The 461,373-nt window shown below is 45.1% G+C and carries 438 protein-coding genes, 4 tRNA genes, 3 rRNA genes, 3 pseudogenes, 1 CRISPR repeat array and 4 riboswitches (2 of these 453 running past the window's edge); of the genes and pseudogenes, 364 read left to right on the plus strand and 84 right to left on the minus strand.

The window, feature by feature from the left end:
- Window positions 1-392 carry the start of a tyrosine-type recombinase/integrase gene (locus Ami103574_RS04155; protein ID WP_163065428.1) on the minus strand. The gene continues 766 nt to the left of window position 1, outside the view, so only the first 392 of its 1,158 coding nucleotides appear in the window; it begins with the start codon at window positions 390-392; its stop codon lies beyond the left edge, outside the window.
- Window positions 382-918: a helix-turn-helix domain-containing protein gene (locus Ami103574_RS04160; protein ID WP_163065429.1), complete on the minus strand. Its 537-nt coding sequence runs from the start codon at window positions 916-918 to the stop codon at window positions 382-384. Before Ami103574_RS04160 ends, Ami103574_RS04155 begins: the two co-directional genes overlap by 11 nt.
- A gap of 166 nt (window positions 919-1,084) precedes the next feature.
- On the opposite strand from Ami103574_RS04160, the gene Ami103574_RS04165 reads away from it, so the two are divergent.
- From Ami103574_RS04165 to Ami103574_RS04210, 10 genes are all read left to right on the plus strand, one after another.
- A complete protein-coding gene (locus tag Ami103574_RS04165) occupies window positions 1,085-1,291 on the plus strand; it encodes a helix-turn-helix domain-containing protein (RefSeq protein WP_163065430.1) in 207 nt (68 codons plus the stop codon).
- Between the two features lies 1 nt (window position 1,292).
- Window positions 1,293-1,544 carry a hypothetical protein gene (locus Ami103574_RS04170; RefSeq protein ID WP_163065431.1) on the plus strand — a complete coding sequence of 84 codons (252 nt, stop codon included), beginning with the start codon at window positions 1,293-1,295 and terminating at the stop codon, window positions 1,542-1,544.
- On the plus strand, window positions 1,523-1,726 hold the full coding sequence (locus tag Ami103574_RS04175; RefSeq protein WP_163065432.1) for a DNA-binding protein: 204 nt from the start codon (window positions 1,523-1,525) through the stop codon (window positions 1,724-1,726). Before Ami103574_RS04170 ends, Ami103574_RS04175 begins: the two co-directional genes overlap by 22 nt.
- Window positions 1,713-2,132 (plus strand): replication initiator protein A, encoded by a 420-nt coding sequence (locus Ami103574_RS04180; protein WP_163065433.1) that lies wholly within the window; start codon window positions 1,713-1,715, stop codon window positions 2,130-2,132. Before Ami103574_RS04175 ends, Ami103574_RS04180 begins: the two co-directional genes overlap by 14 nt.
- Window positions 2,102-2,503, plus strand: coding sequence for a phage replisome organizer N-terminal domain-containing protein (locus Ami103574_RS04185; RefSeq protein WP_163065434.1), 402 nt, complete (start codon window positions 2,102-2,104; stop codon window positions 2,501-2,503). The genes Ami103574_RS04180 and Ami103574_RS04185 overlap by 31 nt, the downstream gene beginning before the upstream one ends.
- A gap of 272 nt (window positions 2,504-2,775) precedes the next feature.
- On the plus strand, window positions 2,776-3,060 hold the full coding sequence (locus tag Ami103574_RS04190) for a hypothetical protein (RefSeq protein WP_163065435.1): 285 nt from the start codon (window positions 2,776-2,778) through the stop codon (window positions 3,058-3,060).
- Between the two features lie 132 nt (window positions 3,061-3,192).
- The gene (locus tag Ami103574_RS04195; protein ID WP_163065436.1) at window positions 3,193-4,188 is read left to right on the plus strand and encodes an S-layer homology domain-containing protein; all 996 of its coding nucleotides are present in this window, start codon (window positions 3,193-3,195) and stop codon (window positions 4,186-4,188) included.
- 14 nt (window positions 4,189-4,202) lie between these two features.
- Window positions 4,203-5,534, plus strand: coding sequence for a hypothetical protein (locus Ami103574_RS04200; RefSeq protein WP_163065437.1), 1,332 nt, complete (start codon window positions 4,203-4,205; stop codon window positions 5,532-5,534).
- A gap of 380 nt (window positions 5,535-5,914) precedes the next feature.
- Window positions 5,915-7,123, plus strand: coding sequence for a MobV family relaxase (gene mobV, locus Ami103574_RS04205; protein WP_163065438.1), 1,209 nt, complete (start codon window positions 5,915-5,917; stop codon window positions 7,121-7,123).
- Window positions 7,124-7,137: 14 nt separating this feature from the next.
- Window positions 7,138-7,416, plus strand: a complete 279-nt coding sequence (locus tag Ami103574_RS04210; protein WP_163065439.1) for a hypothetical protein — start codon at window positions 7,138-7,140, stop codon at window positions 7,414-7,416.
- Window positions 7,417-7,835: 419 nt separating this feature from the next.
- Here Ami103574_RS04210 and Ami103574_RS04215 read toward each other — a convergent pair.
- Window positions 7,836-7,912 (minus strand) — tRNA-Arg (locus Ami103574_RS04215).
- Window positions 7,913-8,321: 409 nt separating this feature from the next.
- Here Ami103574_RS04215 and Ami103574_RS04220 point away from each other — a divergent pair.
- The 4 genes from Ami103574_RS04220 to Ami103574_RS16065 all read left to right on the plus strand — a co-directional run bounded on the left by Ami103574_RS04220 (window position 8,322) and on the right by Ami103574_RS16065 (window position 9,842).
- Window positions 8,322-8,816 (plus strand): DUF1836 domain-containing protein, encoded by a 495-nt coding sequence (locus tag Ami103574_RS04220; protein WP_163065440.1) that lies wholly within the window; start codon window positions 8,322-8,324, stop codon window positions 8,814-8,816.
- 83 nt (window positions 8,817-8,899) lie between these two features.
- On the plus strand, window positions 8,900-9,487 hold the full coding sequence (locus tag Ami103574_RS15810; protein WP_246213192.1) for a spore coat associated protein CotJA: 588 nt from the start codon (window positions 8,900-8,902) through the stop codon (window positions 9,485-9,487).
- On the plus strand, window positions 9,484-9,732 hold the full coding sequence (locus Ami103574_RS04230; RefSeq protein WP_163065441.1) for a spore coat protein CotJB: 249 nt from the start codon (window positions 9,484-9,486) through the stop codon (window positions 9,730-9,732). Before Ami103574_RS15810 ends, Ami103574_RS04230 begins: the two co-directional genes overlap by 4 nt.
- Window positions 9,733-9,734: 2 nt before the next feature.
- Window positions 9,735-9,842 (plus strand): manganese catalase family protein, encoded by a 108-nt coding sequence (locus Ami103574_RS16065; protein WP_163065442.1) that lies wholly within the window; start codon window positions 9,735-9,737, stop codon window positions 9,840-9,842.
- A 6-nt stretch (window positions 9,843-9,848) separates the two neighbouring features.
- Here Ami103574_RS16065 and Ami103574_RS04240 read toward each other — a convergent pair whose 3' ends face one another.
- The 3 genes from Ami103574_RS04240 to Ami103574_RS04250 form a co-directional block, all read right to left on the minus strand.
- Window positions 9,849-11,258 carry a recombinase family protein gene (locus Ami103574_RS04240; protein ID WP_163065443.1) on the minus strand — a complete coding sequence of 470 codons (1,410 nt, stop codon included), beginning with the start codon at window positions 11,256-11,258 and terminating at the stop codon, window positions 9,849-9,851.
- Between the two features lie 173 nt (window positions 11,259-11,431).
- Window positions 11,432-12,769 carry a DUF4041 domain-containing protein gene (locus tag Ami103574_RS04245; RefSeq protein WP_163065444.1) on the minus strand — a complete coding sequence of 446 codons (1,338 nt, stop codon included), beginning with the start codon at window positions 12,767-12,769 and terminating at the stop codon, window positions 11,432-11,434.
- 45 nt (window positions 12,770-12,814) lie between these two features.
- A complete protein-coding gene (locus Ami103574_RS04250; protein WP_163065445.1) occupies window positions 12,815-13,258 on the minus strand; it encodes a helix-turn-helix transcriptional regulator in 444 nt (147 codons plus the stop codon).
- A 160-nt stretch (window positions 13,259-13,418) separates the two neighbouring features.
- Between Ami103574_RS04250 and Ami103574_RS04255 the strand changes: the two genes are divergently transcribed.
- A complete protein-coding gene (locus Ami103574_RS04255) occupies window positions 13,419-13,634 on the plus strand; it encodes a helix-turn-helix domain-containing protein (protein WP_163064716.1) in 216 nt (71 codons plus the stop codon).
- A 142-nt stretch (window positions 13,635-13,776) separates the two neighbouring features.
- Window positions 13,777-14,460 (plus strand): hypothetical protein, encoded by a 684-nt coding sequence (locus Ami103574_RS04260; RefSeq protein WP_163065446.1) that lies wholly within the window; start codon window positions 13,777-13,779, stop codon window positions 14,458-14,460.
- A gap of 427 nt (window positions 14,461-14,887) precedes the next feature.
- Here Ami103574_RS04260 and Ami103574_RS15815 read toward each other — a convergent pair whose 3' ends face one another.
- A complete protein-coding gene (locus tag Ami103574_RS15815; protein WP_163065447.1) occupies window positions 14,888-15,238 on the minus strand; it encodes a hypothetical protein in 351 nt (116 codons plus the stop codon).
- Between the two features lie 325 nt (window positions 15,239-15,563).
- On the opposite strand from Ami103574_RS15815, the gene Ami103574_RS04270 reads away from it, so the two are divergent.
- From Ami103574_RS04270 to Ami103574_RS04280, 3 genes are all read left to right on the plus strand, one after another.
- Window positions 15,564-15,851 carry a hypothetical protein gene (locus tag Ami103574_RS04270; RefSeq protein WP_163065448.1) on the plus strand — a complete coding sequence of 96 codons (288 nt, stop codon included), beginning with the start codon at window positions 15,564-15,566 and terminating at the stop codon, window positions 15,849-15,851.
- A gap of 396 nt (window positions 15,852-16,247) precedes the next feature.
- Window positions 16,248-16,421 carry a hypothetical protein gene (locus tag Ami103574_RS04275; protein ID WP_163065449.1) on the plus strand — a complete coding sequence of 58 codons (174 nt, stop codon included), beginning with the start codon at window positions 16,248-16,250 and terminating at the stop codon, window positions 16,419-16,421.
- A gap of 68 nt (window positions 16,422-16,489) precedes the next feature.
- Entirely contained in the window at window positions 16,490-16,633 is a 144-nt protein-coding gene (locus Ami103574_RS04280; RefSeq protein ID WP_163065450.1) for a hypothetical protein, read from the plus strand.
- Here the strand turns inward: Ami103574_RS04280 and Ami103574_RS04285 are convergent.
- On the minus strand, window positions 16,620-16,940 hold the full coding sequence (locus Ami103574_RS04285; protein WP_170295607.1) for a hypothetical protein: 321 nt from the start codon (window positions 16,938-16,940) through the stop codon (window positions 16,620-16,622). The genes Ami103574_RS04280 and Ami103574_RS04285 overlap by 14 nt on opposite strands.
- A 148-nt stretch (window positions 16,941-17,088) precedes the next feature.
- Between Ami103574_RS04285 and Ami103574_RS04290 the strand changes: the two genes are divergently transcribed.
- The 50 genes from Ami103574_RS04290 to Ami103574_RS04535 all read left to right on the plus strand — a co-directional run bounded on the left by Ami103574_RS04290 (window position 17,089) and on the right by Ami103574_RS04535 (window position 51,186).
- Window positions 17,089-17,355: a stage V sporulation protein S gene (locus Ami103574_RS04290; RefSeq protein ID WP_163065451.1), complete on the plus strand. Its 267-nt coding sequence runs from the start codon at window positions 17,089-17,091 to the stop codon at window positions 17,353-17,355.
- A 5-nt stretch (window positions 17,356-17,360) separates the two neighbouring features.
- Window positions 17,361-17,642: an AbrB/MazE/SpoVT family DNA-binding domain-containing protein gene (locus tag Ami103574_RS16240; protein ID WP_163065452.1), complete on the plus strand. Its 282-nt coding sequence runs from the start codon at window positions 17,361-17,363 to the stop codon at window positions 17,640-17,642.
- 70 nt (window positions 17,643-17,712) lie between these two features.
- Window positions 17,713-18,105, plus strand: a complete 393-nt coding sequence (locus Ami103574_RS04300) for a hypothetical protein (protein WP_163065453.1) — start codon at window positions 17,713-17,715, stop codon at window positions 18,103-18,105.
- Window positions 18,106-18,262: 157 nt separating this feature from the next.
- Complete coding sequence (locus Ami103574_RS04305; RefSeq protein ID WP_163065454.1) at window positions 18,263-18,589, plus strand: hypothetical protein; 327 nt, start codon at window positions 18,263-18,265, stop codon at window positions 18,587-18,589.
- Window positions 18,586-18,783, plus strand: coding sequence for a hypothetical protein (locus tag Ami103574_RS04310; RefSeq protein ID WP_163065455.1), 198 nt, complete (start codon window positions 18,586-18,588; stop codon window positions 18,781-18,783). Before Ami103574_RS04305 ends, Ami103574_RS04310 begins: the two co-directional genes overlap by 4 nt.
- 51 nt (window positions 18,784-18,834) lie before the next feature.
- Window positions 18,835-19,194 carry a Cas9 inhibitor AcrIIA9 family protein gene (locus Ami103574_RS04315; protein ID WP_163065456.1) on the plus strand — a complete coding sequence of 120 codons (360 nt, stop codon included), beginning with the start codon at window positions 18,835-18,837 and terminating at the stop codon, window positions 19,192-19,194.
- A gap of 9 nt (window positions 19,195-19,203) precedes the next feature.
- Complete coding sequence (locus Ami103574_RS04320; RefSeq protein WP_163065457.1) at window positions 19,204-20,742, plus strand: PcfJ domain-containing protein; 1,539 nt, start codon at window positions 19,204-19,206, stop codon at window positions 20,740-20,742.
- Window positions 20,742-21,782 carry a DUF3102 domain-containing protein gene (locus Ami103574_RS04325; protein ID WP_163065458.1) on the plus strand — a complete coding sequence of 347 codons (1,041 nt, stop codon included), beginning with the start codon at window positions 20,742-20,744 and terminating at the stop codon, window positions 21,780-21,782. Before Ami103574_RS04320 ends, Ami103574_RS04325 begins: the two co-directional genes overlap by 1 nt.
- A 12-nt stretch (window positions 21,783-21,794) precedes the next feature.
- Window positions 21,795-21,959, plus strand: coding sequence for a hypothetical protein (locus Ami103574_RS04330; RefSeq protein WP_163065459.1), 165 nt, complete (start codon window positions 21,795-21,797; stop codon window positions 21,957-21,959).
- Window positions 21,959-22,276: a hypothetical protein gene (locus tag Ami103574_RS04335; RefSeq protein ID WP_163065460.1), complete on the plus strand. Its 318-nt coding sequence runs from the start codon at window positions 21,959-21,961 to the stop codon at window positions 22,274-22,276. Before Ami103574_RS04330 ends, Ami103574_RS04335 begins: the two co-directional genes overlap by 1 nt.
- Window positions 22,277-22,651: 375 nt before the next feature.
- Window positions 22,652-23,101 carry a hypothetical protein gene (locus Ami103574_RS04340; RefSeq protein WP_163065461.1) on the plus strand — a complete coding sequence of 150 codons (450 nt, stop codon included), beginning with the start codon at window positions 22,652-22,654 and terminating at the stop codon, window positions 23,099-23,101.
- 14 nt (window positions 23,102-23,115) lie between these two features.
- Complete coding sequence (locus tag Ami103574_RS04345; RefSeq protein WP_163065462.1) at window positions 23,116-23,379, plus strand: hypothetical protein; 264 nt, start codon at window positions 23,116-23,118, stop codon at window positions 23,377-23,379.
- Window positions 23,380-23,570: 191 nt separating this feature from the next.
- Window positions 23,571-24,173, plus strand: coding sequence for a hypothetical protein (locus Ami103574_RS04350; RefSeq protein WP_163065463.1), 603 nt, complete (start codon window positions 23,571-23,573; stop codon window positions 24,171-24,173).
- A gap of 343 nt (window positions 24,174-24,516) precedes the next feature.
- Window positions 24,517-24,810 (plus strand): hypothetical protein, encoded by a 294-nt coding sequence (locus tag Ami103574_RS04355; RefSeq protein WP_163065464.1) that lies wholly within the window; start codon window positions 24,517-24,519, stop codon window positions 24,808-24,810.
- 167 nt (window positions 24,811-24,977) lie between these two features.
- Window positions 24,978-25,802: a rolling circle replication-associated protein gene (locus Ami103574_RS04360; protein ID WP_163065465.1), complete on the plus strand. Its 825-nt coding sequence runs from the start codon at window positions 24,978-24,980 to the stop codon at window positions 25,800-25,802.
- A gap of 51 nt (window positions 25,803-25,853) precedes the next feature.
- Window positions 25,854-26,159, plus strand: a complete 306-nt coding sequence (locus tag Ami103574_RS04365; RefSeq protein WP_163065466.1) for a hypothetical protein — start codon at window positions 25,854-25,856, stop codon at window positions 26,157-26,159.
- A gap of 6 nt (window positions 26,160-26,165) precedes the next feature.
- Window positions 26,166-27,005 (plus strand): radical SAM protein, encoded by an 840-nt coding sequence (locus Ami103574_RS04370; protein ID WP_246213193.1) that lies wholly within the window; start codon window positions 26,166-26,168, stop codon window positions 27,003-27,005.
- Window position 27,006: 1 nt separating this feature from the next.
- A complete protein-coding gene (locus Ami103574_RS04375; RefSeq protein ID WP_163065467.1) occupies window positions 27,007-27,414 on the plus strand; it encodes a hypothetical protein in 408 nt (135 codons plus the stop codon).
- Between the two features lie 69 nt (window positions 27,415-27,483).
- Window positions 27,484-28,056: a hypothetical protein gene (locus tag Ami103574_RS04380; RefSeq protein ID WP_163065468.1), complete on the plus strand. Its 573-nt coding sequence runs from the start codon at window positions 27,484-27,486 to the stop codon at window positions 28,054-28,056.
- Between the two features lie 187 nt (window positions 28,057-28,243).
- Window positions 28,244-28,313, plus strand: a tRNA-Ala gene (locus Ami103574_RS04385).
- 1,035 nt (window positions 28,314-29,348) lie between these two features.
- A complete protein-coding gene (locus tag Ami103574_RS04390) occupies window positions 29,349-29,561 on the plus strand; it encodes a hypothetical protein (protein ID WP_163065469.1) in 213 nt (70 codons plus the stop codon).
- 71 nt (window positions 29,562-29,632) lie between these two features.
- The gene (locus tag Ami103574_RS04395) at window positions 29,633-30,091 is read left to right on the plus strand and encodes an HNH endonuclease (RefSeq protein ID WP_163065470.1); all 459 of its coding nucleotides are present in this window, start codon (window positions 29,633-29,635) and stop codon (window positions 30,089-30,091) included.
- A gap of 86 nt (window positions 30,092-30,177) precedes the next feature.
- Window positions 30,178-30,732: a hypothetical protein gene (locus Ami103574_RS04400; protein WP_163065471.1), complete on the plus strand. Its 555-nt coding sequence runs from the start codon at window positions 30,178-30,180 to the stop codon at window positions 30,730-30,732.
- Window positions 30,733-30,737: 5 nt separating this feature from the next.
- On the plus strand, window positions 30,738-32,423 hold the full coding sequence (locus Ami103574_RS04405; RefSeq protein WP_246213194.1) for a terminase large subunit: 1,686 nt from the start codon (window positions 30,738-30,740) through the stop codon (window positions 32,421-32,423).
- Between the two features lie 12 nt (window positions 32,424-32,435).
- Window positions 32,436-33,716: a phage portal protein gene (locus tag Ami103574_RS04410; protein ID WP_330587189.1), complete on the plus strand. Its 1,281-nt coding sequence runs from the start codon at window positions 32,436-32,438 to the stop codon at window positions 33,714-33,716.
- Complete coding sequence (locus Ami103574_RS04415) at window positions 33,700-34,464, plus strand: head maturation protease, ClpP-related (RefSeq protein WP_163065472.1); 765 nt, start codon at window positions 33,700-33,702, stop codon at window positions 34,462-34,464. Before Ami103574_RS04410 ends, Ami103574_RS04415 begins: the two co-directional genes overlap by 17 nt.
- Window positions 34,465-34,482: 18 nt before the next feature.
- The gene (locus tag Ami103574_RS04420; protein ID WP_163065473.1) at window positions 34,483-35,670 is read left to right on the plus strand and encodes a phage major capsid protein; all 1,188 of its coding nucleotides are present in this window, start codon (window positions 34,483-34,485) and stop codon (window positions 35,668-35,670) included.
- Between the two features lie 37 nt (window positions 35,671-35,707).
- Entirely contained in the window at window positions 35,708-35,998 is a 291-nt protein-coding gene (locus tag Ami103574_RS04425; protein ID WP_246213195.1) for a head-tail connector protein, read from the plus strand.
- On the plus strand, window positions 35,995-36,324 hold the full coding sequence (locus Ami103574_RS04430; protein WP_163065474.1) for a phage head closure protein: 330 nt from the start codon (window positions 35,995-35,997) through the stop codon (window positions 36,322-36,324). The genes Ami103574_RS04425 and Ami103574_RS04430 overlap by 4 nt, the downstream gene beginning before the upstream one ends.
- Window positions 36,311-36,775 (plus strand): HK97-gp10 family putative phage morphogenesis protein, encoded by a 465-nt coding sequence (locus tag Ami103574_RS04435; RefSeq protein ID WP_163065475.1) that lies wholly within the window; start codon window positions 36,311-36,313, stop codon window positions 36,773-36,775. The genes Ami103574_RS04430 and Ami103574_RS04435 overlap by 14 nt, the downstream gene beginning before the upstream one ends.
- Entirely contained in the window at window positions 36,776-36,916 is a 141-nt protein-coding gene (locus tag Ami103574_RS04440) for a hypothetical protein (protein WP_163065476.1), read from the plus strand.
- The gene (gene gp17 / locus Ami103574_RS04445) at window positions 36,916-37,293 is read left to right on the plus strand and encodes a tail completion protein gp17 (protein WP_163065477.1); all 378 of its coding nucleotides are present in this window, start codon (window positions 36,916-36,918) and stop codon (window positions 37,291-37,293) included. Before Ami103574_RS04440 ends, gp17 begins: the two co-directional genes overlap by 1 nt.
- Before the next feature lie 18 nt (window positions 37,294-37,311).
- A complete protein-coding gene (locus tag Ami103574_RS04450; RefSeq protein WP_163065478.1) occupies window positions 37,312-37,749 on the plus strand; it encodes a phage tail tube protein in 438 nt (145 codons plus the stop codon).
- Window positions 37,749-38,051, plus strand: a complete 303-nt coding sequence (locus Ami103574_RS04455) for a hypothetical protein (protein WP_163065479.1) — start codon at window positions 37,749-37,751, stop codon at window positions 38,049-38,051. Before Ami103574_RS04450 ends, Ami103574_RS04455 begins: the two co-directional genes overlap by 1 nt.
- Before the next feature lie 23 nt (window positions 38,052-38,074).
- Window positions 38,075-38,371, plus strand: coding sequence for a hypothetical protein (locus tag Ami103574_RS04460; protein ID WP_163065480.1), 297 nt, complete (start codon window positions 38,075-38,077; stop codon window positions 38,369-38,371).
- A 57-nt stretch (window positions 38,372-38,428) separates the two neighbouring features.
- Window positions 38,429-39,268 carry a DUF4352 domain-containing protein gene (locus Ami103574_RS04465; protein ID WP_163065481.1) on the plus strand — a complete coding sequence of 280 codons (840 nt, stop codon included), beginning with the start codon at window positions 38,429-38,431 and terminating at the stop codon, window positions 39,266-39,268.
- Between the two features lie 100 nt (window positions 39,269-39,368).
- Entirely contained in the window at window positions 39,369-40,118 is a 750-nt protein-coding gene (locus tag Ami103574_RS04470) for an SHOCT domain-containing protein (protein ID WP_163065482.1), read from the plus strand.
- A 63-nt stretch (window positions 40,119-40,181) separates the two neighbouring features.
- Complete coding sequence (locus Ami103574_RS04475) at window positions 40,182-42,803, plus strand: phage tail protein (RefSeq protein ID WP_163065483.1); 2,622 nt, start codon at window positions 40,182-40,184, stop codon at window positions 42,801-42,803.
- 12 nt (window positions 42,804-42,815) lie between these two features.
- Window positions 42,816-43,160, plus strand: a complete 345-nt coding sequence (locus Ami103574_RS04480) for a DUF6711 family protein (RefSeq protein ID WP_163065484.1) — start codon at window positions 42,816-42,818, stop codon at window positions 43,158-43,160.
- Between the two features lie 4 nt (window positions 43,161-43,164).
- Window positions 43,165-44,703 carry a hypothetical protein gene (locus tag Ami103574_RS04485; protein WP_163065485.1) on the plus strand — a complete coding sequence of 513 codons (1,539 nt, stop codon included), beginning with the start codon at window positions 43,165-43,167 and terminating at the stop codon, window positions 44,701-44,703.
- Window positions 44,703-45,134 carry a hypothetical protein gene (locus Ami103574_RS04490; protein ID WP_163065486.1) on the plus strand — a complete coding sequence of 144 codons (432 nt, stop codon included), beginning with the start codon at window positions 44,703-44,705 and terminating at the stop codon, window positions 45,132-45,134. Before Ami103574_RS04485 ends, Ami103574_RS04490 begins: the two co-directional genes overlap by 1 nt.
- The gene (locus Ami103574_RS04495; RefSeq protein ID WP_163065487.1) at window positions 45,135-46,325 is read left to right on the plus strand and encodes a hypothetical protein; all 1,191 of its coding nucleotides are present in this window, start codon (window positions 45,135-45,137) and stop codon (window positions 46,323-46,325) included.
- A gap of 11 nt (window positions 46,326-46,336) precedes the next feature.
- Window positions 46,337-46,720: a hypothetical protein gene (locus Ami103574_RS04500; protein WP_163065488.1), complete on the plus strand. Its 384-nt coding sequence runs from the start codon at window positions 46,337-46,339 to the stop codon at window positions 46,718-46,720.
- 74 nt (window positions 46,721-46,794) lie between these two features.
- Window positions 46,795-47,028 (plus strand): hypothetical protein, encoded by a 234-nt coding sequence (locus Ami103574_RS04505; RefSeq protein WP_163065489.1) that lies wholly within the window; start codon window positions 46,795-46,797, stop codon window positions 47,026-47,028.
- A 145-nt stretch (window positions 47,029-47,173) separates the two neighbouring features.
- Window positions 47,174-48,535 carry a Kelch repeat-containing protein gene (locus Ami103574_RS04510; RefSeq protein WP_163065490.1) on the plus strand — a complete coding sequence of 454 codons (1,362 nt, stop codon included), beginning with the start codon at window positions 47,174-47,176 and terminating at the stop codon, window positions 48,533-48,535.
- Between the two features lie 135 nt (window positions 48,536-48,670).
- A complete protein-coding gene (locus tag Ami103574_RS04515) occupies window positions 48,671-49,252 on the plus strand; it encodes a M23 family metallopeptidase (RefSeq protein WP_163065491.1) in 582 nt (193 codons plus the stop codon).
- A gap of 9 nt (window positions 49,253-49,261) precedes the next feature.
- Window positions 49,262-49,483 (plus strand): hypothetical protein, encoded by a 222-nt coding sequence (locus Ami103574_RS04520; RefSeq protein ID WP_163065492.1) that lies wholly within the window; start codon window positions 49,262-49,264, stop codon window positions 49,481-49,483.
- Window positions 49,473-49,721, plus strand: a complete 249-nt coding sequence (locus Ami103574_RS04525; protein ID WP_163065493.1) for a phage holin — start codon at window positions 49,473-49,475, stop codon at window positions 49,719-49,721. Before Ami103574_RS04520 ends, Ami103574_RS04525 begins: the two co-directional genes overlap by 11 nt.
- Window positions 49,722-49,852: 131 nt before the next feature.
- Complete coding sequence (locus Ami103574_RS04530) at window positions 49,853-50,506, plus strand: stalk domain-containing protein (protein WP_163065494.1); 654 nt, start codon at window positions 49,853-49,855, stop codon at window positions 50,504-50,506.
- Window positions 50,507-50,664: 158 nt separating this feature from the next.
- Window positions 50,665-51,186, plus strand: coding sequence for a manganese catalase family protein (locus Ami103574_RS04535; protein WP_163065495.1), 522 nt, complete (start codon window positions 50,665-50,667; stop codon window positions 51,184-51,186).
- Window positions 51,187-51,277: 91 nt separating this feature from the next.
- Here the strand turns inward: Ami103574_RS04535 and Ami103574_RS04540 are convergent, their stop codons facing one another.
- Together Ami103574_RS04540 and Ami103574_RS04545 are read right to left on the minus strand one after the other, a co-directional pair.
- Entirely contained in the window at window positions 51,278-51,679 is a 402-nt protein-coding gene (locus Ami103574_RS04540; RefSeq protein ID WP_163065496.1) for an ImmA/IrrE family metallo-endopeptidase, read from the minus strand.
- 49 nt (window positions 51,680-51,728) lie between these two features.
- Window positions 51,729-52,208: a transcriptional regulator gene (locus Ami103574_RS04545; protein ID WP_163065497.1), complete on the minus strand. Its 480-nt coding sequence runs from the start codon at window positions 52,206-52,208 to the stop codon at window positions 51,729-51,731.
- A gap of 159 nt (window positions 52,209-52,367) precedes the next feature.
- Here Ami103574_RS04545 and Ami103574_RS04550 point away from each other — a divergent pair, with 159 nt between their 5' ends.
- The 32 genes from Ami103574_RS04550 to Ami103574_RS04700 all read left to right on the plus strand — a co-directional run bounded on the left by Ami103574_RS04550 (window position 52,368) and on the right by Ami103574_RS04700 (window position 75,653).
- Window positions 52,368-52,649 (plus strand): DUF739 family protein, encoded by a 282-nt coding sequence (locus tag Ami103574_RS04550; RefSeq protein ID WP_246213226.1) that lies wholly within the window; start codon window positions 52,368-52,370, stop codon window positions 52,647-52,649.
- A gap of 113 nt (window positions 52,650-52,762) precedes the next feature.
- Window positions 52,763-53,194, plus strand: a complete 432-nt coding sequence (locus tag Ami103574_RS04555) for a phage tail terminator family protein (RefSeq protein ID WP_163065499.1) — start codon at window positions 52,763-52,765, stop codon at window positions 53,192-53,194.
- Window positions 53,195-53,198: 4 nt separating this feature from the next.
- Window positions 53,199-53,390: a hypothetical protein gene (locus Ami103574_RS04560; protein WP_163065500.1), complete on the plus strand. Its 192-nt coding sequence runs from the start codon at window positions 53,199-53,201 to the stop codon at window positions 53,388-53,390.
- Between the two features lies 1 nt (window position 53,391).
- Window positions 53,392-54,699: a phage tail sheath family protein gene (locus tag Ami103574_RS04565; RefSeq protein ID WP_163065501.1), complete on the plus strand. Its 1,308-nt coding sequence runs from the start codon at window positions 53,392-53,394 to the stop codon at window positions 54,697-54,699.
- A 22-nt stretch (window positions 54,700-54,721) separates the two neighbouring features.
- Window positions 54,722-55,198: a phage tail tube protein gene (locus Ami103574_RS04570; RefSeq protein WP_163065502.1), complete on the plus strand. Its 477-nt coding sequence runs from the start codon at window positions 54,722-54,724 to the stop codon at window positions 55,196-55,198.
- 126 nt (window positions 55,199-55,324) lie between these two features.
- Window positions 55,325-55,753 carry a phage tail assembly chaperone gene (locus Ami103574_RS04575; RefSeq protein WP_163065503.1) on the plus strand — a complete coding sequence of 143 codons (429 nt, stop codon included), beginning with the start codon at window positions 55,325-55,327 and terminating at the stop codon, window positions 55,751-55,753.
- A 26-nt stretch (window positions 55,754-55,779) separates the two neighbouring features.
- On the plus strand, window positions 55,780-55,926 hold the full coding sequence (locus Ami103574_RS15660) for a hypothetical protein (protein WP_170295608.1): 147 nt from the start codon (window positions 55,780-55,782) through the stop codon (window positions 55,924-55,926).
- 10 nt (window positions 55,927-55,936) lie between these two features.
- Entirely contained in the window at window positions 55,937-57,877 is a 1,941-nt protein-coding gene (locus Ami103574_RS04580; protein WP_163065504.1) for a tape measure protein, read from the plus strand.
- Window positions 57,877-58,533, plus strand: a complete 657-nt coding sequence (locus Ami103574_RS04585; RefSeq protein ID WP_163065505.1) for a LysM peptidoglycan-binding domain-containing protein — start codon at window positions 57,877-57,879, stop codon at window positions 58,531-58,533. The genes Ami103574_RS04580 and Ami103574_RS04585 overlap by 1 nt, the downstream gene beginning before the upstream one ends.
- A complete protein-coding gene (locus Ami103574_RS04590) occupies window positions 58,526-59,497 on the plus strand; it encodes an XkdQ/YqbQ family protein (RefSeq protein ID WP_207710522.1) in 972 nt (323 codons plus the stop codon). Before Ami103574_RS04585 ends, Ami103574_RS04590 begins: the two co-directional genes overlap by 8 nt.
- Window positions 59,490-59,912, plus strand: a complete 423-nt coding sequence (locus Ami103574_RS04595; RefSeq protein WP_163065506.1) for a DUF2577 domain-containing protein — start codon at window positions 59,490-59,492, stop codon at window positions 59,910-59,912. Before Ami103574_RS04590 ends, Ami103574_RS04595 begins: the two co-directional genes overlap by 8 nt.
- A complete protein-coding gene (locus Ami103574_RS04600) occupies window positions 59,909-60,313 on the plus strand; it encodes a DUF2634 domain-containing protein (protein ID WP_163065507.1) in 405 nt (134 codons plus the stop codon). The genes Ami103574_RS04595 and Ami103574_RS04600 overlap by 4 nt, the downstream gene beginning before the upstream one ends.
- On the plus strand, window positions 60,313-61,365 hold the full coding sequence (locus Ami103574_RS04605; protein ID WP_163065508.1) for a baseplate J/gp47 family protein: 1,053 nt from the start codon (window positions 60,313-60,315) through the stop codon (window positions 61,363-61,365). Before Ami103574_RS04600 ends, Ami103574_RS04605 begins: the two co-directional genes overlap by 1 nt.
- A complete protein-coding gene (locus tag Ami103574_RS04610) occupies window positions 61,358-61,924 on the plus strand; it encodes a YmfQ family protein (protein ID WP_163065509.1) in 567 nt (188 codons plus the stop codon). The genes Ami103574_RS04605 and Ami103574_RS04610 overlap by 8 nt, the downstream gene beginning before the upstream one ends.
- A complete protein-coding gene (locus Ami103574_RS04615; RefSeq protein WP_163065510.1) occupies window positions 61,902-62,954 on the plus strand; it encodes a glycine-rich domain-containing protein in 1,053 nt (350 codons plus the stop codon). Before Ami103574_RS04610 ends, Ami103574_RS04615 begins: the two co-directional genes overlap by 23 nt.
- Window positions 62,955-62,965: 11 nt before the next feature.
- A complete protein-coding gene (locus tag Ami103574_RS04620) occupies window positions 62,966-63,325 on the plus strand; it encodes a hypothetical protein (protein WP_163065511.1) in 360 nt (119 codons plus the stop codon).
- Between the two features lie 124 nt (window positions 63,326-63,449).
- Window positions 63,450-64,187 carry a hypothetical protein gene (locus tag Ami103574_RS04625; protein ID WP_163065512.1) on the plus strand — a complete coding sequence of 246 codons (738 nt, stop codon included), beginning with the start codon at window positions 63,450-63,452 and terminating at the stop codon, window positions 64,185-64,187.
- Window positions 64,188-64,198: 11 nt separating this feature from the next.
- Window positions 64,199-64,765 carry a hypothetical protein gene (locus tag Ami103574_RS04630; protein WP_163065513.1) on the plus strand — a complete coding sequence of 189 codons (567 nt, stop codon included), beginning with the start codon at window positions 64,199-64,201 and terminating at the stop codon, window positions 64,763-64,765.
- Between the two features lie 12 nt (window positions 64,766-64,777).
- Window positions 64,778-65,179: a hypothetical protein gene (locus tag Ami103574_RS04635; RefSeq protein WP_163065514.1), complete on the plus strand. Its 402-nt coding sequence runs from the start codon at window positions 64,778-64,780 to the stop codon at window positions 65,177-65,179.
- Window positions 65,180-65,289: 110 nt separating this feature from the next.
- Entirely contained in the window at window positions 65,290-65,871 is a 582-nt protein-coding gene (locus Ami103574_RS04640) for a M23 family metallopeptidase (protein WP_163065515.1), read from the plus strand.
- An 8-nt stretch (window positions 65,872-65,879) separates the two neighbouring features.
- On the plus strand, window positions 65,880-66,095 hold the full coding sequence (locus Ami103574_RS04645; protein ID WP_163065516.1) for a hypothetical protein: 216 nt from the start codon (window positions 65,880-65,882) through the stop codon (window positions 66,093-66,095).
- Window positions 66,092-66,340, plus strand: coding sequence for a phage holin (locus Ami103574_RS04650; RefSeq protein ID WP_163065517.1), 249 nt, complete (start codon window positions 66,092-66,094; stop codon window positions 66,338-66,340). The genes Ami103574_RS04645 and Ami103574_RS04650 overlap by 4 nt, the downstream gene beginning before the upstream one ends.
- Before the next feature lie 189 nt (window positions 66,341-66,529).
- On the plus strand, window positions 66,530-67,435 hold the full coding sequence (locus tag Ami103574_RS04655) for a putative ABC transporter permease (protein WP_163065518.1): 906 nt from the start codon (window positions 66,530-66,532) through the stop codon (window positions 67,433-67,435).
- A 15-nt stretch (window positions 67,436-67,450) separates the two neighbouring features.
- Window positions 67,451-68,206, plus strand: a complete 756-nt coding sequence (locus Ami103574_RS04660) for an exodeoxyribonuclease III (protein ID WP_163065519.1) — start codon at window positions 67,451-67,453, stop codon at window positions 68,204-68,206.
- Between the two features lie 448 nt (window positions 68,207-68,654).
- Entirely contained in the window at window positions 68,655-69,803 is a 1,149-nt protein-coding gene (locus tag Ami103574_RS04665; protein ID WP_163065520.1) for a 1-propanol dehydrogenase PduQ, read from the plus strand.
- Between the two features lie 284 nt (window positions 69,804-70,087).
- Entirely contained in the window at window positions 70,088-70,435 is a 348-nt protein-coding gene (locus Ami103574_RS04670; RefSeq protein WP_163065521.1) for a helix-turn-helix domain-containing protein, read from the plus strand.
- 205 nt (window positions 70,436-70,640) lie between these two features.
- Window positions 70,641-70,988, plus strand: a complete 348-nt coding sequence (locus tag Ami103574_RS04675; protein ID WP_246213196.1) for a helix-turn-helix domain-containing protein — start codon at window positions 70,641-70,643, stop codon at window positions 70,986-70,988.
- 228 nt (window positions 70,989-71,216) lie between these two features.
- The gene (locus Ami103574_RS04680; protein WP_163065522.1) at window positions 71,217-72,356 is read left to right on the plus strand and encodes a phospholipase D family protein; all 1,140 of its coding nucleotides are present in this window, start codon (window positions 71,217-71,219) and stop codon (window positions 72,354-72,356) included.
- Window positions 72,357-72,686: 330 nt separating this feature from the next.
- Window positions 72,687-73,139, plus strand: coding sequence for a DUF2975 domain-containing protein (locus Ami103574_RS04685; protein WP_163065523.1), 453 nt, complete (start codon window positions 72,687-72,689; stop codon window positions 73,137-73,139).
- Between the two features lie 9 nt (window positions 73,140-73,148).
- Window positions 73,149-73,352 (plus strand): helix-turn-helix domain-containing protein, encoded by a 204-nt coding sequence (locus Ami103574_RS04690; RefSeq protein WP_163065524.1) that lies wholly within the window; start codon window positions 73,149-73,151, stop codon window positions 73,350-73,352.
- A 60-nt stretch (window positions 73,353-73,412) separates the two neighbouring features.
- On the plus strand, window positions 73,413-75,035 hold the full coding sequence (locus tag Ami103574_RS04695) for a DUF4153 domain-containing protein (RefSeq protein ID WP_163065525.1): 1,623 nt from the start codon (window positions 73,413-73,415) through the stop codon (window positions 75,033-75,035).
- A gap of 39 nt (window positions 75,036-75,074) precedes the next feature.
- On the plus strand, window positions 75,075-75,653 hold the full coding sequence (locus tag Ami103574_RS04700) for a GDSL-type esterase/lipase family protein (protein ID WP_163065526.1): 579 nt from the start codon (window positions 75,075-75,077) through the stop codon (window positions 75,651-75,653).
- A 113-nt stretch (window positions 75,654-75,766) separates the two neighbouring features.
- Here the strand turns inward: Ami103574_RS04700 and Ami103574_RS04705 are convergent, their stop codons facing one another.
- Window positions 75,767-76,894: a hypothetical protein gene (locus Ami103574_RS04705; RefSeq protein WP_163065527.1), complete on the minus strand. Its 1,128-nt coding sequence runs from the start codon at window positions 76,892-76,894 to the stop codon at window positions 75,767-75,769.
- Between the two features lie 286 nt (window positions 76,895-77,180).
- Here Ami103574_RS04705 and Ami103574_RS04710 point away from each other — a divergent pair, with 286 nt between their 5' ends.
- Window positions 77,181-77,600: an acyl-CoA thioesterase gene (locus tag Ami103574_RS04710; RefSeq protein WP_163065528.1), complete on the plus strand. Its 420-nt coding sequence runs from the start codon at window positions 77,181-77,183 to the stop codon at window positions 77,598-77,600.
- 314 nt (window positions 77,601-77,914) lie between these two features.
- Window positions 77,915-79,411 carry a 23S rRNA (uracil(1939)-C(5))-methyltransferase RlmD gene (gene rlmD, locus Ami103574_RS04715; RefSeq protein ID WP_163065529.1) on the plus strand — a complete coding sequence of 499 codons (1,497 nt, stop codon included), beginning with the start codon at window positions 77,915-77,917 and terminating at the stop codon, window positions 79,409-79,411.
- Window positions 79,412-79,699: 288 nt separating this feature from the next.
- On the opposite strand, the gene Ami103574_RS04720 is transcribed toward rlmD, so the two are convergent.
- Window positions 79,700-80,572 (minus strand): LysR family transcriptional regulator, encoded by an 873-nt coding sequence (locus Ami103574_RS04720; protein WP_163065530.1) that lies wholly within the window; start codon window positions 80,570-80,572, stop codon window positions 79,700-79,702.
- A gap of 176 nt (window positions 80,573-80,748) precedes the next feature.
- On the opposite strand from Ami103574_RS04720, the gene cuyB reads away from it, so the two are divergent.
- The 3 genes from cuyB to Ami103574_RS04735 all read left to right on the plus strand — a co-directional run bounded on the left by cuyB (window position 80,749) and on the right by Ami103574_RS04735 (window position 85,401).
- Entirely contained in the window at window positions 80,749-81,483 is a 735-nt protein-coding gene (gene cuyB, locus Ami103574_RS04725) for a cysteate racemase (protein WP_163065531.1), read from the plus strand.
- Between the two features lie 80 nt (window positions 81,484-81,563).
- Window positions 81,564-83,189, plus strand: coding sequence for an aspartate 4-decarboxylase (aspD, locus tag Ami103574_RS04730; protein ID WP_163065532.1), 1,626 nt, complete (start codon window positions 81,564-81,566; stop codon window positions 83,187-83,189).
- 172 nt (window positions 83,190-83,361) lie between these two features.
- Window positions 83,362-85,401 (plus strand): sigma 54-interacting transcriptional regulator, encoded by a 2,040-nt coding sequence (locus Ami103574_RS04735; protein ID WP_163065533.1) that lies wholly within the window; start codon window positions 83,362-83,364, stop codon window positions 85,399-85,401.
- Here Ami103574_RS04735 and Ami103574_RS04740 read toward each other — a convergent pair.
- Window positions 85,388-86,869 (minus strand): serine hydrolase, encoded by a 1,482-nt coding sequence (locus Ami103574_RS04740; RefSeq protein ID WP_163065534.1) that lies wholly within the window; start codon window positions 86,867-86,869, stop codon window positions 85,388-85,390. The genes Ami103574_RS04735 and Ami103574_RS04740 overlap by 14 nt on opposite strands.
- 353 nt (window positions 86,870-87,222) lie before the next feature.
- Here Ami103574_RS04740 and Ami103574_RS04745 point away from each other — a divergent pair, with 353 nt between their 5' ends.
- The 9 genes from Ami103574_RS04745 (at window position 87,223) to rhuM (Ami103574_RS16045) (ending at window position 95,789) form a co-directional block, all read left to right on the plus strand.
- Window positions 87,223-88,611 (plus strand): APC family permease, encoded by a 1,389-nt coding sequence (locus Ami103574_RS04745; protein WP_163065535.1) that lies wholly within the window; start codon window positions 87,223-87,225, stop codon window positions 88,609-88,611.
- 18 nt (window positions 88,612-88,629) lie between these two features.
- On the plus strand, window positions 88,630-89,658 hold the full coding sequence (locus tag Ami103574_RS04750; protein ID WP_163065536.1) for a P1 family peptidase: 1,029 nt from the start codon (window positions 88,630-88,632) through the stop codon (window positions 89,656-89,658).
- A gap of 19 nt (window positions 89,659-89,677) precedes the next feature.
- On the plus strand, window positions 89,678-90,475 hold the full coding sequence (locus tag Ami103574_RS04755) for a M55 family metallopeptidase (protein ID WP_163065537.1): 798 nt from the start codon (window positions 89,678-89,680) through the stop codon (window positions 90,473-90,475).
- A gap of 494 nt (window positions 90,476-90,969) precedes the next feature.
- Window positions 90,970-91,806 carry an MBL fold metallo-hydrolase gene (locus tag Ami103574_RS04760; RefSeq protein WP_163065538.1) on the plus strand — a complete coding sequence of 279 codons (837 nt, stop codon included), beginning with the start codon at window positions 90,970-90,972 and terminating at the stop codon, window positions 91,804-91,806.
- Between the two features lie 196 nt (window positions 91,807-92,002).
- Window positions 92,003-92,965, plus strand: coding sequence for a helix-turn-helix transcriptional regulator (locus Ami103574_RS04765; protein ID WP_163065539.1), 963 nt, complete (start codon window positions 92,003-92,005; stop codon window positions 92,963-92,965).
- 107 nt (window positions 92,966-93,072) lie between these two features.
- On the plus strand, window positions 93,073-93,699 hold the full coding sequence (locus Ami103574_RS04770; RefSeq protein WP_163065540.1) for a type 1 glutamine amidotransferase family protein: 627 nt from the start codon (window positions 93,073-93,075) through the stop codon (window positions 93,697-93,699).
- Window positions 93,700-94,710: 1,011 nt separating this feature from the next.
- Window positions 94,711-95,247 (plus strand): hypothetical protein, encoded by a 537-nt coding sequence (locus Ami103574_RS04780; RefSeq protein WP_163065541.1) that lies wholly within the window; start codon window positions 94,711-94,713, stop codon window positions 95,245-95,247.
- A gap of 100 nt (window positions 95,248-95,347) precedes the next feature.
- Window positions 95,348-95,707, plus strand: coding sequence for a RhuM family protein (gene rhuM, locus Ami103574_RS04785; RefSeq protein ID WP_330587198.1), 360 nt, complete (start codon window positions 95,348-95,350; stop codon window positions 95,705-95,707).
- Window positions 95,682-95,789 (plus strand): RhuM family protein, encoded by a 108-nt coding sequence (gene rhuM / locus Ami103574_RS16045; RefSeq protein ID WP_330587199.1) that lies wholly within the window; start codon window positions 95,682-95,684, stop codon window positions 95,787-95,789. The genes rhuM (Ami103574_RS04785) and rhuM (Ami103574_RS16045) overlap by 26 nt, the downstream gene beginning before the upstream one ends.
- Before the next feature lie 194 nt (window positions 95,790-95,983).
- Here rhuM (Ami103574_RS16045) and Ami103574_RS04790 read toward each other — a convergent pair whose 3' ends face one another.
- On the minus strand, window positions 95,984-97,174 hold the full coding sequence (locus tag Ami103574_RS04790; protein ID WP_163067923.1) for an IS256 family transposase: 1,191 nt from the start codon (window positions 97,172-97,174) through the stop codon (window positions 95,984-95,986).
- Between the two features lie 686 nt (window positions 97,175-97,860).
- Here Ami103574_RS04790 and cas3 point away from each other — a divergent pair.
- From cas3 to Ami103574_RS04865, 14 genes are all read left to right on the plus strand, one after another.
- Window positions 97,861-100,602, plus strand: a complete 2,742-nt coding sequence (cas3, locus tag Ami103574_RS04800) for a CRISPR-associated helicase Cas3' (RefSeq protein ID WP_163065542.1) — start codon at window positions 97,861-97,863, stop codon at window positions 100,600-100,602.
- On the plus strand, window positions 100,599-102,251 hold the full coding sequence (locus tag Ami103574_RS04805) for a type I-E CRISPR-associated protein Cse1/CasA (protein ID WP_163065543.1): 1,653 nt from the start codon (window positions 100,599-100,601) through the stop codon (window positions 102,249-102,251). Before cas3 ends, Ami103574_RS04805 begins: the two co-directional genes overlap by 4 nt.
- Window positions 102,248-102,829 carry a type I-E CRISPR-associated protein Cse2/CasB gene (casB, locus tag Ami103574_RS04810; protein ID WP_163065544.1) on the plus strand — a complete coding sequence of 194 codons (582 nt, stop codon included), beginning with the start codon at window positions 102,248-102,250 and terminating at the stop codon, window positions 102,827-102,829. Before Ami103574_RS04805 ends, casB begins: the two co-directional genes overlap by 4 nt.
- Window positions 102,819-103,883: a type I-E CRISPR-associated protein Cas7/Cse4/CasC gene (gene cas7e / locus Ami103574_RS04815; protein ID WP_163065545.1), complete on the plus strand. Its 1,065-nt coding sequence runs from the start codon at window positions 102,819-102,821 to the stop codon at window positions 103,881-103,883. Before casB ends, cas7e begins: the two co-directional genes overlap by 11 nt.
- Before the next feature lie 9 nt (window positions 103,884-103,892).
- The gene (gene cas5e / locus Ami103574_RS04820; RefSeq protein WP_163065546.1) at window positions 103,893-104,615 is read left to right on the plus strand and encodes a type I-E CRISPR-associated protein Cas5/CasD; all 723 of its coding nucleotides are present in this window, start codon (window positions 103,893-103,895) and stop codon (window positions 104,613-104,615) included.
- The gene (cas6e, locus tag Ami103574_RS04825) at window positions 104,615-105,253 is read left to right on the plus strand and encodes a type I-E CRISPR-associated protein Cas6/Cse3/CasE (protein WP_163065547.1); all 639 of its coding nucleotides are present in this window, start codon (window positions 104,615-104,617) and stop codon (window positions 105,251-105,253) included. Before cas5e ends, cas6e begins: the two co-directional genes overlap by 1 nt.
- Window positions 105,254-106,189, plus strand: coding sequence for a type I-E CRISPR-associated endonuclease Cas1e (gene cas1e / locus Ami103574_RS04830; protein WP_163065548.1), 936 nt, complete (start codon window positions 105,254-105,256; stop codon window positions 106,187-106,189).
- A gap of 15 nt (window positions 106,190-106,204) precedes the next feature.
- On the plus strand, window positions 106,205-107,086 hold the full coding sequence (gene cas2e / locus Ami103574_RS04835; RefSeq protein ID WP_163065549.1) for a type I-E CRISPR-associated endoribonuclease Cas2e: 882 nt from the start codon (window positions 106,205-106,207) through the stop codon (window positions 107,084-107,086).
- Window positions 107,087-107,128: 42 nt separating this feature from the next.
- Window positions 107,129-109,291: a CRISPR direct-repeat array (repeat unit 28 nt; unit sequence GTGGTCCCCGCGCAGGCGGGGGTGTTCC).
- 323 nt (window positions 109,292-109,614) lie between these two features.
- Window positions 109,615-109,914, plus strand: coding sequence for a zinc-ribbon domain-containing protein (locus Ami103574_RS04840; RefSeq protein WP_163065550.1), 300 nt, complete (start codon window positions 109,615-109,617; stop codon window positions 109,912-109,914).
- 21 nt (window positions 109,915-109,935) lie between these two features.
- Entirely contained in the window at window positions 109,936-110,286 is a 351-nt protein-coding gene (locus Ami103574_RS16075) for a DUF2085 domain-containing protein (RefSeq protein WP_163065551.1), read from the plus strand.
- A 176-nt stretch (window positions 110,287-110,462) separates the two neighbouring features.
- Complete coding sequence (locus Ami103574_RS04850; protein WP_163065552.1) at window positions 110,463-110,849, plus strand: hypothetical protein; 387 nt, start codon at window positions 110,463-110,465, stop codon at window positions 110,847-110,849.
- 1 nt (window position 110,850) lies between these two features.
- Complete coding sequence (locus Ami103574_RS04855) at window positions 110,851-111,261, plus strand: M48 metallopeptidase family protein (protein WP_163065553.1); 411 nt, start codon at window positions 110,851-110,853, stop codon at window positions 111,259-111,261.
- A 15-nt stretch (window positions 111,262-111,276) separates the two neighbouring features.
- Window positions 111,277-111,894 (plus strand): class I SAM-dependent methyltransferase, encoded by a 618-nt coding sequence (locus tag Ami103574_RS04860; protein ID WP_163065554.1) that lies wholly within the window; start codon window positions 111,277-111,279, stop codon window positions 111,892-111,894.
- 237 nt (window positions 111,895-112,131) lie between these two features.
- Window positions 112,132-113,148, plus strand: coding sequence for a sensor domain-containing diguanylate cyclase (locus Ami103574_RS04865; protein WP_163065555.1), 1,017 nt, complete (start codon window positions 112,132-112,134; stop codon window positions 113,146-113,148).
- A gap of 198 nt (window positions 113,149-113,346) precedes the next feature.
- Here Ami103574_RS04865 and Ami103574_RS04870 read toward each other — a convergent pair whose 3' ends face one another.
- Window positions 113,347-113,673 (minus strand): winged helix-turn-helix transcriptional regulator, encoded by a 327-nt coding sequence (locus Ami103574_RS04870; protein ID WP_163065556.1) that lies wholly within the window; start codon window positions 113,671-113,673, stop codon window positions 113,347-113,349.
- Between the two features lie 189 nt (window positions 113,674-113,862).
- Here Ami103574_RS04870 and Ami103574_RS04875 point away from each other — a divergent pair, with 189 nt between their 5' ends.
- From Ami103574_RS04875 to Ami103574_RS04895, 5 genes are all read left to right on the plus strand, one after another.
- Window positions 113,863-114,189, plus strand: coding sequence for a cupin domain-containing protein (locus tag Ami103574_RS04875; protein ID WP_163065557.1), 327 nt, complete (start codon window positions 113,863-113,865; stop codon window positions 114,187-114,189).
- Between the two features lie 44 nt (window positions 114,190-114,233).
- Complete coding sequence (locus tag Ami103574_RS04880) at window positions 114,234-114,614, plus strand: VOC family protein (protein WP_163065558.1); 381 nt, start codon at window positions 114,234-114,236, stop codon at window positions 114,612-114,614.
- A 128-nt stretch (window positions 114,615-114,742) separates the two neighbouring features.
- Complete coding sequence (locus Ami103574_RS04885; protein WP_163065559.1) at window positions 114,743-116,209, plus strand: FAD-binding oxidoreductase; 1,467 nt, start codon at window positions 114,743-114,745, stop codon at window positions 116,207-116,209.
- 96 nt (window positions 116,210-116,305) lie between these two features.
- Window positions 116,306-116,767 (plus strand): MarR family winged helix-turn-helix transcriptional regulator, encoded by a 462-nt coding sequence (locus Ami103574_RS04890; RefSeq protein ID WP_163065560.1) that lies wholly within the window; start codon window positions 116,306-116,308, stop codon window positions 116,765-116,767.
- Entirely contained in the window at window positions 116,754-116,981 is a 228-nt protein-coding gene (locus Ami103574_RS04895) for a DUF2798 domain-containing protein (protein ID WP_163065561.1), read from the plus strand. The genes Ami103574_RS04890 and Ami103574_RS04895 overlap by 14 nt, the downstream gene beginning before the upstream one ends.
- 121 nt (window positions 116,982-117,102) lie before the next feature.
- Here the strand turns inward: Ami103574_RS04895 and rsmH are convergent, their stop codons facing one another.
- Window positions 117,103-118,152 (minus strand): 16S rRNA (cytosine(1402)-N(4))-methyltransferase RsmH, encoded by a 1,050-nt coding sequence (rsmH, locus tag Ami103574_RS04900; RefSeq protein WP_163065562.1) that lies wholly within the window; start codon window positions 118,150-118,152, stop codon window positions 117,103-117,105.
- A gap of 412 nt (window positions 118,153-118,564) precedes the next feature.
- On the opposite strand from rsmH, the gene Ami103574_RS04905 reads away from it, so the two are divergent.
- Window positions 118,565-119,458, plus strand: coding sequence for a BKACE family enzyme (locus tag Ami103574_RS04905; RefSeq protein ID WP_163065563.1), 894 nt, complete (start codon window positions 118,565-118,567; stop codon window positions 119,456-119,458).
- 23 nt (window positions 119,459-119,481) lie between these two features.
- Here Ami103574_RS04905 and Ami103574_RS04910 read toward each other — a convergent pair whose 3' ends face one another.
- Window positions 119,482-120,402, minus strand: a complete 921-nt coding sequence (locus tag Ami103574_RS04910; RefSeq protein ID WP_163065564.1) for a LysR family transcriptional regulator — start codon at window positions 120,400-120,402, stop codon at window positions 119,482-119,484.
- Between the two features lie 248 nt (window positions 120,403-120,650).
- Here Ami103574_RS04910 and Ami103574_RS04915 point away from each other — a divergent pair, with 248 nt between their 5' ends.
- From Ami103574_RS04915 to Ami103574_RS04965, 11 genes are all read left to right on the plus strand, one after another.
- Window positions 120,651-121,820, plus strand: a complete 1,170-nt coding sequence (locus Ami103574_RS04915; RefSeq protein ID WP_163065565.1) for a thiolase family protein — start codon at window positions 120,651-120,653, stop codon at window positions 121,818-121,820.
- Window positions 121,821-121,830: 10 nt separating this feature from the next.
- On the plus strand, window positions 121,831-122,484 hold the full coding sequence (locus Ami103574_RS04920; protein ID WP_163065566.1) for a CoA transferase subunit A: 654 nt from the start codon (window positions 121,831-121,833) through the stop codon (window positions 122,482-122,484).
- A 4-nt stretch (window positions 122,485-122,488) separates the two neighbouring features.
- Window positions 122,489-123,130 (plus strand): 3-oxoacid CoA-transferase subunit B, encoded by a 642-nt coding sequence (locus Ami103574_RS04925; RefSeq protein ID WP_281350939.1) that lies wholly within the window; start codon window positions 122,489-122,491, stop codon window positions 123,128-123,130.
- 13 nt (window positions 123,131-123,143) lie between these two features.
- Window positions 123,144-124,337, plus strand: coding sequence for an L-lactate MFS transporter (locus Ami103574_RS04930; protein WP_163065568.1), 1,194 nt, complete (start codon window positions 123,144-123,146; stop codon window positions 124,335-124,337).
- A 21-nt stretch (window positions 124,338-124,358) separates the two neighbouring features.
- Window positions 124,359-125,621 carry an MFS transporter gene (locus Ami103574_RS04935; RefSeq protein ID WP_163065569.1) on the plus strand — a complete coding sequence of 421 codons (1,263 nt, stop codon included), beginning with the start codon at window positions 124,359-124,361 and terminating at the stop codon, window positions 125,619-125,621.
- A gap of 14 nt (window positions 125,622-125,635) precedes the next feature.
- Entirely contained in the window at window positions 125,636-127,720 is a 2,085-nt protein-coding gene (locus Ami103574_RS04940) for an FAD-dependent oxidoreductase (protein WP_163065570.1), read from the plus strand.
- The gene (locus Ami103574_RS04945) at window positions 127,717-128,388 is read left to right on the plus strand and encodes a 4Fe-4S binding protein (RefSeq protein ID WP_163065571.1); all 672 of its coding nucleotides are present in this window, start codon (window positions 127,717-127,719) and stop codon (window positions 128,386-128,388) included. Before Ami103574_RS04940 ends, Ami103574_RS04945 begins: the two co-directional genes overlap by 4 nt.
- Before the next feature lie 39 nt (window positions 128,389-128,427).
- Window positions 128,428-129,948, plus strand: a complete 1,521-nt coding sequence (locus Ami103574_RS04950) for an FAD-dependent oxidoreductase (RefSeq protein WP_163065572.1) — start codon at window positions 128,428-128,430, stop codon at window positions 129,946-129,948.
- A gap of 55 nt (window positions 129,949-130,003) precedes the next feature.
- A complete protein-coding gene (locus Ami103574_RS04955; protein ID WP_163065573.1) occupies window positions 130,004-131,317 on the plus strand; it encodes an MFS transporter in 1,314 nt (437 codons plus the stop codon).
- A gap of 95 nt (window positions 131,318-131,412) precedes the next feature.
- On the plus strand, window positions 131,413-133,386 hold the full coding sequence (locus tag Ami103574_RS04960; RefSeq protein ID WP_163065574.1) for an oxidoreductase: 1,974 nt from the start codon (window positions 131,413-131,415) through the stop codon (window positions 133,384-133,386).
- Between the two features lie 31 nt (window positions 133,387-133,417).
- On the plus strand, window positions 133,418-134,521 hold the full coding sequence (locus Ami103574_RS04965; RefSeq protein ID WP_163065575.1) for a hypothetical protein: 1,104 nt from the start codon (window positions 133,418-133,420) through the stop codon (window positions 134,519-134,521).
- Between the two features lie 37 nt (window positions 134,522-134,558).
- Here Ami103574_RS04965 and Ami103574_RS04970 read toward each other — a convergent pair whose 3' ends face one another.
- Entirely contained in the window at window positions 134,559-135,446 is an 888-nt protein-coding gene (locus Ami103574_RS04970; protein ID WP_163065576.1) for an enoyl-CoA hydratase/isomerase family protein, read from the minus strand.
- Window positions 135,447-135,671: 225 nt separating this feature from the next.
- Between Ami103574_RS04970 and htpG the strand changes: the two genes are divergently transcribed.
- Complete coding sequence (htpG, locus tag Ami103574_RS04975; protein ID WP_163065577.1) at window positions 135,672-137,543, plus strand: molecular chaperone HtpG; 1,872 nt, start codon at window positions 135,672-135,674, stop codon at window positions 137,541-137,543.
- A gap of 100 nt (window positions 137,544-137,643) precedes the next feature.
- Here the strand turns inward: htpG and Ami103574_RS04980 are convergent, their stop codons facing one another.
- Both Ami103574_RS04980 and Ami103574_RS04985 read right to left on the minus strand, forming a co-directional pair.
- Window positions 137,644-138,405, minus strand: a complete 762-nt coding sequence (locus Ami103574_RS04980; protein ID WP_163065578.1) for an SDR family NAD(P)-dependent oxidoreductase — start codon at window positions 138,403-138,405, stop codon at window positions 137,644-137,646.
- Window positions 138,406-138,478: 73 nt separating this feature from the next.
- A complete protein-coding gene (locus Ami103574_RS04985; protein WP_163065579.1) occupies window positions 138,479-139,366 on the minus strand; it encodes an enoyl-CoA hydratase/isomerase family protein in 888 nt (295 codons plus the stop codon).
- A 346-nt stretch (window positions 139,367-139,712) separates the two neighbouring features.
- On the opposite strand from Ami103574_RS04985, the gene Ami103574_RS04990 reads away from it, so the two are divergent.
- The 5 genes from Ami103574_RS04990 (at window position 139,713) to Ami103574_RS05010 (ending at window position 147,429) form a co-directional block, all read left to right on the plus strand.
- On the plus strand, window positions 139,713-140,288 hold the full coding sequence (locus tag Ami103574_RS04990) for a restriction endonuclease subunit S (protein ID WP_163065580.1): 576 nt from the start codon (window positions 139,713-139,715) through the stop codon (window positions 140,286-140,288).
- Window positions 140,285-143,494 carry a type I restriction endonuclease subunit R gene (locus tag Ami103574_RS04995; RefSeq protein WP_163065581.1) on the plus strand — a complete coding sequence of 1,070 codons (3,210 nt, stop codon included), beginning with the start codon at window positions 140,285-140,287 and terminating at the stop codon, window positions 143,492-143,494. Before Ami103574_RS04990 ends, Ami103574_RS04995 begins: the two co-directional genes overlap by 4 nt.
- 68 nt (window positions 143,495-143,562) lie before the next feature.
- On the plus strand, window positions 143,563-144,567 hold the full coding sequence (gene rhuM / locus Ami103574_RS05000; protein WP_207710523.1) for a RhuM family protein: 1,005 nt from the start codon (window positions 143,563-143,565) through the stop codon (window positions 144,565-144,567).
- A complete protein-coding gene (locus Ami103574_RS05005) occupies window positions 144,564-145,814 on the plus strand; it encodes a restriction endonuclease subunit S (RefSeq protein WP_163065582.1) in 1,251 nt (416 codons plus the stop codon). The genes rhuM (Ami103574_RS05000) and Ami103574_RS05005 overlap by 4 nt, the downstream gene beginning before the upstream one ends.
- Window positions 145,815-145,830: 16 nt before the next feature.
- Complete coding sequence (locus Ami103574_RS05010; RefSeq protein WP_163065583.1) at window positions 145,831-147,429, plus strand: type I restriction-modification system subunit M; 1,599 nt, start codon at window positions 145,831-145,833, stop codon at window positions 147,427-147,429.
- Between the two features lie 92 nt (window positions 147,430-147,521).
- Here the strand turns inward: Ami103574_RS05010 and Ami103574_RS05015 are convergent, their stop codons facing one another.
- Window positions 147,522-147,959, minus strand: a complete 438-nt coding sequence (locus Ami103574_RS05015) for a MerR family transcriptional regulator (RefSeq protein WP_163065584.1) — start codon at window positions 147,957-147,959, stop codon at window positions 147,522-147,524.
- Window positions 147,960-148,103: 144 nt separating this feature from the next.
- On the opposite strand from Ami103574_RS05015, the gene Ami103574_RS05020 reads away from it, so the two are divergent.
- The 3 genes from Ami103574_RS05020 to Ami103574_RS05030 all read left to right on the plus strand — a co-directional run bounded on the left by Ami103574_RS05020 (window position 148,104) and on the right by Ami103574_RS05030 (window position 155,308).
- The gene (locus tag Ami103574_RS05020; protein WP_163065585.1) at window positions 148,104-149,276 is read left to right on the plus strand and encodes an iron-containing alcohol dehydrogenase; all 1,173 of its coding nucleotides are present in this window, start codon (window positions 148,104-148,106) and stop codon (window positions 149,274-149,276) included.
- Window positions 149,277-149,290: 14 nt separating this feature from the next.
- On the plus strand, window positions 149,291-150,013 hold the full coding sequence (locus Ami103574_RS05025; RefSeq protein ID WP_163065586.1) for a dihydrofolate reductase family protein: 723 nt from the start codon (window positions 149,291-149,293) through the stop codon (window positions 150,011-150,013).
- 216 nt (window positions 150,014-150,229) lie between these two features.
- Complete coding sequence (locus Ami103574_RS05030) at window positions 150,230-155,308, plus strand: S-layer homology domain-containing protein (RefSeq protein WP_163065587.1); 5,079 nt, start codon at window positions 150,230-150,232, stop codon at window positions 155,306-155,308.
- Window positions 155,309-155,403: 95 nt separating this feature from the next.
- Here the strand turns inward: Ami103574_RS05030 and Ami103574_RS05035 are convergent, their stop codons facing one another.
- From Ami103574_RS05035 to Ami103574_RS05050, 4 genes are all read right to left on the minus strand, one after another.
- On the minus strand, window positions 155,404-157,938 hold the full coding sequence (locus Ami103574_RS05035) for an ABC transporter permease (RefSeq protein ID WP_163065588.1): 2,535 nt from the start codon (window positions 157,936-157,938) through the stop codon (window positions 155,404-155,406).
- Window positions 157,935-158,624 (minus strand): ABC transporter ATP-binding protein, encoded by a 690-nt coding sequence (locus Ami103574_RS05040; protein WP_163065589.1) that lies wholly within the window; start codon window positions 158,622-158,624, stop codon window positions 157,935-157,937. Before Ami103574_RS05040 ends, Ami103574_RS05035 begins: the two co-directional genes overlap by 4 nt.
- Before the next feature lie 82 nt (window positions 158,625-158,706).
- Window positions 158,707-159,696, minus strand: coding sequence for a sensor histidine kinase (locus Ami103574_RS05045; protein ID WP_163065590.1), 990 nt, complete (start codon window positions 159,694-159,696; stop codon window positions 158,707-158,709).
- Window positions 159,683-160,369 (minus strand): response regulator transcription factor, encoded by a 687-nt coding sequence (locus Ami103574_RS05050; protein WP_163065591.1) that lies wholly within the window; start codon window positions 160,367-160,369, stop codon window positions 159,683-159,685. Before Ami103574_RS05050 ends, Ami103574_RS05045 begins: the two co-directional genes overlap by 14 nt.
- 205 nt (window positions 160,370-160,574) lie before the next feature.
- On the opposite strand from Ami103574_RS05050, the gene Ami103574_RS05055 reads away from it, so the two are divergent.
- From Ami103574_RS05055 to Ami103574_RS05070, 4 genes are all read left to right on the plus strand, one after another.
- Window positions 160,575-160,994 (plus strand): MarR family winged helix-turn-helix transcriptional regulator, encoded by a 420-nt coding sequence (locus Ami103574_RS05055; RefSeq protein ID WP_246213197.1) that lies wholly within the window; start codon window positions 160,575-160,577, stop codon window positions 160,992-160,994.
- 38 nt (window positions 160,995-161,032) lie between these two features.
- Window positions 161,033-162,313, plus strand: coding sequence for a cytidylate kinase family protein (locus Ami103574_RS05060; protein ID WP_246213198.1), 1,281 nt, complete (start codon window positions 161,033-161,035; stop codon window positions 162,311-162,313).
- Window positions 162,314-162,398: 85 nt separating this feature from the next.
- Window positions 162,399-162,941 (plus strand): nitroreductase family protein, encoded by a 543-nt coding sequence (locus tag Ami103574_RS05065; protein WP_163065592.1) that lies wholly within the window; start codon window positions 162,399-162,401, stop codon window positions 162,939-162,941.
- 48 nt (window positions 162,942-162,989) lie between these two features.
- Window positions 162,990-163,595, plus strand: coding sequence for a class I SAM-dependent DNA methyltransferase (locus tag Ami103574_RS05070; RefSeq protein WP_163065593.1), 606 nt, complete (start codon window positions 162,990-162,992; stop codon window positions 163,593-163,595).
- Window positions 163,596-163,614: 19 nt separating this feature from the next.
- Here Ami103574_RS05070 and Ami103574_RS05075 read toward each other — a convergent pair whose 3' ends face one another.
- Window positions 163,615-164,112 (minus strand): RrF2 family transcriptional regulator, encoded by a 498-nt coding sequence (locus Ami103574_RS05075; protein ID WP_163065594.1) that lies wholly within the window; start codon window positions 164,110-164,112, stop codon window positions 163,615-163,617.
- Window positions 164,113-164,303: 191 nt separating this feature from the next.
- On the opposite strand from Ami103574_RS05075, the gene Ami103574_RS05080 reads away from it, so the two are divergent.
- Window positions 164,304-164,678: a pyridoxamine 5'-phosphate oxidase family protein gene (locus Ami103574_RS05080; protein WP_163065595.1), complete on the plus strand. Its 375-nt coding sequence runs from the start codon at window positions 164,304-164,306 to the stop codon at window positions 164,676-164,678.
- Window positions 164,679-164,796: 118 nt separating this feature from the next.
- Here the strand turns inward: Ami103574_RS05080 and Ami103574_RS05085 are convergent, their stop codons facing one another.
- From Ami103574_RS05085 to Ami103574_RS05100, 4 genes are all read right to left on the minus strand, one after another.
- A complete protein-coding gene (locus Ami103574_RS05085; protein WP_163065596.1) occupies window positions 164,797-166,542 on the minus strand; it encodes an ABC transporter ATP-binding protein in 1,746 nt (581 codons plus the stop codon).
- On the minus strand, window positions 166,539-168,290 hold the full coding sequence (locus Ami103574_RS05090; protein WP_163065597.1) for an ABC transporter ATP-binding protein: 1,752 nt from the start codon (window positions 168,288-168,290) through the stop codon (window positions 166,539-166,541). The genes Ami103574_RS05085 and Ami103574_RS05090 overlap by 4 nt, the downstream gene beginning before the upstream one ends.
- A gap of 144 nt (window positions 168,291-168,434) precedes the next feature.
- The gene (locus Ami103574_RS05095; protein WP_163065598.1) at window positions 168,435-169,055 is read right to left on the minus strand and encodes a TetR/AcrR family transcriptional regulator; all 621 of its coding nucleotides are present in this window, start codon (window positions 169,053-169,055) and stop codon (window positions 168,435-168,437) included.
- A 255-nt stretch (window positions 169,056-169,310) separates the two neighbouring features.
- Window positions 169,311-170,498 carry an oxygen-binding di-iron domain-containing protein gene (locus Ami103574_RS05100; protein ID WP_163065599.1) on the minus strand — a complete coding sequence of 396 codons (1,188 nt, stop codon included), beginning with the start codon at window positions 170,496-170,498 and terminating at the stop codon, window positions 169,311-169,313.
- Window positions 170,499-170,782: 284 nt separating this feature from the next.
- On the opposite strand from Ami103574_RS05100, the gene Ami103574_RS05105 reads away from it, so the two are divergent.
- Window positions 170,783-171,394 (plus strand): DNA-3-methyladenine glycosylase, encoded by a 612-nt coding sequence (locus Ami103574_RS05105; protein ID WP_163065600.1) that lies wholly within the window; start codon window positions 170,783-170,785, stop codon window positions 171,392-171,394.
- Between the two features lie 5 nt (window positions 171,395-171,399).
- Here the strand turns inward: Ami103574_RS05105 and Ami103574_RS05110 are convergent, their stop codons facing one another.
- Window positions 171,400-171,906, minus strand: coding sequence for a MarR family winged helix-turn-helix transcriptional regulator (locus Ami103574_RS05110; protein ID WP_163065601.1), 507 nt, complete (start codon window positions 171,904-171,906; stop codon window positions 171,400-171,402).
- A 180-nt stretch (window positions 171,907-172,086) separates the two neighbouring features.
- Here Ami103574_RS05110 and Ami103574_RS05115 point away from each other — a divergent pair, with 180 nt between their 5' ends.
- Window positions 172,087-174,090, plus strand: coding sequence for a cation:proton antiporter (locus tag Ami103574_RS05115; protein ID WP_163065602.1), 2,004 nt, complete (start codon window positions 172,087-172,089; stop codon window positions 174,088-174,090).
- Window positions 174,091-174,173: 83 nt separating this feature from the next.
- Here Ami103574_RS05115 and Ami103574_RS05120 read toward each other — a convergent pair whose 3' ends face one another.
- Window positions 174,174-174,839: a Crp/Fnr family transcriptional regulator gene (locus tag Ami103574_RS05120; RefSeq protein WP_163065603.1), complete on the minus strand. Its 666-nt coding sequence runs from the start codon at window positions 174,837-174,839 to the stop codon at window positions 174,174-174,176.
- Between the two features lie 156 nt (window positions 174,840-174,995).
- On the opposite strand from Ami103574_RS05120, the gene Ami103574_RS05125 reads away from it, so the two are divergent.
- Window positions 174,996-175,337, plus strand: a complete 342-nt coding sequence (locus Ami103574_RS05125; RefSeq protein WP_163065604.1) for an MGMT family protein — start codon at window positions 174,996-174,998, stop codon at window positions 175,335-175,337.
- A gap of 141 nt (window positions 175,338-175,478) precedes the next feature.
- Entirely contained in the window at window positions 175,479-176,114 is a 636-nt protein-coding gene (locus tag Ami103574_RS05130) for a flavodoxin family protein (protein WP_163065605.1), read from the plus strand.
- Between the two features lie 112 nt (window positions 176,115-176,226).
- Here Ami103574_RS05130 and Ami103574_RS05135 read toward each other — a convergent pair whose 3' ends face one another.
- Window positions 176,227-177,642, minus strand: a complete 1,416-nt coding sequence (locus tag Ami103574_RS05135; protein WP_163065606.1) for an aminotransferase-like domain-containing protein — start codon at window positions 177,640-177,642, stop codon at window positions 176,227-176,229.
- 96 nt (window positions 177,643-177,738) lie between these two features.
- Between Ami103574_RS05135 and Ami103574_RS05140 the strand changes: the two genes are divergently transcribed.
- From Ami103574_RS05140 to Ami103574_RS05150, 3 genes are read left to right on the plus strand one after another with little or no spacing between them, the layout of a single operon-like run.
- Window positions 177,739-178,464 (plus strand): AzlC family ABC transporter permease, encoded by a 726-nt coding sequence (locus Ami103574_RS05140; RefSeq protein WP_163065607.1) that lies wholly within the window; start codon window positions 177,739-177,741, stop codon window positions 178,462-178,464.
- Window positions 178,445-178,777, plus strand: coding sequence for a branched-chain amino acid transporter permease (locus Ami103574_RS05145; RefSeq protein ID WP_163065608.1), 333 nt, complete (start codon window positions 178,445-178,447; stop codon window positions 178,775-178,777). Before Ami103574_RS05140 ends, Ami103574_RS05145 begins: the two co-directional genes overlap by 20 nt.
- A gap of 9 nt (window positions 178,778-178,786) precedes the next feature.
- Window positions 178,787-179,029: a hypothetical protein gene (locus tag Ami103574_RS05150; protein ID WP_163065609.1), complete on the plus strand. Its 243-nt coding sequence runs from the start codon at window positions 178,787-178,789 to the stop codon at window positions 179,027-179,029.
- Window positions 179,030-179,111: 82 nt separating this feature from the next.
- Here Ami103574_RS05150 and Ami103574_RS05155 read toward each other — a convergent pair whose 3' ends face one another.
- Window positions 179,112-179,402 (minus strand): DUF6506 family protein, encoded by a 291-nt coding sequence (locus Ami103574_RS05155; RefSeq protein ID WP_163065610.1) that lies wholly within the window; start codon window positions 179,400-179,402, stop codon window positions 179,112-179,114.
- A gap of 289 nt (window positions 179,403-179,691) precedes the next feature.
- Here Ami103574_RS05155 and Ami103574_RS05160 point away from each other — a divergent pair, with 289 nt between their 5' ends.
- Window positions 179,692-180,024: a winged helix-turn-helix transcriptional regulator gene (locus Ami103574_RS05160; RefSeq protein ID WP_163065611.1), complete on the plus strand. Its 333-nt coding sequence runs from the start codon at window positions 179,692-179,694 to the stop codon at window positions 180,022-180,024.
- 211 nt (window positions 180,025-180,235) lie between these two features.
- A complete protein-coding gene (locus Ami103574_RS05165) occupies window positions 180,236-181,624 on the plus strand; it encodes an amino acid permease (protein WP_163065612.1) in 1,389 nt (462 codons plus the stop codon).
- 79 nt (window positions 181,625-181,703) lie between these two features.
- Here the strand turns inward: Ami103574_RS05165 and Ami103574_RS05170 are convergent, their stop codons facing one another.
- The 3 genes from Ami103574_RS05170 to Ami103574_RS05180 all read right to left on the minus strand — a co-directional run bounded on the left by Ami103574_RS05170 (window position 181,704) and on the right by Ami103574_RS05180 (window position 183,071).
- Complete coding sequence (locus Ami103574_RS05170; RefSeq protein ID WP_163065613.1) at window positions 181,704-182,102, minus strand: bacteriohemerythrin; 399 nt, start codon at window positions 182,100-182,102, stop codon at window positions 181,704-181,706.
- A gap of 95 nt (window positions 182,103-182,197) precedes the next feature.
- Window positions 182,198-182,653 (minus strand): chemotaxis protein CheX, encoded by a 456-nt coding sequence (locus Ami103574_RS05175; protein WP_163065614.1) that lies wholly within the window; start codon window positions 182,651-182,653, stop codon window positions 182,198-182,200.
- Window positions 182,643-183,071, minus strand: coding sequence for a bacteriohemerythrin (locus Ami103574_RS05180; protein ID WP_163065615.1), 429 nt, complete (start codon window positions 183,069-183,071; stop codon window positions 182,643-182,645). The genes Ami103574_RS05175 and Ami103574_RS05180 overlap by 11 nt, the downstream gene beginning before the upstream one ends.
- Before the next feature lie 255 nt (window positions 183,072-183,326).
- Between Ami103574_RS05180 and Ami103574_RS05185 the strand changes: the two genes are divergently transcribed.
- From Ami103574_RS05185 to Ami103574_RS05200, 4 genes are all read left to right on the plus strand, one after another.
- Window positions 183,327-184,112 carry a MotA/TolQ/ExbB proton channel family protein gene (locus tag Ami103574_RS05185; RefSeq protein ID WP_163065616.1) on the plus strand — a complete coding sequence of 262 codons (786 nt, stop codon included), beginning with the start codon at window positions 183,327-183,329 and terminating at the stop codon, window positions 184,110-184,112.
- Window positions 184,113-184,189: 77 nt separating this feature from the next.
- Window positions 184,190-184,981, plus strand: a complete 792-nt coding sequence (locus Ami103574_RS05190) for an OmpA family protein (RefSeq protein WP_163065617.1) — start codon at window positions 184,190-184,192, stop codon at window positions 184,979-184,981.
- 103 nt (window positions 184,982-185,084) lie between these two features.
- Window positions 185,085-187,784: a translation factor GTPase family protein gene (locus Ami103574_RS05195; RefSeq protein WP_163065618.1), complete on the plus strand. Its 2,700-nt coding sequence runs from the start codon at window positions 185,085-185,087 to the stop codon at window positions 187,782-187,784.
- Window positions 187,785-187,946: 162 nt separating this feature from the next.
- A riboswitch (glycine riboswitch) is annotated at window positions 187,947-188,039 on the plus strand.
- 241 nt (window positions 188,040-188,280) lie between these two features.
- A complete protein-coding gene (locus tag Ami103574_RS05200; protein WP_163065619.1) occupies window positions 188,281-189,627 on the plus strand; it encodes an amino acid permease in 1,347 nt (448 codons plus the stop codon).
- Between the two features lie 191 nt (window positions 189,628-189,818).
- On the opposite strand, the gene Ami103574_RS05205 is transcribed toward Ami103574_RS05200, so the two are convergent.
- The 5 genes from Ami103574_RS05205 to Ami103574_RS05225 all read right to left on the minus strand — a co-directional run bounded on the left by Ami103574_RS05205 (window position 189,819) and on the right by Ami103574_RS05225 (window position 194,555).
- Entirely contained in the window at window positions 189,819-190,940 is a 1,122-nt protein-coding gene (locus tag Ami103574_RS05205; RefSeq protein WP_163065620.1) for an aminotransferase, read from the minus strand.
- Between the two features lie 85 nt (window positions 190,941-191,025).
- Window positions 191,026-192,045 carry an ornithine cyclodeaminase family protein gene (locus Ami103574_RS05210; protein WP_163065621.1) on the minus strand — a complete coding sequence of 340 codons (1,020 nt, stop codon included), beginning with the start codon at window positions 192,043-192,045 and terminating at the stop codon, window positions 191,026-191,028.
- A 150-nt stretch (window positions 192,046-192,195) separates the two neighbouring features.
- Window positions 192,196-192,624, minus strand: coding sequence for a hypothetical protein (locus Ami103574_RS05215; RefSeq protein WP_163065622.1), 429 nt, complete (start codon window positions 192,622-192,624; stop codon window positions 192,196-192,198).
- A gap of 283 nt (window positions 192,625-192,907) precedes the next feature.
- Window positions 192,908-194,071 carry a PucR family transcriptional regulator gene (locus tag Ami103574_RS05220; RefSeq protein WP_163065623.1) on the minus strand — a complete coding sequence of 388 codons (1,164 nt, stop codon included), beginning with the start codon at window positions 194,069-194,071 and terminating at the stop codon, window positions 192,908-192,910.
- A gap of 31 nt (window positions 194,072-194,102) precedes the next feature.
- The gene (locus Ami103574_RS05225) at window positions 194,103-194,555 is read right to left on the minus strand and encodes a DMT family transporter (protein WP_163065624.1); all 453 of its coding nucleotides are present in this window, start codon (window positions 194,553-194,555) and stop codon (window positions 194,103-194,105) included.
- 594 nt (window positions 194,556-195,149) lie between these two features.
- On the opposite strand from Ami103574_RS05225, the gene Ami103574_RS05230 reads away from it, so the two are divergent.
- From Ami103574_RS05230 to larB, 4 genes are all read left to right on the plus strand, one after another.
- Entirely contained in the window at window positions 195,150-195,908 is a 759-nt protein-coding gene (locus Ami103574_RS05230) for an S-layer homology domain-containing protein (RefSeq protein WP_163065625.1), read from the plus strand.
- A 3-nt stretch (window positions 195,909-195,911) separates the two neighbouring features.
- On the plus strand, window positions 195,912-196,811 hold the full coding sequence (locus Ami103574_RS05235) for a hypothetical protein (protein ID WP_163065626.1): 900 nt from the start codon (window positions 195,912-195,914) through the stop codon (window positions 196,809-196,811).
- 48 nt (window positions 196,812-196,859) lie between these two features.
- The gene (locus Ami103574_RS05240) at window positions 196,860-199,904 is read left to right on the plus strand and encodes a hemoblobin-interacting domain-containing protein (RefSeq protein WP_163065627.1); all 3,045 of its coding nucleotides are present in this window, start codon (window positions 196,860-196,862) and stop codon (window positions 199,902-199,904) included.
- A 248-nt stretch (window positions 199,905-200,152) separates the two neighbouring features.
- Complete coding sequence (gene larB, locus Ami103574_RS05245; RefSeq protein ID WP_163065628.1) at window positions 200,153-200,899, plus strand: nickel pincer cofactor biosynthesis protein LarB; 747 nt, start codon at window positions 200,153-200,155, stop codon at window positions 200,897-200,899.
- 10 nt (window positions 200,900-200,909) lie between these two features.
- On the opposite strand, the gene Ami103574_RS05250 is transcribed toward larB, so the two are convergent.
- The gene (locus Ami103574_RS05250; protein ID WP_163065629.1) at window positions 200,910-202,106 is read right to left on the minus strand and encodes a transglutaminase-like domain-containing protein; all 1,197 of its coding nucleotides are present in this window, start codon (window positions 202,104-202,106) and stop codon (window positions 200,910-200,912) included.
- A 182-nt stretch (window positions 202,107-202,288) separates the two neighbouring features.
- On the opposite strand from Ami103574_RS05250, the gene Ami103574_RS05255 reads away from it, so the two are divergent.
- Both Ami103574_RS05255 and Ami103574_RS05260 read left to right on the plus strand, forming a co-directional pair.
- Window positions 202,289-202,879 carry a helix-turn-helix domain-containing protein gene (locus tag Ami103574_RS05255; protein ID WP_163065630.1) on the plus strand — a complete coding sequence of 197 codons (591 nt, stop codon included), beginning with the start codon at window positions 202,289-202,291 and terminating at the stop codon, window positions 202,877-202,879.
- Window positions 202,880-203,114: 235 nt separating this feature from the next.
- Window positions 203,115-204,305: an iron-containing alcohol dehydrogenase gene (locus Ami103574_RS05260; protein WP_163065631.1), complete on the plus strand. Its 1,191-nt coding sequence runs from the start codon at window positions 203,115-203,117 to the stop codon at window positions 204,303-204,305.
- Between the two features lie 87 nt (window positions 204,306-204,392).
- Here the strand turns inward: Ami103574_RS05260 and Ami103574_RS05265 are convergent, their stop codons facing one another.
- Entirely contained in the window at window positions 204,393-204,683 is a 291-nt protein-coding gene (locus Ami103574_RS05265; RefSeq protein WP_163065632.1) for a hypothetical protein, read from the minus strand.
- A gap of 340 nt (window positions 204,684-205,023) precedes the next feature.
- Here Ami103574_RS05265 and Ami103574_RS05270 point away from each other — a divergent pair, with 340 nt between their 5' ends.
- Both Ami103574_RS05270 and Ami103574_RS05275 read left to right on the plus strand, forming a co-directional pair.
- Window positions 205,024-205,383 (plus strand): hypothetical protein, encoded by a 360-nt coding sequence (locus Ami103574_RS05270; RefSeq protein WP_163065633.1) that lies wholly within the window; start codon window positions 205,024-205,026, stop codon window positions 205,381-205,383.
- Between the two features lie 280 nt (window positions 205,384-205,663).
- The gene (locus tag Ami103574_RS05275) at window positions 205,664-206,521 is read left to right on the plus strand and encodes a MerR family transcriptional regulator (protein ID WP_163065634.1); all 858 of its coding nucleotides are present in this window, start codon (window positions 205,664-205,666) and stop codon (window positions 206,519-206,521) included.
- A gap of 69 nt (window positions 206,522-206,590) precedes the next feature.
- Here the strand turns inward: Ami103574_RS05275 and Ami103574_RS05280 are convergent, their stop codons facing one another.
- Both Ami103574_RS05280 and Ami103574_RS05285 read right to left on the minus strand, forming a co-directional pair.
- On the minus strand, window positions 206,591-207,568 hold the full coding sequence (locus Ami103574_RS05280; protein ID WP_163065635.1) for an SGNH/GDSL hydrolase family protein: 978 nt from the start codon (window positions 207,566-207,568) through the stop codon (window positions 206,591-206,593).
- A gap of 151 nt (window positions 207,569-207,719) precedes the next feature.
- Window positions 207,720-208,016, minus strand: coding sequence for a DUF3892 domain-containing protein (locus Ami103574_RS05285; protein WP_163065636.1), 297 nt, complete (start codon window positions 208,014-208,016; stop codon window positions 207,720-207,722).
- A gap of 171 nt (window positions 208,017-208,187) precedes the next feature.
- Between Ami103574_RS05285 and Ami103574_RS05290 the strand changes: the two genes are divergently transcribed.
- From Ami103574_RS05290 to Ami103574_RS05340, 11 genes are all read left to right on the plus strand, one after another.
- Window positions 208,188-208,952 (plus strand): ABC transporter ATP-binding protein, encoded by a 765-nt coding sequence (locus Ami103574_RS05290; RefSeq protein ID WP_330587212.1) that lies wholly within the window; start codon window positions 208,188-208,190, stop codon window positions 208,950-208,952.
- A complete protein-coding gene (locus Ami103574_RS05295; protein WP_163065637.1) occupies window positions 208,945-209,754 on the plus strand; it encodes an ABC transporter permease in 810 nt (269 codons plus the stop codon). The genes Ami103574_RS05290 and Ami103574_RS05295 overlap by 8 nt, the downstream gene beginning before the upstream one ends.
- Before the next feature lie 34 nt (window positions 209,755-209,788).
- Window positions 209,789-210,796 (plus strand): ABC transporter substrate-binding protein, encoded by a 1,008-nt coding sequence (locus Ami103574_RS05300; protein WP_163065638.1) that lies wholly within the window; start codon window positions 209,789-209,791, stop codon window positions 210,794-210,796.
- A gap of 142 nt (window positions 210,797-210,938) precedes the next feature.
- A complete protein-coding gene (locus Ami103574_RS05305; protein ID WP_246213199.1) occupies window positions 210,939-212,036 on the plus strand; it encodes a M23 family metallopeptidase in 1,098 nt (365 codons plus the stop codon).
- Window positions 212,037-212,169: 133 nt separating this feature from the next.
- On the plus strand, window positions 212,170-213,081 hold the full coding sequence (locus tag Ami103574_RS05310; RefSeq protein ID WP_163065639.1) for a magnesium transporter CorA family protein: 912 nt from the start codon (window positions 212,170-212,172) through the stop codon (window positions 213,079-213,081).
- Between the two features lie 124 nt (window positions 213,082-213,205).
- Entirely contained in the window at window positions 213,206-214,798 is a 1,593-nt protein-coding gene (hcp, locus tag Ami103574_RS05315) for a hydroxylamine reductase (protein ID WP_207710524.1), read from the plus strand.
- A gap of 233 nt (window positions 214,799-215,031) precedes the next feature.
- On the plus strand, window positions 215,032-215,352 hold the full coding sequence (locus tag Ami103574_RS05320; protein WP_163065640.1) for a PadR family transcriptional regulator: 321 nt from the start codon (window positions 215,032-215,034) through the stop codon (window positions 215,350-215,352).
- Complete coding sequence (locus Ami103574_RS05325; protein WP_163065641.1) at window positions 215,345-215,962, plus strand: DUF1700 domain-containing protein; 618 nt, start codon at window positions 215,345-215,347, stop codon at window positions 215,960-215,962. Before Ami103574_RS05320 ends, Ami103574_RS05325 begins: the two co-directional genes overlap by 8 nt.
- Entirely contained in the window at window positions 215,955-216,860 is a 906-nt protein-coding gene (locus Ami103574_RS05330) for a DUF4097 family beta strand repeat-containing protein (protein ID WP_163065642.1), read from the plus strand. The genes Ami103574_RS05325 and Ami103574_RS05330 overlap by 8 nt, the downstream gene beginning before the upstream one ends.
- 212 nt (window positions 216,861-217,072) lie before the next feature.
- Complete coding sequence (locus Ami103574_RS05335; protein WP_163065643.1) at window positions 217,073-217,582, plus strand: GNAT family N-acetyltransferase; 510 nt, start codon at window positions 217,073-217,075, stop codon at window positions 217,580-217,582.
- A gap of 166 nt (window positions 217,583-217,748) precedes the next feature.
- Window positions 217,749-220,328, plus strand: a complete 2,580-nt coding sequence (locus Ami103574_RS05340; RefSeq protein WP_163065644.1) for a stalk domain-containing protein — start codon at window positions 217,749-217,751, stop codon at window positions 220,326-220,328.
- Window positions 220,329-220,414: 86 nt separating this feature from the next.
- On the opposite strand, the gene Ami103574_RS05345 is transcribed toward Ami103574_RS05340, so the two are convergent.
- Window positions 220,415-221,008: a hypothetical protein gene (locus tag Ami103574_RS05345; protein WP_163065645.1), complete on the minus strand. Its 594-nt coding sequence runs from the start codon at window positions 221,006-221,008 to the stop codon at window positions 220,415-220,417.
- A gap of 237 nt (window positions 221,009-221,245) precedes the next feature.
- Between Ami103574_RS05345 and Ami103574_RS05350 the strand changes: the two genes are divergently transcribed.
- From Ami103574_RS05350 to Ami103574_RS05400, 11 genes are all read left to right on the plus strand, one after another.
- Window positions 221,246-222,499 carry a YibE/F family protein gene (locus tag Ami103574_RS05350; protein WP_163065646.1) on the plus strand — a complete coding sequence of 418 codons (1,254 nt, stop codon included), beginning with the start codon at window positions 221,246-221,248 and terminating at the stop codon, window positions 222,497-222,499.
- Window positions 222,500-222,729: 230 nt separating this feature from the next.
- A complete protein-coding gene (gene potA, locus Ami103574_RS05355; protein ID WP_163065647.1) occupies window positions 222,730-223,782 on the plus strand; it encodes a spermidine/putrescine ABC transporter ATP-binding protein in 1,053 nt (350 codons plus the stop codon).
- A complete protein-coding gene (locus tag Ami103574_RS05360) occupies window positions 223,779-224,591 on the plus strand; it encodes an ABC transporter permease (protein WP_163065648.1) in 813 nt (270 codons plus the stop codon). The genes potA and Ami103574_RS05360 overlap by 4 nt, the downstream gene beginning before the upstream one ends.
- Window positions 224,588-225,427 carry an ABC transporter permease gene (locus Ami103574_RS05365; RefSeq protein ID WP_246213200.1) on the plus strand — a complete coding sequence of 280 codons (840 nt, stop codon included), beginning with the start codon at window positions 224,588-224,590 and terminating at the stop codon, window positions 225,425-225,427. The genes Ami103574_RS05360 and Ami103574_RS05365 overlap by 4 nt, the downstream gene beginning before the upstream one ends.
- Entirely contained in the window at window positions 225,424-226,692 is a 1,269-nt protein-coding gene (locus Ami103574_RS05370; protein WP_207710525.1) for an ABC transporter substrate-binding protein, read from the plus strand. The genes Ami103574_RS05365 and Ami103574_RS05370 overlap by 4 nt, the downstream gene beginning before the upstream one ends.
- Window positions 226,682-227,230: a beta-class carbonic anhydrase gene (locus Ami103574_RS05375; RefSeq protein ID WP_163065649.1), complete on the plus strand. Its 549-nt coding sequence runs from the start codon at window positions 226,682-226,684 to the stop codon at window positions 227,228-227,230. The genes Ami103574_RS05370 and Ami103574_RS05375 overlap by 11 nt, the downstream gene beginning before the upstream one ends.
- Window positions 227,231-227,303: 73 nt before the next feature.
- A riboswitch (TPP riboswitch) is annotated at window positions 227,304-227,411 on the plus strand.
- A 180-nt stretch (window positions 227,412-227,591) separates the two neighbouring features.
- The gene (locus Ami103574_RS05380; RefSeq protein ID WP_163065650.1) at window positions 227,592-228,344 is read left to right on the plus strand and encodes an ABC transporter permease; all 753 of its coding nucleotides are present in this window, start codon (window positions 227,592-227,594) and stop codon (window positions 228,342-228,344) included.
- A gap of 32 nt (window positions 228,345-228,376) precedes the next feature.
- Window positions 228,377-229,378: an ABC transporter substrate-binding protein gene (locus Ami103574_RS05385; protein WP_163065651.1), complete on the plus strand. Its 1,002-nt coding sequence runs from the start codon at window positions 228,377-228,379 to the stop codon at window positions 229,376-229,378.
- Between the two features lie 97 nt (window positions 229,379-229,475).
- Complete coding sequence (locus Ami103574_RS05390) at window positions 229,476-230,204, plus strand: ABC transporter ATP-binding protein (RefSeq protein WP_163065652.1); 729 nt, start codon at window positions 229,476-229,478, stop codon at window positions 230,202-230,204.
- Between the two features lie 13 nt (window positions 230,205-230,217).
- Window positions 230,218-231,099 (plus strand): TatD family hydrolase, encoded by an 882-nt coding sequence (locus tag Ami103574_RS05395; protein WP_163065653.1) that lies wholly within the window; start codon window positions 230,218-230,220, stop codon window positions 231,097-231,099.
- A gap of 161 nt (window positions 231,100-231,260) precedes the next feature.
- Window positions 231,261-231,346 (plus strand) — tRNA-Leu (locus tag Ami103574_RS05400).
- Between the two features lie 214 nt (window positions 231,347-231,560).
- Here the strand turns inward: Ami103574_RS05400 and Ami103574_RS05405 are convergent.
- The 3 genes from Ami103574_RS05405 to Ami103574_RS05415 all read right to left on the minus strand — a co-directional run bounded on the left by Ami103574_RS05405 (window position 231,561) and on the right by Ami103574_RS05415 (window position 233,833).
- The gene (locus Ami103574_RS05405; RefSeq protein WP_163065654.1) at window positions 231,561-231,734 is read right to left on the minus strand and encodes a cupin domain-containing protein; all 174 of its coding nucleotides are present in this window, start codon (window positions 231,732-231,734) and stop codon (window positions 231,561-231,563) included.
- Window positions 231,735-231,795: 61 nt separating this feature from the next.
- Window positions 231,796-233,124, minus strand: a complete 1,329-nt coding sequence (locus Ami103574_RS05410; RefSeq protein WP_163065655.1) for an ATP-binding protein — start codon at window positions 233,122-233,124, stop codon at window positions 231,796-231,798.
- A complete protein-coding gene (locus Ami103574_RS05415; protein WP_163065656.1) occupies window positions 233,117-233,833 on the minus strand; it encodes a LytR/AlgR family response regulator transcription factor in 717 nt (238 codons plus the stop codon). Before Ami103574_RS05415 ends, Ami103574_RS05410 begins: the two co-directional genes overlap by 8 nt.
- A gap of 244 nt (window positions 233,834-234,077) precedes the next feature.
- Between Ami103574_RS05415 and Ami103574_RS05420 the strand changes: the two genes are divergently transcribed.
- From Ami103574_RS05420 to Ami103574_RS05500, 17 genes are all read left to right on the plus strand, one after another.
- Entirely contained in the window at window positions 234,078-236,600 is a 2,523-nt protein-coding gene (locus Ami103574_RS05420; RefSeq protein ID WP_163065657.1) for an S-layer homology domain-containing protein, read from the plus strand.
- Window positions 236,601-237,126: 526 nt separating this feature from the next.
- Complete coding sequence (locus tag Ami103574_RS05425; protein ID WP_163065658.1) at window positions 237,127-237,474, plus strand: helix-turn-helix transcriptional regulator; 348 nt, start codon at window positions 237,127-237,129, stop codon at window positions 237,472-237,474.
- A gap of 42 nt (window positions 237,475-237,516) precedes the next feature.
- Window positions 237,517-238,392 (plus strand): methionyl aminopeptidase, encoded by an 876-nt coding sequence (locus Ami103574_RS05430; RefSeq protein WP_163065659.1) that lies wholly within the window; start codon window positions 237,517-237,519, stop codon window positions 238,390-238,392.
- A 229-nt stretch (window positions 238,393-238,621) separates the two neighbouring features.
- Window positions 238,622-239,755: a hypothetical protein gene (locus tag Ami103574_RS05435; RefSeq protein ID WP_163065660.1), complete on the plus strand. Its 1,134-nt coding sequence runs from the start codon at window positions 238,622-238,624 to the stop codon at window positions 239,753-239,755.
- Window positions 239,756-239,839: 84 nt separating this feature from the next.
- On the plus strand, window positions 239,840-240,472 hold the full coding sequence (locus Ami103574_RS05440; RefSeq protein WP_163065661.1) for a Vat family streptogramin A O-acetyltransferase: 633 nt from the start codon (window positions 239,840-239,842) through the stop codon (window positions 240,470-240,472).
- Window positions 240,473-240,518: 46 nt separating this feature from the next.
- A complete protein-coding gene (locus tag Ami103574_RS05445) occupies window positions 240,519-240,713 on the plus strand; it encodes a DUF4177 domain-containing protein (protein WP_163065662.1) in 195 nt (64 codons plus the stop codon).
- A gap of 44 nt (window positions 240,714-240,757) precedes the next feature.
- On the plus strand, window positions 240,758-241,180 hold the full coding sequence (locus Ami103574_RS05450; protein WP_163065663.1) for a VOC family protein: 423 nt from the start codon (window positions 240,758-240,760) through the stop codon (window positions 241,178-241,180).
- Between the two features lie 97 nt (window positions 241,181-241,277).
- Window positions 241,278-241,895: a lactate utilization protein gene (locus tag Ami103574_RS05455; protein WP_163065664.1), complete on the plus strand. Its 618-nt coding sequence runs from the start codon at window positions 241,278-241,280 to the stop codon at window positions 241,893-241,895.
- 575 nt (window positions 241,896-242,470) lie between these two features.
- Window positions 242,471-252,112, plus strand: coding sequence for an S-layer homology domain-containing protein (locus tag Ami103574_RS05460; protein WP_163065665.1), 9,642 nt, complete (start codon window positions 242,471-242,473; stop codon window positions 252,110-252,112).
- A 136-nt stretch (window positions 252,113-252,248) separates the two neighbouring features.
- Window positions 252,249-255,332 (plus strand): S8 family peptidase, encoded by a 3,084-nt coding sequence (locus Ami103574_RS05465; RefSeq protein WP_163065666.1) that lies wholly within the window; start codon window positions 252,249-252,251, stop codon window positions 255,330-255,332.
- Between the two features lie 181 nt (window positions 255,333-255,513).
- Entirely contained in the window at window positions 255,514-255,861 is a 348-nt protein-coding gene (locus Ami103574_RS05470) for a hypothetical protein (protein ID WP_163065667.1), read from the plus strand.
- Between the two features lie 117 nt (window positions 255,862-255,978).
- Window positions 255,979-256,941, plus strand: a complete 963-nt coding sequence (locus Ami103574_RS05475) for a metal ABC transporter substrate-binding protein (RefSeq protein ID WP_163065668.1) — start codon at window positions 255,979-255,981, stop codon at window positions 256,939-256,941.
- Window position 256,942: 1 nt separating this feature from the next.
- Entirely contained in the window at window positions 256,943-257,653 is a 711-nt protein-coding gene (locus Ami103574_RS05480) for a metal ABC transporter ATP-binding protein (protein ID WP_163065669.1), read from the plus strand.
- Window positions 257,646-258,500, plus strand: coding sequence for a metal ABC transporter permease (locus Ami103574_RS05485; RefSeq protein ID WP_163065670.1), 855 nt, complete (start codon window positions 257,646-257,648; stop codon window positions 258,498-258,500). The genes Ami103574_RS05480 and Ami103574_RS05485 overlap by 8 nt, the downstream gene beginning before the upstream one ends.
- Complete coding sequence (locus Ami103574_RS05490) at window positions 258,497-259,012, plus strand: TIGR03943 family putative permease subunit (protein WP_163065671.1); 516 nt, start codon at window positions 258,497-258,499, stop codon at window positions 259,010-259,012. Before Ami103574_RS05485 ends, Ami103574_RS05490 begins: the two co-directional genes overlap by 4 nt.
- 138 nt (window positions 259,013-259,150) lie before the next feature.
- On the plus strand, window positions 259,151-260,050 hold the full coding sequence (locus Ami103574_RS05495; protein WP_163065672.1) for a sensor domain-containing diguanylate cyclase: 900 nt from the start codon (window positions 259,151-259,153) through the stop codon (window positions 260,048-260,050).
- A 228-nt stretch (window positions 260,051-260,278) separates the two neighbouring features.
- Entirely contained in the window at window positions 260,279-262,015 is a 1,737-nt protein-coding gene (locus Ami103574_RS05500; protein WP_163065673.1) for a transporter substrate-binding domain-containing diguanylate cyclase, read from the plus strand.
- Window positions 262,016-262,043: 28 nt separating this feature from the next.
- On the opposite strand, the gene Ami103574_RS05505 is transcribed toward Ami103574_RS05500, so the two are convergent.
- Window positions 262,044-262,718, minus strand: a complete 675-nt coding sequence (locus tag Ami103574_RS05505; RefSeq protein WP_163065674.1) for a B3/B4 domain-containing protein — start codon at window positions 262,716-262,718, stop codon at window positions 262,044-262,046.
- Window positions 262,719-263,016: 298 nt separating this feature from the next.
- Here Ami103574_RS05505 and Ami103574_RS05510 point away from each other — a divergent pair, with 298 nt between their 5' ends.
- From Ami103574_RS05510 to Ami103574_RS05525, 4 genes and pseudogenes are all read left to right on the plus strand, one after another.
- Window positions 263,017-264,141: an aminotransferase class I/II-fold pyridoxal phosphate-dependent enzyme gene (locus Ami103574_RS05510; RefSeq protein WP_163065675.1), complete on the plus strand. Its 1,125-nt coding sequence runs from the start codon at window positions 263,017-263,019 to the stop codon at window positions 264,139-264,141.
- A 34-nt stretch (window positions 264,142-264,175) separates the two neighbouring features.
- Window positions 264,176-265,162 (plus strand): ornithine cyclodeaminase family protein, encoded by a 987-nt coding sequence (locus Ami103574_RS05515; RefSeq protein ID WP_163065676.1) that lies wholly within the window; start codon window positions 264,176-264,178, stop codon window positions 265,160-265,162.
- A gap of 70 nt (window positions 265,163-265,232) precedes the next feature.
- Window positions 265,233-266,072, plus strand: a pseudogene (locus Ami103574_RS05520) (PhzF family phenazine biosynthesis protein); the annotation flags it as partial.
- 14 nt (window positions 266,073-266,086) lie between these two features.
- On the plus strand, window positions 266,087-266,635 hold the full coding sequence (locus Ami103574_RS05525; RefSeq protein WP_163065678.1) for a flavodoxin family protein: 549 nt from the start codon (window positions 266,087-266,089) through the stop codon (window positions 266,633-266,635).
- A gap of 79 nt (window positions 266,636-266,714) precedes the next feature.
- Here Ami103574_RS05525 and Ami103574_RS05530 read toward each other — a convergent pair whose 3' ends face one another.
- Window positions 266,715-268,109 (minus strand): sigma-54 interaction domain-containing protein, encoded by a 1,395-nt coding sequence (locus tag Ami103574_RS05530; protein ID WP_163065679.1) that lies wholly within the window; start codon window positions 268,107-268,109, stop codon window positions 266,715-266,717.
- Between the two features lie 461 nt (window positions 268,110-268,570).
- Between Ami103574_RS05530 and Ami103574_RS05535 the strand changes: the two genes are divergently transcribed.
- Window positions 268,571-270,004: an amino acid permease gene (locus Ami103574_RS05535; RefSeq protein WP_163065680.1), complete on the plus strand. Its 1,434-nt coding sequence runs from the start codon at window positions 268,571-268,573 to the stop codon at window positions 270,002-270,004.
- 3 nt (window positions 270,005-270,007) lie between these two features.
- Window positions 270,008-271,609 (plus strand): M20/M25/M40 family metallo-hydrolase, encoded by a 1,602-nt coding sequence (locus Ami103574_RS05540; RefSeq protein ID WP_163065681.1) that lies wholly within the window; start codon window positions 270,008-270,010, stop codon window positions 271,607-271,609.
- 389 nt (window positions 271,610-271,998) lie between these two features.
- On the opposite strand, the gene Ami103574_RS05545 is transcribed toward Ami103574_RS05540, so the two are convergent.
- Both Ami103574_RS05545 and Ami103574_RS05550 read right to left on the minus strand, forming a co-directional pair.
- On the minus strand, window positions 271,999-273,744 hold the full coding sequence (locus Ami103574_RS05545; RefSeq protein ID WP_163065682.1) for an ABC transporter ATP-binding protein: 1,746 nt from the start codon (window positions 273,742-273,744) through the stop codon (window positions 271,999-272,001).
- Window positions 273,731-275,476, minus strand: coding sequence for an ABC transporter ATP-binding protein (locus Ami103574_RS05550; RefSeq protein ID WP_163065683.1), 1,746 nt, complete (start codon window positions 275,474-275,476; stop codon window positions 273,731-273,733). The genes Ami103574_RS05545 and Ami103574_RS05550 overlap by 14 nt, the downstream gene beginning before the upstream one ends.
- A gap of 167 nt (window positions 275,477-275,643) precedes the next feature.
- Here Ami103574_RS05550 and Ami103574_RS05555 point away from each other — a divergent pair, with 167 nt between their 5' ends.
- The 36 genes and pseudogenes from Ami103574_RS05555 (at window position 275,644) to rrf (ending at window position 314,828) form a co-directional block, all read left to right on the plus strand.
- Window positions 275,644-276,081, plus strand: a complete 438-nt coding sequence (locus tag Ami103574_RS05555; protein ID WP_163065684.1) for a MarR family winged helix-turn-helix transcriptional regulator — start codon at window positions 275,644-275,646, stop codon at window positions 276,079-276,081.
- Between the two features lie 34 nt (window positions 276,082-276,115).
- Window positions 276,116-277,147: an epoxyqueuosine reductase gene (locus Ami103574_RS05560; protein ID WP_163065685.1), complete on the plus strand. Its 1,032-nt coding sequence runs from the start codon at window positions 276,116-276,118 to the stop codon at window positions 277,145-277,147.
- A gap of 121 nt (window positions 277,148-277,268) precedes the next feature.
- On the plus strand, window positions 277,269-278,072 hold the full coding sequence (locus tag Ami103574_RS05565; protein ID WP_163065686.1) for an epoxyqueuosine reductase: 804 nt from the start codon (window positions 277,269-277,271) through the stop codon (window positions 278,070-278,072).
- 184 nt (window positions 278,073-278,256) lie between these two features.
- Window positions 278,257-278,421: a DUF255 domain-containing protein gene (locus Ami103574_RS16050; RefSeq protein ID WP_163065687.1), complete on the plus strand. Its 165-nt coding sequence runs from the start codon at window positions 278,257-278,259 to the stop codon at window positions 278,419-278,421.
- Between the two features lie 29 nt (window positions 278,422-278,450).
- Window positions 278,451-280,271: pseudogene (locus Ami103574_RS05575) on the plus strand (thioredoxin domain-containing protein); the annotation flags it as partial.
- Between the two features lie 160 nt (window positions 280,272-280,431).
- Complete coding sequence (locus Ami103574_RS05580; protein ID WP_163065689.1) at window positions 280,432-281,550, plus strand: stalk domain-containing protein; 1,119 nt, start codon at window positions 280,432-280,434, stop codon at window positions 281,548-281,550.
- 199 nt (window positions 281,551-281,749) lie between these two features.
- Window positions 281,750-283,048: a sensor histidine kinase gene (locus Ami103574_RS05585; protein ID WP_163065690.1), complete on the plus strand. Its 1,299-nt coding sequence runs from the start codon at window positions 281,750-281,752 to the stop codon at window positions 283,046-283,048.
- Window positions 283,035-283,709 (plus strand): response regulator transcription factor, encoded by a 675-nt coding sequence (locus Ami103574_RS05590; RefSeq protein ID WP_163065691.1) that lies wholly within the window; start codon window positions 283,035-283,037, stop codon window positions 283,707-283,709. The genes Ami103574_RS05585 and Ami103574_RS05590 overlap by 14 nt, the downstream gene beginning before the upstream one ends.
- Window positions 283,710-284,082: 373 nt before the next feature.
- Window positions 284,083-287,388: an S-layer homology domain-containing protein gene (locus Ami103574_RS05595; protein ID WP_163065692.1), complete on the plus strand. Its 3,306-nt coding sequence runs from the start codon at window positions 284,083-284,085 to the stop codon at window positions 287,386-287,388.
- Window positions 287,389-287,540: 152 nt separating this feature from the next.
- The gene (locus Ami103574_RS05600) at window positions 287,541-288,368 is read left to right on the plus strand and encodes a MerR family transcriptional regulator (RefSeq protein WP_163065693.1); all 828 of its coding nucleotides are present in this window, start codon (window positions 287,541-287,543) and stop codon (window positions 288,366-288,368) included.
- Between the two features lie 92 nt (window positions 288,369-288,460).
- The gene (locus Ami103574_RS05605; RefSeq protein WP_163065694.1) at window positions 288,461-288,784 is read left to right on the plus strand and encodes a DMT family transporter; all 324 of its coding nucleotides are present in this window, start codon (window positions 288,461-288,463) and stop codon (window positions 288,782-288,784) included.
- A gap of 381 nt (window positions 288,785-289,165) precedes the next feature.
- The gene (locus tag Ami103574_RS05610; protein WP_246213201.1) at window positions 289,166-292,096 is read left to right on the plus strand and encodes a CehA/McbA family metallohydrolase; all 2,931 of its coding nucleotides are present in this window, start codon (window positions 289,166-289,168) and stop codon (window positions 292,094-292,096) included.
- Between the two features lie 577 nt (window positions 292,097-292,673).
- Entirely contained in the window at window positions 292,674-293,777 is a 1,104-nt protein-coding gene (locus Ami103574_RS05615) for a hypothetical protein (protein WP_163065696.1), read from the plus strand.
- 4 nt (window positions 293,778-293,781) lie between these two features.
- Complete coding sequence (locus tag Ami103574_RS05620; RefSeq protein WP_163065697.1) at window positions 293,782-294,045, plus strand: hypothetical protein; 264 nt, start codon at window positions 293,782-293,784, stop codon at window positions 294,043-294,045.
- Window positions 294,046-294,119: 74 nt separating this feature from the next.
- Window positions 294,120-294,416 (plus strand): BMC domain-containing protein, encoded by a 297-nt coding sequence (locus tag Ami103574_RS05625; RefSeq protein ID WP_163065698.1) that lies wholly within the window; start codon window positions 294,120-294,122, stop codon window positions 294,414-294,416.
- Window positions 294,417-294,446: 30 nt separating this feature from the next.
- Window positions 294,447-294,752 (plus strand): BMC domain-containing protein, encoded by a 306-nt coding sequence (locus Ami103574_RS05630; RefSeq protein ID WP_163065699.1) that lies wholly within the window; start codon window positions 294,447-294,449, stop codon window positions 294,750-294,752.
- 53 nt (window positions 294,753-294,805) lie between these two features.
- Complete coding sequence (locus Ami103574_RS05635) at window positions 294,806-296,296, plus strand: aldehyde dehydrogenase family protein (protein ID WP_163065700.1); 1,491 nt, start codon at window positions 294,806-294,808, stop codon at window positions 296,294-296,296.
- A 70-nt stretch (window positions 296,297-296,366) separates the two neighbouring features.
- Complete coding sequence (cutC, locus tag Ami103574_RS05640; RefSeq protein WP_163065701.1) at window positions 296,367-298,913, plus strand: choline trimethylamine-lyase; 2,547 nt, start codon at window positions 296,367-296,369, stop codon at window positions 298,911-298,913.
- A 124-nt stretch (window positions 298,914-299,037) separates the two neighbouring features.
- Window positions 299,038-299,991, plus strand: a complete 954-nt coding sequence (cutD, locus tag Ami103574_RS05645) for a choline TMA-lyase-activating enzyme (protein WP_163065702.1) — start codon at window positions 299,038-299,040, stop codon at window positions 299,989-299,991.
- A gap of 42 nt (window positions 299,992-300,033) precedes the next feature.
- Complete coding sequence (locus Ami103574_RS05650; protein ID WP_163065703.1) at window positions 300,034-300,387, plus strand: BMC domain-containing protein; 354 nt, start codon at window positions 300,034-300,036, stop codon at window positions 300,385-300,387.
- Complete coding sequence (locus tag Ami103574_RS05655; protein WP_163065704.1) at window positions 300,384-300,845, plus strand: EutP/PduV family microcompartment system protein; 462 nt, start codon at window positions 300,384-300,386, stop codon at window positions 300,843-300,845. The genes Ami103574_RS05650 and Ami103574_RS05655 overlap by 4 nt, the downstream gene beginning before the upstream one ends.
- Entirely contained in the window at window positions 300,842-301,573 is a 732-nt protein-coding gene (locus Ami103574_RS05660; RefSeq protein ID WP_163065705.1) for an ethanolamine utilization protein, read from the plus strand. The genes Ami103574_RS05655 and Ami103574_RS05660 overlap by 4 nt, the downstream gene beginning before the upstream one ends.
- Before the next feature lie 172 nt (window positions 301,574-301,745).
- Window positions 301,746-302,051 (plus strand): BMC domain-containing protein, encoded by a 306-nt coding sequence (locus Ami103574_RS05665; protein ID WP_163065706.1) that lies wholly within the window; start codon window positions 301,746-301,748, stop codon window positions 302,049-302,051.
- Complete coding sequence (locus Ami103574_RS05670) at window positions 302,045-302,308, plus strand: EutN/CcmL family microcompartment protein (protein ID WP_163065707.1); 264 nt, start codon at window positions 302,045-302,047, stop codon at window positions 302,306-302,308. Before Ami103574_RS05665 ends, Ami103574_RS05670 begins: the two co-directional genes overlap by 7 nt.
- An 18-nt stretch (window positions 302,309-302,326) precedes the next feature.
- Window positions 302,327-303,655: a 4Fe-4S dicluster domain-containing protein gene (locus Ami103574_RS05675; RefSeq protein ID WP_163065708.1), complete on the plus strand. Its 1,329-nt coding sequence runs from the start codon at window positions 302,327-302,329 to the stop codon at window positions 303,653-303,655.
- A 1-nt stretch (window position 303,656) separates the two neighbouring features.
- A complete protein-coding gene (locus tag Ami103574_RS05680) occupies window positions 303,657-304,205 on the plus strand; it encodes a BMC domain-containing protein (protein ID WP_163065709.1) in 549 nt (182 codons plus the stop codon).
- 41 nt (window positions 304,206-304,246) lie between these two features.
- Window positions 304,247-304,927 carry a cupin domain-containing protein gene (locus Ami103574_RS05685; RefSeq protein ID WP_163065710.1) on the plus strand — a complete coding sequence of 227 codons (681 nt, stop codon included), beginning with the start codon at window positions 304,247-304,249 and terminating at the stop codon, window positions 304,925-304,927.
- A 28-nt stretch (window positions 304,928-304,955) separates the two neighbouring features.
- Window positions 304,956-305,207: pseudogene (locus tag Ami103574_RS16080) on the plus strand (BMC domain-containing protein); the annotation flags it as partial.
- 499 nt (window positions 305,208-305,706) lie between these two features.
- Entirely contained in the window at window positions 305,707-307,323 is a 1,617-nt protein-coding gene (locus Ami103574_RS05695; RefSeq protein WP_163065712.1) for an acetaldehyde dehydrogenase (acetylating), read from the plus strand.
- Between the two features lies 1 nt (window position 307,324).
- Window positions 307,325-307,972 (plus strand): phosphate propanoyltransferase, encoded by a 648-nt coding sequence (locus Ami103574_RS05700; RefSeq protein WP_163065713.1) that lies wholly within the window; start codon window positions 307,325-307,327, stop codon window positions 307,970-307,972.
- 162 nt (window positions 307,973-308,134) lie between these two features.
- On the plus strand, window positions 308,135-308,419 hold the full coding sequence (gene eutM, locus Ami103574_RS05705; RefSeq protein WP_163065714.1) for an ethanolamine utilization microcompartment protein EutM: 285 nt from the start codon (window positions 308,135-308,137) through the stop codon (window positions 308,417-308,419).
- Window positions 308,420-308,560: 141 nt separating this feature from the next.
- Window positions 308,561-309,340 (plus strand): hypothetical protein, encoded by a 780-nt coding sequence (locus Ami103574_RS05710; protein ID WP_163065715.1) that lies wholly within the window; start codon window positions 308,561-308,563, stop codon window positions 309,338-309,340.
- Between the two features lie 492 nt (window positions 309,341-309,832).
- A 16S ribosomal RNA gene (locus tag Ami103574_RS05715) occupies window positions 309,833-311,351 on the plus strand.
- A gap of 36 nt (window positions 311,352-311,387) precedes the next feature.
- A tRNA-Ala gene (locus tag Ami103574_RS05720) sits at window positions 311,388-311,463 on the plus strand.
- A 274-nt stretch (window positions 311,464-311,737) separates the two neighbouring features.
- Window positions 311,738-314,631, plus strand: a 23S ribosomal RNA gene (locus Ami103574_RS05725).
- An 80-nt stretch (window positions 314,632-314,711) separates the two neighbouring features.
- Window positions 314,712-314,828 (plus strand): 5S ribosomal RNA (rrf, locus tag Ami103574_RS05730).
- Together the 16S, 23S and 5S rRNA genes with 1 tRNA gene alongside form the textbook arrangement of a ribosomal RNA operon.
- Before the next feature lie 212 nt (window positions 314,829-315,040).
- Here the strand turns inward: rrf and Ami103574_RS05735 are convergent.
- Window positions 315,041-315,742 carry an alpha/beta hydrolase gene (locus tag Ami103574_RS05735; RefSeq protein ID WP_163065716.1) on the minus strand — a complete coding sequence of 234 codons (702 nt, stop codon included), beginning with the start codon at window positions 315,740-315,742 and terminating at the stop codon, window positions 315,041-315,043.
- 56 nt (window positions 315,743-315,798) lie between these two features.
- Window positions 315,799-316,596: a glutamate 5-kinase gene (gene proB, locus Ami103574_RS05740; RefSeq protein WP_163065717.1), complete on the minus strand. Its 798-nt coding sequence runs from the start codon at window positions 316,594-316,596 to the stop codon at window positions 315,799-315,801.
- A gap of 131 nt (window positions 316,597-316,727) precedes the next feature.
- On the opposite strand from proB (Ami103574_RS05740), the gene Ami103574_RS05745 reads away from it, so the two are divergent.
- Window positions 316,728-317,594: a LysR family transcriptional regulator gene (locus Ami103574_RS05745; RefSeq protein ID WP_163065718.1), complete on the plus strand. Its 867-nt coding sequence runs from the start codon at window positions 316,728-316,730 to the stop codon at window positions 317,592-317,594.
- Window positions 317,595-317,666: 72 nt separating this feature from the next.
- Here the strand turns inward: Ami103574_RS05745 and Ami103574_RS05750 are convergent, their stop codons facing one another.
- The 5 genes from Ami103574_RS05750 to Ami103574_RS05765 are packed head-to-tail and all read right to left on the minus strand — an operon-like array spanning window position 317,667 to window position 321,809.
- Window positions 317,667-318,392: a nitroreductase family protein gene (locus Ami103574_RS05750; RefSeq protein ID WP_163065719.1), complete on the minus strand. Its 726-nt coding sequence runs from the start codon at window positions 318,390-318,392 to the stop codon at window positions 317,667-317,669.
- A gap of 37 nt (window positions 318,393-318,429) precedes the next feature.
- Window positions 318,430-318,555, minus strand: coding sequence for a hypothetical protein (locus Ami103574_RS15940; RefSeq protein ID WP_281350940.1), 126 nt, complete (start codon window positions 318,553-318,555; stop codon window positions 318,430-318,432).
- A gap of 54 nt (window positions 318,556-318,609) precedes the next feature.
- Window positions 318,610-319,899, minus strand: coding sequence for a glutamate-5-semialdehyde dehydrogenase (locus tag Ami103574_RS05755; protein WP_163065720.1), 1,290 nt, complete (start codon window positions 319,897-319,899; stop codon window positions 318,610-318,612).
- A gap of 6 nt (window positions 319,900-319,905) precedes the next feature.
- Window positions 319,906-320,823: a metallophosphoesterase gene (locus Ami103574_RS05760; protein WP_163065721.1), complete on the minus strand. Its 918-nt coding sequence runs from the start codon at window positions 320,821-320,823 to the stop codon at window positions 319,906-319,908.
- Complete coding sequence (locus Ami103574_RS05765; protein WP_163065722.1) at window positions 320,820-321,809, minus strand: ribonuclease H-like domain-containing protein; 990 nt, start codon at window positions 321,807-321,809, stop codon at window positions 320,820-320,822. The genes Ami103574_RS05760 and Ami103574_RS05765 overlap by 4 nt, the downstream gene beginning before the upstream one ends.
- Window positions 321,810-322,203: 394 nt before the next feature.
- Between Ami103574_RS05765 and Ami103574_RS05770 the strand changes: the two genes are divergently transcribed.
- The 6 genes from Ami103574_RS05770 to Ami103574_RS05795 all read left to right on the plus strand — a co-directional run bounded on the left by Ami103574_RS05770 (window position 322,204) and on the right by Ami103574_RS05795 (window position 327,408).
- Window positions 322,204-322,464 carry a stage V sporulation protein S gene (locus tag Ami103574_RS05770; RefSeq protein ID WP_163065723.1) on the plus strand — a complete coding sequence of 87 codons (261 nt, stop codon included), beginning with the start codon at window positions 322,204-322,206 and terminating at the stop codon, window positions 322,462-322,464.
- A gap of 198 nt (window positions 322,465-322,662) precedes the next feature.
- Window positions 322,663-323,172 carry a spore coat protein gene (locus Ami103574_RS05775; protein ID WP_163065724.1) on the plus strand — a complete coding sequence of 170 codons (510 nt, stop codon included), beginning with the start codon at window positions 322,663-322,665 and terminating at the stop codon, window positions 323,170-323,172.
- 308 nt (window positions 323,173-323,480) lie between these two features.
- On the plus strand, window positions 323,481-325,073 hold the full coding sequence (locus Ami103574_RS05780; RefSeq protein ID WP_163065725.1) for an ABC-F family ATP-binding cassette domain-containing protein: 1,593 nt from the start codon (window positions 323,481-323,483) through the stop codon (window positions 325,071-325,073).
- Window positions 325,074-325,252: 179 nt separating this feature from the next.
- A complete protein-coding gene (gene proB / locus Ami103574_RS05785) occupies window positions 325,253-326,056 on the plus strand; it encodes a glutamate 5-kinase (RefSeq protein WP_163065726.1) in 804 nt (267 codons plus the stop codon).
- A gap of 1 nt (window position 326,057) precedes the next feature.
- Window positions 326,058-326,858, plus strand: a complete 801-nt coding sequence (proC, locus tag Ami103574_RS05790) for a pyrroline-5-carboxylate reductase (protein WP_163065727.1) — start codon at window positions 326,058-326,060, stop codon at window positions 326,856-326,858.
- Window positions 326,859-326,868: 10 nt separating this feature from the next.
- Window positions 326,869-327,408 (plus strand): NUDIX domain-containing protein, encoded by a 540-nt coding sequence (locus Ami103574_RS05795; RefSeq protein ID WP_163065728.1) that lies wholly within the window; start codon window positions 326,869-326,871, stop codon window positions 327,406-327,408.
- 20 nt (window positions 327,409-327,428) lie between these two features.
- Here the strand turns inward: Ami103574_RS05795 and Ami103574_RS05800 are convergent, their stop codons facing one another.
- Window positions 327,429-328,055 (minus strand): stage II sporulation protein M, encoded by a 627-nt coding sequence (locus Ami103574_RS05800; RefSeq protein ID WP_163065729.1) that lies wholly within the window; start codon window positions 328,053-328,055, stop codon window positions 327,429-327,431.
- A gap of 205 nt (window positions 328,056-328,260) precedes the next feature.
- Between Ami103574_RS05800 and Ami103574_RS05805 the strand changes: the two genes are divergently transcribed.
- From Ami103574_RS05805 to Ami103574_RS05820, 4 genes are all read left to right on the plus strand, one after another.
- Window positions 328,261-329,157, plus strand: a complete 897-nt coding sequence (locus Ami103574_RS05805; protein ID WP_163065730.1) for a site-specific tyrosine recombinase — start codon at window positions 328,261-328,263, stop codon at window positions 329,155-329,157.
- A gap of 354 nt (window positions 329,158-329,511) precedes the next feature.
- Window positions 329,512-330,363 (plus strand): transporter substrate-binding domain-containing protein, encoded by an 852-nt coding sequence (locus Ami103574_RS05810; RefSeq protein ID WP_163065731.1) that lies wholly within the window; start codon window positions 329,512-329,514, stop codon window positions 330,361-330,363.
- A 34-nt stretch (window positions 330,364-330,397) separates the two neighbouring features.
- Complete coding sequence (locus tag Ami103574_RS05815) at window positions 330,398-331,195, plus strand: amino acid ABC transporter permease (protein WP_163065732.1); 798 nt, start codon at window positions 330,398-330,400, stop codon at window positions 331,193-331,195.
- Entirely contained in the window at window positions 331,192-331,965 is a 774-nt protein-coding gene (locus Ami103574_RS05820) for an amino acid ABC transporter ATP-binding protein (protein ID WP_281350941.1), read from the plus strand. The genes Ami103574_RS05815 and Ami103574_RS05820 overlap by 4 nt, the downstream gene beginning before the upstream one ends.
- A gap of 150 nt (window positions 331,966-332,115) precedes the next feature.
- Here the strand turns inward: Ami103574_RS05820 and Ami103574_RS05825 are convergent, their stop codons facing one another.
- Window positions 332,116-333,309: a trans-sulfuration enzyme family protein gene (locus Ami103574_RS05825; protein WP_163065733.1), complete on the minus strand. Its 1,194-nt coding sequence runs from the start codon at window positions 333,307-333,309 to the stop codon at window positions 332,116-332,118.
- 339 nt (window positions 333,310-333,648) lie between these two features.
- On the opposite strand from Ami103574_RS05825, the gene rplS reads away from it, so the two are divergent.
- The 21 genes from rplS to Ami103574_RS05930 all read left to right on the plus strand — a co-directional run bounded on the left by rplS (window position 333,649) and on the right by Ami103574_RS05930 (window position 355,705).
- Window positions 333,649-333,993 (plus strand): 50S ribosomal protein L19, encoded by a 345-nt coding sequence (rplS, locus tag Ami103574_RS05830; protein ID WP_163065734.1) that lies wholly within the window; start codon window positions 333,649-333,651, stop codon window positions 333,991-333,993.
- Between the two features lie 127 nt (window positions 333,994-334,120).
- Window positions 334,121-334,966, plus strand: a complete 846-nt coding sequence (ylqF, locus tag Ami103574_RS05835; protein ID WP_163065735.1) for a ribosome biogenesis GTPase YlqF — start codon at window positions 334,121-334,123, stop codon at window positions 334,964-334,966.
- An 18-nt stretch (window positions 334,967-334,984) separates the two neighbouring features.
- Window positions 334,985-335,650: a ribonuclease HII gene (locus Ami103574_RS05840; protein WP_163065736.1), complete on the plus strand. Its 666-nt coding sequence runs from the start codon at window positions 334,985-334,987 to the stop codon at window positions 335,648-335,650.
- Window positions 335,651-335,732: 82 nt separating this feature from the next.
- A complete protein-coding gene (locus tag Ami103574_RS05845) occupies window positions 335,733-336,590 on the plus strand; it encodes a methylenetetrahydrofolate reductase (protein ID WP_163065737.1) in 858 nt (285 codons plus the stop codon).
- A 40-nt stretch (window positions 336,591-336,630) separates the two neighbouring features.
- On the plus strand, window positions 336,631-338,307 hold the full coding sequence (locus Ami103574_RS05850) for a formate--tetrahydrofolate ligase (protein WP_163065738.1): 1,677 nt from the start codon (window positions 336,631-336,633) through the stop codon (window positions 338,305-338,307).
- Window positions 338,308-338,322: 15 nt separating this feature from the next.
- Entirely contained in the window at window positions 338,323-338,958 is a 636-nt protein-coding gene (locus Ami103574_RS05855; RefSeq protein WP_163065739.1) for a cyclodeaminase/cyclohydrolase family protein, read from the plus strand.
- Window positions 338,959-338,966: 8 nt separating this feature from the next.
- Complete coding sequence (locus tag Ami103574_RS05860; RefSeq protein ID WP_163065740.1) at window positions 338,967-339,815, plus strand: bifunctional 5,10-methylenetetrahydrofolate dehydrogenase/5,10-methenyltetrahydrofolate cyclohydrolase; 849 nt, start codon at window positions 338,967-338,969, stop codon at window positions 339,813-339,815.
- 96 nt (window positions 339,816-339,911) lie between these two features.
- The gene (gene hemB, locus Ami103574_RS05865; protein ID WP_163067933.1) at window positions 339,912-340,889 is read left to right on the plus strand and encodes a porphobilinogen synthase; all 978 of its coding nucleotides are present in this window, start codon (window positions 339,912-339,914) and stop codon (window positions 340,887-340,889) included.
- A 38-nt stretch (window positions 340,890-340,927) separates the two neighbouring features.
- Entirely contained in the window at window positions 340,928-342,223 is a 1,296-nt protein-coding gene (gene hemL / locus Ami103574_RS05870; protein ID WP_163065741.1) for a glutamate-1-semialdehyde 2,1-aminomutase, read from the plus strand.
- A 40-nt stretch (window positions 342,224-342,263) separates the two neighbouring features.
- The gene (locus Ami103574_RS05875; protein ID WP_163065742.1) at window positions 342,264-342,539 is read left to right on the plus strand and encodes a metal-sensing transcriptional repressor; all 276 of its coding nucleotides are present in this window, start codon (window positions 342,264-342,266) and stop codon (window positions 342,537-342,539) included.
- 112 nt (window positions 342,540-342,651) lie between these two features.
- On the plus strand, window positions 342,652-344,535 hold the full coding sequence (locus Ami103574_RS05880; protein ID WP_163065743.1) for a heavy metal translocating P-type ATPase: 1,884 nt from the start codon (window positions 342,652-342,654) through the stop codon (window positions 344,533-344,535).
- Window positions 344,532-344,699 carry a hypothetical protein gene (locus tag Ami103574_RS05885; RefSeq protein ID WP_246213202.1) on the plus strand — a complete coding sequence of 56 codons (168 nt, stop codon included), beginning with the start codon at window positions 344,532-344,534 and terminating at the stop codon, window positions 344,697-344,699. The genes Ami103574_RS05880 and Ami103574_RS05885 overlap by 4 nt, the downstream gene beginning before the upstream one ends.
- Before the next feature lie 136 nt (window positions 344,700-344,835).
- Window positions 344,836-345,023, plus strand: a riboswitch (cobalamin riboswitch).
- Between the two features lie 140 nt (window positions 345,024-345,163).
- The gene (locus tag Ami103574_RS05890; RefSeq protein ID WP_163065745.1) at window positions 345,164-345,988 is read left to right on the plus strand and encodes a sirohydrochlorin cobaltochelatase; all 825 of its coding nucleotides are present in this window, start codon (window positions 345,164-345,166) and stop codon (window positions 345,986-345,988) included.
- A gap of 226 nt (window positions 345,989-346,214) precedes the next feature.
- Window positions 346,215-346,910, plus strand: coding sequence for a precorrin-2 C(20)-methyltransferase (gene cobI, locus Ami103574_RS05895; protein WP_163065746.1), 696 nt, complete (start codon window positions 346,215-346,217; stop codon window positions 346,908-346,910).
- A 48-nt stretch (window positions 346,911-346,958) separates the two neighbouring features.
- A complete protein-coding gene (gene hemA / locus Ami103574_RS05900) occupies window positions 346,959-348,269 on the plus strand; it encodes a glutamyl-tRNA reductase (protein ID WP_163065747.1) in 1,311 nt (436 codons plus the stop codon).
- Between the two features lie 49 nt (window positions 348,270-348,318).
- Window positions 348,319-349,674, plus strand: a complete 1,356-nt coding sequence (gene cobK, locus Ami103574_RS05905) for a precorrin-6A reductase (protein ID WP_163065748.1) — start codon at window positions 348,319-348,321, stop codon at window positions 349,672-349,674.
- Between the two features lie 83 nt (window positions 349,675-349,757).
- Window positions 349,758-350,642 (plus strand): hydroxymethylbilane synthase, encoded by an 885-nt coding sequence (gene hemC / locus Ami103574_RS05910; RefSeq protein ID WP_163065749.1) that lies wholly within the window; start codon window positions 349,758-349,760, stop codon window positions 350,640-350,642.
- 1 nt (window position 350,643) lies between these two features.
- Complete coding sequence (gene cobA, locus Ami103574_RS05915; RefSeq protein WP_246213203.1) at window positions 350,644-352,188, plus strand: uroporphyrinogen-III C-methyltransferase; 1,545 nt, start codon at window positions 350,644-350,646, stop codon at window positions 352,186-352,188.
- A gap of 204 nt (window positions 352,189-352,392) precedes the next feature.
- Window positions 352,393-354,654, plus strand: a complete 2,262-nt coding sequence (locus tag Ami103574_RS05920) for an ATP-binding cassette domain-containing protein (RefSeq protein ID WP_163065750.1) — start codon at window positions 352,393-352,395, stop codon at window positions 354,652-354,654.
- A 12-nt stretch (window positions 354,655-354,666) separates the two neighbouring features.
- Complete coding sequence (locus tag Ami103574_RS05925) at window positions 354,667-355,107, plus strand: MarR family winged helix-turn-helix transcriptional regulator (protein ID WP_163065751.1); 441 nt, start codon at window positions 354,667-354,669, stop codon at window positions 355,105-355,107.
- Window positions 355,097-355,705 carry a helix-turn-helix domain-containing protein gene (locus tag Ami103574_RS05930; RefSeq protein WP_163065752.1) on the plus strand — a complete coding sequence of 203 codons (609 nt, stop codon included), beginning with the start codon at window positions 355,097-355,099 and terminating at the stop codon, window positions 355,703-355,705. The genes Ami103574_RS05925 and Ami103574_RS05930 overlap by 11 nt, the downstream gene beginning before the upstream one ends.
- A 159-nt stretch (window positions 355,706-355,864) precedes the next feature.
- Here the strand turns inward: Ami103574_RS05930 and Ami103574_RS05935 are convergent, their stop codons facing one another.
- A complete protein-coding gene (locus Ami103574_RS05935) occupies window positions 355,865-357,199 on the minus strand; it encodes a M56 family metallopeptidase (protein WP_163065753.1) in 1,335 nt (444 codons plus the stop codon).
- Window positions 357,192-357,590: a BlaI/MecI/CopY family transcriptional regulator gene (locus Ami103574_RS05940; RefSeq protein ID WP_163065754.1), complete on the minus strand. Its 399-nt coding sequence runs from the start codon at window positions 357,588-357,590 to the stop codon at window positions 357,192-357,194. The genes Ami103574_RS05935 and Ami103574_RS05940 overlap by 8 nt, the downstream gene beginning before the upstream one ends.
- A gap of 240 nt (window positions 357,591-357,830) precedes the next feature.
- On the opposite strand from Ami103574_RS05940, the gene Ami103574_RS05945 reads away from it, so the two are divergent.
- The 5 genes from Ami103574_RS05945 to Ami103574_RS05965 all read left to right on the plus strand — a co-directional run bounded on the left by Ami103574_RS05945 (window position 357,831) and on the right by Ami103574_RS05965 (window position 360,620).
- Complete coding sequence (locus tag Ami103574_RS05945; protein ID WP_163065755.1) at window positions 357,831-358,439, plus strand: class I SAM-dependent methyltransferase; 609 nt, start codon at window positions 357,831-357,833, stop codon at window positions 358,437-358,439.
- A gap of 24 nt (window positions 358,440-358,463) precedes the next feature.
- Window positions 358,464-359,033, plus strand: coding sequence for a TetR/AcrR family transcriptional regulator (locus Ami103574_RS05950; RefSeq protein ID WP_163065756.1), 570 nt, complete (start codon window positions 358,464-358,466; stop codon window positions 359,031-359,033).
- A gap of 197 nt (window positions 359,034-359,230) precedes the next feature.
- Complete coding sequence (locus Ami103574_RS05955; protein WP_163065757.1) at window positions 359,231-359,881, plus strand: phosphatase PAP2 family protein; 651 nt, start codon at window positions 359,231-359,233, stop codon at window positions 359,879-359,881.
- Between the two features lie 68 nt (window positions 359,882-359,949).
- Window positions 359,950-360,156 carry a helix-turn-helix transcriptional regulator gene (locus Ami103574_RS05960; protein WP_163065758.1) on the plus strand — a complete coding sequence of 69 codons (207 nt, stop codon included), beginning with the start codon at window positions 359,950-359,952 and terminating at the stop codon, window positions 360,154-360,156.
- Complete coding sequence (locus Ami103574_RS05965) at window positions 360,156-360,620, plus strand: hypothetical protein (RefSeq protein WP_163065759.1); 465 nt, start codon at window positions 360,156-360,158, stop codon at window positions 360,618-360,620. Before Ami103574_RS05960 ends, Ami103574_RS05965 begins: the two co-directional genes overlap by 1 nt.
- Here the strand turns inward: Ami103574_RS05965 and Ami103574_RS05970 are convergent.
- Window positions 360,592-361,134, minus strand: coding sequence for a ClbS/DfsB family four-helix bundle protein (locus Ami103574_RS05970; RefSeq protein WP_163065760.1), 543 nt, complete (start codon window positions 361,132-361,134; stop codon window positions 360,592-360,594). The genes Ami103574_RS05965 and Ami103574_RS05970 overlap by 29 nt on opposite strands.
- Window positions 361,135-361,294: 160 nt before the next feature.
- On the opposite strand from Ami103574_RS05970, the gene Ami103574_RS05975 reads away from it, so the two are divergent.
- Window positions 361,295-361,549 carry a helix-turn-helix transcriptional regulator gene (locus Ami103574_RS05975; protein WP_163065761.1) on the plus strand — a complete coding sequence of 85 codons (255 nt, stop codon included), beginning with the start codon at window positions 361,295-361,297 and terminating at the stop codon, window positions 361,547-361,549.
- Entirely contained in the window at window positions 361,530-362,003 is a 474-nt protein-coding gene (gene def, locus Ami103574_RS05980) for a peptide deformylase (protein ID WP_163065762.1), read from the plus strand. Before Ami103574_RS05975 ends, def begins: the two co-directional genes overlap by 20 nt.
- Here def and Ami103574_RS05985 read toward each other — a convergent pair.
- Window positions 361,987-362,649, minus strand: a complete 663-nt coding sequence (locus Ami103574_RS05985) for a class I SAM-dependent methyltransferase (RefSeq protein WP_163065763.1) — start codon at window positions 362,647-362,649, stop codon at window positions 361,987-361,989. The genes def and Ami103574_RS05985 overlap by 17 nt on opposite strands.
- 154 nt (window positions 362,650-362,803) lie before the next feature.
- Between Ami103574_RS05985 and Ami103574_RS05990 the strand changes: the two genes are divergently transcribed.
- The 10 genes from Ami103574_RS05990 (at window position 362,804) to Ami103574_RS06035 (ending at window position 375,818) form a co-directional block, all read left to right on the plus strand.
- Window positions 362,804-363,766 carry a DMT family transporter gene (locus Ami103574_RS05990; RefSeq protein WP_163065764.1) on the plus strand — a complete coding sequence of 321 codons (963 nt, stop codon included), beginning with the start codon at window positions 362,804-362,806 and terminating at the stop codon, window positions 363,764-363,766.
- Between the two features lie 17 nt (window positions 363,767-363,783).
- Window positions 363,784-365,172, plus strand: coding sequence for a sigma-54 interaction domain-containing protein (locus Ami103574_RS05995; RefSeq protein WP_163065765.1), 1,389 nt, complete (start codon window positions 363,784-363,786; stop codon window positions 365,170-365,172).
- A 300-nt stretch (window positions 365,173-365,472) separates the two neighbouring features.
- The gene (locus Ami103574_RS06000; protein WP_163065766.1) at window positions 365,473-366,900 is read left to right on the plus strand and encodes a sodium:solute symporter; all 1,428 of its coding nucleotides are present in this window, start codon (window positions 365,473-365,475) and stop codon (window positions 366,898-366,900) included.
- 80 nt (window positions 366,901-366,980) lie between these two features.
- Complete coding sequence (locus Ami103574_RS06005) at window positions 366,981-367,805, plus strand: electron transfer flavoprotein subunit beta/FixA family protein (RefSeq protein WP_163065767.1); 825 nt, start codon at window positions 366,981-366,983, stop codon at window positions 367,803-367,805.
- A complete protein-coding gene (locus tag Ami103574_RS06010; RefSeq protein ID WP_163065768.1) occupies window positions 367,792-368,796 on the plus strand; it encodes an electron transfer flavoprotein subunit alpha/FixB family protein in 1,005 nt (334 codons plus the stop codon). Before Ami103574_RS06005 ends, Ami103574_RS06010 begins: the two co-directional genes overlap by 14 nt.
- Window positions 368,793-370,196, plus strand: coding sequence for an FAD-binding oxidoreductase (locus Ami103574_RS06015; protein ID WP_163065769.1), 1,404 nt, complete (start codon window positions 368,793-368,795; stop codon window positions 370,194-370,196). Before Ami103574_RS06010 ends, Ami103574_RS06015 begins: the two co-directional genes overlap by 4 nt.
- A 30-nt stretch (window positions 370,197-370,226) precedes the next feature.
- Window positions 370,227-371,384: a pyridoxal phosphate-dependent aminotransferase gene (locus Ami103574_RS06020; protein WP_163065770.1), complete on the plus strand. Its 1,158-nt coding sequence runs from the start codon at window positions 370,227-370,229 to the stop codon at window positions 371,382-371,384.
- Between the two features lie 172 nt (window positions 371,385-371,556).
- On the plus strand, window positions 371,557-372,168 hold the full coding sequence (locus Ami103574_RS06025; RefSeq protein ID WP_163065771.1) for a TetR/AcrR family transcriptional regulator: 612 nt from the start codon (window positions 371,557-371,559) through the stop codon (window positions 372,166-372,168).
- Between the two features lie 120 nt (window positions 372,169-372,288).
- Window positions 372,289-374,064, plus strand: a complete 1,776-nt coding sequence (locus Ami103574_RS06030; RefSeq protein ID WP_163065772.1) for an ABC transporter ATP-binding protein — start codon at window positions 372,289-372,291, stop codon at window positions 374,062-374,064.
- Entirely contained in the window at window positions 374,061-375,818 is a 1,758-nt protein-coding gene (locus Ami103574_RS06035) for an ABC transporter ATP-binding protein (protein WP_163065773.1), read from the plus strand. Before Ami103574_RS06030 ends, Ami103574_RS06035 begins: the two co-directional genes overlap by 4 nt.
- Before the next feature lie 59 nt (window positions 375,819-375,877).
- Here Ami103574_RS06035 and Ami103574_RS06040 read toward each other — a convergent pair whose 3' ends face one another.
- Window positions 375,878-378,457, minus strand: coding sequence for a transporter substrate-binding domain-containing diguanylate cyclase (locus tag Ami103574_RS06040; protein WP_163065774.1), 2,580 nt, complete (start codon window positions 378,455-378,457; stop codon window positions 375,878-375,880).
- A gap of 272 nt (window positions 378,458-378,729) precedes the next feature.
- On the opposite strand from Ami103574_RS06040, the gene Ami103574_RS06045 reads away from it, so the two are divergent.
- The 9 genes from Ami103574_RS06045 (at window position 378,730) to Ami103574_RS06085 (ending at window position 389,922) form a co-directional block, all read left to right on the plus strand.
- A complete protein-coding gene (locus Ami103574_RS06045) occupies window positions 378,730-380,880 on the plus strand; it encodes a DUF3160 domain-containing protein (RefSeq protein ID WP_163065775.1) in 2,151 nt (716 codons plus the stop codon).
- Window positions 380,877-381,470 (plus strand): FG-GAP repeat domain-containing protein, encoded by a 594-nt coding sequence (locus Ami103574_RS06050; protein ID WP_246213204.1) that lies wholly within the window; start codon window positions 380,877-380,879, stop codon window positions 381,468-381,470. The genes Ami103574_RS06045 and Ami103574_RS06050 overlap by 4 nt, the downstream gene beginning before the upstream one ends.
- A 418-nt stretch (window positions 381,471-381,888) precedes the next feature.
- The gene (locus Ami103574_RS06055; protein WP_163065776.1) at window positions 381,889-384,594 is read left to right on the plus strand and encodes a valine--tRNA ligase; all 2,706 of its coding nucleotides are present in this window, start codon (window positions 381,889-381,891) and stop codon (window positions 384,592-384,594) included.
- Between the two features lie 70 nt (window positions 384,595-384,664).
- Complete coding sequence (locus Ami103574_RS06060) at window positions 384,665-385,963, plus strand: bifunctional folylpolyglutamate synthase/dihydrofolate synthase (RefSeq protein WP_163065777.1); 1,299 nt, start codon at window positions 384,665-384,667, stop codon at window positions 385,961-385,963.
- A 38-nt stretch (window positions 385,964-386,001) separates the two neighbouring features.
- Complete coding sequence (locus Ami103574_RS06065; protein ID WP_163065778.1) at window positions 386,002-386,931, plus strand: YegS/Rv2252/BmrU family lipid kinase; 930 nt, start codon at window positions 386,002-386,004, stop codon at window positions 386,929-386,931.
- Between the two features lie 68 nt (window positions 386,932-386,999).
- A complete protein-coding gene (mnmA, locus tag Ami103574_RS06070; RefSeq protein WP_246213205.1) occupies window positions 387,000-388,091 on the plus strand; it encodes a tRNA 2-thiouridine(34) synthase MnmA in 1,092 nt (363 codons plus the stop codon).
- A gap of 57 nt (window positions 388,092-388,148) precedes the next feature.
- Window positions 388,149-388,598, plus strand: coding sequence for a GNAT family N-acetyltransferase (locus Ami103574_RS06075; protein WP_163065780.1), 450 nt, complete (start codon window positions 388,149-388,151; stop codon window positions 388,596-388,598).
- A gap of 141 nt (window positions 388,599-388,739) precedes the next feature.
- Window positions 388,740-389,477 (plus strand): polysaccharide deacetylase family protein, encoded by a 738-nt coding sequence (locus tag Ami103574_RS06080; RefSeq protein WP_246213206.1) that lies wholly within the window; start codon window positions 388,740-388,742, stop codon window positions 389,475-389,477.
- 148 nt (window positions 389,478-389,625) lie between these two features.
- On the plus strand, window positions 389,626-389,922 hold the full coding sequence (locus Ami103574_RS06085; protein WP_163065782.1) for a hypothetical protein: 297 nt from the start codon (window positions 389,626-389,628) through the stop codon (window positions 389,920-389,922).
- Window positions 389,923-390,001: 79 nt separating this feature from the next.
- Here Ami103574_RS06085 and Ami103574_RS06090 read toward each other — a convergent pair whose 3' ends face one another.
- The 3 genes from Ami103574_RS06090 to Ami103574_RS06100 are packed head-to-tail and all read right to left on the minus strand — an operon-like array spanning window position 390,002 to window position 392,247.
- Window positions 390,002-390,967, minus strand: a complete 966-nt coding sequence (locus Ami103574_RS06090; protein WP_163065783.1) for a S66 peptidase family protein — start codon at window positions 390,965-390,967, stop codon at window positions 390,002-390,004.
- Between the two features lie 46 nt (window positions 390,968-391,013).
- The gene (locus Ami103574_RS06095; protein WP_163065784.1) at window positions 391,014-391,547 is read right to left on the minus strand and encodes a spore maturation protein; all 534 of its coding nucleotides are present in this window, start codon (window positions 391,545-391,547) and stop codon (window positions 391,014-391,016) included.
- A 31-nt stretch (window positions 391,548-391,578) separates the two neighbouring features.
- Window positions 391,579-392,247: a nucleoside recognition domain-containing protein gene (locus tag Ami103574_RS06100; protein ID WP_163065785.1), complete on the minus strand. Its 669-nt coding sequence runs from the start codon at window positions 392,245-392,247 to the stop codon at window positions 391,579-391,581.
- A gap of 213 nt (window positions 392,248-392,460) precedes the next feature.
- Here Ami103574_RS06100 and Ami103574_RS06105 point away from each other — a divergent pair, with 213 nt between their 5' ends.
- Window positions 392,461-393,051, plus strand: coding sequence for a hypothetical protein (locus Ami103574_RS06105; RefSeq protein WP_163065786.1), 591 nt, complete (start codon window positions 392,461-392,463; stop codon window positions 393,049-393,051).
- Window positions 393,052-393,135: 84 nt separating this feature from the next.
- On the opposite strand, the gene Ami103574_RS06110 is transcribed toward Ami103574_RS06105, so the two are convergent.
- Entirely contained in the window at window positions 393,136-394,083 is a 948-nt protein-coding gene (locus Ami103574_RS06110; RefSeq protein WP_163065787.1) for a dipeptidase, read from the minus strand.
- A gap of 66 nt (window positions 394,084-394,149) precedes the next feature.
- On the opposite strand from Ami103574_RS06110, the gene Ami103574_RS06115 reads away from it, so the two are divergent.
- The 21 genes from Ami103574_RS06115 to Ami103574_RS06215 all read left to right on the plus strand — a co-directional run bounded on the left by Ami103574_RS06115 (window position 394,150) and on the right by Ami103574_RS06215 (window position 421,068).
- Window positions 394,150-394,716 carry a M15 family metallopeptidase gene (locus Ami103574_RS06115; protein ID WP_163065788.1) on the plus strand — a complete coding sequence of 189 codons (567 nt, stop codon included), beginning with the start codon at window positions 394,150-394,152 and terminating at the stop codon, window positions 394,714-394,716.
- 133 nt (window positions 394,717-394,849) lie between these two features.
- A complete protein-coding gene (locus tag Ami103574_RS06120) occupies window positions 394,850-396,049 on the plus strand; it encodes a M20 metallopeptidase family protein (RefSeq protein WP_163065789.1) in 1,200 nt (399 codons plus the stop codon).
- Window positions 396,050-396,322: 273 nt separating this feature from the next.
- Window positions 396,323-397,765 carry an amino acid permease gene (locus Ami103574_RS06125; protein ID WP_163065790.1) on the plus strand — a complete coding sequence of 481 codons (1,443 nt, stop codon included), beginning with the start codon at window positions 396,323-396,325 and terminating at the stop codon, window positions 397,763-397,765.
- Between the two features lie 3 nt (window positions 397,766-397,768).
- Complete coding sequence (locus tag Ami103574_RS06130) at window positions 397,769-398,980, plus strand: M20 family metallopeptidase (RefSeq protein ID WP_163065791.1); 1,212 nt, start codon at window positions 397,769-397,771, stop codon at window positions 398,978-398,980.
- Between the two features lie 23 nt (window positions 398,981-399,003).
- Window positions 399,004-400,626: an amidohydrolase gene (locus Ami103574_RS06135; RefSeq protein WP_163065792.1), complete on the plus strand. Its 1,623-nt coding sequence runs from the start codon at window positions 399,004-399,006 to the stop codon at window positions 400,624-400,626.
- A gap of 130 nt (window positions 400,627-400,756) precedes the next feature.
- A complete protein-coding gene (locus Ami103574_RS06140) occupies window positions 400,757-402,319 on the plus strand; it encodes an amidohydrolase (protein ID WP_163065793.1) in 1,563 nt (520 codons plus the stop codon).
- Window positions 402,312-403,487 (plus strand): AfsR/SARP family transcriptional regulator, encoded by a 1,176-nt coding sequence (locus tag Ami103574_RS06145; protein WP_163065794.1) that lies wholly within the window; start codon window positions 402,312-402,314, stop codon window positions 403,485-403,487. Before Ami103574_RS06140 ends, Ami103574_RS06145 begins: the two co-directional genes overlap by 8 nt.
- A gap of 203 nt (window positions 403,488-403,690) precedes the next feature.
- Window positions 403,691-404,344, plus strand: a complete 654-nt coding sequence (locus Ami103574_RS06150; RefSeq protein ID WP_163065795.1) for a single-stranded DNA-binding protein — start codon at window positions 403,691-403,693, stop codon at window positions 404,342-404,344.
- A gap of 473 nt (window positions 404,345-404,817) precedes the next feature.
- Window positions 404,818-405,831: a phosphate acyltransferase PlsX gene (gene plsX, locus Ami103574_RS06155; protein ID WP_163065796.1), complete on the plus strand. Its 1,014-nt coding sequence runs from the start codon at window positions 404,818-404,820 to the stop codon at window positions 405,829-405,831.
- Window position 405,832: 1 nt separating this feature from the next.
- Entirely contained in the window at window positions 405,833-406,528 is a 696-nt protein-coding gene (gene rnc / locus Ami103574_RS06160) for a ribonuclease III (RefSeq protein ID WP_163067936.1), read from the plus strand.
- Window positions 406,510-410,076, plus strand: coding sequence for a chromosome segregation protein SMC (gene smc, locus Ami103574_RS06165; RefSeq protein WP_163065797.1), 3,567 nt, complete (start codon window positions 406,510-406,512; stop codon window positions 410,074-410,076). The genes rnc and smc overlap by 19 nt, the downstream gene beginning before the upstream one ends.
- 20 nt (window positions 410,077-410,096) lie before the next feature.
- Window positions 410,097-410,993, plus strand: a complete 897-nt coding sequence (gene ftsY, locus Ami103574_RS06170) for a signal recognition particle-docking protein FtsY (protein WP_163065798.1) — start codon at window positions 410,097-410,099, stop codon at window positions 410,991-410,993.
- Window positions 410,986-412,311 (plus strand): ribosome biogenesis GTPase Der, encoded by a 1,326-nt coding sequence (der, locus tag Ami103574_RS06175; protein WP_163065799.1) that lies wholly within the window; start codon window positions 410,986-410,988, stop codon window positions 412,309-412,311. The genes ftsY and der overlap by 8 nt, the downstream gene beginning before the upstream one ends.
- 41 nt (window positions 412,312-412,352) lie before the next feature.
- Complete coding sequence (gene plsY, locus Ami103574_RS06180; RefSeq protein ID WP_207710526.1) at window positions 412,353-412,985, plus strand: glycerol-3-phosphate 1-O-acyltransferase PlsY; 633 nt, start codon at window positions 412,353-412,355, stop codon at window positions 412,983-412,985.
- An 11-nt stretch (window positions 412,986-412,996) separates the two neighbouring features.
- The gene (locus Ami103574_RS06185; protein WP_163065800.1) at window positions 412,997-413,998 is read left to right on the plus strand and encodes an NAD(P)H-dependent glycerol-3-phosphate dehydrogenase; all 1,002 of its coding nucleotides are present in this window, start codon (window positions 412,997-412,999) and stop codon (window positions 413,996-413,998) included.
- Window positions 413,999-414,034: 36 nt separating this feature from the next.
- A complete protein-coding gene (gene miaB, locus Ami103574_RS06190; RefSeq protein WP_330587224.1) occupies window positions 414,035-415,414 on the plus strand; it encodes a tRNA (N6-isopentenyl adenosine(37)-C2)-methylthiotransferase MiaB in 1,380 nt (459 codons plus the stop codon).
- Between the two features lie 30 nt (window positions 415,415-415,444).
- The gene (gene iorA / locus Ami103574_RS06195; RefSeq protein ID WP_163065801.1) at window positions 415,445-417,214 is read left to right on the plus strand and encodes an indolepyruvate ferredoxin oxidoreductase subunit alpha; all 1,770 of its coding nucleotides are present in this window, start codon (window positions 415,445-415,447) and stop codon (window positions 417,212-417,214) included.
- 2 nt (window positions 417,215-417,216) lie between these two features.
- The gene (locus Ami103574_RS06200) at window positions 417,217-417,789 is read left to right on the plus strand and encodes an indolepyruvate oxidoreductase subunit beta (RefSeq protein ID WP_163065802.1); all 573 of its coding nucleotides are present in this window, start codon (window positions 417,217-417,219) and stop codon (window positions 417,787-417,789) included.
- A 55-nt stretch (window positions 417,790-417,844) separates the two neighbouring features.
- Window positions 417,845-418,744, plus strand: a complete 900-nt coding sequence (locus Ami103574_RS06205) for a bifunctional enoyl-CoA hydratase/phosphate acetyltransferase (RefSeq protein ID WP_163065803.1) — start codon at window positions 417,845-417,847, stop codon at window positions 418,742-418,744.
- A 33-nt stretch (window positions 418,745-418,777) separates the two neighbouring features.
- Window positions 418,778-419,848, plus strand: coding sequence for a butyrate kinase (buk, locus tag Ami103574_RS06210; RefSeq protein WP_163065804.1), 1,071 nt, complete (start codon window positions 418,778-418,780; stop codon window positions 419,846-419,848).
- Between the two features lie 17 nt (window positions 419,849-419,865).
- Window positions 419,866-421,068, plus strand: coding sequence for a pyridoxal phosphate-dependent aminotransferase (locus Ami103574_RS06215; protein ID WP_163065805.1), 1,203 nt, complete (start codon window positions 419,866-419,868; stop codon window positions 421,066-421,068).
- A gap of 64 nt (window positions 421,069-421,132) precedes the next feature.
- Here Ami103574_RS06215 and Ami103574_RS06220 read toward each other — a convergent pair whose 3' ends face one another.
- The 4 genes from Ami103574_RS06220 to Ami103574_RS06235 all read right to left on the minus strand — a co-directional run bounded on the left by Ami103574_RS06220 (window position 421,133) and on the right by Ami103574_RS06235 (window position 425,354).
- Complete coding sequence (locus tag Ami103574_RS06220; protein WP_163065806.1) at window positions 421,133-422,314, minus strand: anti sigma factor C-terminal domain-containing protein; 1,182 nt, start codon at window positions 422,312-422,314, stop codon at window positions 421,133-421,135.
- A gap of 3 nt (window positions 422,315-422,317) precedes the next feature.
- Complete coding sequence (locus Ami103574_RS06225) at window positions 422,318-422,800, minus strand: RNA polymerase sigma factor (protein ID WP_163065807.1); 483 nt, start codon at window positions 422,798-422,800, stop codon at window positions 422,318-422,320.
- 116 nt (window positions 422,801-422,916) lie between these two features.
- The gene (locus Ami103574_RS06230; protein ID WP_163065808.1) at window positions 422,917-424,974 is read right to left on the minus strand and encodes a M56 family metallopeptidase; all 2,058 of its coding nucleotides are present in this window, start codon (window positions 424,972-424,974) and stop codon (window positions 422,917-422,919) included.
- On the minus strand, window positions 424,971-425,354 hold the full coding sequence (locus tag Ami103574_RS06235; RefSeq protein ID WP_163065809.1) for a BlaI/MecI/CopY family transcriptional regulator: 384 nt from the start codon (window positions 425,352-425,354) through the stop codon (window positions 424,971-424,973). The genes Ami103574_RS06230 and Ami103574_RS06235 overlap by 4 nt, the downstream gene beginning before the upstream one ends.
- A 173-nt stretch (window positions 425,355-425,527) precedes the next feature.
- Between Ami103574_RS06235 and spoIVA the strand changes: the two genes are divergently transcribed.
- The 6 genes from spoIVA to cls all read left to right on the plus strand — a co-directional run bounded on the left by spoIVA (window position 425,528) and on the right by cls (window position 433,603).
- Entirely contained in the window at window positions 425,528-427,006 is a 1,479-nt protein-coding gene (gene spoIVA, locus Ami103574_RS06240; protein WP_163065810.1) for a stage IV sporulation protein A, read from the plus strand.
- A gap of 153 nt (window positions 427,007-427,159) precedes the next feature.
- Window positions 427,160-428,437: a sialate O-acetylesterase gene (locus tag Ami103574_RS06245; protein WP_163065811.1), complete on the plus strand. Its 1,278-nt coding sequence runs from the start codon at window positions 427,160-427,162 to the stop codon at window positions 428,435-428,437.
- Window positions 428,438-428,492: 55 nt separating this feature from the next.
- Window positions 428,493-429,863 (plus strand): MFS transporter, encoded by a 1,371-nt coding sequence (locus tag Ami103574_RS06250; protein WP_246213207.1) that lies wholly within the window; start codon window positions 428,493-428,495, stop codon window positions 429,861-429,863.
- Between the two features lie 54 nt (window positions 429,864-429,917).
- Window positions 429,918-430,592, plus strand: a complete 675-nt coding sequence (locus Ami103574_RS06255; protein ID WP_163065812.1) for a hypothetical protein — start codon at window positions 429,918-429,920, stop codon at window positions 430,590-430,592.
- Between the two features lie 540 nt (window positions 430,593-431,132).
- Window positions 431,133-432,107, plus strand: a complete 975-nt coding sequence (locus tag Ami103574_RS06260; protein ID WP_408609105.1) for a PstS family phosphate ABC transporter substrate-binding protein — start codon at window positions 431,133-431,135, stop codon at window positions 432,105-432,107.
- Between the two features lie 23 nt (window positions 432,108-432,130).
- A complete protein-coding gene (gene cls / locus Ami103574_RS06265) occupies window positions 432,131-433,603 on the plus strand; it encodes a cardiolipin synthase (protein ID WP_246213208.1) in 1,473 nt (490 codons plus the stop codon).
- A 123-nt stretch (window positions 433,604-433,726) separates the two neighbouring features.
- Here cls and Ami103574_RS06270 read toward each other — a convergent pair whose 3' ends face one another.
- Entirely contained in the window at window positions 433,727-434,086 is a 360-nt protein-coding gene (locus tag Ami103574_RS06270; protein WP_163065814.1) for a LysM peptidoglycan-binding domain-containing protein, read from the minus strand.
- 116 nt (window positions 434,087-434,202) lie between these two features.
- Here Ami103574_RS06270 and Ami103574_RS06275 point away from each other — a divergent pair, with 116 nt between their 5' ends.
- Entirely contained in the window at window positions 434,203-434,919 is a 717-nt protein-coding gene (locus tag Ami103574_RS06275) for a site-2 protease family protein (RefSeq protein WP_163065815.1), read from the plus strand.
- Here the strand turns inward: Ami103574_RS06275 and Ami103574_RS06280 are convergent, their stop codons facing one another.
- Window positions 434,920-435,282 (minus strand): winged helix-turn-helix transcriptional regulator, encoded by a 363-nt coding sequence (locus tag Ami103574_RS06280; RefSeq protein WP_163065816.1) that lies wholly within the window; start codon window positions 435,280-435,282, stop codon window positions 434,920-434,922. It abuts the gene before it with no gap.
- Window positions 435,283-435,688: 406 nt separating this feature from the next.
- On the opposite strand from Ami103574_RS06280, the gene clpB reads away from it, so the two are divergent.
- The 6 genes from clpB (at window position 435,689) to Ami103574_RS06310 (ending at window position 443,977) form a co-directional block, all read left to right on the plus strand.
- Window positions 435,689-438,295 carry an ATP-dependent chaperone ClpB gene (gene clpB, locus Ami103574_RS06285; protein WP_163065817.1) on the plus strand — a complete coding sequence of 869 codons (2,607 nt, stop codon included), beginning with the start codon at window positions 435,689-435,691 and terminating at the stop codon, window positions 438,293-438,295.
- A 63-nt stretch (window positions 438,296-438,358) separates the two neighbouring features.
- A riboswitch (ZMP/ZTP riboswitch) is annotated at window positions 438,359-438,444 on the plus strand.
- An 87-nt stretch (window positions 438,445-438,531) separates the two neighbouring features.
- A complete protein-coding gene (gene pflB / locus Ami103574_RS06290; RefSeq protein ID WP_163065818.1) occupies window positions 438,532-440,760 on the plus strand; it encodes a formate C-acetyltransferase in 2,229 nt (742 codons plus the stop codon).
- A 295-nt stretch (window positions 440,761-441,055) separates the two neighbouring features.
- Entirely contained in the window at window positions 441,056-441,946 is an 891-nt protein-coding gene (locus tag Ami103574_RS06295) for a metal ABC transporter solute-binding protein, Zn/Mn family (RefSeq protein WP_163065819.1), read from the plus strand.
- Window positions 441,943-442,686 carry a metal ABC transporter ATP-binding protein gene (locus tag Ami103574_RS06300; RefSeq protein ID WP_163065820.1) on the plus strand — a complete coding sequence of 248 codons (744 nt, stop codon included), beginning with the start codon at window positions 441,943-441,945 and terminating at the stop codon, window positions 442,684-442,686. Before Ami103574_RS06295 ends, Ami103574_RS06300 begins: the two co-directional genes overlap by 4 nt.
- Window positions 442,683-443,522 carry a metal ABC transporter permease gene (locus tag Ami103574_RS06305; RefSeq protein ID WP_163065821.1) on the plus strand — a complete coding sequence of 280 codons (840 nt, stop codon included), beginning with the start codon at window positions 442,683-442,685 and terminating at the stop codon, window positions 443,520-443,522. The genes Ami103574_RS06300 and Ami103574_RS06305 overlap by 4 nt, the downstream gene beginning before the upstream one ends.
- Window positions 443,522-443,977: a Fur family transcriptional regulator gene (locus Ami103574_RS06310; protein WP_163065822.1), complete on the plus strand. Its 456-nt coding sequence runs from the start codon at window positions 443,522-443,524 to the stop codon at window positions 443,975-443,977. Before Ami103574_RS06305 ends, Ami103574_RS06310 begins: the two co-directional genes overlap by 1 nt.
- A gap of 95 nt (window positions 443,978-444,072) precedes the next feature.
- On the opposite strand, the gene Ami103574_RS06315 is transcribed toward Ami103574_RS06310, so the two are convergent.
- The 3 genes from Ami103574_RS06315 to Ami103574_RS06325 form a co-directional block, all read right to left on the minus strand.
- Window positions 444,073-445,458: a sigma-54 interaction domain-containing protein gene (locus tag Ami103574_RS06315; protein ID WP_163065823.1), complete on the minus strand. Its 1,386-nt coding sequence runs from the start codon at window positions 445,456-445,458 to the stop codon at window positions 444,073-444,075.
- Window positions 445,459-445,561: 103 nt separating this feature from the next.
- Window positions 445,562-446,218, minus strand: a complete 657-nt coding sequence (locus tag Ami103574_RS06320; RefSeq protein ID WP_163065824.1) for a 3-oxoacid CoA-transferase subunit B — start codon at window positions 446,216-446,218, stop codon at window positions 445,562-445,564.
- On the minus strand, window positions 446,206-446,940 hold the full coding sequence (locus tag Ami103574_RS06325; RefSeq protein ID WP_163065825.1) for a CoA transferase subunit A: 735 nt from the start codon (window positions 446,938-446,940) through the stop codon (window positions 446,206-446,208). The genes Ami103574_RS06320 and Ami103574_RS06325 overlap by 13 nt, the downstream gene beginning before the upstream one ends.
- A 355-nt stretch (window positions 446,941-447,295) precedes the next feature.
- Between Ami103574_RS06325 and Ami103574_RS06330 the strand changes: the two genes are divergently transcribed.
- The 3 genes from Ami103574_RS06330 (at window position 447,296) to Ami103574_RS06340 (ending at window position 450,503) form a co-directional block, all read left to right on the plus strand.
- Window positions 447,296-448,615 (plus strand): gluconate:H+ symporter, encoded by a 1,320-nt coding sequence (locus tag Ami103574_RS06330; protein ID WP_163065826.1) that lies wholly within the window; start codon window positions 447,296-447,298, stop codon window positions 448,613-448,615.
- A 110-nt stretch (window positions 448,616-448,725) separates the two neighbouring features.
- Entirely contained in the window at window positions 448,726-449,544 is an 819-nt protein-coding gene (locus Ami103574_RS06335; RefSeq protein ID WP_163065827.1) for a BKACE family enzyme, read from the plus strand.
- An 11-nt stretch (window positions 449,545-449,555) separates the two neighbouring features.
- A complete protein-coding gene (locus Ami103574_RS06340; RefSeq protein WP_163065828.1) occupies window positions 449,556-450,503 on the plus strand; it encodes a 3-hydroxyacyl-CoA dehydrogenase family protein in 948 nt (315 codons plus the stop codon).
- Window positions 450,504-450,732: 229 nt separating this feature from the next.
- Here Ami103574_RS06340 and Ami103574_RS06345 read toward each other — a convergent pair whose 3' ends face one another.
- The gene (locus tag Ami103574_RS06345; RefSeq protein WP_163065829.1) at window positions 450,733-450,972 is read right to left on the minus strand and encodes a hypothetical protein; all 240 of its coding nucleotides are present in this window, start codon (window positions 450,970-450,972) and stop codon (window positions 450,733-450,735) included.
- Between the two features lie 205 nt (window positions 450,973-451,177).
- Here Ami103574_RS06345 and Ami103574_RS06350 point away from each other — a divergent pair, with 205 nt between their 5' ends.
- The gene (locus Ami103574_RS06350) at window positions 451,178-452,020 is read left to right on the plus strand and encodes a hypothetical protein (RefSeq protein ID WP_163065830.1); all 843 of its coding nucleotides are present in this window, start codon (window positions 451,178-451,180) and stop codon (window positions 452,018-452,020) included.
- Window positions 452,021-452,038: 18 nt separating this feature from the next.
- On the opposite strand, the gene Ami103574_RS06355 is transcribed toward Ami103574_RS06350, so the two are convergent.
- Window positions 452,039-453,016 (minus strand): DMT family transporter, encoded by a 978-nt coding sequence (locus Ami103574_RS06355; RefSeq protein ID WP_163065831.1) that lies wholly within the window; start codon window positions 453,014-453,016, stop codon window positions 452,039-452,041.
- A gap of 283 nt (window positions 453,017-453,299) precedes the next feature.
- Between Ami103574_RS06355 and Ami103574_RS06360 the strand changes: the two genes are divergently transcribed.
- The 5 genes from Ami103574_RS06360 (at window position 453,300) to Ami103574_RS06380 (ending at window position 461,117) form a co-directional block, all read left to right on the plus strand.
- Window positions 453,300-454,211 carry a LysR family transcriptional regulator gene (locus Ami103574_RS06360; RefSeq protein WP_163065832.1) on the plus strand — a complete coding sequence of 304 codons (912 nt, stop codon included), beginning with the start codon at window positions 453,300-453,302 and terminating at the stop codon, window positions 454,209-454,211.
- A 63-nt stretch (window positions 454,212-454,274) separates the two neighbouring features.
- The gene (locus Ami103574_RS06365; RefSeq protein WP_163065833.1) at window positions 454,275-455,789 is read left to right on the plus strand and encodes a DEAD/DEAH box helicase; all 1,515 of its coding nucleotides are present in this window, start codon (window positions 454,275-454,277) and stop codon (window positions 455,787-455,789) included.
- A 24-nt stretch (window positions 455,790-455,813) separates the two neighbouring features.
- Entirely contained in the window at window positions 455,814-456,941 is a 1,128-nt protein-coding gene (locus Ami103574_RS06370) for a bifunctional glycosyltransferase family 2/GtrA family protein (RefSeq protein ID WP_163065834.1), read from the plus strand.
- Entirely contained in the window at window positions 456,901-459,264 is a 2,364-nt protein-coding gene (locus Ami103574_RS06375) for a glycosyltransferase family 2 protein (RefSeq protein ID WP_163065835.1), read from the plus strand. The genes Ami103574_RS06370 and Ami103574_RS06375 overlap by 41 nt, the downstream gene beginning before the upstream one ends.
- Complete coding sequence (locus tag Ami103574_RS06380) at window positions 459,258-461,117, plus strand: hypothetical protein (RefSeq protein ID WP_163065836.1); 1,860 nt, start codon at window positions 459,258-459,260, stop codon at window positions 461,115-461,117. Before Ami103574_RS06375 ends, Ami103574_RS06380 begins: the two co-directional genes overlap by 7 nt.
- 77 nt (window positions 461,118-461,194) lie before the next feature.
- Here the strand turns inward: Ami103574_RS06380 and dinB are convergent, their stop codons facing one another.
- Window positions 461,195-461,373: the final stretch of a DNA polymerase IV gene (gene dinB, locus Ami103574_RS06385; RefSeq protein WP_163065837.1), read on the minus strand. The gene runs 1,048 nt beyond the window's last position; the window shows 179 of its 1,227 coding nt (coding positions 1,049-1,227); the start codon falls outside the window, past its right edge; the stop codon is at window positions 461,195-461,197.

Below are 461,373 nucleotides of genomic sequence, written 5' to 3' on the forward strand. Positions count from 1 at the left end.
TCAGAGCAATCCACCGTATTATAAAATTCCTGCATTTCTAAGGTTTTGACTTCATCAAGTTTCATGCCGGCGATTCTACTTTGCTTCACATATTTTCTGTATACCTGTTCATATCGCTCTTTGGTGGTAGAAGTAAATCGGCCATCATTCAGGAATACGTTATAAACAAAAAAGTCTGCTATTACCCCGAAGTGTTGCTTTTCTGATGATAAGCCTGCCGACCGTTTAGTTTTGAAGTCTTCATATTTGGCTTCTGCATCGCTTTTGTTTTTGCCGTAGAACTCTTTGATGTCATCAACCCATATGCCATCTTTATTGAGTTTTTTACCCACTGTACGGCGAATCCGATAATATGGTATGCCGTTTTTGATGCAGTTGGTTTTATTGGCCATTAGAACTCTCCCCGTCATTTTTTAAAGGTTTAAGACGTATCAAATGTTTCTTATCTATTTCTTGAGAAAGTAAAGAAATTATCCGTTTAGTAAATTCTGCTATCTCATTTTCAATACGTTCAAAATCTTGTTCAGTTATTATTAATTCTGATTTTGATAATGAGTAATTACTCATTATATTAGTATAAACAAGTTTGATTACGTTTTCACCGTTAGGATCTAAATTATTAGCAAAAACTCCATCCAATTGAATACCTAAAGAACTTAGATATTCAATAAAAATCTTTTTTTCCGTAGAACAACTAAAAGAAAACGCAGCAGTATTATATAATCCATCTAAAATTAAGGTGTCTACTGATATGTCTAAAGCTTTAGATATTTTTTTTAAATTGGACATTTTAGGAATGCGAGCACCTTGTTCATATTTTTGTATAGCATTTTCTGATAAGCCCGTCTGTTTGGCTAACTCTTTTTGGGTTAATCTTAATCTATTTCGGTAAAATTTTATTTTACTTCCAATGGTCATATATACCCTCCTAGTACTTTTGCTTATTATAACATTATTAAAAAAAAAACAAAAGTACTTAAATTGTACTACAAAGTCAATAAAATAGCATTGACAAGTACAAAAAGTACGTGTATATTGTGTTGTAGTACAATATACGTACAAAAAGCGTACAAAAGGAGGTCTTATGAAAATAAATAAAGAGAAGTTTGAAATCTGTTTAGCAAACAATCAACTACTTTTCAACGATTTTTGCAAAAAATCCGGCATATCAAAATCGTCTATGCGTTTTGCACTGAGTGGCACAAGAAACACAAGACCGCAAACAATCGGTAGGATAGCTGAAACATTAGGTGTTTCAGTTGAAGAAATAATTTTGAAAGAAGGTGAATAATTTGAAAACATCAATTATTTCAAGGGTACTTGCTGATGACATAGACCCCATGGAGGCTTCTTTTATCATTTCAAAGTTAAAGTCGGATGCCGAGAAGCATGGTTATAGTATCAGAGGCACTGGAGAGGCATATTTCACCTTTTGGGGCGAAAACAATTGTCTGAGCAAAATTTCGTATGATTCAGGAAGCCAACAAATAACAGAAACGCAGCTCAAGGAGGTAAAAAGAATATGGTTAGACTACGCACAGTAGAGCAAGCTTGGAAAGAAATAAAATCAGCAGATGCTAACACCTCTGTGACACGCCATTACATACGCTCTCTGGTCAATGAATCCAAGATTCCAATAAAAAAATCCGGGACTAAAGTTTTAATAAACATGGAAACACTTGAAAAGTACCTGTCACAAGAAGGTGATGATTATGGAAAAGCTTAATTTAGGATACATAAACCCTAGAGCTTTAAGGGGTTATAACTTTTATATGATTCCTAAAATGATAGTGATCCATCAAGCTTTTAATGGAATCGGCTACGGAAGTAAATTGTTGTATGGAATAATTTTAAGTAAAGCAAGCCTATCAGCACAAAATGATGATTTTATTGATGGCGATGGTAATCTATATGTTATCTATACCGTTGAGCAGATAATGGCGGATTTAAATTGCTCAGGAGGAACAGCAGTTAAAATGCTGAAACAGTTGGAAAGTGTAGGGCTAATTATAAAGAAAAAGGTAGGTCAAGGAAGTCCGAATAAGATTTTAATTAACATGGAAATGCTTGATAAATATTGGGAGAAAGGAGGGGATGACGATTGTCAGAAGCCAAAAGGTATTATTGGTTAAAACTTCCTGAAGATTTTTTTGAAGATGAAACTATATTATGGCTTGAATCTCAGGAGAATGGAAAAGATTACTGTTTATTTTATTTAAAGCTTTGTGTTAAAGCCTTAAAAAAAGATGGGGTCCTAATTAGGTATGTAGGAGAATTAATAATTCCATATGATTTAAGTTCTCTATCAAAGCTCACCAATACACCAGTAGATACTGTCAAAATTGCAATAGAGTTTTTAAGAAAAATAGGGTTAATTAGCGTTTTAGAGACCGGGGAGATAATTATTGAGCAATTTAATGAATTGGCGGGGAGTGAAACTGATAAAGCACGATTAATGAGAGAAAAACGCATAAAAGAAAAGCTAAAATTGACATCAGGGTAACATTGTTACCCAAGTGTTACCAGATGTTACCCAAATGTTACACAGAGTCTAGAGTCTAGAGTCTAGATATTTATTGTCAGAGAAAGAAAAGACTTAAGTTATTATTAACTAAGCAACCAACATGCCAAACGGCTGCTACAAAAAATAAAAATAGTCAGGCCAATCCCGATTAAGATACGACCCGACTATTACACAAAGCGGTAGCCTTGTATTTGAAGTATACTCGTTCTTACTTGAAAATACAAGGCTGAATCAAGAAAGGACAAGGCGTTATGGGTATTTTAAATGAAATTTTTATGAGATGTAAAGAATTTAATAATGAGCAACACTTACTATTTGAACGTGAAGCAGTAAAGCAATACGACAGAGAGATAAATCAGAAAATCAGAAATTTCATGAAGGAAATCTCCGATGTCCAATTGCAGGAACAGCTTACGAGATTTTTCGAAGAAATTGATGAATTAAATAATGCTCGTGATTCTGAAGTTTCAAAATTATTTATTGTTCATGGCATGTCCGTATACATGCAGCTTCAACATGAAATACTTACAACCTAAGCAAAATGAGGGAAAGGAAAAAACATGGATAGAGGTTCGTAGAAAATGCTATAAGTATTGAAATTTCAACAGTTTTATGATATAATTATCTTATAATACATAAGACAATTATTGAAAAATCGGAGGTAAGAAATGAAGAAAATTAAAGGTTTAATTTTAGCTACCGTGATGGCTACTTTGCTACTAACTACTGTGTTTAGTTATGCTGCCGTAAGCTTCAGCGATGTAAAAAACACCAATTGGGCGTATCCGTATGTAAGTAATCTTGTGGAGCGTGGCAGCATTAACGGATACTCAGATGGCACATTCAAACCAAGTAACACAATCACTAACGCAGAATTCATAAAAGTTCTGGTAGCAACAACTGTTAGCCAACAAGAGAAAACCGGCACACATTGGGCTAGTGGTTACATGGACAAGGCGGTGGAGCTAGGCATATTGAAAAATAATGAAATTACCCCGGCTCAATACGACCAAGCTATAAGCCGGGAGCTGATGGCCACCGTCATTGCTCGTACTGCAGAACAAGTGCTGAAAGAAAACATTGCTTGCGAACAACGAACAGTTGTTGCCGGCACCATCTATGATTACGGCAGTATCTCCGACAGCTACAAAGACAGTGTGGTGGACGTATATTATGCCGGAATTATAACAGGCTATTCTGACGGCAAATTTAAGCCGAAGAATACGGCAACCAGAGCGGAAGCCTGCACTATGATTATTCGGCTTTTGGAAGCTAAAGAGCGTAAGGCCTATGAAGAAAAGGAATCCGTTAAGGAGGTGCCCATCGGCACAATGATTATGAATTTAGAGTGGAGTGCTGCTTTAAAAAATCTGACAACCTGTGTGATTGATGATGATTTAGCGAAATATGAAATGGAGATATATACAAATCCTATTAACGGCGTTGTTGGAATTAAAGCAAGATATTTATACTCAACTATTTATTTTATTAGAGATGGCGAAATTGTTGGTTCTGACGGCATCATGACTGACAGGGATGGTTATACTAGCTTTGGATTTTTTGAAGGCTCTAAAAACGGTGATATCACCACCATTGACTATATCGGCTCACTAGATAACTACACTAAAATTCTAACCCTTGTCGCAAACCCATTTAAGAAATAACGGAGGGAACCGCCATGAAAAAATATTTGTCTTATGTTTTAGCATTGGCGCTGCTGGTGAGCTGCGCCGTTATTCCCCTTGACACCGTATCGGCCGAAACCGGGCCTATGAAATATTGGTTGGATATGGGTGTTCAGCAAGTATGGTCCAATCCTGATGGGTCGTGGGATGGTCAGGTTAAGCAAGGGGATTCAATTGATGTCACATCTACCATAGGCTTTTCTGCTCCTGTAGAGATTGTAGGATACTATACCGTAGAATCTTCCAATTTCAATTTTGAGGACAAGTCTGGCACATATAACTATAATAAATCTAAATTAATATTTGATGAAGCTAGCTACCAGCGCAGTTATGGCCAATACAAATCAACTCAAATAACGCCTGTTTCTGCTACCGCTTCGGGAAACAATGTAACCATAAGCTATAAAGCAAAGCTTGAAAATTCGGGCGAGGTATTTAACTTAGCGAAACAATTGCGCTTGCCAGAAAATTTAACTGGCGACAAATTGTGGACATTACTCGGTAGTGGTGGCGGAAAAGACAATGTAAAAAAATATTCCCCAGCAATCTATGATAAGTGGCAAAAAGCATACGATGAAGGGCTCGGCGATACCATACAGGCCTATTTATATTTCACACCAACGGTTATAGCTTACCGGGAGATTCTACCGGATATTCCTGAAGCTCCGCAGGCAGTACCCCCAGCAGACACAAAGGGCAGCTGCACCGATGTAATCAAATGGAGTGAGACAAAGTCACATACCTATACCGTTGGAAGTGGAGAAAATAAAAAGACAAGAACTTGCAATCACGTGTACACTTACCAGAGCAAACTTTCATCATCAGCAACCTTGACAGCAGCTAAGCCTAATGGAAATAACACCACTTTTAAATCCGGATATGGCTTTTCAGTCAATGTAAATAACAGCATAGCAACCAGCCAGATCGGTAACAGCGGAGCATGTGGAAAAAGCTTGTCTAAAGCCAATAACAAGAAGCCAGTACCCCCATCAGCAGCAGAGGTTCGGACCAGCGGGACGGTAAAAGTGAAAGGAGCAAAGGCAACACAGCCAAAGAATGTGGCATTGGCCAAAGGTGCAACCACAGGCACTACCTCTAAATTTATAACGGCTGCCAACCCATTATCCCAGTATAAAAAGGCTCAAATCTATACTGATGTTGCGCTGAAAGGTACAAAGCAAAAGCCAGTTAAACATAGCGTTACAGCCTATACTTATGGCGGTGGAGTAAATGGCGTGCAGTTCTGCAAATCCATACCGCTTACCTTTACTATTAATGGCAATATGTATGAAGATGACTGGACAGTTGATAGAGTGCCGAAATAAGCGGAGCGGGAACGAAATCAAGGGGGCAGGCTTGCCCATGGAGATTGCCGTTAGGCAATACAATGGCTTGCTCCTTGATGGAGAGACACGGAATACACTTATCCTGCGGAGCAGACCTAGACAGGTTTGCTCCCTGCCACACGGCGAGTGGGAGAAGTCAAGAGGGGGAACCCCCTCTTGTGGGTAAGGCATTGGGAGCGATGAGCGACCTTTGACAAGGGCGAAGCCCTAACCTCGTAGAGCGAACGGGGCAACGAAGTTGCCCTAGTGAGATAGAGCAACAGAGAAAAAACGCACGTCGGTGACGTCGCGTTTTCTGCTCTTGTTGCTCTATAAAAAACTCTCACAACAAGCCATAAAAGAAAAGGAGCAAGACGGATTTGAGTAGCCAAGTGGTAAGGGTGCAAGGCTTCAATAAAGGTTCGCTTAGTGCAATCGGCAAAGAAGTCGAGCGAGAACAGATTCAACACCGTAATCCCGATATTGATATAAAACGCACCCACTTAAATGAAATATATAAGCAGACGAAAAACGGCATGTATGCGGAATGGAAAGACGTTTGTAGTAACCTAAACGTAAGTAATGTTGACAAGCTTAAAAAAAAGGCTATAGCTTTTGAAGGCATGGTTATTACCTCTGATAAAGATTTTTTTGAAAAATTAGGGTATAGGTCGGGTCTTCCGCCACCAGAGAAGATTAAAAAGTTTTTTACCCTAGCATATACTTTTGCTATACAAGAAATTGGCTTTAAAGGAACTGATACTAACGTGCTTTCTGCTGTAGTTCATTATGATGAAACAACTCCACATCTACAGCTATACTATGTCCCTGTGGTTGATACTTGGAAAGAAAAAGTCTTACAAAGAGATAAAGACGGCAAAGTTTTAAAGAGCGATAGCGGCTCACCGATCCAAGCAAGGGACGATTCCGGTAAGCTTATTTGGAAAGTCATTAGGGATAGTGGAGACCGCAAGCTTTCAAGGGACAGCTTTTGGAAAAATAAAGGTGGAAATACCTCTTATACTAAATTGCAGGATAGATTCCATGAGCAGATTGGTAAAGCCTACAATCTTGGACGAGGGGAAAAAGGAAGTACCAGGGAGCATACAACAAAGGCTCAATGGGAAATAGAAAAAATAGAGGCTTTAAAAAGCGAAAAACACGATTTAGAACGACAAATCCCTATTTCTAGCAGTACTGTCTTAGGAGTGCATGAAATCGCTAAAATAGAGCCAAAACAAGGGTTTGGTTGTATAAAAAATGTAACTTTGAAAGAAATTGAACACCTAAAAGCAGAGGCTACGGAAAAGATTGTAATTGAAAGGGCTTTCGCCCTACAAAAATTTGAGAATGAATCCCTTTTAAAGAAACAACTTAATTATCAACAAAATGAAACAAATCACACAAAAATCAAAAAAGAAGCCACCTTGTTAAAAAAGCAAATAGCCCATACTGAGCGAATTATCAACTCTACCCCTGAGCTGAAAAAAATGTTTGATACTGCATTAGAAGAAGATATGAAGAATAAACAGGACTGGTTGAGCAAGCTTAACCCAGGCAATCAGAGAACAATAAATAAAAAATTATAAAAAAGGAGCGTTATATGATATTTGAAGTTACAGAAATATCAACTGGTGAAAAGCGAAAATTTAGCCTAAGAGACCTATATGCCGTAGAACTTAGTGAAATAGACCTTTCGCATAGTTGTTACAAGGACAGAGAAGAGGAAGCAAAAGAAGAACTGAATGGAATTTGGATAAATTTTGACGATTTTAATGAGGATTGGAAGTTGTCAGGTAATTGCTGCGGGAGTGGTCTTTATCCATGGTCTGTAAAAGATGACCTAAATCCTGATTTAAAAATCAATGTCATAACGGCCTAATGAATAGAAGAGAGGGCAAACTGAAGTTTATTCTATTAGGGGAAGTCAAAAAAGTAAAAAAACGACGATTTAAGCATTTTAATATTTGCCACGGAACAAGTATGCCAAAACTATATAAAAATCTCTTAAAAACGAAATTAAGAGCATATAAACCACATATGCACCTCTTGGCTGAGGTGCATATTTTTTACCTTAATAAAAATTTCCCCTATATAATTTTTATTAAAATAATAGAATTAAGTGTTTTCAATGGTTCTCGCAATTTTCATTTCCCCCATTTTTCCCACAAAAGTTATTAAATGATACAAAAGTTACTACAAGAAAATGTAAAATATCAAAAATTACAGAACTTACCATTACTCTTAAAAACGTTTAAATTTCAAGGAAAAGTAAAAGCCCGTTGCGTTTGCAACGGGCTTTGGTGCGCCATGAGGGATTCGAACCCCCGACCTTCACATTCGTAGTGTGCCACTCTATCCAGCTGAGCTAATGGCGCATGCGCTTAAGCACGTTATTCATTATATAATATTAAGACGATCTTGTCAAACTTTTTAACAAGAAATGGGCATATAAATTTCTTTGTTTAAATAAAAACAGAAATATAATTTGCAAAGATTGTCGTTAAATTTTGTCTTGCAGTCATTTGGAGATGTACTTGAGCAGATTTTTTGCTGTGTTGTCCGGCCATTTAATATTAAAATACGAGAATTTAATTTCAAAATGACAGAAAACTTCTGTTATTTTATAGGCAAACTCTTAGTTGTGACAAAGAGCTGTGAATGGTATAATAAATTCTATGGATTATATTGGGCTTTACCATCGGGCAGTGTTCATTGAAATATATGAAGGTAGCTGCTCATGGCATAGTTACCTCATAAGCTATGGGGGATTGGGAGTGAATACAGATGGATGAATTAAAGGAATTGAAAAAAGCCTTACAGGAACAGCGACCCAACGAGTGGGAAGATATACCAGATATTGATTTATACATGGATCAGGTGCTGAATTATATGGTCCGGCAGCATATTGGGCTGGAAAGTGGAGAGACACTTACATCAGCTATGGTTAACAATTATATTAAGAAAGAGCTGCTGCCTCGAGCCAAGGGAAAGCGGTATGAACGGCAGCATATTGCGTATTTGACAGCTATCTGCCTCTTCAAACAGGTTTTATCTGTTGATTCCACCAAGGAGCTGCTGGATAGTCAGTTAACGGATTCCGACATAAAGGGCTTTTATAAAAAATATCGCACCAAGTTGGATCAGTCCTATAATGAGGTAGCTGAAAAAATAGATGAGAACATGGACAAGCAGGAGATTTCAGAGTTGGTGCTGGAATTAGCTGTTTCCAGTTATGCTCAGAAAATGGCCTGCGAGCGGTTGCTAGAACTTTTGGTTTAGCAAGGCCACGAAGGAATTTGTGACCTTTATGAATCCCCTGTCATAGTATATCTTATATATTTACTATGAAAGGGGATTTTGTTTTGAGAAACAACATGAGCGGGCCTGCAAAGGACGCGGTTTTCCGTAAGACAAATGAAAACCGTACAGAGCCTTATGTGGGTATGCCGATATACTTAGATGATTCGTTCTTTGACTTCATGGGCGAAAACGGAATGGTTGAATGCCCTGCACCTAAGGAATCTGACGATGAAATGAACGAGGCAGCACCTATGCCGGCTCCAGAGACAGGAGGAGGGCAGACGCCGCCACAAGTGAGCCCAGCACCAGGACAACGGCCTTCACAGCCGGCACCAGCGCCGGGACAACGGCCTTCACAACCAGCACCAACGCCAGCGCCGGGACAACGGCCAGATTGCAGCAACGGAGGCAACTGGGACAATGGATGCAACGGAGGCGACAGAAGCAATGGGGGCAACTGGAATAATGGAGGCACCGGAGGCAATGGAGGCGGCACCAGACCGATGGACTGCGTAAGCGGCTGTCCGCTGGCGATGGCGTATGTGCCTTGGCAGCAGTGGACCACCACTTATGATATGGAAGAGGGATTTTCAGCGGGGACCATATTCCCTGAACTGGATTTACCGTTTTTAGGAGGTGCCTGTAAATGAATCGAGATGAATTGATGCTCCGGGTACAGATGTTGTCATTCGTGTTGGTAGATACCAATCTTTACTTAGACACTCATCCTGAAGATCGGGCGGCACTGGGCTTTTTTAACAAATATAATGCCTTATATGAGAACGCCAAGATGGAGTATGAGGCGAAGTTCGGGCCGCTGACTCCAGCGGGAACTAATGATACAAATACCTGGTCATGGATTGATGAACCATGGCCTTGGCAGAAGGAGGTTTAGGTATGTGGACTTATAATAAGAAATTGCAATTTCCAGTAAACATTAAAAATCCTAATCCTGCTATGGCGAAGTATATTATTACTCAATACGGTGGACCATATCGCAAGTGACTATGATTAGAGATAAAAAAATATTTTCAAGAGTTCTCCAGGCCTTGAAAATTCAACCCTTTCCACACATCCACGGATTGCATCGTACTTGGCGTTAAAGTAATCTTTTTTGTAATTATCTGTAAGATTTAGAACCTTTACAAGCCCCTTGACCTTTTTCACCAGCTGGGAATTATCTACGGCCGGTTCCTTTATTTCATCAATCTTGGCTTGCAAATCGTCCACCAGGGCGGTCAATTTTGTCTTGTTAGCCGAATACTCTTCGGATGTGTCAATGCCCTCTAAAAAGGCAAGCTTGGCATTCTCAAACATGCGTCTATACCGTTGCTGCTCTTTGATTAGTAATTCTTTTTCATTAACTAAATCATCATTTACAAAGGGGCGCACGTTCAATTCATATTCTTTTTTATTGTCTATATCGGACAAATACTCAATGATTGCCTGTTCTAACTTTGAAGCCTGTATAAAATGAGATATGCCGCATTTTCCCTTAGTGTAGCCGATGCACTGAAACCCATCGTGTATTTTGGAGTAAGACATAGTTGCGCCGCAATTTCCGCACTTAACAAGTCCGGACAAGTAATGCTTCTTAACATCCTTCGGCTTATCATTCTTCTTAAATGCTTTATGTTCTGAATGCAATTTTTCCTGCACCTGATTAAATAAATCTTCGGATATGATGGGCTTAAAGTCGGATTGTTTATTGATGCCGTTCCAAACTGCCCGGCCAATATATACTTGGTTTGAGAGCAGCCTTTTTATAAACCTATTTTCTATAGGGTTTCCGCGTTTCGTTTTCACCCCCATATCATTCAAAATCCTTGCTAGGGTCGTGATGCCGGTTCCGCCTAAATACCTTTCAAAAATGTATTGTACATACTTAGCCTCAGTCTCATTAACGGTCATGGGCTGACCTGGTGCTTTATCATAGCCAAAAGAAGGGGTGGACTGTATTTCTCCACGCAGCGCCTTCTCGGTCATACCTCGAACAACCTCACCACTTAGATTGATGCTGTAGTATTCGTCCATCCACTCTATGATTCTTTCTATAAGAGAACCAAAGGGACCGTCGATCAGGGGCTCAGACACGCTTTCTACGTCAATACCTAGCTGTTTTCTAAGCATGGACTTATATACGATACTCTCTTCCTGGTTCCTTGCAAAACGTGAAAATTTCCATAGAAGGATAACGTCAAAAGGCTTAGGGGTTTGCTTAGACAGCCCAATCATTTTATTAAACTCATCACGCTTTTTTGTGCTGCGGCCTGTGATTCCTTCGTCAAGAAATATGTACTTGTCGTTTAAAATAATGTTATGCTTCGCTGCGTAATTCTTTATTTCTCTAAGCTGAGCATCCGGTGAATACTCTAGCTGATCATCTGTAGATACCCTTATATAGGCAGCACCTATTCTCATACCATCACATCCTTATCTAATTTTACTTAAAAATGGGCATAAAAATACCCGGGGCTATCAAAAACTTGATTTTTCCGGGCTGTAATGGTACAATCTACTTGCATTACGGGTTGTAATATTACAGCCTATATGATATTCGCTCCGGTTGCCGCCGGGGCGTTTGTTTTTTGTTTTTAAATTACTTCTTTCAATTTTAGAGATTCTCTATATTGATAAGCATCTGGCGCTTCTATAAATTCAACTGTTTTATCGTGATTTTCCTTTACTACCCGTTTAATCTCATCTAAAGTTACATTAAAGAATTCACGTCGTGTATTAATCATATTTATTTTTTTGTTTTCAAATTCTCTATGCAGTGTGTTTTCTAGTTTTGGCGCATCATCAGAAAAGATCATTGCGTGGATGTCAAAGTTAAATGGGACGGATGCATCACCTAACTCATCAACTCTTTCCTGTGGGTCCAAACGACGGGTCATACCGATTTTGAATATATTTTCACCGAATGCACCTATATTGGAAATGATATAGACGTATCCCGCTCTTTGATTTGCTTCCCTATAATCTATTGATTTGATTTGTTCTTCAATATCCTTTAGGTGCAAGACAATTTCAGATTTCTTTTCTTCAAGCAATTCCTTCTCGTCTTCAGATGAGCATTCAGATAGCTGCTGTTCAATCTTAGCAAGAGCATTTAAGTAATGCTTTTTTTCTTTTTCGTTTAATTTTCGGGCTTCCTCTATTTCTTTGGCTAGGCGAGCCTCTTCTCTCTGCTGCGCCCGCATCTCCTTCATCTCTTCTTTTTCTTGTTGTTTTTTCATTTGGTACTCAAGCGCAATAGATAGTTCCTCTATTTTTAGCAAAACATATTGTCGCGAGATTGAGACGCTCATGATTTTTCCAAGTTTACTGATGGACTCTGCGGATTTTGTAATCCGAGCCTGACAACGATCAAAGTTATTAAATTTAACGGTTGAAACTGCTGCTTCACATTCATTATTGAATGAACGGAGACAAAGCTTTATCATATCATTAACAAGTTTACGGCCTTGTGCCGCACTGTTATTTACTGTCCAAGTCTGGGAACCCGTAGCCGCCGTTCCATTTCTTATCATTGATTTTTGTTTGTTGCGATTTATATCTAACTTTTCTTTATATTCATCAGAATGAACAAACTTATATTTTGGTTTATATAGAGCAAAATTTTCAAGCTCAATTAAATCATCAGCAGCGATGATTTCCTTCTCTTTTCGCTTTAACTGAAATTCGAGGTCTGAAAGCTTTTGACAAAGCTTCTTTTCTTCTTGTTGCTTAGAGGTGAGGATGCTTTCGACACTTTCCTGTTCAGCTTTTAACCGATTAATTCTAAGCTGAATGTTTTGAATATCGCGCATTTCGGGGGTAAGTAAACCTTCTAATTGCTCTTTCTCAAGAGTAAGCTTACTTTTTTCGTTTTCTAGCGTGCTTATTATAGATTTGAATTCTTGTACTTTTAAAAAATCAAATAACCCCATTATGTACCTCCATTAAACTACTTTGTCTTTTTTATGATTCTTATACTATAAATCCTCTAGATCCTGTTTCATCAGTTCGATCTGCTCTGGAGACATATCATCGTTATGTGCAGCAATAGGCATTAGGCGATCAACCTCATCCTCTTCTTTTTCTACGTCCAAGATCTTCTGGGAATAGGAAGAAATTTTTTGCTTTCCGACAGGAGAACATTGCCTATATGTACGTACCAGGCTTTTTTCATTTACGGATAAAGTATCCGATGGAGCCGAAAGCTTTACTTTCATCTCATTCATTTTATCCTGAAATATGTAGTTAGCATCAACCCCCAAAACCTGCATCAATTGGTAGAGTATATCAACCTTAGGATGGCTTGTGTTGTTTTCGTAGTTTCCTATTGCGGTTTGACGAACACCCACCAGTTTAGCCAACTGCTCCTGTGTTAACCCTTTGCGCAATCGCGCTTCTCGTATTTTATTTCCTATGCCCATTCAGTATTGCCTCCTCCACTGAGTAGAACATTATACCAAATATCTTTAAATGTCAAGATGAAAATACCAAATAACTTGGTAAAAAGTATTGACACAACAAGAAACTTGTTATATAGTGTGAAATATACCAAGAAACTTGTTAATTAAAGGAGGGAGCAAAATGTCCATAGTAGCAATAAACGTTTACCGGATAATAGAAGAGAAATGCCTCAAGCAGTCTGCGGTAGCATTAAAAGCAGGATACGATCCTAAAAAATTTAACGCGATGCTCAGAGGAAGAAAAACCATTACTTCGGAGGATGTTTTACCAATAGCGGGCGCACTCGAAGTTGAAGTCAATGACCTATTTACCCAAAACGGGCAGATAAAACAATGAAGAAGAGCTGAAGAGGAAAGAAAGTGCTTGGAGATATAAGAGAACACCCTCTGCGGAACGTGTCGGCATTAACGAGGGGAGGCATAAAAGTAAGACCTCACAAAGTGTTGGATTTGTAGTATAATCAGAATGAGGTGAAAATATGGAATTAAATAGTTTATATAATATTTTAATATTTATTGCTCCAGGGCTATTAGTGAAAGAGTTACATGGATATTTTGTTAAAGGAAAGGTTTTCAAACAACCAGCTTACGAGTACATTTTTGAAATAGTAGTAGATAGTTTAATTGTTTTGTTTTTTAGTGTAGTTGTAATTAATTATTTTAACAAAGAGAATTTAAGCACTGTAGAAAGTATTACTACATATTTTAATGACATTTTTAATATAGCAAGTTTCATAGGAATTGCGTTTCCAATAGCCGTTATATGGTGTATATTAAAATATAAGGTTATTATCCCATCATTTTTAAAAACTAAAAATTTTATGTTTACTAAGTTGGGGTTCACGTTTGTCCATACAGGTAAGCCTAGCACATGGGATAGCATGATGGAATATCAAGATATAAATAATACCTGGCAAGTTGTTTCTGTGTATAATCATAATAATTATATTACGTCAGGAATGATAGAGGAAAGAATATCGTCGAATGCAGCTGAATTTGAGCTGGCTTTAGAATATAAACAGGATACAGAGAAACTTATGAAAGAATACCCAGAAAAATTTCGTGTATGGCATGAATATTACAATATAAATACTGGGCTTAGAGTATTATTTTACAATCAAGAATTATTACAAGAGCACTGGGATAAAATGATTAATAAATAAATTATTTTTTCGGGGGCTTAGGAGGAGAGACAATTTTCAGGCTAGTAGCTCCATCGCGAGATGTGCTAGTTTTACTACCGTTTTTAGACCCGCTTTGTGGTGGGTTAGAAATTGAAACAGGGTTATTACTCATACTGATACCTCCAATACGTCCAGTGCTCAAAAACATTATACAACATACAACAAAATACTACAAATCCAAACACTATGAATCAACATAGTGTTTTTTTATACCCCGAAACATGGGAATGAGAAAAAGCTGAGATGTGAAATGCCAGTTGAGAGGAGGTGAAGAGAAGATGGGAAACAGAGAGAACTCTCAACATCAATGTGGGATAGTTAGATGGGGTAATCAAAAAAGCGAACCAGCTAAGCGAACTCTTGCTAGAAGTTCGGAAACAGTTTGATTCGCTTTCAGAAATACAGCTTATGATTGGTTGAAAATATTCTGTGTATATTGGTTAGCAGCTTCGTTTAGCATTTCCTGCCAAGAGCCAAAGTGCGTAACTGCCTGAATATGTTTGTCAAATATGTCATCAGGAATGTTCTCAAAGTCTTCCTGGGAATTGACAAAAAAGTTGCCAGATTTGAGAAGTTCATCAAAACTGCTGAAATATGTGTATTTTTTCATGAAGTTTGAATTAAAAATTTCATCAAAGTTTACTTCAACAGAGACTTTTTCTTCGACAGAAACTTTTACCTCTTTTTTTACCTCTTTTTTCTCTAGGTCTTTCTGGATTCTTTTTAAACCGCGATCAATAAATTCATTAATACCCATAAAAGCGCCTCCTTTCTGAAATACTCAGCGCCTGAGCACCTGTAGGTAAATTATACCACTGAGAGGGCGTTACATAAAGTCGGAGGCTTCGACAAAATAAGCCAAATAAGTAGAGACACATAAACGCAGTATTAGAGCGGAGGTGAAGAGAAGATGAAAGAAAGCGTGAGCAAATCAGAAATTAGAAGAGAAAAGATTTCACTTGTGATTTCTATAACCGCACTTATCATATCAATGATATTACCCATTTTACGACATCTACCATATCTGTTGGGTCTGTTAGGAGTGCAATAAGTAAAGTAAATATAGAAGGAGGTGAGAAAGGATGTTAGGAAAAGATGAAGTTAGAGAAGTAACTGTGAAGATAAATCCCAGCGGTACAGGCATATCAGTTCTTATTAATGGAAATTTCGTAGATCGGAATTATTTAGACGTCCAGAAAATCGGATTTGAATTTCAGGTAGGAAGAGAAGGCGGTATTGAAGTGTCCTGCACGCGGACTAATATCGAGGACGTTTATTCAGAAAGAAAAATGGCCGCAGCTGCTCTGGCAGGAGCAAAAGCGACCAATGCTTCAAGGGATGAATTTTGTAACAGTATCGATAATATCTGATGCGTTTTGCTTTGGGATGTTTTCCATATATACAATAGCATCATTTAGAAGCTGAAAGTTTCCGATAATGTCCATTCTTAAAAATTTGGCTTGGTAGAGCTCATAGAGTACATTGTCGAAATCGTCCGGTATCCATTCAGAAAACAATAATTCTTTAGCTTCATCGGAAGAAAAGGACATTGCTTCATCTTTAGAAAGTTTGCTCTTTCGCCTTTTTAAATATTCTTTGTAAAGGCCGCGCAATAGTTTTGAGGCATCGCTTGAGATTGGTTTAGTAAAAATACAATCACCACCTTTCAAGGAGATTATACAACAAAAAGTAAAATATTGCCAGAAAAACAAATGATAGAGCATAGGACATTCAGCTACATTAATACACTTATAGGGGTGATAGATATGGCAAAAAAGAAACCGCTGACCGTTGTCGGCATACTTGTAACTCAGGATGCCGACGGAAACCGGATAGAGCGTTCCTGGGATAACATCCCTGAAAAAGAAAAGAAAGAGCTGAGAGTGAAGCTCACTGATAATGCCATGGCTGCTGCTGGATATGTTCGGTGCAGCACTTAGACAGAAAGGCTGCTCAGCCATTAACGGTCCTATTTTGGACAAGCAGTAGATAGAAAGGAGGAAAACGGATGGCAAACAAGAAAACAACAGTATCTATCAAGGTTGAAGATCTGGACGAGGCAATTGAAAAAGCGAACCAACTAAAGAAACTTTTGGAAGAAGCTCAGAAATTAATTGATTCGCTTGCGGCGACGCAGATTAAAGTTTACTAAACGCTTTCTGGGCATATAGGTCAGATGCTTTGTCTAACATCTTTTGCCAAGAACTGAACTGCGTGGTTGCCCGAATATGTTCGTCAAATTCATTGTCAGGAATGTTTTCAAAATCTTCTTGAGAGTTTATGACAAAGTCTCCGGCTTCAAGGAGTTCGTCAAAATTACTGAAGTTTGTATACCTTTTCATGAAGCTAGGAGTAAAAATTTCGTCAAAGCTTTTTTCTCCGGAGATTTTCTTAGCGGCTTTTTCTAAATCTTTCATGTACTTTTTTAAGCCGCGAGTATCTACTTTGATACCACCCATTTGAAATCACCATCCTTTCACCGAAATATTAACATTTTTGTCGTAGAGTGTAAATGGAGAAAAGGAATAGCTTAGGTCAATTATAAAAGTTTCAAATATTTCGTATTATATTTTATAAAGTTATTTTTAAAAAGAAAGGAAGTAGATTATGAACACAGAAATTTTAAGGGTATCAGCAAAGTCAAGCCCTAACGCAGTAGCAGGCTCAATAGCAGCAGTCATCCGGGAGGGCTTCCATGCAGAGGTACAAGCCATCGGCGCGGGAGCTGTCAATCAGGCAGTCAAGGCGGTAGCTATCGCTAGAGGTTATGTGGCACCGGCGGGAATGGACCTGGTTTGCGTGCCGGGGTTTAAGGATGTGGAGATTGACGGTGAAGAGCGAACTGTTATTGTGCTGTTTGTAGGAAAGAGGTAAGACGTATGAGAGCAACAGGAATTGTAAGAAGAGTAGACGAACTGGGCAGAGTGGTTCTGCCAAAGGAACTTCGCAGAGTATTGGGAATCAAAGAAGGAGACCCAATGGAGATATTCACGGACAATGCTGGGGAAATCATTCTTAAAAAGTATGATAATGGCCGGGAGGTAGGTGAAAAGATTTCGGACCTGATTGATTACATAAAGGATACTCAAGGAGTGCCAGATCAGGATGCAGTCCTGAGGCTCTTAAATGAGGCTGGGGTCATTGTAGGAGGGAAGAAGTGATGAAAGGTAAGCGGAAAGTATCTGCTAACCCTGTGGGCGGAACGCTGAATGAGTTGGAGGAGGGCACAGAGTGACAGACTACTATAGCCGCTGTGCTTTTCCAAAGCCAGTGAACAAGAAAAAGAAAAAACTGTATAACGGCTATAAGGACAAGCCCAACAGAGTATGCGCCTTTAAAGGCACGCCGTATGCAGAACGCCATGAGATTTTCGGAGGCCCTAACCGCCAGAAGTCCATCCAATACGGACTACAAGTAGACCTAAGCCACGAAGTCCATGAGAGGGTAACGAATCCCCGGACGGATAAGGACCTAGACCTAGTCCGGCAGCTAAAAGAGTACGGACAAAAAATGTTCGAGGATATAATCCGAGAGCAAGGCGGTACAGACGTGGAAGCCAGGAAGAGTTTTATGCACGAGTTCGGCAAGAACTACCTGGAGCCCTTAGGGCGGGAGGGTGTCTGATGGAAGAGGAATACCGGTGCAGTATAGGAACTGGGAGCTGCCCGGAGGGGCTAGGCCTCTGCCGCTATACATGTGAAAGGTATGCCGGATGCGGTGACCGCTGCTGCATAGCGTGGCCGCCAGACTTTGAAAAGTGCGATCATATCACGGTGAAAAAATGAACACCTGTCCAATCTGTAAATCGGACAGCTTCCAGGAAAGTATCAACTGCCCGAAGCACAAAGATGTGATCTGTATGGACTGCTGCCGGCAGTGCGAACACTACGACCAGGACAAGCCCCATATAGCCCACTGGTGCAGATATAGACCCCAGGAGGCAGCGGAGCGAAAGGATAAGATTACAGCGATAGAAGAACAAATAAAATTCCTAGATGATAAGCAAGACCGGCTCTTCCGCGAAGGAAACCAGAGAAAAGCAGAAGATGTTGTCTGGGAAATCGTGGCCCTTAAGATGAAGAAAGAGGGCCTGGAGAAAGGAGCATGAGCATGAAGCATGACCTAATCTTACTATCAAAAGCTTTCATATGTTTAGCGGTAGGGATGGCCCTGGCCTATCTGGAACGGGGATATCTAGCCATCGGAGCAGAGTATCTGTTTTGGTTTATACCGATACTACATAGCCAGGAAAAGAAAAAGAACCCACATAAGGGCTGCAACCCTGTGGATTCTGCAAAGTAGACGTTATGTTATATAACGTCTTTATTCTATCACACAGAGAGGAAAAAGACAATGAGTGAATTAACTAACAGGGCAATAGCCCACATCACAGAACAGATGATGCAGGACCAGAACAACCCGGCCATCGTAGCCCTTGAAGAGTATTTGACAGACCTTTGCACAAGCGATAGCGTTGCCAACTTACTTCTATCGAAAGACAAGAGTTTAAAGGGAGCACTGAAGGCCATAGAAAATGTTGCACGCAAAAAGGCTGTAGGAAACTGCGGCGTAGTGCCCCCAGATGAAGCGGTTGACATCATTAGGGGATATTACGGAATCCAGGCAAATGAAGACGGCGGCACACGTGATGCGCACGCCGAAACGAAGCCGGATGAAATAATCGACGTGATGGCCCTTCTGGCGGGAATGTAGGTGGCGAGTATGGAGACAAAACACCAGGAACTATTTGAAAGCAATGCTCCAAAGATTTATAGTGAGCTGCCGTCGCTGAAGACGGACCCGATTATAAAGTGGCTCCTAAAGAACGTGTTCAAAGAGCGTTATCTTTTCTACGATAAACCCCAAAAGACAGCGGTGTGCTCCTGCTGCGGAGCGGTAGAGATGCCGGAAGATGTTAAGCACGACCGTCAGGGCGAGTGCCCCAAGTGCCATGCAAAAGTGACGTATAGGTCTGCTGGAATTGGCCGAGGCAAACTCACAGGCCGCGTAAGAATTCTCATATTTCAAAAGAAAGGAAAAACCGTATACGCGACGACCAACTTTGTTTATGCAGACTATGGCGAAGGAAAGGTTAGGCTGTTTAAAGACGTTGATGGTGTATTCAAATTTAATCGAAAAGAACAACAAGGCTATCAGACATCTTACGGGTATTTCGAGGGTGGCCGCTGGATAGAGCAAAAAAATATCAGGGTTCCACATAGACAAAGCGACTGGGGGAATGCCCCGCTCTATTTGTACGGAGCCAATTTAAAACAAGTCTTTCAAGGGACAGACCTGCGATACTGCCAGCTGGCTGAACAGGCGAAAGAGTGGTATCCAAAAACTTTTCTAAAATTGGTGGATTTGAACGCGAAGTATGAATCAATAGAAAAACTGCATAAAGTTGGGCTGGATCATTTGATTGAATCGAAGCTAGTGGGAGAACATGGTAGTGCCGCCGTTCGATGGAAAAAGACGAATCTATCGGAAATCTTACAGCTCACCAAGCCGGAGCTCATAAAAGCTAGGGAAATGAAGATAAGCCTGGAAGGCTTGGAAAGGTATAAAATTGCTCGGGATTGTGGGCTTCCAGTTCATATTGGAAACAAGTGCGAGTATGATATGGACGTGCTTAAAACCCTTAGAAGCTGCCAGAAACTAATCGAGCCAAGAAAGTTGTATAGATATATCAAGAAACAAGAAGACACAGCTGCCGGATACCGACTTTACACCGTGGCAAAGGACTATAACGACTATATCAAGGAATGCAAGGAGTTGGAACTAGATTTATCTGATAAAGCTATTCTTCTCCCTAAAGATTTACAAGCAGCTCACGCTAGAACATCGGCGCAGGTTAAGGTAAAGGCCGATCCGGAACAGCAGGAACAAATTAAAAGAAAAGCAAAGAAACTAAGATATCTTGGATTCCAAGATGGAAACCTGCTCATACGGATAGCTGAGACGGCAGGAGAAATCATCGAAGAAGGTAAACTGATAGGCCACTGTGTAGGTGGTTATGTGGATGGGGTAGCCGCAGGAAGGACGAATATTTTCTTTGTCCGAAAGAGTAGCGAACCGGAAGAACCATACTTTACCTTGGAGATGAAAAAAGAAAAAGGCGAATACAGGATGGTTCAATGCCGGGGTGGCGGCAGAAATAAGGGAAATGGAACAATGCCGGAGGACGTGAAGGCGTTTATTGACAAGTGGATGGCTGAGGTGGTGAACGCCAAGCCAAAGAAAAGAAAGAAGGTAGCTTGATGGAAAATATTATTGAGGCTGATTTCAAGGTGGTGCAGGAACGCACGTTGGATATTATCGCCACAGAAATCAAAACGATTGACAACCATGTATGCCAAGTGGCATTAAATGGCGCTATAGAAATTGGTGCAAAGCTCGAGGAGGCCAAGGAAAAGGTCGGACATGGTAATTGGGAAAATTGGTGCAAAGAAAACTTGGATTATTCCAAGTCGCAGGCCGAAAGATTTATGAAAATTTCGGCGGAATACGGGAATGAAGATAGCCCGTATTTGTCGGCTATTTCAAAAACGTACACGTGTACGGATTTCAGCATTTCCAAGGCTTTCAGACTTTTACAAGTGCCGGAAAACGAGATAGAAGACTTCGTCGAAAAAAATGACGTTGACACGATGAAAGTAAGGGAACTGGAAAATGAAATCAAGCGACTAAAGCAGGAAAAAGAGACTGCCGACGAACAACTCGAAAATATCGATAGGTTGCAAAGTGATCTTGATACAGCAATGGCAGAGAAGGAAGCTACCGCTAAACTGCTCCAGGATCTTCAGGAGAAGCAGAAGAAGGCTGAGAATGGCGAGCTACCAGACGATATAAAGGCCGAAATGCTAGAACGCCAGAATGAAATTGATAAGCTAAAAGAATCCCTGGATAAATCCAAAGCTAAAGAAAAGAAGCTGAAAGAAGAAAAGGACCGTATAGAGGCTAGTCGAAAAGAAGCTATCCAAGAAGCAGAGAAGAAAGCCCGAGATGAAGCGGCGGCCACGGCTCAAGCGGAAGCGGAAAAGGTAGTAGCGGATACCATAGAGCAGCTGGAAAAAGAAACCGAAGAAGCGAAAACACGAGCAGCGGCAGCAGAAAACATGCTGGCCATGTCTGCTAGCGAAGAGGTAGTAATCTTTAAGACTAAGACTGCTGACCTACAGAAAATGGTTGGAGAAATCAAGACATCCATACATAGCCTGTCTGAAAAAGATCCAGAGCAAGCGGACAAGCACCGGCAAGTCTTTAAAAAGGTAATGCAGGCCCTTTATGACGGGATATAGGAGGGATAGCAAATGCCAACAGTGAGTAGAGAAGATTTTACCCGACGCCTACTGCAAGCCCAGCGGCGGCGCCGAGCCCGGGAAGAACGAGCCAAGGAGCAAGACATTTATAGTTATTCCGTTGAGGCTATACTGCGAAGCGTAAAAATACGCATGAAAATGGAGGGATATTACTAATGAGTAACAGAAACAGACGAATCAAGCCCATCGAAGCGGCTTTAAGAAAAGAGATAGAGGCCATAGACACCGAGCTACTGGACCTCCAGGAGGAAAACTCCAACTTGCGCCGGCTCCTAGATGAACAGAACGACTACATAAAGCAGGAGCTTAAGGGCCTCCGAAAAGCCCTTGTAGACCACTACAGATACCAAGAATATCTAAAAAACAGGTTAGAGGATGAAAGCGCCATACGCCGTCAAAAAGACAACCAGCTGAGAGCGGCTATCGCAGGGATACCGGAGCCAAGACGGCTGATAAAATTCCTATTTAAATAATTCCCGAAGCAGAAATAAAAAAGCGCCCATATTTAATGGGCGCATAAATCTTTAATTCTTACCAATTTCTGTCACAATGACAGAAATTACACCAGTGGCAATAGTGGCACCAAGGGCACCAAGGATTGGAATGACAACACCAATGGCGCAAATGTCTTCTATCACCGGTAGCACCTAAGATGTTGTTATTACAATCAATTCTACGATTTGTTGTACCAGATAAAAAACGATCACACATATTAGATGACCTCCTTTGGTCTACAACAGTATATGAAAAAAATATCAATAGTGTTACTAAATAAAAACTTATCCAAGAAATGAGGTGGCCTTTGGACATACTCCGGGGGCTGGCAATTATAGAAAGTAGGTGAAAACATGAAAATAAAGGCGATAGCAAAGCTGTGTAAAGAATCCAAGTTCATACAGCTTATAGATGTCCCTTCTGGAAGTTCATGCAGACAGTGGATAGGAAACGGTGGAGCGGCATATCCGATTACCGGCTTGCCGTACCTGGACGAGCAAAGCATCTATACGGTATTTGAGATTCCAGAAGACAAGCAAGAAAAAATTAAATTCATCCACCAGCAAAATCCGGGATTCTTTAATTTTGACGATACAGATAGGACTGAGATACAGGTGGAACTTTTAGGCGTGGGGGTTGACCTAGGAAGCAAGCTGATAAAGCCCTTACAGACAAGAAAAGGTATAGGCTTCTATGACACCAAGTACATGGCGCCGCTAGCAGATATAACCGTAGGTCGTGAGATTTACGAAAGAGAGACCGAGGGGGGCAAACCTACTTTGCAGTTAAGCAAGGCTTTTTAGTAAGAGGTATCATCATGCCGGTTGCAGCACTAGACAAAGCTGTCGTACAAACCATGGAGTACATAGCAAGAGAAAGCCGACTGATTCTTGAAAAAGGAAAGCCAAAAGGCCAGCAAGAAATCAATCTTGAAACCGGAGAAATTGAAGAGGATAAATCCGAAGCATGTATGTGCGGAGTATGCGATGACTGCTGCGATTGTCCTGTAGAGGGGAATTGGGAACCTTGCGAAACAAACCAACGCCTTTTGGACAGTAAGTTGGAGGAATTGAGGAGATAGCGGAGAGATAGCATGAAGAGAACACTTAAAAACTGCGGGATAATGAGAAAGCATGGCCAGGCAGAGGAGGTAGCAGCAGAAGCCGGGCCAAGTGAAGAGGAGAAATGACATGATATACAAATATTTTAATACCCATGCACCTATAACCAATCAAAACTATTTGAATACAATAATAATTGGAGGTGCGCAAAATGATGGAGAGTTATCAAATAGGTAAAGAACAGCAAGGCATAGACAATACAGTATTTACAGCAAGAATTATATGGCGAGATATAATCACCTGGTTACGTCAATATTTGATAGTAAAAACAATAAATGCAGACGTTGAATTGCAGCAGGAGACAACGAATGCCCTTCTTCTTCGAGCAGAGAACTTTGGAGATATGATAAGAACTTTCTTTGGTGATAAAGCAGCTGAAGTTTATCTGGAATTATTTTCTGAATACATTAAGTTACTGATTAGTTTAATTGATGCACTAGCGGAAGGCAATTCCAGTAAAGCAGATGAAATTGTAAAACAAGTATATCAGAATGATGGCCAAAGAATTGAATTTCTTGCAGGACTAAATCCATATTGGGAGAAAAATACTTTGGAAAATTATATTTATACCTTTACCAACATGCTAGTCCAAGAAATGCTTGCTTTTACATCAAAAGAATATAAGAACAGCATTAGTATCCATAACAGGATTTTATCATACTCAACTAGTCTAAGTGATTTTATAGCACAAGGAATTAATGATTATTTTACATATAGCATTAGGCCATCTACTGGACTACTATCTGATGAATAAAAAATAATAGAAGAAGTACTATCGCTTCTTTTATTAAAAAGAAGATGTACAAGCACTGCACTGAGCTGTTTTAAGTATGATATATCGCCAGATGAAGAGGAGGAGCAATTTTGAGAGACTGTCAAAAAAATTTTATAAAAACAACCCAGCAGCTCAGGAGCCCATCAAAGGGATTCGAGGACCTACCGGAAATTAAGCACCTACATACCTGTAAAGCCTCCAAGATAGGTCTGATAGTCACCCCAGAAACAGAGAAGGACAACCAGGAGCTACACAAGGCCATAAGCCGGACCTGTAAGGACCATTGCTGCAAACATAAGCGACAAAAGAGGACGGGAACAAGATGAGAAAACAACCTTACAAACCAAAATATCCAATCATAAAAAAGATTTTCCCAATATTCAGGTGGATACAATGCGATTATTGCGGATGCAAGTTTAAAAAAGAATACGGATGGGAGATATGGGTTAGAAGCGTATTTGCCAATATAGAAGCAGAACGCCGCTATAGTTGTATGACGTGTAACCCTGACGAAGAAACTGTCAAGAAGAGACTAGTACCTGATCCATTCCGCAACTACAGCATTGGGACAGGCAGAGCTAATATTGATGCAGCAGCTCTGCCAGATAAAGAATAAACAAAATTCTACTGTTATATGTAAGAAAACAAAAAGCCTCTGGACAAGCTCCAGAGGCATAGCTATCGGCATTAAAAATAAGACATAAACCTATATAGGGACCCAAGCGCTCAGCATGAGCATTAAGACTTGCTAAGAGTATTAATAATTCGGAAATGGAGGTAGCCATGCTTGTAGAAAAATTGACAACGGTGTGCGGAAGTACAATTTTTGTAAAAGTAAAAATGCTTCGGGATTTTATCCAAGGCCAAAAGAGAAAAAAGAGAAAAAATCCTACGGCCGAGAAAGTAGCTGAGGTTAATCAGCGGCTAGCCGAAAAAGAACTGGCTATGATTTTAAATTTTAATTTCAAGCCCGGAGACCTGCATCTAGTTCTCACATACAAGCATTTACCCTCCAACGAGGAAGCACACAAGGCGCTGGAGAGATTTATAAAAAGATGCAGAGCATACATGAAGAGGCTTGGGAAAGAATTTAAAGCGGTTATTGCTACAGAGTATAAGCATAAGAGACTTCATCATCACATCGTATGCTCCGCCGCCGAACTTGAAGAAATTATGAAAATTTGGAAGCAAGGGCATGTGAAGTGCTCCGTACTAGATATGTCTGGAGATTACAGAAGGCTAGCAGCATACCTTATCAAGGAGACTTCAAAGACATTTCGAGACCCAGATGCTTTCAGCAAGAGAAGATACAATACAACCAGGAACATACAAAAGCCGGTTACAAAATCTGAGAAGGTATCAGCCTCCATGCTGTTAAGTAATCCGAAACCCATCAAGGGTTATTACATAGACCAAGACAGTGTATATAAAGGCGAGAATCCTTTTGATGAAAAACCTTATGTGGAATACGTGATGATCTCCGAGGATGCTGAAGCACCGAGACTGGTCACATGGAAGCGAGGGAAGAAGGCCCGAAAAGAAAATACATACAGCAAATGGCTTGTGAAGAATCTAAGCAAGCAGATTGAAATAGATATATCGTTTTAGCCCATAAGGCTTATTCGTCATGCAAAAAAAGAGAGGGGAAGTGAAGAGGTTATGACAAAACAGGACTTAGAAAATCTTTACCAGCTCACAGGTGAGATACAGGACATAGAGAGACAGCTAAGCAAGCTAGAAGAAAAAGGCTCCAAGGACTATGTTGGCGATACCGTGAGGGACTACCGAAGCGGCCAAGGTATACCAATAACCATAAGAGGCTATCCAGAGCGTACATACAGGAGGCAGAGGAACCTCTCAAGAAAGTACCAGGCTATGGTCCAGGCCGAGAAAACAAAGCAGCGGGTAGTAGATAATTTTAAGTTTGAGCAGGTTACATACTGCAAGGGGTTAGCTGGGAGGTGATAGGCTTTGGTAGCGAGAGTATTTCCGAGGCGGACAAAAGCCACGCCGGATGATGACATGGCTTTCATAGGACCGCTTCCAAGAGAGATAGAGAAAAGCAATCCGGGAATTAAAGAAGTGCATATCAGTGTTACATTTACATACGACATCCCTAAGGCTGAAAAATTATATAAATCATGGTCGCGGCTGGGGGTACCGATAGAAATGGGCGGCCCTGCTTTCGGAGACCGTAACGGAGACTTTGTACCCGGACAATACCTTAAACCCGGATATACATTTACAAGTAGGGGATGCAATAACAAGTGTTGGTTCTGTTCTGCTTGGAGGGACACTAACGGATTAAGGGAATTAGAGATCAAGGACGGGTGGAATATCCTAGACGATAATATTTTAGGTACATCGGATCATCACTTTATGACGGTAATGGATATGCTTCATAGGCAACCTGAAAGACCTATCTTTACAGGTGGAATTGAGGCAAAGTTATTAAGGCCTTGGCAAGCGAAGCTGATGAAAGAAATCAAAACGAGGCGCCTGTATTGTGCTTATGACACACCGGACGACTATGAACCGCTTGTGGAGGCTGGAAAGATATTTAGGGCTGCCGGGTTTACAACAGCAAGCCATGTTTTAAGTTGTTACGTCTTGATTGGGTATAGGGGTGACACGTTTGAAAAGGCTAAAAGCCGATTGATTGATACGATCAGAGCGGGGTTCGTTCCATATGCTATGCTTTACAGAGATAAAGGGGGACAAGTTGACCCCGAGTGGAGAGCGTTTCAACGGGAGTGGTGCAGACCTCAGATTGTTGGGGTCAAAATGAGAGAATATGGGGGAGGTGATTGACATGACAAATATAAGGCCGATAAATGAAAACAAGTATGGAATAAGCAAGCACCGATTCAGAGAGCTTTATTATTTCTGTCTTCAGTATCCTGAATGGCAGGAGGAGCTTAAGCATAACACAAATACCGTTGGAGCCATTATTACCGACGGGCTCCCGCACGGCAGTAATACTTCTGACAGCACAGCTATTCTGGCAGCCAGACGGGCAGATCTGCGGACGAAATGTGAGATTATAGAAGAGACGGCCATCAAGGCAGATTCGGAGCTGCATGAGTACATTTTGAAAGCAGTGACCACGGAGAGAGCAAGTTTTAATTATCTCAAGATGAGGATGGGGCTCCCCTGTGAAAGAGATATGTATTATGATCGGCGACGGAAGTTTTACTGGCTGCTATCGCATGAGGTGTAATTTAGGGTTGGGCAAGGAACAAAGGAACTTTAATGATAATATATTGTATTAAAAAAAGGAGTTGTAAGAATGATATCTATTAAACAGTTAGAGGATTCTGGTATCCCATCAAGTCAAGTGCCTTTGGTATTCGAATCAAGAATGCTCTGGAGAGATTTAACTACTTGGATCCAGGCATATTTAGTAAGTGTTTTTGCAGGTTTTGGTAATCAAAATTCAGTAGAAGAAAAAATAAGAACAGTTATTGTAAAATTTGGTAACAACTTAAGCACGGTCTTTGGAGGGGAAATCGGAGAACAATATATTGGGCTTATAACTAATTGGATCAACACGTTTAAATTATTGGTAAATGCACAAATAAATGATGATGCTGATACAGTAAATGAATATATGAATCAGTTATACGAAAATATAAATCAAATGGCTATTTTCCTATCAGAGATTAATCCATTTTGGGCGGAAAGTGAGTGGAAAGCTTTGTTATATCGATTTAATGAAATAATAATTGAACAGTTATCTGCATTTTTGTATAAAGAATATACGAAAAATATAGAGGCATTTGATAAACTTCTAAATCTTACTTCCATAATTGGTAACTATTATTCAAAAGGCATGCTTAATTACTTAACCTATTCAGGATAATACATAATTAAAAAGCTAAAGCACTTCTTCTGATTTGTTTAATATTATATTGAGATAAAAATTGTTACTGAAAATTAATGACCGCACACAGAGGACAACTTTATGTGTTTTAATGATATCAGTGAAAGTTACCAAGATTTCTCCTTTCATTCACATAAGTACCTCAGCCCGCTTCGGCGGGCACCCTGGCAGGGTAGCTCAGTTGGTAGAGCACTGGAAGCGCACAGTTGTCTCCGGTTCAAGTCCGGACCCTGCCCCAGACGGATAGATTGTAGGTTGTAAAGCAGTCGCAGCACATAACAACCTTCCGAGCGGATGCAAAACAATAGCGTAGAGTTGTTTAGGAAAAGTATCCTTGTTAGAGGTTGGCAGCCGGGAATAGACCGGCAGACGCAATACGTGAGCATGAGCCAGCGTTAAATGCAAAGCGTTGAGGATAACACCCAGGTCTTGTACTAGGAGTGCAACCACAGCTGAAATGCTGGGAGTCAAATATTTCCAGCAAAAGGCAACTACAGTAGGAATGTTGGGGTTGTCTTTTTTAATTGCCGTAACAGAGGAAAAAGCGCTTTTTAAACTCGTCCGGACGGAGCTTGAAAAAAAAGAGGACAGAATGACAAACCAAGTAAAGATTGAAATTTGAACATTTTACCCTCAAAGTTGAAAAAACTTTTTTTATGCCTATATTTATATTTTGATTGAAACCGGTTTTTTTAAAAATAATCGCTAAAATCATAAATGCAATAAGCGTAATATCTACACTGAAATTTACACTGACGATTAGTTGCATACTTCTTTCCCCTTTCTCGGACACAGGAATATTTTACATCATATTCCGAAAGAAGAGGATTATACTTAAAAAAATCCCAACAAAGGTTTGTCAGTATAATGTGTTGATATTTGTAATATTTGGGAGTATTATAAAAGGAAAAACGGGGAGGATTGAAAATGAGATATGACCAAGAAGATCTTGCTAAAGCATTAGCGGAAGAAGGACGTTCGGGGGGAGAAATTGGAGAAATATTGGCACGCCTTAAAGAACTAGAAGAGGAAGATGACGACTGAATTTTAAGGACCATCCCAGCGGTGGTTCTTTTCTTATATCTGACGATAAGTATGGTATTAAGAAAAGTTGGTAATATTACTCCTTTTATCACATCTTTATAATTTCTGAGTTTTTTGTGGATATTTCATTATGGTGCATTATGGCGGATAATGTCGAGCGTATAGTGTTGAAGCCTAGAAGCTTTGGGGATATGATGAAATAAAAAAGGGAAAGGAGACTTGATTACATGGGTATTCGGGACATATTAAGCCTTATCAACGCAGGGGCTGACATCGTTATAGACATAAGTGAGCACGGCCAGGGGGATTTAATGTCTATGGCTAAGGCAGTCCATGATAAAAATTGCAGACTAACCATTAAAAATGCTAGCACAAGAGGGATGCAAGACCTGCGGAGCTTGGTGGATGTGGCAAAAGGAAACATTATTCTGGAACTATAAGCTCAGGAACGAAGAGCCCCTTTAAAGGCTCTTTTTTATTACACAAAACGAAACGATTGAGAGGTGAGGTGATGGCACTTAAGAAAACATGTACATGCGGTAAGCTTATAGACTACTCTGCGCCCTACTGCGATGAATGCCAGGCTAGAAGAAAGCAGGAGCAGGCAGCCAAGCATAGGCGCTATGACAAACATATCCGTAATAAAGAGGCCGCAGCATTCTATAACTCTCCACAGTGGAAGCATGTAAGAGCAGAAGTAATACGCAACTATAAAGGCCTCGATTTCTATGAGTATTACATCAACAAGCAGATTGTATATGCGGACATGGTTCATCATATCGTGGAACTCAGTGAAGACTGGGAGCGGCGGCTTGACCCTCGCAACCTGATACCATTGGCACAGGAAGGTCAGGGCAACCACAGCATGATCCATAAGTTATACCTGAAAGATAAAATAAAAGCGCAGAAGCTGCTATTTAGCCTTCTGAACCAGTGGCAGCTTGAGTTTGGAGGGGGAGGGGGTACCTGAAAAGTTTTAGACCTCTCTACGGATGCCACTGTGCCTCCCTCGCTTGAAAAAAATTCCCACATCAGTCTTTGAAGGAGGTGATCTTAATGCCAACACCGGCAAAACCATATGCCGTACTCGTAACCGAAGGGAAATCCCATCGGACGAAAGCGGAACTGGATAAACGAAAAAAAGGCGAAGACGCGCTAGCTACCGGCACGGCATTAAAGGAACGTCCGGAAGTAAAAAGGAATCCCACAGCACACAAGGAATTTTCACGAATCAATAAGCTGCTCTTAGCGATTGAGAAAAATGATGCTATCTACGAGCCTGTAATCAACCGATACTGCATGATGCAGGCCGAATGTCTGGACCTTGAAGTGAAGAGGGAAAAGATTTACGATCAAGCACAGAAGCTGGAAAAGATGCTGGATGATCTCGGTAGTGATGTAGAATTTGACGAGCTTCGAGCTGTCATTAGTGACTTGGGTAAAATATATGGAGCCATGCTGGCCATTGATAAGCAGGTGCAGTCCAAGCGCAAGATGCTTCTGGAGATTGAGAAGGAAAATGTTATGACAATTGCTGCGGCGCTGCGGACTATACCGAAAAAGACCGAGGAAAAAGAAGATCCACTCCTTAAAGTATTGCGGGGTGGTTAAACTTGTTGGCGAAAGCAAAGCAGTATGCGCAGCGGGCTATATCCGGAGAGGAGATCACCACTAAAGAAGTTAAAAAGCAGTGTGAATGGTTTTTAAGTAATCTAGAGCAGCAGGAAAAAGAAGGCTATCCGTTTTACTTGGATAGCGGTGAAGTGAATAAAATACAAGGGATTTTGTCATTGCTTTTCTTTGCAACGGGCTTAGGCGTAATTGGCAAATCTATATTAGATGGTCTGGAAGATTTCCAGGCTTTTTTTCTTGTCAATATTTTCGGCTGGAGGTTTAAAGCCGACCCCAGAAAATATCGATACCGCGATGTTGTTCTTTTCATTCCACGAAAAAATGCAAAAACGTTTATTTGCGCAATTATTCTCATCATCCTCATGCTCACGGAAGACGGTTATTCGGAGTTTTATTCCATATGCCTTGACCGGGAACTTGCAGGGCGGGTTAAGCAGGCAATGACGCAGATCATTCAAGCAAGCCCAGCAATTGAGAAATATTTTAAACTATCGAAAACACTGAGCAGCCCAATCACCTGTGAGCTAACAGGTAGCTTTTATCAAGCGAGAACCTCCGAAGCAAATCGCAATAACTCCATTCAGCCCAGTGCGTTCATTGCTGATGAAATCGGAGCTTTTCGGGATAAAAGCAATATTGATGCGATGAAGACCGGCCAGCTCAGTGTGAGAAATCCCCTCCGGTTTAAAATCACGACAGCCTATGCAGAAACAGAAAGTATCATGATTGAGGAGCTGGATTACATCCGCAAGGTGTATGACGGCATCCTAGAAGACGACCGGTTATTTGCACTGCTTTATTATGCCGAAGAGGGGCACGAGTGGGATGATATCGGCTTGCAGCAAGCAAACCCGCTGCGGATACCGGAAAATTATCAAGAAATCCGGGACAATCGCAAAGCTGCCCTCGAAAAGCCTTCGGAGCGTACCGAGTTCTTAACCAAGCACATGAATGTCTTTGTAAATGATGTCAAAGAGGATCCCTATATCATTTTTGACAAATGGAAGAAGTGCGAAGTAGGGAAGATTGACCTGAAGGGTAAAGAGGTTGCTGTGGGCGTTGACTTATCGTTAACCACTGACCTGACGGCGGTAGATATTATTTACCAGGAGAACGGCAAGTATTTCGTAAAGGCTCACGCCTTTCTTCCAGAGAACTCATTAGCGGCCCGAAGAGAGCGAATTGACTATAGACAGATGGAGAAGCTGGGCTACTGTACCATCACCAAGGGAGATATTGTCGACTATAACGTGGTTGAGCAGCATATTCGTTCCATAGAGGAGACTTACGGCTGCCGAATTAAAGTTATCGCATCGGATCCCTACAACGCGGTGCAGATGATGCAGTCCTTAGCAGAAGACTACGAGGTGGTGCTGATTAAACAGACTTATGGCAATCTAAGTCCGCCGCTGAAAAGTTTTCGAAATGATGTGTATCTTGGAAATGTGTTTTACGAAAAGAATAAGCTGCTGGATTGGAACATGAGTAATGCCACAACGGTCCATGGCCGTACGACTGACGATATCTTGCTTGCAAAAGTAAATAAAAATAAGCACCGTATTGACCTGGTAGTGGCCATGATATTCCCTTACAGCCAAATCTACCTGGTTGATAAAAGCGTTGATTTAAGCAAACTGACAGAGGACTACCTGAGTATGATGGGGTGGTAAGGAGGTGAGAGATTGAATGTATTAAAAAGAATTTACAATAAGATAATGCAGAACGTAGGGGGAAGGACAGCAGACATGCAGAGTGGAGAGCTGCTGGAGTGGCTGGGAATTAGCAAAACCCCTAAGCACCTTGTGAGTGAAGTGACCTATTTCACTTGCCTGAAAATGCTGTCTGAAACCCTGGGCAAGATGCCGCTGAAATTATACCAGAACACAGAAGACGGCATTAAGAAGGCGAAGCCAAACAAGGCTCATCGATTGCTCAACCTCAGGCCAAACGACATCATGACGCCTTCGATTTTCTGGGCGGCAGTGGAGCAAAACCGTAATCATTACGGTAATGCCTACGTTTGGATTAGGAGGCAGTTTAGAAGGGCGAAGTACGGCGGCAGTTTTGAAATCATGGATTTCTGGATTATGCCATCTGACAGCGTCCGGGTCTATGTGGACGATTCAGGGATATTCGGAGCTAAAGGCTCCATCTGGTATAGCTATGTGGATCAATACGCTGGGCAAGATTATGTATTTCGGCCCAGTGAAGTAATGCACTTTAAGACCTCATACAGCTTTGATGGAATCCTAGGCATTCCGGTAAAGGATATCTTAAAATCAACCTTGGAAGGTGGTCTTGAAAGCCAGAATTTCATGAATAACCTATATAGGACAGGCCTAACCGGAAAAGCGGCGCTAGAATACACGGGAGATCTGGATGAAACCGCACAGAAACGGTTAGTTGCAGGCTTTGAACGCTTTGCAAACGGGGCTGCAAACGCCGGTAAGATTGTTCCGGTACCTTTGGGGATGAAGCTGATTCCCCTCGATATCAAGCTTACGGACAGTCAATTTTTTGAATTAAAGAAATTCAGTGCCTTGCAAATTGCTGGGGCTCTTGGTATCAAGCCAAACCAGATTAATGATTACGAGAAATCCTCCTATGCTAACTCTGAGATGCAGCAGCTAAGCTTCTATGTTGACACGGAGCTCTTCATTTTGAAACAGTATGAGGAAGAAATAAACTATAAGACACTTACAGAAGAAGAGCTCAAAGAAGGGCTCTTTTATAAATTCAATGAGAAAGTTATCCTGCGCACCGACAGCCAAACTCAAATAGAGATGTTGTCGAGAGCTGTGAATAATGGAATCTATACACCGAATGAAGCCAGGGAATACCTGGACAAGCCAAGAGAGAAGGGGGGAGATGGGCTTTTTATGAACGGAAACTATATTCCAATTGAGATGGTTGGAAAGCAATATGACAAGGAGGGAGGTGCAGCTGATGCCGGAGAAGAATAAAAAATATTGGGAGTTTAAAGCGAAAGTCCAAGATGAGGCAGATTTATACCTGTACATAGAAATTGCATCATGGGGCGCAGGCTATGCCGCTCATTCTGCGCAAAGCTTTAAGCGCGAGCTGGATGCTCTAGGAGAAATCAAGACCCTTAACGTCTATATCAATTCCCCGGGTGGTGATGTGTTTGAGGGCAATGCCATCTACAACATCCTAAGCCGGAAGGCGAAGAAATGTGCTGTAAACGTCTATGTAGATGGGCTGGCTGCTAGTATCGCATCGGTCATCGCCATGGCAGGGACCAAGATTATTATGCCAAACAACGCTATGATGATGATACACAACGCTTGGTGTGTCACCTGGGGCAATTCCGGGGAGCTTCGCGAAGCAGCAGAGATGCTGGACAAGGTGAATTTGACAATCCGGCAGGCCTATTTAAACAAGGCAGGAGATGTCTTAGAGCAAGATGCTTTGATAACGCTTATGGATGAGGAATCGTGGCTAACGGCGCAAGAATGTCTTGATTATGGGCTATGCGATGAGGTGATTGGCGAGAAGCAAGTTGCAGCTAAGTTTGACCCAGCTCTACTGAAAAACTTCAAAAATGCGCCAACTGAATTTTTCACCCTTCGACCGGATGGCGCAAGAGAAGATCCCGAGGACAAGAGGCATGAGCCGGCGGAAAAACCGGCCGCACAGCTAGATCATGCAGCCGAGAAAGAACGACTTTTACTGGAAATTGATTTTACTTAGAGAAAGGAAAATAAGAAAATGAATGAAAAATTATTAAAAATGCTTAATTCTATTAATGCAAAGAAAGCAGAAGCCAAACAGCTTTTAGAGGATGACAAGGTAGACGAGGCAAAGATAGCTAAGGCGGAGCTAGAAAGGATGCAAGCCGCTTTTGACATTGCCAAGGATCTTTACGACGAAGAACAGGAAGAAGCTGAGGAGGACATTGCAACCGGCAAGGCGAAAGAAGTCACTGATAAGAAGGACGGCATCCTAGGGGCTTTTGTTAATGTAGTTAAGGCCGGCATATTGAAGCGGCCCGCGAGCGAAAAGGACCTTGAAATCTTAAATCTGATGACTGAAAAAGATCCAAACGGGCAAGGCGTGTCTGATGGTGGCGTAACCGTTCCGGAGGACCTACGCACGCAGATTAAAGAGCTGAGAAGAACAGAAGATGCTCTTGAGTTGCTTGTTAATACAGAGCCCGTTTCTACGTTAAGCGGCAGCCGGGTAATTGAAGCCAACGCGGACCAGGTACCCTTTGACAACGTAGAGGAAGCTGCCCAGTTTCCGGATGTTGATACGCCGCAGTTTATCACGATTGACTACAAGGTCAAGAAAAAGGGAGGCATCTTAAAAGTCACCAGAGAACTCTTACAGGATACCGCGGAGAATATCATCGGGTACCTGAGAAAGTGGATTGCCAAGAAGGCAAAGGTCACCAGGAATTTCTTAATCCTTGCACAGCTGGAGGAAAGCTTTGGAGGAGCAAATACGCATGCCGTAAGTGGTTTTGATGACCTTAAGGACATCTTTAACACAATGCTCGATCCAGCCATCGCTCTGGGCGCTAAGGTGCTGACCAACCAAGACGGTTTCAACTGGCTTGACAAGCTAAAGGACCAGGATAAAAAGTACATCTTGCAGCCTAACCCGGTAAATGCAACGCAGCGCCTGCTGTTTGGCGTGTACCCGGTGATTGTTGCCTCCAACAAGGTACTGAAATCCACTGTTGAGGGAACAGATAAAAAGATTCCGCTGTACTGTGGCGATTTCAAAGAAGCAATTACAATCTTTGACCGGGAGACCCTGTCGATTGAGTTCTCTACGGAGGCGGGTGACTTATGGAGTAAGGACCTTACTGGTGCAAAGGTTCGGGAGCGACTGGACATTAAGACGATTGATGAAGAAGCTGTTGTTAAGGGAGAAGTGACGGTAACTGTGTAAGGGGGCTTCGGCCCTCTTCTTTAGAGAGGAGGCCCAAATGAGCGCTGAAACAGCCATGCTTGAGGAAGTAAAAGATTATCTGCGCGTGGATGGATCTGATGATGATTCTCAGGTCAAGGGTCTTATTTCAGCCGCAGACATTTACCTGGAGAATGCCGGAGCAGTGAAAGACTATGATAACAATCTATATAAGCTTGCTGTCAAGATTCTGGTGACACACTGGTATGAGAATCGGCTGCCGGTTGGAGAGGTAACGGAAGAAATGGCCTTTTCGCTTCGCCACATCTTGCTGCAATTGAAATATTGTTACGGTGGTGATGAAACATGAATCCAGGAAAATACAGAAATAAGATTACATTTCTGAAAAGAGAGCATGGTCAAGATGATTACGGAGAGCAGGTAGACGAATGGACAGCCTTTAAGACCGTCTGGGCAGCTAAGGACCCACTACTTGGAAATGAGTTTTTTAAGGCCGTGGCCACGGAAGCGAAAGTGGAGGTGAAATTCAACTCTCGGTACATTACAGGAATCACGGGTGATATGCGAATCCAGCACGATAATGAAATTTACGAGATTCTTTCAGCCATCGACGTTAAATCTCTCCATAAAGAACTTTTGTGTTATTGCAGGAGGATACCAGATGGTGAAGGTTAAGTTTAAGATTGAGGGCATGAAGGAGCTGCAAAAGAGTTTGAAAAAGCTTGGTGAAGTTCCTCAGAAGCATGTCACTTCATCGGCCCGTAAAGGTATGAATATTATTTTGAAGGGAGCTAGATCAAATGCCCCTGTCGATACCGGTGACCTGAAGCGGGGGATGAAGCTTTTCGGTGAAAAGTCACGCTTTAAGGGTAAGAAGGTATACCGCATCATATTTGATCCTACCATGAACGACATCTTTCAAAAGAAGAATGCGGAGGGCGAAATCACCGGTTACTACCCTATTTCCCAGGAATATGGTTTTTTTTCCCGAAATGGCAGATATATTCCCGGATATAGGTTTATCCACGATAGCATGGCTGGTAATGCGAAACAAATGGAAAGAATTGTTGTGGACACCATGAAAACAAAGATTGATCAGGAGATCGGAAAGGCGGGACTGAAATAAATGGATGAGAGGGAAAGGCTCCAACAGGAGTTTGTTGAGAAAATACAAGAAATTATTGACGGACTTGAAAAGCAGAAGCTTCCGCTGCGCGCAAAACTCCTTCTGTGGATGCTAAAGCGAAAAGTAAAGCGGGTGAAATAATGGAAAAAGAGCTAAGGTATGAACTGGAAAAAGCAATCCCGGAGCTGGCCGGAAACATTTATCCAACTAATGCTCCGGAGGCGTCAAAACGTCCCTATATCGTCTATACCAGAGTCACAACGCAACGCACAAAGACGCTGGAGGGCTATACCAGCAAACAGGCGTTATCGTACATGTTTAGCATCATGGCGACAAAATATGCCGATATGAAAGCTCTGGCTGAGCAGGTGGAGGCCTTTCTAATCGCCCTGCCTGGCAAGGATATTGGGAAGGATGAGATTCATGTCGAGGACGTAAAAATTAATAACATAAGTGAAACCTATGAATTTGAGCTGAAAGTAAATCGTGGAATCCTTGATTTCACAATCTATTTTTAGCAGAAAGGAAAATATAAAATGAGTGATGATGTACGCAGAGCGCTAGGAACCAAGCTGAAAATAGGCAAAACCACTCCTGTGGCGGTGGCGGGGCTGTCCTCTATCGGGGGGCTGGAGCTGTCAGCCGACACAATAGATACAACTACGCTGGATAGTGATGGAGGATACCGAACTTTTATTGCTGGATTTAAGGATGCAGGAGAGGTATCTTTGGAAGGCTTCCTGATCCCGGCCACGGGAAAGGGACAAAAGGAATTGTACGACCTGTTTGAGAGCGGGGAGGTAGACGATTTCGTGATTGAGTTTCCTCCTGAAACAGGTACGAAATGGGAATTTAAGGGTGTTGTAACAGGGTTCTCTACGAGTGCAGATCTGGAGGATCCTCTGGCCTTTTCTGCAACGATTAAAGTCAGTGGCAAGCCAACCCTGACGGTGGGAACAGGAGGTAGCGGATAATGGGATATACACCGATTGAATTGGACAAGGTCCGAAATTTCAGATATGGTATGAAAGCCATATCACTAATAGAAAAAAAGTTGAAAGCACCCATCGCCAAAATTGATATGGACAGTTTGACTATGGAAGAATCGGCAACCTTGGTTTGGGCTGGACTTGCCCATGAGGATAAAAACCTCACACCAGATAAGGTGATGGATCTTATTGATGATTATTCAACCCTGACTGAAGTTATGAAGGCTATGGAGACGGCAATGGAGGAGGCTTTCGGTGTTGCGGAAGAACCGGGAAAAAACGAGTAGAGGGCGGCGGGGAAGAGTTCAGCGTGGCCGGAGCGCTGGAGCTTGCCGCCCATATCGGAATCCCAGTAACGGAGTTTTGGGAGATTACGCCCTTTGAACTTTCTATAGTGGCGAAAGGCTATGCAAAACGAAAAGCAGAAGAGCAGAAAGAAAGCATTGCTCAAGCATATCTGATCTCTCGGTGGGTATGGCAGAAGAAGATTAATATTAAGAAGATATTTGCTTCCGATGAGAAAAAAAAGCCAATGACAGATGATCAGATGCTGGAACGCGTGAAAGCGCTTAATACTGTTTTCGGGGGAATAGTTGAGGAAAAATAAACATTGCACTCTAATGCTGGAATATGTTACCATATAAAGTACTTGGAGGTGTGTATTATGAAGAAAATTTTATGTCTAGTGTCTGTTTTAATTATGGTATTTACACTTATATCTTGCGCTCAAGGAGAGGATGCAGGTTCTAAGCAAAAAAAGCAGGCAGATAGCAGAACGTTAGCTGAGATGGTCTCAGTTTTTCAAGAAAAAGGGATTGATGGAGAAGTAGAGGAGCCATTATTTCAGTTAGTGGGGGCAAAGGCAGGGGCCATATTTTATATGGAAAATTCAGTTGTGAAGATTTATGAATTTGAAAGTGAAAAAGACTATCAAAAACAAAAAGCTGAATATACAATCCTGGAGGACATGCCTGTTAATGGTAAATTTGCTTTAGAGACCAACAGTGAGAAAGCTGAAGAATTGTTTTCTTCTATTGACCTGGAATTAAAAATACTCGCTGAATTAAAGAATAGAGAGATTCCGACGGTAAGTATAGGAGAGGTGATTTCAGACGATAGGGCAGAGGTGACTATAAATAAAATAGAGTTTTCCTATGATGTTCTCCCAGATAACACGAATTCATTCTATACGCATTATCCAGCAGAATCCGGAAAAGTATATATTCATGTAGATACAGATGTTAAAAACATTCAGAAGCAAGAGCTTAATTGTGACGAAGTCATGTCGGTAAAAATAGATTATGATAATGGCTATAAATACACAGCTTTTTCAGTACCAGAAGATTCTAGTACTGGATTTGGTTATTCTACTAGCATAGCACCTCTTACTTCCCTTGGTGTGCATTTTATGGCGGAGTGCCCTCAAGAGGTGGAGGAATCTCAAAAACCAGTAAAAGTCATTTTCCTTCTAGGCAATGATGAATATGAATATGTGATCAGATAGAAGATTTGGCTATAAAGTACTCTGAACAAGAAAATATATGACGGTATGTTGTATAATAGTGGAAAAGGTGTTGTTATTTTTAGTGAGGTGGTGTACTATTATGGGAATTTTCTTGGTAGAAAAATGCAGTTTGTGTGGGAATACGGATCAAGGCGCAGATATTGCAGATGGTTACCTATGTCGGAGTTGTCTGAAAAGGTGCGGGCCTTTTCTACCTCATCTGGCACTAAAAACAAAAAATTTAAAACAAGCGGAAAAAGCGATGAATCTTAATGAAATAAATAAAAGCCGACTTTCGGAGTTTTCGGCAACAAAAGTAATTGGGCAATGCGCAGAATTTGATGAAAATAATCGATACTGGATGGGATTAAGGAACGGACCTACGAAGTCATGGCTAGATCCTATAGTATATAAATTTGATGATATTGTTAATTTTGAATTGCTTGAAGATGGTGAGAGCGTTACAAAAGGCGGTTTGGGCATGGCAGCTATTGGAGGTCTTGTATATGGGGGCGTCGGAGCTATAGTTGGGAGTGTTGTTGGCAAAAAGAAGACGAAATCGTCCGTTAACAGTTTGAAAATTAAAATTACCGTGAGAAACAATGACGACCCAGCTGCTTATATTGATATTTTTAACAAGAAGTTGATGGCAGACTCTTCTCTATATAGACAATATTTTAGCGAAGCGCAAGAAATTTTATCAATGCTATCAATTATAACGGAATCAAATAAACCTTGTGAACCAAAAACATCTGTTGCTGATGAATTGTTAAAATTTAAGGAATTACTTGACGCAGGCATATTGACACAAGACGAATTTAATCGTGAAAAAGAAAAACTTTTAAAATAAGATTTATTAAAAAGCACTCTTCTAGGGGTGCTTTTTCTATTGCCTGAAAGGAGGTGAAAACAGGTGGCGAAAAGTAATTTTATAGTAAGAGGCGGAGCTGACTTCTCTGGCATTAAGAAGGGCCTAGATCAGACCCAGAAGTGGCTAGCTAGTTTTCAGAGCAATATCAGTAGATCATTGAAAGTCGCGGGAACTGGCATTAAGAAGGGCCTAGATCAGACCCAGAAGCGGCTAGCTAGTTTTCAGAGCAATATCAGTAGATCATTGAAAGTTGCGGGAGCTGTCTTGGGCGGCCTAGCAGTTGGTAAACTTGTTAAAGATTCTACGGCTATGGCCATGGGCGTTGAAAGTGCTATTGACAATATTGGCCGAAATATGGGCAGCTCCTCTGCCGCCTTTAATAAATGGGCGGAAACCCAATCAAAAGCTTTTGGAATGGCGAAGGCCGATGCTTACAAATACGGCTCCACCTTTTCCAACCTCCTCAGCAGTTTTTCGGGAAGCACAAAGCAAACAGCTGATAGCACTCAGGAGCTGATGAAGGCTGCCGCTGTCATATCAAGTAAAACAGGTAGAAGCTATGAAGACACGGCTGAAAGAATCCGATCTGGTATGCTGGGATCCACCGAGGCGATTGAGGACTTAGGTGTTTACACGAATGTTTCTATGATTGAGAGTACAGATGCCTTTAAAAAGTTTGCAAACGGTAAGTCTTGGGCACAGCTTGATTTCCAGGTGCAACAGCAGATAAGACTTGCGGCGATACTAGAGCAGACCTATGCTCGTTACGGAGATACCCTGGCTGATACCACACAGACCAGGCAAGCCATGTTTATTGCGAGCCTGAAGAATATCCAGCTGAATCTCGGACAGGCTTTTTTGCCTATATATAATGCCGTGCTACCGGTACTAACAGCACTTTCGAATAAGATAGAGGCGGTGACTTCTAAACTCAAATACTTCACCCAAGCGATTTTCGGAAAAGCTGTAGCAGGGCCAGTAGCTAAAACGGAAGAACAGGCTGCCGCAATCGCTGGAGTAGGAGATGCAGCAGAAACCGCAGGAAAAAAGGCAGCGGCAGCAGGAAAAAAGGCAAAAGGTTCTGTTGCTGGATTTGATGAAATCAACTCCCTTGCTGATCCATCCGATTCGTCCGGAAGCGGAGAGAGTTCCTCTGGGGCCGCCATCGCAGAACCGGTTACTGATATTGAGGTGGGGGAAGACACAAGTGTAAGCTCAGACTTTGAAAGTGCGATTTCTGCCATGAAGAACCGAATAGGGGAAATCAAATCGTATATTGATACATATTTGGCGCCGCCATTTCAGGAAGCGATAGAGTTGATAAAGCCCAAAATTGGAGAATTTCAATCTATTTTAGCAGGAGTATGGGCCGACATAGGAGCCCATGGTGCTCCGTTAAAGAACTGGTTCATGTCAGACTTTACACCTTTTTTACAAAACGTAATTAAGTCGATGGGCATTGTTGTTTCTGGACTTTTTGACAGTTTTAATATGGTCTTTTCGGACATTTGGAAACGTGCGGTATATCCCACTTTAACCAACTTTATATCTGTTGGATTGCCAGTGCTTACAGACTTCTTAAATAAAGCTGTAAGTCTCTTTACAGTCCTATTTGAAGAAGTAAAGAAAATCTTTGATATGATATGGTCTGAGGCGGTTGCTCCGGCGTTAAGTCTTGTAACTAAAATCTGGATTGATACGGTCAATGTTATTGCAGCGACCTGGAATGAATATGGAAACCCAATCTTTGAAGGAATAAAAACAGCGTTTACACTAGTAGGAGAACTACTCAGGACTGTATGGGAAACCACTTTGAAACCGGTATTCGATACATTCATGGAAACGGTAGATTGGCTCTGGAGCAAACACCTCAAACCGCTGCTCAGTAATGTTACGAGTTTGGTGGCTGAATTTATTGTCTGTGCCCTAAAAATAATCAATGAATTTATTCTGCCGCTTGTAAAAGAGTTTGTGGAGAGATTTGGTCCGCCGATAGCTGTAGTATTTGGCACAATAGTAAGCGTACTAGGTACTTTTCTTGCCGTTGCCGCTGACGTGATTGGCGCTGTAATTACGGTGCTTAAAGGCCTTATCCAATTTATCACGGGTGTCCTTACAGGAGACTGGTCCAAGGCATGGGAAGGGATAGTAAACATATTCAAGGGAATCTTTGAAGGAATTGGCGGTATTGTACACGGCGTGGTGAACATCGTTATTGATCTCATTAATGGGATGATACAAGCTGTAACCGTCGGGCTAAACTACGTCATTGATAAACTGAACTCGATCCAGATATCTATTCCAGATTGGGTTCCGGATATTGGCGGCAGAACCTTTGGAATTAATATAGATAAAATCACAGCCCCAACAATCCCTAAACTTGCAAAAGGCGGCATTACAAATGGCCCGACATTGGCTATGATTGGAGACAATCCTGGAGGTCGGGAAGTTGTTTCTCCTCTTGACGATCTTACAAACATGATAGCCAGTGCTGTGGGCAGTGCCATGATGGGGGCGATGCAGTTTTCCGGAGCCGAACCTGAAAGAGGAGACGGGGATATTATCATAAACCTTAATGACCGAGAATTGGCCAGGGCCTCTTTAAAATCGCTGAACAAAGAAGCTACACTACTTGGATATAAACCGATTCTACAGACCATATAAGGAGGGGAGAAAATGTTAAAAATAAAAGGAATAGATATGCCAACTCCTTCCGAGCTGAAGGTTGGTATTCAAGACCTTTCTAAGGCAGAAAGAGCCGCTAATGGGCAGATGTTTATTGAGCGGGTTGCCACCAAACGAAAACTGGAGCCGACCTGGCAGTATCTATCTAATGACGATCTAAGTAGGTTATTTCAAGCCGTTTCGGGTGTGTTTTTTCAGGTAGAATACATAGACCCTCAGGATAATGCAAAAAAGACGGGAACCTTTTATGCAGGAGACCGAAAGGCCGGGGCGTTGGATTATCGCAACGGTGTTATACGATATAAAGATATTTCCGTAAGCCTGGTGGAGAGGTGATTACATGCAGTCATTAAGTCAAAACCCATACAGCCCCGAAAGATGGTCAAATATCAAGGTTAGCTTTGAGCTGGTTGACGTTGATGCGGCGGAGAATGCAGCCGCTTCCGTCACGAGTGAAGCGGCAATATCGGAGCTTGCGCAGACCCATGATCGAGTAGATGGTATGGACAAAAGGCTAGCATCACTTGAACATAATTACTTCGTCCTGGATGGTTCGTATATTCTACCTGATGAAAGGGATAACGGACAGGTTGGATGGTGGAGCGGAGAAATGTCAGAAGCTGATGGCACTTTCACTAACCCACAAGTATTGGAATTTAATTTTACTTCGGGCCAATCCTCCATCGGTTTTACCATAGTGTTCGATGATAAGGCATATCAGTACGCATCAGATTTTTCCGTAGAAGCTTACGACGGCGACGGCGTGCTCCTGGGTGAGGACGTTGTAGCAGGAAACAACCAGACTGTGTATATTTCTGATACTCCGGTAGATGGATACAGAAAAGTTAAGCTTACCTTCTTAAAAACCCCTATTCCATATCGCCGAGTACGAATCGCAGAAGTGGTCTTTGGTATAGTGCAGATGTTTGACGACACCAATACAACGGAGCTGAATCTTCTGTATGAGATTTCTCCGTGGATGGAGAATATCCCAACTAATGAACTTTCTATAACTGTAGAAAACCTTGATCGGCGCTACAACATGATTAACCCTCAGGGAATCTATAAGTATCTGCAAGAGGGTCAAGCACTGGATATCGCAATAGGTGTCGGTGAGACCCAGTATTCAATTGAACAGGTCAACATGGGGAGAGTTTACTATACCTCCTCCAGTGCCGAAGATAAATCTATGACGGCAAAGCTATTGGCCCACGACTGGTTCTATTTCATGGAGGGTATCTGTCGAATTGGAACTACCGGGACCTGGGTAGTTGCTGAGGCGGTTGCGGCGGTAATTGTAGATAGCGAACTGCCAATTATGACTAATATTCCAGCCCCCGTGGGAGCAAGAATCATAGGCAGGTGCATCCCACCTGATGTCACGCATAAAGAGGCTATTCGGCTAATTGCCCAGGCAGCTGGAGCGGTCTGCTTTTTCAATCGAGAGGATGAACTGGAATTTGTAGAGCTCGCACTAAGTACTACAGCGGATACCTTAGATAATAGCAAGCTTACCGAGCCCGCCAAGGTGTCGGTAGCGGACCGTATAAACAAGGTGGAGGTTACTTCTCGGGATGAATACGCTGATATAGAGGCGATTTACACCGCCTCAAACAAGGAGGCGGGGGAAGTGGACAAAGTACAGACTGTCAACAATCCGCTTGTAATTAGTTCCGATACGGCAGAATGGATTTTGGACGTTTTACAGAAGCGAATTACTTACAGCCTTCCAGAGAGGGGCAACCCGGCTCGGGAGGTAGGAGATACCGTCAAGATTTATGATGCTTATAACGAGAATCGAAATGCCATTACAACCCAAGAAGAATTTTGGTATAGTGGGTACTTAAAGGCCAACACAGAAGCATGGGAGGGGATGTGATGCCGCTGATACAACCAATTACAAATCGTACCTTGGCAGACGTCATCTATGCCGATGCCAGGCCGGACAATCAGGAAGCAAGCAAGGGAGCTCTAAATTATACGGACCTAAATCGCATTGAGAGCAACTGCGCCTATCTGGCCGGGCAGCTCAATACCTACGGGTATAGCATTGACATAACAGTCAAAACCGACTGGATTATGCAGGACTTTCCATACCAGGGGCAGATAGACCGAATCCGGCACAATGTGGATGCCTTGCTCGACGCCCTTTATCGTCTGCCGGATAGCCCGCAAATTCGATACTGGAATAGCCTGGATTGGAATGATATAAATAGCTTAGAGCAGAACCTTAAAAATATAGATACATTGCTACAGCGCATGGCCGCTGTTTTTTTACGCTGCGGCGACGCTCATGGAGGTGACAGATAAATGAAAGACGGAATTATAAAGGGGGAAGGGACTAGTAGGCTCCTAAAGGCTCCGGCGACGATACCCACGACTTTTGCGGAGTTCCGGACCGCTTTAATCAACGGGATGTTGCCGATAGACCTTTTATATAACGCTATCGGCTGGGACGTAGAAGGAACGGCTCTTAATAAGGCTAACCTGCTCACAGACACCGTGGCGGACGCCCTTGGTCTGGAGAGCGATGAACCTACAGTAAACGAAGCCATAAACGCACTGCTGGCCGTGGCGACTTCGGCGCGAAACGGTCTCATGTCCGCTACAGATAAGGTTAAACTGGATGGGGTGGAGGATGAGGCGAACAACTACAGCCATCCAACCAGTCCGGGCAATCGGCATATCCCGACTGGAGGCACGGTGGGACAGATACTGCAAAATACAGCGGGTGGTACGGCGACATGGCAGGATTTAGAAGCAGTAAAAACTAAGGTTTCTGAAGCTGTCCGCACTCTCTACGGCCTGACAGTGGGGGATGCCAATGTAGAGAAAGCACTTCAGGTCTCGATGAATCTGATAAATGTATTGAACAGCATTAGCTATAAGTACGAAACATTTACTTCTAACAGCGCGTTTACAGTACCTGCTGGGGTTACTAGCGTTTACCTAGTAGGCTGTGCTGCGGGCGCAGATGGCAATAGAGTGTCAAGAGCGTTAGCCGGGGAACCCTGTATGTTTGAAAAGTATACAGTAACCCCAGGACAGTCGATTCCCGTAACCGTAGGAGCCGGAAATACCGTATTTGGGGTACTTAGGACACTGCTTGCAGGTAGTCGTGATTTGAGCAGCAATATTTCATTTGGCTCGACCATCCTTGGACTGGATGGAGTTCGAGGCGTGGGGACTGAAGCCACACCTCCAGCAAAACCAGTTGGGTTTGAAAATGTGGCGGCAGGCGGAATTTTTAAACTCAACTACCCCCATTTTTTTAGAGGCCTGGATTTCAAAATAGGAACGGCTTTGGGTGGGGCTGGAGGAACCTCTGTTGACAGATACCCTGGATACGGTGGAGTTTTTGGGATGGGAGGGAGTGTCGGAGGCTATAGTGGGTTTGGAGGTGCAAATGCAGGCGGCTTCGGTGCGGGAGGAGGAAGCGTATCGGCGGCAGGCTCAGCGACTGGCAAAGGCAGTCCGGGATTTTTGATAGTTTTATACTAAGGAGGAACAGCATGTTTGCGCAAGTATTGAACCACAATCATATCGTATCGCTAATAGGTGGTGCAGAAATGGGCTTACCCATTAAAGATGAAAGGGTAAGCTGTATAGACATTGGGGAGAATCCACAAGGGGTACAAACGGGTATGCTTTACGACCCACAGCAAAAAAGTTTTAAATGGGACATTACCGAATTAAGCTTAGAAGAACGGCATGATGCGCTATCTATCCAGTATATCCATGAAAAGTATAGCTATGACGACGAAAATAAGATTATGCGGGAATACCTATCTGACATGGAAAACGAAACGTACAAGCAAGTGTTTGAGGCATACAATGCCTATGTGCTTAAATGCAAGCAAAAGGCCTATAAAGAAGTTTATGGAGAGGAAAAATAATCAGTTAAAATCACGCAATGAAGCGTGTTTTTTTAATACATTTTTTAAGCCGAAAGGCAGAAAGAGAGGTCATTATGACTAAGGAAGAAAGAGCAAAGCAGAAAGAGTTCACAAAGAAGTATGATGCAACTATCAGACAAATTGCGGTTGCAGAGAGCAAAGACATGAGTGTGGCTGAGGACATGCTTAAGTATGAGATCCGTGTGCGCCTAGGTATGCAGAAGAGAGAAGACATCTACAAAGGCATTCCAGAAGTTTTCAACTGGAAGACGGCAGAAGCAGACTACATGGAACTGATCAAGAAGTAGGAATGATAGGGGCCTTCGGGCTCCCTGTTGTTAAAGTATAAATCTTAATTGTATAATAGAAAAATATGTAAAAACAGAATTGAAATAAATGTGGAAACATGAAACAATATTGTTAAAATATACAATAAAGAAAGAAGGAAACAATATGAGACGATTTATAGCAATTTTAATGACATTGTGTATGGTACTAGGCATGTCGAGTGTGAGTGCTTGGGCGGCAGAAGCGGAAGGATGGCAGACTAAAATGATGATGCCCACATCTCCATATCGATTTGACACTTGTGTAGTAGGAGATCGCATTTTTGTTCTAAGTGGAGAAAAGAGTAATTTGGTTACAATTTATAACACTAAAACCGACACGTGGAAAATGGGAACTCCCATGCCTGAAATACCAGACTCCACTATGGCTGTTGCCGTAGGAAATAAAGTATATGCTATATGCAGGAATACTGCTCTTGGTGGCTTTATGCAAATATATGATCTATCTACAAATACATGGACAGTTGAGAAGAATATGTCTAACTTAAAAGAAGGTATGGGCGTGGCTGTTATTGGAGATAATTTATATATGCCTACTTGGAATTATTTAGATTCCACAACAAATATGTCAATATATGATACGGTATCAAAAACGTGGATAAGCAGTGAGAAAAAAACTCCTATAAAAACTGCCATGTATGCGGTGTGTACACAGGGGACAAACATTTATTTGGTTGGGGGAAGTGATGATAGTCGTGCGTTGCAAGTGTACGATTCAACGGCAGATACATGGAAAGTTTTAAAAAGCATGCCAACGGCCAGGAAGTATTTAACTGCTGTTGTGGTAGATAATAAAATTTATGCAATGGGGGGAGAGCTTAAAGGTGTTACTAATGTGGTGGAGGTTTATGATATAGGACAAGACAGTTGGAGTAAGGGGGTACCCATGCTTATAGAGAGACATAGTTTCTCGTCAGAAGCAGTTAATGGAAAGATTTATGCAATAGGGGGGAAGGGAACCTCTGGAAGTTTAAATTCAATAGAAGCTCTTCAAGTAGGAAACCCAGATAGTGAAACATCTAATAAATTATCCGTATTATTAAACACCACCGAAAACGTCCAGCTCAGCACAGCTTTTGACTTAGCCAACAACCAGAACTTCACCTGGTCGTCTACCAACGATGCTGTAGCCACAGTGGACAGTAATGGCAAAGTAACCGCTGTCAGTGCTGGCGATACAGATATTTATGCTGAGAACGCAGATGGCACTTTTAAGGAGTATATCCCTGTGAAAGTGGTAGAAGGAATTGCAGATGAATTACGTCTGGCGGTTCACTTAAAAGCGGGAGAGAAAGCAAAGCTATATCTGACAGACGACCCCAGTCTAGTAACCTGGAGTTCTATGGATGAAAGCATTGCGACAGTGTCTGCTGAGGGGCAAGTTACAGGTGTAAAGAAAGGTCTAGCTATCGTTAAAGCAGAGCTAGAGGGTGAGACTTATCAAATCTATGTACGTGTAAATGGATAATTTATAAAACAGTCAGAGCCACGGAGCAATCCGTGGTTTTCTTGTATCCAGAATTTTTATTATAACTGAAAACCGGGCACGCGCATGCGTGTCTTTTTATATGCCTTTAAGCTAAAGGCGGAAAGGAAAAGAATTATGCAGCTACAACATCTACCATATACCCCTCTGCGCATCACATCCGGATTCGGCCCGAGAAAGACCAACATTGCCGGAGCATCTACCGACCATATGGGTGTGGACATAGGGACGGACAAAAGCAAGCCATACACGGCTACAGACGGCGGACCGGTGACGGCTGCTCTGCCCGGGACCGTAGTCAGCAGTTACTACAATAACTTGCGGGGTTGGGTGGTCCTCCTGGACCACGGCACCATAGAAGGCCAAAACATAAAAACCTTATACCAGCACCTAAAGCAAGCCGGAAGTGCCGTGGGAACAAAAGTAAAAGCTGGGGACCGTATCGGCACCATGGGCAACACCGGCGTGGGCGCCCAGCTCCATTTGCACTTTGAGTTGCGGGTTAATAACACTTGCGTAGACCCAGAGCCGTATTTGAAAAACATCAAGGAGGTAAAAACCATGGAAAATATCACATTAGATGAAGCGAAGAGAATTGTCAAAGAAAAAGCAGGTTTGGATGACAACACCATCCAGTACCTGCTTTTCTATAAGTACGGCGAAACGCTGGTGAAGAAGATTGCCGTAGCGGTGCAGTAGGGAGGCCATATGAGCACAGAATTTTGGACTGGGCTGCTCATCAGCCTGGTGTCTTACGGGGTAACCTTTGGGGCCTTTTACGGTACTGTTATGACAAAACTGAATGTCCTGGAAAAGAAGCAGGATATTCATAATGGGCTAATGGAACGGATGGTGGTAGTGGAGCAGTCCACGAAATCCGCTCATCATAGAATAGACGAATTTAAGGAGGAACATATCCATGAAAATTAACTGGAAATTGCGATTAAAAAATAAGACTACACTGTTGTCTCTGCTGGCATGCCTGGCAGCATTTATCTACCAGGTTCTGGGAATCTTGGGCATCACGGCGCCCATCTCAGAAGAGCAAGTGACACAGGTTTTCGGCCTGATTGTTAATCTGCTGGGGGCTATCGGTATCATGGTGGACCCGACCACCTCCGGGACTGGTGACAGCTCCAGGGCGCTGGAGTATAAAGAACCAAATTAAAAAAAGTACATGTAGCCGCCTTAGTAGGACGGCTTTTTTATTTGTGTAATCGAGCCTTGTCGAAATAATTAACCGCATATAGTGTCAAATAGTGGTACAATATGGTAAAAGTATATTCTAAGGAGGAGATTATGAAAAGGAAATTACTATCAACAATTTTGGCAATTGCAGTCTTTGCAGCTTCCGCTTCTATGGCCTTTGCCGGAAATATAGGAGTCAACATTAACGGCGTAAAAGTTGATTTTACCAATGACACTGGAGCTGCGTTTGTGGATAATGCAAATCGTACGCAGGTACCACTAAGGGTGACAATGGAGGGTTACGGATGCCAAGTAAGCTGGGATCAAGAAACTCAAACGGCCATAGTTACAAAGGACAGTAATAAAGTTGAGGTGCCTATTAACCAAAATTACATCATAGTTAATGGGAACAAACAGGATATTGATACTGCCGCACAAGTTGTTAACAGCCGTACATATTTACCAATCAGAGCAGTATTAGAGGCTTTCGGAGCTAGCGTAAGCTGGGACCAGACTGCTCAGACGGTAGTTATAAAAACAAATACTGAAGGTACTGTACCTGCTACCCATGTTGAAAAAAACACCGCTACCCCATCGGTAACACAAGCTGAGGCAGCCTATGTTGGCAATAACGGTACAAAAAAATATCATAAATTAGATTGTAGATATGTAAACAGCATCAAGGCAGAGAATGTAGCTTATTTTAAAACAAAGTTGGATGCAACTGCTGTTGGGTATGAGGCGTGCAAAGTTTGTAATCCGTGATTATTTGCATTTGAAAGTATCAAATTATTATATTTAGCAATAATGTTCTTGAGTGATATAGAATGTTAGTTTATAATCGTGTTACAAACTGTGCAATCCTCATGCACTAAACTTCAAAAATACCGGGCATTAAACCCGGTATTTTGTATTATAGTCAGATGCTGTGTGGAGGACCCGACGGGGAACTAGGAGCCACGCTCAGATACTTATCACAGCGCTATACCATGCCATACAAAGAGTGCATCGGTATATTAACCGACATCGGTACAGAGGAAATCGGCCACTTTGAAATGATTGCAACTATCGTACATCAACTGACCAGGGGACTGACTATTGAACAGATTAAAGCGGCGGGCTTTGGTGATTACTTTGTAGACCACACTACAGGCATTTATACAGTGTCTGCAGCAGGGGTTCCTTTTGATGCCACCTGTTTTGCCTCAAAAGGAGACGCAATCACAGACTTGATGGAAGATATGGCAGCAGAGCAGAAAGCGAGAACTACTTATGACAACATCCTGCGGTTAGCCGACGACCCGGATGTCATTGAACCAATTAAGTTTTTAAGAGCTCGAGAAGTCGTTCATTTCCAGCGTTTTGGCGAAGCTCTGCGGGTTGTTCAGGATAACTTGAACAGCCGGAATTTCTATGCCTTCAACCCAGAATTTGATCGCTGCTAATAGGCAGCTTGAAACTAGACAAAAAAGAGGAAGCTTGGAGCAGCTTCCTCTTTTCTTATAAAATATGTAAAATTTCATTTGTTACCGTGCCTCAATCGTCTCTGCGAATGGGAAATTCCATGCCCAATTTTCGTTCATAATGGCTCATGCTAGCCCGGACAAATTCTTCATCCAGGTCCAGAAACTCCGCCACATCAGAGGGGGTACGGCAGCCAGCGTTAGCGGCTCGTTCAAAATGTTCGAAAGGAAGGAGCTTATCAATCGCCCAAGCCCGCGCTTTGTGCTCCTGCTTTACGTTTGAGGTATCGCTTTGGTCTAAAATATTTCCCACTGTAGTATAATAGTGGCCCAATTCCTCGGCTAGAACGCAAAGTTTTTCCCGATTGTTTATCTTATAATTAATAGCAATTTTAGCTCCTTTACACAACCCCTTCGCATTGGAACTAAAATGCTTTTCCTGAACCTGAATTCCTGCGAATTCTGCTTCTTTCATTAGATCTTCATATGTCAAAGACATCAACCCCTTAAATCATTCATCAACACTATAAATCTTCTAAGTCCTGCATCATCAGAGCAATCTGCTCTGGAGACATATCGTCATTGTGAGCGGCAATCGGCATCAGATGATCTACCGCTTTTTCTTCCTTTTCTAAATCGAGAACTTTTCTCGAATAGGTGACGATTTTTTGCTTCCCATCTGGGGAACATCGGGCATAGGTGCTCAACAAGTCCTTTGCGCCGGCAGATAGTTTGACCGGTTGCTTAAAGGAAGAAATTCGATCTCTGGGTACATCATAGCCCATGAGCCAAGCTTCATTTACGTTCAGTGCCATGCCCAATACGGCCAGCTTATCCTGATTGGGCTCCACTTTCCCCGACACATACTGGCTGATATCGGATTTATTCATTTTTACCTTATATTTCTCGCAATAAGGCATGGCCATATTTAAAATATCGATTTGGCGCAGGTTTCTCTCCTCCATCATCATTTTTAACCGCATAGAAGTATTTTCTTTTTTCATGTTGTCACCGCCTTTAATCAAAATATAGCATATATTGAACAAAAGTTCAATATAAAAAACAAAAAGTTAAAAAAATTGAATTTTATCTTGACAAAAGGATAAGCACCCTGTAAGATAGAGATAGTTCAAAACATTTAACCGAAGAAGGGAAGTCATTTGGTGTTTGATTACAGGAAATTGAGGAAAGAGATTGCTAACAAGTTTAAGACACAAGCAGCCTTTGCCCAGGCAATGGAATGGTCGGAAAGAACGTTATCGTTAAAATTAAACGGCAAAAGGTTTTGGAAACAGCCGGAAATATGTAAAGCGATACATATATTAGAAGTACCTGCGGAATCCATCCAAGAATATTTTTTTACATATTATGTTCAAAATATTGAACTAAAATCAGAAGTGGAAAAGGATTCCATTCTTGCTTCGGCTAATCAAGAGGTTCAATAAAACGGCCAAAGATATTTTCTTCTATTTCGCCCTGAGCAAGGCGTTAAAAGGCTTGCTCTATGGCCCAGGATTGGCCCCGATGCAGGGGTACGTGCAGGAAAGGAGGTGTTTCAATGTTAAATCAAATAATCGAGGGCATAACAGTTCAACTGCAGTCGGCCTTCGGCGAAAACGTGACTGTCTACAGTGAAGAGAATCAGCAGGAGCTTTTGAAGCCTTGTTTCCTCATTTCCCTGCTTCGTGCAGCCCAGAAGCCTTTTCCGGGAAATCGGTATCACCGGGAGTATTCAATGGATATTCAATACTTTCCAGGAGAGGGACAAGCACCAAATCACGATATGAATCAGATCGCTGAAAAGCTTCTAGACGTTCTAGAGTATGTGCAGACAGAGGCTGGACAAATCCGTGGCACAAACATGAGCTGTGAGAAGCGTGCCGAAGGTCTCCACTTTTTGGTCAATTATGACCTGTATGTCCGCAAGGAACGGACAAGAGAGGAGGCGATGGGTGAATTCGTTATTGCAAGCGGGATAAAGGAGGAATAAACCGATGAAAGAAAAAAAGACAGACAAAAGTGCTGGGGATAAGGCGGCGGCTTTTGCAAAGAATCAGCTCCTAGGTTCAACAAAATATGTCCACAGGCGAGATTTATTAAACGCTTTGCTGAAAGAGGACAAAACGTACACTTTGGAGCAGGTGGATGGACTGATTCAGAAATTTATGGAAGGAAAGGTGAAATAATATGGCGTTAGGCGGAGGAAATTTTACAACTCAAAACAAAGGACTGCCAGGTGCATACATTAATTTTGTATCAGCAGCCAGAGCAGATGCGCAGCTTTCAGAGCGGGGGTATGTGGCCATGGCCCTAGAACTGGAATGGGGGCCAGATGGCGAGGTATTTACGGTAGAAGCCGCAGAAGTGCAGAAGAATGCACAGAAAATTTTTGGTTACGGGTATACCCATGAAAAAATGAAGGGAATCCGAGATTTGTTTCGGAATGCCAAAACACTTTATGCGTATCGGCTGAACAGTGGTGTAAAGGCAGAGAATACCTATGCTACGGCCAAATACACAGGGACTCGGGGCAATGATATTAAAATTGTCATTGCAGCTAATGTGGATGACACCGGAAGCTTTGACGTAAAGACCCTGGTGGATAATGTTCTGGTAGATTCTCAGACGGTAAGGACTGCTACTGATCTGCTGAGCAATGATTATGTAGACTTTAAAAGTGATGGGACGCTGGAAGCTACCGCAGGAATTGGCTTGACAGGAGGCAGCAACAAGACGGCCATAACTGGTACCGATTACCAGGGATTCCTAGATAAGATTGAAAGTTACAGCTTCAATACGCTGGGCTGTCTGGCGACAGAAAGTGCGATTTGCGAGTTATTTACAGCCTTTACCCGTCGTCTCAGAGATGAGAATGGCATGAAGTTCCAGACAGTTCTTTATCGGACTGCTGCTGACTACGAAGGAGTCATCTCCGTGGAAAATGCGGTGTCAGATTCAGGATGGCCGGCTTCGGCAGCGGTGTATTGGACAGCAGGAGCGGAAGCTGGCTGCGCCATTAATAAGACCAACACTAACAAGCTCTACGATGGTGAATTCAGCCTGAATGTAGGCTATAGCCAGATTCAGCTGACGGAAGGTGTAAAAGCTGGGCAATTTATGTTCCACAAAGTGGGGGACAAGGTTCGGGTGCTAGAAGACCTGAATACCTTTGTCAGCTTTATGGAGGAAAAAAATTCAGATTTTGCCAGCAACCAGACTATACGGGTTCTGGATCAGATCGGCAACGATATGGCCGTTTTATTCAACGGCAAGTATTTAGGCAACATTCCCAATGACGAATCAGGACGAATCAGTTTCTGGAATGATATTGTTAAGCATCACCAGGAACTGCAAAAGCTTCGGGCTATTGAGGAATTTTCAGCCAGTGATGTGGTGGTGGAAAAAGGCCAGGATAGAAAAGCCGTATTTGTTACGGACCGAGTAATGCCAACAAACGCCATGACCCAGCTTTATATGGTTACGGTTATTCAGTAGAAATAGAAAGGAAGGATAGTCTATGTTAAATCATCAGATCATGAATGCAGAAGATGCAGTAAGCGGCTCCCTGGCGGAGTGCTACATCACTATCGACGGAAACCGATATAACTTCATGCAGTTATATAAGTTTGAATCCAAAGTGGAGAAGACCATCTCCGAAGTGCCTATTCTAGGCAGAACCGGTAAGGGCCACAAGGCCACCGGCTGGAAAGGAACTTGGACTGGCACGGCCCATTATAATCAGTCTATTATGAGAGAATTACTGCTGACATACAAGGAAAAGGGACTAGATGTACCTTTTGATATCCAGGTTACGAATGAGGATGAGACCTCATCCATCGGCAGACAAACTATTATCCATAAGAATTGTCTGACCTCCGGGGGCATCCTGGCTAAATACGATGCCGATGCGGAATACCTGGATGAAGATATCGAAGGAACCTTTGACGATTTTGAAATGCCAGAAAAGTTCAATTTATTGAACGGCATGCGTTAAATGGGTAAACCATATCTGTGAAATAGAGGATTACATTATATAACTTGTCGAGAGCGGACAACGCAAAGGGCGTGTCTCTTTCTGCCCGCTCCGATTTAACCCCCATCAGTAAAGGAGAATATAAACATGAGTAATTTAAATGCTTTTTTAAACCAGCACGCAAACCGTCCGCAGCACACAAGCTTTGCTGTTTCCCCACGCTTTGTAGATGAAGAGGGGCAGCCTGTAAAGTGGGAGCTGCGAAGTCTGACACAAAGTGAAAGCCAAAAACTGAAAAAGGAATGCACAAAAAGAGTTCAGGTACCTGGAAAGAAAGGGATTTTCACTTCGGAAACAGACATTGATGATCTGCTTTGCAAGATGGCAGTCGCTTGTACGGTTTTTCCAAATCTGAATGATGTGACGCTGCAAGACAGTTATCAGGTCATGGGAGCAGAAAATCTTTTGCAGGAGATGCTGCTGCCGGGAGAATATGGCAATTTCATGGAAAAACTCCAGGAGATCAATGGCTTTGATATCTCTATGGAAGATAAGGTAGAAGAAGCAAAAAACTAATCAAGGAGGGCGACTATGAGGCCAACATGGCTTATTACGTCCTCCACAAGTTCCACATCCTGCCCGGCGATTTTATGGCCTTGTCGGATGAAGAGCGAGCTTTTGTCTATGCAGCTATCAACGTCCGCCTGGAAGAAGAAAAGAGACAGGCTGCAAAGATGAAAAAGAAATGAGGTGAGAAGATTGACGACTATAAACGCATCAATCCAAATGACACAAAATATGTCGGCAGCTATGCAGTCCATTCATGGCAGTACAAATTCGGCCATAAGCAGCTTTGCAAGTCTGCAATCGGCTATTTCCCAGGCCAATATTCAAATGGAGATCGCAGTCGACAAACAAGAGGATTTTCAGAAAGAGACTGCTGGAAGTATAAAAGGGATGACGTTATTAAAAAATGCCATGAGTGGGCTTGGTGTAAGCTTAGATATTCAAAAAGTGCTCCAGCTTTCTGATGCCATGGCACAAACTAAGGCCCGTTTAAGCCTAATGAATAAAGATGAATCATCCACAGGGGAGCTGCAAAGTAAAATATTTGATTCAGCTAATCGAAGTGGGAATTCCTATGCGAACACGGCCAACGCGGTAACCGATTTGGGACTCAATGCCGGAGATTCTTTTCAGAGCAACGATGCGGTAATTGCTTTCGTTGAGCAGGTTAATAAGCAGCTTGCCTTAGGCGGAACAGCCGCGGATCAGCAGTCCAATGCCATGGCCCAGTTGTCTCAGGCTATGGCGGGAGGAGTTCTCCAGGGCGAGGCCTTGAATACCGTTCTAGATGCTGCACCAGGCATAGGACGGAGCATCGAGGAATCCATGGGCTGGGCAGAGGGTTCCATCCGTTCTTATGCAGAACAAGGTGCGGTGACCTCCCAAGTTGTAAGAGATTCCATGTTTGCCATGCAGGGAGCGACCAATGCTGCATTTAATGATATGGGCATGACCTGGCAGCAGGTGGGGAATGTCATGTCTAATAAACTGCTACAGATGTCTACACCTTTATTGGCATTTATCAATACCCTAGCAAAAAATTGGAGTATTTTAGAACCTATTGTAGTAGGCGTACTTGGTGCTCTGGCATTGTATAAAGGGGCGGTACTAGCATCAGCGGCAGCAACAGCATTTGCTAGTTTTCATACTGCCCTACTTAACATATTGACTGGAGGAACATCTTTGCGGGTGGCACTTGCCAATTGGGCTTTAAAAAAACAAGCGGTGGCGACAACAGAGGCGGCTGTGGCTCAATGGGGCCTTAACGCAGCGTTACTGGCCTCTCCCCTTACCTGGATTGTCGGTATATTACTCGTGGTAATAGTAACACTTTATGCAGTAGTAGCGTGGATTAACAAAACAAAAGATACAACTATCTCAGCTACAGGACTAATTGTGGGGGCCTTCTTTGCTTTAGGTGCTATTATTTATAACATAATTGTCGGAGTTATTAATGCGATTATGCAGATCGCATGGACTCGCTTTGCTGAACCATGGATTGGAATAATAGAGTGGGTATTAAATGTGTTTAATGGCGGATTTAACAGCTTTGGAGACGCCGTTAAAAACCTACTTGGAAATATTATTTCTTGGTTTTTATCTCTTGGGAAAGTGGCTACTAAGATTATAGACGCTATTTTTGGAACAAATTGGACAGAAGGTCTTAATGCCTTGCAAGACAAAGTTCTTAAGTGGGGAAAAAATGATAAGGCAATCACTTTGAACCGGACTGCACCGACTATAAACTCCCGATTAGGCGTAAAGAATTCATTTAACACAGGCTATGGTATGGGAGAAAATGGTGGAGATGTGCTCAAAGGTATGTTTGATCCTAGGGCACTTGATAATTTTAATCCAAATGGTGAGGAAACTGCTGCTAATGTGGCAGGCATCGCAGGCAACACCGGCAGTATGGCCGATTCCATGTCTGTCTCTGAGGAAGACATGACTTATCTGCGAGACATTGCAGAGCGGGAAGCCATCAACCGCTTCACTACGGCGGAAATCAAAGTAGAGATGGCCAACAGTTTCGGTGACGTTCGAGAGACCGCTGATGTAGACGGTATCATCAGTTATCTGGCATATAAAATAGAGGAACAGATGGCCGTATCCGCGGAAGGGGTGTATATATAATGGCTTATGAAATGCGTTTAAACGGAATGCTGCTGCCGGTGACCCCGGAGAAATTGCAGCGAAAAGTTAAAAACCAAAATGAGACGGTTACCTTGATTGATGGAAGCGAGGTAAATTTGCTAAAAGCTCCTGGACTAATGGAGATTGAGTTAGAGGCTTTGCTGCCGCAGACAATGTATCCTTTTGCTATATATCCCGATGGATTCCAACCTGCCGAATACTACCTGGATGAACTAAAACGGCTCAAGGATGACAAAAAGGCATTTACGTTCACTGTGACTAGAGAGAGCCCTTCAGGGCAGAAGCTGTTTTATACCGAAATGGAAGTCTCCTTAGAGGATTACACTATAGCGGAATCTGCCGACAACGGGCAAGATGTAATGGTGTCCATAACGCTGAAAGAATATAGGCCTTATGGCACAAAGCGGCCTCCTGTAGTTTCTGTCGACCCTCAGGGTGTTACGACTATTTCCGTCGTAGAATCTCGTCCAGCTAAAGAACCTGCGGCATCTTACACGGTAAAAGCCGGGGATAAACTGTGGGATATATGTAAAGTCCACCTGGGCGATGGGAGGCGGTATTCAGAAATTGCCAAATTAAATGGTATCTCTAACCCCAATTTAATTTTCGCAGGGCAGGTGATTCGTCTTGGCTGACATTCGGCTTTATATAACAAATAACGGAATTATTTATGAACCAGTTGTGGAAGGGGAGATCACGTGGGAAACCGAGCGGTTTGGATCCCCTGGGATACTGTCCTTTACGGTACTGAAAGATTCTGTTATCAATTTCCAGGAGGGCAATTTGGTGCAGTTATATGTAGGCGATGTGAAAACCTTTTATGGCTTTGTTTTTACCAAAAAGAGGTCTACGAGTAAAGCAGGCGCCATCAATGTGACAGCTTACGACCAACTGCGATATTTGAAGAATAAAGATGCCTATATTTATCCAGAGGCTATGACGGCTACTCAATTGATAAGGGCCTTGGCACATACTTATCGGCTTCAAGCTGGGGAGCTGGAAGATACGGGGTTCATCATTCCCAGAAGAGTGGAAAGTAACCAGACCCTCTTTGACACGATACAGACGGCGCTGGATGAAACATTGATGAGCACTAGACAGCTCCATGTGCTTTACGACGACTTCGGTAAGCTGACTCTGCGAAATCTTGAAACCATGAAGCTGCCAATTCTTATCGCTCCGGGAACGGCAAGTGATTTCGATTATTCCACCAGCATCGATTCTGGCACCTACAATCAAGTTAAGCTTTATTACGATAATCAAGATACACACAAAAGAGAGGGTATGGTCGACTTTGATCCAGTGAATATTGAAAAATGGGGTGTCCTGCAGCTGTGTGAGAGCGTTCAAAACAAGGGCAGTATCCAACAGAAAGTGAAAGATTTGTTAAAGTTTTACAACATGAAGACTCGCAGCTTGTCTGTGAAGAAAGCGTTTGGTGACATTCGAGTTCGAGGAGGTTCTGGGGTAATGGTAAGTCTGAACCTGGGAGATATCAAAGTCAACACGTACATGCTGGTGGAGAAGGTTAAACACACTATAACGGAAGAAAGCCATTTTATGGACCTGACATTGAGAGGATGTGATGCATATGTCTAATTTAGTGCAATTGATTAAAAAAGCCTCCCTGGAAGCAGGAGAGGCGGCCGGACCTATGACCGCAGGCTTTGGTAAGGTGGTCTCGGAGAGACCCTTGAAAATTCAAATTGATCAGAAAATCACATTGGATGGGGAATTCCTTCTGGTGCCAGAGAGTTTGACGGATCATCAGGTGAACATGGTCGTAGATCATCAGACTCAGCCTTCTGGAGGCTTTAGCCATGGCCATAGCGTGACTACAGATGGAGGAAGCGGCAGTGCTTCCCCTCATTCCCAGTCCAACCATGCCCACGAGTACAGCGGAACAAAGAGCTTTACGGTGCTAAATGGCTTGCGGACAGGAGACAAGGTTATTTTGCTCCGGGTCCAGGGGGGGCAAAAATATATTGTACTGGATAGAGAGGGGAGCGTATGATACCACAAATTGATACAGACCTGCAAAATGCTTTTGAACTGGCAGAGAGACAACCAAGCCGAACGTATCGGTTAGATCTGAAAAGTGGGCGAATCTTCGGCACGGTTGACCAGTTGGAAGCCATGAAACAGGCCATATATAAAATTTTGAACACGGAGCGCTACCAGTATGCAATCTATAGCTGGAATTACGGTGCAGAGTTGGCAGCCCTTATAGGTCAGCCAGCTACCTATGTCATGGCTCTGATAAACAGGCGAATTACCGAAGCTTTGACTCAAGATGATCGCATTACCGAAGTAGATAATTTCTCCTTTGTTCGAGATAAAAAGACGATTCAGGTATCCTTTACCGTTCATACCATATACGGTCGAATTGATGCCGAGAAAGAGGTGAACATCTAATGTATGAACAGATGACTTATGAATTGCTGCTACAGCGTATGCTGGACAGAGTGCCCTCTGATGTGGATAAGAGGGAAGGGAGCATCATTTATGATGCATTGGCTCCAGCGGCTGTAGAATTGCAAAATATGTATATTCAGCTGGAAGCTGTACTTAATGAGGGGTTTGCAGATACTCAGAGCCGGTCCTATTTGATTCGTAGAGCAGGGGAACGAGGGATTGTACCAGAAGCAGCGACCTTTGCCGTGCTCCGGGGGGTATTTAATAAAGATATTCCAATTGGCTCCCGTTTTAGTTTAGGAATCCTGACCTATACTGCCATAGAAAAAATGGCTGATGGCTCTTTTAAACTACAATGTGAGACAGCAGGTCAGGCCGGAAACCAGTTGGAAACATTGATTCCCATCGACTATATTGCTGATTTAACTAGAGCAGAAGCGACAGAGATTTTGGTTCCTGGGGAAGATGAAGAGACAACAGAAAAGCTGCGGGCCCGATATTATGCAAACTTGGATTCTAAATCCTTTGGAGGTAATATCCAGGATTACAAGGAAAAAGTCAACGCTTTGTCTGGAATAGGCGGGGTAAAGGTTTATCCCGTTTGGAATGGCGGGGGCACAGTCCGCCTGACAGTAATCAGTTCGGCTTATGAATCCCCCTCCAGTGTACTGGTAGATGAAGTGCAGGAGGCAGTGGATCCGGTGGGCCATACCGGAGAAGGGTATGGCCTTGCTCCCATCGGCCATCGAGTGACGGTGGGCGGAGTGAAGGAGACAGAGGTCCATATTTCTACCCATATCGTCTATCAAGAGGGCTGGAATTGGGAAGACGTAAAGGATTACGTTTTGTCAGCAATTGACCGCTATTTTATGGAGCTGGCTGGTCAGTGGTCAGAGGAAAAGAATCTGATTGTTCGAATCAGTCAGATTGAGACTAGGCTGCTAAATGTACCGGGAATCATTGATATAGCCGATACTACCATAAACGAACTTACTCAAAACCTAATCTTGGACAGCGACTGCATACCAAAGCGGGGTGATGTGATTGGATAGAAGAATCAACTTGATTGCTTATTTGCCGGAGATACTCCAGGACATAAGAGAATTTAAGACTGTAGCCGAAACAGAAAATTTAGAACTAAAACAGCTGCAAGCTGCACTGAACGCGGCATTAAATGATCTCTTTGTGGAGTCCAGCACGGAATACGGCGTAGCTCGCTGGGAAAAGATTTTGAAAATCAGTCCGAAGGGCACGAATTCCCTGGCAGAGCGGAAGTTTCGAATCCTAGCCAGATTGAATGAGCAGCTGCCATACAGCTACCGGATGCTGGCTCGGCAGTTGGCTACCTTATGCGGAGAAGAGGGGTACAGTCTAAAAGAAAATATTGAGACCTATCAGCTGATTGTCCGGGTAGCCTTGGCGGCTAAGAGCAACTTTGATGATGTACAAAAGCTTTTGGAACGGGTAGTTCCCTGCAATGTGGCTGTTGATTTGAGCCTGATTTATAACCAGTATCAAGTTTTAGAAGCATTTACCTATGGCCAACTGGAAGCTTATACCTATGAGCAAATGAGAGAGGAGCCTCTGAATGGGAATAAATTTAACGGATAATTACAAGTTAAAAAAGCCGGAAAAGAATGAGTTCTTTAATGTACAGCATCAAAATGACAACATGGATGTCATTGATGGGCAGTTGAAAGAAAATACAGAAGCGGTTTTAAAGAAGGTAGATCGCATCCAAGGCAAGGGACTGAGCACAGAAGACTTTACCACCGCTGAGAAGAACAAATTGGCGGGGGTGCCAACCAATGCTGGAGAAATGAAGATTTCTGAGGCGGTTAGGACGCTGTATGGGCTGACGGCGGCAGAAGGGAATGTGGATAAGGCGCTGAAAAAAATACCACCTAAAATGGAGGTGATACAGAGATTTACAACTTCACAGCTTTTTTTGATACCCTCAACTGTTACTAAAATTGATTTATACATGGTAGGCGGCGGACAAAATGGCGGGGACGGCGGGGAGGATACTAAAGGTTCATCAGGAAGCATAGCTTATGGTGGAAAAGGTGGTGATGGAGGGGCTATTTTGTATTTAACGAATCTTGTAGTAACCCCTAATACCACTGTAGCTATTGTAATCGGACAAGCAGGGTCTCCAAGCAGTTTTGATAAGTTCTCAACCGATGATTCTAGTTTTTTCTTCTCGAATCCGAATACACCTTCAACAAGTCTGTCCACTTTGTCAACGTACCCTAAAAACGTATTGGGTTTAAGGTGTTGCCCATTTGACGGTAAAATCTATGGAATTCCAGGAGCACCAGGGGGGTTTGCTAAATGGTACACTAAAACATATGGCGCTGGAAGTAATATAAGCTTATTCGGATTAAATAAAGTTGGCGGCAGTGGGACAATTGTCGCTGGAAAAGACCATACAAGCGGCGGAGGCGGTGCAAGTTACGAGAATAATGGTGGAAATGGATCAGAAATAAAAGGCGGCGATGGGGGAAATGCATCTCCAAACACTGGTCACGGCGGAGGCGGAGGCGGAGGCGCTACTGGTGGGGATAAATACGACGGAACTTTGTCAGGTCTAGGAGGAGTAGGTGGAAGCGGCATAGTAATAGTTAGATATTATAAATAAGGAGGTATATCATGGGAATATGTTTAATTAACAAATATACAGATATTTGTGAACGTATTGTAATATTTACAGATATGTCAGTGGCAGAAGAAATGTTTGGAGACACCTATATTTTAACGGAACAAGTGACCGGTTTCAATATAGGTGATATCTATCAAGATGGAACTTGGAGTAAGGTAGAGGTCTACCCAGAGGAAAAAGAAGCCAACAAAGAAGAGGATACGCTTATTATGATGATAGATCAGGAGTACAGAATAACCAAGTTAGAACTTGGAATATATGGAGAAAGAGGTGAAAATTCATATGATTTACAGAACCATAAAAAGAATGATCGAAAAGGGTTTAGCAGATGGTTTGGAAGAAAAGCTTGATGTTTTTTACGCTGCTGGAAAATTAACGGCAGAGGAATATGCCGAACTAACAGAACTTCTGAAATAAAATTTAGAGCTAAAAAACAGTTATATGTAAGAAGAACAGAAAGGAGGAACAGATAATATGGGAATAAATTTGACAGATAACTATGGGTTAAAAAAACCAGAAAAAAATGAATTTTTTGACGTACAACACCAGAACGACAACATGGACAGAATTGACGAACAAATGAAAAATAACGCTAATGCGATGTTAAAGAAGAACGGCAGTATACAAATGGACGGGCCGCTGAAGACCGTTGGTTCCACAACTACTATTCCAGCTAGTCAGATTGAAATGGGGAAGAATGCAATAATGACAAGGGACGGCAAGGTGGTATATCTTGCTGTAAATTGTTATCACGATGGAACAGACTGGAGGTATAAAGGTAATGGTAAAGCCCTGGTAGTTACGTTTGGGGTAGAATATGATTTTCCTATTATGAATGTTGCCGATATCGGTACCAAAGATGCCGTTATCAGTTTCCGTTACGTTAATATGCTTACCAACGAGACTGGGCTGCCTCTAACTGGTGGTACAGTAGCAGGTGATATTACGATTGACAAAAAGGGTGCATTGGGCAAAACTCTAATCATGAAAAATTCCGATGCCACCATTGATTATGGAACCCAGATTTACGACCATAATCAAGCAAATAGTTACGCAGCCCTTGTTTTAAATGCTAATTTGGAGTTGAATTCTAAAGCGGTGTTGTATGTAAGTGGAACCACATATAACCTATATGGGACACATAACATAATAGTTTCAACCATTTCTCCAAGCTCTGCACTTAACGACGGTGCGCAGCACCAAGTATATTGAGGTAAATGACTATGACAATATATAGAGGCGTAGGCGGTGTAAACCGTGAAATTAAACAGCAATTCAGAGGAGTAGGTGGAGTTAACCGTGAGATTAAAGAACAGTATCGTGGGGGTGGTGGGGTTAATCGGAAGGTCTTCAACGCTAAATCAGCGGTGGCCCTGTATTGGCAAGGTGACGAATGTAAAGAGATTACTGGTGGATGGGCAGCCTATTATGGAAAACCTTTTACTTTTACAAAGTTGACAGATCGAATGCATATAGAAAAAACTAGCTATGCCACCGGTAGCAGAGTGTGCACAGTCGGCACAGTTAATGTAACAGAGTTCAATAAACTTAAATGCACAGCTATTATAACACTTGCAGATCGTGTAGGGAACATAGGTTGTGGGATTCCTTCTGACCGAAATGGCGATGGATCAACGATAATTGTAGAGCATAAAATTCAAGGTACCAATTATGCTCTAGGTGATACTATAAATTTTGAGGTGAATATATCAGCCTATACAGGGTACCGGGCCATATGTTTTGGGCTTTTTGCAGCTGGTATGGATGTTTATAAAATATGGTTAGAATAGGGAGGAATAATTATGAAAATTAAATTAAACGACAACACACGATTAAATGTAATACTTGTAAATGGCAAGTCTACATATTTCCAAGGAGCAAACCGGGACAGCCTAGAGTTTGTTTTTAAGAAAGGGGACTACCCTTTTGACGAACTGGACGCACTGTTTGCTGATTCAGAAAAAGTAAAAAAAATTATCATACAATCTGACACGACTGCTACCGAGGCAGAAGGGAAGCCAGTGGAAACCCCAACGGAGCATATCTATGATGACTATTCCCTGAGGGTGGGCATGAAAATGGAGCCTGTAGTACTTTCTCCGGCTACGTCTACCACGCCAGAAATCACGGAAGAACGGGTCATGATTACCATGGCACAGCTGACGTTGATTGAAAGAAAGCTATCGGATATCGGGTTGTTATAACCAAAATCAAATAAAAAGGACAAGTCTCTGACGTGTACGAAGACTTGTCCTCTATCATAACATATAAATAGGGACCTTTGGGCCCCTGGTTTAAAAGGAGGGAAGCTACCATGCAGCTACAACATTTACCCTATACGCCGCTGCGCATCACATCTGGCTTCGGCCCTCGAAAAACGAACATTGCCGGAGCATCCACCTACCATCTAGGGGTGGACTTAGGTACGGATAAAAGCAAGCCTTATACGGCAACAGATGGAGGACCGGTTACCGCTGTCTTGCCCGGAACGGTTATAAGCAACTATTATAATGTTATCCGAGGCTGGGTGCTGCTGATTGATCATGGCACCATAGACGGTCAAAATATCAAGACCTTGTATCAGCATTTAAGACAGTCCGGCAGGCCTGTAGGGACTAAGGTTCTGGCAGGAGAAGTGATTGCCAACATGGGCAATACTGGCGTGGGCGCCCAGCTCCATTTGCACTTTGAGTTGCGGGTTAATAACACTTGCGTAGACCCAGAGCCGTATTTGAAAAACATCAAGGAGGTAAAAAACATGGGAAATATAACATTAGATCAAGCAAAGAAAATAGTAAAAGAAAAGGTGGGCGTGGATGACAACACGATTCAGTATCTGCTTTTCTATAAATACGGTGAAACGCTAATCAAAAAAATTGCTGTAGCTGTTCAGTAGGCAGTCTTATGAGTACAGAATTTTGGATTGGATTACTCATTAGCCTAGTGATCTACGGGGTGTCCTTTGGCACTTTTTACGGTACGGTTATGACAAAGTTGAATATACTGGAAAAGAAGCAGGATATTCACAACGGACTAATGGAGCGAATGGTAGTAGTGGAGCAGTCCACAAAATCCGCCCACCATCGTATAGATGAAATCAAGGAGGCATGTGAATTATGACGATTAATTGGAAGTTACGTTTGAAGAACAAGACCACGCTGTTGTCGCTGCTGGCCTGCCTGGCGGCTTTTGCTTATCAGGTAATGGGCATCTTAGGCATCACGGCGCCTATTTCTGAAGAGCAAGTGACCCAGGTCTTCGGCCTGATTGTCAATCTGCTGGGAGCTATAGGTATATTGGTGGATCCAACCACCACCGGCGTGTCCGATAGTCCTCGGGCACTGGCCTATCGAGAACCGAATTAAAAATTATAGCCGCTCTGGGAATACCAGGGCGGCTGTTTGACTGGAGATGGAACTATGAGACATGGTTCCATTTCTTTTTTGAATATCACCAATCCTGATACTATTTTTTCGGGTTGAAAAGAAACCGATAAAACGGTATAATTTTGTCAACAGAAGCAACGTTTTTCGGTTAAATTGAGGGCCTGTGGAATGTATGAAATTTTATGCTATTTTATCATATACAGCTTTTTAGGCTGGTGTACGGAAGTGGCTTATGCTGCGGTGAATTCGGGAAAATTTATTAACAGGGGCTTTTTAAACGGACCGGTGTGTCCGATTTATGGTTTTGGAGTCTTGCTGGTCATTAGCTGCTTGACGCCGTTGATGGACAATAAGATTCTTTTGTTTCTGGGTGCGGTTCTCCTGACGTCTACCTTGGAATGGCTCACGGGTTTTACCTTGGAAAAGGTCTTTCATGGAAAGTGGTGGGACTATTCCCAGGTGCCCTTTAACCTTAACGGGTATATCTGCTTGAAATTTTCTATTATTTGGGGTTTGGCGTGCTTATTAATCGTGGATTTAATTCATCCCTTGACTCGTATCGTTGTGGGGAATTTCCCGTTGACGGCGGGCAGGGTAGTGTTGGCATTGGCTCTGACCATCTTGCTGGCAGATGGAATCAGCACCGTGATGACAGTGAATAAGCTGAACAGACAGCTGAATCGCTTGAATGAAATCGGTGAAAAGCTAAGGATAATTTCCGATGAACTGGGGGAGAACATCTATGAAAGTGTCTCCGCTATAAAAGAGAGGTCAGAAAAGTTGAAAGACCTGTCAGAAGCGCTGGAAGAAAGCTTAGGAAAAAGAGTAGACCAGTTAGAGCAGAAAGCCGAAGCCTTGGAAGAAAGCTTGGGAAGGAAGGCTGATCAGCTGGAACAACGGGCAGAAGCATTCCGGGAAGAACTCAAAAAACAGTGGAAGCAGGCCTATGAAGAGGAGCTGGAACGTTACTTTTTTGGCAAGCGCCGGATGCTCAAGGCATTCCCGGACCTAAAGTTTACAATCAACGGCGAACACTTAACAAGATTAAAGGAAAAAATCAAGCAGGGCCGATAAAGAAAGGAATCTTTTATGAAATTTATTACGTGGAATGTAAATGGCCTCAGGGCTTGTATGGGAAAAGGTTTTTTAGATTTTGTAGAATCGGAACATGCAGATTTTATCTGCTTGCAGGAGACAAAAATGCAGCAGGGCCAAGCAGAGGTGCCCCTGGAAGGCTATCACCAGTTCTGGAACAGCGCAGAGAAAAAGGGCTATTCCGGGACCGCCATCTTTGCCAAAGAAGAGCCTTTGTCGGTGAACTATCACATTGACGCAGAAGGCCACGACACCGAGGGGCGGGCTATCACCTTGGAATACAAGGACTTTTATTTAATGACGGAATACACCCCTAACGCCCAGGACAAGCTGGCCAGGATTGATTATCGGCTGGAGTGGGAGGGTGCCAGACGGGCGTATATAAAAAAACTAAACAGCCAAAAACCGGTCATCTTATGCGGGGATTTAAACGTCGCTCATCAGGAAATTGATTTGAAAAACCCCAAGACAAACCGGGGAAATGCCGGCTTTTCCGATCAGGAGCGAGAGGCTTTTGGCCAGTTGTTAGAGCTGGGGATGACAGACAGCTATCGGTATCTATATCCGGACCAAACTGGGGTGTACACTTGGTGGTCTTACCGTTTCAATGCCAGAGCGAACAATGCTGGATGGCGGATTGACTACTTTTTGGTGTCCGACCAGCTTCAACCGCAAATCCAGGAGGTTCAGCTGCGAAATGATGTATTGGGCAGCGATCACTGCCCGGTGATTCTGGAGTTAAATGTCTAGCCAACGGAGAAAGAACAGCTGAAGAGGGGCAGAAAAAGAGGGATAAATCCTACAGAAATACAATTGTGAATAATATGTCAAAGTCTATGGGAACCCTTGCATTTCATTTTAGTTGTGATATAATGAATGCATTGATTATATACACGGCATTGCCGTAAAGAAGCATTCATTGAATCACACGCGACGTAGCTTGTGCGATATAATTAATATTGAGTATTTGTGTTATCTATTGCATCATGGGGCAGTTTGCCTGCATGATATAATTTATTATATATGTTGATTCCGGAACGATGGATTCAACTTATTAGGTTCTGCCGTGCTGAGAGGAAGGCCGGGAGAATTATGCAGTGATAGGACTTGCATCGGTCAGCCATCAGGAGGGACCAGCGCAAGGGACAAGCTGTATGCAGGTCTCTTGTGTGTGAGGAAGAAAAACAGGAGAAAAAAGATGAAGGAATTTACTATCAGTACCAATGTATTTTTTGGGGAAGGTTCTTTAGACCGATTGAATCAAATCACGAATAAAAAAGTGATGATTATCTGCGACAAATTTATGCGGACTTCTGGCATGGTGGATAAAATTAAAGATCGGTTGCAGAACTGTGAAGTCAGCGTATTCAGTGACGTGGTGCCAGATCCTCCGGTAGAAGTTATCGCAGAGGGTATGATGGCGCTGAAAAAGTTTGGCGCAAATGTAATGGTAGCTTTGGGCGGTGGCTCAGCTATTGATGCGGCTAAGGCTATTCGGGACTTTGCGAAGCGGATGCCGGACATCGGTGTGGAAGTGGAAGAATGCTATGCCATTCCTACGACCAGCGGAACGGGATCCGAGGTAACTCAGTTCTCGGTTATTACCAATGCACAGGAAGGCTTAAAGTATCCTATGGCCAACAAGTCCCTGATTCCGATGGTAGCTATTTTAGACCCGGAACTGGTTACATCTGTACCGGATTTTATCACGGCTGATACAGGGATGGATGTGTTGACCCATGCCATCGAAGCTTATGTATCCAACGATTCGTCGGATTTTTCCGACGCTTTAGCCGAAAAAGCCATTACCTTGGTATTTCGGTTTCTGCCAGAAGCCTTTAAGAACGGCAATGATTTGCTGGCGCGGGAAAAGATGCACAATGCGTCCTGTCTAGCCGGTATGGCTTTCAATGCGGCAGGTCTAGGCATCAACCACAGTCTAGCTCACGCCGTAGGCGGGAAGCTGCATATTTCTCATGGCCGGACCAATGCGATGTTGCTGCCGTGGGTCATCGAATACAATGCTAATTTAGACAAGGGCAGTTACAATGATAAGTACGATGTAGCCGCAAGGAAATATCAGCGGTTAGCTAAAATCTTGGATTTACCAGCCAACACCGTATTTATTGGCGTGAACAACTTTATCCGTAAGGTAGTAGAGTTACAGAAGCTGTTGAAGATTCCGGCTACGCTTAAGGAAATGGACGCAGACCTCAATGCGGCCAAAGAGGCGAAACCAGAAATTCTGGAAGCGGCGATGGGCGATATCTGCACCCAGACAAATCCACGGAGCACCAAGCCAGAGGACTTGGCTAAAATTTTGGATAAGCTGATTGGCAGTAAATAATTGATGTGAGCATGCTCACAGAAGACCAGAAGCACAAACAAAATAATGAAAAGAGCAAAGAGAAATGTCTTAGAGATGGGGCATTTCTTTTTTTCAGCAGAAAGTAAAAGAGTCAGCTTTAACAAGTAGAGACGCTGTAAAAGTAGTGTTTTTAAAAGAAGTTCAGGAAATTATAGAAAAATTTGCCATAAATCAAACTGTGAAAATAGGTTATATAGGTGGATTGTTACGGTGGCTCAGATTTAAATATATAATGAACCCATTGAAATTGGGGGATTAAGTACATGGAAGGAATGGACAGAAAAGAAATTGATTATAAGTCGCTGGGCAACAGAATCCGGAAATGGCGAAAAGAAAAAGGAATCACTCAGGAGGAAATGGGCAACGCCATCGATAAGACCGTGCAGCACATTTCGAATATTGAGCGTGCTCATACGAAAGTGAGTCTGGGAACGCTGACCGATATCGCCAACTATTTGGATGCATCCTTAAATGACTTGATGTGCGATAGTCTGCGCAATTCGGGAAATGCTTATCAGCTAGAATACAGTATGATGATAAAGGATTGCGATGAAAATCAATACCGAAGGTTGAATAAGACCATTAAAGCGTTGCTGGAGACGTGGGAGTAAGTCCCTGATGTTGCAAGGTATCGGCGAATAGGATACAAGGCCTAAAATATTTTTATAAATTAGCTACATAGAAACAAAAAATTAAACTGTCTAAATAAAAAATTTTGCTAGATATTAAACTGTACAAATACATTATATCTGAGGGTTGTTACGATTATTTCGATTTAAAGATATAATAAACCCATCAAAGCTGGGAGAATAGTACATGGACGGAACAGACAGAATAGAAATTGATTATAAGGCACTTGGAAAAAGAATCCGAAAGTGGCGGAAGGAAAAGGGCATTACACAGGAAGTATTGGCAAACGCCATCGACAAGACGATCCAGCACATTTCAAATGTGGAGTGTGCGCATACAAAGGTTAGTCTAGGAACGTTGACGGATATTGCCAATTATTTAGATGTTTCCTTAAATGATTTAATGTGTGACAGCTTGCGTAATTCGGGGAATGCCTATCGGCTGGAATATAGCAGGATTATTAAAGATTGTGACGAAAATCAGTTCCGGCGGCTGAATAAAACCATTAAAGCGTTGCTGGAGACTTGGGAATAAAGAGGCAGAAGGGGCTGTAACAAGGCAGTCATAAAAGAGACAGGGCTAGAGTAGCTGCGAACGCAGGGCTTTAGCCCTGTTTTTGCTGTGCTGGAATAGGGAGAATATAATGACTTCCCCAGCAATAAACTGTAGGAAGCAACGCTATAGCTGGACATCAAAAGAGAAAGCTGTGCTTGTGCAAAAGAGTTGAAGCAAACAGAAATACAGGGAAACCGGAGGAATCACATGTTTGATATACAAGACCCCAGATACCCCAACAGCAGGCTGCTTAACGAAGCCTTGCTGGAAGCCTGTCAGCCCGCCATTTATGGGGCAGGCACCTATGCCTTCGTATCGGCAGATGGCGTGCGGCTGCTGATGGATAACCCTATTTTTGAACAGTTTATGGAGGACGGTACTTATCATCTGATTGCCGGCCTGGATGATATTACAAATCTGCGAACTCTGGCCGCCCTAAAAGAATACGGTGACCAGTTTCCTCAGATGAGAGCAGAGGCTTTTCTTCATCCTACAACAGGTTCCACCTTCCATCCCAAATACAGCTGGTTCCGATATCCACGAGGCGGTGTGCTGGTGCTGGGCTCCGGGAACCTGACCGCCAAAGGTCTTCGGCGAAATACAGAGGCTTTTGTGGTACAGAAGTTGGATGAAATGGAGATGCAGAGAGTAGAACAAAAATGGATCGACTGGCTGCACTACTCCAGGCCGTATTTAAAAGCGCTGAATTCACCAGAAGTTATTGCCAAGGCAGGAGAAAACGGCAGGCGGGCAGAGGAAAAGACGAGTGCGAATTCTTTTGCAGATGGTCACCAGTCTGCACCCGGTGGATTGAGTGCATCCACTCCTGTCAACTGGGATTCGGAGCAGGGAGCATGGTCTTTCGATTCAGACAGTCCGGTGTTGGTGGCAGAATGTCAGCCCGGAGCTAACGGCACCTATCAGTTAAATGTAGATGCAGCCTTAGCAAAGGCTTTTTTTGGCACCGCCACGGGTCCATTGGAGTATATGGTGTGGCGGGAGGTGACGGATGCAGGCACACTGGGCGATATTCGTTGGCAGCCTGATGGCATGACCTCTCATAAAATATGTCAGATAGAACTTCCCCCTTGCAGATATAGGATAAAAGCAGCAGAGAAGGAGCTGCCCTTTGCTGTTTTCGTAAGACTGGCGCCGCGGACTCTCCTCTATGCGGTACTTCTGCCCGGGAATAGAGGCTATAAGCAGTTGCTCCGGCAGTCTAATCGAGCTCCGAGGGATGAAGCAGGCCGGATTCTGTATACGTCTAATGGAGGCCAATTAAAAGAACAGCTGAATGCGTTGGCGTTACTGAGATACTTGCGACCGCCTGAAGGTCCCTGTAATTAATACCCCAGCTAAAGGGGAGTGCTCTGAAAACGAGCAGAGAAGCGGGGCGTGTCCCAACAATTTACACTGCACGACTTATATCAAAGGTATTACAAAATTACAAACAAACAAGTTTAAAAAAGGGCCTGTCATTTAGATGGGCCCTTTTCATGATGCAGAAAATATTGCTGAACAGAACATTACTGAAAGCATCAAGGTTAAAACTGAAAAACAACAATTTTTTATCGATAAACAATAAAAACGTATTGACAAACGGCTAACTCAGGCCTATAATTTTCTTAAATCAAACCATATTCCAAAATCAAAAATGCTAAAAAGGAGACCCTGAACATGTGGAATTCAAATAAGTCTTTGAAATTATCCTGCATCTGCACCCGGCTGGTGATGGTCCTGGTGGTGGCCTGCGGGGCAGCCCTGCCTTATCTGATGGAGTTATACCAGTCTCGAGGGCCCTATTACCTCACCCAGATGGAATTGAAGCCGCTGGCTATCCTCCTGTATGCCTGCTGCGTACCAGGTTTAGCCGCCTTGTTCCGTTTGGATAGACTTCTGTATAACATCAAGCGGGAGCAGGTCTTTATTGAAAAGAATGTGGCGCATTTACGGGCCATCTCCTGGTGTTGCTTTTTGGTAGCACTGCTGCTTTTGCTGGCAGGATATTATTATCCGCTTTTCTATTTCGTAACCTTGGTGGCCGCTTTTATTGGGTTGATTCTACGAGTGGTAAAGAATGTAATTGAGCAGGCGGTACTCCTCAAAGCAGAAAATGATTTTACCATATAGGAGGCGGACATGGGAATAGTAGTGAATTTAGATGTGATTATGGCCAAACGGAAGATATCGGCAGGGGATTTGGCAGAGAAAATTGGCATTACGCCAGCGAATCTGTCCATCTTAAAGAACAATAAAGCCAAGGCCATCCGCTTTTCTACCCTGGAGGAAATTTGCCGGGCCCTGGAATGTCAGCCGGGAGATATTTTAGAATTTAAGGAATAAAAGGGGAGCCCTTGACAGGCATAGGAGCAAAGGGAAAACTAGAAAAATGGGGGAATAGAGATGAAATATTATTATAACGAATCGGGGGGAACAAATGTGAACGGACAAAATCAAGCAGCAGGAATGTGTTTTGATATCAAATCGACAGAAAGACCGCCGATGGTCTTTCGTGGGGCGGACTTCTGGCTGGCCGCCGCTTTGCTGGCCTGTGGATTTCTTTACTGGAATTTCATTTTAGATCGACAATTAGGCTTGGGGATTACCATCTTTGCAGCGGTGCTCTGTACGGTTACGTGGATTTACCTGCGGGCAGTAGGTATTCACCAGAATAGAAAAAGCGTGATTTGGCTGGCCTTAACAGCTGTTTCAGCCCTGCAATTTGCCATTTTTGACGGGTATGACATAAAGTTTTTAAACCTGTTATTTATTTCAGGCAGTTTTCTGCTGTGGGTTACCCATAGCACCGGCCGGTCTCTGGATATACGGCTGTCTATTTACACCCTTTGGGACCTGCTAAATCAGCTGTTTATGGTTCCGCTGTCTAACCTGACCTGTGGCTATTTCAGCCTGAAAAAGGGTCTTGGAGGGAATCGGCACAGCCGCAACGCGCTGTATATGGCGGCAGGTGTCGTGATATTTTTGCCGTTAATGGTCTTTGTAATCAGTCAGCTTTCTCAGGCCGATGCGGCTTTTGAAGAAATGCTGGCGCAGATGATGGCACTCTTATCTTGGAACACCCTGCTGACTCATCTGATGCAATTTGTCATCGGCATGCCGGTGGCGGCCTATTTATTCGGTTCTATTTACGGCAATGCTACTGGGCGTAACATCGAAGCCATGAATCGGCAATCCATTGAGCGGTTTAATACCTCGATCAGTTTTGCACCGAAAATAACCGTGTATACGGTCATGGCTTTGTTCAACTTAATTTATCTGGCCTTTTTTCTGTCCCAGACGGCCTATTTTCTGTCAGCTTTCCAGAACCTGCTGCCAGAGACGTTCACCTATGCAGAATACGCCCGGCGGGGTTTCTTTGAACTGTGCAAGGTTTCAGCAGTTAATGGACTGCTTATTATGCTGGCCAATGCCTTTATCCGCAAAGGGGACCGGGGGCCCGGCGGATACCGGATGCCGATGCTGCTGCGGGTGCAGACTGGTCTCTTGGCGATTCTGACCATGGGTCTTATCGCCACAGCACTGCGGAAGATGGTTCTCTACATTAGTTTTTATGGACTGACGCAGCTGCGGGTGTATACTTCCTGGTTCATGGTCCTGTTGTTCTTTGCTTTTGCCGTGGCGCTTATTCGCCAGATAAAGTCCTTCAATTCCTCAAGAATCCTTCTAATTGGTTTTATGGTGGGATTTATGGTTCTGGCCTACGGCAATGTAGACGGGAATATAGCAAAATATAATATTGAGAATTATGAAAGTGGTAAGCTGGAATCGATTGACTACGCAGCCCTATTCCGCCTGTCAGACGGAGCAGCTGTATACTTAGACCGCTGGTATGATAAAACAGAGGATGAAGAAGCCAAGAAACTGGTGTATAATTATATGGTATACGGCAATGCAGAGGGCCTGCCGATGTATCAGGAGCGGGATTTTCGAGATTTTAACCTGCAATCCAGCATCAAGGAGAGCTTAGGCTCTCTGCGTGTAAGTGAGGGACCACCGCAGCCGTAAGCATGTTGAATTACAAAAGACGAGGAGGCAGACGAATCATTGAAGATTGTATTTATTGGAAACAGTATTATAAACGGCTTTCCCTATGACAGAGAGCAAGACTTTGTCGGGCTTTACCGGAAGGCATCCGGCCAGGAGGTACTGAACAAAGGGGTAAATGGAGATACCGTCCAAGGGGTTACCAGCCGCTTTGCTCAAGACGTGCTGGCCCAAAGGCCGGATATGGTTGTCATCCTGCTGGGGACCAATGAGTTTATCTATCAGGAATCTTTACCAGAGACTTGTATGAAGCAAATTGCCTATCTGGCAGAATTGGCGGCAGCCCACGGTATCCAGCCGGTCTTGCTTACGCCGCTGCCTGTAGACCCACTCATGGCAGAGAGCCGATGGATGGTTTGTGACGACGTGGATTACGAGCTGGTGCAGGAGCAGATTGAGCAGCTGCGGAAACAGATGGTGGACTACGGAAAGCAGCATGAGATAAAGGTCTTAGACACGTATCGCGCTTATCAGGAATACGCAGATCAGATTGGGGCGCAGGCAGCCTATTACGACGGTATTCATCCCACAAGGGAAGGTCACCAGTTCTTGGCAGAAATTGTAGGAAAACTTCTGTAAGTTCTGTAAATAATGAAAATAGAGCAAACAAAAACCCCTCCAACTGGCTATAGAGTACCTGCTAGTCTCGAGGGGTTTTGCGCTGAAAGGGTTCTTTTTAAACGGGAGTAGCTTCAGACAGATACGTCGATTTGTTGAGCGGTGCTGGCCTCTCCCGTGCTGTTTTTTAAGTAAACGCCCGTGCGGACAATTTGTCCATTCACCTGGCCGGTGTTGCCAGAGCGCAGTAGGAAATCCGTCTCGGTGCTGCCCAGATAGATGGCACCGATGTCGGCATCCTTCAGGGTAATCATTTTATCTGTACCATCGTCGGACTTAATCCATATTTTTAACTTATTAAATATTTCATCGTTTTCGTCAATCCAACCGTTTTTATCCAAATCGTAAGACGATAGTTCGGCAAAGCCATTGCCGGTATTGGCACCGAAAAGTTCTTTTCCGTTGTTAATCTTGCCATCCCCATTTTTATCTAGGGCAAGATAGCCACTGTCTTTATTCAGGTAAGAAATGTTGTCTTCTTTCCCGTCGCTGTCGATATCAAAACAAAATTTCTGATCGCTGAGGCTGGCCGGATTGCTGTTTAGGTTGATGACCAAGGGGTCTTTCATCACTACTTGCTCCGACCATTCAATACTGCTGTACTGCATGAAACTTCTGGACATTTCTAAATCTAAATTAAAAGTCAATTCCCGTCCATCTTGCGTCTTGGCCACCCCTACAGTAGAGAACACTGTGCTCTCCTTTTCTGACAGGAAGTGGACCGCCTCTACATTCCGCACCCAAGATCCTGAGAGGGGCTTTATTGGAGTGGGGGAGGACGTTAGATTAAGGGAAAAGCTTTGAGCACTTGCCTGAGCCTGCTGCACAGACAGTGCGCTGTAAGAACTAGTAGAATGCCGGCTCCCGAGGAGCATGTCCAGCATTTTTCTCAACAGAGTCAGCTTTAAATCCTCGCGGTCAGGAACAGAAAATGGTGAACTGGTCGTCTTGCCTGCCGCCAGGATGGTGTTCCCGTTTCCGGCATTGGCTGATTCACTAGGACCTGAGGGATTCTCATCGGACAATAGCTTCTTGGTTTGACTCAGAGCCTGAGCCAGGGCATCTTCCTTCGTCAGTTTGTCCTGACTGCCCTCCGATTCCCCTTGCTCCCATTTTACTTCACTGGATTTGATTCGGGTGAATTCAATGGATTCATACTCTCTAGCTGAGTTCATCGCAACGACGCTGGATTCAATTTTCATTTCTGTTCCTCCTTACTTAAATATATATGCACACATGTAATATGTCGGTTAAGGAAACAAAAATATAAGGGCAGCAGGAAAATAAGGGGAAAATAGCAGTAAGAGAAAGTTTTTCTGGGGATAGGGATGTGCCGAGCGGATTAGGTATGTGCGGAGGCGCATTATATGGTATAATGAACTCTGTGGATTTGCCGCAAGAAAGGGAATATTGCTTTCCCTGGCGGCGCAGCTTGTGTCGTGCAACAGCTGTGGAGAATAGAACAGAAAAGGAAGGGATTAACTGAAGATGAAAAAGTATGAGACCGAGATTCGGGTAATCTATGCGGATACAGATGCTATGGGCATCATTTACCATACCAATTATATCAAGTGGTTTGAAGCAGGGCGAAACGAATTTCTGCGGCAGATTGGCTATCCTTATGCTCGGCTGGAGAAAGAAGAGATTTGGCTGCCAGTTGCGGCTGTAACTTGTGAGTACAAAAAGCCTGGCAGATACGATGACGTTCTGCTGATTCAGACCTGGGTCAAAGAGATGGGGGCTGCCACTGTCGTTATGGGTTACGAGATTTTTAACAAAGAAAGTGGTGAACTACTGGTAATTGGCACCAGCAAGCACGGCATTACCTCCCCAGAATTAAAGCCCCTCCGCCTAAAAAAAGTCAATCCAGCTCTTTACCAAAGGTTGACAGAAGATTTGGAGAAGTAAACCATGGCGGAGTTTTGTCGGATATGGCAGAGCAAGAGAGAGCGTCATACAAAAGAGCCAGAACAAAGAAGAATAAGTCGAAGTAAAGAATCGGGCTACCGCTACTGAATCAAAGAGACTTGTCGAACCGAGACTAATATTATTGTTTAATGTAGATTGACGATGAATCTGATGTTAGCTTGCTAGCACTGTAGAATGGCGTGGTAACGGACTTTTGTAAGGAAATCAGAAGAATTGTGCAAAGGTATCGGCTGACGATAATGGAAAAACACTGTAAAATTCATAAGAAGAACAAAAGATAAGAAGGAGTATTCATGGAAAAAGGACAAAAATGTCAATTACAAATTGACGATATGAGCAATGAAGGACAGGGAATTGGGCGGTCAGAAGGGATGGCTATATTTGTAAAAGATGCTATTCCTGGAGATACCGTGCTGGCAGAAATAACGAAAGTAAAAAAGAACTACGCTTTTGCTATAGCCAGTGAGATTCTCCAACCATCCCCTTACCGAATTGACAAGGAATGTCCCTACGCTGGAGCTTGCGGCGGGTGCACCTATGCCGGCATGAGCTACCCAGGCCAGTTATGGCTGAAAGAAAAACAAGTGCGGGAAAAGCTTATTCGCCTGGGCGGATTGGAAGACCCTAAACTGGAGCCAATCATTGGCACGGACCAACCCTACCATTACAGAAACAAGGCTCAAATGCCTGTGAGTACAGGTGGCATTATCACTAGAAAAGGCGGAATCGTAGAGAACTTGGGCCCCTGCGCCATTGGATTCTATAAAGCCAAAAGCCATGATGTGGTTAACTGTAGTGAGTGCTTACTGCAAGCACCTCCGGTGGTTGCCATCGCTCAGGTTTTGCGGGATTTTGTGAAAAGCGACAATATTACCGCATACGATCCCAAGTGGGAAAAAGGGCTGCTGCGCCACCTGGTGGTGAAGACCGCTATGGGTACCGGTGAAGTGATGGCCATACTGGTTATCAACGGCAGGGGCATTCCAAACAGCGCTAAGCTGGTCGAAATGATGGACGAGGCGGTGTGTATGCTTCCGACCAGAGAAGACGGTATCCAGTACAATCTGGAGAGTGTGGTGGTCAACATCAAGAAGGGTAAAGGCCCAGAAATCATGGGTTCGGAATGTTTGACTATTGCAGGGAAACCAACCATTTTAGAAAAAGTGGGGCAGCTGGAATTTGAAATTTCACCTTTGGCTTTTTATCAGGTAAATCCGGTACAGATGGAGGTTCTGTACAGCAAGGTGCTGGAATACGCCCAGTTGCAAGGTCATGAGAAGATTTTGGATTTGTATTGCGGGGTCGGCACTATCGGTCTCTTCTGTGCTGATCAGATGCGGAAATCGGCAAATGGTGAAAGTACTGGACAAGTCCTGGGCATCGAATCTGTTAAAGGGGCTGTCCTGGATGCAAACCGCAATGCGGTTATCAACGGATTGGTCAATGCACAGTTCATTTGCGGCCGAGCGGAAGAGGAACTGCCAAAGGTGCTGGCTGGGCATATCGATAAGGACGGATTTGAGGTACCGCCATTTCAGCCGGATATCATCATTCTGGACCCACCGCGGGCAGGCTGTGCGCCGGAACTGCTAGAAGCCGTCGCCGCTGCTGCACCAGCCAAGTTGATTTACGTGTCCTGCGATCCGGCTACGCTGGCTCGGGATGTGAAGAGGCTAGGGGAACTGGGGTATCAGTTTACGCAGGGGACACCGGTGGATATGTTCCCGTGGACGCGGCATGTGGAGTGTGTTTGTTTGTTGGAGAAGAAAAGTGCCAATGAAGTAAAATAAAAGATGACCACAATTCGGTTGTGGGTTAGAGGCAAAAACAAGGCTCAAAAACGGACAAAAAAGTGACGTTCTTGAGCCTTTAAAATTAGGTAAAAATAGGTGACATGAAGATTTGTAATAATTTCTTAATATTTTATTAGAAAGTAAAGCATAAATATATATTTTGAAGAAAGCACACAATCTTTTTCAACCTGAAGCTAAAGACTTAACAAATGATGTTTATTTAAGATTTGCTCTGCACCTCTGTCTCCCGCACTTCCCTAAAGTTGGATTACGGGTGTTTCTATTCTATATAACAGCTCCAAAAACATTCAAAAATTCTTTGGCGATATAAGATAGATGTCGATCTTTAAGCCATAACAGAGTTGTTCTTGTTTCCAAAGATAACTCGTTGATCTCTCTGCAAATTATATTGGGATTTGAAATAAGTCCAGTAGCTGGTTTGGGTACGATTCCAACTCCCATCCCTGTTTCAGCCCATGATATTATTGATCTAACGTCATCACATTCACAAAGTATTCTAGGTTTAAAGCCTGCCTTCTTACATGAGCTAACTATCATGAGTTCAAATCTGCGATCTATTATCAGTGGTGTGTTGATAAGATTGGTTACTGATATGAATTCATTTTCTCCTTGCAAGTACAGATTGTTCTTGGTTATAGCCATCATTGGATCATATGGTAAGCTAATTGATTCAAAGATCTCAGAATTAAATGGAGTTCTAACGATCCCAATATCTATTATTCCTTTAGTCAGCATATCTAATATTCTATACGTATCTCCTTCTCGTATTTGAAAGTTCAAGCTAGGGTATTTTTCATGAAAAGAATATAGCAATTCTGGTAAAAGTATTCCCCCTGAAGATGGTACAGTACCCACTGATAATACACCTAGGAACTCTTTGTTATAATTTTTTAATTCGTTGATAGTAGTTTCTACTAACTGCAAAATTTGTTCGGCGCGATATTGTAAAAGTTCACCAGCACCTGTTATTTGAAGTTTTTTAGTAGTCCTTTCTATTAGTTTTATTTCAAGTTCCTCCTCGAGAAGCTTTAATTGATGGCTAAGAGGTGGCTGAGCTATGTGGAGTCTTTCGGCAGCTTTGGTGATGCTGCCCTCCTCAATAATTGCAAGAAAATAATTGAGTTGTTTAATATCCAAGAATATCACTCCTTTGATTTATATTTAAAAAGTATAAATGAGATATATTTATAGTATTATTCATATATATTATACGGTGCTATAATGATCTTGTAAATCGAATAATTGGTAATCGCGATATCATATTCTTATTAACATAATTTCAAATTAAATATAAATTCGGTGGTGAGTTAATAATGTCTGATACAAATTTTAATAATGAGCATTTAAATAAAAAAACAATTGGAATACTAGGTGGCATGGGTCCACTTGCAACTGAGGATCTCTTTCATAAAATTATTGTTCTTACGGAAGCTAAGAATGATAATGAGCATATCCATGTACTAATTGACAATTATACTGCAATACCTGATAGAACTAGTTATATTTTAGGTTATGGGGAGGATCCGACGAAATACATGGTAGAGGCAGCTGTGAAGCTTGAATTAATGGGAGCTGATGTCATAATAATGCCATGTAATACAGCCCATTACTTTTACGATGAAATAGTAAAATACCTTCGTATACCTTTTATTAATATGATTGAAGAAGTTGCTAAAAAAATAAAAAAGGATAAACCTGACGCCCGTAAGATAGGATTGTTAGCTACAGAAGGAACCTGTAAGTCTGGAATTTATGATAAGATATTAAAAAAGTATGGTATTGAAATTGTAAAACCAAATGATGTAGATCAGGACAAAATTAGTGATCTAATATATGGTATTAAAGCTGGACGAACAGAATACAACTTAGACGATATAAATTCTATACTCTCTTATTTCGAATTTCAGAATATAGATACTGTAATCTTAGGTTGTACTGAATTGCCTGTAGCTTTTCAGATGATGAATATAAAAGGAAATTTTATCGACCCAACTAAAATACTAGCGCAGAGCGCAATTGAAATGGTGGGAAGAAAAGCTAGGGATTAAACTCTATCGTATAAGCGGAATATGAGGAATGATAATTAGAAGATATAAAACTGCATAAAAATAATAGGGGGCAAATATTAATGGATAAAATGAGTCTTCAAAGAGAAGAAATAGAAAAAGTATATGGTAAAATCAGCCCATTCGAACTCAAAGACAAACTAATAAGTCTTGCAGCAGAGTCAAACAAGAGCGGAACGCATTCACTGCTGGATGCGGGGAGGGGAAATCCAAACTGGATAGCAGCAACACCTAGAGAAGCATTTTTCACATTTGGACAGTTCGCAGTTTCGGAAAGCAGAAGGGTCTGGAACGAGGGGGACTTAGGGGGAATGCCTGAAAAGGAAGGAATTGCACAACGTTTCAAGCAATACATCAACAAAAACAGCAGCGCTCCAGGGGCAGAGCTCCTTAAGAGGATCATAAACTACGGAATCACTATGAAAGGATTCGATCCGGACGAATGGATATACGAGCTTGCAGACGGTATCATCGGGGATAACTATCCTATGCCTGGCAGGATGCTAAAGCATATAGAAAAGGTGGTGAACGACTACCTGATACAGGAATTATGCTACAATGAACCACTAGAAGGTATGTTCAGAACCTTTGCGGTAGAGGGAGCTACAGCAGGAATGTGCTACGTGTTTGATTCCCTCATCGCAAACAACATGCTTTCAAAGGGAGATAAAATAGCTATCATGACACCAGTGTTTACGCCTTATCTGGAGATCCCGCATCTGCCACGGTATAGCTTTGAGGTGGTGAATATTTCTGCAAACGAGGTGGATGAGCAAGGTAACAGGACATGGCAGTATCCTACTTCAGAACTAGAGAAGCTTAGTGACAAATCAATAAAGGCTCTCTTCATCGTAAATCCAAGCAATCCTCCTTCGGTTGCTATGAAGCCAGAATCAGTTAAACTGCTAAAAAATATCGTGGATAAAGACAACCCAGACCTTATGATAATATCCGATGACGTATACAGCACCTTTGTGGACGGCTTCAGGTCTCTGATGGCTGACCTGCCTTATAACACTATAGGGGTCTACTCTTACTCTAAATACTTCGGAGTCACAGGTTGGAGGCTTGGAACGATTGCGATCTATGAGGACAATGTATTTGATAAACTTCTAAAGGAGCAAGATCAGGACAAAAAGGAGAGAGCGAGAAGAAGATACTCCGGGATTTCAACTAATCCAGATAGCATAAAGTTCGTAGACAGGATCGTGGCGGATAGCAGACAGGTTGCTCTTAACCACACTGCAGGACTTTCAACACCTCAGCAGGTGCAGATGGCTTTCTTTTCTTTGTTCGCCATAACGGATAGGGAAGACAAGTACAAAAATCTTACAAAGAATATCTGCCGCCGTAGGCAGAAGCTATTGTTTGAAGGGTTGGGTCTTGATGTGAAAAAGGATCAATATAGCGCAGCGTACTATACTCAATTCGATCTTCTAGAGTGGGCAAGTCAAAACTACAGTGAAGATTTCGCAAAATACCTAAAGAACAACTATAAAACGGTGGACATCCTTATAAGGCTTGCAGCGCAGTCATCAATTGTGCTCCTAGACGGAAATGGCTTCAATGGCCCTGAATGGTCTATCAGGATATCACTGGCGAATCTCTGCGACGAATCATATTCTAAAATAGGAAAAGTTCTTCACGATGTTATGGAAGGTTATGTAGAAGAATGGACTGAAAAATAAAAAAATAGAATTCGTTAAATATTGGTAAATCAAGGTGGCTGAGCAGTACAAACTCAGCTGCTTTTTTGTATATAGAAAACCTTTATCTCATTTTAACCAATTTAGTTGTATTATTTTTTCTTGCATTGTATAGTTTAATTGAATGGAGAATATTGTTTGGGAGGTCATGTCAATGAAAAAGATTGCACTTATCTATAAAAATAGAGAAAATCAAGGAGTTATTACTTATTTGGAAAATGCCCTGTATCACATATTTGAAGGGTATATAGAAATTAAAAGCTATTTTATCAGTGAATTGTTACCCAATGAACAAATTGAAGCAGATGCATATCTCATGGTTTATGAGGATATGATTTATCAGCTTAAAAATCATATATCAAATTTTTATAAATTGATACTGCTTGGAAGAAGTATAAGAAAAGAATTTCTGCACGCCATGCTGGAAATTCCTAAAGATACGGAAGTGTTCGTTGTAAATGATACCTATGAAACGACCATACAGACCACGTATACACTTTATGAACTCGGTATTAGCCATTTAAATCTAATTCCATACGATAAGGAATCGGCAGCAAGTGGAAAGTACAATGGGATAGAGTATGCTATTACACCTAATGAGGAGAGTCTGGTACCTAAAACAGTTAAGAAAATAGTAAATATAGGGTATCGAGAAATAAGCTTTGATACATTGTTGAAATTAATGAGAAAGCTTGACCTGGAAAATGATGTGGTAAATCGAAATCTGATCAGGCATTTACACACAATCGTCGAACCGAATACTGATTATCATGATAACTATTATAATAGTTATCTGAAAGGGAAATTGTTAAATCGTGTAGTGGATAATTCTTTAGAAGTTATCGTTATGCTGAATGAAAACCTAGAGGTGGTTTATTTTAATGAGAAAGCGAATGCAATATTTGAAACAAATGTGAATGCTCCCTTTGAATATATAGATGTAGAACTTATCCGGGGTGAGGATTTAAAAAATTATCCATTAGTTCTCGCAGATGAAAACTATATATTCGAAAAAACTACCATAAAGCTGATGGATGAGACCATAGGCTATTTATTAAATTTACAAAGTGAAAAGATATTACATGATATAGAGATCAATTTAAAAAATTATAACACGAAAAAGGGATTGATTGCGAAACATACTTTTCAGGATATTATTTTTAAGTCTGATTCCATGGCAGAATGTATTGACATGGCAAAGCAAGTAGCGAAAACAGATTATACAATATTGATAAGAGGAGAATCTGGAACCGGAAAGGAATTGATGGCCCAGTCTATACACAATTATTCTAATAGGAGTAATGCACCTTTTGTTGCCGTAAATTGTGCAGCAATACCAGAGACTCTTCTCGAAAGTGAACTGTTTGGCTATGAAGGAGGTTCTTTTACGGGAGCACAAAAAAACGGAAAGCTTGGGTTTTTTGAAAAAGCACATACGGGAACTTTGTTTTTAGATGAGATAGGGGATATTTCAGCTAATCTTCAAACAAGACTGCTGCGAGCCATTCAGGAAAAGCAGATTATGCGAATTGGCAGTGAAAAGGTAATTGATGTGGATATTAGAATTATTGCTGCTACCAATTCAAAATTAGAAGAAGCGGTGCAAAAGGGAAAATTCCGTGCAGATTTATTTTATAGATTAAACGTGATTCCAGTATTTTTAAAACCCATAAGTCAGAGAAAAGATGATATTTTATCTCTGTTGAAATTTTTTCTCGGGAAAGCATATAGTAATGTTACTGAGAGTGAGAAAAAATTGCTGGTAGAGTATCAATGGCCTGGGAACATCAGGCAGCTTCAGAGTGCCAGCCTGTACTATAAAACACTTGGGAAATTCCCTGAATATTTGTATGAAATAAAAAGCAGAACAGCCGCTGATTCTTTCGAACCAGCAGGTTCTGCCAAGGAAAGGAATTCTGATGGTGAAAGGACACCTGTTGACGTAAATGCTGTTTTTCAAAAGGTTTTAAAAGAAATCTACAATGCTACCCAGGCTTATCATGGGATTGGACGCAGTGCAATGATTGGAAACCTGAATCTTCAGGGTATTAAAATCAGTGACGGCAAACTGCGGACAATATTGTCTGATCTGGAAGAGCAGGGCTTTATATCTATAAAGCGGGGCCGCTGCGGGGCACAGATTACGGAAAAAGGTATCCAATATATCAAACAAGTGCAAACTAATCTTTCTTAAGAAATACAATATCATCAATCAGGGGCTCAAAACGGATTCTTAAGCCAATGCTTTTATGCTCCTTATCGCAAATAAAGGTGAGCGGGATGGACAGCGTCAATATATCTTCTTTTACGTTATCTACTCGGAAATTACCGGTCCAATAAGGTGCGGCAGGCAAAAACATGTCTCGATATTTCATATATAACTTGTCACCCTTGGATACTATTGTTAAAAAACCATATCCGGGATTGTAGTATGTGCCTTCATACGAGTAAACCTTATAGGCTGTCATAAGCTGATGTGACGGCATTTCATTCGGGATGGCATCTGGATAAATGGAATGAAAGATGTCGATGTGGCAATCTTTATAGTCCTCCGCTGTAGGTTTCCTGTCATCTCTGAATTTCCAGGTCCAGTCAACCGAAGGAAGATCCAGCAGAGAGTCAATGAGAGTATAAAGAATCGTATGCATGATAGCAACGGTAGGTGAATGAAGATTCATCATAAGTGAGATTCCAATATCATCGTCTGGCATGAAGGCTTGTATGGAAGTATATCCTTCGATTTTGCCCGTGTGCTTACAAATTAATTTTTCTCTGTATTTACCGGTTTTCCACCCCATGGCATATCCGTCTGAGGGATATAATTTCGCATCGGGTCCTATATCATCTGAAAAGTCTACCTGCCGGGTGATCATGACTTGGAAGATATTTTCCGGAATCAATTGAGTCCCGTCCTCCGTTCGGCCTTTATTGATCAAGAAAGCCAGCCATTTGCACATATCTATTGCCGTACAGTTAACTGATGCTGCGGGGGCGACTACATCTACATTCCAGACGGGAAGCTTAGTAAGTTTGCCGTTTAATACCTGGTATGGATAAGCAAAATTGTCAGAATCGGTCATGTCCTTTGCCTGACAATTGGCCGAGGTCATACCTAATGGATCAAACAAATAATTTTGCATCAGACTGGTCCATGATTGTCCGGTTACGGCTTCTGCAATATAGCCGATTACAGCATAGATGATGTTGCTGTATTGTGGCCTGCTTCTGAACGGAGCACTGGGTTGAAGATATGGAAAAACCTGAGAGAATTCTTTTAATGTTTTTGGGACGGGCCATATGGCATCATGGCCGCCGAGTCCTGTTCTGTGGCACAGCATGTCCCTAAGGGTCATGCCGCCAGCCGCTTCTTCATCCATCATTGCAAAGCCAGGAATGTAGTTTGTGACGGGAATATCATAGTCCAGTTTTCCGGAAGCTATCAACATGGCAATTATTGCAGAGGTCATGGATTTTGAACAGGAGGCTACACCAAAAAGTGTAGTATCCATTACCTCCAGTTGGTTTTCTTTGTCTCTCCATCCAAAGGATTTCGTATAAGGTTCATGACCTTTTTTTACAATACTCAAAGATAATCCTGGCACATTCCAGAAATCCATTTCGCGTTGAATAAGCAGTTCGTTGATCGTAGTCCTGTTGTTCATATTGATTAGTACCTCCTAATTGATAATAATTAATATAAAGTAGTGCAATTATTATACCAACAAAAAGGCGGGACGGCAAAAGAGAAGGCATACATCAGCTTGAATTTAGAATACTCTGTCATTGAATGAAATGATAGGGAGTTCATCCCCCAGTGAGAGAATCAAAACATTACTCCAGCATCACATATAGTATAATATAAATAGTGTAAAATTGGATTAAATAGGATTTTTAAGTTTTTTTTGTATGTAAGACTTGCAAATTCTGCTTTTTTTCAATACTTATAAGTTGGCACTATTTTTGCAATATCTTAATATATAGTCACAGACTACAATAATATTAAGGAGGAAAAATTATGAGTTCAAAAAGTAAGTTGGATGCAACAGCCAATGAAGTTGGATTTAAAAAGGAAATCGGCCTCTTCGGCGGTGTGAGCATCATTGGCGGAATCATGATTGGTTCAGGAATTTTTTATTTAGGCTCATACGTATTGGAGCGAACTCACATGAGCATGGGATTAGCCCTGCTATGCTGGATTGTTGGAGGTATCGTATCTTTGCTTGGAGGATTGTGCTTTGCAGAATTAGGAGCATCTAGTCCAAAATCCGGGGGTATGGTTGTTTATTTGGACGAAGCCTATCACCCAGTTGTAGGGTATATGTTTGGTTTTACAAGCTGGCTGCTAAGCGGTGCAGGCTCCATCGCCGCTTTGGCTATTGCATTGCCAACTGCCTTGAGAGGTTATTTGGATTTATCCGATGTTTCAATCAAAATAATCGCTGTGGCACTCATTCTTTTACTAACAGGTTATAATTCATTAGGAATAAAACAGGGAACTATTTTGCAGAATGTGTCAATGGTGGCAAAATTAATTCCTATCATCATTATTATTGGTGCAGCTATTTTTCTGGGGCAGCAGCATCCTGACCTGACTCTGTTGCCTGCTGACGGAACAGAGGCCAGCTTTAGTGCAATCATTGGTATGATTGCTTTTGCGACAGTAGCTACTTTATGGGCATATGAAGGCTGGACTAACTTGAATTCTCTTGCAGAAGAGATGAAGGACCCGGCTAAAAACTTACCCAGAGCATTACTGATTGGTATCGGTGCTATCACCATTATCTATACTTTGTTCAACTTCGCAATTTATAAAGTCCTTCCGCATACTGAAATCGTCAGCATGATTGGAGACGGAAATCTCTACCTTGGGACAGAAGTAGCAAAACGTGTATTTGGTGGCATCGGTGGAGGCCTGGTACTTGCAACCATGCTGATTGCTATGTTCAGTTCTTTAAACGGAATGATTATTACATTCCCGCGTAACTACTATGCTATGGCAAAAGAAGGGCATTTCTTCAAGAGCTATGGAGAACTACATCCTAAGTACAAGGTTCCTACAACCGCTTTAATTGGTCAGGCAGTTATCTCAATAGTATTAGTCCTTTTAAGAAATCTAGATCAGCTGACGTCTTTGGTAGTATTTGCAGGAATGCTGTTTAACGTACTTTGCGTAGTAGCAGTTATTGTTTACAGAAAGAGATACCCGAATTTACCTCGTCCATATAAGGCTTGGGGATATCCGGTTACTGTTATTATTTCCACGCTTTTGTTCTTCGGCTTGATGTTAAATACCTTGATGGAAGATACGTTTACCGCTTTAATTGGTTTAGTAGTACCGGCTTCAGGAGCAGTGGTTTACTTTATATTTGATAAGAAAATAAAAGCAGATAAAAATAGAGCATAAATATAAGGAGGCGAAAAAATGGGTTTACCTAAAGATTGTGAATTAAGCATTCGCTGTAGATTTAAAAAAGGTGAAAAAAATCTCATTACAGATGTGCCTGGTGTAAAAGTAGGGCATGTAACTTTGATCGATCAAGAGAAAGATATTCATACAGGAGTTACAGCGATTTTACCCCATACGGAAAACCTTTTTAGAAATAAGGTATTAGCAGCAACTTCTGTAATAAATGGATTCGGCAAAAGTACCGGTTTGGTTCAGATCGATGAATTGGGAAATATTGAGACACCGATTATCATGACCAATACTTTTGGCGTCGGAACGGCCTTAAATGCAGTAACAAAATATATGCTGAAGGATAATGAGGATATCGGAAGGTCTACAGGCACGGTAAACTGTGTTGTTACGGAATGTAACGACGGAGAATTAAATGACATCAGGGGAATGCATGTTATGGAAGAGGATGTATTACAGGCTATTGAAAATTGTGGTGACATATTTAAAGAAGGAGTCGTAGGCTCTGGCAGCGGCATGATTTGCATGGGCATCAAAGGAGGAATAGGATCTGCTTCCAGAATCGTATCTTGCGATGGCAAGGATTATACGATTGGAGCGATTCTGATGTCCAACTTCGGGATGTCTGGTAATCTAATGATAGATGGCAGGAGAATTGATACAGAGCATACAGTGCCGAGAAGCAAAGCTGAAAAAGGATCGGTTATTATCATTATAGCAACAGATATACCGCTCAATGAGAGGCAGTTGAAGCGGGTGGCAAAACGAGCTACTGTGGCTCTGAGCAGGACTGGATCCTTTCTCGGAAATGGCAGTGGAGACATTGCAATCGCATTTTCCAATACCAATATAATGCCGCATTACAGCGATAAAAATATTATTGACACTAAAATGTTCCACGATGATGCTATAGACAAAGTATTCGAAGCAACTGCAGAGACTGTGGAAGAAGCGGTGATCAGTTCGATTTATCATGCAGAGACTGTAAAGGGCATCAGAGGTAAGGAAGTATTTGCTTTAAAAGAATTTTTATAGCATGGATGAAAGGATAAAGATGAAAGTATTTATCAGTGCCGATATAGAAGGGGTGACTGGTGTTACCAGTTGGTGTGAAACGAGATATGGTGGCCAAGGATATGAAGCAGCATGCAGCCAAATGACACTGGAGGTGGCAGCAGCATGCAGAGCCGCCATGAAACTGGGATGCGAAGTGGTCGTTAAGGATGGACATGAAGATGCTTTAAATATTCATATGACACAATTACCGAAGGGTGTACAATTAATCCGGGGCTGGATGACCTCTCCGGCATCTATGATGGGTGGCTTGGATGAAAGCTTTGCCGCCGCAGTTTACATTGGATACCATTCTCCTGAAGGAAGCGATTCCAGCTCGTTAGCGCATACCATTGAACATGATTTATTCAACTGGATAAAAATCAATGGAGAGTTAGCTTCGGAGTTTTTATTGAATGCGCTTTGGGCAACTGCTCATGGGGTTCCCTCTATTTTTATTTCAGGAGATGATGGCATGTGTCGGCTTGCAAAAAAAAGCCATCCCGAAATCTTCACCGTAGCTACAAAGACGGGAATTGGTAATGCTGCATGGAATATTCATCCGGAAGAGGCTATAGAAAAAATTGAAGAGGGTGTGGAAAAAGCATTAGAAGCTGGAATGGGATTAATGCCGATTGAAAAAGAATACAATGTGGTTATTAATTTCAAAGAGCATCAAAATGCCAGAAGAGCATCGTGGTATCCGGGAGCAAAACAAACGGACAGCAATACGGTGGAATATACAGCAGGAACACCTTGGCAACTAAGAGTTGCACTCATGTTCATGACAGAAATATAGCCACGATTTGTTCATTTGATCCGAAAAAAACCAAAGAAATGATTTGACGTACTAAAACATTTGACTGGCAGAGCTTACTGAAATTCAGCAGGCTCTGCTTTGTTGTATATATAAAACCACGCATTGGATGAAGTTGTCAAATGTAAGAAGAAATTTCATATCCATATTTTTTGTAAGTAGTTCGTGGTTTTGGCTTGTATGCCTCTGCCCTTTGAGCTATATTATTAAGAGTAAGCTTATTATGAAGGGTGTCGATATCATCTAATGGTATCATTCTAGCCAAAAGATTTGAGAACCTTGAAGTGACGAAAAAGATGACCAAATGTGATGCTGGCAAGAAATAAACTTTTAAAATATGCGGAAATATAAATGACATAATTTAGAAAGAAGATGAGACATATTGAATAAGAAAACAATTCAAAAGATGCATCCTACAAAAAGAGCAATCTCTGCATAATTACTGATTCTAAATATTATGTAGAGGAGATTTAATAATGAATGAAATAAATAATGTAACAAGAAGATTAGATAGTCCCGTTCTTACAAAGCAGACCATTATTGACATGGAAGATATGCCACTTTTTACACATGCACTTATTTTTGATGATTTGTTAATTGTCACTCAAAAAGAAACGAATTGCTTTGTGCTGAAATCATCTAAAGGGCTTATTGTAATAGACGCAATTTGGCCATCCGTTAAGACCTATGAAGCAATTATTGGTGCTATTAAAGAAGTCGGATGGAATCCGGATTCGTTATATAAACTTATACTTACACATGGACATGTAGATCATACCGGCTGCGGTAAATGGCTTGTGAATAACCACAATGTGAAGACTTATATGTCAAGAATCGACGATATTTACTGGCGTGAGCATCCAACCAAACCTGATCGACCAGAAACATGGAAAAATTATAATATTGACGTTTACCTGAATGATAAAGATATCATTTTGTGCGGTAACAAAAAAATTTTTGTATACAGCACACCGGGACATACCCCTGGGTGTTTAAGTTTTATTTTCCCGGTCAAAGATAATGACATACACCACATGGCGGCTCTTTTTGGTGGTGCCACTCCACCACGTACTAAACCAGATATTCAGACATATCTGCATTCACTAGATTATTTTATGAAAGAAGCTGATGAAAAAAATGTTGATGTTGCTCTTAGCAACCATACCGCGATTGATAATGGTTTGTTACGAATTGCTTATTCTAAGGTAAGGTATTCGTATATGCCGAATATTTATATTGTTGGATATGAAGGGTTTGAAAAATATTCTCAAGTATTTAAAACATTAAGTAATAATATGCTTGGCGACCTTTAATAGTTATAATGACAAATTCCAATTTGTCCAATTCTAAATATCCAAGATCAAGTTGGTATTGTAAGAATCGGATTTTTAAAAATAAAAGTTTGATAAATATATACTTGCCGAAGGAAGCACCAGATTCCCACGACATCATTATTGTCCATTAAGGCATGTGTTAGGATTGAGCTTCATAAAAGAAGGGGTTCACGTTATGGCTAAAAACGATAATATGCTGGCAATTCTGTGGATGCTGAATTCAGGCGTAAAAATGACTGCAAAACAAATATCCCAAAAATTAGAAATAAATATAAGGACAGTTTATAGGCATATTGATGCACTATGTGCCAGTGGAGTGCCTATAATATCCGACCCAGGTCATAATGGCGGGTATCTCCTGCTGAATAATTTTATCAGAGCACCTCTGCTATTTGATATGGAAGAAAAAAAGGCACTCCTTCATGCTGCTGTTTTTGCAAAAGAAGCTGGATACCCTTTGAGTGAGGCATTAGGCAATGCGACATCAAAGTTGAAAATGTATTCGAATCAGGAACAGGAAAGTATACTCAACCATCATTTAGCCGGATTTGAAGTTATAAACCGCATGGTAAACCCTTCCATTCAGCCGATATTGGCGGAATTGGAGCAGGCTGTAGAAAAGGAATTCTCTGTAGAAATTGATTATCGCACAAGCCGTGAAGAGCAACCAAAGAATAGGATGATAGACCCCTATGGAATGGTTTACTGGAACAACAAATGGTATACTGTTGCATTTTGCCACCTAAGGAATGAAATACGAAGCTTTCGGGTAGATCGGATTTTACTAATCAAGTGTACTCAAATAATATTTAAGCGTCCCGAAGCTTTTTCGACCCGTGAATTTTTTATGAAAAATCTGTTACCTGATTTAGTGGGTAAGGAGGGGTTAATTTCTTTAATTATCGAAGGCAGGTCAGAGGCGTTGGATGAACTATGCATGCATTGGTTTTTAGGGTATCATCTGAAAGAGCGAACATCTAATCAAGCCATCTTTTTATTTGAGGAAAAATCAATTCATATTTATGTCCCTTATTTTCTCCTATCCTATGGTAAATCCATTCAAATAATCGAACCACAGAGTTTGAAAGAAAGACTTGTCGCTATTGCATCGGAGTTAATGGAATATTATCAACTTTAACAGCTTCACTGACAGCAGATGTCAGTGAAGTTGTTTTATAATGAGGATAGTCACTGATTACCGATGGTCGGTATTCCTTGATGAATAAAATAAGGAGAAATTGCAAAATGAATAATACAGTATATCTTTATGTGTTTGACACAATGTCAGACTGGGAAATAGGTTACTTAACTGCCGAGCTGAACTCGGGAAGATATTATAAAAAGGGACTTGACCCATCAAAAATAGTGACTGTTGGAATTGAAAGGACGCCTGTAACAACAATGGGTGGATTGAAAATACTGCCTGACATCAAACTGGATGAGTGCAGTATTGAAAGCACAGATGCATTGATTTTACCCGGTGGAGATACATGGACAGAAACAATTCACCAGCCCATCTTAAAAATTGTTGAGAGGTGTTTAAAGGAAGGTATATTAGTTGCAGCAATTTGTGGTGCTACAATGGGACTTGCCCAGACAGGATTGCTGAATTCACGTTGGCATACAAGCAATGATCTGGAATACCTTAAAATGATCTGTCCCACTTACACGGGCGAAAAGTATTACAAAATGGAGTCTGCTGTAACTGATGGAAAACTGATCACTGCATCTGGAATAGCTCCGTTGGAATTTTCTGTACACGTCTTGAAAGCGCTGGGTGTGTTTTCTTCAAAAACATTAGATGCTTGGTATAGTCTTAATAAGACTCATGAATCCAAATATTTCTATGAGTTGATGAATTTAATCCAATGAAGTTTACATCTATTACCCCATTTATAACAGTGAAGAATCCTTCTGAAGCAATAGAGTTCTATAAAACTATTTTCAATGCAAGGGTTAAGGTATTACTGAATATCCTGATGGAATTGGCAATAATTGTTCGTGCGGAAATCAGGTATTTGAAAATGCGGTAGCAAGAGGAGCAAAAGTAAGAGAAACGGTTGCAAGCTTTGTTTCAGGTGATCGATTTGGAAGTATATTGGATCCTTTTGGAGTAATATGGTCTATTATGACTAAGATTGAGGATTTATCAGAAGAAGAAAGTAGTCGTAGGGTTGCTGAATGGGCCAAAAGCTTTAGTGGAGAATAAATGCAATAAATGTTTTAATAAAAAGTGTTAAAAGTGACAATTTGCTGAAATGATGTAATAGAAATGCTAGTGCCAAATAGTTGGCGGAAATAGAAACTTCAAAATTTTGAGGTTGAAAAAGCGATCTTTTGAAAATATAACCCTGCCGCCAAGGGGCTACCAGCTTCATGCGGCATCATTATCACCGCTACAAGGCACGTGGAGACGGTTGTATTGATGTCAAGGATTGAGAAATAACAGTATAAAAGGGATTGATATAAAGAGATTTCTGTGACTTTGAACTCATTATTCAACCTGAGTTCAAAGTCACGGATTCTTTTATTGTAAGAACATATCTAAAACCATAAAAACACAAGGTTGTGTGGACATTATAATTACAGATGTATAAAAACTTTGACTACAGTGATCGAGATTAAAAAAGTGAACGTTTGAAGGCGATGAGTTACGATGGGGGAAAGTTATATAAAACCATTCTTAAAGATGGGGACCATCTCGTAAGATCAAAAGAAAATGAAGGAATAGTTCATGGTGTAAGCCAAGATAAAAATGATAAGACAACTGATATCGCTGAATGATAAGAGATTGAGATAAAAGAATCCGATTATAATTATCGGGAAAAATATTATGAATCCAAACAAGTTGAGATTACCCGAGAGCAACAGGAATTAGTACAGATGATTGGTGAAGTGATAGTTGCCGGTATTCTACATGGTGCTGGAAAACTTAATGAGCATTTTGTTCAGCCATGGTGGAAAAATAACGCTAAACCGTGGATTAAAGAAAAATATTCTGATATAAAATTTCTGATTTCTGGGAGAACTAAGTTTGAACAAATACAGAAAAAGAATAAACATGTTGAAACCAAGAGTTCATCATTGCTTGATGCAGAAACAGACCAGAAAATTGATACAATGCTTGATCAAGCCTTTGATAGTTTATATTTTGATATGAGTTCTGAAGAGGCAAAGCAACCTATGATGAACCTAATATATTATATATTAGGAGTTACTTACGAGATAAAAGTATTGAGTAATACTAGGATTGCTAATCAATTTGAAGATGAAAAACTACGTATAGAAAATCAAGTAAAAGTAGAAAGGTTTCTTGTACAAAAAGTTGCCAATAATATTAATAGTCTATTATCGCATGAAACTTTGCTTCTTGATGTTAGCACTTCAAAGCAAATTTTCAGCCTTTTAGGTGGGGGATAGAGATAAATGGAGATTATGCATTTGCAGAAGGTAAATAAGTGATATTGAACAATTGCAAATTTTGTAGTGGTTCAAAGCAATGATAAATTGGAGGGACACCATGCAAAAAAAGAAAAATGAAATAACTATTCATAGTTCGGCTGCAGAATATCTTACCTATATTGCAACGGTCGGAGACAATGCAGACAGCATAGATATGCGTTATGAAGATGAAAATATTTGGCTGACACAGAAAATGGTGGCTGTGTTGTATGATGTAAGTCTTCCAACAGTTAATGAACATATTAAGAAAATATATGATGACGGTGAGCTGACAGAGGAGGCAACTATTCGGAAATTCCGAATAGTTCAAACCGAAGGTTCAAGGCAAGTGAATCGAGAGGTTATTCACTATAACCTCCAGATGATTATTTCCGTTGGCTTTAAAGTTAATAATGACCGGTGCTGTTCGTTTCCGTAAGTGGTCAGGACAAATAGTCAAGGATTATACCATCCAGGGCTGGTCAATGGACAAGGAACGACTGAAAAAAGGTCGGGTGTGAATAATCTTTAGTGTAAATGGAATAATCATCCATTTTTTTAGTGATAATATATTGCAGCATAAATCAGGAAATGCTGAGGATCAACCCAACTCTTGCGGTGGATTATATGGCAAAGCGGTAGACTTAAGTCTGCCACTCGCAGGTAATCCTACTGGGGATAAAGCTCAGAAGTTTGGGACAGGATCTTCAAGCCTTTAGGCAGTAAGCCTGTCTGCAAAGAAAATCATGATCTGGCTGTATGCCATTGCCCAATCCCTTGACGGCATAGTCCATTTCTTTGTAATTTCTCTGACCGAAAGGTATACTACTTTTCGAATTGAATCATCGGTTGGGAAGATTGATTTTGTCTTGGTAAATTTACGCACCATCCTGTGATATGCTTCTACTGCATTTGTTGTATAGATCAGATGACGGATTTGCTGGGGGTAGTTAAAAAAAGTCGTAAGTTCGGCCCAGTTTGTATCCCAAGACCGCAGGATGGATGGATACTTCTTATCCCATTTTTCCCTGAATTCCTCTTTAGCATACTCTGCATCATCAAGATTTACCGCTCCATAGAGTTTCTTCAGATCTGTGCAGATTTCTTTTCGATCTTTGTACTGCACAAATTTTGTTGAGTTGCGAATTTGATGGACAATACATAGCTGCTGCTTGGTATTTGGAAACACTGCGTTGATTGCCTCTCCAAGACCCTTAAGGTTATCATGGCAAGCAATGAAGATGTCTGAAACACCTCGTTTTCTAAGGTCAGAGCAGATTGATGCATAAAAGCTTGCACTCTCGTTTTCACTAATCCAAATGCCCAACAGATCCTTTTGACCGTTCATGTCGATACCCAGCACCGAATAGACGCATTTATTAATAATCTGATTGTCCTTACGGCTCTTGAACACAATTCCGTCAAAGTAGATGATCGGGTAAATAGACTCTAACGGGCGGTTCTGCCACTCATTCACCTCTGGCAGGATTTTATCTGTTATCTTGGAAATCAAGGTCTGTGGAATCTCAGCCCCGTAAATCTCCCGCAGGCTGTCCTCTATATCCTGCTGGCTCATCCCTTTGGAATACATTGCCATAATTTTCTGCTCTATTTCATCTGTCCGGGTCTGCCTTTTTTCAAGAATCTTCGGTTCAAATTCACCGTTTCTATCTCGGGGCACAGCAATTTCACTCTCACCATAATCGCTGATGATGGTTTTGCGGTTGTAGCCGTTTCGGCTGTTACCGGAGTTGTTTCCTTCAATACTGTTTTTCTCATAACCCAGATGCGCGTCCATCTCAGATTCCAGCATCTGCTCAATTGCGCCGGCGAACAGTCTTTTCAACTTCGACTGAATATCACCCGTGCTGTGGCAGTCCTGCATCAGCACACTAACCAGTTCCATTTCCTTGTCCGTGAGAATATTTTTCGACTGTTTCATTTCATAACCTCCGTTTTCTTATTATGGAGATTATTTACATTTACACGGATTAATATTCAGTCTCAAAAGGTCATATGTTTACAGATGAATATTTTGAACGTCAGTTGCAGAATCTCCGTGAAATTCGCTTTTCTGAGCGATAAAGTGTCTATTCAGAGATACCTTCTTCTTTGGATATTTTACTAATTGATTCATTTGTTGACGGCAGCATTCTCTGGTTGATTCTTTGCCCTCAATGTATGGTGAAGTAATCCTTAAGCTGCAAAACGATAGATTGTAGTAATATCAATAGTTTAATCCATTGAGTGTGTAGAGGCCATTCAATGGATTTTTATGTTACTATAGAGAACTGCTGAAGACAATAAAGCAAGTGATCAAGATGACTCTAAATGAAAGAAGATGTGGGGGTAAAAAATACAAAATGATTTCATTAAAAGGTCAAGGAGATTTATATTTATCGGTTGTTTATAATTCTAAATATCCTGCTTGAATTTTAAGAAAAATCAGACGAAATATGTTGAAAAATTTTACAGCTATGGTAAAATTGTTTTGTAAAATGTTTAAAAAAAAGGAAAAATGATGTAAGCGATCGCAAGTTTTTTGATTCGGAAGCAAAAAGATTCAATTTAATTATCTCGGAGGAAAACCGGATGCAGATGAAAACAAATTTATGGGGTAAGAAAAAAGAGAAAGACGGACAATACTACTGGCTCCCACTGGAACAGCATTTACTAGATACATCGAATCTTATGATTCAATTATGGAATCATTGGCTTAGTAAGGGTCAAAGAAAATTTATTTTGGAATCCATTTCTGCTTTGGAGGAGGACGCTGGCATAAGCTTGGCAGCTTTTGTCGGTTTGACTCATGATTTGGCCAAAGCGACTCCCAGCTTTTCTTTGAGACCATCCGGGAACAATCAATCCACCGACTTGGACAAAATACTGACAGAAAGGCTGATTAGAGCAGGTTTTACTGAACTGGGAAATTGGCGGACCGAATCTTCCTCAAAATCCCCTCATGCGCTGGCAAGTCAGGTTTTATTGAATTCTTATGGCGTTCGTGCAGATATTGCATCGATTATCGGCGGACATCATGGAAGGCCGGTAGATGATAAAAAGGAAATTAGGCAGCAACTGGAGGCTTACACGGCTAACTACTATCAATATGACCATGATGGTGAATGTACGGAGAAGTGGAAACAGGTGCAGCGTAAATTGTTTGAGTGGGCACTGGAGGAGGCGGGATATGAGAGCGTTGACGCACTTCCAAAGGTGGAGCAGCCTGCACAAGCCCTCCTTCAAGGGCTTCTTATTATGGCGGATTGGATTGCCAGCAATGAGGAGTATTTCCCTTTGTTTCCCATAGACAAAGAGGAAGAGGAAGCTCAAGAAGAACGTTTGGAATATGGATGGGCGCGTTGGAGTAAAACCTACCCCTGGAATCCGGATTATTTTGGTGATATGGAGGAGCAATACAGCAAAAGGTTTCAATTTCACCCAAGAGAGATCCAACAGGCGTTTTTTAAAGCTATTGATGAAGCAGAGAATCCAGGAATTATCGTTCTTGAAGCACCGATGGGAGTTGGGAAAACAGAAGCGGCTCTCTTGGGTGTTGAGCAAATGGCAGAAAAAGCAAATTGCTCTGGCATGTTTTTCGGCTTGCCAACGCAGGCGACCTCCGATGGCATTTTCCTGAGGATTGAAGAGTGGATTGAAAAAATTGCCAGCGAAACAGGGGATGACAAGTCCATTCAGCTTATGCATGGGAAAGCACAGTTTAATGAGGCATTTCAAAATTTAAAAAATGCAGAGAATATTAATGTGGAAGATCGCCAGGGCAGTGTTGTTATAAATGAATGGTTTACAGGAAGAAAAACGGCCATATTAGATGATTTTGTTGTGGGCACTGTAGATCAGCTGCTATTGGCAGGATTAAAGCAGAAACACTTGGCACTCAGGCATTTAGGATTATCGAAAAAAGTTATCGTAATTGATGAAGTGCATGCCTACGATGCTTATATGAGCGCATTTCTTTATCGGGTTGTGGAGTGGCTTGGTGCATACCGAATACCAGTCATCATCCTTTCTGCGACACTACCGGCAGTAAGGCGAAAAGAATTAGTAGAGACGTATTGCCAGGGTATGGGGGTAAAGCGGCGAAACATACAGGCTGATTATTCCGACTGGAAAACAACAGAAGCATATCCGCTGATTACATACACAGATGGGGACAAGGTCAGCCAACTGCGGGATTTCCAAGTGGAAAACATAAAAGAAGTGAAAGTGGCATTGATTGATGAGGATGATTTCCTAACAACCATTGAAAGGGTTCTTTCAAACGGAGGAATTGCTGGTATTATTGTCAATACAGTGAAACGGGCACAAGATCTGGCTGAGAAGTTAGCGTGTGTATTTGGAAAAGAAAATATTAATGTGCTGCATTCCAGCTTTCTGGCTCCTCACAGACGGGAAAAGGAAAAGCAGCTATTAAATGAGATAGGGAAAAATGCTAACCGCCCCAAACTGCGAATTGTCATCGGAACACAAGTCTTGGAACAGTCGCTGGACATCGACGTGGATATACTCTTCACCGATATCGCTCCAATCGACCTATTATTTCAGCGAATTGGACGGTTGCATCGGCATATGGAAACGAAAAGACCAGAAGGCCTAAAGGAGCCAGTTGTATATGTGATGGGCATACGGGGAATGGCAGAATTTGAGGCAGGCACGAGAACGATATATGGAGATTATTTACTGATGCGCACCCAATTACTCCTACCAGAGAAGTTGATGCTTCCTGGGAACATATCCAGACTAGTTCAGAATGTCTATTCAGAGGAAGAATTAGATATCCCTCAGTCAATCAGAGAAAAATATGAGGAAGCGAAAGTAGAAAACGAGTTGAAAATAGAGCGAAAGAAACATCATGCAGAGGCATTTCGTCTTGAAAAGCCTTATGAGCCAGATGAAAATAGCTTAATTGGCTGGTTAAAGAACAACCCGCCAAGTGATTCGGAAGAGGCGGGATTGGCGGCAGTTCGAGATGGTGCTGACTCTATTGAGGTCATCCTGGTCAAGAGAAAAGAACATGAATTGTATCTATTGGATGAAACCACGAACATCAATGGTGAGCTAACCGCTGCTCTTGCAAAGAAGATATCCCAGCAGACCATTCGGCTGCCCCATATATTTTCCTATAAAACCGATGCCCTGATTAAGGAGTTAGAGGGGCGCAATCAAGCGGAACTTTTTCACTGGCAAAGTGAGCCGTGGTTAAAAGGAAGTCTGGGAATTGTTCTGGATGAAGATAATAGGGCCATGCTAATGGGATATAAGCTCTATTATGATAAACAATATGGATTGATCTATGGAAGGGAGGAAGAATGAGTCAATTTAATTTACTGGATGAAAAATGGTTAATGGTTATGACAGGCGAGAAAGGAGAAAACGAGGAAGTATCACTAAAGGAATTATTCGAGCATGCTCATGAGTATACCCAGCTTGCCGGAGAAACGCCGACACAGAATTTTGCAGTTTTACGGCTGCTGCTAGCCGTGTTACATACGGTTTTTACCAGATTTACGGCAACAGAAGAATTCTATGAATGGGTTGCTGTGGATGCAGACACCTTTCAAATCAAAGAAGAAATCGATAAAGACGATATAAAGGACTATAAAAAGGATTTATATGAGACGTGGAAAACCCTTTGGGAAAAAGGGAAATTCCCAGATGTTGTGAATGAATATTTGGAAAAATATCGTCATCGCTTTTATTTACTAGATGAGATATATCCCTTTTTCCAATTTCCGGAGATTGGAGAACCCGATTATCCGTATAGTGCAACGGACAATAGTATCAACAAATTAAATGGCAGGATTCTAGAAGGGGATCCGAGAAAACCCAGGCTTTTTATGAGCCAGTATCAAACCGGATTAGCGTATTCCGCTGCGGCTAGATGGCTGTTATATACCAATGGTTACGCCCCTTCAAAGTCGGGAAATCCAGGCAAGAAGAAGAAGAGAGAATCTACCGGGGTAGCCTATTTAGGAAAGTTGGGGGGCATTTATGCCAGCGGAAAGAATCTTTTTGAAACCCTATTACTGAATCTGAATCTTCCCGAGAATGCTTGTGTACAAAAGCCAATATGGGAAGTAGAACCTGAAATTAATCATTTTCGGACCATACCAAATAATCTGGCGCAGCTCTTTACTTATCCCAGCAGGCAACTGCTTTTAAAGGCAAATGAGGAAAATCAGATTATTGAGTACAGGTTGGATCTGGCGGTCAGCAATTTTGAATATGAGCCGAGCTTAATGATAGAGCCGTTTACCTTCTGGCGGTATGATACTAAACTGGACGTTGGAAAATGGCACGTAAAAGAGGCATATGTGCCGAAACGACATGACCCAGACAAGTATTTCTGGCAGGAAATGCAGACATTTTCGGCCATAGAGGAAAAGGGGCGCAAGCCAGGAATTATTGATTGGCTAACTGTATTGCAAGGAGATGAGATGGTAACGGGGTTGATAACCCTAAATGCAGTAGCGGAAAATTATATTCAAAAAGACGGGGTTGTGGACCGACAAGTATACGATCAAATTTCTGAAAATATTGGACTACTGGACAAGCAGGAAAATGGCTGGCTGACTTGTATTGCAGAGGAGATAAAAAATACAGAGCGAGTCATTAGAAACACAGTGATTCGTTTTGCCAGAGATATTGATAAAATACGGAATTTGCAAAATAGCGCTACGGAACAAAAAACAAAAACTCAGATATTCTTTTCTGTAGACCACCATTTTCGCAAGTGGTTAATCCTTATTTCTCCCCAGGATGAGAAAAAAGACCGCACCCTGGAATGGAAATCCATATTGCGAGACGAAATTTCCAGGCAAGGAGACGAATTAATACAGGGAGCAGGAAACAGAGATTATCTCGGATATTACACAGATAACAATAGTAAATTGGAAAATATAGAGACGGCGTACATTCGATTCAGAGCAAATTTAAGAAAAGAATTGGGGGTGAAGGAATGAGCAAAGAGTTATATCAAGTAACGGCAAGAATTATTTTTAAGTTAGGGACGAGGCTGGAACTATCGGAGACAAAAGCCATCTTATCCCGGCTAAGGAATTCTATAGGTCGAGATGTTTCAGAAACAGTTTCCATTTGGCCGCTGGTGTTTGAAGAAGTGCCGCTGGAATATTTGAGTACAAGCGGAACGCCTACCTATCAGGAAAATGCCATATTAGCCGCTTTACAGCTGTATGCATTACATCAGCAGGGAAGAAGTGAATCGGTGCATGAATCACCAGGAAATAGTGTTGGAAAAGCCTTACATAATATCCGGGATTTAAATAATACAGCATTAGATAGAAGGTTCAATGCATTGATTACTTCTGGTAATTTTAAAGAACTGACCACACATTTACGACATCTTATCAGCATACTTAAACAAGAAAAAGGTACCAAAATCGATTATGCAAAGTTAGCAGAGGATTTCTATTGGTATCAGATGTCACCGGAATCTGCCAATCGCATGCGTATGCGTTGGGGACAAGATTATTATTTCTATCAAGAAAAAGAGAAAGAAGGAGAAAAAGATGCAGAATAATATTTATGTTGATTTACACGTACTTCAAACCGTTCCCCCAAGCAATATGAACCGAGATGATACAGGCAGTCCTAAAACGGCTCAATATGGAGGGGTTACACGAGCTCGTGTATCTTCCCAAAGCTGGAAAAAGGCGATGAGAGATTATTTTAAAGAGCATGAAGATAAAGAAACGTTAGGTATTAGAACCAAGAAAATTGTCCAGTCCCTTGCAAAGGTGATTATGGAGAAAGAGCCATCCATGGATGAGAAGAGTGCGCTTAATCTTGCAGAAGCGATTTTTAATAAAGCCAAGATTTCTACAAAGGATCAGGAAGCCAAAGCCCTTTTTTTCCTGGGGGGCAAACAGCGGGAAAAGCTTGCTGCTTATGGCTTGGAACACGCAGACGATTTGCAGACAAAAGAACTTCAAAGCATCTTAAATGCAAATCAAAGCATTGATGTGGCGTTGTTCGGACGGATGGCGGCAGAGGCACCAGAATTGAACGTAGACGCAAGCTCACAAGTTGCCCATGCCATATCAACACATGGAATTACACCAGAATTTGATTTTTTCACAGCAGTCGATGATTTAACGTCCGATGATCAGGCGGGGGCAGGGATGCTGGGAACAGTGGAATATAATTCGTCTACTTTATACCGGTATGCCAATGTAGCAGTACATGAATTGTGTTTTCAGTTGGGCGATAACAAAGAGGCGGTAATGGAGGCATTAAAACTTTTTGTGAAAGGGTTTGTGCTATCCTTACCAACAGGAAAAATCAATACCTTTGCCAATCAGACCCTTCCCAATGCATTAATTGTTTCCATTCGCTCGGACCGCCCGGTAAATCTGGTCAGTGCATTTGAGAATCCGGTTAAATCCCGGGATGGAGATGGATATGTAGCGGAATCTGTTTTCAGGTTGAAAGCAGAATTTGAAAAAATCAATCGTTTTGCGGAGCCGCCTATTGCAACGTTTACAGTAGGCGACGTAGAGGGCTTAGGAGAAGATAAAGAGAGTTTGAATGAGCTTTTGGAGAAATTTGGAGAAACTATAGATCAGCTGCTATAGGTGAGGTTCATGATGAAAACAATTGTATTAAAATTTTCAGGTCCGCTGCAATCTTGGGGAATTGGTTCTCATTTTGAAACCAGGGATACGGCAAGATATCCTACAAAAAGCGCAGTTATGGGGCTAATTGGCGGGGCCTTGGGATATCGTCGAGATGAAACGGAAAAACTCCAAGGACTCAATGAATTGTCCTTTGGAGTCCGCATTGAACAAAGAGGTACCTTGCTAAAAGACTTTCATATTGCAAAATCTGCAAATCAGAGCTATGTGACAAACCGATATTACTTGCAAGATGCTGTTTTTCTGGCCATGATTTCGCATAAAGATTCAAGTTGGCTGGATACGGTGGCAAAAGCACTGGTCCATCCGGTGTTTCCTCTTTACATGGGAAGACGCAGCGTTCCCGTGGATGGGGAATTCTTTCAAGGGATGGTAGAAAATGATTTATTATCCGCCATTAAAACGCACCATTGGCAGGCAAGTGAATGGTATCAGAAAAGACTTTTACAAAAAAACAAATTGGACAGGGTTATGTTAGATGCTTATGTAGATGCGTATTTACTAGAGGATTCTTCACCATCCATGTTTCAACGGGACCGAGTGGAGTCCTTTGATTTGACCAATCGGAAGCATGGGTTTAGGCCAGTAAAGTCTCTGCAAGTCGAAATTCAAATTGCAGAAATAAGCAAAGACACAGAACATGACGCCTTTCAAGGAATAGGAGGGGTGTGATGTACTATATTTCGCGAGTACAAATTGATACAGAAAACCGAAGAAAGATTTCGGAGCTAACGCATTTAGGTGCATACCACAACTGGGTGGAGAAAAGTTTTCCCGAAGAATTTACTGCTGGGGAAAGAAGCCGTAAATTATGGAGAATCGATCAACTGAAGGGACGAAGCTATCTGTTGATTGTTAGCCAAGGTAAGCCAGATCTGACACAATTAGAAAGCTATGGAGTTTCTGGCACGGGGCAATGTAAAACCTATGAGCCATTTTTACAAAGCTTGACCGATGGTCAAAAAATGTCCTTTCGATTAACGGCAAATCCGGTAAGAGCGGTTAAGCAGGAAAGTCAAAGAGGAAAGGTTTACCCGCATATTACGGCAGCACAGCAGTTGGAATATCTCGAAAAACGTGCAGAGCGACTAGGCTTTTCATTAATAAATAATGACTATCAGATTGTACAAAGAGATTTTCCAATATTGAAGAAAAAAGGCGGAAAAAGCATGAAGTTAGCTAGAGCGATTTATGAAGGCAGCCTGCTTATTGAAGATGCTGAGATTTTTAAGAAAATCTTAACGGAGGGCGTGGGAAAAGAGAAAGCCTACGGGTTTGGCATGATGACCGTAGTCCCACGAGGAAGATAGATGGATGGAATATCAGGAATCAAAAAACCAGAGCTACAAGCGCTTCCACGTGTCAGTGATAGAATAACATTTTTATACATAGAGCATGCAAATATTAGCAGACAAGATGGTGCTATAACGGTGACAGACAGTCGGGGCATTATGCGTGTTCCGGCTGCCATAGTCGGCGTATTGCTGCTTGGACCGGGGACAGATGTCACACACAGGGCCATGGAGTTGATTGGAGATACAGGGACAAGTGTTGTGTGGACTGGAGAACGAGGGGTTAGGCATTATGCACATGGCCGGGCTTTGTCACACAATACCAAATTGTTGATAAAGCAAGCAGAATTAGTCTCTAATGTCAGGTCTAGGGTAGCGGTCGCACGGAAAATGTATCAAATGCGTTTTGAAAATGAAGATGTTTCAAATCTGACTATGCAGCAGCTTCGAGGCCGAGAAGGTGCCAGAGTAAGAAATATTTACCGGAAGGAATCAAAAGCAACAGGCGTTCCTTGGACCGGCAGAGAATATAATCCAGATGATTTTGCCAGTGGAACGCCAATTAATCAAGCCCTATCAGCGGCTCATACCGCGTTATATGGCTTGGTGTACAGCGTGATTGTGGCACTTGGCTTATCACCTGGATTAGGATTTGTTCACACCGGACACGATTTATCTTTTGTTTATGATATTGCAGATTTATATAAAGCGGAGGTTACCATACCGATTGCTTTTAATATTGCAGCAAAAGCAGATGTGGAGAATATTGGCAGAGGAACACGTCTGGCCGTACGGGATGCTTTTGTAGACGGCAAGATTATGGGTAGAATAACGAGGGATCTTTACAATCTCATGGGCGAGGGAGAAGAAGAAGTGATGGCTGATTTAATTAATCTTTGGGATGATAAAGAAGGCCTGGTGGAGCACGGTGTTTCGTATGAAGAGTTTTCATAAAAGGGGGCCGGAGATATGCCTATGACGGTTGTCACCTTGACAAATGTACCGAGTTCCTTAAGAGGGGACTTGACGAAATGGCTGCAAGAAATATCTACAGGTGTTTATGTAGGAAATATCAATGCACGAATTCGAGAAGAGTTGTGGAAACGAATCCTTGATAACATCAAACAGGGACAGGCCACCTTGTCATATGCTAAACGTGGTGAAATAGGTTATGATTTCATGGTACATAACACAAAGCGAGAAGTTATTTATTGTGATGGAATACCTCTGGTTTTTCTGCCAAAAGAAGTAAGTTCTACGCCAATGCAGCAGCTGGGATTCAGTAATGCCGCCAAACATGAAAAGATAAAAAGGGCCAGGCAACACAGAAAAAGCGTAAGCGAAAATGAGAGCGAGCGTTATGTGGTTATCGACGTAGAAACAACGGGTATTAATCCAGAGAAAGATCAGATTATTGAGATTGCTGCCATAAAAATGGAAGGCAGTGAGATGATTGTTTTCCAAAAGTTAATAAAGATTGAAAACGGACTTCAAAAAGAAATAGCTGAACTAACAGGAATTACAGATGGAATGCTTGCCAATGATGGGAAGGATATTGCTGTCGTTTTGGACGAATTTCTTGACTTTGTGGGAAATGCAATTCTAGTAGGGTACAATGTGAAATTTGATATCAGTTTTCTGAATGCTGAACTAAAAAAGAGTGGACATGCGGCATTAATGAATAAAAGCATATGTCTTTTACAAGAAGCAAAAAGGAAACAGAAACTGCTACGAGATTATAAGTTGAGTACGGTTTTAAAGAAATATGATATAAGTACAGAAGGTTTACATCGGGCTTATGTAGATGCCAAGGCGGAGTATGAATTAGCGATGAAACTAAATATTTTTTAATAATGTAGGATTGAGAAATGGCTGGAATTCAAGGATTTTTAAGTGGTCCCCGCGCAGGCGGGGGTGTTCCCGGCGGAGACTAATCTTATCAGTGATGGACAAGGTGGTCCCCGCGCAGGCGGGGGTGTTCCTCTGAATAAAAGAATTTCATCTGCATTGTTTGTGTGGTCCCCGCGCAGGCGGGGGTGTTCCTTAGAGGTCATGTTTGATGTTGATGGGAGTGAAGTGGTCCCCGCGCAGGCGGGGGTGTTCCTGCGAGGGTCTATGGCGATGCGGAGGTCTATGGGTGGTCCCCGCGCAGGCGGGGGTGTTCCGACAACCGCATAACTCTTATCAACCTAAGAAATGTGGTCCCCGCGCAGGCGGGGGTGTTCCTGAACGTGACCCGTATGGTCTGATTCTTTTGCAGTGGTCCCCGCGCAGGCGGGGGTGTTCCCAACAGCTCATTGATGCCAGAAAAGAGCAAGAAGTGGTCCCCGCGCAGGCGGGGGTGTTCCCAGGTTGCTGACACAAATAATAAGTTCATAGATGTGGTCCCCGCGCAGGCGGGGGTGTTCCTGCTATCTCCTTTTTCACAGTTTGCTAAAGCCTGTGGTCCCCGCGCAGGCGGGGGTGTTCCTAACAATTGCCATATCTTCGTGGGTATCGATCAGTGGTCCCCGCGCAGGCGGGGGTGTTCCCGGGGGCACAATTTGCGCTTCCATATGGATTTAGTGGTCCCCGCGCAGGCGGGGGTGTTCCTTACCTTGATGGGAGATTTCGTCTTTGCTGGCTGTGGTCCCCGCGCAGGCGGGAGTGTTCCTGCACCGTATCGGTATAAGATATTGTTAAGGAGGTGGTCCCCGCGCAGGCGGGGGTGTTCCCAGTTCCCCAGCTTCTTTGTAGAAGTCCGCATTGTGGTCCCCGCGCAGGCGGGGGTGTTCCTGTGTTAGTAGTAAGAGCGGTAGGCAACACCAAGTGGTCCCCGCGCAGGCGGGGGTGTTCCTATCTTTAGAGACAAAACGATGCATATCTGTAGGTGGTCCCCGCGCAGGCGGGGGTGTTCCTATAAATCAACCTCACTTAACACCGTTTCCGAAGTGGTCCCCGCGCAGGCGGGGGTGTTCCCTATCAGTTTTCCAATTACCAACTATGTAGCTTGTGGTCCCCGCGCAGGCGGGGGTGTTCCTACAAAACTCCCCAAACTGAAAATCCCGTATTAGTGGTCCCCGCGCAGGCGGGGGTGTTCCCCCCGCTGGCTCGAACTTTAGGGCTTTTGTAAAGTGGTCCCCGCGCAGGCGGGGGTGATCCTCCAGGAACGCTTTTACCTCCTTTGAAAGCGCAGTGTTCCCCGCGTAGGCGGGGGTGATCCTTTAGGGAGCACAAAATATAACAACTTGGCAGTGTGTTCCCCGCGTAGGCGGGGGTGATCCCCATGAAAAAGATTGACGGGGCTGCTAATACCGGTGTTCCCCGCGTAGGCGGGGGTGATCCTGCTGCAATTACTACTAAAACTAAAATGCCTAGGTGTTCCCCGCGCAGGCGGGGGTGATCCCGATGTGATGATGGATTCTTTCATGCTCATACTATGGTCCCCGCGTAGGCGGGGGTGTTCCTACCCCAACCATCGCAACCAGCTTTTCCGGCTCGTGTTCCCCGCGTAGGCGGGGGTGATCCTATCAATCAAAAGTGGTACAGCCTATGCACGGCGTGGTCCTCGCGCAGGCGGGGGTGTTCCCAACGCGATAGACCGCATTGCGTCTGAGATTGCGTATTCCCCGCACAGGCGGGGGTGTTCCTATTCCAGGCCAGCTCAGAATGGACGGCACGGCGTATTCCCCGCGTAGGCGGGGGTGTTCCTTCCGCGTACTTGAGTTGGACAGCAGTCGACCTGTGGTCCCCGCGTAGGCGGGGGTGATCCCCGAACCAAGCCAGAGCCAGAGACACTCTTTGAGTGTTCCCCGCGTAGGCGGGGGTGATCCCATGGGGAAAAACGATAAAATAGTAAAGCTAGGGTGTTCCCCGCGTAGGCGGGGGTGATTCCTACTACGACTTGATCATGGGAGAAAACGGAGTGTATTCCCCGCGTAGGCGGGGGTGTTCCCCAATCAAACAAAAAATCACTCCCTCTCTTTTAGTATTCCCCGCGCAGGCGGGGGTGTTCCTGGAATCAATGTGGGGTAAGCTCTATTAAGGAGGTGTTCCCCGCGCGGGCGGGGGTGTTCCTTTGAAAAAAGAGGCAGCTAAACGCCCCAAGAAGTGGTCCCCGCATGGGCGGGGGGATTCTTTTTATGACACTAATGGAAAGATAATCTTATAAAAAGGGAATCTGTAATGGTTGCCCCCAAACATCCTAAAAAATTTATATGCTACTATTAACATGAGGAAGGTAAAAAGCTCTCCACCCCCCTAACATGAGATGACAATTTCGACATATTTTGGAGATATTGAAAAAATATCCTGGAAGATTTCGTTAATATATGTTATATTTCATATATTAGATGTATTTTTAGTTGATTATTGTTATCTATAACGGGAGGATGTAATAGATGTATTGTAAAAATTGTGCAAAAGAAATTGATGACAGAGCAGCCATTTGCCCACATTGTGGTGTTTCTCAGGCAGCTGCGCCACAAGTGATTGATAATGGCGGCTTTGGTTGGGGGCTTTTAGGCTGCTGTATTCCAGTCGCCGGGTTAATCCTGTTTTTGGTTTGGAAAGATACGAAGCCGAGAACTTCAAAAGCTGCGGGTATTGGTGCCTTAGTTGGCATTGGTTCTACTGCGCTTCTATATGGATTGGCCTTTGGTATGGGAATTTTAGGCGCAGCCGGAAGCATGGGCTTTTAAATTCAGCGGACTGTATTTATTATGACAGGTTTTTTTTACCGATGGCTTCCGATTTTCTTCGGTTGCCATTGTAGGGCGGAACGCTCCTTTTTTCTGAGTGGAAAGCAATTTCCGATTTGTGCGAGGTGTACCGGCGAGTTGGTGGGGATTTTACTTTTAGGAATAACCTACGGGCTGTATCATCCGCCAATCTTATACGCCGCAATTTTATTGATTCCCATGATATTAGATGGGGGGATTCAACTTTTGACCTCGTATGAAAGCACCAATGTCAGGAGATTTTTAACCGGATTACTTTTTGGATACGGTTTCTTTCATCTGTTTTTGACTAGTATCATCGCTACCTATTGGTATGGATATCATTTCATCTGAGTATATAATTCCCTTTTTAAGAGTTTTTATTGAGTGCAATGACGTGCATATAAATTCCGCCAAGGCCTAACCGCTTCAAGCGGTATTTTTGATAGTTCAAAGCATATTGAGATAGCTGTAAAGTTGGAAAGATACAATAGGATATAATCTTTCTAGAAAATATAGGAGAACTAAAAATGATAAAAGCATATTTAGCTGCATTCCCAACGTTATACGAGGGAGAAGATATTGAAGTACGCTACAGCTTATTTCAGGATGATATGCCCATTAAGAAGGAATCTATTTATTTAGAATATATGAAACCAGCTATTGTTGGCTTGGATTCTATTCTTACGATGTTACTGAAGCTAGAAGAATATAAGGAACAGGAAATCACAATCATTATTAATGATGCTTCCTTGTACGAAATCATTAAGGGCTGCAGTACCACACAGAATGGTGACGTTCTTAAAATGGCAAACAAGATGAAAAAGCAGCTGGCTAAATTCAAGAAGTTATCTTTTGTTAATGTGACCAAGGATAAAGCAGCTTTGGCGGAATGGAAGGAAATATTAGAGGACTAGATTGAAAGAAGCAGGGGCACAATATATTAAATATCTAGGAGAACTGAGACCTCTTGAGGAAGTGATTTCTGTAGATGCGTTTTCAGAAACGGAGATATTGAAGGAAGTCAGCAAGTTCTATTTTAAGATGAGCAAGCAGGTTACGAAAGAAAGAACGGAAATTTATCAAAAGGCATTAGGGGTAACTCCTCGATCCATAAAAATAGATAAAATCTGCAATCGCTGGGGCAGTTGTAATACGAAAAAAGAAATTACTTACAATTATTTAATAGTAACATTACCCATAGAGCTCATTGATTATGTTGTTGTTCATGAACTTTGTCATATCTATCATATGAATCATGACCGATCCTTTTGGCGTAAAGTCGGGAGTATTCTTCCAGACTATAAGAAAAGAATGAAGATGCTTTAGCGGGGGTAATTGGCTATGGGCGACAATAAAAAATTTTGGAATCGATATTCTGGGCTATACGACTTTGAGATTAATCGATTTAGCAAAAAGGCATACGAAGAGATGGTTCATCTGATGTCGGAAGTGTTAAACGCCGACATGCGGGTTTTGGAAGTAGCCACCGGAACGGGTTTAATTGCGATTAGTACAGCCAAATTTGTCCGACAAGTTGAAGCAACGGACTTTTCCCCGAAAATGATTAAAGCCGCCAAAAAGAAAATGGTTCCGGAAAATGTTACCTTTTCCATCGAAGATGCTACCGCATTATCCTTTGTGAATGAATCCTTTGATGCAGTCATTATCTCCAACGCTTTGCATATTATGCCAGACCCTGTAGCAGCGCTGGTGAGTATCCGTAGAGTACTGAAGCCAGGTGGATTACTGATAGCGCCGACCTTTTCACATGGGCACTTAAAAAACTCCGACAGGAACCTGAATACCAAAATTTTGAGACTCATCGGCTTTGAAACGTTTTCCAAGTGGACGCCAGAAGAATATACCAGATTTATTGAGAAGAACGGTTTTTCTGTTAGACGACAGAAAGTATTAAGTGCCGCATTTCCGCTTATCTATCTTGAGGCCACTAAACATTGAAAGAATGGGCAAAAATTAGGCTGAAAAATGCTTGATTTTTGCTCTGTTTTTTTTTGAGGAAATATAGATGACCTGGAGTCGTTTTCTACGAATTTGGCATTTTTCTTTGGTAAGATGGGCCAGTAGTCAGTAAGGTGCAGTTGACTTATAAAACCAATTGACAAGAAGAGGGGTTGTCTCTATAATTGTTACTTATGATATATCTATCCCATTTAGAGAGTAAGAAAGGGTTTCCGCATGGATTTAAATCAAAGCAATATAAGTAGCGACATACTTATGGAAGTTATTAACATACAGACCGCAATAGTTCAGCAGGGAATGGACCTGAGTAGTATTATGGATTTAGTGACACTGCGAACTCAGCATATTACAAATGCGGAAGGTGCTTGTGTTGAGCTGATAGAGAAAAGCGAGCTGGTGTATAGTGCTGCATCTGGAATTGCAGAGAAGTACTTGGGTTTACGATTGAATATGGAAAATAGCCTATCCGGACAATGTATAGAGGAAAGAGTGGCCTTAATTAGCAACGATATTGAAAAGGACGACAGAGTTAATAAAGAGGCCTGTAGGAAAATTGGGCTTAACTCCATGATTGTGATACCCCTGATTTGCGGAAATGATGTTGTTGGTGTATTAAAGGTTCTTTCGGCAAAGACTTGTCATTTTAATGATGAAAGCATTAAAATACTGGGACTTATGTCCGGTCTTATTGCAGCAGCGATGTTTAATGCCATAAGTACAGGAGAAAGTGAATTATTACATAAAGCAACACATGACAGCATGACAGGAATATCCAACAGATCCCTATTTTATGATCGTTTGCGGCAAAGACTCTTACAAGCGTCAAGAAAAGGTGAAAGTTTCGGGATCATATCGCTAGATATGGATGGATTAAAAGAGATTAACGATACTTATGGGCATCGAGCTGGGGATGCGGCTATTAAGGAAGTCGCCTTGCGAGTCGGCAAGACCTTGCGCGAAACTGACACTTTTTCCCGACTGGGAGGAGATGAGTTTGGAATCATTGTTGCAGAAGCATTGGATCGGGAGGAAATTAGAGCCTTGATTCGGCGAATAGATGGTGAAGTTATAAAACCTTTTGAATTTGAAGAATCAAAAATAAATCTTAGGGCCAGTATCGGTTATGCTCTTTTTAGTGAAGATGGTATTGAGTTGGAAGTCTTGATTGAAAAAGCAGATAAATCAATGTATGAAGTAAAAAGAGCTCACAAGGGTCAGGGAAATGTTCGCTGACTTAGAAAATCAATAAAAAGGAACCATATTTTTCTAAATTGTTGGAAGAAATAGCAGCAAAGAACCTTCATGAGCTTGTCACGGAGAAAATCATAGTCGGAATATACCAGCTGTTTCTCCGGCTTTTTTATTTTTTGGAAAGGAGATATTTTGATGATTGAATATAAGAAAAACAAGAGGGCTGTTAGCCATGATTTCTCAATCCACATCACGCTGTTTTAGATGTTCTATTCCCCACTTATTCATTTCATCTAAAATCGGTTTTAAAGATTCTCCAAGTGCGGTAAGAGAATATTCAACCTTTGGCGGCACCTCCGGATAAACCTTTCTACAAAGTATCCCGTCGGCCTCTAGCTGACGAAGCTGTTGTGTCAGCATCTTCTGGCTTATTCCGTGTATTCCTTTATGAATTTCACCAAATCTTTGTGTCCCTTGATGAAACAGATTCCTCAGGATAAGCACCTTCCATTTGTGCCCAATTAAGTTTACGGTATGCTCAATAGGGCATGATTTATCACATGGCATTATAATCCCTCCTGTCAATTATTAATAAATACTTACCATTTAGTTAGTATAGCACAAAATAGTGCCTTCTTGCAAAAAGTTAGTGCTGCTATTATATTAAAGATACAGCAGTAACTTTTAAATCAAAGAGTTTGAGTTTAAATTGTTAAAGATTGCTGAATACTAACTTTTAGATGGGAGTACTGAATAATGAAAAAAATTAATATTGGGGATATTATCAATTTTACAGCTGAAAGCAGCACACGTAAGGCAATTTTCAAAGAAGGGCTGTTGGATACAGGACTTTTGCTTTATGCCCCGGGGCAATCAACACCGGACCATAAGCATTCAGATATCGATGAAGTCTTTTATGTGATTTCTGGTGAAGGTACAATCACAATAAACAAGGAAGAGGTACATGTGAAAGAAAAGGATATAGTTTTCTCACCTAATGGGGAGACACATGGATTTTATAATACGAGTGCTAGCAACTGGGTTGTATTACAGATTAAAATTGATATTTCTAAAAGGGATTAAAGGATATTGATAAAATTTAAGACTGAAAACAGGAGGTTTGATGAATGTTTACACGAATAGATCATGTTGCAATTTCTGTGAAAGACAGAGAAAAGTCCATCGACTTTTACGAAAAAAACTTTGGGTTCAAAAAATATTTTGAGCACGATGTGCCTAACGTACCGGACCTTGAAAAGGTTGTTTATCTTCAGCTAGGCAATACCGTACTAGAGTTTGAACATTGGAATTCTGAAAAGGAGAATAGGGGATACCATTTTTGTCTCATCAGCGATGCTTTTGATTCAGATTATCAAAAGCTTAAAAATGCGGGAGTTCCAATCGTAACCGGGCCACATATTCCTGAACCCAGGACACCTCAGGAAATAGGCTGGAAAAGAGTTGTTTTTCAAGGTCCTGATGGGGAGTTAATTGAGTTCAGAGGATAATATGTATAAATAAGAAGAGAAGTGATTTATATTCCGTATCAAACATAACAGATAACATCGCACTTTCATATAATAGCATGAGCTCAGTGACAGAGCTTATGCTAAAAGAATGGGGTGGAGGTTTGTTTATGAATGATTTTTTATGCGGCTTGACAGGGGATATTGTTACACCGTTCGACCCGGTATATAGTGAAGCTAAACAGGGATTTAACAGAGCGATACAGCTGTTTCCCTTGATTATAGTATATTGCAGTGATGAAAGAGATGTTTCAAACGCAGTGATTTGGTCCAGAAGGAATGGTGTACCAATTCGCATACGCAGTGGCGGTCATAATTATGAAGGCTATTCGAATGGAAATTGTACTTTAGTCATTGATATAAGCAGAATGAATTATATGTATATTGATGAATGTTTAAATCAATTAAGTGTTCAGGGTGGGGTTACCAACAGGCAGGTATATAATTTTGTGTCGTCGAAGGGGTATCCTTTTCCGGGAGGGACCTGCCCTACTGTGGGAGTTAGTGGATATTCGCTTGGTGGGGGCTGGGGGCTCTCTTGCCGTAATTTTGGACTGGGCTGTGACAGTCTGGAGGAAATTGTACTAGTCAATTATGAAGGAGCCATTATAAAAGCGAACCGTGAAAATCATTGTGACCTTTTCTGGGCTTGTCGAGGGGCAGGTGGGGGGAACTTTGGTGTAATTGTATCTATGACGTTCAATTTACCGCCGAAGGTAGAAAATGTTACGCTTATTGAGATTGATTATCTAAATGTAGATTCACAGGAGCAGGCAGAATTTCTTGATACCTGGCAGGAATGGTTAAAAACTGCTGATAAACGGATTACTTTAATTTCAAGAATCTATAATTCTGCTGAGGATGGTCTTGCCATGTTGGTTAGAGGAATATTCTATGGTGAAGCCGAAGCGGCAAAGCAAATTATGGCCGAATTCCTGGCACTGGATGGTGCAGACTACAACATTGAATCCATGACATTCCTTGAAGCGGTTACTATTATTGGAAGCGTATACCCTCCCTCAGAGAAATTTCAATCGGTGAGCCGTTTTGTTTTTAGAGATTTCACTTGTGTGGAGAGAGCAAAGCTTGCAGGTTTAATCAGGGAACGCCCACAAGGATCTGTATTTGCTGGAATATCCATGTACGCGTTGGGCGGCAGAGTGTCAGAAATTGGAACAGATGATACCGCCTTTTATTATCGTCATGCAAATTATATTATCTGGCTAGAGACCATCTGGGAAGAAAGTATCTATGCAGAAGAAAACAGGAAATGGACTAGCAATCGGTTCCCTTATCTTAAAGCAATTACTACAGGCTCTTATGTAAATTTTCCATACGGAAGGCTTCCTGATTATTTGAAAGAATATTACGGAATTCATGCAAATATATTGAAGAACATTAAAAAAATATATGATCCGCTAAATATTTTTTCCTTTCCTCAAGGTATTGGTAAATCAGCGTGTAGCAATCATGCTGCATTATACTGCCCGACATTGCCATTAGATAAAACAGAAGGCCCAATAGACCAATCAGGTGATATTCGTCACAGAGGCTTTCGTTATGTGTCAAAAAGATAAGATACAAGGAAATTCATTTCATGTATGGTGAAAATCACTCCCATATAGTTGACTTATCAACTAAAATCTTATAAAATAAGTGTGGTGGTGATGATTATGAAAAACATATATGAGGAATTTGGCAGATGGATATCTATATTATATAGACAGTTTCAGATCTTCATAAATAATGAATTGAAAGACTTAGATATAACATCGGGGGAATATATCTACTTGATAAAGCTCTATGAAAACGAAGAATTGACTCAAGAGGATTTGGCTGAAATATATTATATTGATAAGGCGGCCATAGCAAGAAGTATAAGAAGCCTTGAGAATAAAGGCTATATAAAAAGAATAATAAATCAACGGGACAAAAGATCCTATAGAATACAAGTCACCGAAAAGGCGTTAAATATTGAACATCGAATCTATAAGGCATTAAAATCATGGGATGATTTGATTTCATTAGATGTAGATGATGAAGAATTAAAAAAGGTATCTCATGTGTTGAAGGGGATGTCGGCAAAAGCCCTAAATAAAGTTGATGAAGGAGATAATATTTGTGAAAATAAATAAGAAATATAGAGGAATTGTATTTTCATGCCTGGCGGCGGTATCTATATCTGTACCGATTGCCTTTTTTATGGTCTTACTGAATTACGGATTTAGATCAGGATTTTTGATAGCATTTTTAAAATCTTCATTGGTTGGTACCGCCATTTCTGTCCCTTTGGCTAATATATTTATTCCGTTGGTAGAGAAGATAGTAAATAAGATAGTGGCGGAATAGTAAGTTTTCTTCAAATGATGAGCAATAATAAAATAAGAAAATCTCGAGACATCAAGATGCAGAAATCTTAATGTCTCTGTTTTTATTATGTAGGTCAATATACGTACTCTTTTTAGATGGATTATGCTTTTACCGCCCAGCGTAATTTGGCAGAACGTGCGCGCCCATTATTACTGCGTTCTTCTGCGGATGCCCGGATGGGTTCATCTGCAATTTCACGATAAACGCCGTCGCGGAACAGGCTCTGAAAAGATTTTTTTACCAAGCGATCTTCTCCGGAGTGAAAGGAAAGAATCGCAACCCGCCCGCCTGGGGCAAGTGCAGAGGGCAGCTTATCCAAAAATTTATATAACACGTCAAATTCATTATTCACATCAATTCTCAAGGCTTGAAAGCACCGCTGACAGGCTTTTTTAATTGCTTCATTGCTGTTGCTGCCAGGTATCGACTTCAGCGTATTTTTGATGATCTGCTGGAGTTGTGTTGTGGTATCGATGGCCGTTCCTTTTTTAATTTCAGAAACAATCGCCCGTGCGATGGCTTTGGCATTTGGTTCATCCGAGTTCTCCCTTAACACACTCTCTAATTCGTCTGGTGAAATGGTTTTTAAACGAGTTGCAGCAGATACTCCTTTTTTTGGATTCAACCTTAAATCCAGAGGGCCTTCTGCTTTAAATGTAAAGCCTCTTTCTGGATTGTCTATTTGCATAGAAGAGACACCCAGATCGGCCAGAATGAAATTTAATGGCTCTGATTCAGCAATAATTTGATTGATGCTGGAGAAGTTCATTTGCCGGATTGTTAAAATTTCCGGCCCATACCCTAAGCTTTCTAGACGGGCCTGCGTTCGTGGCAACTCGATGGGGTCCACATCAACCGCATACAGATGCCCTTTGAAGTCCAAGCACTTAAGCATTTCCAAGGTATGACCGCCATAACCCAGGGTGGCATCTAGTCCGATTTGCCCGGGGGTAATTTGCAGGAATTCTAATATTTCATCCACGCAAATGGAGCGATGCATACCAGCTGGCGTACTTCCCTTTTGCAGAACCTTTTCTACTGTGTCAGCATATTTCTGGGGTTGTAGTTCTTTATACTTTTCCTGATAAGTTTTAGGGTGAGTCCCCTTATATCGAATTCGTCGCTGATGTTTTTCCTCATGATTATCCATTGTATCCTCCAGCCCATTTTATATCATTTTGCACTAATCTTTTAAGTTATATCATAACAAATGCTCGGTAAAAAAGCAAACGTGGGACAAATCCAAAAGGTAATAGCTTTTCAAGTGACCTTTTAATTGACTTTGTCTTGCGCAAAAAGAATGGATACCATTTGATTTGAACGGTTTTCAAACATATGCTTGCGTGCAGGCCAGATGCGAAGTGGAGCATGCTCCGGAGCCCGAGAGTTGCTGGGGGGATACAGGAAGAGAAGAATCGTAGTCTTATATGCAGGATGTGATTTACAGATATGATTTTTTTGCGTTAGATTTCAACGTTCTTTATTGTTACTATTAAAACAGAAGCGAAGAAAGGCTTAGAATGCAAGCTTTTAAGTAATAAAGATAAAGGAGAACAGGAACTATGGCAAAAACAATTATTACAGCAGCACTGACCGGAGCGGTTACCCCTGCCGGTTATAATATCCCGGAAACCCCGGAGCAGATTGCGGCAGATGCCTATGAAGCATGGAAGTTGGGTGCTGCGGTTGTGCATCTACATATGAGGGACGACCAGGGAGTTGGCGTAATGGATAAAGAAAAATTCCGTCAAACGATTCGCCTGATTCGTGAGCACCGGGATTGTGACGTAATCATTAACTGTACCTCTTCCGGTGACAATCGGGTGTCAGGAGGGGATGCGGCCGGAAATGCAAAGCGGATGGAGCACCATCGGGAACTTTCGGGCATTGAAATGGGCTCCTACGATGCCGGTTCCTTTAACTGGATGCCCGGCGGCGTTTTTATGAACACCCCGCAGTTTCTTCAAGAGCTGGGAGATGTTTATTTGGAACGTGGTATCAAGCCGGAGATTGAGATCTTTGACTCTGGAATGTTGGGGGTGACCAATTATTATGTAAAAAAGGGCCATCTTCCCCCGGCTAATCATTATCAGTTGTGCCTTGGAGTGCTTGGGGCAATGCCCGCCACGGTTGAAAACTTGGTTTATTTAAAGAATCTTCTGCCCCAGGGTTCTACCTGGTCTGCGTTTGGCGTTGGTGCGGGACATCTGCCTATCCTGTTTGCCACCTTGGCTTTAGGCGGTCATCTGCGAGTTGGTCTGGAAGACAATGTAATCTTTGGCAAAGATGAGAACGGAAACAAAGTCATGGCAACAAATAAAATGCTCGTGGAACGTGCAGTTGCTGCGGTGAAAGCCTACGGAAATCAGCCGGCAACAGCGGCTGAAGCTCGTCAAATTCTTGGAATTCCGGCACTTAACGGTGAGGAGATCCGGGTGAAGCTTGGTATAAAATAAACAGGTATGAAAAAAGGGCTGCATCAAAGCAGCTCCTTTTCACTTTCTTGACTGTTTACTATATTTTCCGCTGATTTCAAAAAGTTTTTGATGGCGGGATTGGGATTCTCCGTTTTCCAGAGAATCGTGATATCTGTTTCCAAAGGGGCGAATTCTTCTTTTTCCACTGGGAGGAATTTTACCCCCGGCAGGGAAGTGTTCTTCGCTGTACGTGCGGTAAAGGCGATGCCCACATCGCTGCTAACCAGCATCATGAGGCTGTTGACGTCGGAGACCATAGCGGCCACATTAGGTACGAAGCCAGCATTTTTGCAGAGATAGGTCATATGTAGCACCCCCAGATTATACGTATCCGGTGTGGGGATGACAAAGGGAGCTCCGGCTAAATCTTTGATTTTTAAGGACGTTTTTTCTGCCAGAGGATGGTTGCAGGATACGGCAATATATACAGATTCAGACCATACCGTATAGGAAGAAATCCCGGGGACGTTTTTGGCGTCGTGAGACAAGGTGTAAGCACAGTCAATTTCATCCCGCAGCAGATTATTAATGAGGGAAGACATGCTGTTATCACTGTAAATAACATCTAATTCTGGGTTGCTGCCGACGAAATCTCTGATAATTTTAGGAAATGTTTCATCTACCAGGTCATTGAGAAGACCAAGCCTCAACAGGCCATTCTTTTTTATGGAGTCTTTCAGATTGACAAGGCTTTTGTTGTACTCTGAAACGATGATTTCCGCATGTTCCAGAAACTGCTTCCCATGAGTTGTAAGCTCCACGTTTCGCTTTGTTCGTCTGAATAGTTGGCAGCCCATTTCTTCTTCTAGACGAATAATCTGGCGACTAAACGCGGACTGGGAAAGGAACATCTGCTCCGCGGATTTTGTGAAGTTAAGGCTTCTCGCAAGAAGGAGAAAGGCTTCTAAATTCCGAATTTCCATAATACGCCCCCACCATTATTAAATTACATCATGTTAATAGCGATTTATTTCATAATAGCATTTTTTCATAGCGAAGGTCAACCAAGAGCGGACCTTCTGTTTTAATGCGTAAAATGGGTTACTGAAATGTCTGCTTTGCGTTAGACAATAGTTTCATAAATAGGTAAACTGAAATCGAAAGTAAGCGGCAATGCAGCTTGAAGACTCAATATTCATATATGAACATACATAAAAAGAAGGGAAATGACATGAGAGAAGCAGTAATCGTATCAGCGGTTCGTACTCCGGTGGGCAGAGCAAGAGGTACCTTGGCAGGTGTGCCGGCGGCAGATTTGGGCGCTCTGGCGATCAAGGAGGCCGTGAGACGGGCGCAAATTGATCCTAGTGAAATAGAAGATGTTTTTTTTGGAAATTTAATGGCCAATGAGTATGCCAATATTGCCAGAGTGGCGGCATTGGGAGCGGGGCTGCCTTATTCTGTACCAGCAGTGATGATGGACCGCCAATGCGGTTCTTCTTTAACCACTTTCGGCCTGGCTTCCATGATGATTGAAGGCGGACACGCGGATGTTCTGGTGTCCGCTGGTGTGGAAAGTGATTCTAGGAGAAGTTATGTCATGGAAAAGCCAACCACAGCCTATCAGGTGGTGCCGCCTCAGTGGGCGGATATCAAATCGGCGTATGCGGCAGAGGACTGCATCAGCATGGGCATGACGGCGGAAAATATTGCTGAGAAATATGGAATCAGCAGGGCGGAATGTGATGCTTTTTCAGTGGAAAGCCATAGAAAAGCACAGGTGGCAACGGAGGCCGGGTATTTTAAAGAACAGCTTGTGCCGGTGGAAACTCCTGTGGGAAAGGGCAAAACCGCCATCATAGATCGGGATGAATCCATTCGCAGTGACTGCAGCATAGAAACTCTGGGAAAGCTTCCGCCAGTTTTTAAAAAGGATGGAGTTGTTACGGCGGGAAACAGCTCACCCATGAGTGACGGCGGAGGTGCCGCAGTGCTCATGGAAAAAGAAAAAGCCAAGTCCCTGGGACTGCCGATTCTAGGAAAATTTTCAGGCTTTGCTGTTGCAGGGCTCGATCCGAAGTATATGGGATATGGCCCGGTAGAAGCAACGCAGAAGCTGCTTCAAAAGAAAGGGATGACCTTGAAGGATATCGATTTGATTGAAATGAATGAAGCCTTTGCAGCTCAATCGATTGCCTGCATCAATGGGTTAGACCTCGACGTGTCTAAGTTGAATGTAAATGGCGGCGCCATTGCCTTGGGCCATCCCCTGGGTGGGACGGGGGCAATCCTTGTGGCAAAGATGGTATATGAATTGAAGCGAAGAGATCTGGAACGGGGGCTGATTACTTTCTGCATTGGCGGCGGACAGGGCGTTTCGGCTCTGATTGAAAGAGAATGACGGAGGAAATATGAACAAATTAGTAGGACGAAGCGAGATTATGAAGCTGTTTCATGATAATATGACTATTATGTGCGGTGGCTTCGCCAACCGGGGAAGTGCGGCGAAGCTTATTGATATGGCGGTGGAATCCGGTGTGCAGGGAATGTACATTATTTCCAACGATTCGGGAGATCCAGACCTGACGGTGGGACGGTTTATCCGAAGCGGTCAGGCAAAGAAAATCACGGCATCTCACGTGGGCATGAATCCGGAACTGGGCGAATCTGTTTTGGCAGGAAAAATGGAGCTGGAGCTTTCTCCGCAGGGAACTTTAGCGGAAAGAATCCGCTGCGGCGGTGCTGGATTGGGCGGGGTGCTGGTTACCACAGGAATGGGCACCATTATTGAAGAGGGAAAACAAAAAGTGGAGGTTAACGGCCAGACCTATTTGCTTGAAACTCCTCTAACGGCAGAAATTGCCCTTGTAAAAGCCCACAAGGCCGACGTCATGGGCAATCTGGTTTATAAGGGAACTCAGCGAAACTTCAATCCCCTTGTTGCCATGGCAGCAAAGACTGTTATCGTTGAAGCAGATGAAATCGTTCCGGCAGGGGCTCTGGATATGGATGAAATACATACACCCGGCGTCTTTGTCTCAATGATTTGGAATGGGGAGGAATAGCAGTATGGCAGAAGTAAAAGAAAAAATTGCCCGTAAGGTTGCCAGCTTCTTTAAGCCAGGGGATGTTGTAAACCTGGGTATCGGCATTCCGACCATGGTTGGGAATTACATAGAAGACGGTGTATGGCTCCATACGGAGAACGGCTTGATCGGATACGGCCCGGCACCGGAAAAAGGAAAAGAAAACGAATATCTCACCGGAGCGGGAGCGCAGTTTCTCACGGCCTATCCGGGGGCGGCAGCCTTTGACAGCGCCACAAGCTTTGCCATCGTTCGGGGCGGCCATCTGACCGCCACCGTGCTGGGTGCACTGGAGGTGGATGAAAAAGGCAATCTGGCAAACTGGAGCAGACCTGGTGTCATCGTGGGCATGGGCGGAGCCATGGATCTGGTTAATGGAGCCAGGGAGGTAATTATCGCCATGGAACACACTGCCAAAGGCGGAAAGCATAAAATCCTGGAGCGGTGCAGCCTGCCGTTAACCGGAGCGGGGGTGGTGACAAAGATTGTGACAGACCTTTGTGTCATTGAAGTGGCAAAAGAAGGCCTGGTGTTGAAAGAAATCGAAGAGGGAGTCACTCTGGAAGAGATCCGGGAGAAAACCGGAGCAAGGCTGATTGTGCCCCAACATCTTGAGAAGAGATAGCGGGGGACGACAGATGAATTTTGAACAAAGAAGATGGCAGCATATGGTGGCTGCCATGATAATGGCTCTTTGCGCTGGCATCGGGTATACCTGGAGTGTTTTTCAGAAGCCTTTGATGGAACATTTCCAATGGAATCTTCAAGCTATTTCCCTGACTTTTACCATACAAATTTTGGTCTCCACCATGGCCCCTGTATTTTTAGGAAAATATCAGAAAATCTGGGGAGTGAAAACGTATCTTCGCATCGGCATCGCTATTTATGTAGCAGGCTTGATTGCTACTATGTTTACAAGCTCCATTGGGTATTTATATATTATTTACGGGGTTGTTGTAGGAACTGGAATCAGCATGCTGTATCCCTGCCTCATGGCGTACAGCGGTAGTCTCTTTCCAGATAAGACCGGAATGGCAGCCGGGATGCTGGCCTGCGCCTATGGGGGCGGGTCTATCCTCTGGGCGCCTATGGCCGCGGCGTTTATTGGAAAACATGGTGCCTTGCAGGTATTTGGGCTTTTCGCCTTGATTTTTGCAGTGGTCATGATTCCTACCAGCTTCCTGATTGGGGAGGTGCCGGAGAATTTTAGGCCGGAGAGCAAGAATAAGACGCAGGGGGCAGATCTGCCGGCAGGAAGGGATTATACTTGGAAAGAAATGATGAAAACCCCCAGGTATTATATCATTGTCCTTGCGCTGACTCTGGGAACTACCGCAGGCTTGATGATTATGGGCCATGCTTCGACGATACTCCAGGAGATTCAGAGCTTTACGCCGGAAAAGGCTGCTGTCATCATCGGTATTATCTCTATTTTTAATGCTTTGGGGCGTCTTGGCTTTGGGTTTATTTCAGACAGACTGGGGAGATATCCGGTGATGCTTCTGCTCTTTGCTGTCATAGGAAGTTCGATGTTGTTGCTCACCAGGGCGGAAGGAACGGTGTTCGTAGTTGCCTTGTTTGCAATCAGCTCCTGCTATGGAGGCTTTACTTCCATGTTTTCGCCGATTTGCGCCGACAATTTCGGTATCAAAAACTTAGCTGTGAATTACAGCTTTCTATATGTAGCTTATGGCTTCGCCGGTGTGATTGGACCTCAGCTGGCGGCTGCCACAAAGGCCATGGGAAATGGATACAATCTGGCCTTCTTGACGGTAGCAGCCATGAGTCTTGTCGGATTCGTCTTAACACTATATCTGAAATCTTTGCGTTAAAAAAGAAAAGGAGAGTATTCAATGGCGGAAATTATTTATCCAAAGTACAGGTGGTTTGTGCTGCTATCCATGATTGTCATCACAGCCTCCGGTCACAGTGCAAACATCGGTGCAGCTCCGCTGGTAGGCGAAGTTGCAGCAACTTTTGGAACCAGTCTCGGGGAAACAACAGCCATGTCCATGATGGTGTATATGCTGGCAGCAGCGACCTCTTGCCTTTTAAGTGGGTTTATTATCGACAAGATTGGCTTTGTGCGGGTTTGGATCATCTCCCTGTCGGTATTGCTGATTGCCTCGCTGTTGATGAGCGTAACGAGCTATACCCCCACCGGGTATACGCTTACACGTATGCTGCAAGGTTTGGCCAATGGGCCTATTACCGCTGTTATTGCAGCTGTTTGCCAGGAATGGTTTGCCTATAAAGAGCGAAGCTATGTGGCGGCAGCACAAGGGTTTGCAGTTTGGGTCGGCCTTTCTTTGGGTCTTGTGTATACCCCGGCTATGCTGAATATCACCAATAATTGGCATACGGCACTTTCTTGGTCGGCAGCTCCTTGTGCAGTTAGTCTGGTGTTTGCTGCGATTCTTTACTTTGGACCAAAACCTCCCGTGGTGACCCCTGTTTCTGTAAAGGAACAACGAGATACGTACAAGGTTGATTTTAAAATTGCTTTGTCAACGGCAACGACCTTTATATTATTTGCTCTGGCGATTCTGGATACCTGGTATCAGCAAGCCTTTAACGATATGGCCCCTGGATTTTACTCGGTACAGCCTCCGGTTGGATTGGGACTTGGACCTATGGGTGCAGGCAGCAAGCTGATGTGGGCAGGATATGCCTCCATGCTGGGTGGACTGATTGCGCCGGTTGTTGTCGAGAAACTATTCAAAGGTAAGCCAAGGATTCCGCTATTCATTGCCTGTACCTTATCCGCAGTCTTTATGCTTTGTATGCGGTTCATGACTGCTCAGAGCGGGGTACTGCTCATTCTCCTTCCTGCATTGATGCTCTTCTTCTCTTCCTTTGTTAATCCCACAATTATGGGCTTCATTGCCAAACATTATCCTCACAGCGTGGCCGGAAGAATCGGTGGAATTGCATCGGGAATGGCCATCGTCGGAGCTGTAATTGGACTGCTTGTGGGCTCGGCCGTACTTCATGTTACGGGAGCTTACTACATACCTATGGTCATCATGGCAGGCATTATCTTCGTGGCGGGGATAGCGGTAGCTTTTTTAGAAGTTCCCAAGGCGTTTCAGGCATCAAAGTCTTCTGAATCGTAAATGAAGGATTCATTATGAAAAGAATAAAAGTGAATATCGATGGCTACCAGATTGAAGCCATAGAAGGGCAGAGTATTTTGCAGGCAGCATTACATGCGGGAATCTATATCCCGCATCTCTGCTATCACCCGGATCTGTCACCTCAGGGCAACTGCAAACTTTGTGCCGTGGAAATTGAAGGGCGGTCAGGTGTCGTTCAATCCTGTGAGACGTGTGCAGAGGAAGGCATGAAGATTTATACCGCCACAGAACAGGTAAAGCATCTTCGCCAGGTTGCGCTGGAGCTGATCTTGGCCAGCCATCCGAAAGACTGCACCTCCTGTGCCGCGTATCTCAACTGTGAGCTCCAGGCACTGATGCAGTACATGGGCGTCGCCCATTCTCGCATGAAGGAAATCCATAAAGAGCATAACCGGATTGGTACTTCTGACCCCTTGATTCAAAAAGAGATGTTTCGCTGTATTCAATGCGGACGCTGTATTCGGGCTTGTCAGGAACTTCGCGGGGTTGGGGTGCTGCAATACAATAAAAAAGAGGGAGAGACCTATGTGGGCACGAAGGACGATGTCCCTCTTGCCAAAACGGACTGCCGCTTCTGCGGGGCTTGTGTCGAGGTTTGCCCTACTGGTTCCATCATGGATGCCCAAGGGGTTTTCTCCAAGGATTCCCCAAGGCAGCTTGCCCTGGTAGCCTGTAAAGACAAATGTCCGGCCCACACGGATATCCCGACTTATGTGAGACTGGCGGAAGAAGGCAAATATTCGGAATCGGTTTCCGTATTTCGAGAAAAGCTTACCTTTCCCCATTCCCTGGGCTACATTTGCACCCACCCCTGTGAGGGGGGCTGCAAGAGGGGAAGACTGAACGGGGCGGTCTCCATACGAGAAATTAAGAAATTTGCAGTAGAGCATGATGAGACCCAGAGCTGGAAGAAACGAGCCTTTCATAATCCGCCAACTGGCAAACAAGCAGCGGTGGTAGGGGGTGGACCGGCAGGTATGACGGCGGCATTTTATCTGGCAAAAAAGGGGCATGCTGTGACTGTTTTTGAAAGACAACCTCTGGCGGGGGGGATGCTGTCTTATGGAATTCCCAAATATAGATTACCACAGGAAATCGTCGATAACGAAGTTGAGATTCTAAAAGAAGCTGGAATTGACGTGAGGACTGGTACGAATATTGAATCGGTAAATGAACTGAAAGACAAGGGGTACGATGCTATTGTAATCGCTGTCGGAGCACAGAAAGGCAAGCGTCCTCCTGGGTATGACAAGCCGTGGGCCAACGGGTATACTGCTGTGGATTTTTTGAGGCTGGCGATGAAAGGGCCCTTTCCAGAGCTGGGAAATACCGTTACGGTCTATGGCGGAGGCAATGTAGCCTTTGACTGCGCGCTGACAGCTAAGAAAGAGGGAATCGCCCATGTGAATGTAGTCTGTCTGGAGGCTAGGGAGGAGATGCTGGCTGATAAAGAGGAAGTGGCAGCGGCTCTGGACCTGGGGGTAGCAATACTGAACAAGAAGACACTAGAAAGCATAGAAGAGAAAAACGGAAAGGTGGCATCCTTGCACTTAAAAGAGGTTGAAAGCTTTCGCTTTGCTGAAAAAGGCTTGGAGCTGGAACTGGTTTCGGGATCAGAAACTTCTTTGAAAACGGACAGCTTGATTTTTGCTACAGGTCAGCAGACGGAATTGGATGAAGGCTTTGGCCTGGAGCTTTTGAAAGGCAGCTTCTTGAAAACTGATGCTGCCCTTCAAACAAGTGAAGCCGGAGTCTACGCAGCGGGAGATGTGGTGACGGGGACCAGATCTGTGGTAGAGGCCATTGCTTCCGGCAGGAATGCTGCCAGGAGTGTGGACCGATATTTGGGCGGTGACGGCAATATTGAGGAAATCCTTTATGACAGAGAAGGGGCCAATCCGCAGATCGGGGTGATAGAAGGGTTCGCTCAGCTGGAACGAAGAAATGTTTTCGGCAGTTGCCGAGATGCCCAGCAAGAGTCTGCCAGATGCCTGCAATGTGATTTAAGATTGCAAATTCAGCAAGTAAAATTCTGGGGGGATGCCCATTACAAGCAGGTAAAGGAGGCCGAAGGATGAGGGGGAAAATTTGTGAAGCCGGAAGCTCCGCACTTTGTGAATGGAATGATGTTGACTTCGATGACAGATCGGCTTGTGTTGTCGAATATTCCAGGCAGCTGATGGATCAGGTCAGGAGAGAGTCCTGCGGTAAAGATGTTTTTTGCAGAGAGGGCACGTGGCAGGTTTCAGCCCTCATCGGTGCTGTTGCAAAGGGCGAAATAGAAGGGGACGAGGGGGCGCTGATTCGAGAACTGCTGGGCTTAATCAGCGAAAACGCAGGCTGTGACATGTCCTCCTACGCGGCGGCTCACTGCCTGGTATTGATGGATCAGTATTCGGAGGAATGGGATCGGCATCTCCGCAGGAGAAGATGCACTAACCTCATCTGCAAGCCTTCCTATACCCTTTATATCGCACCGGAGTTGTGCAACGGCTGCGAAAACTGTATAAGGGTCTGTCCTCTTCGTGCTATCGCTGGAGAAAAGGGATTCATCCACATCATCGACACAGGGATTTGTGATAAATGCGGAAAGTGTATCGAGGTATGCCCGAAAGGAGCAGTCAAAAAAAGCTCCGTTGCGGGATTCCCGCCAAAAGTACCGGCGGAGCCTGTGCCGGTAGGAAGCTTCGGCGAGGTCGATGTCGGGGACGGTGCAATCCGGAGGCGGCGAAGACGGAGAGAATAGTTATTTTAATGCAGAGAGAAATAATTTGAGGAGGCCAACATGAGTACAACAAAAATGGAAGCGGATGTTATTGTGATTGGGGGTGGGGCATCCGGTATAACCGCAGCAGTTGCGGCGGCGGAGAAGCAGGCCAGCGTTATTCTGCTGGAAAAGGGTTCTACTACCGGAGGTGCGGCAAACATGGGCATGGGGTTCTTTGCAGTTGAATCCAAGTATCAAAAAGCACAGATGGTCGATTTCAGCAAAGAGGACGCCTTTAATCTGCTGATGAATTACACCCATTGGCGCGTAGACGCTCGTCTGGTTAGGAAGTATATTGAGCAGACGGCGAGCACCATCGACTGGGCGGAAAGCATGGGGGTAGAATTTCTGGGGGCATATAAATACTTTGAAAAATCCACGCAGACCTGGCACGTGGTAAAAACCGCAGGAAGCAATGCTCCGGCTGAAAGAGCCGCCTCCAATTTGTATCGGGCCCTGACGGAAAGAGCGGAAGAACTGGGAGTGCAGATTTGCTACCAGACAAAGGCAACAAAGATACAGACAGAAAATGGTGCTGTAAGCGGGGTGGAATTTGTTGATGCAGCCGGCGTCAAATCTGTTGCAGAGTGCAATGCCGTCGTTGTTGCTACCGGTGGTTTTGGAGATAATCCGAAAATGATTCAAGACTATCTCGGTTTTGACTGGGGGAAAGACCTGCATTCTTTCCGGATTCCCGGCGTGGAAGGCGAGGGCCTGAACATGTTGTGGGAAGCAGGCGCAGCAAAGACTCAGCCTGTTATGGAGTTGACCTATACTACGCCTGGGGTTACTGACGTATTTAAAACATTGAGTGAAACCATGCGCCAGCCCAACCTGATGGTCAATCTGGACGGCTTGCGGTTCATCAATGAAGAGATTATGAATAACACCGTATATACAGGAAATGCAGTTGCCTTACAACGTCAACGCATGGCCTTCACCATTATTGATGACAGTATTCTCAATACATATAGAAAGACAGGGCTGGACTATATAACTGTCCACCACAACATTAAAAACATAGATAGCTGGGATAAGGAATTGAGCACTTATCTCAACGGTGAAGCGGCAGAAGCAAGCGGCTTGAGCATGCTCCACAATGAGGCCCAGAAGGCGCAGATCAATCTTTTTGCTGCTGATTCTTTGGAAGAATTGGCGGAGAAGATGGGCATAAACGGTGAAAACCTGAAAAAAACCATCGCAGAGTACAATGAAGCCTGCACGTCAGAAGACCTCTTCTTCTTTAAAAAACATAAATACCTCAAGCCATTGAAAGGCGGTAAGCTGTATGGGGCCAGACATTTTCCGGCCGGTTATGGAAGCTTAGGCGGAGTTAAAACCAACGATAAGCTGGAAGTGCTGAAAGCCGATGGAGTGAAAATTCCCGGATTGTATTCCTGTGGTACGGACGCCTGCAATATCTTCGGGGACAGCTACTGTTTCCTGATGCCTGGAAACACCATGGGCTTTGCCGTCAACAGCGGGAGAATGGCAGGGTATAATGCGGTAGATTATATGGATTCCGATGAATTCCAATAGTCTGTGAGATCGAGAACGTATCGCTTATTTTTTAATATGAAAGGAAATGAAAACAATGGCTGAAACAACAGAAAATCTACAGTATCCAAGGTTTCGATGGTTTGCCCTGTTTGCCATGGTCATCGTGACGGCATCCACCTCATCCATACTGATTGCTCCGGCCCCTTTAATTCCAACCATATTTGCGGCTCAAAACTGGGACCCCGGAGTTACTACAGCGGTAACGATGCTGACGTTTCAGATTTGCGTATGCATCTTTGCCTTTCTGGGGGGATTTCTTATTGATAAGCTGGGACCTGTAAAAATATGGATTATCAGTCTCGCCATTATTATTCTTGGCTGCATCCTGGTTCCGCTCATTGGTGGGACCATACATGGACTGCTGGTTTGCCGTATTCTGCATGGCATGGGCACCGGCCCAATCATGGCACAAATTATTGCCTTTTCGGCGCAGCGGTTTCCTTATGAAGAGCGGACTCTGGTAGCAGCATTTCAAGGGTTTTCGGTATCCACTGGGATTGCCATCGGTCTGGTTTTCTCGCCGCTGATGCTGAGAGCGGCAGGAGGTAACTGGCAGACGGCACTGATGTATGATGCGCTCATTCCTATTATCGCGATGATTTTTGCCTTCATCGTCTTTTTCGGACCTCAGCCTCCTGCACGGGAAGAAAAGCCAAATCTAAATAAGACTGGTGGCAAATCCAGTGATCTCACCAAGGCGTTGCTGGGAAGCACCTTCTGGATGCTGCTGATTATGATGTTTCTGGATTCCTGGTGCCAGCAGGCGTGGCTGAACATTGCCTCGCCGTTTTACGCCTCTCCCGTGCCGATGGGACTGGGACTTGATCCCTTGGATGCCGGAAGTAAGCTTGCCTTTGGCTCGTATGCAATGATGGCAGGAACCCTGTTGACACCATTCATTACTACGAAGATATTTAAGGGCAATTTTAAGGCGCTGATTACGGCTGGTCTGCTAATTTCTGCGGCGGGGATGCTCTATGTGAGACACCTGTCTGCTGACAGCGGGACCTGGTTAGTGTTGGTGCCGATTATTGTGATTTTCTTTTCCTCCTTTGTTAATCCTAATGTCGTCGGATTTATCGCAAGAAACTATCCCGACACAATCACCGGCAGACTGGGAGGGTTTATTAACGCCGCCGGACCTGGAGGCGCGGCCATCGGGGTAGCGATTGGTTCTTGGCTGCTCTCTAAATATGAGTCTTTTATGCCGAACATGACCGTTCTGACGGTGTTGTTCGTGGTAGCCGCCATGGCGATTTGGTTTGTAAAGCCCCCGAAAGGCTTTGAAGAACATCTGAACAGCATCGCGGAGCAGGAGAAAGAAAATCAAGAAAAAATAGCGAATTAGGCAGGAAGCGCTTATGAAGAATAAAACCGCAGTAAAGGACTGGTACTCTATACTGCGGTTTCTATTTTCAGATGAGATTGGAGGAGTGTGATTAAATGATGAACAGTAAATACCCAAATATGTTTTCACCCTTAAAGATAAAAAAAACAACATTTAAAAATAGAGTGCTGGCAGCTCCTGTCACAACAAACCGGGTCACGATGAACAACGGTACGCCGACACCGGAAGGTATTGATGTATTTGAGACTCGGGCAAGAGGGGGCTTTGCCCAGATCACCCTGACGGAAAGTTTTGTGGATTTCGAATTTGCCGCCAGGCACGATCATGGGATTAATCTGGTAGATCCGAATAGGACCGTTCACCATATGGAATCCGTGGCGATTCTCACAGAGGCCATTAAAGCCCATGGCGCGCTAGCATCCATTCAGTTTAACCATGTAGGAAACGTCAATCATCCCGATACCTGTATTAATCATCAAAATCCCATTGGACCTTCTGCTTTTTTGCGCCATGACGGAGTGCAGATTGACGAAATGAATGAGGCGATGATGAAGCGGGTTGCGGACAATTATGCCAACGCTTGCGGCAATGCGAAAGCCTTGGGGTTTGATATGGTGATGCTTCACGCAGGTCATGGCTGGCTGCTGTCTCAATTCCTATCGCCTCTTTCCAATTTCAGAACAGATCAGTACGGTGGGTCTTTGGAAAACAGAGCCAGATTTCCAATCATGGTGCTGGATCGAGTGCGAGAAGAGGTGGGGCCTGACTTTTTGATTGAGCTTCGCATTTCTGGAGATGAGCGCTTAGAGGGCGGGATGCATCTGCCGGAGACCATTGAATTCTGCAAGCTGATTGAGGATAGGGTGGACCTGATTCATGTGACCTCCGGCATTTATCACGCCCATGTGGAAACAAAGGCGTTCTCTTCTATGTTTGATGAACACGGTTGTAATCTGGATTTGGCGGAGGCAATTAAAAAAGCGGTTAAGATTCCGGTGGTAGCAGTAGGCGGCTTTAATTCGCCGGAGCAGATTGAGAAGGCAATCGCTGAGGGGAAATGTGATTTTGTTGCCGTAGGTCGTCAGCAGTTTGCAGACCCTGAATTTGTAAATAAAACCTTGGAAGGCCGAGAAGATGAAATTGCTCCTTGCTTGAGGTGTTCCTGTTTCAATCCCCTTCCACCAGACCCCAATGCGCGGGTGGTAGCTCTGCCGTGGCACTGTGCCGTAAATCCATGGTCAGGGAGAGAATTGCGATGGCGCCAGGCACCTCAACCCAAGAAATCCCGGAAGGTGTTCGTGGTGGGCGGAGGTGTTGGGGGACTCTATGCAGCCTTAACTGCCGCGGAACGGGGACATCAGGTCATCCTGGCGGAGAAAAAAGATCGGCTTGGTGGGATTCTATGGTTTACAGATACAGATTACCATAAGGAATCCCTGATGCGATATCGGGAATCCCTGATTGTTAGGGCTAAAAAAGCAGGTGTCCAGATTCTTCTCCGCACCAGAGTTACGTCGGAATTCCTCAAGGAGCAGAAACCAGATGTGGTAATCTGTGCGGTGGGAGGGGAACCATGGGTACCGCCGATCAAGGGCATTGAATTGGCCCTGCCGGCGCTTACCGTCTATTCCCAGCCAGAGCGGTTTGGAGAGCGGATTGTCATTGTGGGGGGAGGGCTTATCGGTTGTGAAACTGGATATTACCTTGCCGAAACCGGAAAGAAGATTCATATCCTTGAAATGAAGGGAGATGTAGCCGTTGATGCCAACGACAGCCACAGAAGGGCCCTCCTTCCCCGCATGAAGAAGCTGCTGGACTGGTCCTGCGGAGTTTCTGTCGTGGAAATAACAAAGCAGGGGGTGTCTTATCTGGATCGGGAGGGCAGGGGAGGCTTCATGGAAGCAGATCAGGTGATTTACGCTGCGGGAATGAAGCCTCTGAATCAGGAAGTAGAGTCCCTGCGGCAGTGCGATTGCCCCAAATTCCTGACAGTGGGAGATTGTGTTGTGCCAAGACAGATTAAGCAGGCGGTATACGAGGGTTTCTGTGCCGCCATGGATATAGTATAGAGGAATCAGATAAGCAACATGGAGGTGGAGTATGGATTACCGTCAAGGAATCGAAGCAAAGGTAGGCCTATTATTTCAAATTGCCGATCAGTATCTGTCGGCTCAGATTTCACTAGAACAGGCGAAAGATCTCATTCGTGTTGAAATGGGCCACATCCGTCCGGCACAATACGAGGGGATGAAAAAAGAACTGGCAAAGCGGTTGCAGGAGAGCGGCGGCCGCTCAAACCCGGGAAAATTGTTTGAACTATTTCAGAATTATCTTACTCCGCCATTTCAAAAGCTACCGAAGGGCCATCCGTTGAGGATTTATTTGGCGGAGAACGTCTGTGTCAGAGGGTATCTGGTGCAGATGGATGAGCTGGAAGAGGAGGGGGCCTCCCTAGAGGACTGGGTGGCACTTTACGAAACGTTAAGCCACTTTGCTGTGCACATTAAAAGACAGGAAAAGAATTTTTACGCCCTTTGTACCTCGTCAGAAATATATAGCCAGGCCCAGACAGCTGAGGACCTGGGGCGTGCGGTTCTCGAAGAACTGGAGAAAAACAGAGAACGATTGATAAATGAAAATATCTTTGATTTTCTATATTATCAGCGAACCCTGAGCCAGATGCTCATGCGCTATCTCGATCTGGAAGAGCGGGTGCTATACCCGGAAGTCCTCTTGCGCCTGACGGAGGAGGACTTTGCAGCGCTTAGGAGGCTAGACGATCAGGAGGGCTATGCTTATATTCCGCATCCGGAGGAATTTGTGCCGCAGGCACCAGAACCTGGGGCGGCATTGGAGGCTCGAGCTACAGCTGACGTTATTTTACGGTCGGTATTGGCAGCAAAAGAACTAAAAATAATTTTTTACAATTTATCTGGAAAAGCAGTTTTCAGCGAAGGTGGCTCTTTGGCAGCAAAGGAGAAGCAGCTTCCGAAAGCGGTCCGACAGGATTTGCTGAAAGATAGCTGTCGGCAGCAAAAGCATTGTATAAAGGAAGCGGAAGAAACCTTGCTGGTCACCTACAGTGCAGTAAGGGATGACAGGGGAACACGTTTGGGATTTTTGATGATAAAAGAAAGGCTCGAAGGTGTGAACAATGAAAAGGAGCAAGGGGATATTGATTCCAAAAAGCTATTGGGCGGCTGAGATATCTCAGCCGCCCAATAAATTACAAAACACACCTTTAGCGAATTTTCCCTACAAAAGACGGCTCTATCTTGTCTCTCATGCCCAGGTAGTCTATCATAGATAACAAGTCGGAATGCAGTTCATCGGCACAGAACATACCAAACATTTCCGTTCCGAAAGCACAGTCTAAATCATCTACAATCCGCTTCTTCCACGGGCGGCGAACCACTTGAGTTGCCAGACGTCTTGCGATGCGGTTTTGAGCCATCAGGATATCTGCAATCTCATAGGCCCGGTCCATCAGTTTTTCTCTCGGCACAATTTCCGATACCAGTCCGTACTGGAGCGCCTGCTGTGCCGTTATTTTATCTCCGGTCATTAGATACCAGACAGCTTGTCTTGTAGGCATTAGTTCCATAAAGCAGCTCTGGATGCCATCACCGGGAACATTATTGATGCCTGGAAGCATATGGGGATCAAGGATGGTGATATCGTCGGCAGCAATACAGAAGTCACACATGCAGGCCAATTCAGTATGACCGCCAGACCCGCTCAATACGCCCAGTGTGGGAACTTCCGTATCCTGAATCATGGTGATAATCATGCGGCGGCCGTCAACAAACATGTGATTGTATCTCGTTTCTCCGGCATGATCTCCTTCGGGGGCCCAGCTGGCTGCTTCGAAGTCGGATACCCAGATGTTTCCTGTACCGGTGAAGATAATCATTTCTGTGTCTCGGTCTGTCCCCAGCAGCCGCCACATCTTGCCGATAGCGTCATGCAGCTCCATGGACCAGATTAGCGGCCCCCCTTTGCAGTGCATTCTCACCGTTACAACGCCGTCTTCTCGTCTGTCCATGATGAAATGCTCTTGAAACATGTCTTTGATCTCTTCAAAGGTTGGCCATTTTACGTAATTTGTGTTGGTTACTCTATTTGTCATTTCTTTTCCTCCTAAAAACAGTACGATAACTTTATAACTTAATCATAAGGGATTTTCAGCAGACAGTGAAATTCATTCTGTGCATAATAAACGGCTAGATTCTGCATAAGTGAATGGGGCATTCTTTATTTCATCGCTGCTGGTTCTTTGATATAATAATTTCATGAATTAATACCATGTCGCTGTCAGATACAGCGTGTTAAAGTAAGAAAGGTGGATGGCAAATTGAGCGGACAAAGGGGATTTCTTTCAATCGAGAGTAAAAATATCTTTTCTATTTTGAAAAAATGGCTGTATACGGAGCAGGACATCGTTTTTCGTGAATTAATCTCAAATGCGTCCGATGCTATTGAGAAGCTTCTTACCGTACAAATGGCGGATAAGACTGCGGGGTGTTATCCCCAGGGAAAAATCACGGTAACGTTGGATGGGGAAGGGAATCGAATTATCATATCGGATAATGGCGTTGGCATGACGGCAGACGAGGTCAACCGATATATCAACCAGATTGCGTTTTCTGGTGCGGCGGACTTTATCAATCAGTACAGGGAAGAACAGCAAGACTCTATTATCGGCCATTTTGGCGTGGGCTTTTATTCGGCCTTTATGCTTGCAGACCATGTGGCGATTGAAACCAAGTCTTATCTGGAAGAGGCGGCGGCCGTGCGTTGGGATTGTAAATCGGACATGGCCTATGAGATGACAACCGGAGCTCGGACATCCCATGGAACTGATGTCATCCTTTATCTGAATAAAGATAATCCCTACATAGAGAAAGCGGACACCGTGCACGATATTATTCAAAAATACTTTCTGTTTTTGAAGACAGAGATTTACTTTGACGGACCGAATTTTGACCATGTGCTGGTGAACGATACCAATCCCCTTTGGAATCAGCCTGATTCTCAGACAACAACAGAATCGATGAATCAGTTTTACCGGGAATGTTATGATGATATCTCCAATCCGTTATTCTGGATTAAATTTGAAAGCGTTGATATTGGACTGCGAGGCATTCTCTTCTTTCGAGATACCAAAAATCAGACTGAAGAAATCGACGGCACCTTTAAGATCTACAACAGAGGTGTGTTCGTGGGGGAAAATATCAAAGAGTTGATACCTCGGTTTGTCAATCTGCAAAGCGGCATTATTGACTGCACCAACCTGCCGCTGGTCGTGTCCCGGTCTACCATCCGGGAGGAAGACCAAAAGGCCGATATGGCAAGCCTGATTTATGAATGTTTATCCCAAGAAGTAACTATCGGCATCAATCATTTGTTTGAAAAGAACCGGGCTGACTATGAACGGTTCTGGCCTCATCTCAATGCCTTTGTGAAGTACGGGATCTTACAGGATAAAATCTTTGCTTCGGTGATGACCCGCAAGGTCATTTTCAAGGATATCTATGGACAGTACAAGACAATACCGGAATATATGGCGGAAGGAGAGGCTTCTGCTGGGGGAACTGTTTACTATGCTTCCGATTCCGTCGAACAAGCCCATTATATTAAACTGTTCAAACGGTGCCGGCTGAATGCGCTGTTGTTTGATCACGTTATCGATCAGCCATTTCTGAGACGGCAGGAATTGATTCATTCCAATGTGAGGTTCGTCCGCATTGATTCCGATGGGGAAGCCTTGTTTCAGGGAGCTATCCACGATGGAGATCAAGGAAAGATTGAAAGACTGACCAGCAAAATACATCATGCTTTGGGCGAGCGCCTGGGTCAGATGGAACTGAAAATTACCAATCTGGAAGAACCCAGTATTACTACCCTGATTATCCATGATGAGAAATCCCGACGTATGGCGGATATGCTGGAGATCTACGGGATGATAAACCAGGCTGATACGTCCCTTAAAGAGATGCAGTCCAAAAGCACCTTTCTTGTAAATCTGAACAATGATATTATCCGTTATGTGCTGGAGGCCTCAGAGGCTCCGGATCCTCAAGGAGCTAATTGCAGCAAGCAGACGGACCTGATTCTCAATCAGCTGTTGGACTTGGCACTCCTGGGACAGGGAGCCTTGAATGTGGAAGATGTGGAAGGCTTTATTTTGCGAAGTGAGGACATTATCAACCAATGGATAAAATAAAAAAACGTGCTGTTATGACAATGCAAGTTTGTCGTAGCAGCACATTTTTTTTAGGAGATGTTATTGATTTTTGTTTTGGTGCCTTGTCTGTGGCGGCTGGTTAATATAAGGATGTACCGTGATCCACATAGAGAATTTGTCCGGTGATGGCTTTGGAAGCATCGCTTGCGAAAAAAAGGATAGCTTCTGCCTGATCTTCTGCCTGGGCCTCGGGCACCGTCAAGTCCAGATGTCTGGCGGTAACTCCCGCAAATTCCATGTCAAACCCTTGCATAGCTTCTGGTGTATTGAGGGCTGTCGGCGTTGGGCCTGGTGCCACAGCATTGCAGCGGATGGCCGTTGCAGCGAATTGGATGGCAATGTTCTTTGTCATGGCGTTTACCGCAGCTTTGGCGGCACTATAGGAGATGCCAGCCACCCCTTGACTGCCGATGGAAGAAACATTGACGATAGAGCCTTGACCGGCTTTTTCCATATGTGCTAACGCATATTTGCTCATATAGTAAACGGAATACTGGTCGATTTTGCAGACTTCATCATACCATTCTTCTGTACATTTTGTGATTGACATATGCTTATCAGCAATTCCCGCATTGTTGACCAGAATGTGAATCTGGCCATATTTTTTAATTGTTTCGTCAATCACTTTTTTACAGTCCGCCATTACTTTTAGATCCGCTTGGATTGCCATGATTTCTCCGCCCTGACGGGTGACTTCCTCTACGGTCTTTCTGTTCTCGGATTCCCTTCTGGAAACAATCACGACTTTTGCTCCTTCTTTGCAGAAAAGAGCTGCTGTTGCCCGGCCTATGCCGGAATTTCCTCCGGTCACGATGGCGACTTTGTTTTCTAATCTACCCATTGATTCACTCCTTCAATCTAATTTTATCAGTAAAAGGTCCTGTTTTGAAGAAGAAAACAGGACCGATAAGTAACTATCTGATTTTTCCAACCAGCGGCGGATCGATCTTGTCTTTCACGCCTAGGTAGTCCAACATGGACAGCAGCTCGGAATGCAACTCTTCTGCACAGAACATGCCGAACATTTCTGTTCCGAAAGCACAGTCCAGATCATCTACAATCCGCTTTTTCCACGGCCGTCTTACAACCTGAGTGGCCAGGCGTCTTGCAACCCGGTTCTGAGCCATCAGCAGATCCGCAATCTCATAGGCGCGATCCATCAGCTTTTCTCTCGGTACAATTTCAGATACCATGCCATATTGAAGCAGCTGCTGTGCAGTCATTTTATCCCCAGTCATCAGGTACCAAACGGCCTGTCTTGTAGGCATTAACTCCATGAAGCAGCTCTGAATGCCATCTCCCGGAACATTGTTTGTTCCCGGCAGCATATGAGGGTCCAGCACGGTGATATCATCTGCGGCGATACAGAAATCGCACATGCAAGCCAGTTCAATGTGACCGCCGGAACCGCTCAGTACGCCCAGTGTCGGCACTTCGGTATCCTGAATCATAGTGATAATCATGCGGCGTCCGTCTACAAACATATGGTTGTATCTTGTTTCACCGGCATTGTCACCTTCGGGAGCCCAACTGGCTGCTTCAAAGTCTGTTACCCAGATGTTACCCGTACCGGTGAAAATAATCATTTCTGTTTCCCGGTCAGTTCCCAGCAGCCGCCACATTTTGCCGATGGCATCATGTAATTCCATGGACCAAATCAACGGGCCGCCTTTACAGTGCATACGAACTGTTACGACTCCGTCTTCCCGTCTGTCCATGATGAAGTGTTCCTTGAACATCTCCTTAATTTCTTCAAAATCAGGCCACTTTACATAACTCGTATTTGTTACTCTATTTGCCATTTGTTTTCCTCCTTGAGAATGTCGTCCGTTCCCTCGCGCTGAAAAAGGACGCACTCAAAATTTGCATTTATTCTGAATCGGTTCAGATCATTAACCTTACCTATTAATAATAAGGGATATTTCCCGCGGCGTGAAATTCATAATATGCATAGGTTATATGCAGAACATGCAACAGCGCTGGAGGAGGAGAAAAGTGCTTTAGGTTGCCGCTTCTAATCACCAAGCAATCGTCGCTTGAAGTCTACGGGAAATGTAATTTAAAAAATTAACATTAGCTTGACTTTTGAGACAAATTTGATAAAATATAGATGAAGATAAATCGTAATTTCAGAAAGGCACGGTTTCTATGAGACGATTAGGCGATGTGGTTGAGTTCATAAGTGGTTCGCCACAATTTAGGATTAAAGAAGTGTTAGATAAGAAAGCACCACGTTACACTTATTATGGGCAATCTGATATGGAAGAGGATTTAGCTGGTATTGATTTTAATAGTAATGACAAGAAACAAGTGAGAACCTTTGACAAGGTGAATACACTATGCCAAGGGAATGTTGTTTTTAGTTTAATATCAGGGAAATCGGCTATAGTTGGCATAAATCATCAAGGGTATCTATACACGCAGAACTACGTTAACCTAGTCACGGATGAGAAAATGGATTCAAAATATCTTGTTTACTTGCTTAATGAAGATTCATTCATAAAGAAGCAGTTGCAAGTCGGATTGCAAGGCTCTCAAGTTTTAAAATACACACTGAAACAAGTGAAAGAACTTGAATTATCAGATTTGCCAGCAATAGAAAAACAACGATGCATGGGGGAGCTTTATTTCAACCAGTTGCGTTTGAAGGGATTAAGAAACAGGTCTGCAAGCTTGGAAACGATTATTATACTAGAGAAGCTTAGGAGGGTAAGCCACCAATGAACGAAAGACAATTTGAAACAGAATTAATTCAGTACATTACCAGTGGCACTATTACACAGCCAGAAGACCTTGAACGAGTCCACAATACTGTTTCCAAGGACTCAGACGGTGATTATATTGTGAAATCGAAACTGTGGAAATATGAACCACAGATTAAAACTACAGGGCAGCTTTGGAATAATTTTAAGGAAATTTTGGAGCAGCACAATTTAAATATACTACATCATCCGTTAAGTGTAATGGAATTCAATCAAGTGAAAAAAATTATTTCGGGCATTCAAACGCCCTATGAAGCAGGCCAGTTCTTGTATGGGCTAAATGGTGTGTCGCAAATTGAGATTGATTTAGATGACGGACGCCATGTATTCCTTACTGTTTTTGACCAAAAACAAATAGGAGCGGGAAATACCATCTACCAGGTGGTCAATCAAATTAAACGTCCGGCAGTTGTTACGGGGAAAAAAGAACGTTATTTTGACACGACTCTGTTGATTAACGGTCTGCCAATTATACAAATTGAAGAAAAGCGGGATACCCGGAACATTGATGAAGCCCTCAACCAGATGAAGCAATATGCGGATGAAAATCAGTATCGTGATATTTTCTCAACTTTGCAGATTTTGGTGGGTATCACGCCAAACAATGTGAAATATATGGCAAATATGACGGCAGATAAATTTAATAAAGACTTTGCTTTTAACTGGCAGCGGAAGAGTGATAATACTATTGTGCGCAGCTGGAAGGAGTTTGCAGATTCCATGCTGTCGATTCCCATGGCTCATCAAATGGCTACCAACTACATGATTCTGGATGGCACAAAAAACCAGCAGATGTTGAAGGTGATGCGCCCATATCAAGTCTATGCAACACAACATGTTATGGAACAATTAAAAAGTGCTGATTTTGAGCTGGGTATGAATCGGATTGGTTATATCTGGCATACAACTGGGTCCGGCAAAACCATTACAAGTTTTAAAACGGCATGGCTTGCAAGCCGCATGCCTAGGGTGGATAAGGTTATTTTTGTGGTGGATCGGATTGCTTTAACTAAGCAAACCAATGAAAATTATAAAGCCTATGATCCCGATGCTACGGAAGATACTTTTGGCAGTGTTCAAGATACATACAATACGACAGACTTGAGCCGTAAGCTTAAAAGTAAAGATAATAGTATCATTGTGACTTCTGTTCAAAAACTGGATACGTTGGTGAAACGCAAAAGCTTTAATGCGCCAGACAAGAATATGGTGTTTATTGTAGATGAAGCCCACCGTTCAACTGGAGGGGATTCCTTCCAAAATATCCAGAAGGCTTTTCAGAAGTCTGCATGGGTCGGCTATACGGGGACACCGATGTTTGATGAAACAACCACTGGACTGAGAACAGAAGACGTTTTTGGACCCCTGTTGCATGCTTATACTATTCGGGAAGCCATTGCTGACCGCAATGTTCTGGGATTTAAGGTGGATTTCGAAACAACTATTGACGAAAAACAAATGAAGGAGACGTATCTGCCTGCGTTCTATCGTGAATGCCATCCTAAATGGACCGACGAACAAATTCAAGAAAAAATTAACAAGCTTTCTCCAGAAGATATGGATGATGCAATTGAACCCAGTTTCTACGATGAGAATCTGGACCATATTAAACTAGTAGTTGAAGACATTTTCAAGAATTGGCGGAATCGTTCCAATGAAGGCAGGTATAATGCGCTGTTCACCACCCACGTAGGTGGTGGTAAAGCCAGCACCCCCATGGCAATAATGTATTTTAAAGAGTTTCAGCGTGTTAACGAAGAAAACAAGAAGAAAGGTGGGCAGACTTTAAAAGTAGCCGTTACATTCAGCGAAAATACATCGAATAATGATAGCATGCTCACCACCAATAAAGGCTTACATGATGCCATTAAGGTCTATAACGCTGAATTTGGGACTTCTTTTGGAATGGATGATGTTTCAGGCTATACCCAAGACGTAACCGCTCGATTAAATAAATCAGCCACAGATGGTCATTTCCTTGATTTGGTGATTGTGGTAGATCAGTTATTAACGGGATTTGATGCCCCTGAGTTGAATACCCTTTATGTAGATAGAACTTTGAAAGGTGCGGGACTAATACAAGCTTATTCGAGAACCAACCGCATTGCGGACATGCAGGAGAAGCCTTGGGGCCGGGTGGTTAATTACCGATGGCCTGCGCAGAATGAAAAGCGGATGAACAAGGCCCTGGCTGTTTATGCAAATAAAGATTCGGCTAGCTTATCGGTAGAAGAACAACAAAAATCCAACCAAAAAGACGGTATCATTGCGAAACCTTTTGAAGAGGTGTTTTATGAAGTAAAACAAGTGGTTGAAAATTTGAGCAGCCTTACAATGGACTTTCAACAGCTGCCACCATCTGAAAAACAAAAAGAATTTATGCTGGATTTACTACGTGAATATAACAGAGGAATGGCCAAATTAAAGCAATATGATCCGGAGGAGGTTGATGGAGAGAAAGTTGGCTTTAACTATGACAATCCAGATGAGCTAATAGAAGCGTTAGGAATGAATCCAGATCAAGAAGTGATGTTGACAACGGTTTTAACCAATGAGCTGAAGTCTCATATTGCTAAAGAGAAAAAAATCCCTTTTTATCAAATTGAGCTGCGGATGACTCATGTAAAGGATGTTAAAATTGACTATGACTATCTGACAGAGCTGGTGGAAAACTTATTGAATCAAGTTCACGAAGGCAGAAAGGCAGAAGCGAAAGAGACCCAAGAGAAAATCAATCAATTTGCTAATGGGTTGGAGGACCGTAGCTATGCAACTAAAATTATCAATGCAGCAGGTGCGATTGTTAAAGGGTACTTCCCACCTGTAGGCTCCAACTTTAAGTATCCGGCGAAGCTGAGTGACAGTGAACAAATCATTCAGCAAGCAAACCTTGTTAGTCTGGATCGAATGTTTCTGGACTTTCGAGTAAAATGGGGGATTACGGATATTATTACAAGTGCTCAAATGCGAGAGCTGTTTAGTCGCCATCGCTATAGTGCCCAAGATTTAGATGATACGGGCCAAATCCGGGATATCATTGCGCAAGCAAGTTTAGACTATATGACCCTAGCTCATGATGAAGAGGTACAGGCCTTGTCTAAAATTAAATATCGGAATGGCTTGCGTGAAGCAATTTACGAGCTAGCTGATGAACTGGTGGAAAATTAGACGGGTAAAAAAAGATGAACCACTCAACTTATAAAGAAAAAATCCTTTTGAAAGGCCATGAGGAGGATATGGTGAACGAAATACAATTTTTAATGTATGATGCTGATGAAAGAGTAGAAGTTCTTGTTCAAGATGAGACGATTTGGGCAACTCAAAAAACCATTGCACAGCTTTTCGATGTTGGTGTGCCGGCGATTAGCAAGCATTTGAAAAATATCTTCCAGTCCGAAGAATTGGATGAAGCAGTGGTTGTTTCCATTTTGGAAAATACCACTCAACACGGTGCAATAGAAGGAAAAACACAGACGAACTCTGTTAAATATTACAACTTAGATGCGATTATCTCCATTGGCTATCGAGTAAATTCTCAAAAAGCGACGAAGTTTCGCATATGGGCAACGGATATCTTAAAAGAGTACATCCAAAAAGGTTTTAAGATTGACGTTGCGCGCATGAAACAAGGGGAGTTTGTTTTTGGCAAGGACTACTTTCGTGAGTTGCTTGAAACCGTTCGTTCCATTCGAGCAAGTGAACGGCGTATCTGGCAGCAAATAACCGATGTTTTTGCAGAAATTTCATACGATTATGATCGAAATTCAGATGTTACCGAGAAATTTTATGCTACCGTACAAAATAAGTTTCACTATGCCATTACAGGCAAAACTGCGGCTGAAATTGTTTATGATAGTGCGGATAAAGACAAAGAGCATATGGGGCTGACCTCGTGGAAGAACTCTCCCGATGGAAGAATCTTGCAGTCCGATGTTGTGGTGGCAAAAAATTATCTCGCTGAAAAAGAAATTCGAAGTCTGGAACGTAACGTGTCCGCCTACTTTGATTACGTAGAGCGCTTGCTGGAAGATGAAATTTTATTGGGTATGCAAGACTTTGCTACAAGTATTGATGAATTTTTAAAATTTAACCGATATGAAATATTGGAGGGCCATGGACGTATTTCCAGCAATGTAGCTAAGACAAAAGCTATTGGTGAATATAAGGAATTCAACAAGCATCAGAAAATTATTTCCGATTTTGATAAAGAAATGAAGAAGGTCCAAGGAGAGCATAAATGAGCGATAAAAAAGAAAATGTACCTAAGATAAGATTCCCTGGGTTTACACAAGAGTGGGAGCGACGGAAGCTGGGGGAAGTGGGTGATACATTCAGTGGATTGTCAGGTAAAACAAAAGAAGAGTTTGGACATGGTGATGCTAAATTTGTCACTTATGTTAATGTTTTTGGTAATACAATCTCTGATTCAAACGGCTTAGAAAGCATCGGAGTTGATAATAAGCAAAAACAGGTTGAGTATGGTGATGTGTTCTTTACAATATCATCTGAAACTCCTAAAGAAGTTGGCATGTCGTCTGTGTGGCTTGAAAACACTAGGGATGTGTACCTGAATAGTTTCTGCTTGGGCTACAGACCTACGGTAGAATTTGATCCATATTATTTGGCATTCATGTTACGCTCACCAGCAATTCGGGAGAAATTCATATTCTTGGCTCAAGGTATCTCAAGATATAATATATCTAAGAAAAAGGTTATGGAGATAAAGGTTCCGGTTCCTGAACTTAGTGAACAAAATAAAATTGGTATATTCTTTAAAGACATTGACTCCCTTATCGCTCTCCAACAGCGTAAGTTAAATAACGTACAAAAATTAAAAGCTGGGCTGCTTCAAAAAATGTTTCCCAAAGAAGACGAAGATTTTCCGGAAGTTCGCTTCCCAGGATTTACTGACGCTTGGAAAAATCAAAAGTTGGGAGATGTATATGAAAAAATTAGAAATGCATTTGTGGGAACAGCTACTCCATATTATGTAAAAGAAGGACATTTTTATTTAGAATCTAATAACATTAAAGATGGACGAATCAACAGAGATTCAGAGGTTTTTGTAAATAATGATTTCTATGAAAGGCAAAGGGATAATTGGTTGCATACAAATGATTTGGTAATGGTGCAATCCGGTCATGTAGGTCATGCGGCTGTAATTCCTGAAAATCTTGATAATACTGCGGCTCATGCACTCATTATAATTGCTAATCCAAGAGAAAAAAATAACCCGCATTTTACTAATTATCAATTCCAGACTAAAAAAGCAAAGCGTAATATTGATAGTATAACAACGGGAAATACGATCAAACACATTCTGGCGTCTGAAATGAAAAAATTTGAAATTTTTATTTGCGGGTATGAAGAACAAAGTCAAATTGGAAATCTTTTTAATACCATCGACCAGCTCATCACCCTCCACCAGCGTAAGCTGGAACACTTGCAAGAACAGAAGAAAGCATTACTGCAACAAATGTTTGTCTAGAGAGGAAAAGAACAACATGAGTAATAACTTACAGAACATTACAACAAAGCTGTGGGCCATGGCTAATGAGCTTCGTGGAAACATGGATGCCGCAGAATACAAGAATTATATTTTAGCCTTCATGTTTTATCGCTATCTGTCTGAGCACCAAGAACGCTATTTAGTTGAAAACAATGTTATTGATGTGACCAGCGGCGAATCCATCAATAAAGCTTATTTAGAACAAGCCAATGGGGATGATTTGAATGATTACCTAGAAGATATTTCTTCAAGTTTAGGCTATGCCATTGCCCCCCTTGACACCTGGGAATCGCTAATTCAAAAGATCGATAACAGCATGGTAATTCCCAGTGATTATCAGACGATTTTTGAAAACTTCAATAAGAACGCTGAATTAAATAAAGAAGCGGTGAAAGATTTTCGTGGAGTATTTAATGACATTAACCTGGGAGACTCTCGTCTTGGTTCTTCTACAAATGAACGGGCAAAATCCCTTAACCGGATTGTAAAACTTGTTGAAGGCATTGATTACAAAGGGGAAGACGGCAAAGATATTCTCGGGGCAATCTATGAATATTTAATCAGTCAATTTGCAGCCAGTGCAGGCAAAAAAGGCGGAGAGTTTTACACCCCTCATGAAGTTTCTAAAATTTTAGCTAAAGTTGTAACAGATGGGGTAGAAGAATCGGATAATACTTTTTCGGTGTATGACCCGACTTGCGGATCTGGATCGTTGCTGCTAACCGTTCAAGGCGAGCTGCCTGGGGGAGATAAACCTGGGGCCATTAAGTTCTTTGGGCAAGAAAAGAACACCACAACATACAATTTAGCCCGTATGAACCTGATGATGCACGGGGTTTCCTTTAACAACATGTCTCTGTCTAATGCAGATACTCTTGAAAGAGATTGGCCTGATGGACCAGATGCAAAAGGACTGGATCATCCCCGCTCTTTTGATGCCGTAGTTGCCAATCCACCCTATTCGGCTCATTGGGACAATAGCGAGACGAAACTAAAAGACCCTCGCTTTAGCGAATATGGTAAACTTGCTCCGAAAACAAAGGCAGATTATGCCTTCATTTTACACAGTTTGTACCATCTAAATAGCACTGGAACCATGGCTATCGTGCTGCCGCACGGTGTCTTATTCAGGGGTGCAGCAGAAGGAACGATTCGTCAAACCATCATTGAGAAAAACTATCTTGATACGGTGATCGGCTTACCTGCTAACTTGTTTTACGGTGTAAGCATTCCAACTACAATTTTAGTATTCAAGAAAAATCGTAAAACAAAAGATATTTTGTTTATCGATGCAAGCAACGAATTTGAAAAAGGTAAGAATCAAAATAAACTTACGGATAAAAATATCAATAAGATTATTGAAACGTACCGAAACCGTGTGGATGTGGATAAATATGCGCATGTGGCATCATTAGAAGAAATCAAAGAAAACGAGTTTAACTTGAACATTCCCCGTTATGTGGATACGTTTGAGGAAGAACAAATCATTGATCTTGATGAAGTCAATAAGTTGCTAGAGCAAGACAAGCGAGAAATAGCTGAGTTAGAAGCCAAGATTAATGAACAGTTGAAAATTTTAGGTATACATGTGTAAAAAGAGATGAATACGGGTCAAGAATATTTTTTCTTGGCCCGTTTTTGCTTTTGTCTTTCGTCGGTAATAGGAGTGCTTTGCTATAATTTACCTCACTTTTTCCCACTGACCTCATGAAATTCTTCAGGAATATCTTCCAATGTCATCGTTTGATGAACGGAGCAAGTCCCGGCTATTTGAGCTGTTTCATAGTACCACTGTTTATAATTAAGCATCGCAAGGGTTTGCTGCATTTGTTCAATCTGCAAAAGTACGGATTCACGTTGTTCTTTAATTAAGGTTAACCGCTGGGCGATGGTAGTATCGCCCTCCATGCACCAATCAATAAATACTTTAATATCTTTAATGGACATGCCTGTTTTTTTCAAGCATTCAATGACGGAAAGAAAGGCAAAATCTTCTTCTTTAAACATCCTGATTCCGCCCTCGGAACGCTCAAGAAAAGGCAATAGGCCCTCTTTATCATAATATCGAAGGGTGGACGGGGCGATATGTAATCTCTTCGCCATTTCTCCTACTGTATATACCATATGAAATCTCCTTGCTCAATTTATAAATTTATTAAAAAAGGCATTGACTTAAAGTTAACTTTAAGTTGTATAGTTTAAGAAAACTTTTACTTTAAAGTATATCAATTCATGTAAATTAGGTCAATTGAATGTAGGAGGAGAAGCATGAGCTTTCAAATGTATGTACCCACAAGAATTCTATTCGGGAAAGGTCAGTTAGGCCATTTGCATAGCCAGCAAATGCCGGGTAAAAAAGCCTTAATTATTATTTCTAATGGAAAATCTACAAAGGAAAATGGATACCTGTCTGAAACAGAGAAGCAGCTGCATCTAGCGGGGATAGAAACGGTTGTATTTGATGAGATTATGGCAAATCCCTTAAAGACGACTGTTATGGAGGGGAGTGTTTGCGCCCGTAAGAACAATTGTGATTTTATCGTTGCACTGGGCGGCGGTAGTGTTATGGATGCGTCTAAAGCCATTGCTGCGATGGCAACAAATGACGGGGATTTATGGGATTATGTTTCCGGAGGGACGGGTAAAGGAAAAACCTTGTCCAGTGAACCTCTGCCGATCATAGCCATTACAACCACCGCTGGGACAGGCAGCGAGGTGGATCAGTACGGTGTTATTTCCAATCAAGAAACCAACGAGAAGATTGGTTTTGGCGGGTACGATTCCCTTTTCCCGACAATGGCGATTGTCGATGCAGAATTGATGAAATCGGTGCCGACTAAGTTCACGGCTTATCAAGGGTTTGATGCTTTGTTTCATAGTGTTGAATGCTATATTTCAGCAGCGGCGAACTTGATGAGTGATATGTACGCGCTGACTGCCATTGAAAATGTGGGTAAATATCTGGTTCGTGCTGTCAAAGATGGCAATGATTTAGAGGCTAGAGAGCATATGGCCTTTGCGAATACCCTGTCGGGGGTCGTAATGACAATTAGCGCCTGTACCAGTGAACATTCCATGGAACACGCCATGAGTGCTTATCATCACCAGCTGCCTCATGGTGCCGGGCTGATTATGATTTCCCAGGCCTACTTTACCTATTTCATCGAAAACCACGCCTGTGACGACCGATTTGTGCGAATGGCACAGGCTTTGGGAATGGAAGGCGCAAACGCACCGATGGATTTCATTCGCGCATTGGTGAAGCTGCAAGAGGACTGCGGCGTTTCGGATTTAAAAATGTCCGATTATGGTATTCAGCCTAATGAATTTATGACCATGGCACAGAATGCACGCGCTACCATGGGCGGACTATTCCAATGTGACCCTATGCCGCTTTCGGATGAAGATTGTGCAGCAATATTTAAAAAATCTTATCGATAAGGAGTAAAAGAAAAATGGATAGACCTTATATTTTTTGTCATATGATGACCTCCATTGACGGCAAGATTATGGGCTCTTATATGGGGACTCAAGAGGGTGAGGCAGCGGGAGAGGTATTTTACAATATTGCATTTGGTAAAAATCCCTATTACCAACATCAGGGGTGGTTGTCCGGCCGCATAACGACGGATGACAATTTTACACGGTATAAAGAACCTATGCTGGACCAGAAGGCACTCTCCGTACCAGAAGGGGATTTTATCGCTGAAGCTAATGCTTCTATGTATTATGTTTCAGTAGATCCTGCTGGCAGGCTGGGTTGGGAGAGCAATACCTTAACTTATGTGGATACGACTGCCCATGTGATTGAAGTGCTTACAGGCAAGGCTAGCAACGCCTATAAAGCATTTCTCCGTAAATTGGGGATTTCCTATATCCTAGCTGGGGATGAATCCTTGGACTATGGACTTGCTTTGCAAAAGGTAAAGGCACTGTTTGGTGTAAAAACACTGATGTTAGGCGGGGGCGGTGTTCTCAATTGGTCTTTTATACAAGCAGGCATGTGCGATGAACTCAGTGTCGTCATCGCTCCGGCAGCAGATGGCTCGTCGGATACCCCTGCGCTATTTGAAACACGAGGGGGCTTCGCAGCTGATAAACCAGTTGGATTTACCCTGAAAGGTGCAGAAGCTAAAGAAGACGGCAGCGTTTGGCTTCGTTATACCGTAAATCATTGAAAGGAGAATACTAACCGAAGTGTACCGGATTTCTATTAATATTCTTCCAATAGCTACATGTCAGAAGGCGGCCAAATAAATATGGCCGCCTTAATTGGTCGTTGCGTGATAGCATATGCTAACCTTGACACAAATTGTGTGTCTATGGTATAATCTGTTAGCTTTCGCTAACCAAGGGTTAGCCATAACTAACAACTTGCATTGGAGGGATATGCGGTGAAATTATCTTACTTAAAAAAGAATAAAAAGAAAATAGTCGGGGTGATGATGGCAATGATTGTTGCTATTTCTTCGGCTACTTCTGTTGCTCCTGTTTTTGCAGATGATGCAGATTTACAGGTGCCGATTTTAGAGGCGGAGGAAGGCGTTCAGACAAATGAAGACGTCGGTGGAGGGGAGTCTCCTGGCAATAGTGAAAACACGCCTGAAACGGAAATAACCACGGAAAAAGAGACAGAGGAGCAATTACCGGAGGTAAAAGAGGAGGAAAATAAATCCGAAGATGTTCAGCAGGAGGAGGATCAAGAGCTTGCTGAGGCAGCTTTTAATCTAATTTCTCTTCAAAGCATCACTCTTTCTGGAGATTACACCGACGGAAAGTATGAAGGCACAGGAGCCGGCAGGAATGGCGCTATTGTTTTAAATGTTACCATAGCAGAAAATAAGATTACGGAGATAGAAGTCGTTTCACAAAGTGAAACAGCGAATTTATGGGAAAAGGCGAAGGCCTTATTTGATACAATAATCGAAGCCAACTCGACAGCTGTTGATGGGGTGACAGGTGCTACATACAGTAGTAATGGCATTAAAGGGGCTGTCAATGATGCCTTATCAAAAGCAATTAAGGATGAGACAAAAGTCTTTGAAAAGGGCAGCGGCAGTAAAAGCAATCCATATATTATCAAAACGGATAACCAGCTTCAACGATTTGCAGATAAAGTCAATGAAAAAAATGACTATGAAGGCAAGTACATTGCACTTTCAAGCAATATTGAATTAAGTGGAGAATGGACACCCATTGGAACAAAGGATGCTCCTTTTGCAGGACAATTCAGCGGAGAAGGAAACACTATTGATGGTTTAACTATTAAGAATTCCAATCAATACGCAGGGCTTTTCGGATATCTGGGAAACGGCGCTGAAATTTCTGATATCAAGTTGACAAATGTGCATATTTCAGAAGAAGCCAAGGCAGTTTATGCCGGCGGAATCGTAGGAATGACAGGAGAGAACATTACCATTGATAACTGTGCTGTAAGTGGCTCGGTCTTTTCCAATACAACTGCAGATAATGCGTCAAGCTATGCCGGCGGGGTCGCAGGGAATTTAAGCGCAAGCTCAATTGTTTCAAATGTATGCACAGATGTTACCGTAACGGCATACGCAGAAAAAGCGCTTTCTTATGCCGGCGGTATTACAGGCATATCAGGAAATAAGTGTATCTTACTGAATGCAGCATCACAGGGAACCATCATAGCGGAAAGTGATGGAGAAAATAAAAATACGGTGGCCGGCGGTGTGTCGGGCATGCTTGCAGGCACGGCCTATAATGTTTTCAGCCGATGCACCGTATCCGCAGAGAACAGTGTTGAAAGCAAGAAATTTATAGGCGGTATAAGTGGGGTCATTACGCCAAATACCGCCTTAATAAACGGCTACTATAATAGCAGCATTACTAAACCATATATGTTGTTTGTACCAACCATATCAGGCTATGTGGCAGATCATATAGTTGTCATGGATGATGTGGCATTTGATTCCGCCGATTTTGTGGCGACAATGAATGATGGATTACTGAATGCCAAGATTTCGACGGCAGCCTCTAAGGTTGCGGCAGCAAGTAACGCCAATATGGGTGATTTACTGAGTGCAGTAAACAACGTTGAGGGGGTGTATGCCTGGAAGCTTGATGGAGGGATTAAACTTTCAGACGAAAAATTTATTGATGATACCATTGATACCAGTATTTTTGAACGGGGAAGTGGAACAGAAAACAATCCATATATTATAAAAACGGAAGCACAGCTTCGAAACTTCGCCCTGTCTGTGACAGATACGGTAAGTTATAAAGGAATTTATATCGCATTAGACGGGGATATTGATGTATCCAGTGCAGTTTGGCTGCCTATAGGACTTGGTCATAGCGATTTTCTTGGTACCTTTGACGGAAAAGGATATAAAATCACGGGTATGCATATTGGGGAAAAGGGAAATCCATATCAAGAACCTTCTGGTGACAGTACAGACAAAACAAAAATGACGACGTACTATGGCTTGTTTGGTGTGATAGGCGAAAATGCCGTTATTAAAAACCTTGGCATAGAAGATGCCGTTATTTCTGCCGAAAAAGAATTTAGTTTATATGCAGGGCTTTTAGCGGCTGTAACAGATAAAGCGTATATTGACAGCTGCTATGCAGAAGGCTACGTATACAGCAAAATAAATAATAAAAGCGGTAATGCTTGGGCTGGCGGTCTTGTGGGAATGACCATCAAAGGCGGAGTTATTAACTCTTGGACGGATGCAGAGGTTTACTGCGAAGCAGTGGGCGGTCTGGCAGAGTCTGGCTCCTTTATCGGCATGAGCAATAGAACTGTTGTGGCTAATTGCCTTGCGCTTGGACTTGCAGGTGGTAAAGCTAGCCGAGAAAATGGAAATGAAGGCATGCCGGCGGTTTCCTCCTTTATTGGCGTAAACGGCGGCAAGATGGCCAACTGTTATTCTATGGGTGATATGAAAGCCGATTCGTTCTCAACTTATGTTGGTGCCGTTTCGGGTTGGGCAACAGGCATTGCCAGACAGTTCATCTCTTATTACAATGCAGATGCAATCCAAAACAGCAATGGAATCGTAAATAATCCGGTTATAAGTGTTGGTTTCATGGTTAGTGCCGGAGTAAATGATGAAGGGGAGCCATACGACGGTACCTATAATGTGGGTATTGAATCAAAAGCAAAGACCTTTTTGCAGAGTCAGGCCTTTGCCGAGCTGTTAAATTCTAACTTTAGTGCATTCCCGCTGGATATTGTCAGCGGTAAAAGCTCAAATACAGATGACAAAGACGGTCAGAATGCCATGGGGCTTCCAAGCTTTATGAAATTGAAGTCCTGGCAATTGGTAGGCAGTGACGTATTGCCGATAGGTGAGCCGGTTTTGACAACCTATAAAGATATGAATCCTATTTTTGAACCAGATACCCTTGAAGTGGTGGACGGGACGTATTATGGCAGAGCAAAAGGGCCAAGCGGGCAGTACATTTATGTACAAATGACTGTAAAGAATAAACGCATGACGGAAATCAGCGTGACATCACATAACGAAGGAGAAGCACTGGATGCCGTTTCTCACGAAGTGATTACAGGTGTTCTTGAAAGCCAAAGCTATGCCCAGTCCGGCAGTGACAGCACCCTGGTGAAGGCCCTTAAAAGTGCGATTGCTGTTGCAGCACAAAAGGCGGCCATCAGAGATCTGACCAATTATGGAAATGCTTCAGATTCCATTTTTGCAAGCGGCAGCGGTACAGAGAAAAATCCATACCTGATTAGCACGGCAAATCAGCTAAAAGCTTTTGCAGAGTCTATCAATGCCGATGAACATTACGAAGGAAAGTATATTAAACTTACAAGCGATATTTCCCTTCAAGGCATGAGCTGGATACCGGCAGGGGGGTCTGGTGCGTATGGATTCAGGGGAACCTTTGATGGTAACAATAAGGTTATCTCCAATATGACCATCGGTTCAGAAGCCAATCCTGAAATGTACTGCAAGTCTGTAGGACTGTTTGCAAATCTGGAGGCTGCTGTCGTGAAAAATCTTGGCATGGAAAAGGCTCAAATCTATCACCGATACTTAGGTGACTCCATCGCCTACGCAGGGATTCTTTCCGGATATTATATTCAAAATTCTGGGGATCACGGATCGATCGATTTCTGCTATGCAAAAGGTACGGTAAACAGTTATTCTGCTAAGCAAAATGATGCGGCGGGCCTGATCGGAAACATTAACAAGGGAATAATCGCAAACAGTTACGTTGATGTGACGGTAAACAGTCAGAGCCGAGATGGGTATTCCTATGCAGGCGGTATATGTGGACTTCCCAACAGGTCCCTGATTATAAACTGTTATGCACTTGGAAGCGTTAAGGGAACAGGAAATGGTGCCAGAATACAGGTTGGTGGCATATCGGGTATGAATGCCGGTATTGAAATCAACAACTATGCTGACGTGACACTTGCTTCGGCAAACACGGTTAATGATGTCGGCGGAATCACAGGACGAGTTACCGGCATTGGGTATATTGAAAAAGCTTACTACAATAAAGGCGCTTCTCAGGTAAGCGGTTCACAAGTGTTTTCTCCGGCTAAAGGAATCGGGACAATTGTTTCCGGTGCAGAGCTTGGGAAGGGAACCGTTATAGCACTTGAAGAAAAGACTTTAGCTGAGCTGAAGAGCACAAGCTTTGCCGATTTACTGAATTCAAATAAAAGTGATGGAGAACTTATCAGTCGAACAAAGGCCGTTTTGAATGGGTATGGCGTAGAACTGTCTTCAGATATCACACTCCGGGATTTTGCATATTCTTCAAGAGATGGCGGCGTGGTATTTAAAGACCGGGTAACAAAATCTTCTGGCGGCGGATCAAAGGGCGGATCCTCTGGGGGAAGCAAAACAAACGACACAACCAATAAAACAGAAACCCCTATTGATAATAACAGTGAAAAGAATGAGAATACAGAAAACAATACCGCCAGCAAGGTCTTTGCCGATACACAGAGTCATTGGGCAGCCGAGGCTATCAATACGGTTGTTGAAAGAAAGATTTTCACAGGCGTAGCTAAAAATGAATTCTCACCAAATACAGGCATGACAAGAGCCATGTTTGTAACGGCTATCGGCAGACTTGCCAATGCCGACGTAGTTGAAAATGCTACCTTTGCTGATGTGCAAAGCGGAACCTGGTATTCCGGATATGTTGGCTGGGCAAGCCAGCAGAAGATTATAAGCGGAATAAGCAGCAGTGAGTTTGGTATTAATGAAAATATTACCAGAGAACAGATGGCGGTTATGCTTTATAATCTTGCTAAATCACAAGGCTTTGAATTAGCGGAAGGAAGTGCTGTAACTTTCACGGACAATGAAGCTATAAACGATTGGGCTAAAACAGCCGTTTCCTCCATGGTTCAGGCGGGCGTTATAAGCGGAAGAGATGATCTGAGCTTTGATCCCCAGCAGAAGGCCACAAGAGCAGAAGCAGCGGCGATGATTTCCAGATTTATGGAAAAGTATAATATATAATAAATATTAGCTGAAAAAAACAGGCACTAGAATACAAATTCTGGTGCCTGTTTTCTTTGGCTTTTATTACCTAGTGGATTAATATTTCCGCTGAATCAAGTCATGTCATCTCGAAGTGCGTCAATAATATTTTCTTTTCTAATCTTGTTTGTAGCGTACAGCATAGTAATAAAAACCACAAGGAATACCCCCAGGGCGCTGATTGCCATACTTCCCCACGGGAACGAAAAGGAAAAGTTTTTCAGATTTTCTGCCAGCATGGCTACTTTGTAAATTAGCCATGAAAGAATCCCTGCGATGGGAATTCCAAACAAGAGCGTTCGCATACCATAAAAGGCGCACTCAAAGAGCATCATTTTATTGAAATCATGGTCGGACATTCCGACGGAACGGAGCATGGCGAGTTCACGCCGTCGCAACTTAATGTTGGTAGAAATGGTATTAAACACATTGGCCACAGCAATCAGCGAAAGCATGATAACAAAGACATAGGTGAATACATCGACTACAAAGGTGAGACTGCGGAATAGGTCAACGGATGAGGAGAGATTGAGCAAGGTATAGTCGGAGGCAATGTCGGATTCCTCAATAATTGACTGTAGCTGTGTCATAGCCTGTGCTGGATTTTCTGACCAGAAGGTCAGGCCAAATTTTTCAGTCATCCCCAATGTGTCAAATTGCGCTTTCATCTCCCATGGAGCAACGACTACAAAATAGTAAGTAGGTGTCGAATCGCGGGGTAGGAGGTCTAAGGGGTAGGAATCCGCAAAGGTGGCACGAATTGTTTTTGTCTGCTCCCCAGAAGCCGAGGTAAGGGTAAAATCCATGGATTGGTTTGTGAAATAAGTTGTATGCTCTATTGTATTTACGCCTACAATGAGAACTTTTGCGTTCTGTCCGGTGTATTCCGCTGTGGGCAGATCGAGGCTTCGGATAAAGCTGTAATAGATGTCATCCTCAATAAACTGAACGTCCAGTGGCAATGTCAGGGTTTTCTCTGTACTTTCGTCCCCCATAGACGCCCGGTAGGTGCTCACAAAATCACTTGGAAAATCCCTTGTTGAGCAAGGGTAAGTCAGATTCGCTTGATAGGTACTTTTATAAATGCTGTCAGCAGCCTTTAACTTATCATACAATTGAAACAGCTCGTCTTTTTGCATAGCTTGTGTATACAACGAGACATCTCCATCTATGTCTACCGTGTATTCTTTTGTAAGCTGCTTTAGTGTGGTTCCAAAGGCGCTTCCAGAGACAAAAAGCACCACGCTGAGTGTAAGCGATAGTACGACGCTGCGATAACGTTTTCTATTTCGCCTAAAATTCTTTAGTGCAAGCAGTCCCTCCAATCCGTAAATACGCTGTGCGAGCTTTGAGGTTTTCACGACCTTGGATTCAATTTTAATCTCGTTGGTTTGACGGATACACTCCATCACCGGCGTGCTTGCAGCTTTTCTTGCTGGGATATAGGCAGAAATCAAAATGGTGACTAAACTGACTGCCGCCGCCACCACCAGTGCAGGTACAGATATCGACAGATTCAGGGGCACTGTACTGTTGATAATAGTGCTGAAATTGTTTGCTACAATCGGTAGTATTAATTTGATACTACCGATGCCCACAAGAAGTCCAATCGGAATCCCGATTGCGCCAATGCAAAGGCCTTCAAAGAGCACCGAATTTCGCAGCTGCCTGGCAGTAGCCCCCACCGACATGAGGAGGCCAAACTGGTGTGTGCGCTCGTTCAGCGAGATATTAAACGAGTTGTAGATCAGGAAAATTGCACCGACCATGATGATGGTAATGAGAATACTACCAACCGAGTATAGAAGTGTATTGAATAGTTTATTATCCGAAATACCCATAAAGCGCAGCACATTATCATTTAGAACATACGTATCTGTTCCGGTCATGGTGCTTGCATAGGTCTGGACCTTGTAGGGATTTTTAAGTGTTACAAAAAGGCTAAACCGATTTGACTGATCCGCGGTGTCTGCTTGTGTTATCAGGGTATACCCCGGTGCGGATTGTTCTTCAAACCCCGGTCGATCACAAAGTCCCACAACTGTGTAGGTTTTCATCGTCACAGGGACCAAGGTTTCCTTCCCCCCACGATAGGATTCATGCTGGGTGAGCATTTTACCATCCGCCTCACGATTGCCGATGGCAAGGGTTAAGGTATCACCTACAGAAATTTTAACCCCAGCCTTAACCGCGATGTGAGAGGGAACAAGAATTTCACTGCTGTTTTCAGGCAGTCTACCGGAAATAAGGGTAATAGGCAGCGTATCAAAAGTTTCATCATGGAACCCGGAAATGAATAAATAAGGTTTCTCTAAGCTTTTCGCACCATTGAGCATGGCATAGCCAATATTTTCAAATACCGCGGTAGTCGAAACTTCATCGTTATTTACTTGCTCCTGCACAAAAGTGGAATCGGCATCTGTAAATTCAACATGCCAGTCTCCATACTTTGCAAGGGAACCGTTTAGCAGATAAGTTAACAGAGAGGTGCCAAAGGTGGCAACTGCGGTAATCATAGCTGCTGACAGAACAACGCCGATAATTGTTACAAATGTTCGTGTACGGTTCTTTTTCAATCCTTGCAGAGCTACCTTGTTAAAAATGTTCATGACCGGGCCACCTGCCTCTCATCCCCCACCACTTTTCCATCGGCGATAGTGATAATGCGGTCTGCTTGCAAGGCAATATTTTCATCATGGGTGACGAGGAGCAAGGTCTGACCATACTTTTTATTGCTTTCTTTCAAGAGTTTGATGATTTCATGTCCATTTCGGCTGTCCAAGCTGCCTGTGGGTTCGTCTGCAAGCATAACTGCGGGTGCATTCATCAAGGCACGTCCAATGGCAACACGTTGCTGCTGGCCTCCTGAAAGCTGATTGGGCAGGTGTGTTCTGCGTTCCTGTAGACCTAGCAGCTCCAGCAGATCGTTCAGGCGCCCTTGATTGATTTTCCGTTTATCCATCAAGATGGGCAACGTAATGTTTTCCTCCACATTTAAAGTAGGAATCAGATTGTGAAACTGATAGATCAGCCCCACCTGTCGTCTGCGAAAGATGGCAAGCTTTTCGTTATTTTGAGCATACACGTCTTGTCCATCCAGCAGCACCCGTCCACTTGTTGGTATATCCACACCTGCAATGGCGTGAAGCAAGGTGGATTTACCGGAACCGGAAGAACCGATGATAGCAGTAAAATCACCTTTTTCAATAGTAAGAGAAACATGATCTAAGGCAGTGACTTGGTTATCACCCTTCCCATAGACCTTGCATAAATTTTCAATTTTTAAAAACTCCATTATGTGAGTCTCCTTTCTCATGGCTTACCCATATAGTAGACCCTTCAACTTACATCTTAGTGACTTTCAGGTGAGAGAATTGTCACTTGGAGAAACGAATCGTAAATATTGCACCGCCCTGGGAATGGTTTTTGGCGGTAATTGTTCCGTTCTGCCGTGTTATAATCATCTTGCAGAGAGCCAGTCCAATCCCATAACCGACAGTGCTTGTTTTCTGACCACGAGAAAAACGTTCAAATAATCTGGCCAGATCTTCTTTTTCAAACCCCGGACCGTTGTCATGGATTGTAAGTTCTGTAAACAGTGGCGTGGATCTGCAAACAATCTCCAGCTCCCCGTTTTCGCCTACGCTTTCCATACAGTTTTTAAAGATATTTTGCATGGCTTCTGAAAGCCAGGAAGCATCTCCTTGAATGATAATCCCTTTTGGCACATCCAGTTGCAGCTGGATATGGTGCAGCTCCATGGAGATGAGAAAGGGACGAAGGGAGGCCTCTATTAGGGCACTTACCTCTACCGATGTGCGCTGGAAGACCACAATTCCTGCATCTAGTCGAGACAATTTCAACAGGGTAGTAAGCAGCCAATCCATCTGTACAAATAATTCTTCTGCCTCTCGCACAAAGGCTTTCTGCTGGGTTGCCTCGGGCATATTGGCTAACAGAGAAAGGATGAGGTTTGCGGAGGTCAGCGGGGTGCGAAGTTGGTGGGCGATGTCGGCTAGGGAATCGGCAAGATGTTCCTTTTCTTTTTTCAGCGCGTCATTTTGTTCTCGAATACGCTGAGTCATTTTAGTTATTTCACTGTGCAGGATAGAAAGTTCCCCCTCGTCTGAGTCAACAATGTACAAATGATCCGCGTTGTGAAGGACAAGATCGATTTGATGGGAAATCTGAGCAATCTTTTTATAGCGGGCGTTGGTAAAGGCAAAAAAAGCTATGCCAAAAGCGGCGGCAGCAATCAGGAGAAGGATTCCTGCTGTTATATCAATTACAAATCCCAGGGTCACTGCGGTGGCAGCTATGAAGAAAAACAACATAGCAAACTGTCGAAATTCTCTATTCCGAAGCATGCTTATCCCCCAATCTATAGCCCATCCCGCGAACCGTCAGAATAATTTGTGGGCTTACGGGATCATTTTCTATCTTCTCCCGCAAGCGTTTGATGTATACCGTCAGTGTATTGTCATGGACGAACTCTCCCGCAGCGTCCCATAACTCATCAAGAAGTCTGCCTCTGGTGATAATCTGTTTGGGATTATTAATAAACAACAGCAATAGCCGGTATTCCAGAGGAGACAAGAAAATCTCCCGGCCGTCTTTTTTTACCAGGCCGCTTGCGGTGTCTACATGAAGTCCTTGCATATCAAAGTTTAAACCAAAACGCTTGCCCTTTCGTAAAGCAGTTCGAATTCGCGCAACTAATTCCCGAGGGCGAAAAGGCTTGGTAATATAGTCGTCTGCACCTATGTTCAGTCCGGTAACAACGCTAGATTCGTCTCCAGAAGCTGTTAGAAAAATAACTGGAATATCTTGTGCCTCTTTAATCTCGGTGCAAAGGGTAAAACCATTTCCATCCGGCAAAGAGATATCAACAAGTGCCAAATCAAATTTCATTTCGTCAAGCAGGGCACGGGCTGCCTCCTGGGTAGAGGCGTGGGTGGTGATAAATCCTTCCGAGCGGAGCAGCAACATAAGGTTTTTAGCAATGGCCTTATCGTCTTCCACCAAAAATATCCGTTTCATTAGGTTCACAATCCTTTCCTTCACGACTTCTTTTGCTGTTATATAGTCTGAGCTTAATTCTTTAATATTCTTATTATATTTCTTTTAAGGAAAACATACAAGTTTACATTGGGAATATTTTACATAAAAAGGAGGCGCTAAACAAAACTTGACAATTAGAATTATAACAATTAGAATTCTAATTAAACGAAAGAGAGGGATGAACATGACTTATCATAACTTAATGTTTGAGAACCAGACCTTATTTTCAAAAATGGTTTTTTCATATTTAATGCCCCATGCTTTATCTATCGGTCAACCAAAGGTATTGGAGTATTTATCAGAACACGATGGATGCATGCAAAAAGACATTGCACAGTGCTGTATGATTGAGCCTGCTTCCGTTACGAGTCTTTTAACTAAAATGGAAAAGGACGGGTTAGTCATTCGCAAGGAATTGCATAACAATCGCAGAAATTTATATGTGTACCTGACGGACTTAGGCAGAGAAAAGGCCAAGTATGTAAACGAAGTTTTTTCGCAAGTGGAAAGTCATGCATTAGACGGTTTATCAGAAGAGGAAAAACGATTTTTATTAGAATTGCTAGCCAAAATTAACGGGAATATGAAAGATAAAAACATTTGACAGCAAAGACCAAAACAAATATAGATAGGAGATAGAACTTGCAGAAAACAGAATTGCTAAAACGATACGTTATTTTTTTAATTGGCTTATTTATAAACTCATTTGGGGTAAGCTTCATTACCAAAGCAAGCCTTGGAACCTCACCGATTTCCAGTATTCCATATGTACTAAGCTTGGCATTTAAACCAACATTAGGTAACTTTACGATACTTTTTAGTTTGATTTTAATTATAATGCAGATGATAATTCTTGGGAAAAAGTTTCAGATGATTCAGCTGATTCAGATTCCAGTTTCCATTATTTTTGGGTACTTTATTGATTACTCCATGCTTCTATTGAGTTCTTTTCAGCCAGAGCTGTATGCCATGAAGGGGCTTTCTCTTCTGATTGGCTGTTTTATTTTGGGCTTTGGTGTGTACATTGAGGTTCTGGCCGATGTAGTTATGCTGCCGGGAGAAGCCTTCGTAAAAGCCATAACGACAAGATTCGGTACGGATTTTGGCACCACCAAAGTCTGCTTTGATGCTTCTATGACAATCATGGCAGGAATTATGTCTTTATTGGTGTTTCAGCAGCTTAGAGGCGTACGAGAAGGAACTATCATCGCGGCACTGATTGTGGGGCTGATTGCGAAACAATTCGGAAAAACCTTGGCGCCACTTACCCTCTTTCTTTTTCCCGATACAGAGGGGGAAAACAGCAGGGCCGAAGCTACATATGAAAACCATTATATTATTACCGTCAGCCGGGAATTTGGCAGCAATGGAAGCCGGATTGGAGAAATGATTGCCGGGGAGCTCGGCATCGCCTATTTCGATCATGAAATCATTCAAAAAGCTGCTGAAAAAAGCGGCTACAGCAAGGAGTTCATCGAATCAAACGAAGAGAAGCTTACCAATGGCTTACTGTATGATTTATATCTGCAGAATTTTGCGTATGTAAAAGGAGAGGAGTCTAAGAGGGAAGCGTTGTTCCACGCAGAGCAAGAAGTAATCCGAGACTTCGCATCGAAGTCTTCGGCGGTAATAGTTGGCCGATTGGCGAACTATGCTTTAAAAGATTATAAAAATGTTTATCATATTTTTCTGCGTGCCGATACCGACTATAAAATTAGAACCGTTCAGGAGCGTGAACATATCGGTTTTGAAGAGGCAGCACACAAGATTGAAAAAATTAATATTGAACGAAGCAACCATTGCAAGTTCTTCACCGGGCAAGAATGGGGTCAGGCTGAGAACTATGATTTGATTTTAAATGTAAGCAAATACAGCATGGAAGACGTGGTTCAAAAACTGGTAGCTGTTTTGCCCCAAAGCTAATTCGATATGTTGTCTATTCTGAAAACAAGTGCTATGATGGGATAAACAGCTGTAACTATGGACGGGTTGAAAGGGGACGATTGAGTTGGAAGAGATAGCAAATAGAAGAAGTATACGCAAGTATCAAAAGAAGAAGCTTGAAAAAGAAAAGGTTATTCAGATACTGGAGAGTGCCAGGCTTGCACCCTCTGGAAGTAATACGCAGCCCTGGTCCTTTATTGTGGTAGAATCCCAGGATACAAAGGAAAAGCTGGCTAGTGCTGACCATGGCCAAACTTGGATGCTGTCAGCTCCTGTATTTATTGTAGCGGTAGCAGATATTCGCTGCCGGATCTCCGCAGATACTAAAATCAGACTGGATGAAAACAGCCCGGAGCCGGAATTGAAACAGATTATTAGGGATACGGCTATTGCCATGGAGCATATCTTGCTTGAAGCGGAGCATCGGGGAATAGCGGCTTGTTGGACAGCTTGGTTTGCACAAGATGACATCCGACCGATTCTCAATATACCCGAAGATAAATATGTGTGCGGAATTATTACCTTGGGGTATGGCGAAGAGGCGCCCCAGCAGCGGCCGAGAAAAGCAATCGAGGAAATGATAAGATATGAAGCTTGGATAGAGTAGGAGATGGTGGATCTTGACGCTAATTGAGATTTTCAGAAGGGAGGCCTTATGGGAAATACAGACAAGTTTGAACAGATAGCTGCCGCTTATGACACCCCGGAGCGGATTCAGCTGGCTCAGGCATCGGCGAAGGGGATTCGCAAATGCTTGGCAGACATGAAAGAAAAAAAGGCTATTGATTTTGGTTGTGGAACAGGCCTTGTGGGACTGGAACTGTTGGAACACTTTCGGTCAATCTTGTTCTTGGATTCCTCCCAGAATATGATTGAGCAAGTAAAAAAGAAGCTTTTGCAGGACAATATAGAAAATGCAGACACCCTGTGTTTTGATTTGGAAAAGGCGGAGCAGACCGAGCTTCGTGCAGACTACATTTTTATGGCTCAAGTTTTGCTTCACATCGGTGATGTAAAATGGCTCTTATCGCGGTTGTACGAAATCTTGAATGACAACGGCCATTTGATAATCGTGGATTTTGACAAGAATGAAAAGGTAACTTCCCCTTTGGTTCACTGTGGATTTGACCAGCAGGAACTGGCTTGTATCATGGAGCAGATGGGTTATGGGAATATCCGCTGGGAGCGTTTTTATGAGGGCCGTAACATCTTTATGGGGCAGGATGCAACTTTATTTGTATTGGATGCTCAAAAAATTTGAACAATTACTAACGCCGCCCTTAGCGGAATCCATTGAACCAATCGCTGGTAGCTTGCAGGTGCTCCTCCGGAACCTTTTCTGCTACCTGTTGGTGGAGCCAGGCCAGGGTCTTGCTTCTCAGGTGCTGCCGCATCTGTTCCTCCGCTTCCAACATGACTACTTTAATCAGGCAGGGGCATTTCGTGTGAGAATCCGGTAGATTTTCTTTGTCCAGCAACAATTCTTTCTGCCGAATCTCTGCGCACTGAAAGAGGGGAGAACTGCCTTCCACGGCCTCCACTACGTCCCAGAAGCTAATCTCCTTAGGGTTTCGAGCCAATTCATAGCCGCCGTTGACCCCGGGAATGGACTTTACAATCCCCGACTTTCTCAATTTTGTATACACCTTAGACAAATACGTCTCTGATACGCCTTGATAAGCGGCCAAGTCTTTAATCCCGACGGACTTTCCTGTCGGAATATCTACCATATAAATCAAACAATGCAGGGCGTATTCTACGCCGATTGAAAATTGCATACAAGGAACCTCCCAATTTAACTAGTATTCCTTCAATAATAGTACATTTTTTTCTGAAAGTCAATTAGATATCGTAGATAATAATTATCTATAATTATATTGACAGCTAAAAGGCGATATTGTATAATCTATCACAGATAATAGTTATCTATAATAGATTTAATAAATGCAATATGCAGGAGGTAAGAGTTATGATTACAGAAAAATTTTTAGAAGTTTTAAAGAATGAAGGGGTTGTTTCCATCGTGTCTATGGGAGAGGGAGAGCCTCACATCGTCAACACCTGGAATTCTTACATCGTCTTGACACCGGACAACAAGCTGCTGATACCAGCTTATGCCATGCGCAAGACGGAGAAGAATGTGCACCAAAACAACAAGGTGAAGCTGGCCTTGGGCAGTCGGGAGGTTATAGGCTACAAGGACTATCAGGGAACGGGCTTTGTAATCGAAGGGACGGCCAGATTTCTGGACTCCGGTGCCGACTATGACAGCATGAAGGAACAATTTGCCTTTCTGACCCGGGTGCTGGAGGTTACCGTCACGTCTTTGAAGCAAATGCTGTAATAGACAAAGTAGTGAGGCTCAAGCTCGTAGACATTAAAGCTAACAAACAGAAAGGCCCCTGGGTTATCCGGGGCCTTTCTGCTCGTTGTGGGTTAGAGAAATTTAAGTAAGTCAAATATTATTTTCGTGGGCTCCAACCTTGGTTAGTCTCTCTGACCGTAACAAAGTGTTTATAGAGACCATCTCTTTGCATCAATTCTTCATGGGTGCCTTGTTCGGCAATGGTTCCGTCGGCGATAACCAAAATCTTATCCGCGTGGCGGATGGTGTTTAGGCGGTGGGCGATAACCAACAAGGTTTTACCTTGGCAAAGTTCGTTGATGGCTTGTTGAATATAACTTTCATTATCGGCATCCACGCTGGCAGTGGCTTCGTCCAGAATGATGATAGGTGCATCTTTCAAGATGCAGCGGGCGATGGATAGACGCTGCTGCTCGCCGCCAGAAAGGCTGGCGCCGCCTTCGCCCACCAGAGTATCAAAGCCTTGGGGCAGTGCCATGATAAAATCATAACACCGGGCCTTTTTCGCTGCTTCGATTACTTCTTCCCGGCTGGCGCTGGGTCTGCCCATGCGAAGGTTATTGTAGATGGTGTCTTGAAACAGGTATACCCGCTGAAACACCATGCTGATGTGATCCATCAGGTTGCTCAGGGGAATAGTTCGGATATCTTGCCCACGGACCAGGATTCGGCCAGATTTCACATCCCAGAAACGAGCTAAAAGGCTGGCAATAGTAGATTTACCTCCGCCAGAGGGCCCGACGAGGGCCAGCATCTGGTTCGCTTCCAGATTGAAGGAGATATGGTGCAATACCTCTTGTTCACCATAGGCAAAGCTGACCTGTTCAAACTGGACCTGGGGAGCAGAGCTGCTTTCTGGAATACAGTGGGTTCCATCATCTGGCAGTTCTTGCTGGGCAAAGACCTCTTCGATGCGATCCATACAGCTATTCATCACGGTGAGCCGCGCACTTTGTCCGTACAAGGCCTTTAATGGGCCAAACAAGTCAAAGACGAAGAGCATAATCCCCAATAAATAGGTTACGTCTAATTGCCCTTTGAAATACAGAAAGAGCGAGAGGCACAGGATAACTACTACGCCGAAGCCATAAATCAGGTTTAAGCCCCGCTGCCAAGGAGTATGGTTTTCTTCAAACTCTAAGCTGGTACGGCAAAATTCCCGGAAGCTGTTGGAGAGAGTCTTGGATTTCTCCCCCAACAGGTTATACGTCTTGATGATGCCGATGCCTTCGGTAAAGTCCAGAACGGATTCTGTTAAATCTTCTAATTGAGTCTGCCGGACAGCTGAGTCCGTAAGGGCTTCCTTTTTGAGCCCGCGCCCTAGCAGCAGAATCAGCAGGACAACTATTAAGCTGGCAAGACCCAGCCACGGATTGAAGAAAAAGAGAAAGATGATCAGGATAACCTGTGAGAAAACATAACTCATCATATCTGCCAGCACATCCATGCAGTTTTCCTCGATGAATACCATATCCGTGGAGAGCACAGAGCTGATTTTGCCAATATTGCCTTCGGTAAAATACCCCATAGGCATGTTGCGCAAATGGGCGCCCAGTTCCATGCGTTTATCGGCAAAGAGCAGAAAACCGGCGGCGGATTGCAGTCTATCGGAGAGATTTTGACACAACATTTGCAGCAACAAAATAAAGATTAGACCAAGACCAATCCACAGGCATAACTGGGGGGGGGCATAGCCGTGATAAAAGGCGGCAAGGACCACAAAGCCAAGGCCGATGGGGGCATTCTTGAGCATACCTTTTAAAAAAGAGAATACAAAGGCTACAGCAATTCGAGTCTTATATTTTCCGGAAGCCATAAAAATACGTTTCATTAAAGCGGTCATAAGATTTCGCCTCCTTTCTCGATGCTGACTTTCCACTGAGCACTGCTCTCAGCGGCTAGCCACAGCTTTTGATAAGCCGGGCAGCTGGACAGCAGTTGCGTATGGGTTCCGGCGGCGGCCAGCGTTCCTCCAGCCAGGACACAGATTTGGTCGGCATGTAGAATCGAATGCAGCCGATGGGCGATGACAATAACCGTTTTACCGGAAATGACCTCGGCAATAGCCGCATTCATCTTTTCCTCATTCTCTGGGTCGATAAAGGCGGTGGCTTCGTCCAGCACCACGATAGGAGCATTCTTTAAGATGGCACGAGCCAAAGAGATTCGCTGACGCTCTCCGCCAGAAAGTTGTTTACCGCTATCTCCTGCCAGGGTATGTATGCCTTTTTTCAACCGGGCCAGGAATTCACCACACTGGGCTTTTTCAGCAGCAGCCAGCACTTCTTGGTCGGTAGCTTCTGGTTTTCCCAAGCGGATATTTTCCAGCAGACTGATATTGAAGAGGAACTGCTCCTGGGCCACATAGGAGATTTGCTCGTTGAGGGATTCCAGACTCATGTGCCGGATATCCTGTCCGCCTACTTTAATGGCACCGCTGGTTATGTCGTAAAAATGCACCAACAACTTGGCAAGGGTACTCTTGCCGCTGCCGGATTCCCCCACCAAAGCAGTGAGACTTCCCTCCGGTATATTCAAGGTGATACTGTGCAGGACCTCTGTTTCTTGGTACGCAAAGCATACGTCCTCAAAGCTTACGCCGTGGTTTCTTCCGGCAAAAGGTGTCGGCGATTGAGTGAGAGGAGCTTCATTCATTAACTGCTCCATATTGGAAATCGTATAGTTAATTTGTGCCATGGTGGGCATAAAGCTCATTACCCGCAGAAGGGGAGCACTGATGCCGAAAGACATGCACAGTGCCAGCGCTAAATTTGGCAGGGTGGAATACCCCTGAAGGACAAAATAGGAACCCACAGGCAGGACAAAGAGGGCTACACAAGGGACGAGGGTGTTGTAAATCGCCATCCATGGCCAGCAAACTTTATACCAGGCCAGTGTAAAGTCTCGATAGCTTTTAATGTCGTTCTCATACCGATGGTAGGATTCGCCATCCCGATTGAACACTTTGACGACTTCCATGCCGTTGATGTATTCTACAATCGTGCTGTTCATCTTCTGGGCCGCTTGATAATAGGAGCCCATTTTACTCATGCCGCTTCGGTACATGATCATCATGGCAATAGCCCCTAACGGCAAAGAAGCCAGGGCTAAAAGCGCCATCCGCCAATCTGCCCAAAACAGGCCCAGGAACACCAGTACGGGAACAGCCGTATTTGCAACGCCCTCTGGTATGGCATGGGCTAGCGGAAGTTCAATTTTTTCAATATCATCAATAAACATTTTTTTGATGGCGCCAACGCCTTTCTGCTGTATGACACCCAGAGGCAAACCCTCCATTTTTTTCTGCAAAGAAATGCGCAGGTTTTTCAGCGTATGATAGGCGGCATGGTGGGAAAGGGAAAGCCCCCAGATGTATAGTACCGCATAGAGTACCGTGCAAGCGGCAATGGCGGCAAGGCGATAGATGATATACTCTGCTGATACCGATTCCCTCATCAGCAGAGGGCGAATGATTTGGTAGATAAACCAGAACGGCAGTACCTGCATGACCATACCTGCCAGCATAACGGCAATGGCCCCATAGGTGGTTTTTTGGTGTTCACCAGCGTAGGCCAGTATTTTTTTGAACAAAATAAATCCCTCCTTTGTAAATAGATAAAAGTTAAAAAACAGCAGTAACCGAACAAGAAATAAGAGACCTTTGGATAAGGGAGTATAATCGGATTAGCGTATGCTAACCAAAGACTAAATAAAAAACCCTTTTTAAAGGGCCTTTTATTCGGCGGCGATAAATCCTAGGACTTTATTCCAGTTAAACAGGCTACAGACCAGCTCACAGTGGGCTTCCATCTGCTGCCAGGTATATCCGTGGATAAACGGCTCGTAAACCGTCGTCCAGAACGCGGAAAGCAAAATGTGCATTTCCTCCAGTGTGATGTCACCCTGGGCCAGCCCGCGATTTTTTGCCTCCAAAAAATATTCATAGCTCTTGGTCGTCATGGATTCCACAAAATCATGCTGAAAGTTAGCATACTTGGTTCCGGCAGCCCCTGAAATCAACAAGACAAAGCCGTCGTGATAGGAGTAGAGAAACTGAAACCATGTCAACATACTCTCGTTCATCTCCCAGGCCTGAATGAGGGTGTCATCCGACAGCTCAGAAGGCTGAGCAGCACTCCGTTTAGTGACAAAGTCCTCTAAGGCGATAACCGTATCCTCTACGACAGCACAGAACAAGTCTTCTTTTCCCTTATACCGTTTATAGAGAGCTCCGGTGGTCACGCCAGCATCTTCACAGATTGTTTTTAAAGAAGCTTTTTCAAACCCATGAGTGAGAAATTCGTTTTTTGCACTCTCGAGAATACGCGGATCAATAGATCGATCTGGTTTTGCCATCTGGTTTTTCACCTCCTATAAACTGATAATTAAAATATCGATAATTTGATTATCAGTTTAACGGTGAGAAGAGATTTTGTCAAGTTTTCTTTTACCGTTTAGTTGTCCGTTCTCTAAGCGTGCACTGAAATGGAGGAAGAAGGAGAGAAATCAGCAAAGATTAAAAACCGGATTTACATAGAAAAGTCGACACCTTGCTTTAAGCAAAGTGCCGACTTTGTGGCGCAGGTCAAATTCTGTATACGAAGGGATTGTTTACTGGCAGAGGGCCTTGGCCACTTCCGCCGCATTTTGGAAATCCGCTTCTTCTGGATTCCACAGACTTTTGGCCTCGGTGTCCACCACCGTAAAGCCAGCTCCTGTCAACCGTTCCCGCAGGACTTTTGTGCCTTCCCCGCTCCAGCCGTAACAGCCGAATACAGCAGCCTTTTTGTCCTTAAATTTCAATTCTTTTAAGAAGTCAAGCCAGCCGCCCACAGAAGAAAGGATGTTTCCGCCGACCGTTGGGGAGCCTAAAGCAATGGCCTTGGACTTAAATACTTCTGTCATGATATCGTTCTTGTTGATCTTGGAAATGTTATAGATTTTCACCCGGGTATCCGGTGAAATCTGGGCGATTTCAGCACTGATTCGATGGGCCAGCTGTTTCGTGCCATCCCACATGGTATCATACACGATGGTAATCTGATCCTCTTGATAGTTCTGAGACCATTCATAGTATTTTTCCACGATTTGCAACGGGTTGTCCCGCCAAATAGAGCCGTGGCTGGTAGCAATGATGTCAATAGGCAGATTCAGCCCCTGTATCTCCTCAATTTTCTTTTTCACAAGGAGTGAAAAAGGAGCTAAAATATTAGCGTAGTATTTAATGGCTTCTTCCCACAGCTTGCACTGGTCAGCCTTGTCATTAAACAATTCCTCCACGGCAAAATGCTGGCCGAAGGCGTCGTTGGAAAAGAGGATGTTGTCTCCTGTCATATAGGTGGCCATGCTGTCCGGCCAGTGCAGCATCTTCATCTCAACAAAGATCAGCTTCTTCCCATTTCCGATATCGATAGAATCTCCTGTTTTCACCACCTGATAATTCCATTCTGGGTGATGATACTGTCCCGTCAGCGATTTTACACCGTTTGCCGTGCAGTAAATGGGCGTGCCTGGTATTTTTTCCATCAAAGCAGGAAGGGAACCGCTGTGATCCACTTCTCCATGATTCGCCACAATAAAATCAATTTTATTTAAGTCAATTTCTTTTTCTAAGTTATCAATAAATTCTGTGGAATGTGGTTTCCAGACCGTATCGATGAGAACAGTCTTCTCTTCCTTGATTAAGTAAGAATTTTGGCTGGAGCCGTGATTAATGGAATAATCTGCACCGTGAAAGGATTCCAGTTCCCAGTCCATGAAGCCTACCCAATACACGTTATTTTTTATTAACTTTTTCAATTTGTATTTCCTCCTTTGTATTTTTAAACAGCAATGCTTTTTCTACCTGTATTTCTTTGTCAGCAACGGGTATGTTGTTGGTAAAAATATGGGTTTATATTATTTGTATTATATCAAAGCTTAATAGTAAACGACAAGAGGGATTGCCGTCACTTCTAAATTTTACTTAAAAGCGTTGATTTTTCAAAAACTAAACGGTATGATGGCCTTAAGGTGCTCGATTTTAGGCTTGCATTGTCCGACCTTCGAGGACGGGCAAGAAATAAGTGATAAGGAAAACAATCATGAAAAAATTATCCAGAGAGTTTTACAATAGGGACTCCATCTTGGTGGCCCAGGATTTGTTAGGTAAAGTCTTGGTGCATCAAGTGGGAGGTCAGCGGCTGGCGGCTCGCATAGTAGAGACGGAGGCTTATATGGGCGTGATAGACAAGGCTGCTCACTCCTATGGCGGCCGAAGGACTGCCAGGGTGGAAGTCATGTACGGCAAGCCGGGGTTGACCTATGTGTTTTTTATTTATGGCATGTATCACTGCTTCAATGTGGTGACTAGGGAGGAGGGCAATCCCCAGGCCGTGCTAGTTCGGGCCTTGGAGCCGGTAGAAGGAATGGATCAGATGGCTTTGAATCGTTTTGTCAAGCCTTACGAGCAGCTGAGCAAGGCCCAGGTCAAAGGACTGACGAATGGGCCGGGAAAGTTGTGCCGAGCGCTGGTCATTGACAAAAGCTGTAATGGAACAGATTTGTGCGGAAATACCTTATACTTGGCAGAGAGGCCGGCGGATTCTTTTGAAATAGTAGCGGCCAAGCGCATTGGTATTGATTATGCCGAGGAGGCCAAGGACTACCTGTGGCGGTTTTATATAAAAGGAAACCCCTATGTTTCGGTAAAGTAAGCCGTTTACTCGCTGCATTTATCCCCAGAAGATTTCTTACAGCTTTGCAAGGTCTGAAGGATATCTACAAACTGGGCTCGCTGCTGGGGGGACAGGGGTTCGATTAGCTGTTCGGCAATCGTGAAATTTACTTCCTTGGCTTTCTGAATCAGCGGTTTGGCTCGTTCCGTTAATTGCAGGATAATAGCCCGGCGATCCAGCGGATCAGGAATACGAAGAATCAGCTCATCTTTTTCCAGGGCATCTATAAATTGGGTGACCGTTCGGGCCTTGATTCCCAGTTTCTTAGCTAGTTCGTTCATGCGCATATCGCCGTCAGCAGCGATTTCCATGAGGACTCTTAGTCGAGGGCCGGTGACCGGTTTTGGCAGTCCGGCTGAGGCCAGCGAGCATTCGTATTTTTGCTGCAAGGCGTGTTTTACCTGAAACAGCAGGTGTAGAATCTGAGTTGAGGTGATAATCGGTTCCTCTGTAATAGTTCTTTTTTCTTCATCAGATAAATGCTGAGACATAATATATTCCTCCTTGACAGATAATTAAATAGTGAGTATACTCATAATAACAAATGTAACAATGAATGTAAACAAAATGTTTAATTTCATCACCCATTGTAGCACAGGGGATATTCTTTGTACAGGATGCCCGCAGCATAAAACCTGCAAAAAGAAGAAAGGGAGCAAGGTGGTTTATAGGTGGTATTATTTGAGTATATTTTAATTTTACTGGCGGCCGTTTTATTGTCCAATTTAATTAATCGGTTTTTGCCGTCTTTGTCGGTTCCCATCATTCAGATGATTTTAGGGGCTGCGGTCGCACTGATTCCGTTTGGAGCTTTTGGTTTTGAATTTGAGTTGGAGCCGGAGCTGTTTTTCGCTTTATTCATTTCTCTGCTAGTCTTTCACTCGGCTATGAAGCTGGACAAGAAGAGCTTTTGGGCTATGAAGGGGCCAATCTTAAATATGGCCTTGATTTTGGTTGTTTTCATCGTAGTGGCCTTGGGGTGGCTGCTGCACTTTTTTATGCCAGAAGCTTCTTACGGCATGGCATTCTTGCTGATGGCAGCCTTGGCTCCTACGGATATCGTGGCGGTAGATGCCGTAGCCAAGAGGGTAAAGATGCCGGAGAAAATCATGGGGGTGCTGACCGGGGAGTCCCTGATCAATGATGCTTCTGGTATCGTGTGTTTTCAGTTTGCCTTGGCAGCGCTGGTGACCGGGTCGTTTTCTTTGTCTAGTGCGGTAGGTCAGTTTGTCCTGATGGGTGCAGGCGGTATTCTGCTGGGGTTGGTGCTGACCGGCTTGAAGTATGCGGCGGTGAGGAAGATTCGGGCCTTGGGCATGGAAAATGTTACACTTCACACGCTGCTAGAGATTTTGACCCCTTTTGTGGTTTTTATCGTGGCGGAATCCTTCTCCGTCAGTGGAATTCTGGCGGTCTTTGCTTCCGGGGCAGCCCATAGCTTTATGCGGGATAAGTTTAACCCGGAGACGGTAACGTTGAGCCTGACCTCGGACAGCGTCTGGTCCGTACTGTCCTTTACTTTGGATGGGCTGGTCTTTGTGATTTTAGGAACTCAGCTGCCAGGGATTTTCCGAGGTATGCACAGCCCTTCTTTCCCGCTGTCTGGCGGACAGATTCTACTGCTGGTGATAGCTATTACAGCGGCTTTGCTGGCCGTGCGCTTTGTCTGGTGGCTGCTGACGGTGCCGCCTCGCTATTACGTGGAGGCAGAGAAACCTTTAAGCCGGGTTAAGTCGGCTTTAATTTTCAGCTTGGCCGGTCCGCGGGGGGCGGTGACTTTAGCTACGGCTATGACTATTCCCCATCTGCTGGGGGCGGAGCCGTTCCCTTACCGGGAATTGATTTTGATTCTGGCGGTGGGTGTCATCGTTTTGACGCTGCTGATCACAAACTTTATTCTGCCGTTGTTCGTAGAGCGAAGTTCAGAAAAAATCCGCAATACAGATGAAGCACTGGCTTATGGAGAAATCCTCCGGCAGGTAATAGCGCAGCTGAACCGGCAGGCTACACCAGAGAATCAGGGGGCTACAAATATGGTCATTCGCAGCTACTATGCCCGCTACGGTAATCTGATGCGGCGGCACGAAAGTTTAAAGGTGGAGGATGAGCAGGAAAAGCAGCTGAGGTTGGAGATGGTTCAGTGGGAGCAGGAGAATACCTTGCAGCTCCGAGATTCCGGTCAGCTGGATGCTCTATCAGCGGCTAAGTATTTACACATGCTGGAGGTTCGGCAGGAACAGATTCAGGGCATGGCTGATTCCAAGGTGGTTTGGATGATAAAATGGCTGATGAGATGGTTTACTCAGCGGCTGTGGGGACAGAAAAAGATGGCTGTCTGTGGAGGCATCGTCTGTGCTATCTCCAACAACGGTCAATATGTGCTTATGAAACTAAGAGAGTTAGAAGGGCGGCAAGAGGACCCGGTAGTCGTGCGGCTGATTTCGGAATACGAGGTGTCCACCATGGTGAGGAAGCGCCTTTTCGACAAGGAGCATCGGCCAGACAATACAGAGGTGCCAGAAGACCGGATTATAGAGGTAGCCGGAAACGGCCTTCAAATGGAACGGGATTTAGTTCAGGAGATGTTTGAGGCTGGGCGGATCACTTGGGAAACAGCCAGGGATATGCGCCGAAATATTGCCGCAGTAGCATCCCAGTTTGAAGAAGGGGTGTAGGAAGGGAAGGATAAGCCAGGTGAAGTTAGTTTATTCTGCCGACTTCACCTTTAAACGGCGCCAACCCCTCCGGTCTAAAAACGTTAGTCTTTTTTCAGCAAGCGAAAGGTATTTCGCTCTACCTCAATGAGGCCATCTTGCTTCATTCGCTCTAATTCCCGGCTGAGAGCACTGCGATGGGCACACAGATAGTTGGCCAACTCCAAACGACCTAAAGGAATCTCAAAGGAATCCTGTTGGCAGGCTTGAGCTTGAAGGGAAAGATAGCTGAGAATCTTTTCACGCAGAGATCGTTTAGAGGTGACTTCAAGTTTTTCCATCAGCCGTATGTTTTGGTGGGCGAGAACTTTTACCATGTTTTCAATCAACTGATGATGGCAAGAGCAGGACATCTGGCAAGTATGCAGGACTTGATGAAAAGGAATAAAGAGAATTCGGCAGTAGGCAGGTGCATAATAGGACTTGGTAGGATTTGGGCCGCTGCCGCAGGCCACCGATTCCCCGAAGACGGCCCCTCGCTCTAAAAAGTCTAAGATAGTCTTTTTACCCCATACATCCTCTTGGATTAAGTGCACAGAACCTTGAAGGATTAGACAGATGCACTTAATAGGCTTATCCAGCAAGACCGATTCTCCCCGTTGATAACTGAGGATATAGCTGCTCAGGCAGGCCAGCATAGGAGACAGGTCATCATCCTTGATTCCGTCAAACAAAGGAAACGGATTCGGTTGATTTGACTTTTCATTCATAAGCGTTACCTCCTGATTTCATTATATCTGGAGAAAAAGGAAGTTGCAACTGCAATGTCGATTCGTTGATAATAGAAGAGCATATGGGAGAAAAAGAGCGAAGTATGTGGTATCATAGGAAGAGGAAGGTAATCTGGTAAAAGGGAGAAATCGGGCATGGACAATGCAACTTTTTATGAGGCAATTTATGAAATTGTAGCTGAGATACCGGCGGGCAGTGTGGCCACCTATGGTCAGATCGCCTGGATGGCGGGGAGTCCCAAAGCCCCTCGGATGGTGGGTTACGCCATGAGTCATGTGCCAGCGGGCGCTAATCTGCCTTGCCACCGCGTGGTGAATCGTTTGGGAGAAATGGCTCCCTATCATGTGTTTGGGGGCGAGACATTTCAGCGGCAACTGCTGGAGCAGGAAGGCGTTTCCTTTCTGGAAAATGGCCGCATCGACATGAAGAAGTGCCAGTGGAGGCTCTACGGATCTCCGGAAGCGATGGATAAATAGTTGGAACGGATTGGAAAATATTCGGGAGGTATGGGAAAAAAATACGGATTGACATTCTAGATTTTTATGTTACCATGAGGACGGTATATGGCCAGGGGAGCGGTATGTGAGGCGAATAAGGCCATTGCCAGGAGGGTGAAGATGAAAGTATTATTAGTAAATGGCAGCCCTAATAAAGAGGGCTGTACGAATCGGGCTCTGCGGGAAATCACAGATACCTTGGAGAAAGAAAACATTGAAACGGAGATCATGTGGCTGGGCAGGAAGCCTATTTCCGGTTGTACGGCCTGTAGAGCTTGTCAGAAGCTGGGGACCTGTGTGATTAAAGATGTGGTGTGTGAATTTTTGGTGGCAGCAAGAGACGCCGATGGCTTTATCTTTGGCAGTCCGGTCCACTATGCAGGAGCCAGCGGCAGTATGACCTCCTTCCTAGATCGGGTCTTTTATGCAGAGATGGCCGGCAATGGGAACAAGTCCCTTTATTTGAAGCCTGGTGCAGCGGTAGTTTCTGCCCGGCGGGGAGGCACTACAGCGGCTTTTGACCAGTTAAATAAGTATTTTACCATTCAGGAGATGCCCGTTATTTCCTCCAGGTACTGGAATATGGTTCACGGCAACACACCAGAGGAAGTTGAACAGGATTTGGAAGGTCTTTACGTTATGCGAGTCTTGGCCAGAAACATGGCTTACCATCTGCGATGTAAGGAGGCTGCTGAAAAGGCAGGCGTAGCGCGGCCTGAGGAGGAGGCTAGGGTAATCACTAACTTTATCCGCTAGTGGGGAGGGGCTATTCTACATACCCACATACTCAGTTGAGCAATACACAATAGATTTAACTACTAAAGAGGTCCAATTGTCCCAGGTGACAGTTGGGCCTCTTTTGATGGGGTTATGTCCACAGCACTTCCCGCAGGACGGCAAGGCCCTGTGCCAGCTCATCCAGAGACTTGGTGGAGGATAGAGCTACCCTTAGGTAATGCTCCTGACCATGAGGGGCAGTAACAAAACGGTTGGAGTCAAATACCCGAACGCCCCTGGATTGCAGGTTTTCCAGCAGCTGAGGAACCTGGCGGTCAGCAGGTATGGGCAGCCAGCGGAAAAAGCTGAGAGGATGGCCTAGGCGGAATGGGGAATGGTGAGGGAGATCTGATGCCGGAAAAAAAGAATAAAACAGGTCGTTAGCCTGCAAGGCCAGCCGCCTTTTTTCAGCCACAATCTCATAGGCTCTGCCCGATAGGATTAACTCGGTGATAACTTCTCCGTCTAGGGCGGAACTTTTTACGTTGATATTAAAAATGGCTTGCTGTATTGGCTGGCGGAAGGCTTCACCGAAGACCATATAGGCGATTCGCAGGCCAGAGCACAGAGATTTTGATGTGCCGCAGATGTAGACTGTATGCTCCGGAACTAGCTGATACATGGGCTGGTGATAGTCGGAAAGGATGCCAGCGGTTAGAAACGCGTGAATATCATCTTCGATAAGAATCAGCTTTTGTTTCCGGATCACCTCTGCCAGCTCCAGTTTCCGTCGCTGAGATATCATCACGGTAGTAGGGTTGCAGCAGGAGGGCATCAGGTAGAGTCCTCGGATGTCGGTGAGACGGCACTGGTTTTCCAGCGCTTCCGCAGACATGCCTTCCAGATCGCCGTCTATGGGTACCAGCTGGATGTGCAAGGTTTTAGCCAGTTCAATAAAGTTGGAATAGGTGAACTGGTCTACAGCAATGCGGCTGCCCGGCTCAAATAGGGCAAATAAAGTAACGGCCAGGCCGTTTAGCGTTCCAGAGACAATGGCTGTCTGCTGAGGTTCAGCCTGGATACCCAAGCCTTTCATCCAGTTGAGGCCCGCCAGCTTCTGATGGGGCATGCCGGTAGGATGGTCGTAATTGAACAGGTGGCTCAGATATTTTTTTTCGGCGACCTTTTGCGCTGCGGGGGTGACCATGCTGTTACATTGTTCAAAAGAGGCGACAAAGCCCAGTTCAATGTATTCCTGGGGCGTACCGTCTAAGGAAATGGTGATGGAACGAGCGGCGTTGGGAGACACAAAGGTCCCGCTGCCTACGACGGCGTAAATAAGCCCTTTGCGTTCACATAGTTTATAGGTACGGGTTACCGTGGTGAAGTGGATGTCCAGATAATCTGCTAACTCCCGCTGGGGAGGCAGCTTGGTACCGGGAGCCAGACGGGAGTGGGTTATGTCTTGTTCCAGCAGGTCAGCCAGAGCTAGGTAGAGGGGACGTTTTAACTGAGTTTTGTCTGGTTTCCAGGATAAGGGGTAGTCTAAAAAAGAATTGACGGGCATATCTGCACCTCCCATAAAATTGTAATGCATACAATTATAACGTTGATTGTATGGTTTTGCAATGCTACAATAAAAAAAGTAGACAGGAGGTACTATATGTCACAGCAAAAAATTATCAAGAAAGCCCTGTTTGCGGCCTTTCCATACACAATCCCCATTTTTGCGGGATTTGTTTTTTTAGGGGTAGTCTATGGAATATACATGAATACCGCGGGATTTAACGCCCTGTATCCCATGGTCATGGCAGCTATAATCTTTGCTGGTTCCATGGAATTTGTGGCCACCAACTTACTGCTGGTAGCCTTTGATCCGCTGCGGGCCTTGGTGTTAACTCTTTTGGTCAATGCCAGGCACTTGTTTTACGGGATTTCCATGTTGGACAAGTATAATGGGACCGGCTGGAAAAAGTGGTTTTTAATCTTTGGCATGTGTGATGAATCCTTTTCCATCAACTGTTCGGTAATCATTCCACCGGGTGTGGACAAGGGCTGGTTCATGTTCTTCATCACCCTGCTCAACTACTTGTATTGGGTTTGTGGAGCCACCATAGGGGGCTTGTTGGGACCGCTGGTTCAGTTTAACACGGATGGACTGGACTTTGTCATGACAGCACTCTTTGTGGTGATTTTCTTAGATCAATGGCTGAAAAAGGAAAAACATTACAGCTCCTTAATCGGCTTGGGTGTAACGGCTCTGTGCCTGATTGTCTTTGGACCAGAGAACTTTATCATCCCGGCCATGTTAGGTATTTTGTTTTGCTTAAGTATGCTGCGCAAATTTTTGGAGAAGGAGGAGCCGACTGATGACCATGACCTTGCTTGAACGCGTAATTACCATTGCGATGGTCGTGCTGGGAACCATGACCACTCGATTTCTGCCCTTCTTGGCTTTTCCTGCCAACAAGCCTACGCCCAAATACATACAATACTTGGGAAAGGTATTGCCTTCAGCAGCCTTGGGGCTGCTGGTCATCTACTGTTTTAAGGATGTGTCGTTTTTAAAGGGCAGCCACGGAATCCCGCAGTTGGTTTCCGTGTTGGCTGTAGTGCTCCTGCACTTGTGGAAACGGCAGATGTTGATTTCCATCGCGGGCGGAACCATTACCTTTATGCTGCTTATGCAGTTCCTGTTTTGAGGAGACCGGATGGATGGAGGAAGAAAAATTGAGGAGAAAAAGAATTTGGAAGCTGGCTGTTTGGACAACGAGTTCCTTTATTGGCCTGATATTTCTGGGACTGATCAGCTGCTTTATGGCGGTCCCTTTCCCTATATGGACTATCGTTTTGCGGGGCGCTGCCGTTGTAGCTTGCGCCTGCTATATCGTTTGCGGCATCAAACTGCTAAACCTGCTGAGAGCAGAGACATGTTACCGGAATTATTAAAATAAAAGACCCCAGAGTACCGTCTTGAGAGGACAAGGCTGCACCCTGGGGTCTTTTTCATAGGGAATAAGTTCTGTTCTGGGGTTTTTACTTCCCCTTAGAAAAAGCTGCTGCGTAGACCGCATCCTGCTCTGGCAAGTGGGTCACGTAGCCAATAGGCAGCTTATTGCCTGTGACTTCAATAATCTTTCTAGCCCCCGTTTCCCCAAAGGCACCGCAAAGCTCAATGCAGTCACAGCCGCTTTCTGCCAGTTCTCTGGCCGCCTGGCAAGCTTCCTCGAGGGTGGACACCCCTACAATTTGTGCGGTATCTCCGTGGATAGCGGCCCGATCGGTCGTGTGGTCAAAGGGCCCTAGGATGATAAAAGCAAATTTCATATGTGCCTCCTTGTAACTGGTTTTTCTTACGGCGGGATTTCTCCATTCTTTTCTGAAAAAAGCGAAGTCTGCCCAACCGCTGAGTAGATAAGGTTATTGTACTCTATGGCCGGATTAAAAGCAAGAAGGGGAGGGGGGACCTTTATTCTCTAATAATCACAAGGACACAAGATTGACATTTTTTATGGGCTATAATATTATTCTATTTAAAATGAGGATAAAACAAGTACGTACATTTAAGTATAATACTTACGATAATATTCAATACTTACTTAAAGGAGAGCATAAGATGGACAAACGCTGTATTGCTAAAGAATATCTTGGAGAAACGGGATTCAGCTATACCCTGTCGCTGATCAACGGAAAATATAAGATGACGATTCTCTATACCTTGATGGAGTTTTCGGTGGTGCGGTTCAATGAAATGAAGAAATACATCGGGGAGATTTCGTATAAAACCCTCAGCTCCACCTTGAAGGAGTTGGAGGCAGACCAATTAGTCCACCGAGAAGAGTATCCTCAGATACCTCCTAAGGTAGAGTACTCACTGACGGAGAGAGGCAAATCGCTGATCCCTGTCCTAGATTTTTTGTGCGAGTGGGGCGAGAATAACCGGTTATGAAAGGGACAGGCTATAGGACAAGCTAGAGGACAGGCTGTTTCGACAAATTCCCCTCATATACTTCCTATTGTACAAGCATCATAATTATTTTACAAAAATATTGTTAAAGTAAACAGAAAACTGTTTGAACCTGAATATAATTTATGGTATATTTAATTACGTTATTCTACTGTAGGAATGCGTATCAATTGAAGTAAAAGGAGGACCTTGCATGTTAGACATTTTTAGGAAAATGCCTATAGAACGAATCTTAAGCGAAAAAAAGGAAGGCCCCCAGCTGAAACGAGTGTATGGTGCTTTTGAGTTAATCATGCTGGGCATCGGTGTTATTGTCGGCAGTGGTATTTTTGTTATCACTGGGGTGGCCGCCGCAGATTATGCGGGACCGGCTTTGACGATCTCTTTCATCATTGCTGGTTTTGCCTGCGCCTGTGCCGCTTTATGCTATGCGGAGTTGGCATCCATGATACCGGCTTCGGGCAGTTCGTACACTTTCTGTTATGTGGGCCTGGGAGAGGTCTTTGGCTGGTTTGTGGGCTGGTGTCTGATCCTAGAGTATATTGTAGCCATGTCGGCCATTGCCACAGGCTGGTCGGCCTACATTACCAATCTGCTGACGGTAATTGGCGTAGATCTGCCGTCCGTATTGACAGCTGGCCCGTTTGAAGGCGGTCTGATAAATCTGCCGGCGATACTGATTGTATCGATTATCGCTGGGCTGTTGCTGCTGGGTGCGCGGGAGAGTGCCGCCGTGAACAATCTGCTGGTAGTGGTAAAAATCGCGGTTATTGTTTTGTTCATTGTCTTGGGAATGAAACACGTAGACGTGAGAAACTTCACGCCTTTCATGCCATACGGCTGGGACGGTGTTTTTGCAGGAGCTGCTATTGTATTCTTTGCTTATCTCGGTTTTGACGCTATAGCCAATGCGGCAGAGGAGGTAAAGAATCCAGCCAAAGATATGCCGAGAGCTATCGTCGGTTCACTGATCGTGGTAACTGTCCTGTACATCGTAGTAACTTTAGTGCTGACAGGGATGCTTCCGTATCTGGCGTACAAAGAGGTTGCAGCACCAGTAGCTTATGCACTGGCTCAAGTAGGTATAAACTGGGGTTCAGCCTTGGTATCTGTGGGCGCCGTAACTGGTTTGACTTCTGGAGTTTTGGTAACCATGTACAGCAGCAGCAGAATGATTTATGCTATCAGCAGAGATGGTTTACTGCCTATTAAATTTTCTAAAATCAGTGTTAAGGCAGGCACCCCAGTGACAGCCATTTTCGTGGTATGGATCATCGGATGTCTGCTCTCCGGCTTCTTGCCGATTGGCATTATTGCGGAGCTGGTGAACATGGGTACTATCGCGGCCTTTATCATGGTATCAATTACGGTAATCGTCCTGCGCAAAAGTCACCCAGAATTGGAGAGATCCTTTAAGGTGCCTCTGGTACCAGTAATCCCTGCTGTAGCTATTGTTATCTGCAGCTTCCTGGCCATTCAGTTAGCTTCTGTTACCTGGATTGCCTTTGCCTGTTGGGTGACCCTTGGCTTGACCGTTTATTTTGTTTACGGAAAGAGTCACAGTTTGCTGGGCAGAGCATAGAAGGTTTGCAAGCAAATTTCTAACACACACATAAAAAAGCTGGATTTCATTGAAATCCAGCTTTTTGTATACCATATTGTTATGCTTTTGTTTTAGCAAATTCACCAATTTTCTTGTCCATATTAGAAATGTGTTTGGTCAGCCAATCCAGAATCATTTGGTTGGCATTTATGATGACCACTAGGTTTCCGCCCGAGGTCTCATATGCATTGCGCAATTTGGTCAACTCAGCGATAAAGGTAGTATGAGCACTTTTTTGTGCATTGTATTCCGGATAATTGATGCTCAGCATATACTTCTCTTCATCAGCAAAATGCTTTTTTGTGTAATCGTCCAAGAATTTTAACAACTCTCCTACATACTCTTTCGCTTGGTTGTTTCGTCCGGCTTCAAAGAGTTTTTCGGCTTTTTCAAACCACATCTTATGCTGATCGTCGATCATGGTTACTCCAACAGATAAATTTGGTGTCCAAGGCATAAATATCTCCTCCTCACAGATGCTTTTTCAAGCACGCTTAACCTATATTTGCAAATAATTTAAAGACAGTTCTCATCACCCAAGGGGTCCGGTTTTCAGCCCTTGGATGGGTTTAGGCGGATGTCCAGACAGACATCGCCAGCAGAGGTGCTCAGGCAACAGGCCATTTTGATTTCGTAGGACTTGCTATCGTCTCCTGCCCGCTGTACCGGTGGCAGGATATCACATGCTAAGTCGTTACCAGAAAGTGTGGTCAGTACGTTGCCGCTGATAATGTTGGCAATTTCAAAGATGGCAGAGGTAACGAATTCGTCCACCGAATCCACTTCCATACCGCTCATGATGTTTACTATGTTGACTGAAGTCGTCACCGGAAAACGGTAAATCACTTCACCAGTCAAATCGCCGATGACGCCGATGGCGATATCCAAGGTTTCATCGCTATCAGGAAAGGTATCGGAAGGACGGTCTTCAATATCGGAAAGATCCAACATCAGCTGAAATACGCTGCGAGTAGCCTCCAGGAAAGGAGCATACAGGTCAGTGTTCATTACCTGCCACCCCCTTTTCGATTGCATAGGTGGCAATGCGCTGGTCTTCGGAAGCTACGTGGTTGATCAGCCAAGCTAGTAGTTTGCCAGCAAATTGCTGAATCAGCTGCTGGTCAAATCCGCTTTTTTCATATTCTTGAGAAACTTGTACCACATAGTTGACCATTTCTGTATGTATCTTTTTATGTTCTTCCCAGTTTGGATAGCCGATGCTGGCCTGGTAGGCCTCCTCGTCTCGGAAGTGTTCTACTACGTAACCCTTCATAAATTCTAATGTCTCGTTGACACGCTGCACTTTGTCTTCCCAAGATGCAGAGGACCGAAGCACTTGCATAAAGGATTCTACCCGTTGGAATAATTCCTTGTGCTGGGTATCAATCAGAGGCACGCCAAGCTCATATTTATCTTTCCATAGCATAAAATTGAGTTCTCCTTTCTGAAAAAAACGAACCATTTAGCGCTTGTCGAAAATCCCAGGTAAAATCTGGAATATAAGCGCTATAATTTATCGAATTATGTAGCCAGTATAATCTTTGTGGCGTTAAAAGTCAACAAAGGAGCAGGCAGATATTGAAATATATGGAGAAAGATGTTGAAATAGTAATTGTACTAAACCATAAAAAATGGTATCATTAAAGATAGAGTAAAACATATGGGACAAAAAGGAGGAAATATGGAACTTACTACAATTTTAGGCATTATAGTAGGGATTACTTCGGTCGTGGGGGCCATGTTTTTTAAGGGATTGAGCTTTGGGATATTTAACAACCCGGCTGCCTTATTCGTAATCTTTGTCGGCACGGCGGCTACTATTTTGATTTCCTATCCGGGAGAGGATCTAAAAAAATTAGGAGCTTTATTTAAAATCCTTTTTACAAAGCAAAAGGATATCTCTGAAATAGAAATCATTGAGATGATGGTCAATTTATCCACCTCAGCCAGAAAGGAAGGCCTGCTTTCGCTTGAGAGTAAGGTTGATGAAATCGAGGACCCTTTTATCCAAAAAGGTATCCGTATGGTGGTGGATGGCGTAGAAGAAGAAGTCATTGCTGATATATTAGGGTTGGAAATTCAAGAGATTGAGAAACGCCATGCGCTAAATGCGGGTATCTTTTCCTCAGCAGGTATGTACGCGCCGACGCTGGGAGTATTAGGTGCTGTATTTGGACTGATTGCCGCCATGGTTCATATTGACGATACGGGAGAGATGGCCCATGCTATTTCCGCAGCCTTCATGGCTACCGTACTAGGTATTTTTACCGGTTACGTGCTCTGGCATCCCTTTGCCATGAAGCTTAAGGTCAAGAGCCAGCACGAGATAGGGATTAAGGAAATGGTAGTAGAAGGTCTGCTGGCTATTCAGCGAGGGGATTCTCCTTTCATGCTGAAAGATCGTCTGATGGCTAGTCTGCCGAGCAGTAAGCAGGAGCAAATTGCCGAAGACATGAAGTCTGAATAATAGTATTACATATTTGTATTATGGGAGCATCATTACGCAGTAAAATGCAATTAAAGCTAGTATAAGGAGGTTGCCGGATGGCCAGAAAGAAAAAACATAAGAAACATGAAGAAGAACCCAACGAAGCGTGGCTACTGCCTTATTCCGATTTGATGACGTTGCTTCTGGCTGTTTTCATTGTTCTCTTTGCGGTAAGTCAGGTGGACCAAGCCAAAGCGGAAGCCATGGCGGAGCAGTTTCAAGAAATGGTCTCGAGCCAAGGGTCGGGATCGGGTACTGGTAACGGCACGGGCACCGGAGCAGGAGAGGCCGGGCAGCCAAATGCGCTTTCGGAATCCAGTGTGCTCACGGAAGAGGAACTGGCGGAATACATGGGTGATTACGAGCTGGATGAACTAGAGCAATTGAAAGCGGAACTGGATGCCAAACTTATTGATGAACATATGACGGCTTCAGTGACTACCAGTATTGATATGCGTGGTCTGGTTGTCAGTTTAAATAATGCCGTATTTTTTGATTCAGGCAGTGCTGCCATTTTAACGGACAATATTAACACCTTAAATGAGGTTGCGGCTACTATCAATACGATGGATAACTATATCCGTATTGAAGGGCACACGGATAACGTGCCGATGAATTCAGAGCAATATCCATCTAACTGGGAACTATCTTCTGCCAGAGCAGCCAGTGTCGTTAAGCTGTTTATTAACAGCGGCGTTTCACCGGCAAAGCTGGTATCGGTGGGCTACGGTGAATATCGGCCGGTGGCTGATAACGATACTGGAGAAGGACGAGCCAAGAACAGACGAATTGATATTATCGTGCTCAGTGAAAAATATAACAATTTGGAAAAACAGCTTATCGAATAAGCTCAATGGGAAGCCCTTGATTTGCGTCAGGGGTTTCTTTTGATTCCAGGCATTGTTCAGTCTGATAAACACTGATAGAACAAAAGGGAAGGGTTACAGAACCATGAAAAAATTAGTTGTTGGAATATTGGCGCATGTAGATGCGGGAAAGACCACCTTGTCGGAGAGTATGCTCTACCTCACTGGCAAGATTGGCAAGCTGGGGCGGGTGGATAATAAGGATGCCTATCTGGACACCTATGAATTAGAACGAGCCAGAGGCATCACGATATTTGCCAAGCAGGCCTTGTTGAGCTGGGGAGATGTTCAAGTGACTTTGTTGGACACACCGGGCCATGTGGATTTTTCAGCAGAGATGGAAAGAACCCTTCAGGTATTGGATTACGCTATCCTCGTGGTCAACGGAGCAGACGGTGTGCAGGGGCACACGAAGACTTTGTGGAATTTGCTAGATTATTATGGAATCCCTGTTTTTCTGTTCGTCAACAAGATGGATCAGCCAGGCGCAGACCAAGAAGCCTTGTTGCGTAATCTGAAAAAAAGGCTAGACGATAGATGTATCGATTTCGGGGCCTCCGCCCAGCTTAGCTGGCAGGAGGAAGTGGCCTTGTGCGGGGAGAAGCTGATGGAGGAGTATTTGGAACAATCTTCCGTCAGCAAGGAGGCGGTTCGCCGGGCAATTTGGGAGCGGCAGCTATTCCCTTGTTATTTTGGTTCTGCCCTGAGGGCAGAGGGGGTTCGAGAGCTGCTAGAGGGTATATCCGTATATGCAATGGAACCCGAGTACCCGGCTGATTTTGGTGCCCGGATATTCAACATCACCAGGGATGATCAAGGAAACCGATTGACTCATCTAAAAGTGACTGGCGGTAGGTTAAAGGTGAGAGATTTGCTGAGTGGAGGAGACTGGAGTGAAAAGGTGAATCAGATTCGCCTTTATTCCGGGCTGAAGTTTGAGGTGGAAAATGAAGTCCAAGCAGGGACTGTCTGTGCCGTTACTGGTCTTAGCGAGACCAGACCAGGGCAAGGGCTGGGAATAGAGGAAGAATGGGGGCCGCCGTTGCTGGAGCCGGTACTTTCCTATCGGCTTTTGCTGCCAGCTGACTGTGATCCCCGGGTGTTGCTGCCCAAGCTGCGTCAGTTGGAGGAAGAACAGCCGGAGCTGCGGATTTCTTGGGAGGAGCCGAGTCAGGAAATTCAGGTGCAGCTCATGGGAGAGGTACAGACGGAAATTTTGCAGAGCACGGTTGCCAGTCGGTTCGGCGTGGAGATTGGATTCCACCCCGGCCGCATGGTCTATAAAGAGACGATTGCCCATCCAGTAGAAGGGGTGGGGCACTTTGAGCCTCTGCGCCACTATGCCGAGGTTCACCTGCTGATGGAGCCTGCAGAGCCCGGAAGTGGATTACACTTTGCAACGGCTTGCAGCGAAGACCTGCTGAGCAGAAACTGGCAGCGGTTGGTTCTAACCCATCTGGCGGAAAAGAGTCATCGGGGGGTGCTTACCGGCTCGCCGATTACCGATATGCGGATTACTTTGGTGTCAGGGCGAGCCCACAATAAACACACAGAAGGCGGCGATTTCCGCCAGGCCACCTATCGAGCGGTACGCCAGGGTCTGAAGGAGGCGGAATCCGTACTTTTGGAGCCCTTTTACGCCTTCCAGCTGGAACTGCCGGAAAATATGGTGGGCCGAGCGATGACCGATGTGGAGACCATGGCAGGAACCTGCCAGGTTGAACGCACTGACGGAGAACTGACACTGCTGACGGGCAAGGCCCCCGTGGCTACCATGAAGAATTATCAAAAAGAGGTAGCCGCCTATACGAAAGGACAGGGAAAACTGTTTTGTACCTTGTCAGGTTTTGAGCCCTGTCATAATTCCCAGGAGGTCATTGCGGATATGGGGTACGACTCAGAAAGCGACCTGGAAAATCCGACGGGTTCTGTCTTTTGTGCTCAGGGAAGCGGCTATTTGGTCAGCTGGAATCAGGTGAAGGATCACATGAACCTGGAAAGTTATCTTCGCCAGCCTGGGCAGGAGGGGGGCACTGGGGCGCAGGCTGTTTACGGCGGAAGTGGAGAACAATGGATTAGCCCGGATGAAATTGATACGATTTTCCGTCAGACTTTTTTTGCCAACCAGGGACGGAAATCTGTGTGGAAACGAACTCGCGGGCCTCGGGAAGAAGCCTTCGGGGCATCAGGTGGTACTTTCGGGTCAAATTCCAGACCGGGTAACGGTCTTAACCCGGCAGGATACGGCAGCTTACAGAAGGATGACCGAGAAGAATATCTGCTGGTAGACGGCTACAACGTTATTTTCGCTTGGGAGGATTTAAAGGAGCTGGCGGAGGTAAATATGGACAGTGCGAGAATGAAACTGATCGACTGTCTCAGCAATTATCAAGCGCTGCGCCCTTGGCGGATTATCTTGGTCTTCGATGCTTATCGGGTTCAGGGCCATCGGGAAGAAACTGTAGATTATCATAATGTACGAGTCGTATACACCAAAGAAGCGCAGCCGGCAGACCAGTATATCGAGCGGTTTGCCTATGACAATCAGAAGAAATATCGGATTACAGTGGCCACCTCTGACGGCCTTCAGCAGGTCATTATTCGGGGAGCCGGCTGCGGACTGCTGTCTGCCAGAGAGTTGAAAGAGGATGTGGAGGCGGCCAGCCGCCAGCTTCGCCAAAAGCACCGACAGCTGCTGGAGCAGAGAGCCGATGCACTGGGAGATTATCTGAGCCCAGAAGAAAAACAGAAGCTGGAAAAACTGCTGGAGGAAGAGTACCAGTAAAAATAAAAGAAAGTATTGCAACTTCATGCAATATATATTAATATAGAACAGTAAAATTTAATATTTTTTTCAGATGAAGATAGCGGGAGAGCAGTGGCTGCGGCCATTCACCGAAGAAGTAAATCTTTCAGGTACCTAATGTTATTAGAGATGACCGCTATTGGATGAAGCCTTGGAGAGACTCTTTTTAAAGAGCACCGAAGGGGAAAGTCAGAACATGGCGAAACTCTCAGGTAAAAGGACAGGGTATAGGTACATATCTTAATTAATGGAAGCAATATTTTTGGTTTCTTTCTTTTTAGATTTTATTTATTCCCAATTACACTCCAACAAAAAAATACACAAGCAATGTGGCTCCGATCTGAATCTTTTTAAGACAAATCGGGGCCTGTATTATCGTGGGACTGGAACGAGCCAAACAGCTGGACTGCGGAGACTTGACTTTCTAGGGACTGGCGATAATAGAGAAAGTAACAGTGAGAAAGGCGGAATATTTATGTCAGAAAATCAACACTTATCCAGGGGATTGAAAAATCGCCATGTACAGCTGCTTGCCATCGGTGGAGCCATCGGAACAGGACTATTCCTGGGGTCTGGACGGTCCATTCATCTGGCGGGACCTTCTATTTTGCTGGCTTACCTGATTACGGGACTGGTCTGCTACTTGATTATGCGGGCATTGGGAGAGGTCCTGCTGTCCAATTTAAACCACCATTCCTTTGTGGACTTTGTCCAGGATTATTTTGGGAACGGTGCTGCTTTTATTACCGGATGGACCTATTGGTTTTGCTGGATTTCCTTGGCCATGGCCGATCTTACGGCTGTCGGACTGTACATACAGTTTTGGTTTCCAGGCGTGCCTCAGTGGTTGCCAAGCTTAATCGGACTAGTCGTGCTGTTAATCATGAATCTGACGGCAGTCAAGCATTTTGGTGAAATGGAATTTTGGTTCGCTTTGATTAAAGTCATCGCTATTCTGGCGTTGATTGTCCTTGGATGTTTCATGGTTTTCACTGGTTTTTCCACCGATGCAGGCCCGTCCAGCTTTTCTAATCTGTGGACCCACGGCGGGTGGTTCCCCAACGGGGCCAGCGGATTTATTCTTTCCTTCCAGATGGTGGTCTTCGCCTTTACCGGCATTGAGCTGGTAGGCCTTACTGCAGGAGAAACCCAGAACCCAGAGCGGGTTATTCCAAAGGCTATTAACAACATTCCGGTGCGAATTGTCATTTTCTATATTGGTGCACTTTTTGTTATCATGAGTATTTATCCTTGGAATTCCATCGATCCAGCTGAAAGTCCTTTCGTTCAGGTCTTTGCCTCTGTGGGTATCGCTTCAGCAGCCAGCATTGTCAACTTTGTGGTGCTGACTTCCGCGGCCTCTGCCTGCAACAGTGGCATATTCAGCACAGGCCGCATGGGCTTTTCTCTGGCAAAGGAAAAGAATGCGCCAGCCTTTATGCGCAAGTTGAACAACAGTCAGGTACCGGCCAATGCGATGATTTTTTCTGCGGCAGCTATCTTGATTTCCGTTGTGTTGAATTATGTTATGCCGGAAAGTGTGTTTGTGCTTATAACCAGCATATCTACCTTCTGCTTCATCTACATCTGGGCCATGATGGTCCTTTGTCATCTGCGGTATAGGAAGAAGAACCCGGCATTGGCAGCCAGAAGCAAGTTTAAGATGCCTTTTGCACCATTTTCCAACTATCTGGTGCTGGCTTTTATCGCTTTTGTGCTGGTGGTGCTGGCCCTCAATGAAGACACCAGAATAGCCCTGTTAGTAACGCCTGTATGGTTTCTTATACTGGCAGTCCTTTACAAGGTGTTTAAAGCTAGGTAGAGCTGGCAAACTGTCATAAAAATGGAGTGCAACAGAACAGCAGTACAATTCTGTAAGAAAAGAACAGCCCTGCCGGTATTACTGGCAGGGCTGTTCTCATTCAATTAAGCACTATGTCATTCAATTAAAGGTATTATAATATATGGTTGTCGATAATTATATTACAGAAAATCAATTTGCTTGAAATTAAATTAGTTTTCTTTTAAAAATTCAGCAAATTTATCCAACCCTTCCCGAAGAGTCTTGGAATCGAAGGCGTAACCAATTCTCACGCAGCCTTCCAGCTCAAAACAGGAGCCTGGAGTAAACAGTAAGCCCTTTTCCTTAATTAGGCGCACACACAACTCATAGGAAGGAATGTTCTTGTCGTAGTACACCAAAGCGGTGGTCCCAGCTACTGGCTTTAGATAGTGAACACCTTCTGTTTCGCGGACCCACTGGTCTAAGATAGCTCGGTTCTTGTTGAGAATAGCTCGGTTACGCTTGAAAATAGCATCTTTGTGGGCTAGAGCGATGCTGGCAAACAGGTCATCCAGACGGCCGCAGCTGATGGTGTCATAATCACGTCTGGTCCAACAGGCTTTCAGGACCTCCGAAGATCTGGTAGCAATCCAGCCTAGGCGCAGGCCAGCCAAGGAGAAAATTTTAGACATGCTGCCCACAGAAATCCCTTTATCATATAAGTCTACGATAGATGGCATATAACTCTCGTTTTCCGCAATACCTCGATACACTTCATCGGACAAGATATAGGCATCCACGCTTTTAGCAATTTCTACAATTTCTTTCATGATGCCCAGGGGAATCCAGGAGCCGGAAGGGTTGTTGGGGTTGTTGATGGTAATAACCTTGGTATGCTCATCTACTAGGCCTCTCAGCAGATCCAAATCTGGCAGGAAGTCATTTTCCAGTGTCAGCTGTAAGGGACGCACTTCTGCACCGATAGATTCTGGTATGGAATAATGCTGCTGGTAAGTAGGCATGACAGATACCATATTGTCTTTGGCCTCGATTAAGGATAAAATCACCTGATAATTAGCGCCGATAGCTCCGTGGGTTGGGATGACTTGTTGTGATGTAATATTTTCGTACAGTCCGGCAATGCCCGTCAGCAGGTTCGGAGAACCCTCGATGTAGCCGTAAGTCATCCGCTCATCCGCCAAGGAAGCCAGGAATTCCTCCGGATTTTTTCCTGCCAGCTCCAGCAGCTCCCGCAAAGACATTGAATCGATGCAGGTTTCCCCCAGATTGTATAGGGCATCATTTTCAAACTCGTTCATCCATTGTTCCACTTTAAAGGTTTTGATTTTCATATTAAATCCTCCATATTTCATTTTCATAAATCACATCTTGACCACATAAAGATTTCAAATAAAAATTAGGTCCAGCTGAAAACTCTTACAAATTGACGCGAGTGCCCAGGCCGGCTTTATCGGCTTCTTTAAAAGCCAACTTGGCCATAATCAGATCTAGCAGAGCCGTGCCCGTAGCATCAAAGACGGTAATCTGCTCCTTACTTTCCCTGCCCGCTGTCTTTCCGGTGATGATTTCACCGATTTCTCCGGCGATGTGCTCTCTAGAGATAATTCCATTCTTAATAGGGAGTTCGATTTCCCCAACATTGATGCACTGTTCTAAGTCATCCACAAAGATTCGCGCATGTCTTAAAATTTCTGAATCAATTTCCTCCTTGCCAGACATGTCGGCCCCAATACAGCTGAAATGAGTGCCAGGCTGGACCCATTCCCAGTGAATAAGAGGGGTCCTGGCTGGTGTCACCGTAATGATGATGTCACTTTGTGCAGTGGCCTTTTGGATATCTGAAACAGCGGTGAATTGAATATCCGAATTGTAGGGAATGTTTAGGGTTTTCAAAAGTCCTTCTTTAATCGTTTGGGCGAAAATTTCAGCTGATTTGTAGTCTAAGGCATCGTAGATAAAGACTTCCTTGATATTAGGGAACAAGGTCAGTGTGGCAGCAATTTGAAATGTGGCCACATGTCCTGCCCCGACCAGAAGGAGTCGTTGAGAATCGGGATTAGCCAGATATTTGGCTCCCAGAGCACCGGCGGCGCCCGTGCGGATGCCTGTAATGTAGCTGCCGTCCAAGATACCCAGCGGGGCTCCGGTACTGTCGTCAAAGACCATGACGGTGCCGATAAGCGGCGGGAGTTGTTTGCCTATATTATCACCAAACCAAGAGACCAGCTTCAGGCCAAAGAGACCGCTGCCTTTCAGCCAGCCGGATTTAATGTCCATATCGGCTATACCTGGCTGAAACTCATGAAAGATCAGCGGGAATACCTCCGTTTCTCCTAGGGCTTTCTGCCGATAGACTTCCTCTACGTTTTCAATCACTGCATTCATCTTTAACACTTGTTCTGTTTCTTCTTTGCATAAGACTTTTAATTGGAACATCTCATACCACCTTTCTTTATTTTGTCCTTGTGCAAGTGCCGCAAGGATCAAACTTGTTTTAGCCATATTACATCGAGAATCGCATTATAGGCTGTGTTACCGTTTTTTTGTCAGAGTGCAGGCTCCTTTGTACAGCAAGATGTTTCTTTACTAATTTTTTGTTATCAGCAGCAGACCCGCCAGACAGAGGCCGACTCCGGCTATTTTAACCAATGTGATACTTTCCCTGTATACAAACAGGCCTACTAAAATCAGCAGTAGGGATAAGATGATGTTGCATACCAAGGGGCCAATACTGATATTCCAACCTGATCGGTACAAAGCAATATAGCCGTATTCTAGGAGCACGATGGACAGCCCAAGAGCAAAGGGTGCCCAGTTCATATGCCTGATTTGTGATTGAATAGGTTCAGAAGGGCCATAGAGAAAAAATACGGCAGTCGAGCAGATTGCTGCTATCAGGTAGGCTAAAGTCAGGCTTAAAAAAGGGTTTATTTGAGCAGGCATAATCTTGGTGGCGTTTTGGTAAATCAGGTTGGCGGTGACAATTAGGGCCACTGGCAAATAATAATGAAACATAGGACCTCCTTATCCTGCATCCGAGCTGTATGTTGCAGATCTAGAAACTCTTTTTTTTAGTATAATAAAAAAAATCAGGGGTTTCATTAATTGGCTATACAAAAATTACTAGAGTTTTTTGTATAAAAAACAAGGTAAAAGGCTTCTTTTATAGAAAGAATGACTGTTGCGCATTAGGATTGTTAAACATAGCAGGAAAGGGTGACAGGAGTCATGTGATTCAGTTAAGGGAGAATGGTCTGGAAGGAAGAAATGGCAAAGAAAAGAGGCCGCCTAGGCAGCCTCAGTGTACGTACTCGTTAAGCAGATAAATTTTTATGGCTACGGCTAAGTGCTCAAAAAATGTCAGCTCATGGCTATGGGGGTCCAGCAGTTCATGAATCTTGTTTACCCGGTAGCGAACGGTATTCTTATGGCAGAAAAGTCGTTGGCAGGTTAAGTTCAGATCTCCGCCTGCCAGGACGAACTGCACAGCTGTCTTGATCAAGTCTCGGCCTTCGTCGCTTTTCGGCAGGATGGGACGAAGATACCGCTTCATATAGTTTTGTACATGGACAGAGTGAAGTTCTGGCAATAGCAGCTGGTATTCACCGATTTGATTGTACCAAGTCTGCTGCTGGCCTTGAATTCGGCCTACTATGGCCGCTTGGATGGCTTCTTCTATCGCCGTAGGCAGTTGCTTCCGGTTCTGGTGGACAGCACTGATGCCCAGAGGCAGAGTTCCGGCTTCCAGGCCCAGATAGAACAGCGCATCCCCCAAAGTGGGTTGAAAATCTTTCCCTGATTTATCGCTGGAAAAGATCAGTAGAAGGTCCTTTTTATATTTGGAGACAATGCTGGTATAGCTAAACTTTTCGGGAGGACGAAAAGAAAACAGCAGGCTCATAACTCGATTTTCATCGCCAACTTTCAGGTAGAAAGCTTGAATTTGTGGCTGCAAGTGAGGGTTTAAAGAAGCAATGCGGGCTTCTAGCTCTTCTGAGGAAAATTCAGCTTTACCTAGATCCTGAATTCGATTTTCCAGTAAAGTCAAGTTAGAATCTATCTTCAGTAAATTCATGACAGCAAAGATGAGGTCTTCAAAAAAGGCATCTTCATCGTGAAACTCTAAAATAGGCAGTTGGGCAGCGTTGGCAAAATCCAACACTTCCTGAGGGAGTTGCTTATAGATGACGTTCTTATAGGCAAAAGCACTGATGCCCAGAGCAGCCAGTTGCTGGACAGCTTGCAGAAGAGCTTCTTCCCGGCCTTTAGCAAAGAGTAAGCTGCTGAGAACTAAGCTGTTTTTATCAAACATGCTGCCCCGACGGTTCTCATAACCATCCATAAACTCAAAATCTAGCACTTGGGCGGCGGAGAGAATGCGGTTTAAGCCATTTTGCCCGGCCACTACTTTGAAATTTTTAAAGATATCCAATTGGAATAAATCTTTTACGTAAATAGACATCTGTGTACCTCCTCTTGTGCAGCCGTTACCATCAAAATTTTTGAATTAAATAGACTCCGGAAAGAAGTAAAACCAAGCCCAGAGCCCGAGGAATAGTTAACAGGTGAACCTGATTTCCCAGGAGACCAAAATGGTCGAAGAGGATGGTCAGCAGCATCTGACCGCAGACCACCAAACTGAACATGTTGGCAAAGCCAATTCGAGGGGAAGCCGCGATGGTGGTAAATAAGTAAAACGCGCCTAGGGCTCCGCCGGTAAACATCCACCAGCGAAGGCCGGACCAGCTATCCTTGGGCAGCGTATAAGTGCCATTAAATACAAAAAAAGAAAAGACTAGGGCCAGGCACAAGGTCCCCACGGCAAAGCTGATTAGCGAGGAGAGTACGGGACTTTCCACCTGATTTCGAAGCTGGCCGTTTACGCCTACTTGAATGGTCAATGCTGTTCCTGAAATAAAAGATAAGAGATAATACCAGATGGTCATGTGTGAATCCTCCTGAATGCACGGGCTAAGCATGAACTTGTCCAACTATTTTAATTGACCTTTATTTTATCACAGAAGCCTTTGCAAGAAAACCATCTGTTTCTAGGGCATATCAGCGATAGAAAATAATCTTGACGGACATAGAAATATATGGTACTATAAATTCCAAATGGTTAGCAAGTGCTAACTTCAAAATTTGTTTTTCTCGGCCGTATTACTTACCGCCGACACGTCATCTTACTTATCTCTTAAACCAGAAAAAGTTGAAGTATACTTATCTAACTCTTTCCCCATACCCAAGGTTAAATTGGGTTTAAAATATAGATTAAATGGCGGTTAATGATTTAATCGGGAATCTTCCCCGCAGTCATTAAGAGCTGCAAGAAATGAATACCTGTGGATATATTTTTTTAATCGATAGTTAGCTATATCTAACTAAAATCAAGAAGCAGTTATAAGACCTACAGTCATGAAAATCAGGGGAATTCAAATTTAAAATAGACAAAGGAGGTTATGATGATTAAAGTAGTTGCTTAGAGAAAAATCTAATAATTGAGTATAGGGCAGTATTAAAACTGATAAGGAGCGTATCTAATGAAAATTATGCAAAAATTTCGAGTGCTTGCCATGGCGGCATTCGTACTTACTATTTTAGGTCAAAGTGCTTTGGCCGAAAGTGGATATAATGACATTGAAAAGCATTGGAATAAGGAGAATATCACCAAGTGGCAATCCAATAATACCATTTTGGGCTATGAGGATGGGAGCTTTAAGCCAGACAATGCTGTTACACGGGCGGAGTTTTCCGTAATCTTGAATCGTGTTTTCCAGCTTCCAGCTGCAACTACATCACTTGGTGATTTTATAGACATCTCTGCTAAAAGCTGGTATGCAAATGCTGTAGGACAGATGAAGGAGGCTGGAATCATAAATGGATATGAAGACGGAACCTTCCAACCTAATAAATACATCACCCGGCAGGAAGCGTGTATGCTGTTATCAAGAGCTTTTGAGATTTCAGGGGCTGATACCAATGTGCTAGCAAGTTATACCGATAAGTCAGAGGTGGATCAATGGGCACGTTCTGCCGTGGCGGGGCTTGTTCAAGAGGGCTATCTTCAGGGCAGCAATAATACTATAAAAGCAAAGAACAACATTACCCGTGCGGAGCTTGTAGCACTCATAGAAAATATGGCCGGGAACGTATGGAATTCTTCACAAGCTGCCGATGTCGTTGAAGGCAATCTTGTTATTAATTCAGATGCTGCCGTATTGAACGATGTGACGATTAAGGGGGACCTCTTTCTCACACAGGGTATTGGGCAAGGACAAGTGGACCTGAATAATGTATAGGTTATGGGAAGGCTTGTCGTCCTTGGCGGCGGTGGAAATAGTATTCATCTTCGGGATTCACAAGTTGGAAAAACCTTGGTTATCAATGACACGCAAAATAAGGTGCGTGTTGTGGTAGAAGGCTCCAGCAAAGTTTCTGATGTGCTATTAAAGAGTGGTGCAATCCTTCAAAATACTGGAGAGGCTAAAGCGATTGGCGGATTGACCGTTCAAGGCAGCGGAACCGGTCCTTTAGTGCAGTTTGAAGGAAATTTCGGCGATATTACGGTTCAGGGATCCAATCCCAATGTTCGGCTTTCTAGCGGAACTATTCAGAACCTAATTGTAGATAAAAGCACACAGCAGTCAAGCATTCTGCTTTCAAACGGTACAAGTGTGGTGGCGCTGCAAGCAAATGCCCCGGCAACGATTACCGGAACTGGAGTTATTTCCCGTGCTGTTATTCAATCAAACGGCGTAGTTTCTTCCATTTCACCTAGCAATGTTACGCTTGGCAACAATACCACGATGAAAGTTGGCGAGAAGGTGGTTTCCAATAGTTCCGGCAGCACAGGCACTTCGGGCAGTTCCGGCGGCTCTGGCAGTTCCGGTAGCTCTGGTGGTTCTGGCAGCTCTGGCGGCTCCAATAATTCTGGTGGGTCTACCCCAAATCCGAGCACACCAAGTTACCTGAAGAGTTGGGCCGTATCTTTTGTAGGTCCGGTAGAATATGTATCAGTGGTCTTTGAGACGGGAACAATAGCCGACTACAAATTCGCCATTGATGGTACGGATGTGACAAATGAATTTACCCCTGTCACCACAGAAGGCACTGTCGTTAAGTACGAACTAAAAGCAGGCCAAGCAAAACTTGTCATTACAAACAAATCGGATAATACAACGGCAACGCTTGCGCTTCGCTGATAATGTTTATCTGAATTAAATAACTTTATTTTGAGAAAGAGGTTGCATATGAAGAAATTGTCGTCAGTTTTCTTGTCTGTGCTGTTAAGTATGGTGATTATGCTGCAAGGTACACAAACGGTACTGGCAGCTCCCTTTGAAGTATATGGCAGAATTGAAATGAATAGCGCCGACTATTATTTAGATACCGATATTGATGAGTTTGGAAATGCTCGAATTTTCCCAGAAAAGACTACCTTTTCTGCATCGGATGCGGTGAGCGGGGCAACAACTCTTGCCGAGCGGTTTACGCTTCGGGCGGATCAGGGACAAAATGCGGTATATGCTTATTCCCCTGAGCGCGCACAAGGTTATCGCGACTGGGCAAATAAGATTACGCGTATTACTTACTTAAGCTATGACTGGTCGGAACTTATCCGCTACGTCCCTTCTGATATGGGTTATACGGAGCAGGAAGACGGTCTGGCTTTAAACACAAAGAGCTTGGACCCAGGTATATACACGGTTCGCATTTATTCAGAAGGCAGTGAAACGTTTGTTTTGAACCTGGAGATACAGAGCCCGGCTCTGACAATCAGTATAAATGATGGGGCCGAATCGGTATATACTTATGCCAAGACCTCCTTTAAGCTTAGCAATTTAGGATTCAACTGGAAAACTCCAGTTTATGAAGTAGTATTAAATGGCGTAAAATTAAGTACGGAGCAGTATTCCTTCGTATTTAATCTTCTAACGCTTTCGGAGAATGTGTTAACAAAGGAAGGCGAAAATACGCTTACGGTAAAGTGTTATGGCTACAAGGATGCCAGCCTTACTTTTACAGCGAAGCCGGGTAACATTCCAGCCTCCAGAGAAGTTATGGCCATTTCAGCGGCTACTTCATCCAGCGGCGGCGGAGATGTGGATGGTGTCAGCGGTGCTACCGGCACCGTGCCAGCATTTTTAGTGTTTAACTTCGATCTTTTGGCTAATGCTCAGCTGCTGAAAGAACACAACCTGGAAACGGAGGCCAGCAAGGGCGTCTTAAAATGGTGGGATGAAGCCCGCAAGGAAGTCGTTCGTGGATACGGTTCTATGGATCTGTATGATTGGGAACGCTATGTTGCTTCTCAATTAAGCTTTGAAGATTATGTAGCCAGCAAGCCAATGCGTGCTACGGCGGCGGATGGGCTGTTCTGGGATATGTGGGAAGTAAAAAATGTACTGGAAAATGGAAAATTGGGCGATCCTTATGATTTCTATGAGCAAATCGCTGCGCCGCATCCAGTTGTAAGCATTACCAGGGCTAACTGGCAGTCTGGCCTTACGTTAGCTTTTGCCGATATTCCGGAGGAGGACATATCCGTCGACGCATGGAGAGCCGCTATGGCAAATGTGCCTTTTGATGCTCATATTATGGTTGGCAGCACAGGGCTTCGTGCCAGCGAATATGAATGGACAGCGGAGGGCGAACTGTTCTTCCCGAAAGAAACTTTAGCTAATCGTATCATGGAGGGGGATACGTTGACCATTCGCTCTTCTGGCTATAAAACCATCAAGCAGAAGATTACCTTTGCAAACGGCACATATACCCCAGAGCCGGCGGCTAATACCTTCTATGTTGGGGATGATGTGGTTATAAAGGGCATTCCAGCTGACCTTTCCAGCCCAGAGGTGCGCATAAATGGCGGTGAAGCACTCTTTAATGGTGCAGGCTACGGCAGCAGCAAATATTTTACCCTTAAAGATGGTCAGATAAATCTGTACCATAAAAACTTTAACGAAGTGGGAACCTACTCTGTGCAGATAAAATCCAGCAATTATGCGACACAGACTGTAAAGGTCAAGCTGGAGGACGGTGCAGGTAAGCCAGGTTATCAAGTTGGACCTATTGCCAATGTGGTTTTCGACAGCCTCCTGGAGGGATATGGCACCGGATTAGAGAAAAACGTAACAATTAACAACACAGGCAATCAGCCGCTGACAAACCTAAAGGCGATCCTGTCCGGCGGTGTGGATAGTAAGTTTACATTAGCAGCCTTGGACACCACCCTGGTCGCAGGTGCTGGTGCGAACCTTTCCATTACACCGAAGACTGGTCTTGAAAAAGGCACGTATACGGAAACCGTTACCATTTCTGCTGACAATATGACCCCTGTTACCTTTACTGTCACACAAATTGTCGGGGAAGAGGAAACTCCTGTCACCCCAGAGCCAGGGGATGGGCGGCCGGTATTGCCTTCCGGACAATACTATATTGATGAAGATGTCGTGATTACTGACTTTAATCAGACTGAACCAGTAGTTGTGGAAATTAATGCAAATATTCTTGATAAAGCAAATTATACGTATAAGGCTGGGACGCTAACCCTGAAAATAAATACCTTTAGTAAGGCAGGGAAATATACGGTTAACGTATATATGGCAGGCATGCCATTCTTAAAAACAGAAAAGTCTATTCAGATTGTAGCCGCTCCTGGCGCAGACGCACATAAGTATGATATTGGCACCATTGCCAATATAACTTTTGATCAGCTTACGGAGGGATATGCTGCCGGAGAGCAGGAGAACGTAACACTTACCAATACAGGCAATCAGCCGCTGACAAACCTGAAGGCTGCCTTGTCTGGCGGTGTAAACAGCCATTTCACGCTGGGAGCAGTGGACACTACCTTGGCAGTAGATGCGGGGACGGACCTTTTCATTACACCGAAGACTGGACTTGAAAAAGGAACGTATAGGGAGACCGTTACCATTTCTGCTGACAACATGACTTCGGTTACCTTCACGGTAACACAAGTTGTTAAGGAAGCCGATGCTCCTGTTACCCCTGAGCCACAGCCTGAGCGGCCTGACTTGTCAGCGGGACAGTACTATATAGATGAAGATGTAGTAATTACCGGCTTTTCTGGCACGGGAACCGTGGTGAAGATTAATGGTGAGGGAATTTCTAAGACAATTGAGGATAATAAACTTTTTACTTCTAACTCCGATGGCTCGTTGATTTTGAAAAAGGGAGTTTTTACGAAGGCAGGGACTTACACCGTTAATTTAAATTTGATGGGATTTTCTGACTGCGGCACAAAGACTGTTATTATTGTGGCAGCCCCTTAATTTGTCACCTTACTTGTTTAAATGAAATGAGGAATTCCTAGAAAGAGTCTATAAAGACAATAAAAAGGCAACCGTCTTTGATAAAACAATATCATAGGCGGTTGTTTTATTATTTATAAAATTGATTGACCAGGAGAAATAAACGGGAAATCCTTTGTTTCCAAAACAAATTTTGATATAATAGAGCAAAATTAAAAAAGAGGGGGAATCCTAAAAATAGATTCCATGCCAATAGAAAGAGGTAAAATATGGACGCAAGAGAAATCTTATTGCAGGTACAAAAAGGGCAGGTTTCGGTAGAGGAAGCCGAGCAGTATTTCAGAAGACAGCCTTTTGAAGAAATGGGTTTTGCCAAGCTGGACACCCACCGGAAGATTCGTTCGGGCTTTGCGGAGGTGATTTTTTGCAGCGGCAAGAGCGATGCACACCTGCTAGACATCTTTGGACGGCTGTATGAGTCCGATGGGGAAGTCTTCGGTACCAGAGCTACCCCGTCTCAGTACGAGATCATTCGCGAAAAATATCCTCAGACCCAGTATGATAGCCTGTCCCGAATCATTAAAATTGAAAAGCCGGACAAAAAGCGGATTGGTAAGATTGCCGTCTGCACTGCCGGAACGGCAGACATTCCTGTAGCGGAAGAAGCCGCTCAGACCGCTGAATATTTCGGAAGCTACGTAGAGCGGATTTACGATGTAGGGGTCTGTGGTATCCATCGGCTTCTATCTCGGATTGAAACCATTCAGACGGCTAACTGTATTGTTGCGGTGGCGGGGATGGAAGGGGCTTTGGCCAGCGTTATGGCCGGATTGGTGGACAAGCCGATCATCGGCGTACCGACCTCTGTAGGCTACGGAGCCAGCATGAATGGATTGTCGGCGCTGCTGACCATGATTAACTCTTGTGCGAATGGCATCTCGGTCGTAAACATTGATAACGGATATGGAGCAGGCTATGTGTCCACCCAGATTAACCGGCTGGTAGCAGGGAAGTAATCAGCTGTTTCTACCATTGTCCTTGAACTACTTGATATTTGTGGTCAGTGGAAAAGGCCGCGGTGTCGAAATAATTATAGCCGGAATGCCCGAAAGTGGTATCTACATCCAGCCAGCGTTGGGATTGGGAGTCGTACACCTGATTCCAGGCGTGATCTCCCCAGGAGGAACCGTTGTAACCCAGTCCGGTGACAAAACGAACCTGGAGGTCAGTCGCTTGACACATGGAGATGTACAGGCAGGCGTAGTCAAAGCAGATGCCTTCCCGCTGTTCAAAGGTGACGATAGAGCCGGATTCCAAGTGAGACGCATTGTCCACGATAAGAGCTGCCTTTGCCTTATCATACTGAATGCTCTGGCTGACCCACTGATATAGCAGGTAGGCCTTTTCTCGGTCCTCGGTGGCTGTGCCGACGATTTCCCGAGCTTTGGCATCGATTGCTTCATTAGAGCGGATGGCTTCATCCAGAGTCATACCATTAAAATATTTGATGACAGGAACTTTCCAGTAGTTGGAATTTCCACCGTCTTCACTGCGCCGGGCAAAATCTTCTTCGGCTTTTTTAAAAGAGTCATTGAAGAGCACGGGTAACTGCTGGACCGCTTCGGTGCGGAGCAGGGGTTGGAGGAGACGGGTATCCATCAGCTGATAGGCAGCAGAGCGCTGAATATATTGATTGGCTGTGGGATTGTTGATGAAACCCGTGTAAAAATGAAGAAGCAGAGTCAATACTAGGACTAGGCAGACGGACTTTGGCAGCTGCCAAATCAGACTGAGGAAGCCTTTGGTCCAGTCTCCTAACCGGTCGAAGGTGCGGACGGCTCGGGTCGACAGGGGCTGGAGCAGCCAGCGGTGAAGGGGAAGTGTCAGCAGTTCCAACAGCCAGAGCATAACCGCCAGAACGACAAACAAAGCCAGCACCCGGGCGGCGATATCGTGTTGGTAGCGGGTCAGCCAGTTCTGGAAGCCGGGTGCCAGAGACTGGATTAGGGTAAAAAGCTTGCCGCCTGCACCGGTAAAGAGGCCGTCCGTAAATTGAAAGGCCAGAATCAGCCCCAGGATGAAGAGCAGGCTGTTCAGCAACGACAAAAAAGCCTGCTGGATGCGACTGCCGGAAATGGGGTGCAGCAGGCCGGTGAGCAGCGGCATAAAGAAAAATGCTGAAATCAGCAGGGTGATAAGGTTGATGTGGTCAAATAGATTCATAGGTGCTCCTGTATGATTTTGCGCTTAAGGGTTTATCTACATAGTATACCATATCTCAGCAAATAGAAACTACCGGCATAATCTGTCAGAATAGGGTATAGGGAGCCTTTTACTGGAAGTCTACGGAGCGTGGATTGAATTTTTTTATATTTCCAGTTAGTCTAAATAGGGAGGTGCACAACATGGATTGTAACAAAGTTGGAGAATTGATACGAAGTCTGCGAAGGGAAAAAGGGCTGACCCAGAAACAGCTGGCCGATAAGATGAATATCAGTGATAAAACAATTTCCAAATGGGAACGAGGCATGGGCTGCCCAGACGTATCCTTGCTCCAGGAGCTCTCCCAGCTGCTTGAAGTAAATATTGAAAAAATATTGTTGGGTGATTTGGCGCCTAACGATGCAGACGGAGGAAATATGAAAAAAATGAAGTTTTACGTTTGCCCCACCTGTGGGAATATTCTCACGGCTACGGGGTCGGGAGAAACATCCTGCTGCGGGCGGAAGCTGACCGCCCTGGTGGCTCATCCGGCTGATGAACTGCATCAGCTCACCGTAGCAAAAGTGGAAAATGATCGATACCTCACATGGGATCATCCCATGAAGAAAGATCACTTTATCAGCTTTGTGGCTTGGGTGACTTACGATCGGGTACTGTTGATTAAGCTATATCCGGAACAGAATCCAGAGGTGCGTCTGCCCATTATGGGAAAGGGCGTTTTGTATTTTTATTGCAGCCAACATGGACTGTGGATGAACAAAGACCTTTGCTGACAAACGGTTGGACGGTGTGCGCATAATCGGAGGTTTAACTGGTTGTTTCGTCAGCAGAAATGCGGCAAGTATCGTCAGCAGGCTGTCGATACTTTTTTGTTGAAATGCATGAAAAAGACCGCTATAATGGTCTTAAAATAATACAGTTAAACTGTTCACACAACGCCTGGCTAAAAGTCTATATGGAAGTAAAATTCAGAGGAACTGGATGCAGGTAGAGAAGGAGGAAGAGCAAATGGGAAGATTTACATTACCGAGAGACATTTATCACGGAAGTGGCTCTTTAGCTGAGTTGAAAAACTTAAAAGGAACAAAAGCCTTTTTGGTAGTAGGCGGCGGTTCCATGAAACGCTTTGGATTTTTGGACAAGGCCGTGGATTTGCTGAAAGAAGCTGGTATGGAAGTGGAATTATTTGAAAACGTCGAACCGGACCCTAGCGTGGACACCGTTATGCGAGGAGCGGAGGCTATGGGTGTTTTCCAGCCGGATTGGATTATCTCCATGGGCGGCGGTTCCCCTATTGATGCGGCAAAGGCCATGTGGGCCTTTTACGAATACCCGGATACCACCTTTGAGGATTTAATTACGCCATTTAATTTCCCGCAGCTGAGGACTAAGGCTAGATTTTGCGCCATTCCGTCCACCTCAGGAACCGCTACGGAGGTAACGGCTTTTAGTGTAATCACGGACTATAAAAAAGGCATCAAATACCCGCTGGCGGATTTCAACATTACTCCAGATATAGCCATCGTCGATCCAGAATTGGCGGAAACGATGCCAGCTAAGCTGGTGGCCCACACGGGGATGGATGCCATGACCCACGCCATAGAGGCCTATGTTTCCACCTTGCATTGCGATTATACAGACCCTCTGGCACTTCATGCCATTAAAATGGTCCACGAAAACTTGAAAAAGTCTTACGATGGGGAGAAAGAGGCAAAAGCCAACATGCACAACGCCCAATGTTTGGCCGGTATGGCTTTCTCCAATGCCCTGTTAGGTATCGTCCATTCCATGGCTCACAAGACTGGAGCAGCCTATAGCGGCGGCCATATCGTCCATGGCTGTGCCAATGCCATGTACCTGCCGAGAGTGATTCAGTTCAATGCAAAAGAGGCAGAGGCGGCACATAGATATGCGGACATCGCCCGACTTATGGGTTTGGTTGGCGATACAGAGGCGGAGCTGATTGAAGCGCTGGTGAAGGAGATTAAAGCCATGAATCAGCTGCTGAGTATACCTGATTCGATCAAAGAATACGAAGGCGGTATTATTGATGAGGCAGAATTCCTGGAAAAACTGTCACTGGTAGCAGAGCTGGCCATCGGCGATGCTTGCACCGGTTCCAATCCAAGGATACCGACTCAGGAAGAGATGGAGAAACTGCTGAAAGCTTGTTATTATGGAGAAGATATCAACTTCTAATAGGCGCTTAGCATAACATAAAAAACTCCCCGACAGCATGAATGTTGCGTCGGGGAGTTTTTTATATTTTCTAATTAGAAGTCATTTTTAAGCTGCGGTGTAATAAATTACACCAGAGGAAGTGGTAACTGTTCCCAATGTGGTATTTTCTACTACAAAGGCCTCTGCCTGATTTGGATCAATGGTACCTGTTTGTGCTACTGAGAACGTGTACGTCTCATCAGCTGTGCCGTCAGACAAACTAATATAATAATAAGCGTTTGTGCCTGGTTTACAAGGGATCGCCTCCGTATTAGTCACCTCGATGAATAATACGGAATCACTACTATCAGTATTGAAAGGAGTACCACTTGTAACAGTAATAGCAACTTCTGCCATAAAAATTCTCTCCTTGCTTTTTTTAATTTGAAAGGAAGTACTTCCCTTTATAATGTATTCAAAAACAAAGTTTGTGTGACTGCCAAGCGGTAACATCAGCACCAATATATTTCTATCATCATAATATGATATTGGTGATATTAAAATGGGTTTTATGGATTTAACATGTACGGGATCGGTCAGTTTAATAAACGGTATCCAATGTTTCACCTATAATAATGACAAATTACGGATTGGACAAAATTTTATAACCTATCTCTCTTTTGAACTTCCTCCCGCTGTTTTTTTTACGCCTTTGAAAGAAGCAAAGCTTATTCTTTTTAAACTACCGATGAAGGTTATGGAAAGCACTGCGAGTCCTTTGACGGACCAATACGCCCTTTTTCCACTGCTGGATTATTTTAGTGTCTACAGCAGCTGGTATATGCTTCCGCGATTTGATGACAGCTTGAGGGTGGACTACGAAGATCAGCCACATATGAGTTACACCGAAATTGATATTACAACAATCGCAGCTGCATGGAGCGAAGGAAAACTAGAAAATAGAGGGTTGGTTCTAACCGGTGCCCCTAATGGACAGGAACTGACTTATGCTTCCGACCAGTATGAAACCGCGGGAATGCGTCCTCGGATTCGGCTGACCTATGAAGGAATCTCTAAACCGCTGAGTATGGCCCCATGTACTGTAGAAGTTCGGTAGTAGGAAGTGGCTGCAAAGGGGATAGGAAAAGGCATATGAGCATGTATTTGCTGATATGCCTTTTTAACATTGCTTTAGACAGATTAAGTGTAAAAAGGAGGGAAAGTGAAAGCAAAAAATATAAAGCCTGTGCCCTTAGACGCTGACCGATAATTAAGGCTTATAGCTCTCGCAAGCCAGTCGTTGCAAGGGTGGTGCTGATTTATGACCGGGAATTTAATAATTGACACAAAGTGATAAAAAGGATTATAATGTACCTTAAAGTAGGTGATATAGACAGATGGATTTAAAGAAAAGTGAATTTCTAATTGGTGAACTTGCCGAAATTTGTGAAATTTCCCCAATTACTCTACGGTATTATGATAAAATGAAAATTTTGAAACCTGATAGAATCTGCACAGAAACAAATTATCGATATTATAGCCAAGAAAAGATTTTTTTTGTATTGATGATTAAATATTATAAACGTATTGGTTTCACATTAAAAGAAATAAGCATTCTATTGAATCGAACCAATCTCGAACAAATACAAAAATATTTCACAAAAAAGCTAGAAGAAATTGAAGGTGAAATTCAAAAATCTTATAGAAAACATGCTGCAGTTCGAGAATGGTCTCACCTTATAAATGAAGGTCAAGATTATTTAAACAATATCTTGCCAACTTCAGATGTTAAAATAGTAAATTTCCCCCTTCGTCAAGTGGTAGCTTCCAAAGTGTTAATTAATTGTAATCAAGAACGCCATGATTTTGATTCAATATTGGTCAACAAACAGATTGTGAATACTGCCGAAAAATACAATTTATACTGTGCAGGACCAGTTCTTTTATTTTATAGAGACTACAAAGAAAGAATTGAAGGAACTTTTAATGAACTTGATATTTATGTCCCCATCTATGATGAGATCACGCATTCTGATTCAATATTAGATTTTGGAGGCTTTAAAGCTGTTTCTCTCGTTCATATTGGCACATATGCAGATATCCATCTTTCTTATTTAAAACTGATTCATTGGTGCCATGAGAATAAAATTCTGCCTCTTGGCTCTTCAATTGAAAAATATTTAATCGATCCATGGAGTACTAATGATGAGCAAAAGTATGTAACGGAAATAGTTTTGCCTATTTCCTGTAAGTGAAAAAGGTATATCAAAGTAAAAGAGCTGCTATGAATGATTTTCATATTGCAGCTCTTTAATATTCTTCCGCTATTGTTCTATTTCTTCCGCCATTTCTTCCCCTGCTATTTTATGAACAGTAGTGGTTGGATGCCATTCATCCCAGAAATAGTATTCCTCAGGATTTCCCTCACTCTTTACTATTTCAGGAGAAGTAAATTCATACGGTTTATTCAGCTCTTTTATTCCGTACTGATCTGGATTAGTTCTGATCTCTTGACTTACTTCTTTCGGATAGTCAAAATATATAATATCTACATTTAATTTATCCATTAAATCGTTTAATCCACCGGATAAAGCAGTGTTTACATTCGTGGTATATTCTTCTGCTTGAGCTATTCTTGAATTGCTTACTTCCCAAGGTTCAATGGATAAATCTACACAACTTACCAACATAAATTTCTTGGCTCCCAATTTAGACAGCGTAGTCACTGCAGTATTAATATTTTTCACCGTTTGTGCGGATAACTCCTTGATAGAATCAGGCGTATTATAGTCCATATGATAAAAATAGTCATTTGCAGAAACAAAAATGAAATATAGCGCGTCAGAGTCTGCTTTTCCATTTTTTAAACTGCTTTTAAACCAGTCTATTTGACTTAATACTCCTGTCTTCTTATAGCTGTTAAGCCAATCATAGTAGTTATCTTTTCCACTTTTTGCTCCGCCTACTGCATAATTGGTCAGTTTTACGTCCAATTCAGAGGCTAAATACTCTACTGCAGTCTTTCCGTTTGACCATCTGCCTTCCCAATATAGATCGCTTTGGGGATCACAAGGTAAGATGCTTGCACCGGTAATGGGCGTCGGTAAATTCATAACCTCTGTACTTACTTTCAGACTCCCCCCATTATCTGAAAAACTGTCACCAAAAGCAAAAATTTGAGATATTGATGCTTTCTCTTCTGGATTTGAGGTATCAAACGAAACGGCCTTGTTTCCACAGCCATATAACCCAGAAGTAACTAATAAAATTGAAATAACGATGCTTACATATCTTTTTTTCACGTTTAGACCTCCTTTATAATATATATTAATTATCATTCTAAACGTTAAACTATGGTTTAATGTCAATAAGCTGATATTAAAAAATCGAAATTTTTTTGATCTATTTTTTTGCTTTTTCTTTGCTGTCTATTAATAATCGTCATTTAGCGGGCTAATGGATGGAGGGCAGTGAACTTAAGTTATTGTTTTCAGAGCCATCCGGAATCGATTTTAGATATTCTGTATTGCCACGATGAGAAATCCCTACGCCCATGACGCCTCCTCGTTTAGCCAGATCAATACAGTCTTCCTTGGACAGAATGCTGTTATCGGACAACTGATAACCTGTCACTTTGCCACCGCTTTTAACAAGGCCGGTAATTCGTTTTGCATCGCTGGCTGGGGTGGGGATTTGATCCAGCGTATTGCGGGCAAAAGACGCATCCAAGGTATTTTTTTCGTTGTTCATAATCGAATCTCCTTTCTTTCTTTTTCGCTTTTATTTTGTGCAGGATATAGGTATTTTATTATGTAGGAAATGCTATTAAAGGCGATTTATTTCAAAGGCTCCTTATTCACCATTTTGTTTAAAATCACATACAATGAAGAGTATCTATTTTAAAAATAATGAGGTGGTATTTTGGCAGTATTAGAGGTAAAAAACATCGAAGAAAAGTATCAGGCATTAAATGGAGAAATAACCGCACTAAAAAATATAAGTTTTCAAGTGGAAAAAGGTGAATTTGTCAGTGTCGTCGGGCCCAGCGGATGTGGTAAATCTACGTTGCTCTCTATTATTGCAGGACTTCTCAAACCGACCGCAGGAGAAATTTATGTAAAGGGAGAAAAGATAGAGGGCATAACGAGCCATATTGGATACATGTTGCAGAAAGATAACTTGCTGGACTGGAGAAACATCTATAAAAATGTCATGCTAGGACTGGAAATACAGAAGAGCGTAACCCCCGAAAATGAGGCAAGAGTGATTGAATTATTAAAGACCTATGGGCTTTATGAATTTAAAGATAAGTATCCGTCCCAACTATCTGGAGGAATGAGGCAGAGGGTGGCCCTAATTCGAACCCTTGCCATTAACCCAGATATTTTGTTGTTAGATGAAGCGTTTTCCGCACTGGACTATCAGACCAGGCTGGCGGTAACCAACGATGTATACGGTATATTAAAACAAGAGCAGGTGACCACTATTATGGTCACTCACGACATACCTGAAGGCATCAGCATGGGAGATAAAATGCTGATTTTGTCTGCTCGTCCGGCAGTGGTAAAAGAGGTACTGGATATCGATTTTGAGATGGCAGACCGAAATCCGCTGAATTGTCGGAACAGCCCTAAATTCAGCAAATACTTTGATTATATTTGGAAGGAGCTGAGCAGTCATGAATGAGCAAAAAGAGCTTTCTTCAGAGAGGGTTGTATTTTTAAAGAAACAGCGTCGCCGGAAACAATTGATTCTTTTCTGGCAGCTAGGCATACTCCTCGGATTGATTGCTCTGTGGGAGATTTCCGCCAGGGTTGGGCTTATTGACAGCTTCATTCTCAGTCAGCCATCGAGAATTTTTCATACCTACGTTCGTATGGCGCAAAACGACCTGCTTCTCCACATTGGCATTACGGTATATGAGACTTTGGTAGGCTTTGTTCTGGGGGTTATTACTGGAACCTTGCTGGCTATCATTCTCTGGTGGAGCAGTCTGATTGCTAAGATTAGCGAACCTTATCTGGTGGTGCTTAACAGCCTGCCGAAAATCGCTTTGGGACCAGTTATCATCATTATTGTGGGGGCTGGGACAGAGGCCATCATCTTTATGGCTTTGGCCATTTCGCTCATCGTAACCGTGCTGGAAATGCTCAACGGGTTTCAGCATACAGATCAGGAATATATTAAGATGGTGACTACTTTTGGGGCGTCAAAGTTACAGATTTTTACGAAAGTCGTCTTTCCGTATAATATTTCTACTTTGTTCAATTCTTTAAAAATCAATATCGGTCTGTCCTTGGTGGGAGTCATTGCCGGGGAATTTTTGGTGTCCAAGGCCGGATTAGGCTATTTAATTGTGTATGGAGGTCAGGTCTTCCAGTTGGATTTGGTCATGGCTAGTGTAATTATTTTAGCTGTGGTGGCGGCGGTTATGTACGAGGCGGTAGTATTGCTGCAACGTGCAGTGATGAAGCTATACGGGCACTAGGTGCAGCCCGGAAAATGTGAAAGGAGTTTGAACCATGAGAAGTTATAAAAAATGGGGCTGCTGTCTTTTGGCGGCGGTGCTGGGGCTGACTCTGCTGGGGGGCTGCGGCTCAGAGCAGCAGGAGGTCGATCAAGTCACTGTATGTGAGGTGACGCATTCCATCTTTTACGCCCCCCAGTATGTGGCGATGAATCTGGGCTTTTTTGAAGAGGAAGGCATCCAGATTGAACTGTCCAACGGCCAGGGGGCCGACAAGGTTATGGCGGCAGTATTGTCTGACAACGTGGACATTGGGTTTTCTGGGCCAGAGGCTTCAATCTATGTCTACAATGAAGGCAAGGATGATCACACTCAGGTGTTTGCGCAGTTGACGCAGCGGGACGGTTCGTTTTTAGTGGGCCGAGAAAAGGATGAGGATTTTAGCTGGGATAAAGTTCGGGGTAAGGTGGTTCTGCCAGGAAGAAAGGGCGGCGTACCTTACATGGCATTAGAATATGTGATGCGGCAGAACGGTGTAGATCCTGCTAAGGATACGATCTTAGACAACAGTATTCAATTTGCCTTGATGGCTGGGGCCTTTACCAGCGGAACCGGAGATTATGTAACGCTCTTTGAACCTACAGCTTCTATGCTGGAAGCAGAGGGCAAGGGGTACATCGTGGCGTCTATCGGCCAAGAAAGTGGAGAAATCCCTTATACGGCTTATTTCGCTAAACAGAGCTTTATTCGAGAGAACGAAGACTTGATTCAACGATTCACAAACGCTGTCTATAAAGGTCAGCTGTGGGTTCAGGAGCACAGTGCAGAAGAGATTGCTGAAGCGGTAGCCCCATCTTTCCCAGATACGGATATGAGCATTCTAACTACCGTAGTGGAACGCTATAAGAGCATCGATGCTTGGTCGGCCGATCCGATTTTGCGGGAAGAGCCCTTTGACTTATTACAGGAGGTCATGACGCAAGCAGGTGAATTGACGAAAAAAGCTGATTATAATGAAGTTGTAAACAATATGTACGCAGAAGAAGCGGTGAAAAACCAATAACGAGGCATAATGACGCTAAACTGTGTAGCTGAAATAAAAAATACAACTATATAAATATGTAAATAAATGCAAAATACTCCCCGAACTTCAACAATAGGGCATGAGTGGACAGCAGCCGAAATATATATAATAGGAGGTTGCTGTGGCTGGGATCGGCCATCTGTCTTTGGAGGTAGGGGAGTTTATGCGGTTAATAATCAAAAAGGAAAGGCTGATTAGCTTTTGTTTTATCTGTCTCATCGGGCTGGCTGTTCTTCTGGCTGGCCGCTTAATTTTTTATGGAAGTGACAGCAGGAACACCGCAGCAGAGCAGGAGGGCCAGAAGGATTATATAAAATGGGTGGATTATAATGTGCCCAGTGAAGCCATGAAAAAAGCTTTAGACCTAGATTTATCTTCTCAGGAAGAGGGGGTAAAGCTGGATTGGATTCAGCTGTTGGCTTATGTAACAGCTCAGAACGGTAATAATTTCGCTGGCTACAAGGACAGCCAGTTAGAGGCGGTAGCGGAAAAGCTGCAAGGGGGAGCCGCCATAGAAGAATTGACCAAGGATATGAAATATTATGACTATTATTATGAAGCTTACAGTGCCGTACTCTCTGGATTTGTGGGGGCTTATGAGGAAGAAGTACCCAGCGAAGACGGTCGGGAGATGGTTTGGCAGAAGCGATATGGACTAAAAGCGTTTTCGCCTATTGCCAAGAACTTTTACTACAATCACTATGATGACTTTGGTCAGAGCCGCTCTTATGGATTTGCCCGCAATCATTTGGGCAATGACCTGATGGGCCAGGTGGGAACGCCCATTATTGCAATGGAGGGCGGCACCGTGGAGGCTATGGGCTGGAATCAATACGGCGGCTGGCGTATTGGTATCCGCTCCATGGATAAAAAGCGATATTATTATTATGCCCATCTGCGCAAGAACTTTCCCTACAAGCTGGGGTTAAAGGAAGGGGATGAGGTGTCACCGGGGGATGTGATTGGTTACATGGGCCGTACAGGGTACAGCACCAAAGAAAACACTAATAACATCAACACCACTCATTTGCATTTTGGTATGCAGCTCATTTTTGATGAATCCCAGAAGGAGTGCAACAGTGAAATCTGGATTGATGTGTACCAGATTGTTCGGTTTTTAGATGGTCACCGGTCGGAAGTGGTGAAAAATCTCGTCACCAAGGATTACCGTCCGGCTTTCCGAACCAGAGATATTCCAAAGGAAAAAGGTGGGGAATAGCTTTGCGGGAAAGGATAAAAAAGAGTGGTAGATTATACCAAAGGATGTGGTATACTAGCGGTATAATCTGTTTGATTTTGACCGATAGTGGACAAGCTAAAAAGGAGCCAACAGGTCAGAGGGGAGAGATGCCATGTATTACAAAATTGAAAAAGATAGAATGGAAGAGACGACCATGGAGGAATGGGAGAAAAAAGCGGATGGTGTAGCCTTATTTACCAGCGCCGACTGGGAGCAGGCGGTGCAAATCCGGGCTAGTTACCTGCTGGAGCAAAGTCGGGATCACTTGCGTTTCTGCAAGCTGGAAAGCTATGCGGATTTTCTCTTTGGAACTTTGCACATACCTCACAAGCGACATGAAAAGCAGAACGTTGGTTTTGCTTTTTACATTCTGGAAAATAAACTGATTTTTATTGACGATACGGGCTTGGTAAAAAACAGCCTGGAGAAGGTTACCGCCGGAAAGCTGCGAAAGGGCTACAACGTGGAGCGGTTTTTATACGATTTTCTGCTTTCCCTCATCGAGGAAGATGTGCTGTATCTAGCCGAGATTGAGAAGGACATCACCAAGATGGAGGAAGCGATTCTGGCCCGAGAGGTGGAGGATTTTAACTATCGGATGCTGGGGCTGAAAAAGGAAATCTCCCGCAGATATCGGTATTACAGTCAACTGACAGACTTAGGAGAGAGTCTTTTTGACAACGAGATGGATTTTTTCGGTAAGGATGATGTGGCTACCTTCCGGATTTTTGCTGACCGGGTAACTAGGCTTCAAAGTGAGACCCAGGTTCTCCGGGAATACGCCATGCAGGTGCAGGAGGTGTATCAGTCGGAGATTGGTATTCGTCAGAATGATGTTATGAAGGTCTTAACTATGGTGACCACAATCTTTCTGCCACTGTCGCTTATAGCGGGTTGGTACGGCATGAATTTTGTTCAAATGCCAGAGCTTCATTGGACCTACGGGTACCCCATGGTCATTGCACTCAGCGGAGTGATTGTTTCCGTCTGCCTTTGGATATTTAAGAAAAAAATGAATTCTTAATAATTTATTTTGAATTTGTTGTAAAAACAACAGAATACTTCGAGCCTTTCTTTTATACTTCCTGTATAAGTTAAAACAAAAATATAAGAAATAAATATTTTAACGAAGGAAAGAGAGGTATGTTATGAATACTAAAATGTTTTGCTTTCAGTGTGAACAGACTGCTGGCTGTGCCAGCTGCACAGGGGGGGCCGGTGTCTGTGGAAAGACCGCAGATACATCCAACTTGCAGGATGATTTGACGGGTGCCTTGATTGGATTGGCTAGAGCCTATGATGGCAAGCTGGGTTCTGAAAAGGCTACAAGGCTTATAATAGACGGGTTATTCACTACAGTGACTAACGTAAGCTTTAATGATAAGACACTGAACGAACTCATTGCAGAGGTAGAAGCAGCAAAAGAAGCTGCCGTTCCGGGTTGTTCTGGCTGCGGTTCTGTCTGTGGACGTAACGACAATTATGATCTGACGAAGCTTTGGGATGACAACGAGGATATCCGCTCTCTGAAATCTTTGATTTTATTCGGCCTTCGGGGCATGGCTGCCTACGCATACCACGCCATGGTGCTGGGCTATACCGATGAAGAGGTCAATGGATTTTTCTATAAGGCACTGTGCGTAATCGGCGAAGATTTAGGCATGGAAGACCTGCTGCCGGTTGTTCTGGAAGTGGGCGAAGTAAATTTGAAGTGCATGGCGCTTCTGGACAAGGCTAACACAGAAACTTACGGGACACCGGTACCGACTACTGTACCGATGAAGGTGGAAAAGGGTCCATTCATCGTCATTTCCGGACACGATCTGTACGACTTAAAGCAGTTGTTAGAGCAGACCAAGGGCAAGGGCATCAATATTTACACCCACGGGGAGATGCTGCCTGCACACGGCTATCCGCTGTTAAAGGAATATGAGCACTTGAAAGGAAACTTTGGTACCGCGTGGCAGAACCAGCAGAAGGAATTTGACAACCTGCCGGGTGCAATTCTGTTCACCACAAACTGCTTGATGCCAGTGAAGAGCAGCTATGCAGACCGAGTATTCACGACGGAAGTGGTTTCCTATCCAGAGCTGGTACACATCGGAGAAGACAAGAATTTTACTCCGGTTATCGAAAAGGCCCTGGCATTAGGCGGATTTGCTGAAGATCAGGAGTATACTGGAATCAACGGCGGAACGGAGCTGACTACTGGATTCGGACACGGAACCGTGTTGTCCGTAGCCGACAAAGTAATCGATGCAGTAAAGGCTGGTGCCATCAAGCACTTCTTCCTGGTTGGCGGTTGTGACGGTGCGAAGCCGGGCAGAAACTACTATACGGATTTCGTTAGTCAGACTCCGGAAGATACCATCATCCTGACGTTGGCCTGCGGTAAGTTCCGTTTCAACGACCTGAACATCGGCGAGATTGGCGGATTGCCTCGGATCATGGATATGGGCCAGTGCAACGATGCGTACAGCGCTATTCGGGTGGCTGTAGCCCTGGCAGAAGCCTTTGAATGCGGCGTTAACGACCTGCCGCTGTCCATGGTATTGTCTTGGTATGAACAGAAGGCCGTATGTATCCTGCTGACACTGCTGCACCTGGGTATCAAGAACATTTACCTGGGACCATCCCTGCCAGCCTTCGTTTCTCCAAACGTACTGAACTTCTTGGTAGAGAACTTCAATATTTCTCCAATCAGCACACCGGAAGAAGACTTAAAGAAGATTTTAGGCTAATCATAAACATACCAACCATTTCATCCATTCATAAATAGAAAGGCTGCTCCTTGCCCGGTATTTTATCCGGTGCTCCAAGGAGCGCCTTTTTTGTATGCGTTCATTTGAACCTGCGGCACGAAGTGGAGAAAATACTCTTAAGAATTTTGTAAGAATATATATGTTGACGGATAATATTATATAGCGTATAGTATTGTTATAAAAATAATACTATATAAAGAAAAGAGGGAAAGATGGGATTTCAAATTGGATCAGCATTGCTGGATGCCTGTGTTCTTTCTGTGCTGTCAAAAGGAGATACCTATGGATATGTGCTGACACAGACCATGAAGCAGGTTATGGATATTTCAGAATCGACGCTCTATCCAGTGTTGCGGAGATTACAAAAAGAAAATTATTTAAAAACCTATGACCAGGCCTTCCAGGGACGCAACCGGAGATATTATGCTATAACAAGTGAGGGCAAAGCGCAGTATGAGGTATATAAAAGAGACTGGATCATTTATAAAAAACAAGTGGATGCAATATTATGCGGGGGTGACTGGGATGAATAGACAGGAATTTATACGGAAGCTGGAGTTAGAACTATTCAAGCTTCCGAAAGAAGAAGTGAAAGATGCGATCGATTATTATAACGAGTATTTAGATGATGCAGGGATTGAAAATGAAGCAGCAGCTTTAAAGGAATTGGGCAGTCCTTCCAGAATCGCCACTCAGATTAAAGCAGATTTTGCCGTAAAACAGTTAAGCAATCAAGGAAATGGAAGTAACGCAGAAGGGCGAAAAGGAATTTCTGCTGTATGGTGGGTGATTTTAGGTCTTTTTACCGCACCGGTAGCTTTACCTCTGGCTGTTGCAGGCGGTTTGCTGGCATTCTGTATACTGCTGACGGTAGCGCTCCTTGTTATCGCAGCATTGTTATGTGTAGGCGCATTCTTTCTCAGTGGCATTGTCGCTTTCTCAGTAGGAATATATGTCCTTTTTATTGATTTTGCCAACGGACTGTTTGCAGTCGGGGTAGGCCTGACTTTCGTGGGAGCAACGGTGCTGCTGGCGTTGGGCATCATCTTGGCGGCTAAAGGATTGGTGAGATTTACAGCAAGAAGAATGAATGAGAAAAGGCAATTAAAAACAGGAAGAACGGAGGAGAAGGCTGATGAATAAAAAGATAAAAATCTGTATTATGGTATGCACTTGTTTAATTGTAGTAGGAGGGTGTTTGGCTGGAATCGGGCTGATGCTGGGTGCGACTGGAAGCGTAGACATGAATCGGTTTGCCTTTCACCTGGGAGGAGGGGATACTCCTTTCAGCATAGGAGCGGAGGAGGCAGACCATCTGTATAAATTAAGCGGAGAAGTAGTCACCGATTCAAAAGAAATCAGCCAGCCGATACAAGTGATTAAAACAAACATTGGGCTAGGTGGCGTAAAAATAGTAGCAAGTGATAAGTCCGAGGTGGTGTATACGTATGATAAAGGATTGGGAAAGCCCGATATCAACGTATCGGATGGGACCCTGACCATTGAAGATAAATTTGGCAAACAACATATTAATTTTAGTAAAAAAATGAAAAATAAAAATGGGATTGAATATATCATTTGTTGCCCAGAGGGAACTACACTTCAATTAGTTCAAGTAGAAAATAGCTTGGGATACATTGATATTTCAGGAATTAAGACAGAAACTTTAGATTTGAAGCTTAGCGCAGGTGAGGTGAAACTTGCTGATGTGGAGGCAGGTGACTTAAAAGCAGATGTAACCTTGGGTGATCTAAAAACAGAGAACCTCCGCACAGAGGCTCTTGACCTGAATTGTGATGCGGGGGATATAACGGCAGCGGGAACTTTAAAAGGCAAAAGCAATTTTACTGCTGACTTGGGAGACATTGAGATTAAAACGACATTGAAAAAGGAAGAATACTCTTTTGACCTGGATACGCAGCTGGGTGATGTAACCGTCGAAGGAAATCAAAGCGGAAGGAGTTCTCTGACAGACAATTCTGCTGAAAACTATTTAAAGGTGAAAACTACAGCCGGAGATATCAGCATAGATTTTGATTAGAAAAAGGATGCAATTTACTTAGAGAAACCTTGTGCTGGAAGCATCAGTATTTGTTTATTAGAACAAATATTACTGTAATAATTTGAATTTAGAGATAATGAAAGCAAACGGTAAAGAAGGTATAATTAAAACAGAATAAAAGTCAGACAGGATCTCCTCGGAGAGGACGCGGAAATGCCATTCTTAATCAAAATAAAGTAGGAGGAAAAAGGATGATTCAGTTTAAAAGTATAAGTCAAGAGAATTTTCAAGCTGTAATAAATATGGAAGTAAATGATAATCAAAAGGGATTTATGGAAGATAACTTGTATTCTCTGGCTGAATGTGTGGTTGAGAAATCGTTTATTACAAAGGCTATTAACAAGGATAATGTTCCGATAGGGTTTCTATTATATTACTTCGTCAAAGATAATCCTGATTATGTATTCCTGCATAGATTAATGATTGATAAATCGGAGCAGGGCAAAGGGTTAGGTCGTGCTGCATTGGAAGAGGCAATAAACCTGTTTAAAAACGAATTTCCCTCTATTGCCTGTGTGGAGCTTATGCATTATCCAGATAACAAAGCTGGAGAGGCGCTCTATGATGCATTAGGCTTTGACCCCACTGGGGAGCACCGCAAAAGCGAGCCTTGCCGCTGTGAAAAAGATACAAAAGATGACAACCGTTACATAGAAATTGTACGGAGAAAATATTATGATAATCATTTGGTAAGGGCCTAGTAACGGAACAAATAAATCAATTGCAGAGTTTGAGGTAAAATCAGCACTGATATGAGCATTTCATGTAGCTTGTACCAGTGCTGATTTATATTGATGAAAAAAGTAGAATGATGTACACTGTACTTAAAAGTGGAATCTTAGGGGAAGGGTGAAAGGAGATTAATTGATGAGGAACAAGAACGAAGTTCGAAAAAAATGGATGAGAAAAACGTGTTGTTGGGCAGTTGCCGCCGCCGTTATGCTTACAGGTGGCACTGGAGGGGCTTATGGAGCAACTCGAGGCCAGCAGGCCATCGGTGAAATAGGGGTGGATATCACCTGGTATGATTTTGGCAAACAGTGGAACGACTACTATATTCGGCAGGAGAACGAAGGGGATATTTACAAGTTGATTATGGCTGACTCGGAAGGACAAGAGAGCAAGGCCGCTTTTGTCAACGGGAAAGGAGAGTTAATTTGGGGACCGGCGGCTGATGACGGCGCTGCTTCCAGCAGCTCGGGAGGCGAGAATATCACCCTGATGAAATCAGGCAACCGCTACATTTATATTGATTCTAAGGGTATTCGGGCGTTTCCCGATGAAGCCTACAGCGACATCGGCCCTTTTGGTGATGGGTATGCCACGGCAACCTTAAGGGATAGCGGCCATAAAGGCATCATTGATGACAAGGGAACGCTGCTGTTTGAAGATAAATCAGGCATCTATCAGGAACTCAATTTTATGGGAGGCGGACTGATTTCAGCTGTTCGGTCTGACGGGCTTTGTGATGTGTTGGACAAGGAGGGGAAGCCCCTGAATGCCGAACATTACGGTTCCTATAGACCTGTTCTGGCAGAGGACGCCATCCGGGTATCCAGGGATGGGAAATATGGCTTTTTAGACCTGTCGGGGACAGCATTTACTTCCTTGACCTACGATTATGCGATGCTCTTTTCAGAAGGGTTGGCTGCCGTATCCAAGGGAGAAAAGTGGGGATTTATCGACCGGACCGGAAAGGAAGTAATTGCTTTAAGCTATGAGGATGCCAATGATTTCCACAATGGCGTGGCGGCAGTAGAGCTTCAAGGAAAGTGGGGCATCATAGACAAGGCGGGAAGCACTGTACTGCCCTTTGAATATAATTGGTTTTATGAAGAAGAGGACGGCTCCTTTATCGGACAAAAGGATCAGCAGATTTTTTTGATTGATTCAGCTGGGCAGGTGACTGATGTTAAAGATTATCTTTCCTTTTATAAGGAAGCACCAGACCGAATTTCCGTGAGAAAAAACATAAATGGACTGGAGGTCAAAGGCTATTTAGATGATCAAGAGCGGATGCTGACCGGATTTAAGGACTTTGATCTTTGGCCGGCAGGAGCGGATTTTTACTTGGGGCACCGATCAGGGAATTATCCACCGGAAGCTACGCCGCCAAATGATTATGGGCAGAAATATGCCTTGCTGGATGCAGCAGGCAACAATTTGACGGGGTTTAAATATGAAAACTCAGGGGACTCGGGCTCCGGGTTTCAGGTACTGCGTAAGAATTATTATACCGGGGCAGGTCTGCTAAATCGGCAAGGGGCAGAGGTATTGCCTACCATCTTTGAGGACATTCTCTTGACGGATGGGGGTTATGCCTTTGTGACCGTAGTAGATCCGGAAATAGGCGGAAACGGCCGTGTGGGCTATTTCAAATTGCCGGAGCATTTCCAGGAGAAAGCCGGGCAGCGGCCTATTACCGTGTATTTAGATGGGGTAGAATTATATTTTGATACGCCTCCCGTTCTGAAAAATCAACGAACCATGGTGCCTATGAGGAAAATCTTTGAGACATTAGGGGCTAAAGTGGAATGGGATAATACGACCAAGACGGCTTCAGCTACCCTGGGCAATCGGAAGATTCGTGTCAGCATGGACAGCACCACAGCCTCTGTGGATGGGTCAACGGTTCAGTTGGACGCAGCTCCTTTTGTGCAGAATGGGACGACGATGGTTCCACTTCGGTTCATATCGGAGAGCTTAGACGCTCAGGTGGCCTGGGATGGGCCAGCTCACCGGGTGGTGGTGAATTCGGCCCAGTCAGGGAACTTATCTAGTCTTGCAGGAAGCTGGGTAGCAGCGGAATCCAGCCTGGAAAAGGGGATATATACAGGCTATTTGGAATTGACCATTGGGGATAGTTTATTAAAAACCGTGGATTGGCAGGCAGGGAATCCAGGTATGCAAGCAAAGATTAGGGACACGGATGAAAAATATATCTACATGGATTTGTTAGAAAACGAAGGCAGCCCGGCTGACTGGACGTTGCAAAAGCAAGATAAGATAGAATACCAGCTGTATTCTGACCGGGAACTTCGTCTGAAACACGGTGGAACCACCTGTATTTTCTATAAGAAGAGTGAACTGACAGAGGAACAGACTAAGGTGCTGGACAAACTGGCCAACATCCGCTGGGAAGCAGAAGATAACAGGGACTTAACCGTTTCTTTTAGTTATTACCAGATGAAACTATACAGAGGTGCAGAAAATTCAGAGTCCAAAGGGCTGTTTGTAGGAAGAACCTATTTGAACGTGGCGGATGCTCAGATTGTTGCTGTACCAGAGATAACGGAGATGAAGGGTGAAAATACCATTTGGCCGGGAATAGAGAAAGAGAAAGCACCTGCTGTGCACTATAAGTTGTCAGCAGATGAGAAAACGTTGACGTTGGAATATGGAGGAAAAGAAATACAGTTTAAGAGTAAAAATGAGGTAATAAAGTAAAAAACACCCCGCCGGCGTTCCTGCAAACAGCAGGTGACTCCGGCGGGGTGTTTTGATTGCAGCCATCGTATGACCGTTCCTGTAAACTAAAATCGCGGCTCCCGAGCACTGAAGGTGATGTAGCGAAGCAAGCCTTCGGTAAAGTAATCCCCGATTCGGTCGGTAAAGGTTAACAGGCTGTTGAAGCTGCTGACATTGTTCTGAAAGTCGCCCTGGGCAAAGGATTGAATCTGCTCCAGGGTCCGGCGGTTAAACTCAATCAGAAAATTGGAGAGCGTTCCTCTTTCCCAGAAGGGATTGTAGTAGGTCAACAGGTCTAAACGCTCCTCAATATTTTGATTAATCTGCTGAGTATAGTTCTGAACGGCTGCTTCATCTCCCGCCTTGGTGGCATCGATTAGGTCGGTCAGCAGATTCACGTAATTAGACATGAGCTGTTCGTGCTGGTCGGCCATCACATCCCCGAAATATAATCGAAAAATGTTAGCGTAAATAACCGGCAGCTCCGTCAGCTGTTGTTTTGCAGATTGGATTAAGGCTGGATCAGCGTCTAAAAAAACGTAGAGCAAATAAGAACGGAGCTGGGTGGCAATGTCCCGCCAGATGGTTCGCAGGCGAAACAGGAGATTCAGCTGTGCTGTGGATAAATTAAAATCCTCTAACTGGCGTTTCCCAAGCATAATGGGCCTCCTAACCTTGATTCTATATAAACAGTATATTAACAAGCCACCTTTTTCATGTGACTTCCCGCTTGAAAAACATTTTTTCGCTGCAAATGGAAAAAACATGGCCCCATGAGATTTAAAAATAAAATGTACAGATGTATGGAAAAAAGCAGAAACTTGTGCTAAAATGAAGAATTGCTTTATCATGTTAGCAAAAAGATTTCTTGGAGAAATCAAGGGGAGGGTAGAGAATTGAAGAAATTGTTTACGAGACAAGGAGTTACTTTTATTGCAGTTATCCTGCTGTCTATTTTATTTATTACCTTGGGGGCCAATCTCTCAAAAGCACAGCTGCTGACCTCCAGCGATCAGTTCTACCGGGCCCGTGTTTTGGGATTGGAGGATGTTCAGGTAAAGGAGATTAGTCTGGACGACGGAGAATCCTCCATCTCCAGCAAGAGTGTCTTTTTCAAGGCAGAGTTCACCAACGGCCCGGACAAAGGGAAAGCAGTGACGATGCTTCAATATATCGATTATATGTATGCCGTTCAGCCCGACACCGTGTCCAAGGGGGACAGCATCGTGGTATCTTATACCGCAGATCCCACCAATTCTCAAAAAATCTGGATGTTTATCGACTACAACCGCATCCATTATATGGTGTTTATTTGCTTGGCCTTTTTTGCGCTCATCATCTTGATTGGCCGCTCCAAAGGGCTGGCTACCATCATCTCTCTGATTTTTACCGCAGGGGCGGTTTTTCTAGTGTACATACCGGGTATTCTCGGCGGACAGAATATCTACCTGTCCACCATTGTTATTTCAATCTTCATTATATTGATGAGTCTTTGCGTGTTGAACGGGGTGAATATTAAAACCTTTTGTGCCGTGCTGGGCAATATGGGCGGTTTGGCAGTGGCCGGTATTCTGGCGCTGCTCACCAATCAGCTGCTGGGTATTACCGGCATTGTGGATGAAGACTGCCTCTTTCTCATGTATGTTAACAGCCAGCATCCGTTAGATCTTCGGGCCATCGTCTGGGGAAGCATTGTGATCGGGTCCCTGGGAGCAGTTATGGATGTGGCCATGTCTATTGCTTCGGCCATGAATGAACTGGCGGAAACCATGGAGCACCGAACAGTTAAGCGGATGATTCGATCGGGCATGAATATCGGTAAGGACGCCATCGGAACCATGACCAACACCTTGATTCTGGCCTATATTGGCGGATCGCTGGCGACGGTTTTGCTGCTGGTGGCTTCTAATAAGGACCCGCTGTATCTGTTTAACATGGAGATGATTGTGGTAGAGGTCTTGCAGGGAATTATCGGCAGTACCGGCATCCTTTTTGCCGTACCAGTAACGGTGATTATTGCGGCATACCTGTACGACAACCGGGCTAAGGATGGTGAAAAGAACCAGCAGATTCCAGTTGACAATCCCGCTGTCGAACCAGCCGGAGCATCGGCAGAAGACCAAGGAGGAAAATCGGTGAAAACCGATTAAAAAGACAGAAGTATGCGAAAAAAGAATAAATAGAAAAAAATAAATCTATGAATTGCAGGATATGGGATCTGCATGATATAATAAGCGCTAAGTTTAAGACGGCGTTGCCGCAAAGAGGCGCTTACCGAATCATGCGGCGACGCAGCTTGCATGATATAATAAGCGCTAAGATTTTAAGACGGCGTTGCCGCAAGGGAGCGCTTACGGAATACAGTTTTGGAGGAAAAGAAATGAAGAATGACATTATTGTCAGCCTGCAGAATATCGCGGTAGAGTACGATGGAGAACGGGTAGTGGACAACTTGAATTTAGATATACGGAATGAAGAATTCATCACCTTTTTAGGCCCATCGGGCTGTGGGAAGACCACCACCCTGCGAATTATCGGCGGCTTTGCGGAGCCGGCTGCCGGGGACGTCTTCTTTGAAGGAAAACGGATTAATGGCGTGCCGCCTTATCAGCGTCATGTGAACACTGTATTTCAGCGGTATGCGCTGTTTCCGCACCTGAATGTGTTTGAAAACATTGCTTTTGGATTAAAGCTAAAAAAGATGGCGGCAGATCAGGTTCAGAAAAAAGTTCAGAGCATGCTGAAACTGGTTAACCTATCTGGCTACGAAAACCGCAACATCAACCAGTTGTCCGGCGGCCAGCAGCAGCGAGTGGCCATCGCCAGAGCGTTAATCAACGAGCCTAAGGTGTTGCTGTTGGATGAGCCTCTGGGGGCCTTGGACCTTAAACTGCGAAAAGAAATGCAGATTGAGCTGAAGCGGATTCAACAAGCTTTGAAAATTACCTTTATATATGTGACCCATGACCAAGAAGAAGCGTTGACCATGTCAGACCGGGTTATCGTTATGAGAAATGGGAAAATATTACAGAGCGGAACGCCGCAGGATATTTATAACGAGCCCGCCAATGCCTTCGTAGCCGACTTCATCGGCGAGAGCAACATCCTCAGCGGAGTGATGCACAACGATTACCTGGTGGAATTCGCCGGGGTGCTTTTTGAATGTGAGGACTCTGGATTTGAGCCGATGGAGGCGGTAGAGGTGGTTATTCGTCCCGAGGATATCGACGTGGTTCCTTTGGAGGAAGGCAAGATCACCGGCCGGGTAGAGGATATCGTTTTCAAAGGGGTTCACTTTGAAATCACGGTCAGCGGCCATGGTTTCCAGTGGATGATTCACTCCACAGACAGCCAGCAGGTTGGGGAGATGATCGGCATGACGCTGACCCCTAACGACATACATGTCATGAGAAAAATGGAGGAGGAACGATGAACTTAAGGCAGGCGGCTTATCCCTATATGATGTGGACAGTGGTTTTTATTGCTGTTCCTTTGGGGCTCATTATATATTTTGCTTTTACAGATATGCAGGGAAGTTTAAGCATGGATAATTTAGTGCAGGCAGGCCGGTATTCTTCTGTCTTCGTAAAGTCCATCTGGCTGGCGGTAGTGTCTACGGTTCTTTGTCTAGTCATCGGCTATCCGGTGGCGTATCTGATGTCCAGAATGAAGGGCATCGGCAACCGCACGCTGCTCATGCTCCTGATGCTCCCCATGTGGATGAATTTTTTGCTGCGGACTTATGCTTGGATGACGCTCCTAGAGAACAACGGTATCATCAATAATCTCCTGGGAATGGTGGGCATCGGTCCCCTAAACTTGATTAACACCCAGGGTGCCGTCGTTATGGGCATGATTTATAACTACATTCCTTTTATGATTGTACCTCTTCGTTCCGTGATGCTGAAGATTCAGAACGATGTTTTAGAAGCGGCTCAAGATTTGGGTGCCGGGCCGCGAGAGGTTTTTACAAAAATTATTCTGCCCCTTAGCAAACCGGGCATTAAGACCGGGGTGATGATGGTCTTCGTACCGGCAGTCAGCACCTTTATCATTTCTCAAATGCTGGGAGGCGGCCACAATCAGCTGATTGGTGACATCATCGAGATGCAGTTTCTGGGCAATGCGTATAATCCCCACTTAGGGTCGGCAATTTCGTTAGTATTGATGTTGTTAGTTCTGATGTGCATGAGCGTATCAGGATTTCTGGATGATGAAGGAATGGAGGAACGGCTGCTGTGAAATGGTATTCAAAAACATATATCGGCGTATTCCTGGCATTTTTATACCTGCCGATTATGGTCCTGATTGTCTTCTCTTTTAACGATACAAAAGGGAGAACTTTTACAGGATTTACAACAAAATGGTTCGTGCAGTTGTTCCATAATGCGGCGGTAATGGACGCGCTGATGACTACCCTGGTGGTGGCACTGGTGTCTTCTGTCATTGCTACCGTCATGGGCACAGCCGCCGCCATTGGGCTGGAAAAAATGGACGCTAAACTGAAAGGGGCGGTCATGAACCTGACCTATATCCCGATTATCAACCCGGAGATTATTACAGGGGTATCTTTCATGCTGCTCTTCGTTACCGCGAAGAAATGGCTGGCTACGGTGGGCATCAATTTTCAGTTTGGCTGGGCCACGCTGATTCTGGCCCACATCACCTTTAACATCCCCTATATCATCCTTAACGTGCTGCCCAAGCTTCGCCAGCTAGATCAATCCCTGGTAGAAGCAGCCATGGACTTGGGGTGCAATCCCATTCAAGCCTTTTTTAAAGTGACCATTCATGAGATTCGCTCGGGGGTGGTGGCAGGCTTTTTAATGGCGGTGACTTTCTCTCTAGATGATTTTGTCGTCTCCTATTTTACGACGGGCGCCAAGCATCAGACCTTGTCTGTTATGATTTACGCCATGACGAAAAAGCGGGTCAGCCCGGAAATCAACGCTTTGTCTACGCTGATCTTTATTGCGGTGCTAGCTATATTGGTTCTTGTCAATCTGCTGGAGCGACGGAATGAGAAGAAGCTGAAACAAGGTATGCTGAAATGGAAAGGCGGAGGGGTGAAAGAATGATGATCATGAAACATATAAAACCTTTCTTGGCTTTGGCCTGGGCCGGCCTCCTGCTCCTGACCCTGCTAGCTGCCCCGTTGACGGTGGCCGCTGATACGGATGTAGACAGCGGCCAGCCTACCTATGATAGAGGATACTACAGCCGATTCAAGGGTAAAGAGCTGGAAATCAACGTCTACAATTGGGGGGAATACTTGTCCATCGGGGAAGACGGCCTCATGGACATCAACGGTGAATTTGAAAAACTGACCGGTATCAAGGTGAACTATTCCAATTTTGAGACGAATGAAGGCATGTACGCAAAGATGAAAAGCGGAGCCAATGCCTATGATGTGATCTTTCCATCGGATTATATGGTTTCCCGGCTGATTCAGGAAAAGATGGTACAACCTTTAGATTTTGATAACATTCCCAACTTCAAATACATCGGCGAGGAGTTCCGCAACCCAGAATACGATCCGGACAACTTGTACTCGGTGCCTTATATGTGGGGGCGGGTATGTCTTATTTATAATGAAAAGCTGGTTGGCCACAAGATTGAAAGTATTGACGAGCTGTGGAACCCGGAATATTCCGGAAAAATTCTTATGTTTAAAAATTCCCGGGACGCTTTTGCCCTGGCCCTGGAAAAACTGGGATATAGCCTAAATACGGAAAATGTCAAGGAACTGGAGCAGGCGGCACAGCTGCTAAAAGAGCAGAAGCCGTTGATTCAAGCCTACGTTATGGACCAGATTTTTGACAAGATGCAGGCTAACGAAGCCATTATTGCGCCTTACTATATCGGTGACTACTACATTATGAAGGAAGTTAACCCGGATTTGTCCGTATACATTCCAGAAAATACGAACATTTACTATGATGCTGTGTGCATCCCATCGGACTCCCGTCACAAGGAAGCGGCGGAAATGTACATCAATTTTCTCAACGAACCTCAGGCAGCGGCAGACAATGCAGAATACATCATGTATTCCTCCCCTAACACGGCAGCTGTAGCCTTGCTGGACCCGGAAATCAGCGGCGATAAAAACCTGTACCCGCCAGTGGAAGAGCTGGTCAATACCCAGGCTTTCATTAACTTGTCGGAGGATACCAACCTGTATATCGACCGCTTATGGACCGATGTTCTCTCTCAGGACGAGGGCTATTTGGATTGGGTGATGCCAGCCTTTGTGGTGTTTTCGGTGGCAGTTCTGCTGATTAACAGCATACGCAAGAGACGAAAGCGGGAACTCAATAATGGAGGACTGAAAAATGATCGATGATATCATTGCTTATAATAAAGAATTCGTAGCAGAGAAGAGCTACGAGAAGTATATTGCTACCAAGTATCCACAGAAAAAGGTTGCTATTCTCACCTGCATGGATACCCGGCTGTTAGAGCTGCTGCCCGCAGCGCTAGGACTGAAAAACGGAGATGCCAAGATTATTAAAAATGCCGGCGGCGTGGTATCCCATCCCTTCGGCAGTGCTGTTCGCAGTTTGCTGGTAGCCATTTTGGATTTAGGGGTGGAGGAAGTGATGGTCATCGGCCACACAGACTGCGGAGCCCAGTCCATGGAAGCTCAGAAGATGATTCAAAAGCTAAAGGAACGAGGGGTTTCTGAGACGGATATCAATCTGCTGCATTACTGCGGCGTGGATTTTGATACCTGGCTGGGCGGGTTCGACTGTGTGAATAGTTCGGTGAAAAATACCTTGGACATTTTGCTGAACCACCCACTGATTCCAAAGGATGTGCAAATCCGAGGCTTTATCATGGATTCGGTGACGGGTGCATTGACCCCGGTGGAATCGGATTGAAGAGTCGATACGGGAAAAGGACTTTACAAAGAGTTTCCCATAGTGTAAACTCATAAAAGAGCAAGCAATAGAATAAACATGCTAGGGGTGCAAGGTCTTGACCGAGCTGAGATTGCATATGCAGAACCCTTTGAACCTGATGTGGCTAGTACCGCCGATAGGAAAGCTTTTAACATGCAAGAGGCTGTGACAAGCCGCCATGTTGCAGAAGAGTAGTAGGAGTGTTTCTTTAGGGGAACACTCTTTTTTTCATATTTTGTCTGTTGCTTTTTAAGGGCAGAGAAAATGAATCGCGGAAAATCACCAGAAGGTGACGTTCGGGTGAATGATACTTCATCCAAAGAAAGGAGGGGCGGATAGCATGTCTGACAAGAAAAAAATATTGGTACCTGTTGCTGTAAGTCTGATTTTGCTGGGAATATGGGAAGCTGTGGTGCGGGCAGCAGAAATCCCTTTGTACATCCTGCCAGCACCTTCGGCCATTCTACAGGCTTTGGCTGCGGAAAGAAGTGCCTTGCTTCTCCATGGCCTGGTGACCATGAAGGAGACCTTGGCGGGGCTGGTGCTGGCGGCAGCCCTGGCCATGGTCTTGGCCGTAGTCATGGATCGATTTGAACTTTTTCGCACTGCTGTCTACCCCTTGCTGGTGGTCAGCCAGACGATACCGGTATTGGTATTGGCCCCTATTTTCATGATTTACTTAGGTTTTGGCATGGCGCCTAAGGTACTCATTGTAGTGATGATGTGCTTTTTCCCCATCGTTATCAGTTTTGCCGACGGTATGCGTCAAGTGGACATCAACCAGGTGAATCTGGCTCGGCTGCTGGGGGCTGGAAACCTGCGGGTCTACAGTCTGGTGAAAATCCCCGGAGCAGCGGCTGCCCTGTTTTCTGGATTGAAGGTAGCAGCTACTTACAGCATCACGGGAGCGGTAGTGGGGGAATGGCTTTCCTCCGACAGCGGGTTGGGGTATTACATGCTGCGGGTAAAAAACGGCTTTATGCTGGATAAGGTCTTTGCCTGCGTGATGGTGGTGGTGGTTCTCAGTCTGTTGATGAACGGCTGTGTAAAGTTGTTGCAGCTGATTTTACTGCCCAATTTAAGAAAAAAGTGAAAAATGTTATGTTAATAAAGGAGGAGAAAGATATGAAGAAGAAAGTATGGGCTTTAGGCTTGGCTCTGGTAATGGCTGCGGGCATGACGGCCTGCGGAGGTGCAGATGGGCCGGAAGGCAAGGAAACGAATGAGCTGCAAAAAGTGACTGTCATCTTGGACTATGTGCCCAATACCAATCATACGGGACTTTATGCAGCCAAGGAATTGGGGTATTATGAAGATGCTGGCCTGGATGTAGAGATTGTAGAGCCGACAGATGGGGTGACTCCGGCCCTGGTGGCAGCAGGCAAAGGAGACTTCGGTATTAGTTATCAGGAGGATGTGACCTATGCGCTGGCCGCAAAGGACCCCCTACCTATCAAAGCGGTGGCTACGGTGATTCAGCACAACACGTCGGGGTTTGCCTCTTATGTAGGCAAGAACATTACCTCTCCAAAGGATTTTGAGGGAAAGACTTATACCGGCTGGGGTTCTCCGGGGGAAGAAGCCGTCATTCATGCAGTGATGGAAAAATACGGAGCGGATTTTAGCAAGTTAAAGATGATCACCTCGGATGGGGCGGGCTACGAAGCCCTGAAAAAAGATATCGATCTAATGTGGATGTTCTGGGCTTGGGACGGAATCAATTCTAAGCGCCAAGGCATTGACGTGAATTATATGGAATTGCGCCAGCTGGACCCTAAGCTGGACTACTATACCCCAGTAATCATTGCCAAGGACAGCACCCTGGAGCAAGATTCAGAAATGGTAAAGTCCTTTTTAGCAGCCACCAGTAAGGGGTATGAATACGCCATCGAAAACCCGGATGCCGCTGCGGAGATTTTACACGGTTATGCAGAATCCTATGATTTAGATATGCTGAAAGAATCTCAGGAATATCTGGCAGGCAAATACAGCGAAGACAGCCCTGTGTGGGGATTGATGAAGGATTCGGTATGGACGGATTATACGGATTTCATGGTAGAAAATGGGTTGATCGAAAAGGCGATACCGGCAGCAGACTGCTATACCAATGAGTTTTTACCTCAATAGGTGCTGCTGGACCGAGGAATATATGGGTTTCGTAATTAAAATTATGTAAACAGTGTGACGGCGACGTATAGTTATGGGATACAAAGGAGGCAAGGGTATGAAATTGCAAGTGACAGGGGTAAGCTGTGCCTTTGAAGGCGCAACCATTTTAGAGAAAATGGATATGGCTGTGGCAGAGGGGGAGTTTGTCAGCATTTTAGGTCCCTCTGGCTGCGGAAAATCCACCCTGCTCAACATCATCGCCGGGCTGCTTCCCGCAGGGGGAGGCCAAGTTTTTGTAGACGGTCAAGTGACCACTGGTATATCCGGACACTTTGCTTACATGCCGCAGCAGGATTTATTGTTTCCCTGGAAGACTATTTTAGATAACGTGTGCCTGTATGGAAAGATTAATGGCAATTTACGGCAGGCAAAGGAACAGGCTTTGGCCAGCATGGAGAAATTTGGGTTGGCTGGCTATGAGCATCAGTATCCGGATCAGCTGTCTGGCGGCATGCGGCAGCGGGCGGCCTTTTTGCGGACGGCTCTCTGTCAGGCAGATATTTTGCTGCTGGATGAGCCTTTCGGGGCGCTGGATGTGATTAGCCGAGGAGATATGCAGGATTGGCTGGCAGCCATCCGCAAGGAGTTGGGACGAACTATTCTCTTGGTGACCCATGACATTGACGAAGCCATCTATCTGTCGGACCGGGTGCTGGTTCTGTCCGGCAGACCAGCTTCGGTCAAGAGAGAACTGGTTATTTCGGCCAAGGAGAGAAATAAGGAATGGCTTTTCCAGCAGCACGATTTGCGCCAGGAAATTTATCACATTCTGAAAGAAGAGTGAAGGAGCAGGAAAGATGATTATCGATAGTCATATACACATAGATAACCGGGGGAGTTTGGGCATTGGCGTGGATCAGCGGGAGCCGGGAGAGTGGCAGGCTTTTAAGGAACTCATCGAGGGGAATCAGCTGCGAGCCTTGGCTAATGCAGCTTGTCCAGCAGAGTACCGGGAACTGGCCAAGATAAAGGGGCTTTTTCTGTCCTTTGGCATTCATCCTTGGCAGGCGGAAGCCTTTTGTATCGGAGAGGAAGAGAAGGCGAAGGCTGAAACAGACCGTTCAGTACAGGAAAATCAGCTTGCTGGCCAGGGACAGCGAGATTTTTTCTGGCATAACATGGATGATCTGGCCCTGAGAAAGCTGGTGCGTTCTAGAGTTGAGCGTTTAGAGGGCTTCTATAAAGAGACTCAGGCCGCAGGAGAAATGGGCATGGACAGCGTGTGGTGCAACGGCGATTTGCGGCTTCAGCGAGAGGTATTTCTGCAGCAGTTGGAGCTGGCAGAAGCGTTGGGAAAACCGGTGGTGCTTCATACAAAGGGACAAGAGCAGGAAATTGCAGCTATATTGAGTCGGTATGGGGTGAAGAAGCTGGTGCATTGGTATTCCTGCGACAGCTATCTGGAGGCGTATGTACGTCAGGATTGCTATTTTACGGTGGGCCCCAACTATGCCAGCAATCCGGCTGTCCAGAAATTAATCCGTCAGGTGCCTTTAGATCGGCTGCTGGTGGAGAGCGATGGCCTCAGTGCAATTCGCTGGGCGTGGGGGCAGGAGGTCGGTCCTCAGGAGGTGGGCGGTTTTCTGCGGGAGACTATGAAGGCGGTAGCGTTAGCCAAGGGGGTATCCCTAGAGGCGGTAGAACAGCAAATGGAGGAGAATTTCAGCCGCTTGCTTTGATTGTCCCCTTGGAGCAAGTAAATTCAAGGTTCGAGGTGAATCATCAAAAAAGGTAAAAAAGTTTAAAAAATTTCTTGACAATATTTAGCTTTTCGTTGTATAATATTCATTGTGGCACGGCAAAAGAGTGTCCACGAAAAACAAAAAAAGCATAAAGATGTGCGGATATGGCGGAATTGGCAGACGCGCACGGTTCAGGTCCGTGTGTTGAACAGACATGCAGGTTCGAATCCTGTTATCCGCACCAACGACCTTGAAATCCAAAAGATTTCAAGGTTTTTTTTTTATGCGAGAGATTGTAAAATATAAGACACAAGTATATACCCGCCCAATTTACTTGTTATATATTTTGATAAATATGGTCTGGATAGATGGAATTCCTGTGACAAATCCGAAACCACACTATTTTCCGCTAAGCACCGAAAAACCTCTTGATGGAATGTACTTTTTCGGATAATTATTTACAACGCTATTGTTTTTTCCATAATCAGCGGGCTATGCCGAATTCCAGGGGATATAAAGCAGACATCACCTGATTTCAAGGTTATGCTTTTTCTTGCAAGGTCAATATCCATGGCATTTTCGACGACATATACAACTTCAAAATAATCATGCACCGCTGCAAGCCGGGGCATAAATGCCTTATATCCTCCCCTGATAACGGTGGTTTTTCCGTTCTTAGCTACTCTCTAATTTCTAAAATCTTACCGCCACAAAAGTCGTAAAGCTGTCCTCATTCCATTCAAAGGTAATGTCACCATTGTGTCCCGCAATAACCTCTTTCACACTCCGCAGACCGAAGCCGCCGTTTACCTTTTTACTCAAGGGTATTCCGTCGTGGTGATGAATTTCGCCATTAAAATTATTTTTTACCATAAATAATAGTTGATTGCGTGTACTCCGTGTTTCTAATTGTATTACGCGGGTATGCGCCAATTTTCCGCAGGCGTTCACGGCATTTTCTAAAAGATTGCCTAGGATAATACACAAATCATAATCGGGAATGCCAAGTGTTTTCGGTATGTTCAGACGTATGTCAAACTGTATGTCCATTTTTTGGCAGCGTTCGGCGTAGTCGGCTATTAGCGCATTGATTACATGATTCTGGCAAAAGCTTTGGGGCTCATACCATGATAATTTTTCCTCGACTACCGTCAAATATTGATCCGCTCCCGCGGCATCCCCGGTGCCAAGCATTTTTCTTGCAGCATTCAGGTGGTACTTGTAATCGTGGCGGAGGATATGAAGTTTATCATACATTTCATCCATCTTCTGATAATATCCCCGCCCAGTGGACACGATTCTGCGGGCGAACTCCGCCTCATACCGCCCTTTGTTTAGAATAAAACTGACGTTGCCTGAAAGCCTCCAGGTAGCGACAGCGAACACGAAAAGCCCCATCATCAAGCCAATTACCGTCTGGATAATAAATATATTCATAATGCTGTTATATTGCGATTGTGTAACATCCGCGCCTACCAGCCCCAAAAATTCACCTGTTTCTTTGTGAAAGATCGGTTCATAGGAACTCAGGCGAGTACCGTAGGGCGTATCAATAAAATCTTTTCCCGAAACGGCTCTTTGCTCCTTGAAGGCAGTACGCCACGCGTCCGTTACTCCATGATCTATGAAGCCTGGTGGGGTGTAAACTGGACTGCCGGGAGGCTCTCCTCCAATTACATACATGACGGTATTCTCGTCCACCTGTACCATCGTGTATATGTATGTGACATGTTTGACGTTTACTTCCTTGAGCTTCATCATCAGTGTTTTTGTTTCTCGATAATATTCGCTTTCCATGTCCATATCCTTAAGAAAAGCGGCGTAGCCATCAGAATTTTCCGTGATGACAGCCGCCACCGTCGCGGCAAGCGCATGGCATTTTTGTGCAAGCTGCACTTTTAATTCCCGCGCTGCAAGTTGGTAACTGACCGTGCCCGTTGTAATTAAAACAGCACTGAACAATAGAAACAGCAATTTAAAATGGAGACCAGTGCGGTTATTTGTTTTCTTATCTCTATTCATCGGTATGCCCCTTCCTGAATTTCCATTTGTAAAACTTGTTTCGCGTGTTCCGGTAGGTTCGGGAAATGGCAATCCTCGTGCCGCTGCGGGTAACGATTTCTCGTTCGGAAATTTCATCTATATCCTGCATGTTGACAACAAAGGACCGGTGGCATTGGATAAACCGTGGGTCAAGCAGAAGTTCTGCCGCTATTTCTGAAAAGGTAGCATTTACGCCGACCTCGCCTCCATCGGTCATGCGAAAGTAAACGACATGCCTGATTACTTCCACATAGGAAATGTTCCGGTACTGAATACCCTTTTTTCTCCCGGATATGTCTACCCATAGTTCCGCTTGGTCAGTACATATGTGGGATTGCTCTAGCTTAAACAACACGTCCCTTACACTCTCTGACGTGGGTGGCTTGAGCAGATAGGAAAATGCGCCCACCGTATAGCTCTCGGGTCCGTACTCCTTTGATGTTGACAGGAAAACAATTTCTCCGGCGTAGCCGCTTTGCCGAAGTGCTTCCGCAAGCTTAATGCCATTCATTTCTGGCATAACGATATCTAAAAAGCACAGATCAACCAACGTCCCTGTACGAATGAAGTCCAGCACATCCGGAGCGTGGTGGAATTGATTCGTATGAACCTGAAAGCCGGAATCCTGAAGCAGAGCGTTAAGCTCAGCCGCTTCTTCAGGCATATTGTCGCATATAAGGATGTTCATTTTAATCACCTCCAATAAAATTTTACTATAAATCAGCAAAGGTGTGCGGTGTTGTTCGTGCGGAAACTGCGTCGTTCAGGCAGATTTAGCCTGTATTTCGTGCGGAAAAATGTGCTTCTCGTGTAGGTGGCACGTTACCGACTGCAATTTATGGTAGGATGACATTGTTATACAGGACGGCTTGGTAAAATAAAATTATGTGCCGCTCCATGAAAATAAAATTATTTGAGGAGGAAAAGATATAATGATAAAACGAACTAGCAAGAAAATACTTTCCTTTGCATTGGTGGCGACGCTGGTATTTGCTGCGACACCCGTGACAGTTGGCGCAGCACAAAATGACCACACAGGGCATTGGGCGGCTTCTGCTGTCAAAGTTTGTGAGGATTACGGCATTCTTGAAGGAGTGGCTGGAAACTACAATCCTGACGTAATTATAACCCGCGCGGAGTTTTGCACCATGGTTAATCGCGCATTTCATTACACAAATACCGATAGCAGCAAAACCTTTACCGATGTAGATTATAATTCCACTTCGGGGAAAGACGTGAAAATTGCGTCAGCGATGGGTTATATAGAGGGATATGGTGAAAAATTCGGCCCCAATGATGGGTTGACACAGGAGCAAGCCTTTACTATCCTTGCAAAGATTTATAATCTGCAAGGCAGTACGGATGCTGAAACACGATTTACCGACGACCCGCAGATATCTGCTTGGGCAAGAACTTATATAGACGCCATGAACTCCGCGGGCTATGTCAACGGCACAGGAAACGGTGCACTAAGTCCTCAAAAGCAATTAACCAAAGGTGAGGTCGCGCAAGTATTATGGAACCTATTCGGTACAATTGCGGACAAAGACCTGACGGAGGATGCGACTTATCAAAACCTAACCATTCGTCAGGACGGCGTAAGCGTTAAAAGTGCTACTGTCACCGGTGATCTTTTTATCACCGATGGCGTGGGAACCGGCGATGCTGCGTTTGAAAATATCACGGTGAAAGGCCGTACGCTTATTGCAGGAGGCGGATCAAATTCTGTTTCGTTCAACAACAGCAGTTTGAGCAATCTTGTTTTGGCAGGAACCCGTAATACTCATGTCAATCTGATAAAAACTACACCAAAAACGATTGCCTTTGCGCAATCCGGAAAAGTGAGCTTTGAGAATGCTGCTGCGGCATTTGATGCTGCAAGCGGGAAGTTGACGCTTACCGGTACATTTGACAAAATTATTGAAAACAGCAACCACACAGTAACGATTAGTCTCGGCAGCATAACCACTACAATTAGTTCCACTTCGCCGTTAAAAAGCGTTACGAAACCAAGTGTACCTGAAATCCCGTTGAGCAAGGGCGGCAGCTCCCGTGGCTCTAGCGGCAGTAATACGCCATCAGCTATCGCTGTCACAGGTGTAACAGTAAGTCCTAACGATGCAGTTCTTTCAGAGGGTTCCTCTCTGCAGCTTACAGCAATTATAGTGCCTTCCAATGCCACCAATCAGGGCGTTACCTGGTCATCGGACAACACCGCCGTGGCAACTGTTAATGCGAGCGGTCTTGTGATGGCGGTCGCATCAGGAACAGCGACGATAATGGTATCAACGGCAGATGGGACACACACCAATGTCTGCAACGTCACTGTCAATGCGCTTATCAATGCCCAAGTGCCGACCATTACAGTACAACCCGAGAATCAAGCAGTTTTTGTCGGCGATGCCATTTCATCATTAAACGTAACGGCAAGTGTAACCGATGGCGGGGATATTACTTACCAGTGGTATCGGAATACCACAAATAGCAACACCGATGGTGATTTGCTCAGCGGCGAAACAAACAGCAGCTATGCGCCTCTCGCTACAGAATATGGAACAACATATTATTACTGCCAGGTGACCAATACAAATACTAGTGTCAATGGCAATACCACCGCTACAGTAGCAACCGCCACTGCCGAGGTATATGTAAAAAGCTTCAACATCACCTCGTTCTCGGGTCGAACTGACATGACTTGGTTTGGTGACGGCAGCATTTCTTCACCACAAACCGCTTATCTTACCGGTATAACGTCCATTGACCACATTATGATACCGGAGGATCCTGGGGCCAGTGTGACTTACTACGGGACAGACAGCTCTTTTGGAATGCCACAGTCGATGACTAATACTAGTATTTCTTCTATAACGGCCTATTACTTTACCCTGACTTGCGGTGATGGCACTATGGCATTTTTCCGTATTTACCTTGCACCAGATATTCCTTCCATTGAGTTTGACGGTGAGAACGCCAACAAAATCATGCAGACAGCAGACGCCTTTTGCTACTCGCTGGACAGCGGTTCCACATGGAAAAATATAGATGGTGACCAGCACCAGTTAGCGGTGGAAGAAATTGATACCATATCATCCGGCGATGATGCTCCGGGGCAAGGCATCAAGGTAAAGCTCCGACAGGATATAGAGGGTACACAAATAATTAATCTTGTTATCCGGTATAGCAGTAGGAATTATTATTCTTTCAGTTGGGCCGGTAGTATATGCTACGTAGACCCTATTCAGGTTGGTTATCAACTGAGTGATTTAGAATATCGGATAAAGCAGAGTGGTGTTTATGGTGCATGGAAAGTTTGTGATGCGACTGATTTTACCTATACTCCTGATAATCCGAATCCTATCTACCATGTAAATAAAAGCGGCAAAGAAGCCATGCAGGTTCGGATTAAGGGCAAGGGCAATATAGCGCCAGGCAGGATTAAAACGCAAAATTTTTAAATTAATGCATGAATTGTAAAATAATTAATATCAGGAGGTACTACAATGGACAAATCTATAGTATCAGGAACAGATACCAACGAAAGCAAGGCTGTTCAGGATGAGCTGAATATGCAGACAGACTGATGCTTTAAGGAAAAATTAAGAAGATGGGCTGGCATATCGTGAGGAATCGCTGCATGCCAGCACATTTTTGTTTATAGGCTTATAAGACTGTGACCGTAAAGATAAGCAGAAAAGGGGTTGGGAAGGCTAATGAGAAGATTTTCTGTTAATTACCTCTAATTTATGATAAAATAATAATCAGTTGAAGAAGAAAATGAGACAGTATAAAATAAAAAGTAGGCAAGGTGGTTACATTCCTTGTCTACTTTGAGTTTACAACTCCATTTAACTGGTGGTCATGCTTTAAAGAAAAATTGAAATACGGTCGTAGTGGACATTACAAGGATCTTATGCTATATGTGCAACTTATATCAAGTAATTGTCTGTGTAAATGAATATAATAGAGAAAGGAGTGAAGCGAATGTCTATACAAACAATCGAAACGATGGCGCGGTGGGTAGAGAATAACGTAAAGGAAAACCCAAGTCTGCAAGATATGTCATCCTATGTTGGTTACTCCCCATATTACTGTTCAACAAAGTTTCGGCAACATATGGGGATGACATACAAGCAATTTCTTGCCCAATGCAAATTAAAAGCTGCCGCTTATGATCTTTGTATAACCGATGACAGAATAACCGACATTGCTTTTCGCTATGGGTATTCATCATCTGAAGCGTTTGCGAGAGCCTTTTCACAAACCTTTCAGTGTTCGCCACGGCAATATCGCAAGACTTGCAATATTTCTCTTGGCTCACCGAGTCCGTAGGGCGTAGGGCTTCCTCCAAATTTTTAAATGCGAGGGTATAAAATGTTTAACAAGTTTGGGAGAAATGACATCTGCTGGTGTGGCAGCGGGCAAAAATATAAAAAATGCCATGCCGTTATGGATGAACAAATAGAACTGTATCGCTTAAAGGGCTGTGAAGTCCCCCAGCGAAAATTACTTAAAACAAAGCCACAAATTGAAGGCATCAGGGAGAGTGGTAAACGAAATATAGCGATACTGGATTTTATTGAGGATTTTGCGGTGGATGGGGTGACGACAGAAGAGCTGGATCAGCTTATTTTTCAAAAGACCAAGGAACTTGGCGGCATTCCGGCAGACCTCCATTACGAAGGATATCCAAAGAGCGTGTGCATCTCGATTAATGATGTGGTATGCCATGGAATTCCCTCTGAAAGTCTGTTCCTGCAAAAGGGCGACATCGTAAATATTGATGTGTCTACAATCTACAACGGTTTTTTTTCAGATTCTTCCCGCATGTTTTGCATCGGTGAGGTTTCCACAGAAAAACAAAAACTGGTTCAGGTGGCGAAGGAATGTGTGGAGCGTGGCATTGAGGTAGTAAAACCCTGGGGATTTCTTGGAGATGTTGGTCAAGCTGTTCATGATCATGCAAAGAAAAATGGATACTCTGTTGTTCGAGAAATCGGAGGCCATGGTATTGGCTTACAGTTTCACGAAGATCCTTGGGTCGGTTATGTGACAAAGAGGGAAACGGGAATGCTCTTGGTTCCCGGACTTGTTTTTACGGTAGAGCCCATGATAAATATGGGAACGCCGAATATAGTAACAGATAAACACGATAATTGGACTGTTCGCACGGCGGATGGGAAGCCTTCTGCACAGTGGGAAAAAACAGTCTTAGTAACTGAAACAGGTTATGAGGTGCTGGCATATTAATGAACGATTAGGGATAAGCCAGATCTCTCAATTTGAGCTTGATATCCTGCAAGGCATGACGGTTAAAACCGCCATGCCTTTTTAAATTTAGAGCTTGAAAGGTGTGTATCCTTAAACTGCCTCGAAGAAGATTAAAATAAAGCTTTTATTTTGGCGGGAAATATAGGCAAAGGCCAGACTTTATGCTAATATATGTGAGGTTATTTATGTACTAGGAAGGGGTAATTACATGAAAAGAGTGCTATTTTTAGTAATAATTCTCAGTGTGTTATTTACAGCAGCATGCGCTAATCAGAAATTAACAAAATCAGATAATGAGACAGATCAGACCTTAACTGAGTCTTTGCAGCTGGTTCTTTCTTACGATAGTAATGATTTTGAGGGGGAAGCCGACGCAGAAGCAAGGGATCAAAGACTTCGCGATACAATCTGTTTAGCTTCAACTTTAGAAAAAGAACAAAAAGAACTATTAATCAAAGAATATCTTCAAAAAATGAAGACCTATAAAGAAACGCCTGATTTTGAATCCTCTGAGAATGGAAAGCACTTTATGGACTACTATTTAGACGAAGCAAAAGGAAAAATGAGTTTTGTCTTTTATTTTTATGGTGATAATTTTGAAAGTCAAACAGAAGAACCAAATGCTTCGCAGGAGCGCATAATCTGTACGACAATGAATTTGAGCGATTTTCAAAAGATAGGATATGTTTCTTACACTTGTGACAATCAACAGCGTACGAATCATGAAAGTCTATTGGATACGAAGAAAAATCGGATTGCAACTGTTGACTATCAATATTTGAATAATATTCCTTTTCCCTTTATTACAAAATATGAAGAGACAGGTAATTACAAGGATATGATTGATGACATACTAAATATAAATCAAAAGTTTTGGCTTTACAAAGATTATGCTGAATTTGATAACACCGGGAAATGGACTGGCTATGCCGATGACATCTATAATAATAATGATTCTGGGTACGACTTTGCATGTTCCTATGATGCCAAAGGGAATCTTGTAAAAATCAGCGGTGAAATGAATGGCAAACCTAATGTGCTGAACGAGGTGAACATCGATTATCAAAAAAATGGTTTTCTTGACACAGTGGTTTACACCCGTCCAGATATAATATATGGAACGACGGATTCTTCTGGAGAAATACATTATGATGATAAGGGACGAATGATATATCAAGAAAACTATATTACCCATGGGAATCAATATGCTGTTTATCTCTACCGTGGTGAAGATAAAAGACCATGGGCCTCTATCCGCCTTGACAGTGAGGTTTGGGGGCACATTGCAGAAGGGGTCGATTACGGCAATCAAGTAAAGGCTTATCTATTTCAGCCTAGTTAATTTAAAGCCAGTCAAATTTCATGTACGTTTTATGATGTCAGGTGCAGAAAACAGGATTTTATGAATAATGAAGAGGAGGGTTCTATGCAATACGGACCAAACCCCAATGCCATCTATCCCAATGAAGCTATAAAAAGCGTGTGCTACATTAAGAATATCGTGACACGACCCAATATAATCATCGGAGATTATACCTATTATGACGACAGCGATGGTGCAGAAAAGTTTGAAGAACACGTTACACATCATTATGAATTTATCGGAGACAAGCTCATCATCGGCAAATTTTGCGCCATAGCAAAGGGTGTTGAATTTATAATGAACGGCGCAAACCATAGAATGAACAGTGTTACTACCTATCCCTTTAATATCATGGGAAGCGGCTGGGAAAAAGCAACACCAGCACTAACCGATTTACCCCTTAAAGGGGATACGGTGATTGGCAATGATGTATGGATTGGTCAGAACGTTACCGTGATGCCAGGTGTTCACGTTGGAGATGGAGCCATTATTGCTGCTAATTCTGTGGTAACAAAGGATGTTCCAGCTTACCATATTGCAGGAGGAAACCCCGTTAAAATAATGAAGAAAAGATTTGATGACAACCTCATTGAACATCTGAAAAAAATTAAATGGTGGGATTGGCCTGCGGAAAAAATATTTGAGCACCTTGAAATCCTATGTAGCGGAGACTTAGGAAAAATCACCAAAATTTAAAATAATTACAAGGACATTTGTTTAATCGATTCATGGAGGAGAAAGTATGGAAAAATTTGAATATAAAACACTGCTTACAGATGTAAAAGGTTTTTGGGGTGGTGAGGTTGATCCGATGGCATTTCAAGCGCAACTAAATGAATTAGGTGCTCAAGGCTGGGAATTAGTAAGCATGGTTCCCACCGCTCAAAGTCAAGGAAATACACGATGGATTCTCTCAACATTAAAACGAAAAATATAGTTTGATGTGTTGGATTTATTTTAATGGAATATGGAGGAAGAAGAATGATTCAATCCATTGTACATATTGCCTTAGTCGTAAAGGACTATGATGAAGCAATTGATTTTTACACAAAGAAGCTCCACTTTACATTGGTAGAGGACACCTATCAACCAGAACAAGAGAAAAGGTGGGTAGTTGTTTCTCCTCCGGGGACCAATGGAACAACCATATTGCTGGCAAGGGCATCCAAGCCAGAACAAGATTCTTTCATCGGAAATCAGGCAGGTGGAAGAGTTTTTCTCTTCTTAGGAACGGATGATTTTTGGCGAGATTACAATGAAATGATAAAAATAGGTATAGAATTTGTTAGAGAACCCAAAGAGCAAGCGTATGGAACCGTTGCGGTATTTAAAGATCTATACGGCAATTTGTGGGATTTGGTTCAGTTCAATGAAAACCACCCCATGTCCAAACGGGTTAGATAGGCCGGATATACGAGATCCTGCAATGATACTCATTACAAGAATGTTGTTGTTGGTTGGTCAACGACTTATACACAATGGCAAATGAAACGGAGAGAATATGGATACGCGTGTTGATGAAGTATTAAAGAACTTAAGAAGAAACAATATGGCAGGGTATGTGGTTGCCAATCGAAAGGAACTAGTGGAGTTAATTGGTGAATTAATTCCAAAGGGTACTACTGTTGGCTGCGGGGATTCTGTTACCTTAGAACAAACGGGCGTGTTTGACTTTTTAAGAAACGAAGACTATGTTTTTTACGATAAGCATAAGCCGGGGTTGACTTCGGCAGAAAAGCGTGAAATCTATTTGAATAATTTTAGTGCCGATACGTTTATTACCGGCTCTAATGCAGTTACCGCAGATGGTAAAATATTTAATATTGATGGCAATGGTAGCAGGGTTGCCCCTATGCTTTATGGTCCAAAACAAGTTATCGTTGTTGTGGGGACGAATAAAATGGTTGAAAATGTTGAGCAAGCAGTTGAAAGAACAAGGCAAATCGCAGCTCCCTTGGATGCTAAAAGGTTAATGAAAGAAACGCCCTGTACAAAGCTAGAAAGGTGCATTGACTGCAATCATAAACAACGTATATGTAACGACTTTGTATTAATAACGGGACAATTTATAGCAGATCGAATTAAAGTAATCGTGGTTAACGAGACTCTCGGATATTAAGCTGGAGCTTTTTAAGACAGAATTTTGTAGATTTTTGGGGAATGGTGTAATGTTAAGGCGAAATTCCCTTTGACATAAGGTGGGGAAGTAGTATAGAATAAGGCCAGACAATTGAATAGAACATTTTCCTGCAGTTGCACCGACCGTTAGCTAATAAGATATAGCTGATGGGCGGATGCATCAAATGACAAGCCGGTTAGAATCCGGCGCAGTCTTACCTCTACTGTATTTCGCCTTTGTGCGATAAGCCAGGTTGTCAGCTGCTTGAACGTAATACATCAAGGTGGGATATATTGCTAATTTTTATAGACCGTGTCTGTTATCGAAAAAATGACGGATGGTGCATTGAAGATGGTGTATTTGCGTACCCCGAAAGGGCAGCAATGCATGCCATCTTTTTTTGTTGCCATAAAAAGGGTTAAGCGATCAAGTAGAAAATAAGCAGGAAAATGTTCTTTTGTTGTTTTTGTCTAGTGGGTGTAATACATATTTATAGGCCTTTGGAGGTGAAGCACATGACTTAAGGGCACTAAACAAATCTATAAATGAACTGTTTTTATTTTGGAGGGAAAATAATGAAATTAGCAAAAAAAATGCTCTCGCTGGTGCTGACAGTCGTCATGCTTGTGGGTATGCTGCCAAGTGATGTACTGGCAGAATCCTCGCAAAGTACCTTTGACTCATTTTTTGAATCAGTAAGTACGTTAGCAGATATAACAAATGATGAAACGCCAAACTACGCCATGATTGTTGACGATTCAGACACGGATGCAGGGCCATACTTGAAATCGGGGAATACAGGTAAAAGCAGCTCTGAATCCGGTTTGACGTTTAAAGTCAAGCAGGCCATGAAACTATCTTTTTATTTTAAGGTTTCATCAGAAGCTAGATATGACTACATGAAAGTCCTGCTTAACTCAAGTGATTTAAATAGCAGCAATAAACAAAATTACAGCGGAGAACAGAGCTGGACAAAGTATGAATGTACAGCAAATGCTGGTGATACGGTCCGCATCTGCTACAGTAAAGATTCTGGCGGCAATAACGGTGATGATGCACTTTGGCTGAAGGACTTTGAGGCCCAGCCCCTACCTTTCGTCACCTTTTATAGCAACGATGGTACGGATAAAGCAATCCAACAAACCATTACCTCAGACAATTTGACTCTGAAGGCGAATACCTTTAACCGAAGCGGTTACCGCTTTCAAGGGTGGGCTGAGACAGAGGACGGTGAAGTCCTCTATGAAGACAAGGAAAAGCTCACTTTGGATGAGCAGGAAAGTTTTGAGCTATATGCAGTATGGGCGAAGCTTTACAACATTAACTTTACGGTAACCCCATCTGATGCAGTACTTTCTCTGTATGCGGACGAAGCCCATTCAGATAAATTAAATCTGTCGGGCACAAACGGCAGTTATAGCATAGAAGTGCTGCCGGGTACATATTATTATACGGCCTCTGGTTTTGGATTTGAAGGTGTCAACGATGGAGTCGTTACTATAACAGATGCCGACAAGGACCAAACGATTAGTCTAACGCAAAGCGATTCCTGTCGCTTGAATTTTGATTATACGGGCGGCAGCTATGCGGAAATCGAAAATCCTCAGTTTACAGTAAAGGCAGGCAGCAAGGTTGTCTCCCCACAGGTCGGCAGCGGTTCGCCTGTTTATGACCTGCCTTTTGGATATGAATATGAATATACGTTTAAAAGCAAGAATTATTCTAAAGTCACTGGGAAGGTGGATCTAACCGCCTCTGTTGATGAGGAAAGGACCATTTCTATCCCGCTGACTACCAAAACGGCGTGGGGTGGACCGGGAGAAGTGCTTCAGCCTGCTGTTGGAGAAGGCCTCTCAGATAGTCCATACCAAATCGGAACGGGGGAGGAACTGGCTTGGCTGGCAGAACAGGTCAATTCGGGCAACGCAAGCCTCTATGCCATACTGACAGCGGATATTGACCTAGGCGATGAAGCGTGGGTACCTATCGGAACTTCAACTTCTAAAGCTTTTAAGGGACATTTCGACGGTAAAGGCTTTACCATTAAGGGCCTATCGGTAACACAAAATAGCGGCGATTTAGGCCTCTTTGGCTGCATAGATGGCGGAAAGCTAAGCAATCTCACCATAGAAGGCAGCTTGACAGGCTCATCGCTTTCGTCGGCAGGTGGTTTTGTGGGAACCCTGCGAGGAGCAAACGCCTTAATTGAAAACTGTATCAATAAAGCAGCCATTAATGCCAGCACAACCTCTGGCACCGGCGGCATTGTCGGCAAGGTAGACAGCAGTGATCCCAAGAAAATTCGCAGCTGCATCAATCTTGGGGCTGTCAGCGGGTCCAATAACGTGGGTGGACTGGTGGGGTATTTTTACTATACCGGCACACTGGAAGATTCCTATAATAAAGGCACTGTATACGCCAGCATAAGCAAAGCAGGCGGTATTGCCGGATCGCTGGATGACTCAAGAGCAAGCATTGTAAATTGCTATTCGACGGGTACGGTAACGGGTAATAGTGATGTTGATCCTGCTGTGGGAAAAATTTCCAGTGGTACAGCGAAAAACTGTTATGCTTTGGGCAGTGTAGCGGATAAAACCGGTATCGCTTACAAAAGCAGCGAATATATGAAATCTGCACAATTTGCAGCAGACCTTGGGGAAGGTTTCCTTCGGGATGCCTCAGGGAGTGTCAATGACGGCTATCCAATTTTGGCTTTTCAGGATACCACCCCTAAATATGCGGTAACGGTGATTGTAAATCCAGCAGATGCAGCTTTAGTGCTGAAAAGTGCCGATGATGCCATTATAACAGGGAGCAAATCTGGCTCTGGAGAGACGGCACGTTATACCTATAATTTGAAAGATGGCATATATACATATCGGGCAGAGGCCTTTGGAAAAATTGCAGTAGAAGGTACTATTACGGTAAACGGTGATACCGTTGACCGAACCATTACACTCCAAAATGCACCGTCAAGCGCCGTTCAGTTTATTATTCTGCCAACGGAAGCAGCTTCCATTGCCAATGTCTCTGTAAAATATGGCAATACCGATATTTCAGCAAGCAGCGGTTCCTACGTCCTTCCGGCTGGAGAGTATAGCTATCTTGTAAAGGCGAAGGGGTTCAATAAAGTAGCTGGAACGCTGGTTATTCCAGAGAGCCCCCAGGCAACCATGGACGTCCATATACAAATGACGGTCTCCACAGGTTGGGATGGTACAGAGGTCAGCCAGCCAGAGGGAACTGGTGCAGCCATTTCCCCATATCTGATTGCTGACGGCGCCGAGCTGGCCTGGCTGGCGCAGGAAGTAAATGCAGGCAGAGCTAAAAATATTTATGCCCAGCTGACCCAGGACATTAATCTAGGTGAAGAACAATGGACACCTATTGGTACTTATACGTCAGCGTTCTCCGGTAGCTTTGATGGCAAGGGCTATACGGTCAGTGGACTGTCCATCAATTCCAGTGGAGATTATCAAGGGCTCTTCGGTATGGTCAAAGGCAGCAGCAGCAGCTTTGCTTCCATCTCAAATGTGACGGTAGATGGAACGATTATCGCTTCTGGTAGAAACATTAGCGGTATTGTTGGTCAGCTGGACTATGCTACGATTAGTAATTGCCACAATGGGGCGGATATTACAGTAACGGGTGCAAATGCGCAGGCTATTGGTGGTGTTGTCGGCTATGTCTATGACAGCGGCAAGATTACCGATTGCTCCAATTCCGGTACGGTGAAAGCCACCACGGCCACGCAAGTGGGTGGCATCGTTGGATATGTTAACACCTTTGACAACAAAACGCAGATTAGCAGTTGCTACAACAGTGGCACCATCAACGGCGGCATAAAAACAGGCGGTATTGCCGGAACTCCAGCCAATACCGTGACGAATGTTTATAATACCGGTACGGTCAGCGGCTCAGAAGCGGTCGGCGGTATCTTTGGATATCAGAGTGCATCTATCAGCAATGCCTATTCTGTTGGCGGCGTCAGTGGAACCAAGGATGTTGGTTCGGCTTTCGGACGCATCAGCTCCATGTACAGCCGCACAAATATTTTCTATTTGACCGGTTTGCAGGCAGACGCCAATGCTACCGCTAAATCTGCTTCCGAACTGGCAGATTCCATAGAGCTATTTAACAACGGCCAAAACCCGCTTGTATGGAAGAACGACGGCACGGGAGCACAGAGTATTAATGATGGATATCCAATCTTTGTATGGCAGGAGCTTCCGCCGGCAGGTCCGCAGAAACTGACCGCTCCGGCTGATGTGAAGTGGGCCCTTCAGAAAAATGGAGAACGTTCGTCTTTAGCCCAGTGGGCCCCAGTATCTGGTGCCGTTTCCTACGACGTAAGTATATGGATTCAGGATGGCAGTAATCAGCCTGAAAAGAAGCGTACCTTTACAAATATAACGAAGGCATCTTTTGATTTCAGCGATTTCATCACAGATAATTACGATGAGACGGAATATGTCGGGAACTATTATTTCACCGTAAAGGCCATTAGCGAGCAGGACGAGCTTTCAAGCGATGAGTCCGCCCTCAATACAGATCAGGTGCTGGCATTCGCTTATCCATTAGCTGCACCGTATGGCCTTTATTGGGATGGTGCCACGGCACATTGGAATCCTTCTAACTTTGCGGCGGGCTATCTGGTAAGCATTTATCGCCTTGACAATGGCACGCCGGTGCAGACAACTACCGGTACGGTGGTTGGCAACCAACAGTCGTTGGATTTGAGCCGTTACATGGCAACCGGCGGGAAATATGTTTTCGCGGTAACGGCCTTCTCCCAGTATTATGATGCAATGGAGGCGGATCCTTTTGGCAGTGAACTCTCCAAGCTGAGCAATGATCCACAGAATGCTGGAGAGAATGGCATTTATACGGTTTCCGATCCAACGAATCCTGGTGAAGGAAATGAAGATTGGGTGTCCATCACAACGGCAGAGCAGCTTATTGATCTGGCCAACATCGAGGACATCACAGATGACGGCGGAATAAATAGACAGGCTGTTGAATGGGCAAAAAATTATCGTTTAGAAAATAACATTGATTTTTCAAACCTTTCTGCGGCATACGCTGCAAAAAGTAAATCCATCGGCAATATCAATCACCGATTTATGGGTGCCTTTGATGGGAATAACCATAAAATTACGGGATTGACGCTGAGCAATTCTGACTCCGGTTTATTTAACTACATTGGTGCCACCGGGCGTGTATACAATTTGACCATTGAAGCACCAAACGTATTGTTCAGCGATAACGCAGCGGTTCTTGCTCTGAACAACTTCGGACTTGTGCAGTATTGCGCAGTGGTCAATGCCAATATTACTGCCGATACTGGTGCTGTGCTGGGGGGCATGATCAGCCGAAACTACGGTGTGATACGGGACAGCCGAGTAGAAGGCGGAACGCTGAAATCTAACAGCACAGCAGCAACAGGGCATGCTGGTTTTGTTGGCTCCAATGAGGAGGGTGGCCTGATTGAGCGTTGTTATTCCTCCATGCGTATTGAGACGCAGAGTGAATACTCCGGCGGATTTGTGGGGCTGAGCTATGGCGGCACGATCCGCGATTGTTTTGCACTCGGCAATGTTTCAGCCCGCTCTTATAGCGGCGGATTTGCCGGACGTTCTGTTTTTGAAGGAAACCTCTATCAGAACTGTTATGCCTTTAATACGGTGACGGTCACTGGCGAGAAAGGAAATGGTTTCATTGGAGGAAGTAAGCCGGACTCCGCTTTTCAGCCGGATCTTTCCCTAGAGATTTTCAACTGTTACTATGACGTAGCATCTGCTGCTGATCTTTATGCGACGGGGAAAACTGCCGCTGAGATGAAATCGGATGCCTTCCTGGCACTACTCAATGGAAACGGAGCCATTTGGACAAGATCAGAGGAAAAAAATAATGGATTGCCGTATCTGAGCATACTCGGAGCACCTGAATCTTTGCCAACATCGGATATTACGGTGCAAATGCTCTTTGGTACATATGATAAGCAGGCATATGCCTTTTCCAAAATGGGCGAAGCTATCACTGTCACCCTGAGCAGCACTGGGAACTCTCGTATTGTAGATGCCCTTGATGCCGCAGCAGCACAGGGATTAATCACCTATTCTTATGAAAGTACACCAGCCTACGGCAGATTCATCCATACCATTAATAACTATGCGGTAGATTCCCCAGATGGCTGGATGTTTACCATCAATGACAAATTATCTAATCTGGGCGCTTCCATTGCTAAAATATCAGATGGAGATAAGATTCTCTGGTATGAAGGTACGACGGAAAACCGTTTCCTGGGACCTACTTGGAATGAATTGATTACAGGCGTTCCAATGCAGTGGCAAGAGATTAAAAATATCGAAGAACTTCAGGCACTTTGTGCCACTGGAGATGATCAAGTGCTGGCACGCAATTACAAGCTTGCTGCCGATTTAGATTTGTTGGGTGTGACCATGACCAGCATCGGGTCGGCTGCCCATCCTTTTACCGGCACCTTTGATGGACAGGGACACAAGATTGCAAACCTAAAAATTACTGGCAGTGAGAATGCTGGGCTCTTTGGTGTCATCCGTGGTGCAACAATAAAAAATCTAGTGCTTGTTGATGCTTCCGTTACTGGTACCCGTAATGTCGGCACCTTGGTGGGTTGGGCTGATACAAAGCTTGATCAGGAAGACCTCTCTAAAAACGTTGCCAGCCTGATTGGTAACTGTACTGTCAGCGGCAGCGTTGCTGGTACAAAGAATGTCGGTGGTCTGATTGGCCTCAACGATGGCAGCTATGACAAAGACACCAAATTCTCCATTTACAGTGCGGTGGATAAATGCCAGGCAAGTGTGCGAATCGTTGGACAAGGCAATGATTCCACTAATCTCGGCGGTCTTGCAGGCAGCAACGAAGGGTACATTACAAAAAGTTCTGCTACCGGCAATGTGTTTGCCGATACAAGCTACATGGTCGGCGGTCTTGTTGGCTTTACTGATGGCAGTATCTACGACTCTTTCTCAAAGGGTTCTGTTATTGGCAGAGGGGCAGTCGGCGGATTTATTGGCTCAGGCAGCATGAACTCCGTTATGGAACGTTGCTACAGCCTCGGTGGAGTCGCCTGTGTTGATGGCAATATCGGTGGCTTTGCAGGAACTCTGTCCGGAAAGGTAACGGATTGCCTAAGTGCAGGCAGCGTAACACCGGGCAAGGGCATATCTGGTGTCAGCGGCGGATTTGTAGGCGATTTCAGCGGAACGCTGACTGGATACCAAAACTGGATTACCTTAAAGAATTCTTACGGAAATTCCATGCAGGCCAAGGGTGCAGCAGCATTAAAGCCTATCGGCAATTACGCAAAATTTTCTAGTGACGAAGAGCAGGCTGCCATGTCTGTTATCGCCCTGACAAGCATTCGGGATATTTCAGATCGTTTATTTGCCATGTTTGGTGTTAATCTGACGGTACCGTCTGATTTGAACACAGAGCTGGATAAATATGTTGATATTGTAGCTGTACCGTATGAAACAGCCTTAGGCAGCACGATTTCGCTGCTGCGGGACGGTTCTGTTAAATCTGGAAATATTACCAGTTCGATCCAGAGCGACAGCTCTTATCTGTCAGTTGAAGATGAACTGACGTTAAAAGCCCACAATGAGACGGGGAGCATGTTGACACAGTCTGTTGTGCTTACATTGACAGATACAAACGGCTACCGGCTGCATAAGACTATTTCAGTTCTGCTAAAGGCAAAGACACCAGATTATACAGAAATCATGGACAATATTGCAGGCGGCATGACTGCGAAAAGTGATGGCTGGACCGTCATGGATATGGCAGCCTATGGGTCACTCAGCAGCAAAACGCTGAAAACGACTTCTGAAGCCCTGCAAAATGCTATCAATCTGGCAATTACAGAGGCCGCATCTACTACAGCTACAGTAAGTGACCGGGCGCGGCTGGAAATCACCCTGCGCTCCATGAATATCGATAGCAGAAAACTCTATCCGGTCAATAGCAATACGCAGGTTAGCAATGCGGCAAAACTGTCTGCTATGAGTGCAGATTCCTATTACACTGCTCCTTGGATGCTACTTGCCGACCAACAGGGCAACACAAAACTGACGCAGACCCAGATTAATTCGCTGATTCTGCTTCTAAAGGATTCAATGGGCGCAGATGGCCTTTTCAGTTATAACTATGCAGGAACCACCTATACCGATCCGGATACGGCAGCAGCAGCGCTGGCAGCCCTTGCTCGCTTCTATCCATCTGATTCCCAGGCGAAAACGGTTGTAGATACCATTCTTACAGGACTTGATTCTGTACAGGGTACCGATGGTTCCTTTGGTAATGCAAACGCGGATGCTATGGTAATTACCGGCCTTGTTGCCCTGGGTATCAACCCATATGAATTCGGCACAAGGGGCCTAAGCGTCGCTGACGGACTGCTTACTCATGTCAGCAGTGATAAAAAGGCATTTTTGTATAACGGTGAGAAAAATGACCTGGCGACAGAACAGGGATTCCGAGCCCTTGTTACACTTGCGCAGTTTGCCGAAAATGGCGGTACAGAAGCCTATAATATTTATGATTATAGTAAGTTAGCTGTTGTTCCTGGACGTGCCAGCGGCAGCGGAACAGGTACTACGCCAGTAGACCCGCCGGAAACAAACGACGACATAAACGTATCCTTTACGCTAAAGGCAGATAAAGACGTTTGGATTCCTAAAACCAATATAACCCTGAAAGATGGCTCAACCGTTTATCATGCTTTTGTGCAGGCACTTGCTGGGCAGGGAATGTCCTCCAGGGGCGCTGAGAACGGATACGTCCGTTCTGTTACAAAAGGTGGAACAACTCTTTCTGAATTTGATAAAGGGGAGAATTCCGGGTGGCTTTACAAAGTCAATGGGGAGTTGCCGTTGGTGGGGCTGACCCAATACCCATTAAGTAATGGAGATAATATTCTTTGGTACTATACCAGCGACTGGACTAAAGATTCTTTAGCAGGTTCTATGGGCTCAGGAGTCGGTACGGTTCCCAATGAATCTGTTTACCTCAAGCCGACGGCACAGCTTGGCAAGGATGGTGCGGCACAAGTTAATATTGGAAAACAAGATATCAACGACGCGTTGAAATCCATAAAAACTGGCAATTCCTCTGCTTTGACGATTATTCCGGCAGGCGTAGAGAAAGCGGATAAAATCAGCGTTACCATGCCAAAGGATGCAATCAGCGAGTTGAGCAGCATCAAGGGCTCCATGCTTACCGTCAAAACACCGCTTGGGGTTATGACGATTCCGGCAGCGGAAATGGCTTCCATTACGAAACAGGCGGCAGGGAGCAATATTACCGTGCAGATTAACCGAGCACAAAGTCAGGATCTCAGCAATGCCCAGCAGCTGGCAGCGGGAAATCATGCGACTTATGATCTTCGCCTTGTCAGCGGAGAGAAGAGCATCACCACCTTTGGCGGCAGTCTAAGGATTTCTTTACCATACACCCTGAAAACTGGTGAAAAACCTGAAAACGTGGCAGTGTGGTATATGAATGACCAAGGACAGCTTCAGAAGATTACGTGCAGCTATGATTCCACATCGGCGCTGGCTACCTTTTCCACCAGCCATTTATCCTACTATCTTGTAGGCTATGCAGAAGATTGGACAAGTTCCTTTGGGGATGTAAAGTCTGGAGACTGGTTCTATAAATATGTGGAGTTCGTAGTTGGAAAGAAGCTTTTTGCAGGTACTGCTGACAACACCTTTAGTCCAAGCAGTCCAATGACACGTGCTATGGCCGTTACTGTTCTGTACAGGCTGGAAGGTCAGCCTGGGGCGAAGAGCAATGTAACCTACAGCGACGTCCAGTCCGGTCAGTGGTATTCACAGGCAGTGACCTGGGCAACAGAAACCGGCATCATATCCGGTGTTGGTGAGACATTATTTGGCACAAACGATAACATCACTCGTGAGCAGCTTGCCACGATGCTTTGGCGCTATGCTTTGTATAAGGGCTATGATACCAAAGCTTCAGCAGATCTCAGCGCATATTCCGATAGCAAGAATATTAAGGAATGGGCGGCGGACGCCATGAATTGGGCTGGTGCAGAAGGCTTGATTAATGGGCGGACAGAGAAGTTACTGGCACCGGAAGGAACGGCAACACGCGCGGAAGTAGCAGCAATCATGCAGAGATTTGTTGAAAATTGTGCAACACTCTGACCAAACAAGGAGGCGGCAAAGCATTATCTCTTTGCCGCCTCTCCTGATGATTGTATAAAAAAAGAAAGGTCACTATATCATGAGATTTCAAAGAACAAGACGAAGAATACCGGTATTTTTGCTGGTGCTTGTATTTATGGCGACAGCATTGCTGCCGCAGCAGGCCTTTGCAGCAGAACTGCCTGAAGAACCGAGTGTTTTTATGCTTGCTGAGGATCTTTCCCAGGAGGCAACCGAGGCTGGCGCGGATTATAACGGATATATCTTCAAGCTTAAGGGCGAGACTAATCGGACCTCCCTATCAAGGCGAGCCGCCTTGTTTCAGGAAAATGACGAGATTTCACCCCTTGAATACATGCCAGGGTATTATACAGCAGAGTCCCTGGAGACATTAAAGGAGACTGTTGATGAGAGCAATATTGAATTTATTGAGCCAGACTATATCGTAACCCTTCATGATGAGCCAGGCAGTGGTACCGCCGAAAGCATCAATGACGATCATCTGGAACTTATGCATGTGCCTTCAGCATGGGCAAATGGACTTACTGGTGCAGATCTTGACAGGGACTACGATATGGGTAATGATGGAAACAGCACCGATCAAATCGTGGTTGCAGTGGTGGATTCTGGGCTGGCAGAAGGCCATGAAGATATTGATTACGATCAAGTGATTCCCGGCAAAAGTTTCGTAGCTGGCGCGGATAGTACAGTAGATACGCTAGGGCATGGAACCTTCGTTGCAGGAGAGATTATCGCAGTGAGCGAAAATAATATTGGCATTGCAGGTATCGCACAGAGTGCTTATGTCATGCCCCTAAAAGCCTTTATTGCTAAAGAAACAGAGATTTCAAACATTATCAATGCCATCAACTATGCGACACAGCAAAGAGAAGCTTTTGATCAGTCAAATGGTGCGTCAGGCAGCAATATCTGTATCCTAAATTTAAGTCTTGGGGGTGAGGATGCCTCCTTGGCTATGGAAAGCGCGGTCAATGAGGCCATTGCCGCCGGAATTATCGTGATTGCTTCCGCGGGGAACGATGGAGAGACTATTGCGGGTTATCCGGCACAATATGCGATTGGAGTTGGTTCGACCAATGCAGAGGGGGCGTATTCGGATTTTTCTCAGATTCTGTCGGATGAGAACGGCAAAGGTTACGAAAACAAGGTATGGGTTACCGCTCCTGGAGAGGATTATACCAGTACCTGGTATAACGGCAGCTATAAAACCAGCTCCGGTACGAGCTTTTCCGCACCACAGGTTTCTGCTTTGGCGGCTATTTCAGTCGGCATAAAAAATAATCTAACGGATATCACTGGAGACAGCACAAACCATGCCGCCTTCAAAGCCCTCTTAAAGGAGACGGCAGATTACCAAGACAGCGGCACGCAGATTGCAGGTCAAGATATTTACTACGGATGGGGTATCATTGATTTTGCGGAGATGACAGAAAAATTATTGAACATCTCGGAGAATATAGGCAAGGACTCAGCTGTATCCTTTTCTGTAAATAATGGAGCGGGTACCCTTTTGACAGTTGAGGCAAATCACCTGGCTATCACCGTGACACCAGAAGGCAGTGACATCCCCGAAATCCCACAGGAAGGGATTTACACGCTTAAAATTGGTACGAAATATGACTATACCATTACGGCGGACAAGTTTAAGACTGCCAGCGGGCAGTTTATTCCAGTGACAGCCACCCGTGTTCTCAACATAGCAATGGAAGGCAAGGACTATGGACTTCGCTTTTCTGTAAAGAATACGGCCGGACAGGAAATTGCCAATCCAATTATTTTCATTACGAAAACCGGCGGCACCGTCCTTTTACCACTTCCTGACGGAAGCTTTGCTGTCAAGAATGGCACCTATACTTATACGGTTTCTGCAAATGATTACTATTCAATCAGCGGGACTTTTACCATCAACGACAGCGAGCAAACCTATGAGAACGATCGGCTTAAATTAGAGGTTGAGCTCACTGGCCCGCAAGATGTATGTAACGTGCAGTTTGCGGTCAGCGGCAGTGATGGGGCGCCATATGCAGAAATATCTGTTCGAGATGAGAGTGGCAGCGCTATTGCAGCATACTTTGACAAGGCCTGGAATCTCGGACCGGGGGGGTATACCTACACCATCGAGTCGGATTATTACAATGCCATTTCTGGCAGTTTTACCGTAAATGAAGGCGATAAAGGGTCCTCCAGAACGATCAGCGAAGTGATGAACCAGCGTCTTTACTGGGTATTTTTTGACGTTATGCCGCTATCGGTTATGGCACTGGATACGACAACTTTAGCAATAAAAGACGGTCAGGAAAAGATGGCACAGCCTTACAACGAAGATCCGGGGCAGTACCGTCTGCCAAACGGCACGTATACCTATTCGATTAAGGCGGACGGTTATAAAACGTCCAGCGGTAATTTTACCGTAGATGGCAGTGTATTGTATGTTTCGATTCAGTTGGAGAAAGGTGCTGACGCACCTGTAATCGTACCAGGAGATAACGGCGGCGGAAGCAGCAGCGGAGGCAGCGGTGGTGGTGGCGGTGCCGGTGGTGGAAGCATCCCTTCCAACAACGCCAGTCAGCCAGCCGACACAAAAAATACGGCAGATGTGCTGCACAAGCGTTTTAATGTTCAAACAGAAGATCACGACTTTACGGATGTAGGTCGGACTAGCTGGTACTACGAGCCGATCAACTATGTGGCGACTTTAGGCTTGTACAACGGCCTCAGCAATACGCAGTTTGCGCCAGATACGCCGATGACACGGGGCATGATGGCGACCGTGCTGTTCCGTCTGTCAGGAGCTGCAAACTCAGCGGATAAGCATAACTTTAGTGATGTTGCGGAAGGAAGCTATTATGCCAACGCTGTCACTTGGGGCGCAGAGCATAAGGTGTTTCAGGGAATAAGCGAAAGCGCTTTCAGCCCAAATCGGGAGATTACACGGGAGCAGCTAATCACGGCATTATATCGCTATGCCTTATATGCAAAATTAACGGATAGCAGTGCAGACAACAATGCAGCAAAAGCTTTCCAAGATTTTTCAGCAGTATCCGAATACTCGGAAGAGGCTGTTAGCTGGGCCTATAAAAATGACATTTTAGAGGGAGACAGCCGCGGTTTAATCCGCCCGGCTGAAAACGCAACTCGGGCTGAGGTGGCGGCCATGGTTACGCGCTTCATCAACAATGTTATTTTGAAGGAAGTATAGCCGCAACACCATCGAAAGAAGAACGTTATATATCGATAGACAACAGAAAAAATCCGCAATTCCAATAACACGGGGTTGCGGATTTTTTACTGCATTGATTTTTGCGGTTGTATGAGATAGAATAATACAGAGATTCTATTTTAATCTCCCCTTGAAGGATTTCATGAAAGGAGGGGCTGCTATGGATTATTTTCGTCAGATACACTTTAAAACGAATCAAAAGCACACGGCTATCCGGCGGATTGCGCTAGCAATGTGCGTTATTTTTATTGCCGTGTCCCTTTTTTCAGCAGCATATATTATTACGCAGGCCAACCACACCCATGACCACAATGGTCCCGATGGGAGCTGTGTCACCTGTGCACACTTGGCATTAGCCGGCAATTTATTGCGATCTATTTCTGCTGTAGTGGTAGGATCAGCGCCCCTTTGGGGTGGCTTATTTGTTGTCCTTTCTATTTGTAAACCCCACTATTCTTATGGAAAGCTTAATACACTTGTCCATTTAAAGGTGAAGCTGAATAATTGAAGACCTCCAGCAAGGATGTGTTGTACCGCTGAAAAGGCCGACTAGGCCTTATCAGATGAAAACTCAGCAATTCCTTGTATTTTTGTGCTCAAAAATAGTAATCTGGAGGTATCTTATATGAAAAAAGTATTATCTATTGTATTGGTGCTGCTGCTTGGCACCGTTGTTCTTGCAGGCTGTGCTCAGCAGGAGAAGCCCGTTAAAAGTGAAAAGCTCCGTGTCGTTACGACCATTTTCCCGCCTTATGATTTCACCCGTGCTATTGCCGGTGACAAAGCGGACATTACTATGCTCCTGCCCCCGGGCAGCGAAACCCATTCCTTTGAGCCTACACCTCAGGATATCATTAAAATTAAAAATTGTGATGTGTTTATCTATGTAGGAGGGGAATCCGACGAGTGGGTAAAGGATGTCTTGGCATCCATGGATACATCTGAGATGAAAATTATCACCCTCATGGACTGCGTGGAAACCGTGGAAGAAGAAATTGTGGAAGGCATGCAAGATGAGGAGGAAGCGCACGACGCAGCGGATAATGAAGCCGAGGAACCAGAATACGATGAACACGTGTGGACTTCGCCCCGCAATGCAAAGCTGATTGTGCAAAAGATCTCAGATGCCCTCTGCCAGATTGATTCTGCTAATGCCGAGGCATATGAACAGAACACGGCCGCTTATCTTGGCAAGTTGGATGAATTGGATAGCAAATTTCAAGCTGTCGTAGATGGTGCTGCCCGCAAGACACTTGTCTTTGGGGACCGTTTCCCTTTCCGCTATTTTGCTGATGCTTACGGCCTCACCTATTTTGCTGCATTTCCCGGCTGCTCTACCGAAACGGATGCCAGTGCATCTACTGTAAAGTTCCTCATTGATAAGATGAATGCGGAGAATATTCCGGTCGTATTCCATATTGAACTTTCCAATGAGAAGATGGCGAATACCATCAGTGAGGCTACGGGAGCAAAGGTGCTGCTTTTCCACGCTTGTCACAATATTTCCAAGGCCGACTTTGAGGCGGGGAAAACCTATCTGGACCTGATGACCGCCAATGTGTCCGCTTTGAAGGAGGCGTTGCAATAATATGGCTCTGATTACATGCCAGAATGCAGCCTTCGGATACGAAGGCAACACCGTTGTCAGTGGGCTTCAATTTGAAGTCCACAGCGGTGATTATTTATGTGTTGTCGGGGAGAATGGGTCTGGTAAGAGTACCCTTATCAAGGGATTACTTCAACTAAAAGCACCCCAGAGCGGCAAGGTTTTCATGGGGGACGGCTTGGGCCTCAATGAAATCGGCTATCTACCCCAGCAGACTGCAGCACAGAAAGATTTTCCAGCCAGTGCTTACGAGGTGGTCCTTTCAGGACGCCTCGGGGCTCGTGGAATCCGTCCCTTTTACTCGCCAAGAGATAAGGCGATTGCAGAGGAAAATATCAAACGACTGGATATCAGCTCCTTGAGAAACCGTTGTTATCGTGAGTTGTCTGGTGGCCAGCAACAGCGGGTTTTGCTGGCCCGCGCCTTGTGCGCTACTAAAAAAGTGCTGCTGCTGGATGAACCGGTGGCCGGTCTTGATCCGGTGGTAACACAGGAATTATACCGGCTGATTGAGAGCATCAACCGGGAAACCGGGCTGACGGTTATCATGGTTTCCCATGATCTTCAAAGTGCAGTTAAATATGCAAGCCATATCCTGCATTTGAAAAATACGCAGTTGTTTTTTGGTAAGACTTCGGATTACCTAATCTCTAAGGTTGGACAGATATTTATAGGAGGTGAACGAAATGCTTAATATGTTGATAGAGATGTTCTCCTATACATTCCTGGTTCGTGCTGTAGTGGTGGGCTTGCTCGTGTCTCTCTGCGCAGCACTCCTTGGGGTAAGCCTCGTGCTGAAACGCTATTCCATGATTGGCGACGGACTTTCCCACGTGGGCTTTGGCACCTTGGCCATCGCTACGGCTATGAACGCGGCGCCCCTTCTGGTATCCATTCCGGTGGTGGTGGTGGCGGCGTTTCTCCTTCTGCGGATTAGTGAAAATAGCAAAATTAAAGGCGATGCTGCCATTGCCTTGATTTCCACTAGTTCGTTGGCTATCGGCGTGGTGGTCATCTCCCTGACAACAGGGATGAATACGGACGTTTGTAATTACATGTTTGGCAGTATTTTAGCCATGAGCAAGGATGATGTAACCCTTTCCGTCATCTTGGCTGTGGTCGTGCTGGGATTATTTGTACTCTGTTACAACAAAATCTTTGCGGTCACCTTTGATGAGACCTTTGCTCAGGCCACTGGGGTAAAAACTGGCATGTACAACATGCTTATTGCCTTTTTGACGGCTATCACCATTGTGCTGGGGATGAGAATGATGGGGGCTCTGCTGATTTCCAGCCTGATTATCTTTCCAGCCCTTACCTCCATGCGCCTTTGCAAGAAGTTTAAAACGGTGACCATCTGCTCGGCGGTGGTGTCGGTGGTTTGCTTCTTTATTGGTGTAATCTTTTCCTATATCAACGCTACGCCTACGGGGGCAAGTGTGGTGCTGGTAAATATCGCTGCTTTTCTGTTATTTTGGGCAGTGCGGGTCATACCCCGGGCCAAAATCAAAGAAACAGCAGAAAGGCAGGTCGTATCATGAAAAAATTTACAAGTCTATTGATGGTTTGTGCTTTAGTTGCGTTGACAGGGTGCCAAGGCGGCACTGCTGGGACTTCAGGCTCTCAAAACGATACTGGCGCAGCTAGTGACACCGTCGCTGTGAAGACGAAAGCTTCCGCTGGCGATACGGTGGAAATTAAAGAAAAGATGTTTCTGGCACAGTTGAATGACATCTACCTGAATCAAGAAGATTATTTGGGTAAAACCATAAAATATGAAGGAATGTTTACTCAGTACACCTGGGAGGAAAAGGGGGTAACCTACTATATGGTCTATCGTCAATCCCCAGGCTGCTGCGGAGCAGATGGCCAGGCGGGTTTTGAGGTGGTTTGGCCAGAAGGGGCCAGTGCCTTTTATCCCCAGGAAAATGACTGGGTGGAAGCCGTCGGTGTTTTAGAAACGGTAGAAGAAGATGGATATACTTATCTGCGACTTTCCCTGTCTTCCTTGACGGTACTGCCTACCCGTGGCGCGGAATTTGTGAACCAGTAAAGGTGATGAAATAGCACAATTTGTTGTTTTATGGCCCATTTTAGTATATAATGATAACAACTATTTTTTAAAGATTACTCATGAAAGTTATATTTTTGTATTCGTTGATTATAGATACAAGTAGTTCTGGAGACCCATATGGAATATAATGAAATTTTAAATGAGCATATCACCATTAAAGAGTTGTTTGAAGCCATGCCAGTTGCCTTGGCGTTAGTGAACAGAGAAGGCGAATATCTACTGGTCAACAACGCGTTGGTTTCCTTAGGAGGAGTATTTCACGCCAATTTAATAGGACAAAAAATAGGTGAAATCAGCCCTATAGCAGAATTAAACAGCCGTGAGGATTTTAAACTTTTCGATGCTGGCATTGAGGTGCCGGATCATGAGTTGACCATTAACGGTGATTTTTTTCAAGTTTCTGTCAGCCCCTTGCGGGATAATCAGGGTTACGCTATTGCGGAAATGGTTGCAATAACCAATATCTCTAAGATTAAAAAAATTGAAACTCAGCTGTATGAAACAAATAAGAAGCTCGTTCTTCTATCAAATCAAGATCCTTTAACAGCCTTATTAAATGCACGAGGTTTCTATGAGACGATTGGAAACTTGATCGAGGAAGAAGCTGACGAGCAAATGGTGTATAGTGTATTTTTTATTGATATCGACCGTTTCAAGCAGATTAATGATACTTACGGGCATCAAATGGGAGATGCCGTTTTAGTTCAAACAGCAGGCGTTATAAAAGCTCTGTGCCGGGACAACGATACCATTGGCAGAGTTGGGGGCGATGAGTTCTCTGTATTTTTACCGAAGACAGCTTATAAGGAGGCCTACCTGCTTGCAGAAGCATTACGGGCTGAAATCGAAAGGCTGATACCAGTAGCAGAAGATGCTTCATTAAAAATAACGGTAAGCATCGGTGTGGCAGAAGGAAAAGGTAAGAGTATCTCGTTGATGGATGTTCAAAGTAAAGCCGATTGTGCAATGTATACGGCTAAAAGAAAATCTGGAAATCAAGTGTCAGGTGTTTTTTAGGCATTGGAAATTAAACGCAAGTAGGAACGTAATTCAAGATAAAAGAAATAGAGGCGGCGGGCTTTTTAGCCTGCCGTTTTTCATTTCGCTGAATTTAAGCGGGCGCTGCTTATTTGAGTGCACATTTTGACGAATATTGTTATAATATAGAGATAAGACGCCATAATGGGTTGAAGGGAACCGGAAAGTTCCTGCCAGACAAGATACACAGATGATGAGGACAATACCATGAAAAGAAAATTAAGGATAAGCATATGGATAATGGGCATATTTCTATTACTTGAAAGCCCACCGGGGGTGCAGGCGGATACGAGTCTGTTAGATTTAACCGCCAGCAATGTATCTCTGACTCAGGAAGAGAAAGACTATATTCAGGAGAAACATGTGATCCGGGCCATAGCCGTAGACGGCGCAGCCCCGATTATGTATGTAGATAAAGAGGGAGAGCCCCAGGGAATTTCCAGGATGTTGATGGAGGAGATTTCCAAGCGCACAGGGCTAATTTTTGAATACGCCGTATATGATGATATGGTTTCGGCTCTAGCCAGTGATTATGACATCTTCATGGGAATGCCTCATCAGTATGCATCAGAAGGCATGATTTTCTCCGAACCTTATTTGCAAGGTAAATCCATACTTTATTTGAACGCAGCTTTAAATGTAAATGACTTGCAGGGTAAACGGTATGCGGCGGTAAGGGGAAGGACTTTGCCTGAGGGAATAGAACCAGAAAATGCTATTTACTACGGATCCCGCCTAGAAAGCATTGAAGCGGTGAATAAGGGAGAGGCCGATTACGGCTATGGCAATGCCTTCTCCGTTAATTTTTATACGTGGAACAAAGGTTACAAGAATCTGGTTACTATCCCCGTAGGGAAGGAAGACCGGGAATACTGCCTGGTTTTTCCTAAAGACAACAGCCTGCTGATTTCTATCGTCAATAAAACTATTGAAGGGATAGATAAAAGCGACATTCAAAAGATGGTTTTAGACTCGATGATTTCAGGGGAAAGACCCGTGAACTTCACGATGATAATGGACAATTATGGAGAGAAGATTATCCTGATCGGGTGTTTGCTTATGAGTATACTGCTCCTAAGCATCGTCTCTTATATGCAGGTCAATGGGCGGCTGCGGATGCAGAATCAGAAGTATGAACAGCTGTCCGCGCTATCCGATGAATACCTGTATGAATATTTTGCCCGTACAGACAGGCTGGTATTTTCGGAAAAATGCCAATCCCTCTTTGCTGATGCAGGTGCAGAAGAGGTGGTTCGCCAGAAGCTGAAAGAGCTGCATTCTCGGCCCAAAACGGATGGAAATACCATCATCACGCTGCCTCTGGGGGAAGAGGAAACTGGCGTATTTAAAGCCGTACATTTCAGTATCTATCATCACAATGGCAAGCTCAATTCCGTCATCGGCAAGCTGATTGATATCAGTCAGGAGGCAGCGGAAAAGGAAGAGCTGTTAATTAGTGCCCAGATTGACGGGCTGACAGGCCTGTACAATCCAGTGACCACCAGACAGCTGATAACCAGCCGACTGAAGGGCAAAGGGCCTCTGAAAATGGATGGGTTGATGCTGGTAGACTGTGACCATTTCAAAAGCATAAATGACAGCTACGGCCATCTGGCTGGAGATCAAATGCTTAAATTGCTGAGCCGAAGTTTGGAAAAGACCTTTGAAAAAAAGGCAATTATTGGCCGAATCGGTGGCGATGAATTTGCCGTATACGTAAGAAATATCTCTTCTCCAGCCTTTATCAAGGAAAAATGCGACCAGTTAAAAAAGACTCTTCAAGAGGAGGAGGCAGAGATTGCTCTTTCGGTCAGCATCGGCATCGCTCTTGTTGTGGGGGAAACCGATTACGACACCGTGTTTGATCGAGCAGATCAAGCGTTGTATCAGGCCAAACGAAACGGAAGAGATCAGGCCGTCTTTTATGATGAGGCAAGTCAATAAGTTTGTATACTTTGGGACCTAAACTCTCTTATACATCCAGTACTTGAATTCTATATTGCAGTTCGGGCATGACAGCCTTTAGGCCGAGGCAGATTCGTTCCAGGGCCTCTTGACGGTAAGACACAGAGGTGTGCCGATGGCCTTGAATGACAAGCAGGAGTTTTTTTGTCTGGGGGGTAATCTTGTACAGCTCTGAATCACGGCAGTCCAGATAAGCTAAGATACCTTGCTGATCCCGATAGACTAAATCTGTGGCGGCTACTTTTTTCTCCGGGGCCATGATGGGATAAAAGGTATCTTCTCTTTTGGAGATGGTAAATTCCACCGGAAACTGGATTTTGTCCAAGTCATGGGCGCCTATGGACAGGTAGGACTGGAGGGTTTCGGCGTTGTACCAATCTACCACGGTGTTAATTCGAGGCAGGGAACCTCGTCGCTGGATGTTTTTGATCAGGGCTTCAGCAGTAGGCGGATTTTTCTTAGAACTTCGACCCACCTGCTGAACTAATTCCCGGTAGCCGATTACAATCGGATTTTCATCCAATTCTTCCAGATTAAGCGCTAAAGCTTTCTGTTGCCAGTGCTCCAGAAACAATTGCTTTTCCTCTGAAAGGGAAGCCTCCAGGTCTATGCCTGACATAGTCGCGATAACCACTTGCTGAATCCCCAGACCAGCTAGACTTTTATCTAAAATAAATTCCATAGGTTCTCCTCCCTTACCAGAAGAATTCACTTCTTCTGGATTGTATGGACCGCAATATCAACAAAATGTTCATTTTGTTGCGCATATGCGAGCTAAAAGCGCCTCGCAGAGGCTTTTTTTATAGATATATTCTAGCACGAAAAAGCTGAAATTTTCAACCAATTCGCATAACTTTAGCATAGGAGATAAAGATTTGCCGGATTGGTTGGTTTTATTTTTTGAAATTGGTTGTGTTTTCTATAAATCCATCGTGATATGATGAGGCCACATTAACATTATTATTACGGAGGAATGCAACATGAAAATCAATGATTTTAAACTAGAATGTTATTTTGGTCTGTACGAATTTACCGCACCGTACCTGCTGACCCAGTCAGACTGCGAATCCATGACCACCAAAGAACTGCTGGACTTGGAGCCGGGAGCAGAGGAGGCTTATTTGAATCAATGGTTGGGCTATACTGAAACTTGGGGAGATCCAGAATTGAGAACCGCTATTGCTGGATTGTACAAGAATATGACGGCAGAGGATGTGCTGGTATTTCACGGAGCACAGGAAGCAATCTTTGGCTACATGAATGTCATGCTCAACGAAGGCGATCACATGATTGCCATGTATCCAAACTATCAGTCTGCTTATGAGGTAGCCAATTCCGTGCCTAACTGTGAATTTTCCAAGTGGTATTTAAAGGATGACGGCAGCAAATGGGTAGTGGATTTTGACGAGCTGGAGACCTTGATTAAACCGAATACTAAGGTGATTGCGGTCAACTCCCCGAACAACCCTACAGGCTATACTTTTACCAATGCAGAGATCAAACAGCTGTGCGACATTTGTAAGAAACACGATATTTACCTCTTTGCTGACGAGGTGTACAAAGGTCTGGAACTGGATGGAGAAAAGCGAGAATGGATGGCAGACCACTATCATAAGTGTGTATCCTTAGGGGTTATGTCTAAGGCTTATGGATTGGCTGGACTGCGTGTAGGCTGGTTAGTGACCAAGGATCACGAGATCTTAGATCAAGTGGTGAAGTTTAAGCACTATATGAGTATCTGCGATTCTGCTCCGTCGGAATTTCTCTCCAAAGTGGCGTTGAAGCACAGCGATGAGCTGCTGGAGCGCAGCACCAATATCATTCGGGAGAATCTAAAGCTGATGGATGAGTTTTTCGCCAGATACCCTAAGCTCTTCGAGAAGAAGGCGATTACTTGTGGGCCTGTAGCCTTCCACAAGCTGCTGCTTGATATGCCGGTTAAAGAGTTCTGCCAGCTAGCGGTAGATAAAAAAGGCGTTCTGCTGCTGCCAGCGGATATTTATGACTTGGACGGCCCGTATTTTAGAATGGGTTATGGCCGGAAGGGCGTGCCAGAAAGCTTGGCCAAGTTTGAAGAATTCTTAATTGAAGAAAAATTTGTATAAGCAGACATACTAGAAGTTAACCGGGAGGTGTATTATGAAAACCTTATTGCTCAGCATCGATCATGTGCGAAGCTCCTTGTCCATGAAGGAGGTCATTCAGGCTGTAGAGGAAGGCTATCAGTCTTATGATGCCGGAATGGTCCAGCAGCCCGACATCGTATCCATGGAAATGCCCGCCAACAACGGGGAAACCGACATTAAATCCTGCTACAACCAGCTGAATGAACGGATATCCGTCAAGGTGGCTTCCGGCTTTTACGATAATGGCAAGTCCAATGATTTGCCGACGATGATTGGCACCATCCTGCTCTTTGATGGCAAGACAGGAGCCCCCCTTTGTATTATGGATGGCAGCCTGATTACAGGTATTCGCACGGGCGCAGCGGGCGCTATTTCCGCGAAGCTGTTGGCCAGAAAAGATTCAAAGACGGTGGCGGTTTTCGGCGGCGGAGGTCAAGCCAGAATGCAAGTTTACGCCTTGTGTCAGGTACTGGACATCCAGGAAGTCCGGGTGTATAGTGAATACAAGGACGAATTGGCCCGTTACAAGGACGAGGTAGAAGCCCAGGAAAAAGTGCGGGTTGTTTTGTGTGATACCCCAGAGGAAGCCATGAAGGGGGCGGACATTGCCATTTCTACCACCCCGTCCAAGAAGTATCTGGTCGAGAGGGCTTGGGTGCAGCCGGGTACCCATATCATCGCCGTAGGGGCAGATATGGCCGGCAAAAACGAATGGGACCCAGAGGTATTTCGAGGGGCTAAGGTAGTCAACGACAGCATCTCTCAGTGTGTCAGCAGAGGTGAGACTAGAAATGCTATTTTAGCAGGAGTCATCCAGGAAAGCGATATCTATGCAGAGATTGGTCAGCTGGTAGCGGGTCAGAAGCCCCTTCGGGAAAACGATCAAGAGATTACCCTGTTTGATACGACGGGTATGGCTATCCAGGATAATGTGACGGCAGTCAAGGTGTACCAGTTGGCCAAGGAAAAGGGTCTGGGCCAATATTTTGAGTTTATTTAGAGGAAAGGGTGAGTGCCATGAAATTTAGTATTGTGGATGCGTTTACGGACCAGCTGTTTGGGGGAATCCCGCCGGTGTGGTGATTCTTCCCCAGGGCGCAGATTTTCCAACCGATGAAGTGATGGTCAAGACGGCGGCGGAACTGCGCTATTCCGAGACTGCCTTTATTAAAGTGCTGGCAGCGGATACCTTTAATGTCCGCTATTTCACACCAGCAGCAGAAGTGGATTTATGTGGTCACGCCACCATCGGAGCGTTTTATACCCTGCTTCAGGAGGGGCTGGTGGAACCGGGTAAAGTGTATACCAACAAGACTCTGGCCGGAGATCTGAACATTGTAATTTCTGAGGAATCCATTTTGATGGACATGGGCGATCCTGAGCTGTTTGAGCATATTCCAGCGGGAGAAGCTACCGCGGAACTGTATCAAATCATGGGGCTACAGGCCGCGGGCCAGGAGTACTGCCAGCAGAAGCCGGAGGTGAAATTGCTGCCTAGAAAGGTATCAACAGGCCTTATCGACATCATGATGCCGGTAAAGAATGAGGAAGAGTTAGCCAAAATTGCGCCAGATTTTGCGGCCCTCACCGAGCTTTCCAAGAAGTATGGCGTGGTTGGGGTTCATGCCTTTACGGTAAATGGAAGTGATGGCCGGATTCACGCTCGCAACTTTGCACCCCTGTATGATATTGATGAAGAGGCAGCCACTGGCACATCCAACGGAGCCCTAATTTATTACTTATTTGATTGCGGACTGGTCCAGCCAGAACAAATTTATTCGGTGATTCAAGGAGAACAAATGGGCCGGCCTTCGGAGATTGCGGCTCAGGTTACCGTGGCAGGCGGTAAGGAAAGAGTCAAAGTAGGCGGTTTCGCAGTGACCTTAGCTACGGGAGAAATCAATATATAAAGGGGCGATTGTTGATGTTGAAAGTTTTATTGGTAAGCGGCAGTCCACGAGCAGAGGGCAATACCAAGACCGCTTTGAATCAGGTGCTAAAAGGCATTCAGGTCAAGGAGCCTCAGGCAGAAGTGGCGTTGCTGGACCTCGGCAAGATGAAGCTGAGTGGCTGTACCAACTGTGATGCTTGTAAAGAGAATGGAGAAAACTGTGTGATTCCCGACGAGGGCGCGTTGTTGACAGACAAGCTGGAAGAGGCAGACGTGGTTATTATTGGGACCCCGGTATATTACTGGGGTATGACGGCGCAGTTAAAGACTGCCATTGACCGGCTGTATGCCAAGGAGGAGCAGCTTCGGCAGCAGAAGAAAAAGCTTGGATTCCTGGCAATCGGAGCAGCTTCCGTGGAGGATGTACAGTATAAAATGATTGCCGACCAATTTAAATGTATCGGAGATTATTTCGGCTGGAGTTTGGTATTCAACAAAGCCATATCTGCTTTTGAAACAGGAGATTTGGCGAAGAATTCTGCTCAGCTCCAAGAATTAGAAGCACTTGGTCAAGCCGTGTAAAAAGGTTGGCAAAGATAAAAGCACACTGGGATAGTGTGCTTTTTGCATGTTTGCAAGTCCGGCGTCCCTTGCGCATAAATTAGAATTTCCCGAGGGTTCCCAGTTTTAAGTGGTATTTGTTGAGTTTGTAGTTCAAGGTTTGTCTGGAAATCTTCAAGTCTTCTGCTAGATTCGCCAGGGAGGTGGCTTGCTTTCCTCGCTTAGAGATAAACGCCTTTTCAAAGGCTTCCAGCCCCTCGTTTAAGGAGCTGAAACCAAACCAATCGGCCTTTTCTGCACCAGAGCTTATAGCAGACGTGCCCTCCAGGGGGTAAAATCGGGGAAAATCGGCCTTTTCAATCAGGTTGGAGGAGGCAAAATTAAAAGCTCCTTCAATGGAATTTTTCAATTCCCGCACATTGCCCGGCCAATCGTAGGCTTGCAGAAAGGCGGAAACCTCAGGGGAAACGCCCTCAATATTCTTCTTCATCTCACTGTTGTAGTGATGGATAAAATGCGCAGTTAAATAAGGGATATCTCCCTTTCGTTCCCGCAAAGGCGGTACTTCAATTTGTACACCGGATAAACGATAGAATAAATCCTTTCGGATGCGGTTTTCGTTTATACAGCTCTGGGGATGTTCATTGATAGCAGCGATAATGCGCACATCAATTTTTTTGGGCGCAGAGCCGCCAATGCGAGTAATCTTCTTTTCTTCGATGGCTTTCAGCAGCTTAGCCTGCATGTTCAAATCCATGGAATTAATCTCATCTAAAAATATCGTGCCGCCGTTGGCCAGTTCAAAGATACCGGCCTTGCTTTCGGCACCCGTGTAGCTGCCTTTGGTAGTGCCAAAGAAAATACTTTCTAGCAAGGTGTTGGGAATGGCCGCACAATTTTGCGAAATAAATAAGTGGTTTTTTCGGGAACTGGAGCTGTGAATGGATTGGGCTACCAGTTCCTTTCCGGTACCAGTTTCTCCATATATAAGAATGCTGGTATTGGTTTGAGCAACCTTATGTATTTTAAATTTGAGCAGTTCAATTTCTTTGGATGTGCCGATAATATCGTGAGGCATATACAGGTCATTGGCATGGGTTATAGTCAGATTGGATAAGTCGATATTGTTGCGAAAGGTCAGCGCATCAATAAACTTGGTGGTGCTGATGGCACCGATGATCTCCCCGTTTTCTACAATGGGAAAGGTGTTGTCCACCGCAGAAATTTCCCTTCCTGAGGCATGGAGCAAGGTCTGAACTTGATTGGTTGTCGTCTCTCCGTACTTGACGGCGCGGAAACAGGTAGAAGTCTCTTCTGTTAAATTGGGCCAGATATCCACTGGGGTCTTACCGATGGAATTTTTCTCATTAAGGTTGATATCGCTGTTGATAAAGAGCCGGTTATAGCGAATGACACAATCCTTATCTACAATCATGATGCCATCAAAGAAATTCTCTATTTTCGTTACCAGATTATAATAAACGTCATCAATCATTTTAGGCACTCCTTCCAACTTAAAATTAATTTTATGATAGCATATGCCAGTACAAAGGTGTAAAGATTTTTCACAATTGGTAAAAAAGTTTACACCTTTGCCGGAGTTTAATAAAGACCTCTCATAACAAAACAGTGAAAACGCAGCGAGCCGATTAAATATTTTTAAGGCCCGCTGCTTTTATATATTGGGGATTAGGAGCGTTTCTTCTTCTTGTAGAAGAAGCTTATAAAACGGTCTAACACCACGTTGGCATTCTTCTTGCTCTTTATGGATAGAAAGGTGAGGCTAAAGAGGAAAGCGAGACCAGAGAAGAGGAGGGAAGGGCGATGGCTTGAATAAAACGGCCGAATCCATTGGCAGAGAAGTATTTACACCAGAAAGGATTAAAAGTAATTTAAAAAAGTTTTAAAAAAGAGAATTTTTAAAGAATTCCAAAGAGAAGAAGGAGAAAATTAGAAATGGATAAAATCATCGGTAAGGAGATCGAGAAGACGGATAACCTGAATCGGGCATTGAAGCTGCCGGCTATTGTTATGGTCAGCATGGGTGGAACTGTCGGTACAGGTCTGTTCTTAGGTTCGGGATACGTGATGCAAAATGCAGGCCCTGGCGGAACTTTAATCGCCTATTTGTTTGGCGGTGTTATTATGTATTTGATGATGTTGTGTCTGGGAGAGTTGATGGTAGCAAAACCAGTAGCAGGCGGAGTGCAGGCCTATGCTACAGAATTAGTCAATCCGGCTATGGGCTTTACGGTAGGCTGGATTAAAACCTTGGCCTATGCCCTCACCGCTTCGGCTCAGCTGGTAGCTTCATCGATTATCGTCAGCAATATTTTTCCCCAAGTTCCGTCCATTTATTTTATAGTGGCATTTATTCTGCTTTTTATTGTGATGAATATGGGGCCTGTAGACAAGGCTGGAAATTCAGGATTTGTATTTAGCAGCATTAAGTTTTTCTTAGTGATCTCTTTTATAATCGTTGGCTTTGCCATGATTATGGGGGTTGGATTTAAACCGACAGGTTTTTCTAACATGGTCAATGACGGTGGATTTTTTCCTATCGGAATCAAGGGCATTGTCATGACCATGATGTCAGCAGCTTTCGCTTTTGGCGGAGCTGACCTTTGTGCCAGTGCAGCAGGTGAAGCTGAAAATCCGGAGAAAACCCTTCCGAAGGTAATCAACTGGACCATCTGGGGTTTGATTCTGTGCTACATTGTATCCTTTGTCATTTTGTTAGCCATTTTACCGTGGCGTACTGCCAGCTTAAATTCCAGCCCCTTTGCCGATGTATTTAAACTTGCTGGTTTACATTCCGGGGAGCTCATCGTCAATGTTTGCGTGTTGACCTCGGCACTGTCTTCCGGAAATGCTTTTGTCTTTGCCTGCACGAGGTCTTTGTGGTCCATGGGAAGTCTGGGTCAGGCACCAGCTTTTCTGTCTAAGCTGAGTAAAAAGAAGGTGCCGATTCCGGCTCTGTTGGCGACCATGCTGGTGGCTTCTCTAGCCGTGGTATCTGCCTTTGTGGCAAAAGATACGGTTTACTTATTCTTACAATCCGTCATCGGTATTGCCAACGTATTTACCTACAGTTTGTATGGTGTCTGTCTCATGGCTTTTAGAAAGGTTTACATAAAAGAAGGCGGGTCTTTGGGAAATTTAAAATATAAAACACCTTTTTTCCCGCTTACACCTATACTGCTCATTTTCATGTGCGCTATTTTGTTCATTGGCATGTTCTTTGATCCCAGCCAAAAGTTGGCCTTGATGACGGGCATTCCAACCTTGATTTTGCTGTACGGATTTTTTACAATCTATCAGCGGGCAGCTAAAAAGTCCATGAGTACAGGAAACATTGCAGCAGCTGGTATTGACCAGAGAAGGGAATAACCTATGAGTAATATTCAGGAATTACTTTATAAATTGGTATCGGTACAGAGTGATACGGGCACCGCCTTGGAGGTGGGCATGGCTGAATACATTTTTGCCCTCATAAAAGAGCAGAAATATTTTCAGGAGCATCCAGAGCTCTGTGGTATGTATCACGGAAAGGATTTCTTAGAACGGCCAGTGGTGTGGGCTCTGAGAAGAGGACGGAGCCAGAAGACCATTGTTCTCACCGGACATTACGATGCCGTGGGGCTAGAGCCCTATGGAACCTTAAAGGCCTACGCGTTAAAGCCTGAGGAATTGAAAGAAAGATTGAAGGAATTGGATTTGCCAGAGGAAATAAAGGCAGATTTGGAAAGCAGCCAATGGCATTTTGGCCGGGGCATTAATGATATGAAGGCTGGTATTGCCATCAATCTAGATGCGGTGGCGGCCATCGATCAGGCAGAGGCAAATATTCTCTTTATGGCGGTTCACGATGAAGAAAATTTATCAGCAGGCATGAGGCAGGGCGCTACCTTGCTAGTAGAGTTGGCTCAAAGATATCATTTGGATTATCGGCTCATGGTCATTACAGAGCCACACAGTCGAACAGAGGCTGACCGCTTCAAATTTTTTACCGGCACAGTGGGCAAAATCATGCCGTTGGTGGTAGCGAAAGGAAAAACCGCACATATTAGTGATGTCATGAAAGGGCTGAATGCTGCGGTTATTACGTCAGAAATTATAACAGAGCTGGAACTGAACCCCAAGCTTTGTTCCTCAGACCTAGGGATGACTACCACGCCGCCTACTATACTTTATGCCAGGGACTTGAAAGGGACTTATGATGTTTCCGTGCCGGAATACAGCGCCTTTTACCTAAATTTCTCTTTTTTAAAGAGCAAGACGGCAGAGCATATTCTGGGGGAAGTCAAGGCTGCCGCGCAAAAGTCTTTTCAGAAGGTTATTGAAAAATATCAGAGTGCTGAAAAATACCTGCGAAAAGAGGGGAGTTCAGAAGCTGGTGAAGCACAAGCTTTTCTTCCTTTGGTCTACACCTTTGAAGAACTTCAGGATGCAGCGAGCAAGAACAATGCTCGTTATGAAGAGGAACGGGACCGGCTGTACGAAGAGATTTTGGCACAGCTTCAGGTTAAGGTTCTTACCGTTCAAGAGGCAGGCATCCAAATTGTAAAAGAGATCATTCAGCTGTCTCTGATAACGGAGCCCCTGGTGGTGGTAGGCTTTATTCCTCCTTACTATCCGCCAGCCAGCAACAGCTACCTGCCGCAGAACAGTGACATCTTTGAAGACCGTTTGGAAGCTGTGTTGGCAGAAACTTATGGGTTGAAGCTGGATAAGGAAGCTTACTTTATGGGTATAAGTGATGGCAGCTATACGTCCTGCACCGATCGGGGAGGAGAGGAAAAAGTTATGGCCAGCATGGTTACCTCTGAGGACATGTATCATATCCCCTTTGAGCAGCTGGAAAAGCTCTCAATACCGTTTTTAGTCCTGGGCCCATGGGGCAAGGACTATCATACCATCAGTGAACGAGTCTACATGCCGGATGTGGAAAAGACGGTGCCAGAACTAATTCGAACCCTGGTGGAGATGATATAATCAACAAAAAAGCACCTCAGAAAAGGGGTGCTTTTTGTGTATGCGTATGATAAAATACAGGCAGGTGCTATCCAAAAATTGGTAGGCGGTCAGCCCTCTGCGGAGGGGGTGATGCATATGTCCACAGCGGAAACAATAGCTTTTACAGCTTTACTTGTCAATGTTGTTCTTGTTACATATACGGTCACAAAAAAGAAATAAACCGCCGAGCCTGAGAAACTTGCGGTTTATTTAAACTTGCGATTATTCTGGGCTGACCGACTGCGGGCAGCACCTTTTCTTTATATATATTATCACATCAACAAAAAGATGTCAAATATGAGTCCACCCAAGGTACGAAGTAGCTTGTTGGCGGAGTGAGGCAAGCAAGACAAGAGGGCTTGCTTTTTTTAGGCGGAAAATTGGCTGTTGTAAAGCTGGGCATAAAACCCTTGCTGCTTTAGCAGCTCTTCATGCCTGCCCTGCTCGATAATATTGCCTTCCTGCATGACCAGAATGACATCGGCTTCTCGAATAGTGGACAGGCGATGGGCGACAATGAAGCTCGTTCGTCCTTCCATCAGCCAAGCAAAGGCATTTTGAATTTTCAGCTCCGTGCGTGTATCGATAGAGGAGGTGGCTTCATCCAAAATTAACATAGGTGGTTGGCACAGCATCACACGAGCGATGCAGAGCAGCTGTTTCTGACCTTGAGATAGGCCGCCGCCATCTTGACCGATGAGAGTATCGTAGCCTTGGGGCAGGCGTTTGATGAAGCTGTGAGCGTGAGCGGTCTTCGCCGCGTTTACAATCTCCTGGTCGGTAGCCTGAGGCTTGCCCATGGCGATATTTTCCCGGATTGTGCCGGAGCGCAGCCAAGTATCCTGGAGGACCATACCGTAGCTGCTGCGCAGGCTCTGGCGGGTAACTTCACGGATATCTTTTCCCTCCACTTGTATGCTGCCGCTGTCCACGTCGTAGAAGCGCATCAGCAGGTTGATGATGGTGGTCTTTCCGCAGCCCGTGGGACCTACGATGGCAATTCGCTGGCCCGGTGCAACCGACAAGTTGAAATTTTCAATAAGCCTTTTAGTTGGTGTATAAGAAAAGGCCACTTGATTTAAGGTTACATTTCCCTGGACCGTCTCTAAAGAAACGGCAGAAGCCGAATCTGGTGTTTGAGGTTCTTCCTCAATAATCTCAAACACTCGAGCCGCACAGGCCAAGGCATTTTGGAGCTCGGTAATGACCCCGGAAATTTCGTTAAAAGGTTTGGTATATTGGCTGGCATAGCTTAAAAAGCAAGCTAGCTGGCCTACGGTGAAGACGCCTCCCATGCCAATACAGCTTAAGGCTCCTACTAGGCCTACGCCGGCGTAGACCATGCTGTTAATAAAACGGGTGGCTGGATTGGTGATAGAGGAGAAAAACGTTGCTTTCTGGTAATATTCTGCCAGGCGCTCATTGATTTCATCAAACTGGTGTAGGTTTTCTTCTTGGTGGGAGAATGCCTGCACCACCTTTTGGTGCTGAATCATTTCATCAATCAGCGAAGTCTGTTGCCCCCGAGTTTCCGATTGCAGTTGGAACATGTAATATGTTTTACGGGCAATAAAACGGGCCACCAGCAGAGAGATGGGCGTCAGCAGAACTACAACCCACGCAATTCGCCAGTTGATGGAAAACATGAACAGCAGGGTGCCTAAAATCGTGATTACTCCTGTAAATAATTGGGTGAATCCCAGCAAAAGACCGTCTGCAAACTGATCTACATCGGCGATAACTCGGCTGACGATTTCCCCATGAGCGTGGGCATCTAAATATTTCAGCGGCAAGCTTTCAATTTTTTCAAAAGCTTCTCCTCGCACGTCGCGGATAACTTGAAAGGTAATGCGGTTATTGATAATGTTCATCAGCCACTGTAAGATTGCGCCTGCGCCTACAGAGATCAGGATAAGGGGCAACAGGCGGTAGATTGCGGGAAAGTCCACCTGACCTGGACCTAGAATCAAGTCAATGCAGCGACCTACTAAAATTGGTACATATAGAGACAGGCCCACGGTGATGGTAGCAAAAAGGATGGAAGCAGCCAGCAGCAGGCGGTAACGCTTTAAGCGGTACAAAATTTTCTGACTGGTTTTTTTAGGCTTGTTCATCTAAAGCATCCTCCTTTTTGAACTGAGATTGATAGATTTCTTGGTAGATATCGCAGGTTTTCATCAACTGGTCATTTGTGCCGATGCCGGCAATCTGACCGTCGTCCAGCACGATAATTTTGTCACAGTGTTGGATGGAAGAGGTTCGCTGGGAGACAATCAGCACCGTAGGGCGTGGGTCTAAGGCGGCGATGGCTTTGCGCAAGGCGGCATCGGTGGCAAAATCCAAGGCGGAAGCACTGTCATCCAGAATCAGAATTTGAGGTTGGCGCACTAAGGCTCTGGCGATGGTCAGCCGTTGTCTTTGGCCGCCAGAAAGGTTTTTACCATCTTGATGAATCAAGTAGTCGAGGCCGCCTTTCCCGTTGACCACCTCTTCGGCTTGAGCCGTGGTCAGGGCCTGGAATATTTCTTGATCTGTCGCATCTTTTTTTCCCCATTTCAGATTTTCTCGAATGGTACCTTTAAATAGCACTGCCTTTTGGGGCACCATGCCGATTTTCTGTCTTAGGTTCTCTAAAGGATATTCTTTTACATTTATACCGTCCACCAGAACTTCCCCTTCTGTGACGTCGTAGAATCGGGGAATCAGGTGAACCAGGGAGGATTTGCCGGAACCGGTGCCCCCGATGATGCCTACTGTTTCTCCCTGACCAATGGTAAAATCCATATGAGACAGGGCACAATCACCTGTCTGACTGTAGCATAGCTGCACTCGGCGAAATTCGATGGCAGGAGGGCGGGAGACAATCTTACTGCTCTTAGCTGAATCCGAAACCACTTGCAAGCTGGAGGATACTTGAAAGACATCCTGAATCCGGTTCCCGCAGGCGATAGATTTATTGACCGTAATAATTAAATTGGCGAGCTTAATCAGCTCCGTCAGAATCTGTGACATGTAGTTGTATAGGGCGACCACAGCACCTTGGGTCAGCAGACCTGTACTTACCTGCACTGCGCCAGTCCAAATCAGCCAGACAACCGCCAGATTAATAACAATATACGTTAATGGATTCATCAGGGCGGCAATACGTCCGACATATTTTTGCACCTGAGTCAGCTGCTGGTTTGATTCCTGAAACGTTTGAAGCTCCTCCTGCTCCAGGCAAAATGCCCGGATGACTCGAACTCCGGTGAGATTTTCTCTGGTCAAGAGCAATACCTGATCTAGCTTGCCCTGGACCTTCTTGTACAGGGGGATGCACCAGCTCATGATGATGAAGACCACAGCAGATAGTAATAGGATGGCTGTTACGAAGATTAGAGCTACCCGAAAATCGATTGTAAAAGCCATAATCATGGAACCGAAGACAATGAAGGGAGATCGGAGCAGCAAGCGCAGAGTCATATTGACTCCCGATTGGACCTGATTCATGTCACTGGTCATGCGGGTAATTAGAGTAGAGGTACCCAACTGATCAATTTCGGCATAGGATAAGCCTTGAATGTGATCAAAAAGACCATGGCGCAGTTCCTTCCCGAAGCCGGCAGCCGCTTTGGCCGCATAATACTGGGCGATAAGGGAACTGGCCAGACCGGCTATTCCCAGTCCCACTAAGATTAGGCACATGCGCAGGATATAGGGAACATCGGCCAAGAGAATACCTTGATCGATGATTTTGGCGATAATCAGCGGAACAAGCAGTTCAAAAGCAGCCTCCAGCAGCTTGAACAGGGGACCTAGTAAGCTTTCCTTTTTATAGTTTCTCAAATATATCAATAATTTCTTCAAAATTAGCCTCCTAAAATAGATATTCCTTTATTAAGTATACCATGCAACCGCCTATAAAAAACACGTCTAACCATAAAAAATGAAATGAATGGTTGACAAGAGCACAAAAAAATCATAAACTCAAAATAGTGTATATACACTAAAAAGCTGAAAGGTATAATAAAAAAATGAATAAACAACAGCAAAGAAAGACCTCTTCTCCTTGCAACTGCTTAAATATACGTAGGGCATCCCATACCTTGACGGAGGTATATGATGAATTTCTAGATCCCTGTGGCCTAACTGTCAGCCAGTTTTCCTTGCTCCGGCATGTAAACTTCTTAGGGCCTATCAGTGTAAGTGCATTGTCTAATGTCATGCGGCTAGACCGGACAACCTTGGTGCGCAATCTAAAGCCGTTGGAAAAAATAGGGCTGGTGGAAGATCGGTCAACAGAAGGGTCCCGAAACAGGCAGCTTGCGCTATCGCCAAAAGGGCAAAAGGCCTGTGGACAGGCAGAAGTTCTCTGGCAGAAGGCCCAGTGCTTTACAGAAGAATACTTGGGCAAAGAAAACTTACAGCTTTTTACGGAGCTTTTAATTAAAATAGAATCCTTGAGGCCGTAAAGAGATTAGGAAAAGCAATGGAAGGAAAGTAGAAATGAAAAGAAAAAATATAGTCAAAAGCATACAAGAAAAAGCCTATCAGCTGGGATATGAGAAATGCGGCATCATTCCCCTTGATCGAATGGATGGTTTTGAGGAAAAGTTTGCAGAACGCATAGAGAAGATTCCCGCCTCTCAGCCTTTTTATGAGAACCAGCGCCGGCTGCTTGAATTTCGGGAAAAATACCCTTGGGCCAAGTCGGTGATTGTGCTTAATCTGCCCTTCAACCATTACAGGGTACCAGAGAGCTTAACTCATCGTGTCGCCAGATCTTACCTTTTTGACAACCGCATGAATCCCCAGTCAGCAGAATATCAAAGCAGCATGGCCATGGGAGAATACTTGCAGTCCTTGGGTCTTCGGGTAGACTGCAATCGGAATTTTGGAGCGGTGGGCATGAGATGGGCTGCTATGGAAGCTGGTGTGGGACTGGTACGCAAAAATAATTTTCTCTATACGGAATCAGGGTCTTGGGTGCATCTGGAGGGATTCCTCATTGATCAGGAATTGGAACTCATTGAAAAGACAGATATTCCAGTCTGTCCCCCAGGTTGTTCCAGGTGTGTGGAGGCCTGTCCGACCAGAGCGCTTCAGGGACCTTATCTGCTTCAACCGATGGCTTGCATTTCCTTTCTGACTACCTTTGGCGGGCGAAGTTTGACAGACCAGACCATCTGGAAGCAGTTTGGTTCTTGTATATACGGATGCGATATTTGTCAGGAAGTCTGTCCAATGAACAAAGGCAAGGCGCAGGGAACAACCGATTTTCCGGGCTTGACAGAACTGGAGCCCCTGCTTAATCCAGCGTACATTTTGGCCATGACGGAAAAAGAATACCAAGAGAAGATTCAGCCTAAATTTTTTTATTTAAGGCCAGATGAGCTATGGAAGTGGCAGGTAAACGTTTTGTGGTTTATGGTCAACAATGGAGTGGAAAAATATAAAGAAGTGCTTGTGGCAGCTTGCAGTCATGAACAGGAAAAAGTACGAGCGCTGGCTCAGGCCATGTGCGGAGAATTCTTTTAAGACAGCGGTGCTTGTGGTAAAATGTTTTTAACAGAACTGGGCGTACCAGCCATGAAATTACAGCAGCCTGCGGGTGACACACCGTCGTCATACAGCTGGAGGAAGAAAGCCAGGATAAGATATGAAAGAAAAAATCACGCACATGATACAAGACTTTGTTCAGTCCCACGGGGAACGGGATGAGATTCGTACTAAATGGGGGGAGCCGCTGGTGGGTTTTGCAGCTGCGGATCATGCCTACGTGCTTCGGCTTAAAGAGGTAGTGGCAGAGCACCACCGGATGCCCAAGGATGTACTGCCAGATGCCTCTATCGTGGTGTCTTACTTTGTCCCTTTCACCAGAGAATTAGCCAAAACCAATCAAACCTTGGGAGCACTTGCCTCACAAGAATGGGCCTTGGCATATGAAGAGACAAATGCTATGTTCATACAGTTAAATCGATACCTCATAGAGGAGATGGAAAAGATTGGATATAAGGCGGGGACTTCGCCAGAAGCCCTTACTTTTGATCAAGAACAGCTGAAAAGCAACTGGTCACAGCGTCATTTTGCCCGAGCGGCAGGTCTGGGAACCTTTGGCATTAACAACATGCTCATTACAAAGAAAGGCTGCTGCGGTCGGTATAATTCCGTGGTCACTAACTTGGATGTGGCACCGGACCAGCCGTTAGAAGAGGACTATTGCCTGTATAAGAAGAATGGTGGCTGCAAAGTCTGTCTGACCCACTGTCCGACCCAGGCCCTTACAGTGGAAAGCTTCAATCGATACAAATGCCATGAGGTGCTGAAAGAAAATGCCCGCAAGTACAATCAATTCGGCAGTTCCTATACGGACGAGACAGGAACGCTTTCCAACAGCTTGGGCAGTGAGGTCTGCGGTAAATGTGTGGTGGGGCTGCCTTGCTCCTTTTTTAAGCTGATATAAATTCTGCTGCCCTTGAAAGAGATACTTTTACCGTATCTCTTTTGTATTTTAGCGTATACTATGAAGGTGGTTTCATAAAACATAAATCCAACCACGATTAAAAAGCCTCTCCATGGTGAGAGGCTTTAATATTTTATACTTTTCAATAAAAAGTAAATTTTAAACAGAAAGGTGGTGTTGCCCAATGACAAATAGTACAAATGTACCCAATAGATTGAAAAATGAAACCTCCCCATACCTGCTGCAGCATGCGTATAATCCAGTAAACTGGTATCCATGGTGTCCGGAAGCCTTTGACAAGGCCAGGAAAGAAGATAAACCGATTTTTCTCTCTATTGGGTACAGCTGACCTATGGTTGACATAGGACTTGTCATTGGTGTCATGTGATGGCACACGAAAGTTTTGAAGACCAGCAGACCGCGGAAGTGTTAAATGAACACTTTGTTTCCATCAAAGTGGACAAGGAGGAGCGGCCCGACATCGACAGCATCTATATGGCTGTCTGCCAGGCCTTTACGGGAAGCGGAGGATGGCCGACCAGCATTTTTATGACCTGGGAGCAAAAACCATTCTTTGCAGGAACTTATTTTCCGAAGGAATCTAACTATGGCAAGATGAGCTTTAAGAATCTGCTTCAGGCCATGCTTCGGTATTGGCGGGAAGATCGGGAGAAGCTGCTGTCTGTATCTCAGGAGATGGTAGAGCACCTCCGGGGACGAAATCAACTATTTCAAGGTGAATCTGCGGACGAGAAGCTGCCGGAGCAGGCAGTGCGTCTGTTTGCACGGGGATTTGACCGGGAGAATGGAGGCTTTGGATCGGCGCCTAAGTTTCCGATGCCACACAATCTACTGTTTTTAATGAGCTATTATGAGAAAGACCCTAACGCAGAGATTTTGCCAATGGTGGAGAAGACGTTACTTCACATGTACAAAGGAGGCCTATTCGATCACGTGGGGTACGGGTTTTCCCGGTATTCTACGGATGCACGCTTTCTAGTACCCCATTTTGAGAAGATGCTCTACGACAATGCCTTGCTGCTCATGAGCTACAGGGCCGCCTTTGAACTGACGGGAAAATCTGTTTACCGGCAGGTGGCAGAGAAGACGGCAGCCTATGTGCTCCGAGAGCTGACCAGCCCAGAAGGTGGATTTTACTGCGCCCAGGATGCGGACAGTCAAGGGGTAGAAGGGAAATTTTACCTAATAGATTACAGCGAAATCACTCGTCTGTTGGGGCAGGAGACGGGAGCGGCGTTTAACAGATATTACGGGATTTCTCTCGAAGGCAATTTTGAAGGCAGCAATATACCGAACCTATTGGAAAATGATCAGATGGATGAACGTTTCCTGAATCATCTCCCTCAGGTATATGAGTACAGAAAGTCCCGGCTGCCCTTGCATTTGGACGATAAGATATTGACCTCCTGGAATGGTCTGATGATAGGAGCGCTGGCCGGGCTTTATCGAGCTACAGGGGCCATAAAATATTTGCAAGCGGCTGAAAAGGCGTATGCTTTTGTTGAGGAAAACCTGCGAGAGGGCGATACCCTTTATGTCAGTTGGCGGCAAGGCGCTCGTTCAGCTAAAGGATTTTTGGACGATTATGCTTTTTATGTTTTTGCTCTTTTGGAACTGTATGAAGCCACTTGGAATGAGGTCTATTTGGATCAGGCAGAGCGGTTGTGCCACAAAGCGGTGTCAGACTTTTGGGATCAGGAACAAGGGGGATTTTTCCTGTATGGAAAGGAGAATCAGCAGCTGATCGCCGTACCGAAGGAAACTTATGACGGAGCCATTCCCAGTGGCAATTCCGTCATGGCCTATAATCTGGTGGAGTTATCCCGCATGAGGGAGAAGGCCCTATTGGCGGAAACGGCTGAAAAACAGCTAGCCTTTCTTTCTGCAGCGGCTAAGGAATATCCAGCGGGTTACAGCTTTTTCCTGCTGGCATTGCTGCGATATCTGGAGCCTCCAGCGGAGGTGGTCTGTGTGCTGGCCCAGCCTTCGGATCGAGGGGACTTGGCGGTTCTGCGAAATCGTCTAAGACATGTGCGGGTTCGGATTCTCGGAGAGCAGACGGAAGAATACCGACTGTTGAATGGCAGAATGACCTTCTATGTGTGCAAGAATCACAGCTGTCTGCCACCGTCTAATGATCTGGAGGCGGTATTGGGAGCAGAGATTGAAAGGTGCTGATTGTCTGCTCATCAGGGCAGATGCCTGATTTTCAGTTCAGACCAGGCTGGATAAACGGAGCCTCCAGATATTGGATAACAGTTTTCAGGTCCCCGACAATGTGATATACTGGAGCAAACAGTAAGCCGCAATAGAAGTCGTAATAAAGGGAGTAAGTTAGATGAGAAAACAGATTTTAGGGGGAGTGCTGGCACTGTGCCTGCTGGTTGCAAGTCCGGTATGGGCTGCTGAGAAGCCAGCGCTGGGGTTTCAGGTAAACGGAACCAGTGCAGTTTTCACGGAGGAGACCGGGCTGCCCTACCTCAGTGAAAGTGGCCGGGCGATGATGCCTCTGCGAGCCTGCCTGTCAGCGATCGGCTGCAAGGTGGATTGGAATCAGGAGAAGCAGACCGCCATATTGGATAAACATTCGCTTCAAGTTCAGGTGCCCGTCGGTGAGGCTTTCCTCTATGTAAATGGCCGAAAGGTGGCGACGGACAGCCCGGCAGCTTTGAAGAATGGTCGGGTCTATGTGCCGCTGCGAGTAGTGTTGGAAGCCTTTGGCTACGGCGTGGATTGGGACAATCAATCGGGCACCGTCCAGGCTACAGAGCTGACAGCTTTCAATATAAATGGAGGGACTACCGGTATCTTTTCCAGACAACAGTTGAATTTTGACGGCTTTGATGGTATAGAAGGGGATGTAACACTGCCATATGTGACGATTGGGGAAAAGGGTGATTGTCCTTATGTGTATTTCGGCCTGGACTGGGCCAACGATTTGGGCAACTTGGAGGGGGGCTTTCAATTTATAGAAGACTCTTCTCATGAGGCCTACAACAAATGGACGGTGTTTATGCGGCAGGGAAATTCCTGGCTGAGCGGAAATCAAGTATATCTGGATCAAGGATCTCGCCATCATTTGAAGCTGTACGCCCAGCAGGGAACTGGCGGCCAGATGGAAGTGGTGTTGGAGTTAGACGGTGCACCGGTAATCCGCAAGGTATCTGAGCGGTCAGACTTTCAGCAGGCAGGGATTAAGGCTGTGTTGTCCATAGCTATGTCGAAAGTGTTCGATGGCAGCAACTGCCCCTCGTCCTTTACGGGCGCTAGGCTGGACAATGTGCAGGTATCTAGAATAGGAGAAGAAATCTATCGGCCACTGACCGACTATCCGCAGTATTACAGGTGGAATCGGACCAGCGGAGCTTCAGGTATGTGGCTGGGAACGGTAGATTGTGTGCCGAACTATATACACTACCTGCCAGATGGCAGCTTGTCTATTTACAAAGGGGAATAAACAGCCATAAATGATTAGATGCTAATCGCTCTGGACTGTAAAAAAGCTTCGGCAGCCGCCGGAGCTTTTTTGTCCTGCTGGGGGTTTTCTCCTAGTAGTTTCGTCTAAAATTATCATAAGAAGTTCTTGCTTGTATGTTATAATAAATGCCAGATTAAGATTTTGTGTCTTGAGCAGAGTGAAAGGAATGAACCTACATATGAGAAATCGACGAATACAATTTATCAGCAGATATTTTGGCCATGACCTTGATTTTCGTGTCCGGCTGTTTAATGTATTGGCCATGGGCGGGACCGTCATCAGCTTTGCTATGGTACTTGTGGGGATTGCAATTGATGCGGGGATGGGAAACATTGGTGGAAACTTTATTTCGGTCATCCTATCCTATGGGCTGCTTCGTTATTCTCAGCGTACTGGTCGATACCAGCTCTGTTATTTTATTACTATCATCGCTATCTTTATGGTGCTATTCCCGGTTTTGTTTTTCACAGCAGGGGGCTATCACAGCGGAATGTCCAGCTTCTTTGTTTTTGCAGTGGCTTTTACTATTCTAATGTTGGAGGGGAAAAGAGCCATTGCCGTGTCTTTTGCAGAAGTTATCCTGTACCTTTCTATTTGTATCATCGCTTTTCGCCATCCCGAATTGGTCAACCCATGGGAGCGGGAGCAAGACTTGCTCACCGATGTGATTGTGGGCTTCGTATCAGTCAGTGTTGTATTGGGCACCATGCTCTACTTCCACTTTAAACTCTACAACGAGCAGCAAAAGCAGCTTGCCGAGCAAAACATCTTGCTGAGCCAACTTAACCGAATGAAAACGGAGCTGTTTGCCAACATCTCCCATGAGCTAAAAACGCCGCTGACTGTTATCTCCGTACATGCCCAACGGGCCGAGGCGCTTTTAGAGTTGGGACGGGATGGGGACCTGGAGAAGATTCATGAATCCCATGCTTTGGTATATGATGAAGCAATGCGACTTTCCCGCTTGGTAGATAGCACCTTGAGATTGGCGTTTCTGCAGGAAGCTGGTGAACGAAAAACGACACAGGATATTTGTAGTATCCTCCGGACTACGGCGGAGGCCTATCGAAGCTTGCTGGAGAAAAAAGGGAACACCCTTTTGCTTTCCTTGCCGGAGACGCCTCTTCTGGTGTATGGGCATGCTGATCAGCTGGTGCAACTTATTTCCAATCTGCTCAGCAATGCTGGAGCTCACACGAAACAGGGGCATATACACATAAGTGCGGAGCAGCAAGATGAAGAGATTGTTTTTCATATCACCGATACCGGCACGGGCATTGCGCTCGAGCTTCTCTCCCGAATATTTGAGCGAGGCATAACAGACGGAGGTGGCAGCGGACTTGGTCTGTCGATTTGCCTACAGATTGCCCATGATCACTGTGGTGAGATTATGATTGACAGCGTACAGGGAGAGGGAACTCGAGTCAAGGTCAAATTACCGCTATACAGGGAGGAGGGTTCTTATGCCGAAAGCTAGACTACTGCTCATTGAGGATAATCCCCGGATTCAGCTTGCCAATAAGGATATGTTGGAGCTGTTGGGTTATCAGGTGGCCATTGCCATGAACCTTGCCGAAGCAAGGATGAGCCTTTCTAAACAGGTACCGGATGTGGTGGTGCTGGATATTATGCTGCCCGATGGAAGTGGACTGGACTTTCTGAGAGAATTGCGCCAGTACACGGATCTCCCCATATTAATGCTAACGGCACTGGGGACAACCGAGGATACCGTGCGGGGCCTTTCCCTTGGTGCGGATGATTATCTTGCCAAGCCCTATGACTATCGTGTGTTGGCCGCACGAGTAGAGGCCTTACTGCGTCGGGCGGGGAAGGTCCCCGAGACACTGACGAAAGGTGCGCTTCAATTTGATCTGTTGGCAAATCAGGTGTTTTTGAACGGTAAAGACTTGCTGCTGACAAAGAAAGAGTTTGCGGTTCTGCTTTTCTTGGTGAAGAATGAAGGACGCGCGTTTTCCTCAAAGCACCTGTATGAAACGGTGTGGAAACAGTCGATGGTGGGAGATGATGGTGCCGTTAAGAATACCGTTTACCGCCTGCGCAAAAAGCTGGGGGCGTTTTTCTCCATTCAATATGATACAAATGAGGAAGGGTACATCTTTGAATCGTTTTCAGATTAATGGCGCGTCAAGCGCCGTTTTTTGTACCTGCCGGTCACATTTTTGCGACTGAATTCCATTTTCTTATTGACAAATGGTAAAATATAGCCATGAATTCACGTGAGCGCCCATACGGGCGCTTTCGGCATTTTTATTAAAAAATATTTGCTATAAGCGGGAGGAGGAAATGATATTGAAAGACGGGGATTTTAATGGCAGGATTTTTCATCTTGCCGACATAGCAGAAAACGAAGTCAACTGAGGCGGTAACTCAAAAAAAATACGTTTGTGTAACCGGCATCATCGGGGACAAATTAATACCATAATAAAAAGGAGGAACAAAAATGACTTTAATCCATCAATTTGCAAATGAGAAAAAGGAGGGGCGGATTCAATGAAAAAAATAGCAAGTAAAATACTGGCGCTGCTGATTGCCGTGTGTCTGCTGCCAGGGATGCTGCCTGTGACAGCCCATGCAGGCATTACCATTGGAGTATCCAACCTTGATTTCGGCACGGTGGCAGAGGGATACCGGCAACCTGATGCGAGAGAAGCTTCCATAGAATTTTATGGCGTTGAGGGAAGTTATACAGGTATCAGTGCAAGCCTTGAAAAAGGAAATGATTCAAACTTTATAATAACCGAGGGATTATCTTCCGACACGGTTGATAGTACTAACAACAAGCTGACCTTTCGTGCTCAGCCCAAAGGGAATCTCCTTGCCGGCCTCTATACTGAGCAAGTGATTGTTACGGGCAGCGATGCGCTTAGTGTGAATATTTCTTTAACCTTTGAAGTATGTGACTCAGCCAGCTTCGGCGCCAGCATCGCCCCAAACTCTCATACCTTTCCGGAGCAAGACTACTCCTATTTCAACCCAGCGGTGGAACAAATATTCACCTTAACCAATACCGGCTCAGTACGTCTTAGCGGGTTGAAAGCAACGCTGGAAAGAGGTGAAGCTTTTGAAATCGAGACGGCCCTATCTTCTCAGGAGCTTACTAAGAAGGGGGATAGCGCAACGGTCAAGGTGCAGTCTAAATCCCATCTACTTCCGGGAATCTATACCGATACCCTTCAAATTAGCGGCGACAACGGCGAGGTGGACACCGTTGACCTCCATTTTACGATAACCCCCGGGGCACCAGCCATTATTACACCGCCGAGTAATCAAAATGTAGCAGCCGGAGGGAGCGTAACATTCACGGTAGACGCTGTCGGAGATCCGGAACCGACTTACACGTGGTCTTACTCTTTGGACGGGTATGCTTGGTACTACATCCAAGCAAGCAGCATTTATTCTTTTGTGGGAGACAATCTCCAGCTTCAAAATATCCCGGCTGCTTACAACGGATGTCAATACAAAGTTGATATCAATAACAGTAAGGGTGGCGTTTCTACCAATCCTGTCACCCTGACCGTGACAGGCAGCAGTGCCCCAGGGAATGTTATCATTGAAGACAACAGCAGCTTACCACAATACAGTTCCTGCGCAGGAAACGGTTTTGGCCCACAGGGAAATATCACTACCTACCGTGAAGCAACTTACGGCACGGCTTCCGGCAATACCCTTACTATAAAATCAGGTAATTTTACCTCAGATTGGGTGTCTTTTTACGGCGGATATACCGAAAGAACGGCTGAGGATGCGGAAAACAATCAGGTCTTTGTCAATGGCGGAAACTTTGCAGGAGCGCCTCAAAGCATTTTGGGAGGACGAAGCAAAAATAACTCCAAAAACAATACGGTTACCTTAAATAATTTTACGGGAATTCTTGATAGTGCATGTGGCAGCGGCCTTAGTTCCAGCGGAGACGCTACAGGCAATAAGGTTGTTATCGCCAGCGATTCCGGCAGCATCAATCAAGTTGTCGGGGGGTATGCAATGAATGACGCTGTCGGTAACACGGTGGAGATAAAGAGCGATGGCATCAAAATCGCGAGGTACCTCTGCGGTGGGCAATCATCCTTTGGTAATGCCACAAACAACACGGTGAGCATATCCGGCCATGGGGATTTAAGCACGGCTTTGCTGAACGGTGGCTATTCAGAGCTCTCAACGGATGCCTTTACAGGCAATACGCTGAACCTGAACGTGTCCGGTCAGCAGGTCAAGGGGTTAGGCGGCTTTGAATATTATAACTTTAAACTGCCGTCCACTATTTCCAGCGGCGGCACCATGCTTACCGTAACGGAAGGGGATGGAAAATATTCCACGCCCGGACCGGTGGATATCGAAAATACAAAAATCGGTATCAGTCTTGATGGGCAGCCGTCCCTTTCCAAAGGGGATAAAGTTGTATTGGTGGATTCCAGTGCAAAAGGATTGACCGGCACACCTACCACCACATCGGTGACCGCATCAAAGTATACCTTTGCGCTTTCGGTTGAAGGCGGCAAGCTAGTGGCGACAGTGACCGATGTTTCTTCTTCCGGAGGTAAAGGCTCCGGCGGTTCTTCTTCCGGAAAAACGACGACCACACCTACAACAGATACGCAGTCTGGTCAATCGGTGACCGCAACGGCTTCTGTAACCGCGACGGCGGGAACAAATGGTTCTGCCAGTGCATCTGTCTCTGCCAAAACCATCACAGATGTTATTGCAAAGGCTCAGGCCGATGCAAAAGCCCAAGGAAAGACGGATAGCGACATCAAGCTGGCTATCACACTGAACAATCCGGCGAGCACCAAATCACTTGACATTTTGCTCTCTCAGCCGATATTCAAACAACTAACCGATTCAAAGGTGCAGCAGCTCGAATTAAACGGTCAGCTTCTATCGATGAATTTTAATTCGAAAGCGCTGAATCAGATTCAGTCACAAAGCTCCGGTGATGTGACGGTCGCCATCCATCCGGTAACCGTTCAAGGTGTTCGCAATGCCTATGATATCACGCTGAACAGCGTCAAGGATGGCAAAGCCCAGCTGATTAGCAATCTTGGCAAAGGCAGCGTCACGCTCTCCATTCCTTACACCCCGGCAGCAAACGAAAACACTGGTCGCCTGTACGCCGTTTATGTAGATGAAAACGGCAAACTCACCCGTATCGACGACTCGGCTTACGATACAAAGAGCAAGAGCATGATTTTCAGTACTAATCATTTTTCCGTGTATGGGATAGCCTATGACTCTTCTTTTACAGATACCAGCAGCCATTGGGCAAAGGGAAGCATTGATTATGTGGTAAACCGCGGTCTATTCAGCGGTCTGGCAGATGGCACTTTCCGGCCAGATGCTGCCATCACCAGAGGGGATTTCGTTACTGCCCTCGGTAGACTCTCTGCTGTAAACATAAGTGATTACACAAAGAGCAGCTTCACCGATGTCAAGGTAGATGCATACTATCGCCCTTACGTTGAATGGGCATATAAAAACGGCATCATTCAAGGCATCAGCAGCAGTGAATTTGCACCGAATCGCGCAATTACCCGGCAGGAAATTGCCGCCGTTTTGAATAACTATACCAAGGTTATCGGTTATAAGCTGCCAGAGGCAAGTGCGGCTGTCTCCTTTACAGATGACAGCAATATAAGTCCTGTCTTTAAAGAGGCGGTGACAGCGATGCAACAGGCAGGTATCTTAAAGGGGGATCAGAACAATCGCTTCAATCCTAAAGCAAGTGCTACTCGCGGTGAAGTCAGTACCCTGTTTCAACGATACATTCCACTGACTGTTGATTCCAAAACGACTCAAAACTAGCATCCAATAAAGAAAGCGTTGAAAAAATATTCCTGTGGGCAGATTCCGCAGGAATATTTTTTATGGGGCGAGCATGTATATAAAATTGTACTTGTGAATCAAGGGATAGTTGGTATATACTATTTTATAAGTATGTTGTGGGAGGTGGGCATGTGGAAGACAAAGAGTTCTATTCCATAGGCGAAGTCAGCAAAATTTGTAATATATCCAAAAAAGCACTGCGATTTTACGACAAAATAGGAATTATATCTCCTGATAAGGTTCGCGATGACAATAATTATCGATTTTACAACAGGACGACGCTGTTGTCTTTACCTGTCATTAAATATTATAAGCAGATGGGGTTCAAGCTGGAGGAGATGCGGGAGCTTTTTGAAGGCAATACCTATGCGCTGATTGAGCGTCAGTTCCGAAATAAGATTGATGAACTGAGGGAGTTGGAAACCACAATCCATAATAGCTACACTTCTGTCAAGGATTGGTACGATTTAATCCTGGAGGCCCAGCTGGTTATTGAGAACGATGTTCACGAGGTTGCGGTAAAGTATGTGGACACCACGGTCTATGCCTTTATGGAACAGGATTTCAACTATAATTACAGGGAATCCATTATCAACATTGATTGGACAAACTACCTGGAGAGCATCAACAATGAGATTACTGGTTCAGTGGTACTTTTATTTCCATCCTTTCACGAAAAGATGGAGGGCACTTGCAAGCGAGCAAAGATTATGCAAAAACCACTTTTGAAGTATCAGGAGGATCAGGTGACGCGCATCGGCGGATACATGGCGGCATCCTGTTACCATATCGGAGGACATGAAAATATCCACGAGACCTATGCAAAGATTTGTGAGTGGGCGGATAGTCACGGCTATACGTGTGCCGAAGAGTGCTATGAGCGATATGTGACCGATTACTGGACTACTAGAAATGAAGAACAGTTTGTAACAGAGATTGTAGTTCAGATCACCCGATAAAGGCATTCCCCACAGGGGAATGTTTTTTTTGGAGCAAAACAAAAGAACATATTGTTAAAAGGCAGAAGAAAGTTTGAGGATGGATTATGAAAATGTCTTGGTTTTTTTTATTTTGTGCTATTGTTTTTGAATTGATTGCAACTACCTTGATGAAGGCCTCGGTGGGGTTTTCTAAATGGCTGCCCACAGTAGGAACTTTTTTAGGCTATTTTATCAGTTTTACCTGCCTGTCCTTTTGTTTAAAGAAGATGGATGTAAGTCTTGCCTATGCCATTTGGTCGGCAGCAGGAACTATCATCATATCTATCATTGGCGTTTGGTTGTTTGGCGAGCAGTTGAACACCTTAAAAATCGTTTCGATTCTCTTTATCGTCATAGGGGTTGTCGGACTAAATTTAAGCGGTATGGCCCACTAATTCTTAGAAAAATGGAGGGTGGGAGCCTGTAGAACAGAACGAGCATGCTCAAAATAGCCAAATAAGCATTCCCTATAGGGGAATGTTTTTTTTGCATCTAAACAAGAAACCTCAAAGAAGTCTGTAAAAATCAGCAAAGAAATCGCTGAATCAGGGCAAAGCTGTAATGGATCAGTCACAGGAAGCTTAAAGAAGAAAAAGGGAAAATATGGGCAAAATTCAACATAGAAAAGTGTACTAAAAAAACAAAAAAGACGAAAAATACATTAAATTCTAAATTATCAAAACAATCTGGAATTGTTTGCGTTGACATTCCTCCTTAGGGCAATGGTTATAATGAAAGCGTTGAAGCTTTATATTTATACAATAAGGAGGATGAACATGAAATTTAGAGTAGGTTTGATGTTGTCGCTGGGATTGCTGGGAGGCATGTTGCTTTTTGCATCACCAGTCTTTGCGGCTGAAGGCAGTATCGTCAAAGGGTCTACCCCTATTGATCAAGGTATGGCCAACAGTAAAGAGGACATAACCATTTACAACAGCAAGATCGCCGCGTCTTTTGCGGTGGGCTCGTCCAACTACTGGAACATGACGAAAGGAAGTATTTTAGATGTAGCTAAGATAGAAGGGAAGAACAGTGATGGGACCCCGATTTTTGGCACGGACTTAGTAAATGATGTGGAATTTTTGAATAATTACTGGACAGCTACTGATGCCTATAAGGGCACAGACTTGCTGGAGGATGACGTAAAGATTACTTATAAAGAAAATGACACAAACATCGAGGTTGTCGCCAAGACTAGATATTACAAAGAAGGGCACGATGCACCAATGAGTGTGACCATTCGCTATGTACTGGAGGATGGCAAGGACTACATAAAGATGACCACTACCATGAGCAACCCTGCTGGCAACCAAGCTTATGCGGACATGAATGCAGGCTACTCCATCTCTACCTTGGCGGCTAATATGTATGGACCTTTTGGCTGGTATCCAGATACCAAGGTAACTGGCGTGCGGGTAGGAAATGATCCAAGAGTTAATGAGCCGATGGCTAACTTCGTGGCCACCTATGGTCAGGAATCCTATAACCAGACTTACTGTGTATCTGTTTCCTTGACCGATGCAGATACCTACAAAGGCTCTTCTGGTTATAAGGATATTTACAAGAGGGTGACCGTTGCTGGTGGGCAGACCATCACTTTTGACGGCGAGATGCTTGTTTCTGATACGGCTTCAACAACACCGATTATCGAACGAAACATTGAAAATATGAAATTAAAGGCGGATACGATTTCCGGCAAAGTGGTAAACAATGCTGGAAAGCCAGTGGAAAACGCCTATGTCCTTATTTATAAAAACGGTGCTTACGTGGCCAACGATGACACCACTGTGGTGAAAGTGGATTCTGCACCGCTGGCATGGGTGATGACCGACGCCAAAGGGGAATACAGCTTTAAGCTGCCAGACGGAACTTATGAAATTCACGGGGAGGCAGCAGGCTTAACGCCGTCTGTTTCTCAGCGTGTAACGATAACCGATGGCAAGGCGGACAAGAACAGCTTGGCGTTTGCCTTGCAGGCAGGAGCCCATGCTACCCTGACCGTTAAAGATCAGATTGGAAAGAATATTCCGGCCAGAATCGAAGTACTTTCCGATGCAGCTACAGACATTAAGCTGCTGGGCCGAACGGTTTACTTCACCAACCTGGTGAATGGCCAGTATGTAGCGGATTTTGATGTACCGGCAGGAACCTTCTCTTTTACAGCATCTTATGGCGCTGATTACGAATCCAAGCGGGTAACCATCAGCGACGTGAAGATTGCGTCCGGTGAAAAGTATGTTAATAACAAGGACTTGGTAATCCCAGAACTCGTCAATCCAAGGTTGAATAACTGGTACAACATGGATAACCATCAGCACTCCAGCCTTGGAGATGGTGCCACGCCAATTGACCAGCTGTTTATCGCCCAGATAGCGGCCAAGCTGGATTTAAACCTGGTGTCCGATCACGATTCAGTGAAAAACGCTGAGGCACTGGTAGAGATGGCTAAAGCCGCCGGACGTCCCGTGCTTCCAGCCTTAGAAGTAACCCCGGGTTGGGGACACTGGGGTGTTCTGAACGTTGATTACTCAAATGCCAAAGTAGAAGCCACGCCAGTGAATCCATCTGGTACACCAGGGGAAATTATTGGTGAAGGTCATGCTATGGATGCCGTTGTGGTGGTACACCATCCGTACACAGATTACGGATTTTTCTTGAACCGGGACGGCGTTATCGGTGGACATGATGCAAATTCTGATAACTTCGACCTGTTGGAACTGCAATCCACCATGGACTTGGCTGATGCTTCCAATATGGACGCCAGAGCGTTGTCAGCTGCGATGAATATGTACTGGAACCAAGGGAATAAAAAGTTCCTAAGCGCCGGTTCCGATCAGCACGATGTTACTTCTGGCTTGTATCCAGGTATCATCCGTATGTATGCTCACATCGAGGGGGAGTTGACGACAGATTCCTATCTGGCAGCCCTGACCTCTGGTCATGCTTACGCCACTATGGGACCGCTGTTTACACCGGCGGAAGATGTGATGTTTGGGGAAACCTATGACGTAGCTAAAGGCGCAGCTAAGACCTTCCATGCCAATGTTCAGGCGGTAAACAACCTGAAGCGCATCGATGTATACAGTATGGGCAAGGTGGTCGCTTCTTTTGACTATAATACAACGGAACCAGTCGCATTCACGTATGAGATGAAAAACGACGGTACCAAGAACTTGTGGTACAACTTTGTAGCGCTAGATGAAAAAGGGCACTATGCTGTGAGCAATCCAATCTGGATAGATCAGTTTGATACGTCAGGGATAGCGATTTCAAGAGCTCAGTTTGTAGAAAAGCTGTATATGCTCAGCGGTGAAGCAGACAAAGCAGCAGCAAAAGAAACGGAAATGGTATTTAAGGACGTAGCTGCCGATACCTCCTATGCTCAGGCCGTAGTTTGGGCGAAGGAAAAGGGCATTGTCAACGGAACTTCTACGACAAAATTCAGTCCCAATGCATCTATTACCAGGGAGCAGATGGTAACGATCCTTTATAATTATGCAAAGGCGGCAGGCAAGGATGTGTCCAATGTAGAGGGGATGGCAATCCAGAATTTCAATGACTGGGCGAAGACTTCTGAATACGCAAAGACTGCTATGCATTGGGCCTTCAATGAAGAGATTGTCCGCGGAAAGTCTGCAGCCATCTTGGGACCAAAAGATACAGCAACCAGAGCACAAGCAGAACTGATTATTCAGCGGGCACAGTGATTCTGGTTTGCGGCAAAATAAGTGAACGGCGAATAAAATGAGCTTGTCAGCAGCTATGGCTCACTGGATGCTCCCCCGGGAATCTTTTAGGAGTTTTTAGCTGTTAGAGAACAGAAACTTTTTTGCAAAAAAAGACGAGCTAGATTATAAAAACACACAAACCTTCCCCTAGGGGTAAGGTCTGTGTGTTTTTTTTTGTTTTAAAAAAGAACAAAAGGGTAAAAGGTGCAAGAATTAAACGGAATTGTATCGGCCCAAGGATTTTTACAACAAAAAAATACATACGTAAAACAAAAAAATACTGCTAAAATATCTGTTGACATTCCCCCATAGGGCAAGGGTTATAATTTAACCAAACAAAATAGAAAAAACTAATTAGGGTATAGAAAAATCCTAATGATGCAATATTTGAAAGCTATCAGCCATTATTCATTATTTATAATAATGTAGCTTGAGGGTTATACTACGAAAGTGAAGCTTACAGTCATTAAATGCCAGATCATTATAATTTACATTATTAATGATATACAACAAGAAACGTAACATCTGCGTTTTAGTGAAAGGAGTTTTTTATTTTATGAACGAAGTTTCAGGAGCAGCAAGCGCTCAGGCGGTGGCTGCGAAAAAAAAGTTATCATCTAGTTTCTTTAAAAAAGGTATTACAGTCGCAATTTTATCTGGTATGTGTTATGGCCTGTATTCCGCATTCATGACCCTAGGTATGCTCAAGGGCGTATGGGGAAACAGCCTATATGCGGGCTTTTCTGCAGGTGGTACAGTTTTATCCCTTTTTGTAATGACCTACATGTTGGGGGCCTTGGGAAGTGCACTGAATGACACCATCTCTGGTGTTTGGTGTATCATCATTGCCGCCGCAAAGGGCAAACTAGGCGACTTCTTCAGAAGTTTGAAGACGAAGCCAGGTGCTGTTATGATTGCAGCAGCTCTGATCGGTGGACCAATTGCAAGTACAGCTTACGTTGTAGCTCTGCAAATGGCTGGATCTATCATCATCCCAATTACAGCTCTTTGCCCGGCTATCGGTGCCATCTTAGGACGAGTGCTCTTTAAGCAGACACTGAATTTCCGTATGATGTGTGGTGTAGCTGTTTGTGTTCTGGCCAGCGTTATGATTGGAAGCACTGGTATGAGCGCTGAAGCACCAGAAGGTTTGATGCTGGGTATCTGCATCGCTTTCATCGCTGCTTTAGGCTGGGGTATTGAAGGTTGCGTAGCTGGTTATGGTACTTCCATGATCGACTCCGAAATCGGTATTACAATTCGTCAGTGTACATCTGGTCTGACAAACATGATTATCTTAGTTCCTCTGTGGGGCGTTCTTTCCGGCGGCGGTGTTGGACTAGCCGGCGAACTGATCGCTAACGTATGGACCGACATGCCATCTTTGATTTTCTTTATCGCCAGTGGTTTCTTCTCAGTATACGCATATAGCCTGTGGTATAAAGGAAACAGCATGTGCGGAGCAGCATTAGGTATGGCTTGCAACGGCGCGTACTCTTTCTGGGGACCGTTCTTCTGCTGGATCGTTATCGGCGTATTTGATGGACAGGAAGGCTGGAACTTAGCTCCGATCGCATGGGCTGCTGCAGTCGTTATGATTATCGGTATCCTGCTGATCGCTATGAATCCGATGGATTTATTCAGAAAGAAGGAGGCTTAATACCATGAGACCACTGAATTTTGCAATTTTAAAACATTTTACTACTGTGAAAGAGGCGTGTGCCGACGATGTGATTGCGGCTTTACAAGGTGAATACGGCAACTTCAAAGGACTGAAGAAGCCGGCTGTCATTGAAGCAATCATGACTGGTGAAGCAAACGGTTTGTTGGAAGAAACTCGATATGAGCTGGATTCAAAGGGTGAACTGAAGGTTTACTACCATGCAAATAAAGAGGGTGCTGCCACAATTAATATGTACATTAAATAATAACCGTTAATTCTTGTTATTTTCTTGAGCTCCCCAGTGGGGAGCTCAAGGACCTATGTGAAAGGAGGAGCTCTGTGAGATATTATGGTGAAGAGGCCCTGGGCCTGATTGAAACAGTAGGCATGGTGCCGGCTCTGGAAGGAGCAGACAAGATGTTGAAGGCAGCCGATGTAGAGCTAATTGCTTACGAAAACATCGGGTCTACGCTGGTAACCATCTTGGTAAAAGGGGACGTTGCCGCTGTAAAGGCTGCTGTAGAGGCAGGAGCCGCTGCTGCTTCAGCTATCGGTAAACTGACGGCGAAAAATGTGATGCCGCGGCCTATCCCGGCTGTAGGCGACATCGTATCCGTACACGATATCGATGCGTAATAAGTGATTTTAGAGAAAGGAACGACACAGATGGCAAAATTTGAAGCATTAGGCTTAGTTGAAACATTTGGTTTAGTTTTCACCCTGGAAGCAGCGGATGCCATGTGCAAAGCAGCAGACGTAGACTTGGTAGGATATGAAAACACGGCATCTGGATACATCTCCGTATTGGTAAGAGGTGATGTAGGAGCCTGTAAGACGGCTGTAGAAGCCGGCGTAAAAGCCGTAACGGAAATGGAAGATGGAAATCTTTACAGCTCTGTTGTTATCGCAAGACCACATCAGGATCTGGAAAAGATTATTGCCCGTTACTCACTTGATAAAATACTTGGTTAAAAAGTTGCTGCTGGCAACATCAAGTAAAATGTAGACGAAGAGGAGAGTCCTGAATGAATATTATTGATAATGATTTGCTCTCCATCCAAGAATCTCGAATTCTGGCGGAGAATGCACGTGAGGCACAAAAAAAGCTAGCGACTTTTCCCCAAGAAAAGTTGGATGAGATCGTTGAACGCATGGCGGAAGAAATCAATAAACATATTGGCGAACTGGCTAAAATGTCTTGTGATGAGACCGATTACGGCAATTATCAGGACAAGGCCATTAAAGACAAGTTTGTCTGTGATTATCTTAGGACAAAGCTCAGAGACATGCGTTGTGTGGGTATTATCAATGAAGATAAACAAAACAGGACAATGGATGTAGGGGTGCCTATGGGTGTAATCGTTGCTCTTTGTCCTGCGACAAGCCCGGTATCTACTACTATATATAAGGCCTTAATAGCCATCAAATCGGGGAATGCGATTATTTTTTCGCCTCATCCGAGAGCAAAAAAAACCATTGGGAAAACACTCGATATCTTAATCCGGGCGGCGGAGGGCTACGGACTTCCAGAGGGAGCCATCGCCTATCTGCATACGGTTACTCAGAGTGGTACCCTAGAGCTGATGAATCATCGAGAGACCTCCCTTATTATGAACACCGGAGTTCCGGCCATGCTGAAAGCGGCATATCAGGCAGGAAAGCCAGTGATTTATGGAGGGAATGGTAATGGACCGGCGTTTATTGAGCGGACTGCTGATATTAAGCAAGCAGCCTGTGATATTATAGCCAGCAAGACTTTTGACAACGGTATCGTATCGGCAGCGGAGCAGTCCATTGTTGTGGACAGCTGCATTGCGGCAGAGGTGAAAACCCAGTTGCAGATTAACGGTGCTTATTTCATGTCAGAAGAGGAGGCCGACAAACTGGGAGCCCTGTTCTTCCGCTTTGACGGCAGCGCAGATTCTGAAATGTTTGGCAAGACGGCTCAGCAGCTGGCAAAGAAAGCTGGTTTCTGGGTCCCTGACAACGTAAAGGTTCTTATTGCAGAGCAGAAATATGTGTCGGAGGACAATCCGTACTCCAAAGAAAAACTGTGTCCGGTGTTAGCCTACTATATTGAAGACGACTGGATGCACGCCTGCGAAAAATGCATTGAACTTTTGCTCAGCGAACGGCATGGACATACTTTGGTTATCCATTCCAGAGACGAAGAGGTTATCCGTCAGTTCGCATTAAAAAAGCCAGTAGGAAGGATGCTTGTTAATACCCCGGCTGTTTTCGGCAGTATGGGTGGGACGACAAACCTATTCCCTGCTATGACTTTAGGCAGCGGGTCGGCCGGTGAAGGAATGACCGCCGACAATGTTTCACCAATGAATCTCATCTATGTCCGCAAAGTGGGCTATGGGGTGAGAAAAATGGAAGAAACAGTGAAGGGTGTATTGACAGAAAGTCAAATTTCCTCCTGTGGAAGTTTAAGTCAGGAAGAAAAGAATTCTGAGAATATACAAATGCTTCATAGCATTTTGAAAAAAGCTATAGAGGCCATTCAATAGCATAAATATAACTTGTTAATATCAGGTGGAGACATCTGGTTAAAATAAAAAAGAATGAGAGGTACAGATTTTGGATATTCGTGAATTTTCAGAAAAGTTTACAGAAGCTACAAAGAGCATGTCTCCAGAGGAACGTTCCGCTATCATGAAGATGTTTGAAGGGGTTTCAAATGAAATCAATTCAGGAGCGGCTACTACCAGCAGAGATCACGTGGCAACAAACCAGGGAACTGCTATCCCTGATGGCATGACTCAGAGACATAGATTATTGAAAGACAATTACTTGGATCAGGTTCCGACGGTGACTACACACCGTGCGAGAGCAGTAACAAAGATTGCCCGAGAGAATCCAGGTATGCCAAAGATTATGCTTCGTGCAAAGTGCTTTAGATATTGCTGCGAAACAGCTCCTTTGGTAATTCAGGACAACGAGCTGATCGTTGGTGCTCCTTGCGGCGCCCCTCGTGCCGGAGCTTTCTCCCCAGACATCGCTTGGAGATGGATGCAGGATGAAATTGACACCATCGGTACTCGTGACCAGGACCCGTTCTTCATTTCTGAAGAAGACAAGAAATTTATGAAAGAAGAGCTGTTCCCATTCTGGGCAGGCAAGTCTGTCGATGAGTTCTGCGAAGACCAGTACAGAGAAGCTGGAGTTTGGGAACTGTCCGGTGAATCCTTCGTTTCCGACTGCTCATACCATGCAGTAAACGGCGGCGGCGACTCCAACCCAGGTTATGACGTAATCCTTATGAAGAAGGGTATGATCGACATCCAGCAGGAAGCAAAAGATCATCTGACTCAGTTGGATTATGAAAACCCAGATGATATTGAAAAAATCTACTTCTATAAATCCATCATCGATACCACAGAAGGTGTTATGATTTATGCCCAGCGGATGTCTGACTATGCTGCGGAGTTGGCTGCAAAGGAAAGCAACCCAACCCGTAAGGCGGAGTTACAGAAGATTTCCGCAGTAAATGCTAGAGTACCAAAGTATAAGCCAGAATCTTTCTGGGAAGCTATTCAGTCCATGTTCACCATCGAATCCTTGCTTCCAGTAGAAGAGAACCAGACTGGTATGTCCATCGGACGTGCGGACCAGTATATGTATCCGTTCTACAAGGCAGATATCGAATCTGGACGTATGACCGATTACGAAGCCTTTGACTTGGCTGGCTGTATGCTGATTAAACTGTCTGAGATGATGTGGGTTACCAGTGAAGGTGGTTCCAAGTTCTTTGCCGGATACCAGCCGTTTGTAAATATGTGCGTAGGTGGTGTTTCCCGCGACGGACAGGATGCTACCAATGATTTGACTTACCTGCTGATGGACGCTGTCCGCCACGTAAGAATTTATCAGCCATCCTTGGCTTGCCGTATTCATAAGAGTTCCCCGCAGAAGTACATGAAGAAGATTGTTGATGTAGTTCGTTCCGGTATGGGATTCCCGGCTTGCCATTTCGACGATACACATATCAAGATGATGCTGGCGAAAGGCGTTTCCATCGAGGATGCTAGAGACTACTGCTTGATGGGTTGTGTAGAGCCGCAGAAGTCCGGCCGTCTGTATCAGTGGACTTCCACTTCTTACACTCAGTGGCCAATCTGTATCGAGCTGGTTTTGAACAGTGGTACACCGCTTTGGTTTGGCAAGCAGGTTTGCCCGGATTACGGCGATCTGAGTCAGTATAAGACATATGAAGAGTTTGATGCTGCTGTAAAGAGAATGATTCAGTACGTAACAAAGTGGACAAGCGTAGCTACCGTTATTTCTCAGAGAGTACACAAGGAGCTGGCTCCGAAGCCGCTGATGTCCATTATGTTCGAAGGTTGTATGGAATCGGCTAGAGACGTTTCTGCCGGTGGCGCAATGTACAACTTCGGTCCTGGTGTTGTGTGGTCTGGTCTGGCTACGTATGCAGACTCCATGGCAGCAATTAAAAAGCTGGTATTTGACGATAAGAAGTACACGCTGGCTCAGCTGAACGAAGCTTTAAAGGTAGATTTCGTAGGATATGATCAGATTAAGGCGGACTGCCTGGCTGCTCCAAAGTATGGTAATGACGACGACTATGCAGATTTAATTGCAGCAGACCTGATTAACTTCACCGAGATGGATCACAGAAAGTACAAGACTCTGTACTCCGTATTGAGCCATGGTACTCTGTCCATTTCCAATAATACTCCGTTCGGTCAGCTGCTTGGCGCAACGGCAAACGGACGTGCTGCTTGGTCACCGCTGTCAGACGGTATCAGCCCTACTCAAGGTGCAGACTTCAAGGGCCCTACAGCTATTATCAAGTCTGTTTCCAAGCTGTCTTGCGACAACATGAACATTGGTATGGTACACAACTTCAAGCTGATGGCTGGTCTGTTGGATACCCCAGAAGGCGAAGCTGGTATCATTGCTCTGCTTCGGGCTGCTTGTGCCATGGGCAATGGAGAAATGCAGTTCAACTACTTGGATAACAAGACATTGCTGGAAGCTCAGAAGCACCCAGAACAGTATCGTGACTTAGTAGTTCGTGTTGCTGGCTACAGTGCATTCTTCGTAGAATTATGCAAGGATGTTCAGGATGAAATCATCAGCAGAACGATGTTGACAAAATTCTAAGCTATAACAGGACCCATTTTAAATAATGAAGCTTGCGGCCTGTCTTCATCAGGTAAAGCCTAGAGGCAGGCGGCAGCTTACTTTTTAAAAGGCCAGGATTGAGCAAATTGGAGATTGAAATAGTATGAACAATACAAATGCAGGTGTTATTGAAAGAAAAGCGACCATTTTCAATATACAGAAGTATAACATGTATGATGGCCCCGGCGTAAGAACCCTCGTGTTCTTCAAAGGATGTCCGCTCCGCTGCAAATGGTGCGCCAATCCGGAGGGACTGCAAAAGAAATTTCAAGTCATGTACAAGGCTAACAATTGCACAAACTGCGGTGCTTGTGTTTCTGTCTGTCCAGTTGGGATACATTCTATTTCAAAGGATAATCAAGAGCATAAGGTAGATCAGAGCATTGATTGCCTTGGCTGCCAAAAGTGTGTAGAAGCTTGCAATTTTGGTGCACTGACCATTGTAGGTCAGGTGATGACCATTTCTGAGCTGTTGGAAATCATCCTGGAAGATAAAACTTTTTATGAGGTTTCAGGAGGCGGAGTGACCTTGGGCGGCGGTGAAGTCACCGCGCAGATTGAGGCTGCTACCAGCTTATTGCAGGCTTGCAAGCAGGAGGGAATCCATACGGCTATTGAGACCTGCGGTTATACGAAACTGGAAAACATATTGAAGATTGCTGAATTTACGGATTTGTTCCTTTTCGATGTCAAGCAAATGAATTCAGATAAGCACTTTGAACTGACAGGGGTGCGAAATGAACAGATTTTGACCAACCTGAAAGAACTCCTTCACCGGAGGTACAATGTACAGGTGCGGATGCCGATGCTAAAGGGAATAAACGACAGCGAGGAAGAGATTACTGCGGTTATCGAGTTCCTCATGCCATACCGGGATCAGAAAAACTTCAAAGGTATCGATTTACTTCCTTATCACAAACTGGGAGTAAACAAGTACAATCAGCTGGGCATGGAATACCCTATCGAAGGGGATCCAAGCTTAAGCGAAGAAGAGCTAGATCGAATAGAATGCTGGATCAAGAAATACGATTTCCCTGTATCCGTTATTCGTCACTAAAATCGGCGGAGCATTTGAACAAAGAATTGAAAGGTAAAATTTATGGGAACAGCTATTGAAAAAGCCACAGAGCGTATTATACAAGAATCTGTACCTGGAAAGCAGGTCACCATCGCTCATGTGATTGCCTCTCCCATGCCTGATATATATGAACGTTTGGGAATCGATGAACGAGGAGCTATCGGCATACTCACCTTGTCACCCTACGAAACGGCTATCATTGCGGCGGATGTTGCAACGAAGACAGCAGATGTGGAAATTGGATTTTTAGATCGTTTCACCGGTTCAGTCGTTATCAGCGGAGATGTGCAAAGCGTTACCACGGCTCTGGAGGCTGTAACGGAAACCTTGTGCAACTTGCTTGGTTTTACAACCGTTCCTATTACGAAAACATGAAGAAAAAGCGTGTGATGGTCATAGGACCGGCCCATTGCGGGAAGACGACACTAGTTAATGAACTGAATGAATATGACGGTCCATTGCGAAAAACACAGGATACCATTTACGGGAAAAATACGATTGACGTGCCTAGCTCCTATGTGGCCATCCCCTGGATGTACAAGCATTTAATCGCAACCGCCCAAAATGCAGCAGCTTGCATTCTGCTGTTGGTAGATCAATCGAGACCTACAGAAGTCTACTCACCAGGCTTTGCCAGAGTGTTTAGATGTCCGGTCATCGGTGTGATCAGCAAATGTGATTTGAACCCGGAAAATGAAAAAGTGTGCAGAAGGCAGTTAAAGCAGATAGGAGTAAACGAACCTTATTTTCAGATCAGTGTTCCAAATGGAACAGGGGTCGAGGCTTTAAAGGCACATATATTACAATTAACAAGTAAAGGGGGACGCGTATGAAGTTTATAACCGAAGAAGATCTACGGGACATATACCGAAGAGAACCTTTTACCACCTATGAAATGGAACCAGGAACCAGACTTACGCCCGGTGCCCGTCAGTTTTTAGCAGATAGAGGTATCAATATGTTTGATGATGTGCCTTTTGTGAAAAAATTTGTGGTGACCACCAGTGAAGATCGAGAACCGGCTAAAGAGGGACCGGCTAAGGCGGAGGAGATGACGCCGGAAGCGGGACCAAAGCCGAAGCTGGATTGGCGGAAGAAAAAGCTGACCTGCAAGATGAGAACCATGGAAGCCATTTTTCTCGCTACAGGGCAGGACCTTTTGGACAAAGATGTTTTCTTAGCACAGAATGTCATCAGCTTAGGCAAACAGTTTGCAGGAATCAGACAGTTTGCAGAAGGAAAAGGTCTGGGAGAAATAGGTTGCTGTCAGGAATGCAGCGGAATCAACGGAGAAAAATTCTGTGAAGACATGGATGATTGCTTTGAAGTGACAGAATTCCACATGCAGCTTGTAAAGGGGAAGGAAATCCTAGCCTTGCACAAACTGCGAAGTGCTCTTCGGGAGATAGAGCCAGCTGTAATGGAATTCTACGAAGGCAGGGAAGAGGAAACCTTGCTGTGCCAGGAAATTCTGGAAAAAGTTAACTGCTTAATTAATGCAGTATCCCAGATGATTTGCCAGGCCGTAGGAGGAAAGGACTGCCAGCGGACTTTTAACTAAGTTCTAGGTGGGACATATGACCGCTTCTGCGGAAGAGGCAGAGCCGTCGAGATAAGATAAATAAAAAAGAAGATGAAAGTATCTTACCCAAAGCCAAAGAATCCGATGTTTGCAGTTTCCCAGTACAAGGGAGGCGGCAGGAGGAGCGCATCGAACAGAGAGGTGTTGTAAAATGGAATTTCGAATTATAAAGACCCCGACAAAAGGGACTTTGGACATATTGAAAAGACGCATGAGTTCGCCGGATAAAAACCAGCTGGAGCGTGTGGATGCAGTAGGTCTGGTACAGGGGCGGATGATTGAAATGATATGTGCCGCTGATGTGGCAGAAAAGGCAGTCGGCGTAACGGTGGACGATATCCGTGGGAGCTGTCCGCAGAATATGATCATGATTGCGATTTTCGGCGATACGGCATCGGTGGAAGACGCGATCCGGCAGATCAAAGGAAAGTTGGAAGAAGGGAAAGATTTATGTTAACAGCAAGACTGATTGACAATGTATGGGCAACACGAAAGGCAGAATCCCTGAGTGGATTGAAGTTCATGCTGGCAGAGGTCATCGGCGGCGGTTGCGAAGGTCAACGCTTGGTGGTAGTGGATATCATCAGTGCGGGCATCGGCGATCGGGTGCTGGTGTGTCAGGGTTCTTCGGCCAGACGTATGCTGGGAGATGACAATATTCCGGTAGATGCAGTTGTTGTCGGTATTATTGACGAAGATTGCGATTTTGGATGAATTCGGGAGGTATAGAGAATGAATCTTCTTGAACAAGTAAAAGAAGCCGGCATCGTTGGTGCAGGTGGAGCAGGATTTCCGACCCATGCGAAATTAGCGTCAAAAGCGGAATATATTCTTCTAAACGGAGCGGAATGCGAGCCGCTTCTACGAGTAGACCAGCAGCTGATGGCTCTTTTTCCAGACGAGATCATCAAAGGCTTTGAAGCCGCAGGCAGACAGGTGGAAGCAAAGAAAGCCATCCTCGGAATAAAAGGAAAACACAAAGACGTCATTCACATATTGGAAGAACGAATTAAAGCCCTGCATGTAGAGGATTACGTAGAAATCGGTCTGCTGCCAGATATTTATCCGGCGGGGGACGAGCAGGTGCTAGTATATGAGCTGACTGGACGAGTGGTGCCAGAAGTAGGCATTCCGATTCAGGTAGGCTGCGTGGTAATCAACTCGGAGACAGCCCTCAACATCTACTACGCCATGGAGGGGAAAGCGGTAACGGAAACGTATCTGACCTTGGCGGGAGATATCCCTCAGCGGTTGACCGTAAAAGTACCAGTTGGAACACCAATTATTGATGTACTCAAGCTTAGCGGCATTGAAAACTTCGATGACTACACTGTTATCGACGGCGGTCCGATGATGGGACCGGTAATGGCCGGAACAGATGGCTATGTGACGAAGAAGACAAAAGGCTTTGTCATCTTGAAGAAGCATCACCTGCTGATTCAGCGCAAGTCTGCTTCGAAAGAGCAGAGCAAGCGAATCAATCGGGCCACCTGCGAGCAGTGCAGAATGTGTACGGACATGTGTCCGAGATATCTGCTAGGACATGCAACCCAACCCCACAAGATGATGCGGGCCTTAGGCTATAAATCCGATAACCTGGAGGAAAAGGGCATCGCCCAGTTATGCTGTCAGTGCAACCTATGTGAGCTGTTTGCCTGTCCGATTGGCCTGTATCCGAAAGCAGCCAACAACTACTTCCGGGACATGCTGTTAGAAAAGGGAATGCGGTATAAGCCGACGAAGGACGTATTTGAAGCCAGAGGCCCAAGAGAAATGCGCAAACTGCCAAGTAAGCGCCTGATTGCTAGAATTGGCCTTCGAGACTTTGATAAGCCGGCACCGATGGCAGAATGTCCTTTGCAGGTCCAGGAAGTGCACATCGCAACTAGGCAGCATGTAGGTGCACCGGCAGAAGCGGTGGTACAGGTAGGCGACCGAGTAGAGGTTGGACAGAAGATTGGACAGATTCCAGCAGATAGCTTGGGAGCTGCCATTCATGCAAGCATTTCCGGGACGGTAACCGAATGCGGCAATGGATACATTGCAATAAGGAGGGGTTAAGATGGCAAACGCAATAGGAATGGTTGAATTTACAAGTATTGCCCGAGGCATTTATGCAGCGGACCAGATGGTAAAGATTTCAGATGTAGAGATTGTAACAGCCAGCAGCACATGTCCTGGAAAATATATTACCATCGTTCATGGAGACGTGGCGGCGGTAGAAGATTCCGTGCAGGTAGGTGAACGAGTAGCAGGAGAGTACTGGGTGGATTCCATTGTGATTCCCAATGTACATCCAGAGGTTTTTCCAGCTATCACCGGATCTACTATGCCGGAGCGGATTCAGGCATTGGGAATAATGGAATCGTTTTCCATGTCTACCATGGTTATCGCAGCCGATGCCATCTTAAAGTCAGCTGACTTAGAACCGCTGGAGCTGCGCCTGGGTAACGGGATAGGAGGGAAAGCCTTCTTTACTTTTACCGGAGACGTAGCGGCGGTGGAGACTGGAGAGGAAGCGGGAAAGAGCATCGCCGAGGAGAAGGGCCTGCTGGTCAACTCGGAAGTGATTCCATCCCCATCCGACAGACTGATTCCATCATTATTCTAAAGAGAAGAACAAATCTGATATAGGAAAGGGTGTGACGCCAAATGAAAAGATTAGTTTGTGCAAAAGATGTTGAGGTTCTGAGCCGGAAGGGTCAGAAAGTGTTTTACATCGACGAGAACACGCTGGTAACTCCATCTGCTAAGGATGCAGCAAGAGCTTGTGGGGTGGAATTCTCCACAGAAGCACCGGCCGCATGCTGTGCAGCTCCTGCTGATTGTGAAGTTCAGGCTGCTATACCAGCAGCAGTAGCAGAAACGGTTTCTGGATGTGACGGAGAAATCGACAGCAATATGATCTACAACGTGTTAAAAGCGTTAGCAGATAAAGGATTACTTCAGGGCGTATTGGGTGCTGTGACTGGAAGCGGGAAGCCGTATACAGCAGAGCATGATGACTGCGGACTGAAAATTGTTCGCGGAAGTTCTGTCCAGTATGAAGCACTGGACACTGGTAATCCGGCAGACAAGGTATTTTACCAGGAAATCATCAATAAAGATGATGGTTGCTCCATGAATGCAGGGTTCATCACCATAGAGGATTGCCAGTTCGACTGGGAATGTGCTTGTGAAGAATTATACCAAATTCTGGAAGGAACTTTGACTGTGACAGTGGATGGAAAGGTTTACACGGCTCAGCCGGGTGATTCCGTATTCTTCCCGAAAGGCGCTAAGGTCGCTTTCGGTTCACCGAACAAGATGAAAGCGTTTTACGCCACATACTAAAAAATATCATATGAAGGAGGTATGTTAAATGCAGATGCAGGCCCTTGGACTAGTTGAAACAAAAGGTTTAATCGCCGCTATTGAAAGTGCAGATGCCATGCTGAAGGCAGCCAATGTGCAGCTGGTAGACAGAGTATTTGTAAAAGGCGGTCTGGTGACCATCATTATAGAGGGAGATGTAGGAGCTGTTAAGGCAGCGACCGATGCAGGAGCAGCTGCTGCCATGAGAGTTGGCGAGCTGATTTCCGTACACGTAATCCCGAGACCGCATGAAGAAGTGGGAAAGACTATCATCTATCCGACTTCAAAAAAAAAAATAACGAACAGTGAAGACGAAAGCTTTTCTGGATCAGACGACGAGACTGCCCCTGAAGCAGATACCGAAGCCCAGGAAACCATAGAGGCAATCATAGAAAATAAAGAAGAAATCAGCAAAAAAACCGAGGCAGTTATCACCCCAGCAGCTTCCAGCGAAGGCGAAGAAGCGGATGCGGATAACAGTCAGTATGCAGAACTTCACAAAGAAGATTTAGACAAGCTGGCCAAGGAAAAGGGTGTAGAAAAGGTTGTGGCTGTTTTAGAAAAGCAAAAAGTGACTAAGCTGAGAAACCTGGCCCGGGAATACAAGGATTTGGGCATTGCCGGAAGAATGATTTCCAAAGCCGATAAAAACGCTTTGATTGATGCATTCAATAAGCATTACGGCAAATAAAAGAGCAAGCTAGAAGACTAAACAATATATAGAAATGAAAGAGAGAAAGGAAAGGAGGAATCACAAAATGGAAAATTTTGATTATGATCTACGTTCCGTACAAGAGGTGAGAAATCTGGCTCGTCTGGGTAAAGTGGCTACTGACAAACTGGCTGCCTACACAGGAGAACAGATTGACAAGATTCTGAAAAACATGGTTCGAGTAGCGGAGGAAAATGCAGTATGCCTGGCACAGATGGCGGTGGAAGAGACCGGATTTGGTAAGGCGGCAGATAAGACCTATAAGAACCATCTGGCATCTACTATCTTGTATAACGCAATCAAAGACATGAAGACGATTGGTGTGATTCAGGAAGATGTAGTAAATCAGATTATAGAGGTAGCTGATCCAGTGGGTCTGGTAATGGGTATCATTCCATCCACTAACCCGACTTCCACCGTAATCTATAAGGCTATGATTGCCATTAAGGCAAGAAATGCCATCGTATTCTCTCCGCATCCTTCCGCAGCAAAGTGTACCATGAAGGCCACGGAACTGATGTACAAGGCAGCCGTAGAGGCAGGAGCACCTGAAAACTGTATCAGCTGTATCTCCATGCCATCCATGGCAGCCACAGACGAGCTGATGCACGCCAAGGAAGTAGCCATCATCATCGCCACCGGCGGTCCAGGTATGGTCAAGGCTGCATACAGTGCAGGTAAGCCGGCATTAGGTGTAGGTGCAGGAAACTCTCCGGCTTACATTGAAAGAACGGCAAACATTCAGAAGGCTGTTACTAATATCATGGCCAGCAAGACCTTTGACAACGGCACCATCTGTGCATCAGAGCAGTCCATTATCTGCGAAGAGTGCAACCGGGATGCCGTCGTAGCAGAGTTCAAGAACCAAGGTGGATACTTCATGACAGCAGAAGAAACCGCCAAGGTTTGCAAGCTGCTGTTCAAGAACGGCCATGCCATGAACGCCAAGTTTGTAGGACGGTCTGCTGAGGTTATCGCCGAGGGCGCAGGCATCAGCATTCCAGCTGGAACCAGAGTGCTGATTGGTGAGCAGGGCGGCGTAGGTGACGGATATCCCCTTTCTTTTGAAAAGCTGACTTGTGTATTAGGTTTCTACACCGTAAAAGATTGGCATGAAGCTTGTGAGTTGAGCATCGCATTGCTGCAAAACGGCATCGGTCACACCATGAGCTTACACACAGAAGATCGAGATGTTGTGATGAAGTTTGCAGCTAAGCCAGCTTCTAGAATTCTGGTAAACACCGGCGGAAGCATGGGTGGAACAGGTGCCAGCACAGGACTGATGCCAGCCTTCACCTTGGGCTGCGGAACATGGGGCGGAAGTGCTACTTCTGAAAACGTAACACCGTTGCACCTAGTAAACATCAAGCGAGTGGCATATGGCCTAAAGGACTGCGCAACTCTGGCAGCAGATGATGCAACCTTCAACCACCCAGAAATCACTGGAAGCTGCGGCGGAAGTTCCGTATCTCCAGCTGCATGCGGTGGCTGCGGCGGAAGCACAGGCGCATTCAGCCCGGCTCAGTATGCAGCTATGGGCGCGGCTCTCAATGCTGGCGCTTGTCTGGATACACCGAGCGGAGTTCCTCAGGAACGAGAAATCACTCAGGATGATTTGATGGATTTAGTAAACCACTTAGTAAATGCGATGAAAGGAGAGTAAGATGGATAAAAGTGAAGCTGTATTAAAACTTTTACTGGAAGCTGTACAAAGCAGTATCGCCGGACAGGCGCAGCAGGAAAGCAATGAGATTCCGGTAGGGGTTTCAAACAGGCACATCCACCTTTCTCAGTCCGATTTAAACAGCTTGTTTGGCGAAGGCTGCCAGTTGACCAAGATGAAGGAGCTGTCTCAGCCAGGGCAATATGCCTGCAAGGAGACGGTGACCATTTGCGGTCCAAAGGGAGCGATTGAAAAGGTCCGGGTATTAGGACCGGTAAGAAGCAAGACCCAGGTAGAAGTGCTGACAGGAGACTGCTTTAAGCTGGGCGTACCCGCTCAGGCCAGGCTGTCAGGTGAACTGACCGGTACGCCGGGAATCACTATCATCGGGCCGAAGGGTTCTGTGCAGACCACAGAGGGCTTAATTGTTGCGCAGAGGCACATTCACATGACACCGGCAGACGCTCAGCGTTTTGGTGTAGCAGATGGGCAGACGGTGAGCATCAAGGCAGGAGGACCAAAGGGCGGTATCTACAGCAATGTAGCGGTACGGGCCAATGATGCGTCCGCCCTGGAATGTCACTTAGATACGGAAGAAGCCAATGCCATGGGCCTTGGTTCATCCGCAAAGATTACTATTGTAAAATAATACGATTCATAGATTAAATCTGATCAAACAAGTTTGATCACTGCGGCGTTGCCGTAAGGAAAATAGTAGTGAATAAATCACAAATCAACAATGCTTTTCATTTGTGATTTAGATAATTTATTAATTATTAAAAATGAAATGAATTTTTAGGAGGATTTAAAAATGAAATATGATGCATTAGGAATGATTGAAACAAAGGGTTTAGTAGGTTCTATCGAAGCAGCAGATGCGATGGTAAAGGCAGCAAACGTAACGCTGATCGGTAAGGAATTCGTAGGCGGCGGACTGGTAACTGTTATGGTAAGAGGAGACGTAGGAGCTGTTAAGGCTGCTACAGATGCCGGTGCAGCAGCAGCGCAGAGAGTTGGCGAGTTGATTTCAGTACATGTAATCCCTAGACCACATGCTGAAGTGGAGACAATTCTGCCAGCAGTAAAAGAAAAATAAGGACAGCTGGACATACGTCAGCAAAAGGAAAAGACAGCCCATCCGGGCTGTCTTTTTGTGTGGTTGTGAGCTGTTACTCATTATGGTAGAATAATAACCAGAAAATTATGGATGGAAGGTTTTTACTTAGGGGGATAAAAAATGAGGATAAGTGCAGTAAATGATTTTAATGTAGTCCGGCCGCAGGTACAAGATACAAAGGCAATTTCTTTTGATTCTTTTGAAAGCATTTTATATGATCAAGGGCATAAATCATCCGTTGAAGAAATGTTTAGCAATATATTTCCTACATATAATGTATCCTGTAAAATCGGAAATTGCGATGTATCAAGCGCTGACTGGCAAAGAAATGACTTTCCTTCCTGGAGATTTTTCGATGACAAGACAAAAGCGGAGGAACTCAATAGTTGGAAATCTTCAGGGACTGACACTTCTTTTTCGGACAAAAGTATACTAAATGCTTGGAATCGGACAGATAATAGAAAGATGGTTATTATAATACCAGATGAATTAGCTGCAAAAATGCAATCAAATCCAAGTTACGCTAAGCAAGTTTTAGATAAGGTGTATTCTTGGCAAATAAACCATGCGGCCTTAGAACAGTCCTTGTCCGAAGGATATGGGTATGATGGTCCATTATCTAATTTTGAAGATAGCTATTTATTAAAACTAGATAAAGAAGGAAACGTATCGGATTATGTTGTAACTGGACCGGGCTATGATAGTTCTTTCAAAACAGAAGAGCGATCCCCGTCTGCGGATAATCCGATTTTAAAAACGAAGAAGAGGATAAACCCAGAATCAGAGCCTGTTAAGAGCCAGGCGATTCTTGGGGAAAACATCTCAGAGAGGCGATTATATGACTATCCTTCTGCGGTAGGCATATTAGCAGCAGCTTGGTTGCGTAAAAAACAAATATAGGGATATAATAGATATGCAGGCAAGTTTCGTCAATGAATACGATGTTAAATCTGCTGATATAAAAAATTTGTAAAATTTGAGAAAAATATTGACAAGATTGATGAAATTTGCTATCATGTAATAACTGTCTCACAAAACAGTTTATACTAAAGTTTAGATTGTTTGAACAAATTTGAAAAAAGATATTGACAAATTTGTAAAGAGATGGTATACTTGAAAAGTTCCGTTAATGCGGGACATGAACCTTGAAAACTTCATAGTGTAAAAGAATTAGTCAAGAGAATATTAAGTTATTCTCCAAACTAAGTACAATCAATCAGCATGATTGGTAAGATAACCAAACTTGTTTTGGAAGTCAACGTACAATTTCTTAAAAACAATAATTCTAGGATTTACGGAAACGTGAAGAATAGAACAAGCAAACGCAAATGTGTTTAGCTTGAGTCGAAAGACAAACTTGATTTGAATCAGAGCAATCTGACTTAAATACCATTTACAAAGAGTTTGATCCTGGCTCAGGATGAACGCTGGCGGCGTGCCTAACACATGCAAGTCGAGCGAGAAATTTACAAACAAATCTTCGGAAGAGTGCGTAAATGGAAAGCGGCGGACGGGTGAGTAACGCGTAGGCAACCTGCCTCATGCAGAGGGATAGCCTCGGGAAACCGGGATTAAAACCTCATGATGCAAGGGAAACACATGTTTTTCTTGTCAAAGATTTATCGGCATGAGATGGGCCTGCGTCTGATTAGCTAGTTGGTAGGGTAACGGCCTACCAAGGCAACGATCAGTAGCCGACCTGAGAGGGTAATCGGCCACATTGGAACTGAGACACGGTCCAAACTCCTACGGGAGGCAGCAGTGGGGAATATTGCACAATGGGCGAAAGCCTGATGCAGCAACGCCGCGTGAGCGAAGAAGGCCTTTGGGTCGTAAAGCTCTGTCCTTGGGGAAGAAACAAATGACGGTACCCAAGGAGGAAGCCCCGGCTAACTACGTGCCAGCAGCCGCGGTAATACGTAGGGGGCGAGCGTTATCCGGAATTATTGGGCGTAAAGAGTGCGTAGGTGGTCTTGTAAGCGTGGGGTGAAAGGCAGTGGCTTAACCATTGTAAGCCCTGCGAACTGTGAGACTTGAGTGCAGGAGAGGAAAGCGGAATTCCTAGTGTAGCGGTGAAATGCGTAGATATTAGGAGGAACACCAGTGGCGAAGGCGGCTTTCTGGACTGTAACTGACACTGAGGCACGAAAGCGTGGGGAGCAAACAGGATTAGATACCCTGGTAGTCCACGCCGTAAACGATGAGCACTAGGTGTCGGGGTCGCAAGACTTCGGTGCCGCAGTTAACGCATTAAGTGCTCCGCCTGGGGAGTACGCACGCAAGTGTGAAACTCAAAGGAATTGACGGGGACCCGCACAAGCAGCGGAGCATGTGGTTTAATTCGAAGCAACGCGAAGAACCTTACCAGGACTTGACATCCCTCTGACAGTCCCTTAACCGGGATCTTCCTTCGGGACAGAGGAGACAGGTGGTGCATGGTTGTCGTCAGCTCGTGTCGTGAGATGTTGGGTTAAGTCCCGCAACGAGCGCAACCCTTGTCAATAGTTGCCAGCAGTAAGATGGGCACTCTATTGAGACTGCCGTGGATAACACGGAGGAAGGTGGGGATGACGTCAAATCATCATGCCCCTTATGTTCTGGGCTACACACGTGCTACAATGGCTGGTACAGAGAGACGCAAGACCGTGAGGTGGAGCAAATCTCCAAAACCAGTCCCAGTTCGGATTGTAGGCTGCAACTCGCCTACATGAAGTTGGAGTTGCTAGTAATCGCAGATCAGAATGCTGCGGTGAATGCGTTCCCGGGTCTTGTACACACCGCCCGTCACACCATGGAAGTTGGGGGTGCCCAAAGTCGGCCAGTAAATAGGCTGCCTAAGGCAAAATCAATGACTAGGGTGAAGTCGTAACAAGGTAGCCGTATCGGAAGGTGCGGCTGGATCACCTCCTTTCTAAGGAGACTAACTTTTACACTATGAGTTTTATATGGGGAATTAGCTCAGCTGGGAGAGCACCTGCCTTGCACGCAGGGGGTCAAGGGTTCGATCCCCTTATTCTCCACCAGAACTTCAAAAGAAGTTCTAAGCGTACTTTGAAAACTGAATAATATGCAAATAAATATCAGAAGTGTTAATAACACACAAAAATAGATACGAAATCGAGGTTATCGAAAGATAACAAAAGAACAGTTAAACTAAGACAAGTCTTTTTAGAATTGTTAAGGGGAAACTACGATTTCAACCGAGAAACCAGAAGAAATGCAAGTCTTTACACAAGTGTGAATGACGAAGTTTCTTAACAAACTAAATCCTGTTTAACGCTAAACAGGTAAATTGCTGGTCAAGCAAATAAGAGCATAAGGTGAATGCCTTGGCACTAGGAGCCGATGAAGGACGTGGCAAGCTGCGAAAAGCTGCGGTGAGGAGCAAACATCCGTCAACCCGCAGATGTCCGAATGGGGGAACCCACCTATGGTAATGCGTAGGTATCCTATGATGAATAAAATAGTCATAGAGAAGGTAACCCGGGGAACTGAAACATCTAAGTACCCGGAGGAAGAGAAAGAAACATCGATTTCCTAAGTAGCGGCGAGCGAAAGGGAAAGAGGCCAAACCAGTGCTTGCACTGGGGTTGTGGACACTCATCACGTATGGCGTGTATAGTCAAAGTTGTCTGGAAAGGCAAACCGAAGAGGGTAAAAGTCCCGTAGACGAAATGCACAAGATGCAGAGTGAATCCAGAGTACCACCGGACACGTGAAACCCGGTGGGAAGCCGGGGGGCCCACCCCCCAAGCCTAAATACTACCTAGTGACCGATAGTGAACAGTACCGTGAGGGAAAGGTGAAAAGAACCCCGGGAGGGGAGTGAAATAGAACCTGAAACCTTATGCTTACAAGCAAAGGGAGCGCAAGTGACCTTGTACTTTTTGTAGAACGGGCCAACGAGTTATGGTATGTAGCAAGGTTAAGGTGCTGGAGCACTGGAGCCGTAGCGAAAGCGAGTCTGAATAGGGCGGTTAGTTGCATGCTGTAGACCCGAAACCGGGTGACCTATCCATGTGCAGGTTGAAGCGAGAGTAAAATCTCGTGGAGGACCGAACTCATGTCTGTTGAAAAAGGCTGGGATGACGTGTGGATAGCGGTGAAATTCCAATCGAACCCGGATATAGCTGGTTCTCCTCGAAATAGCTTTAGGGCTAGCCTCAAGGAAAATGATACTCGGAGGTAGAGCACTGAATGTTCTAGGGGCCTTCACCGGTTACCGAAAACTATCAAACTCCGAATGCCGAAGTATTAAACTTGGGAGTCAGACTATGTGAGATAAGTTTCATAGTCGAAAGGGAAACAGCCCAGACCAACAGCTAAGGTCCCAAAATGTAAGTTAAGTGGAAAAGGATGTGGAGCTGCATAAACAGCTAGGATGTTGGCTTAGAAGCAGCCACTCATTTAAAGAGTGCGTAATAGCTCACTAGTCGAGTGGCTCTGCGCCGAAGATAAACGGGGCTAAAACTTACTACCGAAGCTTTGGAATTATCGTAAGATAATTGGTAGAGGAGCATCGTATGCGGGCAGAAGCGAAGCCGGAAGGCTTGGTGGACTGCATACGAGAGAGAATGTTGGCATGAGTAGCGTAAGGCAGGTGAGAATCCTGTCCACCGAAAATCTAAGGTTTCCTGAGGAAGGTTCGTCCACTCAGGGTTAGTCGGGGCCTAAGCCGAGAGCGAACGCTGTAGGCGATGGACAACTGGTTGAGATTCCAGTACCACCGAAATTCGTTTGAGCGAAGTGGGGACACAGAAGGATAAGCTGAGCGCACCGTTGGTAGAGTGCGTCTAAGCGTCAAGGGAGAACAGGTAGGCAAATCCGCTTGTTCAATTCTGAGGCGTGATGGGGAGGGAAATAAAGTACCGAAGCAGCTGATTTCACACTGTCAAGAAAAGCCGCTAGCGAGAATGTAGGTGCCCGTACCGTAAACCGACACAGGTAGATGAGGAGAGAATCCTAAGGTGAGCGAGAGAACTATTGTTAAGGAACTCGGCAAAATAACCCCGTAACTTCGGGAGAAGGGGTGCCTGCGAAAGCAGGCCGCAGTGAAAAGGCCCAGGCGACTGTTTACCAAAAACACAGGTCTCTGCAAAAGCGAAAGCTGAAGTATAGGGGCTGACGCCTGCCCGGTGCTGGAAGGTTAAGGGGACTGCTTAGGGTAACCGAAGGCATGAACTTAAGCCCCAGTAAACGGCGGCCGTAACTATAACGGTCCTAAGGTAGCGAAATTCCTTGTCGGGTAAGTTCCGACCCGCACGAAAGGCGTAACGATCTGGGCACTGTCTCAACAATAGACTCGGTGAAATTGTAGTACCGGTAAAGATGCCGGTTACCCGCAGCAGGACGGAAAGACCCCATGGAGCTTTACTGCAGCTTGATATTGGATTTCGGCGTTGCATGTACAGGATAGGTGGGAGGCTACGAAGCTAGGACGCCAGTTTTAGCGGAGCCACCGTTGGGATACCACTCTTGTAACGTTGAAGTTCTAACCATGTACCGTGAACCGGTACTGGGACAGTGTCAGGCGGGCAGTTTGACTGGGGCGGTCGCCTCCTAAAGAGTAACGGAGGCGCCCAAAGGTTCCCTCAGCGCGGACGGAAATCGCGCGAAGAGTGTAAAGGCAGAAGGGAGCTTGACTGCGAGACCAACAAGTCGAGCAGGGACGAAAGTCGGGCTTAGTGATCCGGTGGTACCGAGTGGAAGGGCCATCGCTCAACGGATAAAAGCTACCCTGGGGATAACAGGCTGATACCGCCCAAGAGTCCACATCGACGGCGGTGTTTGGCACCTCGATGTCGGCTCGTCTCATCCTGGGGCTGAAGTAGGTCCCAAGGGTTGGGCTGTTCGCCCATTAAAGAGGTACGCGAGCTGGGTTCAGAACGTCGTGAGACAGTTCGGTCCCTATCCGCTGTGGGCGTAAGAAATTTGAGTGGAGCTGTCCTTAGTACGAGAGGACCGGGATGGACATACCTCTGGTGCACCAGTTGTCTTGCCAAAGGCATAGCTGGGTAGCTACGTATGGAAGGGATAAGCGCTGAAAGCATCTAAGTGCGAAGCCCCCCACAAGAAAAGATTTCCTCCAGAAATGGTAAGACCCGTGAGAGACTATCACGTTGATAGGTCGGAGGTGGAAGTGCAGTAATGCATGGAGCTGACCGATACTAATAGGTCGAGCGCTTGACCAAAATGGTTTCAAGGAAAAATCTGATAGAACAATGTATATTATTCAGTTTTGAGAGTACGCTCTCAAGTAAACAAGCTAGAATCTAGTGACAATAGCGAGGAGGCTCCACCTGTTCCCATCTCGAACACAGTAGTTAAGCTCCTTAGCGCCGATGATACTTGGCGGGCAGCTGCCTGGGAAAGTAGGACGTTGCTAGTTTGAGAAAAAAGACATTCCAAAAGGGATGTCTTTTTTCTATGGTTAGAGATTGTTGACATACTTTACAGATCTGTGCTGCTCCCCAAGTATCCACAGAGGCGGGCAGGTGCGTATTTTGCGCAGCTTTAGCTGCAATGGAAAATACGACAGCGAAAGAAGGGAAGCGACTGTATGAAAAAACCGCCATTTGGCGGTTTCATACGATTTATATTCTAGAGGGTTTCATACAACCACAAATTCAACGCTTCCAGCTGCTCTGGTGTATGAAAGTAATGCTTGGCATCCTCGACAAGTTTTAATTCACAGGAAAACTGCTCTTTAAATTGAAGAATGCGATCCTTTTCACATACTTCATCCTCACTGCCATAAAGTATGAGCGTGGGGATATTCCAGTCCGTAATCGGATGTGCTTTTACATAGCAATAATAGTCCCAATACAACGTTTGACCTATAGGTGTGGCGATGGTTTGCTCAGCCTCTAGCTGTTCTTCCGTAATATTAAACCACTTCATTATGTTTTCAATCATGCGGCCCATATCTACTAGAGGAGAAAGAAACCATACCTTCTCTATATTTTCTTGTTGATAGGCTAATAGGCTGAAATAGGCACCCATGCTGTTGGCAAACAAGTAGAGGTGAGGCCACCTTCCTTTTGCATGGGTCATGATTTTATTTAGATCTTTGATATAGGGTTCCACCTTGCAAGGAGGATTTTCTGATGCTCGGTCTCCGTGCTGGGGCAAGTCAAAGCTTAGCACTTGATATCCCTTGGGAACAGCCTTCTTTGCCAGGATCTCAATGGGGATATCCGTTTTATTTGACATATTTCCATGAACGGCTATCATCACCTTGTCCTGCGGCGGACCCCAGAGAGCAGCGGGGATGCCATCTATTTCAAACAATTCTTGTTGCATAACATGATTGCTCCTATTAATTTCTTTGCCAGAAAGAAAGCTACTTTCTGGTGGCATTATGCCTTACCTACAAATAAAGTCCCAATCTGCTCCCCTTTAACAATGTCATATAGGGCCGAAGGGTTCTTGCCATTGGTGACAATGGTATCAATGCCTTGAGCAGTGGCCAGCTTTGCAGCATCCAGCTTTGTCTTCATGCCTCCAGTGCCTCGACGGGAGCCGGCGCCTCCGGCTAATGATTGTAAGTTTTCATCAATAGTGGTCACCTGTTGGATCAGCTCTGCATTGGCATATAGGCGAGGGTCTCTGTCATAAAAGCCATCAATGTCTGAAAGGATAATTAACTTTTGGGCACGGCAGAGAACAGCTACTATGGCGGAGAGCATATCATTGTCACCAAAAAGCCGGTCTGCCGACTGAATTTCTGTATAGCTGACCGAATCATTTTCGTTAACGATAGGAATAATGCCCATTTCCAGCAGCGCATCGAAGGTATTAATCAGGTTTTCCTTTTTTTCCTCAACCTCCATGTCTTCTGCATTCAGCAGAATCTGAGCGATGGTTTTGTCATAATCGCTGAAAAATTTATCGTATAGGTACATAATACTGCACTGACCAACAGCGGCAGCAGCCTGCTTCAAGCGCAAACTGGAGGGCCGGGTCTTCATGCGCAGCTTATTAGCCCCTACGGCGATAGCCCCAGAAGACACTAAAATAATTTCGTAGCCCAAGTTCTGTATATCCGACAGGACGCAAGCCAGCCGATCAAAGGAACGCAGGTTATTTTCACCAATTTCGTTGGTCAGGGAGGAGGTTCCCACTTTAACCACGATTCGATTCTTGTATAGTCCCATATTACACCTCATTTTTTATCTTAATCTTGAAATCTTACTAGAAAAAGCATATCATAAGCATAACAATAACAAAAGTGAATCTTTAGCATGATAAGCATTACAAAATCAGATGAATAATAGGGGGAGCACTCATGGATATGAATCTGCAAAAATATAGGGCTTTTGTAAAGACCGTGGAATATGGCAGCTTTACCAAGGCAGCAGAACTATTGAATTATTCCCAATCAGGTATTAGCCGCATGATTGGCGATTTGGAAAAGGAATGGGGGATAACCTTGCTGGAGCGGGGGCGTTCCGGGGTAAGGCTGACTTCCGATGGCTTGAAACTGCTGCCTTTTGCTCAGAATCTATGCCGGGAATGGGACCAGCTGCAAATGCAGGTGGATGAATTGAAAGGACTGCGCTCGGGGCTTATTCGCATTGGGGCTTTCTCCAGTGCAGCTACTCATTGGCTGCCTAAAATTATAAAGGAATTTCAAAGGGATTACCCTAATATAGACTATGAATTGCTGTTGGGAGATTATACAGAGATTGAAAACTGGATTGCCGAAGGCCGGATCGATTGTGGGTTCTTGCGAATTCCTACGTTGCCGGAGCTGGATACGGTATTCCTGGAGCAAGACGAACTGCTGGTAGTCTTAGCGGAGGACCACCCTTTGGCAGCCTGCGCAGCTTTCCCCATCCAGGCTTTAAGTGACTACCCATTTTTGCTCTTAGAGAAAAACGGAAAGTCAGATGTCTCTCAACTTTTTGACCGCTGGGGCATTACACCTCATATTCATTTCACCACCTGGGACGATTACGCCGTCCTATCTATGGTGGAAAGCGGTCTGGGAATCAGCATACTGCCTCAGCTAATCCTTCAGCCCCTTAACCGTCCCATAGTGGCTAAGCCCTTGGAGGTACCTGCCTACCGAAAGCTAGGCTTGGCGCTGAGGGACAAGAAAAATGCGCCTTTGGCTGTAAAACGTTTTTTAGACTATCTGTCTTATCGATGAGAATAAAAAAATGAAGATGTTCCAAAAGTCATCTCATAGCTCTTGGGACATCCTCATTTTAAATGTTATTTTTTAATCTTCCCATTCCCATTCTGCGTCGGCCGCACCTATTTCAAAATGAAGCTTGGCAATGCCCAAATCAATTTGTTCCATGCCGTATTTATTGGAAATAATCCATCCGTGGGCGGTGGGCAAGGCCTCAGGCCCAGCCTCTTTATAAGAGAACTTTACTGGCTGCTTGTTCATAGCGGAAGGTGCCGCCTGAACGGTTTCTATGCCTTGGAGGAACCAATCTGGCACAGGACCGTGTTTCTCGTACAGCTCTTCCAAGGATTTCTTTTTCGTGCGAATCATCCCTTTGATCAGCTTGTCCTTGAAACTTGTCTTTGGCGCTGGAATTCCTATCGCTATCACACAGTATAGCTCTTCTCGGGGTTCCAGCTGACAGACACAGGCCTCTTTGTTGTAGGTTCCCGCTACCCAGCAGGTACCCAAGCCGTATTCCGTCGCTTCCAGCACTAACTTTTCACCGTAATACCCGATTTTTTCTTTCTCGTGGATGCCGTTGGACCGACCTACCATGGCCAAGTAATGGCGCACACCTGAAAACATTCCATAGCTCTTGGAAAGCTTACCGAAAGCTTCGTCGCTATTTTGAATCAACTGAATGTGCAGGCCGGACAACAGGTTGTATTCCGCAATGGAAGCTTTTAGACGTTCCACGGCAGAGGCCGGCAATTCCTGTGGCAGATAGCTGCGGCAGGAATACCGTACCGATATTGCATGTTTGTAATCCATAAAATCACTTATCCCCCTTGATGCAACCAAGAATCAGCTAAATTCGGTCAATCCGCTTCTTGGAAAATTTGATGGCCGTAATGGCGGACAGCACAATCATAGCCGTGCCTAGGCACACATTTAAAATCGATAACATCAGATTTACTTTTGCGATAGTCTTCATAACTTACTCCATTCCCATAATTTACTTCAATATAGCGGTTACTGTCATTGTAACTTATTTGTCCTTAAAGTGAAAGCTTTTTTTCCCTTCGGCATAGTCGGACACTACATGGCCCTGGCCGAAAAGCCGGTATTTATAAGTGACTAGTCCCTCCAGCCCTACCGGCCCGCGGGCGTGGAGTTTGCCGGTGCTGATGCCTACTTCGGCACCAAAGCCGTAGCGGAAACCGTCTGCAAAGCGAGTGGAACAATTCTGATAGACTCCTGCGGAATCCACGAAGTTCATGAACTGCTCTGCGGCTGTCTTATCTTCCGTGACAATGCAGTCCGTGTGGTGGGAGCCATAGCGGTTAATGTGATCGATGGCTTCCTCTAATGAATGCACCAGTTTGATGGAGAGGATATAATCCAAGTACTCCGTCTGGAAATCCTCTTGAGAGGCTGCCTGACAGGAGATAATGGCTTGCGTGGCCTCATCTCCCCGAATAAGCACTTTCTTGTTTTCTAGGCCTTCCAGCGCTTGTTTCAGGGCTGGCAGCAGCTTGGCTGCCACATCCTGATGAACCAGCAGGGTTTCCAGGGTATTGCAGGCAGCTACATACTGGGTCTTGGAGTCTGCAATAATCGATACGGCTTTTTCCAAATCGGCCTCTTGGTCTACGTAGATATGACAGATGCCATCTGCGTGGCCCATGACCGGAATCTTGGAGTTGGCCATGATGTGCTGAACGAAAGCATTCGAACCTCTCGGGATGAGCAGATCGATGGATTCGTGGCATTTAATCAGCTCATCAATACCGGCCCGGGTTTCCACCAGAGTAATGAAGTGTTCCGGCAGTCCGGCAGCCAGTCCGGCGGTCTGGATGATTTCAAATAAGATTCGATTCGTCCGAGCGGCCTCACTGCCTCCCTTTAGGATGGAACAGTTCCCGCTTTTGATGCAGAGGGTAGAAATCTGAATCAAGGCATCAGGCCGAGATTCAAAAATCACGCCGATGACACCGATGGGACAGGTGGTTTTTACCAGGGTCAGACCTTCGTCCAATTCCCGTTCCAGAAGTTTTTGAAAGAGGGGATCGGGCAAACCCAGCAGGCTTTGGATGCCGCTGATTATGTCTTCCAGCTTGTGTTGGTCAAATTTCAGTCGATTGATGATTGGCTGGGCCAATTGGTCCGCCTGGGCTTTTTCTAAATCAGCTTGGTTTTCTTTGAATATGACTGATTTGTTCTCTTCCAGGGCTTGAGCGATGGCTGTTAATGCCTTGGTTCGTATCTCTTCTTTCAGGTTGGCCATCTGGAAGCTGGCTAGTTTAGCTTGATGGGCTGTTTCTTTGTAATCAATCATCTTGTTTTACTCCTGTTTTCTTTGAGCAGAGGGATGGCTTGCATAGGCTCTCAAGGGCATAGGACCTTTTAAGGCGGTCCGTTTTATAAATAGGGTCCCATCTTTTTTGGAATGAACCCGCCAGGTGACCAGAATAAGTTTTCCGTAAAGCAGTTCCAGGCAGGTGATGCCTCTGGGGTGCATACCGCAGCCGATATTGAAGTAGGCTGGTTCGCCTGGATCAGGGAATTTAGGACGGTGGGTATGACCACAAACGATGATGGTATTTGTTTCGGCATTCCATTTGGTGTAATTTTTTTCCACCTTGTGCATTTTGCGCCGGCTTTTAGCCGGGCTGGCAGCATATTTCACCCCAACCAGGTGCATGAAGCGCCAGAAAAAGCGAATCATGAAATGGGAGAAGAAGGCTAGCTGGTCATTGAGCAGGTCCCCTTGGTGACCGTGGACTACAAAGAGCTCTTGACCGGTCTTTTGGTGCTCAAAGCGGAAAGCTTCGTAGATTTTTAAACCAGGAAACAAGTCTTCTTTTGTCCCCAGATATTCATCGTAGACCTGATACATATTTTTTTCTACCCACTGAGGGGATCTCATCTTCATGTTGTGATTGCCAAAAATCATGTACAGCCGACCGGCATCGTAGAACTCTTTCAGCTTGTTGAACACAGAAAAGTGACCGTTCCGAATGTGCTCAAAGTTAGAATTTTCCCAGAGCTCGTCGCCATCACCTACCTCTACGTAGGTGAAATCATTTTGGTAATAGTAGTTTAGTGCATGATAAAAAATGTGTTTGTTACGGCCAAATTCGTCGGCGATACTGTCGTCTCCTCGGTGCGTGTCACTGAAAAAGACGAACTTGGAGGTATCGTCAAAGGGCACAATTTTGGCATTCTTATATACTTCATTTAATCTTGCAATGGTTCTCATATGGGCAGGACCTCCCGCACCCGCTCTGTAATTAATTTTACAAAGTGGTTCGTTTCTCTATAATGGACAGTGTCTCCCTGTTTTAACACCAAGAAACCACTGTCATAAGTATCGTACTTCTGCAAGGCTGAAAAGTCTTTATCAAATACTCGAGTATCGGCAATCATCAGCCCAGACCTCTTTATTATGGGCAATTCCATAGAAAATTCTTCGGAATATCGGTCAAAATCTAAAGAGCAGGAACAATCATCCAGTTGATAGGCCGCATAGGTCAGTGGATTTTGCTGGCTGCCGCAAATTTGTAGGTTACCAGAATGGAAGGCAATCTTAGAAACATGTAGGTCTTCCACGGGAAAGCCGAGGGAGAAAAAGGCCTTGTGTATATCGGATTTTTCTGTGACAGGAAGCAACTGAGAGAGTTGCAGGACATCGTCGCTGTTGTGCAGCATGATAAGTCGTCGAATCTCGGGGTCCTTGGTGTACAGAAAACGTTTATATAATTCTACGCTTTCGGCTCCCGATATTTCATCTGCTCGATCCCCCCACAGGCCCATAAAATTTTCGACAGTTTTCTGCTTTAGGTTGGGAAGAAGTTTTCGCAGAGAGGAATGACCGTTAATCAGCAGATAGAGGTCCAGATTGAAGGGAAAGATAAAGTCTTCCCACAGGCTTAGGGCCCGCATACGACCTTGCAGAAATTTTAAATCGAAGTGTTTACCATTGTAGGTAATCAAGATATCTAACTGCTGAATATCCCGTAAATAGGCTAGCAGAGTCTCTCGTTCTTCCTCCAGGCTTTCTGCAAAGTATTGGCGCAAGGTAACCCCTTCCTCTTGATAAATCAGCAGGCCGCCCAATATAAAGTGGCTGTTTTGAGGGGATAGGCCGGTCGTCTCAATGTCCAGCACACCAATTTTTTTATGCATGGCGCTGCCGAGGTAAAAATCCAGCAGGCGAGAGTGATATTGTATATATTTTGGATCCATGTAATCCTTTTCTACTGTGTACGTTGCAATCACCATCCTATATTGTATTGAACTGCAATAACTGTTTTTGAATTTATTACATATAGTATACCATATAAATGATGTTTTTCTTTTACAAAAAACAAAATAGACCGCAGGGGTGCAGTCTATTTTGTTCAAAAGGGGTATTGGGATTAGAGATTAATGAGGTTATCAGGGGGATAACCACAAACTCATTATAACCAACCTTGTCGAGAAATGCAAGAGGTCGTCGCAAAAAACTATAAAAAAATATATTTTGACGTTCGTTTCTGCTGTCAATTGTTCATCAGACCCGATATAATTAATACATAAAACATAGCTTAGCCCAAACAAAAAGGGGTAAATCAAATTATTATTTAGGAGGATACGAGTAATGGAAGTTTTAAAGGTGTCAGCAAAGTCAAATCCCAATTCTGTAGCAGGGGCACTTGCAGGGGTGTTAAGGGAAAAGGGGGATGCAGAAATACAGGCCATAGGGGCTGGAGCTTTAAATCAGGCGATAAAGGCTGTGGCTATCGCCAGAGGTTTTGTAGCGCCGGGAGGAGTGGACCTGATTTGTGTACCGGCATTTACAGATATACAAATTGAAGGGGAGGAACGAACTGCGATTAAACTGATCATTCAGCCTCGTTAAACAAGAGGCATATCTGAATGTTACATAAAAGAGCCATAGGCGGGTAAAACCGCGCTATGGCTCTTTTTATGGGATAGGAGAAGAAAGATTTACCTCTTTTCTGGAAAATATATGCCATTGACTGAAATAATTTCTATAAATTCGGGCAGGATACTCTTTGATTAGAAAGTTCATTTTAGTAGGAAAGAGGTGCAAAAAATGATATTGACGGAAAAGGAAAAAATGTTGCTCAACGATTTAAAGTCAGAGGAAAAGCTTTGCGTAGACAAGTACAGCAAATATGCTACAGAGGCTAGCTGCAACCAGCTGAAAAGTTTGTTCTCCAGCCTGGGCGCCATCGAGCAGAACCATTACGACACGCTTACTCAGATTTTAAGTGGTACTACCCCAGCAATGGGCATGGGCGGCGGGCAGAAGCCAAACTTGCAGCAGATGGGTGGACAGCAGCCGGCGGCAGCTGCACAGGCGCAAAGCATCCCACAGATGAGCAGTCAAGCTCAGAGCGGTTATCAAAACAAGACCAGGGATCAATACCTGTGCACGGACGCCTTAGGTACAGAAAAACATGTGTCCTCCATGTATGACACCTGCATCTTTGAATTCAAAGATGAAAGCGTGCGAAATACGTTAAACCACATTCAAAAAGAAGAGCAGGAACACGGAAAGAAAATTTACGATTACATGGCTCAAAACGGCATGTATAGCTAAAGGATGGAATAGGGAACAACGGTCAAGTTGTCTCTCCCAGCTCCGGACATTTAGCAGGAGTCTTGAAAAGCGCAGAAATCTCCATAATAGTATTGAAATTTAACAGAAAAGCTAGTATAATGTAATGGACTAATGATAGAATGTAAGCCGATGAAGAGCTGCCTGGCGTAGCTCTTCATTATTGTGCTCAGGTATTTTGGAGCGCAGGCGGAATGTGTAAACCAAGGAAATAATCCAGAATCGGCTGAAATAGCTGAAACTTCTGGATAGGAGCCAGTGGTCCATGAAAACGGAGGTACGATTACGAGATGATAAATGTTACAAATGTCAGTATGAACTTTAGTGGAACGACGCTTTTTAAAGACGTAGATTTGAAATTTACGCCGGGCAACTGCTATGGCATCATTGGGGCCAACGGTGCTGGGAAATCCACTTTTTTACGAATTTTATCCGGTGACCTGGACCCGACTACAGGGAATGTGTCCATCGGTAAAGACATGCGGATGTCCGTGCTAAAGCAGGACCACTTCGCTTTTGATGATTTTAATGTGTTGGACACCATTATTCAGGGCAATCCTCGATTGTACCAGATTATGAAGGAAAAGGATGCGCTGTATGCAAAAGAAGACTTTACCGATGAAGACGGCATCAAGGCTTCTGAGCTGGAAGGTGAGTTTGCTGAATTAGACGGATGGGAAGCTGAGTCCGATGCAGGCAGACTGATTCAGGGCCTGGGCCTTTCCATGGATGTGATGTACAGTGAAATGGGCAGTCTGACGGAAAAGGAAAAGGTAAAGGTGTTGCTGGCCCAAGCTTTATTTGGTAAACCGGAGATCATCCTCCTGGACGAGCCGACCAATGGTTTGGATATCGTAGCGATCAACTGGTTGGAGGACTTCCTGTTGGATTATCAGGGTACGATGCTGGTAGTCTCCCATGACCGTCACTTCCTAAATACCGTGTGTACAAACATTGTAGACGTGGATTACGGAAAGATTAAGATGTACGTGGGCAACTACGAGTTTTGGTATGAATCCTCCCAGCTGGTTCAGCGGATGCTTAAGGACCAGAACAAAAAGAACGAAGATAAGATTAAAGAGCTGCAAGGATTTATTCAGCGGTTCTCCGCCAATAAATCAAAGTCCAAGCAGGCGACGTCTAGAAGAAAGCTGATTGAAAAGCTGACAGTGGATGAGATGCCGTCTTCCTCTAGAAGATATCCTTATGTGGGATTCCAGATGGATCGAGAGGCAGGGAAAGAGCTGCTGACCGTAGAAGGTATCTCTAAGACCATCGACGGCGTAAAGATTTTGGATAACCTGACTTTCCGTTTGAATAAAGGGGATAAGGTAGCTTTTGTCGGTGAAAATGAAATTGCCAATACCACTCTGTTTAAAATCCTTATGGAAGAGATGGAGCCGGATGAAGGCACCTTCAAGTGGGGTGTGAGCACGTCTCAGTCCTATTTCCCAAGAGAAAACGGCGCTTTCTTTGAGGAAAGCGACTTGAACATCATCAAATGGCTGGGACAGTTCACCACAGAGACCACAGAAACCTTCCTGCGAGGATTCTTGGGACGGATGCTTTTCTCGGGAGAGGATGTATATAAACCAGTAAAGGTATTATCCGGAGGAGAAAAAGTTCGTTGTATGCTGTCCAGAATGATGCTCTTTGGCTCAAATATCCTGGTGCTGGATCAGCCGACCAACCATCTGGATCTAGAGTCCATCACCGCGTTGAATAACGGCCTCATCGAGTTTAAGGGCAATCTGCTGTTTGCCTCCCATGACCACGAATTCATCCAGACCATTGCCAATCGGATTATGGAGATTCAGGAAGACGGCAGCCTGGTAGACCGTCTCTGCACCTACGATGAATTTATTGAGCAGTTCGGCAAATAAGAGATAAGACACCTATTATAGAGAGAAACGAGTGGAAACTGGCGGCAACATACTGCTGTTAAGTCTTCCACTCGTCTTTTTATGCAAAGATATTTATTTTTCAGCCTACAAGGTATATAATAATAAGCTGTATGAAAGATGGCCAGAACAGTTGGCAGAACAGAAAGACAGGAGCAGATATGAGCGCGATAAGTGATGTAATAAAAGAAAGCAGAAAAATTGTCATTAAGCTGGGGAGCAATGTGTTGTCTGATGATCACGGCAATGTGAACCAAACGATCATCCGAAATTTAGTGGAGCAGGTAAATGGACTGATTCAGCAGGGTAAGCAGGTGGTGCTGGTTTCTTCTGGCGCTCGAATTTGCGGTATTGGAGCAATCAACAAGTGGAGCAGAAAAGGCGATATCAACTATAAGCAGGCTCTGTGTGCCATTGGACAGGTCGAACTGATGATGGCGTATAAGCAGTATTTCAGCGATTACGGTTTTCATGTAGGTCAGATTCTTCTGACCAGAGAGGACTTTGAGGACCACACCAGAAATTTGAATATTCGCAATGCGCTGTTTACCTTAGTGGATGAAGGGGTGGTGCCGATCATCAATGAAAACGACAGTGTTAGTGTGGATGAGATTAAGATTGGCGACAATGATACCCTCAGTGGGCTGACGGCTACTCTTTGGAATGCAGATGCCTTAATCATCCTCAGTGATATTGACGGCGTCTTCGATAAAGATCCAAAGACTCATGCTGATGCGAAGCTTATTGAAGAAATCAGCGATATTGATGAATTGTTGGCCAATATTGACGTGGAAGGTGGCAGCAGCTTCGGTACTGGAGGTATCACTTGTAAGATTGAGGCAGCCAGACGAGTGAACAAGTATGGCATTCCACTGATTCTGCTCAATGGCAAGAAACTGAACATCATTCAAGGCGCAGCAGAGGGAACGGAAAACGGAACCGTGTTTTCGGGAAAGGCAGAGTAAGATGAGAGTAGGTTTTATAGGAGCCGGTAATATGGGCGGGGCCATTCTTCGGGGATGTCTGGCTTCGGGTCAGGTTTTACCGACGGAGGTTTGTGTATGCGGCAGGAGCCCAGAAAAGCTGGAAGCACTTTGCCAGGAACTAGGTGTTCAGAGCTGTGGGAGCATAAGGGAGTTGGTGGAGAGCAGCCAAGTAATTATGCTGGGGGTGAAGCCTAATATGTTTCCTGAGGTGCTGCCTCAGGTGGCGGAAGCTTACAGCTCAGACAAAGTGCTGGTATCTATGGCTGCTGGTATAACCATGGCCAGCATTGGCGAAGGAGTGAGCCAGTCGGCCAAGATTATCCGCGTTATGCCCAATACCCCAGCCGCAGTGGGAGAGGCTATGACTTCGGTGAGCAGAAATCCCCAGGTGAACGACGAGGAGTTTGCGGAGATTTTGGAGCTGTTTCAGTCCATCGGCAGGGCGGAAGAAGTAAAGGAAGAGTTGATTCACTGTGTAATCGGTGTCAGCGGCAGCAGTCCGGCCTATACCTACATGTATATTGATGCGCTGGCAGAAGCGGCTGTAAAAAATGGCATGGAGAAAGAGCAGGCCCTGGTATTTGCAGCGCAGTCTGTGTTGGGCGCTGCGAAGATGGTGCTGGAGACCGGGGTGGATCCCGTTCAACTGCGAATAAACGTATGCTCACCGGGTGGAACTACCATCGAGGCAGTGGAACGGCTTCAGCACTTGGGCTTTGCAGAGGTGGTGCAGTCTGGTTTTCAGGCGGCAGTGGATAAATCCAGGAAGATGAGCAGATAGGAGGAGAAAGATGACCTTTGAAGAGAAAACCATATCTAGTGAAATGATTTATCAGGGAGCTATTTTGAATCTGCGCCGGGATAAGGTGCAGGTCATCGGGGGAGGGACTTCTCACCGAGAGATTGTAGAGCATAACGGCGGAGTGGCGATGATTGCCGTCAAAGAGGATGGAAAGGTTCTGTTGGTCCGTCAGTTCAGAAAGCCTGTAGAGAAGGTGGTTTTAGAGGTTCCGGCAGGAAAAATCGAAAAGGGGGAAGATCCCTATGAGACAGCTGTGCGGGAGCTGAAAGAAGAGACGGGTTATACTGCCGAGCAGGTCCAGTTTTTGACTAAATTTTACCCTTCTGTGGGCTATTCCCAGGAGGTCCTGTACATTTACCTGTGTACAGGCCTGACAGCAGGAGAGACGGCCTTTGATGAGCATGAGGCACTAGACATCCTGGAGATGGATTTAGATCAGCTGTTTAAGATGACTGTAAACGGTGAGATTGAAGACGGCAAGACGGCTATCGCGATTATGCAGGCCTGGGCTAAACTGAAGCTGAAATAGGGGATAGACCTGAAAGTTCCTTAGACCAGCCGAGAGGCCAGGGGTAGAAAAAGGCTTTGAAGCAGGCAGCTGGCTACCACCAGTAGACCTAAGAACACATGGGCGTAAAGGTATGGGGCGTCAGAGGCGTTAAAGCTTCGGACCATACCTTTATTTTTTTTGTGGCGAGAAGAAGCCGCTTTGGCTACAGCCAGGTTGGCTGATAGAAAAAAGGCTGGCAGAAGCAGCGTATTTTGGGGAAAGAGGGAGAGGGCAATAACCAGGGCACCTTTTAAATCCAGTGTTTCCAGAATTAAGGCGCAGCAATACCCCAGAGACAGACCTTTGATGATTACCATGGCGCAAGGTACCGGATAGGTAAATCGGGTATAACCGGACAGGGCAATCAGGGCTAAAGCCAGGAGATTTAGTATTACAGAGCCTATCAGGGCGGCAAAGGAACTGGCCGCAGGGGCTTCCCCTTCCAGCGGAGTCAGCAGCAGATTTTGCAGGTAATATTGCATATCAGCTTTCATATCCGTACTCATGAGCACCTCAAAAAACACCCCGGTAGATATGCCGAAAATTAAGGCAAAGAATAGGAATGTCGTGTATTCCCGGGAGAGGGAAAGGGATTGAATAGTATTGGCAAATATGTTTTTCTTCATGTTGGTATCCTCACAAAAAGTAGTTGTACTAATTTCCAATGAAACCTTCGGTTTGTTGGTTTGCAGTATTATATAAAAGCATATGCGGCTGAGGTGAAAAATAGTACGGCTGGAAAAATACCATGATTTTGGGCAATCATTATTGTAAACCTGCTGGGCCTGGGGTATACTGGATAAAGGCAGAAAAAAATAGATGGAGAAGAACATGAACGATTATTTAGAGCAGTTTAAACAATATCTCACCGAAGAACGCCGAATGTCCGCCAATTCGTTGCAGGCTTATAGCCGAGACCTGGCGGAATATCAACGTTTTTTAGAAGGAAAGAACGCGGGCAGACTAGAGGAAGGTTCCAATGCAGAGGTCGTCTCTTTTGTGCTGAAGCTGAAAAATGATGGAAAATCCTCGGCGACGGTAAATCGAAAGGTGGCCTCCCTGCGAGCTTTCTATAATTTTATGATGACGAAGGGGTACTTGAAGGAAAATCCGGTGGTCAACATAAAATCCCCTAAAATTGAGCGGAAAGAACTGGAATATCTGTCTATTGAAGAGGTAGACAAGCTGCTGGCGCTTCCGGATGAGTCCATCAAGGGTCGGCGGGACAAGGCTATTTTGGAATTAATGTATGCGACCGGCATTCGGGTCAGTGAGGTCATTGAGGCCAAGGTCAGCGACATCAACTTGCGGCTAGGTTTCATCACTTGCAACGGCGAGCACGGCAAGGCCAGGATTATTCCCATGGGTCGGCCGGCCAGAGCGGCAGTAGAGAATTACATATTTGAGGTGCGGGATCAGTTTATCAAAGACAAAGAAGGAGACGCGGTCAAAGAGCCGTTATTTGTCAATTACTTCGGGGAGAAACTGACCAGACAAGGCCTGTGGAAGATTTTAAAGGAATACGCTCAGCAAGCGGACATGGATGGCCGGATTACTCCTCAGACTCTGCGAAATTCCTTTGCTGTTCATATGATTCAAAACGGTGCAGACTTGAAATCTCTGCAAGAACTCATGGGTCATGAGGACATTACGGCGACACAGATTTACTTGTCAGTAACTAAAAATCGCATTAAGGATGTCTATGACCGAACCCACCCTCGGGCATAAAATTATTAGACAATTTGCATAAATTCTCTTGACAACAGTTCTTGGATTCTTTATACTAAATGAATATTTATTGACAAAGGCGTTAATTCATACACGAATTAGCGCCTTTTTCTTTTTATAGTCTAGAGAAGTTTGGCAAAAGTCAGCCTCATTCTGGATTTTAAAAAGCTGCAATAAAGAGGCAAGCGCAGGAGGAAGAAATGCGTATGGCAGAGGCTTCTTTTATAATATGGGAAATATCTGTAGAGGACGGTTATTTCCTATATGTCACCATGGGTTGAGCCGGCCTGCTTTCAGCAGAGCATGCTCCCATAAAAGAGCTGTAAAAATAAAAAGAGAGATGAGGGAAAACACATGAAAAGAAATTGGAAGAGACTACTTATTTTTAGTGCAGTACTGTGCTTGATGCTGAGCTTGGCGGCCTGTGGCCCAAAAGAAGACGGTGCAGATCAGGCCACAGACAATCAGAGAAAAGTTCTGCGGGTAGGCATGGAGTGTGCCTATGCGCCTTTCAACTGGACCCAGCCTGACGATACCAACGGGGCTGTACCAATTGTCGGAACCAAGGATTACGCCAACGGGTACGATATTTTATATGCTTCCAAGGTAGCAGAGGCCATGGGATACGAGCTGGAGGTATATCGAATTGAATGGGATGGGCTCATACCAGCTTTACAGACCGACAAAATCGATGCGGTTATCGCCGGTATGTGCATGACCGATGCGAGACGGGAAAGTGTAGATTTTTCTGATATTTATTATCAGGCCGACATGGTGCCGTTGACCATGAAAAGCAGTAAATATGCAGAGGCATCTTCCCTGGAGGACTTGGCTGGCGCTACGGCTACTTCTCAGCTGAATACCGTATGGTATGACATCTTAGACCAGATTCCGAAGGCAAACTTGACTCCTGGAATCGATACCGTACCTGGGGTAATCGTCTCGCTGACCTCTGGTAAGTCAGAAATCGTCACGGTGGATATGCCGACAGCCTTAGCGGCAGTGGCAGCTAATCCCGACATAAAAATACTGAATCTGGACAAAGGGAATTTTGTGGTGGATAAGGGCAACGTAGACATGGGCATTGCGGTTAAAAAGGGCAACAGACAGCTGCTAGAGGCCATCAATGGAGTAGTAAAAACTATTTCCTCAGAAGACCGAGAGGCCATGATGGAGGAAGCTATTGAAATTCAGCCTCTGTCCTAAAAGAAAAGCTTGAACATAGAGAGGAGAATTTTTAATGGAAAGAAGTTCGTGGCAGTGGATTCAGCTGTTTTTAAATGAATATGGCAGTTCCTTTTTAAAAGGGGCTGCGGCTACTCTGGAGATTGCCTTAATTAGTACCATCATTGGATGTATCATCGGATTTATTGTGGGAACGATCCGGAGCATCCAATTGTCCCCAGAGGAACATTGGTATAAAAAAGGACTTATGGCCTTGATAAATGCGGCCTTAGGTGTATACATCGAAATTTTTAGAGGGACTCCGATGATGGTTCAGGCTATGGTGGTTTACTATGGGTCCCAGGCCCTGTTTGGGATTAACCTGACCGCTACAGTGGCCAGTTATCTGGTGGTGTCCGTAAATACAGGAGCCTATATGGCGGAGACGGTCCGAGGCGGTATTCAGTCCATTGACGGCGGGCAGCTAGAGGCCGCGCAGTCTCTGGGGATGCGTCATATGGATGCGATGGCTTGCGTTATCGTTCCTCAGGCCTTATTCAATATCCTGCCTCAGATTGGAAATAATTTGATTATCAATATTAAAGATACTTCCGTTTTAAATGTTATATCCTGCACCGAGCTGTTCTTTGTTACCAAGACCGTGACGGGAACCTATTACCGATACTTTGAACCCTTCCTTATTGCCTGTGCCCTATACTTGGCGATGACGTTTGTGCTCTCCAGACTGCTCCGGCTGTTGGAAAAGAAAATGCAAGGTTCAGACCATTATAAGCTGGCAGATAAGGCGGATTTTATGGATGATAATTATGGCAACGGAATCTTTAAGACCAAGGCTGAAGGAGGTGTTGCATGATGAAAAACGAATATAAAAAGATAAACTCAACAGAAGTACCGCTGCTCCAGGTAGAGCATTTGGAGAAAAGCTTTGGGGAGCATCAGGTGCTGACCGATGTGGATTTTAAGGTCTATAAAGGGGATGTCATTTGTATCATTGGTTCTTCTGGCTCCGGCAAGTCCACCTTGCTCCGGTGTATGAACATGCTGGAACGGCCTTCTGGAGGCTGCATCTATCACAAGGAGAACTCCATCTTAGGAAAACCGGCCCAAGTAGCCCAGTACAGAGCCAAGGTGGGGATGGTCTTTCAGCAGTTCAACCTGTTTAGTAATCTGACAGTATTGGAAAACTGTATGTTGGGCCAGAAGCGGGTGTTGAAAAGGAGTGCTAAGGAGGCAAAGGCTACCAGCCTGACTTACTTAGATAAAGTCGGGATGCTTCCGTATATTTATGCAAAACCACATCAACTGTCAGGAGGCCAGAAGCAGCGGGTGGCCATTGCCAGAGCCTTGGCGATGGAACCGGAAGTTCTGCTCTTTGATGAGCCCACCAGTGCCCTGGACCCAGAAATGGTAGGAGAAGTGCTGGCGGTCATGCGGAATCTGGCAGATGAAGGCCTGACCATGATTATTGTCACTCATGAGATGGCGTTTGCCAGGGATGTTTCTTCCCGGACTGTATTTATGGACCAGGGAATCATTGTGGAAGACGAATCTCCGCAGGTAATTTTTACAGAGCCGAAAAATCAGCGAACCAAGGAGTTTTTGTCCAGATTTTTGATTGCATAAAGGCCAAAAAGAAATAAAAGGTGATTTAGAATAAAAGAAGAGAAGGGATAATCGTCACACGATTATCCCTTCTCTTCTTGTGTTTTCTTTTGTGTAAATGCTATTTTGATTTGCAGGGACCGATGGATAGCGAAGCAATTTGTTAAGCAACTATAATCCAACTTGTGCCAGTGCTTGTCTGAGATCCTGAATCAAGTCTTCTGCATCCTCAATACCAACGCTCAGGCGAAAGAAACCACCGTGAAATTCTTCGGGGTAGAGATATTGGCGTTCATCGTTTTCGCCGAGAAATACGATTAAGCTTTCATCATGCCCGAGGGATACCGCAGAAGTGATAATCTTCAAAGCGGCTACAAACCGATTGTGTGTGTCGTGGTCCGCCTGGAGGCCAAAGGAGAGTACGCCGCCAAAACCTCCAGGCATTTGATTTTTAGCGACTTTATGGCCCTTGTGGCTTTCCAGTCCTGGATATGCTACAAAACGTACACCGGCTTCTCCCTCCAGATAATGTGCGACAGCAAGGGCGTTGTTGTTGTGCTCCCGCATCCGCAGAGGTAATGTGGAGGAGCCCCGCATGATCAGCCAGGCATTAAAGGGGCTGATGGCTCCCCCCAGATTTACCATCGAATCGGCGCGTATACGGCTGATTAAATCTCTGGAGCCAATGACCGCACCACCCATGGCATCGCCGTGACCGTTAATATATTTCGTTAAGCTTTCTACTGTAAGATCTGCTCCCAGCTCCAAGGGGCGTTGGTTATAGGGAGACGCGAACGTATTATCTACGGAAAGCAGCACGCCATTTTGGTGCGCCAGCTGTGCGATGGCGGCAATGTCACTGATTTGGGTCGTGGGATTGCCTGGTGTTTCTATGTGGATTAGTTTTGTATTGGGCCGAATGGCTGCTTGAACCTGTTGAATATCCGAAGTGTCGACAATGGTTGTTTCAATACCATATTTTTCTGGAAGAAGTTCATGGAGCAAGCGATAGACGGCAATGTATGTTATATTAGAGAATATAATGTGGTCCCCAGATTTGAGCAATGCAAAAAACAGGCCTGATAAAGCGGCAACACCACTGGCTAGCACGACACAATCCTCCCCATTTTCCAAGGATTGCAGTCTTTCCTGCAAATAATTCTGGTTAGCGCCGCCATTGCGAGTGTATAGCGGTTTCTCTCCAGCGCTGCTCCAGTTCATATCCGAGGGATCATAGGGGAGTTCATAGCTGTTGGCCATGGTAATTGGCCGGCGAATTGCACCGGTTTCTTGATCTACGTCGTTGCCTGTATGGACAGCTCGCGTTTGAAATCCTAAATTATTACCGTAGGTATGTTTGCTCATAGGTAGCACCTCCTGTATTTAAAATATTAATACCTAGTTTTCATATGGGAATTATATAAATATTAAACTATTATAACAAACAATACACACTTATAAAAGCTATTCTTAAAAAGTTTTTTATATTAAGGTCATTACCCGGTTTTCAATCGGCAGCAATCTACATTTAATCACGTAAAACCAAAAAATGCTTGCAATAAAAAAGAACTTGTGATATAGTAGATAAGGTTATTACGGACGGTCCTCTGGACAGAGTTGCTTGTTGAAATACAAACGTTAATCCAAAGCTGTAAGCTTTGTGAGTTTGCCATGAACGTCTTGGGAAGGAAGGAGGAAATAACGATGAATGTAATGGAAGCAATTGCACAGGAGTACATCAGAAACGACATTCCGAAGTTCAATGTTGGTGACACCGTAAAGGTACACATCAAGATTAAAGAAGGCACTAGAGAGAGAGTTCAGATATTCGAAGGCTTCGTATTGAAGAAGCAGAACGGCGGTATCAATCAGACTTTTACAGTTAGAAGAATCGCATCTGGCGTTGGCGTAGAAAAGACATTCCCGATCAACTCACCAAAGATTGACAAGGTTGAGGTAGTGAAGCAGGGTCGCGTAAGACGAGCTAAGTTGAACTACATGAGAGAGAGAACAGGTAAGGCTGCTAGAATCAAGAACAAGCGCGTATAATGAAAATCGAGGGGTCCCTTTGGGGACTCCTTATTTTTTCATCTTTTTCTTTAAATTTGGATAAAAACGGCTCAAAAGCCGCATAAATATGAAAAAAGCCCTGATACATGCAGGCAGAGGAGAAACTATGATTGAACATATAAACTGGTATCCCGGTCACATGAAAAAGACCAGGGAGATGATTCAGGCTAACTTGAAAATGGTGGACCTGGTTATTGAAGTCATCGACGCCAGAATACCGATTTCCAGCCGAAATCCGATTATCAACGATTTGATTGGCGGTAAGCAGCGGGTCATTATCCTCAACAAGGTAGACTTAGCAGACAGCCGGGAAAATGAGGGCTGGACAAAGGTCTTTAAGGAAGAAGGCCATTTTGTGGTGCCGATGAACTGCATGAATGGTGCGGGAGTGCCGGCTTTGCTGAGTTTATTGAGTAAATATCAGGAGGCCCGAAATCAGGAGCTGTCCAGAAAACGGACTTTGCGGATGATGATTGTAGGCGTGCCCAATGTAGGCAAGTCTTCCTTAATCAATCGGCTTTTGGGCAAAAAGAGCGCCAAGACGGGGGACAGGCCAGGAGTGACCAGAGGAAAGCAGTGGCTGACCCTGTCCAATGGAATGCAGCTTCTGGACACGCCGGGTATCCTTTGGCCCAAGTTTGAGGATCCGCTAGTGGGCTTGAACTTGGCCTTCTGCGGATCGATTCGAGATGAGACCATGGATTTGGCATCCCTTGCGCTGGAATTGATTGGTGTGTTGCAAAAGGAGTATCCAGAGGAACTGATGGAGCGATACAAGCTGGTGGAGCTGGGGGAAGAACCTTTGGAAACCATGGAGGCTATCGCAGCTAAGCGAGGGTTTATCCTGTCAGGCAAGCGAACCGATTACGAACGAACTGCGCGGGCGGTACTGGACGAGTTTCGGGCAGGAATCATCGGCCGCATTACTTTGGAACACAGTGAGGATGCCTGATAGAAAGAGAGAAGAGCGATGAAGCGGGAAGAACGGGAAGCATTGCTGCGGGAAAAACTGCAAGAAATGAAGAAATACGAGCAAGATTTGTATCGCTCAGGTCTGAATCTGGTGGCCGGTGTCGACGAGGTAGGCCGAGGGCCTCTGGCTGGGCCGGTGGTGGCTGCTTGTGCGGTGTTGCCTGCGGATTTTGATCTGTTGGGAGTGGATGATTCCAAAAAATTATCGGAGAAGAAGCGGGAAGAACTCTTTGACCAGATTCGAGAAAAAGCGATGGCTTATGGTATCGGCATGGCCGACCATCTGGTTATTGATGAAATCAACATTTTAGAGGCCACCAAGAAAGCCATGGCGGAGGCGGTGGCCAACGCTGATGAAAGCTTGAAGAAGCAGGGATTGGCAGGCATCCAGCACCTGCTTATCGATGCGTTGACGCTGAAAGAGGTGTCCATTCCCCAAACGGGCATTATCAAGGGCGATGCCAATAGCGTCTCTATTGCAGCAGCCTCTATTTTGGCCAAGGTTACCCGGGATCGGATGATGGCAGAATACAGCAAGATTTATCCGGACTATGCCTTTGAAAAGAATAAAGGCTATGGTACGAAGGCCCATTATGAGGGCATAGAGAAAGCAGGAATCTGCCCCATACATAGGAAAACTTTTCTAAAAAAGCTTCTAGTTTAGGAGACATGTCAGTTGACAAGCTTTTTACCAGAAGGTAAGCTATAAAAAGAAGATGATGGTAAGCAGGAAAGGGAGGAATCGCATGAAGATTAGCGATATATTTAAAAAACGCCAATCCTTCTCCTTTGAAGTATTCCCGCCTAAGGCGGAGCAATCCATGGAGCCCTTGAAAAAAACCTTGGCAGAACTGTATAAGTTCCAGCCAGATTTTATCAGTTGCACCTATGGCGCCGGGGGAACCAATAAAGGAAGAAGCTCAGAACTGTGTGAAATAATTGAAAAAGACGGCCAACATGCCATGACGCATTTTACCTGTATCGGAAATACCCGGCAGGATATTATAGAAGCCATTCAGGAATATCGAGACCTGGGCGTAGAAAATGTGCTGGCTCTTCGAGGAGACATTCCTCACGGCTTGGATGGCACCAATGGGGATTTCAGCAATGCTAATCAGTTGCTGGAATTTCTGCGGGAGAATTTCCCCGACCTTTGTCTGGGGGCGGCTTGTTATCCAGAGAAGCATATGGAAGCGGATTCACTGGACACGGATATCCACTACTTGAAGTTAAAGCAAGAAGCGGGGGCAGACTTTCTCATGACTCAGCTGTGCCACGATGTAGAAGCCTATGAACGTTTCCTGGAAACTATTCGGGCTCAAGGCATTCATCTGCCGGTGGTGGTAGGTCTCATGCCTGCGCTCTCCAAGGATAGTATTATCCGCATGTCTTTGTCTAACGGCTGCTCTATACCGAGAGAGCTGGCAGAGATTATCGGCAAGTACGGAGATACGCCGGAGGACTTTAAGAAAGCTGGAAAAGAATATACGGCCAAGCAGATTTTGCGATACAGGCAAGCGGCAATCAATGGCCTGCATATTTATTCTTTAAATAAGTATGCGGATATTGTAGATATCCTACAGGCAGCAGGCATTGATAAATAAGTACGTCATTTATAGATGATGAGAAAGGTCAGGGCTTTGTATGGAATTCAAAAGTGATATTCAAATTGCACAGGAGACACCGTTGCATCACATCGGTGAAGTGGCCAAAGAGGCAGGTGTTGCAGAGAAATATTTAGAACTCTATGGAAACTATAAGGCAAAGGTGGACTATAATCTGTTGGAGGAAATGAAGGATGTGGCCAACGGAAAACTGATTTTAGTGACGGCCATCTCCCCAACACCGGCAGGAGAGGGCAAGACCACCACTACTGTAGGTCTGGCAGACGGCTTAAAACAGATTGACAAAAAAGTGGTGGTAGCCCTGAGAGAGCCATCTTTGGGACCGGTATTCGGCGTGAAAGGCGGAGCTGCTGGCGGCGGATATGCGCAGGTTATCCCTATGGAGGACATCAATCTACACTTTACGGGGGATATGCACGCCATCGGTGCGGCTAACAATCTGCTGGCCGCCATGCTGGACAACCACATTCAACAGGGAAACGAGCTGAATATCGATGCCAGAAAGATTACCTGGAAGCGTTGTATGGACATGAATGACCGACAGCTGCGGTTCGTGGTGGACGGCCTTGGGGGGAAGCCTAATGGTTCTCCTAGAGAAGACGGCTTTGATATTACTGTCGCCAGCGAAATCATGGCCATTCTCTGCATGTCTAAGGATATGGTGGATTTGAAGGAGCGAATTAAGCGCATCATCGTGGGCTATACCTATGAAGACAAGCCAGTTACCGCAGGAGACCTGAAAGCTCACGGTGCGTTGGCTGCCTTGCTGAAGGATGCGTTGAAGCCGAACTTGGTGCAGACCTTAGAGCACAATCCGGCCTTCATTCATGGGGGACCTTTTGCGAACATCGCCCATGGATGCAACTCCATCATGGCTACCAGGATGGCCCTAAAATTGGCGGATTACGTCGTGACTGAGGCTGGATTCGGTGCGGATTTAGGAGCGGAAAAGTTTTTAGATATCAAGTGCCGGGCAGCGGGGATCCAGCCTTCGGCTGTGGTGGTGGTGGCTACCGTGCGGGCATTAAAGCACCACGGCGGCGTAGCTAAGGCTGATTTGAATAAGGAAAACCTGGAAGCCTTGGAAAAAGGACTGCCAAATCTGTTGCAGCACGTGGAAAATATTACACAAGTGTTTAAGCTGCCAGCGGTGGTAGCCATCAATGCTTTCCCGACGGATACTGCTGCGGAGCTGGCCTTAGTGGAAGAAAAGTGCAAAGCCCTGGGGGTAAAGGTGGCGTTGAGTCAGGTCTGGGCAAAGGGCGGCGAGGGCGGCAAGGTCCTGGCAGAAGAAGTGGTTAAATTATGCCAGCAGCCGAATCAGTTTGCCTACAGTTATGAATTGGATATGACTATTGAAGAGAAGCTGAACGCCATCGCGACGAAGATTTACCGGGCGGAGGGCGTAGCCTTTACAGCGGCAGCCAGAAAGCAGTTGGATCAGCTGGAGAAGCTTGGATTTGGCAATATTCCTATCTGTGTGGCTAAGACACAGTACAGTTTCTCCGATGACGGAAAGTTGCTGGGCGCACCGAGAGGGTTTGTGCTCACTGTGCGGAATCTGAAAGTTTCCGCAGGAGCCGGATTTATTGTGGCCTTAACAGGAGATATTATGACCATGCCGGGTCTGCCAAAGGTTCCGGCAGCGGAGAAAATTGACGTGGACAATACTGGAAAGATATCGGGCTTGTTCTAGGAAGGAATAGAAAAAATGGCTTTTGTAAAGGGCTCTTGTGAAGAATTCGTAGAAGTGCTGGCCAGCAAGGCTGCGGTTCCCGGGGGAGGCGGAGCATCCGCCTTAGTCGGTGCCGTGGGTACCGCATTAGGAAGTATGGTTGCGGCCTTGACCGTGGGCAAGAAGCAGTATGCGGCGGTGGAAGCAGAAATGAAAGAGCTGGCAGAGCGGGCTCAGCAGATTCAGCGAGAACTGCTGCTGCTGGTGGACCGGGATGCGGAGGGCTTTGAACCGCTGGCCAAGGCCTATGGAATGCCAAAGGAGACCGCGGCCCAGCAAGCAGAAAAAGAAGTGGTCATGGAAGCGGCTCTAAAGGAAGCTTGTTCTGTGCCCTTGGCCATCATGGGCCAATGTGGGGCAGCAATCGAGTTGCAGCAGGTTTTTGCAGCAAAGGGCAGCGTTCTGGCTGTCAGCGATGCAGGGGTAGGTGCGCTCTTTTGCAAGGCAGCGCTTCAGGGAGCCAGCCTAAATGTGTTTATCAATACCAAGGCCATGAAGGATCGGGTTTATGCGGAAGCCATCAATAAGGAAGCACGGAATTTGTTGGCGCAGTATGAGCCCTTAGCAGATGAAATATATAGCGGCGTAGCCGCTGAACTAATAAAGGAGTAGCACAGTTTATGGCACAGATTTTAAAAGGCAAAGACGTAGTGGATGCCGTAAATGAGAAGCTGATAGGGGAAGTGACCGCGTTAAAGGAACAGGGGGTCACCCCGACTTTAGGTATTATCCGGGTGGGCGCGAAGGTTGAAGACGTGTCTTATGAGAAAGGCGCAATAAAATGTGCGGAATCCATCGGCGTAGAGGTGAAGAAATATCTTTTTAAAGAAAATATTACCCAAGAACAGTTATTGAACGTCATCGCGGCCATAAATCTTGACTTGACCGTCCATGGTGTGATATTATTTAGACCGTTACCAGATCACATTGACGACAATACTATCCGGAAAGCTTTGCTGGCTTGCAAGGATGTGGACGGCATTACAGACCAGTCCATGGCAGGGGTATATACTGGCACGGATTTGGGTTATCCCCCTTGTACTCCGAGAGCTTGCATGGAGATTTTAGACCATTATGGCATCGACATAACGGGGAAGACGGTAGCTGTCATCGGGCGCAGCCTGGTGGTAGGCAGACCGGCAGCAATGATGGTTTTGGGAAAAAATGGAACTCCAGTTATCTGTCACACAAAGACAGAAGATATGAAAGATATCTGCCGAAATGCCGACGTGTTAATTGTTTCGGCGGGGCAGGCCAAGACCATCGGCTCGGAATATCTCCGGGAAGGTCAGGTGGTCATTGATGTGGGCATCAACATGACAGCGGATGGAAAGCTCTGCGGCGATGTAGATTTTGAAGCGGCGCAGCAGATTGTAAAAGCCATCACCCCTGTACCAGGCGGCGTGGGACGAGTGACCACCAGCCTGCTGATGATGCACGTCATCGACGCAGCAAGGAAAACTATCTAATATTTTGGAAATATAACAGCAAATTGGGAAGAGCGGCCTTGATCATCGAGATGATGATGGGTCGTTTTTTCTAGGAAAAGGAGCGAACGTATGGATATGCTGACAAGAGCGAGAAGACTGAGATTGGACGAAAGAGTGCGGAATATGACCAGGGAGACCAGGCTTTCCAAGGATTCCTTAATTTATCCTATCTTTGTGGAAGAGGGAAAGGATATCCGTACAGATATCGTGACCATGCCGGGGCAGAAGCGGTACAGCATCGACACCATGGGAGAAGAACTGGAAGCTGTATCTAAGGCTGGCGTCAAAAATATCATGTTCTTTGGTGCACCTGCTCATAAGGATGAATGTGGAAGCGGGGCCTACCATGACCACGGCATCATTCAGGAGGCCCTGCGGGCGGCTAAAAAGGATTTTCCGCAATTATACTATATCGGGGACGTATGTATGTGCGAATACACGTCTCACGGCCACTGCGGCATTCTCAAAGGCGACACGGTAGACAATGACAAGACCCTGCCTTTGCTGGCCAAGACTGCGGTGTCTCAGGTGAAGGCAGGCGCGGATATGGTGGCCCCTTCCGACATGATGGACGGACGAGTGCTGGCCATCCGGGAAGCCTTAGATGAAGCAGGTTGTGAGGATATTCCGATTATGTCCTATGCGGCCAAGTACGCATCTGCTTTTTACGGACCATTCCGGGAGGCAGCTGGCTCTGACAATTTCAAGGGTAATCGCAAGACCTACCAGATGGACTATCACAACAGAAGAGAAGCGCTGAAAGAAGTGTTTTTAGATTTGGAAGAAGGGGCTGACATCATTATGGTTAAGCCGGCCCTGTCCTATTTAGATATTATCCGAGAAATTCGAGATCACATCGATGTTCCGGTAGCCGCCTACAGTGTCAGCGGCGAATATGCCATGATCAAGGCAGCAGCCATGGCAGGCATGGTGGAGGAGGACGCCATCGTGGCAGAGACCACCACCAGCATTTTTAGAGCGGGAGCGGACATGCTGATTACTTATTTTGCGAAAGAAGTGGCACAGATGATTCAGAGCGGTCGGATTGGTTAGGCTAAGCCGGACTTAGAATATACAGGGAGGAAATGCAGATGTTGAAGAGAAAGACAGATCGATCACAAGCCTTGTTTGAAGAGGCGAGAACTTATATACCGGGAGGGGTTAACAGCCCGGCTAGAGCCTTTCAGGCTGTCGGAACGCACCCTCGGTTTATTGAAAGAGCTGACGCCCAATTCATCTACGATGTGGACGGTAATTCCTATATCGACTACATTGGTTCCTGGGGGCCAATGATTCTGGGCAACAATCATCCCGATGTGTTGAAAACCGTCCAGGATACCATTGTAAACGGATTGAGCTTCGGAGCAGCTACCGAGCGGGAAGTCACGATGGCTAAGTTAGTCTGCCAAATGAGCCCTTGCTTTGATATGGTCCGCATGGTTAATTCTGGGACGGAAGCCACCATGTCAGCTCTGCGGGCAGCCAGAGGGTATACCGGAAAAAGTAAAATCATTAAATTTGAAGGCTGTTACCACGGTCACAGTGACGGGCTGCTGGTAAAGGCCGGATCTGCACTGATTGCAGAGGGAGGAACGCCAGATAGTGCTGGTGTTACAGCAAATTGTGCAAAGGACACCTTAACCGCCAGATATAATGACCTGGACAGCGTAGAAAAACTGTTTGAAGATTATAAAGGCGATATTGCTGCGGTTATCGTTGAACCCGTCGCAGCCAACATGGGAGTTGTACTGCCTCAGAACGGTTTCTTAGAGGGCTTGCGGGCTATCTGCGACCAGCATCAGGCTGTGCTGATTTTCGATGAGGTTATCACTGGATTTCGGCTGGCTCCGGGGGGAGCTCAGGAACTCTATGGGGTCATTCCAGACATGGCTGCCTTTGGTAAGATTATCGGTGGAGGCATGCCGGTAGGGGCCTATGGCGGACGGCGGGAAATCATGGAATGTGTAGCGCCGGTGGGCAAGGTTTACCAGGCGGGAACTCTCAGCGGAAATCCAGTTGCCATGGCAGCAGGCATCGCCCAGCTGACGCGCTTGAAGGAGGATCCGACAGTATATCAGCACATTAATGCCTTAGGAGATCTGCTGTATGGTGGATTGATTGACATTATCGAGACTGCCAAGGCAGAATGCACGGTCAATCATGTGGGTTCTCTGGGGACCCTGTTCTTTACGGGCGGTCCTGTAACGGATTATGATTCTGCTAAAAAGTCTAACTTAAAGGGCTATGCCGATTATTTCCTGCACATGCTGGATGGGGGCCATTACTTTGCACCGGCCCAATTTGAAGCGATGTTTATCTCCTATGCCCATACAGAGGCAGATATCAAGAGTACATTGGAGGAAGCTGCGCGATTTTTCGGCGTATAGGGGATCGGTAAGGTTTTGTAATTTGTATGGAGGTGATAAAATGAAACAATGTATGGATTCGGAAAATTTACACCGCAGATTAAAAAAAATAATTGGACAAATACAAGCCATCGACCGCATGGTTGATGAGGATGTTCCCTGTGAAGATATTCTTTCTCAGGTCAATGCCGCAAAATCTGCATTGCACAAGGCCGGTCAACTTATTTTAGAGGGGCACATCAAACATTGCGTGCGGGATGGTATTGAACATGGCGATGCGGATAAAACAATCGAAGGCTTTACCAAAGCAGTAGAGCGTTTTGCGAACATCATATAACGGATTAAAACAGTCATTTTGCAGTGACTGTTTTTTATTTTACGTCCTTGACAACCCATACCCCTATACGTATAATGTACACATACCCCCATGGGTATAAAGGAGGCCTTATATGTATGCAATTACAAACAAAGTCGAGCATTTAATGGAGCTTGGCGGTACAAAAAAAGAGGTGGTACTGCTGGTAATCTCTGGTATTGCTCTGTTTATCAGTATTTTTGATTTGCTGCCACTTCCGTTTAATGCAGCCTGGATTGCTATTGTATTCTGTGGCATACCAATCATTTTAGAAGCAATCATCGGACTTGTCACGGACTTCGATATCAAAGCAGATGTGCTTGTTTCCTTGGCATTAATTGCGGCGGTTTACATCGGGGAGGATTTTGCCGCAGGAGAAGTTGCCTTTATTATGCAGGTTGGTGCACTATTAGAAGATTTGACAGTGGCAAAAGCGAGAGCCGGAATTGAAAAACTGGTTCATCTTACCCCCCAGACCGCACGAGTCATAACCAATGGAATCGAGCAGATTGTTCCTGCTGAGCAAGTTCAGATTGATGATCTACTTCGTGTGTTGGCTGGTGAAACCATTCCGGTAGATGGGGTTATTGTCTCTGGACAAACCTCTGTGAATCAAGCGGTTATGACTGGCGAATCTCTGCCTGTTGATAAAACAGTGGGGGATGACGTTTTAAGCGGAACCGTCAACCAATTTGGTGCATTTGAAATGAAAGCGGCCAGAGCCTGCGAAAACAGTTCCATTCAGCGCATGATTAAATTGGTTCAGTCTGTGGATGCAGGAAAAGCGAAAATCGTCGGCATTGCAGATCGATGGGCCACTTGGATTGTAGTGATTGCCCTTGGGGCAGCCGCCCTCACCTGGTTCCTTTCCGGTGAGATAATCCGTGCGGTTACCATTCTGGTTGTATTTTGTCCGTGTGCGTTAGTGCTTGCTACTCCGACAGCTATTATGGCGGCCATTGGCAATGCCACAACACATGGATTTCTCGTCCGAGAGGGGGATGCCTTAGAGCGCCTTGCTAAGGTTAGCAAGCTGGCATTCGATAAAACCGGAACGCTGACGTATGGCAAGCTGAATGTGATAGAAGTAAAAAGTATTTTACCGCAGTTTTCGGAAAAGGAGTTTTACACCCTTGCAGCTGCTGCGGAGCAATTGTCGGAGCATCCGCTGGGGAAGGCAATCGTTCGCTGCCACAAGAAAGAGATTGGGACGGCGCTTTCTCCTGCACAGCAATTTCAAATGATACCGGGAGAGGGCATATCTGTTGTGGTTCACGACAATAGAATCCTTGCAGGAAATGCTCGAATGCTTGCTCAAAATGGTGTGACACTTTCTGATGACGTTGAAAAGAAAGCCGAGCAACACTTTTTACAAGGGCATACCGTTATTTACATCACCATTGACCGGGTTCTTGCAGGCTTTATTGTTTTATCGGATACCATCCGAGCGGAAGGCGTTCAACTGATTGAACAGTTGCAGGCGATGGATGTACGGCCAGTATTGCTGACAGGAGATAATGAAAACACATCGGCAACCATTGCCAATGAACTAGGCATTCATGAAGTTCACGCAAACTGTTTGCCGGAAGACAAATTAAAATGGATTGGCATTTACCAGGGTAAGGGAGAAGCCATTTGTATGATTGGTGACGGTGTCAATGATGCGCCGGCTTTGAAAAAAGCAACTGTCGGCATTGCCATGGGTGGTGTCGGCAGCGATATTGCCGTTGATGCCGCAGATATTGTCCTGGTTGATGATGAAGTAAAAGAGTTGCCGCACCTATTAGCTTTATCTAGGCGTATGATGACGACGATTAGATATAATTTGGCTTTTTCGCTGGGACTTAACTTTCTTGCTATTGCTTTAGCTATTCCAGGCATCCTAAATCCCGTAATAGGGGCTTTGGTACATAATGCAGGCTCTATAATCGTCATTGTAAATTCAGCATTGCTGTTAAAATGGAGGAAAAGAAAATGATTTTTAATATTATCGGATTAATTATAGGCATAATGATTCTAGGCGCAGGTATTTATTATTTTATCAAAGAGAAGAATGACCAAGAATCTAGAAAAATTTATTTGATCACCTCGGGGGTCGGTGCAGCAGTCCTTCTGGGGTTCTTATTAAAAATGGTCGTTTAAGCTATAATATGCAAGTTTATTCATACCCATATGCAGCAGCTGAAAGAGGAACCGATTTCTTTGGCTTAGGCATGTGAGAAGGCTGAATACATTTAGGGGGTTGTCCGACCCCCTATTTTAATGGTACAATAGATTGAATAATTGATATATCTATAGGTGCCCGGTGATTCCTGCCGGGAGAATAGGGAAGTTGGGTAAAAGCCCGCGCGGTCACGCCGCTGTGATGGACGAGTTGTACTTAAATAAAGCCACTATGTAAAAATGGGAAGGGAAGTGCAATGTAGACGCCAGAGTCAGAAGACCTGCCTAGGATATGGGATCTGCTCATTTTTTGTGGAATGAGGCAGAAATTACACTTTTTTACGGAAGATGAATGAGTGTAATAGGGGGATTTTTTTGTGCTCCCATATTACGCTGTTCTGCTTTTCCAGAACGGCTATTTTTTTGAGAGGAATTGAAAGTTAATGAGTAAGAAAGAAGCATTATTAGTAGTAAGTTTTGGCACCAGTCACCAGGAGACCAGAGAGAAGACCATCGGCCAGATTGAGCGGGTTATAAGCAAGGCTTATCCCAACCGAGAGCTCAGACGGGCCTTTACCAGCAGCATCATCATGCGGGTGCTGAAAAAGCGGGATCAGCTTCACGTGGATAACGTGACCGAAGCCCTGGAGCGGTTAGCTGCCGATGGCTTTACAGATGTGCTGATTCAGCCAACCCACATCATAAACGGGGATGAATACGAGAAAATGATGGGGCAAATTGAACCCTTTATCGAACAGTTTGAGACCATCGCCGTTGGACGAGCGCTGCTGACTTCGTCAGAGGATTACGATCTGGTCTGTCGGGCTATCATGGCTGAGGTGCCAGAATTAGACGGAACCTCAGGGGGACAGCAGGCAGAAAATACGGCGCTGGTGCTGATGGGACATGGAACCGGGCATTTCTGTGACGCGGCTTATGCTGCGCTGGATTACCGTTTTAAATCGCTGGGCTACGGCAATGTATTTGTAGGCACGGTAGAAGGCTATCCCGATGTGGAGCGGGTGCTGGAGCTGGTACGGCTTTATGGGCCGCAGCAAGTAGTGCTCATGCCGTTTATGGTGGTAGCAGGAGACCATGCCGTTAACGATATGGCTGGAGAAGAAGAAGATTCTTGGAAGATTATTTTTCAGCAGGCAGGGTATGACGTTTCCTGTATTCTACGGGGGATTGGTGAATTCCCAGGCATCCAACAACTCTATTTAGATCATGCTTCAACTTGTGAGCCATTAGGACAAGAGATGGAGTAAAGGATAAAATCGTAGATTGTAAATGGACGATTGCTGTTGAAAAATGCAGGATTGGTCAGATTGTGTCGGAACTGGTTTTCAACACAGCCCTTTCATGGGCGGGCAAGAAAAACGCCTATATATTGCAAATCGAAAATAGACGATATATGTTGAAGTGTAGTGTAATGTGGCAGAAACAAAAGCATAAGATGCAGAAATACAAATAAAGAGAAGACGGAGGAATGAGATGGCAAAGTTATATGGATTAGGCGTAGGCCCTGGAGACCCAGAGCTGATGACTTTAAAAGCGGTGAGAATCATCAGGGAGAGCGATATTGTGGCTATCCCTAAGTCCGGACAGAGTGTTAATGTGGCATATACGATCGCAAAGGGTGCTATAGCAGACCTGGATAAAAAAGAGATTGTGGAGCTGGATATGCCCATGACCAGAGACAAGGCCAAGCTAGCCGCCAGTCATGATGCCGCAGCAGAGCAGGTGAAGGCCTGGCTGGATGCCGGAAAGAATGTTGCCTTTTTGACACTGGGGGATCCTACCATCTATTCCACCTATACCTACGTGCACAACCGAGTGCGGGATGCCGGTTATGAGACAGAAATTGTTCCTGGTATTCCATCTTTCTGTGCTGTCTCTGCCCGGCTCAATGACAGCCTGACTGAGGCTGAGGAAGCACTCCACGTGATTCCGGCATCCTATGCGGGTACGGAAGAGGCCTTGCATATGACTGGCACCAAGGTACTCATGAAGAGTGGCAAATCCATCGGCAAGTTGAAAGAATATATCCGCACCATGGACAATCCCCCTTCGGTGAAGATGGTAGAACGCTGCGGTATGGAGGGGGAGCGGGTATTCCAGAATATCGACGAGATTGATGAGGAAGCGAGTTACTTCTCCGTGCTGATTTTGCGGGACCAGAAGAATTGACCATGAAAGGTAGCGCGTGTAAACAGTTGAGTTTTGAAAGGCGAAATCATGCACATTAGAATGGTAGGCATTGACCACAGCAAAGCTTCTCTGGATTATAGGGAAGCCTTTTCTTTTACGAAGGCCGGAGCCAAAGAGGCGGTTCAGGAAATAAAGAAACGGTTTCATTTAAAGGGGTGTATTCTCCTTTCCACCTGTAACCGGACAGAGCTTTGGATTAGTCAGTGCGATAACGGCAAAGGGGCGGCAGTCCGTCCTTGGGAGATGCTCTGTCAGATTAAGAAGATTGACGGAAGCCAATATGAAAAGTTTTTTGTGGAGCGGGAGGACCGCCAGGCAGTGGATCATCTGCTGCGGCTGGTTTGCGGCTTTGATTCAAAAATATTTGGCGAAGACCAGATTATCTCTCAGGTACGGGAAGCTTTACAAATGTCTAGAGCCTGTGGTTGCGGGAGTATGGCGCTGGAAAAGATTTTTCAGACAGCTTTGGCCGCAGGAAAGCGAGTAAAGACAGAAGTTCGGCTAAGTACGGTGAACCGTTCGGCAGCCAGCAACACGATAGCCATCCTGCGACAGCAGCTGGGGGACCTGAAAGGGGTGCCCTGTCTGATCATTGGAAACGGGCAGATGGGCAAGCTGGTAGCCAACTCGCTGGTGGGCTGCGGCGCTGCGGTTTCCATGACCTTGAGAAAAAAAATACACGGGCAGGATGAGCAGGAATCCATTGTGCCGGAAGGCTGTCAGATGGTGCCTTACGACCAGCGCATTCAGGCACTCCAGGGAAAACAGGTCATTATCAGTGCCACCTTGAGTCCCCATTATACCCTTATGTGGAGAGACGTGGATGACGTATTTCGGCATCCCTATAGGCTTGATTCAGAAGGGCAGAAGCGGGAAGCAGGCAGCCGAGAAGATTTACGTAATAAATATTATGTATTCGACTTGGCGGTGCCGCGAGATATTGACCCGGAGATTGCCAATCTGCCGTATGTGAAACTTTTTGACATTGATTCTATAAATGGCGGAGAGCTGGTGGAGGAGAAGTCGGAACAGATTCAGCTGGCTATGACGATTTTGCAGGACTATCAGGCGGAACTGGAGCAATGGTTTGAATTTCGCAGCTATGTGCCGAAGATTCGGGAAATTGTGGAGCTGGTATCCGAAGATGCGATGCAGCGGTTTGTCAGCAAGTCCGCGGAATCTCAGGAGGAAGACCTGGAAGCAGCGGCGGGACAGGCCATGAAGAAATCAACGGCCAAGCTGCTGTATGGCCTGCGAGACCAGCTGCCGCATGAACTGTGGGATCAGTGCTTGGAGGCTTTGCATCGATCAGCAGCCCGAGAGACTTTGAAGCATTGAAGCCGTTGAAAGAGCTCGGACGAAGAGGAAAGAATAAAGGAGAGCTGCTATGAATATCTTAGTATTTGCAGGGACTACCGAAGGACGTCTGCTGGTAGAACAGTTGGCAAAGAGAGCCGATTTCCAGGTATGCGCCTGCGTCGCTACAGAATACGGCAGGGACATCTTAGAACAAGATTTGTCTGACCAGGTAGAAGTCAAGGCAGGACGCTTGCAGCTGACAGAAATGCAGGAGCTGATAGCCGGGGGCTTTGACTGGGTGGTGGATGCGACCCACCCTTACGCCACGGCAGTGACAGAAAACATTCAGGCAGCCTGTGCAGCAGTACAATGTCCGTACTTGCGCTTGCTGCGGGAGCGGACCGAATTTGGAGAAGACTGCATCTTCGTGGAGGATACGGAAGCAGCAGTGCGCTATCTGAATACCACAGTGGGAAATGTTTTGTTGACCACTGGCAGCAAGGAACTGAAAAGCTATGGGCAAGTAGCCGACTATCAAGAAAGGCTGTATGCCCGGGTTCTGCCCATGGAGCAGGTGGTGAAAAGCTGCATTCAGCTGGGCTTCTCCGGTTCCCATTTAATCTGCATGCAGGGGCCATTTTCTAAGGAGATGAATGTGGCTATGCTGAAACAGCTGAACTGCACCTGCATGGTAACCAAGGATACGGGTGCAGCTGGAGGTGCCTACGAAAAGTATCAGGCAGCTCAGGAGGCGGGTACTACTTTGGTGGTAGTTGGCCGGGCCCAGGAAGAAAAAGGACTGACCTTGCAGCAGGTACTGGAGAAAATCAGCAACCTGCCGGCAGATGGCTGTAAGGGTAAAAAGGGGCAGGCTGTTGATAATTCTGAAAATATCAACGATACGGTCAGCTCAGAATCCATATCTCAATCTCCAGGAAGAGGTGCTCTAGCCGAATGGTTTCCTCTGTTCGTCAACCTGACGGGCAAGCGCGTGGTCATCGTGGGAGGCGGTAAGATTGCCAGAAGGCGGATTGAAACCTTATTGCAGTTTTCCTGTCAGCTGCGCATTGTGGCCAGCCACATTTCGGAGGAAATCCGGAAGGCTGTCCAACTGGAGGAAGGACGGCAGACAGCAGGTGGCAGCCATCCAGACTGCCGATTGCTGGAGAGGCCTTTTCAACCATCCGATCTGCTGGATGCTGACTTTGTGTTGGCAGCCACCAACAATCGAGAACTGAACCGAACAATCGGAAAGCTGTGCCGAGAGAAGGCTATTCCCGTAAACGTGGCAGACGTAAAAGAGGAATGCGACTTTTACTTTCCTGGCATTATCATAGAGGGCATGTTGGTAGCTGGGGTTACGGCCCAAGGACAAAGTCACAGTTTAGCAAAGAAAGGCTCCGCAGCCGTGCGAAAAGCTTGGAAAGATATAGAGAATAGATAGACATAAGGCGATAGCCTGCAAATAAAAATTCACCGATCAGCGCCCTTCGGATAAGGCGGGACCTGTGAGAGAAGGAGAAGAATATGGCCGGACGAAAAATAAAAGTGGGAAGTCGGGACAGCAAGCTGGCGGTGGCCCAGTCACAGCTGGTGATGGCTCAAATTGCCAAAGCTCATCCTGAATTAGAGCTGGAATTGATAACCATGAAGACCACAGGAGACCTCATACTAGATAAGAGGCTGGACAAAATCGGCGGTAAGGGGTTGTTTGTTAAGGAACTGGATAAAGCCTTAATGGAGGGAACCATTGATATTTCCGTACATAGCTTGAAGGATCTGCCGATGGAGATTCCGGCAGAGCTGCCGCTGGTAGCCTTTTCTAAAAGGGAAAATCCTTTAGACGTATTGGTCTATCCAAAAGACGTATCGGAACCAGACCGAACGCTGCCTTTGGGAACGTCCAGCCTGAGACGAGAACTACAGGTGAGGGAAGTCTACCCGGAATGGGCCGTGGAAAGTATCCGCGGTAATTTGCAGACCCGACTTTCCAAACTGGACAGCGGGCAGTATGGAGCCATTCTCTTGGCTCATGCGGGCATCAGCAGGCTGGGATTGGAAGAACGAATCAGCCGAGTCTTTACCGCGGACGAGATCATACCGCCAGCCGGACAGGGCATTATTGCCGTACAGGGCCGGGCCGGAGAAGATTATACTTTCTTAGAAGGGGTGAATGACAGAGAGGCGGAAATCTGTGCTAAAGCAGAGCGGGCTTTTGTCACTTGGCTGGACGGAGGGTGCAGTTCACCGATTGGTGCCTTTGCGGAAATAAGCGGGGAAGATATCCTCATCAGGGGACTTTATTATAGGGAAGAGACGGAGACTTGCCACAGGGGACGCATTGCGGGAAAAACCGCTCAGGCGGAACAGCTGGCGGTGGAGTTAGCCAAACAGTTAAAGGATGGGAAGTAGCATGATGGAAGAAGAAAAAAAAGGAAAAGTATGGCTGGTAGGTGCAGGCCCGGGAGATGCGGGTCTGTTTACCTTGAAGGGAAAAGCGGTTTTAGATCAGGCAGACGTGGTGGTTTACGATAAGCTGGTGGGTCAGGGGGTCTTAGGTATGATTCCTACCGCGGCGGAATTAATTTTTGTCGGCAAGGTGTCGGGACATCACCCGGTGCCTCAGCAGGAGATTAATCAGATTTTACTTCGGGAGGCCTTAGCTGGCAAACGGGTAGTTCGTCTAAAGGGAGGCGATCCCTTTGTTTTTGGCCGGGGAGGCGAGGAATTGGAATTGTTGCGAGAGCATGGCATTTCCTTTGAAATTGTTCCGGGCATCACTTCAGCGGTATCCGTGCCGGCTTACAATGGCATTCCGGTAACCCATCGAGATTTCGTATCTTCCCTGCACATCATTACTGGCCACACCAAGAAAAAGGATGAGGCGGAGATTGATTATGAGGCCTTAGTCAAGTTGGGGGGAACTTTCGTCTTCCTGATGGGTATCAGTGCGATGCCTAAAATCTGTCAAGGGCTGCTGAATGCCGGCATGGAGGCGGATATGCCGGCGGCGGTGTTGGAGCGGGGCACTTCCGCACATCAGCGACGGGTGGTTTCTGACGTGAGTCATCTGCCGGAGGAGGCCGCAAAAGCAGGTATTCAAACGCCGGCCATCATTGTGGTCGGCAAGGTTTGTGCTCTGGAAAAGGAATTCCACTGGGCAGAGGACCGGCCTTTAGGGGGCTTGAAAATTGCGCTTACCCGACCGCAGGATCGGCCTTCTTCTCTAGCGGACAAGCTGTCCATGCTGGGAGCGGAGATTTTGCTGATGCCGACCATCGAGACGAAGGAGATTGCCGATAATCAGCTGCTGGAGGAGGCCATCGCCGATATTCGGCGGTTTGATTATGTAGCTTTTACCAGCCCGGTAGGGGTGGCTGGATTTTTTAAGAAGCTGAGAGAGATGAAAAAGGATATTCGCGACTTGGGCAATGTTCAATTTGCTGCCATCGGTTCAGCCACGAAAGCGGCCATTGAGAAAATGGGCATTTTAGTGGACTTAATGCCTTCCGTATACAGCGGAGAGGCTTTGGGCCAGCTGCTGGCAGACCGGGCAGCCCTGTGGGGAGCCAAGGTGGGCAAGAAGCCAGAGATTCTTATACCGCGAGCTAAAATTGGCACGGATGAGGTACTTCGTCCGCTAAAAGAGGCAGAAATTCGTTTTACAGACATTCCCGTGTATGACACGGTAGAGGTACTGGAACGAGAGCAGGATGCCCATGGGAAGCTGATTGACTTTGCCTCAGCAGATGTAGATTATGTGGCCTTTACGAGTGCATCTACTGTTCGAGGCTTTGTGAGCTCTTGCGGTTTGACAGATTTGACAGGAATCAAGGCCGTCTGCATCGGAGAGAAGACGGCGGAAGAGGCCGCGAAATACGGTATGGAGCTCTTTGTGGCTAGGGCAGCCACCATCGACAGCATGGTGGAATGCTTCCTGGGTTTGGAGCAGGCTTAAAGAACCAATAGATATGCTGAAAAATGATAAAACTAGAACCGCTCTATGGGAATAATACATGGGGCGGTTTTTGATTTATAGAAAACTACAGGTTAGTGGTATAGATCTTTAATTTTGAATATTGCAATCAGAACGATAGCCTGATAAAATATACTTAACCCATTCATATATTAACCACATCATATAAAACAACGAGGTACCAGCATGTCTGATAAGTATATTCAAGTACTCGGAGCTAGAGAGCGAAACCTAAAAAACATAGATGTCAGGATACCTAAAAAAGAAATTACGGTTTTTACCGGGGTATCCGGTTCGGGAAAATCATCCTTGGTATTTGCTATCATAGCGGCAGAATCCCAAAGACAATTAAATGAAACCTATACCAGTTTTATTCGTCACCGTATGCCGCATTATGGAAAGCCTGATGTAGATACAATTGAAAATTTATCGGTAGCCTTCATTATCAATCAAAAACGATTGGGGGGTAATGCCCGCTCAACAGTAGGAACCATTACAGATATTTATGCAGTATTGCGCTTATTGTTTTCCCGCATTGGTCAACCCTTTGTAGGGCATGCCGATGTTTTTTCATTTAATAATCCGGCGGGCATGTGCGACCATTGTGAAGGCTTGGGAAAAATTGAAACCATTGATATAGAAAAGCTGTTAGATAAAAATAAGTCTTTACATGAGGGAGCCATTCGATTTCCAACTTTTGAGCCCGGCGGGTGGCGATTAACCCGATACATTCATTCCGGTTTTTTTGATAATGATAAAAAGATAAGGGATTATTCGGAGAACGAGTTGGAGCAGCTTCTGTATACGGATGGCATCAAGGTTAAAAATCCTGCACCAGAATGGCATAAAACTTCCTTGTATGAGGGGGTGATCCCACGCATTGAGCGCAGCTTCCTTAGAAAAGAAGAGGGAGAGAAGGTCCGATATAAGAAAGATCTAGAACGCTTTGTTTCAAAACAGAATTGTCCTCACTGTCAGGGTACACGTTTGAATGATAAGGTACGATCTTGTAAAGTGAACGGTAAAACTATTGCAGAATGTGCAGCTATGCAGATAAGTGAGCTTTTGACCTTTATTCAATCCATTCACGCCCCTATAGCGGGCACAATTGTTTCAGAGCTTGCCGATCGGCTTCAGCACATGGTGTCCATTGGGCTGGGCTATTTAAACTTAAGCAGAGAAACTGATACCCTTTCAGGTGGGGAATCTCAGAGAATAAAAATGGTGGGCCAGCTGGGCAGCAGTTTGACAGACCTCACTTACATTTTTGATGAGCCCAGTATGGGGCTGCATCCCCATGACATAAGCAAGATTAATGAGCTTATGAAGCTGCTGCGTGACAAAGGCAACACGGTTCTGATTGTAGAGCATGACCCGGACATGATACAAATTGCGGATCATATTATTGATATGGGTCCCGGTGCGGGAACCCAGGGGGGCGAAGTCGTATATCAAGGAAATCTAGCGGGATTGAAAACAGCGGGTACCCTCACTGGACAATATTTATCCCACCGGCCTAAGCTGAAACTGGATACCCGTGTTCCAAACAGCTGGATTTCTATTGAAAATGCAACAATGAATAATTTAAAAAACCTTTCAGTTGATATACCAAAGGGTGTGCTGACGGTTGTAACCGGAGTTGCCGGTTCAGGAAAAAGTACCCTAATCAATGGGGTGTTGCCTCAGCTGTATCCTGAAATGGTTTTAATCGACCAGAAAGGGCTTCAAGGGTCAAAACGTTCCAATATTGCAACCTTTACAGGAATCTTTGATATCATCAGAAAACTCTTTGCCAAAAGCAACGGTGTCCGTGAGTCTTTGTTCAGCTTTAACTCGCAAGGGGCCTGTCCGGTCTGCAAAGGCTTAGGGATTACTTATACCGATTTAGCGTTTATGGATACCATTGTTACCACCTGTGAAGAATGCCACGGAAACCGTTATACGGAGCAAGTGCTGGCTTATCGGCTAAGAGGAAAGACGATTGCTGATATTCTCCGCCTGACTGTATCGGAAGCTTTAGAATTTTTTCAAGAAGAACCAATTGTATCGGTATTGAAACGACTTTCGGAGGTGGGCATTTCTTATGCTTCTTTGGGACAGCCTCTCAATACCCTTTCCGGTGGTGAGTTACAGCGAATTAAACTGGCCTCCGAACTGGAATATGGAGGTCAGATGTATGTGCTAGATGAACCGTCAACTGGTTTGCATATGGCAGATATAGAACAGTTGATTGATGTGATGAACCGCCTTGTAGATCAACACGCTACGCTGATTGTAATCGAGCATAATTTAGATATTATCTGCCAAGCCGATTGGATGATCGACATGGGTCCCTATGGGGGACAAAACGGTGGTCAGGTTATGTTTGCCGGTTTACCGAAAGATTTAGTCCATTGTCGAGAGTCGTTAACCGGAAAGTATCTGAAAAAGTATATCTACAAAATATAGGAGGTTGTTTGGATGGTTGTAAAAAACTTAGAAGAAAGTTATATTCCCTTTCAGTGTATGATTGTGGCTAATTCCAATCGCTTTAATGTGGAAGGGGTTTCAACGGCACAATACTATATACTTGATACCCTCCACAAGTACGGTTCAAAAACCACGAAAGAACTGGCTGAAATGAGAGGTATTTCCCAATCTGGCATGTCAAAATTGACGAAGCGTTTGCTGGAAAAAAAGTATATTATCCAGGAAAGACAAGCGAATGATCGCCGCGCTTACAATATTGTGCTCACTAAAGAGGGAAACGCTTTTTTGAATCGGGTGGAGGATTTTGGAAATGAAATTATGAGTCTAATTGAAGAATCCTTGACGGAAGAAGAAGTCTATGCATTTTCCAAGATGTGCAAACGGATTACGAACTTATACGCAGAAAAGCAGAGGCCTATCAATGGAATTTAATGAAAAACTGCAACAGCTTAGAAAAGAAAAATCAATGACACAAGAACAACTTGCAGAAGAACTATTTGTGTCCAGAACGGCTATATCAAAATGGGAAAACGGTAAGGGGTATCCCAATATTGATTCCCTTAAAAGTATCTCCGCACTTTTTTCTATATCAATTGACGATTTGTTGTCCGGTGAAGAATTGATTTCGTTGGCAGTAGAGGAGAACCGAAAAAATATAAAAAAGCTTTCCAGCCTAATTTATGGGGTGTTGGATTTAATGGGGCTGGCTCTTTTATTTTTACCGCTCTTTGGTCAACCAGATGGGGAAGGTGTTCAAGTCGTAAATTTGTTTGCCTTTAAAGATGCTTCATCTATTACTCGTGCCATATATTTTATCTTGCCTATTTCAATGGCCTTACTTGGTATGGTTGAATTGGCCACACAATATTTCAGCAGCGAAAAATGGCTGAATGCGGGCAAATTAGCATCCATACTTTTACAAGCCTTTGCAATATTTGTTTTCATCAATACCCGCCAACCTTATGCTACCTCATTAGTTTTTATGTTCTTCATGATTAAGGTTGTTCTTTTGATAAAGGGTAAATATTAAGTATATCGTCTTAAAACATCAGCTATGCCAAGCTATCCCTATAGGTGGGCAGCTCCTAATCTATACAGAAAAGCGACTTTGGGTGTATGGAGAGCCTCCCTACCTAAAGCCGCTTTTCTGTTTTGTTATGGTTCAGTGTTGCCTCTAGTTTAGCTGTTTTCAATCTTTTCCCGAACGCCAAATCAGTAAGGTATTTCTTCCGCTGTCCTGATAATAAATTTCAGAAACAGGTAAATTGCCGTCAGGTGAATAACCGATGCCTTTTTTCATATCGTATACACAATCTTTATTTCGTTCTTGCGGCTGATATTCGCCGTAAAGGGTAATATAATATCTTCCACCTTCTCGGTATACGCTATTACTATACACCTCGTATTCTGATGCAACTTTAAGCTGGCATCCCACTGTTCCGTCTTCATTTAATGCAATGCTCCATACTTTAATTTTATCAGCAGGAATCACCGTATACGATGTTGCTTCAACTGCACCAGTATTTTTATTCTCATTTGCCGAAACGTTGGTGGCAAATGCAGCCGCAGTTCCTCCGATTATAAGGAACACTACCGCTGCAAAAATTGCCATATGCTTTTTCATTTTCTTAACATTTAATAACATGGTTAATCTCCTTTCGATGTGCTTTGTGCTCTCACATAGGGGAGAGCAGAATGTCGAGTTTATGCCGGAATGGTTAGCCAATGTGTTCAAGATGGCTTCTCCGTAGCGTTTTCTTTCCTCATGGGACATTTTCGCTGCCAGCACCTCATCGCAGGACAACTCACTCCATGTGCTTATATCCTTGCGGAGAATATGGACAAAAGGGTTAAACCAATGCACGGTTCCTGCAAGCAGAACAAACATTTTTATCCATAAATCTTTTTGTTTCAGGTGTGTCAGTTCATGGGCCAAGATTAGCTTCAAGTCAAGTTCCTGCGCAGTTGAGATTGGTAGCAATATCAGGGGGTGACGCAACCCTATAAGCATAGGACTTGTGATTTTGTGGTTTAACATCAGTTTTACATCACCGCGGATACACCATGTCGCTTTGCATGAGGAAAGCAGGGTGAGGGTATCTTCTGGTGCAGGAATACTGTGTACTTGAAGCAATTTCATAAATCTGCGGTAGCAATACAAATGCCAAGAGGCAAATCCAATTGCCCCAAAGAGCCAAATGAATGAAACGATTTGGATGAATTCAATCGTTAGATGTGCAGTTCCCACAGCATTTAGGGCGTTTAGCAAACCTTTTTGTTGATCCATTACTGGAACCAGCATTGGAAATATACGCGCATTCTGACTTTGGGTAATTGGCTGGACCAAGACAGAAGCAAGCTTTTGGGCAAAAATAGAAAAGGGCATGAGGAAAAAGATAATAGCCATTTTTCCAATTCGGTATTGCCAGCTTGCAGAAAACCATTTTGCCGTTACGGGCCGAAGCAGCAGCGTGAATAAGACAACCGCGCTTCCAGCAATGGTCATCGCAAGTAAATTATTCATTTTTCTCACCTGCCTTTTCTGTGAACCAGCGCCTGAGCTCGGTTACGTCGTTCTTTGTCAGCGCCTTACCGTCGTAGAGCGTAGCAAGAAAGTTTTTGACAGAACCTTCATAAACTGTATCCAAAAAGCTCTTAGCTTCCTTGCTCCGGTATTCTTCTGGTGAAATGCGGGGTAAATAAATATTAGTCCGGCCCTGTTTCTTGATGGAGGTGAGGACACCTTTTTTTACAAGCCTTGCAAGAAAGGTTGCCATGGTTTGTCCTTTCCACTCTTTACCCTCTTTCGCTGCAAAAATGTCAAGTAATTCACTGGACGTAATGGGATCACCGTACTCCCATATAATTTGCATGACTTCCATTTCTGTTTCCGATAATTTTTGAAAAATCGTCATAGTATACACCTCTCCGTTTTTGATCACATGTCTGCAGTATGTCACTACACTCGTGTAGTGACATTAGTTTACTACATGAGCGTAGTGATGTCAAGGAAGTTAAAAATTTTAATATACAATCTCATCTTGAAATAAAAATAAAATGTAGCAAAAATGTAGCTTAAACCCAAATGAATGAAATTCACTCATTGACTGCTGTGGATATTAGTGCTACACTGTTCATAGAAAGAAGGTAATCCGATGGCAGGAAATAAAGAAAAATCAAAAAATGCGTTTAATCAGCAAGCGGCTACCTATGACGAAGATATCAAAGGACAACACGCGAGAAATCTATATCCAACGTTATTGGCGAAGCTGTCCGGTGTTGATTTCCACACGATTTTAGATTTAGGCTGTGGGACTGGAGCTGTTATGCAGGCCATTTTGCAAGATTTTCCTGATACACGTGTCTATGGAATTGATATTTCTGAAAACATGCTGCAAAAGGCGAAGGAGAAATTAACGGATAAAGCATCCCTGATCTTAGGGGATTCGGAACATCTGCCCTACGAAAATGAAATGTTTGAAGTGGTTTATTGCAATGACTCTTTTCATCATTACCCAGCGCCTGAAAAGGTGGCGGCAGAAGTTTATCGAGTGTTGAAACCGAAAGGGACCTTTATCATAAGTGATTGCTGGCAACCGTTTTTTAGCAGGATCATTATGAACGCATTTATGGGGTTTAGCAATGAGGGTGATGTCAAAATATATTCAAAACGAAAGATCTGTGATTTATTAGAGCTCTGTTTTCAGCAGGTCGTATGGCAAAAAGTAGATCATACTTCCTTCATTGTTTCTGCAAAAAAATAATTAAAGGAGGAGGGACTGGATATAATGGCCCGGATTTCAAAAGAACCAGAAGTAAGAAAGCAGGAAATATTAGATGCAGCAATGGTTTTGTTCTATGAAAAAGGATATGAAAAAACCTCCATGACCGATATAGCCAACAAAATAGGGGTAGCACAAGGATTATGTTATCGCTATTTTTCATCCAAAGAAGTTTTGTTTGACTGCTCCATTCAAGAATATGCAAATAGGCTGGCAGAAAAGATGAAAACAACTCTTTGTGATAATCGATTGACCCTGGCACAAAAGTTAGAACAAACCCCATCTTATCTTGACTTTGAAGAAGATAACAGTGTTCACTATAAATTATTTCATAACGAAAACAGTAAAAAAATACATGATCAGTTATCCATAAGGGTCTGTGAAATCATGGTTCCTTTGGTTGCTGAGGTGTTTAGAAAAGCAAAGGAAGCAGGCGAAATCCGCTTAGCCGATACGGAAACGGCGGCTTCTTTTGCGGTATATGGGCAGCTGGGAATTCTGTTAAATGAGCAGATACCCAGCCATGAAAAGATCACAAGAATTCGGGCGTTTTTAAAATTTATTCTGCAAGTATAACATAGCACCGGCAAGGGGTATATCCGTATTTATAAATGCCTCAAAGCCTTGGGAAAAGCCCTCCGACACGTTTCGTGTCGGAGGGCTTTTGTTATTGTGACGATTGGTTTCTTGAATACGTCTATTCTCGGCCCCACAATGTAGAGGTGGCGGCGCGCATGAACACAACAATAATACAGAAAAGGAAAGAAAATAAAATGAAAAACAAGCGATACTTTATTTCTGCCGGAACACTATTCCTGCTATTTATACTATTTACCATGGCGGTTTTAACCTTTGACGTTAGACCCATAGGTCCAGAAAATTCTGTGGTTGCTTTTGCCGGCCTAAATCGCTCCATGTTTGAACTCCTTGGGGAACACTTGATTTGGTATCATATTACGGACTGGCTTGGTGTTGCAGCGATCCTGGTGGCTTTGGGCTTTGCCATATTGGGGTTGGTGCAGCTAATCAAAAGAAAAAGTATTAGGCGTGTGGATAGCAGTATTCTTATGCTGGGATTCTTTTATATGGCTGTGATGGGGTCCTACCTATTTTTTGAAATCTATATTGTTAATTATCGGCCGATTCTTTTAGGAAATACATTGGAGGCATCCTATCCCTCTTCCCACACGATGATTGTACTATGTATCATGGCTACAGCAATAATGCAGTTTCATACCCGGATAAAGCGTAAATTCATAAGGATTACAGCAGAAATGCTGTCTGCTTTTATAATCCTCGTAACGGTGGTCGGGCGTTTTATTTCCGGAGTGCATTGGTTTACCGATATTGTAGGGGGCTTATTGTTAGGTTCTGCCCTTATTCTGTTTTACTATGCAATGGTTCGGCGATTCCCCGGAAAATAAAAAAATGTAATAGTATAGTTGACTTTACATGTAAAGTTGACTATACTATTACTGAAAGGGGGAAGTTTATGGAGACATTATCTAATATTGTGAAAGATTTACGGACAGAAAGAGATTTGTCCCAGGGCAAGCTGGCAGAACTTGTCGGCGTCACCAGGCAAACTATTATTTCTTTAGAGAAAGGCAGCTATATTCCTTCTTTGCTTTTAGCAATGAAAATATCGGAGGTGTTAGAGGCTCCGATTGAAGAAATATTTAAAAAGGAGAGCATGTAATGGAAAAAATTATAATTAAGAGCACAGGGAATATCCTACTATTTTTACTATTTGGATTAGCTTTTTTATTCCCCTTTTCAGAGCTGCAGTCTATTCAAGATGCAGGGTTTCGTGCAACGGTATCAATCTATCCGATTTTGCTGGCAGGATATCTGGTAATCTATCCCTTTTTATATCTTGTAATTAGTAAAAAACAGAAGTGGAGCAGACGAGATCTTTCTGAACTGGCCTTTTCAGACGAGCGAGAAAAGGTAATCGTGGCAGAAGCCACAAAGACATCTTACCTGGTCCTTATGGGTGGGCTAATCTTAGCTATGGCAATAATTGGAGGAATAAAGTTATTTTCTTTATTTACCCATAAGGAAATCAGTATCTATTTTATTAGTATATTATTGATTACCATATTGCTTATTATGTCAACAATTTCGTATTGTATTACATGGTGTTTTGAATATCGCAAATAGCTTTAGTGCGCAGCTTCTTCCACTTGCGGATTTTACTGCGGAAAGACTTAAAAGGGGCAACCGTGTTTATGTGTACCCATTTCCAAATGGGCCAGTTGGACGGGGTAGAGGAGGCCCACTTTCTGCCCCCAGAGCAAAAAAGTTCCTCGTCACTAAAACCGTCGAGCCAGTGTATCAGCTCCTCAACGGTGGAGCCAAACAATTCAATTAATTCAGATAGAGACTCCTCTTGATACTGGGCATAAAAGCTCTGGTATAGCCCGCCTAACTGATTCCATTTATAGCCCGGGGATGGTGTGACCACCTCTTTTCCAGCCAATTCATCCTTGTCCCAGCTGCGGAGCAATTTCATCCAGCCAAGCTGATATGCAATGATTTCTTGAGGGGTACGATCTACTTCTTCAAAGCGTACGGCCTTGTCGGATTCGTGTATTCCATCGAATTCAGATATAAATAGGTTGGCTGTCTTTTTTATTTCAGCGATTAAAGCCTCTCTATTGGCATATTCCTGCATAATTTTATATTCCTCCAGACTTCATATTTATTTTATTATAACACATACGGCCAATTGTATAAAAGTCTTTGAAAGATGTAAGGTTAGGTTGACACCGAGATCAGATGATGGTAGGATATGTGTAAGGTTAACATGACATACAAGGAGACAAAACATTATTATGAAAAATAAAATTCGCCAATTACGGGAGGCATTCGGTTTAACACAAGAACAGCTGGGTGAAATGGTTGGAACATCCAGACAAGCCATCAATGCTATTGAAACAGAAAAAAATGAGCCTTCCATATGGCTTGCGCATGATATCGCCCAAGTTTTCAATGCATCTATTGAAGAGGTGTTTCTATTTGAAGAAAGTCAGCGAAAATCTCGCGCAGATATCAGCAGGAGGTGTGCTTATGGCACTCAGAGAGATTAGATTTTTTGACGATGAATCGTTGCGTAAAATAAGCAAGCAGGTTGATCAGGTCGATGACCACATCAGGGAGATCCTCAATGATATGGCAGAAACCATGTATAACACAGAAATTGGCGGTGGTTTAGCGGCTTGCCAGGTTGGTATATTACGCCGTTTAGTAGTCATTGATATGGGACAAGGTTTATTAAAGCTAGTCAATCCTCACATTGTTGAATCTCAGGGAGAGCATCTGGTTATCGAAGGCTGTCTAAGCTGTCCGGGTGTCTGGGGGAAGGTGTTGCGGCCACAGAGCGTTCGGGTCAATGCTCTTGATGAAAACGGAGAAGCCTTTACGATTGAAGCCGCTGACGAACTGGCAAAGTGCCTCTGTCATGAAATCGACCATTTAGATGGAATTTTGTTTATAGATAAGGTGATGGAGTATGTGGAAGTGGATGCTATTTCACACACTTAAAATAGGCGATTGATTTTTCATGGTAAATGTCAACTTGAGAATAGAGGCTTGACAATACGGACCTTAATTCTTCAAGAGATTGAAAAGGTGGCGTAAACCAGCCTTTTTTCGATAGAAAAGCATTCACAATAAAGTCGGTACGCCGACATTGTCCTTTTATATAAAAGCAGCCGATAAACAGGCCGCCCTTTTTTAGCACACGTGCCGTTTCAAAAAATGCTTTCTCTTTCTCGGGGAAGGCATGAAAGCCGTTCATGGAAAGCACGATATCAAATGCTTCGTTATTGAATTCTAAAGCTCCTACGTCCCCCTGGGTACAAGTAATATTCTCCAGCTTGTTATTCAAAAATCGCTGTTGAGCTTGAAGTAACATGTCCTTGGAATAATCCACACACCTTATTTTAGCATCTGGCAGTGCCCTATATTTTTTTAAGGTGAATACGCCTGTGCCAACCGGAATATCAAGTAACTGTCTGTTGAAATCTGGAGGGATGAACTTTAACACCTTATCGGCAATCTCTATGTCGTTGACACCGGACCAAAAAAACCATATGTATAATTTTGACCACCATGTTGATTGGGTAAGCGTATCGTCATAAATATTTCTGGATGATGCATATGCTTTTGTTATATTGTTATTTTCCATGTGTACACCTCTACTATAATTTCTCTATTTTTATTATATCGTTTTTCTTTTAAATTCACAATCCTAACCACCTGGAATGCCACAGGTGGTATTTTACTTCCTGCCGAAGTTAGTATATACTGATGTAAAAAAGAGATTAAAGGTTGAGGAAAGCATGAGCAAGAAAACAGAAGGAATCCTATATGCGGTGTTGTCGGCAATTATTTATGGTTTTACACCGATTTTAGCTCGAATAGCCTATGATGGCGGAGCCAATGGCATCACCGTAGCATTTTTGCGGGGAGCAATTCCGCTGCCGCTGTTGTTTGTTGTGCTGCGAAGCAAGAAAATCTCCTTGCGCCTGGGGTCTGGGTTAAAACCCTTTCTATGGGTCAGTATGCTAGGCCTTTCTCTGACGACGATTCTACTTTATATGTCTTACAGCTATATTTCAGTAGGCATGGCTACCACCCTGCACTTTGTTTATCCGGTGTTGGTTTCTTTGGCTTGCGCCATTTTTTTTAAAGAGAAGATTAATCTTTGTAAGATTATTGCCTTAATTCTTTGCAGTGGCGGCATCGGACTATTTATGGATCAGCTTACCTCATCTGGGGGTCTGGGAATTGTTTTAGCTATTTTATCAGGCGGCACTTATACACTCTACCTCATTTGCATAGATAAGAGTGGTCTGAAAGATATCCATTACCTTCAGCTGACTTTTTACTTGAACGTAGGGCTATCCGTTATCGCGGGGGTGTTTGGCGCCGCAACGGGCAAGCTGAATCTGTTGCTCTCGCCGATGGCCTGGGCTTTATGTACGTTAGTGGCACTATTCACCACCCTTGGGGCGTTACCTCTTTTACAGCAGGGGATTAAGCTGACTGGAGCGTCAACGGCGGCCATCCTGTCTACATTAGAGCCAATCACCAGCGTTATTTTGGGAATCTTGATTTTGAGTGAGAAGGTTTCAACCATAAAACTGGTGGGCTGTGTTTTTATCATTGTCAGCATTCTCTTGATTACTTTGAGCGAAAGTGATACTGTATTTTTTAAGAACACTGCCGGTAAAATTAAAAGCGATGAATCCCAGGAAGAGATGGATTGTTTGAGCGGAACCATAGAAAACCATAACAAGTAGAAGGAGAGAATATTTGTATGGATCATGTAGCAGATACACGTAAGCTGGATTACGAAGCTATTTTAAAAGCCCTTCATGATGATATCGTGGTGGTAGATGAAAACGGCGTTATCGTGCAAGTCACGCCGGGCTGGGAAAAAAATTACGGGATGACCATGGAAGAAGCTGTGGGGAAAACGGTTTATTACATGGAAGAGCAAAAAATTTTTAAGCCGTCGGTGGCCAGGATTGTCTTTGAAACTGGGGAGCGGCTGATTATTGCCCACGAACTGAAACCAGGAACCTTCGTGCTGATTGTGGCGGTTCCGTTGAAAGACGTCGAGGGAAAAATTAAATATGTAGTCAGCTATGCCATGGATATTACCGATTTGCAGATTATTGAAGAGAAATATGAGAAAATGAAACGGGATATGATTCGGTATAAGGAAGAGCTCAACAGCTATCGCCGTCTGTTTCAAACCTATGAAAAGCAAAGTCAGCTGCAAGGTGTCCAACATCTTCATAAGATTATTGATAAGATGGGTAAATATGATGCCAATGTCCTGATCACAGGAGAATCTGGAGTAGGTAAAACCACCTTTGCCAGAATGATTCATGCAAAAAGCTGCCGGGCAGAACAGTCTTTTATTGAAATCAGCTGTGGAGCTATACCGGAAAACTTGCTGGAATCAGAGCTGTTTGGCTATGAAAAGGGCGCTTTTACCGGAGCCGATCAAAAGGGAAAGATTGGCCTTATTGAAATGGCTCACAAGGGGACCCTTTTTCTGGATGAGGTGTCCGATCTGCCCTTAAAGTTACAGGTGAAGCTATTGAAGGTGTTGCAGGATAAGGTTATTATGCGGGTTGGCGGAAAGACGGAGATTGCGGTGGACTTTCGTCTGATAACAGCATCAAACAAAGATTTGCAGCAGCTGGTTTCGGAAGAGGCCTTTCGAGAGGATTTGTTCTATCGACTCAATGTGGTTCCCCTGGAGATTCCGCCCTTAAGAGAGCGTGCCAAGGACATTCTATATTTGATTAACACGTTTATAGAGGGCTTCAACGACAAATATCAGGAACATAAAAAGCTGAGTACCACGGCTTTTAACCAGTTGCTAAGTTACAGCTGGCCGGGTAACATTCGAGAGCTGGAAAATGTCATAGAGCGGTTGGTAATCACCACCGAGGAAGAGCTCATCACCGAAGCGGATTTACCACCGAATATTCTTCGAGAGAAACGAGAGCTTCCTCTGAGCAGCGAAGCACAAACCTTTGATGACATGGTGGAGGAGTTTGAAAAAAATGTGATTCAGGCAGCAGTCAAGAAATACAAAACCACGGTCAAGGTTGCAGAAATGCTGGGTATGAGCCAGTCTACCGCTGCCAGAAAAATGAAAAAATATATGTCAGGAAACGAGAATTTCTGATGAGTTGCTGCTAGGATTAGTCAAAATTGAAGAATCTACCCATATTTGACTAGTCAATTGTGTTATTGAATTTAAGCAGCTGCACAGCAGATGGAAGAGATGCTACCCAAAAATGGAAACGGGTGGCATTTTTTGTACATTGAGATGGCTATATCTCAACGTTTCTTAGTTGGCACGTAATTTGCGAATATATAAAAGAGTAATAGAAATTAGAAGTGTAAGACCAAAAGCATGGGAAAGGAGGAGTTTTAGTCTCATATCATAAGTCAGAACAAAGATTTAGAAAGAGGAGATAAGAATATGCTATCTACATTTGATTTTGTCATTATTGGTTTTTATTTTTTAGCAATGATTTTGATTGGCTTCATCTCTATGAAGTTTGCAAAATCAAAAGAGGATTTTCTGGTGGCCGGAAGAAGACTCTCGTTCCCCTTGTTTTTTGGCTGTATGTCCGCCATGGCTTTAGGCGGAGCGGCTACTGTAGGCGGGGCAAAGCTGGGGTACTTATACGGGTTTGGAGGCATCTGGGTCGGTGTCAGCATTGGTTTAGGGCTGATTTTGACCGGTCTATTGGTATCCTCGAAATTATCTAAATTGCGAGCACTAAGCATTAATGAAGTAGTGGAAGCCAATTACGGAAGTACAGCCAGAGTGTTCAGCTCCACCTTGACCTTCATTTATACCATCACCCTCAGCGTAGTACAGGTTATCGCTATCGGAACCATCATCAGCGCTTCGCTGAATGTGGATGCCACCATGGCTATGATAGTGGGCGGAGGCATTGTAATCATTTATACCTTTATCGGTGGTATGTGGTCGGTAACCCTGACGGATATTGTTCAATTTGTTATCAAAACCGTAGGTCTTATGATTTTAGCGCCGATATTTGCCATATCTGCTGTAGGAGGCTGGGACAATTTGATTCACAGCGTGCCGGAATCCTACTTAACTATCAGCAGTATGGGTTGGGCGTCTAACTTTAAATGGATCATTCTCTATGTACCGGGGTTGGTAATCGGTCAGGATATCTGGCAGCGGATTTTTACGGCGAAAAATAATCGCATTGCTACCTCAGGAACCATTCTGGCGGGTGTTTACAGCATTTTATATGCGGTGGCTATTGCCATTGTCGGCATGAGCGTCTTTGTTCTGCTGCCAGATTTGGCGGACCCTCAGACGGCCTTTACAGAAGGTGTTATGGTATTCTTGCCTTCCGGCGTAAAGGGTATTGTGCTGGCAGCAGCTGTGGCAGCTACCATGTCTGTGTCCAGCGGTACTATTTTGGCATCTTCTACCATCTTGTACAATGACTTGTATCAGCGGTTTATCAATCCTAATCCCGACGAGAAAAAAGCTATCTGGATTACTAGAGCCTTCGCGCTGCTGATTGGGGTAGTGGTTATGATTTGTGCTCTTTGGATTAACGATGTGCTGGCAGGAATTGATATTTGCTATGGTTATCTGTCGGGCTGTGTATTTGTACCGCTGTTGGCAAGCTTTGTACTCAAGCGATTCAGTCCAAAAGCTGGTTTGTATTCGCTGGCGGTCAGTGCTGTAGTCGTTACGGTTCTATTCTTTAAATTTGGGATCCTATCCCTGTATCCAATCTTATATGGCATGTTGTCCGGCTTAATCGTCTATGTAGTGGTGAATCTGGTCAGCAAAGAAAAAGTTGAATCGACCTTTGCCAAGGTGGAAGCTGATTTAGAAGAGCAGCAAGGCGCTTAGACCGCTATGGTGCAGACCATCATCTGTGGGTGCTGTGTCTGCACCATTTCGTTTTCAACTGACATGGAGAGGATAGGGAAATGAATGTAATCGTGCTTATTAAAGAAGTACCGGACATGGATACAGTTCGCTTTGATACGGAAAACGGGCGGGTGGACCGATCCTCCGCAGAAGCCGAAATCAACCCATTTGACCTTAACGCCTTGCAGGCAGCAGTAGAGTTGAAGGAACAGGGGGCAACTGTAACAGTATTGACCATGGGGCCCCCTCGAGCAGAGAAGACGGTACGGGATGCCTATGCCAGAGGGGCAGACTTGGGTGTTCTTCTCAGTGATTCAAAGTTTGGAGGAGCGGATACCTGGGCTACATCGGTAACGTTGGCGGCGGGCATAAAGAAATTAGGCGCATTTGACTTAGTCCTTTGCGGAGAAAAGTCTGTGGATGGAGATACAGCCCAGGTGGGGGCCGAAATTGCGGAGATTCTAGGTATTCCACACGCCTACTATGTGGAGCATATCCAGAACGTTTCAAAAGACAGCATTCAGGTAAGGGTGGAAGACATCTGCGGCAGCAAGCAGGTGCGGGAGTTGACGCTGCCCGCCTTGATTAGCGTGACCAAGAACCTCAATACTGTTCAGCTGCCAGAAATCCGCAGAAAGCTTCTATCGCTGAACGTTCCTATAACCAAGTTCGGGCTGGAGGATATGGCAGGACACACATCGCAAGAGCAGGTAGGCTTAAAGGGATCAAAAACAAAAGTGTTAAAAATCTATGTGCCAGCAGAGATTCAACGGAATAACCGGATTTACCGGGATCATTTCAACCAGTTTCAGAAGAATGTATGGGCAGAACTGTGCAAACGAAACTTGTTGCCGAATCGAGGTGATCAACATGAAATCATCTGAGAATCTGCTAGTATTTGCCGAGTGCAACAAGGAAGGAATCCATCCAGTGGCCTTTGAGCTGTTGGCCAAAGGAAAAGAATTATGTGAAAAAAGTGGCTCAGCCCTGCACTGTCTGGTACTGGGGAATCAAGATACCGAGATACTGGATTTACAGGAATTAAATATTCGGGGAGCCGATGAAGTCTTTTACATAAAAGATGATTGTTTTACTTGGGCAGAAGAATGTTTGTATAAGGAAAATATCGTCCCTTTTATTCGGGAGCGGAATCCGCATACGGTGCTCTTTGGCGCGACGAACTTCGGTCGCTCCTTGGCCCCGCGGGTGGCAGCTGCCCTACAGACGGGTTTGACAGCAGACTGCACGAATTTGACCATGGACGAAGATGGCCGCTTGATTCAGATTCGACCGGCTTTTAGCAACAACATCCTAGCTCACATTAAAACCCTTTCTTATCCGCAGATTGCCACCATCCGTTATAAGGAGTTTCAGGAAGCGGAGAGGGATGAGGCCAGAGAGGCGAAGCTTACGGTTCTGGAAGCCTATAGGAAAGCTTATGAGGGTGCCACTGTGCTGGAAAGTCTCAGGGAGCAGGAATTTGATATTACGAAGGCGGAGGTCGTGGTCAGCGGCGGACGGGGAATCAAAAGGAAGGAAGATTTGCAGATGCTCCAGGAGCTGGCAGAACTTCTCGGCGGAGAGTTGGGCGTATCTCGTGCCCTGGTAGATGGAGGCATGATTTCCAGCGCCCATCAGATTGGGTACAGTGGAAATCGAGTGAAACCCAAGGTTTACATTGCCTGCGGCATCTCCGGCGCACCGCAGCATATAGCGGGTATGAAGGACGCTGATCTAATCATCGCCATCAACAAGGACCCCTCGGCACCCATCTTTAAGTTTGCGGATTACGGGTACGTAGGCAATCTTTATGAGGTTATTCCCCAGATGATTTCTGGCATAAAGAATGGGGTGCAGGGAGGTGAGTTCGGATGAAGGATGCAGACGTAAAAAATTTGACAGATATCGTAGGGGCCGATTGGATTATAACGGACTTAGAGCAGAAATCCGCTTACTTCTATGATGAAATTGAGAGGGCCTTGCGGCCGGTGGCGAACGAACAGTCCATTGTGGTAAAACCGAAGAATACAGAAGAACTTTCTGCGATTATGGCCTATGCTTATGAGCAGGAGATCCCTGTGGTCATTCGCGGCGGAGGCACCGGACTCTGCGGGGGAGCTACTCCGGTGGTGGAGAGCCTGATCCTTTCAATGGAACGATTTAAGAAAATTATTCAGATTGATGAAGACAATATGATGGCGGAGCTGGAAGCCGGAGTGACGCTGCGGGAGCTGCTGGATGAGCTAGAGGGGCATAAAGGCATCGCCTTTCCCGTACATCCGGGGGATGAAGGGGCGCAAATTGGCGGCATGGTCACCACCAACGCTGGAGGGGCCAGAGCTGTGCGCCACGGCATCATGAGAAATCATATCAAGGGGTTAGAAGTGGTCTTGCCGGATGGAGAGGTCTTGAAGCTGGGGGGCAGACTGCTGAAAGACAACGCTGGCTACAGTCTGATGAATCTCCTGACCGGCAGCGAGGGAACCCTGGCGGCAATCACAAAAGTGATTCTTCGGCTTTATCCGGAAGATAAATATAGTGCGACTCTCGCCATCGCTTTTGCAGACATGGATCAGGCATCTGCGGCAGTGTTGGAAATTATTAAAAGCGGTGTATCCCCGCTGGCGGTGGAATATCAGGATAAAAAACTTAACCTGGAAACCGCAGCATATCTGGGCCTTCATTGGCCTTTAGATGAGGGAGAGGCCGACCTGATGATTATTTTGTCCGAGAGAAGTGAAGCTGCCCTGTATTTGGCTTGCGAACAAATTGAAGCAATCTGCCGGAAACATCAGGCGGTGAAAGCCGTCTATGCAGGTACGAAAAAGGAGCAGGCAGAGCTGCTGATGATACGAAGCGGCAGCTACGAAATCATCCAGGAGCTTATTGCTCACAATTTAGATATGGCGGTACCGCCAGCAAGGGTGCCGGAATTTATGAGGGGCTTGAGGAAGCTGGCAGAGAAATATGGAACCAGAACCAACATTGTAGCACATATTGCAGACGGCAATGTCCACAATGACATTCTATTGGAAGACGGAAAGATTCCGGCCTTTACACCAGACTTGCTGAAGGAAATGTATGAGCTATGCTTCCAGCTGGGCGGAACCATTACAGGAGAACACGGGGTAGGTAAGCTGAGGCTGGCAGATTTGAAACTGCAAAAGAACAACAGAGAGTTGGAGCTCATGAAGCAGATTAAAAAAATCTTCGATCCAAAGGGGATTTTAAATCCCGGAACGGTGGTGCAGATCGATGGGTGCAACAAGAACTAGCAACAGGAGCAGGAGAAGGGAGCGTTTCGGATGAAGGATAAATTTATAGCTAAGCGATATTGGAAAGACGGATCAACCCCTATGGGAAAGGTTGATGAGCTGGCCAAAAAATATGAGGGTGTCATCAATCTGAGTCTGGGAGATCCTGATCTGACCACGCCGGAGGTTATCATCGACAGGGCCTTTGCCGATGCGAGAGCAGGGCATACCAAATATACAGACTTTCGCGGGGACCCAGAACTGAGACAGGAAATTGCTGCCTACTACAAGGAGCGCTTCGGCTTAAGTCTTGGTGATGAAGAAATATTTGTGGCAGCCAGCGGTTGTCTGGGTATGTATCTCGTCTTGGAAGCAATCCTCGATGAGGGGGATGAAGTAATTTTACAGGCTCCTTATTTCACGCCCTATCCCCAGCAGGTGGAGCTGGCCAGGGGGGTTGCCGTGGAGTTTCCCATGCTGGAAGAAGAAGACTTTCGTATTAATATAAAAAGGCTGGAACAGACGATTACAGCCCGAACAAAGGCCATCGTCATCAATAGCCCGAACAACCCTACCGGAAATTGTCTCAGCGAGCAGGATTTAGAAAACATTGCCCGCATTGCGAAAAAGTATGATTTGATAGTGATTTCTGATGAAATCTATACCGCTTACAGCTATCAGGAACCTTTTGTACCGATAATGAGTTTGGAAGGCATGCGAGAGCGGACGGTGACCATCAATAGTTTTTCGAAGGATTACATTATGACCGGCTGGCGGGTAGGCAACATCATCGCTCCGCCTAATATCATAAGAACCATCCAACAAATCAACGAAAACGTGGTATTTACAGCTCCTTCCATATCTCAGCGGGCGGCTATTTACGCCATGAGACATCGTCAGGAGTTTCAGGCGGATATTGTGGGAGAGTATAGACGACGGGCGGAATATGGCGCTAAGCGAATCAATGAAATCTCTTGGATGTCGGTTATTGAACCGCCGAAGGGCACCTTTTATCTGTTTGCCAATGTGAAGAAAACAGGATTGTCTTCTGAAGAGGTCAGCCGGTTGATTTTAGAGCAGGCTAAGGTTCTGACGATTCCAGGCAATGCCTTCGGGGACTGCGGGGAAGGGTATATTCGCTTGGCCTGTACGGTGAGCATGGAGGTTTTAAAAGAAGCGTTTGACCGGATGGAGCAAATACGCTTTTAAGCACAGAAGCACCTATGTAGACGGCGTATCCAAGGTTAGATTCATAGAAGGAATCTTGGAGGTACTGTCTACATAGGTGCTTTTTCTTTTTTGAAAGTTTGCCGGGAGCTACTTGACAAAGAAATGTATAAATCATATAATATAACAGTGTTATATGGAGGTGAACGGGCTAGTGGAAGAATCCAGCACGCTGCAAAACATTTTGAATGCAGCCAAGACAGAATTTTTACAAAAGGGCTTTCAGACAGCTTCACTGCGAAATATTGTGAAGAATGCCGGGGTGACCACAGGGGCTTTTTATGGGTACTTCTCCAACAAGGAAGCCTTGTTTGCTGCCTTAGTGGAAAAACATGCTTCGGCAATCATGGGGCGGTTTATGTGTGCTCAAGAGGAATTTATGAAGCTCCCGGAGGAGGAACAGCCAGAGAGCATGTCTGACTTTTCGGGAGATTGCATGGCTTGGATGGTAGACTATATCTATGAGCACTTCGATGTGTTCAGACTGATTATCTGCTGTTCAGAAGGTACGGCCTATGCGGATTTTGTTCATGCCATGGTGGAAGTAGAGGTGGAATCCACCTATCGGTTTATGGAATCCCTGAGGTCCCTTGGACATCAGGTGCCGGAACTAGATCGGCAGTTCTGTCATATCGTCTGCAGCGGTATGTTTAATGGTGTCTTTGAAATGGTAGTCCACCAGATGCCGCAGGCGGATGCAAAAATCTACATTTCCCAGCTTCAACAATTTCACCGAGCTGGCTGGATGAATATTTTAGGGCTTTGATGCCCTATAATTTTTAGCCTCGGGTTAGCTATTGCTAACGAAAATCAACTATAGCTGTTGACTAGAGAGGGTCACAGCTCATTCACCGTAAAATAAATGTGATTTAAAGGAGGTAATGAATTGAAAAAGAAATCGAGTTTATCAAAACTGATGACCTATGCAGGGAGTTATCGGTATTTCACTTATAGTTCCTGGGTGCTGTCAGCCCTTTCTGCACTGATGGCCTTGATTCCATTTTGGTATCTATGGCAGATTATAAAAGAAGTTTTGAGGGTTATGCCAGACTTTGAAAGGGCGGAGAATCTGGCGCATTTCGGCTGGATGGCTGTCCTTTTTGCTGTCCTTTCCATCCTGGTCTATATTGGCGGTTTGATGTGTTCTCACATCGCAGCCTTTCGGGTGCAGGCGAATCTGCGCATACAGATGACACACCACATCTGCAAGCTGCCGTTGGGGTTTGCAGAGAGCTTTGGCAGCGGAAAACTCCGAAAGATTATCAATGATTCCAGTGCCACCACAGAAACCTATCTGGCCCATCAACTGCCGGATCGGTACGGTGCCCTTGCCACTCCGGTGGGGCTGCTGGTATTGCTGATGGCCTTTGACTGGCGTCTTGGACTTCTGAGCCTGGTACCTGTTCTGCTGGGTTTTCTGGTGATGATAAGCATGACTGGGGCGAAGATGAGGCAGAAAATGAAAGAATACCAGAATGCCTTGGACGATATGTCCAACGAAGCGGTGGAATATGTAAGAGGGATTCCCGTGGTCAAGACTTTTGGACAGACGGTATTTTCCTTTAAGCGTTTTAAGGACTCCATCGATCGGTATCGCATATGGGTTACGGCTTATACCAAGGATTTGCGGCTGCCGATGATGTTTTATACGACAGCTATTAACAGCGTATTTGCTTTTTTAGTTGCCGGGAGCCTGCTTTTTACAGCAGAGGGGGTAACAAATGAATTTCTGCTGAACTTGATATTCTATATTATCATTACGCCAGTGATTTCAGTAACCTTGACAAAGATTATGTTTCTTAGCGAAAATGCTATGCTGGTAGATGACGCCCTGAGCCGCATGGACAGTGTTCTGGGGCTGGAGCCCCTTCACCAAGCTGGCAGCACCCATCAGCCTAATAACAATTCCATTGAACTGAGAAACGTTAGTTACAGCTATGACGGAAAGCAAAAGGCCTTGGATGATATTTCTTTAAAGCTCCAGCCCGGGCAAACTATTGCGTTGGTGGGCCCTTCTGGCGGCGGCAAAACTACTCTTGCAAACATTCTATCTCGATTTTTTGACCCCCAAGAGGGGCAGGTTCTCATCGGCGGAGTGGATGTAAGGGAGATGGATAAAAAGGTATTGATGGATACGGTATCCTTTGTATTTCAAAACAGCAGGCTGATAAAAGGAAGCATTTTGGAAAATGTTCGCATGAGCAGACCAGATGCGTCTCGGGCAGAAGTACTGGAGGCCTTGAAAAGTGCTCAGTGCATGGATATTATTCAGAAATTCCCAGCAAGAGAAGATACGATCATCGGCACAGAGGGTACATACCTTTCCGGCGGAGAGCAGCAACGAATTGCTATCGCCAGGGCCCTGCTGAAAAATGCACCGATTGTGATTTTAGACGAGGCGACGGCTTTTGCCGATCCAGATAATGAACACAGGGTGCAGCAAGCTTTTACAGAGCTTTCTAAGAACAGAACGGTTATTATGATTGCTCACCGCCTATCTACTATTGTCCATGCCGATTGTATTTATGTGTTGGACAATGGTCAGATCGCCGAGTGGGGAACCAGCAGTAGCTTAATGGAGAAAAAAGGAATGTTCTTTCACATGTGGAACAATTATCAGGATTCTGTACAGTGGAAGGTGTCAAAGGAGGTACAAGGATGATTCAGCGATTGCAGAAGAAATTTGCCCTATCTGAACAAGGGGCAGTTGATTTGATTAAGGCGATTACCGCCTGCACTTTGCAAAATATTGCTTTTATGTTTCCTGTAGGCCTGCTGTATTACTTAGTAAGTGATTTAATGAATGGCGGGGTACCAGAAGAACGCAGACTGTTTTATGGGGTAGGGTGTCTTTTCAGTATATTATTGATTTTTATCATTACTTATTTTCAATACAATGCCACCTACCTGGCCACTTATGTGGAGACCGGTGTGCGGCGTATTACGCTAGCGGAAAAATTGAGAAAGATTCCCCTTTCCTTTTTTGGGAAAAAAGATTTGGCCGACTTGACTAGTACCATCATGGCGGATTGCACCTTTCTGGAAACTGCCTTCTCCCATTTTATTCCAGAATTATTTGGTTCTATTATTTCCACTGTTTTAATTGCGATCAGTCTGTTTTTCTTTGACTGGCGTATGGCTCTTGCAGCTTTATGGGTAGCTCCGGTAGCTTTTGCTATCGTGCTTTTATCCGCTAAAGTACAGGAAGGGCTCAATCAGAAAGCTATGGATGCAAAAATGGCCTGCGCGGATGGTATTCAGGAATACTTGGAGACGGTTCAGGATTTAAAGGCCAACAATGCCGAAGACACCTATCTGGTCATCTTAGATCAAAAGATAAAAGCCGTAGAACACCGGGCTATCATCGGCGAATTCGGTATGGCTGTATTTGTGGTATCCGCTCAGCTGATTCTCAAGCTGGGCATGGCTACGGTAGCCCTTGTGGGCTCAGCGTTGCTGATAAAAGGCACGCTGGACGTGCTGACTTTCTTTATGTTTTTATTGGTTGTATCTCGGCTCTACGATCCCCTGCAAGGGGCTTTACAGAACTTGGCGGCGGTGATTACCGCTCGGACAAACATTGCCAGGATGAACGAGATTTTGGACCATCCGGTTCAGACCGGAGAGAAAGAACTGGGAAATCAAGGCTATGACGTGACCTTTGATCGGGTTGGATTTGCCTATAATAGCGGAGAAACCGTACTGAAGGACGTTTCCTTCACGGCCAGACAAGGCCAGGTAACGGCGCTGGTAGGGCCTTCCGGCGGTGGGAAGACAACGGTTTCCCGACTTGCAGCCCGTTTCTGGGACTGCAACAAAGGAACGATAACGGTGGGCGGCATGGATATTTCTAAGGTAGAACCTGAAACCCTGCTCTCCCTTTACTCCATCGTTTTTCAAGAGGTTACCTTATTTAATAATACCATTATGGAGAATATACGCCTGGGCCGAAAAGATGCATCGGATGATGAGGTGCTGGAGGCAGCCAGGTTAGCTAACTGCCATGAGTTCATAAAAAAATTGCCCAAAGGCTATCATACCGATATTGGCGAAAACGGTTGTGCTCTTTCCGGGGGGCAGAGGCAGCGGATTTCCATTGCCAGAGCTTTCTTAAAAAATGCGCCGATTATTCTTCTGGATGAAGCCACCGCCTCTTTGGACGTGGAAAATGAAACTCTCATACAGACGGCTCTTTCTCGGTTGATTAAAAATAAAACCGTGTTGATTATCGCTCATCGAATGAGGACGGTTGCCGGGGCGGATCAAATTGTCGTCCTTGCAGAGGGTAACGTGGTGGAACAGGGAGATCCGAAAACGCTTCTGGACAAAAAGGGCCTTTTCAGTCACATGGTTGACCTTCAGAGGCAGGGACAGAATTGGACACTGGAGAAGGCCGTTTCATATCAGAAAATTTAGCCTTTGATTGACTTAATAAAAAAGCTTGGACCCATTGAAGAATAGGGTTCAAGCTTTTTTTAAGATAGCAGATGCCACTGGTTTTTTCCGTGGCGCTTCGCTTGATACATGGCTCGATCGGCGTGCCAGTATAGGTCTTCATAAGAGGCATTTGCCTTTTTAATGACGGCCCCTACCGAGCAGGTGATAAGGAAATCCTCCCGCTGAAAGAGCAATGCTTGGGAAAGGGTTTTCGCTTTGTTGGTCACTTCGTCTACATGGCAGATGTGTTTCATGAAGACGGTGAATTCGTCTCCCCCCAGCCGGCAAATCAAATCGTCAGAACGGAAATTGGCCAGCAGGGCCTGAGCGACAGCCACCAGAATTTCATCACCGATACTGTGGCCACACAAATCATTGATCTGCTTAAAGTTGTCAATATCGATAAGGAACATGGCTGCGCCTACATCATCATCGCTATGCTCGGATAAGTATTGCACGGTGCGCTGGCGAAAGGCTGCTCGGTTCAACAGGTTCGTCAGGGAATCTTTGGTGGCCCGTTCCCGGAAGGACATTTCTTCATCAATATCTTCTGAGACACCCAAGATTCGCAGAAGAGCGCCGCTTTCATCAAAGACCTTGGTTAAGGTAATTCGCATCCAGGTGTAAGGGGGAACCGGGACTTCTGGGGTTCCCATTGTTCGAATCTGAAAGACGCCGGAAACCATAGATTCCGCTTCTTGAATCTGGTAAAATAGATCGCAAAATGCGTCCCGGCAGGCTGGATGCACACAGTCGGAACAGGCCAGCGCTTCGGGCACGTTGTAAATATGCTGGCTGGGTGCAAATATTTTTTTAGAACCTGAAGGCTGGATTAGCAGTTTATTCTTATAATCGTAGTCCCACAGGCAGATGTTGGTGTGCATGAGGGCCAGATTAATTCGTTCGTCGTTAATATCCTTTTCCTGACGCAATTTTTTTCTGGCATTTCGAACATAAAGTAAACCAAAAATCGCCAGGGTACTCAACAAGGAAGCTGCGGCAATGCTCTGATAAAGATGAGTGAAAATGAAATCTGAAAGAAAGGCGTTATCCTTGTGGAACAAGATATTTTCGTAGAAGATTTCATTGAAGGTATCCGCAGGCATATTGATTAAGGTCTTGTTGAGGATACTGAATAAAAGGTCACTGCTGTCATTGGTGACGGCCAGAGCCAGTCCATAATTCAAATCGTAGGTGGCAAACAACCGCAGGTTATAGTAGCGGGCGTGAGATAAGAAGTAATCTGCACTGTAGGTAGAGGTAAAGGTGATATCGGCATCTCCGTGGTTTACTGCCTGGAGGCATTCTTCTAACGTGTCGTAATACACGTAATGGCTGTAGTCTTTTTCCTTTTTTAGTTTTTCTGTCAGGTAGGAGCCTTTTTCTACGGCTACCGTCAGGTTCAAATCATTATAATTTTTTACAGTTCGGTTGTAGATGGCGCTGACTGGCAGGTCCAGGTAAGAAAGAGTCAGCTGCATTTGGTTGGATTCAGCCCACTGGTAGTCCGCCCCGAAAGCCGCAATAACCTGGGGCGCATTTTTCTGATTACTTTTCACCCTGCTGAGAGCATCCGCATAAGAGGTTGCAGGGATAAAAGAAAAGGAAAGACCTGTCTGCTTTTCTATGTATTTCAGCAAATCGGCAGAAATGCCGTTGAAGGTTCCTGTTTTGTTGTCGTAGTACTCAAAAGGAGCAAGATTGGGATTGCAGGCTACCCGCACCACCGGGTTTTCTTGAATATAAGTCAACTCTTGAGGCGAAAGCGCTACAGGAGAGTAAGGGGTTTCCTGAAAATATTTCGTTAACAGTTTTTTTGAAAAGAGCGGTCGATTCAACTCAATTTGCTCTATAGCCGAGGATAAGGCATCTAACTTGTCCCCACTAGCTTTAGACATGGCAAAATAATAAGGAGACGGATTTAAGCGCGTCAGAACCCGCTGATCGGACAGGGAGCGGAAGTTGTTGGCGTAGATACAGTCGATTTGGTGGGTTTGGGTTAGTGCCTCCTGGAGGTCATCCATGCTGTCGTAGGCTTTAAACGAATAGTTTTTAACACCATTTTCTTTTAGATAGCTTCGAATTTCTTCATCTCGGCTGCTGCCCCGCAAGGTGCCGATAACCGTTCCATCCAAAGAGGAAAAGTCGGAGATGGTATAGCTGGTATTGGTGGCACTGGTGCTCAAGCTGCTGTAATTGATGTTGTAGGGAAAGGTCGGGTACAGATAAATTTGAGAACGCTGGCTGGTCTTACACATGCTGCCAAGGATATCAATTTTACCTTGGGACAGCATGTCCAAGGCTTCGCTATAAGTCAACCGATGCTGTTTCGTGCCTTCTCCGGTATAGGAGATAAAATCATATTGCCAGCCAGTATATTTGGCTATTTCCATGAGATATTCGTAGCCGAACCCACCCAGAGAACCGTCTTCATTTATATCGTTGAAGCCGGACATTTCAAAAAATCCAACTCGGATTACTTGCTTAGAATCCTCTGGGGTAGTTGGAGCAGACGGGCGTAAATCCGTGTCGGCATAAGAAAGCCCTGACTGACAAAAGAGAAGTACAGTCAGGACGATAATATATAAAACTCTTTTAATATGTAAAAATCCATTCATATTAAATACCCGCTTAAGCGATGATTACAAACCTTGCCACAGCTAAAACAAAGAGACTTGACAGCCGACTTGACACGGTAAAATACCCATTTTAATCCATTATATACGTTGAATAAATGAAAATCAATGGAAATTCTACCACAGTTTTGTAGGAAATAAAAAGTACAGACTTTTCAGATAACCAAAAGGAAAGCCCTTGACATTATTGCCCAAGTCCAATAAGGTAAAGATACCAATACAAAAGGAGAAATCAAAGGGGAGGTTTAGAAAATATGAATAAAAAAAAGAGGACGAAAGCGAGCATTATGCTGGCAATTCTCTTGTTACTGACCAGCTTTAGCAGCTGTCAGAATAAGGAAACAACAACGGATTTACCGGTTATTTCAGACAACGGATTTGCCGAATATCAGGAAGTGGCCGTGGATATTAAGCCCGCGGTAAAGGACTATCAGGTGGCTCAGGGGCTGAGCAATGTCACCAACCGAGAGCATTTTTCTTTTTCTGACGAAGCGCAAAAACTGTTAATTAAAAATGGCTTTGTGGTAGTACCTTATCCCGTGCGGGAATTTTTTACGACTTATGAATTAAACCGATATGACAATACACCAAATTTTATTACCACCGATGCGATGCTGCATAATTATCACTTATACTTTAATTATCTTTTGAGAACCTTGGAAAAAGACAGTCTTCGGGGGGAACTGAATTCCCTCACCCAATCGATGTTAACAAAAAGCCAGAGTCAGTATCAGGCGCTGAAAGAGACCGAGTGGGAAAATGCCGCTAAACGTAATGTGGCTTTTTTTGCGGTAGCAGCGAAGCTTCTGGACCCTAAATCGGATATTCCCGCCCTTGTCAATGAAGAAGTGAAGCAAGAGTTGCAGCTGATTGTCGACCATCAGGAGAACTTTTATCCGTCTCCAGTGATGAACATGGGGGATGCCGATGACGTGTTGACAGAGACTTTTAATGAAGATTACACCCAATATATTCCTAGGGGTCACTATGCAAAGTCCTATGAACTAAAAACCTATTTTCAGGCCATGATGTGGTATGGACGTATGAACTTTCGGGTATCCAATGAAGACGAAACAAAATCAGCCGTGTTGATGGCTCGCCTGTTCGACCAGGACGATTATGGCCATTGGAATAACATTTATGAACCGACCAATTTCTTTGTAGGCCAGAGTGATGATTTAGGAATTAATCAATACACTTCGCTCTTACAGAAGGTATACGGAAAGAATCCTTCCTTGAAAGAAGTAACCGAGGAAGCTTCAAATTGGAAGGCACTGTTTGCCCAGATACAGAATCTGGATCCGCCGGCGATTAACTCCATGCCGATATTTAATAAGGACATTCAACCAGACCGGGAAAAAACAATTAAAGGATTTCGGTTTATGGGCCAGCGTTTCACTTTAGATGCTTCCATTTTTCAGAATCTAGTCTATCGCCAAGTGGAAGAGAACGCAGCAGGGGAACTCCGCATGTTGCCAAAGGCCCTGGATATTCCAGCGGCAATGGGCTCGCAAGAAGCCTATGACATCCTAAAAGATATGGGCGAGACATCATACAAAAACTATCCTGAAAATATGAAGAACATCCAGCAGAAAATGAAGGCCATGGAGGTAACCGATCGGACCCAGAATTTATATGGAGCCTGGCTTTACATGTTAACTCCTCTTACGGAGGAAAAGGGCAAAGGCTATCCTTCTTTCATGCAGAATCAAGCATGGAATCGCAAGCAGCTGGAAACATATATAAGCAGTTTTACAGAATTGAAACACGATACCGTTTTATATGCAAAACAGATTTATGCGGAAATGGGCGGAGGTGGAGAAGAACTGGACGACCGAGGGTATGTAGAACCAAATCCGGTTGTTTATGGTCGGCTGGCCGCTTTGACAAAGATGACTGCTGATGGATTGCAGAGCCGAGAATTACTGGATGAGCAAACCCGTGAAGGACTGAACGAGTTAGAAGAATTAGCCCTTCAACTGAAAACTATTTCGGAAAAAGAATTGGCGCAAAAACCTTTAAGTTCAGCTGAATACGATTTGATCCGCAGCTTCGGGGGACAACTAGAGCATTTTTGGTTAGAGGCTTTTAAGGACCAAGGAGTGGACAGTCCGTCAGCTGTTGGTGAAAACCCAGCCGCGTTGATTACAGATATCGCCACGGACCCGAATGGCTGGGTTTTAGAGGAAGGCACAGGCTTTGTCAATGATATTTACGTGGTTGTGCCTGTGGAGGGTTCCTTACGGATTGCCAAAGGTGCCGTTTACTCTTATTATGAGTTCGCTTGGCCATCCAATGACCGTTTGACAGATGCAAAATGGAAGGAAATGCTTGAAACCGAGGAAAATCCGGCGGCACCGGACTGGACGAAAAGCTATACTGCACCGATGATAACCTCCCCATGACAAGAAAAATGAGATGGGGAGCAGCAGGGGCCGGGCTGCTGCTCCTGCTCCTTTGGCTATGTTTTGGGCAACCAAAGAGTCCCAGTGTTCCGATTCAGGCACAAGGTGATTTGAATGGAAATGGCATACCGGAAAAGTATGTGCTGATAGATCAAACACTCCTTGTGATAGAAGGAAAACAAGAAATCTGGCAATCGCCCCAGGGGTATCGGGTAGAAAGCTTTGCTTTAGCGGATGTGGATAACGACGGACAGCTAAATATCGTCATCAGCCTTTGGAAGAAAGGAAGCTTCGGAAAACTGCGCCCTTTTTGGCACAAGGGGGAAAATGATGAGTACAAGAATCACCTGTTTGTGTACAAGCTTCAAAATCATACCATAAAAGCGGTCTGGTGTTCGTCTAATCTAGATCGCCCGATTCTTGCTTTTGATGTTCGGGACGTAGATGGTGACGGGTTAAATGAACTGGTGGTGAAAGAAGGGCACTACAAAAAAATATGGGGGCAAAAATACACCGTGGATGAAGAGAAACCTGCACGGATCACCGTATGGCAGTGGCAGCAGTGGGGATTCTATTTAGAGGAGCCATAGCTCTTGCTGGCGCTATAGGGGAAGCCTGTTTTATGGGGGAATATTACCTTGAATTTTTCCCTTGACAATCAGCTAAAATCGTATAAACTAATAAGAATAGAACAACATATGACAACGGTGGCAAAGAGGAGTAAAAGCCGTCCGCCCTCAGCTGAGCAGCAGGTCTGCCCGGCATCAGAGAAGGAGATCCTTAGGCTGGAAGATCTCAGGGGAAGCGGGTTTTGAAGGTTGCTTTGCGCATGGGCCCTTGGGGGCAGCATACACCCTTGCAGAACAAATGAGTGCTGTGCGCGTTGCGCATGGAACAAAGGTGGTACCGCGGAAATTTTATCCGTCCTTTGGCTGATAGTGGCTTGAGGGCGGTTTTTTTGCGTTCATGCTGAGAAAAGCAGAACAGAGATAAAGGAGAAAAAAGTATATGGAAAAAAATCTGGCAAAGACTTATGATCCAAAGGATTTTGAAGACAGAATATATCAAGAATGGGAAGAAAAAAGAGCCTTTCACGCTGAGGTAGATCCCAATAAGAAACCTTTCACTATTGTCATGCCCCCACCAAACATCACGGGGCAGCTGCACATGGGCCATGCGCTGGACCAGACTTTGCAGGACGTTTTAACCCGCTGGAAGCGGATGCAGGGCTACAGCTCTCTCTGGCTGCCGGGTTCCGATCATGCTAGTATCGCCACGGAGGTGAAAGTGGTCGATAAGATTCGTAAAGAAGAAGGCAAGGAAAAGGAAGAGCTGGGACGGGAAGAATTTTTGCGCCGGGCTTGGGCTTGGAAGGAAGAGTATGGCGGACGGATTACAGAACAGTGCCGAAAGCTGGGAGATTCCTGCGATTGGGAACGGGAACGGTTCACCATGGACGAAGGCTGCAACAAGGCGGTGAAGGAGATGTTTGTCCGTCTGTACGAAAAGGGCTTAATCTACAGAGGCAACCGACTGATCAACTGGTGCCCGGAATGTGGTACCTCCCTGTCCGATGCGGAAGTTGAACACGAAGATAAGAACGGAAAATACTGGTACTTTAGATATCCTGGAGCAGACGGCAGCGAAGGCATTGTTGTCGCTACCTCCAGACCGGAGACGATGTTTGCTGACGAAGCCATTGCCGTGCACCCTGACGATGAGCGGTACAAGCATCTGATTGGCACGAAAGTGCTTCTGCCGTTGGTAGGGAAAGAACTGCCGATTATTGCGGACCAGTATCCCGACCCAGAAAAGGGCACCGGTGCTGTAAAGATTACACCGGCTCACGACCCCAACGATTTTGAAGTGGGTCAGCGGCACGGACTGCCTCAGACTACCTGCATCAACATGGACGCTACCATGGGAGAAACCGCAGGAAAGTATGCTGGCATGACGCGGTTTGAATGCAGAAAGGCCTGGGTAGCTGATTTGGAACAGGCAGGCTACTTGGTAAAGACAGAGGAAAAGGTTATTCCTTCCGGGGAATGTTACCGCTGTAATACCATCATCGAGCCGATGCTGTCCGATCAGTGGTTTGTCAAGATGGAAGAGCTGGCTAAGCCGGCCATCGATGTGGCGAAAGACGGCAGACTGGAGCATGTGCCGGAGCGGTTTGAAAAGATTTACCTGCATTGGCTGGAGAATATCCGGGATTGGTGCATTTCCAGACAGCTGTGGTGGGGACACCGGATACCGGCCTACTACTGTGACGACTGCGGCGAGCTGATGGTAGCCCGGACCGAGCCGGAAAAGTGCAGTAAGTGCGGAAGTACCAACCTGCGGCAGGATGAGGATGTGCTGGACACCTGGTTCTCTTCAGCGCTGTGGCCGTTTTCTACTCTGGGCTGGCCAGAGAAGACTCCAGAGATGGAATATTTTTATCCGACGGATGTGCTGGTGACTGGCTACGATATCATCTTCTTCTGGGTAGTGCGGATGGTCTTTTCAGCCCTGGAAGTGACGGGGGAATCGCCGTTTAAATACGTATACGTTCACGGTCTAGTGCGGGATGCAGAAGGCCGCAAGATGAGTAAATCCCTGGGCAACGGCATCGACCCCCTGGAGATTATTGACCAGTACGGAGCAGATGCACTGCGGTTCATGCTGATGACTGGCATCACCCCGGGTAACGACATGCGCTTCAAAGAGGACAAGCTGGAATCTGCCAGAAACTTTGCGAATAAGCTGTGGAACGCTTCTCGATTTGTGATCATGAATTTGCAGGATGAAGAGGGCAACTTCAAGGCGATGGCTGAGGCCGGTCAAGGGCTGGACAAGCTGAATTTAAAGGACGAAGATAAGTGGATTCTGGCTCGGGTAAACGAGGCGGTTCAGTATGTGACTCAATCCATGGACAAATTTGACTTATCCCTGGCAGGACAGCGGGTGTACGAGGTCATCTGGAATGAGTACTGTGACTGGTATATCGAGCTGGTAAAAGGCCGGTTATACGGAGACGATGAAGCAGATAAAAAAGTGGCTCGGTACGTATTAGTACGGGCACTGAAAGATATGCTGAAGCTTCTGCATCCGTTTATGCCGTTTATTACAGAGGAAATCTGGAACTTCCTACCGAAAGAGGCGGACAAGGCTCAGGCAGCAGGCAATTCAGAGGGCTTCCTGATTAAGGAAAGCTGGCCGGTGTTTGACGATGGTCTGACCTTTGCAGCGGAAGTGGAAACCATGGAGCGAACCATGGAGGCCATCCGGGCAATCCGTAATATTCGGGCGGAGGCTGAAGCGGCTCCGAGCAGAAAGCTGCGGGCGGTTATTGTGGCAGAGGGAAAAGCCATGAAGCAGATTCAGGCTGGAGAACGGCATATCAAGGCGCTGGCTAACATTACCGAAATTCAGTTTACGGAAGATAAAAGTCAGGTGCCGGCGGAAGTTATGTCTGCTGTCATGGGGGCGGTAGAACTGTTTATCCCACTGGACGACCTGCTGGATTACAAGGCCGAGTTTGAACGGCTGACCAAGGAAAAGGCCCGGCTGGAAGGGGAAGTGAAGCGAGTAGCGGGAAAGCTGAACAACCAGGGCTTTGTGGCGAAGGCACCGGAAAAGGTCATTCAGGAAGAGAAGGAAAAGCAGATTAAATATCAGGATATGCTGGAAAAGGTGACAGAGCGGTTGATTCTGGTAGAAAAGAAACTGTAGGCGAAGAGTGAACAGGTGCACCCTCATTAGGTTTTGCCTTTTGGGGGTGGCAGTTGGTGTGAGGGCATCCATGAGCAGAGAAAATGCAATAGAAAAAATCAAAGAATTTGAACGCTTCGGCAGCAGGCTGGGGTTGGAACGGATGAGTGTCCTGATGGAGCGGTTAGGGAATCCCCAGAAGGACTTAAAATATATTCATGTGGCAGGCACCAACGGAAAAGGTTCCGTGTGCCGGTATCTGTATGAAGGACTACAGGGGAACGGTTACAAGGTGGGCTTATTCACCTCCCCATTTTTACAGGTCTTCAATGAGCGGATTGAGTTTGATCATCAGTTGATTTCCGATGAAGACCTGGAACGGTGTACTGGTTTGGTACTGGAACAGGTAGAGGAAATGATGGCTAAAGGCCTGGATTCCCCTACGGAGTTTGAGGTAATTACAGCGGTAGCCTTTGTGTACTTTCACCTGAAAAAGGCAGATTTTGTGATTCTGGAAGTAGGCTTGGGGGGCCGAGGGGATTCCACCAATGTGATCGAAAAACCGTTGGCTTCTGTGATCACTTCTATTTCCTACGATCATATGGATCGGCTGGGAAATACCTTAGCGGAGATTGCCTCAGAGAAGGCAGGTATCATCAAAGAGGGTGTGCCGGTCATCATGAACGTGGACAGACGGGAAGCCGCCAAAGTGCTGGCCAAGGAAGCCTATGAGAAAAATTGTGTGCTGCATGATGTGAGCAAAATTAAATACGCCATTACAGAAAAGAGTATAGAAGGCTATTCCCTGGACACCAATATATATGGTACCGACTATGCGGAGGTTCAGATTTCCATGGCTGGAAAGCATCAGATGCAGAATGTACTGACGGCACTGGTGACCTTGGAGTTACTGCGGAAGGATTCTATTATTAAAGTAGAGCGCAGCAGACTGTATGCAGGCTTAAAAAAAGCCCGTCAGATGGGCAGATTTGAGGTCATGAAGGAGAATCCATATGTTATAATAGATGGAGCACACAATGAGGACGGCGCGGCAGCCCTGAAAAAAACAGCAGAAGAATTGCTGCCAGATCAAAAAATTCTGTTTGTGACAGGGATGCTGGGAGATAAGGATACGGAGAAGATTCTCGATCATTTCTGCCAGATTGCCGATGACTTCGTCGTGACGGAGCCGGATAACTCTCGAAAATACCCGGCAGTTCAGCTGGCGGAAGACTTGGAAAAGCGCGGGAAGCACTGTGTGGTTCTGGCGGATTCGGCAGAAGCTTGCAGATATGCCTTGGCTCATCGAGAAAACTATGGAGCGGTAATCTTTGCAGGTTCTCTGTACCTGATTGGAGAAATCAGGGGACTGCTAAAAGATAAACTGTGATTAGAACATATCAAAGGGAATGATTTTGGAGGTTGAACATGAATAACAAGGAGATGGCAAGAAAAAGAGTATTGCTGTTTTATAATCCCTATTCGGGAAACGGCATGTTTAAAAATAACTTGGATTTGATTATCAGCAGGTTTCAAAGTGCCGGCTACATTGTGGAGCCAGTGCGGGCCGGACAAGGGGAAGAGCTGGACAGTGTCTTTTCTTTTATGGACCAAAGCCAGTTTCATCAAGTCATTGCAGCAGGAGGAGACGGGACCATCAACATCTGTGTCAACGCCATGCTGCGCAACAACATTGATCTCCCCCTGACCGTGATGCCGGCAGGAACAGCAAACGACTTTGCTTATTACTTCGACTTGCCTCACGACATTAATGAGATGATGGATATTGCCTTAGGCGGAAAGTATACCTATGCCGATGTGGGCAAGGTCAACGATAAATATTTCATCAATGTAGCAGCCATGGGCATGTTGGTAGATGTCAGTCAGAAGACGGATCCCAATTTGAAGAATACCTTAGGCATTTTGTCTTATTACCTGAAAGGGTTGACAGAAGTCACCAACTTGCGGCCGATTCCGGTTAAACTCACCAGCGGCGAGTTTTCAGGAGAAGAAAATATGTATTTTATGCTGGTCATGAATGGCCGGTCAGCAGGAGGCTTTAAGAAAATATCCCCTAACTCAGAGATTAACGATGGCCTGCTGGATGTGATGCTCTTTAAGGAAATGCCTATTTTGGAGTTCGGACCGCTGCTGGTGAACATTCTTCAGGGCAACCATCAGGAAAATAAGAATGTGATCTACTTCAAGACCAACGACTTAACCATCGAATCCACCCAGGAGGTTTCCACGGATGTGGACGGTGAGAAGGGTGAAAACTTTCCGCTGCACTTTACGGTTCTGCCGAGCAAGCTGAAAATTTCTACTCGGTATCAGGACATGAAAGGGCCGTTCTGGTAATTTGAAAAACAATGATTAGGGGCAGAGGAGAGACTCTGCCCTTTTATGTAAACAGGAGAATCTATTATATGACAAAGGTTTTAGTGGGCATGAGCGGCGGCGTGGACAGCTCGGTTTCCGTTTATCTTTTGCAGCAGCAGGGATATGAGGTCAGCGGCGCCACCCTGAAGCTCTTTGACAACGAAGATATCGGTATTTTGGACAAGGAAAAGACGTGCTGTTCCCTATCGGACGTGCAGGATGCCAGAAATGTGGCTATGAAGCTGGGGTGCAGGCATTATGTATTTAACTACAGCCAGTGGTTTATGGAGGATGTGGTGAAGCGGTTTGCCCGCAGCTATGAAGAGGGACAGACCCCCAATCCCTGCATTGACTGCAACCGTTACATTAAGTTTAGCCGGATGTTGGAACGCGCTAAGTTTTTGGGTTTTGATTACATCGCTACAGGCCATTACGCCCAGGTGGATAGAGATCCGAGTACCGGCCGCTATCTGTTGAGAAAGGGAGCGGATTCAAGCAAGGATCAGAGTTATGTGCTGTACACCTTGACCCAGGAAGAGCTGTCCCGGACACTGTTCCCCTTGGGAAAGATGACCAAGCAGGAAATTCGGACTATCGCAGAGGGGGAAGGTTTTGTGAACGCTCAGAAGCGAGACAGCCAAGACATCTGTTTTGTTCAGGATGGGGACTACGCAGGCTTTTTAGAGCGCGTGATGGGGGTTTCTTCCCCCACGGGAGATTTCGTCGACCGGGCAGGCCGAAAGATTGGCAGACACCGAGGGCTGATTCATTACACGGTGGGACAGCGGAAGGGTCTAGGACAGACCTTCGGCAAGCCAATGTACGTGCTGGATAAGAAAAAAGCAGAGAATACAGTGACCTTGGGCAGTCATGAGGAACTGTTTTCCGCTGGCATGGTGGTATCCGAGGTGAATTGGATTGCCATAGAGGCCCTCAAGGAGCCGATGGAGGTGACGGTGAAAGCCCGGTATTCCATGAAAGAAGTGGCAGCGGTTATTTATCCCTTAGAGAACGGACAAGTGCGAGTGGCCTTTGACGAAAAACAGCGGGCTATCACCCCAGGCCAAGCAGCGGTATTTTACCAGGGAGATCTGGTGATAGGCGGCGGTACTATTATCGGACCGGTTTCTGAGCAGTAAAGCCGCTTATGCAGACTGCTGCTGATAGTTTAAAAAAAGAGGAAGAAGGAGAAGCAGATGGACGAATATACTATGCGTCTATCGGAAACGATGGACTACGAGGCACTAAAAGTCTTATATATAAAAAATGACCTGGAGGTGGACCCCGACTTGCCTATGCCGGAAGGGGTAGTGAAGAACTGGCAGATTATCAACCAGGAGGATCGGCTGGTGGCCGGGTTGACTCTGGCCAAGTATGAGGATGAATTCATCATAGACGGCATCGCTGTAGAACCGGAATACCGGAAGCTGAAGCTAGGCAAGATTTTGCTGGAAAAAGCTGTGTCAGAAGTTCGAAGCCTGGGAGGTACAATCATCTTTCTAGTAGCCCGAGCACCAGAATTTTTTAGGAAACAGGGTTTTATAACGATTGAGCCGGAGACTGCCCCTCAAGTATTCGACTGCATGACATGTCCTCAATATGGGATTCAGTGTCATCCGGAAGTAATGCGATTGGATTTAGAATAGCAGGCAGCTGGTACAGAGCAGGCTGACGGCTAAGGCAGAAGAGCTGATGAGCGCCTTTTCCAGATAGAGATAGGAGGCATGAACAGGCTGGTCACCGCATAAGATGATAGTATGAATCTTGCGGATTGGAGGGACCTGGAGATGAAAATGCTTTCTAGAGTGCTGGCGGTGCTCATGGGCCTGGCAGCAGCTATATGGGTCTATCAGGCGGTGGATGTGGGGGCAGTGGTCAACCAAGACCGAAAATTGCCTATCTATAGTGTGGAGACCACTGAAAAGAAGGTGGCCATCAGCTTTGACGCGGCTTGGGGAGATGAACGGACCATCGGCATCTTAGATGATCTAGATAAATTTAACGTAAAGGCTACTTTTTTTCTGGTAAAATTCTGGGCGGAAAAATACCCTCAGGATGTAGCAGAAATTCAAAAGAGAGGCCATGAGATTGGCAATCACTCTGCCACTCATCCCGACATGACCGGCCTGACAGAAGAAAAGATTGCCAGTGAGCTGAAGGAAACGTCGGATGTCATTGAAAAGATTACAGGAAAGCGCACGACACTGTTTCGGCCGCCTTTCGGGGCTTACGATAATCATGTAATTCAGACCTGTGAAAAGGAGGGTTACAAGGTCATTCAGTGGTCGGTAGACAGCTTAGACTGGAAAGACATATCCACAGAGCAGATTGTAGATCGGGTTACCAGAAACGTCAAGTCTGGAGACATCATCCTTTTTCATAACAATGCGGAGCATGTGGATGAATACTTACCGTTAGTGCTTAAAAGCTTACAAGATCAGGGCTTTCAGATTGTCCCGGTGGGGCAGTTGATTCATTATGAGAAGTATCGCATGGACCCGGCAGGTAAGCAGTGTAAAATATAAGCCGATGAAAGTCTCCTTTAAAACGTCAGCCTGTTTTAAAGGAGACTTTTTTGTTGCCATTAAAGCAAAGAACTTATTTTCCTGACGGCTGGCAGTTGAAGGCTCAGGGGATTTATGTTAAAATTAAGAAAAGAAAGGATGTGAAGAGATGAAAGATTATAAGAATATCGAGAAGATTGATACCCTGGACGATGGAACCATGAACGTATTGATGAAAAACGGCAAGGGGGCCGTGGTAGAAATCATTCGACTGAACGAAAAATTTCAGGCAGCGATTTATAAGCTTTTCGCTCCTGATTTTGAGCAGGTGGCCCAGAGAGAAGGATCCCTAGCCAGGCTGGGGCATCACGACGGATACAAGGAATGTGCCAAGGAGGCTTTAGGCTGGATTGATGAGAATCCGCTGGAATTCATCGAACCCCAGGAGATTAAGCCGATAAAATAATGATAAAGAAAAGATTAAAGAGAAAGGGAAGAACAAAAAGCTGTTCGACCTTTCTCTTTTGTTTTCAGCAGAAAATAGCTCAGGTGAGAGCACCCGGCGAAGGGGCTGTTGTTTTACAGGAAAGTGTTTTCTGGACATCAAAGCAAATGGATGTTGAACTAGTATCCACCGTGCAATGAGCCCCTAAGGGCAACGTCAAGTTGGGATTTCCATGACCGCTTTGGATATTATATAAGACCGGAACGGCAATACCTTCTAGGGCCTCTTGAAAGAGCTGTAATTCGGTGTAGTCCGGCATGTTTTCATTTGGACATTGGGTAAACTGACCTAAAAGAATACCAGCACAGTCCTGGAACTTGCCGGCATTTTTCAGCTGGTATACCAGACGGTCCATGCGACTGACCGTTTCACCGACTTCCTCTATAAAGAATATTTTCCCTCGGGTATCTACCTCGTAAGGAGTTGCCAATGAGGCACACAGCAGGGAGAGATTGCCGCCCACCAAGGGTCCAGCCCCTCGGCCCTTCTGCAGAACTTGAAGGGGGCAGCCTGCCGGATTCTTAAACTGGTAAGCTTCTTCTGTGCACAGGGCTTGAAAGAGACTGCACTTAGAATCTTCATCTAGGTCATCCACTAGGTTGGAGGAAACCATGGGACCGTGGAAAGTTACCAGTCCACACTGCTGATTAAAGAGCAGGTGGAAACTGGTCACGTCGCTATAGCCCACAAAGATCTTTGGATTGGCCTTAATCAAGTCTAAGTCCAAGTTTTCCAAGGCTCGAATACCTCCGTAGCCCCCACGGATGCAGAATATGGCTTCCACTTCGGGATCGGCAAACATGCGATTGATCCAGCTGCTGCGGGTTTGGCCGTCTCCGGCCATGTAGCCTCCTTGATTGTGGGTTAGGTTATCCGCCATTTTTACGCGGAAGCCCAGTTGCTCCATCACAGCACGGCATTGGGCTGCCCGCTCCGGCGATATGGGGGAGCTGGGACAGATTAGACCCACCGTAGCCCCGGTTCGCAAAGGTTTTGGATAGTTCATCTCGTATTCCTCATTTCTTGAACAATCGATTTTTTCTCACACAAGATTAATACCACATAATGTTTACGATGATGGTAGCGGCTATGAGAGATGCCGTATCCCCTAACAGGCCGGCCAGGACGGAGTGCCGTACATTGGTGATGCCTACAGCACCGAAGTACACGGCTACGATGTAAAAGGTGGTTTCACCAGAGCCTAGGGCTACGGAGGCAATCCGGCCAATTTGGCTCTGGGTGCCGTAGGTGGAGAGCAGCTCGCTCAGCATTCCTTCGGCAGCCCCGCCGGAGAAGGAACGCATGATGCCCATGGGTAGCACTTCGCCGGGCATACCGATGAGGCTCGTGAGGGGGTCAATGAGAGTTACCAGCCAGTCCATGGCCCCGGAGGCTCTGAACATACCGATAGCGGCCAGCATGCAGACCAGATAAGGAACGATCATGACCGCTGTGGTTAGACCTTCCTTGGCACCTTCTGTAAATACGGAATAAACCTTTACGCCTTTGGTCAGGGCATAAACAGGAATAATCAGCAGGAGCAAGGGAATGGCATAGAGGGAAATGTTATTTAATACTGCTGTCATAAATAGGTACCTCCTTCATACGTTTCACAGCCTACAGCTTGATTGGATCGCTGCCAATGTAATTCTCGTTAATCTCTAACGTTCCGGCGGCCAACTCTTTTTCAATAATGGCGGACAGTTTATACCGCTTGAGTTTCCCTAAGAGAATGGTGGCGGTTATACCAGTAGCCGTGGAGATGATGGTAGCCAAAATAGTAGGACCGACGATTTCTACGGTACCTTCAACTTGAACCGCAGAGCGCAGAGCCAGAACAATAACAGGAATCATCGTAATCGAGGTGGTGGCGATGGCCAACAGCATACACTGGGCGTCCGTAGCAATGTGCTTGGTCTTGTTTAGGGTCTGTAAATCGGCCATGGCTTTGAGGCCAAATGGTGTAGCAGCATTGCCGATACCCAGGATATTTGCAGCAAAGTACAAAGCCATGGAGCTCATAGCTGGATGATCTGCCGGAACTTCTGGAAAAAGTTTCTTCATAACGGGAGCTAAGAAACGGCCAAGTTTTTCGCAGAGACCAGCTTCACTCATGACGGCCATCAGGCCGGTAAAGAAAACCATGACGCCGATGAGACCGAATACAATCTCGACAGCGGTGTTAGCAAATGAAAACATGGCATCCTGCACGGCGCTTACATTTCCAGTGGCGATACCCGCAACAACGGAAATAGCTACCAGGCCTGCCCAAATATAATTCATCATAATCAATAACCTCCTTTAACCTTAATATGTAAAAATATGATGAATTTTAAAGTTTTAGAATGTAAAAATTATGCTATGTCCAAGAAAACCTAAAGAGCAGGGCTAAAGCCTCTAGGCCGGCAATAAACTTTGTGCAAGCAGCCAAGTTTTTCTTCTTTTATGACCGTGGATTACATATACTTGTCCTAAATAGCCAAGAAGGAGGCCGGTTATATGGAAAAAATTACATACTATTATTCCGCTTTGTCCAAGCAGGTTTTCATTCTGCTGCTGGGTTGCTTGGTCCTTTTTCGATTTCTTCTGCTCATGGAGGTAATTCTTTATAATATCAACGGGTACGGGGAATTGATGAATTTGGGAGCCTCCATCGTCTTGTATGGATTCTATTTGGCCGTGTGCCTGCTGGCGTTTACCGGCTATAAGTTTTTCTATACGGAATTTGATGAACAGGAGGTCATTTACCACAACCGGCTGCTGAGAAAACAGAAGCGGGTAGAGCTGACTGAAATCCGGCGGGCCCATCTGACAAAACGAGGCATTTACCTGTATGGAGATGGAGAACGGAAGCCGTTGCTTTATCTGCCCTTCTTTCGTTGGGGAGTTGTTTCTGCCGTAGGGGTGGACCGCTTGTATAAGCTGTTAAAGGAGCGATCCATAGAGATACAAAAAGATTTTAAGGTTCTGCCAGGACATGGGAAGCGGTGGAAGTGGGTCGCCATCCTTTACAGCTGTATGGCCCTGCTGATTCTGGGCTCTGCTACCCAGACACTTTCTTTGGTCGTGGCCATTTTCAAAAGTCGTTGATACAAAAAAAGGCGATGCTTTTATTGAGCGTACCGCCTTCTTTTTGTATATCCTGCTTTATGTATGAGGCCTGAAAAGCCTGGATCAGCCTATTGTTTCCCGCAGAATGCGAAAGGCATTATCTTTAGCTATTTTTTCCACCTGATCGTCGGTAAAGTGGCCAGAAAGAGCTTCCAGCAGACTGGGGTAACCGGCGTAATCGCCAAATTCCAAGCCACATTCGATACCGTCAAAGTCGGAGCCCAGGCCGACGGATTCTATGCCAGCTTTATCTACCATGTGCTTAACATGATTTACAATCTGTTGGATTGTGGCGTATTCGGAATCGGCTTCTAGGAAGGCCGAGCAGAAATTCACACCGACTAAGCCTCCCTGCTGGCCGAGCAACCTCAACTGGTCGTCGGTCAAGTTCCGCCGGTGGTTGCAGAGAGCTCTGGCACAGGAGTGTGAAGCCACAAAAGGCTTTCGACTGTGCCTGGCCACATCGTAGAAGCCACCCTCTGACAGATGGGACACGTCGATGAGCATACCTAATCGATTCATTTCTGAGACTACTTCCAGCCCAAAAGGCTTCAATCCCCGTTGATGTTCGGCAGGATCGTCACTGGACGGATAGCCGATGGCATTTTCAAAATTCCAGGTCAAGGTAATTAACCGTACCCCTTTGTCGAAGACGTCCTGGATTCGTTCCAGCCGATCGCCCAAGACCACGCCGTCTTCAATGGCCAGCAGTGCAGAGATTTTATTCGCTTTGGCGTTGACTAGAATATCTGCGGAGCAGGTTGCGGGACATAGGTGTTGGGCATTTAAAGCCAGCTGGAATTGATACGTCTCATAGACCTGATTGAAAATGTCATAAGGATCCATGGTTGCTTTTTCTTTGGGCGAGATAAAGATGGCAAAAAACTGAGCCAAAGCCTGGCCGTCAATCAGTTTTTTGATGGTGATGTGACCGGGATTGGATGCCAGCGTATATGCCGGGTCCCGGTAACATTCTAGGATGGTGTCACAATGCATATCAATGATGTTCATATCATATTCTCCTTTTCCATATATTTATATAATAAAATGAAGAGTGAGGGAGACAGGGCGCGTAATATGGAGATAAAAAATGGGCTGGTTCGGCTGCTGGACCTGGATGAAGATTTCATCATCGAATTGAAATACGCTACAGGGGACAACTTCACCGGTCAGCAAATTTATTATTCCAACCAGTGCTATATTCACGAGAATACTGCCAGGTTGCTGATTGAGGCCAAGAACCGCTTTCGGCAGGACGGCTTTCGGGTCAAAGTATGGGATGCCTACCGCCCCATACGGGCCCAGATGGCGTTTTGGCGCTTCCTGCCCGATGACCGCTTTGTAGCCAGGCCTCCGGATATGAAGCAAATTAAAGAGTTTAAGACCAACCATATGAATGGCCTGTGTGTGGATCTTACGCTGGTAGATGTAAAAGGAAAGGAACTGATTATGCCCAGCCTTTTTGACGATTTCTCTGAAAGGGCTAGCTTGAGTTGCCCCGACATACCGGAAGAAGCTAGAAAGAATGCGGAATACTTGCGGGATATCATGGAACAGGTAGGGTTTACTGCTTACCAGGGGGAATGGTGGCATTTTTACGACAAGACGATTCCACCAGTTCCTTACAGCGATGACAATTATTAGTATGTCAGCAAGTTGTGATACCTCAGACGCACAGGGGATGCAAAGAAAATACAAATAGAAGATTTGTAAATTTCTATTGCCTATAAGGTATTATGATGAGTGAATGAAAAATAGAACAGTGTGGAGGAAAGCCATGGACATAAGATTGCGCATACATGAAATCGCAGGGGAAATCATCGAGATTAGGAGAAAGCTGCACGCCTGCCCGGAATTGTCGGAACAAGAGGAAGAAACCGCTAAGGTAATCAGCGACTCCCTGAATCGGTGGGATATTATCCACCAGACTGGCATAGGCGGTCATGGCGTTGTTGGGCTAATCCGGGGACAAGGGGCAGTTCACCCGCAGCAGCCGTTTGTGACGGTGGGCATCCGGGCAGATATGGATGCCCTGCCCATAGAGGAAAGCACGGGACTGCCTTTTCAATCAAGAAAGCCTGGCATTATGCATGCCTGCGGACATGATATCCATATGGCTGTGCTGCTGGGGAGTGCCAAGATTTTTAAGGAGATGGCAGAGGAGCTGAACGGTAATATTAAGTTGTTTTTTCAACCGGCGGAGGAAACCGTAGGGGGCGCCTGGCCGATGATTCAGGCGGGCTGCCTGAAGGAACCTCAAGTGGATGCCGTCCTTGGTCTGCATATCGCGCCAGAGCTAGAGGTGGGAAAAGTGGAATTTTGCCGGGGGCAGATGTATGCAGCTTCCACGGAATTTCAGATTGCTGTACAAGGAAAGGGCTGTCATGGCGCTCATCCAGAGAAGGGCGTAGACTCCATCTTGGTCGCTGCCAGCGTGGTGACGGCTCTTCAAAGTATTATCACCAGAAACCTGCCGCCCGTGACCCCGGCAGTCATAACAGTGGGGCGCATACAGGGAGGCAGCAAGAACAACATCGTCGCGCCAGAAACTATTTTGTCCGGTATCATCCGAGCGTTGGATCAGCATGACCGTGAATTCCTTAAAACCCGTCTACAGGAGGTGTCGGAGCAGGTAGCGGCGGGGTTTGGTGCTCGGGCCTTGGTCACATTTGAGGACAGCTATCCGGCGTTAAGCAATGATCGGCAGGTGGTGGAACTTTTGTCACAAGCTGCAGCGAAGGTTTTGGGTCAGGAAGCCATCTGTTTCCAAAAGCAGCCCAGCATGGGCAGCGATGACTTTGCCTATTTTTCTCAGGTCGTAAAGTCAGCTTATTTTCATCTGGGCTGTCTGGAAGAGGGGCAGACGATACCACAGACTCTCCACAGTGGTGACTTAAATCCAGCAGAGGCTTGCCTGGAGATTGGGATACTGGTAGAGGTGTTGGGGGCTTTGGAGCTGCTGAAACAGCGGCCATAAAGCACACCATTTTTATCTAGACAAAACCATTTATATAAATTAATCTAATAAAAAGCTAAATATTTAGAATAATCTTTTAACTTGTACAAGCTGTGCGTTTTATTTCTTTTTTTATACCAAACATTAAACCGATAAATTGTAACAAACCAACCGGATTTAAACCATAATATAAACGGCAGAATGTTATGATGACTAAAATTAAAGTTGCAGACAGCTGAATATAGCCGGCAAAGATGTTGTTCTGTGTGAAATGAAAAAGAAAGGAAGACGGCAATGAGTGAAGAAAACAGTAATCAAGTAAAACGAGGACTCAAAAAGCGGCATCTAAACATGATCGCAATTGGCGGAACCATTGGAACCGGATTGTTTTTGACATCTGGCTACAATATACAAAATGCTGGAGCTTTTGGCGGACCCCTGGCTTATCTTATCATCGGTATCTTAGTTTACGTTCTTATGCATGGCGTTGGAGAGATGTCAACCTTTTTACCGACGTCGGGAGCCTATGCTACCTTTGCAGGGCTATTCGTGCACCCAGTATTTGGCTTCGCCGTGGGCTGGAATGTCTGGATTAATGCGTCTATTTCTATTGGGGCGGAGCTGGTAGGTGGAGCGGTTATCTTACAGCAGTTTTTCCCAAGTGTGCCGCCGTTTGTCTGGTGTGTGGTAATCGGCGTAATTGTTCTGGCATTAAATTTAATTACGGTGAAAGCTTATGGAGAAGCTGAATTCTGGTTTGCCAGCATTAAAGTTGTGACAATTATTATCTTTATTATTGTTGGTATACTCATGGTAGTAGGTCTGGTGGGCAAACAGGGCTTCATTGGGTTTGCCAATTGGAATGCTGGTACCTTGATGCCATTTGGCTTTTCCGCCGTCATTTTAACGGCAGCGGGTGTTATTTGGTCCTATCTAGGTGTAGAAACGGTCACAATAGCTGCTGGAGAAACAGAAAATCCAGAAAAAAATGTGCCGGCTGCTATAAAAACCGTATTTTTCAGAATCGTACTTTTTTACGTAGGCTCGGTAACTATTATGAGTTTGGTTGTGCCGTTTGATCAGGTAAGTGTCATGAACAATGGCTATGCCGGTGTGTTCAAACTGGCTGGCTTCCAGGCAGCAGCCGTGGCCATGAACATTGTTATCCTCACCTCCCTGGCATCCTGTACCAATTCAGTTGTGTATGTGGCAAGCAGAATGTTGATGGCTCTTTCACAAGAGGGAAAGGCACCAAAGGTTTTCGGCAAAGTCAACAGCAGAGGTATTCCGGCACCAGCTATATTGATGACCATGGCCATTGGCTTAATCTCTTTAGCCACGAACTTTGCATCCCCAGATAAGGTTTTTGTCTGGATTGTCTCCATCGCAGGCTTTAATACGCTGCTGACCTGGTTTGGTATTTTGCTTTCTCATTACTGTTTCCGAAAATGGTTGGTTCATCATGGCGGAAAAGTAGAAAACTTAAAATTTAAATCAAAAGCTTATCCGCTGACTACTATATTAGGACTTTTATTCTTGGTTTTCATCGCGGTTGTTACAGCCATAAGCCCTTCTACCCGTCTGACGTTCTACATCGGAGCTCCGATGATGGCCATTTACTTTATCGCTGGCGTGATCGTCTATAAGAGAGGTAAAATCATCCCGGTTAAATATGACTCATTCCTGAACGCAAATATAAACAATGACTCATTCCTGAAAGGGGGAGAAGAAAAATAAACGATGAAAAAGGAAAACCTCAATTCATATGAGACTTTAGAAAAAGAAATAATTGAATTAATGAAAGCACTGATTGCGATTGAAAGTCCCTACTTTCAAGAAGAGGAAATCATGTCTTTTGTAAATAGCTGGTTCCATAATCATCAGTTAGAGTCCTATCTGCATACATACGTGGATAAAAAGGTCACCAAATTTGAAGGTAAAAATGTGGTATTAATTCAGCAAGGAAATCAGCCTGGGCCTACCGTCTGTCTAAACGGACATTTGGACACCGTGAGTTTATGTAAAGGCTGGACCGAGAACCCCTTTGAAGGAACCGTGAAAGATGGCGATATTTATGGGTTAGGGGCCCTGGATATGAAATCAGGATGCAGTGCGATTATGCTTGCTGTAAAACGATTTTCAGAAAGGCATCGGCGCTTCAAAGGGAAGATTCTTGTGACCTTGGTTTCTGATGAAGAGGGCCCCTATGGTCTTGGAACCAATGCGTTAATTGAAGATGGACTGCTGGCGGATGTAGACTTCTCCATTATAGCAGAGCCAAGTGCCGCCTTTCTGGAGAAGCCTTTTCCGGCAATTTGTTTAGGGGCAAGAGGCGGATATGGGGTAGAAATTGAACTGTTTGGCAAATCTGCTCACGCGGCCATACCAGAGCATGGCATTAACGCAGCGACAGATGCGGCAAAAGTCGTCAGTGCATTAAAGGATGTTCACTATTTCCAGGATGAGCTGCTGGGTAAGGGTTCTTTATGTGTGGTGGGGATGGAGAGCGACGGAGGCGCGTGCAGTGTTCCCGATTATGCAACAATCAAACTTTTTTGGCATATTGTCCGCAATGAAAATGAAAGCTCCATACATAAGGAAATCGAAAAGGCAATTAAGCGGGCTGATATTTCCTGTCAATATCAAATTCACTTCAGAGAGGCTCCCTCAGAAGGCTCCAAAGGATTTCTACCTTATACCGTAGAACGCAGCAACACCTTTGTGGATACCTTTATCCGCGTTGCAGAACAAGTCTGCGGGCAGGAAATGAGCATAGGCTATTTACAAAGCATCGGTGATTTCAACTATTTGGGGTCAAGGCTCCAGGCACCGGCTGTAATCTTTGGGGCTGCTGGTCAAGGCCTGCATGGGAGCAATGAACATGCGTCAATTGATTCAATTGTTAAAACATCAGAAACAATATACAACTTTCTAGAAGAAATATTACTTTAGAATAGACCATCGGGGGGATTAAAATGGACACTATTTTTTACAACGGAAGATTTAAAACAATGGATAAGATAAATCCGGAGATAGAGGCTGTAGCGGTTAAAAATGGAATTATCACCAGAACAGGAAAGGATGAGGAAATCCTCGCCCTGGCCAAGGCTCATACTAAAAAGATTGATTTAGGCGGAAGATTTGCCTTGCCGGGGTTCTCTGACAGCCATTTACATCTAATTTACTATGCTAATACCAAACGCAAGGTGGAGTTGTCTCAGGCCAAGTCCATTGAAGAGGTTGTTGATTTGTGTAAAGCAGGGATACAAGAAGAGGATCAAGGGGATGAATGGCTTTTAGGCTGCGGCTGGAATCAGGATGATTGGAATGTGCCGGTATTTCCTACTAGGGCAGATCTGGATAAAGTGTCTGAAGATATTCCTGTTGCCATTACGAGAACCTGTTATCATGCGACTGTTGTCAACTCTAAAGCTTTAGAAGTTCTGGGGCTGGAAAAAGATATACCTATACTTTCCAATGGAATTGTAGAAGTAGATAAACATGGAAAAGCAAACGGGATTTTGCGGGAAAGCGCCCAGAATATTATTTGGAATCGTATGGGTGTACCGGACATAGAAGATCTTAAGGATCGAATCGAAGATGCCTGCTTGGATGCCGCCTCGAAAGGGATTACGGCAATACAGACAGATGATTTTGAAACCTTTACAGGGGATACCATGGACTTGGTCATCCGGGCGTATAAGGAACTGGTATCCGAGGAAAGACTGCCGATTCGAATTTATCAACAGTGCCTGCTGCGCACACCAGAAAAACTCCAGGGATTTTTGGATAAAGGCTATAAGACTGGTTATGAATTTGGTTTTTACAAAATTGGGCCTTTAAAGTTGCTGAATGATGGGTCCCTGGGAGCCAGAACCGCTCACTTGAGAAAGCCCTATTGGGATGATCCCAGCACATCGGGCGTCCCATTGTATGATCAGGAAAAGCTCACTGAAATGATAAAGATGGGCCATGAAAATGGCATGCAGATTGCCATTCACTGTATTGGTGATGCGGCGATAGAAATGGCTGTCAACAGCTTCGAGAAGGTTATGCTTGAATCACCTCGAATAGACCCAAGGCATGGGATTGTGCATTGTCAGATTACAGACCTGGATTTGATTGAGCGGATAAAAAAACTGAACTTGTTGATCTATGCGCAGCCAATTTTCATTAGGGCTGACCGGCAAATTATTAATCAAAGAGTCGGCACAGAATTGGGAAACACAAGCTACAACTGGCGAGCCTATGCAGATCGAAATATTCATATAAGCGGAGGATCGGACTGTCCTGTGGAGAAATTTGATAGCATTCCTAATATTTATTGTGCCGTGACGGGGAAGAATCCTGAAAACGACAGTGATCCCCCATGGCATCCAGAAAATTGCCTGACAGTTGATGAAACCATAAAAAGTTTTACCGCAGAGGGTGCTTATGCAGCCTTTCAGGAAAACGAAAGAGGAACTATTTCAGTGGGGAAATATGCCGATATGGTTGTATTGAGCGGGGATATTTATCGCATACCGGAATCTCAGATTAAAAATATTCAGGTCGAAATGACCATTGTAAATGGTGAAATAAAATATTCCGTATCATAAAAAATCAGCTTAATGCGGGACGTTGAATTGCTTCCCGCATTAGGCTACAATACCAATATTGGATGTCAGCGGTGAAACGGGATGGAAGTAAAGCCCTTTGTCATACTGGGAGGGAAGGCAGGAGAAAAAGATGCATGCAGATCTTTTGATAAGAAATGGAAAATGTTTATGTGTGGCTAATGATCACGTTTATGATTGGATAGCTGTGACCGACAATAATATATCGGGAGTGGGTTATCGAGAGGAATATAAACTGATCTTTGACAGCATCGATCGCAGCATCGATGCAAATGGCAATACCGTTTTGCCCGGTTTTTATGATAGCCACTTTCATTTAGTGCAAACGGGACTGAATTCATTGAGCTTAGATTTATCAAAAGCCGCTTCTTTTGATGATATTGGGGACCTAATCCGAGAGCAGGCCAGATTAACTCCCGAACAGCCCATTCATGCAAAAGGATTGTATCCCTATAATTTAAAAGAAAAGTGTTTCCCCGACCGGACGGTATTGGATAAGTTCTGCAATGATGTTCCTGTGTGGGTCACCAGCAGCGAGTTTCATATCAGTGCGTTAAATACATATGGGATATTATATTACAAGATTCCCTTCACAATAGGTGGAATTGAGCTTGACAGCAAAGCCATGCCCACGGGCATCTTTAAACAGCAGGCTAATGTCATCCTAAGAGAAAATATTTTAAGAAGCATATCCAATTCTTATCGGCTGGATGCGGTGAAAGGCGTGCTGGATAATGCCATTAAGCACGGAATTACTACCATAGATACCATGGAGGGCGGCTTTTTGTTTTGTAATAAGGATGCGGAACTGATATATGATTATAGGGATACATTCCCTATTGATGTCAATTTATATTACCAGACGTCAGATATTAAAAAAGTTAAGGAGCTTCGCTTGTCTCGAATGGGTTCCAATCCCTTTATCGATGGAACATTAGGCTCCAGAAATGCAGCCCTTTACTTTCCTTATGCAGATGATCCCAATAACATGGGGGAACTGTATTTTACACAAGAAGATTTAAATGAATTTTTAGTAGAATGTTATAAAAACCGGTTGCAGACTTCGCTTCATGTCATTGGTGGCAGAGCGATTGAACTAGCCATCAAGGCCCATGAGCATGCGTTGAACATTACCGGCAATACAGGGCTTCGGCACCGGCTCGAGCATGTGGAACTGGTCAATAACAGTCAGATTTTAAGAGCTAGAGAGCTAGGGCTCGTGTTTTCTATGCAGCCCACCTATGAACACTTATGGGGCGGAAAAGGTAAAATGTATGAGGTGAGAATTGGTGAACACTATAAAGAAGCAAATCCTTTCCGAGAGATTCTTGACAGCGGTGTTGTCATCTGCGGAAGTTCTGAAAGTGATGTGACCCCCATTGGACCGACGCTAGGCATCCATTCTGCCGTAAATCACTCGGTAAAGGAACATCGAGTAGAACGGATGGAAGCGATTCGGATGTTTACCATCAATGGAGCTTTTGCCGTTTTTGAAGAGAAGACAAAGGGCAGTTTAGAGGTGGGCAAAGTAGCGGATATTGTGATTTTAAACAAAGATATTATGAACGTACCCCAGGAAAAGATAAAGGATGTAGCAGTGGAGACGACAATTAAATCGGGATGTATTTTATATCATACAAATGAATTATGCTTGGGAGTGAATGGTCATGACTGAACTGATGGTGAATATGATGGGAAGGGTAGAGTTTAAGTATGGTGAAAAAAATTTAGAACATAAACTGAGCAACAAGGGGATTGCGCTGATCAGCCTTTTGATGCTGCACATGGAAAAAGGGGTCAGCAGAGAAAGACTGATATCCTTTCTGTGGGCAGACAGCGATGAAGAAGCGGCAAAATATAACCTCCGTTACAACCTTTGGAATATAAAGAAAGTGATTCATGCAGATAAAAGCGGTCACGAATTTATTGTAGCCAATAAAGACTATTGCCAGTTGAACCATGATTATGATTTTGAATCCGATTTGCTAAAACTCATGACCTTTGAAAGCCGAGGTGCCGATCCATCAATCGAAGAACTGTATAGCTGCAAGCAGCTGTTCAGGGGAGACTTTCTGGAAGGCATCTATTTAAGAAATTGTGATGAATTTAATGAAAAAATTATTTTAGAGCGGATTGTTTATCAAAATAAATATGTGGCCTTATTAAATGCTATTGCTGAAAAATATGAGGTTTATGAAAATTTTGAGGAATGTGTCACGATTTTAAATGAATTAGTCTGTATTGAGCCTTACAATGAAAAAGTCGTTCAGCGGCAGATGAAGGCCTATATTGGATTGGGCAAACGAAGTGAAGCCATTAACTGCTATAAAAAGTTTGAGGCGGCCTTGCGCAGTGACTTGAATATTTCTCCTACTCAAGAGTTAAAGCTTTTATATAACGAGTTATTGGAAAAGCCCCAAGTCATTATGAAAGCTTTTTCGCGAAATGGCAGCCTAAAGAGGCAAAAAATGGAGATTGAGGTACAATGTATAGAAAATATAGATTATTTTTGTATGGCAGATATTGTCCGAAAGATCATCCTACAGGGGGATAGAAAGTACATATTTGGACTGAATAAATGCTATCTCGACGACTTGAATTTTATTCAGCTAGAAGTTGGACTTGGTTATGAAAAGCTCCATTCCGATAAGTGCTGCCTGTATACTTCTCTGCCCAGCGTGAGGATTGTAGATGCTTTTATTAAGTTTATCCTGTACATAAATGAAATCTATGTTCTTCATATAAGGATTAGCGGTACGGAGAAAATGGATCAGATTTCACGTTATATTATAAATTACCTGAAACAGCTGCAAGCAGCAGAGCTGTACATAAAAGAATCTTGATGCTGTCTGACAAGTTATATGTACCAGCGGATAGCAGGCTGCGTCAAAATAATAAATAGGAGACAGCTCGTCTTTTTAAGAAGCTTCCATAAACTGGAGCTTCTTTTTTTCCCCTAGGCAATTTTGTGAATAAATATGGACCCCTTTAATAGAATGTAAGTAGCAAAGCTTCGCGCTGCATGGAGTATAAGGGGGAAAAAGAAATGGAGAATGTTCAGCTTCAAGGTACGGTATTAGATGAAAACAGATGTGAGACCAATAAAGCGCTACTTCAAGGGACCGTGTTGACAGACTTGCAGTTCAGCCACAAATCCTACGGAGAGAGTTTCTACTGGTTTGAGATGGGTATTGGCAGAAAAAGCGGCTATCGGGATGAAATCAAAGTAGTGGTTTCAGAGCGGCTAATCTGGGATATCAGTTTCAGCATTGGCTGCCGAATCCGAGTAGAAGGCCAGGTACGCACTTATAACGAAGAGTGTGAGGGAAGGAGTAAGCTGAACATTGTAGTTTTCGCCAGAGGCATTAGCCGACTGGAGACTGAGGAGGAAGAGGATCAGGACGAAAACAACATTTATTTGGACGGATTTTTGTGCAAGACACCTATCCGCCGGACATCACCTTTAGGACGGGAACTCTGTGACATCATGCTAGCCGTCAATCGGATGTATAACAAGTCCGACTACATACCTTGCATCGCTTGGGGACGGAACGCTACCTATGCCGGTGGGCTAGAAGTTGGCACGAAGCTGGCCATCATCGGGCGGATTCAGAGCCGGGAATACAAGAAGCGAGACGGAGACGGCAATATTCTCAGCCGCATTGCTTACGAAGTGTCAATTTTAAAGATCGAGGAATAGCTCGTAAATAAATCCTGCGGCATAGGGTAAAATATCAAAATAATATTTTGTTCATATAGAAAATATGGTATAATGGTTCCTATTATTGGGATGCGGCGTTGCCGTAAGGAGGGAACCATTGAATCATGCTGCGACATGGCTTGCATGGTATAATAATCTCTACTATTGGTGTATAGCAGAATTAAAATGAAGGGATTATTTCACCATGCCCACCCTTTATTAAACTAGAAGCCTGTTGCAAAAAAGGGATTATTTTATCATATCCTACCACACGGCAAATCTGCCAATTATTGAAGGGTATGGTATAATGGTTCTTAAGGATTGGGGTATGGCAAAACAGAGCACCAACCTTACGGCACTGCCGTAAGGCGGAAAACATGAATGCTGCTGCGACGCAGCTTACATGGTATCGACATTCTTGTTATTGAACGAATGAACACTATGAGAAAAACCGTATGAACGGAGGAATAAAGATGAAGATCATATTGGACGGAATGGGCGGCGACCACGCCCCTTTGGAAATTGTCAAGGGTGCGGTGGACGCTGCCAAGGAAATTACCCATACCATCGTAATCATAGGAGATGAAAAAAAGATCGCGGCAGAGCTGAAAAAATATAAGTATGATAAAAAGCAAATTCTCATCGAGCATGCCAGCGATGTAATCGACAACTGCGATGCCCCAGTAAAGGCCGTGCGGACAAAAAAAGAATCCTCCTTGGTGAAGGGAATCACTATGGTTAAAGAAGGCAAGGGTGACCTGTTCATATCTGCGGGCAATTCTGGAGCCCTGATGGCAGGAGGCCTGTTTATTCTGGGCAGAATACAGGGCATCGACCGGCCCGCTATGGCCAGTATATACCCAATCTTGGGTGGACAACCCTCCCTGCTGGTAGATGCGGGGGCGAATTCGGAATGTAAGCCGGACAACCTGTTGGAGTTTGCTACCATGGGCAGCATTTACATGGAAAAGGTGCTGGGCCGTAAGAATCCCACGGTTGGTTTGGTCAATATCGGTGCAGAAGAGACAAAAGGCACGACTGTTACCCGGGCCGCTCATGAACTGCTGATTAAGAGCCGACTAAACTTTATCGGCAATGTAGAGGCCAGAGAGGTTCCTTTTGGTGCCAGCGATGTAGTTGTCTGTGATGGATTTGTGGGCAACGTGATTTTAAAGCTGACAGAAGGCATGGCTCTGTCGCTTTTAAAACAGCTGAAGATAAAGCTGACGTCCGGATTAATCGCCAAGGTGGGTTCTGCTTTGCTTTACGATAAGTTCAAAGGGCTAAAAAGCGAATTTGACTACTCCGAGTATGGCGGTGCGCCCATTTTAGGTGTTAAGGGGCCTATCGTGAAGATGCACGGATCTTCCAATGCTAATGCCGTTAAGAATACTATTTTAAAGGGAATTCCTTACGCTGAGCAGAATGTGGTTCAGACCATACTGGATTCTGTATTGGAACTTGAGGAGATAAAAATCAGTGAATAACATGGACTTTCAAAAAAATATAGCGTACCAGTTTCAAGAGGGGGACTACTTGGAAAAAGCTCTGACCCATAGTTCTTTTGTCAAGGAAAAGGAACAGCGGTGCGGAAAGGATAATGAGCGGCTGGAATTTTTAGGGGATGCGGTTTTCGATGTGATTATCAGTGAAGCGTTGTACAAGCTGCTGACCAGCGACAGCGAAGGGCGGTTGACCAAGCTGCGGGCTTCCGTCGTCTGCGAAAAATCCTTAGCTAAGCAGGCCAGACGGCTGGAATTGGGTAAATTTCTGCGAATGGGCAGAGGGGAAGAAAACATGGGCGGCAGAGAGCGGGACTCCATTCTGGCAGATGCTATGGAAGCTGTCATTGCCGCTATTTTTTTAGACGGCGGCTTTGAAGCTGCCAAGGCGTTTGTTCTGCAGACCTTTCAGGAGACGATTGAAAACGCCGTTTCTGGAAAACTCTCCCGGGACTATAAGACAGAGTTACAGGAACTCTTGCAGACCAACGGAGACATTCGTATTCATTACCGCGTGGACAAGCAGGAGGGGCCCGATCACGACAAGACCTTTTACGTATCCCTTTTCGTCGAGGGGAAAACCTTGGGCAACGGTGTGGGGAAGAGTAAGAAAGAGGCGGAGCAGAACGCTGCTCGCTATGCTTTAGAAAGCAGGGGGGATAAATGTATTTTAAAAGGATAGATATGCATGGCTTTAAGTCCTTTGCCGAACCGGTTTCCATCGAGTTCAACCATGGGATTACTTGCATAGTGGGCCCCAACGGCAGTGGCAAGAGCAATATCAGCGACGCTCTGCGCTGGGTATTGGGCGAGCAGAGTCCGAAGACCCTGAGGGGGGGGAAGATGGAAGACGTGATTTTCGCTGGAACAGCCAGTCGTAAATCTCGAGGGATGGCTGAAGTCGTGTTGGTCATCGATAATTCCACTGGTATTCTGCCGATTGACTATAGTGAAGTTGCCATCACCAGAAGAGTTTTCCGCTCCGGAGAGAGTGAATATTATATCAACAATAACCCCTGTCGGCTGAAGGACATTCGGGAGCTGATTATGGATACAGGCATCGGCGTAGATGGCTATTCCCTCATCGGGCAGGGTAAGATTGCTGATATCGTCAGCAATAAGCCGGAAAGCCGCCGGGAAATTTTCGAGGAAGCTGCCGGTATTGTCAAATACCGGAGTAAAAAGGCTGAAGCAGAGCGAAAACTGGACGCCACCAGTGGAAATTTAGATCGGGTTGACGACATCGTAGGGGAAATCGAAGGCCGTATCGGCGGGTTGGAAGAAGACAGCCGGAAGGCCAAGGAATATCTGGAACTGCGGGATTCTTACAAAGAACTGGAAATTAATATTACCTTAAAGAACATAGAAAACTTAGAGCTGAAAAACGAATATTTGAAAGATGACATTACTCAGCTTACCAGCCGCATAGAAGACTTAAAAGAAGAACGGATTCGTCTGGATAGGGATTTGTCAGACAGTCAGACCAAAAGTCAAGAGTTGGAGCGTCTCCACAATGAGGCCAGAGATAAACTGATTCGCAGCATGGAAGAAATTAACCTGTTGGTCAACGAAGGCAAGTTGAAAGAGGAAAAACGAGCCTCCATGGAAAAGGAGGAAGCTCGACTGAAAGATGAATTGGCGTCTTTGGCACAGAAGCTGGAAAAGGAACAGAGTAACCTGGAGGAACTGAGCCAGACTAAAGGGGAGATGGACCGCAGAATGGCCCAATTAGATCAGCAGCTGGCAGAAAAGACGGATACATATGCCCGGCTAATCGCTGATCAGGCAGCCATGGCTGCTCAGATTGACAGAGGTAAAGATAACTTATTTCAGCTTCACGGGAATATGAGTGAAAAGAAAAGCGAAATTCACAGTTTGGAGAGTTTGAAAAGCGCTTTAGATCGTCGAAAGGGGCAGTTGCTGTCAGAGCAGGATTCAGCAGATGATCAAAACGACGGCATGTTGGAGATTCAGCGGGAAGCCCTCCAGGAAAGAGATCAGCTGAAAGACAGACTAGTTCAGTTGAGAGCCGAAGGAGCAGCCTTGAAGCAAGCCCATCAAGCGGATCGGCAGAGAGAGCAAGAGCTGACCAGAAAGACGGAAGATTTTCGCCTTTCTATGGGTCAGCTTTCCGCCCGTAAGAAGACCATTGAAGAAATGGAGAGTAATTATGAGGGGTACAACTCTGCTGTAAAGTACGTAATGAAAAACGGATTTTCAGGAGTTCATGGGGTGGTGGCAGATTTAATTCAGGTGCCACCAGGATTTGAGATTGCGGTGGAGACTGCCCTGGGAGCAGCCATGCAGAACATTGTTTGCCAATCGGATCAGGATGCGCAAGCGATTATTCGTTCTCTGAAAGAGAACAAGGCCGGCCGGCTGACCCTGTTGCCGCTCCAGTCCATCCGCAGCAGCACACCCAGTGCAGACAACCGCTTGCGTCAGGCCAGCGGCTTTTTAGGCCTGGGAACAGAGTGTATCGAATTTGACGATAAATATAGAAAAGTAATGGAATACCTGCTGGGTCGGGTAGCCGTAGTAGATGATTTGGCCAATGCCGTTAAATTGTCTAAGCAGGCTTCCGGAGGACTGCGGTTTGTGACACTAGAGGGAGACGTCATCAATTCTGGGGGAGCCATCACCGGAGGTACGTATCGGAATAACACCGCTAATCTGCTGGAGCGGAAAGGTGAAGTGACGGCCTTGCAGGAAAAGCTGGACAAGACCGATGCAGAGAGGAAGCGGCTGCTGGCAGAGCTGGCAGACATCAAGCAGCGTATAACCACAGATAGTCAACGACTTCAAAAACTGGAGAAGGAATATCGGGATGGAGAAATGGAACTGCTGTCAGCAGAAAACCGTATCTCCGTCTTTGAGGGAAATCTGCGAAATTTAGAAGAAGGGGGCAGTAAGCGGCAGCGGGAGCTGGAGAGTATCCACAGTGAAGAAGCCTCTGCCGACGAGATGATTGCTAAGCTTAGTCAGGAGCTTCAACAAGGAGAGGCCCGGCTGAAGGAGCAGGAGGCTGCTATCGAAGAGCAGGTGGCTGCTTTGGAACAATTCCGTCAGCAAGTGGAGACTGGCAGTGAGAGCATTACCAAGGCCCGAATTGAAGCCACTGCCTGTGAACGAGAGAAAGCCAGTGTGGATTCGCTGGTGGAGCGGATTCAGCTGTCCATGGAAGAGGTTCGACGGGAACAGACCGGCAGACAGGCGGCCTTAGAAAAATTGTTGGAAGAAAGGGAACTTTTGCTCCACGGAAGCAGCGATGGAGTTTCGCTAAAAGAGAAGGAAGAAGCAAGAGCTTCGCTGGAAGAATATATTGAAGAGCTGACACAGGAGCGGTCTCAACTGAACCGAGCACTCAGTGAAAAGACGGCGAGTCGGAATTCTCTGGAGGAGACGATCAGTGCCTGCCAGTCTCAGAAATATGAGTTGGATATCAAAGAGGCCAAGAACGAGACACAGTTGGATTCTTATAAGAATAAACTGTGGGATGAGTTTGAGGTTTCTTATTTACAGGCTATTGACTTTAAGAAAAAAGAATTTAACATGAACGAGGCTGTAAAAATCAGCCGGGAGGTAAAGACCCGGATTAAGGCTCTCGGCGAGGTGAATGTCGGTTCCATCAAGGAATACGAGACCGTTCGGGAACGGTATGAATTCCTTTCCGAACAGCGGGCAGACATTCTCCGAGCGATGGATTCCTTGAAACAGATTATTGAGGATATGGATAAGACCATCCGCAGCCGATTCAAGGAAAGCTTTGATTTGATTGTGGAAAACTTCGAGGCGGTATTCCAGGAACTCTTTGGGGGAGGACAGGCCATGCTCCGGCTGGAAGATGAAACCAAGCCTTTAGACTGTGGCATTGAGATTATTGCCCAGCCTCCTGGCAAGAAGTTACAAAACCTAAACCTGATGTCCGGCGGGGAGAAGACGATGACAGCCATCGCCCTGATGTTTGCTGTGCTGAAGGCAAAACCGACCCCTTTCTGTATTCTGGACGAAGTGGAAGCGGCCTTGGACGATGCTAATATTGAGCGATTTGCCGGCTATTTAAAACACTTCAACAACATCCAGTTCGCACTGGTCACCCACCAGAAAGCCACCATGGAGCATGCCGATGTGCTTTACGGAGTGACCATGCCGGAACAAGGGATTTCCAGAGTTTTGTCGTTAAAGCTAGGAGACAGAATCGATCTGGAGGAAGAAGCGAAAGCTATATAAACACATAAAAGGAGAAGCACATGCTATTTGATAAACCCAAAAAGTCATTTTTCGGGAAATTGTCTGAAAAAATTTCAGAGGTATTCCTGGGCCGGACGGTGGATGAAGAACTGCTGGAGGAGTTGGAAGAAGTATTAATCACTTCCGACATTGGCATGGAAACCACCATGAAAATCATCGGCCAGCTTCGGGAGGACGTGCGCAAGCAAGGTCTGACCACGGAGCAGCAGGTGAAAGACCGTATCGCGGCCATTGTGGAGGGCCTTGTAGATAAAGGCGACCAGCACCAGATTTGTGGGGCTACACCGCTGGTCATCTTAATGATTGGTGTCAACGGCGGAGGCAAGACGACCTCCATCGGCAAGCTGGCCAACCGTTTCCGCCAAGAGGGTAAGACGGTGCTGCTGGCAGCAGCGGATACCTTCCGGGCAGCTGCGGGAGAACAGTTGGAACTGTGGGGGCAGCGATCCGGCGTGAACGTCATCAGTCACCACGAGGGAGCGGACCCTTCGGCAGTCATCTTTGATGCCATTCAGTCCGCCAAGGCTAAAAAGACGGACGTCCTGATTTGCGACACCGCAGGACGTATTCAGACCAAGAAAAACCTGATGGTAGAACTGGAAAAGATGAATAAGGTTGTCAGCCGGGAATATCCGGAGGCAGCCAGAGAGACTTTACTGGTGCTAGATGCCACCACAGGAAAGAACGCCGTATCTCAAGCCAGAGAATTCGGTGAAATTACAGATATTACGGGAATTGTGCTGACGAAGCTGGATGGAACAGCAAAAGGCGGCATTGTTATAACCATAGCGGATGAATTCGACCTGCCGGTGAAGTTCATCGGGGTAGGAGAAGGCATGGATGACCTGAAAGCATTTAATCCGGCGGAATTTGCAGGAGGATTGTTCAATGAGTAAACCGTTAGTGGCCGTGGTGGGTAGGCCAAATGTAGGAAAGTCCACATTTTTTAACCGCGTAGTAGGCCGTCGGGTCTCCATCGTAGAGGATACACCAGGAGTGACCAGAGACCGAATTTATGCAGAAGCGGAATGGTGCGGCACGCACTTTGCCCTTATTGATACAGGCGGTATTGAGCCCAATACCAGCGATGTGATTTTATCTCAGATGCGGGAACAGGCGGAAATCGCCATGGAAACCTCCGACATTATTCTCTTCATGGTAGATGGTAAGGATGGATTGACTCATGCGGACACAGAGGTAGCCGGCATGCTCCGGCGGACGGGAAAACCGGTACTGGTCGTGGCGAACAAGATTGATAATCCGCAGAATCTGCCAGAGCACTTCTATGACTTTTATGAGTTGGGTTTGGGAGAGGTATTTGCTATCTCTTCGGCTAACATGCTGGGCCTGGGAGAAGTACTGGATTGCATCGTAGAGAACTTCCCGGAAGGGGACCTTACTGACGACGAAGATATCACCAAAATTGCGGTGATCGGTAAGCCTAACGTAGGTAAATCCTCCATCATCAATAAGCTGGTGGGTGAAAACCGCGTTATCGTCTCCAGCATTGCTGGTACGACCAGAGACTCCATCGACACACCTTTTGAGTGGGATGGAGAGGAATTTATTTTAATTGATACGGCGGGAATTCGTCGAAAAAGCAAGGTTACAGAAAATATTGAACGGTACAGCGTCATCCGGGCGGTGGCAGCCATTGAACGGTGCGACGTCTGCATGCTGATGATTGATGCCGTAGAAGGCATTACCGAGCAGGATAAGAAAATTGCTGGCGTGGCTCACGAAGCGGGCAAAGGCATCATGGTCGTGGTCAATAAATGGGACCTGATTGAAAAGGAGACCAACACCATGAAGAACTATGAAAAGGAAATTATCCAGGAGCTGCCATTTATGAGTTATGCGCCTGCAGTATTTATTTCGGTGCTGACAGGCCAGCGGGTAAACAACGTGATGGCTATGGCTAAGACCATTGCCGAGACTAGAGCTATGCGGGTTCCTACGGGTCAGCTGAACAGTCTTATTGCGGATGCTACGATGCTTCAGCCGCCTCCATCGGACAAGGGCAAGCACTTAAAGATTTATTATGCTACTCAGGTAGGCGTAAAGCCTCCGCTGTTCTCCTTCCAGATTAACAAGCGAGACTTGATGCACTTTTCTTATGCCAGATATCTGGAGAATAGGATACGGGATTCCTACGGATTTAAGGGTACATCTTTAAAGTTTGTATTCCGGGAGAAGGGTGAAAAAGAAGAATAAATGTCACTGTTTGGCTAAAGAAGAAGTGAGAGGAAACCAACATGTTTACTTCAAATGAAGGAATGGCCATCGCCATCCTGGGCGTAGGGGCGGTCATCGCCTATTTTATGGGGAATATTTCGCCGGCGATTCTCATCGGTAGACTTTACGGCGTTGACATCAAGTCAGAAGGCAGCGGCAACGCGGGTACGACCAACGTGCTCCGGGTTTTGGGCAAGAAAGCTGCCGCAGCTACGCTGCTCATCGATGTGCTCAAGGGCGTTTTTGCAGTGCTTTTAGGTAAGCTGGCAGCCGCCTACTTTTTAGAGCCGAAGTTAGGGCCTTATATGGTCATGGTCTGCGGACTGGCCGTGTTCTGCGGTCACATATGGCCCATGGCCTTTGGATTTAAAGGGGGAAAAGGCGTAGCTACCGCCTTCGGTGTGCTGATGGCGGTGTCTCCCCTCTTAGGATTGGCAGAGCTGGCCATTGTAGTGGTGGTGGTAGCTGTCAGTCGTTTTGTTTCTTTAGGCTCTGTCGTAGCCGCTGTCGCATTTCCTTTGATTGTAAATTATTATGACCCCACTTATTTAGGCTGGGGTTTGCTTATGGCACTGATTGTGCTTTATAAGCATAACGTCAATATTTCTCGACTGGTCAAGGGAGAAGAATCAAAAATCAGTTTTAAAAAGTAGGAGGCTCACATATGAATGTTAAGAAAATAGCTGTCATCGGAGCAGGAAGTTGGGGCACCGCTTTAGCCGTGACTCTCAGCAGAAAAGGCCATTTGGTCCGAATCTGGGACGTGAACAGTCAACACCTGGAGCAGTTGAAGGCTGATCGGGAAAATGTCAAATATCTGCCGGGGATTGCCTTTGACAGCAATTTACAGCCGGTGGATACGGTGAAAGCGGCCATGGCGGATGCTGATATGGTGGTTTTTTCCGCGCCCGCTCAACATTTCCGCAGTGCGTTAGACAGCGCACTGCCGTATATCAGTCAGGATATGATTGTGGTCAATGTAGCCAAAGGGATTGAACAAAAAACGTTGAAGCGTATGTCGGAAATCGCTCGGGACAAGATGGTCAACATGAAGTATGTGACCTTGTCGGGCCCTTCTCATGCAGAAGAGGTAGGCCTGGGTATTCCTACTACCGTAGTGGTAGCTTCAGCAGATATTAAACTGGCAGAACACGTTCAGGATGTTTTTATGACAGATAAATTTCGAGTGTATACCAACAGCGATGTGATCGGTGTCGAGTTGGGAGGAGCATTGAAGAATATCATTGCTTTAGGTGCTGGCATATCTGATGGCATGGGCTACGGCGATAATGCTAAGGCGGCCATGATGACCAGAGGCATAGCCGAGATTACCCGGTTAGGTGTCAAGCTGGGAGCTGACGCTCATACCTTTGCGGGATTAACGGGCATCGGTGACCTGGTGGTTACCTGTACCAGTATGCACTCTCGTAACCGCCGTTGCGGCATTATGATTGGCGAGGGCATGAACCCTAAAGAAGCTACGGAGAAGGTGGGGATGGTGGTAGAAGGGATGTACACCACGGAGGCCGCTTATCAGCTGGCCAAGCGAGAAGGGGTGGAAATGCCTATTACGGAAGGTATTTATGCCGTTATCAACAATCAGATCAATGCCCGAGATGCGGTAAACAATCTGATGACCCGGGATAAAAAAAGCGAGATTTACTGATATCAGCAATGAAAAGATTGCTGCGGAGGATTAGTTTTGAACATAGAAAACAGAACAGACGGACAGACGCTAAGGTATCACATTATTACCTTTGGCTGTCAGATGAACGAGCATGATTCGGAGACCATGGCCGGCATGCTCAATGAAAAAGGATTTGCAGCAGAAATAGACAAAGAGCAGGCTGATTTGGTCATCATCAATACTTGCAGTGTGCGGGACAATGCGGATAAACGGTTTTTCGGCACCCTGGGCCAACTGAAAAAGATAAAGGAGCGAAATCCTGGGTTTGTGGCCTGTGTATGCGGCTGTATGATGCAGCAGCAGCACGTTATCGACGAAGTGAAGACCAAATATCCTTGGGTAGACCTGGTCTTCGGCACTCATAACATTCACGAGTTCCCTCGGTTATTGGATAACGTTATTGGAGAGAGACAAAAGATTGTGGATGTTTGGCAAGAGGGTGGCGCCATTGTGGAAGGTTTGCCAGTCAAGCGGCTGTATGATTATAAGGCCTTGGTGAATATCATGTATGGCTGCAACAATTTCTGCACCTACTGTATTGTTCCTTATACCAGAGGACGAGAACGGAGCAGGCAGCCGGAAGAAATCATTCGGGAAGTAAAGGAGCTGACCGCCACCGGCGTTAAGGAAATTACCTTGCTGGGGCAAAACGTGAACTCTTACGGAATCAGTCACCACGAAGAGGGCTACTGGGCGGGGGAGGGAGGCATGGACTTTGCCGATTTGATTTATGCTTTAAACGATGTAGAAGGGCTGGAGCGAATCCGCTTTATGACTTCTCATCCCAAAGACTTATCCGACAAACTGATTCAAGCATTCAAGGACTGTTCTAAGCTTTGCAACGCCATTCACCTGCCAGTTCAGTCTGGCAGTGATCGGGTACTGAAGCGGATGAATCGAAAATATACGAGGGCAGACTATTTGACCCTAATTGAAAAGCTGAGGCTTGCTGCGCCCCACATAGCCATTACTACCGACCTGATTGTGGGCTTTCCCGGAGAGACCGAGGAAGATTTCCAGGATACGATGGATTTGGTAGAACAGGTGCGGTATGATTCCGCCTTTACCTTTATTTATTCCATAAGAAAGGGTACTCCGGCGGAAGATTATGAGGATCAAGTGCCGGAAGAGGTGAAGCATCAGCGGTTTAATCGGCTGCTGGAGCGAATTAACCAAATCTCGGGCGAGATTAACCAGACCTATGAGCATACAATTCAGCAGGTGCTGGTAGAGGGTATTAGCAAAAGCAAGAAAGGTGAGGGCCTGTTAGCCGGACGAACGGAATCAGCCAAGCTGGTCAACTTTCCAGGAGACCAAGAGCTGGTTGGACAGATCGTTCCGGTTCACATAACAGAAGGAAAACAATTTAACTTAAAAGGCATCATGGAGAGCTGACCATATGGAAAGACGAAAAGGAGGCTGATTATGAAAACCATTATGACGGGAAATGAGGCGGTGGCAAGAGGAGCCTATGAAGGCGGGACTGTCTTTGCATCCGCCTATCCGGGAACACCCAGCACAGAGATTCTGGAAAACATCGTGGCGTACAAAGAAGATATCTACTGTGAGTGGGCCCCTAACGAGAAGGTAGCCTTGGAGGCGGCCATCGGCGCTTCGGTGGCGGGGGTCCGATCGATGGCGGCCATGAAACATGTAGGTGTCAATGTGGCGGCAGACCCGCTGTTTACCTTTGCCTATACGGGGGTGACCGGCGGATGTGTATTGGTTTCAGCAGACGATCCCGGGATGCACAGTTCCCAGAACGAGCAAGATAACCGCAATTATGCGGCGGCAGCTAGAGTGTTGATGCTGGAGCCTTCTGACAGCCAGGAGGCCAAGGATTTTATGAAGCTGGGATTGGAGCTGTCTGAACAGTTTGATACCCCGGTGTTGCTGCGGATGACTACGAGGGTTTGTCACAGCAAGGGTCTGGTAGAGCTCGGGGACCGGGTGAACATGCCGGTTATTCCGTATGAGAAGAAGATTAAAAAGTTCGTAGCCACGCCTGCTAACGGAAAAGTCATGAGAAAAAATATGGTTCAGCGTCTGAAGGACATGGAAGACTATGCCAATACGACGCCAATTAATCAGCCTGAGTATAACGGCACAGAAATAGGTGTCATTACTTCTGGTGTTTCCTACCAGTACGCCCGAGAAGTTTTTGGAGAAGAGGCCTCTTATTTAAAGCTGGGGATGACCTTCCCTGTGCCGATGGATTTGCTTCGGGAATTTGCTGGCAAAGTAAAAACGGTCTATGTCATTGAGGAGATGGATCCATATCTGGAAAACCACTTGAAGATGGCGGGCATTGCCTGTATCGGCAAGGAGGTCATTCCGGAATACGACGAGCTGAATCCAGATATCGTGCGCCAAGCCGTGTTCGGCAAGGAAGCACAAGGTATTCAGGCAGGCAAGGAAGCGGTAGTTAGGCCGCCTACACTGTGTGCCGGGTGTCCTCACCGCGGGTTCTTTTACGCCTTGAGCAAGAAGAAAAAGGTTATGATTACCGGAGATATCGGTTGCTACACCTTGGGATCGGCACCTCCTCTTTCGGCCATAGATACTTGTTTCTGCATGGGAGGCAGCATCAGTTCCGGCCATGGAGCAGCTCAGGCTTTAAAGAAAGCGGGTAACGAGGACCTGCGCGTGGTGTCCGTCATTGGTGATTCCACCTTTTTCCATTCTGGCATTAACAGCCTGATGGATGCCGTCTATAATAAGGGCTGCAACACGACGGTGATTTTAGATAACCGCATAACTGGTATGACTGGGCATCAGGAGAATCCAGGCACTGGCTATACCCTTATGGGTGAATCTGCTGTGGAGGTAGACATTCCTAAGCTGTGTCAGGCCATCGGCGTGAAGGATGAGAACCTGTACATAGTGAATCCAAACAAGCTGAATGAGGTAAGTAAGGTTCTGGATGAGGCCATGGCCAAGGACGAACCAACGGTGGTTATCACCAGATGGCCTTGCATCCTGAAAAAGTTTAGTCCTCAGGATAAAGAGGAATTCGACTTATCACCGAAAAAATGCGCCATCGATCAGGAGAAGTGCCGAAAGTGCAGAATGTGTGTAGGCGTAGGCTGCCCGGCTATCCATTCGGGCGAACGGGTGGAAATCGACCCGGCAACCTGTACCGGTTGCACGGTATGCAAGCAGGTCTGTCCTTTCCAGGCTATTGAGGAGGTGTAGGCATGAGTGACGTAAAGAATATTTTATTGGTAGGCGTAGGAGGTCAGGGCACCATCCTGGCCAGTAAGATTCTCTCAGAAGGCTTGGTAGAGGCTGGATATGATGTGAAAATGTCAGAGATCCACGGCATGTCTCAGCGGGGCGGCAACGTTAGTACGCAGATTCGCTACGGCAAGAAGGTGTATTCCCCGATTGTAGGCAAGGGGGAAGCCGACGTAATTGTGGCTTTTGAAAAGATGGAAGCTTTGCGGTGGATTGAATACCTGCGGGATGGGGGAAAGATGGTAATTAATGACTTTGAGATTCCATCGGTGCCTATCCTCATGGGTCAGGCAGAATATCCGACAGAAATTCTGGAGGAGTTGTCTGCCAAGGCTTCCGTGCTGGCAGTAAAGGCGGCAGAAATTGCCCAGAGCCTGGGCAATAGCAAAGCCATGAACATTGTTCTGCTGGGGGCCTTAGTCCGGGCCATGAACGTGGAAGGGGTAGACTGGAAGAAAGCTGTAGCCAGCAGTGTAAAGGAAAGTTTTATCGAGCTGAATCTAAAGGCTTTTGATGCAGGATACAACCTGTAGCTGGATAGGTCGAACCATATAAGGCCATAAGGCCAACAGAGGCGGTGAGGATGAGATGAAAGACTTTAATGAGTTGATTCAACTGGTTCAGGAGAGGCCACAAAAGAAAAAAGTGGCAGTGGCAGGGGCTCACGATGAGCACACCTTGGAGGGTGTTTATCGGGCCTTCGAACAGGGCTTGGTGGAACCCGTTTTAATAGGGGATCGTCAGGAAATCATTGAAATCATGGAAAGGGAAGGATTTTCTTTCCCGGTATCCGACATCATCGATATCAGGGATGAGCAGGAATCTGCCAAAAGAGCGGTAGAGCTGATTCGTGAAGGTCAGGCTGACTTTCTGATGAAGGGAAAGCTTCAGACCGCGGATTTGCTGAAACAGGTGGTTCATCGGGAGCACGGGTTGAAGGATTCGGAGGTTATGTCCCACGTAGGGCTCTTTGAAGTGCCCGGTTGCTCTAAGCTCTTGGTTATTACCGATGGAGGCATGCTGCCCCATCCCGACTTGCAGCAAAAGGTGCGGATTGTAGAAAATGCGGTTAAGCTACTAAAAAATTTGGGCTATGACACGGTGAAAGTGGCTGCTTTAGCAGCGGCAGAAGTGGTGAATCCCAAGTTAAAAGAATCCACTGACGGAGCGGAGCTGAAACGGATGAATCAGGAAGGCCTGTTAACGGATTGTTTAGTGGAGGGGCCTATTTCCTATGACTTGATGATTAGCGAAGAAGCGGCCAGAATCAAGGGCTATGGCAGCCCGATTACCGGCGATACCGATATTCTTCTGGTGCCGGACATGGCTGCCGGCAATATTCTGGCTAAGGCCCTGATGTATCATGCAGGGGCCCGGATGGCCGGAGTTATCGTAGGGGCGAAGGTCCCTATCGTGCTGGTATCCAGAGGAGCTAGCTCGGAGGAGAAGTTTTATTCCTTAGCTTTGGCGGCGGCAGTAGCCCGGTAAATAAGCGAGAGGAATAGGTGGAAGGAGAAGCGTATGAGTTACAAAATTTTGGCTATTAATCCTGGGTCCACATCCACGAAGCTGGCGCTCTATGAGAATGAGGCCAGAATATTTGAACGGTCCCTGCCCCATACAGCTAAGGAGCTGGAGCCTTTTGAGGAGATTTTAGACCAGTTTGAATTTCGAAAGAAACTGATTCTGGAAGCCCTGAGGGAGGCCAATGTAGACTTGCAGGAGCTGTCGGCAGTGGTCGGCCGAGGCGGCATGATGCCGAACATGAAGGCGGGCGGGTATGTAGCCAACGAGGCCATGGTGAATACCCTTCGGGAAGGGCTGGCTTCTCCTCACGCCTCCAACCTGGGGGCCTTGCTGGCACGAGATATCGCAGCACCTATGGGGATTCCTGCCTACATTTATGATGCAGTAACGTCTGATGAGATGGAGCAGGTAGCTCGGTTTACTGGCATGCCAGAGGTCAGCCGAAAAAGTTTTTGCCATGTGCTGAATATGCGGGCTGTATCACGGAAAGTTGCAGTGAAGTATGCCAAGCGGTATGAGGATATGAACATTTTGGTGGCGCATTTAGGGGGCGGAATCAGCCTCAGTGTCCATCATAAAGGGAAGATTGTGGACTGCATCCGAGATGATGAAGCGCCGTTTTCTCCAGAACGGGCAGGGACCATTCCGGCACTGGAACTGGTAGATTTGTGCTATTCTGGCCAGTACACCCGGCAAGAGATGATTCGCAAGTTTCGAGGCAAAGGAGGGCTGAAAGCCTATCTGGGCACTCAGGATTTGCGGGAAGTACTGGATATGAGTCAAAACGGCGACAAGCTGGCGGCAGATTTGCTGGAGGCGGAGGTCTATCAGATTGCCAAAGCAGTGGGGCAGTTGGCACCAGTATTGAGCGGTAAATACGATTGCATCATCCTCACCGGAGGCATGGTCTATTCGGAAGAACTGGTGGAAAAAATCCGAGAGCGAATTTGCTTTATCGCTCCGGTGGAGGTCGTGCCAGGAGAGTTCGAGATGGAAGCATTGGCCCTGGGTGCTTTGAGAATGATTGACGGTCAGGAACAAGCTAGGGAATACGTACACCCGTAAAGAGGAGGTTGGAGAAAATGATTGCAAAGAGTATGGAAAGCTATGTAAAAGGAAGTTCTGTCATTCGGGCCATGTTTGAAGAGGGAGCTCGGCTGGCCAAAATTTATGGACGGGAGAATGTCTACGATTTTAGCTTGGGTAATCCGAACGTGGCTCCGCCCAAGGAGCTCAAAGATTCGGTTATAGATATTCTGGAGTCTGAGGAACCTACTTTTGTCCACGGCTATATGAATAACGCAGGCTATGAAGATGTGCGAAACACCATTGCCCAGCATTTAAACAAACTGCATGGAACCCAGTTTACGGATAAAAATATCCTTATGACTGTAGGGGCCGCAGGCGGGCTTAACGTGATTTTGAAGACATTGATGGACCCAGGGGACCAGATTTTAGTTTTCGCCCCTTATTTCGGAGAATACAGAAGCTATGCAGCTAACTATGGTGCAGAGTTGGTGGTGGTACCGCCTAATCTGCCTACTTTCCAGCCGGACTTAAAGGGCCTGGAACAGCGCATTACAGAAAAGACAAAAGCGTTAATCCTCAATTCACCGAACAATCCGACAGGCGTAGTTTATTCGGAAGAGACCATCAAAGCGATTGCGGCTATTCTGAATAAGAAGGCGCAGGAACTGGGGACAGATATCTACATTATTGCCGATGAACCTTATCGAGAATTGGTTTACGATGGAGCCGTTGTGCCGTACCTTACAAAGTATTACAAAAATACGGTGGTGGGTTACTCCTATAGCAAATCCATGTCATTGCCGGGAGAACGGATTGGCTACTTAGTGCTCCCTGATGAGTTGGCGGATTTTGAAAATGTGGTCAGTGCGGCTACCACAGCCAATCGGATTTTGGGATTTGTCAATGCGCCATCCATTATGCAGCTGGCGGTGGCTAGGTGCATTAATGCCTCGGTGGACATTAATATTTACAACAAGAATCGGGAAACTCTGTATCAGGGATTGAGCGATTTAGGCTATGAGTGCACGAAGCCGGAAGGTGCTTTTTATCTGTTTATGAAATCCCCTTTGGCAGATGAAACTGAATTTTGTCAAATGGCTAAAGAACAGCGAGTGCTTCTGGTGCCGGGCAGTTCTTTTGCCTGCCCAGGTTACGTGCGGTTGGCTTACTGTGTGTCCTATGACACGATTCTGGGTGCTCTGCCTCAGATGGAGAAGGTTATGGCGCAGATTAAAGCCCTTCCAAACCAAGGTTGACCGCAGATAGGCTGCTGCCAAATTCAAAATCAAGGCTTAGAAGGGCTGAGCGGATAGGTGACTGTCAATCTGGAAAATTAGACAGTCGCACTCCGCTGACGTAAAAATCGGCAGGAGATTCCTGTGTTAAAAAGGTTTGAACATCTTGGACATTTCCACTGATTAATAGTCCATAGATGTTCAGGCCTTTTTTGTCCACATAGTTTAACACCCCTTGGTAGTAATCGGCGTTGATTCCGTTTACGGAGGTCATGGCATCAAGGAATGGAGACCGATCGGAGAGATAGGCCAGCAATGAAGTAAAATGCGTTGACCAGATACTGGCCTGATTAGCTGCATCAGAGGAAGTACCCAACAATTGAAAGAAGGGGTACTTTTTTTCGTCTAGGGTGTCCTTTTCTAAAATGGTTCCAAATGAATCTGGAGCAAAGCCAATGGTCGTCGGCATATAGTCATCACTGCTGGCAACCGCAGCATAGTAAAAGTCTAGATCCTCTTGCCAATTTTGATACAAATCCGAAAACTGTTCTAGAGTTAAATCCTTAGATAACGTGACATACACGGCGGCACGGCATGAATCCGGAAGTTGCGCTAAAGCATCCAGATCTTCTTTCACATGTACAGTAGGAGAGAGAGCGGTTTCGCCAGTTTCATCATAGGCGAATTTCCCTTCCCGGCTGCCAAAAGCGTTTACCAAGGGAAAATGCCAATAGCCATTGGGCGTATCGCTGTTGTTGCCAAAACTCTTTCCGCGAATAATCTGCCCGGAATAATCTTCGCTTTTTCCTGCGAACAGATTTTGTTGACGGAGGCGTATCTGATAAGAGCCCAGCCCATCCTGCCAAGCCTCAGCCCAGTAGGTGGAGTACCCGGGCGAATGCAGTTCAGTGAATGCCATCATATCTACCGCAAGCTGCCCGTCACCACCGTAGGTGGTCTGTATTCCTCGATTAGGGTTATAAAAATAGAGGTTACAGCTGGCAATGACAGCCGTTGCCAAAGCGGCAGTGGATAGGAGAATCGCCAAGATGGTACAAAAAAGCTTAACATTTACCTTTCTAGCTATTTTTTTTGCAGAAGGTACATCGTGGGATTCATCTAAGGGCGGTAGACTTTCGGTGAACTCTTCCGCTAAGAACTCGCTGATGGCCTCATGTTTTTCAATTTCTTTACGTATGCTATCGGACTCCTCAGGAGTGGCGGCTCCCTTTTTATATTGATCCAACAGATCGCGAGATACATGCATAATTCAGTCCTCCTGTAAAATATTTTTGAGTCGGATGCGGGCCCGGCTCAGGGCGGTTTTAATGGAGCCCGGTGTGCGCTCTGTAAAAGCAGCAATTTGATGAATACTGCAATCTAAAAAATAAAACATCGTCAGCAGCTCCCGATCCGACTGGGAAAGCTCCTTCATGGCAGCAGAAAGCTGCTGCTTTTTTTCATTTTGCAGTAGCATTTCCAAGGGATCTTCACCAGTGGAAAGGACCGTTTCTTCTAAAGGCAGCATTTCTTTAGGGCCTTTTCGGCAGCAGTCAAAAAACAGATTCCGGCAGACTCGTAAAAGCCAGTATTTTATGTTAGGTACATGCTTATCCAGTGCCAGCATAGCCTTATAGAAGGTGTCTCCAGTCAGGTCTTCAGCCATGTGAACATTCCCGCAAAGAGCGTAGGCGTAAAGATAGACTTGTTTCGAATATAGACGGTATACCTCGTCCAAGGCATCTTTTTTCACACACCTCATCCTTTCCTGTTCATTCACCCTAAAAACGCAGAATCGCCAAAAAGGTTACAAGAGATTTTAGTTATTTACAACTGGAATAATTTTATGATCTCTTTTTCTGGAGATATTCAATTCTGGTTTAATGAAAAATAGAGGATTACTTCTTGCTCATCGTAAAATTGGATGCGGATGGTTTGACGGCCTTTTTGGTAGAGGCCGCCTAGTTTTGTATGTTTATATAAGTCTCGGGTTGTCTGCCAACCAGCTTGATTTAATGTCTTAAGATATTGCTCCATCTGCTGGCGGCTGACATCTTGATAAGCAGCAGCGCAGTACCCATTCTGGTCATCCGGTGCAAACCAAAGCAGATCAGGGAAACTTGGCCGCGGAGCACTTTGCGTGTACTTGTTTTCAAGCCATGAATCTGTGGTCATCATTTCAACTGATTGAGCTAATTGTGAGTAAAGCTGAGGGGATAGGATACTGTATCGGCCATGGGCACCCGACTGAAGGACGGCGGTACCGTCTTTTTTTAAATAGGCATAATAATCACGGCTTTCAACAGCTTCTGGGAATACCTGCCGGATGAGATAGCCCCCTTCCAAGGTAGAGGCATCAACGCCTTCCCCTGGGGCGGATTTGACCATATAATCCTCGATAATACTTAATGCCAGCTGTTGGTCGGCGAGAAAGTTATCCTTTAGAACCTCCCCATTTTTTCCGATCTTGAAAATATTGTATTGGGCAAAGGCGTCCGCCCTTGCGAAAAGAGTAAGCAGCTCCTGAAATTTTTCCGGGCTTTCCCCATACCCCCGTACATCACAACCGACTGTTTCGTTAACCCAGGTGCGGTCGTAGTGAAAAGATGTTTCCTCTTGTTCGGTATCCAGCATTGTTATATATAAATCTTCTACATTGTCAATCAAGGCAAATATAATCAACGCATCCAGGTTAAATCCACTGCGTTCATAGGATGCTGTTTCATCTCCTTGAAGAATCCACTCTATGCCCCGCTCATTTCCCGTTGTGCGCAAGGCAAAGTGATCCGGTTGAAAGCCTTCTGGCAGTGGCAAAAGGCGAAGCAGCTTGCCCACTGCGGAATTATTTCCCACATAAGGTGTCTTTGCGGCCCATAGATCTTGTGCATGGAGCACTTGATTTTCGCTGTTGCCGACAGCGTAATCTCTTGTTGTGTCACTGTTCTGAGCCAGAGAAAGCGGTTCTTTTCTGGCCGCTCCTCCGAAGGTAAGCGCCACTGCTGTCAATGCAACCACCACCACGATGCACCAAGTAAACATAAGGGTTTTCGGTTGTTTGGCAATGCACATAATGCGCTCCTTTATTTCTTTATTGCCTCCAGTCATCGTGGTGGCACAGCAAAAAATGTCAGAAGGCTTTCGCGGAGCGGTCATCATCTCAATCAGTATTCTGCCATATTCCAAACGGTTTTCTGGCCCGATTCTGCCAAGAGTTCTCTCGTCACAGGCCAGCTCACTATCTCTGCGGGACAGGACAACCGCCATCCACACGAATGGATTAAACCAGTGTATACACAAGCAGAGAATGCGGACAAAAGACCAGATCTGATCCTTTTGGTCGTAATGTGTCAGTTCATGGGCAATCACATATTCTGTTCGTTTTTTGTCGGAAAAGCTCTTAGGAGTGATATAAATAGCAGGTTTGCTGATTCCGTATAAACAAGGGGAAGACAGGCCTTCTGCCATATAAACAGGCAATGGGCATGATGGCATGTCTACTTTCTTCCTTAAGTGTTTGAGCTTTCGAAGAAGACGAATGTTGGAGACGGCAAAGAAGCCTCCGCTGATAGTCAAACCGCTGAGCCAGATCCAGCGTGCTGTAGATTCCCAGTTGACGCGGCTTGCTGTAGTGATTGAATCGCCTAATGCGTTCTGAACGCTTGGTATTGTTGGAGAATCGTCAGGTAATAACGCCTTATTTATAAAATTGGTCGGTTCTGCGGCTGCTGGATAATCCCTTGTCAAATCGGCGAAAGCATTCATCATACTGACTGGATTTTCAAATAGGGAAAAGGGTAGGAGCAGCCGAATCGCTACCAGCAGCCACAAGGCATATTGCAGCCGCAAGGAAATTTTGCCCCGAAGCAGATACCGCAGAGCGGTAATCATGAGAATTAAAGCAGAAGATGTAATGATGGTTTCTATCATTTTTTCTCCTCCGCTTCCTGCAAGATGGTGTAAAGTTCGTCGATTTCCTCTTTGGTAAGCTGTTTTTTGCGCACTAAGGTGCTCATCATCAGACTGGCAGAACCATCAAAGGCTCGTGCCAGCAGGGAACGGGTTTCGGCTATGGCTGCATCGTCTCGGGCAACATTTGGGTAATAGTGTTTTGCCCGTCCTACAACCTCATAACGAAGGAGCCCTTTCTCCGTCATGCGTGCCAGCATCGTTTGCACCGTGCTGCGGCTCCAGCCGGGATTTTCTTTTAATTCATGACAAAGCTGGACATAAGTGCGGGGAGCTGTCTCCCAGAGCTTCTCCATAATGTGCCATTCGCTTTTTCCCAGAATATGATTATCATTTACCATGGTCATTCTCCTTTGCACGACATTCGTCGTTCATTTTGAACAGCATATCATATTGCATGACTACAGTCAAGCAATCAACATAAAATCACCTTTTTACATTGTACCAAAAAAGAGAATAACTTGGTTACCTCATTCATATATTGTATCAGTATTGTACGGAAGGGGTATTTTTTATGGAGAATTTGAACATATATGAAAGTATCTGGGAAAGGACGCAGGGTGATATCTACGTGGGCATCGTAGGGCCGGTCCGCACTGGAAAATCCACTTTCATTAAGAGATTCATGGACCTTTTGGTGGTGCCCAACATCGAGAACAGCTATGTAAAAGAACGGTTGCAGGATGAACTTCCTCAGAGCGGATCCGGGAGGACTATCACCACCACCGAACCTAAATTTGTGCCTGCGGAGGCTGTTCCTTTTCAGCTGGAAGGCAATATGAACTTTAAGATGCGCATGGTGGATTGCGTAGGCTATATGGTGCCGGGAGCTATGGGACACGTTGAAGAAGGAAAGGCTCGAATGGTTAGTACCCCTTGGAGTGCCAACAAAATCCCCTTTGAAGAAGCCGCGGAAGTGGGAACGAGGAAGGTCATTCGGGACCATTCCACCATCGGCATTGCTGTGACCACCGACGGCACCATCAGCGACATTGACCGGGAAGCATACTTGGGGGCGGAGGAACGAATTATCCGCGAATTAAAAGAGCTGAAAAAGCCATTTGTGGTTATTGTCAACAGTACAGAGCCTACGGGCCAGGCAGCCCGCAAGGCGACACAGGATATAAAAGATCGGTTCCAGGTACCAGTTCGGGCGGTGAACTGTGCGAAGATGAATGAGGCGACGGTTAAAGAAATTCTTAACGATGCCTTGATGCAGTTCCCAGCTTCACAAATTAACTTTTATTTTCCAGGATTTGTAGAGGGACTCTCTCAGGAGCACTGGATTAAGTCAGCCATTATTTCCGGCATTAAGGAATGGATTAAGGAACTAGATAATGTAGAACAGGTAAAGCAATCTATCAGCACTTTGGAAGATGGTCAGCTGATATCAGGTATCACCATTACCAATATGGATTTAGGCACAGGGGATATCGACGTCCAGGTGGAAATGGTCAGCGGGCTCTTTTACAAGGTGGTGGAAGAGCTCATGGAGCAGCCAGTGAAAAATGATTACCAATTCTTCGAACTGCTCAAGGAGTTTGCTTCCTCCAAGAAGGCTTATGATAAGCTGCGAGATGCGATGGTTCAGGTAGAGGAATGCGGCTACGGTATCGTTCAGCCAAAGCTGACGGAAATGGTCCTGGATGAGCCGGAAATCTTTAAGCAGGGCAATAAATATGGCGTCTGCCTGCGCGCTAAAGCCCCGTCCCTGCACATTGTCAAGACGAATATCTCCACAGAAATATCTCCTATTGTAGGCACGGAAAAACAGTCAGAGGACTTAGTCCGGTATCTGCTGACAGAATTTGAAAGTGAACCAGCTAAAATTTGGGAGACAAATATATTTGGAAAATCTCTCCAGGAAATGGTTACGGAGCAGATGGAGAACAAGTTATCTAATGTGCCGGAACACATCCGGGGCAAGGTACAGCGGTCCCTGCAAAAGATCAGCGACGAGGGCAAGGACTACTTTATCTGCATCATCCTTTAAAAAGAATAAGTTGGTCTGGCGAGGCAGAAAAGGAGCTGTATTCATGCAGTTCCTTTTTTTTCATTCCCATGAACTTTCAAGCAAAGCCTTTACTGTTTTGTAGAAAATTGGTATAATATAAATTGGTTTATACTAGAAAAAAGGAATAATGGAATGAATAGCAGCAAAAGAGCACGAAATTTTGTCTTTAGATTATTAGGTTTAATTTTTACAGTCATTCTCTTAGCTGGATGCAGCCAATCAGAAGAGAGTAAAATCAACCAGCTGATTCAGGTAGACGACAATCGCTATCAAATACAAGTTGAAGATGAAAACAGCTTGGTGCTTCGGTTGCCGGAAGGACGGCCCCGGATACCTCAGCTGAGCTGCAAGGGAGCCCAAGTGACCCAGGCTGTCTTTCCAGACGGCTATCAGGACGCCATGGCCAAAATTCAAACAGCAGACCAGTATTATACGGTGCGTTTTACCAAAGATGCGTCTCTGGGCTTTGAGCTGCAATATGACGACCGCTATAAGTTTACACCGAAGACTCTTGGGGTTGCTACTTTTACCAGCAGCAATCCGCAGGTGGCAAAGGTGGACGAACTGGGCAATGTAACGGTAGTTGGAGTCAGTGACCAAGGGGCTACTATTACCGCCAGTGATGGCAGCCAGGAGGAAAAGCTGGTGATTACCAGGACCATTAAGGCACCTCTGGATATCTACCTCATTACCGGACAGAGCAACGCCTCCTATTATTACGCAGAACCAGAAATGGCTACCGTGACGAAGCCGGGAACGGCCTACCACTACAGTGAGCTCGTCGGCGGCATGGAGATTTGCCCGATGAATGATAAAGACGGGGCGATGCAGCGAGGAAACCTGGAAGCGGCCATGAGCAGAACACTCTATGACCTGACAGGCAAAAAGGTTTTGCTGATCAACGCGGGAGTCAGCGGCAGGAAAATTGAAACTTTTCTGCCAGGAACCGGCGATTCCTATCGGTACATTGATCAGGTTTGGCAGAATATCCAGCGATATCTTCACGACGAGACGTATTTAAGTCACTACGAGCCCCGAATTAAAAGTTACATATGGGCTCAGGGCGAATCGGATGTGAATACGGCGGTAAGCATCTACAAAGCCGACTACATAAAGTTGCACCAGCTCCTGACCAGCCCAGATTACGGCTTTCAATATGGCTTTATCATTAAGGTGCGGTCAATATATGCCCAATCTGCTGAGGCGCAGGAAGAACTGGCTGATGAAAATGCAGATATTGCCATCGCCACCCGTTCTGCGGATAAATTCTCTGTGGAAAACGGCAAGATGCGCTTTGACGACCTGCATTATTCTCAGATTGGGGACAACTTGCTGGGCGAAGAGACGGCTAAAGCCATGGCTTTGGCTGACGAAAATGGCATCGATGCGGTCACCGGAAATTTCGATTGATTGACATTCGGTCAAAATGAATCATTATTTTTTACGAAAAGCACATAATAGAAACATGAGTAATATAGATAACAAAAAACAGCGGGCTACTCTTATCGTTGTGGTAGTAACCGCTTTCATAACCACATTTACGGGCAGTGCCCTGAACTTGTCTGTGCCGGATATCGGTTCGGAGTTCCAGGTCAGCGCCCAACTGGTGGGCTGGACCGTCACCGCGTATATGTTGGCCTCTGCGGCCTTTTCGGTACCTTTTGGGCGTATTGCCGATATTACTTCCAGAAAGAAAGTATTGGTAATGGGCATTCTCGTCTTTGCCCTGTGCTCTCTGGCTGCGGCTTTTGCTTGGAATATTCAAATCATCCTTGCGCTGCGAGCTGTTCAGGGGTTTGGAGCTGCTATGATTTTTAGCACAAATATCGCGGTACTGATCAGTGCTTTTCCGGAAACAGATAGGGGCAAGGTCTTGGGCTATTCTACAGCATCGACCTACATCGGCCTCTCGGCAGGACCGGTGTTAGGAGGCCTTTTCAACCACTATTTTGGCTGGAGATCGATCTTTATATTGACCTTTGCAGTTAGTGCTGTCGTCTTTGTTATAGCAGCTAAGGGACTGCCAAAGGCAGAAAAGAAGGAAGAAAAGGTAGATTACGATTTACTGGGCAACCTCCTTTATATCACCATGATTGTCTGCGTTCTCTACGGACTGTCGGCCTTTTCGGCTTCAGTACTGGCAAAGATTCTGCTGCCTGTGGGGCTGGGATCAGCGTTGCTGTTTGGACGGCACGAATGGAGAGTTCGTCAGCCTATCGTGGAGCTGCGGCTGTTTGCCCACAATCTGTCTTATACCTTATCTAACATGGCAGCCCTGATGAACTATGGCGCTACATTTGCTATCAGCTATCTGCTGTCCATCTATCTTCAGGTGGTCATGGGTTACAGCTCTCAGACCGCGGGCCTGATTTTGGTGGCTCAGCCGGTGGTCATGGCCGTTCTGTCCCCCTATACAGGCAGACTGTCGGACCGGATTTCGCCCTTCAAGCTGGCGTCTTTCGGCATGGGCCTGTGTGCCTGTTGCCTGTTGTTTTTCTCTTTTTTGTCAGAGAGCTTCCCACTATGGACTATTCTAGCAGCCCTGGTGGTAGCTGGAGTGGGGGTCGCTTTCTTCTCATCGCCTAACACCAATGCGGTTATGGCTTGTGTGGACAAGAAAGATTACAGTGTAGCATCTTCGCTACTAGCCACCATGCGGACAATTGGTCACACCTCCAGTATGGCCATCGTTACGTTTGTAGTCGGTATCAACATGGGCGCCACTGCGCTGGCAGAAGCTCAACCTCAGGTGCTCATAAAGACCATGCATATATCCTTTATGATATTTACCGGGATCTGCGCTATAGGGGTATTTTTCTCCCTGAAGCGGAAATAAGCTGCAGGTCATATCAGGTGTGATAAATCTAAGTTTTGTAGTTTAGGGAGTAACATGATGTTGAACAAAGATAGCAAGGATGCGACAATAGAGGAAGAAACCTCTGAAAAGACTGAAAAAAGGAATCCCAAAGAAGAACAGAAGGAAAAGAAACGAAAGAAGGCCAATGCAGCGGCCTATGACCGTGCAATGAAGAAAAAGCAGCAGGCTAAAAAGTCGGCAGCTGAAAAAATCCGCCGAGCTGATCTCAAAATCAAGAAGGCGGAAGAAGCTGCCAAGAAAAAGTCAGAGGCTGCTGAGAAAAAAGAGCAGGAAAAAGAAAAAAGCCTGGAAAAAATTTTTCTAAAAGAAGAGAAGAAAATTGAAAAAGCACAGCAGCGGAAAGAACAGCGAGCGGCCGCAAAGGCGAAGCAGAAGGAAGTGCAAGCTCAGAAAAAAGTGGAAAAGGCTCAGCGAAAAGCAGAGCTGGCCGCTCGGACGCCTATGCAGAAAAAGATTGACCGACGAATCAGGCGGAGACAGTTTTTATCTAAGCTGCTGATTTTTCTGCTGCTGGTGGTGGTGGTGCTAAGTCTGATAAACTTCGGGCCCATTCTCTTGGAAAAAACACATTTATCGGAGCTTACGTTTCAAGATGTGTATAAATACATAGTATCTAAAATACCAATTATCAATCAGCAAAAGGAACCGGCAGCCTGGATAGGACACTTGCGGCTGCCAAGTATGTAAAGGGGGGATGACACCATGTTCAACAGGAACAAGGATGCTGCCGGGGGAGACGGCTCCGAAAAGAAGAAGTCGGCTAAAGGCAAGCTAACCCCGGAACAGAAGGCCATCCGTAACAAGCAGAAGGTAGAACGAGCCGCTGCCGCTCAGGTACGCCGGGCGGAAAGTCAGGTGAAAAGAGCAGAGCAGGCCGTTCAAAATAGAGAAAAAGACGAAGAAAAGAAGAAAAAGGAAAAGGCAAAAAAGGCAGCAAATAAAGTAAAGGCCCAGGAAAAGAAAGCAAAGCAGAAGGAGAAGAAAAAGGAACAGCGGGCGGCGAACAAGATGAAGGCCCAAGAAAAGAAGCTGCGGCAGCAGGAAGCCAAAGCACAGCGGAAGGCAGAGCTGGAGGCTCGGACTCCCCTGCAAAAAAGTATTGACCGTACGCTGAAAATTAAGAAGTTTCTTCCACTGACAATCTTATTGGTTGTAATCGGTGTCGGCGCACTCGTTGGGTTGAGCTTTGGCTCTCAGATTGCCGATACGGCTAAGACGACCATGGCTATGGTGCCCTTTCTCAACAGCGGGGAAGAGAAGGAAGGGGAGCCAGCCAAAACAGAGGAAGAAGCGGCTAAAGCGGAAGAGGAAGAAAAAGAGCCTGTAGAAGGCATAGCCATAGGCGGAACCGGCGTCTTAAGAGAATATTTTGCACCAGCATTGGCAGCCTACATGGAAGTAGAAGAAAAGGAAGCGAAAGCTTTTTGCAGCTCTAAGAATTATAGTGACGGCTATAAGGAACTTATAGCGGGAAAGCTGCAAATTCTCTTTACAGAAGCACCGACGGATAAAGAGAACGAACTGGCAGAGAAAGCCGGTTTGGAGTTAAAATCGGTGCCGATTTTAAACGGGGGATTGGTATTTTTGATAAATGAAGCCAATCCGGTAAAGGATCTCACCTTAGCTCAAATTCAGGGTATCTATGATGGTACCATCACCAACTGGAAGGACTTAGGTGGAGAAGACCTGCCAATTATTGCCTATCAACGGTCCGAGAATACAGGAGGCCAGAGCGGTCTTTACAAATACGTGCTCAGCAAAGAAAAACTGGAAAAGACTTCCAGAAAGTTGAAGCTGTCCACCACAGCCGATCTTGCAGAAGCCGTGGCAGCTGAAAAAGGCGCCATCGGATATACTTATTACTACTATGTGAATAAGCTGGAGACCAGCGAAGGCACCGAACTAGCGGCTGTCAACTCCATAGAGCCTAATGCAGATACCATCGGTGAAGGCCAGTATCCATTGACTACGTATACCTATGCGGTGATAGCTGTAGCAGCGGCCGAAGAAGCTGCTGACAGCCAGGATTCAACTAAAGAGCCAGCAGAAGAGCCTAGTGAGGCAGAGCTTAAGGCCGCTGAAAAGTTGAAGACAGAGCAGCAGGAACAGTTGAGGGCTAACCTGCGGTTCATCCAGTGGATTTTGCGGGAGGATGGTCAGGCATTAGCGGCAGATAAGGGCTTCGTAAAACATAACGATTGAGATTGATAAGGGAGGGGATTGCATTGTATTTATTTTATCCAACATTGAGCCGTATCCCCAACATGATAGCTGTTCTATTCGTCATGAACATGATTATCGCATGTACCATCATATTTTTAGAACGAAAAAACCCGTCGGCCACCTTGGCCTGGATTATGATTCTCTTTCTGCTGCCAGGAGTTGGGATTATTTTTTACTTCTTTTTTTCCCAGAACTTGTCCAGAAAGAAAATTTTTAAGCTGACCCGATCGGAGGAAGAGGCCATCGGCAAATCTCTCCAGCGACAGATTGATGAGATGAAGCGGGGGGAACACGTCTTCACTACAGGGGCGGCCCAATGCTGGTCTGACCTGATTCGCTTAAACCAAGTCTACGGGCGGGCCTATTTCACCCAGGACAATAAGGTACGAATCTTTACGGACGGCAAGGAGATGCTGAACAAGCTGCTGAAGGATATCCGAAGAGCTCGTAATACCATTAACATTCAATATTTTATCATCAAGAACGATCAGGTGGGCAGGCAGCTGTTAGACGCCCTGGTAGATAAAGCCAAACAGGGAGTGGAGGTCCGGCTGTTGATTGACGCGATGGGCGGCCGACAAATCTCCATGCGGACGGCAGGCATTCGAGCTCTGCTGGCAGCGGGAGGTCAGGTGGCCTTTTTCTTTCCGCCAAAGTTCAAGTTCCTGAATATGAAACTAAATTATCGAAACCATCGGAAAATTGTGGTCATCGACGGCCAGATTGGTTATATCGGCGGATTCAATATCGCCAAGGAATATCTGGGTCTGAAGAAAAAATTTGGTTACTGGCGGGATACGCACCTGCGAGTGCTGGGGGGATGCGTGCAGGATCTCAATGCCCGTTTCATCATGGACTGGCGCTTTGCCTCTAAAGAAGAGATTGTGCTGTCAGAAGCCTATTACAGCGGTATCATTAAGGAAGGCTGCACTGGAGTCCAGATTGTATCCTCCGGTCCCGATGAAGGCAGGTCCCAGATTAAGCGGGGCTACATGAAAGCTATCACTTCTGCCAGGAAGAATATTTATATTCAAACTCCTTATTTTGTGCCTGACAACAGCATGCTGGAATCCCTAAAGATGGCGGCACAGTCTGGAGTAGAGGTTCGGTTGATGATTCCCTGCATGCCGGATCACATGTTTGTGTATTGGGCGACTTATGCTTATGCCGGGGAAATGATACGCTCCGGAGCCCGAGTTTTCATCTACAACCAGGGATTTCTCCATGCGAAGACTCTGGTAGCCGATGGCGAGGTGGTCTCGATCGGTTCTGCAAACTTTGATGTCAGAAGCTTTAAATTAAATTTTGAGGCCAACGCCTTTCTCTTTGATGAAAAGGAAGCAGCGAAAATGGAGACGATTTTCGAGCGGGATATGAGAGCCAGCTACGAACTGACGAGGGAACTCTACGACCAGCGGGGACTGGTCATTAAATTTAAGGAATCGATCGCCAGGCTGCTGACGGACATTCTATGAATGAAATAAATGGGGCTGTTGCAAAATAGTAAGAAGAGGACATTTTACATGCCTCTGAGTCTTTACTGCTTTGCGACAGCCCCTTTGTTTGGTAGAGTATGTTTACCCTATGAAATATGTTGTTTACTGGGGAATGCAGATTTTCATTCCCACTCTCAAGTTATATGGGTCGATGTCCGGATTCGCTTCCATGATGGAGTTCAGCGTCACCCGGTGCATCTTAGCAATCATGTAGAGGGTATCTCCCCGCTCCACCGTGTATAGGATGCCGCGGCAAGCTGGTTCTGTAGGTTCCATATTGCCGGCGTTATCCATATCCCCTGGGATGCAGATTTTCGTTCCTACTCGCAGGTTGTATGGATTTTGGATGTTGTTGGCCATCATCAAATCGCAGACGGACACATTGTACTGCTTGCAGATGGAATAGAGAGTATCCCCGGCCACAACCGTATGGACCGCTACACAGTAACATTTTCTTTTCATATTTTTAAATTCACCCCTTGCGCAATTTCATATAGTATATACTATTTGCAGGAGTGGTATTTTGTGATAAAATGTTCAGGTATAATTTTTAAGAGCAATAGAAAGGATGGTCTGTTTTGAGGCGATTTTTTAATCCTACATTTTTTGTTTTACTGCTGGTTATGGCCGGTATGGCCTGGATGGGAGGCCGATTTTCCAATCCGCTGGATTGGCTTATGGGGATGGCCTTGTCCCTTCCAGCTATTGTTATCGGTCTGTCCTTTCACGAGTTTGGACACGCCGTGGCAGCCTATAAGCTGGGCGATATGACGCCAAAGTATCAGGGTCGGGTGACGCTGAATCCGTTGGCACATATAGATCCCTTTGGTTTTCTCTGCCTGATGGTAGCGGGTTTTGGCTGGGGTGTTCCGGTTCAGGTCGACCCGCGAAATTTCAAGAATCCCCGCAGGGATGAGCTTATTGTATCGGTGGCTGGAGTCTGCATGAATCTGCTGCTGGCAGTAATTGCCGGGGGCATTTTGAAATTGTTTTATACCTTTGCTGCCGGGTTCATGACTTTATCTTACATGGGTGGCGTGGTGCAGCAAATCCTCGTCTACGTGATTATTATCAATCTGGTACTGATGATTTTTAATTTGCTGCCGATTCCTCCGCTAGACGGCTTTGGCATCATCACGGAGGTTTTCAACCTAAAGCAGACGGAATTCTACTATAAAATCTACGACAAAGGCTTTCTGATTCTCATGGTATTAATTGTATTCAACATTACAGACCTCGTGCTGAATCCCTTAGTGAGCCTTTGCTACAGAGGTATTATGGCTATCTTTTTCTAGTCAGTTTAAACTCCAGTCTTGGGGAATATGCTCCTGCCCCCAGGTGCAGAGCGCGTTTAAAATAGGCATTAGGGATTGGCCGGTTTCTGTCAGGCTGTATTCTACCTTTGGGGGAACTTGAGGGTATTCCCTGCGGCAGATGATTCCGTCCAGCTCCAGTTCTTTCAGCTGAGCACTGAGCATTTTATGGGTTACCGGACCCAAGGCTCGTTTTAATTGGTTGTAGCGAAGGACTTCTGCTTTCCACAGCCAGAAGAGGATGTGCATTTTCCACTTGCCATTAATGAGGGAGGCGGCATAGGCAAAAGGGCGGACGTTTACATCCTCTGATGGGGTACATTTCGTGGCCTTTAAGTTTTCCATCTGTGTTCTCCTCTTAACTCAACCAGAAAAAACAGACTTGTGGGCTGCTCGGGCACCCAAGATACTGTTTTGCGGCCAGCTTAGGCTGAGACGCCTTGTCATTTTCCATCATTCATATTCCTCCTATGCGTTTATTTTCTAATATCTTTTTTAGTTTAGTCTTAAATCTTCCCTCTAGCAAGTAGTTTTTATAATTTTTTAATCACTTACACCCAGTGGTTTCAATACCTTTAAGAAATTGTTAGCACTCTAACGTGATGAGTGCTAAAAAGTTGTTTACTTTTTGAGTAAGTAGGTATAATATAAGTATATGAGAGAAATTATGTTAAAAGAATCTTCCGGATGAGCCGTAAACTTTGCAAGTAAATGTGCCAAAAGGAGGGTTTTCGTGAGGGAGGGATGATAGATGAACTTTGATAAGTATACGCAAAATGCACAGGGTGCAATTATGGATTGCCAGAACTTAGCTATTCAGGAAGGACACCAGCAGGTAGATGGAGAACACCTGCACGCAGCACTGCTTGGACAGCAGGAGGGATTGATTCCCAAACTTCTGCAATACATGGGCCTGGACCCGGTGCAGATTAGCCGAGAGCTGGCGGCGGAACTGGATAAGCTACCTAAAGTCACAGGGGGAAATGATCAGGTTTATTCCACCAATCGGCTGAGCAGGCTATTTATGGAAGCAGAAAAGATTGCAGGTCGCTTTAAGGACGAATATGTCAGCGTAGAGCACTTGTATTTGGCTTTGTTGGAAGAAAAACTGACTCCGTCAGCGAAGATTTTTAAAAAATATGATATTACAAAGGAAAAATTTCTGCAAAATCTGACCAAGGTCCGAGGTAATCAGCGGGTGACCAGCCAGAATCCGGAGGAGAATTACGAGGCGCTGAGCAAATATGGCCGAGACTTGGTGGAGATGGCCAGAGATGGTAAGCTGGATCCGGTGATCGGCCGAGATGCAGAGATTCGTCACGCCATTCAGATTCTTTCCCGAAGGACCAAGAATAATCCGGTGCTTATCGGCGAACCAGGTGTGGGCAAGACTGCCGTGGTGGAGGGGCTGGCGCAGCGGATTCTCAACGGCGATGTACCGGAGGGGCTGAAAGACAAGACGATCTTCGCTCTAGATATGGGAGCGCTTATTGCCGGAGCTAAGTTCCGAGGGGAATTTGAGGAACGGTTGAAAGCTGTCCTCAACGAAGTAGAAAAGTCTGAAGGCCGCATCCTCCTGTTTATTGATGAAATTCACAATATTGTGGGAGCTGGACGGACGGAAGGTTCTATGGATGCCGGCAACTTATTGAAGCCGAAGCTGGCCCGGGGAGAACTTCACTGCATTGGGGCTACGACTTTGGATGAATACCGAAAATATATTGAAAAGGATGCGGCCCTGGAGCGGCGCTTCCAGAAGGTGCTGGTAGATCAGCCGACGGTGGAGGATACCATCTCCATTTTGCGGGGGCTGAAAGAGCGTTTTGAGATTCACCATGGCGTGCGGATTACCGACGGGGCACTCATCGCCTGTGCCACCCTTTCCGACCGCTATATCAGCGACCGTTTTCTGCCAGACAAGGCGATCGACCTGATGGACGAGGCTGCCTCTAAAATCCGTACAGAAATCGATAGCCTGCCAGCGGAATTGGATGAGATTTCTAGGAAAATTATGCAGCTGGAGATTGAGAAGCAGGCCCTTTCCAAGGAAAAGGATGCAGCCTCGAAGCAGCGGCTGGATAATCTGGAAAAGGAGCTGTCCGAGCTGAAAGCTGAAAACGCTTCCATGCGGGCACAGTGGGAAAACGAAAAGAAATCCATCACCGACGTGAAAGCGGTGAAACAACAGGTGGAGGACGTAAAACATCAGATTGAAGAAGCCGAACGGAAATACGACTTGGAGTTGCTGGCCAAGTTGAAATACGGTACGTTGCCGGAGCTGGAAAAGACGTTGCAGCAGGCGGAAAGTGCTCAGAAAGAGAAGGTGGAGCGGAAGCTCTTGAAAGAAGAGGTCACGGAGGAGGAAATCGCCCAAGTGGTGGCAGGCTGGACGGGTATCCCGGTCAGCCGGTTGGTGGAATCCGAGCGGGAAAAGCTCTTGAAGCTGCCAGATATTCTCCACAAACGAGTTATCGGACAGGAGGAAGCGGTCACCGTGGTTTCTGAGGCAGTGCTTCGAGCCAGGGCAGGCTTAAAGGAGGCTAATCGGCCGATTGGTTCCTTTATCTTCATGGGACCTACCGGCGTGGGTAAGACCGAGCTGGCCAAATCCCTGTCCGAGGCGTTGTTCGATACGGAAAAGAATATGATCCGTATCGACATGTCGGAATACATGGAAAAGCATTCCGTATCCCGTCTGGTAGGAGCCCCTCCGGGCTACGTGGGTTACGATGAAGGCGGGCAGCTGACGGAAGCGGTTCGCAGAAGGCCCTACAGCGTTATCCTTTTCGATGAGATTGAAAAGGCTCATCCAGATGTGTTCAATATTTTATTGCAGCTCCTGGACGATGGCCGCCTCACCGATAATCAGGGACGGACGGTGGATTTTAAGAACACCATCGTCATTATGACTTCCAATATCGGCAGCCCATATTTGATTGACCACATCAGTTCCGATGGGACCATCGGTCAAGAGGTCAAGGACCAGGTGGCAGAGGAGATGAAAAAATACTTCAAGCCGGAATTCCTTAACCGAATCGATGATATGGTGGTATTCTCCCCACTGACAGAAGCTCAAATTGTGAGCATTATTGATATCACTATGGGTTCTCTTAAAAAACGTTTGGCTGAACGCAGCATGACCATTCAGCTGACAGAAGCTGCCAAGAAATATATCGCTAGAGAGAGTTATACCCCGGTATATGGGGCAAGGCCGGTGAAGAGATACCTGCAAAAGCATGTGGAAACGGAAATGGCCGCCATGATTATCCGGGGAGAAATCATGGAAGGGGATGACATCCTGCTGGATGCTGTCGGGGAAAACCTGACGTTTCAGGTTCAACGGGCAGGAGAAAAATAATCTTTAAGAGAAAAGCTTTAAGCGATTGACAAGTGGTCGGCAGTATGATATAAAAAACATATAAATTGTCTTTGCGACTGACGGAAATAGGTGGGGGGAACCACCGGGAAACAAAGACTGATCAAATGCCGACCGTCTGGGCAGTACCTTGGTGTGCTGCCCTTTTTTTGCGGGGAGAACCGCTTGGTGAGGCACGTAAACTGAGGTATGGGAATAGAAGAAAAGGAGTTGGCAGTATGAAACCATGGAGAACTTTTAAAGAAGGCAACTGGAACGAAACGGTGGATGTAAGGGACTTTATTCAGAAGAATTACCGTCCTTACGATGGGAATGCGGATTTTTTGGCGGAGCCTACAGCTCGAACCTTGCGTCTGCGAGAACGATTTGAAGAGTTGCTGCGGCTGGAGCAACAACGGGGCGGGGTTTATGCCATCGACACAGAGACGGTCATCACCCCTACTGCCTTCCCCGCCGGATATATCTGCAAGGAGGATGAGCTGATTGTGGGCCTACAGACAGACGAACCCCTAAAGCGGGCCTGCAATCCTTTTGGCGGCATGCGCATGGTCCACAATGCCTGCGAAGAATACGGAAGCTCGGTTTCTCCGAAAATAGAGCAACAGTTCTGTCAGCACAAAACCCATAACGAGGCCGTATTTAATGCGTATACTGCGGATATTTTAGCCGCCAGAAAAGCGGGGATCATCACGGGGCTGCCGGACGCTTATGGCCGGGGACGGATCATCGGTGATTACCGCCGGGTAGCCCTATATGGCGTAGATTTTCTAATTGATAAGAAGAAGGCCGATAAGCTGGAGCTGGAAAAACAGCCTTTGACAGAAGACACCATTCGGCTGCTGGAAGAGCTGGCAGACCAACTGGGTGCCTTGGATCAGATGAAGGCTATGGCTCAGGAATACGGATACGATATTTCCAGACCGGCGGAAACCGCCAGAGAAGCTGTCCAGTGGCTGTATTTTGCCTACTTGGCGGCTATTAAGGAGCAAAACGGGGCAGCCATGAGCCTGGGACGGGTGACCACCTTTTTAGATATTTACTTTGAGCGAGACCTGTCGGAAGGCTGCATCACGGAAGAAGCCGCACAGGAACTGATGGATGACTTCGTGCTTAAGCTTCGGGCGGCCCGCCACCTGCGGACTCCAGAATACAACGAGCTTTTCGGCGGAGACCCTATGTGGATTACAGAAGCCATCGGCGGCATGGGAGAAGATGGCCGCCATTTGGTGACAAAGAGCAGCTATCGCATTCTGCATACTTTATACAACTTGAATCCCAGCGCGGAGCCGAATCTGACCGTTCTATGGTCTAAGGATCTGCCAGAGAACTGGAAAGCCTATCTGGCTCAGGTCTCCATGGAAACCGATGCACTGCAATATGAAAGCGACGACCGGATGCGGCCTTTGTACGGAGACGATTATGCCATTGCTTGCTGCGTATCGGCTATGCGGGTTGGCCAGGATATGCAGTTCTTCGGCGCTCGGGCCAACCTGGCCAAGCTCATGTTGTATGCGGTCAACGGCGGCGCAGATGAGGTGAAAAAAATTCAGGTAGGACCGAAGCTGCCAATATGGGAAGAGGAATACCTGGATTACGACAAACTGATGGAGCGCATGGATTATTACCGGAAGTGGCTGGCAAAGACTTATGTGGATGCCTTAAATATCATTCATATGATGCACGATCGCTATGCTTACGAAAAGAGCCAGATGGCCCTCCACGACAGTCAGGTTCGCCGCCTCATGGCTTTTGGCATCGCTGGCCTCAGCTGCTTGACCGATTCCCTTTCTGCGGTGAAATATGCTAAGGTCAAGTGTCTGCGAGACCCGGAGACTGGTCTTGTTACCGATTTTCAGGTAGAGGGCGAATTTCCGGCCTTCGGTAACGATGACGACCGGGTAGATGAAATTGCCAGCCAGCAGACGGAGAAGTTCTACCAGGCTCTTCAGGAATATCCCTTATACCGTCAGGCGGTTCATACCTTGTCGGTGTTGACCATCACCTCCAACGTCATGTATGGAAAGAAGACCGGCAATACGCCAGATGGACGGCGGGCAGGAGAGCCCCTGGCTCCTGGTGCTAATCCAATGAGCGGACGGGAGAAAAATGGCGCTATTGCTAGCTTAAATTCCGTAGCCAAGCTGTCCTATGACGTGTGCCGGGACGGTATTTCCAATACCTTTACCATCGTGCCAGGGGCATTAGGCAAGACTAGGGAACAGCGTATCAGCAATCTGGTGAGTCTGCTGGACGGCTATTTCCTCCAGGGGGCTCATCACCTGAACGTCAACGTGCTGGATCGGCAGGTGCTGTTGGATGCCTACGACCATCCAGAGCAATATCCGAACCTGACCATTCGGGTGTCCGGCTATGCGGTGAACTTCTATAAGCTGTCCAGGGAACAACAGCGAGAGGTCATCTCTAGGACTTTCCACCAAGCGGTATAAACCGTGCAACCCCCCCTCTGTCTTTTTAAAGACAGAGGGTTTTTTGTTCATATCTGGAAATCACATCTTGAAATTTCTTCTTTGAGGCAGTATAATAGGTAATGCAAATGCGAATCGTTTGCAAATAAAAATGCTGTGCTGTTGTTAGGCATAGGGGGCTATGGCCGTAATTTGAGCAGCTAGCGGAGATAGTCAGATGTAGTAGCTCAAATAATCATATAAAGAACGTATAAAGGCGAAGGCTCGATGTTCCTTATGAGGGACAGGCCTGAATCGGAAGAGGAGACAAGAAGAGATGAAAAAAAGGAATGTGGCAAAATTGTTGTCCTGTTTGCTGGCGCTGACAGGTATCTTTTTACTATCCGCCTGTGGTGAGGCTGGCGACGAAGGCAGAAAACAGGAGGGCAGCAGTGATGGGAAACCCATTGTGGCGGTGACTATCGTACCGGAAAAAACCTTTGCAGAAGCCGTATGCGGTGATTTGGCAGAGGTAATTACTTTAGTGCCTCCTGGCAGCAGCCCAGAGAATTATGAGCCAACCCCTCAGATTATGGAGAAGTTCTCCAAGGCGGAGGTGTACTTTGCTTTAGGGGTACCGACGGAGGAGGCTAACATCTTGCCCAATGCTGGGAAGGTAAAGGTGGTGCACCTGGAAGAGCAAGTAGCTGCTGCCTATGCAGATCGGACCTTTGGACCAGGAGAGCGGGACCCGCACACCTGGCTTTCACCAAAACGGGCTAAAGTCATGGTTGCTGGTATAGCAGAAGAAATGAGCAGACTGGACCCGGCCAATCAAGAGGTTTATGAAGCCAATGCACAGGCCTATATGGATCAGCTGGACCAGCTGGACCAGGAGATTGCCTCCCTGCTAGCGGGGGTGAAGAATCGGCAATTTGTTGTCTACCATCCGGCCTTTGGCTACTTGGCTGATGATTATGGCTTGCAGATGGTCGCCCTAGAGGAAGAGGGCAAGGAATCCACGATTCAGCATCTGACGGAGATGGTGGATCTAGCCAAGAAAGAAAACATTAAGGTTATTTTCTACCAGGAGGAGATTGACAGCAGTCAGTCGGCGGCCTTTGCTCAAGAAATCGGTGGTACTACCGTGAAGTTAGAGCCTCTGGCAGCAGATTACATTGACAATTTAAAGAAGATGGCAGAGACCATGGCTGAGGTGATGGAGTGAGTACGGCAGCCGTAAAAATTGAGCACCTGTCCGTGTGCTATGGACAGAATCTGGCTCTTTCTGATGTTTGCCTAGACATTCAGCAGGGCGAATACCTAGGGATTATCGGTCCCAATGGCGGGGGCAAGACTACTTTGCTGAAAGCTGTGCTGGGGCTGATTCCAGCCAGCGGAGGCAGTATTTCTATCTGTGGGGAAAAGGCAGGCAGAGGCGGGCAGAAGATGGGTTATGTGCCCCAGATAACAGCAGTGGACAAGCGTTTTCCTATCTCTGTCTTAGAGGTGGTCCTGACGGGACGATTGAAACAAGGGCTGTCGCCCTTGTTTCGCTTTGGGCAGCAAGATCGGGAGAAAGCCTATGAGGCTTTGGAAAAAGTAGGCATCCGGCATCTGGCCAACCGGCAGACAGCGGCTCTTTCCGGGGGAGAATTCCAGCGGATGCTTATCGCCAGAGCCCTGACAGTAGAGCCAGAGATTTTGATTTTAGATGAACCTACCGCCAGTGTAGACGTCAGCTCTTGCAGCCAGATTTACAGCCTGCTAAAGGAGCTGAACAAGGAGTTAACCATTATTATGGTCAGTCACGATTTGCTGGCCGTATCGGATCAGGTCAGTAAGCTGGCCTGCCTCAATCAGCACCTGTTATATTATGGGGAACCTAAACTCAGTCAGGAAATGATGGTTCACCTGTATGGGTGTCCGGTAGAACTGCCGGCGACAGAAAGGGGGAGACTGTTTTGATTCAAGCCATTCTAGAATACGAGTTTCTGCAAAATGCTCTTTGGGCAGGTGTTCTCTCCAGTATCGTCTGCGGCATTATCGGGGTTATCATCGTAGAGAAAAAGCTGGTCATGATGAGCGGCGGCATCGCGCATACCTCCTACGGGGGAGTGGGCTTGGGCTATCTCCTCGGGTTTGAACCCATTTTGGGAGCCTTTGGCTTTGCTGTGGGAGCGGCCCTGGGTATCGGTTTCATTAAGAGACGGGGCGGTGCCCGCTCCGATGTTATCATCGCTATGCTTTGGTCCCTGGGCATGGCTTTAGGGATTCTCTTCATCTCTCTGATGAAGGGGTATCCGCCTGATTTAACTTCGTATCTGTTCGGGAATATTCTATCGGTGACTAAATCGGATCTGTATCTGATGATGGGCTTGACCTTCGTGGTGGTCCTTTTGGTGGCCGTCTTGTTCAATGATTGGAAGGCCTATTTGTTTGATGAGGAATTCGCTTCCATTATTGGTATTCGCACGGCACTGTTAGAATACGTGCTGCTGGTACTGACGGCTATGACGGTGGTGGTATTGATTCGGGTAGTGGGAATCATTTTAGTCTTGTCCTTGCTGACGGCTCCGGCGGCAGTAGCCGAAAGCTTTTCTCAGAAGTTGAAAGGCCGTATGATTTATGCCACAATCTTCGGTATCTTTTTCTGCGGAGCCGGTTTGTGGATTTCCTACGTGACGAATATCGCTTCTGGGGCCGCTATCGTCATTCTTTCGGTTTTGTGCTATCTGCTGTGTCATGGAGTGGGTTACGGAATAAAAAAGCTGGAACAGGCAAAGGCGGTGAAGGCAAATTGATGGAAAAAGAATGTCATTGCGATAGCCTGTTGAAAGACCGAGGCTTAAAGAATACGAAACACCGGCATAACATTTTAGAACTGCTGCAAGCAGAACAGGAACCGGTTACGGCAGAGCAGATTTATTGCATCTTAAAAGAAAAAGACGTGGCCATCAATCTTTCTACCGTGTATAGAACCTTGGAAACTCTGAGTGAGAAGGAATTGATTGTCAAACACAGCGTTACCAATGAAAGTAAGGCACTGTTTGAGTACAATAACCAAGTCCACAAGCATTATCTGGTGTGTGTGGAATGTAAGAAGATTTTGGCTGTAGAGGGGTGCCCCCTTCATCAGTACGAGGAATTGCTGGAGCAAAAGACGGGATTTGTCATCACCGGACATAAGCTGGACATGTATGGCCTATGTCCGGTCTGTCAAAAAAAGAGTGATAAAAGAGGAAGCAATCCTTTATAAAAATAAAAAGGTAGAGGCAATGGAATTAGATAGTCCATTGCCTCTACCTTTTTTATCTATGGTTTCCGAAGAAGCAAAGAATACGCTTCAAATGGTTATAGTGTAATTTTATATTTTTTTAGCTTATCGTAAAGGATGGTTCGATCAATATCCAAGAGTTTTGCTGCCTTGCTCTTATTGCCGCCTGTCTCATGTAGCGCCTTGAGGATGGAGTCTCTTTCAAAGTTGTTGGTCTTATCTTTTAAGGACTTAGGTGACAGATCTGCACCAGGGCAATTTTTAATCTTGGTGAGTAAAAAATCACAGTGGTGGCGCTGTATTTGCCCGGATCTACAGGACAAGGCCGCCCGTTCAATGACATGTTCTAGTTCTCGGACATTGCCAGGCCAGTTGTAGGTATTGAATAGATGGAGCACTTCATCGTCGATGCCGGTAATGTTGTAGTTGTTTTCTGAATTCGTGTTTTTGATGAAGTGATCACAGAGAAGGGGCAAGTCTGCCAAGTGCTCTCGTAAGGAGGGAATACGCAGCTCGATGGTGTTAATCCGGTAATATAAATCTTCACGGAACTGACGGCTTTGCACCAATTCCTCCATGTTTCGGTTGGTACTGCAAATAATTCGCACATTGGCGGATACAGTTTCGACGCTGCCCACCTTTTCAAACTCCTTTTCCTGAAGCACCCGAAGCAGTTTAGATTGCAGCTCCAGGGGCATCTCACCGATTTCATCCAGAAGGACTGTGCCATTGTTAGCTAACTCAAATTTGCCCATTTTCCCTCCTTTGACAGCTCCAGAAAAAGCCCCTTCTACATAGCCGAACAGCTCCGACTCCAGAAGGTCTTTCGGAATGGCAGCACAATTAATTTTTACATAATTGCTTAACCGACGATTGCTCAGCTGATGGACGGCGTTAGCAAAGAGCTCTTTGCCGACACCGGTTTCTCCGGTGATTAAAATAGGCAGATTGGATTTGGAGAATTCCTCCAGACAGCGCTTTACCTCTCGGAAAGGCTTGGCGTTGCCAATAATTTTATCCAGGGGATGCAGGCTTTTTTGCAGGATAGCCAGTTTCTTTTTATATTCCTGATTGTCCAGCTTTAATTGTCCTATTTCCTGTTGAAGGGCGTCAAATTCATTGAGGTTGCGTATGGTGGTCATCGCCAAGGCTCCGGTTATGCGGCCATTCTCCTTGATGGGAATCCGATTGCATATCAAGGTGACTTCCTCTTGCTTTGTGTGGTCGTAGAGGGTAAAAAGGGCGCCGAACTCTTCTATTCCCGTTTTTAAGGTAAGGTTCAGCTTTGTTCCGGGAATAACTTTGGAAATATGTTGTCCTATGGCTTGTTTTTGATCTACCCCAAGATATGATGTATAATTTTTATTAATATAAACGATAACCCCCTTTTCGTCTATAACAACAAAGCTGTAGAAGGATTCCAGTATTTGATAGATCGCATCAGTGCTTAAGGTTTTAAACATGTCTGTCCACCTTTTCCTTTCCTTCATTTAATCATAACATCTTTATTTGGGAAAGTATAGTTGTACCTATAAACCAGTGAAGAAAGCTGAACGAAGGCCATTTTTACTCTGCTGACATATCCTTTAAACCTGGACTGATAAGTAGTTTACAGCCGGTAGCAGCCTGCACCTCGTCTACAGTGAAGTCTGGGTGAAGCTCTGTCAGCACAATCCCCTTATCGGTCACTTCCATAACACCCATTTCAGTGATAATCATGTCTACCACTTTCAATGCGGTGTACGGCAGGGTGCATTCTTTAAGGATTTTGTGCGCACCCTTCTGAGTGTGGAGCATGGCGATGATAACCTTCTTCGCTCCTACTACTAAGTCCATGGCACCGCCCATGCCTGCTACCATCTTACCTGGAACAATCCAGTTGGCCAGGTTGCCGTGCTCGTCTACTTCCATCGCTCCCAGCACTGTAGCATCTACGTGACCGCCTCGGATGATAGAAAAGCTTTCTTCGGAACCAAAGAAGTTTCCTGATGGAATATACGTTACATACGCTCCGCCGGAATTGATAACATCAACATCTTCCTGACCCTTTTCCGCTGCACCAGCCAGTCCAGTAAAACCATTTTCTGAGTGAAGCATGATGTGCACACCCTCTGGCAGGTAGTTGGCTACCATCGTAGGAAGGCCGATGCCCAGGTTTGCTACGTCGCCATCTTTAAACTCTTTTGCTGCTCTTTGAGCAATTCTTGCTTTTAAATCTGCCATGGTTCTTCTCCTCCTACAATATAGTTTACATAGACTCCTGCTGTAGTGAAGGCGTCCACATCCATTGCTTCTATGTCTACCACCTTCTCAGATGCCAGAATCACCGTATCAGCTGCCATAGCCATCACGTGATTGAAGTTCTTGGTAGCCTTGGAGCAAGAGAAGTTGCCGTATTCATCACAAACAGAAGCTCTGCACAGAGCAAAATCTGCACGAAGAGGTTTTTCCAGCAGGTAATCCTTTCCGTCTACGGTAATAACTTCTTTCTTTTCGGAAATGCTGATTTCCCGCTCTCCTGTGGACACCTTTTCACCAGTCTGAATCAAGGTACCTACTCCTGTGGGAGTCAGCACGCCGCCCAGTCCGGCTCCAGCGGCACGAATTTTTTCTGCCAGACTGCCCTGTGGCACCAAAGTGCACTGAAGGGTTCCATCATTCATGCCCTTGCCGATAGCCGGGTTCATTCCCACGTGGGAAGCAACGATGTGGTCTACCATGCCGGCAGCCAGAAGCTTTGCTACACCTCTGTCGGTAGTTCCTGTTGCTGCTGCTGGCAGGCCTCCGTCATTGGCAATAACCGTTAAATGTTTCACGCCCTTTTCTACCAGAGCGTCGATTAAGATTTCAGGCGTACCTGTGCCGAGGAAGCCAGATACCATGATGGTTGCTCCATCCTGGATGTCTGCTACCGCTTCTTGGGCTGTCACTACTTTCTTTTTCATGTGTTTCTCCTTCTTTTTATTCATAACGGACAGCACTAAATTAAGCAAATAATATGCCAAGCCTGATATAGACTGAAATCACACGGTAGGGTGGTAGAACTGGATACTGTGACTGTAGGGAAAATACCACAATAGGTGATGTATACTCCTACACTTTTGCAAACCGACCGATGAGAAGGGGAGCGTTAATGTCTTTAAATTTCAACAATTTTAACTTTATGACCAATTTGGCATGAGATTTGCTCTATATAAGGCTGGAAAGGAGAAACCGAAAATAACAGCATACAATTGTTTTAGACGAAGACAACCGATTCATTTTCATTACTATTCTGGAAAAAAGAAAGGAGATAAAAAGATGCCAATAATTGTATTAGCTCTCGGTATCATTTTATTATTTGCACTAATTATTTTGGTTAAGTTAAATGGTTTTTTGTCGCTGATGATTGCAGCACTATTTGTTGGGTTTTTTCAAAAAATGCCGGCAATGGACATTATTACCTCAATTGAAACGGGTTTGGGCGGGACGCTTGGCCATGTGGGGTTGATTGTTGTAGTGGGAGCCATATTCGGCAAGGTTTTGTCAGAAGGCGGCGGTGCGCAACGAATCGCAATGACGCTGATTAACTCGTTTGGGTCGAAAAGAGTGGACTGGGCTATTTGCCTGACCTCCTTTATTTTAGGAATTATTCTTTTCTTTGAAGTGAGTTTCGTACTGCTTATTCCTATTGTTTTCACCGTAGCGGTAGAAGCGAAGGTGAAGCTGTTAAAGGTAGGGATTCCCTGTCTTGCGGCCCTTGCCGTCACCCATTGTTTCTTGCCGCCTCATCCGGGACCGGTGGCTATTGCTGGTGTGCTAGGAGCTAACATTGGTATTGTATTGGCCTATGGACTGATTATAGCCATTCCGGCAACTATCATCTTTGGCCCGTTTTTTGCCCGGTTCTACAGGAATTGGGATCCAGAAATCCCTCATCAGCTGGTGTCCAAGACAGAGTTTGAAGAAAAGGATTTGCCAGGCTTTGGCATAAGTGTGTTTACAGCATTATCGCCAGTCATTCTCATTTTATGTGGTGTAATTGGGAGCTTCTTATTGCCGGAAGGTTCTCTGCTGCGTACGGCGCTGAACTTTATTGGCAACGGAGATATTGCCTTGCTGATAGCTCTCTTTTTAGCTTTTTATGTCTTTGGATTGAGAGGTAAACGCAAGACAATACCAGAACTTATGAAGATTTCCGAACAGGCCATGATGAGCATGGGAGCGATTCTCTTTGTATTAGGCGGAGGCGGTGCTTTTAAACAAGTCATTTTGGATAGTGGCATGGCAGATTATATTGCGGCTATGACCAGTGGCTGGCATATTGAACCCTTGTTGCTGGCGTGGGTTATTGCTGCCATCATCCGGCTTGCCGTTGGTTCTGCCACGGTAACTGTGCTGACTACTTCTGCCATTATTCTGCCTGTCATGACGGCAGCCGGTACGAATCCCGAACTGATGGTATTGGCCATCGGCTGTGGTTCCATCTTTGGTGGACCTCCTAGTGATGTGACCTTTTGGTTCTGCAAAGAATATTTCAACTTAACCATAGGACAGACTGTGAAGCTTTGGAGTGTGCAGGCGACATTGCTTGCCATTTACGGCCTTGCTGGAGTTATGATTTTGAATCTGTTTTTATAGCTTTGTTTAAAACAAAGGAGCTGCTTTTGCAAGGTTGCGGCTGTCCTTTCTGCGCAGCCGCAGAAACTCCTTATTCAAGTAAAAAATAAAGAAAAAGAGAGGAACGCATTATGGCAAAGAAGACGATCATTACAGTGGCCACCACAGGAGCATGGCCATCCAAGAAAGACAATCCAAACCTTCCGCTGACTCCTCAGGAAATCGCGGAGGATGTGTACAAGTGCTATCAAGCTGGAGCCGCCGTCTGCCACCTGCATATGCGGGATGATGAAGGCAAAGGCACCATGGATACCAAGAAGTTTGAGGAAACGGTAAAACGGATTAAGGAAATGTGTGATATAGTCATAAACTGCACGACCAGTGGAGATTTGAATGCTACTGATGAAACGCGTCAGGCGCACTTGCGGAGTATCCGGCCTGAATTGGCATCCTATGATTGTGGGTCCATGAACTGGCAGCATAACAGCTTATTCATCAACCACCCTAAATTTTTGGAAGAACTCGGAAAGACTATGCAAGAATGCGGGGTTAAGCCGGAAATTGAAATCTTTGATGCCGGCATGATTTACAATTCCACCTATTACCTGAAAAAGGGCATTCTGAAAGCCCCGCTGCATTATCAGTTTGTGCTGGGAGCAGCAGGAGGTTCTGCGGCTACCGTAGAAAATCTCTGCTACTTAAAGAATCTTATCCCAGAGGGCTCTACCTGGTCTGCCCTAGGTGTAGGAAAAGGACACGTGCCAATTCTCATGGCAGCTATTGCCATGGGCGGTCATGTACGAGTAGGGATGGAAGACAATGTTTATTATGCGCCTGGTGTGCTGGCTGAATCCAATGCACAGCTGGTAAATCGGGCGGCAGACTTCATTCGGTTGGCTGGAAATGAGGTCGCTACTTCCGCAGATGCCAGAGAAATTTTGGGAATTTAGGGGGCATAAAGATGATAGAAAAAATTGCGGTACTAGGAGCCGGTACCATGGGACACGGAATTGCTGAAACTTTTGCCATGAATGGGTATACCGTCAACCTATATGAGAATTATGAGCCTGTTAGAAATACAGTTATGGATACCATTAAAGATGAATTGACTTTTTTGTGTGAGAATGGGGTCCTAACGGAAGAAGCGGTGGGGGAGAGTTTGAGCCGGATACATCTGTTTGCTGATTTAGCAGAGGCTGTGGGTGATGCGGACTACGTGATTGAGGCCACGCCGGAAAAGATGGAGCTGAAACAGGAACTCTTTGCTGAACTAGATCGGCTGTGCAAGGCTGAAGCTATTTTGGCCAGTAATACATCCAGCCTGCCTTTAATGGAAATGGCGGCTAAACTACCAGAAGAGCGGAAAACACGAATGATGGTTTGTCACTGGTACAATCCTGCTCACCTTATGCCTATTGCAGAGCTTTCTTTCTTTGGCAATATAGAGGATGCCACCTATAAGGAAGTGGAAGAACTTTATAACAAAGCGGGCAAGCAGACGGTGAAGGTGTTGAAAGATATACCTGGTATGGTTGCTAACCGGATTCAGCAGGCTGTAGCACGGGAAGTCTTTGCCCTCATGGAGGATCAGGTAGCTTCGCCAGAAGATATTGACAAGGCCTTAAAATTTGGCCCAGCTTTTCGCTATGCTACGACAGGGCAGCTGGAGGTGGCTGACATGGGGGGCTTAGATATCTGGTGTACAGTAGGTGATAACTTGTTGAGTGTGATGGACAGCAGGAAGGAAGCTAACCCGATTCTTCGCGAAAAGGTTAAAGCAAAAAAGCTGGGGCTAAAAACGGGGGAAGGTTTTTTCAAATACCCTCAAGAAGAAGTGGAGCACATAAAAAATGTCTTTAACAAGAGACTAATCGTACAGCTAAAGGCATCTCAAAATTATATCAATTAAATATGCCATATTTATTGCATTTATAAAAAAACAGCAGCGCCGGGAATGGCGTTGCTGTTTTTGGTAAATAGCCAATTGACAAGTTAACCTCTTAAAAATATGGAAAATACAATATTTATGTATAAAAAAGAAAAGCCACAGGAATAACTATTAATCCTGTGGCAAATCTTCAGGATGGAATACATCCTTATTCGGTGAAAGATACGATAATCGTTTTAATTATCTTGTCTTAAAACCGATCGTTCATGTTCTGTGTGCTGTTCTTTGCGTTCTTGGACTCGGTATGGTAGCTAGTGTGTGTATTTGTGCTGCTCTGTCCATTTCTTGCCTCGTTGCGAGCTCCTGTAGAATTGTGGGCACAATTCCGAGCGTCTGTGCTGCTCTTTGTGCTCTGTGCACCGTTTTTAACGTTGCTCTTTGCGCTCTTGGCCCGGCTTTCTGCGCCTTTTGTGTTTTTAATGTTATCCATGTTTAATCACCTCCACAAACCTTAGTATGTGCAGGTGGGCTGCAATTATGAATTTTTTCTGCAAACGGAATTTGGCAGTTTTAAAAATTTTTAAGCATAAAAAATACTAAAAATTTACAGAAAAATTCGGCCAAAGTGGAAGAAGAGTAGCAAGGAAGGAAGACGAAACATATGATATTACCAGCATAAAAGACGGAGGTTTAAAATGGAAATTCATTGCATAGAAACAGATCAAGGACCTTTTTACGTATTGCATGAACGGAGGCTGGCGGAAGGTTCCCTCAAAGGAAATTTAGGAGAACTGGCAGGTCAGGAACTGTACATAGGCCAATTCCTTTGGGTGCGGCCTCATCAACAGGATAACGGTGAATTACCGCCGGTGCCGGAACAGCTGGAGGTGATTCGTACGAATCTTCAGGATCTTATGGATCATATTTATGGGGGAAACTGGCAAAATGCCAACAGCAGCCTATCGGTCATTCAGTTAGCAAAAAGTGAATTGATTCCGATTCTTCAGGAAGAAATGGTTCCCGATGAGCTGATAGACAGCATGAACTTGAACAATCACATGCTGGAGCAGCTGCTGATTCAGCGGGATAAAGAGCAGGCTTTATATTACGCAAGCCAGCTGCTGAACGATTTAGCGGATCTGTTAGATTATTTTCAGACGCCTTTTCCGGCGGATTTGATTCGCATGGACTATATGAGCAGACAACTCATTTTCCAGGCAGAGAACATGGATTGGATGGAAGCCAGTGCCAGTTTTTCAGAAATTCATAACACGTGGGAGCGGGTAAGGCCGCTTTTAGAAATGGAAGCTGACAGCCAGACTGGCGAAAATGGTCAGGAGGAAGATCGGCAGGACGCTGCCGCTTCACGGACAGCTCTTCTAAATGGAGTAGATGAGGCCATCGACCAGCTGGGCATTGCCGTCAGTGACAGGAATTACCAGAATACCATGGACGGTGTGGAGCTTTTGCTGGAACGGCTGAGTGAGTTGGAGGCAGACTTAACACAGCAAGCAGCACCTGGGATGGGGGCTGCTTGAAGACTAAGGAAAGCTGAATTATGGCTGCTGAGGGGGCAGGACTTGAACCTGCCCAACTTTAGCATGTAAAGCTTCCGGCTGATCTATTGAATCGGGCGTATCAGGATGCTGGATGGATTCTGGCAGTTCCTCGGGTAAAAGAGAACCGATGATGATGCTGATCATGATTAGTCCTGCACCGATTAATCCCTTGGCGGACAACTGCTCTCCCAGCATAAAATAAGAAGCGATGGCGGTGAAAATGGGTTCTGAACAGAAGGCCAGAGCAGCATAGGTGGCCGGCACATGGCGCAGAGCCAGATTCTGAAAAACATAAGCGATGCAGGTGCAGCCTACCGCCAGGTAAACGATAACACCCCAGCCGAGCATGGGAATCTCAGACAGAGACGGACGATCCTCAAAGGCTAAGGAAAAAATCAGACAAAATAAACCCGTAAACAAGGTCTGCATAACGGTGGTTACCAAAGGGTCCATATCTTGAAGATACTTGGAACTAAATACCAGCATGCCTGCTCCGGAGATGGAACACAGCACCGCCAAGAATTCTCCCAGCCCAAAGGAGAAGGCTCCGCCGCCGCTGCACAACAAAAATAAACCAACGATGACGATGAGAATCGGTATGATATGTTTTTTATCTAATTTAGATTTTAAGATAAAGTACGATAGAAAGGGTGTAAAGATAACCGCGGTCGACATGAGAAAGCCTGAGTTGGTGGCCGTAGTGTGCATCAACGAAAAGGCTGAGGTGATAAACGAGCCTGCCGTAAAAGCGGCAATAAGCATATAAATCGGCAGCTGTTTGAGAGTCACGTGGGCGAAGACCCGTTTTCCCAAAAACGGCAGAAACAGGAGAACCGCTAGGATATAGCGGATGGACAGGCAAAAAAGCGGCGGAATGACCGTCAGCCCAATTTTCATGACCGGATTACCTACGCCCCAGAAGAAACATTCTACTAACAGCATCGAACCATATATAAACGTCTTTTTCTTTTCCATGTTGTTCTTCTCCTAACAGCCTTAAGTATAGGCTTTCTAATAACTTCTTTCAATAATATTGCTGCAAAAAACTGTTATAAGGCTTTAATTCACTAAAAAGATTGAAGAAAGGCAGTGCGTCAGGTAAACAGCACTGCCTTTTTTCAAGGTAAGGAAGTTCTTAGTGCATCGGCGTTGCATTAAGAACTATTTTATATTATAATACACTTCTACATACAAGTAAAACTAGACTTTCCATTATCAATTCAAAGAGATTCTTATATGGTAACAGGAGGAAAGCAACGTGAGTATACAGAAATACGAAGCCTTTATGAAGACCGCAGAGCTGGGCAGCTTTAAAAAGGCGGCAGAGGCCTTAGGCTACACCCAGGCCGGTGTCAGTTATATGTTGAAAACCCTGGAAGAGGAGATGGGGCTGCTGCTATTCATTCGAGATTATGGCGGGGTGCAGTTGACAGCTGAAGGGCAGCAACTATTGCCTTGGGTTCGGGATGTGTGCAACAGCCAGCATCGGCTGAGCAACAAGCTGAGCGAACTGAAAAGTCTGGATTCCGGTGTCATACGGGTAGCGGCTTTTACCAGTATTTCCATTCACTGGCTTCCGGGCATGATTCATGCCTTTTTAAAGGAATACCCCAAGATGGAATTCGACCTGCGGTGGTCTGACGATTCCCAGGAATTGGAGCAGCTCGTTCAGCGGGGCGATGTAGACTGCGGCTTTCTGCTTTTGCCTGCGCCGGCGGATCTGTTAGCTATTCCGCTGAAAAGAGAGCCTTTGCTGGCGGTAATGTCGAAAGACCATCCGCTGGCAACAGCCCCCTATTTCCCCACAGAAGAGCTGGGAAAACATCCTTATATTGGTTTGAAAAAAGACTTTTATTACGAGACGGAACAGGTTTTTACCCGCCATCAAGTGGAACCTAATATTTTCATTACAGCAGAAAATGATTACACGGTTATGGCGTTGGTGGATAAGGGGTTTGGCTTTAGCATCTTCCCGGAACTGAGTTTGCTCAGCCCTTCTTTTCATTTAATAAAAAAGCAGTTGGAATTTCCTGTATATCGGGAGCTGGCTATTGCTATCCGTTCCTATGAAACGGCCTCTACGGCTACCCGCAGTTTTTTGACTTGTGTGCAGCAGTGGGTAAAAGATTTTTATGGAGAGCAGCAGGGAAATCATTTGACATTGAGGTGATTTTAAAATATAATGATATGATTGTGTATGACATGTACGGTTAATTACGAAATGAGGAAATAAATGGAAAATTTAAATTTTAAAGAGCTACAGTTGTCGGATTCCATGCGAAAGGCATTGGACTTTATGGGGTTTGAAGAGGCAACTCCGATACAGTCTAAGGCTATTCCTGTGGCGATGGCAGGTCATGACGTCATCGGTCAAGCGCAGACTGGTACGGGAAAGACTTGTGCCTTTGGTATCCCAGCAGTAGAGCAGATTGACACCAAGCATCAGGGCGTTCAGGTGCTGGTTCTGTGCCCGACTAGGGAACTGGCCATTCAGGTGTCTGAGGAGTTCAGAAGCCTCTGCAAGTACAAGAAAGGCATTAAGTCCCTGGCTATCTACGGCGGACAGTCTATCGATCGGCAGATTATTGCGTTAAAGGGCAAGCCTCAGATTATCATCGGTACGCCGGGACGGATTATGGATCACATGAGACGGCGGACTCTCAAATTCCAAAATTTGAAGATGGTTGTTCTGGACGAAGCAGACGAAATGTTGAATATGGGATTCCGAGAAGATATTGACACCATCTTTTCAGAACTGCCGGAAGAGCGGCAGACCATGCTGTTTTCAGCGACCATGCCAAAGGGAATCCTGGAGATTTCCAACTTGTATATGAAAGATCCGCAACACGTGGTAACCCTCCAGAAGGAAGTTACCATCGATACCATCGATCAGTATTACATTGAAGTACGAGAAGGCTCAAAGTTGGAATTGCTGTGCCGTCTCATCGATGCCAAGAACTTAAAACTGGGCATCATCTTCTGCAACACCAAGTGGAAAGTGGATGAACTGTGTACTTCTCTGCAGGCTAGAGGCTATTCTGCCGAAGCACTTCATGGAGACATGAAGCAGCGAGAGCGCGACCGGGTTATGAACAAGTTCAGAAAGGGCCAGGTAGAGCTGCTGATCGCTACAGATGTAGCGGCGAGAGGTATTGACGTCAATAACGTGGAAGCTGTATTCAACTACGACATTCCAAACGATTCCGAATATTATGTGCACCGAATCGGCCGAACTGGCAGAGCGGGAAAGAAGGGTGTATCCTATTCTTTCGTCTTCGGCAGAGACATTTATCGGTTGAAGGACATCGAGCGTTATACCAAGTCTAGAATTATCCAGACTAAACCGCCGACGATTTCCAGCATCGAAACCATGAAATTGCAGGCTGCTACCGAGGAAGTTATGGCAACCCTTCAGGCAGGGGGCTTCTCCAAGTATACGGAGGCCATCGAGCAGATTTTGCAGGAAAGAGATGACATCACGACGTTAGATATTGCGGCTGCTCTGTTCAAGATGAAGTTTAGTGACTTGGATAGTCGTAATTATGAGGAGTCCGAGCTGGACAACGACTTCACCATGAACAAGCGGGATCGGTTTAATAATCTGATTAAGAACAAGGGTGGAGACGGCAGGCAGAAAAACAGAAGTGGATATCGGCCGGACAAGAATCGAAACCGAGACCGGAAGCGGGATGACCGCAGGGGCAAGGACGGCGGCCGAGAAGGAAGCCGAGGCCGGAGCTCCCGGTAATAAAAAATAGATACAGGAATTATTATGAGTAAAGAAAAAGGTCAGAACCTTGTAGTGATTCCCTCTCTTGAGCCGGACGACAGGCTTTTGCAGTACGTGCAGGAGCTGAATTCCTATGGCTTGACAGATATCATCCTTGTGGATGACGGCTCCGGAGAGGAATACCAATGGATCTTTAAAAAATTGGAAGAATCTTGTATAGTCCTGCACCATGAAAAAAATCAGGGAAAGGGCTGTGCGCTTAAAACAGGATTTCAATATATAAAAGACAATTTTCACCACGTTACCTGTGTGGTCACGGCGGACTCCGACGGTCAGCATGCTGCGGAAGATGTCTACCAGCTGGTAAAAGAGGCGGGAAAATACCCGGACTCCCTCACTTTGGGAGTCCGGGATTTTGCTATTTTAGGGCTACCTACCAAATCTTGGGTAGGTAACCGCTTTTCCTCCTTCCTGTTTGAAGCCTTGTATGGCCAAAGACTGTGTGATACGCAGACCGGCTTGCGAGCCTTTTGTCCGCAGCTGCTGGATTTCATGCTGCAAGTGAAGGGGGCTCGATTTGAATATGAGATACAGATGCTGATTTCCTGTGTCCGCTCGGGGGTTCCGTTGATCACCAAGCCTATACAGGTAATCTATGAAGATAACAACGCGGGCACACACTTTAAGCCGGTTGGGGATAGTCTGCGGGTGGTAGGGACATTACTGTCCAGTTTTATGCTATTTCTGCTGTCCTCTATCTCTAGTGCGGCCGTAGATTTGGGTATTGCGTGGTTTTTAATGGATTTGCTGCGCCCCCTTTTACAGCAGCAGCTGTTTTTGCGGATTTTTACTGCAACGATGGCGGCGCGAGTGATTTCAATTGGTGTAAATTATCTACTGAACCGGTATCTTGTGTTTCGGGAAGGTAAATCCAGCAATAGAAGTCTATGGCGGTATTTGATTCTGTGTGTTGTTGTTTTATCCCTATCGGCTACAGGTGTTTATGTTCTGAATAGAGGATTTTCAATAAATGAAAAAATCGGTAAAATCATTTGTGATGGAGTATTGTTTCTAGTAAGTTATCGCGTGCAACAAAGATGGGTATTTAAAAAAGGGGATGAGACTATTGATGAGCAAGGAAGTAAAAGCAGCGGCACAAGCAGCACATAAAGAAAGAAAACGAAATAGAATTTTTATTCTCACGATGATTCTTATGACTATATACCTGGTATGGCGTACGTTTTTCACCTTGCCTTTTGAAGCAGGAACGTTAAACGTGATTGCTGGTCTTCTTTTGATTGTGGCTGAAACGGTAACGGTACTGACCACTTTTGAACTGTTTATTCAGAAGATGAAGGTCGGAAGCAAACAATTGGAATGTCCAGACATTCCCCCTGAATATTACCCGGATATCGACGTATTTATTGCCACTCATAATGAATCTGTGGACTTGCTGTACAAAACGGTCAACGCTTGTACCTTTATGGATTACCCCGATAAGAGCAAGGTTCACATTTTCCTTTGTGACGATGGAAACCGGCCGGAAGTGGCGGAACTAGCCAGACAGTTCAATGTGGGGTATCTGGGATTTTCCGGCAATAAACACGCTAAGTCCGGAAATCTGAACTATGCCATGAGCCAAACCACATCGCCTTTAATTGCCACGTTTGATGCAGATATGATCCCGCAGCATACCTTTCTCCTAAAGACCGTGCCTTACTTTTTCCTCTCTCAATTCATAAAGGAAGAAGGAAAGTGGCGGCTTCGGCGAGAGGATGACCCGGAAGAGAATCTGAATCTGGCCTTAGTGCAGACACCTCAGAGTTTTTACAATCCGGATTTGTTTCAGTTTAACCTCCATGCAGAAGAGAACATCCCCAATGAACAGGATTTCTTTTCCCGAGAGATAAATATTCTGAGAAATGCCTCCAATGCGGTAGCTTATACGGGCAGTAACACGGTTCTTCTGCGAAAGGCCATGGAAGACATCCAAGGGTTCCCGCTTAACACCATTACTGAGGACTTTGAAACCAGCATTCGCTTGCAGCAGGCAGGATATCTCACCTATGCCACCAACGAGGTTCAGGCAGCGGGGATGACGACTACCACCATTCAGAGTATGATTAAACAGCGAATTCGTTGGGCTAGAGGCATTTTACAAAGTCTGCAAAACACCAATGCCATCTTTTCAAAAAAGCTGCCGCTATCAGCTAGGATTACATATTTAAGCAGCTTTTTATATTGGTGGTCCTTTTTTAATCGCTTGGTGTTCATTTTATCGCCGATTTTATTTGCCTTGTTAGACTTTCAAATTGTCAACACCGATTTTTGGAGCGTACTGATTTTCTGGCTGCCATCGTATTCTTGCTACAGTATATCGATGAGGTATCTGTCCAGCAATATCCGAAATCAACGATGGAGTCAGATTATTGATACTATATTTATGCCTTATTTAATTTGGCCCACTTTGCTGGAGACTTTTCACATTCGTGAAACCAAGTTTAAGGTTACCAATAAAGATAAAAATGCGAGCAATAAATGGTGGGATTCCTTGCGATATGCCTTGCCTCACCTGTTCTTGCTGGCGCTTTCTCTGGCGGCGATGATTCGCTTTGTCCATGGAAAGTACGGCTGGGCATTGTTTTTCAGCAGCATCATCATCTTCTGGCTGGCTTATAATATGGTCTCTCTCTTTTATGCTTTGTTTTTTATGCTGGGACGGCAGGCCTATCGAAATACAGAACGTATTCGGGCCAAAGAGGCGGTAACGATTCGGCATATAAATCGGAGCTATTCGGCTCAGACGGTAGATGTGTCGGAAACCGGCATTGCCTTTCAGGTGCCAGAGCCCATTTACTTGCCGGAGAAGACAATCCTTTCCTTGAGGGTGGAAACCCAAAAATATAAAGCAGATTTGGAAGCTACTATTGTCTATATGAGATCGGAAGGAACAGGTTGGCGGTATTCAGCCACTATCCAACCGGCTTCAGAGGAAGACAAGCGCCAGTATATGCAAATTGTTTACGACCGTCATCATTCTCTGCCGGAACAGATGAATTTGTGGAACACGGCGTATGATGATATGGTCCGCAACGTAAAAAAGAGACTGGCGAGGTCTTTTTCGGATCAGCGAAAGACCCCGAGAATTCCTATTGAATATTGGGTGACTTTTGAAGACGGGTCTAGTTGTATTCTGCGAAGCTTTAATTACCGATTTTTTTCTGGTACCAATTTTCAAGGGAAGGGCCAAGCAGAGGAAGAGCTTACGTTTTATACCGAGAGTCATATTAAGGTGAGTTTGAAACGTACGGGAAAAAATACCGCCAATCAGGAAGAAGAGTTATTTACTGTGGAGAATTTGGCAGAACTGACGGAACAAGGTCTGGTGGACCAGCTTATGGATGACTTATTAAACAGCCATTCCAACCAGACTACGGGACAGGAGAACTGGCAGAGAGAATATCCATACAAAGGAGGAGCGCAAACGTGCTAGTTATATGGGACTTATTGCTAGGCATTTCACTCATATTATCTTTTTTCGGCTACATGATGCTGGCAAAAGAAAGCCTTGCTTTGAAGCAGGAGTTTATCCCTGTATTCGTCTTTTCTTCTGTGAGTTGCATGGTGTATTTCTTCGGTCTGGCGGGATTTCTTCTGCCAGGTGCGATTGTCATTTTAGCCTGTGGCCTGCTGATGTTTGGATTTATTCTCTTTCGGAAAATCCGAGCAGGGGAAAAGGTCCCTTTTTCCATTTCTCTGTTTAAACTGGCCTTTTTAATCGGCAGTGTGTTTTTCTTTCAGCTGCTGCTCCAATGCAAGCTAGTCCACTATGATAACTTTTCTCATTGGGCTATCGTTTTGAAGCAGATGTTGACCACCAATGCGTTTCCTACGGCAGCCTCTAATTTGATTGATTTTAAGAATTATCCGCTGGGTATTTCATCCTTCTTGTATTACGTCTGCCGTTTTGCAGGAACATCTCAGCCGATGATGCTGTTTTCTCAGGGACTGCTGATTTTCTCCTGTTTTTACGCCATATTCGGTATTATTTCTGAGAAAAAGCGGTTTTTGCTCTACGCGTTTTTGGGACTAGGCTGCTCTACATTGTCTTTTTTTAATATCACCATCCGTATCAGCAACTTATTGGTGGACTTCCTGCTGCCTATTTTCACGCTGGCCATCTTCGCCGCCGCTTATCACTATCGGAGGGATATGAAGCGGGCTTGTCTGGTTATCCTGCCCTTGGGGGGACTGTTGTCTGTAACCAAGAGTACCGGTGTGATTTTTGCGGGAATCGGCCTGACTTTTTTGACCTATCTATGGTTTGTCCACCGAAAGCCTGGCTGGTGGAAGGATGGTCTGCTTCTGCTGACAACCATGGCAGGGGCTTTTCTTCCTCGCTTAGGCTGGAGCTGGCGGATGACGACTTTTTTCCAGGGCATTGAAAATAAATTTAATGTATCGGCCTCGGAGTTGACGGGAAAGACCCCAGAACAGATGCAGGAAATTGTCGGACTGTTTCTGAAGTCTATCGCAGATGTTTCGACCCGGACAACCATAGGGGTTCTGCTTTTTCATGTGGCAGCGATAGCAGCTTCCATTTTTGCGGTCTACGTGCTGAAAAAAAAGTGGAATTTGTGGAAAGCTTTAATCGCTTTGGATGTGGTATTGGTCTTGTATTATGCTGGAATTTTAGGTTTATACCTATACTCTATGCCTTTGGAGGAGGCGCTTGGATTGGCAGGCTTTGAGCGATATGCTTGCAGCATCGTGGTGCTCTTTGCCGGCGGGCTGGTGATGTGTGCCACGGTGGATATAGAACGTTCTTTTCACTACCGGATTGGCCAGGTGCCTGACGATCAAGCCTTTAAGAGTGTGAGAAATAAGAGACGCTATCAGCAGGGGGTGTTGGTCTGCATGGCCATAGCGGTGACCCTGCTCATGTCAGAATATAACGGCGTCCTGTATATCGCCCGCTCTTACGATACTTCTTTGCCTTGCAAGGTCCGGGCGGTTACTGGCGACCGATGGTATCAAGACGGTAAAGAGGACCAGCACCGATATTTAATCTATGGGTCCGATCAGGATCAGCAAGTGACCAACTTTTACATGCAGTATGTGGCTCGCTACTTCCTCTATGCTGCCCAGGTAGATGGCATATGCCTTTTCTATGAAGACAATATGGATAACTTATTGTCAGGTTATGACTATTTGGTGGTGGTGGAACGAGATTCCGACGAGACCAGGCTGTTGAAAAAGCATTACGGTGTCACCGGAGAAGAAGGTATTTATCAGGTTCTTAAATCTGGAAACAAAGTCCAACTGGTTCTTCAGCCTAAGGAATAAAGGGCTGACAAGAAACGGTAGATTGAGAATGATTATAATAAAAAATAAGGAAACCAGCAAATGGTTTCCTTATTTTTTTACTCTTCTTCTTCATTTTCTTCTATCCAATGAATGCCCAGATCATTTTTGAGAATTCCCCCATAGGTAATCGCCTGGCCGCCAAACTTGCTGCGGATGGTATCCATGGCTTTATCTAAGTCGCTGCTTTTCTGCCGATCCTGAACATTTCGGGCAAAGAGGCTTAGCTGCTCCGCCT

Origin of the sequence: Aminipila butyrica, assembly GCF_010669305.1 — a bacterium.
GTDB lineage: Bacteria > Bacillota > Clostridia > Peptostreptococcales > Anaerovoracaceae > Aminipila > Aminipila butyrica.

Coding starts and splice junctions, on each gene's coding strand:
- Ami103574_RS04160 (WP_163065429.1), bottom strand. CDS start 918: ATGACCATTGGAAGTAAAATAAAATTTTACCGAAATAGATTAAGATTA.
- Ami103574_RS04165 (WP_163065430.1), top strand. CDS start 1,085: ATGAAAATAAATAAAGAGAAGTTTGAAATCTGTTTAGCAAACAATCAA.
- Ami103574_RS04175 (WP_163065432.1), top strand. CDS start 1,523: ATGGTTAGACTACGCACAGTAGAGCAAGCTTGGAAAGAAATAAAATCA.
- Ami103574_RS04180 (WP_163065433.1), top strand. CDS start 1,713: ATGGAAAAGCTTAATTTAGGATACATAAACCCTAGAGCTTTAAGGGGT.
- Ami103574_RS04190 (WP_163065435.1), top strand. CDS start 2,776: ATGGGTATTTTAAATGAAATTTTTATGAGATGTAAAGAATTTAATAAT.
- Ami103574_RS04195 (WP_163065436.1), top strand. CDS start 3,193: ATGAAGAAAATTAAAGGTTTAATTTTAGCTACCGTGATGGCTACTTTG.
- Ami103574_RS04200 (WP_163065437.1), top strand. CDS start 4,203: ATGAAAAAATATTTGTCTTATGTTTTAGCATTGGCGCTGCTGGTGAGC.
- Ami103574_RS04210 (WP_163065439.1), top strand. CDS start 7,138: ATGATATTTGAAGTTACAGAAATATCAACTGGTGAAAAGCGAAAATTT.
- Ami103574_RS04220 (WP_163065440.1), top strand. CDS start 8,322: ATGGATGAATTAAAGGAATTGAAAAAAGCCTTACAGGAACAGCGACCC.
- Ami103574_RS04230 (WP_163065441.1), top strand. CDS start 9,484: ATGAATCGAGATGAATTGATGCTCCGGGTACAGATGTTGTCATTCGTG.
- Ami103574_RS16065 (WP_163065442.1), top strand. CDS start 9,735: ATGTGGACTTATAATAAGAAATTGCAATTTCCAGTAAACATTAAAAAT.
- Ami103574_RS04240 (WP_163065443.1), bottom strand. CDS start 11,258: ATGAGAATAGGTGCTGCCTATATAAGGGTATCTACAGATGATCAGCTA.
- Ami103574_RS04245 (WP_163065444.1), bottom strand. CDS start 12,769: ATGGGGTTATTTGATTTTTTAAAAGTACAAGAATTCAAATCTATAATA.
- Ami103574_RS04250 (WP_163065445.1), bottom strand. CDS start 13,258: ATGGGCATAGGAAATAAAATACGAGAAGCGCGATTGCGCAAAGGGTTA.
- Ami103574_RS04255 (WP_163064716.1), top strand. CDS start 13,419: ATGTCCATAGTAGCAATAAACGTTTACCGGATAATAGAAGAGAAATGC.
- Ami103574_RS04260 (WP_163065446.1), top strand. CDS start 13,777: ATGGAATTAAATAGTTTATATAATATTTTAATATTTATTGCTCCAGGG.
- Ami103574_RS15815 (WP_163065447.1), bottom strand. CDS start 15,238: ATGGGTATTAATGAATTTATTGATCGCGGTTTAAAAAGAATCCAGAAA.
- Ami103574_RS04270 (WP_163065448.1), top strand. CDS start 15,564: ATGTTAGGAAAAGATGAAGTTAGAGAAGTAACTGTGAAGATAAATCCC.
- Ami103574_RS04275 (WP_163065449.1), top strand. CDS start 16,248: ATGGCAAAAAAGAAACCGCTGACCGTTGTCGGCATACTTGTAACTCAG.
- Ami103574_RS04280 (WP_163065450.1), top strand. CDS start 16,490: ATGGCAAACAAGAAAACAACAGTATCTATCAAGGTTGAAGATCTGGAC.
- Ami103574_RS04285 (WP_170295607.1), bottom strand. CDS start 16,940: ATGGGTGGTATCAAAGTAGATACTCGCGGCTTAAAAAAGTACATGAAA.
- Ami103574_RS04290 (WP_163065451.1), top strand. CDS start 17,089: ATGAACACAGAAATTTTAAGGGTATCAGCAAAGTCAAGCCCTAACGCA.
- Ami103574_RS16240 (WP_163065452.1), top strand. CDS start 17,361: ATGAGAGCAACAGGAATTGTAAGAAGAGTAGACGAACTGGGCAGAGTG.
- Ami103574_RS04305 (WP_163065454.1), top strand. CDS start 18,263: ATGAACACCTGTCCAATCTGTAAATCGGACAGCTTCCAGGAAAGTATC.
- Ami103574_RS04310 (WP_163065455.1), top strand. CDS start 18,586: ATGAGCATGAAGCATGACCTAATCTTACTATCAAAAGCTTTCATATGT.
- Ami103574_RS04315 (WP_163065456.1), top strand. CDS start 18,835: ATGAGTGAATTAACTAACAGGGCAATAGCCCACATCACAGAACAGATG.
- Ami103574_RS04320 (WP_163065457.1), top strand. CDS start 19,204: ATGGAGACAAAACACCAGGAACTATTTGAAAGCAATGCTCCAAAGATT.
- Ami103574_RS04325 (WP_163065458.1), top strand. CDS start 20,742: ATGGAAAATATTATTGAGGCTGATTTCAAGGTGGTGCAGGAACGCACG.
- Ami103574_RS04330 (WP_163065459.1), top strand. CDS start 21,795: ATGCCAACAGTGAGTAGAGAAGATTTTACCCGACGCCTACTGCAAGCC.
- Ami103574_RS04335 (WP_163065460.1), top strand. CDS start 21,959: ATGAGTAACAGAAACAGACGAATCAAGCCCATCGAAGCGGCTTTAAGA.
- Ami103574_RS04340 (WP_163065461.1), top strand. CDS start 22,652: ATGAAAATAAAGGCGATAGCAAAGCTGTGTAAAGAATCCAAGTTCATA.
- Ami103574_RS04345 (WP_163065462.1), top strand. CDS start 23,116: ATGCCGGTTGCAGCACTAGACAAAGCTGTCGTACAAACCATGGAGTAC.
- Ami103574_RS04350 (WP_163065463.1), top strand. CDS start 23,571: ATGATGGAGAGTTATCAAATAGGTAAAGAACAGCAAGGCATAGACAAT.
- Ami103574_RS04355 (WP_163065464.1), top strand. CDS start 24,517: ATGAGAAAACAACCTTACAAACCAAAATATCCAATCATAAAAAAGATT.
- Ami103574_RS04360 (WP_163065465.1), top strand. CDS start 24,978: ATGCTTGTAGAAAAATTGACAACGGTGTGCGGAAGTACAATTTTTGTA.
- Ami103574_RS04365 (WP_163065466.1), top strand. CDS start 25,854: ATGACAAAACAGGACTTAGAAAATCTTTACCAGCTCACAGGTGAGATA.
- Ami103574_RS04375 (WP_163065467.1), top strand. CDS start 27,007: ATGACAAATATAAGGCCGATAAATGAAAACAAGTATGGAATAAGCAAG.
- Ami103574_RS04380 (WP_163065468.1), top strand. CDS start 27,484: ATGATATCTATTAAACAGTTAGAGGATTCTGGTATCCCATCAAGTCAA.
- Ami103574_RS04390 (WP_163065469.1), top strand. CDS start 29,349: ATGGGTATTCGGGACATATTAAGCCTTATCAACGCAGGGGCTGACATC.
- Ami103574_RS04395 (WP_163065470.1), top strand. CDS start 29,633: ATGGCACTTAAGAAAACATGTACATGCGGTAAGCTTATAGACTACTCT.
- Ami103574_RS04400 (WP_163065471.1), top strand. CDS start 30,178: ATGCCAACACCGGCAAAACCATATGCCGTACTCGTAACCGAAGGGAAA.
- Ami103574_RS04415 (WP_163065472.1), top strand. CDS start 33,700: ATGCCGGAGAAGAATAAAAAATATTGGGAGTTTAAAGCGAAAGTCCAA.
- Ami103574_RS04420 (WP_163065473.1), top strand. CDS start 34,483: ATGAATGAAAAATTATTAAAAATGCTTAATTCTATTAATGCAAAGAAA.
- Ami103574_RS04425 (WP_246213195.1), top strand. CDS start 35,708: ATGAGCGCTGAAACAGCCATGCTTGAGGAAGTAAAAGATTATCTGCGC.
- Ami103574_RS04430 (WP_163065474.1), top strand. CDS start 35,995: ATGAATCCAGGAAAATACAGAAATAAGATTACATTTCTGAAAAGAGAG.
- Ami103574_RS04435 (WP_163065475.1), top strand. CDS start 36,311: ATGGTGAAGGTTAAGTTTAAGATTGAGGGCATGAAGGAGCTGCAAAAG.
- Ami103574_RS04440 (WP_163065476.1), top strand. CDS start 36,776: ATGGATGAGAGGGAAAGGCTCCAACAGGAGTTTGTTGAGAAAATACAA.
- gp17 (WP_163065477.1), top strand. CDS start 36,916: ATGGAAAAAGAGCTAAGGTATGAACTGGAAAAAGCAATCCCGGAGCTG.
- Ami103574_RS04450 (WP_163065478.1), top strand. CDS start 37,312: ATGAGTGATGATGTACGCAGAGCGCTAGGAACCAAGCTGAAAATAGGC.
- Ami103574_RS04455 (WP_163065479.1), top strand. CDS start 37,749: ATGGGATATACACCGATTGAATTGGACAAGGTCCGAAATTTCAGATAT.
- Ami103574_RS04465 (WP_163065481.1), top strand. CDS start 38,429: ATGAAGAAAATTTTATGTCTAGTGTCTGTTTTAATTATGGTATTTACA.
- Ami103574_RS04470 (WP_163065482.1), top strand. CDS start 39,369: ATGGGAATTTTCTTGGTAGAAAAATGCAGTTTGTGTGGGAATACGGAT.
- Ami103574_RS04480 (WP_163065484.1), top strand. CDS start 42,816: ATGTTAAAAATAAAAGGAATAGATATGCCAACTCCTTCCGAGCTGAAG.
- Ami103574_RS04485 (WP_163065485.1), top strand. CDS start 43,165: ATGCAGTCATTAAGTCAAAACCCATACAGCCCCGAAAGATGGTCAAAT.
- Ami103574_RS04490 (WP_163065486.1), top strand. CDS start 44,703: ATGCCGCTGATACAACCAATTACAAATCGTACCTTGGCAGACGTCATC.
- Ami103574_RS04495 (WP_163065487.1), top strand. CDS start 45,135: ATGAAAGACGGAATTATAAAGGGGGAAGGGACTAGTAGGCTCCTAAAG.
- Ami103574_RS04500 (WP_163065488.1), top strand. CDS start 46,337: ATGTTTGCGCAAGTATTGAACCACAATCATATCGTATCGCTAATAGGT.
- Ami103574_RS04505 (WP_163065489.1), top strand. CDS start 46,795: ATGACTAAGGAAGAAAGAGCAAAGCAGAAAGAGTTCACAAAGAAGTAT.
- Ami103574_RS04510 (WP_163065490.1), top strand. CDS start 47,174: ATGAGACGATTTATAGCAATTTTAATGACATTGTGTATGGTACTAGGC.
- Ami103574_RS04515 (WP_163065491.1), top strand. CDS start 48,671: ATGCAGCTACAACATCTACCATATACCCCTCTGCGCATCACATCCGGA.
- Ami103574_RS04520 (WP_163065492.1), top strand. CDS start 49,262: ATGAGCACAGAATTTTGGACTGGGCTGCTCATCAGCCTGGTGTCTTAC.
- Ami103574_RS04525 (WP_163065493.1), top strand. CDS start 49,473: ATGAAAATTAACTGGAAATTGCGATTAAAAAATAAGACTACACTGTTG.
- Ami103574_RS04530 (WP_163065494.1), top strand. CDS start 49,853: ATGAAAAGGAAATTACTATCAACAATTTTGGCAATTGCAGTCTTTGCA.
- Ami103574_RS04535 (WP_163065495.1), top strand. CDS start 50,665: ATGCTGTGTGGAGGACCCGACGGGGAACTAGGAGCCACGCTCAGATAC.
- Ami103574_RS04540 (WP_163065496.1), bottom strand. CDS start 51,679: ATGAAAGAAGCAGAATTCGCAGGAATTCAGGTTCAGGAAAAGCATTTT.
- Ami103574_RS04545 (WP_163065497.1), bottom strand. CDS start 52,208: ATGAAAAAAGAAAATACTTCTATGCGGTTAAAAATGATGATGGAGGAG.
- Ami103574_RS04555 (WP_163065499.1), top strand. CDS start 52,763: ATGTTAAATCAAATAATCGAGGGCATAACAGTTCAACTGCAGTCGGCC.
- Ami103574_RS04560 (WP_163065500.1), top strand. CDS start 53,199: ATGAAAGAAAAAAAGACAGACAAAAGTGCTGGGGATAAGGCGGCGGCT.
- Ami103574_RS04565 (WP_163065501.1), top strand. CDS start 53,392: ATGGCGTTAGGCGGAGGAAATTTTACAACTCAAAACAAAGGACTGCCA.
- Ami103574_RS04570 (WP_163065502.1), top strand. CDS start 54,722: ATGTTAAATCATCAGATCATGAATGCAGAAGATGCAGTAAGCGGCTCC.
- Ami103574_RS04575 (WP_163065503.1), top strand. CDS start 55,325: ATGAGTAATTTAAATGCTTTTTTAAACCAGCACGCAAACCGTCCGCAG.
- Ami103574_RS15660 (WP_170295608.1), top strand. CDS start 55,780: ATGGCTTATTACGTCCTCCACAAGTTCCACATCCTGCCCGGCGATTTT.
- Ami103574_RS04585 (WP_163065505.1), top strand. CDS start 57,877: ATGGCTTATGAAATGCGTTTAAACGGAATGCTGCTGCCGGTGACCCCG.
- Ami103574_RS04595 (WP_163065506.1), top strand. CDS start 59,490: ATGTCTAATTTAGTGCAATTGATTAAAAAAGCCTCCCTGGAAGCAGGA.
- Ami103574_RS04600 (WP_163065507.1), top strand. CDS start 59,909: ATGATACCACAAATTGATACAGACCTGCAAAATGCTTTTGAACTGGCA.
- Ami103574_RS04605 (WP_163065508.1), top strand. CDS start 60,313: ATGTATGAACAGATGACTTATGAATTGCTGCTACAGCGTATGCTGGAC.
- Ami103574_RS04615 (WP_163065510.1), top strand. CDS start 61,902: ATGGGAATAAATTTAACGGATAATTACAAGTTAAAAAAGCCGGAAAAG.
- Ami103574_RS04620 (WP_163065511.1), top strand. CDS start 62,966: ATGGGAATATGTTTAATTAACAAATATACAGATATTTGTGAACGTATT.
- Ami103574_RS04625 (WP_163065512.1), top strand. CDS start 63,450: ATGGGAATAAATTTGACAGATAACTATGGGTTAAAAAAACCAGAAAAA.
- Ami103574_RS04630 (WP_163065513.1), top strand. CDS start 64,199: ATGACAATATATAGAGGCGTAGGCGGTGTAAACCGTGAAATTAAACAG.
- Ami103574_RS04635 (WP_163065514.1), top strand. CDS start 64,778: ATGAAAATTAAATTAAACGACAACACACGATTAAATGTAATACTTGTA.
- Ami103574_RS04640 (WP_163065515.1), top strand. CDS start 65,290: ATGCAGCTACAACATTTACCCTATACGCCGCTGCGCATCACATCTGGC.
- Ami103574_RS04645 (WP_163065516.1), top strand. CDS start 65,880: ATGAGTACAGAATTTTGGATTGGATTACTCATTAGCCTAGTGATCTAC.
- Ami103574_RS04650 (WP_163065517.1), top strand. CDS start 66,092: ATGACGATTAATTGGAAGTTACGTTTGAAGAACAAGACCACGCTGTTG.
- Ami103574_RS04655 (WP_163065518.1), top strand. CDS start 66,530: ATGTATGAAATTTTATGCTATTTTATCATATACAGCTTTTTAGGCTGG.
- Ami103574_RS04660 (WP_163065519.1), top strand. CDS start 67,451: ATGAAATTTATTACGTGGAATGTAAATGGCCTCAGGGCTTGTATGGGA.
- Ami103574_RS04665 (WP_163065520.1), top strand. CDS start 68,655: ATGAAGGAATTTACTATCAGTACCAATGTATTTTTTGGGGAAGGTTCT.
- Ami103574_RS04670 (WP_163065521.1), top strand. CDS start 70,088: ATGGAAGGAATGGACAGAAAAGAAATTGATTATAAGTCGCTGGGCAAC.
- Ami103574_RS04675 (WP_246213196.1), top strand. CDS start 70,641: ATGGACGGAACAGACAGAATAGAAATTGATTATAAGGCACTTGGAAAA.
- Ami103574_RS04680 (WP_163065522.1), top strand. CDS start 71,217: ATGTTTGATATACAAGACCCCAGATACCCCAACAGCAGGCTGCTTAAC.
- Ami103574_RS04685 (WP_163065523.1), top strand. CDS start 72,687: ATGTGGAATTCAAATAAGTCTTTGAAATTATCCTGCATCTGCACCCGG.
- Ami103574_RS04690 (WP_163065524.1), top strand. CDS start 73,149: ATGGGAATAGTAGTGAATTTAGATGTGATTATGGCCAAACGGAAGATA.
- Ami103574_RS04695 (WP_163065525.1), top strand. CDS start 73,413: ATGAAATATTATTATAACGAATCGGGGGGAACAAATGTGAACGGACAA.
- Ami103574_RS04705 (WP_163065527.1), bottom strand. CDS start 76,894: ATGAAAATTGAATCCAGCGTCGTTGCGATGAACTCAGCTAGAGAGTAT.
- Ami103574_RS04710 (WP_163065528.1), top strand. CDS start 77,181: ATGAAAAAGTATGAGACCGAGATTCGGGTAATCTATGCGGATACAGAT.
- rlmD (WP_163065529.1), top strand. CDS start 77,915: ATGGAAAAAGGACAAAAATGTCAATTACAAATTGACGATATGAGCAAT.
- cuyB (WP_163065531.1), top strand. CDS start 80,749: ATGTCTGATACAAATTTTAATAATGAGCATTTAAATAAAAAAACAATT.
- aspD (WP_163065532.1), top strand. CDS start 81,564: ATGGATAAAATGAGTCTTCAAAGAGAAGAAATAGAAAAAGTATATGGT.
- Ami103574_RS04735 (WP_163065533.1), top strand. CDS start 83,362: ATGAAAAAGATTGCACTTATCTATAAAAATAGAGAAAATCAAGGAGTT.
- Ami103574_RS04740 (WP_163065534.1), bottom strand. CDS start 86,869: ATGAACAACAGGACTACGATCAACGAACTGCTTATTCAACGCGAAATG.
- Ami103574_RS04745 (WP_163065535.1), top strand. CDS start 87,223: ATGAGTTCAAAAAGTAAGTTGGATGCAACAGCCAATGAAGTTGGATTT.
- Ami103574_RS04750 (WP_163065536.1), top strand. CDS start 88,630: ATGGGTTTACCTAAAGATTGTGAATTAAGCATTCGCTGTAGATTTAAA.
- Ami103574_RS04755 (WP_163065537.1), top strand. CDS start 89,678: ATGAAAGTATTTATCAGTGCCGATATAGAAGGGGTGACTGGTGTTACC.
- Ami103574_RS04760 (WP_163065538.1), top strand. CDS start 90,970: ATGAATGAAATAAATAATGTAACAAGAAGATTAGATAGTCCCGTTCTT.
- Ami103574_RS04765 (WP_163065539.1), top strand. CDS start 92,003: ATGGCTAAAAACGATAATATGCTGGCAATTCTGTGGATGCTGAATTCA.
- Ami103574_RS04770 (WP_163065540.1), top strand. CDS start 93,073: ATGAATAATACAGTATATCTTTATGTGTTTGACACAATGTCAGACTGG.
- Ami103574_RS04780 (WP_163065541.1), top strand. CDS start 94,711: ATGATTGGTGAAGTGATAGTTGCCGGTATTCTACATGGTGCTGGAAAA.
- rhuM (WP_330587198.1), top strand. CDS start 95,348: ATGCAAAAAAAGAAAAATGAAATAACTATTCATAGTTCGGCTGCAGAA.
- rhuM (WP_330587199.1), top strand. CDS start 95,682: ATGACCGGTGCTGTTCGTTTCCGTAAGTGGTCAGGACAAATAGTCAAG.
- Ami103574_RS04790 (WP_163067923.1), bottom strand. CDS start 97,174: ATGGAACTGGTTAGTGTGCTGATGCAGGACTGCCACAGCACGGGTGAT.
- cas3 (WP_163065542.1), top strand. CDS start 97,861: ATGCAGATGAAAACAAATTTATGGGGTAAGAAAAAAGAGAAAGACGGA.
- Ami103574_RS04805 (WP_163065543.1), top strand. CDS start 100,599: ATGAGTCAATTTAATTTACTGGATGAAAAATGGTTAATGGTTATGACA.
- casB (WP_163065544.1), top strand. CDS start 102,248: ATGAGCAAAGAGTTATATCAAGTAACGGCAAGAATTATTTTTAAGTTA.
- cas7e (WP_163065545.1), top strand. CDS start 102,819: ATGCAGAATAATATTTATGTTGATTTACACGTACTTCAAACCGTTCCC.
- cas5e (WP_163065546.1), top strand. CDS start 103,893: ATGATGAAAACAATTGTATTAAAATTTTCAGGTCCGCTGCAATCTTGG.
- cas6e (WP_163065547.1), top strand. CDS start 104,615: ATGTACTATATTTCGCGAGTACAAATTGATACAGAAAACCGAAGAAAG.
- cas1e (WP_163065548.1), top strand. CDS start 105,254: ATGGATGGAATATCAGGAATCAAAAAACCAGAGCTACAAGCGCTTCCA.
- cas2e (WP_163065549.1), top strand. CDS start 106,205: ATGCCTATGACGGTTGTCACCTTGACAAATGTACCGAGTTCCTTAAGA.
- Ami103574_RS04840 (WP_163065550.1), top strand. CDS start 109,615: ATGTATTGTAAAAATTGTGCAAAAGAAATTGATGACAGAGCAGCCATT.
- Ami103574_RS16075 (WP_163065551.1), top strand. CDS start 109,936: ATGACAGGTTTTTTTTACCGATGGCTTCCGATTTTCTTCGGTTGCCAT.
- Ami103574_RS04850 (WP_163065552.1), top strand. CDS start 110,463: ATGATAAAAGCATATTTAGCTGCATTCCCAACGTTATACGAGGGAGAA.
- Ami103574_RS04860 (WP_163065554.1), top strand. CDS start 111,277: ATGGGCGACAATAAAAAATTTTGGAATCGATATTCTGGGCTATACGAC.
- Ami103574_RS04865 (WP_163065555.1), top strand. CDS start 112,132: ATGGATTTAAATCAAAGCAATATAAGTAGCGACATACTTATGGAAGTT.
- Ami103574_RS04870 (WP_163065556.1), bottom strand. CDS start 113,673: ATGCCATGTGATAAATCATGCCCTATTGAGCATACCGTAAACTTAATT.
- Ami103574_RS04875 (WP_163065557.1), top strand. CDS start 113,863: ATGAAAAAAATTAATATTGGGGATATTATCAATTTTACAGCTGAAAGC.
- Ami103574_RS04880 (WP_163065558.1), top strand. CDS start 114,234: ATGTTTACACGAATAGATCATGTTGCAATTTCTGTGAAAGACAGAGAA.
- Ami103574_RS04885 (WP_163065559.1), top strand. CDS start 114,743: ATGAATGATTTTTTATGCGGCTTGACAGGGGATATTGTTACACCGTTC.
- Ami103574_RS04890 (WP_163065560.1), top strand. CDS start 116,306: ATGAAAAACATATATGAGGAATTTGGCAGATGGATATCTATATTATAT.
- rsmH (WP_163065562.1), bottom strand. CDS start 118,152: ATGGATAATCATGAGGAAAAACATCAGCGACGAATTCGATATAAGGGG.
- Ami103574_RS04905 (WP_163065563.1), top strand. CDS start 118,565: ATGGCAAAAACAATTATTACAGCAGCACTGACCGGAGCGGTTACCCCT.
- Ami103574_RS04910 (WP_163065564.1), bottom strand. CDS start 120,402: ATGGAAATTCGGAATTTAGAAGCCTTTCTCCTTCTTGCGAGAAGCCTT.
- Ami103574_RS04915 (WP_163065565.1), top strand. CDS start 120,651: ATGAGAGAAGCAGTAATCGTATCAGCGGTTCGTACTCCGGTGGGCAGA.
- Ami103574_RS04920 (WP_163065566.1), top strand. CDS start 121,831: ATGAACAAATTAGTAGGACGAAGCGAGATTATGAAGCTGTTTCATGAT.
- Ami103574_RS04925 (WP_281350939.1), top strand. CDS start 122,489: ATGGCAGAAGTAAAAGAAAAAATTGCCCGTAAGGTTGCCAGCTTCTTT.
- Ami103574_RS04930 (WP_163065568.1), top strand. CDS start 123,144: ATGAATTTTGAACAAAGAAGATGGCAGCATATGGTGGCTGCCATGATA.
- Ami103574_RS04935 (WP_163065569.1), top strand. CDS start 124,359: ATGGCGGAAATTATTTATCCAAAGTACAGGTGGTTTGTGCTGCTATCC.
- Ami103574_RS04940 (WP_163065570.1), top strand. CDS start 125,636: ATGAAAAGAATAAAAGTGAATATCGATGGCTACCAGATTGAAGCCATA.
- Ami103574_RS04945 (WP_163065571.1), top strand. CDS start 127,717: ATGAGGGGGAAAATTTGTGAAGCCGGAAGCTCCGCACTTTGTGAATGG.
- Ami103574_RS04950 (WP_163065572.1), top strand. CDS start 128,428: ATGAGTACAACAAAAATGGAAGCGGATGTTATTGTGATTGGGGGTGGG.
- Ami103574_RS04955 (WP_163065573.1), top strand. CDS start 130,004: ATGGCTGAAACAACAGAAAATCTACAGTATCCAAGGTTTCGATGGTTT.
- Ami103574_RS04960 (WP_163065574.1), top strand. CDS start 131,413: ATGATGAACAGTAAATACCCAAATATGTTTTCACCCTTAAAGATAAAA.
- Ami103574_RS04965 (WP_163065575.1), top strand. CDS start 133,418: ATGGATTACCGTCAAGGAATCGAAGCAAAGGTAGGCCTATTATTTCAA.
- Ami103574_RS04970 (WP_163065576.1), bottom strand. CDS start 135,446: ATGACAAATAGAGTAACCAACACAAATTACGTAAAATGGCCAACCTTT.
- Ami103574_RS04980 (WP_163065578.1), bottom strand. CDS start 138,405: ATGGGTAGATTAGAAAACAAAGTCGCCATCGTGACCGGAGGAAATTCC.
- Ami103574_RS04985 (WP_163065579.1), bottom strand. CDS start 139,366: ATGGCAAATAGAGTAACAAATACGAGTTATGTAAAGTGGCCTGATTTT.
- Ami103574_RS04990 (WP_163065580.1), top strand. CDS start 139,713: ATGAGACGATTAGGCGATGTGGTTGAGTTCATAAGTGGTTCGCCACAA.
- Ami103574_RS04995 (WP_163065581.1), top strand. CDS start 140,285: ATGAACGAAAGACAATTTGAAACAGAATTAATTCAGTACATTACCAGT.
- rhuM (WP_207710523.1), top strand. CDS start 143,563: ATGGTGAACGAAATACAATTTTTAATGTATGATGCTGATGAAAGAGTA.
- Ami103574_RS05005 (WP_163065582.1), top strand. CDS start 144,564: ATGAGCGATAAAAAAGAAAATGTACCTAAGATAAGATTCCCTGGGTTT.
- Ami103574_RS05010 (WP_163065583.1), top strand. CDS start 145,831: ATGAGTAATAACTTACAGAACATTACAACAAAGCTGTGGGCCATGGCT.
- Ami103574_RS05015 (WP_163065584.1), bottom strand. CDS start 147,959: ATGGTATATACAGTAGGAGAAATGGCGAAGAGATTACATATCGCCCCG.
- Ami103574_RS05020 (WP_163065585.1), top strand. CDS start 148,104: ATGAGCTTTCAAATGTATGTACCCACAAGAATTCTATTCGGGAAAGGT.
- Ami103574_RS05025 (WP_163065586.1), top strand. CDS start 149,291: ATGGATAGACCTTATATTTTTTGTCATATGATGACCTCCATTGACGGC.
- Ami103574_RS05035 (WP_163065588.1), bottom strand. CDS start 157,938: ATGAACATTTTTAACAAGGTAGCTCTGCAAGGATTGAAAAAGAACCGT.
- Ami103574_RS05040 (WP_163065589.1), bottom strand. CDS start 158,624: ATGGAGTTTTTAAAAATTGAAAATTTATGCAAGGTCTATGGGAAGGGT.
- Ami103574_RS05045 (WP_163065590.1), bottom strand. CDS start 159,696: ATGCTTCGGAATAGAGAATTTCGACAGTTTGCTATGTTGTTTTTCTTC.
- Ami103574_RS05050 (WP_163065591.1), bottom strand. CDS start 160,369: ATGAAACGGATATTTTTGGTGGAAGACGATAAGGCCATTGCTAAAAAC.
- Ami103574_RS05055 (WP_246213197.1), top strand. CDS start 160,575: ATGACTTATCATAACTTAATGTTTGAGAACCAGACCTTATTTTCAAAA.
- Ami103574_RS05070 (WP_163065593.1), top strand. CDS start 162,990: ATGGGAAATACAGACAAGTTTGAACAGATAGCTGCCGCTTATGACACC.
- Ami103574_RS05075 (WP_163065594.1), bottom strand. CDS start 164,112: ATGCAATTTTCAATCGGCGTAGAATACGCCCTGCATTGTTTGATTTAT.
- Ami103574_RS05080 (WP_163065595.1), top strand. CDS start 164,304: ATGATTACAGAAAAATTTTTAGAAGTTTTAAAGAATGAAGGGGTTGTT.
- Ami103574_RS05085 (WP_163065596.1), bottom strand. CDS start 166,542: ATGACCGCTTTAATGAAACGTATTTTTATGGCTTCCGGAAAATATAAG.
- Ami103574_RS05095 (WP_163065598.1), bottom strand. CDS start 169,055: ATGGCAAAACCAGATCGATCTATTGATCCGCGTATTCTCGAGAGTGCA.
- Ami103574_RS05105 (WP_163065600.1), top strand. CDS start 170,783: ATGAAAAAATTATCCAGAGAGTTTTACAATAGGGACTCCATCTTGGTG.
- Ami103574_RS05110 (WP_163065601.1), bottom strand. CDS start 171,906: ATGTCTCAGCATTTATCTGATGAAGAAAAAAGAACTATTACAGAGGAA.
- Ami103574_RS05120 (WP_163065603.1), bottom strand. CDS start 174,839: ATGAATGAAAAGTCAAATCAACCGAATCCGTTTCCTTTGTTTGACGGA.
- Ami103574_RS05125 (WP_163065604.1), top strand. CDS start 174,996: ATGGACAATGCAACTTTTTATGAGGCAATTTATGAAATTGTAGCTGAG.
- Ami103574_RS05130 (WP_163065605.1), top strand. CDS start 175,479: ATGAAAGTATTATTAGTAAATGGCAGCCCTAATAAAGAGGGCTGTACG.
- Ami103574_RS05135 (WP_163065606.1), bottom strand. CDS start 177,642: ATGCCCGTCAATTCTTTTTTAGACTACCCCTTATCCTGGAAACCAGAC.
- Ami103574_RS05140 (WP_163065607.1), top strand. CDS start 177,739: ATGTCACAGCAAAAAATTATCAAGAAAGCCCTGTTTGCGGCCTTTCCA.
- Ami103574_RS05145 (WP_163065608.1), top strand. CDS start 178,445: ATGACCATGACCTTGCTTGAACGCGTAATTACCATTGCGATGGTCGTG.
- Ami103574_RS05150 (WP_163065609.1), top strand. CDS start 178,787: ATGGATGGAGGAAGAAAAATTGAGGAGAAAAAGAATTTGGAAGCTGGC.
- Ami103574_RS05155 (WP_163065610.1), bottom strand. CDS start 179,402: ATGAAATTTGCTTTTATCATCCTAGGGCCCTTTGACCACACGACCGAT.
- Ami103574_RS05160 (WP_163065611.1), top strand. CDS start 179,692: ATGGACAAACGCTGTATTGCTAAAGAATATCTTGGAGAAACGGGATTC.
- Ami103574_RS05165 (WP_163065612.1), top strand. CDS start 180,236: ATGTTAGACATTTTTAGGAAAATGCCTATAGAACGAATCTTAAGCGAA.
- Ami103574_RS05170 (WP_163065613.1), bottom strand. CDS start 182,102: ATGCCTTGGACACCAAATTTATCTGTTGGAGTAACCATGATCGACGAT.
- Ami103574_RS05175 (WP_163065614.1), bottom strand. CDS start 182,653: ATGAACACTGACCTGTATGCTCCTTTCCTGGAGGCTACTCGCAGCGTA.
- Ami103574_RS05180 (WP_163065615.1), bottom strand. CDS start 183,071: ATGCTATGGAAAGATAAATATGAGCTTGGCGTGCCTCTGATTGATACC.
- Ami103574_RS05185 (WP_163065616.1), top strand. CDS start 183,327: ATGGAACTTACTACAATTTTAGGCATTATAGTAGGGATTACTTCGGTC.
- Ami103574_RS05190 (WP_163065617.1), top strand. CDS start 184,190: ATGGCCAGAAAGAAAAAACATAAGAAACATGAAGAAGAACCCAACGAA.
- Ami103574_RS05195 (WP_163065618.1), top strand. CDS start 185,085: ATGAAAAAATTAGTTGTTGGAATATTGGCGCATGTAGATGCGGGAAAG.
- Ami103574_RS05200 (WP_163065619.1), top strand. CDS start 188,281: ATGTCAGAAAATCAACACTTATCCAGGGGATTGAAAAATCGCCATGTA.
- Ami103574_RS05205 (WP_163065620.1), bottom strand. CDS start 190,940: ATGAAAATCAAAACCTTTAAAGTGGAACAATGGATGAACGAGTTTGAA.
- Ami103574_RS05210 (WP_163065621.1), bottom strand. CDS start 192,045: ATGTTCCAATTAAAAGTCTTATGCAAAGAAGAAACAGAACAAGTGTTA.
- Ami103574_RS05215 (WP_163065622.1), bottom strand. CDS start 192,624: ATGTTTCATTATTATTTGCCAGTGGCCCTAATTGTCACCGCCAACCTG.
- Ami103574_RS05220 (WP_163065623.1), bottom strand. CDS start 194,071: ATGTCTATTTACGTAAAAGATTTATTCCAATTGGATATCTTTAAAAAT.
- Ami103574_RS05225 (WP_163065624.1), bottom strand. CDS start 194,555: ATGACCATCTGGTATTATCTCTTATCTTTTATTTCAGGAACAGCATTG.
- Ami103574_RS05230 (WP_163065625.1), top strand. CDS start 195,150: ATGAAAATTATGCAAAAATTTCGAGTGCTTGCCATGGCGGCATTCGTA.
- Ami103574_RS05235 (WP_163065626.1), top strand. CDS start 195,912: ATGGGAAGGCTTGTCGTCCTTGGCGGCGGTGGAAATAGTATTCATCTT.
- Ami103574_RS05240 (WP_163065627.1), top strand. CDS start 196,860: ATGAAGAAATTGTCGTCAGTTTTCTTGTCTGTGCTGTTAAGTATGGTG.
- larB (WP_163065628.1), top strand. CDS start 200,153: ATGGACGCAAGAGAAATCTTATTGCAGGTACAAAAAGGGCAGGTTTCG.
- Ami103574_RS05250 (WP_163065629.1), bottom strand. CDS start 202,106: ATGAATCTATTTGACCACATCAACCTTATCACCCTGCTGATTTCAGCA.
- Ami103574_RS05255 (WP_163065630.1), top strand. CDS start 202,289: ATGGATTGTAACAAAGTTGGAGAATTGATACGAAGTCTGCGAAGGGAA.
- Ami103574_RS05260 (WP_163065631.1), top strand. CDS start 203,115: ATGGGAAGATTTACATTACCGAGAGACATTTATCACGGAAGTGGCTCT.
- Ami103574_RS05265 (WP_163065632.1), bottom strand. CDS start 204,683: ATGGCAGAAGTTGCTATTACTGTTACAAGTGGTACTCCTTTCAATACT.
- Ami103574_RS05270 (WP_163065633.1), top strand. CDS start 205,024: ATGGAAAGCACTGCGAGTCCTTTGACGGACCAATACGCCCTTTTTCCA.
- Ami103574_RS05275 (WP_163065634.1), top strand. CDS start 205,664: ATGGATTTAAAGAAAAGTGAATTTCTAATTGGTGAACTTGCCGAAATT.
- Ami103574_RS05285 (WP_163065636.1), bottom strand. CDS start 208,016: ATGAACAACGAAAAAAATACCTTGGATGCGTCTTTTGCCCGCAATACG.
- Ami103574_RS05295 (WP_163065637.1), top strand. CDS start 208,945: ATGAATGAGCAAAAAGAGCTTTCTTCAGAGAGGGTTGTATTTTTAAAG.
- Ami103574_RS05300 (WP_163065638.1), top strand. CDS start 209,789: ATGAGAAGTTATAAAAAATGGGGCTGCTGTCTTTTGGCGGCGGTGCTG.
- Ami103574_RS05310 (WP_163065639.1), top strand. CDS start 212,170: ATGTATTACAAAATTGAAAAAGATAGAATGGAAGAGACGACCATGGAG.
- hcp (WP_207710524.1), top strand. CDS start 213,206: ATGAATACTAAAATGTTTTGCTTTCAGTGTGAACAGACTGCTGGCTGT.
- Ami103574_RS05320 (WP_163065640.1), top strand. CDS start 215,032: ATGGGATTTCAAATTGGATCAGCATTGCTGGATGCCTGTGTTCTTTCT.
- Ami103574_RS05325 (WP_163065641.1), top strand. CDS start 215,345: ATGAATAGACAGGAATTTATACGGAAGCTGGAGTTAGAACTATTCAAG.
- Ami103574_RS05330 (WP_163065642.1), top strand. CDS start 215,955: ATGAATAAAAAGATAAAAATCTGTATTATGGTATGCACTTGTTTAATT.
- Ami103574_RS05335 (WP_163065643.1), top strand. CDS start 217,073: ATGATTCAGTTTAAAAGTATAAGTCAAGAGAATTTTCAAGCTGTAATA.
- Ami103574_RS05340 (WP_163065644.1), top strand. CDS start 217,749: ATGAGGAACAAGAACGAAGTTCGAAAAAAATGGATGAGAAAAACGTGT.
- Ami103574_RS05345 (WP_163065645.1), bottom strand. CDS start 221,008: ATGCTTGGGAAACGCCAGTTAGAGGATTTTAATTTATCCACAGCACAG.
- potA (WP_163065647.1), top strand. CDS start 222,730: ATGAAGAATGACATTATTGTCAGCCTGCAGAATATCGCGGTAGAGTAC.
- Ami103574_RS05360 (WP_163065648.1), top strand. CDS start 223,779: ATGAACTTAAGGCAGGCGGCTTATCCCTATATGATGTGGACAGTGGTT.
- Ami103574_RS05370 (WP_207710525.1), top strand. CDS start 225,424: ATGATGATCATGAAACATATAAAACCTTTCTTGGCTTTGGCCTGGGCC.
- Ami103574_RS05375 (WP_163065649.1), top strand. CDS start 226,682: ATGATCGATGATATCATTGCTTATAATAAAGAATTCGTAGCAGAGAAG.
- Ami103574_RS05380 (WP_163065650.1), top strand. CDS start 227,592: ATGTCTGACAAGAAAAAAATATTGGTACCTGTTGCTGTAAGTCTGATT.
- Ami103574_RS05385 (WP_163065651.1), top strand. CDS start 228,377: ATGAAGAAGAAAGTATGGGCTTTAGGCTTGGCTCTGGTAATGGCTGCG.
- Ami103574_RS05390 (WP_163065652.1), top strand. CDS start 229,476: ATGAAATTGCAAGTGACAGGGGTAAGCTGTGCCTTTGAAGGCGCAACC.
- Ami103574_RS05395 (WP_163065653.1), top strand. CDS start 230,218: ATGATTATCGATAGTCATATACACATAGATAACCGGGGGAGTTTGGGC.
- Ami103574_RS05405 (WP_163065654.1), bottom strand. CDS start 231,734: ATGCCCCGGCTTGCAGCGGTGCATGATTATTTTGAAGTTGTATATGTC.
- Ami103574_RS05410 (WP_163065655.1), bottom strand. CDS start 233,124: ATGAATAGAGATAAGAAAACAAATAACCGCACTGGTCTCCATTTTAAA.
- Ami103574_RS05415 (WP_163065656.1), bottom strand. CDS start 233,833: ATGAACATCCTTATATGCGACAATATGCCTGAAGAAGCGGCTGAGCTT.
- Ami103574_RS05420 (WP_163065657.1), top strand. CDS start 234,078: ATGATAAAACGAACTAGCAAGAAAATACTTTCCTTTGCATTGGTGGCG.
- Ami103574_RS05425 (WP_163065658.1), top strand. CDS start 237,127: ATGTCTATACAAACAATCGAAACGATGGCGCGGTGGGTAGAGAATAAC.
- Ami103574_RS05430 (WP_163065659.1), top strand. CDS start 237,517: ATGTTTAACAAGTTTGGGAGAAATGACATCTGCTGGTGTGGCAGCGGG.
- Ami103574_RS05435 (WP_163065660.1), top strand. CDS start 238,622: ATGAAAAGAGTGCTATTTTTAGTAATAATTCTCAGTGTGTTATTTACA.
- Ami103574_RS05440 (WP_163065661.1), top strand. CDS start 239,840: ATGCAATACGGACCAAACCCCAATGCCATCTATCCCAATGAAGCTATA.
- Ami103574_RS05445 (WP_163065662.1), top strand. CDS start 240,519: ATGGAAAAATTTGAATATAAAACACTGCTTACAGATGTAAAAGGTTTT.
- Ami103574_RS05450 (WP_163065663.1), top strand. CDS start 240,758: ATGATTCAATCCATTGTACATATTGCCTTAGTCGTAAAGGACTATGAT.
- Ami103574_RS05455 (WP_163065664.1), top strand. CDS start 241,278: ATGGATACGCGTGTTGATGAAGTATTAAAGAACTTAAGAAGAAACAAT.
- Ami103574_RS05460 (WP_163065665.1), top strand. CDS start 242,471: ATGAAATTAGCAAAAAAAATGCTCTCGCTGGTGCTGACAGTCGTCATG.
- Ami103574_RS05465 (WP_163065666.1), top strand. CDS start 252,249: ATGGCGACAGCATTGCTGCCGCAGCAGGCCTTTGCAGCAGAACTGCCT.
- Ami103574_RS05470 (WP_163065667.1), top strand. CDS start 255,514: ATGGATTATTTTCGTCAGATACACTTTAAAACGAATCAAAAGCACACG.
- Ami103574_RS05475 (WP_163065668.1), top strand. CDS start 255,979: ATGAAAAAAGTATTATCTATTGTATTGGTGCTGCTGCTTGGCACCGTT.
- Ami103574_RS05480 (WP_163065669.1), top strand. CDS start 256,943: ATGGCTCTGATTACATGCCAGAATGCAGCCTTCGGATACGAAGGCAAC.
- Ami103574_RS05485 (WP_163065670.1), top strand. CDS start 257,646: ATGCTTAATATGTTGATAGAGATGTTCTCCTATACATTCCTGGTTCGT.
- Ami103574_RS05490 (WP_163065671.1), top strand. CDS start 258,497: ATGAAAAAATTTACAAGTCTATTGATGGTTTGTGCTTTAGTTGCGTTG.
- Ami103574_RS05495 (WP_163065672.1), top strand. CDS start 259,151: ATGGAATATAATGAAATTTTAAATGAGCATATCACCATTAAAGAGTTG.
- Ami103574_RS05500 (WP_163065673.1), top strand. CDS start 260,279: ATGAAAAGAAAATTAAGGATAAGCATATGGATAATGGGCATATTTCTA.
- Ami103574_RS05505 (WP_163065674.1), bottom strand. CDS start 262,718: ATGGAATTTATTTTAGATAAAAGTCTAGCTGGTCTGGGGATTCAGCAA.
- Ami103574_RS05510 (WP_163065675.1), top strand. CDS start 263,017: ATGAAAATCAATGATTTTAAACTAGAATGTTATTTTGGTCTGTACGAA.
- Ami103574_RS05515 (WP_163065676.1), top strand. CDS start 264,176: ATGAAAACCTTATTGCTCAGCATCGATCATGTGCGAAGCTCCTTGTCC.
- Ami103574_RS05525 (WP_163065678.1), top strand. CDS start 266,087: ATGTTGAAAGTTTTATTGGTAAGCGGCAGTCCACGAGCAGAGGGCAAT.
- Ami103574_RS05530 (WP_163065679.1), bottom strand. CDS start 268,109: ATGATTGATGACGTTTATTATAATCTGGTAACGAAAATAGAGAATTTC.
- Ami103574_RS05535 (WP_163065680.1), top strand. CDS start 268,571: ATGGATAAAATCATCGGTAAGGAGATCGAGAAGACGGATAACCTGAAT.
- Ami103574_RS05540 (WP_163065681.1), top strand. CDS start 270,008: ATGAGTAATATTCAGGAATTACTTTATAAATTGGTATCGGTACAGAGT.
- Ami103574_RS05545 (WP_163065682.1), bottom strand. CDS start 273,744: ATGAACAAGCCTAAAAAAACCAGTCAGAAAATTTTGTACCGCTTAAAG.
- Ami103574_RS05555 (WP_163065684.1), top strand. CDS start 275,644: ATGAATAAACAACAGCAAAGAAAGACCTCTTCTCCTTGCAACTGCTTA.
- Ami103574_RS05560 (WP_163065685.1), top strand. CDS start 276,116: ATGAAAAGAAAAAATATAGTCAAAAGCATACAAGAAAAAGCCTATCAG.
- Ami103574_RS05565 (WP_163065686.1), top strand. CDS start 277,269: ATGAAAGAAAAAATCACGCACATGATACAAGACTTTGTTCAGTCCCAC.
- Ami103574_RS16050 (WP_163065687.1), top strand. CDS start 278,257: ATGACAAATAGTACAAATGTACCCAATAGATTGAAAAATGAAACCTCC.
- Ami103574_RS05580 (WP_163065689.1), top strand. CDS start 280,432: ATGAGAAAACAGATTTTAGGGGGAGTGCTGGCACTGTGCCTGCTGGTT.
- Ami103574_RS05585 (WP_163065690.1), top strand. CDS start 281,750: ATGAGAAATCGACGAATACAATTTATCAGCAGATATTTTGGCCATGAC.
- Ami103574_RS05590 (WP_163065691.1), top strand. CDS start 283,035: ATGCCGAAAGCTAGACTACTGCTCATTGAGGATAATCCCCGGATTCAG.
- Ami103574_RS05595 (WP_163065692.1), top strand. CDS start 284,083: ATGAAAAAAATAGCAAGTAAAATACTGGCGCTGCTGATTGCCGTGTGT.
- Ami103574_RS05605 (WP_163065694.1), top strand. CDS start 288,461: ATGTCTTGGTTTTTTTTATTTTGTGCTATTGTTTTTGAATTGATTGCA.
- Ami103574_RS05610 (WP_246213201.1), top strand. CDS start 289,166: ATGAAATTTAGAGTAGGTTTGATGTTGTCGCTGGGATTGCTGGGAGGC.
- Ami103574_RS05615 (WP_163065696.1), top strand. CDS start 292,674: ATGAACGAAGTTTCAGGAGCAGCAAGCGCTCAGGCGGTGGCTGCGAAA.
- Ami103574_RS05620 (WP_163065697.1), top strand. CDS start 293,782: ATGAGACCACTGAATTTTGCAATTTTAAAACATTTTACTACTGTGAAA.
- Ami103574_RS05630 (WP_163065699.1), top strand. CDS start 294,447: ATGGCAAAATTTGAAGCATTAGGCTTAGTTGAAACATTTGGTTTAGTT.
- Ami103574_RS05635 (WP_163065700.1), top strand. CDS start 294,806: ATGAATATTATTGATAATGATTTGCTCTCCATCCAAGAATCTCGAATT.
- cutD (WP_163065702.1), top strand. CDS start 299,038: ATGAACAATACAAATGCAGGTGTTATTGAAAGAAAAGCGACCATTTTC.
- Ami103574_RS05650 (WP_163065703.1), top strand. CDS start 300,034: ATGGGAACAGCTATTGAAAAAGCCACAGAGCGTATTATACAAGAATCT.
- Ami103574_RS05655 (WP_163065704.1), top strand. CDS start 300,384: ATGAAGAAAAAGCGTGTGATGGTCATAGGACCGGCCCATTGCGGGAAG.
- Ami103574_RS05660 (WP_163065705.1), top strand. CDS start 300,842: ATGAAGTTTATAACCGAAGAAGATCTACGGGACATATACCGAAGAGAA.
- Ami103574_RS05665 (WP_163065706.1), top strand. CDS start 301,746: ATGGAATTTCGAATTATAAAGACCCCGACAAAAGGGACTTTGGACATA.
- Ami103574_RS05670 (WP_163065707.1), top strand. CDS start 302,045: ATGTTAACAGCAAGACTGATTGACAATGTATGGGCAACACGAAAGGCA.
- Ami103574_RS05675 (WP_163065708.1), top strand. CDS start 302,327: ATGAATCTTCTTGAACAAGTAAAAGAAGCCGGCATCGTTGGTGCAGGT.
- Ami103574_RS05680 (WP_163065709.1), top strand. CDS start 303,657: ATGGCAAACGCAATAGGAATGGTTGAATTTACAAGTATTGCCCGAGGC.
- Ami103574_RS05685 (WP_163065710.1), top strand. CDS start 304,247: ATGAAAAGATTAGTTTGTGCAAAAGATGTTGAGGTTCTGAGCCGGAAG.
- Ami103574_RS05695 (WP_163065712.1), top strand. CDS start 305,707: ATGGAAAATTTTGATTATGATCTACGTTCCGTACAAGAGGTGAGAAAT.
- Ami103574_RS05700 (WP_163065713.1), top strand. CDS start 307,325: ATGGATAAAAGTGAAGCTGTATTAAAACTTTTACTGGAAGCTGTACAA.
- eutM (WP_163065714.1), top strand. CDS start 308,135: ATGAAATATGATGCATTAGGAATGATTGAAACAAAGGGTTTAGTAGGT.
- Ami103574_RS05710 (WP_163065715.1), top strand. CDS start 308,561: ATGAGGATAAGTGCAGTAAATGATTTTAATGTAGTCCGGCCGCAGGTA.
- Ami103574_RS05735 (WP_163065716.1), bottom strand. CDS start 315,742: ATGCAACAAGAATTGTTTGAAATAGATGGCATCCCCGCTGCTCTCTGG.
- proB (WP_163065717.1), bottom strand. CDS start 316,596: ATGGGACTATACAAGAATCGAATCGTGGTTAAAGTGGGAACCTCCTCC.
- Ami103574_RS05745 (WP_163065718.1), top strand. CDS start 316,728: ATGGATATGAATCTGCAAAAATATAGGGCTTTTGTAAAGACCGTGGAA.
- Ami103574_RS05750 (WP_163065719.1), bottom strand. CDS start 318,392: ATGGATTACAAACATGCAATATCGGTACGGTATTCCTGCCGCAGCTAT.
- Ami103574_RS15940 (WP_281350940.1), bottom strand. CDS start 318,555: ATGAAGACTATCGCAAAAGTAAATCTGATGTTATCGATTTTAAATGTG.
- Ami103574_RS05755 (WP_163065720.1), bottom strand. CDS start 319,899: ATGATTGATTACAAAGAAACAGCCCATCAAGCTAAACTAGCCAGCTTC.
- Ami103574_RS05760 (WP_163065721.1), bottom strand. CDS start 320,823: ATGAGAACCATTGCAAGATTAAATGAAGTATATAAGAATGCCAAAATT.
- Ami103574_RS05765 (WP_163065722.1), bottom strand. CDS start 321,809: ATGGATCCAAAATATATACAATATCACTCTCGCCTGCTGGATTTTTAC.
- Ami103574_RS05770 (WP_163065723.1), top strand. CDS start 322,204: ATGGAAGTTTTAAAGGTGTCAGCAAAGTCAAATCCCAATTCTGTAGCA.
- Ami103574_RS05775 (WP_163065724.1), top strand. CDS start 322,663: ATGATATTGACGGAAAAGGAAAAAATGTTGCTCAACGATTTAAAGTCA.
- Ami103574_RS05780 (WP_163065725.1), top strand. CDS start 323,481: ATGATAAATGTTACAAATGTCAGTATGAACTTTAGTGGAACGACGCTT.
- proB (WP_163065726.1), top strand. CDS start 325,253: ATGAGCGCGATAAGTGATGTAATAAAAGAAAGCAGAAAAATTGTCATT.
- proC (WP_163065727.1), top strand. CDS start 326,058: ATGAGAGTAGGTTTTATAGGAGCCGGTAATATGGGCGGGGCCATTCTT.
- Ami103574_RS05795 (WP_163065728.1), top strand. CDS start 326,869: ATGACCTTTGAAGAGAAAACCATATCTAGTGAAATGATTTATCAGGGA.
- Ami103574_RS05800 (WP_163065729.1), bottom strand. CDS start 328,055: ATGAAGAAAAACATATTTGCCAATACTATTCAATCCCTTTCCCTCTCC.
- Ami103574_RS05805 (WP_163065730.1), top strand. CDS start 328,261: ATGAACGATTATTTAGAGCAGTTTAAACAATATCTCACCGAAGAACGC.
- Ami103574_RS05810 (WP_163065731.1), top strand. CDS start 329,512: ATGAAAAGAAATTGGAAGAGACTACTTATTTTTAGTGCAGTACTGTGC.
- Ami103574_RS05815 (WP_163065732.1), top strand. CDS start 330,398: ATGGAAAGAAGTTCGTGGCAGTGGATTCAGCTGTTTTTAAATGAATAT.
- Ami103574_RS05820 (WP_281350941.1), top strand. CDS start 331,192: ATGATGAAAAACGAATATAAAAAGATAAACTCAACAGAAGTACCGCTG.
- Ami103574_RS05825 (WP_163065733.1), bottom strand. CDS start 333,309: ATGAGCAAACATACCTACGGTAATAATTTAGGATTTCAAACGCGAGCT.
- rplS (WP_163065734.1), top strand. CDS start 333,649: ATGAATGTAATGGAAGCAATTGCACAGGAGTACATCAGAAACGACATT.
- ylqF (WP_163065735.1), top strand. CDS start 334,121: ATGATTGAACATATAAACTGGTATCCCGGTCACATGAAAAAGACCAGG.
- Ami103574_RS05840 (WP_163065736.1), top strand. CDS start 334,985: ATGAAGCGGGAAGAACGGGAAGCATTGCTGCGGGAAAAACTGCAAGAA.
- Ami103574_RS05845 (WP_163065737.1), top strand. CDS start 335,733: ATGAAGATTAGCGATATATTTAAAAAACGCCAATCCTTCTCCTTTGAA.
- Ami103574_RS05850 (WP_163065738.1), top strand. CDS start 336,631: ATGGAATTCAAAAGTGATATTCAAATTGCACAGGAGACACCGTTGCAT.
- Ami103574_RS05855 (WP_163065739.1), top strand. CDS start 338,323: ATGGCTTTTGTAAAGGGCTCTTGTGAAGAATTCGTAGAAGTGCTGGCC.
- Ami103574_RS05860 (WP_163065740.1), top strand. CDS start 338,967: ATGGCACAGATTTTAAAAGGCAAAGACGTAGTGGATGCCGTAAATGAG.
- hemB (WP_163067933.1), top strand. CDS start 339,912: ATGCTGACAAGAGCGAGAAGACTGAGATTGGACGAAAGAGTGCGGAAT.
- hemL (WP_163065741.1), top strand. CDS start 340,928: ATGTTGAAGAGAAAGACAGATCGATCACAAGCCTTGTTTGAAGAGGCG.
- Ami103574_RS05875 (WP_163065742.1), top strand. CDS start 342,264: ATGAAACAATGTATGGATTCGGAAAATTTACACCGCAGATTAAAAAAA.
- Ami103574_RS05880 (WP_163065743.1), top strand. CDS start 342,652: ATGTATGCAATTACAAACAAAGTCGAGCATTTAATGGAGCTTGGCGGT.
- Ami103574_RS05885 (WP_246213202.1), top strand. CDS start 344,532: ATGATTTTTAATATTATCGGATTAATTATAGGCATAATGATTCTAGGC.
- Ami103574_RS05890 (WP_163065745.1), top strand. CDS start 345,164: ATGAGTAAGAAAGAAGCATTATTAGTAGTAAGTTTTGGCACCAGTCAC.
- cobI (WP_163065746.1), top strand. CDS start 346,215: ATGGCAAAGTTATATGGATTAGGCGTAGGCCCTGGAGACCCAGAGCTG.
- hemA (WP_163065747.1), top strand. CDS start 346,959: ATGCACATTAGAATGGTAGGCATTGACCACAGCAAAGCTTCTCTGGAT.
- cobK (WP_163065748.1), top strand. CDS start 348,319: ATGAATATCTTAGTATTTGCAGGGACTACCGAAGGACGTCTGCTGGTA.
- hemC (WP_163065749.1), top strand. CDS start 349,758: ATGGCCGGACGAAAAATAAAAGTGGGAAGTCGGGACAGCAAGCTGGCG.
- cobA (WP_246213203.1), top strand. CDS start 350,644: ATGATGGAAGAAGAAAAAAAAGGAAAAGTATGGCTGGTAGGTGCAGGC.
- Ami103574_RS05920 (WP_163065750.1), top strand. CDS start 352,393: ATGTCTGATAAGTATATTCAAGTACTCGGAGCTAGAGAGCGAAACCTA.
- Ami103574_RS05925 (WP_163065751.1), top strand. CDS start 354,667: ATGGTTGTAAAAAACTTAGAAGAAAGTTATATTCCCTTTCAGTGTATG.
- Ami103574_RS05930 (WP_163065752.1), top strand. CDS start 355,097: ATGGAATTTAATGAAAAACTGCAACAGCTTAGAAAAGAAAAATCAATG.
- Ami103574_RS05935 (WP_163065753.1), bottom strand. CDS start 357,199: ATGAATAATTTACTTGCGATGACCATTGCTGGAAGCGCGGTTGTCTTA.
- Ami103574_RS05940 (WP_163065754.1), bottom strand. CDS start 357,590: ATGACGATTTTTCAAAAATTATCGGAAACAGAAATGGAAGTCATGCAA.
- Ami103574_RS05945 (WP_163065755.1), top strand. CDS start 357,831: ATGGCAGGAAATAAAGAAAAATCAAAAAATGCGTTTAATCAGCAAGCG.
- Ami103574_RS05950 (WP_163065756.1), top strand. CDS start 358,464: ATGGCCCGGATTTCAAAAGAACCAGAAGTAAGAAAGCAGGAAATATTA.
- Ami103574_RS05955 (WP_163065757.1), top strand. CDS start 359,231: ATGAAAAACAAGCGATACTTTATTTCTGCCGGAACACTATTCCTGCTA.
- Ami103574_RS05960 (WP_163065758.1), top strand. CDS start 359,950: ATGGAGACATTATCTAATATTGTGAAAGATTTACGGACAGAAAGAGAT.
- Ami103574_RS05965 (WP_163065759.1), top strand. CDS start 360,156: ATGGAAAAAATTATAATTAAGAGCACAGGGAATATCCTACTATTTTTA.
- Ami103574_RS05970 (WP_163065760.1), bottom strand. CDS start 361,134: ATGCAGGAATATGCCAATAGAGAGGCTTTAATCGCTGAAATAAAAAAG.
- Ami103574_RS05975 (WP_163065761.1), top strand. CDS start 361,295: ATGAAAAATAAAATTCGCCAATTACGGGAGGCATTCGGTTTAACACAA.
- def (WP_163065762.1), top strand. CDS start 361,530: ATGGCACTCAGAGAGATTAGATTTTTTGACGATGAATCGTTGCGTAAA.
- Ami103574_RS05985 (WP_163065763.1), bottom strand. CDS start 362,649: ATGGAAAATAACAATATAACAAAAGCATATGCATCATCCAGAAATATT.
- Ami103574_RS05990 (WP_163065764.1), top strand. CDS start 362,804: ATGAGCAAGAAAACAGAAGGAATCCTATATGCGGTGTTGTCGGCAATT.
- Ami103574_RS05995 (WP_163065765.1), top strand. CDS start 363,784: ATGGATCATGTAGCAGATACACGTAAGCTGGATTACGAAGCTATTTTA.
- Ami103574_RS06000 (WP_163065766.1), top strand. CDS start 365,473: ATGCTATCTACATTTGATTTTGTCATTATTGGTTTTTATTTTTTAGCA.
- Ami103574_RS06005 (WP_163065767.1), top strand. CDS start 366,981: ATGAATGTAATCGTGCTTATTAAAGAAGTACCGGACATGGATACAGTT.
- Ami103574_RS06010 (WP_163065768.1), top strand. CDS start 367,792: ATGAAATCATCTGAGAATCTGCTAGTATTTGCCGAGTGCAACAAGGAA.
- Ami103574_RS06015 (WP_163065769.1), top strand. CDS start 368,793: ATGAAGGATGCAGACGTAAAAAATTTGACAGATATCGTAGGGGCCGAT.
- Ami103574_RS06020 (WP_163065770.1), top strand. CDS start 370,227: ATGAAGGATAAATTTATAGCTAAGCGATATTGGAAAGACGGATCAACC.
- Ami103574_RS06035 (WP_163065773.1), top strand. CDS start 374,061: ATGATTCAGCGATTGCAGAAGAAATTTGCCCTATCTGAACAAGGGGCA.
- Ami103574_RS06040 (WP_163065774.1), bottom strand. CDS start 378,457: ATGAATGGATTTTTACATATTAAAAGAGTTTTATATATTATCGTCCTG.
- Ami103574_RS06045 (WP_163065775.1), top strand. CDS start 378,730: ATGAATAAAAAAAAGAGGACGAAAGCGAGCATTATGCTGGCAATTCTC.
- Ami103574_RS06050 (WP_246213204.1), top strand. CDS start 380,877: ATGACAAGAAAAATGAGATGGGGAGCAGCAGGGGCCGGGCTGCTGCTC.
- Ami103574_RS06055 (WP_163065776.1), top strand. CDS start 381,889: ATGGAAAAAAATCTGGCAAAGACTTATGATCCAAAGGATTTTGAAGAC.
- Ami103574_RS06060 (WP_163065777.1), top strand. CDS start 384,665: ATGAGCAGAGAAAATGCAATAGAAAAAATCAAAGAATTTGAACGCTTC.
- Ami103574_RS06065 (WP_163065778.1), top strand. CDS start 386,002: ATGAATAACAAGGAGATGGCAAGAAAAAGAGTATTGCTGTTTTATAAT.
- mnmA (WP_246213205.1), top strand. CDS start 387,000: ATGACAAAGGTTTTAGTGGGCATGAGCGGCGGCGTGGACAGCTCGGTT.
- Ami103574_RS06075 (WP_163065780.1), top strand. CDS start 388,149: ATGGACGAATATACTATGCGTCTATCGGAAACGATGGACTACGAGGCA.
- Ami103574_RS06080 (WP_246213206.1), top strand. CDS start 388,740: ATGAAAATGCTTTCTAGAGTGCTGGCGGTGCTCATGGGCCTGGCAGCA.
- Ami103574_RS06085 (WP_163065782.1), top strand. CDS start 389,626: ATGAAAGATTATAAGAATATCGAGAAGATTGATACCCTGGACGATGGA.
- Ami103574_RS06090 (WP_163065783.1), bottom strand. CDS start 390,967: ATGAACTATCCAAAACCTTTGCGAACCGGGGCTACGGTGGGTCTAATC.
- Ami103574_RS06095 (WP_163065784.1), bottom strand. CDS start 391,547: ATGACAGCAGTATTAAATAACATTTCCCTCTATGCCATTCCCTTGCTC.
- Ami103574_RS06100 (WP_163065785.1), bottom strand. CDS start 392,247: ATGATGAATTATATTTGGGCAGGCCTGGTAGCTATTTCCGTTGTTGCG.
- Ami103574_RS06105 (WP_163065786.1), top strand. CDS start 392,461: ATGGAAAAAATTACATACTATTATTCCGCTTTGTCCAAGCAGGTTTTC.
- Ami103574_RS06110 (WP_163065787.1), bottom strand. CDS start 394,083: ATGAACATCATTGATATGCATTGTGACACCATCCTAGAATGTTACCGG.
- Ami103574_RS06115 (WP_163065788.1), top strand. CDS start 394,150: ATGGAGATAAAAAATGGGCTGGTTCGGCTGCTGGACCTGGATGAAGAT.
- Ami103574_RS06120 (WP_163065789.1), top strand. CDS start 394,850: ATGGACATAAGATTGCGCATACATGAAATCGCAGGGGAAATCATCGAG.
- Ami103574_RS06125 (WP_163065790.1), top strand. CDS start 396,323: ATGAGTGAAGAAAACAGTAATCAAGTAAAACGAGGACTCAAAAAGCGG.
- Ami103574_RS06130 (WP_163065791.1), top strand. CDS start 397,769: ATGAAAAAGGAAAACCTCAATTCATATGAGACTTTAGAAAAAGAAATA.
- Ami103574_RS06135 (WP_163065792.1), top strand. CDS start 399,004: ATGGACACTATTTTTTACAACGGAAGATTTAAAACAATGGATAAGATA.
- Ami103574_RS06140 (WP_163065793.1), top strand. CDS start 400,757: ATGCATGCAGATCTTTTGATAAGAAATGGAAAATGTTTATGTGTGGCT.
- Ami103574_RS06145 (WP_163065794.1), top strand. CDS start 402,312: ATGACTGAACTGATGGTGAATATGATGGGAAGGGTAGAGTTTAAGTAT.
- Ami103574_RS06150 (WP_163065795.1), top strand. CDS start 403,691: ATGGAGAATGTTCAGCTTCAAGGTACGGTATTAGATGAAAACAGATGT.
- plsX (WP_163065796.1), top strand. CDS start 404,818: ATGAAGATCATATTGGACGGAATGGGCGGCGACCACGCCCCTTTGGAA.
- rnc (WP_163067936.1), top strand. CDS start 405,833: ATGGACTTTCAAAAAAATATAGCGTACCAGTTTCAAGAGGGGGACTAC.
- smc (WP_163065797.1), top strand. CDS start 406,510: ATGTATTTTAAAAGGATAGATATGCATGGCTTTAAGTCCTTTGCCGAA.
- ftsY (WP_163065798.1), top strand. CDS start 410,097: ATGCTATTTGATAAACCCAAAAAGTCATTTTTCGGGAAATTGTCTGAA.
- der (WP_163065799.1), top strand. CDS start 410,986: ATGAGTAAACCGTTAGTGGCCGTGGTGGGTAGGCCAAATGTAGGAAAG.
- plsY (WP_207710526.1), top strand. CDS start 412,353: ATGTTTACTTCAAATGAAGGAATGGCCATCGCCATCCTGGGCGTAGGG.
- Ami103574_RS06185 (WP_163065800.1), top strand. CDS start 412,997: ATGAATGTTAAGAAAATAGCTGTCATCGGAGCAGGAAGTTGGGGCACC.
- iorA (WP_163065801.1), top strand. CDS start 415,445: ATGAAAACCATTATGACGGGAAATGAGGCGGTGGCAAGAGGAGCCTAT.
- Ami103574_RS06200 (WP_163065802.1), top strand. CDS start 417,217: ATGAGTGACGTAAAGAATATTTTATTGGTAGGCGTAGGAGGTCAGGGC.
- Ami103574_RS06205 (WP_163065803.1), top strand. CDS start 417,845: ATGAAAGACTTTAATGAGTTGATTCAACTGGTTCAGGAGAGGCCACAA.
- buk (WP_163065804.1), top strand. CDS start 418,778: ATGAGTTACAAAATTTTGGCTATTAATCCTGGGTCCACATCCACGAAG.
- Ami103574_RS06215 (WP_163065805.1), top strand. CDS start 419,866: ATGATTGCAAAGAGTATGGAAAGCTATGTAAAAGGAAGTTCTGTCATT.
- Ami103574_RS06220 (WP_163065806.1), bottom strand. CDS start 422,314: ATGCATGTATCTCGCGATCTGTTGGATCAATATAAAAAGGGAGCCGCC.
- Ami103574_RS06230 (WP_163065808.1), bottom strand. CDS start 424,974: ATGATAGAAACCATCATTACATCTTCTGCTTTAATTCTCATGATTACC.
- Ami103574_RS06235 (WP_163065809.1), bottom strand. CDS start 425,354: ATGGTAAATGATAATCATATTCTGGGAAAAAGCGAATGGCACATTATG.
- spoIVA (WP_163065810.1), top strand. CDS start 425,528: ATGGAGAATTTGAACATATATGAAAGTATCTGGGAAAGGACGCAGGGT.
- Ami103574_RS06245 (WP_163065811.1), top strand. CDS start 427,160: ATGAATAGCAGCAAAAGAGCACGAAATTTTGTCTTTAGATTATTAGGT.
- Ami103574_RS06250 (WP_246213207.1), top strand. CDS start 428,493: ATGAGTAATATAGATAACAAAAAACAGCGGGCTACTCTTATCGTTGTG.
- Ami103574_RS06255 (WP_163065812.1), top strand. CDS start 429,918: ATGATGTTGAACAAAGATAGCAAGGATGCGACAATAGAGGAAGAAACC.
- Ami103574_RS06260 (WP_408609105.1), top strand. CDS start 431,133: ATGGTGCCCTTTCTCAACAGCGGGGAAGAGAAGGAAGGGGAGCCAGCC.
- Ami103574_RS06270 (WP_163065814.1), bottom strand. CDS start 434,086: ATGAAAAGAAAATGTTACTGTGTAGCGGTCCATACGGTTGTGGCCGGG.
- Ami103574_RS06280 (WP_163065816.1), bottom strand. CDS start 435,282: ATGGAAAACTTAAAGGCCACGAAATGTACCCCATCAGAGGATGTAAAC.
- clpB (WP_163065817.1), top strand. CDS start 435,689: ATGAACTTTGATAAGTATACGCAAAATGCACAGGGTGCAATTATGGAT.
- pflB (WP_163065818.1), top strand. CDS start 438,532: ATGAAACCATGGAGAACTTTTAAAGAAGGCAACTGGAACGAAACGGTG.
- Ami103574_RS06295 (WP_163065819.1), top strand. CDS start 441,056: ATGAAAAAAAGGAATGTGGCAAAATTGTTGTCCTGTTTGCTGGCGCTG.
- Ami103574_RS06310 (WP_163065822.1), top strand. CDS start 443,522: ATGGAAAAAGAATGTCATTGCGATAGCCTGTTGAAAGACCGAGGCTTA.
- Ami103574_RS06315 (WP_163065823.1), bottom strand. CDS start 445,458: ATGTTTAAAACCTTAAGCACTGATGCGATCTATCAAATACTGGAATCC.
- Ami103574_RS06320 (WP_163065824.1), bottom strand. CDS start 446,218: ATGGCAGATTTAAAAGCAAGAATTGCTCAAAGAGCAGCAAAAGAGTTT.
- Ami103574_RS06325 (WP_163065825.1), bottom strand. CDS start 446,940: ATGAAAAAGAAAGTAGTGACAGCCCAAGAAGCGGTAGCAGACATCCAG.
- Ami103574_RS06330 (WP_163065826.1), top strand. CDS start 447,296: ATGCCAATAATTGTATTAGCTCTCGGTATCATTTTATTATTTGCACTA.
- Ami103574_RS06335 (WP_163065827.1), top strand. CDS start 448,726: ATGGCAAAGAAGACGATCATTACAGTGGCCACCACAGGAGCATGGCCA.
- Ami103574_RS06340 (WP_163065828.1), top strand. CDS start 449,556: ATGATAGAAAAAATTGCGGTACTAGGAGCCGGTACCATGGGACACGGA.
- Ami103574_RS06345 (WP_163065829.1), bottom strand. CDS start 450,972: ATGGATAACATTAAAAACACAAAAGGCGCAGAAAGCCGGGCCAAGAGC.
- Ami103574_RS06350 (WP_163065830.1), top strand. CDS start 451,178: ATGGAAATTCATTGCATAGAAACAGATCAAGGACCTTTTTACGTATTG.
- Ami103574_RS06355 (WP_163065831.1), bottom strand. CDS start 453,016: ATGGAAAAGAAAAAGACGTTTATATATGGTTCGATGCTGTTAGTAGAA.
- Ami103574_RS06365 (WP_163065833.1), top strand. CDS start 454,275: ATGGAAAATTTAAATTTTAAAGAGCTACAGTTGTCGGATTCCATGCGA.
- Ami103574_RS06370 (WP_163065834.1), top strand. CDS start 455,814: ATGAGTAAAGAAAAAGGTCAGAACCTTGTAGTGATTCCCTCTCTTGAG.
- Ami103574_RS06375 (WP_163065835.1), top strand. CDS start 456,901: ATGAGCAAGGAAGTAAAAGCAGCGGCACAAGCAGCACATAAAGAAAGA.